General features: G+C 51.0%; 395 protein-coding genes, 2 tRNA genes and 5 pseudogenes (2 of these 402 running past the window's edge). 207 read left to right on the top strand and 195 right to left on the bottom strand.

Features of this window, described 5'->3' with window-relative positions:
• From WJU16_RS03400 to WJU16_RS03385, 4 genes are all read left to right on the top strand, one after another.
• Positions 1 to 229 carry the 3' portion of a nitroreductase gene (locus tag WJU16_RS03400; protein WP_341836920.1) on the top strand. Its footprint begins 428 nt before the window's first position, so the window shows 229 of its 657 coding nt (coding positions 429–657); its start codon lies off the left edge, out of view; it ends in the stop codon at positions 227 to 229.
• Positions 230 to 311: 82 nt separating this feature from the next.
• Positions 312 to 617 (top strand): hypothetical protein, encoded by a 306-nt coding sequence (locus WJU16_RS03395; RefSeq protein WP_341836919.1) that lies wholly within the window; start codon positions 312 to 314, stop codon positions 615 to 617.
• 260 nt (positions 618 to 877) lie between these two features.
• The gene (locus WJU16_RS03390; protein WP_341836918.1) at positions 878 to 1,279 is read left to right on the top strand and encodes a hypothetical protein; all 402 of its coding nucleotides are present in this window, start codon (positions 878 to 880) and stop codon (positions 1,277 to 1,279) included.
• A 247-nt stretch (positions 1,280 to 1,526) separates the two neighbouring features.
• The gene (locus WJU16_RS03385; RefSeq protein ID WP_341836917.1) at positions 1,527 to 1,814 is read left to right on the top strand and encodes a hypothetical protein; all 288 of its coding nucleotides are present in this window, start codon (positions 1,527 to 1,529) and stop codon (positions 1,812 to 1,814) included.
• A 98-nt stretch (positions 1,815 to 1,912) separates the two neighbouring features.
• Here WJU16_RS03385 and WJU16_RS03380 read toward each other — a convergent pair whose 3' ends face one another.
• From WJU16_RS03380 to WJU16_RS03360, 5 genes are read right to left on the bottom strand one after another with little or no spacing between them, the layout of a single operon-like run.
• Positions 1,913 to 2,362 (bottom strand): hypothetical protein, encoded by a 450-nt coding sequence (locus WJU16_RS03380; protein ID WP_341836916.1) that lies wholly within the window; start codon positions 2,360 to 2,362, stop codon positions 1,913 to 1,915.
• Positions 2,363 to 2,391: 29 nt separating this feature from the next.
• A complete protein-coding gene (locus WJU16_RS03375; RefSeq protein ID WP_341836915.1) occupies positions 2,392 to 3,471 on the bottom strand; it encodes a PDDEXK nuclease domain-containing protein in 1,080 nt (359 codons plus the stop codon).
• Positions 3,444 to 3,836 carry a helix-turn-helix transcriptional regulator gene (locus WJU16_RS03370; protein WP_341836914.1) on the bottom strand — a complete coding sequence of 131 codons (393 nt, stop codon included), beginning with the start codon at positions 3,834 to 3,836 and terminating at the stop codon, positions 3,444 to 3,446. Before WJU16_RS03370 ends, WJU16_RS03375 begins: the two co-directional genes overlap by 28 nt.
• Positions 3,837 to 3,852: 16 nt before the next feature.
• A complete protein-coding gene (locus WJU16_RS03365; protein WP_341836913.1) occupies positions 3,853 to 4,239 on the bottom strand; it encodes a helix-turn-helix transcriptional regulator in 387 nt (128 codons plus the stop codon).
• A gap of 8 nt (positions 4,240 to 4,247) precedes the next feature.
• Positions 4,248 to 4,640 carry a helix-turn-helix transcriptional regulator gene (locus tag WJU16_RS03360; RefSeq protein ID WP_341836912.1) on the bottom strand — a complete coding sequence of 131 codons (393 nt, stop codon included), beginning with the start codon at positions 4,638 to 4,640 and terminating at the stop codon, positions 4,248 to 4,250.
• A 323-nt stretch (positions 4,641 to 4,963) separates the two neighbouring features.
• Here WJU16_RS03360 and WJU16_RS03355 point away from each other — a divergent pair, with 323 nt between their 5' ends.
• Genes WJU16_RS03355 through WJU16_RS03345 form a run of 3 tightly spaced genes read left to right on the top strand, consistent with a single transcriptional unit; the run spans position 4,964 to position 10,996 of the window.
• The gene (locus WJU16_RS03355) at positions 4,964 to 6,373 is read left to right on the top strand and encodes a TlpA disulfide reductase family protein (RefSeq protein WP_341836911.1); all 1,410 of its coding nucleotides are present in this window, start codon (positions 4,964 to 4,966) and stop codon (positions 6,371 to 6,373) included.
• A 36-nt stretch (positions 6,374 to 6,409) separates the two neighbouring features.
• Complete coding sequence (locus WJU16_RS03350; RefSeq protein ID WP_341836910.1) at positions 6,410 to 9,613, top strand: SusC/RagA family TonB-linked outer membrane protein; 3,204 nt, start codon at positions 6,410 to 6,412, stop codon at positions 9,611 to 9,613.
• A 12-nt stretch (positions 9,614 to 9,625) separates the two neighbouring features.
• Entirely contained in the window at positions 9,626 to 10,996 is a 1,371-nt protein-coding gene (locus tag WJU16_RS03345; RefSeq protein WP_341836909.1) for a RagB/SusD family nutrient uptake outer membrane protein, read from the top strand.
• A 70-nt stretch (positions 10,997 to 11,066) separates the two neighbouring features.
• Here WJU16_RS03345 and WJU16_RS03340 read toward each other — a convergent pair whose 3' ends face one another.
• The 6 genes from WJU16_RS03340 to WJU16_RS03315 all read right to left on the bottom strand — a co-directional run bounded on the left by WJU16_RS03340 (position 11,067) and on the right by WJU16_RS03315 (position 20,339).
• Positions 11,067 to 11,360, bottom strand: coding sequence for a hypothetical protein (locus WJU16_RS03340; protein ID WP_341836908.1), 294 nt, complete (start codon positions 11,358 to 11,360; stop codon positions 11,067 to 11,069).
• Between the two features lie 4 nt (positions 11,361 to 11,364).
• Positions 11,365 to 11,913 carry a MauE/DoxX family redox-associated membrane protein gene (locus WJU16_RS03335; protein WP_341836907.1) on the bottom strand — a complete coding sequence of 183 codons (549 nt, stop codon included), beginning with the start codon at positions 11,911 to 11,913 and terminating at the stop codon, positions 11,365 to 11,367.
• 113 nt (positions 11,914 to 12,026) lie between these two features.
• The gene (locus WJU16_RS03330; RefSeq protein ID WP_341836906.1) at positions 12,027 to 12,971 is read right to left on the bottom strand and encodes a helix-turn-helix domain-containing protein; all 945 of its coding nucleotides are present in this window, start codon (positions 12,969 to 12,971) and stop codon (positions 12,027 to 12,029) included.
• A 211-nt stretch (positions 12,972 to 13,182) separates the two neighbouring features.
• The gene (locus WJU16_RS03325; protein ID WP_341836905.1) at positions 13,183 to 18,669 is read right to left on the bottom strand and encodes an N-6 DNA methylase; all 5,487 of its coding nucleotides are present in this window, start codon (positions 18,667 to 18,669) and stop codon (positions 13,183 to 13,185) included.
• Positions 18,656 to 19,093 carry a DUF1896 domain-containing protein gene (locus WJU16_RS03320; RefSeq protein ID WP_341836904.1) on the bottom strand — a complete coding sequence of 146 codons (438 nt, stop codon included), beginning with the start codon at positions 19,091 to 19,093 and terminating at the stop codon, positions 18,656 to 18,658. Before WJU16_RS03320 ends, WJU16_RS03325 begins: the two co-directional genes overlap by 14 nt.
• A 535-nt stretch (positions 19,094 to 19,628) precedes the next feature.
• Entirely contained in the window at positions 19,629 to 20,339 is a 711-nt protein-coding gene (locus WJU16_RS03315) for a DUF1345 domain-containing protein (RefSeq protein WP_341836903.1), read from the bottom strand.
• 90 nt (positions 20,340 to 20,429) lie between these two features.
• On the opposite strand from WJU16_RS03315, the gene WJU16_RS03310 reads away from it, so the two are divergent.
• Complete coding sequence (locus tag WJU16_RS03310; RefSeq protein ID WP_341836902.1) at positions 20,430 to 20,744, top strand: hypothetical protein; 315 nt, start codon at positions 20,430 to 20,432, stop codon at positions 20,742 to 20,744.
• 47 nt (positions 20,745 to 20,791) lie between these two features.
• Entirely contained in the window at positions 20,792 to 21,115 is a 324-nt protein-coding gene (locus WJU16_RS03305) for a hypothetical protein (RefSeq protein ID WP_341836901.1), read from the top strand.
• 11 nt (positions 21,116 to 21,126) lie between these two features.
• Here WJU16_RS03305 and topB read toward each other — a convergent pair.
• The 7 genes and pseudogenes from topB to WJU16_RS03270 all read right to left on the bottom strand — a co-directional run bounded on the left by topB (position 21,127) and on the right by WJU16_RS03270 (position 28,436).
• Positions 21,127 to 23,210, bottom strand: a pseudogene (topB, locus tag WJU16_RS03300) (DNA topoisomerase III).
• 19 nt (positions 23,211 to 23,229) lie between these two features.
• Positions 23,230 to 23,742 carry a DUF3945 domain-containing protein gene (locus WJU16_RS03295; RefSeq protein WP_341836899.1) on the bottom strand — a complete coding sequence of 171 codons (513 nt, stop codon included), beginning with the start codon at positions 23,740 to 23,742 and terminating at the stop codon, positions 23,230 to 23,232.
• A 4-nt stretch (positions 23,743 to 23,746) separates the two neighbouring features.
• On the bottom strand, positions 23,747 to 24,676 hold the full coding sequence (locus WJU16_RS03290) for a DUF3945 domain-containing protein (protein ID WP_341836898.1): 930 nt from the start codon (positions 24,674 to 24,676) through the stop codon (positions 23,747 to 23,749).
• An 87-nt stretch (positions 24,677 to 24,763) separates the two neighbouring features.
• Positions 24,764 to 25,072, bottom strand: coding sequence for a helix-turn-helix domain-containing protein (locus WJU16_RS03285; protein WP_298939047.1), 309 nt, complete (start codon positions 25,070 to 25,072; stop codon positions 24,764 to 24,766).
• A gap of 347 nt (positions 25,073 to 25,419) precedes the next feature.
• Positions 25,420 to 26,265 (bottom strand): RteC domain-containing protein, encoded by an 846-nt coding sequence (locus tag WJU16_RS03280; protein WP_341836897.1) that lies wholly within the window; start codon positions 26,263 to 26,265, stop codon positions 25,420 to 25,422.
• 969 nt (positions 26,266 to 27,234) lie between these two features.
• The gene (locus tag WJU16_RS03275) at positions 27,235 to 27,498 is read right to left on the bottom strand and encodes a hypothetical protein (protein ID WP_341836896.1); all 264 of its coding nucleotides are present in this window, start codon (positions 27,496 to 27,498) and stop codon (positions 27,235 to 27,237) included.
• Positions 27,495 to 28,436, bottom strand: coding sequence for a transposase (locus tag WJU16_RS03270; RefSeq protein WP_341838643.1), 942 nt, complete (start codon positions 28,434 to 28,436; stop codon positions 27,495 to 27,497). The genes WJU16_RS03275 and WJU16_RS03270 overlap by 4 nt, the downstream gene beginning before the upstream one ends.
• Positions 28,437 to 28,810: 374 nt before the next feature.
• On the opposite strand from WJU16_RS03270, the gene WJU16_RS03265 reads away from it, so the two are divergent.
• The 3 genes from WJU16_RS03265 (at position 28,811) to WJU16_RS03255 (ending at position 31,882) form a co-directional block, all read left to right on the top strand.
• Entirely contained in the window at positions 28,811 to 29,509 is a 699-nt protein-coding gene (locus tag WJU16_RS03265; protein WP_341836895.1) for a hypothetical protein, read from the top strand.
• Positions 29,510 to 29,780: 271 nt separating this feature from the next.
• On the top strand, positions 29,781 to 31,589 hold the full coding sequence (locus WJU16_RS03260) for a TonB-dependent receptor domain-containing protein (protein ID WP_341836894.1): 1,809 nt from the start codon (positions 29,781 to 29,783) through the stop codon (positions 31,587 to 31,589).
• A gap of 143 nt (positions 31,590 to 31,732) precedes the next feature.
• Complete coding sequence (locus tag WJU16_RS03255) at positions 31,733 to 31,882, top strand: hypothetical protein (protein ID WP_341836893.1); 150 nt, start codon at positions 31,733 to 31,735, stop codon at positions 31,880 to 31,882.
• A gap of 161 nt (positions 31,883 to 32,043) precedes the next feature.
• Here WJU16_RS03255 and WJU16_RS03250 read toward each other — a convergent pair whose 3' ends face one another.
• The 13 genes from WJU16_RS03250 to WJU16_RS26000 form a co-directional block, all read right to left on the bottom strand.
• Positions 32,044 to 32,874: an RteC domain-containing protein gene (locus tag WJU16_RS03250; RefSeq protein WP_341836892.1), complete on the bottom strand. Its 831-nt coding sequence runs from the start codon at positions 32,872 to 32,874 to the stop codon at positions 32,044 to 32,046.
• A gap of 425 nt (positions 32,875 to 33,299) precedes the next feature.
• Positions 33,300 to 33,848 carry an ATP-binding protein gene (locus WJU16_RS03245; RefSeq protein ID WP_341836891.1) on the bottom strand — a complete coding sequence of 183 codons (549 nt, stop codon included), beginning with the start codon at positions 33,846 to 33,848 and terminating at the stop codon, positions 33,300 to 33,302.
• A gap of 313 nt (positions 33,849 to 34,161) precedes the next feature.
• Positions 34,162 to 34,710 (bottom strand): restriction endonuclease, encoded by a 549-nt coding sequence (locus WJU16_RS03240; protein ID WP_341836890.1) that lies wholly within the window; start codon positions 34,708 to 34,710, stop codon positions 34,162 to 34,164.
• Between the two features lie 95 nt (positions 34,711 to 34,805).
• Complete coding sequence (locus WJU16_RS03235; protein WP_341836889.1) at positions 34,806 to 36,842, bottom strand: heavy metal translocating P-type ATPase; 2,037 nt, start codon at positions 36,840 to 36,842, stop codon at positions 34,806 to 34,808.
• Between the two features lie 5 nt (positions 36,843 to 36,847).
• The gene (locus WJU16_RS03230) at positions 36,848 to 37,825 is read right to left on the bottom strand and encodes a hypothetical protein (RefSeq protein WP_298939054.1); all 978 of its coding nucleotides are present in this window, start codon (positions 37,823 to 37,825) and stop codon (positions 36,848 to 36,850) included.
• On the bottom strand, positions 37,822 to 38,277 hold the full coding sequence (locus WJU16_RS03225) for an MgtC/SapB family protein (RefSeq protein WP_298939055.1): 456 nt from the start codon (positions 38,275 to 38,277) through the stop codon (positions 37,822 to 37,824). Before WJU16_RS03225 ends, WJU16_RS03230 begins: the two co-directional genes overlap by 4 nt.
• Before the next feature lie 33 nt (positions 38,278 to 38,310).
• On the bottom strand, positions 38,311 to 39,192 hold the full coding sequence (locus WJU16_RS03220; protein WP_298939056.1) for a bestrophin family protein: 882 nt from the start codon (positions 39,190 to 39,192) through the stop codon (positions 38,311 to 38,313).
• A 41-nt stretch (positions 39,193 to 39,233) separates the two neighbouring features.
• Positions 39,234 to 39,956, bottom strand: a complete 723-nt coding sequence (locus tag WJU16_RS03215; RefSeq protein WP_341836888.1) for an isoprenylcysteine carboxylmethyltransferase family protein — start codon at positions 39,954 to 39,956, stop codon at positions 39,234 to 39,236.
• Positions 39,953 to 41,287 (bottom strand): carboxy-S-adenosyl-L-methionine synthase CmoA, encoded by a 1,335-nt coding sequence (gene cmoA / locus WJU16_RS03210; RefSeq protein WP_341836887.1) that lies wholly within the window; start codon positions 41,285 to 41,287, stop codon positions 39,953 to 39,955. The genes WJU16_RS03215 and cmoA overlap by 4 nt, the downstream gene beginning before the upstream one ends.
• Before the next feature lie 18 nt (positions 41,288 to 41,305).
• Positions 41,306 to 42,595 carry an efflux RND transporter periplasmic adaptor subunit gene (locus WJU16_RS03205; RefSeq protein ID WP_341836886.1) on the bottom strand — a complete coding sequence of 430 codons (1,290 nt, stop codon included), beginning with the start codon at positions 42,593 to 42,595 and terminating at the stop codon, positions 41,306 to 41,308.
• A gap of 6 nt (positions 42,596 to 42,601) precedes the next feature.
• Positions 42,602 to 46,207 (bottom strand): CusA/CzcA family heavy metal efflux RND transporter, encoded by a 3,606-nt coding sequence (locus WJU16_RS03200; protein WP_341838642.1) that lies wholly within the window; start codon positions 46,205 to 46,207, stop codon positions 42,602 to 42,604.
• 2 nt (positions 46,208 to 46,209) lie between these two features.
• A complete protein-coding gene (locus tag WJU16_RS03195) occupies positions 46,210 to 46,923 on the bottom strand; it encodes an efflux RND transporter permease subunit (RefSeq protein ID WP_341836885.1) in 714 nt (237 codons plus the stop codon).
• A gap of 194 nt (positions 46,924 to 47,117) precedes the next feature.
• The gene (locus WJU16_RS26000) at positions 47,118 to 47,441 is read right to left on the bottom strand and encodes a DUF6660 family protein (RefSeq protein WP_404980276.1); all 324 of its coding nucleotides are present in this window, start codon (positions 47,439 to 47,441) and stop codon (positions 47,118 to 47,120) included.
• 690 nt (positions 47,442 to 48,131) lie between these two features.
• Between WJU16_RS26000 and WJU16_RS03190 the strand changes: the two genes are divergently transcribed.
• The gene (locus WJU16_RS03190) at positions 48,132 to 49,406 is read left to right on the top strand and encodes a tyrosine-type recombinase/integrase (protein WP_341836884.1); all 1,275 of its coding nucleotides are present in this window, start codon (positions 48,132 to 48,134) and stop codon (positions 49,404 to 49,406) included.
• A gap of 75 nt (positions 49,407 to 49,481) precedes the next feature.
• A complete protein-coding gene (locus tag WJU16_RS03185) occupies positions 49,482 to 49,814 on the top strand; it encodes a helix-turn-helix domain-containing protein (protein ID WP_341836883.1) in 333 nt (110 codons plus the stop codon).
• Positions 49,815 to 49,878: 64 nt separating this feature from the next.
• On the opposite strand, the gene WJU16_RS03180 is transcribed toward WJU16_RS03185, so the two are convergent.
• Together WJU16_RS03180 and WJU16_RS03175 are read right to left on the bottom strand one after the other, a co-directional pair.
• The gene (locus WJU16_RS03180) at positions 49,879 to 50,481 is read right to left on the bottom strand and encodes a hypothetical protein (RefSeq protein WP_341836882.1); all 603 of its coding nucleotides are present in this window, start codon (positions 50,479 to 50,481) and stop codon (positions 49,879 to 49,881) included.
• A gap of 64 nt (positions 50,482 to 50,545) precedes the next feature.
• The gene (locus WJU16_RS03175) at positions 50,546 to 50,941 is read right to left on the bottom strand and encodes a hypothetical protein (protein WP_341836881.1); all 396 of its coding nucleotides are present in this window, start codon (positions 50,939 to 50,941) and stop codon (positions 50,546 to 50,548) included.
• Between the two features lie 206 nt (positions 50,942 to 51,147).
• On the opposite strand from WJU16_RS03175, the gene WJU16_RS03170 reads away from it, so the two are divergent.
• Positions 51,148 to 51,744, top strand: a complete 597-nt coding sequence (locus tag WJU16_RS03170) for a hypothetical protein (protein ID WP_341836880.1) — start codon at positions 51,148 to 51,150, stop codon at positions 51,742 to 51,744.
• Here WJU16_RS03170 and WJU16_RS03165 read toward each other — a convergent pair.
• The 10 genes from WJU16_RS03165 to WJU16_RS03125 form a co-directional block, all read right to left on the bottom strand.
• Entirely contained in the window at positions 51,731 to 52,327 is a 597-nt protein-coding gene (locus WJU16_RS03165) for a hypothetical protein (RefSeq protein ID WP_341836879.1), read from the bottom strand. The genes WJU16_RS03170 and WJU16_RS03165 overlap by 14 nt on opposite strands.
• A 76-nt stretch (positions 52,328 to 52,403) precedes the next feature.
• Positions 52,404 to 52,625, bottom strand: a complete 222-nt coding sequence (locus WJU16_RS25995) for a helix-turn-helix domain-containing protein (protein WP_404980275.1) — start codon at positions 52,623 to 52,625, stop codon at positions 52,404 to 52,406.
• Between the two features lie 77 nt (positions 52,626 to 52,702).
• Positions 52,703 to 53,260, bottom strand: a complete 558-nt coding sequence (locus tag WJU16_RS03160) for a hypothetical protein (protein ID WP_341836878.1) — start codon at positions 53,258 to 53,260, stop codon at positions 52,703 to 52,705.
• A 48-nt stretch (positions 53,261 to 53,308) separates the two neighbouring features.
• Positions 53,309 to 53,719 carry a hypothetical protein gene (locus WJU16_RS03155; protein WP_341836877.1) on the bottom strand — a complete coding sequence of 137 codons (411 nt, stop codon included), beginning with the start codon at positions 53,717 to 53,719 and terminating at the stop codon, positions 53,309 to 53,311.
• Positions 53,720 to 53,744: 25 nt separating this feature from the next.
• Complete coding sequence (locus tag WJU16_RS03150) at positions 53,745 to 54,383, bottom strand: hypothetical protein (RefSeq protein WP_341836876.1); 639 nt, start codon at positions 54,381 to 54,383, stop codon at positions 53,745 to 53,747.
• Positions 54,384 to 55,285: 902 nt separating this feature from the next.
• Complete coding sequence (locus tag WJU16_RS03145; protein ID WP_341836875.1) at positions 55,286 to 56,314, bottom strand: DUF932 domain-containing protein; 1,029 nt, start codon at positions 56,312 to 56,314, stop codon at positions 55,286 to 55,288.
• A 303-nt stretch (positions 56,315 to 56,617) separates the two neighbouring features.
• Entirely contained in the window at positions 56,618 to 57,571 is a 954-nt protein-coding gene (locus WJU16_RS03140; protein ID WP_341836874.1) for a hypothetical protein, read from the bottom strand.
• Positions 57,561 to 58,232, bottom strand: a complete 672-nt coding sequence (locus WJU16_RS03135; protein WP_341836873.1) for a hypothetical protein — start codon at positions 58,230 to 58,232, stop codon at positions 57,561 to 57,563. Before WJU16_RS03135 ends, WJU16_RS03140 begins: the two co-directional genes overlap by 11 nt.
• Positions 58,233 to 58,359: 127 nt before the next feature.
• Entirely contained in the window at positions 58,360 to 58,899 is a 540-nt protein-coding gene (locus WJU16_RS03130; protein WP_341836872.1) for a hypothetical protein, read from the bottom strand.
• Positions 58,900 to 59,437: 538 nt separating this feature from the next.
• Positions 59,438 to 60,229 (bottom strand): hypothetical protein, encoded by a 792-nt coding sequence (locus WJU16_RS03125; RefSeq protein WP_341836871.1) that lies wholly within the window; start codon positions 60,227 to 60,229, stop codon positions 59,438 to 59,440.
• Between the two features lie 489 nt (positions 60,230 to 60,718).
• Between WJU16_RS03125 and WJU16_RS03120 the strand changes: the two genes are divergently transcribed.
• The 4 genes from WJU16_RS03120 to WJU16_RS03105 all read left to right on the top strand — a co-directional run bounded on the left by WJU16_RS03120 (position 60,719) and on the right by WJU16_RS03105 (position 68,043).
• Complete coding sequence (locus WJU16_RS03120) at positions 60,719 to 61,315, top strand: RNA polymerase sigma factor (protein ID WP_341836870.1); 597 nt, start codon at positions 60,719 to 60,721, stop codon at positions 61,313 to 61,315.
• 147 nt (positions 61,316 to 61,462) lie between these two features.
• Positions 61,463 to 62,671, top strand: a complete 1,209-nt coding sequence (locus WJU16_RS03115; RefSeq protein ID WP_341836869.1) for a FecR domain-containing protein — start codon at positions 61,463 to 61,465, stop codon at positions 62,669 to 62,671.
• Between the two features lie 666 nt (positions 62,672 to 63,337).
• Positions 63,338 to 66,604 (top strand): SusC/RagA family TonB-linked outer membrane protein, encoded by a 3,267-nt coding sequence (locus WJU16_RS03110; RefSeq protein WP_341836868.1) that lies wholly within the window; start codon positions 63,338 to 63,340, stop codon positions 66,602 to 66,604.
• 20 nt (positions 66,605 to 66,624) lie between these two features.
• Positions 66,625 to 68,043: a RagB/SusD family nutrient uptake outer membrane protein gene (locus tag WJU16_RS03105; protein WP_341836867.1), complete on the top strand. Its 1,419-nt coding sequence runs from the start codon at positions 66,625 to 66,627 to the stop codon at positions 68,041 to 68,043.
• A gap of 330 nt (positions 68,044 to 68,373) precedes the next feature.
• Here the strand turns inward: WJU16_RS03105 and WJU16_RS03100 are convergent, their stop codons facing one another.
• From WJU16_RS03100 to WJU16_RS03085, 4 genes are all read right to left on the bottom strand, one after another.
• On the bottom strand, positions 68,374 to 68,652 hold the full coding sequence (locus WJU16_RS03100) for a hypothetical protein (RefSeq protein WP_341836866.1): 279 nt from the start codon (positions 68,650 to 68,652) through the stop codon (positions 68,374 to 68,376).
• A gap of 151 nt (positions 68,653 to 68,803) precedes the next feature.
• Positions 68,804 to 69,109, bottom strand: coding sequence for a hypothetical protein (locus tag WJU16_RS03095; RefSeq protein WP_341836865.1), 306 nt, complete (start codon positions 69,107 to 69,109; stop codon positions 68,804 to 68,806).
• Positions 69,110 to 69,148: 39 nt separating this feature from the next.
• A complete protein-coding gene (locus tag WJU16_RS03090; protein WP_341836864.1) occupies positions 69,149 to 69,646 on the bottom strand; it encodes a hypothetical protein in 498 nt (165 codons plus the stop codon).
• Between the two features lie 350 nt (positions 69,647 to 69,996).
• Positions 69,997 to 70,368, bottom strand: coding sequence for an AraC family transcriptional regulator (locus WJU16_RS03085; RefSeq protein ID WP_341836863.1), 372 nt, complete (start codon positions 70,366 to 70,368; stop codon positions 69,997 to 69,999).
• A gap of 338 nt (positions 70,369 to 70,706) precedes the next feature.
• Here WJU16_RS03085 and WJU16_RS03080 point away from each other — a divergent pair, with 338 nt between their 5' ends.
• A complete protein-coding gene (locus WJU16_RS03080) occupies positions 70,707 to 71,300 on the top strand; it encodes a hypothetical protein (protein WP_341836862.1) in 594 nt (197 codons plus the stop codon).
• A 13-nt stretch (positions 71,301 to 71,313) separates the two neighbouring features.
• On the opposite strand, the gene WJU16_RS03075 is transcribed toward WJU16_RS03080, so the two are convergent.
• A complete protein-coding gene (locus WJU16_RS03075) occupies positions 71,314 to 71,886 on the bottom strand; it encodes a hypothetical protein (RefSeq protein WP_341836861.1) in 573 nt (190 codons plus the stop codon).
• Between the two features lie 247 nt (positions 71,887 to 72,133).
• Here WJU16_RS03075 and WJU16_RS03070 point away from each other — a divergent pair, with 247 nt between their 5' ends.
• The 7 genes from WJU16_RS03070 (at position 72,134) to WJU16_RS03040 (ending at position 84,368) form a co-directional block, all read left to right on the top strand.
• Positions 72,134 to 72,541 (top strand): hypothetical protein, encoded by a 408-nt coding sequence (locus WJU16_RS03070; protein ID WP_341836860.1) that lies wholly within the window; start codon positions 72,134 to 72,136, stop codon positions 72,539 to 72,541.
• Positions 72,542 to 72,708: 167 nt separating this feature from the next.
• The gene (locus tag WJU16_RS03065) at positions 72,709 to 74,100 is read left to right on the top strand and encodes a hypothetical protein (RefSeq protein ID WP_341836859.1); all 1,392 of its coding nucleotides are present in this window, start codon (positions 72,709 to 72,711) and stop codon (positions 74,098 to 74,100) included.
• Between the two features lie 18 nt (positions 74,101 to 74,118).
• Positions 74,119 to 74,730, top strand: a complete 612-nt coding sequence (locus tag WJU16_RS03060) for a hypothetical protein (RefSeq protein ID WP_341836858.1) — start codon at positions 74,119 to 74,121, stop codon at positions 74,728 to 74,730.
• Positions 74,731 to 74,932: 202 nt separating this feature from the next.
• On the top strand, positions 74,933 to 77,575 hold the full coding sequence (locus WJU16_RS03055; RefSeq protein ID WP_341836857.1) for a hypothetical protein: 2,643 nt from the start codon (positions 74,933 to 74,935) through the stop codon (positions 77,573 to 77,575).
• 32 nt (positions 77,576 to 77,607) lie between these two features.
• Positions 77,608 to 79,512, top strand: coding sequence for a hypothetical protein (locus WJU16_RS03050; protein ID WP_341836856.1), 1,905 nt, complete (start codon positions 77,608 to 77,610; stop codon positions 79,510 to 79,512).
• A gap of 188 nt (positions 79,513 to 79,700) precedes the next feature.
• Positions 79,701 to 83,876, top strand: a complete 4,176-nt coding sequence (locus tag WJU16_RS03045; RefSeq protein WP_341836855.1) for a DUF6443 domain-containing protein — start codon at positions 79,701 to 79,703, stop codon at positions 83,874 to 83,876.
• A gap of 9 nt (positions 83,877 to 83,885) precedes the next feature.
• Positions 83,886 to 84,368: a hypothetical protein gene (locus WJU16_RS03040; protein ID WP_341836854.1), complete on the top strand. Its 483-nt coding sequence runs from the start codon at positions 83,886 to 83,888 to the stop codon at positions 84,366 to 84,368.
• Between the two features lie 226 nt (positions 84,369 to 84,594).
• Here the strand turns inward: WJU16_RS03040 and WJU16_RS03035 are convergent, their stop codons facing one another.
• The gene (locus tag WJU16_RS03035) at positions 84,595 to 85,953 is read right to left on the bottom strand and encodes a hypothetical protein (RefSeq protein WP_341836853.1); all 1,359 of its coding nucleotides are present in this window, start codon (positions 85,951 to 85,953) and stop codon (positions 84,595 to 84,597) included.
• 339 nt (positions 85,954 to 86,292) lie between these two features.
• Between WJU16_RS03035 and WJU16_RS03030 the strand changes: the two genes are divergently transcribed.
• Positions 86,293 to 88,035 carry a toll/interleukin-1 receptor domain-containing protein gene (locus WJU16_RS03030; RefSeq protein ID WP_341836852.1) on the top strand — a complete coding sequence of 581 codons (1,743 nt, stop codon included), beginning with the start codon at positions 86,293 to 86,295 and terminating at the stop codon, positions 88,033 to 88,035.
• A complete protein-coding gene (locus WJU16_RS03025) occupies positions 87,969 to 88,781 on the top strand; it encodes a Shedu anti-phage system protein SduA domain-containing protein (protein WP_341836851.1) in 813 nt (270 codons plus the stop codon). The genes WJU16_RS03030 and WJU16_RS03025 overlap by 67 nt, the downstream gene beginning before the upstream one ends.
• Positions 88,782 to 88,857: 76 nt before the next feature.
• On the opposite strand, the gene WJU16_RS03020 is transcribed toward WJU16_RS03025, so the two are convergent.
• The 5 genes from WJU16_RS03020 to WJU16_RS03000 form a co-directional block, all read right to left on the bottom strand.
• Positions 88,858 to 89,949 carry a terpene synthase family protein gene (locus tag WJU16_RS03020; RefSeq protein WP_341836850.1) on the bottom strand — a complete coding sequence of 364 codons (1,092 nt, stop codon included), beginning with the start codon at positions 89,947 to 89,949 and terminating at the stop codon, positions 88,858 to 88,860.
• 23 nt (positions 89,950 to 89,972) lie between these two features.
• Entirely contained in the window at positions 89,973 to 91,733 is a 1,761-nt protein-coding gene (locus WJU16_RS03015) for a hybrid sensor histidine kinase/response regulator (RefSeq protein WP_341836849.1), read from the bottom strand.
• A gap of 623 nt (positions 91,734 to 92,356) precedes the next feature.
• Positions 92,357 to 93,901 carry a hypothetical protein gene (locus WJU16_RS03010; protein WP_341836848.1) on the bottom strand — a complete coding sequence of 515 codons (1,545 nt, stop codon included), beginning with the start codon at positions 93,899 to 93,901 and terminating at the stop codon, positions 92,357 to 92,359.
• A gap of 1 nt (position 93,902) precedes the next feature.
• Positions 93,903 to 94,946: a protein kinase domain-containing protein gene (locus tag WJU16_RS03005; RefSeq protein WP_341836847.1), complete on the bottom strand. Its 1,044-nt coding sequence runs from the start codon at positions 94,944 to 94,946 to the stop codon at positions 93,903 to 93,905.
• Between the two features lie 67 nt (positions 94,947 to 95,013).
• The gene (locus tag WJU16_RS03000; RefSeq protein ID WP_341836846.1) at positions 95,014 to 95,355 is read right to left on the bottom strand and encodes a helix-turn-helix transcriptional regulator; all 342 of its coding nucleotides are present in this window, start codon (positions 95,353 to 95,355) and stop codon (positions 95,014 to 95,016) included.
• 390 nt (positions 95,356 to 95,745) lie between these two features.
• Between WJU16_RS03000 and WJU16_RS02995 the strand changes: the two genes are divergently transcribed.
• The 8 genes from WJU16_RS02995 to WJU16_RS02960 all read left to right on the top strand — a co-directional run bounded on the left by WJU16_RS02995 (position 95,746) and on the right by WJU16_RS02960 (position 104,511).
• Positions 95,746 to 96,426, top strand: coding sequence for a multiubiquitin domain-containing protein (locus WJU16_RS02995; protein ID WP_341836845.1), 681 nt, complete (start codon positions 95,746 to 95,748; stop codon positions 96,424 to 96,426).
• Positions 96,401 to 97,576, top strand: a complete 1,176-nt coding sequence (locus WJU16_RS02990) for a ThiF family adenylyltransferase (RefSeq protein ID WP_341836844.1) — start codon at positions 96,401 to 96,403, stop codon at positions 97,574 to 97,576. The genes WJU16_RS02995 and WJU16_RS02990 overlap by 26 nt, the downstream gene beginning before the upstream one ends.
• A complete protein-coding gene (locus WJU16_RS02985; protein ID WP_341836843.1) occupies positions 97,521 to 97,907 on the top strand; it encodes a DUF6527 family protein in 387 nt (128 codons plus the stop codon). Before WJU16_RS02990 ends, WJU16_RS02985 begins: the two co-directional genes overlap by 56 nt.
• 197 nt (positions 97,908 to 98,104) lie before the next feature.
• Positions 98,105 to 99,016, top strand: coding sequence for an AraC family transcriptional regulator (locus WJU16_RS02980; protein ID WP_341836842.1), 912 nt, complete (start codon positions 98,105 to 98,107; stop codon positions 99,014 to 99,016).
• A gap of 735 nt (positions 99,017 to 99,751) precedes the next feature.
• Entirely contained in the window at positions 99,752 to 101,668 is a 1,917-nt protein-coding gene (locus tag WJU16_RS02975; protein ID WP_341836841.1) for a hypothetical protein, read from the top strand.
• Positions 101,669 to 101,703: 35 nt separating this feature from the next.
• Positions 101,704 to 102,486 carry a hypothetical protein gene (locus tag WJU16_RS02970; protein WP_341836840.1) on the top strand — a complete coding sequence of 261 codons (783 nt, stop codon included), beginning with the start codon at positions 101,704 to 101,706 and terminating at the stop codon, positions 102,484 to 102,486.
• 43 nt (positions 102,487 to 102,529) lie between these two features.
• Positions 102,530 to 103,903 carry a hypothetical protein gene (locus WJU16_RS02965; RefSeq protein WP_341836839.1) on the top strand — a complete coding sequence of 458 codons (1,374 nt, stop codon included), beginning with the start codon at positions 102,530 to 102,532 and terminating at the stop codon, positions 103,901 to 103,903.
• 146 nt (positions 103,904 to 104,049) lie between these two features.
• Entirely contained in the window at positions 104,050 to 104,511 is a 462-nt protein-coding gene (locus tag WJU16_RS02960) for a hypothetical protein (RefSeq protein ID WP_341836838.1), read from the top strand.
• A 110-nt stretch (positions 104,512 to 104,621) separates the two neighbouring features.
• On the opposite strand, the gene WJU16_RS02955 is transcribed toward WJU16_RS02960, so the two are convergent.
• From WJU16_RS02955 to WJU16_RS02905, 11 genes are all read right to left on the bottom strand, one after another.
• Entirely contained in the window at positions 104,622 to 105,032 is a 411-nt protein-coding gene (locus WJU16_RS02955) for an HNH endonuclease (RefSeq protein WP_341836837.1), read from the bottom strand.
• Between the two features lie 709 nt (positions 105,033 to 105,741).
• Positions 105,742 to 107,355 carry a hypothetical protein gene (locus tag WJU16_RS02950; RefSeq protein WP_341836836.1) on the bottom strand — a complete coding sequence of 538 codons (1,614 nt, stop codon included), beginning with the start codon at positions 107,353 to 107,355 and terminating at the stop codon, positions 105,742 to 105,744.
• Positions 107,356 to 107,466: 111 nt separating this feature from the next.
• On the bottom strand, positions 107,467 to 107,808 hold the full coding sequence (locus WJU16_RS02945; protein ID WP_341836835.1) for a hypothetical protein: 342 nt from the start codon (positions 107,806 to 107,808) through the stop codon (positions 107,467 to 107,469).
• A gap of 277 nt (positions 107,809 to 108,085) precedes the next feature.
• Positions 108,086 to 108,475, bottom strand: coding sequence for a hypothetical protein (locus WJU16_RS02940; protein ID WP_341836834.1), 390 nt, complete (start codon positions 108,473 to 108,475; stop codon positions 108,086 to 108,088).
• 38 nt (positions 108,476 to 108,513) lie between these two features.
• Complete coding sequence (locus WJU16_RS02935; protein WP_341836833.1) at positions 108,514 to 109,320, bottom strand: PRTRC system ThiF family protein; 807 nt, start codon at positions 109,318 to 109,320, stop codon at positions 108,514 to 108,516.
• The gene (locus WJU16_RS02930; protein ID WP_341836832.1) at positions 109,317 to 110,030 is read right to left on the bottom strand and encodes a hypothetical protein; all 714 of its coding nucleotides are present in this window, start codon (positions 110,028 to 110,030) and stop codon (positions 109,317 to 109,319) included. The genes WJU16_RS02935 and WJU16_RS02930 overlap by 4 nt, the downstream gene beginning before the upstream one ends.
• 3 nt (positions 110,031 to 110,033) lie before the next feature.
• Positions 110,034 to 110,333, bottom strand: a complete 300-nt coding sequence (locus tag WJU16_RS02925; protein WP_341836831.1) for a hypothetical protein — start codon at positions 110,331 to 110,333, stop codon at positions 110,034 to 110,036.
• Complete coding sequence (locus WJU16_RS02920; RefSeq protein ID WP_341836830.1) at positions 110,330 to 111,160, bottom strand: hypothetical protein; 831 nt, start codon at positions 111,158 to 111,160, stop codon at positions 110,330 to 110,332. Before WJU16_RS02920 ends, WJU16_RS02925 begins: the two co-directional genes overlap by 4 nt.
• Before the next feature lie 69 nt (positions 111,161 to 111,229).
• Positions 111,230 to 111,463, bottom strand: coding sequence for a PRTRC system protein C (locus WJU16_RS02915; RefSeq protein WP_341836829.1), 234 nt, complete (start codon positions 111,461 to 111,463; stop codon positions 111,230 to 111,232).
• 24 nt (positions 111,464 to 111,487) lie between these two features.
• Positions 111,488 to 112,252, bottom strand: coding sequence for a hypothetical protein (locus WJU16_RS02910; protein ID WP_341836828.1), 765 nt, complete (start codon positions 112,250 to 112,252; stop codon positions 111,488 to 111,490).
• Between the two features lie 63 nt (positions 112,253 to 112,315).
• On the bottom strand, positions 112,316 to 112,732 hold the full coding sequence (locus tag WJU16_RS02905) for a single-stranded DNA-binding protein (protein ID WP_341836827.1): 417 nt from the start codon (positions 112,730 to 112,732) through the stop codon (positions 112,316 to 112,318).
• A 742-nt stretch (positions 112,733 to 113,474) separates the two neighbouring features.
• On the opposite strand from WJU16_RS02905, the gene WJU16_RS02900 reads away from it, so the two are divergent.
• Genes WJU16_RS02900 through WJU16_RS02890 form a run of 3 tightly spaced genes read left to right on the top strand, consistent with a single transcriptional unit; the run spans position 113,475 to position 115,992 of the window.
• A complete protein-coding gene (locus WJU16_RS02900; RefSeq protein WP_341836826.1) occupies positions 113,475 to 114,224 on the top strand; it encodes a LytTR family DNA-binding domain-containing protein in 750 nt (249 codons plus the stop codon).
• On the top strand, positions 114,221 to 114,457 hold the full coding sequence (locus WJU16_RS02895; RefSeq protein ID WP_341836825.1) for a hypothetical protein: 237 nt from the start codon (positions 114,221 to 114,223) through the stop codon (positions 114,455 to 114,457). The genes WJU16_RS02900 and WJU16_RS02895 overlap by 4 nt, the downstream gene beginning before the upstream one ends.
• On the top strand, positions 114,457 to 115,992 hold the full coding sequence (locus tag WJU16_RS02890; protein WP_341836824.1) for a histidine kinase: 1,536 nt from the start codon (positions 114,457 to 114,459) through the stop codon (positions 115,990 to 115,992). Before WJU16_RS02895 ends, WJU16_RS02890 begins: the two co-directional genes overlap by 1 nt.
• On the opposite strand, the gene WJU16_RS02885 is transcribed toward WJU16_RS02890, so the two are convergent.
• The 34 genes from WJU16_RS02885 to WJU16_RS02720 form a co-directional block, all read right to left on the bottom strand.
• A complete protein-coding gene (locus tag WJU16_RS02885; protein WP_341836823.1) occupies positions 115,976 to 116,818 on the bottom strand; it encodes an RteC domain-containing protein in 843 nt (280 codons plus the stop codon). The two genes, WJU16_RS02890 and WJU16_RS02885, sit on opposite strands and share 17 nt — an antisense overlap.
• Before the next feature lie 383 nt (positions 116,819 to 117,201).
• Positions 117,202 to 117,792 carry a hypothetical protein gene (locus WJU16_RS02880; RefSeq protein ID WP_341836822.1) on the bottom strand — a complete coding sequence of 197 codons (591 nt, stop codon included), beginning with the start codon at positions 117,790 to 117,792 and terminating at the stop codon, positions 117,202 to 117,204.
• Positions 117,780 to 119,252, bottom strand: coding sequence for a hypothetical protein (locus WJU16_RS02875; protein ID WP_341836821.1), 1,473 nt, complete (start codon positions 119,250 to 119,252; stop codon positions 117,780 to 117,782). The genes WJU16_RS02880 and WJU16_RS02875 overlap by 13 nt, the downstream gene beginning before the upstream one ends.
• Positions 119,253 to 119,290: 38 nt before the next feature.
• Positions 119,291 to 120,034, bottom strand: a complete 744-nt coding sequence (locus WJU16_RS02870) for a hypothetical protein (protein WP_341836820.1) — start codon at positions 120,032 to 120,034, stop codon at positions 119,291 to 119,293.
• 32 nt (positions 120,035 to 120,066) lie between these two features.
• Positions 120,067 to 120,897, bottom strand: coding sequence for a conjugative transposon protein TraN (gene traN / locus WJU16_RS02865; protein ID WP_341836819.1), 831 nt, complete (start codon positions 120,895 to 120,897; stop codon positions 120,067 to 120,069).
• A 27-nt stretch (positions 120,898 to 120,924) separates the two neighbouring features.
• A complete protein-coding gene (gene traM / locus WJU16_RS02860) occupies positions 120,925 to 122,214 on the bottom strand; it encodes a conjugative transposon protein TraM (protein ID WP_341836818.1) in 1,290 nt (429 codons plus the stop codon).
• Positions 122,215 to 122,229: 15 nt separating this feature from the next.
• A complete protein-coding gene (locus tag WJU16_RS02855; protein WP_341836817.1) occupies positions 122,230 to 122,682 on the bottom strand; it encodes a hypothetical protein in 453 nt (150 codons plus the stop codon).
• Between the two features lies 1 nt (position 122,683).
• Positions 122,684 to 123,301 carry a conjugative transposon protein TraK gene (traK, locus tag WJU16_RS02850; protein ID WP_341836816.1) on the bottom strand — a complete coding sequence of 206 codons (618 nt, stop codon included), beginning with the start codon at positions 123,299 to 123,301 and terminating at the stop codon, positions 122,684 to 122,686.
• Positions 123,302 to 123,332: 31 nt separating this feature from the next.
• On the bottom strand, positions 123,333 to 124,514 hold the full coding sequence (traJ, locus tag WJU16_RS02845; protein WP_341836815.1) for a conjugative transposon protein TraJ: 1,182 nt from the start codon (positions 124,512 to 124,514) through the stop codon (positions 123,333 to 123,335).
• 27 nt (positions 124,515 to 124,541) lie between these two features.
• A complete protein-coding gene (locus WJU16_RS02840; protein WP_341836814.1) occupies positions 124,542 to 125,180 on the bottom strand; it encodes a TerB family tellurite resistance protein in 639 nt (212 codons plus the stop codon).
• Positions 125,177 to 125,422, bottom strand: coding sequence for a hypothetical protein (locus WJU16_RS02835; protein ID WP_341836813.1), 246 nt, complete (start codon positions 125,420 to 125,422; stop codon positions 125,177 to 125,179). The genes WJU16_RS02840 and WJU16_RS02835 overlap by 4 nt, the downstream gene beginning before the upstream one ends.
• Positions 125,419 to 125,847 (bottom strand): hypothetical protein, encoded by a 429-nt coding sequence (locus WJU16_RS02830; RefSeq protein ID WP_341836812.1) that lies wholly within the window; start codon positions 125,845 to 125,847, stop codon positions 125,419 to 125,421. Before WJU16_RS02830 ends, WJU16_RS02835 begins: the two co-directional genes overlap by 4 nt.
• A gap of 9 nt (positions 125,848 to 125,856) precedes the next feature.
• The gene (locus WJU16_RS02825; RefSeq protein ID WP_341836811.1) at positions 125,857 to 126,330 is read right to left on the bottom strand and encodes a hypothetical protein; all 474 of its coding nucleotides are present in this window, start codon (positions 126,328 to 126,330) and stop codon (positions 125,857 to 125,859) included.
• The gene (locus tag WJU16_RS02820; RefSeq protein WP_341836810.1) at positions 126,327 to 127,004 is read right to left on the bottom strand and encodes a conjugal transfer protein TraI; all 678 of its coding nucleotides are present in this window, start codon (positions 127,002 to 127,004) and stop codon (positions 126,327 to 126,329) included. Before WJU16_RS02820 ends, WJU16_RS02825 begins: the two co-directional genes overlap by 4 nt.
• A gap of 189 nt (positions 127,005 to 127,193) precedes the next feature.
• Entirely contained in the window at positions 127,194 to 127,583 is a 390-nt protein-coding gene (locus tag WJU16_RS02815) for a hypothetical protein (protein ID WP_341836809.1), read from the bottom strand.
• Between the two features lie 70 nt (positions 127,584 to 127,653).
• Positions 127,654 to 130,200 (bottom strand): TraG family conjugative transposon ATPase, encoded by a 2,547-nt coding sequence (locus WJU16_RS02810; RefSeq protein WP_341836808.1) that lies wholly within the window; start codon positions 130,198 to 130,200, stop codon positions 127,654 to 127,656.
• Entirely contained in the window at positions 130,197 to 130,526 is a 330-nt protein-coding gene (locus WJU16_RS02805) for a DUF4133 domain-containing protein (RefSeq protein ID WP_341836807.1), read from the bottom strand. Before WJU16_RS02805 ends, WJU16_RS02810 begins: the two co-directional genes overlap by 4 nt.
• Before the next feature lie 9 nt (positions 130,527 to 130,535).
• Complete coding sequence (locus tag WJU16_RS02800) at positions 130,536 to 136,013, bottom strand: helicase-related protein (protein ID WP_341836806.1); 5,478 nt, start codon at positions 136,011 to 136,013, stop codon at positions 130,536 to 130,538.
• A gap of 2 nt (positions 136,014 to 136,015) precedes the next feature.
• Positions 136,016 to 136,429 carry a hypothetical protein gene (locus tag WJU16_RS02795; RefSeq protein WP_341836805.1) on the bottom strand — a complete coding sequence of 138 codons (414 nt, stop codon included), beginning with the start codon at positions 136,427 to 136,429 and terminating at the stop codon, positions 136,016 to 136,018.
• 188 nt (positions 136,430 to 136,617) lie between these two features.
• On the bottom strand, positions 136,618 to 136,968 hold the full coding sequence (locus WJU16_RS02790; protein ID WP_404980273.1) for a DUF4134 domain-containing protein: 351 nt from the start codon (positions 136,966 to 136,968) through the stop codon (positions 136,618 to 136,620).
• 190 nt (positions 136,969 to 137,158) lie between these two features.
• Entirely contained in the window at positions 137,159 to 137,662 is a 504-nt protein-coding gene (locus tag WJU16_RS02785) for a hypothetical protein (protein WP_341836804.1), read from the bottom strand.
• Positions 137,663 to 137,800: 138 nt separating this feature from the next.
• Complete coding sequence (locus WJU16_RS02780; RefSeq protein WP_341836803.1) at positions 137,801 to 138,301, bottom strand: RteC domain-containing protein; 501 nt, start codon at positions 138,299 to 138,301, stop codon at positions 137,801 to 137,803.
• A 348-nt stretch (positions 138,302 to 138,649) separates the two neighbouring features.
• Positions 138,650 to 139,255 (bottom strand): hypothetical protein, encoded by a 606-nt coding sequence (locus tag WJU16_RS02775; protein ID WP_341836802.1) that lies wholly within the window; start codon positions 139,253 to 139,255, stop codon positions 138,650 to 138,652.
• A 104-nt stretch (positions 139,256 to 139,359) separates the two neighbouring features.
• The gene (locus tag WJU16_RS02770; protein WP_341836801.1) at positions 139,360 to 139,788 is read right to left on the bottom strand and encodes a hypothetical protein; all 429 of its coding nucleotides are present in this window, start codon (positions 139,786 to 139,788) and stop codon (positions 139,360 to 139,362) included.
• Between the two features lie 168 nt (positions 139,789 to 139,956).
• Positions 139,957 to 141,258, bottom strand: a complete 1,302-nt coding sequence (locus WJU16_RS02765) for a type IV secretory system conjugative DNA transfer family protein (protein ID WP_341836800.1) — start codon at positions 141,256 to 141,258, stop codon at positions 139,957 to 139,959.
• Between the two features lie 81 nt (positions 141,259 to 141,339).
• A complete protein-coding gene (locus tag WJU16_RS02760) occupies positions 141,340 to 141,975 on the bottom strand; it encodes a YWFCY domain-containing protein (RefSeq protein WP_341836799.1) in 636 nt (211 codons plus the stop codon).
• 37 nt (positions 141,976 to 142,012) lie between these two features.
• Complete coding sequence (locus tag WJU16_RS02755) at positions 142,013 to 143,512, bottom strand: relaxase/mobilization nuclease domain-containing protein (RefSeq protein ID WP_341836798.1); 1,500 nt, start codon at positions 143,510 to 143,512, stop codon at positions 142,013 to 142,015.
• A complete protein-coding gene (mobC, locus tag WJU16_RS02750; RefSeq protein WP_341836797.1) occupies positions 143,497 to 143,901 on the bottom strand; it encodes a plasmid mobilization relaxosome protein MobC in 405 nt (134 codons plus the stop codon). The genes WJU16_RS02755 and mobC overlap by 16 nt, the downstream gene beginning before the upstream one ends.
• 217 nt (positions 143,902 to 144,118) lie before the next feature.
• Positions 144,119 to 144,424, bottom strand: a complete 306-nt coding sequence (locus WJU16_RS02745) for a hypothetical protein (protein WP_341836796.1) — start codon at positions 144,422 to 144,424, stop codon at positions 144,119 to 144,121.
• 64 nt (positions 144,425 to 144,488) lie between these two features.
• Positions 144,489 to 145,007: a hypothetical protein gene (locus WJU16_RS02740; RefSeq protein WP_341836795.1), complete on the bottom strand. Its 519-nt coding sequence runs from the start codon at positions 145,005 to 145,007 to the stop codon at positions 144,489 to 144,491.
• Between the two features lie 32 nt (positions 145,008 to 145,039).
• Positions 145,040 to 145,867: a site-specific DNA-methyltransferase gene (locus WJU16_RS02735; RefSeq protein ID WP_341836794.1), complete on the bottom strand. Its 828-nt coding sequence runs from the start codon at positions 145,865 to 145,867 to the stop codon at positions 145,040 to 145,042.
• A 66-nt stretch (positions 145,868 to 145,933) separates the two neighbouring features.
• A complete protein-coding gene (locus WJU16_RS02730; protein ID WP_341836793.1) occupies positions 145,934 to 146,647 on the bottom strand; it encodes a hypothetical protein in 714 nt (237 codons plus the stop codon).
• A 24-nt stretch (positions 146,648 to 146,671) separates the two neighbouring features.
• The gene (locus WJU16_RS02725) at positions 146,672 to 147,391 is read right to left on the bottom strand and encodes a hypothetical protein (protein WP_341836792.1); all 720 of its coding nucleotides are present in this window, start codon (positions 147,389 to 147,391) and stop codon (positions 146,672 to 146,674) included.
• Positions 147,392 to 147,436: 45 nt separating this feature from the next.
• A complete protein-coding gene (locus WJU16_RS02720; RefSeq protein WP_341836791.1) occupies positions 147,437 to 147,724 on the bottom strand; it encodes a hypothetical protein in 288 nt (95 codons plus the stop codon).
• A 169-nt stretch (positions 147,725 to 147,893) separates the two neighbouring features.
• On the opposite strand from WJU16_RS02720, the gene WJU16_RS02715 reads away from it, so the two are divergent.
• Positions 147,894 to 148,160 (top strand): hypothetical protein, encoded by a 267-nt coding sequence (locus WJU16_RS02715; RefSeq protein ID WP_341836790.1) that lies wholly within the window; start codon positions 147,894 to 147,896, stop codon positions 148,158 to 148,160.
• Between the two features lie 85 nt (positions 148,161 to 148,245).
• Here the strand turns inward: WJU16_RS02715 and WJU16_RS02710 are convergent, their stop codons facing one another.
• Positions 148,246 to 148,713 (bottom strand): JAB domain-containing protein, encoded by a 468-nt coding sequence (locus WJU16_RS02710; protein WP_341836789.1) that lies wholly within the window; start codon positions 148,711 to 148,713, stop codon positions 148,246 to 148,248.
• 380 nt (positions 148,714 to 149,093) lie between these two features.
• Here WJU16_RS02710 and WJU16_RS02705 point away from each other — a divergent pair, with 380 nt between their 5' ends.
• Positions 149,094 to 150,593 carry an AAA family ATPase gene (locus tag WJU16_RS02705; RefSeq protein WP_341836788.1) on the top strand — a complete coding sequence of 500 codons (1,500 nt, stop codon included), beginning with the start codon at positions 149,094 to 149,096 and terminating at the stop codon, positions 150,591 to 150,593.
• An 11-nt stretch (positions 150,594 to 150,604) separates the two neighbouring features.
• Positions 150,605 to 151,678, top strand: a complete 1,074-nt coding sequence (locus WJU16_RS02700) for an HNH endonuclease (protein ID WP_341836787.1) — start codon at positions 150,605 to 150,607, stop codon at positions 151,676 to 151,678.
• Between the two features lie 692 nt (positions 151,679 to 152,370).
• On the opposite strand, the gene WJU16_RS02695 is transcribed toward WJU16_RS02700, so the two are convergent.
• On the bottom strand, positions 152,371 to 153,069 hold the full coding sequence (locus WJU16_RS02695; RefSeq protein ID WP_341836786.1) for a hypothetical protein: 699 nt from the start codon (positions 153,067 to 153,069) through the stop codon (positions 152,371 to 152,373).
• A gap of 153 nt (positions 153,070 to 153,222) precedes the next feature.
• Between WJU16_RS02695 and WJU16_RS02690 the strand changes: the two genes are divergently transcribed.
• Positions 153,223 to 153,717, top strand: coding sequence for an Lrp/AsnC ligand binding domain-containing protein (locus WJU16_RS02690; RefSeq protein WP_341836785.1), 495 nt, complete (start codon positions 153,223 to 153,225; stop codon positions 153,715 to 153,717).
• Between the two features lie 80 nt (positions 153,718 to 153,797).
• A complete protein-coding gene (locus WJU16_RS02685) occupies positions 153,798 to 154,334 on the top strand; it encodes a lipocalin family protein (RefSeq protein WP_341836784.1) in 537 nt (178 codons plus the stop codon).
• Between the two features lie 92 nt (positions 154,335 to 154,426).
• Here the strand turns inward: WJU16_RS02685 and WJU16_RS02680 are convergent, their stop codons facing one another.
• From WJU16_RS02680 to WJU16_RS02635, 10 genes are all read right to left on the bottom strand, one after another.
• Positions 154,427 to 155,392, bottom strand: a complete 966-nt coding sequence (locus WJU16_RS02680; protein ID WP_341836783.1) for a glycoside hydrolase family 43 protein — start codon at positions 155,390 to 155,392, stop codon at positions 154,427 to 154,429.
• Between the two features lie 103 nt (positions 155,393 to 155,495).
• Positions 155,496 to 156,755 carry a DUF819 family protein gene (locus WJU16_RS02675; RefSeq protein WP_341836782.1) on the bottom strand — a complete coding sequence of 420 codons (1,260 nt, stop codon included), beginning with the start codon at positions 156,753 to 156,755 and terminating at the stop codon, positions 155,496 to 155,498.
• Between the two features lie 14 nt (positions 156,756 to 156,769).
• Positions 156,770 to 157,789, bottom strand: coding sequence for a dipeptide epimerase (locus WJU16_RS02670; protein WP_341836781.1), 1,020 nt, complete (start codon positions 157,787 to 157,789; stop codon positions 156,770 to 156,772).
• A 36-nt stretch (positions 157,790 to 157,825) separates the two neighbouring features.
• The gene (locus WJU16_RS02665; protein ID WP_341836780.1) at positions 157,826 to 159,550 is read right to left on the bottom strand and encodes a serine hydrolase domain-containing protein; all 1,725 of its coding nucleotides are present in this window, start codon (positions 159,548 to 159,550) and stop codon (positions 157,826 to 157,828) included.
• 5 nt (positions 159,551 to 159,555) lie between these two features.
• Positions 159,556 to 161,154, bottom strand: coding sequence for a serine hydrolase (locus tag WJU16_RS02660; RefSeq protein WP_341836779.1), 1,599 nt, complete (start codon positions 161,152 to 161,154; stop codon positions 159,556 to 159,558).
• Between the two features lie 34 nt (positions 161,155 to 161,188).
• Positions 161,189 to 162,400, bottom strand: coding sequence for a serine hydrolase domain-containing protein (locus WJU16_RS02655; RefSeq protein WP_341836778.1), 1,212 nt, complete (start codon positions 162,398 to 162,400; stop codon positions 161,189 to 161,191).
• 44 nt (positions 162,401 to 162,444) lie between these two features.
• Positions 162,445 to 163,875, bottom strand: coding sequence for a RagB/SusD family nutrient uptake outer membrane protein (locus WJU16_RS02650; protein ID WP_341836777.1), 1,431 nt, complete (start codon positions 163,873 to 163,875; stop codon positions 162,445 to 162,447).
• 41 nt (positions 163,876 to 163,916) lie between these two features.
• Entirely contained in the window at positions 163,917 to 167,252 is a 3,336-nt protein-coding gene (locus WJU16_RS02645) for a SusC/RagA family TonB-linked outer membrane protein (protein ID WP_341836776.1), read from the bottom strand.
• Positions 167,253 to 167,544: 292 nt separating this feature from the next.
• Positions 167,545 to 168,714, bottom strand: a complete 1,170-nt coding sequence (locus WJU16_RS02640; RefSeq protein ID WP_341836775.1) for a FecR domain-containing protein — start codon at positions 168,712 to 168,714, stop codon at positions 167,545 to 167,547.
• 62 nt (positions 168,715 to 168,776) lie between these two features.
• On the bottom strand, positions 168,777 to 169,325 hold the full coding sequence (locus tag WJU16_RS02635) for an RNA polymerase sigma-70 factor (RefSeq protein ID WP_341836774.1): 549 nt from the start codon (positions 169,323 to 169,325) through the stop codon (positions 168,777 to 168,779).
• Between the two features lie 404 nt (positions 169,326 to 169,729).
• Between WJU16_RS02635 and WJU16_RS02630 the strand changes: the two genes are divergently transcribed.
• From WJU16_RS02630 to WJU16_RS02610, 5 genes are all read left to right on the top strand, one after another.
• Positions 169,730 to 171,931, top strand: a complete 2,202-nt coding sequence (locus WJU16_RS02630; RefSeq protein ID WP_341836773.1) for a hypothetical protein — start codon at positions 169,730 to 169,732, stop codon at positions 171,929 to 171,931.
• A gap of 18 nt (positions 171,932 to 171,949) precedes the next feature.
• The gene (locus WJU16_RS02625; RefSeq protein ID WP_341836772.1) at positions 171,950 to 172,570 is read left to right on the top strand and encodes a hypothetical protein; all 621 of its coding nucleotides are present in this window, start codon (positions 171,950 to 171,952) and stop codon (positions 172,568 to 172,570) included.
• Between the two features lie 68 nt (positions 172,571 to 172,638).
• The gene (locus WJU16_RS02620) at positions 172,639 to 175,425 is read left to right on the top strand and encodes a TonB-dependent receptor plug domain-containing protein (protein WP_341836771.1); all 2,787 of its coding nucleotides are present in this window, start codon (positions 172,639 to 172,641) and stop codon (positions 175,423 to 175,425) included.
• A gap of 10 nt (positions 175,426 to 175,435) precedes the next feature.
• A complete protein-coding gene (locus WJU16_RS02615) occupies positions 175,436 to 176,677 on the top strand; it encodes a DUF4876 domain-containing protein (RefSeq protein ID WP_341836770.1) in 1,242 nt (413 codons plus the stop codon).
• 19 nt (positions 176,678 to 176,696) lie between these two features.
• A complete protein-coding gene (locus WJU16_RS02610; RefSeq protein ID WP_341836769.1) occupies positions 176,697 to 178,247 on the top strand; it encodes a DUF6850 family outer membrane beta-barrel protein in 1,551 nt (516 codons plus the stop codon).
• 442 nt (positions 178,248 to 178,689) lie between these two features.
• On the opposite strand, the gene queG is transcribed toward WJU16_RS02610, so the two are convergent.
• A complete protein-coding gene (gene queG, locus WJU16_RS02605) occupies positions 178,690 to 179,625 on the bottom strand; it encodes a tRNA epoxyqueuosine(34) reductase QueG (RefSeq protein WP_341836768.1) in 936 nt (311 codons plus the stop codon).
• A gap of 205 nt (positions 179,626 to 179,830) precedes the next feature.
• Here queG and WJU16_RS02600 point away from each other — a divergent pair, with 205 nt between their 5' ends.
• Complete coding sequence (locus tag WJU16_RS02600) at positions 179,831 to 182,065, top strand: transglutaminase domain-containing protein (protein WP_341836767.1); 2,235 nt, start codon at positions 179,831 to 179,833, stop codon at positions 182,063 to 182,065.
• On the top strand, positions 182,037 to 183,725 hold the full coding sequence (locus WJU16_RS02595) for a transglutaminase-like domain-containing protein (protein ID WP_341838640.1): 1,689 nt from the start codon (positions 182,037 to 182,039) through the stop codon (positions 183,723 to 183,725). The genes WJU16_RS02600 and WJU16_RS02595 overlap by 29 nt, the downstream gene beginning before the upstream one ends.
• A gap of 60 nt (positions 183,726 to 183,785) precedes the next feature.
• Here the strand turns inward: WJU16_RS02595 and WJU16_RS02590 are convergent, their stop codons facing one another.
• On the bottom strand, positions 183,786 to 185,036 hold the full coding sequence (locus WJU16_RS02590) for an OmpA family protein (protein ID WP_341836766.1): 1,251 nt from the start codon (positions 185,034 to 185,036) through the stop codon (positions 183,786 to 183,788).
• A 285-nt stretch (positions 185,037 to 185,321) separates the two neighbouring features.
• Here WJU16_RS02590 and clpB point away from each other — a divergent pair, with 285 nt between their 5' ends.
• Both clpB and WJU16_RS02580 read left to right on the top strand, forming a co-directional pair.
• Complete coding sequence (gene clpB / locus WJU16_RS02585) at positions 185,322 to 187,922, top strand: ATP-dependent chaperone ClpB (protein WP_341836765.1); 2,601 nt, start codon at positions 185,322 to 185,324, stop codon at positions 187,920 to 187,922.
• 345 nt (positions 187,923 to 188,267) lie between these two features.
• Positions 188,268 to 188,753, top strand: a complete 486-nt coding sequence (locus WJU16_RS02580; protein WP_341836764.1) for a nucleoside deaminase — start codon at positions 188,268 to 188,270, stop codon at positions 188,751 to 188,753.
• Positions 188,754 to 188,758: 5 nt separating this feature from the next.
• On the opposite strand, the gene WJU16_RS02575 is transcribed toward WJU16_RS02580, so the two are convergent.
• The 4 genes from WJU16_RS02575 to WJU16_RS02560 all read right to left on the bottom strand — a co-directional run bounded on the left by WJU16_RS02575 (position 188,759) and on the right by WJU16_RS02560 (position 191,430).
• Positions 188,759 to 189,139 (bottom strand): zf-HC2 domain-containing protein, encoded by a 381-nt coding sequence (locus WJU16_RS02575; protein ID WP_341836763.1) that lies wholly within the window; start codon positions 189,137 to 189,139, stop codon positions 188,759 to 188,761.
• A gap of 1 nt (position 189,140) precedes the next feature.
• Positions 189,141 to 189,716 carry a sigma-70 family RNA polymerase sigma factor gene (locus tag WJU16_RS02570; protein WP_341836762.1) on the bottom strand — a complete coding sequence of 192 codons (576 nt, stop codon included), beginning with the start codon at positions 189,714 to 189,716 and terminating at the stop codon, positions 189,141 to 189,143.
• A 63-nt stretch (positions 189,717 to 189,779) separates the two neighbouring features.
• Positions 189,780 to 190,892, bottom strand: coding sequence for a tetratricopeptide repeat protein (locus WJU16_RS02565; RefSeq protein ID WP_341836761.1), 1,113 nt, complete (start codon positions 190,890 to 190,892; stop codon positions 189,780 to 189,782).
• Positions 190,885 to 191,430 (bottom strand): hypothetical protein, encoded by a 546-nt coding sequence (locus tag WJU16_RS02560; RefSeq protein ID WP_341836760.1) that lies wholly within the window; start codon positions 191,428 to 191,430, stop codon positions 190,885 to 190,887. The genes WJU16_RS02565 and WJU16_RS02560 overlap by 8 nt, the downstream gene beginning before the upstream one ends.
• A 74-nt stretch (positions 191,431 to 191,504) precedes the next feature.
• On the opposite strand from WJU16_RS02560, the gene WJU16_RS02555 reads away from it, so the two are divergent.
• The gene (locus WJU16_RS02555; RefSeq protein ID WP_341836759.1) at positions 191,505 to 192,266 is read left to right on the top strand and encodes a C40 family peptidase; all 762 of its coding nucleotides are present in this window, start codon (positions 191,505 to 191,507) and stop codon (positions 192,264 to 192,266) included.
• Between the two features lie 66 nt (positions 192,267 to 192,332).
• On the opposite strand, the gene WJU16_RS02550 is transcribed toward WJU16_RS02555, so the two are convergent.
• From WJU16_RS02550 to purE, 4 genes and pseudogenes are all read right to left on the bottom strand, one after another.
• Positions 192,333 to 192,875, bottom strand: a complete 543-nt coding sequence (locus tag WJU16_RS02550; RefSeq protein ID WP_341836758.1) for an inorganic diphosphatase — start codon at positions 192,873 to 192,875, stop codon at positions 192,333 to 192,335.
• 159 nt (positions 192,876 to 193,034) lie between these two features.
• Positions 193,035 to 193,499, bottom strand: coding sequence for a DUF4878 domain-containing protein (locus WJU16_RS02545; RefSeq protein ID WP_341836757.1), 465 nt, complete (start codon positions 193,497 to 193,499; stop codon positions 193,035 to 193,037).
• Between the two features lie 92 nt (positions 193,500 to 193,591).
• Positions 193,592 to 194,274: pseudogene (locus WJU16_RS02540) on the bottom strand (PhoH family protein).
• Between the two features lie 457 nt (positions 194,275 to 194,731).
• Positions 194,732 to 195,187, bottom strand: a complete 456-nt coding sequence (purE, locus tag WJU16_RS02535; RefSeq protein ID WP_341836756.1) for a 5-(carboxyamino)imidazole ribonucleotide mutase — start codon at positions 195,185 to 195,187, stop codon at positions 194,732 to 194,734.
• A 220-nt stretch (positions 195,188 to 195,407) separates the two neighbouring features.
• Here purE and WJU16_RS02530 point away from each other — a divergent pair, with 220 nt between their 5' ends.
• Both WJU16_RS02530 and WJU16_RS02525 read left to right on the top strand, forming a co-directional pair.
• Positions 195,408 to 198,017 carry a PAS domain-containing protein gene (locus WJU16_RS02530; RefSeq protein WP_341836755.1) on the top strand — a complete coding sequence of 870 codons (2,610 nt, stop codon included), beginning with the start codon at positions 195,408 to 195,410 and terminating at the stop codon, positions 198,015 to 198,017.
• Positions 198,018 to 198,024: 7 nt separating this feature from the next.
• A complete protein-coding gene (locus WJU16_RS02525; RefSeq protein WP_341836754.1) occupies positions 198,025 to 198,417 on the top strand; it encodes a response regulator in 393 nt (130 codons plus the stop codon).
• Here the strand turns inward: WJU16_RS02525 and rpe are convergent.
• From rpe to WJU16_RS02490, 7 genes are all read right to left on the bottom strand, one after another.
• On the bottom strand, positions 198,398 to 199,075 hold the full coding sequence (rpe, locus tag WJU16_RS02520) for a ribulose-phosphate 3-epimerase (RefSeq protein WP_341836753.1): 678 nt from the start codon (positions 199,073 to 199,075) through the stop codon (positions 198,398 to 198,400). The genes WJU16_RS02525 and rpe overlap by 20 nt on opposite strands.
• A 30-nt stretch (positions 199,076 to 199,105) precedes the next feature.
• The gene (locus tag WJU16_RS02515; protein WP_341836752.1) at positions 199,106 to 199,921 is read right to left on the bottom strand and encodes a tetratricopeptide repeat protein; all 816 of its coding nucleotides are present in this window, start codon (positions 199,919 to 199,921) and stop codon (positions 199,106 to 199,108) included.
• Positions 199,922 to 199,945: 24 nt separating this feature from the next.
• Complete coding sequence (thrC, locus tag WJU16_RS02510; RefSeq protein WP_341836751.1) at positions 199,946 to 201,274, bottom strand: threonine synthase; 1,329 nt, start codon at positions 201,272 to 201,274, stop codon at positions 199,946 to 199,948.
• Positions 201,261 to 202,223, bottom strand: a complete 963-nt coding sequence (locus tag WJU16_RS02505) for a homoserine kinase (protein ID WP_341836750.1) — start codon at positions 202,221 to 202,223, stop codon at positions 201,261 to 201,263. The genes thrC and WJU16_RS02505 overlap by 14 nt, the downstream gene beginning before the upstream one ends.
• Positions 202,224 to 202,232: 9 nt before the next feature.
• Positions 202,233 to 204,674, bottom strand: coding sequence for a bifunctional aspartate kinase/homoserine dehydrogenase I (gene thrA, locus WJU16_RS02500; protein ID WP_341836749.1), 2,442 nt, complete (start codon positions 204,672 to 204,674; stop codon positions 202,233 to 202,235).
• A 711-nt stretch (positions 204,675 to 205,385) separates the two neighbouring features.
• Entirely contained in the window at positions 205,386 to 205,535 is a 150-nt protein-coding gene (locus tag WJU16_RS02495) for a hypothetical protein (protein ID WP_341836748.1), read from the bottom strand.
• Between the two features lie 38 nt (positions 205,536 to 205,573).
• Positions 205,574 to 206,206: a hypothetical protein gene (locus WJU16_RS02490; protein WP_341836747.1), complete on the bottom strand. Its 633-nt coding sequence runs from the start codon at positions 206,204 to 206,206 to the stop codon at positions 205,574 to 205,576.
• Between the two features lie 274 nt (positions 206,207 to 206,480).
• On the opposite strand from WJU16_RS02490, the gene WJU16_RS02485 reads away from it, so the two are divergent.
• Genes WJU16_RS02485 through hppD form a run of 3 tightly spaced genes read left to right on the top strand, consistent with a single transcriptional unit; the run spans position 206,481 to position 209,821 of the window.
• Positions 206,481 to 207,638 carry a homogentisate 1,2-dioxygenase gene (locus WJU16_RS02485; RefSeq protein WP_341836746.1) on the top strand — a complete coding sequence of 386 codons (1,158 nt, stop codon included), beginning with the start codon at positions 206,481 to 206,483 and terminating at the stop codon, positions 207,636 to 207,638.
• A 26-nt stretch (positions 207,639 to 207,664) separates the two neighbouring features.
• Positions 207,665 to 208,657 carry an aldo/keto reductase gene (locus WJU16_RS02480; RefSeq protein ID WP_341836745.1) on the top strand — a complete coding sequence of 331 codons (993 nt, stop codon included), beginning with the start codon at positions 207,665 to 207,667 and terminating at the stop codon, positions 208,655 to 208,657.
• Positions 208,658 to 208,690: 33 nt separating this feature from the next.
• Complete coding sequence (hppD, locus tag WJU16_RS02475; protein WP_341836744.1) at positions 208,691 to 209,821, top strand: 4-hydroxyphenylpyruvate dioxygenase; 1,131 nt, start codon at positions 208,691 to 208,693, stop codon at positions 209,819 to 209,821.
• Between the two features lie 124 nt (positions 209,822 to 209,945).
• Here hppD and WJU16_RS02470 read toward each other — a convergent pair whose 3' ends face one another.
• Complete coding sequence (locus tag WJU16_RS02470; protein ID WP_341836743.1) at positions 209,946 to 211,286, bottom strand: heparin lyase I family protein; 1,341 nt, start codon at positions 211,284 to 211,286, stop codon at positions 209,946 to 209,948.
• A 33-nt stretch (positions 211,287 to 211,319) separates the two neighbouring features.
• A pseudogene (locus WJU16_RS02465) lies at positions 211,320 to 212,674 on the bottom strand (heparin lyase I family protein).
• Between the two features lie 270 nt (positions 212,675 to 212,944).
• Here WJU16_RS02465 and WJU16_RS02460 point away from each other — a divergent pair.
• The 7 genes and pseudogenes from WJU16_RS02460 to WJU16_RS02425 all read left to right on the top strand — a co-directional run bounded on the left by WJU16_RS02460 (position 212,945) and on the right by WJU16_RS02425 (position 221,473).
• Positions 212,945 to 214,044: pseudogene (locus WJU16_RS02460) on the top strand (LacI family DNA-binding transcriptional regulator).
• Positions 214,045 to 214,484: 440 nt separating this feature from the next.
• Entirely contained in the window at positions 214,485 to 217,556 is a 3,072-nt protein-coding gene (locus WJU16_RS02450; RefSeq protein ID WP_341836740.1) for a TonB-dependent receptor, read from the top strand.
• A gap of 18 nt (positions 217,557 to 217,574) precedes the next feature.
• A complete protein-coding gene (locus WJU16_RS02445; RefSeq protein ID WP_341836739.1) occupies positions 217,575 to 219,047 on the top strand; it encodes a RagB/SusD family nutrient uptake outer membrane protein in 1,473 nt (490 codons plus the stop codon).
• 25 nt (positions 219,048 to 219,072) lie between these two features.
• Entirely contained in the window at positions 219,073 to 219,876 is an 804-nt protein-coding gene (locus tag WJU16_RS02440; protein ID WP_341836738.1) for an amidohydrolase family protein, read from the top strand.
• Entirely contained in the window at positions 219,765 to 220,175 is a 411-nt protein-coding gene (locus WJU16_RS02435) for an amidohydrolase family protein (RefSeq protein ID WP_341836737.1), read from the top strand. The genes WJU16_RS02440 and WJU16_RS02435 overlap by 112 nt, the downstream gene beginning before the upstream one ends.
• 156 nt (positions 220,176 to 220,331) lie before the next feature.
• Entirely contained in the window at positions 220,332 to 221,267 is a 936-nt protein-coding gene (locus WJU16_RS02430) for a DUF5009 domain-containing protein (RefSeq protein WP_341836736.1), read from the top strand.
• A 5-nt stretch (positions 221,268 to 221,272) separates the two neighbouring features.
• On the top strand, positions 221,273 to 221,473 hold the full coding sequence (locus tag WJU16_RS02425; protein ID WP_341836735.1) for a hypothetical protein: 201 nt from the start codon (positions 221,273 to 221,275) through the stop codon (positions 221,471 to 221,473).
• Between the two features lie 72 nt (positions 221,474 to 221,545).
• Here the strand turns inward: WJU16_RS02425 and WJU16_RS02420 are convergent, their stop codons facing one another.
• From WJU16_RS02420 to WJU16_RS02395, 6 genes are all read right to left on the bottom strand, one after another.
• Positions 221,546 to 222,055: a glycoside hydrolase family 16 protein gene (locus WJU16_RS02420; RefSeq protein ID WP_341836734.1), complete on the bottom strand. Its 510-nt coding sequence runs from the start codon at positions 222,053 to 222,055 to the stop codon at positions 221,546 to 221,548.
• Positions 222,052 to 222,378, bottom strand: a complete 327-nt coding sequence (locus WJU16_RS02415; protein WP_341836733.1) for a hypothetical protein — start codon at positions 222,376 to 222,378, stop codon at positions 222,052 to 222,054. The genes WJU16_RS02420 and WJU16_RS02415 overlap by 4 nt, the downstream gene beginning before the upstream one ends.
• A 25-nt stretch (positions 222,379 to 222,403) precedes the next feature.
• On the bottom strand, positions 222,404 to 224,242 hold the full coding sequence (locus WJU16_RS02410; protein WP_341836732.1) for a RagB/SusD family nutrient uptake outer membrane protein: 1,839 nt from the start codon (positions 224,240 to 224,242) through the stop codon (positions 222,404 to 222,406).
• Between the two features lie 14 nt (positions 224,243 to 224,256).
• Positions 224,257 to 227,595 carry a TonB-dependent receptor gene (locus tag WJU16_RS02405; protein ID WP_341836731.1) on the bottom strand — a complete coding sequence of 1,113 codons (3,339 nt, stop codon included), beginning with the start codon at positions 227,593 to 227,595 and terminating at the stop codon, positions 224,257 to 224,259.
• Positions 227,596 to 227,848: 253 nt separating this feature from the next.
• Positions 227,849 to 229,054: a FecR domain-containing protein gene (locus tag WJU16_RS02400; protein WP_341836730.1), complete on the bottom strand. Its 1,206-nt coding sequence runs from the start codon at positions 229,052 to 229,054 to the stop codon at positions 227,849 to 227,851.
• Positions 229,055 to 229,148: 94 nt separating this feature from the next.
• The gene (locus WJU16_RS02395; protein WP_341836729.1) at positions 229,149 to 229,700 is read right to left on the bottom strand and encodes an RNA polymerase sigma-70 factor; all 552 of its coding nucleotides are present in this window, start codon (positions 229,698 to 229,700) and stop codon (positions 229,149 to 229,151) included.
• 327 nt (positions 229,701 to 230,027) lie between these two features.
• Here WJU16_RS02395 and WJU16_RS02390 point away from each other — a divergent pair, with 327 nt between their 5' ends.
• From WJU16_RS02390 to WJU16_RS02285, 22 genes are all read left to right on the top strand, one after another.
• Positions 230,028 to 230,846 (top strand): L,D-transpeptidase family protein, encoded by an 819-nt coding sequence (locus WJU16_RS02390; RefSeq protein WP_341836728.1) that lies wholly within the window; start codon positions 230,028 to 230,030, stop codon positions 230,844 to 230,846.
• A gap of 213 nt (positions 230,847 to 231,059) precedes the next feature.
• Positions 231,060 to 231,632, top strand: a complete 573-nt coding sequence (locus WJU16_RS02385; protein WP_341836727.1) for a gluconate 2-dehydrogenase subunit 3 family protein — start codon at positions 231,060 to 231,062, stop codon at positions 231,630 to 231,632.
• Between the two features lie 32 nt (positions 231,633 to 231,664).
• Positions 231,665 to 233,359: a GMC family oxidoreductase gene (locus tag WJU16_RS02380; RefSeq protein ID WP_341836726.1), complete on the top strand. Its 1,695-nt coding sequence runs from the start codon at positions 231,665 to 231,667 to the stop codon at positions 233,357 to 233,359.
• A gap of 73 nt (positions 233,360 to 233,432) precedes the next feature.
• Entirely contained in the window at positions 233,433 to 235,127 is a 1,695-nt protein-coding gene (locus WJU16_RS02375; RefSeq protein ID WP_341836725.1) for a GMC family oxidoreductase, read from the top strand.
• 204 nt (positions 235,128 to 235,331) lie between these two features.
• Positions 235,332 to 235,772: a CBS domain-containing protein gene (locus WJU16_RS02370; RefSeq protein ID WP_341836724.1), complete on the top strand. Its 441-nt coding sequence runs from the start codon at positions 235,332 to 235,334 to the stop codon at positions 235,770 to 235,772.
• Between the two features lie 175 nt (positions 235,773 to 235,947).
• Entirely contained in the window at positions 235,948 to 236,391 is a 444-nt protein-coding gene (locus WJU16_RS02365; RefSeq protein ID WP_341836723.1) for an NADH-quinone oxidoreductase subunit A, read from the top strand.
• Entirely contained in the window at positions 236,372 to 237,010 is a 639-nt protein-coding gene (locus tag WJU16_RS02360; protein ID WP_341836722.1) for an NADH-quinone oxidoreductase subunit B family protein, read from the top strand. The genes WJU16_RS02365 and WJU16_RS02360 overlap by 20 nt, the downstream gene beginning before the upstream one ends.
• 36 nt (positions 237,011 to 237,046) lie before the next feature.
• Entirely contained in the window at positions 237,047 to 237,832 is a 786-nt protein-coding gene (locus tag WJU16_RS02355; protein ID WP_341836721.1) for an MBL fold metallo-hydrolase, read from the top strand.
• Between the two features lie 105 nt (positions 237,833 to 237,937).
• Positions 237,938 to 239,677, top strand: coding sequence for an NADH-quinone oxidoreductase subunit C/D (gene nuoC, locus WJU16_RS02350; protein ID WP_341836720.1), 1,740 nt, complete (start codon positions 237,938 to 237,940; stop codon positions 239,675 to 239,677).
• A gap of 10 nt (positions 239,678 to 239,687) precedes the next feature.
• Positions 239,688 to 240,152, top strand: coding sequence for an NADH-quinone oxidoreductase subunit NuoE (gene nuoE / locus WJU16_RS02345; RefSeq protein WP_341836719.1), 465 nt, complete (start codon positions 239,688 to 239,690; stop codon positions 240,150 to 240,152).
• A gap of 1 nt (position 240,153) precedes the next feature.
• On the top strand, positions 240,154 to 241,470 hold the full coding sequence (gene nuoF / locus WJU16_RS02340; protein WP_341836718.1) for an NADH-quinone oxidoreductase subunit NuoF: 1,317 nt from the start codon (positions 240,154 to 240,156) through the stop codon (positions 241,468 to 241,470).
• Complete coding sequence (gene nuoG, locus WJU16_RS02335) at positions 241,467 to 244,172, top strand: NADH-quinone oxidoreductase subunit NuoG (protein WP_341836717.1); 2,706 nt, start codon at positions 241,467 to 241,469, stop codon at positions 244,170 to 244,172. The genes nuoF and nuoG overlap by 4 nt, the downstream gene beginning before the upstream one ends.
• A gap of 21 nt (positions 244,173 to 244,193) precedes the next feature.
• Entirely contained in the window at positions 244,194 to 245,147 is a 954-nt protein-coding gene (gene nuoH / locus WJU16_RS02330) for an NADH-quinone oxidoreductase subunit NuoH (RefSeq protein ID WP_341836716.1), read from the top strand.
• Between the two features lie 6 nt (positions 245,148 to 245,153).
• A complete protein-coding gene (gene nuoI, locus WJU16_RS02325; protein WP_341836715.1) occupies positions 245,154 to 245,669 on the top strand; it encodes an NADH-quinone oxidoreductase subunit NuoI in 516 nt (171 codons plus the stop codon).
• A gap of 12 nt (positions 245,670 to 245,681) precedes the next feature.
• Positions 245,682 to 246,209, top strand: a complete 528-nt coding sequence (nuoJ, locus tag WJU16_RS02320; protein WP_341836714.1) for an NADH-quinone oxidoreductase subunit J — start codon at positions 245,682 to 245,684, stop codon at positions 246,207 to 246,209.
• Positions 246,206 to 246,511, top strand: coding sequence for an NADH-quinone oxidoreductase subunit NuoK (gene nuoK, locus WJU16_RS02315; protein ID WP_298711246.1), 306 nt, complete (start codon positions 246,206 to 246,208; stop codon positions 246,509 to 246,511). Before nuoJ ends, nuoK begins: the two co-directional genes overlap by 4 nt.
• Positions 246,512 to 246,542: 31 nt before the next feature.
• Positions 246,543 to 248,402 (top strand): NADH-quinone oxidoreductase subunit L, encoded by a 1,860-nt coding sequence (nuoL, locus tag WJU16_RS02310; RefSeq protein ID WP_341836713.1) that lies wholly within the window; start codon positions 246,543 to 246,545, stop codon positions 248,400 to 248,402.
• A 19-nt stretch (positions 248,403 to 248,421) separates the two neighbouring features.
• Positions 248,422 to 249,900 (top strand): NADH-quinone oxidoreductase subunit M, encoded by a 1,479-nt coding sequence (locus WJU16_RS02305; protein ID WP_341836712.1) that lies wholly within the window; start codon positions 248,422 to 248,424, stop codon positions 249,898 to 249,900.
• Positions 249,901 to 249,908: 8 nt separating this feature from the next.
• Positions 249,909 to 251,339: an NADH-quinone oxidoreductase subunit N gene (locus tag WJU16_RS02300; RefSeq protein ID WP_341836711.1), complete on the top strand. Its 1,431-nt coding sequence runs from the start codon at positions 249,909 to 249,911 to the stop codon at positions 251,337 to 251,339.
• 188 nt (positions 251,340 to 251,527) lie between these two features.
• The gene (locus WJU16_RS02295) at positions 251,528 to 252,232 is read left to right on the top strand and encodes a ferritin-like domain-containing protein (RefSeq protein ID WP_341836710.1); all 705 of its coding nucleotides are present in this window, start codon (positions 251,528 to 251,530) and stop codon (positions 252,230 to 252,232) included.
• A 15-nt stretch (positions 252,233 to 252,247) separates the two neighbouring features.
• Positions 252,248 to 253,090: a ferritin-like domain-containing protein gene (locus WJU16_RS02290; RefSeq protein WP_341836709.1), complete on the top strand. Its 843-nt coding sequence runs from the start codon at positions 252,248 to 252,250 to the stop codon at positions 253,088 to 253,090.
• A gap of 153 nt (positions 253,091 to 253,243) precedes the next feature.
• Complete coding sequence (locus WJU16_RS02285; protein WP_341836708.1) at positions 253,244 to 256,495, top strand: PDZ domain-containing protein; 3,252 nt, start codon at positions 253,244 to 253,246, stop codon at positions 256,493 to 256,495.
• 62 nt (positions 256,496 to 256,557) lie between these two features.
• On the opposite strand, the gene WJU16_RS02280 is transcribed toward WJU16_RS02285, so the two are convergent.
• Both WJU16_RS02280 and WJU16_RS02275 read right to left on the bottom strand, forming a co-directional pair.
• Positions 256,558 to 257,292, bottom strand: coding sequence for an SDR family NAD(P)-dependent oxidoreductase (locus WJU16_RS02280; protein ID WP_341836707.1), 735 nt, complete (start codon positions 257,290 to 257,292; stop codon positions 256,558 to 256,560).
• Positions 257,293 to 257,362: 70 nt separating this feature from the next.
• Positions 257,363 to 257,944 carry a Crp/Fnr family transcriptional regulator gene (locus WJU16_RS02275; protein WP_341836706.1) on the bottom strand — a complete coding sequence of 194 codons (582 nt, stop codon included), beginning with the start codon at positions 257,942 to 257,944 and terminating at the stop codon, positions 257,363 to 257,365.
• Between the two features lie 26 nt (positions 257,945 to 257,970).
• Here WJU16_RS02275 and WJU16_RS02270 point away from each other — a divergent pair, with 26 nt between their 5' ends.
• Positions 257,971 to 258,159 carry a hypothetical protein gene (locus WJU16_RS02270; RefSeq protein ID WP_341836705.1) on the top strand — a complete coding sequence of 63 codons (189 nt, stop codon included), beginning with the start codon at positions 257,971 to 257,973 and terminating at the stop codon, positions 258,157 to 258,159.
• 69 nt (positions 258,160 to 258,228) lie between these two features.
• Here WJU16_RS02270 and WJU16_RS02265 read toward each other — a convergent pair whose 3' ends face one another.
• The 4 genes from WJU16_RS02265 to WJU16_RS02250 form a co-directional block, all read right to left on the bottom strand.
• Positions 258,229 to 260,013, bottom strand: a complete 1,785-nt coding sequence (locus WJU16_RS02265; protein ID WP_341836704.1) for a RagB/SusD family nutrient uptake outer membrane protein — start codon at positions 260,011 to 260,013, stop codon at positions 258,229 to 258,231.
• Between the two features lie 21 nt (positions 260,014 to 260,034).
• The gene (locus tag WJU16_RS02260; protein ID WP_341836703.1) at positions 260,035 to 262,896 is read right to left on the bottom strand and encodes a TonB-dependent receptor; all 2,862 of its coding nucleotides are present in this window, start codon (positions 262,894 to 262,896) and stop codon (positions 260,035 to 260,037) included.
• Positions 262,893 to 263,285 carry a carboxypeptidase regulatory-like domain-containing protein gene (locus WJU16_RS02255; RefSeq protein ID WP_341836702.1) on the bottom strand — a complete coding sequence of 131 codons (393 nt, stop codon included), beginning with the start codon at positions 263,283 to 263,285 and terminating at the stop codon, positions 262,893 to 262,895. The genes WJU16_RS02260 and WJU16_RS02255 overlap by 4 nt, the downstream gene beginning before the upstream one ends.
• A 653-nt stretch (positions 263,286 to 263,938) precedes the next feature.
• Positions 263,939 to 265,204 (bottom strand): aspartate kinase, encoded by a 1,266-nt coding sequence (locus WJU16_RS02250; protein WP_341836701.1) that lies wholly within the window; start codon positions 265,202 to 265,204, stop codon positions 263,939 to 263,941.
• A gap of 151 nt (positions 265,205 to 265,355) precedes the next feature.
• Here WJU16_RS02250 and fbp point away from each other — a divergent pair, with 151 nt between their 5' ends.
• The 5 genes from fbp to WJU16_RS02225 all read left to right on the top strand — a co-directional run bounded on the left by fbp (position 265,356) and on the right by WJU16_RS02225 (position 268,953).
• The gene (gene fbp, locus WJU16_RS02245) at positions 265,356 to 266,363 is read left to right on the top strand and encodes a class 1 fructose-bisphosphatase (RefSeq protein ID WP_341836700.1); all 1,008 of its coding nucleotides are present in this window, start codon (positions 265,356 to 265,358) and stop codon (positions 266,361 to 266,363) included.
• A gap of 54 nt (positions 266,364 to 266,417) precedes the next feature.
• Positions 266,418 to 266,945, top strand: a complete 528-nt coding sequence (locus WJU16_RS02240) for a CAP domain-containing protein (RefSeq protein WP_341836699.1) — start codon at positions 266,418 to 266,420, stop codon at positions 266,943 to 266,945.
• A gap of 95 nt (positions 266,946 to 267,040) precedes the next feature.
• Positions 267,041 to 267,805: an ABC transporter ATP-binding protein gene (locus tag WJU16_RS02235; protein ID WP_341836698.1), complete on the top strand. Its 765-nt coding sequence runs from the start codon at positions 267,041 to 267,043 to the stop codon at positions 267,803 to 267,805.
• Between the two features lie 31 nt (positions 267,806 to 267,836).
• Positions 267,837 to 268,367, top strand: a complete 531-nt coding sequence (locus WJU16_RS02230) for a YfiT family bacillithiol transferase (RefSeq protein WP_341836697.1) — start codon at positions 267,837 to 267,839, stop codon at positions 268,365 to 268,367.
• A 4-nt stretch (positions 268,368 to 268,371) separates the two neighbouring features.
• Positions 268,372 to 268,953 (top strand): NUDIX hydrolase, encoded by a 582-nt coding sequence (locus WJU16_RS02225; RefSeq protein WP_341836696.1) that lies wholly within the window; start codon positions 268,372 to 268,374, stop codon positions 268,951 to 268,953.
• Here WJU16_RS02225 and WJU16_RS02220 read toward each other — a convergent pair.
• The 4 genes from WJU16_RS02220 to WJU16_RS02205 are packed head-to-tail and all read right to left on the bottom strand — an operon-like array spanning position 268,925 to position 272,669.
• Positions 268,925 to 269,635: a glutamate ligase domain-containing protein gene (locus tag WJU16_RS02220; RefSeq protein ID WP_341836695.1), complete on the bottom strand. Its 711-nt coding sequence runs from the start codon at positions 269,633 to 269,635 to the stop codon at positions 268,925 to 268,927. The genes WJU16_RS02225 and WJU16_RS02220 overlap by 29 nt on opposite strands.
• Before the next feature lie 41 nt (positions 269,636 to 269,676).
• Positions 269,677 to 270,216 (bottom strand): hypothetical protein, encoded by a 540-nt coding sequence (locus WJU16_RS02215; RefSeq protein ID WP_341836694.1) that lies wholly within the window; start codon positions 270,214 to 270,216, stop codon positions 269,677 to 269,679.
• Between the two features lie 11 nt (positions 270,217 to 270,227).
• A complete protein-coding gene (locus WJU16_RS02210; RefSeq protein WP_341836693.1) occupies positions 270,228 to 271,715 on the bottom strand; it encodes a DUF5723 family protein in 1,488 nt (495 codons plus the stop codon).
• Between the two features lie 60 nt (positions 271,716 to 271,775).
• Positions 271,776 to 272,669 carry a hypothetical protein gene (locus WJU16_RS02205; RefSeq protein WP_341836692.1) on the bottom strand — a complete coding sequence of 298 codons (894 nt, stop codon included), beginning with the start codon at positions 272,667 to 272,669 and terminating at the stop codon, positions 271,776 to 271,778.
• A gap of 142 nt (positions 272,670 to 272,811) precedes the next feature.
• Here WJU16_RS02205 and WJU16_RS02200 point away from each other — a divergent pair, with 142 nt between their 5' ends.
• Positions 272,812 to 274,077: an MFS transporter gene (locus tag WJU16_RS02200; protein WP_341836691.1), complete on the top strand. Its 1,266-nt coding sequence runs from the start codon at positions 272,812 to 272,814 to the stop codon at positions 274,075 to 274,077.
• Between the two features lie 81 nt (positions 274,078 to 274,158).
• Here the strand turns inward: WJU16_RS02200 and WJU16_RS02195 are convergent, their stop codons facing one another.
• The 3 genes from WJU16_RS02195 to WJU16_RS02185 are packed head-to-tail and all read right to left on the bottom strand — an operon-like array spanning position 274,159 to position 277,077.
• Positions 274,159 to 275,454: a radical SAM protein gene (locus tag WJU16_RS02195; protein ID WP_341836690.1), complete on the bottom strand. Its 1,296-nt coding sequence runs from the start codon at positions 275,452 to 275,454 to the stop codon at positions 274,159 to 274,161.
• Positions 275,451 to 276,038 (bottom strand): hypothetical protein, encoded by a 588-nt coding sequence (locus WJU16_RS02190; protein WP_341836689.1) that lies wholly within the window; start codon positions 276,036 to 276,038, stop codon positions 275,451 to 275,453. The genes WJU16_RS02195 and WJU16_RS02190 overlap by 4 nt, the downstream gene beginning before the upstream one ends.
• The gene (locus WJU16_RS02185) at positions 276,031 to 277,077 is read right to left on the bottom strand and encodes an agmatinase family protein (RefSeq protein ID WP_341836688.1); all 1,047 of its coding nucleotides are present in this window, start codon (positions 277,075 to 277,077) and stop codon (positions 276,031 to 276,033) included. The genes WJU16_RS02190 and WJU16_RS02185 overlap by 8 nt, the downstream gene beginning before the upstream one ends.
• A gap of 134 nt (positions 277,078 to 277,211) precedes the next feature.
• On the opposite strand from WJU16_RS02185, the gene WJU16_RS02180 reads away from it, so the two are divergent.
• Positions 277,212 to 277,613, top strand: a complete 402-nt coding sequence (locus tag WJU16_RS02180) for a cytochrome c maturation protein CcmE (RefSeq protein WP_341836687.1) — start codon at positions 277,212 to 277,214, stop codon at positions 277,611 to 277,613.
• 85 nt (positions 277,614 to 277,698) lie between these two features.
• Entirely contained in the window at positions 277,699 to 280,188 is a 2,490-nt protein-coding gene (gene ccsA, locus WJU16_RS02175; RefSeq protein ID WP_341836686.1) for a cytochrome c biogenesis protein CcsA, read from the top strand.
• A gap of 69 nt (positions 280,189 to 280,257) precedes the next feature.
• Here the strand turns inward: ccsA and WJU16_RS02170 are convergent, their stop codons facing one another.
• The gene (locus WJU16_RS02170) at positions 280,258 to 280,962 is read right to left on the bottom strand and encodes a response regulator transcription factor (protein ID WP_341836685.1); all 705 of its coding nucleotides are present in this window, start codon (positions 280,960 to 280,962) and stop codon (positions 280,258 to 280,260) included.
• Positions 280,963 to 280,968: 6 nt separating this feature from the next.
• On the bottom strand, positions 280,969 to 282,402 hold the full coding sequence (locus WJU16_RS02165; RefSeq protein ID WP_341836684.1) for a HAMP domain-containing sensor histidine kinase: 1,434 nt from the start codon (positions 282,400 to 282,402) through the stop codon (positions 280,969 to 280,971).
• A gap of 192 nt (positions 282,403 to 282,594) precedes the next feature.
• On the opposite strand from WJU16_RS02165, the gene WJU16_RS02160 reads away from it, so the two are divergent.
• The 9 genes from WJU16_RS02160 (at position 282,595) to WJU16_RS02120 (ending at position 294,940) form a co-directional block, all read left to right on the top strand.
• A complete protein-coding gene (locus WJU16_RS02160) occupies positions 282,595 to 285,717 on the top strand; it encodes a TonB-dependent receptor (protein WP_341836683.1) in 3,123 nt (1,040 codons plus the stop codon).
• Between the two features lie 22 nt (positions 285,718 to 285,739).
• Positions 285,740 to 287,566 (top strand): RagB/SusD family nutrient uptake outer membrane protein, encoded by a 1,827-nt coding sequence (locus WJU16_RS02155; protein ID WP_341836682.1) that lies wholly within the window; start codon positions 285,740 to 285,742, stop codon positions 287,564 to 287,566.
• Between the two features lie 24 nt (positions 287,567 to 287,590).
• Positions 287,591 to 288,574, top strand: a complete 984-nt coding sequence (locus WJU16_RS02150) for a discoidin domain-containing protein (protein WP_341836681.1) — start codon at positions 287,591 to 287,593, stop codon at positions 288,572 to 288,574.
• 57 nt (positions 288,575 to 288,631) lie between these two features.
• Complete coding sequence (locus WJU16_RS02145) at positions 288,632 to 289,831, top strand: RICIN domain-containing protein (RefSeq protein WP_341836680.1); 1,200 nt, start codon at positions 288,632 to 288,634, stop codon at positions 289,829 to 289,831.
• Positions 289,832 to 289,867: 36 nt separating this feature from the next.
• Positions 289,868 to 291,826: a glycoside hydrolase family 97 protein gene (locus WJU16_RS02140; protein WP_341836679.1), complete on the top strand. Its 1,959-nt coding sequence runs from the start codon at positions 289,868 to 289,870 to the stop codon at positions 291,824 to 291,826.
• Positions 291,827 to 291,959: 133 nt separating this feature from the next.
• Positions 291,960 to 292,865: an alpha/beta fold hydrolase gene (locus WJU16_RS02135; protein WP_341836678.1), complete on the top strand. Its 906-nt coding sequence runs from the start codon at positions 291,960 to 291,962 to the stop codon at positions 292,863 to 292,865.
• Positions 292,866 to 293,020: 155 nt separating this feature from the next.
• Positions 293,021 to 293,596: a DUF4294 domain-containing protein gene (locus WJU16_RS02130; RefSeq protein WP_341836677.1), complete on the top strand. Its 576-nt coding sequence runs from the start codon at positions 293,021 to 293,023 to the stop codon at positions 293,594 to 293,596.
• 65 nt (positions 293,597 to 293,661) lie between these two features.
• Positions 293,662 to 294,393: a bacillithiol biosynthesis deacetylase BshB1 gene (gene bshB1 / locus WJU16_RS02125; RefSeq protein ID WP_341836676.1), complete on the top strand. Its 732-nt coding sequence runs from the start codon at positions 293,662 to 293,664 to the stop codon at positions 294,391 to 294,393.
• Positions 294,394 to 294,496: 103 nt separating this feature from the next.
• Positions 294,497 to 294,940, top strand: coding sequence for a hypothetical protein (locus WJU16_RS02120; RefSeq protein ID WP_341836675.1), 444 nt, complete (start codon positions 294,497 to 294,499; stop codon positions 294,938 to 294,940).
• A 32-nt stretch (positions 294,941 to 294,972) separates the two neighbouring features.
• Here the strand turns inward: WJU16_RS02120 and WJU16_RS02115 are convergent, their stop codons facing one another.
• Positions 294,973 to 295,611, bottom strand: coding sequence for a response regulator transcription factor (locus WJU16_RS02115; protein ID WP_341836674.1), 639 nt, complete (start codon positions 295,609 to 295,611; stop codon positions 294,973 to 294,975).
• A 157-nt stretch (positions 295,612 to 295,768) separates the two neighbouring features.
• On the opposite strand from WJU16_RS02115, the gene WJU16_RS02110 reads away from it, so the two are divergent.
• Complete coding sequence (locus WJU16_RS02110) at positions 295,769 to 296,494, top strand: carboxypeptidase-like regulatory domain-containing protein (RefSeq protein WP_341836673.1); 726 nt, start codon at positions 295,769 to 295,771, stop codon at positions 296,492 to 296,494.
• Positions 296,495 to 296,710: 216 nt separating this feature from the next.
• Here the strand turns inward: WJU16_RS02110 and WJU16_RS02105 are convergent, their stop codons facing one another.
• Complete coding sequence (locus WJU16_RS02105; RefSeq protein ID WP_341836672.1) at positions 296,711 to 298,573, bottom strand: ATP-binding protein; 1,863 nt, start codon at positions 298,571 to 298,573, stop codon at positions 296,711 to 296,713.
• A gap of 814 nt (positions 298,574 to 299,387) precedes the next feature.
• Here WJU16_RS02105 and WJU16_RS02100 point away from each other — a divergent pair.
• The 15 genes from WJU16_RS02100 to WJU16_RS02030 all read left to right on the top strand — a co-directional run bounded on the left by WJU16_RS02100 (position 299,388) and on the right by WJU16_RS02030 (position 318,170).
• On the top strand, positions 299,388 to 299,942 hold the full coding sequence (locus tag WJU16_RS02100) for a peroxiredoxin (protein ID WP_298717582.1): 555 nt from the start codon (positions 299,388 to 299,390) through the stop codon (positions 299,940 to 299,942).
• Positions 299,943 to 300,018: 76 nt separating this feature from the next.
• Positions 300,019 to 300,606, top strand: coding sequence for a carboxymuconolactone decarboxylase family protein (locus WJU16_RS02095; protein WP_341836671.1), 588 nt, complete (start codon positions 300,019 to 300,021; stop codon positions 300,604 to 300,606).
• Between the two features lie 115 nt (positions 300,607 to 300,721).
• Positions 300,722 to 300,961, top strand: coding sequence for a 50S ribosomal protein L28 (rpmB, locus tag WJU16_RS02090; protein WP_126249338.1), 240 nt, complete (start codon positions 300,722 to 300,724; stop codon positions 300,959 to 300,961).
• Positions 300,962 to 300,997: 36 nt separating this feature from the next.
• Positions 300,998 to 301,180, top strand: a complete 183-nt coding sequence (gene rpmG, locus WJU16_RS02085; RefSeq protein ID WP_149837928.1) for a 50S ribosomal protein L33 — start codon at positions 300,998 to 301,000, stop codon at positions 301,178 to 301,180.
• 97 nt (positions 301,181 to 301,277) lie between these two features.
• Positions 301,278 to 301,451, top strand: coding sequence for a DUF4295 family protein (locus WJU16_RS02080; protein ID WP_298717560.1), 174 nt, complete (start codon positions 301,278 to 301,280; stop codon positions 301,449 to 301,451).
• A gap of 111 nt (positions 301,452 to 301,562) precedes the next feature.
• Complete coding sequence (gene ftsY / locus WJU16_RS02075) at positions 301,563 to 302,525, top strand: signal recognition particle-docking protein FtsY (RefSeq protein WP_341836670.1); 963 nt, start codon at positions 301,563 to 301,565, stop codon at positions 302,523 to 302,525.
• Positions 302,526 to 302,911: 386 nt separating this feature from the next.
• On the top strand, positions 302,912 to 303,757 hold the full coding sequence (locus tag WJU16_RS02070) for a cupin-like domain-containing protein (protein WP_341838639.1): 846 nt from the start codon (positions 302,912 to 302,914) through the stop codon (positions 303,755 to 303,757).
• 169 nt (positions 303,758 to 303,926) lie between these two features.
• Positions 303,927 to 305,234, top strand: coding sequence for a 30S ribosomal protein S12 methylthiotransferase RimO (rimO, locus tag WJU16_RS02065; protein WP_341836669.1), 1,308 nt, complete (start codon positions 303,927 to 303,929; stop codon positions 305,232 to 305,234).
• 75 nt (positions 305,235 to 305,309) lie between these two features.
• A complete protein-coding gene (locus WJU16_RS02060; protein WP_341836668.1) occupies positions 305,310 to 307,076 on the top strand; it encodes a DEAD/DEAH box helicase in 1,767 nt (588 codons plus the stop codon).
• A gap of 87 nt (positions 307,077 to 307,163) precedes the next feature.
• Complete coding sequence (glgB, locus tag WJU16_RS02055; protein ID WP_341836667.1) at positions 307,164 to 309,152, top strand: 1,4-alpha-glucan branching protein GlgB; 1,989 nt, start codon at positions 307,164 to 307,166, stop codon at positions 309,150 to 309,152.
• A 274-nt stretch (positions 309,153 to 309,426) separates the two neighbouring features.
• On the top strand, positions 309,427 to 310,350 hold the full coding sequence (locus WJU16_RS02050; RefSeq protein ID WP_341836666.1) for a DUF4382 domain-containing protein: 924 nt from the start codon (positions 309,427 to 309,429) through the stop codon (positions 310,348 to 310,350).
• Positions 310,351 to 310,477: 127 nt separating this feature from the next.
• The gene (locus tag WJU16_RS02045) at positions 310,478 to 311,056 is read left to right on the top strand and encodes a hypothetical protein (protein WP_341836665.1); all 579 of its coding nucleotides are present in this window, start codon (positions 310,478 to 310,480) and stop codon (positions 311,054 to 311,056) included.
• Positions 311,057 to 311,284: 228 nt separating this feature from the next.
• Positions 311,285 to 313,207, top strand: a complete 1,923-nt coding sequence (locus WJU16_RS02040) for an ATP-binding protein (RefSeq protein WP_341836664.1) — start codon at positions 311,285 to 311,287, stop codon at positions 313,205 to 313,207.
• A gap of 349 nt (positions 313,208 to 313,556) precedes the next feature.
• Entirely contained in the window at positions 313,557 to 316,748 is a 3,192-nt protein-coding gene (locus WJU16_RS02035; protein WP_341836663.1) for a SusC/RagA family TonB-linked outer membrane protein, read from the top strand.
• A gap of 3 nt (positions 316,749 to 316,751) precedes the next feature.
• Entirely contained in the window at positions 316,752 to 318,170 is a 1,419-nt protein-coding gene (locus tag WJU16_RS02030; RefSeq protein WP_341836662.1) for a SusD/RagB family nutrient-binding outer membrane lipoprotein, read from the top strand.
• A gap of 77 nt (positions 318,171 to 318,247) precedes the next feature.
• On the opposite strand, the gene WJU16_RS02025 is transcribed toward WJU16_RS02030, so the two are convergent.
• Positions 318,248 to 318,907 (bottom strand): DUF6766 family protein, encoded by a 660-nt coding sequence (locus WJU16_RS02025; RefSeq protein WP_341836661.1) that lies wholly within the window; start codon positions 318,905 to 318,907, stop codon positions 318,248 to 318,250.
• A gap of 241 nt (positions 318,908 to 319,148) precedes the next feature.
• On the opposite strand from WJU16_RS02025, the gene WJU16_RS02020 reads away from it, so the two are divergent.
• Entirely contained in the window at positions 319,149 to 319,526 is a 378-nt protein-coding gene (locus tag WJU16_RS02020; protein ID WP_341836660.1) for a response regulator, read from the top strand.
• A gap of 48 nt (positions 319,527 to 319,574) precedes the next feature.
• Positions 319,575 to 320,210 carry a hypothetical protein gene (locus tag WJU16_RS02015; protein ID WP_341836659.1) on the top strand — a complete coding sequence of 212 codons (636 nt, stop codon included), beginning with the start codon at positions 319,575 to 319,577 and terminating at the stop codon, positions 320,208 to 320,210.
• A gap of 1 nt (position 320,211) precedes the next feature.
• Here WJU16_RS02015 and WJU16_RS02010 read toward each other — a convergent pair whose 3' ends face one another.
• A complete protein-coding gene (locus tag WJU16_RS02010; protein WP_341836658.1) occupies positions 320,212 to 320,697 on the bottom strand; it encodes a nicotinamide-nucleotide amidohydrolase family protein in 486 nt (161 codons plus the stop codon).
• A gap of 79 nt (positions 320,698 to 320,776) precedes the next feature.
• Here WJU16_RS02010 and WJU16_RS02005 point away from each other — a divergent pair, with 79 nt between their 5' ends.
• Positions 320,777 to 321,259 carry a MepB family protein gene (locus tag WJU16_RS02005; RefSeq protein WP_341836657.1) on the top strand — a complete coding sequence of 161 codons (483 nt, stop codon included), beginning with the start codon at positions 320,777 to 320,779 and terminating at the stop codon, positions 321,257 to 321,259.
• A 53-nt stretch (positions 321,260 to 321,312) separates the two neighbouring features.
• Positions 321,313 to 322,497 (top strand): AbiH family protein, encoded by a 1,185-nt coding sequence (locus tag WJU16_RS02000; RefSeq protein WP_341836656.1) that lies wholly within the window; start codon positions 321,313 to 321,315, stop codon positions 322,495 to 322,497.
• A 45-nt stretch (positions 322,498 to 322,542) separates the two neighbouring features.
• Here WJU16_RS02000 and WJU16_RS01995 read toward each other — a convergent pair whose 3' ends face one another.
• From WJU16_RS01995 to WJU16_RS01980, 4 genes are all read right to left on the bottom strand, one after another.
• A complete protein-coding gene (locus tag WJU16_RS01995) occupies positions 322,543 to 323,499 on the bottom strand; it encodes a sterol desaturase family protein (protein ID WP_341836655.1) in 957 nt (318 codons plus the stop codon).
• Entirely contained in the window at positions 323,496 to 323,759 is a 264-nt protein-coding gene (locus WJU16_RS01990; RefSeq protein ID WP_341836654.1) for a hypothetical protein, read from the bottom strand. The genes WJU16_RS01995 and WJU16_RS01990 overlap by 4 nt, the downstream gene beginning before the upstream one ends.
• A 91-nt stretch (positions 323,760 to 323,850) precedes the next feature.
• Complete coding sequence (locus tag WJU16_RS01985; RefSeq protein WP_341836653.1) at positions 323,851 to 326,244, bottom strand: glycoside hydrolase family 31 protein; 2,394 nt, start codon at positions 326,242 to 326,244, stop codon at positions 323,851 to 323,853.
• A 277-nt stretch (positions 326,245 to 326,521) separates the two neighbouring features.
• Entirely contained in the window at positions 326,522 to 327,562 is a 1,041-nt protein-coding gene (locus WJU16_RS01980) for a YCF48-related protein (RefSeq protein ID WP_341836652.1), read from the bottom strand.
• 107 nt (positions 327,563 to 327,669) lie between these two features.
• On the opposite strand from WJU16_RS01980, the gene WJU16_RS01975 reads away from it, so the two are divergent.
• From WJU16_RS01975 to WJU16_RS01945, 7 genes are all read left to right on the top strand, one after another.
• Positions 327,670 to 330,795: a triple tyrosine motif-containing protein gene (locus tag WJU16_RS01975; RefSeq protein WP_341836651.1), complete on the top strand. Its 3,126-nt coding sequence runs from the start codon at positions 327,670 to 327,672 to the stop codon at positions 330,793 to 330,795.
• An 84-nt stretch (positions 330,796 to 330,879) separates the two neighbouring features.
• A complete protein-coding gene (locus WJU16_RS01970; protein WP_341836650.1) occupies positions 330,880 to 331,122 on the top strand; it encodes a response regulator transcription factor in 243 nt (80 codons plus the stop codon).
• The gene (locus tag WJU16_RS01965) at positions 331,119 to 331,508 is read left to right on the top strand and encodes a response regulator transcription factor (protein WP_341836649.1); all 390 of its coding nucleotides are present in this window, start codon (positions 331,119 to 331,121) and stop codon (positions 331,506 to 331,508) included. Before WJU16_RS01970 ends, WJU16_RS01965 begins: the two co-directional genes overlap by 4 nt.
• A gap of 145 nt (positions 331,509 to 331,653) precedes the next feature.
• Positions 331,654 to 332,217, top strand: a complete 564-nt coding sequence (locus tag WJU16_RS01960; protein ID WP_341836648.1) for a sigma-70 family RNA polymerase sigma factor — start codon at positions 331,654 to 331,656, stop codon at positions 332,215 to 332,217.
• 66 nt (positions 332,218 to 332,283) lie between these two features.
• Positions 332,284 to 333,363 (top strand): FecR family protein, encoded by a 1,080-nt coding sequence (locus tag WJU16_RS01955; protein WP_341836647.1) that lies wholly within the window; start codon positions 332,284 to 332,286, stop codon positions 333,361 to 333,363.
• Between the two features lie 146 nt (positions 333,364 to 333,509).
• Positions 333,510 to 334,781: a TonB-dependent receptor plug domain-containing protein gene (locus WJU16_RS01950; RefSeq protein WP_341836646.1), complete on the top strand. Its 1,272-nt coding sequence runs from the start codon at positions 333,510 to 333,512 to the stop codon at positions 334,779 to 334,781.
• Between the two features lie 2,528 nt (positions 334,782 to 337,309).
• The gene (locus WJU16_RS01945) at positions 337,310 to 338,926 is read left to right on the top strand and encodes a SusD/RagB family nutrient-binding outer membrane lipoprotein (protein WP_341836645.1); all 1,617 of its coding nucleotides are present in this window, start codon (positions 337,310 to 337,312) and stop codon (positions 338,924 to 338,926) included.
• A 151-nt stretch (positions 338,927 to 339,077) separates the two neighbouring features.
• Here WJU16_RS01945 and WJU16_RS01940 read toward each other — a convergent pair whose 3' ends face one another.
• Together WJU16_RS01940 and WJU16_RS01935 are read right to left on the bottom strand one after the other, a co-directional pair.
• Positions 339,078 to 339,200 carry a hypothetical protein gene (locus WJU16_RS01940; protein WP_341836644.1) on the bottom strand — a complete coding sequence of 41 codons (123 nt, stop codon included), beginning with the start codon at positions 339,198 to 339,200 and terminating at the stop codon, positions 339,078 to 339,080.
• Between the two features lie 55 nt (positions 339,201 to 339,255).
• Positions 339,256 to 339,414, bottom strand: coding sequence for a hypothetical protein (locus WJU16_RS01935; protein WP_341836643.1), 159 nt, complete (start codon positions 339,412 to 339,414; stop codon positions 339,256 to 339,258).
• 636 nt (positions 339,415 to 340,050) lie between these two features.
• On the opposite strand from WJU16_RS01935, the gene WJU16_RS01930 reads away from it, so the two are divergent.
• From WJU16_RS01930 to WJU16_RS01900, 7 genes are all read left to right on the top strand, one after another.
• Complete coding sequence (locus WJU16_RS01930; RefSeq protein ID WP_341836642.1) at positions 340,051 to 341,949, top strand: DNA topoisomerase IV subunit B; 1,899 nt, start codon at positions 340,051 to 340,053, stop codon at positions 341,947 to 341,949.
• A 24-nt stretch (positions 341,950 to 341,973) separates the two neighbouring features.
• On the top strand, positions 341,974 to 342,828 hold the full coding sequence (locus WJU16_RS01925) for a DUF1835 domain-containing protein (RefSeq protein WP_341836641.1): 855 nt from the start codon (positions 341,974 to 341,976) through the stop codon (positions 342,826 to 342,828).
• A 3-nt stretch (positions 342,829 to 342,831) separates the two neighbouring features.
• Positions 342,832 to 343,233, top strand: a complete 402-nt coding sequence (locus WJU16_RS01920) for a hypothetical protein (RefSeq protein WP_341836640.1) — start codon at positions 342,832 to 342,834, stop codon at positions 343,231 to 343,233.
• 24 nt (positions 343,234 to 343,257) lie between these two features.
• On the top strand, positions 343,258 to 345,798 hold the full coding sequence (locus tag WJU16_RS01915) for a DNA gyrase/topoisomerase IV subunit A (RefSeq protein ID WP_341836639.1): 2,541 nt from the start codon (positions 343,258 to 343,260) through the stop codon (positions 345,796 to 345,798).
• A gap of 196 nt (positions 345,799 to 345,994) precedes the next feature.
• Positions 345,995 to 347,371, top strand: coding sequence for a pitrilysin family protein (locus WJU16_RS01910; RefSeq protein WP_341836638.1), 1,377 nt, complete (start codon positions 345,995 to 345,997; stop codon positions 347,369 to 347,371).
• Between the two features lie 17 nt (positions 347,372 to 347,388).
• Entirely contained in the window at positions 347,389 to 348,717 is a 1,329-nt protein-coding gene (locus tag WJU16_RS01905) for a pitrilysin family protein (RefSeq protein WP_341836637.1), read from the top strand.
• A 65-nt stretch (positions 348,718 to 348,782) separates the two neighbouring features.
• Positions 348,783 to 349,271 carry a hypothetical protein gene (locus WJU16_RS01900; protein WP_341836636.1) on the top strand — a complete coding sequence of 163 codons (489 nt, stop codon included), beginning with the start codon at positions 348,783 to 348,785 and terminating at the stop codon, positions 349,269 to 349,271.
• Between the two features lie 72 nt (positions 349,272 to 349,343).
• Here WJU16_RS01900 and WJU16_RS01895 read toward each other — a convergent pair whose 3' ends face one another.
• From WJU16_RS01895 to WJU16_RS01875, 5 genes are read right to left on the bottom strand one after another with little or no spacing between them, the layout of a single operon-like run.
• Positions 349,344 to 350,327 carry a hypothetical protein gene (locus WJU16_RS01895; protein WP_341836635.1) on the bottom strand — a complete coding sequence of 328 codons (984 nt, stop codon included), beginning with the start codon at positions 350,325 to 350,327 and terminating at the stop codon, positions 349,344 to 349,346.
• 32 nt (positions 350,328 to 350,359) lie between these two features.
• A complete protein-coding gene (locus WJU16_RS01890; protein WP_341836634.1) occupies positions 350,360 to 351,475 on the bottom strand; it encodes a glycosyltransferase in 1,116 nt (371 codons plus the stop codon).
• On the bottom strand, positions 351,475 to 352,431 hold the full coding sequence (locus WJU16_RS01885) for a glycosyltransferase family 2 protein (protein WP_341836633.1): 957 nt from the start codon (positions 352,429 to 352,431) through the stop codon (positions 351,475 to 351,477). The genes WJU16_RS01890 and WJU16_RS01885 overlap by 1 nt, the downstream gene beginning before the upstream one ends.
• Positions 352,428 to 352,907 carry a DUF4199 domain-containing protein gene (locus WJU16_RS01880; RefSeq protein WP_341836632.1) on the bottom strand — a complete coding sequence of 160 codons (480 nt, stop codon included), beginning with the start codon at positions 352,905 to 352,907 and terminating at the stop codon, positions 352,428 to 352,430. The genes WJU16_RS01885 and WJU16_RS01880 overlap by 4 nt, the downstream gene beginning before the upstream one ends.
• Positions 352,904 to 354,169: a dihydroorotase gene (locus WJU16_RS01875; RefSeq protein ID WP_341836631.1), complete on the bottom strand. Its 1,266-nt coding sequence runs from the start codon at positions 354,167 to 354,169 to the stop codon at positions 352,904 to 352,906. Before WJU16_RS01875 ends, WJU16_RS01880 begins: the two co-directional genes overlap by 4 nt.
• Before the next feature lie 163 nt (positions 354,170 to 354,332).
• Between WJU16_RS01875 and WJU16_RS01870 the strand changes: the two genes are divergently transcribed.
• Positions 354,333 to 354,406, top strand: a tRNA-Pro gene (locus WJU16_RS01870).
• Positions 354,407 to 354,899: 493 nt separating this feature from the next.
• Here the strand turns inward: WJU16_RS01870 and WJU16_RS01865 are convergent.
• Positions 354,900 to 356,036: a hypothetical protein gene (locus WJU16_RS01865; RefSeq protein WP_341836630.1), complete on the bottom strand. Its 1,137-nt coding sequence runs from the start codon at positions 356,034 to 356,036 to the stop codon at positions 354,900 to 354,902.
• A 619-nt stretch (positions 356,037 to 356,655) separates the two neighbouring features.
• Positions 356,656 to 359,082 (bottom strand): glycoside hydrolase family 95 protein, encoded by a 2,427-nt coding sequence (locus tag WJU16_RS01860; RefSeq protein ID WP_341836629.1) that lies wholly within the window; start codon positions 359,080 to 359,082, stop codon positions 356,656 to 356,658.
• A 418-nt stretch (positions 359,083 to 359,500) separates the two neighbouring features.
• Here WJU16_RS01860 and WJU16_RS01855 point away from each other — a divergent pair, with 418 nt between their 5' ends.
• From WJU16_RS01855 to WJU16_RS01790, 14 genes are all read left to right on the top strand, one after another.
• A complete protein-coding gene (locus tag WJU16_RS01855) occupies positions 359,501 to 360,499 on the top strand; it encodes an SPFH domain-containing protein (protein ID WP_341836628.1) in 999 nt (332 codons plus the stop codon).
• Between the two features lie 54 nt (positions 360,500 to 360,553).
• Positions 360,554 to 361,642: a hypothetical protein gene (locus WJU16_RS01850; protein ID WP_341836627.1), complete on the top strand. Its 1,089-nt coding sequence runs from the start codon at positions 360,554 to 360,556 to the stop codon at positions 361,640 to 361,642.
• 89 nt (positions 361,643 to 361,731) lie between these two features.
• A tRNA-Pro gene (locus tag WJU16_RS01845) sits at positions 361,732 to 361,805 on the top strand.
• Between the two features lie 99 nt (positions 361,806 to 361,904).
• Entirely contained in the window at positions 361,905 to 362,585 is a 681-nt protein-coding gene (locus tag WJU16_RS01840) for a YetF domain-containing protein (RefSeq protein ID WP_341836626.1), read from the top strand.
• 100 nt (positions 362,586 to 362,685) lie between these two features.
• A complete protein-coding gene (locus tag WJU16_RS01835; RefSeq protein ID WP_341836625.1) occupies positions 362,686 to 363,987 on the top strand; it encodes a hypothetical protein in 1,302 nt (433 codons plus the stop codon).
• Between the two features lie 362 nt (positions 363,988 to 364,349).
• Complete coding sequence (locus WJU16_RS01830) at positions 364,350 to 366,941, top strand: TonB-dependent receptor (protein ID WP_341836624.1); 2,592 nt, start codon at positions 364,350 to 364,352, stop codon at positions 366,939 to 366,941.
• Positions 366,938 to 367,474 carry a hypothetical protein gene (locus WJU16_RS01825; protein WP_341836623.1) on the top strand — a complete coding sequence of 179 codons (537 nt, stop codon included), beginning with the start codon at positions 366,938 to 366,940 and terminating at the stop codon, positions 367,472 to 367,474. The genes WJU16_RS01830 and WJU16_RS01825 overlap by 4 nt, the downstream gene beginning before the upstream one ends.
• A gap of 10 nt (positions 367,475 to 367,484) precedes the next feature.
• On the top strand, positions 367,485 to 369,398 hold the full coding sequence (locus WJU16_RS01820; RefSeq protein ID WP_341836622.1) for a RagB/SusD family nutrient uptake outer membrane protein: 1,914 nt from the start codon (positions 367,485 to 367,487) through the stop codon (positions 369,396 to 369,398).
• Positions 369,399 to 369,427: 29 nt separating this feature from the next.
• A complete protein-coding gene (locus WJU16_RS01815) occupies positions 369,428 to 370,609 on the top strand; it encodes a DUF5000 domain-containing lipoprotein (RefSeq protein WP_341836621.1) in 1,182 nt (393 codons plus the stop codon).
• 21 nt (positions 370,610 to 370,630) lie between these two features.
• The gene (locus tag WJU16_RS01810; protein WP_341836620.1) at positions 370,631 to 371,824 is read left to right on the top strand and encodes a DUF4998 domain-containing protein; all 1,194 of its coding nucleotides are present in this window, start codon (positions 370,631 to 370,633) and stop codon (positions 371,822 to 371,824) included.
• Positions 371,761 to 372,177, top strand: coding sequence for a family 43 glycosylhydrolase (locus WJU16_RS01805; protein ID WP_341836619.1), 417 nt, complete (start codon positions 371,761 to 371,763; stop codon positions 372,175 to 372,177). Before WJU16_RS01810 ends, WJU16_RS01805 begins: the two co-directional genes overlap by 64 nt.
• Positions 372,081 to 372,716: a family 43 glycosylhydrolase gene (locus WJU16_RS01800; protein WP_341838638.1), complete on the top strand. Its 636-nt coding sequence runs from the start codon at positions 372,081 to 372,083 to the stop codon at positions 372,714 to 372,716. The genes WJU16_RS01805 and WJU16_RS01800 overlap by 97 nt, the downstream gene beginning before the upstream one ends.
• A gap of 5 nt (positions 372,717 to 372,721) precedes the next feature.
• The gene (locus WJU16_RS01795; RefSeq protein ID WP_404980262.1) at positions 372,722 to 374,452 is read left to right on the top strand and encodes a family 78 glycoside hydrolase catalytic domain; all 1,731 of its coding nucleotides are present in this window, start codon (positions 372,722 to 372,724) and stop codon (positions 374,450 to 374,452) included.
• Positions 374,337 to 375,476, top strand: a complete 1,140-nt coding sequence (locus WJU16_RS01790) for an alpha-L-rhamnosidase C-terminal domain-containing protein (RefSeq protein WP_404980261.1) — start codon at positions 374,337 to 374,339, stop codon at positions 375,474 to 375,476. The genes WJU16_RS01795 and WJU16_RS01790 overlap by 116 nt, the downstream gene beginning before the upstream one ends.
• Before the next feature lie 7 nt (positions 375,477 to 375,483).
• On the opposite strand, the gene WJU16_RS01785 is transcribed toward WJU16_RS01790, so the two are convergent.
• Positions 375,484 to 376,353, bottom strand: coding sequence for an AraC family transcriptional regulator (locus tag WJU16_RS01785; protein WP_341836617.1), 870 nt, complete (start codon positions 376,351 to 376,353; stop codon positions 375,484 to 375,486).
• 130 nt (positions 376,354 to 376,483) lie between these two features.
• Between WJU16_RS01785 and WJU16_RS01780 the strand changes: the two genes are divergently transcribed.
• From WJU16_RS01780 to WJU16_RS01765, 4 genes are all read left to right on the top strand, one after another.
• Positions 376,484 to 377,584 carry a Gfo/Idh/MocA family oxidoreductase gene (locus tag WJU16_RS01780; RefSeq protein WP_341836616.1) on the top strand — a complete coding sequence of 367 codons (1,101 nt, stop codon included), beginning with the start codon at positions 376,484 to 376,486 and terminating at the stop codon, positions 377,582 to 377,584.
• 16 nt (positions 377,585 to 377,600) lie between these two features.
• A complete protein-coding gene (ilvD, locus tag WJU16_RS01775) occupies positions 377,601 to 379,202 on the top strand; it encodes a dihydroxy-acid dehydratase (protein ID WP_341836615.1) in 1,602 nt (533 codons plus the stop codon).
• A 121-nt stretch (positions 379,203 to 379,323) separates the two neighbouring features.
• Positions 379,324 to 380,154, top strand: a complete 831-nt coding sequence (locus WJU16_RS01770; RefSeq protein WP_341836614.1) for an amidohydrolase family protein — start codon at positions 379,324 to 379,326, stop codon at positions 380,152 to 380,154.
• Positions 380,155 to 380,172: 18 nt separating this feature from the next.
• Positions 380,173 to 381,093: an alpha/beta hydrolase gene (locus WJU16_RS01765; RefSeq protein ID WP_341836613.1), complete on the top strand. Its 921-nt coding sequence runs from the start codon at positions 380,173 to 380,175 to the stop codon at positions 381,091 to 381,093.
• A 98-nt stretch (positions 381,094 to 381,191) separates the two neighbouring features.
• On the opposite strand, the gene WJU16_RS01760 is transcribed toward WJU16_RS01765, so the two are convergent.
• Genes WJU16_RS01760 through WJU16_RS01745 form a run of 4 tightly spaced genes read right to left on the bottom strand, consistent with a single transcriptional unit; the run spans position 381,192 to position 384,604 of the window.
• Positions 381,192 to 382,439: a DUF6620 family protein gene (locus WJU16_RS01760; protein WP_341836612.1), complete on the bottom strand. Its 1,248-nt coding sequence runs from the start codon at positions 382,437 to 382,439 to the stop codon at positions 381,192 to 381,194.
• A 53-nt stretch (positions 382,440 to 382,492) separates the two neighbouring features.
• A complete protein-coding gene (locus WJU16_RS01755) occupies positions 382,493 to 383,506 on the bottom strand; it encodes an SPFH domain-containing protein (RefSeq protein WP_341836611.1) in 1,014 nt (337 codons plus the stop codon).
• Positions 383,507 to 383,534: 28 nt separating this feature from the next.
• Complete coding sequence (locus tag WJU16_RS01750) at positions 383,535 to 384,377, bottom strand: hypothetical protein (protein WP_341836610.1); 843 nt, start codon at positions 384,375 to 384,377, stop codon at positions 383,535 to 383,537.
• Between the two features lie 23 nt (positions 384,378 to 384,400).
• Entirely contained in the window at positions 384,401 to 384,604 is a 204-nt protein-coding gene (locus tag WJU16_RS01745; protein ID WP_341836609.1) for a hypothetical protein, read from the bottom strand.
• 232 nt (positions 384,605 to 384,836) lie between these two features.
• Here WJU16_RS01745 and WJU16_RS01740 point away from each other — a divergent pair, with 232 nt between their 5' ends.
• The 8 genes from WJU16_RS01740 to WJU16_RS01705 all read left to right on the top strand — a co-directional run bounded on the left by WJU16_RS01740 (position 384,837) and on the right by WJU16_RS01705 (position 396,724).
• The gene (locus WJU16_RS01740) at positions 384,837 to 385,439 is read left to right on the top strand and encodes a hypothetical protein (RefSeq protein WP_341836608.1); all 603 of its coding nucleotides are present in this window, start codon (positions 384,837 to 384,839) and stop codon (positions 385,437 to 385,439) included.
• A gap of 118 nt (positions 385,440 to 385,557) precedes the next feature.
• Positions 385,558 to 386,343 (top strand): SDR family oxidoreductase, encoded by a 786-nt coding sequence (locus WJU16_RS01735; protein ID WP_341836607.1) that lies wholly within the window; start codon positions 385,558 to 385,560, stop codon positions 386,341 to 386,343.
• A gap of 522 nt (positions 386,344 to 386,865) precedes the next feature.
• Positions 386,866 to 389,955, top strand: coding sequence for a TonB-dependent receptor (locus WJU16_RS01730; RefSeq protein ID WP_341836606.1), 3,090 nt, complete (start codon positions 386,866 to 386,868; stop codon positions 389,953 to 389,955).
• 20 nt (positions 389,956 to 389,975) lie between these two features.
• Positions 389,976 to 391,862, top strand: coding sequence for a RagB/SusD family nutrient uptake outer membrane protein (locus tag WJU16_RS01725; protein WP_341836605.1), 1,887 nt, complete (start codon positions 389,976 to 389,978; stop codon positions 391,860 to 391,862).
• Positions 391,863 to 391,887: 25 nt separating this feature from the next.
• Positions 391,888 to 393,075 (top strand): DUF5000 domain-containing lipoprotein, encoded by a 1,188-nt coding sequence (locus WJU16_RS01720; protein WP_341836604.1) that lies wholly within the window; start codon positions 391,888 to 391,890, stop codon positions 393,073 to 393,075.
• Between the two features lie 18 nt (positions 393,076 to 393,093).
• Positions 393,094 to 394,290: a DUF4998 domain-containing protein gene (locus tag WJU16_RS01715; RefSeq protein ID WP_341836603.1), complete on the top strand. Its 1,197-nt coding sequence runs from the start codon at positions 393,094 to 393,096 to the stop codon at positions 394,288 to 394,290.
• A 6-nt stretch (positions 394,291 to 394,296) separates the two neighbouring features.
• On the top strand, positions 394,297 to 395,751 hold the full coding sequence (locus WJU16_RS01710; RefSeq protein WP_341836602.1) for a hypothetical protein: 1,455 nt from the start codon (positions 394,297 to 394,299) through the stop codon (positions 395,749 to 395,751).
• Positions 395,752 to 395,773: 22 nt separating this feature from the next.
• Complete coding sequence (locus WJU16_RS01705) at positions 395,774 to 396,724, top strand: aldo/keto reductase (RefSeq protein ID WP_341836601.1); 951 nt, start codon at positions 395,774 to 395,776, stop codon at positions 396,722 to 396,724.
• A 37-nt stretch (positions 396,725 to 396,761) separates the two neighbouring features.
• Here the strand turns inward: WJU16_RS01705 and WJU16_RS01700 are convergent, their stop codons facing one another.
• Positions 396,762 to 398,000: an MFS transporter gene (locus WJU16_RS01700; RefSeq protein ID WP_341836600.1), complete on the bottom strand. Its 1,239-nt coding sequence runs from the start codon at positions 397,998 to 398,000 to the stop codon at positions 396,762 to 396,764.
• 221 nt (positions 398,001 to 398,221) lie between these two features.
• On the opposite strand from WJU16_RS01700, the gene WJU16_RS01695 reads away from it, so the two are divergent.
• The 4 genes and pseudogenes from WJU16_RS01695 to WJU16_RS25990 all read left to right on the top strand — a co-directional run bounded on the left by WJU16_RS01695 (position 398,222) and on the right by WJU16_RS25990 (position 401,567).
• Positions 398,222 to 399,082, top strand: coding sequence for a hypothetical protein (locus tag WJU16_RS01695; protein ID WP_341836599.1), 861 nt, complete (start codon positions 398,222 to 398,224; stop codon positions 399,080 to 399,082).
• Positions 399,083 to 399,095: 13 nt separating this feature from the next.
• On the top strand, positions 399,096 to 399,866 hold the full coding sequence (locus WJU16_RS01690; RefSeq protein WP_341836598.1) for an aldolase/citrate lyase family protein: 771 nt from the start codon (positions 399,096 to 399,098) through the stop codon (positions 399,864 to 399,866).
• Positions 399,863 to 400,783 (top strand): Gfo/Idh/MocA family oxidoreductase, encoded by a 921-nt coding sequence (locus WJU16_RS01685; RefSeq protein ID WP_341836597.1) that lies wholly within the window; start codon positions 399,863 to 399,865, stop codon positions 400,781 to 400,783. The genes WJU16_RS01690 and WJU16_RS01685 overlap by 4 nt, the downstream gene beginning before the upstream one ends.
• Positions 400,784 to 400,791: 8 nt before the next feature.
• A pseudogene (locus tag WJU16_RS25990) lies at positions 400,792 to 401,567 on the top strand (SDR family oxidoreductase).
• Here the strand turns inward: WJU16_RS25990 and WJU16_RS01670 are convergent.
• Positions 401,568 to 402,434 (bottom strand): AraC family transcriptional regulator, encoded by an 867-nt coding sequence (locus WJU16_RS01670; protein WP_341836594.1) that lies wholly within the window; start codon positions 402,432 to 402,434, stop codon positions 401,568 to 401,570.
• 172 nt (positions 402,435 to 402,606) lie between these two features.
• On the opposite strand from WJU16_RS01670, the gene WJU16_RS01665 reads away from it, so the two are divergent.
• The 7 genes from WJU16_RS01665 to WJU16_RS01635 are packed head-to-tail and all read left to right on the top strand — an operon-like array spanning position 402,607 to position 409,773.
• Complete coding sequence (locus WJU16_RS01665) at positions 402,607 to 402,996, top strand: Rid family detoxifying hydrolase (RefSeq protein WP_341836593.1); 390 nt, start codon at positions 402,607 to 402,609, stop codon at positions 402,994 to 402,996.
• Positions 402,996 to 403,976, top strand: a complete 981-nt coding sequence (locus WJU16_RS01660) for a 3-hydroxyacyl-CoA dehydrogenase family protein (protein WP_341836592.1) — start codon at positions 402,996 to 402,998, stop codon at positions 403,974 to 403,976. The genes WJU16_RS01665 and WJU16_RS01660 overlap by 1 nt, the downstream gene beginning before the upstream one ends.
• Positions 403,977 to 403,999: 23 nt before the next feature.
• Positions 404,000 to 405,316, top strand: coding sequence for an aspartate aminotransferase family protein (locus tag WJU16_RS01655; RefSeq protein ID WP_341836591.1), 1,317 nt, complete (start codon positions 404,000 to 404,002; stop codon positions 405,314 to 405,316).
• A gap of 29 nt (positions 405,317 to 405,345) precedes the next feature.
• Positions 405,346 to 406,275, top strand: coding sequence for a 3-hydroxyacyl-CoA dehydrogenase NAD-binding domain-containing protein (locus WJU16_RS01650; protein WP_341836590.1), 930 nt, complete (start codon positions 405,346 to 405,348; stop codon positions 406,273 to 406,275).
• Entirely contained in the window at positions 406,272 to 407,357 is a 1,086-nt protein-coding gene (locus tag WJU16_RS01645) for a membrane dipeptidase (RefSeq protein WP_341836589.1), read from the top strand. The genes WJU16_RS01650 and WJU16_RS01645 overlap by 4 nt, the downstream gene beginning before the upstream one ends.
• Positions 407,354 to 408,724 (top strand): hypothetical protein, encoded by a 1,371-nt coding sequence (locus tag WJU16_RS01640; RefSeq protein WP_341836588.1) that lies wholly within the window; start codon positions 407,354 to 407,356, stop codon positions 408,722 to 408,724. The genes WJU16_RS01645 and WJU16_RS01640 overlap by 4 nt, the downstream gene beginning before the upstream one ends.
• A 35-nt stretch (positions 408,725 to 408,759) precedes the next feature.
• A complete protein-coding gene (locus WJU16_RS01635; RefSeq protein WP_341836587.1) occupies positions 408,760 to 409,773 on the top strand; it encodes a hypothetical protein in 1,014 nt (337 codons plus the stop codon).
• An 82-nt stretch (positions 409,774 to 409,855) separates the two neighbouring features.
• Here WJU16_RS01635 and WJU16_RS01630 read toward each other — a convergent pair whose 3' ends face one another.
• From WJU16_RS01630 to WJU16_RS01620, 3 genes are all read right to left on the bottom strand, one after another.
• Positions 409,856 to 411,697 (bottom strand): family 20 glycosylhydrolase, encoded by a 1,842-nt coding sequence (locus tag WJU16_RS01630; RefSeq protein ID WP_341836586.1) that lies wholly within the window; start codon positions 411,695 to 411,697, stop codon positions 409,856 to 409,858.
• Between the two features lie 135 nt (positions 411,698 to 411,832).
• On the bottom strand, positions 411,833 to 415,078 hold the full coding sequence (locus tag WJU16_RS01625; RefSeq protein ID WP_341836585.1) for an AsmA-like C-terminal region-containing protein: 3,246 nt from the start codon (positions 415,076 to 415,078) through the stop codon (positions 411,833 to 411,835).
• A gap of 351 nt (positions 415,079 to 415,429) precedes the next feature.
• Positions 415,430 to 415,702: a DUF4242 domain-containing protein gene (locus WJU16_RS01620; protein ID WP_341836584.1), complete on the bottom strand. Its 273-nt coding sequence runs from the start codon at positions 415,700 to 415,702 to the stop codon at positions 415,430 to 415,432.
• Positions 415,703 to 415,930: 228 nt separating this feature from the next.
• Between WJU16_RS01620 and WJU16_RS01615 the strand changes: the two genes are divergently transcribed.
• From WJU16_RS01615 to WJU16_RS01575, 9 genes are all read left to right on the top strand, one after another.
• Complete coding sequence (locus WJU16_RS01615) at positions 415,931 to 416,551, top strand: hypothetical protein (protein WP_341836583.1); 621 nt, start codon at positions 415,931 to 415,933, stop codon at positions 416,549 to 416,551.
• Positions 416,552 to 416,563: 12 nt separating this feature from the next.
• Positions 416,564 to 417,121: a thioredoxin family protein gene (locus WJU16_RS01610; protein WP_341836582.1), complete on the top strand. Its 558-nt coding sequence runs from the start codon at positions 416,564 to 416,566 to the stop codon at positions 417,119 to 417,121.
• Complete coding sequence (locus WJU16_RS01605; RefSeq protein ID WP_341836581.1) at positions 417,114 to 417,461, top strand: hypothetical protein; 348 nt, start codon at positions 417,114 to 417,116, stop codon at positions 417,459 to 417,461. Before WJU16_RS01610 ends, WJU16_RS01605 begins: the two co-directional genes overlap by 8 nt.
• Before the next feature lie 97 nt (positions 417,462 to 417,558).
• Complete coding sequence (locus WJU16_RS01600; RefSeq protein ID WP_341836580.1) at positions 417,559 to 417,846, top strand: zf-TFIIB domain-containing protein; 288 nt, start codon at positions 417,559 to 417,561, stop codon at positions 417,844 to 417,846.
• Positions 417,847 to 417,864: 18 nt separating this feature from the next.
• Positions 417,865 to 418,638: a TerC family protein gene (locus tag WJU16_RS01595; RefSeq protein ID WP_341836579.1), complete on the top strand. Its 774-nt coding sequence runs from the start codon at positions 417,865 to 417,867 to the stop codon at positions 418,636 to 418,638.
• 128 nt (positions 418,639 to 418,766) lie between these two features.
• Complete coding sequence (locus WJU16_RS01590; RefSeq protein ID WP_341836578.1) at positions 418,767 to 419,018, top strand: hypothetical protein; 252 nt, start codon at positions 418,767 to 418,769, stop codon at positions 419,016 to 419,018.
• Between the two features lie 191 nt (positions 419,019 to 419,209).
• Complete coding sequence (locus tag WJU16_RS01585; RefSeq protein WP_341836577.1) at positions 419,210 to 420,088, top strand: alpha/beta hydrolase; 879 nt, start codon at positions 419,210 to 419,212, stop codon at positions 420,086 to 420,088.
• 39 nt (positions 420,089 to 420,127) lie between these two features.
• Positions 420,128 to 420,901, top strand: coding sequence for a hypothetical protein (locus WJU16_RS01580; protein WP_341836576.1), 774 nt, complete (start codon positions 420,128 to 420,130; stop codon positions 420,899 to 420,901).
• A 206-nt stretch (positions 420,902 to 421,107) separates the two neighbouring features.
• Positions 421,108 to 424,335: an IPT/TIG domain-containing protein gene (locus tag WJU16_RS01575; protein WP_341836575.1), complete on the top strand. Its 3,228-nt coding sequence runs from the start codon at positions 421,108 to 421,110 to the stop codon at positions 424,333 to 424,335.
• A 61-nt stretch (positions 424,336 to 424,396) separates the two neighbouring features.
• On the opposite strand, the gene WJU16_RS01570 is transcribed toward WJU16_RS01575, so the two are convergent.
• Both WJU16_RS01570 and WJU16_RS01565 read right to left on the bottom strand, forming a co-directional pair.
• Positions 424,397 to 425,287 carry a LysR family transcriptional regulator gene (locus WJU16_RS01570; RefSeq protein WP_341836574.1) on the bottom strand — a complete coding sequence of 297 codons (891 nt, stop codon included), beginning with the start codon at positions 425,285 to 425,287 and terminating at the stop codon, positions 424,397 to 424,399.
• Positions 425,288 to 425,363: 76 nt separating this feature from the next.
• Positions 425,364 to 425,540 (bottom strand): hypothetical protein, encoded by a 177-nt coding sequence (locus WJU16_RS01565; protein ID WP_341836573.1) that lies wholly within the window; start codon positions 425,538 to 425,540, stop codon positions 425,364 to 425,366.
• A gap of 267 nt (positions 425,541 to 425,807) precedes the next feature.
• Between WJU16_RS01565 and WJU16_RS01560 the strand changes: the two genes are divergently transcribed.
• On the top strand, positions 425,808 to 426,392 hold the full coding sequence (locus WJU16_RS01560; RefSeq protein ID WP_341836572.1) for a hypothetical protein: 585 nt from the start codon (positions 425,808 to 425,810) through the stop codon (positions 426,390 to 426,392).
• A gap of 70 nt (positions 426,393 to 426,462) precedes the next feature.
• Here the strand turns inward: WJU16_RS01560 and WJU16_RS01555 are convergent, their stop codons facing one another.
• Positions 426,463 to 426,870: a Dabb family protein gene (locus tag WJU16_RS01555; protein ID WP_341836571.1), complete on the bottom strand. Its 408-nt coding sequence runs from the start codon at positions 426,868 to 426,870 to the stop codon at positions 426,463 to 426,465.
• A gap of 349 nt (positions 426,871 to 427,219) precedes the next feature.
• Here WJU16_RS01555 and WJU16_RS01550 point away from each other — a divergent pair, with 349 nt between their 5' ends.
• Both WJU16_RS01550 and WJU16_RS01545 read left to right on the top strand, forming a co-directional pair.
• On the top strand, positions 427,220 to 427,639 hold the full coding sequence (locus WJU16_RS01550; RefSeq protein ID WP_341836570.1) for a hypothetical protein: 420 nt from the start codon (positions 427,220 to 427,222) through the stop codon (positions 427,637 to 427,639).
• 221 nt (positions 427,640 to 427,860) lie between these two features.
• Complete coding sequence (locus WJU16_RS01545) at positions 427,861 to 428,283, top strand: SRPBCC family protein (RefSeq protein ID WP_341836569.1); 423 nt, start codon at positions 427,861 to 427,863, stop codon at positions 428,281 to 428,283.
• 18 nt (positions 428,284 to 428,301) lie between these two features.
• Here the strand turns inward: WJU16_RS01545 and WJU16_RS01540 are convergent, their stop codons facing one another.
• Together WJU16_RS01540 and WJU16_RS01535 are read right to left on the bottom strand one after the other, a co-directional pair.
• A complete protein-coding gene (locus tag WJU16_RS01540) occupies positions 428,302 to 428,544 on the bottom strand; it encodes a hypothetical protein (RefSeq protein WP_341836568.1) in 243 nt (80 codons plus the stop codon).
• On the bottom strand, positions 428,544 to 429,338 hold the full coding sequence (locus tag WJU16_RS01535; protein ID WP_341836567.1) for a hypothetical protein: 795 nt from the start codon (positions 429,336 to 429,338) through the stop codon (positions 428,544 to 428,546). The genes WJU16_RS01540 and WJU16_RS01535 overlap by 1 nt, the downstream gene beginning before the upstream one ends.
• 125 nt (positions 429,339 to 429,463) lie before the next feature.
• Between WJU16_RS01535 and WJU16_RS01530 the strand changes: the two genes are divergently transcribed.
• On the top strand, positions 429,464 to 429,865 hold the full coding sequence (locus WJU16_RS01530) for a hypothetical protein (RefSeq protein WP_341836566.1): 402 nt from the start codon (positions 429,464 to 429,466) through the stop codon (positions 429,863 to 429,865).
• A 741-nt stretch (positions 429,866 to 430,606) separates the two neighbouring features.
• Here WJU16_RS01530 and WJU16_RS01525 read toward each other — a convergent pair.
• The 3 genes from WJU16_RS01525 to WJU16_RS01515 all read right to left on the bottom strand — a co-directional run bounded on the left by WJU16_RS01525 (position 430,607) and on the right by WJU16_RS01515 (position 432,375).
• Positions 430,607 to 431,131, bottom strand: a complete 525-nt coding sequence (locus tag WJU16_RS01525; RefSeq protein ID WP_341836565.1) for a hypothetical protein — start codon at positions 431,129 to 431,131, stop codon at positions 430,607 to 430,609.
• Positions 431,132 to 431,135: 4 nt separating this feature from the next.
• Entirely contained in the window at positions 431,136 to 431,591 is a 456-nt protein-coding gene (locus WJU16_RS01520; protein ID WP_341838637.1) for an RNA polymerase sigma factor, read from the bottom strand.
• Positions 431,592 to 431,682: 91 nt separating this feature from the next.
• The gene (locus tag WJU16_RS01515) at positions 431,683 to 432,375 is read right to left on the bottom strand and encodes a DUF1080 domain-containing protein (protein WP_341836564.1); all 693 of its coding nucleotides are present in this window, start codon (positions 432,373 to 432,375) and stop codon (positions 431,683 to 431,685) included.
• 215 nt (positions 432,376 to 432,590) lie between these two features.
• Between WJU16_RS01515 and WJU16_RS01510 the strand changes: the two genes are divergently transcribed.
• The 4 genes from WJU16_RS01510 (at position 432,591) to WJU16_RS01495 (ending at position 438,244) form a co-directional block, all read left to right on the top strand.
• Positions 432,591 to 434,426 (top strand): sugar-binding domain-containing protein, encoded by a 1,836-nt coding sequence (locus WJU16_RS01510; RefSeq protein ID WP_341836563.1) that lies wholly within the window; start codon positions 432,591 to 432,593, stop codon positions 434,424 to 434,426.
• Positions 434,427 to 434,553: 127 nt separating this feature from the next.
• Positions 434,554 to 435,765, top strand: coding sequence for a pitrilysin family protein (locus tag WJU16_RS01505; RefSeq protein WP_341836562.1), 1,212 nt, complete (start codon positions 434,554 to 434,556; stop codon positions 435,763 to 435,765).
• Complete coding sequence (locus WJU16_RS01500; protein WP_341836561.1) at positions 435,705 to 437,405, top strand: insulinase family protein; 1,701 nt, start codon at positions 435,705 to 435,707, stop codon at positions 437,403 to 437,405. Before WJU16_RS01505 ends, WJU16_RS01500 begins: the two co-directional genes overlap by 61 nt.
• A gap of 68 nt (positions 437,406 to 437,473) precedes the next feature.
• Positions 437,474 to 438,244 (top strand): sulfite exporter TauE/SafE family protein, encoded by a 771-nt coding sequence (locus WJU16_RS01495; protein ID WP_341836560.1) that lies wholly within the window; start codon positions 437,474 to 437,476, stop codon positions 438,242 to 438,244.
• Between the two features lie 56 nt (positions 438,245 to 438,300).
• Here WJU16_RS01495 and WJU16_RS01490 read toward each other — a convergent pair whose 3' ends face one another.
• The 4 genes from WJU16_RS01490 to WJU16_RS01475 all read right to left on the bottom strand — a co-directional run bounded on the left by WJU16_RS01490 (position 438,301) and on the right by WJU16_RS01475 (position 444,339).
• Complete coding sequence (locus tag WJU16_RS01490; protein ID WP_341836559.1) at positions 438,301 to 439,320, bottom strand: SO2930 family diheme c-type cytochrome; 1,020 nt, start codon at positions 439,318 to 439,320, stop codon at positions 438,301 to 438,303.
• 11 nt (positions 439,321 to 439,331) lie between these two features.
• On the bottom strand, positions 439,332 to 440,576 hold the full coding sequence (locus WJU16_RS01485) for a parallel beta-helix domain-containing protein (RefSeq protein WP_341836558.1): 1,245 nt from the start codon (positions 440,574 to 440,576) through the stop codon (positions 439,332 to 439,334).
• Positions 440,577 to 440,588: 12 nt separating this feature from the next.
• Positions 440,589 to 443,336, bottom strand: coding sequence for a carboxypeptidase-like regulatory domain-containing protein (locus WJU16_RS01480; RefSeq protein ID WP_341836557.1), 2,748 nt, complete (start codon positions 443,334 to 443,336; stop codon positions 440,589 to 440,591).
• A gap of 109 nt (positions 443,337 to 443,445) precedes the next feature.
• Positions 443,446 to 444,339 (bottom strand): LytTR family DNA-binding domain-containing protein, encoded by an 894-nt coding sequence (locus tag WJU16_RS01475; protein ID WP_341836556.1) that lies wholly within the window; start codon positions 444,337 to 444,339, stop codon positions 443,446 to 443,448.
• Positions 444,340 to 444,443: 104 nt separating this feature from the next.
• Between WJU16_RS01475 and WJU16_RS01470 the strand changes: the two genes are divergently transcribed.
• The 3 genes from WJU16_RS01470 to WJU16_RS01460 are packed head-to-tail and all read left to right on the top strand — an operon-like array spanning position 444,444 to position 446,196.
• Positions 444,444 to 445,280, top strand: coding sequence for a S1-like domain-containing RNA-binding protein (locus WJU16_RS01470; RefSeq protein ID WP_341836555.1), 837 nt, complete (start codon positions 444,444 to 444,446; stop codon positions 445,278 to 445,280).
• A 14-nt stretch (positions 445,281 to 445,294) separates the two neighbouring features.
• Positions 445,295 to 445,675, top strand: a complete 381-nt coding sequence (locus WJU16_RS01465; RefSeq protein WP_341836554.1) for an SRPBCC domain-containing protein — start codon at positions 445,295 to 445,297, stop codon at positions 445,673 to 445,675.
• A gap of 17 nt (positions 445,676 to 445,692) precedes the next feature.
• The gene (locus tag WJU16_RS01460) at positions 445,693 to 446,196 is read left to right on the top strand and encodes a hypothetical protein (RefSeq protein WP_341836553.1); all 504 of its coding nucleotides are present in this window, start codon (positions 445,693 to 445,695) and stop codon (positions 446,194 to 446,196) included.
• A gap of 20 nt (positions 446,197 to 446,216) precedes the next feature.
• Here WJU16_RS01460 and WJU16_RS01455 read toward each other — a convergent pair whose 3' ends face one another.
• Positions 446,217 to 446,552 (bottom strand): hypothetical protein, encoded by a 336-nt coding sequence (locus tag WJU16_RS01455; RefSeq protein WP_341836552.1) that lies wholly within the window; start codon positions 446,550 to 446,552, stop codon positions 446,217 to 446,219.
• A 263-nt stretch (positions 446,553 to 446,815) separates the two neighbouring features.
• Between WJU16_RS01455 and WJU16_RS01450 the strand changes: the two genes are divergently transcribed.
• The 3 genes from WJU16_RS01450 (at position 446,816) to WJU16_RS01440 (ending at position 451,478) form a co-directional block, all read left to right on the top strand.
• Complete coding sequence (locus tag WJU16_RS01450; protein ID WP_341836551.1) at positions 446,816 to 447,652, top strand: metallophosphoesterase; 837 nt, start codon at positions 446,816 to 446,818, stop codon at positions 447,650 to 447,652.
• 89 nt (positions 447,653 to 447,741) lie between these two features.
• The gene (locus WJU16_RS01445) at positions 447,742 to 449,883 is read left to right on the top strand and encodes a TIM-barrel domain-containing protein (protein WP_341836550.1); all 2,142 of its coding nucleotides are present in this window, start codon (positions 447,742 to 447,744) and stop codon (positions 449,881 to 449,883) included.
• Between the two features lie 77 nt (positions 449,884 to 449,960).
• Positions 449,961 to 451,478: a S10 family serine carboxypeptidase-like protein gene (locus tag WJU16_RS01440; protein WP_341836549.1), complete on the top strand. Its 1,518-nt coding sequence runs from the start codon at positions 449,961 to 449,963 to the stop codon at positions 451,476 to 451,478.
• A gap of 55 nt (positions 451,479 to 451,533) precedes the next feature.
• Here the strand turns inward: WJU16_RS01440 and dinB are convergent, their stop codons facing one another.
• On the bottom strand, positions 451,534 to 452,610 hold the full coding sequence (gene dinB, locus WJU16_RS01435) for a DNA polymerase IV (RefSeq protein ID WP_341836548.1): 1,077 nt from the start codon (positions 452,608 to 452,610) through the stop codon (positions 451,534 to 451,536).
• A 49-nt stretch (positions 452,611 to 452,659) separates the two neighbouring features.
• Positions 452,660 to 452,974 (bottom strand): hypothetical protein, encoded by a 315-nt coding sequence (locus tag WJU16_RS01430; protein ID WP_341836547.1) that lies wholly within the window; start codon positions 452,972 to 452,974, stop codon positions 452,660 to 452,662.
• Between the two features lie 105 nt (positions 452,975 to 453,079).
• On the opposite strand from WJU16_RS01430, the gene WJU16_RS01425 reads away from it, so the two are divergent.
• Positions 453,080 to 453,583 carry a DUF4251 domain-containing protein gene (locus tag WJU16_RS01425; RefSeq protein WP_341836546.1) on the top strand — a complete coding sequence of 168 codons (504 nt, stop codon included), beginning with the start codon at positions 453,080 to 453,082 and terminating at the stop codon, positions 453,581 to 453,583.
• Between the two features lie 3 nt (positions 453,584 to 453,586).
• On the opposite strand, the gene WJU16_RS01420 is transcribed toward WJU16_RS01425, so the two are convergent.
• Positions 453,587 to 454,744, bottom strand: coding sequence for a DUF2341 domain-containing protein (locus WJU16_RS01420; RefSeq protein WP_341836545.1), 1,158 nt, complete (start codon positions 454,742 to 454,744; stop codon positions 453,587 to 453,589).
• 211 nt (positions 454,745 to 454,955) lie between these two features.
• Here WJU16_RS01420 and WJU16_RS01415 point away from each other — a divergent pair, with 211 nt between their 5' ends.
• Positions 454,956 to 455,447 (top strand): outer membrane beta-barrel protein, encoded by a 492-nt coding sequence (locus tag WJU16_RS01415; RefSeq protein WP_341836544.1) that lies wholly within the window; start codon positions 454,956 to 454,958, stop codon positions 455,445 to 455,447.
• An 80-nt stretch (positions 455,448 to 455,527) separates the two neighbouring features.
• Here WJU16_RS01415 and WJU16_RS01410 read toward each other — a convergent pair whose 3' ends face one another.
• On the bottom strand, positions 455,528 to 456,220 hold the full coding sequence (locus tag WJU16_RS01410; protein WP_341836543.1) for a DsbA family oxidoreductase: 693 nt from the start codon (positions 456,218 to 456,220) through the stop codon (positions 455,528 to 455,530).
• A 105-nt stretch (positions 456,221 to 456,325) separates the two neighbouring features.
• Here WJU16_RS01410 and WJU16_RS01405 point away from each other — a divergent pair, with 105 nt between their 5' ends.
• The 3 genes from WJU16_RS01405 to WJU16_RS01395 all read left to right on the top strand — a co-directional run.
• Positions 456,326 to 456,910, top strand: coding sequence for a hypothetical protein (locus WJU16_RS01405; protein WP_341836542.1), 585 nt, complete (start codon positions 456,326 to 456,328; stop codon positions 456,908 to 456,910).
• A 62-nt stretch (positions 456,911 to 456,972) separates the two neighbouring features.
• Entirely contained in the window at positions 456,973 to 458,934 is a 1,962-nt protein-coding gene (locus WJU16_RS01400) for a M1 family metallopeptidase (RefSeq protein WP_341836541.1), read from the top strand.
• Positions 458,935 to 459,032: 98 nt separating this feature from the next.
• Positions 459,033 to 461,373, top strand: partial view of a two-component regulator propeller domain-containing protein gene (locus WJU16_RS01395; RefSeq protein ID WP_341836540.1) — the 5' portion only. Its footprint extends 1,718 nt past the window's final position; the window shows 2,341 of its 4,059 coding nt (coding positions 1–2,341); the start codon lies at positions 459,033 to 459,035; its stop codon lies off the right edge, out of view.

The following is a 461,373-nucleotide window of genomic DNA, read 5'->3' as shown; positions in this document are numbered from 1 at the left end:
TTGGACAACGGCAGGTATCACGTACTTTGAAGAGGCAAAATCCCATTTCGGGTTAGAAAGAACGGATAAGCTTTTGGGCTTTTTGTATATTGGTTATGTTGAAAAACCGGTGACTGCCATCTCAAAACGGAAGCCAATAGGCAGTAAGGTAAATTGGATTGATACTATAGACGGAATTAACCGCCCGACTGACTTAGGAAAATATGTAGCCCACCGATGTGCTTTTTGAAATTATGAGAACAAGCGACCTGCATCGTGCATTGAATACCTTTGACGTTGGATAGGCGGCGAACGAAAATAAAATGATACCCGTGCATTGCCGTTTTACCCAGGAATCCGGCGTACTTCCGGGCATGTATGTAAAGCATTACTTGAAACCGTACGCAGTAACAGAGTGCAGTTCCAACCGAGGCTCTCGTCCAGTTGGGGGAGTGGACTATATTATTGTTCAGACAAAACAGGAAAAAGGCAGCCATACGTTCCAATTACTCCCGGTTTCAAAAGGTGTAGAGCAGACAGGATATCCACCTTTTGAATTGCCATCAACAGTTGATGAAGGGCATCTTGTAGTTGTCAAAGACGCTTATACTATTTTATACGCAATTAAAAATGCCTAAGAAGAAGAATAAAAGGAAAAGGAAGTTTGTACCTCCGCCCCCAAAGAAGGGAGGCGCAAATCAAAGGCGTTCGTCAAAAATATTGAAGTACGTTCTGATTGCTCTTGGCATAATTCTGTTTATAGTATTGCTAATAGTATCTGTCGTTATATCAAACTTAGGGACAGGACACACTCACTAAAATCCTACAACTTGAATTATTTACAAACTTTTTTCCCGGCAATTTTTTTGGGAAGTCGTACACATCATAACAGTGGGGATTGCCAGCCTTTCTCTATTATTTGGAAATCATCCTACTTCCTGTTCCGCTTGCAGCAACGGCTTTTGGTTTATATTCATTACTGAAAACTGCTGTACTGGCACTTATCAGAGAACGGAAAATCGGAACGGAATTATTTATTTCTATTGCGGTCATTGTATTTGTCTTAGGGAAAAAATACGTTGCGTGTTCAGTGGTACTGATGATCATACTGATTGCTGAATACATTACCAGTGCAAGCGGTGAAAAGGCAAGAGCCTCCTTAAAGGCACTGATCGGTTCTATACCACAGACAGCCATTTTAAAAAATGTCGGTAAAGAGCAATCCGTGTCAATTACAACGCTTACGGCAGGCGATATCGTGGTAGTTAAGACGGAAAACCGCACGGAGCAAAGGCCATAAGAAAACATCTTAAAAAAGAATTGAAAAAGCTCAAAAGGTTGTGGGGGCTTTATTCCAACTTTACCAATTGAGGTAATGGTTTAATTTTCTACGTTTTATGAATTTAAAAAGCAGTCTCATGAATGGAAACTGCTTTTCTTTAATGGGTTACTACTAAAAGATGATCCCTAACCTTTAACCTTATCCTATGGAAAACTAAATATACGAAATAGTTGCCTTGAAAATAGCTATTTTATATTTTTATCTTATGAAAGCAGAAATACGGCTACCGGATAATTTTACCGAATACAGAAGTGATGGAATATTCTCCAACCTGACCAATGAGATTGATTACCTGGTAGTGAAAGCCATTAAATACAAACCGCTTTCAGCAGCTTTAACAGCGTGGGACTATTTTGGTGTAGTCTGGTGGGATGATGACATCGGGTATTGGTGCGTAGAAATATGGCAATTTAACAAATACAAGACCACCCATATATCCGAATCTTTCGAAGATCTTATTCAGGAAATTCAGGAAAAGTATGGGTATAAATAACAGAACTAAATAGGATTGCTGTTATGACATCCAAACTTTTAAATTTCCAATTATGGAAAATTATCCCTCACCCTGATTTACGATCCGCAATCTTTTAGCTACCGCTTTTCTTTTATCAGATCCAGTACCGAGGTAAACTTCCAAACATCACTGTCGTAAACTCTTTTCCGATCCGCTTCGTTATCCATCACATCAGAGGTAGTACCACCTGTTGAAATTTCCTCCAGGTCTTCCAACAAAGTGGCCTTGCTGGATTGTTCAAGAAAATGAATGGCATCCGCTACAATTCTATACAAGATCAACGGCCCTATTACATTCGTGCTATGGAAGAGTGCAAATGAATAAGATCTGTTTTCGGTATAAGTGATCGCAGAAACCACTGTTTCCTCTTCGTAATTTTCTTCCGTATCATCGGTAACCGCCGTGTAAAATTCGATTAGAACATTCAGGGCAAGCAGCTTATCTGTATAGGCAAAATATGTGTCCTGACCATCTTCATCTACAAAGGGCTGAAGCCCGAAGTTGTTACGTTCAAATAATTTTTCCATTTTACTACTTTATCTCCCTTGATGGTTGTTTAATTTTTATCATCTTCACTATTTTCAAACAGCTCATGTAATTTTTGCTGTAATATTTTTTTGTCCGGCAATTGTGTTTTGTATTCGGATACCATTGTTGGTGAAAGGCTGCGGCTTAGTGCATACTCCACCACTTCACTGTCTTTGTCCTTGCAAAGCAAAATACCGATACTTGGATTTTCGTTTGGTTTCTTTACATCCCGATCCAACGCCTCCAGGTAAAAATTGAGTTGTCCTAAATGTTCGGGCTTAAACTTATCTGCTTTCAGTTCAAACGCCACCAGGCATTGCAAACCTCTATGATAAAACAGGAGGTCGATATAAAAATCGCTGTTACCTACCTGCACTTTATATTCTTCTCCAATAAAAAGAAAATCTCTGCCCAGTTCGAGGATAAAGTTTTTCATTTGCTTTACCAGCCCCCTTTGTAAATCGCCCTCATTATGTGGTTCAGGCAGGTTCAAAAACTCAAAAACGTAGCTATCCTTCAATGTATTGGTTATATCTGCATGGGCTTCCTTTATCATTTGCGAGAGCTTGTTGTTTCCAAGCATGGTGCGTTCAAAAAGGCTTGCGGAAATCTGTCGGTCCAGTTCTCTTACGCTATAATTTTCTTTAACGCTTACCTGAATGTAAAACTGCCTTTCTTCATCCGTTTTGCATCGGGAAAAAATAGTGCGGTGATGTGTCCAGCTCAACTGTACCAAAACAGTATTTCTGATATCCTGCGGCTCAAATTGTGTCCCCGCTGGGGCGACAATTCTATTTTTCTCATTATCAATGCGTTGTGTTTGTCGCCGCAGTGAGGCGACAAATTGTGAAGAGACATAGGTTTCAAAGAACTGCACCATTCTGTAAAGCCCTGATCTGTTAAAGCCCTTCAGTTCCGGGTTGTTTTTTTGAATGAAAACTGCCAGTTCTTCAACAGTCTTATCACCCCATTCGGCGGCAGACAGTTTTTGTTTAATGTACGCGCCCACATTCCAGTAGAGATTAATTAATTCTATATTAACAGCCCGGATAGCATTTGCCCTTGACTGTTTGATTAGCCTTACAATATCCTCAAACCTCTTATCCATTGGTTAGTTATTCCTTGTCTTTGCCTGTAAGCGACTGGCCTCTTGCCTGTTTTTTTTATATCTTCTTCAATATTCTTGATTTGGTCAGAGCCGCATCCCTGATACATATTAATCACACCCTGATTGCCATCATAATTATTGAACACGTTTGTGTAAGTTGGTTTGTTTTGATAGGAAATTATGTACTCTGGGGTAACACCAAATATTTCGGCAAGCTCGTTCAACCTTTTTAGCGTTATATCAGCCTGATTATTCTCAATATTGCCATAAGCCTTTGTTGAAATACCAAGCGCTTTAGCCACATCTTCTTGCCGAAATTTAGTCTGCTTTTCTCTTATTTCCCTTAAATTATCACCTACTTTCATGATTAGAATATTTAGTTTAAAAATCTATGTTATTTGCCTTTAAAAGTGCTTCTAACAAATCTATACGCTTTCTTTGACTTTCAATCAATTCTCTCTGAAGTTGATATAACAAATCCCTTCCTTTTATCTGGCTTTGATCAATAGTAATTAAACCCTGATTGCCATTATTATTATGAATAGTGTTATAGAAGTCTTGTTTTAATCTGCAATACTTCAAAATATAAAGTGGACTACATCCAAAAATCTTAGCGATTTCGCTAAGTCGGCTCAATGTAATATCAGCTATATTATTTTCTATATTCGCATAAGCCCTGGTGGTTATATTCAATTGTTCGGCAACATAATCCCGTTTGAGATTTTTCTCAAATTCACGGATTTCTCTTATGTTGTCCCCGATCTTCATAGTAACTGCTAAAAATCAAATTTGATGTTATGTTGATGCAATAACGCTTCTAACTGGGGAACTCGTTTTAATTTTTCTGAATACAGGTCTTCATAGGCTTCTTTATACGCTTTTCTTATTTCCTCCTGATTCACCCCTTGAATATTGATAATCGTTCCCTGATTGCCATTATTATTGTTGAAGAAGTTTCTAACACCACCAGTAGCATCTTTCAATTCAATAATGTCCACTATGGTTGTTGATAATCTGTTTGCAATAACTTCCAAAAGATTAAGCGTTACATCGCCATCATTTTCAATGTTGATATACTCCTCTTCTGTTATGCCCACTTCTTCCGCCATAAATTTTGTGGTAAAATCACTTTTAAGCCGTAACTCTTTAATATTCTGTCCGATTTTCATTTCTTTTGACTTTTCCCAAATATACAAAATTATATCGAACTACTTATATAGTAAGTTAAACTTCTTATTTGGCACCTCTCTTCTTCCATAAGGAATGCCGATTAATAATCTTTGTAGAAGAACAGCCAAAAATGGGAAGAATGACTACCAAGTATGAACAATATTGCTGCTTTTCCATAGCCGGACAAGGCAGGGCCGTTGTTTTATTCTTCTCCAGGAAGTTCAGTTTGCGGGCTATTATCGAAAAGCCAGTTTAGCACCACGCCGCACACTCATACGGAGTAATCACAGTTTTATTTCACCCCTTTTTCTATAAACCTATCATGAGCGTATCCAAACGTAATAACAATTCTATTTTTAAAACCTTCCGCCGTTTAGCACTGGGAACGTGTGGTAGGATTGGGAGCACAGCCGGCAAGTATCTTTTGTTACTGGTTTTTCTCATGTATGCAGCCATCCAACAGCAGAGCCACGCACAAGTGGCTTCTGCTAAGGCTGCCAACGCCTTAAAACCCACCCCGCTTGCCATCGGAGACAAGATCCCCGATGAACTTTGGAACCTGCCCTTGCAGGTGGTAAACCATCCCCAGGGCAAGAAGACCATTACCCTTAGCGAGTACAAGGATAAGCTGATCATACTGGATTTTTGGGCCACCTATTGCTCACCCTGTATTAAAAACTTTCCAAAACTACATGCCTTACAAAATGAATTTGGCGACAAAATAAAAGTGCTGGCAGTAACACAAGAGGATACAGATAAAATAACCAGGTTTTTTAAAAAAGGTGCAGGTAAAGAACACACCTATGTTAATTCGGTAATTAATGATAGCGTTCTTTTACAGTATTTCCCTCATAAATCTGTACCGCATATTGTATGGATAAATTCTAATGGCAATGTACTGAATACCACACAGGCAGAAGACATAAACCAATCTAACATACAAGCCATTTTGGATAATCAAAAAACACAGATGATTGCCAAAGTGGATATTGACCGTGATAGACCTCTGTTTCTTTCCGAACATTTCAGTAACGACTTACAATTAAAATCCTATTCCATTTTTGCCAAAGGGTATTATGCAGGATTACCATCAGGAAATAAATTTAAGCAAAGCAAAGACGGTAAAATTTATGGCAGACAAATGACCAATGCCTCGATGATGAATATATATAACCCTATAATCGATGAATTGTTTCACAAAAACGGTGAACAATTCAATTCAAAGCGGATGATAATACACGTTAAAGAACCTGCTTTATTGTATGTAATAGAAAAAAAGGACGGGGAATATGAGAAGTACAATTTATACAACTACGAATTGATTGTACCCGAAGAAAAAGCAGATAGCCTGTACTATTACATGCTGGCAAACCTTACCCGCTATTCGGATTACATTGGCTCCATTGAAAAACATATAGTGGATTGTTTTGTGCTTGTACGAACCTCCACGAAAGACAAACTCAAAAGCAAAGGTGGAAAGCCTAAAACCAATTTTACACCAACACATGCTATTCTTATCAATCGCCCTTTAGGGCACATGCTAAATATGGTTAACGGCGATACGATTACAAACCTACCTATAATTGATGAAACAGGTTATACGAATAACGTGGATATGGAAATGTCGGGAATTAAAGATTTAACCAGCTTTAAAAAAGAACTCAGCAGATATGATCTTGACCTTATACCCGCAAAAAGAAGCCTCAATATGTTCGTTTTGAAAGACAAGTAGCCGCTTCTATTTTTTACAATACAACTCGATTGATGAATGAAATCTTTTATACTTCTTATCACATTGCTTATTGTTTCCTGTTGCTTGTACGCACAACAAACTATCACAGGCAGGGTTATTTCCCGTAATGATAGTTTGCCTATCGAGGGAGCCAGCGTATCCCTGCAAGGAGCCAATAGAGCGGTAATCACCAACGGTAAAGGACATTTTACCATTCAAACTGCTGCAAATACAAATACTGCTGTTTTGGTGATTAACTATGTAAGCTATGAACCAGCTACCTTAACGGTTAATCTTCCGTATAGGGACACTTTAGACATTTTTTTATCCGCTTCATCCCGCTTGTTGGACGAAGTGACAGTAGTATCAACAGGGTATCAGAAAATACCCAAAGAACGGGCAACAGGTTCATTTTCTACTGTAAGCAATGAACTGTTTAACCAGCAGGTTGGTACGGATATTCTTTCGAGGTTGCCAGCTATTGCCAATAGCATGGTAATGGATAACGGAAGACAAAGTAGACCTCAAATGATGATACGGGGATTAAGTACCATAAGCGGACTAAAAGACCCGCTTATCATTGTCGATAACTTTCCTTATGACGGCGATATAAACAATATCAATCCTAACATCGTTGAGAACATCACCATACTTAAAGATGCTTCGGCTTCCAGTATTTGGGGCGCAAGAGCAGCAAATGGTGTAATTGTTATCACCACCAAGAGTGGGCGTTTTAATCAGCCAATTACCTTATCCTTTAATTCAAACCTTACCATTGGTGCAAAGCCCGATTTGGGGTATATCCGTCAGATGACATCCGGTGATTATATTGATATGGAGCAGGAATTGTTTAACCGGAATTTTTACAACAGCCAAATCAATTCATCGAGCCGTCCGGTAATTAGCCCGGTGGTTGACCTTTTAAACAAAGTTCGTACAGGGGCTTTAACACAGGAACAGGCACAGCAACAGATTGACGCATTAAGAACGGTGGATGCAAGAGACGATTTTAATCAGTATATGTATAAACGCACGGTCAACCAACAATATTTTTTAAGTGCGCAGGGCGGGGCAGACAAATTTTCCTGGACATCATCGGTAGGCTACGACCACAATAAAAATAATTTGGTAGCTATATATGAACGCTTTAATCTTCGTTTCCAAAACACTTATCGACCCATTGAGCAACTTTCTCTTACTACCGGACTATATTACACCCAAAGTCAAAATAAATCCGGTCGTTTAGGATACAATAATGTAACTATGAAAGGCGGTTCCACCCCTTATATGCAGATGGCAGATGCTATCGGAAATGCACTCCCTGTTGTAAAATACTACAATCAAAGCTATATCAATAATCTTGGTAATGGAAAACTGCTCGACTGGAATTACTACCCCCTTACCGATTGGCAGCACCAAACATCAAACGGAAATGTATCCGATATATTAGCAACCGCTACGCTCGATTATCAAATCATAAAGGGGTTGAATGCCACAGTAAATTATCAATATGAAAGGCAATCTGCACTAAACACCAGCCTTGCTGATGAAAACAGTTATATGGCACGGGATTATATCAATCGCTTTACCCAAATCGTGAATGGGAATGTGATCTACATCGTGCCTAATGGCAGTATTTTGGATAAAGGTAATAGTGTTCTAAATGCAAATAACATACGGGGTCAATTGAACTTTGACAATACTTATGGTAAACACAATATTACAGCATTAATTGGAGGTGAAGCACGTTCCGCTCATGCGCAATCAAATCAGGCTCGTTTTTATGGCTACGACCCAAACAATTTAACTACGGGCAACGTGGACTTTACGAAAACGTATCCAAACATCGTTAATGGTGGAGCAGGCTTTATAGATAGAGGTCAATACCTCGGTGAAACAAGCACAAGGTTTATATCCTACTTCGCTAATGCAGCCTATACTTTTGATGAAAGGTATGTATTATCGGCAAGTGCCCGCAGGGATGCCAGTAACCTTTTTGGATTGAAAACTAATGACCAATGGAACCCATTTTGGTCGGCGGGATTTGCTTGGAAGTTGTCTAATGAAAAGTTTTATAAAGTTGATTTTCTCCCTTATCTTAATCTACGGGCAACTTATGGTTTTAGCGGTAATGTTGACCCCGCTATGGTTGCCGTTAACACAATTAGGTTTCTTCCATATACTTCCGTTTTTACAGGCACTCCATACGCAAGTTTTAATAATTACTACAATCCACTTTTAAGATGGGAAACAAGTAAAATGCTGAACCTTGCCGTAGACTTCCGTTTAAAGAATAATAGCTTGTCAGGGTCAGTAGAATATTATCATAAAAAGGGGGACAACCTATTTGGTATGGCTCCATTGGATTATACCACAGGAGTGCCTACCTATATATTGAGAAATGTTGCAAGCATGAAAGGCAATGGTTGGGATATTCAGTTAAAAAGCGTAAACATAGACCGTTCATTTAAGTGGAGTACAATACTCAATTTCAGCTTGTATCAGGACAAAATAATCGAATACCTCATAGACCGCACATTGGCAAGAGAATACATTTCTACCTCCACCGTACCAATATCGGGTATAGAGGGAAAACCTGTATATGCAATTTATGCTTATAAATGGGCAGGTTTAGACCCTAATACGGGTGAAGCACAGGGATACCTCGATGGTGAAATAAGTAAAAACTATAATAGTATAACCGGAACAGGAACGAGTGTTGAAGATTTACAATATTTCGGCTCTGCCATTCCAACTAAATTTGGCTCATTAATCAACGCTATATCTTACAAAAATATCAGCTTACAGGTAGGTGTTTCATTCAAATTTGGATATTGGTTTAGGCGCAGTTCGGTTAATTATACAAACCTGTTTAATAATTGGGTAGGTCATTCAGATTATGCACTTCGCTGGCAAAAACCGGGCGATGAAGTAAATACCAACGTACCTGTAAATCTATATGTCACAAATACCAATCGGGATGCCTTTTATAACGGCTCCGGTGTTTTGGTAGAAAAAGGCGACCATATCAGGCTTCAATATATCAACCTTGCTTATGACTTTAAAATGCCTACTAACGGAACAAGGGGTATCAAAGGTTTACAGGTATATTTTAATGCAACTAACCTTGGTATATTATGGAAAGCTAATAAAGCAGGTATCGACCCGGATTTTAATATAGGCAGCAACAGCCTAATAACACCTGCAAATTATTCACTTGGTTTAAGAGCAAAATTATAAAGGGATATTACAATGAAAAAGAACACGCAAATACTTACAGTTCTGTTATTACTCTTAATTCTATTTTCAGGATGCGAAAAGTTTCTTGAAGAAAAATCGAACAAAAATTTAGCTATTCCTACCACTTTGCATGACTTCCAATCTTTATTAAATAATTGGGAAATACTTAACAGTGGTTCTTCTGCTATGGGAGAAGCAAGCAGTGATGACTATTTTTTAAAAGACGAAGATTATGAGGGATTATATTATGAAAGTGATAAACGGTTATATACATGGAAACCTGATTATGTTTCAACTCCGCAGGCTTCGACAGGAGATGATTGGGAAAGATGTTATAGTAGTATTTATATTTGCAACTCTGTACTGAAAGGAATTGAAGAAAATAAACTTATCGGGCAAGAGGCAGATTATGTCAAAGGTCAGGCTTTGGTTTTCAGAGCAGCAAGTTACTTAGATGGTATTCAAATATGGGCGCCAGTCTATAATCCACAAACAGCCAATACAGACTTGGGAATGGTGTTGCGATTAAACCCTGATATGAATATTCAGTCTGTGAGGTCATCTGTACAAGTAACCTATGACCACATATTGAAAGATCTAACAGATGCCATTCCATTATTACCAACCACAAGCCTTGCCGCAACATTACCGACTAAAGCAGCAGCATACGGGTTGTTAGCAAGAACTCGTTTGATATTGGGAAACTATACCGATGCGCTGGAAAATGCTAAAAAGGCGGTCGAATTTAGTAGTCAACTAATTGACTTTAATGGATTAGACCCCAATGCAGACTATCCCATTCCAGCAATAAATCAATTGAGTTCAGAAATAGTATTTCAAACACGGATGTATCCATCTGACCTTATTAATCTTGATATAGCGAAAATAACGCCAGCACTTTATAATCTTTATGACAATGGGGATTTAAGAAAGACTATATACTTCCGTCAAGGGAATGATGGTTATTACAGATTTAAAGGCACTCACATGGGGCATTCAGGGCTTATAGCAGGTATTACAACCAGTGAGTTGCTATTGATTATTGCTGAATGCAATGCCCGTTTAAATAATCTTGCAGAAGCTGAAAATGCTTTGAATAAATTATTGATAAAACGATGGGACGTTAATCAGTTTGTTTCTTACTCATTTACTAATAAAGATGCTGCATTGAACACCATTTTAAACGAAAGAAGAAAGGAATTGGTGTTTCGAGGGCTTCGATGGTCAGACATCAAACGTTTGAACAGAGATGGATATAATATAACCCTTACAAGAACGGTTAACGGACAAACTTTTACATTACCTCCTAATGACTTACGTTACGCTATTGCTATTCCCGAAACCGTAATAGAAATTAGTGGAATACCGCAAAATCCGAGGTAAATTATAGAAAGCATAAAGGGGTAACAAACCCCTTTATGCTCTCAAATTGCTTTTGAAAAATTAATTTCACTTACTGCCGCCTGCTATCAACAATGCTCAACACTTGTGGGTTAGTTTTCCCATCCAGCTTGCTTTCCAAGTCCGCCTCATCTTCAGCAGTTATTTCACAGGGCTTGGTCGTTCCTGTTCCACAAGCAATTGATGAATTTCCTGGTTGCCAGTTGGCGGGGTCAGAAAATACGCCGGGATTTGCAGTGTCAGTGTAATGAAAGGTGCTTGCTGTACTTGCCATCTTAAACGACATGGTTACCGCCGCAATCGCTAAAGCAGCTACCATAAAAAGGTTTAATTTTAATTTTTTCATCTTCTTACAATTTAGAAGTTAAAGAATATTGTTTAATATGTCTTTTGGCCGACCCGCCCTCGGCAGCTTCGCTTCCCGCGTCACCGCTTCGTAATTTGCGCCACAGGTAAAGTCCCGATAAGCTCAGGAACAAAAAGAGAAGATTGAAAAGGAAATGCTTCGGCCAGCTCATACCGCTGATCACCGATCCGCAGCCGCAGGGTAGTTTTTCCCAGGCTCCTAAAAGCGCAATGCCCACATATCCGGTAAAGGCCGTCATCAGCATTGTGGAGAGGATCAGGCCGACTTTGCGCCAGCCTTCGTAAATCAGGAAAATAATAGTAGCACATTCCAATACAGGTAATGTATAGATCAGCACATTGCCCAAGCTGTCTGAAAAGGGTTGATTGTAAATGCCGCTTTTAAAGGTTTCAAAGTCCGTCAGCTTATCAATAGCTACGGGTATCCATAGGGCCAACAAAGCGAGCATTGTGATCTTAAATGCAATCGTTCTTCTTTTCTGATATTTGAGGGCTTTATCCATTTCCTTTGTCGTTAGCATGGTTTTCACCATCTTGTTAAGACAAAGTTCATCAATGCACTTAGCGTTGGAAAGTCAAAATCAGTAAAAATTGAGCAAACTTGTGTAAGAAATTTTCCGATTTTGACAATTTGCGGGAAATTGTGTTACCGGCGTTTGAGGTATCGTTCCAGGGCAGAGCGAAAGGTGCGTTCATCCGTATATCCCACTTCCATATAAACATCTTTTATGCCAATGCCTTTTTGCTGCATCAGAAGCAGGGCATGACCCATGCGTAGCTCGGTATAAAACTCCTGTACGCTCATGTTGTATTGACGCTTAAAAACGTTCAGGAGTGTACGCTCGGTGAGGAAGAAATAATCTGTAAGAAATTTTACGCTCAGTTCCGCATCGCAATAATGTTCTTCTATATACGCTTTGACCTTATAAGCCAGGTCGCCGTTCTGCTCCCGGATCACCTGATCGTAATGCTCCAGCAGGTAACTAATGTACTTGCGCAGGTTACCGTCTATGGCACCAATATTAGCCTGCGAGTAGCTGTAAATCTTATATAACCATCGGTGGATCTTCCGATCCATCCGGCATTGATACATGGTATCATAAGTCTTGTTTTCATTTTTAAAACGATGCAGGATGTCTTTCAGATTGTCGTATTCCTGGTACATGCCTTCGATCCATTCCGGAAGGATGCTTACTACAAATGCTATATGTATTCCTTGCTGGGCATAAGCAAAATAGTGCCCAATGTCATAATAGGACATCAAAAAAGTATTGGGCTGAGTGCGTATAATAGGCCGGTAATCACCCGTGGTGTACAGCAAGCTGCCCTTGAGCATAAAGTACAGGTACAATTGCCTGTCATTAATATCGAAAGGGATATAAGCAGGTTCTTTTGCGTTGATCTGAACCAGGTCTATAAAAAACGGTTCCTGGTTTAACTGCTGGCTCAGCAGCTCTATTTGCGGTTGTTTAAAGTAACGTCGTTCCAGGGCAAAATGCAACGGGTATTTACACCAGTCGGGAAGTTGGGAATACTGATGCAATGATATTAAGTGCTCATCTTCAAATTTTAAAAAATAAGGTATTTTCATAGGCTACCTGGTTTCTCTATGTCTTGTATAATACTCTACACCGGTCACTGCTACATTCCATTTGTTATCAACGTGTTCTCATATCGCATGGAGTGAAACAGGCATTACAAATTTTAAACATTGTTAGGAATAAAAAACCCAAGTTGGGAAAGATTGAGCACGTTTTTTTAGGATTTGAATTGGTATTCGGCAAAAAAGCCATTGGTTATCATTACAATACACTACGAGGTACATGAGCGCCTTTGACATAAGCTGTCGTTTCTGAAGTGTCTGAAACCTGTGTATGCTCTTCAACCTGTTCTGTGGTTTTACCTTCAGACTCCGGCTTTATAGATAACTGTATTTTTCTATCCACTGCGGCTAATTCTGTTTTCAATTCAGCCAGTGCATTTTCTTTTTTCCAAGCACCGTTGACTACTTCCTGAAGCACGGGCAGGTCTTTCTGCAATCCGGCAATTTTCTTTTGTTCCTGCTCTACAATGCCTGGTATTTTTTCAAGCGCATTGAGGAAGTTTAACGATGCAGTTTTTGCATCGGTCGCCATCCGGCCATTATTATAGGTGTATTTGATACCCCCTTCACCTTGAATAAAGAAACGATTATCCCTTTCGAGGGTTGTGCTGTCATTTTCTGAAACCTCTGTTTTCACCAGTAATGTAAAGCCATACAACGAGCCGATTTCCTCATACTGCCCGCCTGTACGGGCTTTTTCAGAAAGCTGGTTGAGTTTTGCACCTATCTGCTTAATATCTGCATTGGGCGGTAAACCTGTTAACTGTACCGGGTTGAGTATCTCACCATCTTTGTTTTTCTCTATCCGTTTTTGCAGGTTTTCCCAATCAAGTGTCATCCGATCCAATCGTGCTTGTGTACTTTCCAATGTGGCCGTAATATCTTCCAGCTTGTATTTGGAAGAAAACCTGGAGCGATTGAATGCTTGCCGCTCACTTTCCAGACCGGCGATCTGCTTTTCCAACTTGGCTTTTTCCAGCAGGTCTGTATTGCCTGAAAGTATAGCAACATATTCCGAGAAATTCATTCCCGTTTTTTCATCCATTGCGCCTTCGTCAATGGTACGTGTGCCCAGGCTGTTGGTTTTTAGCTGGTCGATGAATACCTGCTTATTGTACAGGGTATTGAATTTATAGCTGTCCAGCGATTTTTCTACCGCATAAATGAAGATATCTACTTTGTTGTCGGCAAAGAACTTCGCAATTTCATTACCCTTACGGATCGCCCTGCCATCCCGTTGCGCAAGATCGCTTGGCCTCCAGGGAATATCCAGGTGGTGAACAGCTACGGCACGCTTTTGCGCATTAATCCCCGTACCGAGCATTTCGGTGGAACCGAACAGTACCCTGACCTTTCCTTCATTGACGGCCTGTATAAGTTCCTTGCGCTGCTTTTCATTTTTCGCTTCCTGTATAAATCGTATTTCGTGTGCAGGGATGCCGTGGTCCTGCACCAGCTTGCGCTTAATTTCGGAATAGACATTCCACTCACCGGGCTTATAGGTGCCGAGGTCGGAGAAAACAAACTGTGTTCCTTTTTGTGCATGGAACCGGTTATAATATTTAGCAATATTAGCCGCACAATGCGATGCCTTGTTATCAGGATGGTCACCATACTTTCGGCTGATCATCCGCATATCCAGCGACATCTTTCGGGCATAGTCCGTTGCGATCAGCATTTTTGCTTTTTCCTCGCTTTCGCTTAACGGAGGTCTGCCCAACAGTTCTGCATTGCCGGTTTTGGCAAACTCCATCAGTTTTTTGATAAAGACCTCCTGATCCGGTGTTGGCGGTATATGGTATAATACCTCGTTCTTTTCGGGCCGGTCGATACCAATATCCTTTGCCGTGCGGTAGTCCGTTATTTCCGAGTAGAACTGCGCCAGCTCCGGTACTTTGATAAAAAAGCGGAAACGTTCTTTTGATACGATATTATTGGCGACCGAAAACTCGTAATCTGTCGTTTTGCGGGCGTAAATGGCTGCCCAGGCATCAAAACAGGAAATGCCCTGTTTTTCCATTGCCTGCGGGCGCAGGTATTTAAACAGCAGGTACAGCTCTGTAAGCGAATTGCTGATGGTGGTTCCCGAAAGAAAGGTAGCACCGAGATCCTTACCTGTGCGCTCTTGTATGGTACGGATGGCAAACAGCAGGTTCATCGCCTTTTGGCTGCCGGCCATATTGCCCAACCCGGCCACACGCTCATGCCTGGTATTAAACATGAGGTTTTTAAAACGGTGGCTTTCGTCCACAAATACATGGTCAATGCCCATCATTTTAAAGTCCACTACATCATCCTTGCGGTTTTCGATGTCGTGTTCCAATGTTTTGAGCTTCACCTCCAGGTTTTGTTTACGCAGCACAACACCCTTCAGCATTGCCCGCGAAACCTCCTTGCCCTGCCCCTTCAGTGAATCGAGGTTTTCCTCTACGCTATCCAGTTCCGCTTGCAGTATCTCCTTTTGCAATTCGGGTGATTGTGGTATCATGCCAAATTGATCATGGGTTAATATGATACAGTCCCAATCATTGTTTTTGATATCACCGAAGATGCGCAGGCGCTTTTGCGGTGTAAAATCTTCCTTGCCGGGATATAATATTTTGGCATGGGGGTAAGCTTTTCGGTAGGTTTCAGCGATCTCGTGCACATTGGCTTTTAAGCCGATGATCATCGGCTTATGGGTCAAGCCCAGCCGCTTCATTTCCTGTGCAGCCGTACACATGATAAGCGTTTTACCGGCACCTACTTCGTGGTCGCAGATGGCTCCGCCGTTGAGCTTGATCATCCATACAGCATCCTTCTGGCTGGGATAAAGGTCTTCGATGCCGAGCGCCCTACGATCCAGCCCCGGAAAATCCTGGTGGCTGCCGTTATATTGCGGTCGGACGAAACAGTTAAAGGTATCATTGTACCTGTCGGTAAGGCGTTGTTTGAACTCATCGTTCTGCGCATGGAGCCAATCCGTAAATGCTTTGCGCATCTCGTCGATCTTGGTATTCGCCATTTGAATGGCTTCCATGTCCCGCACCTTTACTTCCCTGTCGCCTATTGTCTCTTTTCTGGTAATATCTGGCGTGGTGTTGACCAGCGCGTGTTTAAACAAAGCAATGCCATCATAGGTGCGGCTTTCTGATTTGATAGCATATTTTTCTGTGATGTGAATATTCCTGCTATCACAATGGATAGAAAAATCATCCGTATTTTCGGTATAGTGAATGCGTACCTCAGTATCGAAAAGGTGGGATGCAAATCGGTTATAGATACCAGTAGGTATCCAGCGTTCACCGAGGTTAAAATCCAGCTCTTCAAATTCAATACGGCGGGGCCTGGCCTCTTCAAGTGCTTTAAGGCTTTCGGCAACTTCTTTATCACCCGGTTGGCTGGAAAGGTATTCCCTCACTTTTCCCGCTTTCTCAACCACATTGCCCGATACCCATTTTTCAGCGATTTCGTATTCCTTCTCCAGTGGGTTGTAAAAGATCCTACCATGCAGGGCATTCTTCAGGTCTTCTTTGGACATCCCGCTGATCCCTGCCATATAGTTGATATGAACAGCCCCGTATTTGTTAAGCGATGCAGTTAATGCTTCATCGGGATTGTCGGTAGCAAGTGTTGCGGTGGAGAAACTGACGGGCCTATGGAATATATCTGCTTTATGTACCACACCACCCACCACACGCTCCAGGTACGGCATTTCTTTTCCTGCGCTATCGGTTTTAATCACCTTGATATTATCGGCGCTGTTCAGGTTGCCATACTTTTTCACAAAAGCATCATAGAGAGTATTCAGTGTTTCCCTTTCTGCCTTATGTTCAGCCCGAAGCGTCGCTTCATTGTTATAAAGGAGCTGATAAGCATCCCTTAGCTGTATGTAGGCTTCTGTTCTTGCTTTTTGAAGCGGGGCCAATGCTAAAGGATGGAAAACTGCGGAACCTTTAGCCGCATTGATATTCCTTAGATATCCTACATAGCCATTTTCCGTTGCAAGGCAGTCATCCTTATGGAATGCCTGCACTTTGTCGTTATACGGGGCCGGATCAGGAATCACTTTTGATTCGGTAACCTGCTCAACTGGTTTTGTTTTTTCAAGCTCGCCGTCATTGTTTACATTGATAGCGGAAAAAAGATCTCCCGGTCCGGCGGGAATGCCGTTCGTCTTTGGTGAGGTTCCGACTGTATTATTGGACGGCTTTGCCGACCGCACAGGAATGTTATCAAACAGCCCCGGTTGCCTTCTTTGTGCAGTCCTTTTAACCGTGATTTTCTTTTTTGTTGTTGTTACAGGAGCAGCTACAACGCTGGCCTGCGGCGCACTGCCAAAAAGATCGAACAGGCTTAATTGTACCTGCTCCTGTGGCGCTGCATCATCGGCCTTAATTATCGTATTTTCCTGTAGCTGATCTGAAGCACGGTTGCCTGTCGGAGATGAATGAACAGGTGTATCAGGAGCTTGCGTTCTCTCCGTAACAATGCCGTTAGCTGGCGGTTGAGGTGCGGATGCCATTCCTGGCTGCACAACAGGCGTTTCGGGCAAAATTCCTTTATAGAGATTCAGGTCCAGGTGATCCCTGAAATCTTCGCTCAGAATTTCCTTTGCATCCTTTGCAATACCACTAACGCCTCCGTTATGCACGAACATGGTATAAGGTTTACCATAGAGGTCTGTTGATTCGATGATCTCATTAAAAACAACCCGGTCAGTGTACAATACCAGCGCATTGGTGTGGGTATTGTTCTTTGTTTCCAACGAACGGCAAAAATCCTTTTCCATTTCAGAAAGCACCTGTTTGTCTGTGTTTTTCTGAAGAACGATGAGATCACTGCCTACTTCAGTTCCCGCATGATCGGTAAAGAGGTTGTTGGGCAGCCTTACTACCGAAATGAGGTTATGCTCCCTCATCAGCGCTTCCCGGATAGGCTGGTTGGCAGGGCTATCCAATACACCCTGCGAGGTAATGAAAGCCAGGATGCCACCATTACGCAGCGCATCGGTTCCCTTTAGGAAAAAGTAGTTGTGAATACTGCGGGCGGCCTGAACCCTCGCCGGATCTTTTCCCCTCGAATACGAAAGGTCAAAAACCGAACTGGTGCCAAAGGGAATATTGCTGGCAACTACGTCGTAACTGTTCAGCTCGGCTTCTGGCAGCTCTTCAAACCCCTTGATTCGGATTTCCCTGTCCGGATATAGTTGCTCCAGCACCTTACCTGTAAGCAGATCTTTCTCATAAGCGGTAACATGGCCAATACCTTTGTCAGCAAAAGGATCGACAAATGCACCAGCGCCCGCAGACGGTTCGAGAAAATTGCGGATTTCTATACCGCTTTCTGTCAGTACCTCTGAAAGAGTATGGATGATTTCCGGTGGGGTATAAAAGGCGGACAATACAGAGCCTCGCATACTGTCCACATACCGCTTGTATTGTTTTTCATCACCTGCATTTTCTTTGAGCACCTGGTGCAGCTCCCGTGTCATTTCAAACAGTCCCCGGTCGTATTCCGCCCATTGCTTTATATCTGTAGGGTTTTCTATGGGATTCAACACGAATTTGAGACCGCCAAATCCGCTATATTGCTTCATTAGCAGCCGTTCCCCCTGGGTAGCGTTGCGTTTCTCCTTTTCCAGTTTAAAAGCTATTTGCAGGGCATCAATATTCCATTGGAGATGTTGACGCTTACTGAAGGCCATTTTCCTCGATCCAGATTGCTATGGTTCCGGTTATTTCAGTGTAGAGCAGGTCGTATGCTTCGCTATAAGCAAAATCATCCGTCAGTTCGTAGTTCGCGAACAGCGAACGGCATAGAGGTAACATCTTTAAGGCAAAAGAGCGGAGTTCTTCATCCGCCATAATCGTATCGAACTCATTACAAACCACCTGGAATATGGTGTCAAATGGGGAGAAGTGCAGTCCTTCAAAAAGTATATAGTCTGCAATATGGTCGCATTGCTCAATCGCATTTCCAGACCGGAAGGCACCCTCGTAGGCATTGGCCGCCCAACTGGAGCGTTGCTTAATGAATTTTTGGTCGTGTGCCTTTTCAGGAAAGCTGGTGTACAGTAACTCCTGAAGCCTAAGTGTAAAATAGGAGAGATCTTTTTGCTGTGTATTCATACAGATTTTGTTTTTAATTTTTGATGATGCACTAAAATATTAAGGAGATAAACCCGTGTAGCTAACGCTGTAGGGCTTGGCTGTTAGTGGCTGTATTTGGCCTTTCAAGTAATGTCCTCCCCGGAAATAATTTGCATTTTAACGGGACAGAGCAATTCCAATTAGTGACAATGGAGATATGAAGTGTAGATAGATCAGTGTCAAGCCAGGTTACCGTAAAAAAGCAATTCAGTTCAGGGAAAAACAGAAATGTTTTTCGCCCTGATCTTACAATCAAAGCGAATAGAAGAGGCTTTTAAATTTCCGAAACGGTACAAACAGCACATCAGTGCCTCACATATAGAGTTGCTCTTCCGGCCTTTTAGAAAGAAGGATCGTTGTTTTTGGTATGTGCGTCAACACACGCTATAGAGGTACAACGGAAAATGTGCAATATGTAGAAATACTGATTGGGTAGCTTCGCATTTAATTTATTATGTGACAGGTGAGTTTTCAATGCAGTGAGCCGAACGGTTGGCGGAGACACTGCTTCCTTTTATTTTTGGAAAAGTCCAGCGATAATATTAATCGTAAAGGCTACAATAAATGTATTGAATGCAAAAGAAAGCACGCCATGCATCCAGGCTAACCGGCGTATCCTCTTTGAAGTGATATCTACATCTGATACCTGGAAAGTCATCCCAATGACAAAAGAGAAATATGTGAAATCCAGGTAATCCGGTTCCTTATCTTCGGGAAAGTTCATTCCTTCCGGTTTAACGTGTTTACCATCATCTTTACTATGATCCACGTCACAGTAAAAAAAATGGGCATACCTTAGAGTAAATACGGTATGTAAAAGCCACCAAGATCCTGCTACACATGATAAAGGAATAATGACCGCTACATAAATTCCCTGATCTGATCTGCCCAAACTCCCTTTCAAAAGTATAACGATAGCCAATAAGCTCGCAAAAGCCGCTGCTATGACAAAGCAAAATACGAGAGTACGACTCGAATCTTGCGCATGGGCTTCGTGTTTTACATCTGAAGGATGAGAGGTTAAAATAGTAATCCAGGAGAGCGCGAGGCTTACACCTACGAATCCCAACCACGCAATCATCAAGGATAATGATGCCTCCATTTTACTGCTTAACAGTACAAGAAACACGATAATTGCAGATCCAACTGAAAAATATAATTTGTAATGCGCATCGAGGTGGTTGATGCGATCGACCAATGTTCGTAGGAGTTTTTTGGTACGCATATAATCTTTGTTATTTGTTGGTTATACTATTTATAAGTTGCTTTCTATTGCGGCAATATGCAGTAAGACGGTGATGTGAAAACATAAAGAATGGTCATATATAACAAAGTATCTGCCGGACTTACTCCAGCACAATTTGATAGTCAACCAAGAGGTACATTGGCTCGAATGTCTTCGCCCGGCTACTCAGGCGGAATCAGCGGTGCCAGTAGACTTTTAACCATTGCAGGGGTATTGTTTGCGGCATCACCCGCCATCGCTACTACATCAACAGGAAATGTGCAGGAAACAGGAAATAAGATTAACAAAGTTGTGGCGGTTGCCAAATATCAGAAGAAGCAGATACCGCTTTGCCAGGATGAAACAACGAATATTTCAATGGTGAAAGCTCAGCGATATCGGTAGGATATATTAAAGCTGCATTTTGTAGCGATGTTGGCGCACTACAACACATGCACACACAAAAAGGCGAGCAAGCGTCGCCCTTCCTATGGCTTTCACTTTGGGTTAGGGGAGCATTGAAGGAACTGCTGATTTCAGAATCCAGTATAATGCTATCTGAGCAAGGAGCAAAGCTCAAAGCAATAACGATTATACTAATAAACCAACAGCAAAATTTCACAATACCTTTTTGCCAAAAATATAAAAAAATAACTCAGATAAATTCTAAATGTTGGTGGTTTATTCCGATCATTAGCGCTCCAACCTATATTCGTCCGTCTGAGCATGGTGTTATGGGACTTTTATGTGCCGAACGCGGCTTTCGCTTAAACTGAGTTATTCCCTTTTATTTACTTTTGGGCGGTGTATTTTCAAATTCAAAAGAGGTTTCTCCATTATCCTTCATAATGATATAAGCGTTGAACTTTTTGCCCGATTTGCTTTTCATTCCTTTGATAAGAGAGGTTTTCCCTTCCTTCACCAGTTTTTCAATCTCCGCCGTCGTAAGGGTGATTCCGCAAATGGTACGAAACTGTATCCAATTACAGGTTTCATCGGGACACTTTACTACTTTATCCCTGATAAGCAGGGCATGGCTTTTACATTTCGGACAGCTCAATTCCGGATGTGTTTCTTTTGCAATGTTCATGTTCAGAAGTTCCTTTGTTATTGCCGTTGCATAGACTCCCATTTCCTTAAGGAAAGTCGCCGCATCAGCCTCATTGTTCTCAATTTTTTGCAGGGCCATTTCCCATTCTGCGGTCATGGCAACGTCGGCAATTTTTTTATCCTTTACGGTGTGGTACACCTGCAAGCCTTTGTCAGTAGGAAACAGCGACTTTTTTTCACGCCGGATGTAATCTCTTTTAAAAAGGGTTTCGATAATAGCGGCCCTTGTTGCCGGTGTGCCGATACCGATACCCTGTAAGACCTTGCGCTCGGCATCATTTTCTATTTCCCTTGCGGCGGTTTCCATAGCCGACAGTAACCCGGCTTCCGTATAGAGCACCGGCGGTTTGGTTTTCTTTTCAAGTACATGGGCCTCTTTGATCTTCAGTTCGTCACCGACCTTCATTTCCGGCAGTTCCTGTACCGGCTCACCATCCTCCTCCGTAAAATTTCCCCTGATGGCACGCCATCCCGGTTCCAGGATCTTGCATCCTTTAAGCGAAAAGTCAAAGTGCAGTGCCAGCAAACTGATGTCAGTAATTTCTTTAGAGCAGGCATGTGAAACCGACTCCAGTAAACGCAGAGCGATCATATCATAAATCGCATCTTCCTTTCCCGTCAATCCCAGCGGGATTTTCTCCGTAATCAAAAGCCCGTGATGATCGGTAACCTTCACATCGTTGACAATACGTTTGATAAATCGTCCCCATTTCACCTTTGAAACGGCTTCTTTGCAAGAAGGTTTTTCCTCAAGCGCCCTGATTAGTCCCGGAATTTCAGCCCACATATCTTCCGGTATATGCTTGCTGCCGGTACGGGGATAGGTAATGAATTTGCTTTCATACAGGCTTTGGGCAATATTTAAGGTCTGTTCAGCAGAAAGCCCCAGTTTTTTATTGGCTTCTTTCTGCAAGCCGGTAAGATCGAACAGCAAGGGGGGCTGTTCGGAAACGTTTTTCTTATCAACCTCCGTTACCGTTACCGATCCGTTTCGCTGGATGGATTTAAGCGTATCATCGGCGAGTTTGCGTTCATCCCATTTGGTTTTGGAAAGGCTTTTAAAATCCATGAACTCCTTGCGGTGCTCCAATTGGATCTGCCAGTATTTCTTAACCGTAAAGCTCTTGTTTTCCAGATAGCGTTTGCAGATAAGGGCCAGCGTGGGTGTCTGTACCCGGCCCAGCGAATACACGCCACTGCCAGCGGCAATACTCAATGCTTGCGATGCATTGATGCCCACTAACCAGTCGGCACGGCTCCGGCCTTGCCCGGCCTCGTAAAGACCATCAAAATCACTTCCGGGTTTGAGTTTGTCGAATCCCTGCCTGATGGCTTTTTCCGTAAGTGAGCTGATCCATAAACGTTCGAAAGGTTTGCTGCACTTCAGGTATTGATAAATATACCTGAAGATGAGTTCACCTTCACGGCCCGCATCAGTAGCCACGATAATGCTTTCCGAGCGGCCAATAACCTGTTCAATGACTTTTAATTGCTTTACAGCTCCGCCATCGGCGATATACAATCTGTCCTTTTTTATTTTTCGTACCGTTAATAAAAAGGGAGCCGGAATTATGGGCAAGGATTCTCTTTGAAACCCCGACAACCCATAATCTTCCGGCATCGCTAATCCCACCAGATGGCCCAACGCCCAGGTTACCAGGTAACCGTTACCTGCCAGGTATCCCTCTTTTTTTCTGTAGCGCCCAACAAGGCTGCAATCTCGCGGGCTACACTTGGTTTTTCTGCAATTACTGCTTTCATAATACAGTCGTTTTAGTGATTACCTTTTTCTACCCCTAGACTTTTCCGGAGTTTTGGTAGCATCCTGCTGTTGCTGCTGCTTTTTGTCCTTAGGCTGTTGCTGGCCGGTTTTCAAAGGTTCTTTGATATTCTTGGTAGCTTCATTGGTCTTTCCATCGGAGTTAACAGCTACCTGCGTTTTGTTTTCTTCTTTGGGTTGGATTTTCTCCTTTAGCTTATCAGGATTGTTGAAAGAAAATCCTGTTTTTCCTGTCTCTTTATCAAAAGTGATATAGCCCTGGTATTTTTGTCCCTTTTTGTCAAGCAGCCCGTCTACATAAACCGTTTGACCTTCTTTGAACTTATCGTATTGCTGGTCGGTCAGTTCTTTTCCTCTGAATGTCCGGGGTGCTTCCTGCAATTGCCCCTGCTGCTGTTCTGCTTGCTGGTTTTGCCCGCGGTTAACATTCCTGTCAAAAAGGAACTCCACAAAACGCTTGTCGGCATTGAACTGTACCGGTGCATTGAACGGTTCCCCTTTTTTTGAAATCATTCCTTCAAGGTAAAGTGGTTTGCTTCTGCTGTTCGTTCAGTTTTATGCCTTTCATCTCATCCGGTATTTTCATCCAGTCCTGGCGCAATGCGATCACTTCGTTTGTTAACCTGTCAATGCTGATTACGGATGGCATTTTTTCGCCGGTTTTAGGGTTGGTCAAATCAACCACACGACCCATGTTTCCTGTTTTTAGCAAATTCTCTTTGTCCTCTTTGCTAAATTCGTGTCCAAAGAAGGGGAAGTTTAAATTTGGTTCCCTGCGAATGCCATGAATAGCAACTACTACATCGCCGCTTTCATTGGTCTGAAGTGCGAGCCTGGCATCCATACGCGTAATGGCCGTACCGAGGTTAAGGCTTACGGGAACCAGTTCATTGGTCTTGAATCCCCGTAATAGCGGGTCGAGCAGGTTCTTCTTTTCAAGATACTCTTTGCTCAGTCCGAGGTTGTTCATTGTTTCCCAATCGATCTGTTCCGGTTTGTAGCGGTATTCGCTGGTTACCGGTGTTGCTTGTGCTGTTTCCATATCTTTTTTGTTTTCTTGTTTATTTTCTTGTTGTTGATCCTGTGGCTCCTTTACTTCATGCTTTGCCATTACTGCTTCGCCCTCTTTGGTAGGCTGGTCTACATGCTGCTGCATCTTTTGAGCCGCGTCAATGGCTTCAGCAGCGGGAATTTTAAAGAAGGAGAAACGGGTGGGGTCTTTAAGCTGCCGCCAGAAGTTGGAAAAGAAATTAGAGAATATGTCCCCGCTCTTATCTACCCGCATAAACTGGCTCTGGTTTTTCTTATCTGGGTCCACGGTCTCCAGCTCCCCGTTTTTGTTGATACCTGTAACAGCCTGGATTTTCTTTTTTTCTTTATCCAGCACCAACAGAATGTCCGATAATTGTTCGGGATATTGTGGCGTTGTCGTAGTCTGTTCACTCATGATCCTGATTATTTAAGATTGTAATAGTCCGAAAGTAGGAGAAGCATTGAAGCGTATGTTGTAATTGGCTTTCCGTGGCACTATTTGTCACTTATTGTCCTTTGTTCTTTGCAGCGGAGCATTAAAATTATCCCGGACAAACTGATGCACATCGGACAACTTATAGTACAGCTTGCCACTGATCGTGTAATAGGCTAATTTCCCCGAAGAGCGATAGCGCTGCAAGGAGCGTTGGCTTATCTTCAGCATTTGCAAAAGATCCTGGTTGTCAAGCAGCTCTTCACCGTCTATACTATTTCGGTCTTTGTGTATATTATTAATATGGTCGTTAAGAATGTCAAAACGATCCATGATGCGTTCCATCCACGCGATAAATTCCATTCTGTCAATATTCATACGGATACGTTTATTATGTTCATGATTTGTCTTGCCGCTATCATCGTTTTGCCTGGTGCCTGTATTACACGCACTCATTAGCTACGTCTATACATCATTCAAACATCACAGGACAAAATTGAACAGTTTGGCCCTCATTGTCTGCCAAGTCATGCCAATTGAAATGGCATTTTTTTTATTTTTTTTGCATTCCGGTAACCCGTTGTTGTAGAGTTATTTCCTTGCTTTGGACACACATTTAGCCTTTTATAACCCGGACTTTGCCAATTGGCATATATGGGCAAAATGATGGCATAAAAAAAGCAGCACGGATAACGTACTGCTTCTGTTTAGGGATACCTGCATTCCTATAAATCCTTATCCATGTATTCTTCCAGTGATTGTTTGAGCTGATCTAAAAACGCTGCCTTTGAGCCGGAACGGGTTTTCATCCGGTGGAAAGCATGATGCAAATCTCCGAGAGGAATACGGAACAGTATCTGGAACATGAGACTTATTTTTCGGATACCGATTTTGCCATGTGAAATGGCCCCGGAAGCATATAGGGCGTAAATCAATTCGATCAACGCATTTTTTGATTCTGTCCAGAATACATCCTTCGTTGATTCTGGCTTTTGCATGACCATATCGGGATTTTCATCGGGATTGATCTTAGTAAGCAGATAAGTATAAAGCAATTCGTTTGCAATAATTCTCGCAATTTTATAGTCGTAGAACGTTGAAAATGTTGGATCAATTTCAAAAACAATGCTATTAAGGCCGTCATGGTAATTTATATGGCCCCGCTTAAAATAAGTATCGTCCCGATCAGTACGACCCGAACGATAATACCTGTAAAAATCCGTATTACAAATGTGCTCAATATATTCCCGCTTTAAATGGGCTAACTGTGCAGAGAAATAACTGTAGTACATTTTTCCATTGCTTACCGGACAGGTAGTTTCTATGCGATATACCTTGTTATAATAAATCAGTTTTCCAAGTATCTGGGGTTTCACTGTCCGGAAGAAATGGGTTTCCTCTGCTTCGTCCTTAAACCCTTCTTTAATGACAAACTCTTTTACAGAAAAAAGTAGTTCCTGAAGATACAAGGTCATCTCATATGCCTCATCGATCAGCCTTTTATTTTGTGAGGAAACCTTGTCCTCTTTATTGTGAATTTCCAGGATAATGGTTTGTAGAGAGTGATTCATAGTTCATAATTTTTGTAGGATTAGCAAACCTGATAGTTGAAACTTTCCTAATTAAATAACAAAAATTATAATTATAAACGAAAATATTCCCCAAGTAGAACCCAACTTGGGGAATTATATACTAAGTTCTAGCTAGTACACACACGTTGCCAGCAGTGTATCCGGTTATCCTATTTTCGACAATAGAAGGTTTAATACTGAAAATCCCGGCGTTGACATGTGGCATCGAAGTGGTGCAATTTATATTATGCCAAGGTTTTAAGGATGAAATTTTTTACCTTTGCATTCGTTGCAATTTTCATACTAAATAATTGGCAAATCTCCATAAGATAGCAATCCCGTTCTTGATTTTCATAATGCTTTTTGGAATTATGAGGAACAATCTGTTGTATGTTATTTATCAGTACGATACTGCTCTTTTCATCAGCCTGTTTTGTGAAAACCAAAACCGACCTCAACTCAAGTGTAATGGGAAATGTAAGCTAGCCAAAATGCTTAAAGAACAGAAAGAAGAAGAGGCAGCAAAAGTATTGAAACAGCTGCAATCAGAGGTGCTCTACTATCCCCAACCTGTATTTACCTATCCTTCCAGACCGGAAAAGTTTGAAGAGGTAAAAAGGAAACATCCTTTGAGCAATCAAAGTTTATATTCATTCCTGTTCACTATGAGGAATGACAAACCTCCGGAATATTTTACATCCATATAATTCTATAGCACTAGGTGTGGTTGCTGTTTAGATTCCAGAACTTTCTTTGTTCTGAATGCTAATGGTATGCGGCATTACGATTAGACAGCAGTCAAACCTATCTTTTTGCGGCGTGCAGATAGCTCATAACTTTTTGCGGTTATTTGATCTGGTATGCCCGGTAAAATAAATTTCAGTTGGAATACATCCGATTCCAGCTAAACGTAGTTAACAATAAAAAATTTCAGAAAATGAATACTCTAAAAATATTAACTCTATTTTGTCACATTCGTAAATACAGAGAGTTTCTTACCAAACGCTTGTCTGGCGGTTGTTTCGATAGGATGTAATCTAATAAATCTTCGATGGTCCTTTTTACAAAATGAAGCGACGATTTGATGGTTTGTAAAACATCTTGTGTTGTCAGCCATAATTTTTCTTTTTCATAGTGAACTATTTTTTCCTGGTTTAAGAATAATTGTGCCAGCATAATCATGGCCATATGTTTTAGCCAGCTTTCTTCACTTCTTGTCTGATATTGGTTCAACCCCAGTTCTTTTTTCCTTCCCGGAAGGCCTTTTCTATAAAGTAACGTTTGCATTGCCGGTAAGCTAATTCCTGTAACGAGGATCCCGGGCAATGACAAAAACTGTATTTTATGGTTCCATCTTTGTCTTCCCTGATCAATAGCGTTACCAGTTGCTTACGATTGGTCAATGGATTTAAAATATAGATATCTCTGGAATGGAACCAGGCCTGTAATTTTTTACCACCGCTTTGATGACGCACGGTAATAAATTTCCATTGTGTTGGTAACAAACTCGCGGCATATGCCTTAATGGAGACGGAAGGTCGGTTTGGTTTTGCAAGCTTCGATTTGCGACCTCTAGCACCCGGCTGCTGAACTGGAATGCGCATTTGAAAAGCCTCGAGCCAGATTTGAAGGTTATCCTGAACATCCGCTACGAACTCAATGTCATTTTTAATCAAATCCGCCAGCAGTGCAGCATCCCGGCCATAAAAAGCGTCAAAGCTAATCCAGCGAACAGGTAGTTTCAGTTCCTTCATTACATGCCGGATGATGCTTTTAGCTTGTTCAATCTTACTACCATTGGTGGCTGTTCCAAATAAAGAGGCTTGCACCAGATTCACTAGCGAACCAGCACACAAAGCACCAAAAACACCTACCTGACAATTCTCGATTTTACCTACCTGACCACAATATTGACGTTTTACACCCGCCGAATGACGTCCTTTTTTAGGATTTCCGGCTTCATCGATAATAAGACAACTGTCTTCTGTAAGCCCCAGTGATTCGATAAGTTTCCAAAACTGCAGGGTTACTACATCCATGACCTGGCGGACGTTCCATTTAGACTGGGCGATAAAATGATGTAAGCGTTGTTGATTCGACTCCTGAAGTTCCATGGCCATCTGCTGACAATTGCGGCGACGGCAAAGGAGCAGACCCTTTAAATAAACCAGGGCATTGCCCGATACCTTACGGGTAAGTGTGAAAAAAGAAACTCAAAACGGAGAAGAAAATTCAATAACCGACTCTCTACGAGTCGGAAATTATATATTTTCGTCCCATAGTTTTTTTATTTACACCCCGTGGGTTTCTACTCGTGGGGTGTGTCTTTTTTCTGACCGCTAAATTACGTGAATTCCGTGTCCGGCGTGCGTTTCGTCCCTAAAAAATTCAAAGAACTAAATTTGACAAAGTAGAGTTAAAATACTTTCTTATTATAATTGCGGGCAGCTTCCTTACTTCCTGTTCTAAAGATGATAATCCCATTATTGAGAATGAACTTAACGGCCTGAAATTGGTAACAACGTTATCCAATACAACACATAAGGTGGAATTGTATACCCTCAATGGAAAATTACAAACAGGCTTCAATAACATCTTTTTTCAGATCAAAAATACAGATGGCACAACAATCGATAACGCCACGGCATTCTGGATTCCGGAAATGAATATGATGAGCATGAAACATTCCTGTCCATATTCGGCGATAAGCAAAGCCAAAAATTCAACATCTACCTACATGGGCTTTATTGTCTTCCAGATGGCGGGAAGTGAAAGCGAATATTGGGAACTGAACCTGAACTATTCTATAAATGGTAAGGATTATACGATTAAAGACAGAATATCGGTAGTTGAAGCAAACAGACGGGTAGTTGAATCTTTTCAGGGCAGTGACAGCAAACGGTATATATTGGCCATGGTAGAGCCAACAGCTCCTAAGGTTGCCATTAATGATATGAAAGCCGTGCTGTACCGTATGGATGGGATGATGAATTTTCCTGTAGTGGACGACTTCAAAATTGTAATAGACCCGAGAATGCCCGGTATGGCCAACCACAGTTCGCCAAACAATACAGATCTGGTACAGGGGACAGACAAAATGTATCAAGGCAAATTAAGCCTTACGATGACAGGGTACTGGAAAATCAATTTACAGTTACTTGATTCGATTGGTACTGTGATAAAGGGGGAGAAAGTAACGGAAACAAACGAAGGTAGCAGTATTTATTTTGAGTTGGAATTCTAACATTCTCTAAAAGTGCGTAACGATCCGGGCAGAGACTTCGCTTTCTGCCGGTATCGTACCTATTTTTTTTATCATGTATCGATCATTCATAATTATCATAACAATGGTGTTGTGGTCAGGGAAAGGTTTTTCCCAGACAGATACAACACGGAGACAGGATTCACTCCGATCCGAACAGTTACAGGAGGTTATCGTTATAGCCCAACGCAACCTAAAAGATAACACAACCAAGCCTCTGGCAACACTGGACCATTACCTGGGAAAGTCGAGTATGGTTAATATGATCAGACGGGGCAGCTATGCCTGGGAACCCTTTCTGAACGGCATGGCTACAGAACGCAGCGTCATCACCATTGATGGCATGAGGATCTACGCTGCCTGCACCGACAAGATGGACCCCATTACTTCGTATGTTGAGGTTACCAATCTGGCAGGAGCGACCATCCACAGCGGATCGGCCAGTTCAACGGGTGGATCAACAATCGCCGGAACCCTGGATCTTGTCAGAAAAAAAGGTTCATTTGGTCAGAGCGCATTGAACGGCATGGCTTTTACCGGATTTGAGACTAACAATAAACAAAAAATAGTAGGAGGATCTCTGAATTACTCACATCCTAAATTCTTCACAGACGTAGACTTCACCATACGGGACGCAGGTAATTATCGTGCAGGGGGCGGTCAGGAGATACAGTACTCACAGTTTACCAAATACAATATATCAGCACAGGCTGGTTATAAAATAAAAAAACACCAACAAATAGAGGCGTCATTGATCTATGACAAGGCAGTAGATGTAGGTTACCCCGCATTACCCATGGATGTTTCCCTTGCCAAAGCACTTATTGGTTCAGTCTCCTACACCCGTCATCACATATCGCCGCTGATATCTCAATGGCAAAGCAAGATTTATTACAATGATGTCACACATGTCATGGACGATACTGAACGGCCCAACGTACCCATTAGAATGGATATGCCAGGATGGAGTAAGACTGCTGGCTTTTATTCGATGTTGCAGGGAACTTCTAACCGCCATGACTGGAAGGCTAACCTCAGTGGCCATTATAATAAATCATTAGCTGAGATGACCATGTTTTCAAATACACCAAACGAAAAAGATATGTTCATGCTGACGTGGCCGGGAGTACAGACCTATTACGGAGACCTCTTCATTGAAGACAAGTATGCGCTATCTGATAAATGGAATGCAGCATTCAGCGCAGGACTGGCGGTACATCATAATAACATCGATAATCAATTTGGACTGCAAAGCTTAAGGATATTTTATCCTGAGATGCCCGGTAGCAAAACCCGGTTACTGAAAAGGCTTTCAGCTTCCGTTAGACATGATGCCGCTAATTGGATCTATACTTTTGGTGCGGCTTATGGAGAGCGTGCCCCGAGTGTATCAGAAGGTTACGGCTTCTATCTTTTCAACAGTTTTGACCGATTTGATTACATCGGCAACCCTGATATGCGTAATGAAAAATCCGCAAGTGTCAATGCAAGTCTAGCTTATCAGAAAGCAGCCTTTACGGCCAAAATTAATGGTTCGTACTTCTATATAGATGATTACATTTTAGGCAGACCAAGAAACGGCCTGAGCGTAATGACAATTGGTGCCTATGGGGTAAAAGTATACGAACAGCTAAAATACGCTACCATCCTCAATACTTCCATTGACTTAGGGTACCAAATTACAAAGGAGTTTCTATGGACCGGCCAATTGGGATATCGGAGAGGTACAGGCGAAAATGGTCTGTTATTACCCTTGATGCAGCCCTTTACCTATAATTCGGTTATAACATTTGCCAGAAAATCCTTCTCCGCTGATGCGTCAATCAACGGCTCTTCCAGCCATACACGTTACAACCCTCAGTTTGGAGAAAAAGGTTTGCCTGCCTACGCTGTCTTTAATATTTCTTTCGCCAATCGCTTTAAATTTAATGGCGCACAAGCACTTACTTTGAAAACAGGGGTGGAGAACCTATTGGATCGTAACTATACAACTTTTGCGGATTGGAACAGAATTCCTAGAATTGGTAGAAACTTTTTTATAAATCTGATATGGAGCTTCTAAAGCTATTTTCTCCGCAGGTAAAGAGCGTTAGAAACGCCTCCTAATTTTTACTATTGGAAGAGGAGTTAAGATAGAAAAAAATTAGACTGACTCTTTTTGTTCAGTCTAATTTTCATGTTGATCTACTTTTGTTTGTTTTTATCGTGATGCTCTTTCTCATCATGGTGCTCATCCTCTGGGTGGTGCTCTTTTTCTTTATGATGTTCCATCTCATTGGCATGTTCTTTACCCTCGTGATGCTCCTTGTGCGGATGGTGCTCCTGATGTTCGTGGTGTTCAGGATGTTTGTGTGATTCCTTTTTTTGTTCTTCGCTGTTCATAACATTTAAGTTTAATGTGATTACTATTTGCTTACATTCTACGATATTATAAAGGAAACAAATACAATGCCATTAAGCTCTTAAAAAGTGCAATTGCATTATGATTTTCGCATGCTCCAATTCGATCCTGATTATCAAGCCTGATCAGACATCCTTTTTAATAGTTCTTCTTTCAGTTCATCAATAAATTTAACTTTATTTATCTTTCTGTTCCTGATCTCTAAATAAGTATGATAAATGTCTCCTAATTCAACATCAAACATGGTTTCAAACAATCTTGAAATTATCTTAATGTCGCTGGTCCCGTTATTAAAAGCGCCGTAGGCAGAAAGAGCATATATGAGTTCTACCAATGCGGATTTACTCGCTGTCCACTTAACCTTTTGGGGCTTGTTTTCCTTTAGGCCGGGAAACCTTTTTATACTTAAAAGCTGATCTTCTAAATACACTTGTATCAGGTCATTGGCAATGATCTTGGAAACCTTGTAATCGTGGGAGGTTGAAAAGGTTTGATCTGACTCGAAAAAGAAAGTGTCCAGATTCAATTTAATATCAAAGTTTCCCCTGATGAAATACTTATGATCAAGATAACTACTGTTGGTTCTGTAGTATTTATAAAACTCAAGATTGTTGTAGAAGAATCTTTTTAATTTAGAAAGTTCATTGTTCAGATATTTTTTGATACTTCGTTCACCTCCATAAGGCCGCCTGGTTTCAATCTTATAGATAGCATTATAGTATATCAGCTTTGAAACGATCTTCGGCTTCAATTCTTTGAAGAAATGGATTTCATCTTCGGGCTTGTCGAATCCCTTTTCTTTCACAAATGTTCTCAACTTGGAAATTTTCAATAAGGTAACTTCGATAAGCTTCTCGGACAATAGGATTGGATCACTTATTTCCACGGAATAGTTATTATCCTCCTCATCAAGCTCTGCTACTAATTTTTGGCAATACGCAATCACTGAGTTTTCATTTTTAAATAAACAATAGGATAACAGTTGTATATCAATATTCGGGATAATAATGCGGGTTTGGTCATAGCTTATTTTTGCTGTTCAAACTTTTTTTTGTGCCCTTCACCTGAAACATGAAGGTAATAGTGTCTCACCTGTGCTATAATTGCAAGAATAAGTATTGCACTCACTATTATGATGATTATTATCCTGAGAATAGAATACCATTTTTTTTAGGTCGCCGCTTAGGTGTCAACTTCCTGTTGATGCTATAGATCGGAGCAACGGGTTTTTTACTATTCGTTTTTTTGTTCTTTCTCATTTTAGCTGAATTGTTAATCCTGCAATATTTATGTTTAAACCCCACACACCTGTGAAATCAACAAAAGAACAGCCCAATAATCTCATTTGATCCTGCAACCAATGAATATTTCTCAAAGATGCTGAAGGATAAAATCGACCCTTTGATCAGGAGGTAGTACGGGAACCTGGATGACCGGACACGGGAAACGGCTATAGACCTCAATAATCAGATGATGTATCCTAATCTGCTCTTGTTCATCCTCCATTCTTGCATAATCATTGATTAACGGAAGGCGGTCCAGAACGAATACTTTCTGATAACAAAATTTCTTGCACATCGCAATAAGCCTATCGTCATATTTCAGCCCAAGAAACTCGTAATAGGCCATAGCGTCGGGAAGTGCTCTATCCAAAAAAGTAATTTTAGCAACATCCAGTGTTGATTCCTCCCTGATCTGAAGATTCAGTATTTCCAACTGGAATTGTTCTCTGTTACTCCTTACCTCTTCAACTGTTCTACCTTCAATTTTTTGGGTATCGATATAGTGTCTTGCCTGTTCTGCAATCGTCACATATCCCCGTTTTGCCAGCAGTTCCACCACGGTAGTTTTTCCGGTGCATGGGCCTCCTGTAATTACATACCAGTTTGTTTTTATTTCTTTATGGTTGATAACATCCATTTTTTGTGCTATTTTGATGGTTCGCAGAGCATACGGCATTCATTAACGACAGACCTGATCTTCGCAGCAGATAGTCCCGGCTTATCTAATATTTCGCTATGTTGCAACAGGGACTTACAGAGAATAATATCATTTGCCAATAAGAATTTTTTGTCTCTTTCCGTTAGGGTAACCAGACAGGTAACCGGATAAAGACCCGCGCGATCTATAAGGTCTTTAAAGCCTTTGCCCCTCGGAAAATCCCACCCAAGCAATTGCATTTCCATGCAGTTGCCATATTGTATCGCATCCTCGGAAAAGCGTCCGTTTGTCACTATCCAGCTTTGATGGAACTGAGGGCCGTGACAACCACTGTCCCGCCATTTTTTTCCACGTCAAGAAATCTTGATTGAATATAGAGTGGTATTTTGACATCGCTTACAAATCCCTGTCGGTTATGGAACTTGCATTCAACCATGACATGGTGTTCCACTTTTGTAGCGATAACATCTATTTCATGCTTTACACAATGTCCCGGGACAATCACTCCTGTTTGGGTGCTGTATCCCATTGATTCCAAAATGGCTGCTGTAAGTTTTTCAAACGGAAAACCTGTAGGGCCGAGCGCCATAACCGCTTTTTTCAGGTTATAACGAGCGGAGACAGACTTGGACATTTTTTTCAGCCATTTGAAAGAAGTCCTGTAAATATCCTGCGTAGCCATTCCATCTTTGAGGATGTCCTGCACTTTTTGCATCACAACCTCAACCTGTTCGGAAGTCGCTCCCGACCTGGACAATGATTGTCTCAATTTATTACTGTCAAAAATCGCACGTTCGCCTGATGTTTTCGTAATGTATATTTCTTTGATGTCATTTTGCATAACTATTTCCATTTTTATCTAAAGAGGTGTATCCCTTCTAGGGACTTACTTAACCCGTTTTTCATTACCGAAAACCTCTTACCCATAATTGTTGGCTAAAACTTCATTCGTTGTATCCTTATGGCATTCAATATTGCAATCAGGGATACGCCCACATCGGCAAAAACAGCCTCCCACATAGTAGCCAGACCTCCAGCCCCTAAAATCAACACGATACCTTTTACCACGAAGGCAAGGGTAATATTCTGCCATACGATCTTTTTTGTTTTCTTGCCTATATTGATAGCTATTGGGATCTTGGAAGGTCTGTCATCCTGAATGACCACATCCGCTGTTTCTATGGTCGCATCGCTCCCAAGTCCGCCCATTGCGATACCGACATCACTTAATGCAACTACAGGGGCGTCGTTTACCCCGTCACCCACAAATGCTACTGTTTCATTTTTGGCTTTGATTTCTTTTACCCTGTTGACCTTATCTTCCGGTAACAGATCACCGAATGCATTGTCGATGCCCAGTTTATCGGCTACAAATTTGACAACCGATGTTTTATCTCCACTTAACATGGTCGCCTTTACATTGAGCTTGTGAAGCAGGTCAATGGTCTGCTGCGAGTCTTCTTTGATACTATCGGCAATGGTAATATAGCCTACAAATTTTCCATCACTGGCCACTGCGATAGTCGTATAGACTATGGATGACGGATCAACATCGTAACTGATGCCGAACTTATCCATCAGTTTAAAATTTCCAACCAAAAGTTCCTTGCCATTTATTGTCGCTTTCAAACCATGTCCTGCAATCTCTTCCGTATTTTCGAGCTTTATAGAGCTGTCAACATCTCCCACGTATTCGTGTATAGCGGTTGCTACAGGGTGCGTACTCAATCTCTCTATCGCATTAACAAGTTTCAATGTTTCATCCTTATTAAACTCGGGCTTGAACACTACTTCCTGTACCTTAAAAACCCCTTCAGTCATTGTGCCGGTCTTATCCATTACGACATTTTGTATCGCAGCCATTGTATCCAGGAAGTTGCTTCCTTTAAAGAGAATTCCATTGCGGCTGGCAGCGCCAATACCACCAAAATATCCCAGTGGAATGGAAATGACCAATGCACAAGGACAAGAAATTACAAGGAATATCAAAGCCCTGTACAGCCAGTCATTGAACACATAATTGTCTACAAAGAAGTAAGGAACAAGACAGATTCCTATTGCCAGAACGACCACGATAGGGGTGTACACTTTCGCAAACTTCCTGATAAAAAGCTCCGTCGGGGCTTTTTGGGAGGTGGCGTTCTGTACCAGCTCCAGTATTTTACTAAGTTTACTATCTGTATAAGCGGTAGTTACCTTAACACGGGCTACTGTATTCAGATTGATCATACCTGCAAGTACAGTTTCTCCCTTGTTCTTAGTATCCGGCTTACTTTCGCCAGTGAGCGCCGCTGTATTGAAAGATGCATTATCGGTAAGGAGTTCACCGTCAAGCCCAAGTTTTTCTCCGGGTTTAAGTTGGATAATATCCCCAATCTGGGCTTCTTCCGCTTTGATTGTCTTGGCGCGGTCATCTACAAGGATGGTTACCTCGTCGGGCCGCTGGTCGAGTAATGCCTTAATGTTTCTTTGTGCCCTGGATACGGCAAGGGTTTGGAATACCTCGCCAACTGCATAGAACAGCATCACTGCTACTCCTTCAGGATATTCCCTGATAAAAAACGCACCAATTGTTGCAATGCTCATCAGCAAGAACTCCGAAAATACCTCACCTTTTGAAATACTTTTGATGGCATCTTTGATTACAGGAAATCCCACGATTGCGTAAGCTACCAGATACCAAATAAACCTGACAGTTCCCTTAAACCATTCCTGAGGTATCCAGTTATCGAATGTTATGGCAGCGAGCAAAAGTAACAGGGAAAGGATAGAGGGAACGAACATTTTAAATGGACTTTCACTAGCATTACCGTGGTCATGCCCATCATCATCGCTATGGCCATGATCGTGTCCGTCATTTTTGTCGTGTTCCTCTTTTACCAGGTCTTTTGCGCCTGCCTTGGTATATACTTTTTCCGTTTGGGTGCAACAGATCTGCCTGCCCTGCGCGTCATATTGATGTTTGTGCTCCATGATTTCTATTTTAAAAGATTTTTTAATATTCTGTCTGTAAAAAATTGCTTTGTAATCTGATTACCTTCTTTCAACACATCATCAATTGAAGGAGCTTTGTTGCCCAAATACTTCTTCGCCTGAAGTATTGCGTCCTTTTCATTTTTGATGCCTTTGGTTTCCATGATAGCCTCTGCCAACGCCAGTAGTCCGAAGCCCCGGTCTTTGAGTAGTCCCAATTGCTCAATCATCCAGCTAAGAGCGAAAAAACTATATTGGGAAAGCAATAGCGGGTGCAGTTTTTTATCCTCCACCGGGGGTAACCTATTGTAAGGCGAGTTTAATACGGAACCTGTAAGGTAGTTCCCTAAGGCCAGTTTTTCCTGTTCAATCTCTACGAGCTTTATGCAACCCTGTAAAACTTGTGCGTATATACTCAACCAGCGCAATTTTCTGCGCAACTCGTGGATACCCGATTCTACATCGGTAAAAGCAACTTTGCCTTCTTTTGCGAAATCCACTATCTCTTCAATTTCCGACCTATAGAATTTCCGGAGACGTTTGTGCTGTTCATCTTTATTTTTCCAGCCTGTTTTTTTAAGATCATTGTTAATCCTTTCTAATTGCTTTCCGTTTAACCAGCCCTCGCTCTTGAGTATTTTGTTAAGCTTGCTTACGGTTTTTTCCTCTTTACGGGAAAAATAAGACTTAACATCCCCCGGTATTTTCTCATTGCTAAAAAACAGTTTGCCGTAAGCATCAAAGTAATCTATACTACCTAACGTATCTTCCAGTAGCTTGAATTTTTCCTGCATCTTATCAAATTTCTTCCTGTTAGGCCCGGTGGAGCTATATATCCTGGCCAGTGCCTCCAGTTGAAACAACGGTGTCCTGAAATCGTTCTCAAAGAGATACACAGCAGGGTCTTCGGTAGTTTTTGCCCTCTCCAGGAGGACGGATATCGTATTTAGATGGATATCAAATTGGATATTGTTTTGATTCATTGTTGCTTTTCTTTATCGTTAAATAATTTGTCAACAAATTTTCTATAAGGAGCAGATTTGTTGATACTAAAAATCAAGAGAATGATGAGCGTTGATGAGACAGCTATTACAAACATATTAAGGGCGATGGCTACTCCGATCGCGGAAGTCGCCCACAATCCGGCGGCTGTAGTGAGTCCTTTCGGCATATTTCTTTCATCCCGGAAAATAATACCTGCCCCAATAAATCCTAAGCCCGTGGCAACCGCTGACAAGACTCTTGAAATTGCCGATTTATCTTCAGACAAGTGCGCGGCGACAGATACGAACAGACATGAGGCAACACAAATGCAGGCGAAAGTACGGATGCCTGTGTTTTGTTGTTCTCTTTCGCGCTCCACGCCAACAATACCTCCCAGCAGAACTGCCAGTAACAATTTAGCCGAAAGTAAAAGTTCAAATTGAATATCCATTTCGCTTATGGTTAATGATTAATAATGATAACCTTACATTTCATAATAAGAGTCGTTTTGAGGCTTCACTGGAATATCTTTTTCCCCGATCATTTCTAATATGTTGATCTCTATTGTTTGTGCCAAAGAAGTCATCGGTGTATCAACAGGAGTATTCTCGAAAGGGTCCTGCATGATGATGGCCGTTTTTTCGATGGCAATAAAAAGTGTTGGGATAAGGATGGTCATTACGATTTCGACAGCAAGCTGCGAATCCTCCAACCCGAACGGTAAAATAGCTGCGAAAACATAGATTAATGTATGTACCAAAAGGCTATATGATCTTGGGAAAACGGTATTCTTAATTCGTTCACACTTACCCATACTATCGCATAACCTTGCAAGTGTTTCATTTAACTGTACCTGTTGAATATCCGTAATTGCTCCCGCGGCAGCTAACTGCTTGATAGTCTCGGAATGTTTATTGAGTAAAACGTTTGGTATGTTTGCAGCATTTATCTGGTGAATATTTAAGTACGCCTGAACAGAAGGGGAAAATTCCTGCCTGCGCAATGACTCTCCCAAAGCATAGGTCCAGACGATTTGCCTGCCAGCAAATTCTTTGATTTCGTACTTGAGGTCATCAGGAATAAACTGTATGAACTGTCTCACTAAGCTTCGTGAATCATTTACGATAGCACCCCAAACTGTTCTGGCTTCCCACCATCGTTCATAGGATTGTGCCGTTCTAAAAGCAAGCAAAAGGGAAACCGCAGTTCCTACCAGAGCAGGAACACTTAGAGGCAATGAAGTTTTTTTAAATGTCGGATGCATATCCAACAATCCGATAGATATCGCAAAAACACAGATCAAAACCATCTGTGTTTTGATTTCATTGACAAAGTACCATATTGATATTTTACGATTTAATAACATAAAAATATTGTGATTTTATATTGTCATTTTTACCGCAGGCATCATTTCCAACGCCCGGATTTTTTTATAAATCTTATCGTGAGGTAATAGGTGCCAATGACTAAAAAACATACTACAGCATACTTTATTCTGGTCGCCTGATCTCTGCCGATTAGGTCGGGATACTTATACAGTAATATAAATGCTATGCCCAAAAGCCAGACAAACTGTGTCCCATACTCTTTGATCAGCCATCTTCTCCAGTTAAATTTCATTGAGGAAAACGTATCCCCGATACCTTTAAGACTGGGAACCCATCGATTCACTTTCTTGGTGTAGTCTATAAAACCCTGACCAAACTTTTTCCTGAGATAGTCTTCTTCAGCAAGGACAATACACTGATATATACCAACAAACAACGGCATTATTACAAGTGTAAACAACAATGAATTAGCCATTATTCCGGCTCCCCATAACATGAGTATGTTTCCTATATAAAGGGGGTTTCTTACATGGCTGAAAATTCCGGTAGTGACCAATTCGTCTGCGTACACTTTTCTATTTTGCCCGCCTCTTATTATATACGCTAACCCTATGGTGCCGCCCCTAATGAGCTGGCCGGAAATGGTTATTATTAAGCCAAAAACAATGGGATAAAAATAATATTTGTCACCCCATCTTTCCGCTCCAAACAACTCCATCGATAGGGCAAATAGTAGTAAGTACAGAAATATGAAAATTACATTTCTGTACCTAAAGAAGAAATTTCCTAATTGTATTATCATTTTTTTGCTATTATTCCTGTGAAATTATACCAGCGAAAAAACACCTCGACTTGTTTAAAGCCCGCGTTTTTCAGCATATTGATATTTTCGCTTGTCTTGTAAGGTATCAACACGTTTTCAAGCGCTTCCCGCTTCTGTGAAATCTCAAGCTCACTGTATTCGTTTCTTCTTTTGAAGTCATAGTAGTAGTTGATGTACTCCCTGTTAAATGAAGCTTCTTCCGTGAGGATCTTTTCGACAATGATAAATACTCCGTTTTCGGTAAGTCCATCATATATCTTTTTGACAATTTCCAGTCTATTAATAGGTCGAACAAATTGAAGAACCAGTACCATCGTTACAACTGAAGCATCCTGTACAGGTACATCCTTTGTAATATCAACCATATTGAGTTCTATTTCTCTGTTAAGCGATAGACTATTCAATTTTTCCCTGCATTTGACAATCATCTCTTCGGAATCATCTATTCCTACAAGGTTTACATTTTCAGGAACCAGTTTAGATATTTGTATTAAGGTGGTTCCTGTGGAGCAGCCTATATCATACACTTTTGTCTTTGGCTGTACATGGTTTTTTGCCAATTCACTTACCATTCGCTGCATCTCCCCATAGAAGGGTACCGACCGACTAACCATGTCATCAAAAACCAATGCAACTTTTTTATCAAATGCGAAATCAAAGGCGGTATCAACTTTTTTCTTAAATACATCATCCGATAAGTTGTTAGTATTTTCGTCTTTCATTTTAATTTTTTTCTTGTTCACCAATTCAACATTAACGTCCTTAAATCTGCTCAGGACAGACTTTCCATACTCGGTGCAATAGTTGTGAGCCATAAGTAGCGACGTGTTTACTTTCTGCCATTCTTCTTCCGAATATATCTTGTCAAGAAACACTTCAAACTCTTTCCTGATGGCTTTTGCATAATGAGGATATGAGGTTTTAGTAAAATGGAAAAGGTCAGCGTCGCACAATACTTTTTCAACCATAGTCCTTGGACGCTGTGGAAATTTCGTTGCTTCTATACAAGCCAATACTGATAAAATAAAATCAGTATTGGCACCACATTTTTCCAGATAACTCTTTGCTATCTTTTTACTTTCTTCTTCATGACCGGTATAAGCATAAGCGTATCCGCAGTCGTGAAACCAGGCAGCAACGATAAGTATCTCCATCTCTGATTTATCCAAATCGCTGTTTTGCCCGATCTCCCAAGCTGCGTTAACTACTTCACTGGTATGAGCCAGGTTATGAAACACAAGGTCAGATGAGAGTTTTTGCTTTAGAAAAAGCAAAACGTAATTTTCTACAGACTCTATCAATTGATTCATAACCTCATCATTTTAGGATTAATGATCGTCATGCCCTCCAGCATTGCTCAGTTTGGCATTAATGAAGAAGGCTCCCTTTGTAACTATTTTTGCGTCTTTTGGAATATTAGTTACAGGAGTGATTACCGTATATCCCAATTCGGAAACGCCTTTCGCTACTTCGATCTTTTCAAAGTTCATTTTAGGTTCGCTTTGTTGGTTCTCGGCAACATGATCGTGTTTTTCGCCTTCTTTGTGTTCATCACCTCCTTCTTCATGACCGGCTTCAGGTTCTTTGTCTGTGTGAACGAAAATGTAGAATTTACCTTCCGCCTCAACAATGGCCTCATTTGGCACCGTAGGTGCCATAACATTTTCTACACTCACCATTCCTGTGATGTTCATGCCATCAATCAGTCCGGTTTTATTACCTACCACTGTACAGTGCACAGCTACCGTTTTGCTTTCGTTTTCAAATGATGAACCTATATTGAATACTTTTGCATTATATGTTACCTGGGGGTTATTGGTGATGGTGAAATTCACCGTTTGTCCCACTTTCATGTAGGGGAGATCCTTTTCAAATACCTGAAGGTCAAGATGGAGCAAACTGTTGTCTACAATTTCAACAACGGGGGATGACACATCTACATAACTACCGATCTTGGCAAACTCATTACTTATTGTACCACTGACAGGACTTGTAACTACCAATGCAGCTCTTAGATTATCCCGGTTGATACTTGTCGGATTAATACCCATTAACTGTATCTGCTTTTGCAATGAAGCCTTACGAGCCAATAATGCATTGATATCGGCTGTAGCACTTTGAAGGTTCTTCAAAGCCCCGGCGTTGCCTTGATTAAGCTCTTTCTGACGATTTAATTCCTGCTGCGCCAGGGTAATCTTGCTATCGATGGTAATATATTCTTCCTGCAACTGAACAAACTGCGGATTTTCGATGGTGGCAATAACTTGGCCCTTATGGACAAAATCACCCAACTGAACACGAAGACTTTTAACAACACCTCCATAAAGCGAAGTAGCATTTGCCTTTTTATTATTGGGAACCCTAAGCGCACCATTCGCTTTAATAGAAGCGGTGAGATTTTTATTTTCGATATTCCCAAGAGTTATTCCAACTGCCTTGATCTGTTCTTGGCTGAGTGATGCAATGGTTGTGGACTCTTCCTCTCCATGCCCTTCTTCGCCTTCCTCTACCTTTTTTGCTTCGGCAGTACTATCTTCTCCGGTCTTTGCCTTTCCACCACAGCTATATAAAGAAGATACAATTATAACTGCAACTAATATTTTTCCTATGATTTTCATTTTATCTTATTTGTTATTGAAGTAATTGAATTGGATGGCAGATTGATTGTACTGATTCATAACATCCAGATAATTCTGACGAATGCTAATGGCCTGGTTGAGAAATTGACCCAGGTCTGCAAAACTTATTTCACCGGTTCTATAACTCAGGCTTGCGGCACTGATGATTTCCTCAGCATGCTTTAATCCTGACGTTTCGTAGAAATTCAACAAAGTGTAGTTTTTTTCTATATCAGCAATTGCGGAAGCCCTTTGGGTCTGAAATAACTGACTTTGGTAAGACAGCGCTTTCTCCTGTACTTCTTTTTCAGCAACTGCAACCCTGATCTTATTGCGGTAGGCTCCGGTTCCGAACAAAGGAAAAGATGCCATTACAGAAAATCCGGTGAAAGGGTCTTTCGCACCCCACACTCGCTGGCTGAAGAACCGACCTGTAAACTCCGGTTTATTGGTGTTCTGCTGAACTTTGATATTAGAAGATGCAATATTTACATTCTGTTCCTGTAAGGCTAATACCGGGTGGCCGGTGGCATTTTCCAACAATTCAACGTCTACTTTTTTAAGCGGCTCGGCCACCGGGAGCAACCACTCATTTTGATTTAAAAGCAGCATCAATTGTTGTTGTTGTACCGTCATTGCCTTCTTGTTCTGTTCAAGGAAAGCCTGTAATTCCCGCAGCTTGGCCTCTGCCGCTACCTGGTCCAGTTTCGCAACGTCTCCCGTCCTTACCCTTACTTCTGTAGTTTTGAACAGCATTGTATATATACTGTCGAGACGCTGAAAAAGCGCCTGCTTATCTTGTAAATACCAAAGCTGATAATAGGCGGTTCGCACATCTCTTTTGACAACGGCGTTTAAGACATCGGTATTGAGTTCAGCGTACTTAAGTTGTTCCCTGAAATAGTTTTTCCGGGCAGCGTATAGACCAGGCCAGGCAATGCTTTGCGACAAACCAATTTTTAAAATACCTACGTTATCGGAAGGACGTAAGTCCTCGTTTTCAGCAAACACCCCTGTTTTGGGAATATCAGTTGCCGTCTTCACATTTAGAGATGCACTTTTGATCTGAGCAGTATTGACACCAAATTGTTGATTGCTCTTTAGCGCTGTACCTATAGCGTTATCTATTGAAATACGCTGTGGTTGTTGTGCATTGACAGATGAAAAGCCTGCCAGACACAGTAAGACAACCACTGCTGTCGTTTTCATACCGCCTTTGCCTTTGATATTTACTTTTGAATTGAAGATGATGTACAGGAGTGGCAATACAAACAGTGTCAAAAATGTCGCCGTAATCAATCCGCCTATTACCACGGTTGCCAAGGGCTTTTGTACCTCCGCACCGGCACTGGTACTGATTGCCATTGGCAAAAAGCCCAAAGAAGCCACTGTTGCCGTCATTAATACCGGTCGCAAACGGGTCATCGTACCTTCCTTGACCCTTTGGAACACATCATTCATACCTTCTTTTTTTAACTGATTGAACGTTCCTATTAGCACGATACCATTTAATACAGCAACCCCAAACAGGGCAATAAATCCGATACCAGCACTGATGCTGAAAGGCATCCCCCGAAGCATTAATGCAAAGACGCCTCCAATAGCGCTCATAGGAATTGCCGTAAATATTAATGTAGCTTGCTTAAAGGAGTGAAACGTGAAATACAATAACATAAAAATTAGCAGTAGTGAAACAGGAACTGCGATCATCAAGCGGTCACTCGCTTTTTTCAGATTCTCAAACTGTCCACCGTAGGTGAAGTAATATCCTGAAGGCAGCTTGACTTTAGCTGATAATTGTTGCTGTATATCTTCCACGACACTCTGTACATCTCTGCCCGAAACGTTGAAACCTATAACAATACGACGTTTTCCTGCTTCCCGGCTTATTTGCGCAGGCCCCAACTTGTATTCAACATTTGCAATCTGTGATAGAGGTATTTGTATGCCTGTACTTGTAGGTATCATCAGGTTATTTACATCATCTATGCTACTTCTATGTGCACTATCCAACCGGACAACCAAATCAAATCGCCTTTCGTTTTCATACACTTGGCCCGAGCTTTTGCCAGCAAAAGCAGTACTTACCACATCATTTACGTCCTGTATTGTCAATCCGTAGTTGGCAATTCGGGTGCGATCATATTCAACATTGATCTGCGGAAGCCCGCTAACCCGTTCAACTTGAGGAGAAGTTGCTCCGGGTACACTTTGAATAACCTCACTTACTTCTTGCGCATAAGATGCTAGCGTATCGATATTCTCCCCAAATATCTTGACTGCTACATCCTGTCTGATTCCAGTCATCAGCTCATTAAAACGCATCTGTATCGGCTGGTTCTTTTCAAAGAACACGCCGGGTATAACTTCCAATTTTTCCATTATAGCTTCTGCTAGCTCCGTATAACTTCGTTCAGATTTCCATTCATCCTGAGGTTTAAGGACGACCATTAAGTCTGTAGCTTCAGGAGGCATCGGATCTGTAGGCACTTCGGCTGCGCCTGTTTTACCTACAACCATCTTGACTTCATCGAATTGTTTGATAATTCGCGAAGCCTGCATGGAAGTTTCGATACTTTGATTCAAGGAACTTCCCTGTGGTAGAATACAGTGAAACGCATAGTCTCCCTCTTGTAGTTGAGGAATGAACTCTCCACCCATTCTGCTGAAGAAAAATATGGCAATAGCAAAAATGCCAACGGTGACACCCACTACAACATATTTAATCCGGATAGCTTTTTGTAACAATGGTTGATACCAACTTTGTAATCTGCCCATCATCTTGTCACTAAATGTGCGTTTGTGACTGGGTTTCTTTGATAAAAACAAAGCACACATCATAGGGATATAGGTCAGTGATAATATCAATGCTCCGAAAATGGCAAAGCCAACTGTCTGGGCCATTGGGCGGAACATTTTGCCTTCAACACCAACCAAAGTAAGAATGGGGATATATACAATGAGGATAATGATTTCTCCAAAAGCAGCACTGGTACGTATTTTGGACGCCGAGGTAAATACTTCATCATCCATTTCAGATTGAGTCAGCTTGGCCGTCGATTTTCGCAGACCAAGATGGTGCATGGTAGCTTCAACGACGATAACAGCCCCATCTACGATCAGCCCGAAGTCTATAGCTCCCAAACTCATCAGGTTGGCGCTCACTCCGAATACGTTCATCATTCCAAGTGCAAATAACATTGCAAGGGGAATGGCAGATGCTACGATCAATCCGGCCCGGAAATTCCCAAGGAACAATACCAGTACAAAAATCACTATCAGCGCTCCTTCAATCAAATTCTTTTCCACTGTACTGATAGCACGACCCACAAGATCAGTCCTGTCCAGGTATGGTTCGATCGTAATATCATCAGGTAGCGACTGCTGAATAGTAGGCAGCTTTTCTTTTATCCGCTTAACCACCTCGTTACTGTTTTCCCCTTTCAACATCATCACTACGCCGCCTACAGCGTCTACTTCTCCATTATAAGTTAAAGCGCCATACCTTACTGCGTTGCCAAATTTTACTTCAGCAACGTCATTAATATATATTGGCACGGCTCCGGAATTTTTGACCACAATCCTTCTAACGTCATCTAAAGACGTTACCAGACCTATACCTCTGATAAAATAGGCATTTGGCTTTTTGTCGATATATGCCCCCCCGTGTTCTGGTTGTTCTTTTCAAGAGCTGTAAAAATATCCGGGATACTTACTCCCATTGCTCTCAACCTATCGGGATTCACAGCAACTTCGTATTGCTTCAATTGACCTCCAAAGCTGTTCACTTCGGCAATACCCGGAGTACCATATAATTGCCTGGCAACGATCCAATCCTGCATCGTGCGAAGGTCTTTTGCGTTGTACTTCTTTTCGCTTCCCTTTTTAGGGTGAATGATATACTGGTACACTTCACCTAAACCTGTACTGACTGGTGCCATTTCCGGCGTTCCGATTCCCTGAGGTATTTTATCAACAGCCTCTTTTAGTCTTTCATTAATGAGCTGCCTGGCAAAATATATGTCTACTTCCTCTTCAAAAACAACGGTTATCACCGAAAGTCCGAAACGGGAAATGCTGCGTATTTCTTCGATCTTCGGAACATTGGCAATACTTTGCTCTATGGGAAAGGTTACCAGTTGTTCTACTTCTTGTCCTGCCAATGTTGGACAGGTAGTAAATATCTGAACCTGATTGTTGGTAATATCAGGGACGGCATCTATGGGCAATTTGGTGGCACTCCACGCTCCCCATATTATAAGTAACAAAGTCATTAAACCAATAATGATTTTGTTCTTTATACTGAATTTAATAATACGATCTAACACAGTGTATTTTGTTATTTAACGCTTAGTAAAAAGATATGTAGTCCTTTTCTCAGAATGGAAAAAGGCGGGAAAGATGCGTGCTGTGTATTGTTATACGTAAATTGTACAACACCTGATCAAAGCCGAAAAGCAATGATGTTACGGACGATATGCACAAAATGCATATCAAACGATAAGACACGATCTAAAAGAAATTAAGCGTTAAATCTCGGCGGCTGCCAAATATTTCCGGAGTAGTTGGAAACAAAAAAACAATCCCTTATTGAACCCTTTTTGGCTTTAAATTCTCGTAAAGGGATATTAAATTCTGGTAAGTTAAACTTAAAGGAGGTTACTGAAACACTGCAACAAGTGCACTGGCAAAACGGGGAACAATTATCGTCTTTGTCTTGATTATGATTATGACTAAGGTCTTTGGATGGAGATTTTAGTTCCGCACAAACATTCTTAGCATCGCTGCACGGAGCACCGAAAAGTGCCGTGAAGTAAATTACTAATATGGTTGCTATCCATTTCATGCAAGTGCAAATTTAAGAAAAAAATCCGTGCAATACTGTTGCAAAAATCACTTTTTTTCCTTATAGATACTATTTTCTCTAAAATGGGGTGGTTAATAGAATCGAGCTGATTAGTTAGTTAATAGCCGACAAAATGTTCGAGTAACCGGAGAAATGCCCTATGGATAACAGATTTGCTTCATAAAGTCGTTCTTCAGATATCCTGAACCACAAAACAAATGGTAACAAAAACGTTAACTATAATTCGCGAAAAAAATTATGTTTTTGCAACATTGTATAAAAAATACAGGGTTTTTCAACCCCCATATTTAGCTGGTATTAATAGCTTTTTTCTGAAACCAATTTCCTCAAATCCTCCAAAAAGTGGTTCGAAAATTGTCCCGACAGGACGACCTTCAGGAGCCCAGTCTCCATAGAAAGCTCGTAAAACACAATGTTTACGGGCTTTCTTGTTTTTCCCGCATATCAAATCATATCAATCCATTACAATCTATCTGTGAGTTATTCCGTGAGTTTTATTTAGGCTTATTTTTACTCACGGCATTCCGCTTATTCTACTGATAGCCATCGCTTTGCGTCATTTAATTTGATGCGTTTTGATGAGTTTTGAATTTGTTTTTTTACTCCCCCACAGTAACAGGTCTGCCTTCGGAGAAAAATCAATTCAATCACCATCAAAATTCAAAAACAATGGCAGCTCACACTCTCAGCCTGGATTTTATCACTCGGAAAGACAAAAAAGATGCTAACCGGGTTTGCATCTTCGGACGGATCACAATTGACGGTCCCCCCAAAGAATTTTCTCTAGGCGAATTTATTTCAGCAGAAAAATGGGATCCTGATTCAGAATCCGTTAGGGGTAAAAACCAAGAAGCTAAAGATATAAACAACTATATCCAAAACGTGAGAACGAAAGTTCGTAATCTATTCAGGAATCTTTCAGAAACCCAGGAGCATGTTACTGCCCTTCAGGTAAAAGATGCATATACGGGTAAAAGCAACAAGGGGCATACAATTGATAAACTTTTCGAAAGGCACGAGAAAAAGTTTATGCCGGAATTAAAGGCGGGTACCTGGAAGAATTTTATAACAACTCGGAAGTACGTGCTGAATTTTGTTCAACACCAATTCAAGCAGAAAGACGCTCATATTAAAGTATTAAATTATGAGTTTATGTTAGATTTGGAGGCATACATCATTCAAAATCCGATAGATAAATCTAAACCATGTAAAGGCAACGGATTAGCTCATCACCTTGAACGATTTAAAGGCATTATTAAGTGGGGTGAGAATTTGGGTTGGTTTAAACAGGCACCATTCAGTAAGTTCAAGGTAAGTCGTGCAAAAGTTCCAAAGGTAAAATTACGTCCCCATCAGCTCAAATTAATTGAAACAAAACGACTCAGTGATCCCCAGCTGGATTATGTCAGGGATTTGTTTATGTTTAGTTGTTTCACCGGATTTGCTTTTGCTGAAGTTTCCCGTCTTTCAATGAATGATTTCGAGATAAGTTCCAATGGAAAGTTTTGGTGTACAATGTACCGACAAAAGACAATAGAATTGGAGGCTGTCCCTTTAATTGACCAGGCTGTTGCTTTAGTTAAGAAGTATAAGGACCGGCCGGAATCAGTGGCCAATGGGACTGTGTTTCCCCCAGTAACGAATCAGCATGTTAACCGGTGTTTGAAAATTCTTACAGAGATTTTCGGGATCGGTTTCCCTTTAAGGTTTCATAGGGCGCGACACACTTTTGGCTATTATGCCATTAAAGCAGGAGTTGATATTAAAATAATCAAGGAAATAATGGGGCACACAAAACTTACAACAACCGACTTGTATACGATGGTTGATGAGGAAATGGCTGAGGAAGCAATGATTAAAGTACAAATTGCAACTGATAAGCGGAAGATGCTTCCAAGTCCTGGCGAGTTTATTAGCAACTCACGCCCGTCCAATTTGAGGTGATTTTTTATTGCCACATGGTGCGATCTGTAGAATGCGGTCTTGCGACAATACGAAATTGTTGCAAACCGCATTTTTATGAAAGGAGATATAGATACCACTCGTAACCAGCATTCAAATGTTCCTTGGATCACTTTTGAGGATCTCATTAAATTCAAAGCGGAACTACTGAAGGAAATTGAGGAACTATTGAAGGCGCAGCTGCATCCTGCTGAGAGAAAATGGTTGAAGTCCTATGAAGTGAGAAAGATGTTGAATCTCTCGGCGGGAACGCTACAGACGCTAAGGGATAATGGAACATTGCCGTATACAAAGATGGGAGGCGCCCTTTATTACGACTATAAAGACATCGAGAAATTGTTGGAGAAAAGTAAAGTTGTCAAACAATGGATGAAGGATGAGTGGAAATAGGCTTTTATGTGTCCACTAAAAGTTCGGATTATAGCTTGGGTAGCATGAGCCTTTAAGGGTAGTCTTAACGATTAGGGCCACCTTTGTTTTTCGATTTCGTTTGTACTCGTGCATGTTTGTTCTTGGAATGTTTTTCACCGGTCTGGGGCCCTGGAATCCATTTTCTGTAGTCTGGGTCATTGGGGAAATGGTTTTCCCAGCAATTTTCAAGTAGGTATCTACCATTTTCAGTCTTTAATAATTCACTCACAAGTGCATCAAAGGGATAAATCGAACGTTTATTCCAATAATCCGCGAACCCGATATTTTCATTGTTATAGTTGGATGTGAGATTTCTCGTGACATGCTGCAGCAGATTTGCCAGCCACAAGTACTCTGATACATCTGCCAGGTTGAAAACCATTTCACCAGTAGGGAATTTATGCATGAACTCTTTTTCGAGGGATTTATCTATAATCAAATTTTCTGCTGCATGGATTAAAAGGTTGATTTCATAGTTTTCCTTTTTTGCATTTTTGTTTGTATCAGTTTGATCGCCGTCATTTGTGTGAAAGCTCAATGGTGGCCGGATAATATCCGCTTGATAGCTTACGGTACGGAATCCAACGGTTCTGCTTTTTCTGAGTTCGGAAAGTACTTCCTGTAGTTGCGTGTTTTTAATAATCATGACGGAAATTTTGAATTTTTACAACACTTTTTGAGATTCAGATATTTTTGGAGAAAGAGCAGGTCTATACTTTGCGTGACCTTGAATTCCCCTTTAACTTCCGTATCATTGGCCGAATGCTGGCATTTTTTCGCTCTTCTATTTTTAATCTATATCCATAGAACCTGTGCATACTTATACCGGGCGCATTGACGGAGTATATTTCTCGTATTTGTAATTTGACCTTTCCGTCACCAATTGCTGAATAATAAGCTTTTTGGAAAGTTCCAAAGTCATCATCTTCTTCTAAATAGCCATGCCTCCTGCTAATGAAAGAACAGGGTGTAATATCATGTTCAATTCCGAGCATTAGTATGTGGCTGAGCGGTACCTTCAACCAGCCATGCCCCGGACCCTCGAAAAACGTATATACACTATTTGCTAACTCTGCTTTTTGAGATTCTGTGAGTATAATATTCATAAAATGCGAATTCGTGATATCAGGGAAGTTAACAGTTAAAATTCCGAATAAATGCTAGTTTGGTGGATGTGCAATAAATTCTTTTGAGAGAAGTATTGCATGCATTTGGTGGAAGAATAAATTTTTCACCACATGGATGTATATGGCATTTCCATTCTTGCTTAGGGAGTAATATTGACCGTTTGGATCATCTAAAATGTTATTCCATGCAAGTGAATATTCTCGATGTTCGGAAATTATGCCAACTTATTGATCAGGCCTTGAAACAGGATAGGATATATGTTGCTGTGGAAAACAGAGGCACCTACGTAGAAAGCATTCGTTTTCTGAAGGATTCGGAAATGGAGCAATGGTACGAGCATGGAGACAGAGTAGCCTACAGTTTCTATAAAACCAAAAGTTTATCGAATGCGTTTAATGAACTGAGGAGGGATCATAATAAGTTTGATCTCTGTCTAAGATTTGAATTTGACAGGTTATATTATAATATGAGGGATGTTTTATCTTTTTCAAAAAGGTGTAAAAACCTCAAAAAATTACTTGCAAAGTATTCAGCAAAACACAAAAATTTGGCCGAGGTTGGGTTTGTGAAGCGGAAGAAGATAATGGAGGAGCTATCTATTTTGTCACACTCGAAATGGGGAGAGAAGTATGCCATCGACACCTGGAAGAAGTACGCACCTGGATGGCAGATCCCGAACTTATTCCTACGCCGCGCGAAAAAGAACCAATCCAAACAAAATTTTATGGTAAGGAAAAGCGATTTCAAAAATTATTTTGATGTGAAGATCAGGCGGAAGTAGGTTGCCTTTTCCATGTGGGTAGTTTTCCAGCCCTTTTCTTGTTTAAATGATAGTCATTGAAAATACTTTGGGCTAGAAAGGTCTCCCGGTTTAGCGAGCGAATGAAGTTCGCTTTTAACAATGGGTTGTCGAAGTCAGTGCTGGAGATCGATTTATCGGCTATGGCAGCCAATGCATTGGCTACAGATTGAATCGGGAGTCGTACGATTTTACTTTTTGCCTTCAGTATTGTTTCCAGGAGTGCAGTTGCGGTTTGCATTTTATCCGATTGCTCAAATAGAAAGTGAAATGCTTCTCCATTGAAGTTATAAAAAAAGGATGCACCCAGGCTGAGGTGGGTCTCAACCCCTTCGGATACAGCATTTTTATCCCTAATATATTTATTTAAAGTATGGGCGGTTATTTCTTTGCTGAGGTCATTTTTCAAGTAGAATGATTTTTCCATGTACCATTGCAGGTATATTCTATTGCGAGAAAGATAGTCGCTGGTGGAAAAATGAATCGAGAAGTTTTCATCGGTTAAATAGTCATAGCTTGCAAGCCCCCGCGTGTATAGCTCTTTTTTAAATCTGTAGATTGTCAAAGCTTATCATTTGAATAAATATATTGAAAAATCGGCTAATGAAGGCCGTTTTACCTTGCGATAAGTTTCGGAATTATCATTCCTGGAAAAATTGTTCAATTCCGATTTCGAGGGAATCTCTCAAATGATATAGTGTAATAATCCCAAAGTTTATTTTGCCAGCTTCCATTTTGCTGAGATCTCCTTTATCAATTCCAGTCAGCTTTGATAGTTCTGTAAGAGATAGGTTTTTGCTAATTCGGGCTAGTCGAAGATTGGTGCCCACTATATGAAGCACATCCGTTCGTGATTTTTGCATCTGCAAATAAAAGGGAGGGATGCTGAATAATTGTTGGGTACAAACCCAACACCAGTTTTGTTTCTGAGGGAAATTGACTATTTTTTCCTATAATGGTTTTTGGGGTTGTCTGTTATTTTGATCCGTGGGCTTTGGGACAGATTTAATAATTGAGGCTTAGGAATATTACTGGGGTGGAATTTTTCCCATATTTTATTGGCAAGGTTGGCGCCCTGCTGAGACTTACACAGCTCTGCAATGAATTCATTTGCACTCAGGATGATAAATTCGCTTAGTTGTGGACTGTGTTCCCGTTGTTGATTTTGCCTTAACAACTGTTCGAGTATAATTGCGCATTCAACGTGGGTTTGGTACATACCGATGTTTACAATGATATCATCGATGTCTGCGGCAAAGAAGGAATAGTCATCCTTATTGTTGGTCAGATAGTCTATGGCTTCTAACAGATCCTTTATCAGGAACATGTATTCATGTTCTTTTTTTACTTTTAGCACATGCTTTGGGTTGTTCAGGAATCGGAGCTTATCAAACTCAATAATGCCGGTTTTCTGCCCCAAAAGTAATACAGCTCCATTCGCTGACTTTTCTTTCAGCAATTTCCGAAGCGAATGCATATTTTTTAACCCGATCATCATCTTTACTGAATATTTATAGAACGATTTCGGCTATTATTTTCTTTTGGATCATAAACGATGAGGCCCAGGAGTTCTTTTAAACTGTTTATATCGACGCATCCGGAACAATTTCAATTCCAGGTCCGCACATGATGGGATGTCGGTAAGGTGTACTATCTTATGTGTATCATGCTTGTTGCAACATACGAAATTGATGCTTTCTAATTTAATTTCCTTTTGAACATAATCGATATTGAACATTAACTGGATTTGTATTGCTTTTGATCGACCGGCATTATCCTTTCCGAAGCAGATGGTGCTCCAGTTGTCATCAGGGGGCATTGCGTTTGATGCACCGAGGAGCTCATCTTCGAGCTGAAGGGATTTGCAAAGAAAATCTCTATCAAAGAAGTTGGGATCAAAATATCCTTTTTCTTCCAGTATGGAAAATAGCGGATCAAAAGCACTTGGCGTCATCATGTTTCAATTATGAAAATGGGTATTGTCAACGTTTTACTTTGATTGTAGTTGAATTTGGGAGCCGTTTTCTCGCTTTATTCTCGAAATTGAGGACGCGCTCTGATACTTCAAACTTACTCCTGATAAGCCCTGTATCTTTAAATTGCATTGCTATCTTTTGAAAAATGAAGGGCTCGGGGACATAGGTAAGGAACTGTCCAGTAACGTTATCGTGTCGGGAAACATGGGTATAGCCTTTGGTGAGTATGTCGTGGTAATGACCGTACATGATGGCCCATTTATAAGGTTGCTCTTCCTTTTGGAATTTGGCGGGGTTCCTGTAATTGAGCACAAAATCTTCAATTGAAGGGCAATCAGTGACGAAATTCTGGGTTGTCGTGACTGGTGGTGGAAAATCAAGTGCGCCATCAATGTGATATAGGGAAAGGCGGATGACGTCCACTGCACTGGGCATCGCTTGGGGATCGCCACGACGCAGATCAGGATAAGCCTCCACAATATAAAAGTATTGCATACCTCCTGAGACCAACTCACAGAGGTTGAGGACTTTTTCCAAAGAATCAGCTTTGACCTGGAAAGGGATTTCATCACCGGGGACTTTTACGCCGGGTATCTCCCCATAGAATTTGGGAAGAGGGTTCGGGCCTGGGATATCATTGTACATAATTGTTCATAATTGTTCCTGTGGAATTTACCCCCACTGAAACAATGGAACTTACACTTTCTGCCATGTGGTATTTTTAGCCGGACCCCAAATTTTTACTACAATACTGCGGTAAGGCAGTAAATAGCCTGATGTACTTTCTTAGTTATTACGGATTACGGGCGATGGATGACCTCATATGTGAGGTTGTTGATTCTTTGTTAATTGGTTGGTGATCGATGGATTGCCGGCACTGCTGGCAATGGAACCATTCACTGATGACAATTTTTGCTTACTAAAAATGAAGGCTAATCGATGGGAATGTTGCCGCCGGCAGCAGGCGGCGGCCGCCGGTTTATACCAGTCATATAAAGGAAAGGGGGCTTTACCTGCCCATCCGGCTACGTGAAAGCATGTGCTCCGTCAACTGACAAGCCTCATCAAAGGTGGCTGATTTATTGACTTTATTCGTAATATCAGCCATGACGGTATAGGGGGTGGTGGCCGGGAATAGATATTCAGCTCCCTGTCCGTCCTTTCTTATAATGAATCAGTAGGGGTGGGCCATCCGTACCCGTAGGCGCTGGGCCTCTATGAGATGTCGAATATTTCCCGATACAAGGTAGTGCCGGATTAACTCCTGCATTTTGAAATAACGGCCATAACGAACCATAGGATTCTTTTTTTGCTGGATTTCTTTTTGGATGTCCGAGGGCGGAGGTCAGCTTCAAATGTCGCGTATGTATAATCTGGATAGCGTGCTTTCATCATGGAAAACGCAAAAAGGGGACATTTTTTCCAGAGATACCTTGCGGCTCTTAACCTGCGCAGGTTGTGAAGGCGCTCAGGAGACAACTTAGCCATATCGAAATTTTGATTGTCAAAAAAATGTCAGGCAGCGTTTGCCGCCTGACATGTTCGTGTTAGCTGAGGAATAAAGCATCTGCCCCTTCACTTTCAAACTGTGCACACAGATTAAAAGCTGTCTGACCAATTGTTTGCCCTTTCCCTTCCATGATCGTCGTGAATTGTTGTTCAGCGTTCTTGTACTTTTTCACGTTCTGGAAGTATCCCGTTACGGCGTTGTAGGCACCAAATAGTTTGCCCTGCGTAGTTTCCATGAGTTGAGACGGATGCGTAAAGCGGTATTCCATAGCCTGATCAACCATTGTTGTAAACTGGCTTGAAAATTCATCTTTCTTTCCTTGCGTAACCAGCTCCAACATTTTATCGGTAGGGGCCATAGCCATTTCAATGAGCCGTCTTACCTGCTTATCAGTAATGTTAATGGTCGTCCATCTTTTCAACGTATCGCCAAAGGCATTACCGAACTGGTCGCAAATTCCTAAGAACTTTTTGGCTGAGGCGAGTTTTTCCGCTGCGGAGGCAGTGTGCCTAATTTTGCGCATGTTTGAGCAATTTTTGAGAGCAGCATTCAGGGTGTTGTTGCAGACAATGCGTACCGGTGTATATGCAATAATAATAGACCCGGAGCCATCGTGTGAATTGGTTACGAAGATGTATTCTTCCAATTCATCATCTTTTCCGATCCTGATGTGTCGGGGGATCTTCGCGGTAATAAAAATTCGTTCACCTTTCCCTAATGCACCTGCGGTTTCGTAGGTGATGTTGTGAGCGCCCGCCAGATCATCCATAAATGAAAATGCCACATCGTTTTGCAGCGGTTGGTATTTGGGGCCTACGCGGCTTCCCAAAACTTCCATTGTGTCTTCCCTAAACGTAAAAAATGAAGATTCTGATTTTTCAAATTTCCTACCGGGAATAAAATGATAGTTAGGAGATTTTCCGACCTTGAAATCTAAATGTGATTGAACAATAACTTCCCGGCTGGAGCTGGCCACTCCAACTTGTCCCAATAGGTGCCACGCCTTTTCTCTTCTGGTGTAAAAACTGTACTCTCCGGCTGCTTTGTTGAAATTCAAATTGTGCATAACATAAAATTTAAATGTGAGTAATCGTTTAATCTGTTGTGCCCGGGGTGCGTTACCCCGCGCGTCACAACCGATAGCGACTAGCACTCGTTATGCAGAGGACGAAGAACGATTTGCACAAAAAAATTAACCGATCAAAATGACCGGTTAGTCCATTGAGCAATTTTTTTGGGTGAAGTGTTCGAGATGTCCGGCGCAGAACAGTATTTTTGCGATCCGGTAGTAAGCCGCGCACTCGAATGGCCGTTTATACCCCAAGGAAATGCGTCGAAGGATTACATGCTATTATATGCGGGTTGGTACTTAATCGCAGATCAAACAATGAAGGCGTCTATGAGGAAAAGCCTTCCGGTATTGTGGCATCCAAATTCTGGGATTTTTTTGCAGTCCATTGGTCTGGAAGTCAATAGCTGGCAGGGAGGTTTGCTTTTTATCAGGGCCGGTAACATATTCGACGATTCCATCATAATTTTTCACTTCGCTTCCCAGAAGCTCATATATCAATCTTAATGATTCTCGTCTGTCATTAAGTCCAGGGTCACCAGCGTTATTGATTTTCTTTATATCTCTCACAATGTGCGTAAGCAAAATAATACTATCAAATTCAAGGTTGAGCATATAGTTATTTTCCAGTTTATAATTTTCTAGTCTTTGTTCCATGATGTTACTAACTGACGATGGCTGCTGTTCTGTGACTGAGTTTGCGATAGGTTTTTCTTCCCTCACATTCCAAATTATATTCATTCGAGTTCCGTAGTTTGAGCGTAATTGGTCGAAGAAAGTGAATACGGCCAGTAAGGTCGTATTTTCAGATGGCTGAAGTTGCTTCAATAAACGTAGGCGATGTTGAGAAAACTGCAGCGGCTGATTGGCATCTTCGGTGATCCATTTTTTTGAAACTGGATAACTGATCCAAATGATAGTTGTGTCGCTATTTTCTGGTGCAGTTGAATGTGTAGATAGAAAAATACCTTCATCAACAGGGAGCATCTGCAGCGCTTCTTTTTCCAAGGTATTTCCTTTTGGTAATTCAAATACCTTATTTTGATATGAGATATGTTCTGCGAATGGTAATATGTCCACCAATGGTGCGTTGGGGTTCAAATCTAGCTTTTTCAGTGGAGCAGATGGAGTTGATATTTGTTCAGCTTGATCAGGACCTACCTCAATTTCGACACATCCTGATATCAAAAATCCAATTATAAGGGATAGTAGCGGAATGGCATGCAATTTTGAGTATTGTATTTTATTTGACATAAGTTGCGGATTGAAGTTTGAGGGAATGAGAATCATTGTAATTATAGGTAGCCGGTTTAGTCAATATTTGTCCGTTTAGAGAGAGGGCGACTTCTGATCCTATATTATTATCCTGGGATCCAATAAAGTGTGCCATGAGATAAAGGGATCTTTCTTTCTTACTGCTTCTTAAAATATCCACTTTATCGAGGTAATAGGGGATGTGAGACAAGTCGTCAATTTTTACTGCTCTTGCAGCTTGAATCGATTTGTAAATGTGCTTGAAATTTGCTACGTCATCCAAGGTGAAAGTAGGAGAAATGCGGTCTGTATCATTCATTGAAACTTTGACAGCTCGTTTTGGATTAATTACTTCAATGTAAATACTGTCACTATCTATTCTTTTAGATCCGGTAATTTGAGCAATTGAATTTTCATCATCGGATGGTCGAAGTGTAATTCGGGTGAATTGAGCATTTTTTCCAAAAGTAGTATTGAGGGAGTCCGAAATTGCTAAGAATGGGATTTTTGGTTTTTCTGTTTTTACTGTTGATGTTGAGTCAATCGCTGGTAGGATCTCTGTGGAATAGATGTTTGTTGGAGGTGTTTCTGGACTTTGACATCCAGTAAGAATAAATAGGAAAACGATGGATGCAAGGATTGACGATGGGATCATATTCATTATTGTAATTTTAGTTTAAGTTTATATGTTGAAGAAATGTGTTGGTGTGTGATGTATAGTAAGAATAATAGGGGGCTGCACATCGGTAAAACCACGTGCTAGTTTTTTAAAGAATGAAAGGATTTATTTATGGATCTTTGAATTGATCATCTTCATTATAAAGTATGCTAACATTTCCACCTTCTGATTGATTCCAATAATATCTTATTGAGACTTTGTTCAAATGAGTTTCATCATTTGATTTTATTGTCAATTTGTTAGCTTTTTGGAATTGCCAGTCTGGCCCGAATTCCAGTTGTTTTTCATTCTTCCTGACATATTCTGGCATATACTTGAGATAGTTAATTTCCGCTAGGGAGAATGTTGGAGAACGATAAGTAACAGAATATATTCCTATTGTATCCCATTTTCCGGATCTAAAAGAAAGGCCATAGAAAGTAGTATGATCGTTTATTTTGTATCCATAGACTGAATAGGTATACTGGTTCTCTTTTGATCTTTCAATTTCAATTAAGGTAAACCTGGCTTTTTCCCCAAGGACAGTATCGAGGTTTTGAATGATCTCATTTCTCACTTTATAGGAGGTAAAAGATCTATCATCATCTTTGCAAGAAAAGGTAAGAAGTACGCCGAAAGCAATCAGCGCGTATGGTGTAATTTTAGTCATTCGATATAGGTTGGGAGGTTTCTGATTCGTGGAAAATATCTTGTAACATTTCGTCATATAGACGGCACGGACATATGTAATGGATGGTAACATGAAATTGAAGGATTTCAATTAGTAATATGATTAGTAAGAGCAGATACAGTGAGAGCATAGACTCTCCATCAAAAATCTTTCTCATGCCTTGGCTTTTGAACGACTTTTAAAAAAATGGTTTCCTTTCCCACCCATGGGAACGGGCAGGGCATAGTTATGCAATAGTTATTCGCCAATTTTTGAAGAGAGGAAAGGAAGTAGGAGCCTTGGCCTTTTAGAGCTGTCGGCTCCCTTTTCCCTGTAGAACGTGTCTGTTCTGTTTGCCGCTAGAGTTGAATTTTACAAACAGGACTGTATCACGTTAACAATTGAACAATGAAAAACCCATAGGACATTGGAAAAGACCGTTTTGCTTGCCTATGAGGTGATCTACTGTTTCATGATGGTTACATTATTTTCCGGCAGTGTTACTTACACTTTAGTATCTTTTATGATGGCGAGGCAGTTATACAAGCGCCAGGCTTCTCGGGTTCTTTTTTATGATTTCATTACGGAGCCTATAGCATAACATCGCATAAGGCCAACCGTGGTTAAGCAAAGGGGCCACGAATAAAAAAATTGTTCGATGTAGTTCATAATTGCAAAAGCCTAATGAATATACTTCTGGCACTTCCTCCACAGTGATATTATTGGTGCCTTCCAACATTACATCTTTATACAAATGCTGAACTTTTGTCGGACGGGACGATAGGAACCTGTTGATTTTGATCAGCATCCTCATAATGTGGCGAGGCCTCATGTATTCCAGATTGCTGACTGCTTTTGCTGTCGCATTATTCAAATCCCTGGGATGATTTTGCGATACATGATGCAAATACTGATGCATAATCTCTTCCAGTGAGCCAAATTGACCTAGCGCTTTTTCTCGATACAAGGTTGATGTTTGGCTGTCATATAATTTTGTGTTTGTGTCAAATATTCCCATGCATTGGTTGAGTGCGAAGTCTACCGGTAATTCATAGATCTCATCGGGTACCGAGTCGATATACTTTTCTCCTGCAGCTTTCGCAGTTAGCTTTGCATGTGCGACAAGATCTTCCCAGGTCTTGAAATTTTTTGAGCGCCGGATAGTCTTGCTAAATGCATCAATTGATATGAAATGAGCCTTTATGGCGTCAATCGACATCAATTGAACGTATGCCTGTATTTGCTGGTATTCTAGTAAATACAGGGCTCCAATACTGCAATAGTCGAACTGGCTTAGACTTCTAAGCAATGGGTTTAAGTACGAACTCATGTTGTTCTTTTTAGCGCTGTATTGGATTATTAAGGGGCATGCGAGGTACGCAAAGCAACCTTGGGATTACATTGAATAGACTGGTGGTTGGGATCGCTTAAATGAAGAGAGAAAACAAATGTAAGTTTTCCATTACAATTGCAAGTAAGCGTGAGGTATACTAAATTAGCTTAATATGCTAAACGAGTTAAGGAAAATAGTCAAATAATTATTAGTATAATGAATTCATCTAATGAAATTTGGTTTCCATTGAATCTTTTCGAAAGTTCATTTTGAACCGGTAAAAATGGAATTGACCGGAAAAATCAAGAAACTGGACTTTTGTCATTGTTATTTTAATTCTACAAATTACCGATGGAAATCATTAGCTGGCATTATATATTTGTGAAACAACTTCGGTTCGAAGCGCTCTCTAAATAGAAACGCACCTTACCATTGCTTTATCCTCCGATTGGTTTGAGCAGATTCTCAAACGCAGTTAATTCACGTATGGAAGAATTAAGTCGTCATATTATTTCGAACTTTCAGCAAGGTAATGAAAGAGCCTTCTCCTCTATCATCCGGCAACTTCGGCCTCATTTCATCAGGCAAGCTTATCACTTGGTGAAGTCAGAAACGGAGGCGGATGAGGTGGTATCGGACGCATTTATGAAGTTGTGGTATAAGAAAGAAGATCTCGGTGCCGGCGGTACAATCTTTAAATTTCTACAGAAGGTTGTTCATAATAACTGCCTGACCAGGTTGGAGAAAAGAGGGCTTGAATCCAAGCGCCTGGCTAAGATATCGGGTGCTTTCTCAGAAGATACCATACGAATTGACCTGCAAACAGAGCTTGTGAACGCCGAGCTCTTTGCTGAGGTGATGCTGGCCATTGAGAAGCTTCCCAGGAGGAAGAAAGAGGTGATGAAGCTTATACTTTCCGATAAAAGTGAAGAAGAAATCGCCGAACAGCTAGGCATAACCGTAAGAACCGTTTATAATATCCACTATGAGGCTAAGGAATTGCTCCGTGGGCAATTCGGAAAAGAGCAAGCCGTTGTTGCGTTAATACTTTACTGCATATCTAAGTCGAACATTATCAGCTAAAAAAGCTATCCAGCCAAAAAAAGATAATAATTTCTTAAAAAAAGTCGCGTTACCATAGGTAAAACAACCCGTTTTTCAGGTTATATATATAAATACACATTCAATCGCAGCTTCTTTCTGGTAGAAGTGCTTTGATAAACCTGTCTTATGGAGGAAATATTCGATATTGAAAGAATCGTTTTCCTGATTCGGAAATCTAAGGCCGAGGGATCCAGTTTGTCCGAAGAGGAGCAGCGGGAGCTGGATCTTTGGGTAGCTCAGTCGCCGGAACTGAGGGCAAAGGTAGTTGCAAAGGGGAACGATGTTTCGAATTGGGTACCCGAAATCAGGAGCCAGCTGCGACTGGATACATATATTAAAGAAACGGAGCACGATGCCGTAAATCGAATTTTTTCAGAAGTCGGTCTACGGCGCCCAGTGACTTTTTACGTATGGATATCACGTAACTGGTATTTGGCTGCAGCCTGCATTATCGTTTTTGTATCGATAACTGCAATTGTCTTCAATAACATCAACAATAAAAAAACCGATAATACCATCATTTCAGCGGTCGATCCGCTAACGGATACTTTACAGAATAATGCAGTCCTTACCTTGAAAGGTGGGAGGAAAGTTTATCTGCAATCAGTTGGAGCAGATACCCTGCATGAAAGTGGGACATTGATTTCGAAGCAAGGTAACTCCGTCGTCTACAATCCAGGAGCTGAAGGGGAGAAGGTCTTCAATGAACTCCGGACCCCGCGATCCAGCCAATACACGATCCTGCTGCCCGATAGTACAAAAGTCTTTCTGAATGCGAACAGCGTGTTAAAATTTCCTACCCGATTCGAACCAAACTTGCGCAGTGTAAAATTGGAGGGTGAGGCCTTCTTCGAGGTTAAGCCCAATAGCCGTTCGCCTTTTTATGTGAACACTGGAGATACAAGAGTGCAGGTACTCGGAACAAAGTTCAACATATCTGCGTACAACATTGATGACGTCGTCGCTACATTGACAGAAGGAAGCGTTAAGGTATCGTATCGGCATGAGGAGAAAATGTTGAAACCTGGCCAACAATCTTTCCTAAACAACGGGAATTTGGACATACAGGAAGCGAATTTATCGAAAACGCTAGCCTGGATGGATGGCAGGTTCTTCTTCGATAATGAAAGTATAGGACCTATCATGGAATCGTTGTCTAGATGGTATGATGTGCGCGTCGAATACGAAGGAGATCCAGTATTGGACAAATATACAGGATCTTTTAAAAGGAGTATGTCGCTAGAAAAGGTGTTGACTTTTTTGGAGAGGAATGGAGGTGTTCAGTTTAAATTTAATACTGCTGAACGGAAAGTAACTGTAACCAGATCAAAATAAATTAGTAGAATCAATTATCAAAATGCCATTAAGCCTGTGATTGGTGCTCCGGTATTTGTTCCAATACCTGTGCACCGAATCCACCTATCCACTTCGAACACGGATATGTAACGTTCCTCATAAGTGGCGGTGGTAGTCGTGCCAGCCGCAAATACTTTTGGAACTATCAGGCGGGAAACCAAAATTAGTAGCGTCGTGAACGTAAAGATTGAACAATTGCGCATTCTTAGACATGTAAATATATTATACCTCCTTTCTCCGCCGCGGGTAAAGCGTGAATAATTACCCGGGTGTATCATTTCCAAAATCTCCAATCATCAACGTCATTATTACCCTAAAGTCTTTTAAGATACTGTGCATTGTTCATTGTTATAGCCTTTTGCCCAGCATGTTGTTCGGCTGCGTCAGAGGGATAGATTCAGAGCTTAAAGATGCCTTTTAGGCCTAATCCTACCCGACCAGGTAAAATGGTCGGTTTTGTCCAATGTTGTTGGTAACACCCAGAAAATGCCAAAAGAAACTGCCCAGGTTCGCGGCCCGGGCAGTGGATAGGCGAAACAGCAAAACTTGGTTAAAACTTAACTGATCACCAAACCGAAATTTATGCATTTTTTTCCACCTGGTCAAGGCCGAGTGCGGCATGGCTTGTCTCAAACTCTAAGGGTTATGAAGCTCACCGTGATCCTCTGTGTAGTATTTCAAATCAGCGTTTTGGCAAAGGCACAAAACGTCTCCCTGCACTTTAAGAACCGCCCGTTAAGCGAAGTGTTAAACCACCTCGCAAAGCAAGCTGATATTGGCATCTTTTATGGGGAGTCCGTTATTCGGGTAAGCAAGCCAGTTACGGTTTCGATAAAAGACCTTCCATTCTTGGAGGCTTTGAAAATTTGTTTGCATGGGCAACTACTCACTTTTAAGGAATTGGAAGATCGAGTAATAATTATTGAGCCATCATTGAGCGAAATCAATGAGTTACCCCGAATATCCATCGATACAACTGGTGAGATTGAATTTACTGGCCAAGTTATGGATGAAAAAGGTGTTGTACTTCCCGGAGCCACAGTTCGTATATTGACGCTTGCACGCGGCACACAAACTGACGCCAATGGGAAGTTTCGACTAAAAGGAAATTCGGCAAATCGGAAGTTGCTGATTACATATACAGGGTTTAAAAATGAAACAGTTGAGGGCGGTGTTCAGCCTGTCATTATTTATCTGAAGGCAGCTGCCGCGCAACTCGATAAGGTAGTGGTGCAAGGTTACGGTTTGACAACACAACGTTTGGCAACTGGTAATATATCAACAGTAACGGCCCAGGAAATTGAACGGCAGCCAGTTGCAAACGTAATGCAGGCACTTCAAGGAAGGGTTGCCGGACTCGTAATCTCACAAACGTCGGGTTTTGCTTCAGCACCTTTTAAAGCTGAAATTCGTGGCAGAACCTCTATAAGTGATGGTGTTTCTGAACCTTTAATAATTGTAGACGGAGTGCCTTTAACAGTTCTAAATACCAGTAGTGGTGGTGGCTATGCCACTGGATCTACTGGTTTCGTTCAGAATGGCTTTTTAACACCGGCAAATGGGCAGAGTCCACTATATAGTATTTCTCCCGATGATATTGAGTCTGTGTCAGTGTTGAAAGACGCGGAAGCTACAGCGATTTATGGTTCCAGGGGTGGGAAAGGTGTCATACTTATCACAACGAAGAAGGGGAGGCCTGGAAAAACAGCAATTGATGGAAGTCTAACTCATGGTGTTTCGTTTGTTAAAAACTTTTATGAGATGCTTTCTACCAGGGAATATATTGACCTTCGAAGGGAAGCCTTTATCAATAGCGGTGAAGAAGCAACGCCTACCAATGCTTATGATTATTTAGTTTGGGATACGACTAGAGAAACGAATTGGCAGAAAACTTTCTGGGGTAAGGCAGCTCAAACATCTCAGTATAAGTTAGCAGTGTCCGGAGGGGATAAATACAATAACTATCGTATTTCTGGCGGATATGACAGGTCAACACAATTGAACACATTTAGTGGATTTGACGAGCGTGTTTCTTTTTCAACGAATATGGGTCATAAAACTCTAGATAATAAATTAGGTATTGAATTGACAGCATTATATACATACTCAAAGAATGAGAATATCGCTTTGGGTGGTGGTGTTGATTTACCACCAACAGCTCCACCAATTTTTAAGGACGATGGTCAGCTTAATTTTTCAGGCTGGGAGCCTGTATCTTACTTATTCACTTTTGGGCCCGTAAGACAGCCTTATGTTGGAAGAACCCGTTTTCTGAATAGTAATTTGAGTGTCTCGTACCATATTATTAAAGGTTTGAAAGCTAGTTTATCTGTTGGCTATTCTAATCATAATCTTCAGCAGAACTTCAAATTGCCAATAGCGTCTCAAAATCCAGCCTTTACACCTATGGGCTCAAGCTATTTCGGTAATAATACAGGAAATAGAACGATCTATGAACCAATGCTAGAATACAAGAGTTCAGTTGGAAAAGGAACATTAACAACTATAGTTGGTGCTACATACCAGTATGTGAATCAGTCGGGTAATACAGTTAACGGAGACGGGTATACGAATGATAATTTACTAGGAAGTATTTCTAATGCCGCAATTGTATCCGGAAAGGATAATGTTGGAGAGTACAAATACTCTGCTGCATTTGGGCGTCTTAATTACAATTTATTGGATCGGTATCTGATAACGCTCACTGGTAGAAGAGATGGTTCGTCTCGGTTTGGTGCTGAACATCGGTATGGGAGTTTTGGAGCCGTAGGCGCAGCGTGGATTTTTAGTCAAGAACGATTCTTAGAAAAGGCAAAGAAGGCTATTAGCTTTGGTAAGATTAGAGTTAGTTATGGAGTGACGGGTTCTGATAATATTTCAGATTACTTGTATTTAACTAGATGGACTAGCAATAATGCAAATTATTTGGGTACAGGAGTTTATCAGCCTGTCGGACATGCGAATCCCGATTTGAGATGGCAATCGGACAGGAAATTGGAAGCGGCATTAAACTTGGGTTTTACTTCTGATCGGATTTTACTTGATCTTGTTTGGTACCAAAATCGAAGTGGTAATCAACTTTTGTCTTATAAGTTACCTTTTGCAACGGGTTTTCGCGATGTAATGTCGAATTTTCCGGCTGTCGTCCAGAATTCTGGATTTGAAGGAGGAGTTAATGTGGTGGTTGTAAAGCGGAGTGATTTCGAGATTACTTTCTCTGGGACAATAGGGATTAACCGCAACAAGCTAATTTCATTTCCAGGAATTGAATCAACTCCTTACGCAAATTTTCTGGTGGTCGGAAATACATTGAACCAGGTGAAGCTCTTGAAACTTTTAGGAGTTAATAAAATGAATGGTCTATATGAATATGAGGATGTAATTAAAGATGGTGAAATATCAGTATTCCCGGGCCCAACTGATGATAGGACATTTTATGATTTGAATATTAAATGTGATGGAGGGTTTGGATTTGATGTCCGCTATAGAAGTTTTCAGGCGAGTATGAGATTTAATTTCAGAAATGGGATCGGTACAAATGCATTGTATACGAGTCAATGGCTTGGAGCGCCAGTGAATTTTCCGCGTGAAACGCTAAAAAGATGGAGGCAACCTGGAGATGATGCGCCATATGCACGAGCAATAATTAGTCCAGATAAGTCAGACAACTTGTTTACCTATTCAACGGGTAAGTATACGGATGCATCCTTTATTAGACTGGCAAATTTATTTATATCCTACTCTCCAAAGACTTTGAGTAATTGGGCGAAGTTGAAGAATTTGAAATTCTACCTTCGAGGTCAGAATTTGCTCCTATTCACAAAGTATAAGGGTAGTGATCCTGAAGTTCAAGGATTCGGGTTCCTACCTCCACTAACCGGCATAGATGGAGGTCTTTCAATTTCCTTATAACCTTTTTAACCTTTTTTCTTATGACTACTTGGATGTTAAAATACTCGAACCTTTTTATTGTATTGTTGATCTCACTAATTATATCATCGTGTGATAAAATTCTGGAGATTGATCCACCCGTTCAGACAATAACTAACGAAACTGCTTTTTCTGATAGTATTACTGCAACTGCATCGGTAATGGGGGCTTATCGATTAATGAGCGGTAGAAATGGGATTTTTTCTAATGGTATTCAAACTATTGCTCTTGGTTTATATGCTGATGAGTTGATCGCAAGCAATACGCAGGATCAATTTTACGAGTTTTATACAGGAAGAATACCTCCACAGAATGGTATAATAGTTTCTTCGTTCTGGCAATATTTATATCAAATGATTTTCAGCGCAAATCTGTCTATTGAACAATTGGATGTTTCAAAAGGATTGACTTATTCAATAAGACAATCATTAACTGGCGAATCTAAATTTATCCGGGCTTTAGCATACATTTACCTGTCCTCTAATTTTGGCGAGGTTCCTTTAATCCTGAAATCTGATTTCAGAAATAATATTAATGTTGCAAAGAGTAAGAGAGAGGATGTAATAAACCAGATTCGAGCAGATTTATTGGAAGCTGTGAGATTGTTGCCAATTGATTACAGCTTTGCTCAAGGCCAAAGGGTACGAGCAAACCGTTATGCAGCAATGGCTTTACTTGCTCGGTTGGAATTGTTTGAGGGGAATTATGAGTCTGCTTTAAAGTACTGTAATGATATCATTAGCAATTCAGAGTTATACGGGTTGGCAGATCATCCCAGCCTAGTGTTTAATAAAAATAACATTGAGATAATTTTACAGTTACATGCGGATAGTAACTTGCCACCATATGGCGTTACAGGAGAGGCTGCATATTTGATTCCGGGTGTAGGTGGAGCACCTCGTTATTTAGTTAGTGTAGGATTGCTTTCGTCTTTTGAAAGCGAGGATCAAAGAAAGTCTGCATGGATTGATAGTGCAAAGTACTTAGGGAAGTACTATAAATATCCTAGAAAGTATAGGTTGGGGACTGGTATGGGTAGGCCCAATGTGGATGTGCCTCAATTTTACACATTGATACGTCTGGCTGAAATTTATTTGATAAGATCTGAATGTCTATTTAGGAAGGGTGATTTATCGGGATCAGTAGAAGATCTAAATAGAATTAGGAATCGAGCGGGTTTGCAAGATCTGCCAGAGGATATTGCTTTAGAAGGACTCTTTCTTGCGATTGTGGAGGAGAGAAGACATGAGTTGTTTTCGGAACTTGGGCACCGTTGGCAAGACTTGAGAAGATGGGGGCTAATAGATAGTGTCAATTTGGCTAACAAGACTGGGTGGGAATCGTATCGTAGGGTTTTTCCTTTGCCCTTTGAGGAGTTACTACGAAATGTTTCATTAAAGCAAAATGTTGGTTACAATTAGCAAGGTATAAATCTTATAGGAATCAAGCTGCAATATGGATCTTCCCAGAGTGTTAATATGTCTCCGGATACGGAAGTTAATGTAGCTTGTGCACCCAGAACACCTTTTTGGAAATTCGGTGAAAGTACGTTTGAAGAAAGAATTATGCGACAGCAGATACCGCTTGATGTATTGAGCGCATAAATTTCTGTGGCCTGAACAAGTTTTGTTGTTCTGATGCTTGCAGTGACAACAATACAGGGAATTATTGCAATTGTCAATTTAATAATTAATTTCATTAGATTATATTTAATGAATTTCAGGGGCTACATGCCCCTGAAATATTTTTTGTTAGAATGCCACAAGTTGAACTTGAGTTGTGTTGCAAGCTGCGTCTTCCCAGATTGTATATACGTCACCAGTAACATCAGTTAATGTGGCTTGAGCTCCTGCGATGCCTTTTTGGACTTCTGTTGCCAGTACACTGTTTGCTAAAACAATTCTTTTACAAATGCCAGTGGAAGGGCTTTTTGCATAGAATTGGTTTGCTTGTGCGAAATAGCTGTCAGCTGCGAATGCTGTTCCAACAACTGCTGCTCCAACGAGGAAGCTCATGATCATTTTTTTCATAAAACTAAAGTTTAATTGTTTTTGCCTACTATTAAAGGGTTTCGGCATATCCCTATAAAGTAATTGAAATGTTTAAGGATAATCTGAATGATATGTTTGGTTTTCTGCATTATCAATACACCTCAATCAAAATGGGCTCAATCCAATAGGTTCAGTAAGCGGCCATTTTTACTTGGGTGGTGGAGCAGGTGGCATCTTCCCATAAGGTATACGTGTTACCTGTCACATCTATAACATTGGCCTGCCCGCCCGATATTCCTTTTTGAAACTCAAGTGCCATGCAGTTCGAACAAACAATGAGTCGTTTGCAAATTCCAGTAGATGGGCTTTTTCCGTACATTTCGTTAGCCTGGGCAAATGGATGAAAATGTTTATGTCCAAAAAAGAGTTCCCTTCCGAAAATTCCACACGTAAATATTAACACTCCAGCCAGAGTAAATACTATTGATTTTCTCATAAAAAAGTAGTTTAGGTGTGAATGAAAATTTAGAGATTATTACAGTTTTAATATTTCAACAATTTCATTATGAGTAGGTGCTCTTTGAAATATCTTAGCAAGCTGTTTGTTTTTAGTATAGAGAACAGCAGAGGGTACTTCTTGAAGTTTGAATACATTGTAGAGCGAAAAGTTTTTGTCCTTTACTACTTTTATGTTTTTGTAATATTGGAGATCGTATTCGGTTACAAATTTTTTCGTGTCAGTTGTTCCGGCAATACTGAGCATTAGAATCTGTGTGTGCTTCAAATCATCTATGTATTTCGTAATCATCTTAGTTTCGTCCTGGCATGTGTGGCAGTCCGGATCGAAGTAAATTATAATGGTAGGAGAATCTATTCCTAAGTGTTCAGTAGAGTATATGGTTACACTATCAAGTTCTAGCGCTTCAAAAGTAGGAAGCTGTTTTACTTTTGGAATTGTATCCCTTTTTTCATTCTTGCATGCGCATAACACTGTTAAATACGCGAGCAAAATCAAGCAGAAGAATTGTTTCATAACAGACAAGGTTTTGAAAGTACCTGCATCCGTCCCAGACCGTTCTGGAACGGGACGCAGGAAAAAGACTAATTGGACCTCAACCATTCCTATATGATCTGTAACCAGATATGCTTTTTAGGTTGGAATTCCTCCCTGGATCTATTGCACAGGAATGCCTATGCATAATAATGCCTGTGACTAGCCTTTGAAATTTATTTTTGGGCAGTATTCTGTAATTTCTTTGTCTGCGCCGTGGGATGATGAGAGGGATATCATCCATTTTCATTTTGTCGAAGTGCGTATCTTTTTCTTAATGCAAATTACCGCGACATAGTGTGCTGATCCGGCAAATCTTTTTTTGCTACAGATTAACCCTTATTCAGTCTTCTATAATCCATTGGTTTCATGCCAATAATTGATTTAAATTTTCTGCTGAAAGCGCTTTTATTACTGTATCCAGTTTTCTTAGCAATTGTAGTAATTGGCAAATTGGTATTTGTGAGGAGTTCTGCTGCGTTTGTCATTCGCATGTAGATTAGGTATTGTTGTACTGCGAATCCGGTCACCATACGAAAGGATGCAGTGAACCGGCGAACACTCATGCCGGAATATCCTGCTAGATCTTCTAGTGGATGATCATATTGGAGATTTCGGCGCATTTTCTCAATCACGTTCAGGATTTGCATTCTGTCATGTTCATTCATCACCATAAGTGCAATAAAAGGGTGATGATCTCCCATAGTGAGGGTTTGGCAGGACGCCAGGAAGATCAGATAAGGTTTAATGTTAATAAAACTACCATTTTTCTGGCAGCAGAGTGGGAGTTATGGGGTTGTGTGATACATGGAAACCTGTATTACTATACCATGGAAAACATGTATTAGTTGAATAAAGGTGGTAAATACGCCATAGGAACTTCAACGTAATCGACCTTAATTTCTACAGGAATTCCGATATTACTGCATTATTTCTTTTCAATCCCATTCCCCAAATTAATGCTCTGGTTATTTATGGTCTCCTTTTTTGGAAGGTATGACCATGTACGGGTTTTTCCGGTAGCGATAAACCTTATCGCGTCATGAATTGGAATAATTGCATCATGTTGGCACTTACTTCATCCTATAATGCCTTTGAAGTCCAGGAGCCCCTTTGGCGAAGGACCATTGAAGGAAGGCAGTTTTACTGCAAAAGAGTTTTTATTCCCTCAGATATTTCTGAAGTAGTAAAATGGAAACGTGCGTTCTGGGGGCCAGTCGCTGATTTTTCTAGCCTCGTTAAGGCATTATCCGAACATTTGTCTTGTCTGGCTAAAGGTGAGGAGGGACAAGCCTTTATGTTGTTCTGTGATGAGCGGCCCATTATGCAGGTTGATATAGTTGAGGAGTGGTTGTCTGATATTTCGTTGCTGAGCCCGATGGTACAAAAAGGTGATTACTGCATGGTAATACACTTTGATCCGGAGGTTACGTTAGTTGCTTTGCAAAAGCAAGCAATACGTGCACTATGCGATTGGTGGAAAAAAGAAGGGGTTCCTCGTGTGTGGACGACGATACTATCTTCAAATTTACTTGGATCAGCAATATTGATGAGCTCGGGATTTGATCTTGTTGAGCAAACGCTTCCAGATGAAGAGGTCGAATTGTATGTTTTTCCGTCACTGCCCGAAAAGTAGCGGCAGTTGTATTTCATTTCCAGCGGGGGATTAGTCTAGTTGAGCTGAAGTCGAAAATCCGATGTTTGGGTGTCCAGCCCATTGTCCATGCGTTAGGTGGTACTTCAAACGACGCAACAAGAGGATCGAAATCCAGGAAAGATCGTTTGTAGATTACGGTTACTACTATGGGTTGAGATGGGTGTATATTGCCCAGTCTGATAGTTGAGGCATAGTATTCCTTGTTTTCTAATCCAGCAAATACGGTATCAACTTTGAAATAGGATAAAACTGTATTGGTTTTTGGGAAGTTTATCGCTTCCTGTTCCACCTTTATTATTTCTTCTGGTTTATAATATCCCTTTTGTGCTCCAATGAGATCCTGTATTGGTAAAGTTGGACTGAAAATATTGAACCCAGTATACAAGATGCAGAAAATATTTATCGGGGTCATAATGAATAGGAGCATCGTAAGCATTTTTCTGCGAGTGGGTTGTGGTGTGGGATTTCCGTTCATTGCTGATAAGGTTATTTTTTGATTTTCTTTGTTAAGCGTATTTGAAGGGAACGGATTAATATGTATAGTTACAATAAATGTCCAGCCCATGCAAGTTGTACCTTCGGTATTTCTCCTTGAATTTAATTTTAAGGTCAATATTGTTTTCTAATGAGGGCAATGGGAAGCGATTTCAAAATATCATGTTTTGATTTAGCTGCAATACGAAAGTTCGGTAAACTCGCTCTTTGAGAGTTGAGAACTGAAAATCCAGATAAAAGGGAATAGCCGTATATTTGGTAGCAACCTATGCTGGCCATACTTTGAATTTACAAGGCATTCCATTAAACCTATCATTATGAAGATCATCCACTTACTGGGATTATCATTGTTCCTTTCTTGCACTAAAACAGAGCCGCTTTCAGTGATATTTACACGAGAAGAGCCATTACCAACTCGCATTGTCAGTAATTTTTTAAATTTTTCAACTGGAGATTCGCTGTACCCCGCTGGTATTAATCGTCAAGTTTTCAATTTTGTTTATCTGGAAAGTGATAAAAGAATTCTGGGTGATAAATTATATGAGCAGCCTTGGTACCGGGAAAAAATAGCGCATATAGCACGAATTGCACTAAACCGAATTTCCGCTGATATCCCACTCAGCCAGGAGATGTTGTGTGAGTACTCATTTGATTTGAAACCTTATTTCAACGATAGGGCTATTCCAGCAAAGTTTGCTTGGACGCTCAAAGAGTTGAGGTATTGACCATCGGATTGATTTACCTGAAGGCCAGTTTTACCGGTTTATGCGTAATAAATATGTTTTATCCCAATTTCGGTTAGTTTAAAACCTTTACGGTTAAAGGGTGTCGAAGAACTAACGTTAATTCGCATCTCCAACCAACAGCATACATCACCTTTAACCGATTGCTTATGAAAGCACTGATATGTGTGCTTAGCCTGCTGTTATTAATTTCTAGCCCATTTGCAAATGCACAGGATCAAACTAACGGGCCTGCCATAGAACGGACGCATCTTGTAGGAGATGGCGATTTTGCAAAGTCTGTTCGCCAGATTGAGCGAGCAGTTGCACGGATCAAGCTGCGCTGTAAGAAGAGACTTGCCCAAAATGACTCCCTTCATAATTCAACCTGGACCAGGATAAATATTTCCACCACTGACAGCCTGAATAGCGTTTTGCGGAATTTGAAAGGTTTTGACGCCGCGCAGTATATTGGTAAGTTGGATTCGCTTCAAATTCTGAATAAGCTGGCCCAATCTGGATCTATTATAATATCTCCCTCACAACAGGACGCCCTTTCAGTCGTTCTGAAACATTTACAACTCAGAAATCAAGAACTTGTTCAGGCTACGATCGTTTTGAATTGGGTTAAACAGCAGAAGGACGCATATCAATCGTTTTTGCTGTCCAATGGTATGTTGAGGGAAGCAAAACAATTAAGAGATATGCTTTCAAAATGGCGAAGCCGTGCGGAATCTATACGCACGGAATTGGAGAATCCAGGGCGCTCAGCTGTCGATCTACTTCATCGTGCCAAACAGTTTCCCATATTTCAGGAATTTTTTCGAAAACACTCTCAATTAGCGAGTTTATTTCAATTACCTGGTGGTGAACAAGTGTCGTCCGTAGCAGCCGGACTGCAGACCAGATCAGATGTCTTTGAATTGCTTCAGCAGAGAACTGCTATGGCGGGGCCACGTGGGCCAGATATCCTAAGTCAAAGCATTAATTCCGGGTATACGGAACTTAAAAACATTCAGGAGAAGGTTAATAAAGTTGGCGGCTTATCTGATGAGGACATGGAAGCCGTAACATTTAAACCGAGCACCACCCGAACCAAGACATTTCTTCAGCGATTAGAATATGGAAGTGACTTTCAGAGCCTCCCATCAAAAAGCAGTCTACCGGCTACTTCAGACCTTGGAGTATCCGTCGGATATAAATTAAATGAGAAAAGCGTGGTTGGTATAGGTCTCAGCTATAAAATGGGCTGGGGGGAAAGTTGGCGTAGGATTCGTTTAAGTAGCCAGGGTATGGGATTACGTTCCTTTGTCGACGTGAAGGCATGGCGTACATTTTTCTTGACCGGTGGGTTTGAATATAATTATCAACCGATATCATCGGCGTTAATTCCTGAAATGGATATTAGCGATTGGACAAAAAGTGCACTGATGGGACTGACAAGTATTGTGCCGCTTAAAAGTAAAATTTCAAAACGGGCGAAAGTTCAATTGTTATGGGATGCGATGGCGGCCCGTCAGGGTCGGCAGGCGCTAAAATTTAGGATTGGATACAGTTTTTAAATCTCCTTTACATATTTTATGAACCGAAATCTACTGCTTATTGTAGCACTGACGCTGGTCGGGGTGCTGCCGGCGGGTGCTCAAAACTTTTCATTGCCCCAACTATCACCAAAGTCCCCAAATGTGGCCGCTTTTGATAAGTACGGCGATATTCCAGTGTCGCCAAGTACGGGGCAACCACAAATTAATATACCACTTTTTGCTACTGATATTGGTGGACTACCTTTAAAAATTGACCTTTCTTATCAATGTAATGGGTTTCAGCCTAAAGAAATTGCTTCCTGGATTGGGTATGGCTGGAGTCTAATGGTGGGAGGAAGCATCTCCTGGCAGGAAAGAGGGCTAAACGATTTTTCTGCCGGGGGCGTCATTACAAACTGGCCCCAAATCAGCAATTACCGCCGTGGATTGCTGGATGCTACCCAACAATTCTACCTGTTTGAAGAGGTGATGGACCAGACGAAGGAAATGGAGTTTGACCGGTTCAATCTGTCACTGATGGGAACACATCAGTCCTTTTACTTCGATACTTTGAAACGGGTGGTGCTCAGCCCTAAATCCGATTTAAAAATCTCAATGATCACTGGAGGATTTAAGGTGCTCGATATTGAAGGAAATCAGTTTTTTTGAAATAGCGGAAGGTGGGTCAACTTCAGATAATTCAGACATAGATATGCGGCAGTATGGTGCTGGGATAACATATATGCTCACCCGAATTATCACTAACCGAGGTAGGTTAATTCGTTACACTTATAATCTCTACTCCTACAACTATAACACCACTAATGTGGTAAAAAAGTATATGCCTTCATCACATTTGCCGTATGACTGTATGAGTAACGATTTTGCTTACGGCAGCACTCACATTGATCAATCCGTATTGTTATTGGATTCGATTGTATTCGATGAAGGATATGTAAAATTCATAAAGACAGCAGGGAATCGTGCGGATATGGGTATTTTTAATACCAGTGGTATTCCTGCATTGGCCGGATTCAAAGTCGTTAATAATAGCGGAAAAATTGTGAGCCAATTCAACTTCGTCCAAAGCTACAATGCAAAACTGAAGCTCGATGCTGTACAGGAACAGGTTGGAGCAACAGCTGGTCGCAGATGGGATTTCAAATATTTCCCTGGAGGTAATGTTGACTTTTTTACATCTTCTGTTGATCATTGGGGATATTACAATGGGGCGTCCAACGGCACAGCGCTTCCGAATGCTAATTGGGCATCATTAGAGCTTTTTCCGCAGGGCAGTGCCAACAGGACAAGTAATGCTGCTTTTAGTAAAGAGGGTGTACTTTCTGAAATCAGGTATCCAACAGGAGGCTCTACCTCATTTGAATATGAGCCTAATCAGCTGAGGGTTAAATATAAAAGTTCCATCGACAACTTATCTCCGTTTCTACTTTGGCCAACCAATACTTTTCCTGTTGTGACAGCCTCGGTTGCCAACGGAGATAGCAGGAATGCCGGAACATGGTCCGGGTCATTTACACTGGATTCAACAACCTTACTTGACTTTAATTTTTACAGACAACTGGATCCCGGTTATGTATGGGACTCCGATATCGATTTTACAGGCCCATCCGCAGGAGTAAGTGCTCTTGAATCAGCGCTTAATAGCGTAGCTTCCTTACCTCCCGTAAGCACTGCGACCCGCCCTGTAACCTTGCCTGCCGGAACGTATAACTGGAGCTGCAACACTGGAAAGGATACTTATGCTAGTCCTATGACTGATTTGTACTGCTTTTTTTCCTTGACATATACTTATATGGATACCTCCGCGTTAAAGCCACCGTTTGAGTTACCTGGCCTTCGGATCAAGAAGGTGGTAAGCCGCGATTCATCATCAGTCAATCCGCCTATTATAAAGGAATACATCTACCATGACAGCCTGCAGAATGTCAGGCTGCGCAATGTACCCTACTATATTACCTCGGTATATCGCTGGCTATATGATCAGTTTAACTGTCTTCCCTGTGGTACAGAATATACTATCGCATCTGAAAGCGTTGCGCCTTTTGTGGGTGCAACAATAGAATATGGAAAAGTAACTGAACTCTATGATTCAAGTGGAAGGGGAGGGAAAATCGATTATAGTTATATGCTAAGTAGCGACACAAAAGGCGGTGAGATGGTACAACCGCAGGTGATGCCATTCTATGCTTCCTGGGAGGCCGGGAATCTACTGAGTAAGCGGACATACAAAAAGACTGTTTCCGGATATGACCTGGTTCAGTTGGATACCAATACATATGTTACTGCTGGAGGGGAAGGCTATATGCCGGGCTTGCGCGTAGGATATTCCAATGTCTGTAATGCTACTATCTACGGGCCGAACGGCGTTACATCCTATCGCATGAATTCGGTTCCAATTGCTACTGTGCAGTTCTATCAGAATTCTAGTACGACCAGGCTCTTTACCAATGATACGATTACCAACGTGAAGAATTTGGGATATACTTCTAGCAGTCATTATCAACAAACACTTGTGGAGGAATTTGATAGCGAAGGGCAAAGTATACGGGATCAGGTGGTTTTTGCAAAAGACTATCCCAACCGTGGACTTGCGACTGCCGGCGATGCACTGGGTATCCGAAAGGTGGCCGATACAAATTTATTCGTGCCCATAGAGGTCGTCCGTATTAAAAAAGTTGGTGGGGTAGATTACGTCGTCGGCGCAACGCTTACTACCTACCGATCGGATATGCCACTGCCTGCAAAAGTATATGGGTTGCGACTGGCTGCTCCCATTACCCTGAGTTCATTTATAAGTAGCACGATCAACGGAAGTGGCGTGCTGGTAAAAGACCCCAACTATGAAGAACGGTTGAGCTATGACAAGTATGACACTTACGGTAACATCATAGAAATGCAGGAAAAGCACAATCTCAAAAAAACGGTGATATGGGGATATAAGTCGATGTATCCAATTGCGGAGATATGGGGGGCAGACAGTGGAAGTTGTGCCTATACCTCTTTTGAGGAAGACGGCAATGGCCTTTGGACGGTAGGGGCGACTGCCCGGATCACTACCGAAGGGCTGACCGGCAATGCATGTTACCAGCTTTCTTCCGGCAACCTTACCAAATCTGGCCTGAACACCGGTGCGGAATATGTACTTACTTATTGGACGAAAAACGCTTCTGCTTTTGCTGTCGCCGGCACGCAGGGGAGCGCGCAAATGACATTGCAGGCCGGTGCGTGGCGGTGTTTTACCCATCGGGTCAGTGGCGTTGCGCAGGTTGTACTGTCAGGCACAGGGCTCCTCGATGAAGTTCGGCTTTATCCGGTGGGCGGGCAAATGACCACCCGATGCATGGAGCCAATGGTGGGAATGATCTGCGAATGCTCTCCTAACAACAGAATGATGTATTTCGAGTACGACGCATTGCGCAGACTCGTGCTGGTACGGGATCAGAACCGTAACATCATTAAGAAAGCAGAATATCAGTTCGGATTCAGCGAATAAGAAAGTGCAATTTTTATCGAAAATGGTATAAAATGAACACCAACATAAAAGTCATCTTTAGTTTTATCATATCCTTGTTTTGTTCTACCATAGTGGTGGGGCAGGTCTATTCCGGTACCGTTAGTCCCGCGACACAAACTATCGCCAGCGGCGCTACCCCCACAGCCTTTACGGCAACAGCGCCCATTGGCGGCTTTGGTCCGCCACCCTACAGTTATAGCTTTCAATGGGAAAAGTCTACAAACAATGGCTCTACATGGTCGCCTGTTTCAGGAGCTACAAGCGGATCGGGTTATACTTCGGGGGCGCTGACGGTCACCACGTGGTTTCGGCTTTACGTCGAGCAGACCGCAACGCAGTTTGCCGATTGGTCAAATGTTGTGGTAGTAACTATTGCTTCGCCCCTTGTAGCCGGCTCGATTTCTCCAACCTCGGCGACCATTAATTACAATACGAGCCAAGGGCAGTTAACAGGCACCTTACCCAGCGGTGGTGTTGGAGGATACACGTATTATTGGCAGAAGTCTTCAGATAACAGTACATGGACTGGCATCAGTGGTGCTACCAATCAACATTATACGCCTGGATTACTTACACAGTCTACTTATTTCCGGCGTGCAGCGGTCAGTGGATCTGCTACTGAATTCAGCAACTCAGCGTATATCACAGTGCTGCCGCAGGTGCAGCCCGGATCGGTATCCCCAACTGCCGTTACTATCAACTACGGTACTTCGCCGGGTCAAATCACAGGCACGTCGCCTAGTGGCGGCAACGGCACTTTCAGCTATCAATGGCATCAATCGGCCAATGGCACAAGTTGGTCACCGATTTCAGGGGCGACCGCGATTCATTATACTCCGGGGAATCTGACAGCTACCACCTATTACAAGCGGGCAGTCACCAGCAACGGATCCACCGCCGTGGAGAGCAACGTGAGTACAGTAACTGTACTGCCACAGATACAGCCCGGATCGATATCCCCAGCTACCGTAACGATTAACTACGGGACTTCGCCAGGTCAGATCACCGGTACAATACCCTCCGGCGGCAACGGCACTTTCAGCTATCAATGGCATCAATCTGCCAATGGCACAAACTGGACGCTGATCTCAGGGGCAACAGCTATCAATTATACGCCTGGAAATCTGACGGCCTCGACTTACTATAAAAGAAGCGTAACCAGTAATGGAGCCACGGCAATTGAGACAAACACCTGTACAGTTACAGTTTTGCCGCAGGTTCAGCCAGGCACTATTTCACCTTCCACAATATCTGTGAGTTACAATATGTCCCCTGGCCAACTCACCGGTACTCAGCCAACAGGAGGAAATGGATCCTTTGACTATCAATGGCAGCAATCACCTAATGGCTCTTCATGGAGCGCTGTGTCCGGAGCCACGGGTAATAATTATACACCTGGCGCCTTGTCTGCAACCACACATTTTCGCAGATCGGTTTCCAGCAATGGTTCAACCGCAGTATTTAGCAATGCCAGCGTGGTGACAGTAATCCCACAATTGCATGCAGGCACTATCTCCGGAGCCACGTTCCCTGAAAATTATAATGATGCGTCTTATTTGAGCGGAACTGTTGCTTCTGGAGGAAGTGGCCCGATATCCTATCAGTGGCAACGATCATCTGATAGCTTAAATTGGACCAATATTGTCGCGGCAACAAATCAGGATTATCATGCTCCTGGTCTTACTGTAACTACTTTCTTCAGAAGGAAAGTAACTGCCGTTTCTGTCGCTTTTTCAAATGTTTGGAAAATTTCAGTATTGAACCAACTGGTTGCGGGAACTATTATTCCTGGCAACAAAGTCATTGCTACTGGCACTTCACCCGGGGTAATCGGAATAAATCCCGCCGAAGGGGGAGTGGCTCTTATCAATACCAGTGGTTGTATTCATTGGACGGTTCAGATTGGTTTACTATAAGCGGCGCCACTTCTCGCGATTTTACGCCTCCGGCGCTCACTTCTCCCACATGGTACAAAAGGTCCGTAACCTCAGATTTAGAGATAGCTGCAAGCGCGCCGATCCGTATATCCATTCAGCAGCCAATAGTGGCAGCACCTTCAGCCGTGGCAGGATCCTATAAGGTAAACTATGCGCGGACGTGGGAGATGAGCGCTCCTGAACAGAATTCCGGGAATATTAATGCCAAGCCTCTTCGGGAAGCTAAAATGACAACCACCTACGTCGATGCCCTGGGGAGACAGATGCAAAAGGTCATGCGTCAGGGATCATTAACTACCGGCGGCTCGGCGGTTGATATGGTAACCGTCAATTACTATGATGGGATGGGGCGTGAAACTTATAAGCATTTGCCTTTTGCTGCCAATAATACGGGTGGAAACACACATATTTCTGATGGTTTGCTGAAAAGAAACGCCATAGCGCAACAGGTTGTTTTTAACTCAGCCCAATACCCGGGTGAAACCCATTTCTATGGTATGAGTGGATATGAGGCATCTCCAACTGAAAAATTGGAAAAGATTGCCTCCGCAGGTACGAATTGGGTGGGAAGTGACCGGGCAGTTGTATTTCGCTCTCTTACCAATACAGCAATAGATGATGTCAAACGTTGGACAGTAACTAATGTTACCAATAGTTTTGGAACATACAGCGTTTCTGGCACTTACGCCAAAGGGACCCTTTATAAGACTATTACAATCGATGAGAATGGCGCCCAGGTTATTGAGTTTAAGAATAAATCAAACAAAGTTATTCTAAAGAAAGTGCAACTTACAGCAGATCCCGATAGCGGAGCTGGAAAAGGATATGACGGTTGGATTTGTACATATTTTATATACGACGTCATGGAAAACCTGCGGTGTATTTTGCAACCTAAAGGTGTGGATTTAATTCGTAGTAATTGGCTGCTGAACAAGTCAACTGTACTTAATGAACAGTGTTTCCGGTATGAATATGATGGCAGGAGCCGGGTGATTCGAAGAAAAAGTCCCGGAGCAGGTGAAATACTTTTTGTATATGATGCGCGTAACAGAATGGTGCTAAGCCAGGACGCCATGCAGCGCTCAGAAACTCCTGTGAAATGGGCGTATGTAAGTTATGATAATCATAATAGAGCGATTTCCTCCGGCTTGTTTACCAATAACCAGACACGGGAGTATCATGCGACACAGGCAGCTACCAGTACCGCATATCCCAATTTAAGTGGTGTCGAAGAACTCGTGCAATACCACTATGATGACTATGCCGGATTACCAGCAGGGCTCAGTTCGACTGCTAATACCTCCGATCCCACGTCATTCTTTACCGGTTCACTCAATACCAGTCCGGAGTTTGCCACTGCCTGGACGCAGAGCAAGCAGACCACAGACTTAATAACATATGTGAAGACGAAAGTTTTAGGGTCGGTTTCTGACTATTTGGTCACGGTGAATTATTATGATGATCTTTCACGATTGATTCAAACACAAACAAAGAACATTTCAGGAGCTGTAAGTATCTCATCGATTCAATACAACTTTTCTGGCGATGTGCTGAGAAAGGTTGAGCGTTCAGTCAAGGCTGCACCGAACCCGAAGAATCTGCCGGTATGTACGAAGTTCACCTATGATGATCTAAATCGAATAGTAAAGGTGGAAAAGGGATTAAGTTTTACAGGGATGAAAACCATATCTGAAATTTCCTACAATGCTCTTGGTGAAGTAGCTCAGCGTAAAATTGGAACAAATAGTGCGGGTAGTGGTCCAATGGAAGTGATGCAATATGGATACAATATTCGTGGTTGGCTCACCGGTGCCAATAAAGCATATCTGCAAGATACGGCCAGTACGACAAATTGGTTTGGATACGAGATCGGTTATGATAAAGATAATTTACAAATTAATGGAAATACGAATGTTTTCGGTGTGAAGCAGTTCAATGGAAACGTGGCTGGAATTACCTGGAAGAGTAGTGGCGACGATCAGACACGAAAGTTCGATTATCGATACGACCGGGCAAATCGATTAATCAGTGCAAGTTTCACGCAGTTGAATGGCACCGCTTATAATACATCGGCAGGTTTGGATTTTTCTATGCGTGCCGCATCTTTTGATGTGAATGGCAATATAACGGCTATGCTTCAGTCTGGATGGAAGCCTGGCGGCAGCCGAGTTATTGACTCACTTTCTTATACTTATTTTGATAGCTCAAACCGTTTGAAAAGTGTGTTGGATCAAGAAAATGATATTGATACCCGCCTCGGTGACTTCCGCAGCTCAAACCTTTATATGGCTTCGCTTGGAGGAGGTAAAACAGGGGCGGCAACAGATTATAGTTATGATGTGAATGGCAATATGACTACAGACAAGAATAAGGATCTGGGTCTTATCAGTTACAATCACCTCAATTTGCCATCGGTCATAAAAGTTCCTGGAAAAGGGACCGTGACATTTGTATATGATGCTGCTGGAAACAAACTGAGAAAAATTATTGTCGATAGTACAGTGACTCCTGTTAAAACGATCACGGAGACTTATCTTGATGGTTGTACATATGTTTCAAGTGCGCACGCTTCACCGCTTCCGGATGATTACGCGGATTCGCTCTATTCATTTGTTCATGAGGAAGGTCGCGCCCGATACAAAGGCGCGACCCTTATATGGGATTATTTCTTAAAGGACCACCTCGGTAATGTCCGATTGATATTAACGGATCAGCAGCAAACGGATGCTTATGTAAACGCCAGTATGGAAGATGCTCAGGATGATATCGAGGAGATGTATTACAATAATTTGCCGGCAACCAGATCGACAAAGCCTGCGGGGTATCCCGCCGATAACTATACGACACCCAATGATAAGGTAGCAAAGCTCAGAGGCGATGGCCAAAAGATTGGCCCTTCCATCCTCTTAAAGGTGATGGCCGGTGATAAATTCAACCTCCGCTGCAATAGCTATTATAAGCTCAATGGCACTACACCTTCTGCTCCAATTAGTCCGCTACCATCGCTTGTGGCTGCACTTGCTGCCGGTGTGCCAGGTGTTTCTGCTGGCAAAATTGTAGGAGGTCAGTTAATCAACGGCACGTTTGATCCAGGCATGCTTTCCTTCCTTGGAAATCGTGATGGTGGATATGCACCGACAAAACCGAAAGCATATGTAAATTATTTGCTTTTGGATGAGCAGTTTAAACCGGTGATTACAAACAATGGCAAGAACTCCGGATTTGAAGCCGTCGGCGATGATTTGGAACTGAAACTCCATCTCTTTACTGGACGAGAGATTACTAAAAGTGGTTATCTGTATATTTGGGTGTCTAATGAAACGCCTAATGTAGATGTCTATTTTGACAATCTGCAAGTTACCCATACCCGCGGTCCGCTTTTGCAGGAGGCTCATTATTATCCATATGGGTTGCCGATGGCAGGTATTAGTACCATGGCTGCAGCCGCGTTGGAGAACAAAGTCAAATTCAGCGGTAAAGAAGAACAGCGCAGGGAGTTTTCAGATGGTGCGGGTTTGGAGTGGCTGGACTTCGGTGCCCGGATGTATGATAATCAAATAGGCAGATTCTTTACCCAAGACCGTTTTGCGGACAAATACGAAGCATTGTCACCTTACCAGTATGCGGCCAACAATCCAATTAATATGGTCGATGTCAATGGCGACAGCATCATCATCGTCGTAACGACGGTTGTAAAAGACGAAAACGGTAATGACGTCATGGTGGATTCGCGGTATACCTACCAGGCGGATGAGAATGGCAATTATGGTTTCGTTGACGCACAAGGTAATAGATATGAAGGTGATAATGTAATGATCCAGCAGGCAACCCTAGCTTTGGAATGTATACGAACCGGAGGGCCTGTTGGCAAAAAGCTGGTAGAGGATGTGGCCAATAATCAACGCTCAGTAGAGCTATGTCAGGGCCCTGAGAATGCTGCGGAGGCCTCTGTTGGATTATATGTTCTGTGGAATCCCGAAAAGGGTCCGGGTGTGCCGAATTCGGATGGTAATGCAATTACACCAACGTTTATTTCCCTGGCGCATGAACTGGCGCATATTCGGGATTTGTGGGAGTTCACAGCAGATTTTGGTATATGGATTCCAGCACTGGGAGCTGAGCCGGCAATTAGGAATGTGGAACTATCCGCTTCCCATGTTGAAAATCAGATTCGCGCAGAGCATGGACTACCTTTACGAACCCACTATGCCAAAGACGAGTTTGATAGAGGGATCGAAAGTACCAGATTGATTAGGGCGGGCACCAGAACCAGTTTGTATTATATGATTGGTGATATGACGGATTATAAATGGGTGAAGCCAAAAATAGCTTACAAGTATTAAACGTATATCATGAAAACATTTTATTTCCTTTTTTTGATAGCAATTGCCTCCTGTAACCCATCCGGGTTTAAAGGTCTGTCGCGCGGAATAAAGAAAGATTGTTTTGACAACAAAGCGGCTGTGAAAAATCTGGATCATCACAACAGAATGAAGCTTTTTCATGATGGAAAGCTCAGTTTTCTCAATCTTCAAAGTGATACATTCTTTGTCATGGCCAAGACACGAAATCAGACTGGCCAGCGAGTATACCGTATCTGGAATGAGAGAGGAGAGAGTAACTATAGCTATACACACCCAAATTTACAAACTGACGAAAGTATTCAATTCAGTCCCAGGGTTACTGAGTTGATTGCGAACTGGGATACCCTCACCTTAAGAAAAGAAGAAGCAAACAGGCCAAGGACTTTTCACGAATTGACAGTGCAAGCGGTTCGCGTTATTGTCAATGAGGGAAAATGGCAGCTGAGCTGTCTACACTTTACTGAGTTTTGAAAATATTTTACTATTTGGAATAATCGATGTCCATAGATCAGATGTACCTGGACTTTAAAAGAACGGTACTCAATCTATCGGAAGGCCCTTTTTGGGGCCTTCCTTGTTTTGGTGTGATTGATAGTAGGCATGTGATATCAGTTCCTCAAATGGTATAACGAAAAGAAAGGCCGCATGTATTGCGGCCTTCACGCGGCAAAGGAGGGGTAAAAAGGGGGGCTGGGATTTACTGACAGAAGCCGGCATTGGCAGGCGTATTGCCTTTTTGGGTCCTGGAACCAGGTAGCTGACGGAGATCTTCTCCAAAGCTGCCCGGATTCAGTCCAGATCCCACAATCCAATTGGTTTTGTTCCGAGGCAAAGAAATTCCTCCGCCGGCGGCTACATCAATTATATAGTTGACGCAATTGTAATTGGCAAGATGGTAGGTGTGGATATAGCTTTGGGCGGACTGCAGTAGAGCGTTGAATTGTGTCGCAGGTAGGGTAGCTGACCAGCTGACGTTGAAGGCATGGCCGGCATCATTGCCAATGGCTGCTGCAGAAGATTTATTGCCAAAAGGATTGACTTTCTTCTGGGGGTAAAAGCCAAAGGATCGGCGAACTATCGCGCCACCAGGAAGCTGTTGTTCTATCATAATCCACGCATGGCCAATGCCTCCAAGAATAGAGACCGGTTCGTTTGTACCTGCTGTTGGTTGGTCCGCGTAGAAAGTAACCGTTCCGGATTGGTTACCGTTGAAGCAAGACAGGTACTTTTGAATATCGGGGACAGTTTCTTTTGGAGGGGGCATATTGGCGTTGCTATTGCCGGACGAATTAGATCCACCAGCAGGGTCTGGTTGATCTATGCCGTATCCTCCATCGCCATTAAAGTCTCCTGAAGCTGAATAATAGGGGTAATCAGCAAACCACACAAAATCACTCACGCATTGCCGGAAGTAGGTGCGAGGGCCTTCGCAATTTCCAAATCCATCTCCAATGCAAGTTGACCAGGTGTAGCAGGTTGCCATTGTCACTAAGCCATTTGTTGCAATTGATGCTGGTGATGTGGAGGCAAGTGTGCTCATCAGCCGCAGTTCAGATAGCGTTAAGCTCTTCTGGTCGTAAACCGATGATGAGAACCCATAATTATTAAGGGCATTGAGCGCGTGATTTATCTTAACGACGCCTGGGCCCTCTTTAGCTGCACGATAACGATTAAATAGATCCTTGCGAAATAGTGAAATATGGATTCCTGTGTCCAACTGAAGAGCAGAAAAGGCCTTGAACATGCTGTCTCCTGATTTTTTTAGTGGGACTAAACATAGAATTCTATTCCCCTGCTCACTTATCAACGTTTTGGACCAATAGGGTTTACCAATACGATGGCTCATTTCAGCAAATATTCTGGCAGATCTGGGATTTGCTTTCAGGGCGCCGATTACGGTTTGGAGGCGATGATCAAGCTCTTCTTTCATGTAGGGCTCAGGGAACGGAGCTTGATAACTTGTGTAGGGCTTGGAAAGTGTTGGTGTTTTTTTACAGGAGAACATGAGTAGCGTAGCAGCAAGTAGTAGCTGCATCACAATGGATGTATATTTCATATTTCTGGCGTTGGTGAATAAATAGTGGCAGTTACTTTGATTTAGTAGTATTGCCGATAAAGGACAGAACAAAGATGCTGTCGGCTACAGGCGGGAGTTGCCACTTTTCACCATGAGGCGGAAATAATCGATTTCAAAAACAAAAGCAGAATAAGTCAATTGCAGAGGTGTATTCAGAAAATACACTCCCAAGCAGTTCAGGGTTCCCATTTCTAATCAGCGGGAATCTGCCCCAAGTTGTTTCTTACCTTTTTCCGACAATGCCTATTAAAAGGGTTTAGTTCTTCGGGAAATGCCCTCTTCGGAATAATTGTTATATTCGTAGCAAGTCAACGGTTTATGCTTAAACGTAGAGAATATATAGATATTATCGAGGAAATTCGAAACACTGAACTGCTGGCACTTGACGAATTCATTGAGAAAGTTTTGGAGCCGCTTCGTGCTGAAAATAAGTATTTTGATGAAATCTTATATAAAGATATAACCTATTTGCTTGACGGATTTGGTCAACCAGGCGATAACGACCTGGTAATCGAAGACGGAGATTGGGTTATCGACCGCAATGATCTCAAATTGACAGGGTATCAAACCCGACTTCACAATATTCAAGTGTGGTTGCATACCAATATTGTAACTAAGCTGCTTGAAAATGGGGATGTTCAGGTGTTTTTAAAGGGAATGGAAAGCTTTGAAACTGACCATTTGTGCCGGTCTGAATATACACCCGAGTACAAAGCGATGCTCGATAAACTCAAAAGTAGTTTGCAAGTTGAGCGCCACCAAAACCAAACACAAAATCACATGTCATCAGACACAATACATTCAACCAATCACGACCTGACATTCTTCACCAACCCAAATAATATTCGTAATCAGAGGCTAGTGAAAGAGACAATTGAGTACTTTACCGACGGTCCAGGTACAAGGGCATTCGAGCTATTGCCATTTATGAACCTGCTGAAAGCGCAGCGTGAATTCGTTGCCAGTAACCGCATCAATACTCAGCTAGTCCTTGATCACCTTGGTGCGCTGCGTTTTAGTGATCTCCAAAAGCATGTTTTGTTAGGATTCATTTTAAAGTGGAACGGAGGCTACCCGGTCGATAATCTTGATCCTGACGCTGACAGGACATTAAAGGCCATTTGTAAAGAATTCTTGGCCTATCCTGAAGCAACACCGGAAAAGGAGTTCTGTAAGACAAACGCCGAAACACATAAGCGCTTTCGATATTTGGAGTCGCTTTTCAATACCTCTTTCAGGACCGGTATTCCAGTCGATGTACTAGCAAAGCAAACTGAATTTCAGTCAGAGGAACCATTTAAACGATTCAGTGAATTTAATGATCTCTATTTAGCAGCCGTCGAACAAGATATTGTTTCAAAGTCAAAGGACCATCAATCTCTGGCAGTACAAATGGTAAAAACCAACAATGAATTTAATAGTTGGCTTGAGGTGACTTACCAGTGGCATCCCGCCGACCGTGAGGGATATGGCGAGTTCTTGACAATCGAATATTTTCGCGAGTTTATAAATGCTACGAAAGGAAACGTCGCATCTCATTCAATAATTCAAGCTCCAACAGATATGGAGGATCAAAATGAACCTGTTTTATCGGTAAAGGAGGATAGTCCGTTACTGGTATTTGTTACCTATGCATGGGAAGATGATGAGCACAACGAACGTGTAATATCTTTCACCAACCATCTGCGTGGCCTTGGCTATAATGCAGTAGTCGACCGTCTGCTAAGCCAGCAAGAATCTGCGACACATTTCAAAGAGATGATGTACCGGACACTTACTCGGGCCGATAAGGTAATTATCGTATTAAGCAAAAAATACAAAACCCGTGCTGACAATTTCGAGGGCGGTGTTGGGACAGAGTTTCGATATATCATCTCTGATTTGCCTAAATACCCTAAAAAATATATTCTGGTTGCTTTGGAAGGATATAGTGATATTATCATACCTAATGCACTGCAGGACCGCGAGATCATAGATCTTTCAAGGGAAGGGGGATGGATCAATTACAGCGAAAGCTTGATGATGTTCCAGACTATCAGTTTCGCGAAGTGGTTTCTGTAAAAAAGAAGCTCGAACCTAAACAAATTAAACCATTTTTATCCGATGGTTCCATGACCGGCGCAGCATTACAGCAGGATAAAGATTTGGTTCCATGGGACAGCGAAAGTGTCGAAAAAGCGCTCAGACATGCAATTGTCTCCAATGACACAGTGGAGTTGAAAGCAGTTTTAAAGGATAATCCATTTCTTTTTATAGAACTGGCGTCTAGAAAGGATTTTCAGCAGCCGGTTTTCAGAGATGTTAGAATATCTCCAGACGAGACAATTGACTTTGTATGGCTTAACGATAATTCGGATGGGCCTGAGTGGGTACTTGTAAAAATCACTGAACCTTCTATGGCGGTAATGGAAGGGAAATACCCGTCGCAATCATTGTCGCGATCGATTGATATAGTACAAAGCTGGCGAACGGAGATTACCAACAATTCGGAACTTAGGAAGAAGTTATTCGGAGCAGTTACAAGATTGCGCATTATTGTGGTTGGTGGTAGCGGAGCAGCCTGGAAGGAATCGCATGCAGTCGCGTGGAGGGCAAGTCACAATACCGAATCTCATATAGAAGTCAGATCATCGAACGTGTTCGAGCGTTCTTTACAGATGCTCAAAGATTCGCCAGATCACTTCTGGGGTGTGAGAAAGAACCCCGTTACACGGCCCTCAAGCGAACTTCCGGACTACCTTCAGGCATATGGTTACCTGGAGTTCTGGATAGGGCTTACTTCCTCAAAGCAGGAACCGGGCGAATAGTTCTATCTATCCGTAAGTAATATGATATCCCGCAAAGTCAATGCGCTTTGCGTCTAACAAACTGTCAAAAGTATATTTAATATTGTACTTTTTGATCACGAATCTCATGCAAATACCGGTGCGGATAACGCGTCGTTTCCTGATCACTCCAATCAATATTTCCCCGCATGATGGATTCTAAAACCGAAATGTATGTTACAACATGCGGTTCATGTTGCGGCGGAGCTGCAGGCCGGGTATCTTTGATTGCTATAAAAGCTGCCACCTGAGCATCGTGAATGCGTATAACTTCCTCAATGGCATCTTCCCGGCTTAGATCCTGGTGATAAGAAAATAGGGATACTAAATTATGATATTCACCTGTGGAGAGCTCCTTGCTATGAGAGAATAGATCATTTGCCCAGCAGATGGTATTCCTGCACAATTCAGTCATGCCCACCATCCACCACGTATCCCAAATTTCGGTAGGAAGATCCAGGTCATAGATCATCTCAACACAGTCAGTGGCTAGGTTTGCGGCGCCGATGTACTGCCGCCGGAGCATGAATTCCTGTACAGTGGGCCAAGTCCCAGCCTCGATATTACGATGCTGCCACATGGCTGCATCGAAAATGCTGGCAATGCTCTCACGGTATTTATTCACCCAATCCGGTTTACCCATGAGGCGCATTCTTCCCCATAATTCGGCAAACGCATCTAGGACCGGTTCACTGCCTGTCACCTCTATTTCCGGATTGTATAGGATTGATTTAATACCGGCGATAAAGGTTTCGATGGCTGCAGTTGAATTACCGCCTGAAACCGTCAGTTCTTCCTGATCCAGATAGTCATCGACCAAGAACAACAAGGTATTAAGATCATTATATGCGCAAAATGTTTCGATTTCGGCATCAGGAAACATGCGCCCTACCATATATGCATATCCTTGCCGACGTGTCACTTCTATCTTTTCTTCGCCTTGAATCAAGCCGAATTTTCGCACCCAGGAGAGGGTATGTTGTTCGGCCCTCGCAACTTGTTTATTGATGCGAGGCGGGAATGGGCAATACAGCCGACGGGGTAAGGTGATAGTGTCCATGATGAGGTTATTACTGGTTAACGCGATCATTCGCATCATTGTGATATAGTAGGAAATTAACAAAAATGCCTGCAAGAATATTGCAGGCATGGATTAGGTAGGCAGTATGGCGGCTACATTGTAGATTCTAAGTAGTTTAAGACTTGATCAATTCCCGATCTACCAAATGGTTTATGAATATAACCGACCACTTTGCCACAGGAACGTACATACAACCAATCTAAATTATCCATTCGCTGCCCAGTCAAGATAAAAACGGGAATGCTTTCCAATAGGGGATGGTGCTGTAATTTATTAATCACTCCAATTCCATCCATGTCGGGGAGGGAAAAGTCCAATAGAATCAGGTGCGGCTCAAACTGAATAGCTTGTTTTATGGCATCTTCGCCAGAAAGGGCCAGCCTTGTTGTAAAACCATACTTCTCCAATAGTTCAGCTGTAATTTCTGCCAAGAAAACGGCATCTTCAACTATTAATATCCGATATCCTTGCCAATTCCTGTTTTCTGTTGAAGTAGATTTTTTTCCGAGTAGTGGTATGGAAAGCGTGAATTTTGAACCACTTCCTACAATACTTTCAACATTCAAGCTTCCTTTCATCAAATTAGCCAACATGCTGGAAACATAGAGCCCAATACCCACCCCTCTGTTATTTCCATCAGGGGTAGTGTAAAATCTATCAAAAATTCTATTCAGGGCGCTGGGCGCTATTCCCTTGCCCTGATCCTCAACCGTTATGCTGCAATTTTCTATTGTGCTAGAAACCCTCACAACAATCGTGGTATCCTTCCTTGAAAATTTTATCGCATTACTGATAAGGTTGGTTACAACTTGTTTGATGGACTGAGGGTCACCCTCAATATATGGGGGCGTGCCTTCGTCGCAATTATACACCATCGTCACGCGATGTTTCTGCGCTTCGTAGGAATAAAATGAGACCAATTCTGAAATGAGGGCGCGAATGCTGAAAGCGTCGTTAGCCAAAAGAGGTGACTCGCCGGAATTGAGCTTGGCAAGCAATTGCGCGTTATCGACTACGGCTTGCAGGTGGTTGACGCAAGCATCTGCTCGCGTCATATAATTGGACTTTTCTTCGCTGTTGACGGTGCTTTGGAAAGCAACGGCAATCGATTTCAGCGCGGATAGGGGTGTTTTTATTTCATGAGTGATCAAGGTTGCATACAACTGCATCTGTTCAGCGTAGCGTTCCACTTGTCCTTTGGCCCGCTTTTCATCCTGGATGGCTTTCGCCAATTTAGCAAAAACGACATCCATTTCTTTAAGGAGTTTCCAAAATACCATGACGTTCAAAGAATATATCGTTGCCAGCGTGGCCGGGCGGAAATACCAATAATATTCCTTTAATGGAAGTGCGGGTAAAAGATTTAACATCGCACTGATCTCCATGCCTACGTAGGTGATAACTGCCATAAGGATACAAGCTGGAAGCGTATGTGATCTATAATCGGCTTTCCATAATACAAACGCAGGCGCTGCCACCAAGAAAGGGATCATATGTGTCGCATCGATTACTTCCCTTTCAAGCAATCCGAATACAAAAGTGGAAATACAAAACGTAAACTGCCAAATCCAAACGGCGACAATAAATTTGTTTAGAAAATTGTAAATAATAACAGAGAAGAAAAGAAAGGAAACGGGTATTGCTAAAATTAGTATTGAATATTGGCCGGAAATTATGGCTAAAGGAACTCCAAAGAACAGCACGAATGAAGCGGCCACTAAGCTAGAGAGATTCATAAATCTTAATCCGCTTGTCCGGGGAGCGGTGTCAAAAGGTAGAACGCCAGCATTTCTGATTTTGGTGAACTGTTCGCGTAATGAAAATCGGTTGTGTTGAGGATTTTTTTGGGACATAAAGTGTTCTTTGGGCTAAGATGAGTTGCAACATGGGTAGGAGGAGTTGCTATTAATTCTCAAACTGTTATAAAGTTATAGGTAATACGTTCCTGAGTTTGTTAATCAATTGCTAACGATTTGCAGTAACCGAAAAATACATTCTACTAAAGCAATTAACAGTTCTCCGTTGTGGCTTAGAACCCAGGCAACGGATGAAAAATCGATTGTTAATAAACAAACAAGTAAGTGAGGTAAATTGAAGACTGTATGATGAAGTTCGCAGGCCTGTGGAAAAAAATTATAAAGAATTATGGTTAAAAACATGTGATGCGCGTAGCTGAAATTTGTCAATAAATTATCAACCAATGGTATACGAATAAATTAATTATATAAATTTATCACAACAGCTTTTGCTGCTGCCACTATTTCAACATATATAGACTGGTCAATTTGTTGAAAGACTGGCGGACCTTTCAGGACTGCTCTGGAAGGACCTTCTTAATCTGAAAATGAAGAGATAGATTGGGGCTTTTTCGGCCCCAATTCTATTTTTACCAATCAACTATGACTGGGTGCAGTGATTATTATTGGTCGGGAGAAGGGATGTGTCGGATTGAATTCAGTGTGCCCGAAATGTCGTTCTATACATTTTTTACTTCGTGTTCTTTTTTAACAGAAGTGATAATATGCTTTATTTGCTCCTCTAAATTGAGATCTTCTCCATCTTTTGAAATTTTTTCCAACGCAGCCATTACTATTACATATTGTGATTCACCGGCTAAATAGCCTTCGCGTAGTAAATTTGCTGTGGCCAATTTTTTAAGATCATCATAATTATTTTTGGCGGCTAAATCTATGGCCTTTTGATAAGATTCTCTCCCTGCGACATATTCCTTTGAACGATAGTAGTAATATCCTACAGTGGCAAGAGCAAAGCACTGTTCTCTGCTCGACATCGACATAGTTGTCATATGTTCGAGTAGTTCTTTAGCGCGGGTTAGATTCCCTGCGGAAATATGAGCGAATGTGAGATTATTAATAATGGGGAAGTAGTCCCAGTTAGTCTTTGCGCCTAATTCCCCAACTTCGATTGCTGTTTCATAGTTCTCTGTCAAACCAGTGCATAAATAAGAAACAAAATGACAGGCTCGTTTTGAGAAAGGTTGGTCCATTACCCACAATAAGGATTCGTGAAGGCACTTTGCATAGTTTCTGTTGTGCAGGAATTCTAGCGTTCTAGCTTCAAAGCCTAATTCCATTTTATTAAGCCATGGTTCAATGGAGATTTCACTGATTTCATGAGCAATCCATTCCGCCTGTGCCAAGCTATTATCATTGGGTGCAAGCAAAGATTGTTTGGTCAGTTTTCTTGCATTCTTTACACTGTCATTTTTTAGTTCCATGGTGCCTAAAACACCCGCAAGTTCAGTAATTGATTCGTTGCTGAAGTTTTTAGAATCTACGATTTCACGACCACGTTTTGCGTTTACAGCATGCCGTTCCATCTTGTTGGAATATGATATGTCTGTTGATAAAAGCCATGGATCTGATTTAAGGTGAGGGGAGCGACGGATGATGCTTTGCGCTTGCTCAAAGTTTCCTATATGATAGAAAAAACGGGAAGCGCTTCTTAGGAAATATCGATTCTGGTTATTCGAAAAGTATATGGCAATGTTAATACATTGTTTGGCTTTTTCAAGTTCACCAATGATGGAGTAGAGGCGGCTTAGTTCCAGCCATTGAAATTCATTTCTTAAATAGTAAGAAATTTTTCTTTTAGTTGACTTTATTTCTCTGCGTGTTATCTCCGTCAGTTTATTAATCGGTATAATATCGGGGGCTACCGAATTTGGTTCACTGATATCTTCTCCCAGAATTTCATTGATTACTTTACGCAGTGCGGGAGATATTTGACTTAGATTGTCTTTCAAGAAGGCGGCAGCATTCTTTGCTTTGGAGAATTCCTGATTAATGTAAGCCGAGTGCACTAATTCCCAGGCGTGGCCCACCGAACCATGAACGTGCCAATCTTTTTCTTTTTTGTTAAAAGAGAGCAATGATGCTGGTTCTGACTTTATATCAATTTCCGGGGTCAGCAGTTTGTGTTCTGCTGTAATGCATTTTGGATTGAATTTTCTCCACCGCGGGATAATCAATCTGTTAGTTTGTTCGAAATAAATAGCCATACTACAAAAGTTTACTCTCGAACCTGTTTGCGAGAACGTCAAAGCTTGTGATGAATCTTTCCATAGCGTATTGATCAATAGGAAGACTATCCGGGTGTCCTCTTTTGGATGGGTCAGGGTCGCACAGAAACTTTACCAGCTTCACAATATTTTGTATGATATCTTTTTCAGAGAAGGTTTCAGATAATTGTTCTTCTAAAAACTCCAGTATTTCCTGAAATGCATCTTTGAGCACGGGTAGGACTTGTTCGAATTTTCCTTTCCAAGCCCCTTTTTTAAATTCAGGGGCAAGATGTATTTCATAGAGTGCCGTCATAGGGAATTGCGTGTAATAGAAACAAATTAAGCTTCCCAATAGGTATAAATCTGTCGATCTTCTCCGAACATCCCATTTATCACTAATATAATTAAGCCTTTGTTCCGGTGGCGCATAGTCAGGATCTCCCGCAATCGGAAAGTGGAAATAGATAGACTCTTTAGAGATCATTTCTGCCCGGCCCAAATCAGCAACCTTGCTTTCGCCATCTGGGCTAAAAAGAAGGACATTGGAACCTTTGATATCCTGATGAACAATCCCGGCACTATGTAGTTGAGAAATGGCCACGGCTACATTATGCAAGGAACGCATTAACGTAGCATTATCCATGTTATGAGTTGTCTCCAGGACATGTTCCCGAAGCGTAGTCGATGCCAATTCAAATATGAGATACGGTACGAAAACGGGTAGATGTTTTAAAGGATAAGTACTGCCTGCTGCTAAAATGCGCACAACACGGTCCATCCTCCTGCCATCGCAAGTCGTACATAACTCCTTTTCATATTCATAGGCATTCATCAGTGTCTGGAGCCCCCTTGTTGGGTCTGGGCCTCCCATCGCTTTTGATACATCGATTGCTTTTAAAAATGCCGTATGCCCATTTTTAGTTACGCGGTAACAAATCGAGAAGTTACCTCCTGAATGATCATCACCATGTTCAATTTTTTCCGACACATACCAATCACCCTCTAAAGTCAATCCTTTGAGATGTTCTGCGGGATTCTGCATTAACTATAGGTTTTTTAAAATTCAAAAATGGTCTGGTCTTAAATTAAAATGGTGGATGGGGGACATATCAAAGGGTACTTTGATACCTTAAATATCGGAGGTACTTCATCAACTCTTCTTCTTCTTTTTCGGTAATGTTTTCAGCAGAAAGAATTTTAGATTCTGTGAAGAAGCTTACTTCGTGTGGTTTATAATCTTCAATTATTCCGGCTGCGGCCAAAAACCTTTCCAAAGGGACTTTATAAGCGCGGGAAAGCTTGTATAATACGGAGGCAGAAGGTTTCTTAATCTTATCGTTTTCTACCTGGCTGAGGTAAGCATTGGAGATTGCGGTGAGTTCCTCAACTTCTCGAAGTGTCAGTGAGGCTAGCTCCCTTGCAGCTTTAAGAGTTTTGCCTAAAGAATCCATTGTGTTGCGTTTTGTGACGCACAAAGCTAGGTATTAATTCTCAATTCACCAAACTAATCTAAATATAAAATTAAGTAAACGAAGCGAATCTAATTTATTTGCTAATTTAAATTAGATTTGCTAATTTTACACTCAGATCAACATTATAGCTGATAATTTACTACGGAGGTCGGATGTTGTAGCACCCGACCTCTGAAACAGGGATCTAAAGTTTTGCCGACTTCTACCTGCTAAAGGCTTATCACCTCAGCAGCCCCTGCTGTTTCGTTTCACAAAATTACGGACTATTCCTTTAGAATATTTCAATTGTTTAGAGACGAAGGCTACACAGGTCCGGTTTTTACCCCACCCCGTATCTGCCCAATGGGGGAATATAAACAATTGAATATTATGAATTTACAAGAAAGAAATCATGAGGCTTCCCTTAAATTTACTATAGAGGGTAAGCAATACAGCTGGAAAGAGCAGTACATTACTGGCCAGCAACTTCGCAACCTGGCCAACTTGGATCCTGACGTTGAATTGTATCTGGCGCTTCAAGAACCCTGGAAGGACGAGCAAATCTCACCATCGGACAGTGTAAACTTGGCCAGGCCTGACATTGAACACTTTTACGTACCCAAAAAGTTGGCTTACTTTATTAATGACCAGCGTTTTGAATCTTCCAGCCAGTATATCACAGGCAGACAAATTCGTAAACAAGGCATGATTCCGCCAATTCAGGACATCTTTTTATCAATTCCTGGACCATGGGAAGATGAGGCTATTGAGGATACAACAGTTATTGATCTGGCGCGTCCGGGTGCCGAGCGATTCATTTCCAGAGAAAAACAACGGGAGTGGAAGATCATCGTTAACGGCCGTGAGAAGACCTGGCAAGATCGCAAGATCAGCTACGATGAAGTGGTGCAACTGGCTTTCGGCCAATCCTGCGATACGCAAACCAGGGTTCACACGGTCACCTACAAGCGCGGACCTCATCAGAACCCGGAAGGGACGATGGTAAAAGGAGATATCGTTTTCATTAAAAACAAAATGATTTTCAATGTTACCTGTACTGATAAATCATAATGACGACCTGCGTCGCCTTCAGGAGGAAGGGTATCAGATTGAGGTGAGTGGTGGATACTTAGTTATCCACCACATTCCCTATGTTAATTCTCATCGCCATATACTGTACGGCAAACTTGTTTGTCCCTTGACAGTAAATGCGGGCAAAACGATGCGACCACAGAACCATGTCATTCAGTTTTGCGGAGAATACCCTTGCAATGCCGATGGAACGCCGATTCTTCAAATTCAGCATACCAGCGGCAACCAGCAGCTTACCCCTGAGATTGTTACCAACCACAGTTTTTCCAATAAGCCGGCTGCGGGATATGCGGATTATTATGAGAAGGTTTCAACGTATGCAACTATTATAGCCAGCCAGGCGAAGTCCATCGATCCGACCGTTACTGAAAGGACTTTTGTAAAAATGGAGGGGGCTGCGGAGGATTCTGTTTTCCAGTACCCTGATACGAATGCGATCCGGGCTAACATCGGGATAATTAACCGAAAGCTTGCCGGCCAAAAGCTTGCAATAGTGGGCTTAGGCGGTACAGGAGGCTATGTATTGGACCTGGTGGCAAAGGCACCAGCATCGGAGATCCATCTATTCGACGGGGATGTTTTTTTGCAACATAACGCATTCCGTGCTCCTGGAGCGCCCTCGATCGCGCAACTGTCCGCCGCCGTACCGAAAGTTGTCTACTTTAAACAGATGTATGAAAATATGCATAAGTACATATTCGCTCATCCACATCGTATCCTCGAAGACAATCTGGATAGTCTGGCTGCGTTCGATTTCGTTTTCCTGTGTATTGATAGTAATGCCGCACGGGCTTATATCATTAAGTATTTACTAGCTAACGGAATCCCGTTTGTTGACTGTGGGATTGGTTTGGAGGTAGTGGAAGATCAGCTGATTGGGGCGGTACGGATAACGGCTGGCACCGCTTCAAAGGCCGATCATCTTCCGCATAGGGTCCCGTTGCGGGATGCGGAGGATGATTTGTACACAACCAACATCCAGATTGCCGACCTGAACATGCTGAATGCATTCCTGGCAGTACATAAGTGGAAGAAGATGTCTGGATTTTATCAAGATTTAATACAAGAGCACAATGCAATTTTTACAATCAACACGGCTCAACTGGACGCCACGGACGCTACAGCATAGGTTCGTAAATGCCATCCCGGAGCAGATCCATGAAGATGTGCTCTATATTGCCCTTGATTACGGTACAGCTGTCCACTTGTGTGCTTGTGGATGCGGCAGTGAGGTTGTTACCCCGTTTTCACCCAAAGATTGGAAGGTGATCTTCGATGGTGAGACGGTAACCCTCTACCCATCGATTGGGAACTGGCGATTGCCGTGTACCTCTCATTATTTCATCAGGGGTAATGCTTTTGTACCTGCTTTTACAGTTGCTGGTAACCTTAAGTCTTCAGCATCTGCGGAAGGAAACAGAAGAGGCAAAAGGGGCAAAAAACGAAAGAAGAAGCGTTGATAGTTACCGGTAGAGGCGAACCTTAAACAGTTCGCCTCCTTAAAAAATCGGTGATGTTAATTTGGAGGGCGGTGGTCAACCGAAAAGGATCGCTGTTCTTTTGAAAAAAAGAATTATTTTTCTACCTCAGGGGCAGTGCCCTAAAATCTGGTTTTAACGTATATGTATAGTGGATTTTATTCATTAATACTGTTGTTATGCCAGGTTCCCAGAATGTCATTGTAAAATTAGAACATACCGCAGATCTAAAGGAAGAGTTTCCTCCGTACATTCAGCCCCATATCATTGCCGGCGCAACGGTGTCCTATCGTTTTACTGAAGATCATTTGCTGATTTCACAAAGCTTTTTTGATGAACCAATCGACTGTTGTATAGTGGAGGTCGTTACCGGGCAGCGGGCGGAGATGCAGCTCCGCGCGTTCGAAAGCACCGTCTTTCAGCTGGCAATGCTAAAGGGAAGTGTTGGTTTCAGGTCAAACGATTTCCAAAATCTTGAATTGAAAGCAGGTGAGTTTTGTTTTTTACAATATAACAGCGGGATACACCATGTAACCTTAAATGGCCAAGGTGCAGCGCTTTTGATAATGAGGGTTCATCCCTCCTTGAAAAGAACCCTGTTTTCTGCGCATTTTAACTGGCAATGCACTCCAATATGGCCCCTCGGCCCTGAGCAATATAAAAGGTGGGAAGAATTAAAATTAAATGTACTTCTTGGGGGAATTTGGGAAGTAAAAAGAAGAATGATTTTTTTGGACTTTCTACTTTGTTGCTGGACAATGTTAGGCCTTCCACAAGGGGAGAAAAATGATTTAGTAGTGGAAACGGGCTGTAAGGATATGGCCAGGGTGAAAGCGTATATAAAGGAAAATTTCGATCAGCGGCTGACCGAAATGGAGATTGCTACGCATTTTAAGCTCTCTGTTTCGCAACTCCGGCGCCGGTATATGTCCGCACATGGTTTGTCGCCATCTGCTTATTTGCGCGAAGTGAGACGCAATCATGCGGGGAATTTAATCTGCAATTCGAAGATGTCTCTGCAGGATGTGGCGTGGGCATCAGGCTACGACTCAATCATGGGATTGAGCAGGATGCTTCATAAAAGCCGGTAATGATTTTTTCGGGATAGATCTAATTGACAGGGGGGGTATTGTGATAGCCCGCATAGAAATGAAGGCCTTCCTGATTTTACGTATATATAATATTGTATATAAATATCAATTATTGCACGTTTGCGAGATCTATCTGAAATTTAGTCGTGTGACATCTTGCTCTCTCCGTCCAGTCAATATAAATATAGACGGTAGCGCAAAAAACTTTATCATTCCATGAGTATTCGTATGGTACTGCGGTCGAAACAAAGATTGAATCCCTGATCATATTGGAAAGCATAAGTCCTTCCACGTTATCTTCTGGAAATTTCAAGCATTTAAGCAATACAGTTGCTCTGCCACGGTAGTCCTTGCAATGGGAGTTTACATCCATCACCTGGAAAGTGAAATACGATGGCTCTACTGGAGTATCGGTTCGCGGTTTTACTTTCTCCGTTTTCTTGCAGGATAAAAGAGAACTGGAGAAAAAAGTAAGAAAATAAGGTAGGGGTTGCGCATGGAGAAAGGCTTCATTAACTATATGATGAAAAAATGCACCATGAAGGGTGAATTATTAAAAATATTTATTAAACGTCATCCAGGGTGCCTATGTTCGAGGGGGAGGCCTATCCTCTAAAGGCTTGGTTATAATATAGCAGCTGATTGACCCACATTATTGGGAAAGGGCCATCATGCTCCCGCATATTCGTATATTGGGTAACGATGGGTAGTGAGGTTGGCGTGTACACAACCGGCATGCAAGAATGTATCATGCATGGTTTTAAATTGGAAGAAAAATTAAATTATAAATATTTGGAAAACATACTATTGTCTGGTTGGGAATTTGCCGTAAATAACGTTTCTCCGGTCAGTTCGGCGGTCATGACGGTTCGTGACTTCATAACCAAAAGAAGCTATTCAGCGCACCAGTTTTTTCAGAATATCGGCTTAGGTGCTGAGATGAAAGATTTCACAGATATCTATTATAAAGCCTTAGCAAAGCTGTCACCAATAACGCATCCAGGTGTGGTGAAGATTTTTGAAAATAAGGCGGTAATGAGCCATTTTGAGGATTCTTTCGGGGGAGGTACTACCGTCGAAGATCTCCTGCAACATATATATGCACATATAGCTGCTCACCCCGAATTTGCTGAGCTTCAACTCACCATCCAACAGGATTTGGAAAAATTGATTCTCTACTTCCTGCAGACCGTTCTGGAAAGCATGGATCCGCAGACGCAATACTTGATAAATAAGCTCGATGCAATCAAGGGTGATACGGAGGAGTTGCGCCGATTGCGGTCTTTAGATCGGGCGCAAGACCTGGAATGGCAGAAGCGTATTGAAGAAAAATTCACTTTGCTGTTACCCCATGCGCCATTAGCGTTGTCAACCGGGATGGGCGCTGTGATGACGCAGGAGGATTTTGACGACAATGTGGGCCCTATTTTAAATCTTTTGGCAAAAAGGCATAATAACGCGGCTATAGCCATGCTTAGTGATCTTAAAGACCGGAAGTGGGAGCGTTTTTCGCCGGAGCAGCGGTATAAAGTGAATTTCACACTTGGTCAGGCTTATTTACAATTGCAACAAAATGATGAGGCTGTAGCGCTTTTTATTTCTTTGGCCGATTTATTACCGCTGGATGCAGATGCTTTAGGCGTGACTGCCATGGGTTATGCATTGCAAGGTAAGTCTGAATTATCGGAACACTACATCGACAAAGTGCTAAAAATATCACCAATTGTACCTTCGGCAGTAGTTGCTCGATTGCTGAATTTACCTGAGGATGCCACCATTGCACAATTTGATGATGTGTTGGCATCGACCGATATTTCCAACCCCATGGTTGCAGTGAATGCTGCAGAGTGGCTATCAAGGCAAGGGCCTGAACAGATCGTTCGTGCTTTGCAAATATTGGAACAAACGTCAATTCCGGAAGGTACGTTGGCCTGGGCTGAGAAAATTGAAAGAATGGCTTTGCTACATGCCAAAACAGCGTTGTTAAATAAGATAAAAGACGGGAATTACATTTCAAAAGATACTCGGGATCGGTTAAAACTTGCAGAAGGGTATCTCAGCCAGGCAAGGGATTTTTACAAGGATTCAGACATGCGCGAGGTCCGATGGGCCGTTACTGCCAACCGGGGAGTGGTTCGCTACATGCTTGGAGACAAGGAAAATGCAGAATCGGATTTTGTAGTTGCCTTGGATGATGGGAAGGATTTTATCATATACCATCATTTGTTGATGCTGGGGGTGGAAAAGGGAATGATCCATATCAAACTTATTGAAGAGGCAAGGCAACATTTGGAGTTAAATGAAGTGCAAGAGAAAGAACTTTTTTTCTTAGAAATTAATGGGTTATTGGAGAGAAAGGATTCGGAGGCTATTTTTAAATTACTTGATGAGCGCCTTCCAGGAAAGGGGGAGGATGAAGCATGCAAAATAATATTCTTCCGATCCCTGGCCATGATGGTTAACGGAGACGTAAAGGGTGCTTTTCAGTTTGTATTGGATGCCGCCAACCAGTATCCTGACATTCCACAAATGGCTCATCGTGCAGCAGAATTAGCTATACAAGTTGGCGATGAAAAAAAGCGCATGAACTTGCTACGCGGGCAGCCAAGTCATTGGGTGATAATCCTGCCAATTTTGTTCATCAATTCGTAATTGAGCTTTGTTATAAGCTAGGACATTATGGGGAAGTGGTCGCGCTGTTGGATAAACCTGGTTACAAGGAGCGATGGCATAGCCTCTTAGAATATCTGTTGCCTAGTCTGCAGCGGGTAGGACGGCATGCTGATGCCGTTGAAATTGCAGAAAAATTGTATGATCCGAACCATCCGATTTATTTCTGCACGGCGTTTCTGCTGGAAGCTATTGAAAAAGGCTGTGATTATGTAGAAGCACTTACTATGGCTAAAAATGCAATGAAGTATTTTCCGAAAGATCCATTTTTTCATGGGAAAGAGTTGGCCTACTATTTTCGCGCGAATGATCAGGATAAAATTCAGGGGAAATTGCAAGAATTTGTCGATCAGCGTTGGCCAGTGGAGGATAGAATGAATGCGTTGCTTATCGCAGTAGTGAGTGCAGGAAGGTTTCATCACATGAGGGGACTTGAACTGGCCCTGGAAATCCGAAACGAGAACCCGCAACATCCGTTGCATCGCAAAGCATATGAGCGTTTTGTTATTGGGGTAATAGAAAGTGGATTCAGAGCGGGTGATCAAGCAGTAGTGGACGACTATTGTGCAGTTGAATTGAAAGATGAAAAAGGTGCAGTCATGAATGTTGTAATTGATGATAAAGCCACCTTGCAGCATTCCATATCAAGTTCATCAGAAAGAGCTTTGTTGCTTATGGGTAAGCAAGCCGGTGCTGTCATTGAGATGGATGGAAAGCTTTTCACAATTTCGAAGATCAGTTCTCGATATGAGGCGGCCTTTCGTGAAAGCAGAAGTACGGATGTGATCAATCAGAATTAATTGATAACGCAACCCCAAAAAAGGTTGCTTTTATAATCTTATTATGAATGTGACTGAGAAAGATGGGAAAATTTACGTTGAACTAAGTGATGGCACCATCACTATGACATATGAGGAGGCTATGGAAAGGCTGAAACGTACTGAGGAAGCCATGAATTTTACAAATAAGTGGCTGGCGCTTTTCGGTGGCCAGCAAATTAGCGTGGGTGAGTATGTGGAAGGAGATACGGATGCGTATACTAAAATGGAGTTGTTTTATGATGAGGCATGCAAATGGGTTGAAAGTGAAATTAATACCTCCGATGATCCATTGAAATTCGTGACAACTTTCAATACGATAGTTACGCAGGTTATAAATGGCCTTCAGCGAAAGTTGATTATGCCTGCCGTGAAGTATACAGATCAGATCAAACATCAGATCAAAGTTTTTGAGGATTTGCGACACTTTATGTTTGAAATTCACCATATTCTACTTGGTGCGAAAAAGATGGCGGAATTCCGTACATATATTGATTTTAGGGCATTGATTGACAAGTTCGGCAACCGGGAAGAATTGATGCAACAATACCAACATCAGTCACGGTTGGCACCCAATAAACGTGTGATGATTGAAAAGCGAATATCGACATTGGTCAACGCGCATGAAAAATTTAGTTGTTCTCACCATTTTTGGATACATACAGGGCAACACCAATTGACATTGGAGTTTGGTCAATATAGCAGAATCGGGTATTCCTGGATTATAAATGGGAATAGTATAACATGGAAAGACCTTGATATAGTGACGTTAAATAATGTCACCCTCAATGCAGCCATGCCATTTGATAGGAGAACAGAAGCTTATGTCAGTATTATACATCAACTTATCAGAGGAGGGGCACTGGCCTATCATATCAGTTTCCTGGAAGAAGAATTGGATAGGCTGAAGAATGCAAGTGCTGATAATCCGAGGTCAATTAGCAGTACGGTGCATAAAATTCATTTTTACGATCTTCAAGGTAGGGGCTTCGAGCGATTAACGTTTGCTTATCTCGTAAGGACGGTTAATTATCCGAAAGTGCTAAAGTGGTATGGCGAAAGCGGGGGTGAGGGAGGCAGGGACATCTGGGCAGAAGCGGACGGGGAGAGCTGGTGTTTTCAGTGCAAAAACTACCCGAATTTACCATTTTCAAAAATTAAGAAAGATATCGACCGGCTGGTTAAGGAGGGGGAGATTCCAGATCATTATGTTGTCGTTGCAGGTGGTACGGTAAGTAAAACTGCCCAGGATAAAATAAGAGCATATTGTAAGGACAATAATATTGCGAATACTCAAATATGGACTGGCGCCGAATTCGAGGAGTCTTTACGTAGTAAGGCACCAGATCTGCTAAAACGCTTTTTCAACGGTGAAGAGTTTCCAGAGATTTCCGATTAGCACTTGATCGGATTTTTCTGGTTGGCCTGTCGGGAAAATTATTCACGCTATTAACAAACGCTTAGGAAATTGGCCATACTTTGCTATTTAATTTGACAAGTTGGTAGCCGGAGTTTCCGGAATAGAAATGCCAGCCTGTATCAAAAATGGAAGAAACGTTAGATAGTCTGCAGCTTCGTTTATATCGAATCAAAAAGGGCGCGGAAGAAATTTATTGGAAGGCATATTTTCTGGCAAATTTGATAGAAGATGATAGAAATGCTAAACATGAATATTTGTTTACCTTAATGGAGGCACTGGACGAGGCGCAAAAACTTCAATTACCGGTAGAGGATGTTGCATCCGGGCATATAATGACAAATACCTTTTTGAAGATTGCCACTGATTTTGAGCAAACAGATTCAATTGAAGTGATCAAAGAAGTAAACGATCTCAAAGCATCGGTTGGATTTTGTCTGCACTATTGGCCAGAGGTAAACAGCCAAACTTTTGATTATGGGGCCCTTCGTTCTGACATCTCCTGGCAGGACTGGAAGCATCAAACTTTTGATCTGTTATCCAAGATAAGGCATCATTTATCCGATTTTAAAAAGTCCATGGAGATTTAACGCGCAATATTGGGAGCATGAAGCCTGGTTTGGAAATGACTTGCGAACGCGATAACTAAAAATGTTTTGACGTTTCATGTGTGTTACTATAATTTATAGCTTCAATTGCGTCATTTGTGATTTACTTTTGACCGTAGTAGTTTGTCCTCTGCAGTATTGACATAATCTTGCCAATATTCCGCGTTCATTATCATTATTTCTAATTCATATTTCTCAACGGGGTTCATTGACACTGCATATAGTGTTTTCAGTATTTCAATAAATACAAGCAATGAATGATTGCCGCGCAGGGAATTGCATTTTTTACAGCAGGTTCTTTTATTATAATGGTGATTGTTGCCACCACGGCTGACGGGGATCAGATGTTCTACTGTTCGCTCTTTGGGAATGTCGATAAGTTTGCCGCAGTAGCAGCAAAAATCTTTTTGGGAGATCGGCAGTAAGTTGTAATCTGGTATGTTCATATCGTCAGATTGAATGATCAGTAGTAGACCTTTGCAAGCACCCAAAGATGCTGTCATTTTACAGCTATATTTTGTTTCTCTAAAATGGTCGTTTTGACAAAGGTAGTTTATTCACTGCTGCCGCAATTTGGTTTGGGGTGAAGCCACGTCTCTTTAAAATGTCTTGCAGTTTGAGACGTGTGATGGATGCCCCAGGTGTGGCTTTTGGGATTTGGATAAGTAATTCGCATTCTCTATCGCATATTAACTGGAGTATATGTTGCTTGGTAGATACATCCAGGACCTGCTCTTGTAGCCGCTGCATTGGGGTTTGGCATTCGGGGCGATACGATGATTCGATGCCATCTTTGCAATATTGCATATAAGGTTGGGACGGTTTCATGCGTTGGCGTTCCCAAACAGTATAACGAGTAGTTCCGCAGCCTTTTACGCAAAATTGTACGCCTTCCTCATCCGGTGAGGACGACAGGTGTCTCATGAAAAAGTATTTAGATCTTAATAATCTTTAAGCTGTGTCTTGAAGAAAACGTTGAGGAGTATGCGAAAATAATAGCTTTTTTCTTTTTTTGCACCATTTTAATTCTTTCGATAGTGCGTTCAGGATCATCTTATGAAAGTTTAATATTCGTTCTCTTGTGGCTTTGAATATACTATGGGTTTGATGTGACTATTCGCCTTCGATCTGTTATCCATACTGTAGGCATATTTCATCCGATTTTAAGCACTCCATGAAATTTTAACCTGCAACAACCCTGGGCGCATAAAGTTAGACGTGCTCTACCGCTGCGTCAAATTTGAACTTTATCGAGCGGAGCTGCCGCATTCTATCTTCGGAAAGTCTTCCCATTCGATAAGTCTTGCGTTGTAACTTAGCCCAAACGTTAATTTCACGGCTCCTTTCGCCGGATTTGTAGCGTTCTAACCTTGCCAGCCAACCACGTTCATTGACGGGCTTATTCATGATGCCTACAGCATCCAACGCCCTTTTTTCCGCATTAGAAACTTTACCTTTTCTGTATCGAGATCGCTGGTTCCGTACCCATAATCCGAGTTCCGGTGTCATGTCTGGCTCAGATAAATCAGAAAGGAAAGCTTTATATTCCTGTATCATCTGGTTAAAATCTTTATGGGCATAGGGGCTGCGATAGGCGGTCTTTGAAAAGATGATGCCAATCGCGTTGAGAAGAGAAGTTTTTTCTGGGGATAGTTCTCCTTTTCTAAAGCGCCTTGCCTGATCGGTGACCCACAATCTTAGTTTTTTTACTTTTTTCCAATCTTTATTTTCTTTTACCTCCTCGAACATTTCATTCCAGCTTGCAATCTTTGTCTGCGTGAAATCAAATCCGATGGATTTCAGCTTTATTATTTTCCATTCAGCCAATATACCTTCATCGTAGTATTTTTTCTGTTTAAGTATCCAATTCTGGAGAGATCTGTCGATACATCCGTTTGTGTACTTTTGAAAGCTGATTTCCCATTGTCTGTCATTTTCAGTGAACTGTCCAAAGCCAATTGCATCCAACTTACTTTTATGATCAGGTGTAAGCGTCTTTCTGCGGAGGGACAATTTTTGGCTTCTTATCCAACTTCTAAGATCGTCTGATAGCGGATTGTTAATCAAATCAGCCCGGTAAGCAATAAATTTCTCCAGGTTTTGATCAAATGTACAGGCAGGCTTATCGAAACGCACGCCTGCATTGGTTAATATAGCAATTTGTTCATTTGTCAATTTACCTTGGCGATACTTAATGATTTGTGAGTACACCCAACTGTTCAGTTTGGATTTGGCTATACGCCAGTCCGCTCCACTCTTTATCAGGTTCCAGTTTTGGCCATAAGGTTTCGGGGTAAAATTGATGCCTATATTCAATAGTTTTTGTACTCTTTCTGTACTGAGTAGTCCTTTCCTATAATAGTATTTATTTCTATTGACAAATTGATAAGCTGAAGGCGTATACCGGTGCGATATGGACTGCCCTTGCTGTATTAATGCTGATAAATTTTTGAATTGGATTTCCCAGTTGTCAAATTCGGATGCAAAGCTGTTGAAGAGTTCTCTAATTTCTCTGGTTTCGTCGAAGAATGATATGCCAATCAGTTCTTTATTGGAGCTTGCGCGACCAAATCTTAAATCGGTGGTAATCCAGGGGAGATCATGGCTATCGGTTTGGAATTCGGCTTCCACTTCCTTTTTAAATTTATTTCGGGAGACGGAGCTAAAATTGTTGACAAGGTCGAAGATGATAGGCTGCTGCGTCTGATTTACTGAAAAGCATCTTCCCATTTGTTGATAATATACGTTTGGGCTTGCTGTAAACCGCATAAAAATGACGCCATCAATACCTTTAATACCGTCTAGGTGAATGGCTTCGTTGAACATATCCACGGTGAAGCATAAGCAGGGTCCATTGTCGTCTGCGAATTTTTCAAGGGCGGCGTTATTTTTAAGTTCTCCGAATTTTGAAGCAACGGTGTAGCAATTAACCGATCCTTAGACCGACTTAAAGATGGGACGTAGTTTTTTCTTCGCCAGATCGATATCCGATATTTTGGAGCAAAACACGATGAACTTGTTGTGATGGGACTGCAAATGTTTGCTAAACACTTTTTGGAGGCCTGCGGCTTTCTCCCAGTTGACGATGGCGCTGTGTATTCTTTCGGTGTATATTTTCTTGCTTTGGGTGCCAATGATTTTTTTGACCAATTTTTTATATTCACGGTCTACGCTGTAGATGGCTGAAACGTATTTGGGAAGGGGGAGTATGTTAGCCTTAAAGGCTTGCATGAGGGAAATGTAGCTGGCGATGTTGCTATCGAAAAATTCCTCTGCCATGTTTCGTTGGTTGTCCAGGTACCGGACCGGAGTGGCGGAAAGACCGATGTAATTGGCGATTGGATTATAGGCTTCGATCTTCCTTATGACAAGGTTCCAAAGCTGAAATTGAGGGCGCTAAGATCAGCAATATTTTGATAGGAGAGGGAAGAAGAAACAAATATTAATTTCTGGATTGGTGAAGCATCATAATGTCGATAATACGCAGATGATCTCCTGGTATTGGGATAACGAAAACGCGCCCCAGTGGGGCGCGCGATTTTTTCTGTTCAAAAGTTCATGGGAGTACCGATTCCCACTCCAGCTGCCATCTGCCGCTTCGGGTCTGGAATAAATGGCCAGCATACACTTTTTCCTCCCTATAAATATATATCACTGTTTCAGAGAGGTATTCCACTATGCTATTTTCTTTCAGGCATTCGAGCACTTTATCCTTGTACTGATGCGGAAAACGTAGCGGGAGGGAGATGCGGGAAGGACGCAGGCCGGCCTTTACCAGTTCCAGTTTTATCCATAAGTCCATCCAATAAATGAACTGACGCTGTTTGGTTTTCTGGTATCCATCCTCTTCCATGCGGTAGCCGCTAAATTCTTTTGCCTGTGTGATGGCCTTTTCCAAATCCGCGATTTCACGGTAATCACCGTCATTGTCGATTACTTTTTTCATAATGCTAAATTTTTACTGTCCATAAAACTGTGATGTGGTTACGCCGCCATGACTACGGCGGGATCAGGCAGAGGGATAGGCACCATCCTGCCATCTTCCGCGTTATAGAATATGCCCCGGCTGTTGGATTTTCCTTTGCGCAGCATTTTCCAAAAGAAATTCGCGGCTGCCAGTGCTATTTCGCGGTTGATAAATAAGTCCTGAGAAAGCAGGGCTTCCCTCACGGAGCAGCTGGGTTGAGCGGGACTGTCCACCAGTTGGTCACCATATTCATCGGTAATAAAGGGAAGTTGACAAACGGTGATTTGCTCCATATCCTGTGGTTGACTGATGTCTCCTACTGTCGCGCACCAGACTTGACCGCTGATTCGGTTGTTGCCACAATCTATCCAGTACAGTGGGCGGTATTCTGCATTGCGGTAATATTTGGACTTTATGATGATTTCGGCTATGCATCGACGGGCTGCCACGGTGTCCACACAAGAAAATGTCACCTGCGCGTTCATGTTAGGTAAGTGTTTGGCAGTTTTGGGGCCAAAGGCTTCCGGTATGGCTTCCCAATCAAATCCGTAATACCGGTTGATCCGGGATATGATTGCGGTGGCTTTATGTAAACCGACCTCCAAAGGAGAGAAGCGTTGGCGGGCGAGATTGGCCTCACTTACGAGGTCATTGTCAAAAAGCCTCACCTGCAATCCAGGGTGATCCAGTTCCAGCAGGGCGCAATTGACGTCTGCCAGCGCCATTGCGAGGTGGGAGCCGGTGCCGCCCGCTCCGATTACGTTAACGGTAATCGGATCAGTGGGGGACAGCAGGTTGGGGGCGGTATAATGAATGGTATTCATAACAAGGATTTTAAAGTGATGTAAGATTTTTTGAGTTCTCGTACCGGGAAGGTTTTACCTGTGCCGATCAGTTCCCGCCAGAGCGCATTGAGGTCACCTTTGATCGGGCCGTTGGTGAGTTCGCCCAGATGGGTGAAAGTAGATTTGAAAAATGCTTGTTCCCATAAGCTGATAAAGTCTTCCAAGCATGGGATGTTATCGGTTCCGATCCTGACGTTGCCCATGCAGACCCGGCCTTCGGAGCTGGTATTGTAAAAGGGGGCGCGCAGCAGGGGCGTGTTCAGGTCCGGGCGGTGGTCGGAGGAAAGGGCAAATATTTCCAAGTGGGTGCGGGTGGCTTTCCAGAGTAGCGGGGGAATAGCGCTGATGCCTTCGGGTATGTAGAGGCATTCATCAAATAGCAGCTGCATTTTTTGTGCGGGCGTGTGCCAGATGGCGTACCCGGCGCGTCCTGTGACCGTCCGCAGAACATTGGCGGGGATAATGCCTTGCGGCTGAAAACATCCGAATGCGACACTGGCAGCGCCACTGAGCATTTCTGCCAGTTGTTGTCCTTCATCGAGGGAGAGGGGGTGGGCGGCTGTCATCCTCCTGTTATGAACCCGGTAGGCTTCCACATAAGGAGCTACGTGGGAGGTGTTGGGTTGCATGAGCACGTAGACTTTTACCGGGTCATAAGTAATATCGAGCATGGTAAGTAAATTATCCATAGATCAAAAATTGATGAGTTCGGAAATATCATTGAGCAGGGCAAAGAGTGTAGCGGTAAATGCCGGGTCGTGGAGGTGGCGGGGCTGTGGCTCGTCATAGCATACTATATGCGCCGGGCTGTAACGGATGAATCGATCTTCGCATATGGCTTCCATATCATTGTAAAGCGTTTCGTTCATCTCCGAATTTTCATCTACCGGAACAAAGGAGAAAATGTCTGTGATTTCAAGGTGGTCAGATTCGTAATTACGGTTCATCCCTCCGGCGAGCATCCCGGTATCGCAGATGGTGGGGTAACTCATATCCTCCAATTTGTATGTGGGAAATGCCCGGTACAGTGCCTGCATGCCGGTGCAACAGGTGTGTACTTTTTTTCCCAATCATCTGCCGGATTGAAGTGTTCCAGTGCCGCTTCCCATCTTTCAGGTTGAAAGTTGATACCCATTTGTTGTTCCAGCCAGTAACCTGCGTCTTTGGCTTCGTCATAATCTTTTTCTACTCCTTTTTTCCAACTTTCCCTTTCCGCTGATCCGCTGTCTTCATCTTCGTAATCATAGAGGTAAGTCCATATGTAACTGAGTGCTTGGGATATGATGTTGTTACCGATATAGTGACCGAATCCGAGGTGATGATAGAGATAAGCGCAAGTTTGCACGAGTGCTTCGACCGCACCGCCCCTGTTGGGGGCGCCGCGGTGCTGATAGAGTTTGAGGATATTTATATGGTAGAGGTCGTAATCTTTGGGGCAATCCTCAATCGTGGCTATGGCCCCGCTGACCCCTTCGGCACACAGGATCAAGAGTTCAGTGGGACTCTTTCTATCCCATTTCCCTTGCAGCGCATCAAAAACGCCGATGATGTTGTGCGGAAAGGGAGCGGTGCTGATCAGGGGCATTTTGATGTGATGCGTCCTGCAGATGTTGTCTAAGGAAGAAAAGAAACGGTGTTCTATTTCTTCAAATCCTGCGGCGTAGAGGTGATGGCTGCGCCGGGGCAGCTTCCGGTTTAGCATATGGGGCATTGTAGCGCCAGCGGCGCAGGTTGCCATTTTTTCTTTCTGATTTTTTCTGCCGTTTGCAGTTGGTCTGCCTTTAGTGCGTGTTGGACAAATTGTTTGTGTAGTTCGCATTGGTGGAGATTTTGAGTGAACGGAATGGGGCGAGGGTGCTTGCGTTGCTTTTTCGGTTGTGCCATATTGTTATCCCTTTGTTCCGAGGCTGTTTCGGAGGTTGTAAATGATGCGGTTATTGCCTTCCATCACAGGTGCGTCTACTGTTGCTGATACCAGCGCGGCGCATGCGGGCATGGTGGTGGCGAAGTGATAGCGCACTTCATCGGGGGAAAGTGCCGGGTTGGGGTCTTCGAGTACGAGTTCATCTTTTCCCACGCCGGGCTTGTATTTGAAGATGCGTACCATGTTTTCTATAATCATAACTTGACGTTTAAAAGTGATCGATTAATTTTCGTCCCAATCTGGCGGATAGGAAAATGATTCTTCCGCCTCTTCTTCGTCTTCGTCGGTTGTTACCGGCATTTCTTCCCCCTCTCCATCTTCTTCGCCTTCTTCTTCGTCTGTGCCTTCCTGTGGCTGTTGCTGACGAGGGATTTCAGTATCTGTATTTTCCGGTGCGGCGTTGCCGGAGAGGAGATTTGTAGGATCGGTAGCGGCAGGCGTGGTGTCTGTGACTGCGGGCTGATTGAAGAGGCAGGGTTGGGCGACTGTTGAGGCGAGGTCAGGGCGTTGCTGGCGCAGTGCGGTAAGTCGTTCGGCTATGGCTTTAGCCTGCGTGGGGAACTTGACGGGATCGGGCATGGCGGCAATGGCCTGACCGATGTTTCCTTTCTTTTCCTGTTCTTCGGATTTTCGGAGCGCTTCGGTGTATTTAGCCGGTACGGCTGTTTCCGTCTTTTTCACTGGTGTAGCTGAATTGGCCTTTGGGGTACAGGCTTTTTTGGCTGATTTTTCAAAGGCTTCCAGATTGGTGAGCAGCCCCGTGGCTGTTTGCAGCGGGCGGGTGATGGCGGCAAAGAATCCGGCGTCCAGTTCTGCTGCTGTGGCATCCCGGAGGTTCAGCGGCTGAATGGCGGGGGCGTCCGGCCCTTTCTTTTCCCCTACAGGAATAATATTAGCCCGCAATACGCCGGGCCTAACGGTAATCCTTAGCTGAAATTCACCGATTAGCCCGAGTTCTTCAAAGCGGGAGAAAAAATTTGTAGTCATATATGCGTGTTTATGTAATGAGGGTAAATAGCGGCGGGTATTGCTCCCGCCGCTGTTGATGGATTAGAATGGCAGATCGTCACCGGCATCGGCGTTTACTGTTGCCGTTTCCGGTTGCGGCACTGTGCCGCTGCCGCTGTCATTATTTCCGCTGGTTTTAAAACCTTCAAATTTGAGGTCAGCCACTACGAGGCGCAGAAATGGGATAGGGGTCTTTTTTTGACGGTCGTTCTTTTTAAAATAGTATCCCGGTTTGAGGTTGCCGTCCAGCGTAACTACCCGGCCTTTGAGCAGGTGATCTGCCAGCTTGGGGCTAGTCCAGATACCGCAGTCGATGAAATCGGTTTCCTCATATCTGCCTTTGGCTTTGGAGTAAAAACTCTCATTCAGCGCAATAGTGAAGTTGATCACATAGTTGTCATTTTTTGTCTTGGTTGCCACCGCGTCACGCACGATGTTACCGGTTACACGAACTTTCATAATTAAAATTTTGATAATGAGTAAATTGTTGTATTTCGATGTCAGCGCACTACGCGCGCCGTCATACATCGTAGCGACCAGCACTAAAACCGGCAGAGGCAGGAGAAAAAGGAGTTAGAAAAAATTTTACGTTACCGGTGCTAAAGCGCTTATCCCTACGAGTGGTAAAAATTTTTCTTTCTCCCCCGTTAGGGCCAGGCGCATCCAGATTTGCGGAGCCGCTGGTGCGCAGGCTGGATGCGCCGCAGTGTTTCGTATGCTCGGCGCCGGTTAGTAGTTTCGCGAATTGATGTTGCACAAGCGTGCAGAAGGCCAACTTACCAAGTGAAGGCAATGGTTAAGTTGAATGCATCGGGCTGAACGTTATCTCAGCCGTACAAGAGTGCGACGCAACGGATGTTAAACGTTGGTATATCGCTGATCTCCAAATTTCAAAAAATAGAAGTTCGGTTATATATATATGTTATTATATGAATATTGTGCTCACCGAGTTAGACTTAGCCTGGCAACAAACAAAAAGTGTATTCGGCGCAGTGAGATAACCGGATAAATTCCTTATATTAGGTATATCAATTCCGAAAAAATAGATTTAGCCGCGACAGACCATGAGGAACGTGTTCTAAAGTGTATCCCACCTATCATACTTACCGAAATTATTGTTGTACAGAAGTGAGCCCTGCCAGCGTAGGAGCTGACGATGCTGTTTATTGTAATTATGAGGAAACCTTGAAAAACCGTGTTTATGATCCAATTTCTGCGTACTGTTATAGTGGATGATCAGCCCCACATCAGAAAGGATGTACGGCTGATGTTGGAGAATATTGAAGGGTTAGTTGTGGTAGCCGAAGCGGGCTCGGTTAAGAGTGCCGCGGAAGTGATCCCTGCCACCACACCGGATCTTGTATTTATGGACATCGACCTCAAAGACGGTCTTTGCTTCGACTTACTGGAACAGATTCAACCCTTGTCCTTTCGCCTTATATTTCTGACAGGCTACGGGGAGTATGCTATTCGAGCGATCAAATGCGGAGCACTGGATTATCTGCTGAAGCCGGCTGATTATCAGGAGGTGCTAACAGCCGTAAGCAGGGCATGGACATCGGCGCCGGTGGTGCCGCTACAGTGGCGGTTGGCCAGGGAGCAGAGTGCGGACCGTGTAGCAGTAGAAAGGGTGGCACTGCAGTCTACTGGACATTGGCACCTGGTTCCACTGCGGGATATTGTGTACCTGGAGGGAACTGAACGCACCGTTGTGCATATGGCCAGCGGTGAGCATTACAAAACCATCAAGACTTTATCGGACTACGAGCGCATGTTACCTGGTAAGGAGTTCATCAGGATACACCAGTCTTTTCTGGTGGCGCAGCAGCATATAAAGACCTATTATAAGAATGGCCATGTACTCCTGGAAAATGGGGTCAGCCTGCCCGTTTCTGCCAGAAGGAAAGATGAAGTGGAACGCTTTCTCAGAAATGAAAGAGCAGGCATATGAAGTATGTAATCATAATTGCAGCCCTGCTGCCACTTTCAAGTTGTGATATCCTTGGTGGGGAAACCGTTATTGCGCCATCTGAATGGGATACCATAGGTATTGAAGAAAAACGATATGCTGAGATGCTGCTTTCTATACAGCAGTTCCGGATTGAAAGGGGGAATCAGACTTGCTTACTAATTACGGTAATATTGCTGCTTCTCAAACCTATAGGGATAGTGCGCGGGTTTTGATGGAAAAAGCACAGCAACTGATGAAGCGTTCCGATTCATTGGCAAAGGACTACTTGCTTTATTCGGTATATACTGGTTTTCAGAGAGCAGATGGTGATGGATGGGAGACAAATGTACGTAGGAGTAAGCGGCAATGGTCGAAGCTTTTCTTTTCTGGTGTAAATAATATTTTATTCGGCGATGTAAGCTTGCCCATCATTGAGAATGTGACAAGGCAGGCAGGAAAGGGTGACTCTATTGATCATATACTTGATAAAACATTGGGAAGCATAGATAGTGGTCTGGCGGGATATCCGGTCAAAGAACGCATTTCTGCGCTGGCGCAACTGGGTGCGCTCCGGGTAAACAAAGGGCGGATGAAAGACGCCATTGTGTTATATGAAAAGGCGCTTAAAGAAAGTAATGGAATTGGGAAGGTCAATGCGGATCTCTATTTCATGCTAGGATTACTCCATCATAAAGTGGGCGAGCGCATGCAGGCTGACAAGTTTGTGGATTCTGCTATTCTCATGGGAAGGCATACAGGTAATTGGCAGGTTACTGCGGAGGCACTTCGGTTGCAGGGTAAGATTAAAGGAGTGACCACCGAACTGATAGATTCCATCATGTATTATCACCGCAAAGCGGAGAAAGTGATGATGAACGCCCAAATTGGCAGCATTATGGCCCAGCAGGCATTAACGGATAAGAATGAAAGGATTGCAAACCTGGCGGAGCAAGATGCACTTCGTGTACAGAATCTGAAGCAGCGGCGATGGCAAATTATTTTCTTATCACTACTGGTGGTGGCTTTAATTACCATTGCATACCTGCTGTATAGAAAATCCCGGTTGAGGAAGCGGATGCTCGTCAGTCGGGAGGCGGAACTTTTGCAGCAGCTACTCCGAAGTCAGATGGAAGGCCATTTTATGTATAATTCCCTTTCCAACTTACAAGCATTAATCCGCAGCAACGAGCAAACTGTTGCGCTATCCTATCTCTCCCAGTTTTCCAGGTTACTCCAACTCAACCAGTTTAATTCTCGGGAGCCGTATGTGTCGCTATTGGACGAAGTGGTGGCGCTGGAGGCATACCTGGCTTTGCAGATGGTGCACTGGGACAACCGGTTTCAATATACTCTTAGCACATATGACAATTTCCATCACGAGCGCCTGTTGATCCCTCCAATGCTGATTCAACCATTTGTTGAAAACGCGGTTGTACATGGCGTGTCCCAGCTGGAAAGCGGCGGGATGGTACACATTTCTATTATAAAAGAGCAGCATACCATCTTGTGCCGCATAGAAGATAATGGACCTGGGTTGGGTAGGGCTCCTTCCCGGTTGAAGCCTTCGATTTCCACGGTTATCACCAATGAACGGCTGCAAGTTCTGGGAAAGCGTACCGGAGTGAAAGGAAGTCTTGAAGTGATGAGTGCTGCCACGCCTGGCAAAACAGGTACGGTTGTGATCCTAAGAATTCCTTTCCGGCCGGCGGGTGGCGTTGCTTCCCATCATTCTAAAGAGGGAAGCTACGCAGCTACCGGAGAAGCTTAGCCGAGTGCATTGAGGTCATCATAATCCGCGCGTTTGCCGAGTGCCATGATGGTTTCGTCGAAAAACGCAGTTCTGCTTTTTTCCGCAAGCGGATATGTTCCCAGTTTTTATAGATATTGCTCATGGGGAAATTGAAGACCCTTTCAAAAAATGCCTTCACTTTGGCAATTTCATGGCGTTTGCCATCGAGCACTTGCATCTCATTAAATCCATATATCACTTCCGTTAATGCCTGAGCGGATCCTGTCCAGGTGAACGTAAAGGGTAGGGCAGGATCTGATCTTCCTAATTGCCGACTGCAGTAGTCAATCAGCATGCGGGAAGCGGTGATGCAGGCAAAATTGTGGCTTTGAGGGGTCTCGAAGCCTGGGTCGGTGAGCTGGCGAAGGGAGCTGACGCCCGATATTGGCGTAGCGGTGGGTCGGGTGAAATAGTGGAGGTCGAGATGATCAGCATGTGCATTGAAATAATGCCAGATTTCGCCAAACTGGAATATGTAACGCTCTACTTCCTGGATTTTTTGCTGCCAGAATGCTTTTCCTTCATCTTCATTGTACAAGGGTAGCTGTCCTAGCAGATCGAATAGTTTGAGAAAGAATAGCAATCGGCCCTCTACAGAAGGTTTGATGTGCTTGAAAAAGAAGATTTCCAGATCAGGAGCGGGGAATGCGTGGGTGGTCAGGTAACCACGCAGGTTATCGAGTGTCATGGAGCAGGCCCGGGCGGATTGTTGCAGGGTGTCGAAAGAGTGGCTTCCGTCATCGGCAATCTCTTGGAGCTCTCCGAGCAACTTAACGAGTATTTCTTCCGGATTAATGGTCGTCATTTTCAAAGGATTTGGTGATGGAAGTATCAGTACCGTTGCGCTGGTGATACTGTTGTTTTCGGTTCGACGTTAACGTTATGTCAAAACTAGAAAGAAGTAGAAGGCCAAACGCAGTTCTTGCTTTGTGAGTGAGATGGGGGAAATGCAGTGTGTTCCTTACTGGAATGGGATTTGACGGGCTTAAAAATGCTTTTATTATTGATGAACGCAAAAGGGAACGGATAAGTAGCGCAGAAAATGGAAAATGTTAGAAAATAGGGCCGATTTGTAAAGGTCCGGGCATCTGCCCGGACCGAAATTGGGAACTTCTCCCCCGATTAGCGACGCACTTGACCGTTGCTCTCCAGCAGAGCGGTCTCCACCGCCGCTAATAAGTTATCAGGCTAAGGGCCAAAAGTCTTTTTGATGTTGGGTGCGTGGTTGCTCATCGTATGATGGACGGGCATGCGACGCAGTGTTTGCTTTGTCCCGTAGTAAACTGGCTTTACATGCGGGGCGAGCTCTTCTTTTAGTTTGGTGAAGCCTGCGGCCATAATGATTTCATAGGCATTGCCTACTTGGGCCAGCCAACCGAGCATGAAGTAACCAGGTTTGGCGGATTGAAACAGGGTGCCTGAAAAGTTGGTTTTGAGCAAATGGTCTATGGTGGTTGGTTTCGGGGTAGACAGGTAGATACCTGGCATCTTCAGTTCCCGAAACTGTGACTGGTTGGAAGCATGAATCTGGATAAGGGGATTGATATCATCTTTTCTGCGAATGGAGATACGGCTGAGTTCCAGTGAAGAATTTTGCGTTTTGCAAACCCTTTTATCTAACAAATGAATGGGCAGTGCTGTAACGGAGGCGAGGGATTCTATCAGGGAATCAAACGATGTCTCATTTAGAAACGGGCTTTTGGTTATGACATCCACATCCAGTTTGCCCCCAAAATCATAGCCCTGAATCTGGACTACGAAATCCTTTACGTTTTCCATGATACAAAATTGAAGTAATGAAAAAACCAGGTGGGGGCTGGTGTTGTGTTATCGCTTAGGACCGCCTTTCTTTTTGCCATTGGAGGGCGCTCTTTTGGTGCTTTGGCGGGTTGACTTCTTTGGCGGCGGTTCCTGGCCGCGGGAATTGCCGCGACTTTTTTGGTACTGGTGTCGGCTGCAGGTGTCAGGTCAGGTTTTTTTTCTTCAAAATGCCCACGGGGTGACTGCTCCCCATCATAGATACGCATGGGCGCCTGATTTCTGTCGCCCGATTTTTGCGATATCCTTTCCTGTGCCAAATCCGTGCGGAACTGAGAATGGTCCAAGGGTAACCCTGAGTCCGCGTCCAGAATATGGATCGTTTTGTATTCCGGGTTGGCAGATATGACAATCAATGGAGCATCCGCACTGTTGGTTTCAATGGTAATGGATTCTCCGCGCTGTAGGGCCTTGATATCATCCCAAAATTCATTTTTAGACATGTTTTCGGTCCATGTGTAATCCCGATATTTGTTGACCAGGAAGTTGTTAGGATCTTTGATACGTTTAAGGTGCATGTTATTATGCACCGTTTTTGATTCTGCGGGAAAGTCAATATAGAGCCAGACGGCGACCTTCTCCATCAGGTCAATGTTAGGTCCATCCACAGTTTCCAGCATTACGTTCATGAAGTTGCTAAAGCGCCTCATTTCTTTGGGATAGCTGAAAAACTCTTTTTCACTCAACTTGGATTGCTGGGCGAATGCTGTTTTTTCCTGGGTTTCGAAACGGGTAATGAGATCTTCTGCCGGTCCGTATCCCTTTTCCTGCCATTCGTTGATGACATCCTTAATTGGCCGGTAGTCGATCACTTCCTTTCGGACGGCAGTTGGTGTGGCAGATTTAACCAGCATGCGGGCGGCTTCATCGAGGGTGATTTTTTCTTCGGCGGGGAACCAGCGCGTATGGGTTGTTTCCATTTGGAAAGTGCTGATCACCGAATGCGTCCTGTTGTCCAGATCGAGTCCGTAGGTGCCGAATTTTGCCGCTATGGCCACAAATAGCAGTTGATTTACTTCCTTAATGGCAAGCAAATCATTGCGGATCTGGTCATTGAAGGCTTTGTCGATACCCTCGGCAGGTTGGCCGAGTGTTTCCCCCGCATCCGGTTCGGGTCTTCCGCTGGTCATACGTTCGGAAAGATCGCGAACATCTACGCCATTTACCGTCTGGTCCAGGAACAACTGTTCATACAGGGTGGCTTCAAACCCGTCTACCCATGCCCGTTTTTCACCGAAGGATATTTTAGGCCTGTATTTGGCTTCACCGGCCATCTGTGCCTGGTATACGATGGGTTGGTAGACCTCCAAACCTGACTGTGCGGCATGGTCGATACCTGCATTCAGGGCGTCGCCGAACCCCATGGCCTTTATTTGTCTTTTGACCTGGGGAATGTTTTCAATGTTTTTTTCTGTTTCCATGATATATTATTTACATAATTGAGTAATAGCGATGGATGTTAGCGGGAGGGCCCTTTCCGCTGGCCGGCGGGGGGCTGCTTGCGGCGGGTACTTTGTCGATTGTTACCGGCTTTGACCTGCTCCGCCTTTTTAGACGTTGCAGGCTTTTTTGATTTGGCGGGAGGTAGGTGTATGGCAGCAGCCGGGGTTGTCGTCACAGCTGCCGGTTGCGGTACTACCGTTTGTTGCGGAGTGGGGGCTGTCTGCAGCTGGCCGTTGGGTTGGACCACCGTCTGCGAGAGCTTACCATCTGCTGTCGTTTGCTGGGATTGAGCGGTAGGTTGTTGATTTTGATTACTCAGCGCTGCACCTTCACTTACTGTTGGCTTATTAGCGGTGGTTGCCGTGCCAAGTGGGTTTCGGAAGAATGCTAGAATATTGTGAGGTATGGAAGCAGCAATTAAATAACGGGTGCTTTGTGCCAACAGTCGGACAAGCTGGAAACCCAGTCTGAACGACGCTTGCACCAGGCCTTTGCCGCCTAATTGCACCTGCCGGGCGAAGCGTTCGCCTCTGCTGGTGTTCACTTTCTTGTTGGCGTACTCGGCACCGAATTTTAAGGCGTTATCCAGCAGCCATCCTTCCACATCCTGACCTGAATGCTTTCTCAAATACTCTAAAAAGTTCCTGTCCAGTATGTCTCTGGATTTACTTTTCAGGTAGCCAGGCTGGACTTTTTCCATCGCATTGTGGTAATGCTGCAGTCGTTCCATTGCTTCATCAAGCGAGAATGATTTTGCCATAACGTACATTTTTAAAAAATGGTAAGGATTGTTTATTCTCCACGGGCGCTGAGTAGCTGGTGGCCTCGGATCATCAGTGTAATGGGCCTATCACCGTTGTGCTCAAAAATTTCCACCACCATCAGTTTATTGTTGGCGATAGTGAATTTTGGAAATGCTACGACCAGGTTGGCTTTCCTCCCGGCATTGACCCGCTGTTGATCCGGACGCTGTTCTGCCAGCGGAGCAAGTGGTTTTTCCAGCTTGGCAGTACGTTTGGCCCTTTTTTTATCCCGGACATAATACCTGGTAAGATTCAGGTCGTAATCCATACCGGAGCTGTTGGAGATTTGAAATTTGAAGAATAGTACGTCTCCTTTCTGGTATAAATCGGCTAGGCTCATGCGCATTTTTCCAGGTGTTTTGGTAGCCGGTTTACTTTTGACGGCGGGCATAGCATCCATGATCTGAAGAAATTTGGAGATGGAGGCGTCACTGAGGCGTTCATGGGAAAACTGCGCGGCGGCGGCCAGCGGCGGCTCCACTTCCCATAGCGTTTCTGATGGTCTTGTGTTGTAGTCAACGGTAAAGGCATAAATCTTTCCGTCTTCCGTGATGACGGTAAGGTTGGAAAGGGGCAGCGATGAGGTGCGGGCTTTGACACGGAGCACGTTTTTCATCCCTGTTACCATTTCTGTGGCGATATCGGGATGACCGCGATCCACACAACCTTCACATATCGGGGTTGCAAAAACAAGCACCGTAGTCTGGTCCGTTGAGAGCGAAAGGCGGTAACGGCGGATGTTGTCGGAGTGCGAAGGTTGAGCCAGCGCGAGGCTGCCGGTTAATAGGAGCATGAGGCAGCAGGAAATAAATGTTTTCATCTGTGATAAATGTTTATGGGTGATTAATTACTGTTTATTGTAAAGCAGGATCGGATAGTCCGCACTCAAAGTGACACGGACCAGTTTGATCTTTCGGGACAGCATTTTGCGGGCGGTCTCAATGCCGGCGGAGGCAGCCTGGGCGCCGATGCTGGGGTCGAGCGTTCCAAAAGCGGCTGATTGGATAGCCTGATCAGCAGATTCTTTTGAGGCGTCCCGGTTAATGGATCCCGGTATGCGGATCCCGGCATTGCCATCCAGGTCGTATACGGTAAGCTTGACCGGGAAAAGAGCCGTACCGGTCCTGATGCTGGTCACTTCAATGCCCAGTCGCTCTCCGGTGAGCTGGCAGGATCCGAAGATGAACGTGCCTTCAGGTATCAATCGGCCATCGACATATACTGATTGGAGAAGGCGGATTTTCACGGTAGCCCCTGAAACCAGCGACTGTTGTTCATGAATGGCGGCCTGTATCGCCAGGTATTGGTTAAAGAGTGTATCGTTGCCCGCAGTATTGTCGTAGAATACACTTTTAGATGGTTGAGCCCCGACCATTTTAGGTTTGCCGGTATCGGCGGGGCTGGTGACGCCTCCGAAGTAGGCGCTGGTTGCAGACCTGGGAATGCTGGTCACCGGAAATGCGGCGCCGCTCTTCGCTGCCGATTGCTGACGAATCCTTTCTCTTACGCGCTCGGGATGCTGGATATCAAGAATGTCTTTAAGCATGCCGCCCATTTGATTAAGTTCATTATCACCTGAAATGCCCCGCTGCAGTGCATCCATTTGACTTTCTAATTGTGCCAGAGCAGGATCAGGGCTGGCTGGCATCGTATAGGATGGTGGAGGCGGCTCAGGTCCGCGGTCGATGGTTTGCTGAATGTGCTGGAGCTTGTTTTCCAGCACGGACAGCTGTTTTTCATTTCGGCCAGTGGCATAGCCCGTTCGGCTATTGACTGAACCGTAGGATGGATGGTTTGGCGAGAACGGACTTTCTACAGCGCCGGTAGGTAATTGCGTTTGGTCAGTTTCAGGTTGCTCCCGTCTCATGGAGAAATAGTCCATCATGGTAGAGCTTTCCTGGTCCCGGCGTTTGGCAGAATCAGCCGCTGCCTTCCGGTAGGTGTCGAGCTTGTCCAGTCCTTTGTCTTGTTGATTAGGTGAAGGCAGCTGAACATTGAGGCCTTTGGGGGAAGGTGGTTCTTCGGTGCCGGAAGACACATCGCCCACTACATAATAGATAAGGGCTGCAAATGGGACCAAGAGCAATGGCAATATCGCCCGTGCGACTTTCTTTCTAGTTTTGTTAGATAAAGACATAATGAAGATTTTCGGTTATGGATTTGGGTGAATTTTATTGCCCCATTGGAGTACGCTGTCGATGAAGCCTGGTCTTTTCTTTTCAAACCGGGCAAGGGAATCACGTCCTTCAGGCGATGCTTTGAGTTGATGGAGCCGTTGCAGGAAAGAGGCAAACAATGCTGAATCTGACCGGTATGCTCGCTGGTAGGGTGAGGATTTGAGCGTTGGGCCTTTACGAATGGCGGAGTCCATGGAGTTCCCAGCCGGAGGATGGAACAGCGGATAATTAAACTGCAAGACCGACAGGGTAATCATCACCGAGGTGAATATGGCCAGAAAGCAAATTTTGGCCCTGCGGTTCCATCTGCTGGTGGCCTTATTGAGCCGCATGGTGATAGCGCATTGAATGACGGCAATGGTGTGGGCTACCTTGCTTTGTACTGCGCCGGGATCAGCGGGTTTACGTTTTTTAAATAGTCTGAACATATTAGCGAGGTTTGTATTCGAGATCTTTGTTTTCCAGGGTGGACCATTTTTCGATCAGGAAGCCGTGCGGGTTGTTGTCTGACCGGCCTACGTTGCGTACCGATCCAGTGGTAATCAGGCTACGGGTTACAATCGCGCTGGACCGGATAATGCGCTGCTTGCCGAAAAACTGAAAGGGATAGGGATAGGTGGTAGTCAATAGCTGAATGCTGTCGCAGATCACTTCCTGGCTGACATTTCCCGATACCACGGCGGCATAGAAGCCCTTTTCCTGGAGGTTGTCGTAGGCTTCTTTGGCGGTGATGTCTGCCAGATAAAGTGATTTGGCGATGTTGGCATGGATGGCTTTCTCATCAGGACTCAGGGTAAAGAACTGCTGATGAAACATCAGGATATGGTGTTTGGCTTCCACTGGGATGTTCTCTGCTCGGGTGGAAGCGGTGGCGGCTAGTGCCTGGCCGTTGCTCAGCACGTAGATGCGGTTATTGGCCTCCGTTACATTAGCTATGGAATACCAGACACAATAGCCGCACAATGTGGTCAAAGAAATAATGATGACGAAAGTGAAGAGCCTGACATGCTTGAAGGCGTTGTCTATATTGTTGAGCTGCTTGAACATGGGAAACGGTTTAAGTGTGAGAGAGGGTTTACTAGCCTTTCAGCTTGTCGTTGAAGTATCCACCGCTGGAGCCACTACCGGAAGCGCCGCCCAGTATTTTACCGTAGGCATCACCAAGTGCATCTGCCGCCATGCCGGTAGCACCAGCTGCTGCGCCGATGCCCATACCAGCTACTTTGGTTGTAGTCCCTAAAATGTTACGGGCTGCCTGACCTACCTGAATGGTGAGATTGGAGGCCATACCAGGATTAACGATAGTGGAGGCAATGTTGGGAATGGAGAAGAAGGAGAAAATACCGATGATCATAAAGATCATGTACCCGATGTCGGCGGTGGTAAAGAAGGTGTCTCCGTATTTTGACATTTGCTCCAAATCCAGTAACAGCATATCTTCCTGTATCATGCCCAGCACAGCGCCGAGCAGGTTGGCGACTGGAAGCCACAGATAGAAGTTTGCATATCGAGCGAGGTAGACGGTCAGCGTGTGTGTAAACCCGTCAAAGCAGGCAATGGCAAATACAAATGGACCAATCAGCGCACAGACGATGAGGTTGAAGGTGCGAAGGGTATTGATGCAAAGCGATGCGGCTTCATAGAATAGTTCAAGGATGAAAGCAATAAATTCTTTGAACCATGTTTTCATGCTGAACTCCACTTTGCTCATGGCGAATTCAAGATCATTACCGATACTATCGAAGATGTCTTCGTTATTCCACTCATCATAGTGTGTATATCTCATCCACAGATCCCGGTCACCTGCGCCGTCATTAACGCCGTACATGAGATAGTTCCGAGTCTTCTTCATTTCTTCTTCCTTCTTGGCCAGCAGACGCTCGATGGATTTATTGGTATTGTCCACCAAGGCACGGGTGCCTACAACCGTAGGAGATAAAATTGTATTGATGGTGATGATCACCAGCTTAAAGTTGACGATACAAAATCCTAATACGAACGGGCGAAAAAGAGGGAAAAAGTCGATGGCCTCCGCATTTGCGATGTGTTTCCATACGCGGTAGCCGATGTAAAAGGTGGCCGCAAACCCGGCAATGGCGATAGCATACCCTTCCAGCGTACTTACCCGCGGGAGCATTTTATCATAGAGGGAATCCAAAATGCCGTGCATGCCACGGATGGTATCTGAGATATCGCTACAGAAAGCAGCGAGTGGGGAAAGGAGCAGGAGGGAGGCCACTGCGGCCATTTTCAATTTCATAAAATTCGGTTTGTAAGGGTTGGAGAATTAGGGTTGTATGCCATGGAGACCGCGCAGGGTCTGGAGCTCAGACTTTTCCTTTATTTTGGCGATGGTGAGCAGCTTCTGCTGATCATTGAATGTGCGCAGGAAGGTGTACTTCTTTTCGACGTCCAGGTGAATACGGTCTATTGCGGCCAGCCTATCGGCATCGGTCATGCGCAGTTTGCGAGCCGTTACGACCAGCAGTAGTTCATCAAGGCTGCGGAGGCTATCGTCAAACAGGCGGGTGTAAACAGTAGCGATATATTCTAACTGATTGGGGGAATACACACCGCTTTTCTGAAAGAGCCGGAATGCGGAACGGTAAGATTTGGCAATCGATACCTGCGTCTGGATGATGTCCGCGATTTTGTAATACTTCCGGACCTCGGGACTGACCATGTACAGACCATCCAGAAATAGGTCATGGAGCTTGAAGTTTCCGCTGGCGATATCTTTTACTTTGCCATATCCCCGTTCCAGTGTGCGGTATCCATCATACATCTTCTGGAGAATTTCACGGAGCTGGTTGAGTTTTTCCAGATTAAGCATCAGTACGGCGGCCTCATGTTCCTGGGCTTTGACAGCAGAAAAAGGTGTGAAGGCTATGATTATCCATAGCCATGCGATAAGAAGCGTTTTCATGGCTTGGGATTTTGAAGGTTATAGCGGTTGCGCAGTAATTGGATGTCAAGGCTGGCAGAATGTCGACTGATACTGATCAGGCGGCTGTCGGCAAAAAAGGTGGAGGCAAACTTCATTTGTGCAGCGCTCTTATCACATACCAGTTGGATGTCTTCCATTCGCTGCTTGTCATCCATTTGAAGGGCACCGGATAATAGGAGAGACTGAAGGTGTTGGACATTTTTGTCAACGTCAGCGATCATCTGTTGGCAGGTTTGGGAAACAAAAGCCCTTTGATCGTCGGTGAGGTGGCTGCTTTTGTGCATCTCACGTAGGAAAGTTGAAGTGTTGCGGTGTATCCAGCGACTGTTCTCCAAAGTTTTTTTGCTGCCGGCATAGACCGGACAGCCGTGCTCACCAGGTATTGACTGGTGTAAAAGAGGTCATGCACCGTAAACTCACCGTTTTTGATATTGTGAATGGTGCCCAGTCCGGACTGGACGATGGTATACCCTTTCTTTACCGCGCCGATGTAAAGCTGCAACTCGGCAATCTGCCGGGAGAGGTACTGGATTTCTGTTTTTTTCTGCTTGAAAATTTCCTTGAAAGTGAGATTGAGCTGTGCTTGCACAGGGATAGTGATGCTCATGGTCAGTATGACCACGGCAATACGTGATAGCTGTTTCATAAAAAGCGATTACTGGTGAGCGATAGGTTTCTTTTTGGGTAGCAACCTTTCCAGAAGTCGCAGCAGTGCAGAGCGGTGGGGAGTCTCCGAGATGGTGGGGAGTGATTTAAATGCTGGGATTTCTTTGGTGTTGGCGACAGCTACCGGGCTGGCGCGTTCCTGCCCCATGGTCTTAATGGTGATAGCATTTATCTGCCAACCATTATCTGAGGTGAAACAAGTGCTGAGCACGGCGTAGAACGGCGGTTTACGATCAGGGCACTGAAAGTCTGTCGTCAGCGTGATCATTACGGAGGCCGGATGGTTGGCCGAAAATTTCGCGATGAATTTTTGCAGGCATATTTCTACCGGCCCGGTGTAAAATGCTGGTGGATCGAGGCTTTGCAGGATGAAATGTCCGTCATACCCTTTTCGTAGCAAAATGGCGACGAACTCCTGCAGCAGCTTCTCATCACTGAGTTTGATGGAGGTGTTGTGCGTCATTTTTCAAGATTGTAAAGTCCTTTGAGTGTTTGGATTTCGATTTTGTTTTTCAGGCGTTGGTTGACCAGCATGATGTTCTGGTCGGTAAAAGTGCGCATGTCAGTTAGGGTACGCTGCACGTCCTGGTCGGCCTTATGGATGAGTGCAAGTCTTTCCGCATCGCTCATTTTTAAGGTAAAGCTGGTGATCACACCGGTGATCTGGTCGATATTGTGGATACTATGATCTAGTATGCCCGTATAGACATCGAGCATGTGGGCGATCTCTGCTGGCTTGAAATATTCGGTATTGGAAAACAGGTCAACAGCCTGCTTGTATTCTCTAACCAGTTGCCCCTGGGCTTCAATGATGGACCGAACCCGTTTGTAATAGGAGATGGCGGTGCGCACCTTGTTCAGTTCATCATAGTAACCGGCGAACAGCTCACGCTGCTTTTCTGTCCATTGGGAAATTTCATCGAGCTTCAATTTGCTCAACAGATTTTCCAATGCCTTTTGGGCATTTTGTAAGCGGATGGTTTGGTTTTGTATCCGTTGTACGGCCAGGTCCATGGCACGCAGGATCTTTTTAACCACGCCTTTAATGACAATGACAATGGGATTGGCCTTTGCAGGCGCGGTGGGGAGTAATGTTCCGAAGAGGAACGGGATGGCAAATAACAGTATCTTTCGCATCTTGACTGGTTTGCGGTGAACAATAAGGTTCTAATCCGCGAACGGGCACTACTTGTGCGCATTCGCCAGTCACATGCACGGAGGATAATTCAGCTCTTAATAAAAGTCGTTTCGGCTATACTTTACCGGGAGCTTCACAGAACGAAGCGGCAGTGGGATGGCCGGTAGGTAGCAAGCCTAGCAGTAACATTACTGTTTTTGGTAAATCACTTCGCCCTTTTGGCCTTTTACGACGAGGTTGCCTGATGCCGGGTCGTAATGGTACACCAGTGACCTATCAGTGGTTAGGAGTCCGGACTTCGGATCAAATGTGGCGTTGGTCGATTTTTCAGTTGTATCATTGGGTCTTTCACTGTGGAAATCCGTAATTGACAAGACTTTTACGTGGTATTTATCACGGGATGAACCGCCAACAGGGGCTATCTGTACCTGTTGGTGAAGGATGCTGAACTGGCTACTATCTACCCGGTGATAGTTACCAGTGATATCAGCCACTTTTGCATCAGAACCTATGGATTGGCAAGCAGTGAAAGCAGATGCCAGCGCGAGGGCAGTGATGGTCAGTTTAATTTTTTGCATAGTATAAGTTTGTTGATCACATTGCAAATATAGTGCAACTATTATCGGAATGCTAAAAAAATTAGCATTATCAAGTGGCGGCAGCTTTTTGTTGATCAGCGATTAATGCTTTAATACCTTTGGTATAATCTCCTCCAAACTTAGTCGCATACTGTTGTACCAGCACTTTTTCCCGTTCTTCGGTAGTGTATGCATAGTATTCTTCCGGGCTGGGCTCAAATCCATAGATACACATATGCTGACCGCCCCAATCCACGAAGAACTCCCGGTATTTGCGGCGCGGATCATTGGATTTATTTAAAGAAAGCACCATGGATTTCCCTTTTTCGTTCATGCCGAGGATGGCCTGGATTTGCTCAAACTTGTTGGCGAACTTGCGCATATCCAGCAGGATCTTGGTATCAGCATTATTGATGATGGCATCTTTTACGACCGGGCTGTTGATGACATCATCCAGTTCCTGGCTGCAGACGATGGCCTCTCCAAAGAACTTCCGAACGGTCTTGTAGAGGTACTTGATAAATTCGGCCATGCCGGCCTTGGCTATCGCCTTCCACGCTTCTTCTATAACAATGACCTTTCTAACGCCTTTGAGCTTGCGCATCTTGTTGATGAATAACTGGCAGATCGTTGCGGTGGCCACGCTAAAGAGGATGGGATTATCTTTAATATTGTCCAGTTCAAAGATTACCAGCGGCTGTTTGAGCAGGTCCAGATGTTCACTGGCGTTGAGCAGATAACTGAATTCTCCTTCTTTGTAAAAGGGTCTGAGCACATATAGAAAATTGTGGAGGTCAAACTCCTTCTCTTTCACATTTTGGGAATCCAACACAAGGGAGAACTCATCTCGGATAAAATCATAGAAGGTATTGAAGCAGGGGAAGATATCTTTGTTACTGGCCAGCTTCTCATAGTATAACTGCAGCGCGTTGGAAAGGGCTACGTATTCTGAGCGCCGGAAGTGCTCGTCATCCTTTTTCCAAATGGCGACCAGCAGGCTTTTAATACTTTCTTTGCGCTCTGTGTCCAGGTAGTCGTCATCTTCGATAAAGAAGGGGTTGAATTGGATGGGGTGGCTTTCGGTGTGGGTGAAATAATACCCGCCGAGAATATTACATAAGCCCTGATAAGAATGTCCGATATCAATGATGACAACATGGGCGTGCTGCTCGACGTAGGCGCGACATAATGCATTGGTTAGGAATGATTTACCGCTTCCGGACCCACCTATGATTATTTTATTGCGATTTTGGGTCCACTGTTGCTTAACCGGAAAATCTGATAGATCGACCCAAATGGGTGCGCCATACTGGCGGTCTACTACCCGGATACCGAATGGACTGGGCGAATCCCGGTAGGCTGTTTCCTGGGAGAAGAAACAGGAGGCCTGTTCAGCAAACGTATCAAAACACTCATTGTCGGGAATATCACAGGCATTCCCTGGCAATGCCGACCAATAAAGTTGTGCTGCACCTTTAATTTCCTCGCGCGGTACGGCATCCATTTGAGAAATTGCCGAAGATGCCATATTGCGCAGTTCTTTGAGTTGTGCGGGATCGGATGTCCAGACCATTAAATTGAAATGGGCACGAACTGGTTGGCGGCCTTGGGAGATGGCTTCGTTTAAAAATTCGTTGGTGGCGTCCCGGCTGATGGCGTTTTCACGGGAATAGGCACTAAGCGATTGGAGCCTGCGGCGCTTGGATTCCAGTTTTTTTAGTGTTGCATGCGGATCATCAATGACAACAAACTGGTTGTAGATGTGATCGCAACCGAGCAACTGACCGACCGGCGCGGCAAAGCTGATAGGAAATTTGGTCTGTTCTGTTGAATACTTATCGTAGGTGATACGTGGGCCGCATAATGCCGGCAGATCTTCCACATTGGATAGGGTATAGAGCTGGCAGAATTTCTCACCAATGCTGAACTGTGGTTTGAAGCTAATCTCTTTGAGACATGGCGCTTCATTTTCACCCAACAGGAAACAGTACCGCTCCAGTAAACCTGGTATCTCCTTGGTACCACAAATTTCTTCGGAGCTAAGCCGGCGGGGTTTAATAAATCCACCTTCAGAAAGCAGCCGCTCGAACTGAGATACTTTGGTATGAAAATCAAGGTAGAATTGGCCTTTTACCAACTCTTGCGGCACAAGTACGGGGCGAAGCAGATTGGAGAAAGCAGAATTGCTCGGTTTACGTCCGATGGCCCTGCGGGTCACCATGATATAGGAACGATGTTTCAGGATCGGCCTGTTCTGAAAGAAGCGATCAGTGGACAGGGTGAGGTAGGAGCGTTCTCCGTTGTCGTCTGTGGCCTGGTAAACATCATGGGTGAACCAATCTTGTTTGTGCAGGATGGTTCCGGCAGGAAGGATACGGATGGCTCTGGTCCAAATATGATGAAGTGCATGATAGTCTTCGGAGCTCATGGAAAAGATTTCTGGAAGCTGTAACTCAAACACAACCGTTAGGTCACCGTGCTTGCTGACGATGCAATCCCGTTCAACTTTATAAATGGGAAAGAGCTTTTCCAGTGCTTTGGCCGTAGGTTTCTCGCTTCTGAGCCGCAGCATCAGCCCTGCAATCAGGATAGTACAAATGGTAATGCCGGTAATCATGATCCCTGTTTTAAAGTGAGAGAAATGAACAGGGACCTGTCCAGGCATTGTACGGTGGCAGGGATACGGCTGAAGGCAGCTTCTTTTAGCAGGCCGTATTGACCATACTTGGCAGAATAGCGCATCACATAGTGGAAGAGGGTAAATCCCAGTATAGCAATGACGGGCATGGAAACGAATAGCGATACGCCGCAAACGTAGAATATGGCAAATACCAGCATCAATACTACCAGCCCTACAGCCAGATAGAGGATGTACTGTGCTTTGATGCCCTTAAATTCAATGGGTTTGTTGATCCCTTTATTGATCGAATAAATGATTGACATAACACTGGGTTATTTTCTTCTCGGCGTGAAGCGGTTTGATACCGGAACACGGGAGCGTGGGTGGGAAGAAGAAGAGTCAGCGACGGGTGGCAGACGAAGTGGAGTGGGGGATTCTGCAACGGCTGTAGTGGGGGTATTTTCGTTGGGAAGGATCTGCACAGGAGTTGCCTCCAACGGACCATCCCTGGCTTTAGGTTCAATAGAAGCTGCAATCTCTGCAGCAAGTTCCTGAACGATACGTCGGAGCTCTTCGATCTCCTCATCATGGTCGAATCCTCGCTCAGTTATTGCTTTTAATGCTTTGTATTTCTCTTTGCTGTTAGCAAGTGCTTTTCTTTCACGATGCAGATTTTCTTCGATGGAATCCAGCGCGAACAAAAAGTGACGTGCCTGCATGGCTAGGTTGCTGGTGTCTTCCAGTAGGCCTCGGTTATAGGTGTATGTTATATTTGATAAAGGACTTTTGGCTAAAAAGTATCGAGCGTCTTTATCCGTAATTCTTAGGTATAATTCAAAGCCACATTGCATTCCGATCTTCTGCAGGTATTCCTGCCCTTTGGGCGCTTTGGCATTTTTGATGAGGTCAGCAAGGTATACGGCCACCTTTTCAGGTTCAGAGGGGCATTCATGTAGTTGAATATTATTAACACGGGTGCGTTGATTGCTTTCTAGCTGGATGTTGCTTTTAAAAAGCTGAAGGTCTTTTTCCAGCAAGGCAATAACCGCCGTGCTATTTTCAATGGCGTCATGGTGATATTTACTGTCCCATCGCGCCTGTGCAGATTCTTTAAGAGAGGCGGCTCTAAGCGTTTCCAGTTGCGCGATACGTTTCTCTGCCTTGGCTTTCTGCAGCAGTTTATTATCCCCGGACAGGATAGCAACGTATTCTGCGAAGTTCATGCCTGAGTTTTCGTCGATGGCGCCCTCGTCAAAGGAGCGTTCCACTACCTGGCCGCTCCTGGCCTGATGTATTACGATAGCTTTGTTCTTAAGCACATTGAATTTATAGGCATCCAATGAGCGTGCAACTGCCAGGATGTAGAATTTGATTTTATTATTGAAATGTAGTTTAGCTACCCAGTTGCCGGGCCGTGAGCCGCGGGTGCGACGCTGATCCAGGTCTGGTGGCCGCCATGGAATATCCAGATTGTATATGGCAACGATGCGCTCCTGAATATTGATACCGGTTCCACCTTTGCTGGTGGATCCGAGTACCACCCGGAATTCACCATTGTTGACCCGTCGTTCATAGGTAAGCCTTTGATGCGATGGCCAGTCGTGAACAAAGGTGATTTCTGCAGCTGGAATACCGTATTGCTCAACAAGCACATTTTTCAGATCCTGATATACGTTAAAAACATCTGAAGAAGGGGTTCCGATATCACACATGATTAGCTGGACGCCTCTGTGGGCGTTGGAATCAATATATGTTTTTGAGATAAGGTCAGCAGCTGTATTGACCTTGTTGCCGGGATCTGCTTTGTACCTCGGGCCAATCAGACGCATATCCACGCTCATTTTTTGAGCGAGGTTGGTAGCCAGCAGCATTCTGGCTTTTTCCTGCTTTTCTGTTAAGTAACCGAGTCCAACAAGGCTGGGATGACCTCCTTTTGCAAAGGCGATAAGGTTGTCAATGAAGGCGGCCTGATCAGGGGTAGGTGGGATTTCAATGAGGATTTCTTCCGCAGCTGGCCTGTCCAAGCCGATCATTTCGGCAGATTTGTAATCAGTAATCTCACTGTAGATTTTACAGAGCTCCGGAAGCTTAATGAAATACCGGAAACGCTCTTTGGGCTGGATATTACCGGCCACCGAAAATTCAAAATCCACCGACTTCTTCGTGAATACCGCCGCCCATGCATCAAAGCTGGACATGCCTGTATTTTCCAGCATACGCGGCCGCAGATATTTAAAGATGAGGTACATTTCTGTCAACGAATTGGAAATGGGCGTGCCGCTCAGGAACGTGGCACAGAGGTCTTTACCATAGAGGTTTTGGAGGTATCTAACGGTAAAGAGCAGGTTCATGGCCTTTTGCGAGCCGGAGGGGTTACCTAATCCTGCTACCCCGGTATGCCGGGTGGTGAACATCAGGTTTTTGAAATGATGGGATTCATCTACGAATATGTAGTCAAGGCCCAGCTCATCAAAAGTGAAGGGATCCCGGGATTCATTAAGATCGTGTTGGACAGTTTTTAGACGGGCTGCCAGATTCATTTGTCTTTCTATCAGCCCCTTTTTCATCCGGAGCGTAATTTCTCCGCCCATCTTTTCGACTACTGCTAAATCTTGTTCAACGCTGTCGAGTTCCTCACCGATAATCTGCTCCTGAATTTTCATGGGAGGTTTTATCTTCATAAACTGATCATGGGTTAAAATGATGCAGTCCCAGTCATTATGTTTGATGGAGTTAAAAATCGCAGCCCTTTTGGCGGGTGTAAAGTCATCTTTACCAGGATAGAGTAGACGGGCATTGGGGTAAGCTCTACGGTATGTTTCAGCAATAGCCGGTACTGCATCTTTGATGCTGATGATCATAGGCTTTTTGACCAGTGCCATTCTGCGCATCTCATAGGACGCCACGATGGCAGTGAGTGTTTTGCCGGAACCCATATCATGATCCATCAGGCCGCCATGATCTTCAATGATACGCCAAACGCCGTCGCGCTGGTTAGGCCGTAATTCTTTTATTTGTAAACTTGCATAGTCGAGATCGGGAAATGTCAGATGGCTTCCGTCATATTTACGCAGTACCGAATTATTGAATTTACTATTGTAAAGGTTTTCCAATAGTTCCTTATCAGCATCAGGGACTTGTTTAATCCATTTTTCAAATGCTTTACGCATGGTACTGATCTTCTCCTCTGCCAACAGGTTTGTTTCTGTGTCCGGCAGCCTGACGTTGTTGCCATGTCGTTCGGCTTTGTAGGTGAATTGAGGCGTGGTGTTTTCCAGGGCATTCTCCATCAAGATATGCCCCTGCATATGGGTCCCGTCTTTGGAAGTGACGGAGAAAAGTTCTGTAATGTTTGCATTCTTAGCAGCGGGTTGTACTACGTAACGATCCGAACTGGCAAAATATTCAACCTTGGTCTCGGTTTGGAAATAAGAGGAAGCAAACCGGGAGAGGAATTCAGTAGGCATCCATCGTTCTCCGAGATTGAAATCTAGTAGCTCGAAGGGAATAGGCGCAGGTTGGACTTGCTCGATGGCGTGCAGGCTCTCCTGAAGGTAGGTGTTGTTGGGGTCTTTGTTTAGCGCCTCCCGGGCAGTCTGCATCTTAACAGCAACGTTACCACTGAGGTATCGAGAAGCTGTCTGCCATGCCTCAGTTGTCGGATCGAAGTAGATCTTTCCTTTAAGGGCGGCCAGGCATTCTTCTTCCGTAAGGTTACAGGTGGCAGCAATGCGATCAATATCGATCTTCCCGATTTGCTGCAGGGTGTAAGCCAAAGCAGAAACGGGATCGGTGAGCGTAAGATCCGCATGGTTAATGCCTAGTAATGGTCTATCAAAAAGGTCGCTGGTGGTGTATCCCTGATCTGTTCTGCGTTCCACCGCTGATAAGCTGACAAAACCCAAACCCTGATCATATTCCAGAATCCTTTTCCGATTGATGGCGAGGTTGAATTGACCATGACTTTGAGAAAAAGCCTGGTAGGCGGCAACAAGGGATTTGCGTAGTTCAGGCTGGGGTTGTTGCTCTGCTCTCTCAGTTTCAAACAGTAAGTGGAAAGCGTCGCGGACCTTGCAATAGCTTTGTAAAAAGATCCTGTCTTTTTCAGAAATCAGCAGGGGATTGAAATACCCTGTGTGCTTATCGTCGTTGATGTCACTGATGGTGCCAGCCTTACCATCTTGCACAATGAAAGTTCCTGCTTTATAAAACGGGGGCAGATCTTTGAGTGATTGGCGATGTTCGTATTGAAAAATATCTTTAAATGTCTGGTCGCCGATAAATCGGTATTGGTGGTCAAATTCCGCCAATTGGTTTTTTATGGCTTGTAAGGCAGATAGTAGTGCACTTCCGGTGATCCAGCTGTTGGATGTTTTAATGCCTTCAGCATTTGCGGCGATTTTATAAATGAAAAGTTTGGATGTGGCGGTGCGCCCTTTCAGTACAACGATTGTATCATGATCTGGGTCGTCTGTGGTTTGGATGGTGCCAATAATGGATACGGTTTCCCTGGCCACTTTGTCCAGGTCTTTGTCCTTTATATAAGAAAGTGCTTTTGAATTATGCTCTTCCGGAGCGTTATCGAAAAGTCCGAGCTGCACGGTGTTCTTTAATTCAGAAACTGGCGGCATCGGCAGTTTTACCAGCGAAGGCCGAATCTGATTTGGCTTTTGCGTGATATTCGGGGGAAACGTTCGCTGCAAGCGCTGCTGATAGTTTTCTGCAATTTGGATGGAGAGCACTTCCGTGAGCGGACCCGTTATCGTTTCCAGGCGTCCGTTATATTTTAAAATTTCAGATGGTTTTCCATAAAGATTCAGGCCAACTCCTCTTTCGTGTGCAATACAAAGTTCCGGATGCTGGTGTAGATACTTATTCTTATGAAAGTCACCTGCCGGATTTTGGATCAGGATAGTTTGTACCAGGTCTTCCTCCATTTCAGAGAGTAGCTTTTTCCCATCTCTTTTCTGCAAAACAAGCAGATGTGTCCCTACCGCTGTACCGCTATAGTCTTCCATCAGGTTGTGCGGAAGTGCAGCCAGCGCGATAAAATCAGAGGATAGCAGCACCTGCTTACGGGCGTCGGCATTGCCAGGGGAGTTGAGGAAATTTTCCGTAACGACAAAGGCAATTAGGCCGCCCTCATTGACGAGCTGGAGTGTTTTGCCGAAAAAGTAGAGATGGATGCGGGATTTATAGACGGTATCCACTTCTGGATCAAATATCTGAAGTGGGCCAAATGGAATATTGGTGGCGGCCAGATCGTATTTCTCAAAATCCTGAGAAGATACCTGCTCCAGTCCTGAGACCAGTACGGTGCCATTCGCTGGCCAGGTGGTAGCGTATGCTTTTAGAATATTGCCAGTAAGAATGTCTTTTTCAATCGCGGTATAGGATTCAAGAGAAGGATATTCCTTGAATGCTTCGGTCAGGAAGATGCCATTACCTGCGGCAGGATCGAGTATACTTTTAGGAAAGATGCCACAGTCGGATAAGGACTTATATAAGGCCTTTGGAATATAGGGTGGGGTGTAAAAGGCGGTTAGCAGGCTGGCTTCGAGGCTTTCTTGAACCTGCTCAATGTCGTTGGGGAACTGCTCACCGATTAGCTCTCGCAATTGGCGCAGGGCGGCCTCTATCTTGCTGTTGGGCGGCGCATCCTTTAATAAATAGTTGATGCCGCCGAATCCGTGATATTCAGAAAGTGAAGTGATCATGTCTTTATCGGCTTCCTTTCCAGAAAGAATTTCTCCGGCAGCTTTGAGTGCCTCGATGTTATCTTTGATTCTATGTAATTGAATGAAAGACATAGCTATTTAATCGTAAGTTGATAGGAGGGGATGCGAATAGCTCGGATGATATCGAGCAGGCCGGTGGTAAGCATAGGGTTAGGTTCTTCATCAAAATGGAGGGGGAACTGTTGCCAGAGCACTGAAGAGAGTTGCAGAATGTTGATGATTTCATAGCGGAGAATTCCTCCTTCGGCAAGCGCCTGGTGCCATTGAGAGAAATGAGTGCACAGTAGCGTTTCTACATAATCAAAAGCACTGGCTCCATACAAGCGTAGTAATGTTTCGCGGACCAATTCCAATCCGACGGAGATGTCTTCTCCCTGGGTAGCCAGGTACCAGTTGGACCAGATGAGTTCACTCATATGTTGCAGGAAGCCGCTATATTCTCCGCCTTGCTGCATTTCCAGCAGTTTTTCCGGATAGTGGTCGGTCATGCGCCGGTGTATGATTTGATTCAGTGTAGCTTTCATATTGTCATATTGGTAAATGAATTGGTTAAGGCTGGCGGTGCAGGGCGGTTGCACCGGCCAGCGCGTTAACCTTGGCTGAATTAAAGGCTGCTGATGTAGAAACATCTGCAGGTTGCATGTGACTGTCCGATTGTGCGTATGGAGGAAGAACCTTAACCGATAAAGAAACCACGGAGGATCGCTGAAACTACGATCAGGAAGATGCAGCTTCCCAGCCACGCACTGGCTACTTTGCCAGTGTCGTTATCCCCCGAATTAAATTTGTTAAAAACCTTGATCGCGCCTACAATTCCCACGATTGCCCCGATGGCATACATGAGTTTGGTGCCATGGTCGAAATACTTAGTGACTTCATTAGTGGCATTTTGTAGTCCTGTAATGCCACTCTGTGCGAACACGTCTACGGAGGTCGTCATAACCAGGAACCCGTACAGTAAGAAGAAGGCGTAGTAGAAGGTTTCGGGTCTTTTGGGTGCCTTAAAATGCTTGAATATTCTTTTCATCGGTAAATTGCTTGAGGTAGTGGCATGAGTTGGTTGCCTGCCGCATACCCCACGTAGCGGCGCTGACAAAAGCGAGATGCTTTCACCATGGGCAACCAAAGCTCATGCACTTATGTTAGAAAAGAGGCTGTTGGCCTGTGGTTGGTCGTTGGTAGGGCTGAGGTACCCTATTAATATGGTTGGTGTGTGATTAAGCTATCCAGAGCTGATTCATTTCCTGGTCTGTAAACGCAATGCCCAGTTCTTTAAGGGAGATCTTCGATAGATAATTATGGATAGCAAGTCGAAACGGATTTACTTTCAATGATTCGTTACTGAGGAACAGCGGTTGTAGTGCTGCGATGAGTAATTCTTTCTCCGGTGTTGCCTTATGATCTGATACTAAATTCTCGATTGCAATAATCATTTTTTCCATTCTAAGGAATTCGTCATCTTCATCGGTCATGTCCTCATCTCCCTCATCCAGATTGTTTTCTAAATTGTCATCAGCAGTGGCGATGGCAGGTATTTGATTGGATGTCTGGGGCTTTTTCTCTTCAACCGTCCAGATGCGTTTGGCTCCGGATGTGGATGGCGGAGGCCCTTTGCCAAGAATTTCATCTTTGAAGGTCCATGCGATCCAGCCAAAGCAGGCCAGACTTGAAATGAGCGCGAAGTGGCTCCAGGAGAAGGTGAGAAGAATAAATGATGTCATAAAGAAGATTTAGTGTCATTGTTATAATGCAAATATGCATTTGCAGAAAAGCGATTTTTACCACTTCTCTCCATGTGGCAAAAAGAATTTACAATGCGTTTTCATCATCTTCCTCCATCCTGCGTGTCAGCGCGGCTTTCATGGCATCAAGAAATGGCGTTCGGCTTTTTTTCTGATCCTATTGTGCTCATAGCTTTTGTAAATATTTCCGATAGATGTGTTGAAGAACTTTTCGAAGGCGACTTTTACCTTATTTATTTCCTGCCTGCCTGACCCTAAAACACCCATTTCGTTTAGTGCATAGATCATTTCGGTTAATGCAGCCAGAGTTCCTGTCCATTTGAGCGGTGCGTGGCGTTGTTGGAGTGAAGGTGGGTGCGTAAAGTATTGTTCAATCCAGTCAGTAAGCCATTTGCCAGCCAGAAAGTTGGCAAAGTGAAATGTATAGGGCGTAAACGGCAGGTGAGGAACCATCCAGTCATATAAGAACATCGGTGCTCCATTGGTAGGTGGAATAAACAATTGTTCATCCTGTGTAGTGCTGGAGAGGGTGAAGTAGCGATACGCCTCTGGATGCTGTCGACGGTATGCAGTGATTTCATGGAGGGTATCGGCAATATATTGTCTTTGCTGGTCCACGGGGGAAGAAATACAATGAAGTCGATTGCTTTTCGACCGGCAAGCATTGCTGCGAAAGCGGTAGGGTATATCTTTTTGAATAGTGATAGCTGTTGCTCGACGCCTCTAACTTGCGATCGTTGATTGAGCAGGTTGTTCAAGGTGAGGGAGGCCTTGTCGGTATATGCCTGCAGGGAAAGTACGTCTGCATTCGGCATATCATTTTCTGGTAGACTAGGAAATTGGATGTCGTTTTCTACTGTCATAACGCTTCATTTGATGCAAGAAGCATCAAACGTCGGCGCCTTCCGAGAGTAACGGGTACCGGTACCCTTCGTCCTGTTGAAAAGCAATGTGTTAGTGAAGGAGTTACTTACTGCGTAACCAGGTTATGACGGCTAAAAGTTTATTGATGAGGGATACTACCGTCTGGGGTTTGTGGCGGAAACCATTCGATCTAACACTTTCGGGTGATATGTGTTCTGCGCCCACTGTAGAAAAGAATCGGGATATTTTATGAGCAAATCGTAACCAGTTCGGTTCATCGACCACGGCATTTTCAGAAAGACCTAATAAAAGTAGACTGGCTTCACTTACGCCCAGGTTCAGGCGTATCTTATCGGTGTTGGATGAAGTTGGGATGGCAGTAAGTAACTTTAGGTAAGTTATTTCCTCTGTAACATATATCTGCAAGGACTGTTGGGCAGCAGGGAGGTGGGTGAAAAATGCCTTGTTAGGTACGGGTATAATTCTTCTGAGTTCCTTTTCATACCAGCTATATTTCACTATTTTTTCTGATTCCGGTAGATCATTGAATTTTTCTTCAAGCATGCCATTGCAGTAAGCGATGTATTTGGGATGGTTGAAATTGTAAGCGATGAGCTTAATGTGAAGGCGGTAGTTGATGTCAGTTCCTGGCGAATTTTCTTCCGCTCCAAAAATGGTGTCCAGAAGTTCATCTATATAATTAAGCATTCGGTAGCTTACAGCATTGCCCGGCCTGAGCTGATGGTAAACAGCTGATTGTACAATTTCGATAATGGGTTTTGCATGGGCATCCAGATGCGGTAGTAGCTTTTTTAAGCTACGGTTTTTTTCCGGAGTTGTGATCTTTGTGGCAGGTAGATTGATAGGGGAACGATGTTATCCTCACTAAGGTTTGCTGGTGATAAGACGCTAATAAGCCAGATGAGTTCTTCCATTTGGCTGGATAAATTCCTATAAAAATGAAGTTGATCTTTTTTGGACGTCCGATCTTTACTTTGAACCGCTGAAAGATATAAGCTATACAGTTCTGTACATATTTTATTGACAGATCCCGATAAAGCATCGCAAAATGCCTGTAAGTTGCCAGTGAATTCTCCGGAAAGTATTTTTGTGATTTTTTCCTTTAGGCTTTGATAGTCAGAAATACCATCAGTGGAGGTGTTGTGAGAGGAAGTATCAGATTGAGTGTATTGGAGCTGAGCCCGTAGCATCTCATTCATGTTTACCATGTGTTCTATCATAAGTAAGGTTTTTTCGATAGGTAACGTACTGTTAGGGCATGAATCAGCAGAGGGTACTATTAAATTACGAAAAAATATAACGCACCGTTGAATTTTTCCCCTCTGCTGATTACCGTTAGTGTTATTGTAATGAAATCTATTAATAATCAATGTACTATGCAGTTCTAATCATTTGTTATCTTCTTCGTCGACAATAAGCAGGTGCGCAAGGTTGGGGTCACCTTTTATGCGATCGATAGTAGAAGTAACAATATCGACGATGTCGTTCTTAATTCTGATGTAGTTATTATGTACTTCTAAGGGGCTTACATCGCGGATTTTCGGCAAAGGTTTATAATTATCTGTTTCCAGTTTTATGGCAGCATGGTCGTTCTGAATGCTGCAGTGGAAAGCTTTATGTTCAATGACTTCGTCCGGATTATCTGCCACCAATCCGGCTACCTCTCCGCTTGTGAGCATCGATATCCTCGATGAGGGTACTGCAAAATCAAGTTGAGTGTTACGCGAGAAGGAAGTGTCCGTTCTGTTAATCGAAACGCTTTCCCGTTCCTGAACGATCTTGCCAATTCTTTCCGAAACGAGCTTCGCAGTATCGCCGGTGCTTTGCCCGGAGATAATATTGCCGCAAATGGATGTGATTACTTCCGCCTGCTCTTTGCCATAATCCTTTCGAAGTTGTTCGACCGATTGAACTGCTATCGTAACCGATACGAGATTGCTCCTCGCAGTTGCCACGCAGGTATCAAGGGGTAGATAGACAGTAGGGTATTCGTCGAAGATAAGGGATGACTTCAGTTGTCCCTTTCGGTTTACTAGCTTCAACATCCTGTTGGCATAAAGGGAAAGTACAGCCCCATATGTCTGAATCTTCAGCGGATTATTTCCGCAGCAGATAATTTTCGGGTCATCTGGATTGTTGAGATCAAGGGTGAAGTCGTCACCACTGAGCACATAATAAAGCTGAGGAGAAGATAACCGGGCAAGGCCAATCTTAGCAGAAGCAATCTGTCCCTCTAACTGTTCCATAGCTCGGTTAAGGTATGCCGTTAGGAACGGTGAGAGATAGGTCGAGAGGGTTTCTACCGTGCCTAAAATCGGGAACAAATCCCGGTAATCAACCGATAAAAGTTCTATTACATGTGGGAGGGTGCAATACTTTCCGCCTTCATATTCACGAAGAAACCAGATAACAGCTGTTAGGAAGTTTATTGGAGACTCCACAAAAAAATCCCCAACCTTACTGGCCCACTGCTTATTGAGACCTATCAGGATACTTCGGCTGGATTCAGCGGCATCGGTAATGTCGGACATCATCCGAGGATCTAGCGGGTTGCAGCGATGGCTGTGTGAGAGATCATCAAAATTTATGACATAGAAGGAAGGCTCCTTTGCATATTTGTGTTTGTTTTTAAGTAATGCATTATATACGATGATAGATAGGTCCGGTAACTTAAAATCGTAACAGAACATCGTATACCCCTTTTCAATACTCTGCGTGATGATATGCCGGACGACGAAGTAACTTTTTCCTTATTTCTTTCTTTTTTTCTATCATCGGGATCCGGGCACACCCGTAATGAGGCATGCCCGGAAAGGATTGATGATATTAATAAATGATGAACGCATCTTACCTTTCCAACGGTAGACGGCAGGTATGTTTATTGAATATTCATTGAATCGTAATACTTCATCTTGTGGAAATGATTCGTTTTCCAGATTGAATATATCTTTTCTGAGTTTGATCTTAACCAGCCGGCTAAGACGGGCTCCGCCGCTAAGACACAGGAAAAATCCAGTTGTAGTGAAAATCATGTACCAAACCGCGGTAACCTTGGAGGGCATCGATAAATAGATGAAAATTGTCGATCCGAAAAACAATACGCATCCACAAATGAGCAAAGAGATGACAGCTCCTTTATTAATTTTTTCATCCTTTTTTCCTTTGCTGCCGAGCGCTGAAAGGAATAGTAATATCAGCACAAATAGTTTGGATAAATGGATATTATTGAATACCTGGTAAGGGGAAAAACCATCCAGTACTTTATCCGAAATCTTTGCGGTAAGTCCCCATTCAAAGAAGGCCTGATAACAAAAAAAATAGCAATGAATAGCCAACATAATGATGCTGCCCTTACGGATCAGGTCAGTAACCGTCCGAAGTCCTTGTTCGTTTTCTCCTGTGTTCATACATAGTGGGTTTAGGTGGTGATGAGTGACAGATGCGTTATCTGCGTTTCTTTTTCTTCTTTTTTCTAGCTTCCTGTAAGAGTTCCCTTGGCATGGAAGAATGAGCATATACTGGATCCAGTAGGAATCCATAGCTGGCTGTATGTTGTTCCAAAAGGGAGAGGAAGGAGGCGGGGACTTCCAGCATGAAATCGGCATTGTTAAATACTGATTTCGTCTTTCCTGATGTAGAATTATCAATCATGTTGGGCTCGTGGGAGCGCAACCATTTTTGAACAGTTTCCGGTAGAGCGGTGAAACTTTCCGGTGGGAGGCTGTAATAACCTGCCAGATATTTGGTAGAACTTTTTTGCTGAATCTTCACCAGCTTAAGTCCCTGGCGGCGCCAGGACCGAAGTATGGTTTCAGGTTTATTGGCAAAGTCTGTACTGCCCAGAACTTTTTGCAGTAAAAGGAAATTATACTGCTGTTGCTCATTAACGGTGGAGGTGATCTTTTCGAGAATTTTCTTTGCGCTGTACCCTTTTTTTAAATCACTTCCTTTGAATACACACCTAGTAAGATTATCAATAAAGGTGATGCCGAATGGATCTCCTTTTTCAGTTAAGTGGAACTTGACTTGCACTTTTGCTGTAGCAAGCAATTCGGCAAACTGTTCCTGGTTTCGGGCGGCAGCTATAGCATCATCGACCACCCTGACGAGACGAGCTTTGAACTTTGATCTTCTGGATTTTTTTATCTCATAGAGTTCCGTGAGTTTTTCCTTTGTAGGCTTGCCGTATATTATACTGGCTTTAATGCCCTTCCCAAGTTTTTCACGGAACCGGTTCATTTCCCAGAAAACCAAGCCTTCCGTAAGATCGAGTTTTGAATTGGGCGCGCCGCCGTCTGCATACACATTATATTGTTCCAGGATCGCATTGAACTCCTGCAGGCTGGTAAACTGATAAGTATTGACGACGTCTCTTACGATATTGCTGATTTTGGCCTTTAGCTCTGATTCACCATACTCCATTGCAGGATCTTCAAGCGCCTGAAAAGGTAGCAAAGTGTCAACTACTCTGCCAGATGCCGGAATAAGGCCGTATTCTTTTTCCAGGAACATCCGGGTGGGTTCAGACTTCCTCTGCCGTATCCACTGTGTATTGATCTGGGTGCCATCATATCTGATATTGGTAGTGACTATATGCACATGTGGATGATGGGTATCGGTGTGGCGATACACAAGAAATGGTTGATCGCCAAATCCTATTCCCTCCATGTACCTGGCGACGATTTCCTGAAGTAAATTATCAGTCAGGCGGTCCTTTTCTGAAGGATGGAAGTTCAGGCTGATGTGAAGTGCATTGGTGTTGGCTCCCTGGTTCCTGCTGGTTAAATCCTGAAAGAAACGTTCTTTCGCCTGGGCGCTGAGGGTAGTATCATTCCATCCGATACCGTTTGCTTGGAGGCAGGTGGCAATTTTTTCCTGCACTTTATTTTCATTGTACCTGATGGCTTTCCCCACCTGCTTGCCAAAAATTATTCTTGCAACCATATCCGGGTAAGTACCTGGATGTGGGGCTCCATTTGTTTAAGGGTGATGTTTATTTCGTCTTGTAGACCAGCAAGTTCCTGCGCAAGGGTAAACTTGATGGTTGCAGACGTGGAAGCGTGAAAATCGCGCACGACCTGATTAATGTTTACGCCGATTTTATCAATCTGTTTGCGGACACGTGATAGCTCCTCGATAGCTGCTCCTGCTGAGTGGTCAACAGTGTAGATCGCGATAGGTTTCTCCATCAGGATTTGACGCAGCAGCTCCGAGACATTGCGATGCCGGCTACAGGCGAGCAGTGATTGCAATTTTTTCATAGTGGCGTCATCAACGCGGGTTTTTACCCCGTGTTTAAGCGCTTTCTCATCTGGCGTCTTCTGCCTACCCATGAATAAGTATTAATAATTGCCAATATGACAGGCATGTCTGACCGAAAACAAAAGCCGACTACGGAGGCTTTTTAACCGTTGTTGGGCACAACAACACATCTTGCTGGACACCGCGAAGCAGGTGTGCCTATCCTGAAATTCATAGAAGGCCGGCCGAACCGGCACCGAACATTCCAGGGAGCAGTGGTTATCACGTCTTGTTGGCAGGAGCCAGAATTCATTCTTTTTTCCGGAAAATGGAGGCGTCTTTTGTGCCTGATTCGCTGACGGCTTCAATCAAATCCAGCCAGTATCGGATATGAAGATGGGCGATCTCGTGAATGTCAGCGGGCGAAAGCTGGTAGGGGTTGGAGAGTTGTGAGGTGGCTTTATTGTTTTCCGTCACCATTTCATTGAGACCAAAAATGCTATTGGTAAAGCCTTCCCCGATTTCCAAACTGGGAAGAATGCACAGCGCAGCTCCGGTCATTTTGATTTGTTTTCCGGAAGAAAGTACGAGGCATTTACGTTTAAAATGAGCCATAACTATTAATTTAGTTGTGCGTTTAAATTTAATTTTTACATTGATGCTTGCAAAGCAATGATGCCTATCTATGACGATATTTTCGGGATTGCTGGACCATTTGTTTCAGAGAAGTCCGACGCTGAATTGACCGGATTTCCGTATCCACTTCATGTCGATCATTATAATGTCTATTCTGGTCCCGAAGAATTTCTCGGAGGTCTTTCGTAAAATCATGATTCAATCCTATGAGCCGCATTTCCTGGATAAGGTAGCTGTCTGCGTCTATTAGGAACAGGGCCATAGCATTATCGCTACTGTCAAGCCACTTCTGTATTTCGTTTGGGTCTGTACAATTCTTTATATTGAAAGAAGCGTCAAATTCCAAGTGGGGAAGCTCCAATGTAATGAAAGGAACATGCTTTTCCTGGTAAATACCATAGGATAGTTTTCCGTTATTAAAGCCTTCGCGTTCTGATCTGGTGGGCTTATCAATAAAGAACAATACATTAAATGTTGTGTCCAAAACTTCGATAACACTGCCATCTTTCACGCCCATATAGCGATTGTCCGGATACGGCTGGCCTTTTTCATATTGGAGCATATGTTGGAGATTTTACTTATTGACAATGCGTTTTAATGGAAGGGTGTCCATAGGAATTCAGAATAGGAACGTTGCTTGAATATTTTTAGACGTTGTCGGCAGACTTCAATGAGGTCTACCGGCAGTCCATTTTTTGTAATGTTCTTGTTCAGTTCAATGCCGATGAACTGGCGGTTTTCTATCGCTGCGGCAACAAGAAAGGAGCCGCTGCCGCACGCAAAATCCAGAATTGTATCTCCAGGGTTACTATACGTTCTCACCAAACTGCTTCCAAGTTCTACAGGTTTTTGCGTGGGATGATAGAATCCATCGTTTGTGTGTTCACAGGTCCGACTATAGATAAAGTCGTAACTTTCGTAGAGGATCACATCCGTTGGATATCTTTGGCCATCACTGGAAGAGGTGTGGCTGTTGAAGTCACCATATGTTTCTTTTTTGAACCCTTTGCGGTGAACCTGGTATGATTTTCCGCGGCCCATTTGTGGGTTGAACGTAGCCTGCTCCTTATAAAAGACACATATATCTTCATGTTTTCTTAATGGCTGTTTGAGTCTGTTTAAAAAATTGGTGGCTTTTGATTTAATCCAAACTATTTTATATCTGAACTGCTCCCGGTTACTTAGAATTAATTCAGCTGTAAAACTACCTTGACCAAAAAGAAGGATGGCACCGGATGGTTTGACGATCCTTGCCAGAATCTGCCAGAGATAGGTTAAATCGATGCATTGGTCCCATGTATTTTGAGTAAATCCAAAAGGTGGATCACAAAGCACCATGTCAATGCAGTTAGGTGGCCAACCGTGCATGATCTGCAAGCAGTCACCTTCAATCACCTGATTGAGGAAGGGTAGTGGTATCATGAAATGGATATTTAAAAGATGGATAACTCTTTTTGGATGAGTTTTGGAGTGAACACGGGAAAGATGTTATTGCTTTTTTGTGCGCTTGTTGGTTGCAGTTGGTGCGCGTCTGGCTACTGGCTTAGGGTACAATTTATGGCTATAATAGGGTCCGTAACGCGCTTCAATATTATAGCGGATGGGATGTTGGTCAATATATTTTAGGTCGGGCTCATTGTTAAGGCGCGCCCATCCAACTGGATCCATTGCTGCAGCGATCGGTATTTCAACAAGGATGGCGTGTTTTTTATCCATAATTTCCCAATCGTCCAACAGCATTCCGTTGCGGGCATCAATGTAAAATTTGAAACCATAATCATATTGGCTTACGTCATCAAGTGAAATAGGTTCCCAGTCATAGCCTGTCTTCGGGTTCATTTGAAGTTCAAGCTGCCAAATCCTGATGTTGGCATAGTATATCCATTCACCTACAGTAATAGTTGGGTGCTTGCCGAATTTAATCCGTTCTAGGATGAGGTCGGGGTTGCATCGTAATTCCTGGTCGGTTTTGGGCAGTTTCTCGTCTATAGCAAGTGAGAAACGCTTTCTCATGCCGTTCGGGTCAAGTTCCACAAAGAATGGGAAAGTTTTGCCCCTGAATTCTTGAGTGGCCTCATAACCATTCGGTGTTATGTTCATGTGATCCGCCCTTAAGCATTTCTTGAACTGTTTGCCGTATCGGAAAACCATGGAGTCTGAATCGACCATGAAAGTCGTATTGTGAAGTTGGTGTATTTCCATATTTGATAGGATTGAATTCCGGATTTATTTTATACCGCGACGCCTGGCCGTAATTGGTATTTGATGTCTGGTTCTCAGCTTTTTTGGCATAGCCACAAATTTGAATGATCCGGTTTTGGTGATCGTGATCTGCTCCCTAACAGGAAAGCGCTGCGTAAAAAAACTGTGATCTTCGCCAGAGTTTTGACAGGTTCCAATTGGATCCAATACATAGAGGTCCGGTAAGTCTGCATAGATGAAGTTTCCTTTTTCACCAATACTTTTTCGTGGTATGATAAATCCGTTCGATTGGTCGATGTAGATACGGAATCCGGTATCGGTGGTTTCGAAATCATTAATCAGAAAGGCTGGATGTTGCCCAGTTGTAAAGCACGGCCTGATTGTGCCAGAAAAACCGTCGGCTTTATATTTCCACTTGTCAATCTGAAGAATCGTTCGCATGTGGTTGTTTAGCCTGTTTTCTAGTAAGTCCTGCCGGCATCTGAAATCAGCGTCGCATGATGGTAGTGGATCGTTTTGTGCCAGCCCATATTTTGATCTCATACCTTCAGGGTCAGCTTGAACGAACTGGGGGACTTTAACGGCGGTTGATATACCATTTTCGATGTATAACATCTCATAATGACTGCTTTTATCAAGAAGAACATCGACCCGAATAATGTCGCTTGGGTTTACGCAATTTTGAAACAGCATACCGTCTATGTCGGCGTAGTATTCAATGCCATTAATCGCTATTTTTTCCATCAGCAAAGTTTTAAACTGAGTATTTGGGGTTGGCAAGTTGGAAAGCTATAGCTTGTTGCCCCTTTTGTTTGGTGGTGTGATCCTGCGTTGTGGGGTTTTTAGTTTCTTTTGAGCGACAACTTTATATTCTTTTACGATTTGTTTTCTATCGAGATCAAGTAGTTTGAAATTTGCATAAACCATATTTCCTTCGTTGGCACTCAGTATCTCAAAAAGTTTATCTGCATGTGCCAATGAGTAAATAGTTGTTTCTGCAGCAAGCGATATCTTACTGTCTTTCGGCCTCATATCATATGTCAAGTAGCCAATTGGATTGAATAAGTTATTTGCCATCGATCAATTTCATTACGATACAAATATGGGCACAACAATAGGCGGGATTTGACAGGTCTTGCCATGTGGAGAAAATATATGCATGAAAAGTGAATGACTTAACGGGTGGTTAACGATTTAGATTGGAGAAAATTTTGAATATGCGACCTTGGACATCAATATGTTTACTATGGATAAGCTGGAATTTAATGCTATACAAGAGTTAATTCAGAAACACTATGCTCGGCTTATTACGAATAAAATAATGAGCCTAATGTGGGGGATGCTCGCCATTCTAGTTGCAGTGATTTTTCTGTGGTTAACTCAAGACCACGTTATTGCTATTGGAATTACAATTATGATTGTCGGATGCTCCCTGTTGGTTGCAAAACGTATTCTTCAGATTATTATAATATGGCGTCGCTGTAAAGTTCGACTGTTTGAAGAAATGCTTTAGTATTTAATGGCAACCATTGAAGATTGTGAAAGTCATATATGAGTGACTTGTAATTCAATTCCTGTAGCTGAGTGTTGGTAAAGGACTACAGGAGTAGCCCTTCATCAGCCATTGAGAGATAGCCATCGTCTCCCAAAATCTGATGATCCAATAACTGCAGATCAAGAAGTCGGCATCCCTCAGTCACCTTTTTTGTAAGGTTAATATCAGCAGTGCTTGCCTTCATGCAGCCAGAAGGGTGATTGTGTGCAAGTATGAACTTTGTGCAAGATGCTTTCAGAGCTGCACCGAATAGTTTAGGTAAGTCACAGTTACAGGTGGTTTTGCTGCCAGTGCAGATTGTCATAATGCCCATGACATGCAGCGAATGATCAAGGAACATGACTTTCAATTCTTCCTGAAGGTAGAAGGTGTCCATATTCCAATTGGATCTGAAAAGATCATGCGCTTCCTTCGGTGATGATATTTTTGGGCACTGAGAAGGAGGGAGAGAAGGAGTGAAAGTCACTGAGATTTCTGATACGATGTTTATTACATTAGATTGTTCCTGCATATAATTAAATTTCTGCAGGAGTAACTATCTGCCGATACCGGCAAGGGTTCGTGGAAGTTAGCGGACCAAAGGGAGCATAAGCCGCGAAAGCCCTTGCTGGTATCCTATTTTGGCAGGTAGTATCTTGTGGTAATTTAATTATATGCAGGTGCAAGATAGTCGTATAAAAAGAGCCTGTGCTCATGATCTAATAGACATTCATTTCGATCACATACAGAAAATCTCTGGCAGCCGCAATTACTTATCCACATTAGAATAATTGATTATCAATATTATATCAGGAGAATGCGCATTTTCCACATGTGCCAATTTCTATAAATAATTGAAATTGCGGAAATTGTAGGTGTTATCTTAATTAACGGTAAACATTATATGACTGCATGCCAATACATAGTCAGGTATTAAAAAAAATAAATATAGATCAACTGAAAGGACTACGGAATGTTGAGATTGGATTTGACGGAAACAATCTTACAGCTATAATGGGGTTAAATGGGGTCGGCAAATCCACTGTATTACATGCATTGGCATGTGTTTATAGACCACCTATGAATATCCCCGGATTGATAAATTACCAATTTCAGATATTCTTTACTCCAACTTCTCACTCTATTTGGGCGGGTAGTAATTTTTCAATCACCCATAGTTATTCTGACGGACCCACAGCCCACCCAAATGTTCAAACACATTTTAGAAAAGCTGTTGACCGCTGGGTGCCAAAAAAGGAACGGCGGCCAGAAAGGGCGGTAACTTTCATAGGTATGCGTTCGGCAGTACCTGAGATTGAAAAGGAGACTAAAAAAACGCGGATAGCGTTCAATGCGGCCCGTGTGCCAATTGCTCATGAGGTTGAAATACGAAGATACGCAGGAGTGATAATGAACAGGCAATACCAGGCACTTCACACCAGTAATGCCTATGGGAAGAATTATATTACTCTTCAACATAATAATGTGGAGTATTCTTCCTTGTTTATGGGTGCTGGCGAACAACGTATAATATATATTCTTTCGGAAATACTTAAAGCCCCCAATAGCTCTTTAGTATTAATTGAAGAGATTGATGTGTTAATGCACCAGGATGCATTAGTCAAATTGCTTGAAATTATTGATAGGATTGCGCGGAGGAAGAATCTTCAGGTAGTATTTACAACACATGCACATTCTATTTTGGATCTTCCATTCATTAACTACAGGCACTTACTTCAAACAAATACTAATACACTTTGCTTTAACGAAACCAAGCCGGATGCATTGCATCGTTTAACTGGACGGCATCTTAGACCACTTGAAATATTCATTGAAGATGATTTGGCGGAGGCAATTGCAAATAAGGTGGCCGCTGGATTGAAAATGAGCCGTTTCATCGAAACAACAAAGTTTGGGGCTGCTACTAACTGTTTCACAGCCGTTGCTGCAACATATTTAAGAAGGACGGATAATAAGGATAAAATGCTTTTTGTATTGGATGGCGATGAGTACAGAACAGATGAGGAGAAGATTACACGGATTGGAAAAGCTCTTACAGGGACTACAGATGAAAATGACCAGCAAAGAGCTGAAGCGTTAGTTAAAATTACTCAGTTTGACATTCCACCGAATCGTAAGCCAGAACATTACTATCATGGTTTGATCTGTGCGCTTGATGATAGGAATTTGAGTGATGAAGAGCTTGAATGGGTAAGTGCGGCAAGAGAAATTGAGCACGTAGAGGATGGGCATTTGTATTTTAATGAAATTATCGAGAGGATGGGTGTTTCCAGAGAAAATGGCCTTACCAGGTTGGTGGACATTTTAAGAAAATGTCCGGAATGGGCACAAATTGTTCAACCGGTTCATGATTGGTTAGATGGAAAAAGACCTGAGTTAGAAGAACATTAGAAGGAAAGTATATGTTTCAAATTTTTGTTGATAGAGATGCTGACAATAACCCGATTGCGAGGATTAGATACTCAGCCTGTGACAGATATGCGGAATGTACGAAGGCTTTCCATGAACAGTATGAGAGTATTGTTTTATTGCCTTCCCGGAAGGAATTTCGTAGGAAATTGCGTCCTGTAAAAGATAGGATGTGTAGATTTTGTGGTAAGAAAAGTCCGGAGGTTACATTTAAAACTGCAGCTCATCTGATTCCATCTTTTTTGGGTAATGGTTTTTTGTTTTCCGATTTCGAGTGTGACGATTGCAATAATTTCCACTCGCTTTTTGAGAGTAATCTGACATATTATATGGGGATGTCTGTTCCTTTTCATCCAAATTTAAGTCGGGCTCGACAAAGGAAAGTAAAGAATTTTGAGAACGATTTGGAAGTAGGAACAGGGATATTTGAGAAGATTGGGCCGGAAGTTGCAATTCAAATTGTTTCTGATGGTAGTGGAAAGAATCATTTTACAATAGATGAATCGGGAAAGAAATTGACCGTAAATTTCGCTAGGAAAACATATGTTCCTCTCTTGGTTTATAAGGCTATCTTAAAGATGGCTTTATCTGCTATGCCAGTAGATTATGTGTATAAATATAGGAGGGCATTCGCGTTTCTAATGGGGAGTTACGAACCACCAACAGAAGGAAATATGATCTTTCAAGTATATGCATTTGTTCATCCTGGTCCGCAATATAACTACCCAATTGGTATAATTTGGGAGAAGAAGAATAAAGATTCCAGGATGAATACCCATCATTTTCAGCTGCTTTTCAAAAATTATAGCTTCCAATTAGCCCTTCCATATTTTGACGATGATTTATGGATGTATGATGGTCAGGAGAATCTACTTATGGTAGCGCCACCTTGTATTGATAAGGCGTTTGCGGAAAAGTTTGGGGTACCGATATTCCAAACTTTGAACTTCTCAAATAAGGATCCAGTGAAGGGTGATCCTCAAGAAGTAACTTTTACATTTAACGAAGTTTTATTCAAAGAGGGCTCAATTGATCATAATGACAAAGGGGAAGGACTGAGTGTTTAAGTTTGTTTTTATTGAAAACTAATAGAATAGTTAAAGATTGTAGGTTTTGAAATTGTAGCCGGATATTATCAAACTTTCGTCAGAAGCGCGAAGAACTATCGGGGCAATGAAAAATTAAATATATTTGTAATAGTTCTTTGAGGTGACTGTAACTGTTGCGGAGTAATGTATTGCGAGTAATGAAGGTAGATTTGGTTTAATTTATATGATCATGTAGGAAATAGGTTCAAATGACCTCGGTGCGCATGGTGTGTCTATATAAATGAATTCAAAGCAATTTAAAAAGACTGATGCGATTTTGCCGTGAGTTATTACGTGAGTTTTTGAGAGTGGATTTTCTAAAACCCAATGTTTAAGCGTGTTTTGGTAGTTTGGGTGCCTAAATATCTACAAATTAGATGATTGTAAATACGAATAAAACCCGCTGCTAGAGCGGGTTTTAAGTTTGTCGGGTGGACTGCCCGATGAATTCGAGAAAATAGTATTACAAATTGAAAGAATTCCATTTTTAGCTCCTCTCTGAGTTTTTCCATGAGTTTTTTCTGGGTAAATGCTCAAAGCTGCTACAGCATTGAGTTTTGTGACTGCTTTGTCGGGCAGTCATCCCGACACAAAATAGAAAGCTCGTAAACGTTGCGTTTGCGAGCTTTTTTGTTATTGATAGTATGTGCTGATTATTTTCTGCCTTTCCTTCAACAAATCAACAACAACCGGTACAACCCCGATTTTTCTTTCGGTGCGCGGTGAATGCATGGCGGAACTTTACTTCCGGGATGATCAACCGCCAGCCGCCACAGATGACTGTTGCCTAATGTAACAGGTTGGGCGTCCGGTACTGCCTGGTAGTGCAGGTCAAAGAAGTTTTCTGCCAGGAATGCTTCAAAACCGGCGTCGCTTCCATCAAACAATTTGCGAAGCTCAGCCCGGATTTCGGGGATGTGTATTTTCTGTTTGGCTTGCGCATTCGGCAGTATTTCGCTCGAATCGCCATAGTAAGTGCATAAAAAAGTATCGGTTGGTACCGGCGAACGATCTACATGGTAGGAGTACACATCCGTGGGGAAGAAGGGGTAGTCGTCGTCCTCGTCGTAGTTTTTGATCACATTCAGGACGGGCGCTGCGCCGCAATCCCTCAAATCCTTCATGTCCTGTAAAAGAATTTCGCGCGCCATTTGTCCTGGTTCGGTTAATGGCAGCGCGCCAAGTTCCGCTTCTTCAATCACCGTGATATTTCCGGTAAGCGCTATCTTTTCAACGATCTCTGCGAAATCCCCCCGTAGTTCGCGCTTCCAGCAAACGGCGTTTTTGTCGCCGTAATAGGACGTTCCTACAAGTTCCTGGAAATTCGAAACGTAGATAATTTGGTTGGATATGTTGATTGTGTCTGGCATGATAGCGGTGTAAAGATAATATCATTGGGGAATAAAGCAGCGGCGCCCTCCGGAAACGGCTCTCCGCGCGGCATAGGGTATATTTTACACTAACTGAATCTTTTGGTTATATCCGCTAAATTATCTTATTTGCCTCCATTAGCTCCATTTCCAATGCCAACCAAATCATCACCGCAGCCAGAGCTTGACGAGCTCGATCTCAACATCATCTACGCGTTGTCATCCGACGCGGACACTTCCCACAAGGAACTGGCGAAGCGATACAATGTGTCGCCTGGAACGATCCATTTCCGCGTATTGCGGATGAAGGACAACGGCATCCTGGGAGAGTCGAAGATGAAAGTAAACCTGCACAGCATTGGGCTGAAGGTTACCGCATTCGTGGGGATTTACCTCCAGAACGCAACGAAGCACGATTTCGTGGTCGCGAAGCTGCACCGTATCCGGGAAGTGGTGCGGGTGCATACGCTCACGGGGCAGTTCAGCCTGCTGGCGGAAGTAGTCTGTTCCGACCGGGAGCACCTGCGCGCGGTGTTGTACGAGCAGATCCATCATATCACCGGCGTCGACCGGACGGAATCCATGATCTCCCTGCAGGAAGAATTCTCCAAAGACGTACACGTTCCCTGCTTCGGGGATTTGAGTTAAAACATTCCATATCATATCCATACAACCGGAATATGCCGCCAAGGCATAGTATTTGTCTTTCTTTCACAAATACCCATTGTATGAAAAAAAGTACGCTATACTGGACATTGGCCCTGGCCGGCGGCGCACTGCTGTTACGCAACGCTACGCGGGTCAGCATCCCGAAAGGGGCCAAAGCCGTCCGCCCGTTCAACCTCCGCAAATACCTCGGCCAGTGGTACGAAATCGCAAGGCTGGATTACCGCTGGGAAAGGTCCCTCAACAACGTTTCCGCTTTTTACTCGCAGAATGCCGATGGCTCTGTGAAAGTCGAGAACCGGGGCTATGATTATAAACGCGGCAAATGGCGGGAAAGCACCGGCAAAGCGAAACCCGTTTTCCTGGAAGACGAAGCCCGCCTGAAAGTCTCCTTTTTCGGCCCCTTTTACGCGGGGTACAATGTGGTAGCCATCGACCGCGAATATCGCCACGCACTCGTTTTCGGTAACGATCTCCGCTATATGTGGATTTTATCCCGCGATCCTGAAATCCCCGACGAGATAAGAGACCAATATCTCGCGTACGCCCGGGAAATCGGGTATGACACCGAAAAACTCGTCTGGGTCGAACACGACTGATACCCATATCCAATCATATATGTAGAAGGCAATCCGGCTCCCGGGTTGCCTTTTTTATGGATTTTCCAAGCACTGTAACCGAAACTAAAGAATTAATCTTTGGATTCCAGCCAGCGGAACGATTGGGCATCCGCCTCCAATACATCAACGCCGTCGGTGCCCGGACGGAAACGGATGTCGATGATGGCCGTGGCACGGGGCGAAACGCGGTCGGCCGTCCGGTGGGTATGCAGCACGTAGCGCATCTTCCCGGATTTGTCGTACAGCACATCGCCGTGGCCGGAGCCGTTATGGCCGACCAATTGCCGGTTGATGACCGGGTTGCCTGGATATTTTTTCCAGGGGCCGGTGGGGGAGGAGGAAGTAGCATATCCCACCGCGTAATCCTTATTGCGGAAATCGTTCGAGGAGTAAATGAGGTAGTATGTTTTTTTATGCAGGAGTACGGTAGGCCCCTCCGCCACGGGCCACTCCGCATTCACGGTGTTTTCCCAGCCTTCGGTGCTTGCGATGCATTCCTTTTCGGTGCCGGGGATCACATCGGATAAATCCGGCCGCATTTCTGAAACGAAGATCCGGTTGCCTTGCTGCAATTTGACGTGGTAGAGATAGACTTTTCCGTTGGGGTCAAAGAAAACGAATGGATCGATTTGCTTGCCGGAGCCGCTCAGTGCAAAGGGTTTGTCCTGTTTGAAAGGGCCCGCGGGATGGGAGGCCTTGGCGATCGCAATTTGCTCGTCAGCCGTATACGCCATGTAGTAAGCGCCTTTATGTTTAAAGATCTGCGGCGCCCAGAAGCCCCCGTTACCGAATGCCTCACCACGCTGCAACGCCAGCCTGCGCGAAGTATCCGCCGGCGCCTGCCATGTTTTCAGATCTTTGGAAGTATATACGAGGAAGCCCCTGCTGCTGCTGGTGCCGTAGAGATAGTATTGCCCCTTGTCGGTGAAAATGGTAGGGTCGGCCAGGAAGATGGACGGCTGCTGCGCCGCGCAGGGCAGCGCCATCGCCATCGCCATCAAGGCTGCCGCTACCGCGCATTTGAGAATGTGTACCATGACGCCTAAAATAGAAAAAATCGCCCGCTTTCTATTAGCGGATCGAAAAACCCCCGAAGCAGCATGCTCCGGGGGGCTTTTACTTACCAATGTATAGCTATGCTCAACCGGATGCCCACTGCATGAGCAACCCGCACAGATAGCCGCCGTAATTGCCGAATACATAACCCAACACGGCCAGTAATACGCCAACGGGCGCCAGCGCCGGGTGAAAGGCCGACGCGATCAGCGATGCCTGCACCGCGCCGCCGAGGTTTGCTTCGCCCGCTACCGCGAAAAAGAAGTAAGGCGCTTTGATCAGCCGTCCCACGATCAGCATGGCCAGGATATGGAACAACAGCCAGATAAACCCGACCAACAACAAGCCGTAGTTCTCCGCCACGCTGGCAATATCCATCTGCATACCCACCGCGGTGATGAACAGGTACAGAAACACGTTCCCCGTCCGCGAAGCGCCGGAACCCTCCAGCCTGCGCAACGGCGTGAACGACAACGCCACCCCGATCGTGGTGCATAAAATCACCACCCAAAAGAACCCCGACGTAAGACTGAAACGCTCCAGCACAGGGTATTGCATCTGGATGTACGCTACCGTAGGCTCCGCGATGAAGTACGCCAGCCCGCATCCTCCGAAGGCTACCGCCAGAATCGACAATACATTGCCCAGGCTCGGAATCTTCGACGTCGCCAGCTGATATGCTGCTATCTTCTCCCGCACCTCGTCCACATCATTGTCATTGGCGCGGAAAAAACGGTTTATTTGCTTGTTCCTCCCTACGCCGAACAACAGGATCGCCAGCCACAGGTTGGCGATGATCGTGTCAAGGATCACCATGCTGGAGAAAAGCTTCGGACTGGGTTTGAATACCTCGCTCAACGCCGCCAGGTTCGCGCTTCCGCCAATCCAGCTGCCCGAAACGCAGGCCAGTCCCCGCCAAACGGCGTCCGGCCCTTCGCCGCCGACCAGGCCGGGTGCGAATTGTTTCACAATGAGGATCGTCAGCGGCCCGCCGATGATCACACCTACAGCGCCCGCCAAAAACATGGCGCCCGCTTTTTTGCGGAGCTTCCACAATTCCCGGATATCCACGCTCAGCGTAAACAACACCAGGCCCGCCGGCAGCAAAAACTTCGAAATTAGCTCGTATACCCGCGAGTTTTCCCCGTTGATGACGTTGGCGGTGTTCAATATGCCGGGCACGAAATACATGACCAGCAAAGGCGGACAAAAGAAATAAAACTTCTTCAGCACACGGTTCTGCGAATTCGACGTGAGGTGCACGGCCGTCGTAATCAGCACCAGGATGGCGAAAACGACGATATCCTGCTGGATGAGCGGCTGGCGGACTGTTACTTCATTCATGATGTCTGGATCGCTTATTTTTTGCGCAGGCCCAGGCCCGGCGCATCTGATAAAATGATTTTCCCTTCTCTCAATTCAGGATCGTGATACGGATTGTTGGCGATCAGCCAGCTGCTGTCCAGATCCACCCAGTCGCACAATGGCGCGATGGCGGCGGCGCCGAGTATACCAACAGAAGATTCGCTCATGCAGCCGATCATCAGTTTCAATCCCAGCGAACGCGCCTTTTGCACCATTTTGTATCCTTCCAGCATTCCCGTGCATTTCGACATTTTGATGTTGATGCCATGATACACGCCCTTGGCGCTTTCCACGTCCACAAGCCGCTGCACGGCTTCGTCGGCGACCACGGGGAGCGGACTGTGCTCGGTGACCCAGGCGTTATCGTCGCGCTGCGCAACGGGCATGGGCTGCTCGATGAATGTGGTGCCCTGTTCCTTCAGCCAATGGATCATGTCGATGGCTTCCTGGCGGTCGGTCCAGCCCTGGTTGGCGTCTACACACAACGGCTGGTCCGATACGGAGCGGATCGCTTCGATGATACCGCGGTCGTTTTCGCCGCCGAGCTTAATTTTCAGCAGTTTGAATTCCGTGGCCTCGCTTACTTTCTTGCGGATAACCTCCGGCGTATCCATCCCGATGGTGAATGAAGTCACCGGCATTTTATCGGGATCGGCGCCGAAGAGTTGATAACAGGGCTTCCCGAGGATTTTACCGTAGAGGTCATTCAGCGCTACATCGATCCCTGCTTTCGCTGCTGTAAGGCCGGGGCGCTTCTTTTCCACGAAATCCATGATGGACTGCCGGTCGCTGATATCGGAGAACTTCGCGAAATCGGGCACGAGCGAGGCGTAAAAAGCGAGGACGTCGTCGATGGTTTCGTTGAAGTAATAACCCGGACTGGCTTCCCCGACGCCGGTATAGCCTTCATGTTCTATCGTGAGGTAAATCACGGATTGCGTGAGCATGGTGTATCCGGAAATGGTGAACGGATATTTCTTCCTGAGCTCGAATGTTTCAAAACTGATTTTCATGTTATATCTGATTTTCGAATGATTGTTTTGGTTGGCTTACCGCTGCCGGAATCCGGCGAGTTGACGCGGCGATTGATTTTTCGAAACGGTTTTGCTGAAATAAATGCGGTTGGCCCGCGGCAGATGAACAGACAGGCGCGCTACCTGCTGGTTGTCCATATGGAAATCGTAAATCACCCGCAGCCCGTGGTCAAATCCTTTGTAACCGATCTGCTTCCCGGAATTGAAAACCGGTTCCAGGATCACGGAATCGGAGGGGGCACGGTGCATGATTAATCCCCTGGGATGCTGTTCCAGGGAAATCGTCACATTGCAATCTTCGCTGTGGTAGGCGCCGGCAATAACTTTCAGCAATTCCGGTGATACGGTATAGATGGGGATTTTCCGGTAGGTGACAGGTTCCCCGCCGCGCGTAAGCGTCACGGATTCGCCGGTTCCAGAGAACTGGTACAGCGTTTTTTCGAGCAGGAATTTATTGCCCGGGAGCGCTTTCAGCGGCGCGCGGTATTGCAGCAGGCCGGTTTGGCCGGTGAAAAACTGGAGGACGTCGGAACTGTCGGTCTCGTTCATGTAACTCCCCGTTTTCCCTGCCAGCGTGGCCGGCTGCAGGCGGATGGTGTCTTTGTCGGAGTAAGGCAAAGGTTTAACCACCTTACGGTCGAAAAGAATCTCGAAGATGTTATTGTTGAGCTCCACGGTGGAAATTTCCTGGTTATTGCTTGTGTAAGCGACCGCGAAATCACCGGCGGGGTAGTAGGTGGTGAGCGCACGAAACGCGCCCAGGAAGCCGGAATGGCTGATTTGCCGGATGCCTGCTATCGTTTTGACGTACACGCCGCCATTGGCATAATCGCAGGTGTCGCCGTTGTTCAGCACGTATCTTTCCAGCCGCATTTTTGTAAATGCATCTTCCGGTTTGAAGTGATGATGGATGTAGCGCAGCCATTTGTGCAGGTCTTCCGCCGTGGTGATAAGCCCCGCCGCGCCGTAATTTTCATCGAGCACAGTGCCGGCTTTCCAGGTTTTGCCGTCGCGGAAGTAGCCGGTGGCTTTACCGGGCGCTACATACCGGAAGTGCTTCCGGAAGTAAGAACGGTGCATACCGGCAGGCGTAAGCAGGCTGTCCTGCACAAATTTCGCAAACGGAATACCCGTCAGTTTTTCCACGAGCGTAGCCGCAAGATCGTACCCTGCATTGGTATACGAAAGCCTTTCGCCGGGCGCATAATTGAGGTTGGCCTGCCGGAAGATCATGTCCAGTGCAAAAGCCTGGTCCATGAGGCGATACCCGGTAGGCCAGGGCGTGAGATACGTCACGTTCCGCCAGTCTTTCAGCCCGCTCGTATGCGTGAGCAGCTGCCGGATCGTGATGGTGGCGCCGTAATCCGGCAGCTCCGGGAAATATTTGCGCGCGTCATCATCCAGCGACAACTTCCCCTGCCGCACGAGCAGCAGTAAAGCCGTGGCGGTGAATTGCTTCGAGACAGACGCGGCTTCAAACAGCGTAGTGTCCGTTACGGGCATGGGCTGCTCCAGGTTGGCGACCCCGAACGATTTCCGGAAAATCTCCTTTCCTTCCCGGCTCACGATCAACGTGCCCCCGGGCTCCTGTGCGCCGAAATCCGCCGTGAGCCGCGTGAGCCGGGCCACGATGCTGTCGGTCTGCTGGGCTTGCACTGCCGTGCCGGCAAAGAGGCCGGCCAGCAGACATCCGGTCCGGAAGATCGGCATCCTCCGGCGTTTGTGTGTATGTGCATTCATATCGGTTAATTAACAGGTTTCAGATCCAGGTCATGAAAGTCGAGACTGACGTCAGTGAGCGGCGATACGGCTTTCATCTTCGCCGACACAATCTTTCCGCCGGCGTCGGGTGTAAATGTGATAAAGGCGTCGCCACGCACTTCGCGATGGTCCCACCGCACGATGAAAGTTTCATACTGCCAGTGCTCCATTTTGCCGTAGAACACGGGCGTATGCTGTGCCTTCATGTACAGCGCGCCATCCTTCAGCGTCACCGTTATATCCCCGTACCAGGGATCGCGGTAGGTGCCGGCGTATTTTCCAAGCGGCAACGCCGGGCGCGAGGTGCTATCCCGCTTCGCCAGCGATTGTCCTTCCAGCGCCGCGAACCGCGCGAACTTCGCGTCTTCCTGTATCCGGTAACCGCGTATCCAGTCGGTCGCCGGTTTTTTCAGGTAATAATCCGCCAGGTGCTGGATGATGGCGTTATAGGCGTTGCCGGATTCCTGGTTGGTGAGTACCGTTATGCCCAGTCTATGTTCCGGGAAGAGCATCACGCAGGACACGAAGCCGTCCAGCTTGCCGCCGTGCGTCACTACTTTGGTGCCGCGGTTGAGGTACACCCTGAACCCCAGCGCGTAGCTGTTCATGTCCGTGCGCGATGGCCCGATCCATGCAGGTACGGATACTTCCGGCATGGGATTCACGCCCTGCCACAACAGCGCAGTGGTTTTGGGGTGGAACAACGTTTTCCCCGAATCCAGTTGTACCAGCATCCATTTCGCCATATCCGCCGCATTCGACACGATGCCGCCCGCCGGGTTGGATTTATCGCTCATGCCTTCTTCGAAAAATGTTTCCAGCACGCTGATGCGGCCTTTGCTGTCGGGGATGTGCGGCATCGCGCCGTTGATCTGCCCCTGGAACCGGGAAAACCGCTCCAGGGTACCCTGCATCCCCGCGGGATCGAGGATCTCGCGGCGGATGAAATCTTCCCACGACAACCCGCTTGCCGCTTCGATCACTTCGCCCGCCGCGAGGTACAGCACGTTGTCGTACGCATACGCGGAGCGGAAACTGGTGGCCAGCGGCAGGAATCGGATCTTCTCCACGATCTCGCGCCGTGTGAAGTCGGTCACGGGGAATTGCATGAGGTCCCCGGCATAGGGCGCCAGGCCGCTGTTGTGCACCAGCAAATCCCGGATGGTGATCTCCCGCGTTACATATGGGTCCGACATCCGAAACCACGGCAAATGGTCGATCACGCGGTCTTTCCATTGCAGTTTGCCCCGCTCCGCGAGCATCCCCAGCGCCGTAGCAGTGAATGCCTTCGTATTGGAAGCGATCGGGAAGAGGGTTTGTGCGTCCACCTTCCCGGTTTCGCCCATTTTCCGGACGCCGTATCCCTTCGAAAGCAATACCTGCCCGTCTTTCACCACCGCGATGCCAAGACCGGGCACGTGAAAGGAATCGAGGACTTTCCCGATGTAGGCGTCCAGCCCCGGCGGCAGCGGCGTTGGCTTCCGCTGGCCGAACCCGGTGGCATAGACGGCTATGAGGAGGGACAAAAGGAGGGCTTTCCGGCTGCTTCTGCAACCGGCGATGTCAATCATTTTGTGCATCATTCCGTTACTTTTTTATCGTTGGATAAACAGGGGATCAAAACAGGTCGATCGCCGGCCAGGCGGTGGCGCTGCTGTTCACCGCGGGCCATATCAGGCGGTCGAGCGCGGTGTTAAAGGCCGTGGTGTTGTTGCGCGTGTTCAGGAAAATCGCCCAGCTGTAACCATGATAGGTGCGCACCATCCAGGTTCGCGTGCCCGACAGCGAACCACCGTGATACCAGTTCCCGTTGGTGCTGATGCGGATGCCGAAAGCGTAATTGGAAATAGTGGATTTGGTGCTGAGCGCCGTGGTGGTAGCCGCGGCCAGGAGGTCGGGCACCGTCGTGAACCCGTCGTTGTGCACCATCACGCGCATGTAGTCGATCGGACTGCCGATCCAGGCGCCCGCTGCGCCCAGCCGCGTGAACGCGTTGCTGTTGTAGCCGTAGGGATTGTTGCCGTTCTGGCCGTAATAGCGGACTTCATTCGGTTTTCTGAGCGCATACGTAGACGCGCCGATCTGCATGTTGGCGACGCCCGAAGGGCCCAATACGTTTTGCTGGATGAAGGTCACATAGTTCTGTCCCGTTATCTTCTCGATAATCCGGCCCATGATCATGAAGCCGAGGTTGGAATAATCTGTTACGGTGCCGGGAGCGTTCGTCAACGGCCTGTTATTGATGGCCCAGCCGATAAGTTGGTCGATGTTATAGGTGGATTGCGCGAACGCGGGATCGTTGGAGGAATTGCCCCATCCGCCGCCTTCGTGGCGCAGCAGTTGCTCCACGGTCATGTCCTGGATATAGGCGGGATAAGGTTTGGTGCCCAGCGTGGTATCGAGGAGCGCGCCCACGCCGAAAATCTTATCGGTCAGCTCCAGCGAATCGTCTTCCACCAGCTTCATCACCCCGAGCGTGGTCACGAACTTGCTGAGACTGGCGATGCGGAACAGGCTGGACGTGTCTACCATATCCATCGTGGTGGAGTCGGCGATGCCGTAGCCTTTCGCGTACACGAGCTTGCCGTCTTTCACCACGGCGATGGAGGCGCCGGGCACCTGGTACAGCGCCATGAAACTGGCGATCTGGGTGTCGATCACCGGCATGTCGGGCATGATGGTGGTGATGGAGGATTGTGTGTCGGGCTTGTGTTCCGGCGCGGGCGGTGCAACGAGATCCTTTTTGGAACAGGCCGCCAGGAACAACATGGCGGTGATCAGGCCGAGGGTGGAGTATTGTATAAAGCGAGAGGAATTGTTGAATTGCATAACATTGATTTTAGAGGAATGAATGTTTGACTTTTGCCGGCGGTTCAGCGCCAGCCAGGATTCTGTTCCATGTTGGGATTGGCGTTCATTTCATCATAAGGAATGGGCATGATGAAACGGTTGTTGGGATATTTGTAGGTGGTCTGCGCATCCGACTGGATGTTGATCACGTCTTTTCCTTTCCGGTTGAGGTCGAACAGCCGGTTTCCTTCGAAGGCAAGCTCTTTGCGGCGTTCGAGGATAATCCGGTCGATGAGCGCTTCGCCGCTCAGATCTACATCCGTAGCGGACGGGTCTGCACGTTTGACGATCACGTTCAGGTCCGCCAGTGCTCCGGCGCGTTTGGAAGCATCGGTGAGCGACAACTCGGCGCGTGCTTCGGCGCGGATGAGCCACATTTCCGCTTTGCGCAACACTTTCGGGTTGTCATCTTTCGTCCCCACCCCATTCGGATACTTCCCGATGAAATACGCCTGCGGCTCCGCGTTGACGCGCGCGCCCGGCGTAATAAGCCCACGGCGGACGTCGGTGGCGGTATAAGTGTCGTACAAATCTTTGGATGCGAGCAGGTCGCCGTACCCGGCTTGTTCGGTCATGTACCCGATGCCGTCGGAACCGGAATTGCTATTGGGCGTATTGCCGATCTCCAGCAACGATTCCGCGGAAAATTTGGCGCTCCAGCTGGCCACGTATCCCGAAGCGGGGAGGAGCGTGTACAGCGTGTTATCGATCACTTTAGTGGCGTAGGTTTCGGCGTTGGCCCAGTCTTCCTGGTAGAGGTACACTTTAGCCAAAAGCCCCTGCACCGCGGCCAGCGTAAACCGGCCGTTGCTTTTCGCGTTGGCCATCAGCGATTCCGCCTGCTTCAGGTCGGCAACGATCTGCGCGTAGCTCTTCGCCACATTCTCCCGGTTGGGATAAATGATCTGATTAGAGGGTTGCGTATATACCGGGATGCCCAAATGGGCTGCGCCCGCCGAAAAGTTATACGGCTGTGCAAACAGGCGTACCATGTCGAACATGGCCAGCGCCCGGCAGGCATACAACTCGCCGGTTACCTGGCTGGCCTTCGCCTGTTCGGCAGCCGGGAAGGTGATTTTCTGCGCAGAAGACAGCGCCAGGTTGGCATTTACGATCACCTGGTTCATCAGCTGCCACGCGCCGGTCAGATAGGAATCGCCGTTGCCCACGGCAAAGCGGTCCTGGTTGAGGTAGCGCCCGAAATTGCGGATGCTGATGAAACAGTTGTCGCTCATCAGCTCGGGCACCAGTATAAACGTGCGGTTATAATAATTCGCCTGCTTAAACCGGCTGTACACACCTGTCGAAGCGGTCGTGAGCGATTCGAGATCTTTGATCTGGTCGAAATCGATGGCCTGCGGGTTCTTCAGCTCCAGGAACGATTTCCCGCAGCCCGCCGTCATAAAGGCAGCGCACGCGGCAAGAATGATGGTGTAGGATGCAAGACTTCGCATGATCCTGGCTTTTATCGTTTGCATACACATGCATTGAAGGATTAAAGGGAAAGATTTACGCCAATGGCGAATTGCCGCGAAATCGGCAGGTTCTGGTCCAGCACGCCGCTGATATCCGTTTCGGGATCATACGGCAAATACGGGTCGCGGACATATGTGTAGAGGTTGTTGCCCCGCACATATACCGACGCGCCCCGCACCACCTGCTTTAGCTGGCCCCGCACCGGGATCTGGTACGAAAGCGTGACCTCGCGCAGACGGATGTAACTGCCGTCGTACAGGAAACGGGTCGACGATTGATTCGAAAGCCCCGATTGGCTCCCGCGGTACGCCATCTTCGGATATTTGGCATTGTCGCCAGGCTTTTTCCAATGGTGGTCGTAAGTCATCCGGCTGATCTGGCCGGTTTCGGTCAGCCCCGCCGAACCATCCGATTGCGTGTAGGCGCCCCAGCTGTCGTAAATGTGATTGCCCCAATTGAAGTAAATGAGGGTGGACAGCGATACGCCTTTGAAAGAGAACGTATTGGTCAGCCCGCCGAAAACCGATGCCAGCGCGCTTTTGCCGGTTTGCTTGTAAGGCGCGGCCTGGTTGTAGACGTTGGTGGTTTTGGATTCGGTTTTGTCGGTATACCAAAGGGCGTCCCCGGTTTGGGGATCTACGCCGGCATAGCCGCGGAGGTAGAACTGGTAGAAGTCGCCGCCGATTTCCCGGAGAAAAACCCCTGTTACCACGCTCGAATCCTGGTAAGCGAGGATTTTGTTTTTCTGCGTGGAGATGTTGAAGTTGATGTTCCAGTCAAATCCGCCAGCTGATTTTGCCTTGATGGCCTGGCCGTTGATGGCCAGTTCCCATCCTTCGTTCTTCATCCCGCCCACGTTGTAATTCAGTTTGCTTACACCGTTTTCCATGGGAACGGGCATGTCCTGGAAGAGGTTGCTGGTGCGGCGGGTGTACCAGTCGATGCTGCCGGATAACCTGCCTTTCAGGAATTCGAATTCTAGCCCGATGTCGAGCGGACGGTTCTCTTCCCAGGTCAGCGTGCCGCTTTCGATTTGCCCGACGATGAATCCCGGCAGGTTCATATAGTTGTTGCCGCCGGAAAGGAAGCCCTGCGCGCCGTAGTAATCGCCCAGCTGACTGCCGCTCAAACCATAGCTGGCCCTGAGTTTCAGCCGGTCGATCCAGGAAGCGTTCATCATGAAGTTTTCTTTGTCGATGTTCCAGGCCGCGCCGGCCGACCAGAAGTTGGCCCAGCGGCGGAGGCTGCCGAAGCGCGACGAACCGTCGCGGCGGCCGGTGAGGTTGATGTAATATTTCTGGTCGTAGTTAAAGCTGGTATTCACGAAATAGGAAGCGATGGAAGCCGCCGCGCGGTAGCTCCAGGCCACGAATGGCTCCGATGCGTTCTGCAGCGTGTAGAGATCCTGCGCCGCGAAATTGTTCGCCTGCGTGCTCACGCGTTTCAGGTTGCGGCGGGCGCCTTCCTGGCCAACGGTGGCGTTCACGCCGAGACTGCCGAATTGCCGGTTGAACTTCAGGAGGTTCGAAGCCGTCCAGTTGGCCCACAAAGTTGAGTATTCCGCACCCCGGCCGTTGGAACCGCGGCCGTCGCTCCAGAGCGGGCTCCAGTAGCGGTAATCGTCGGAGTAATGAATATCGATGCCCAGTTTGGATTCGGCGGATAGGTAATCCGTTATCTGCAATTGCGCGCCCACGTTGCCGATGGCCTGGTAAATGTTCGTTTCGTATTTGTTTTCGTTCCGTACGATTTCAGGATTGTAAACGAGATTGGGATTGTAGGCCCCGGTTTCGGTATACGGCGCCAGCCAGGGCACGAGGCGGTAGAGGCTGCGGATGGGGTTTTGCCCCGTTCCCGCCGCCGGTACGGTGCTCAGCCGCTGCCCGGTGAAGTTCATGGTGCTGTTGAAGCTGAGCCGTTTGCTGGCTTTGTGGTTGAGGTTGATGCGCGCGGTCTTGCGGTCGAACCACTGCCCGCGGGTTACGGCGTCTTGTTTATAGTAACCGCCGGAAAGGAAGAATTTCGTTTTATCGTTCCCGCCGGAGGCCGACAGGTTATATTGCTGGTATTGTCCGGTTTGGGTGATGACATCCATCCAGTCGGTATTCACATCCGGGTTCAGGCCCTGGGTAACAAGGAATGCTTTCGCGGCGTCGGGTGTGGTGATGCCGTTGGTCTGCCGGTTCAGGACGCCTTCGATCATCAGTTCCGTCATCTCGGCCGTGCTCAGCGGTTTATTGCGCTTGGAGGTGGCCATCTGGTTGATGCCGTAATTGGCGGAAGCGGAAATGTTCGTGCGGCCAGCAGCGCCTTTTTTCGTGGTAATGAGGATCACGCCATTCGCGCCCTGCGAACCGTAGATCGAAGCGGCGGAAGCGTCTTTCAACACCGTAATGGATTCGATATCGTTCGGGTTGATGCCGGCGCCGGAGTTGGAGGAGGTGGCCAGCGTGGTGATTTCCTGCGTGAGCATGGGCACGCCGTCTACCACATACAAAGGCGTGTTGATGCCGCTGAAGGAACTGATGCCCCGGAGCCTCACGGTGGGCGCGGCGCCCGGCTGGCCGGTGGATTCCATCACCTGCATCCCCGCTACGTTCCCCTGCAGCGATTGCTGGAAAGAAGGGCGGGACCGGTCTTCCAGCTGCTCGCTCTTCACCGTAACGGCGGAACCTGTGTAGGAAGCGCGGCTCTGCGTGCCGTAGGGCACCACCAGCACTTCGTCCATTTGCCGGGCGGATGGCTTCATGATAATGGCGAGGTAACCTTCGTTGGTCCGGGAAACGGAAACACCGGTGCCGCTCAGCTGCACGGAACCGTCAGCGCTGAAATGCGCTTTCATTTCCTGCGTGGCAAATCCCACGAAGGTAATCACCAGCACCGAGCCCTGGCGGACGTCGGACAGCTGGAAACGGCCCTGCTCGTTGGATTGCGTGCCCCTGGGCGTTCCTTTCACGAAAATACTCGCGCCCCACACCGGTTCCCCGGCCTGGGTGAGCAATCTTCCCGAAATATCCCCTTTCACGGAATCGGCAGCCGCACCCTGGCGGAAGGAGGCGTTGGCTTTGCGTGACAAAATGATCGTGCGGTTGACGATTTTGTACGTGACGGGCTGGTTGTTCAGGCAGATCTGCAATACGTCTTCCAGCGGCCGGTCGTGCACCTGCACGGTCACGCGCTGCGCCGCCTGGATGTCGCTGTCGAAATACACGAAATTGTATCCCGTTTGCTTTTTAATCGCCCGGAAAACCCGGGAAATCGGAGCGTCTTTCTCGTTAATGGTGAGCTTCTGTGTGTAACCCTTGGCACTAGCGGCAAGACACCCGATCAGCATGAAGATCGAGGAAAGTTTCATGGCTCGGATCACCTTGGTTTTTAAAGTCTCATGAAAAATGATGACGCGCGGATGCGTACTGCGCGGTTTCCTGGCTGGCAAGTCTTTGGTTAAAGTCATATCTTTGCCGGGTCCCGGTTTCCCCGGGACAGGTTTGGGTGAATAAATAAAACAGTCAAGCGAGATTGTAATTTCAGGCGCCCGAATTCCGGCCGTCGCGTCTGACCACGCGACGGCTTTCTTTTGGAAAGCCCTTTTACTTGTGTTTTGCTGGCAGGTACACCAGATTTTGGTTGCGTTGCATATTCATATGTTATTTAGGTATGACGATGACTTTGCGGCCTTCGATTTCGAAAGACACGCGCCCGGTGAGTTCCAGCATCTGGAACAGTTCGGAGGCATTGACGCTCCGCGATACGTCGCCCGACAGGGTGCCGGTCACCTTGCCGCGGTATTCCACTTCCAGGTCGTACCACCGCGCGGCTTGCCGCATAACAGTTTCGATATCGGTTCCCGTGAAATAGAAATCCCCTTTCTTCCAGGCCATTACCTGGTCCAGGTCGGGCCGGGTAGTGGTAATGTTCCCTGCCGGTGTTACCGACGCCTGTTCGCCAGGCCGCAGGGGATGGGTGTTGCCGGAAAGATGGAGCTGTACCGCCCCTTCGAGTAAAGTGATAGTTGTAGCAGATTCTTCGGTATATGCGTTGATGTTGAAATGCGTGCCCAATACTTCTGTCTGCGTACCGCGGGCGGTTACCACGAACCGTTGCCCATTCTTCTTCGCCACTTCAAAATACCCTTCGCCTTTCAGTTCCACGTTACGTTGCCTGCCGTGAAAAACAACGGGGTAGGTGAGGGAGGAGCCGGCGTTGAGCCAAACGCGGGTACCGTCGGACAGGGTGATGCTGACTACCTGGCTGCCCCTGGGATTGTTAAGCGTGTTGAATACGGGAGCGCTGTTTTCGCTGGCGCTGCCGTTATAGGCGATCTCGCCGCCGTCGAGCTTAATAATCTGCGTGTTCGATTGCGTGGTGGTGGCGCCGTTGGCAAGGCTGTCGAGCACCAGCTGGGAGCCGTCGCCGAGGGTGATGGTGGCGCGGGAGGAGCGGGGGGCTTTTACGTCCTGCGCCATGGTGGCGGGTTGCGCTGCCGGTTTGGCCGGGTTTCGTTGGTTGAGGATGAAGAACGTGGCGGCGCCCCCGATGAGGAAGATGACCGCGGCGGCGCGCCAGGTGTGGCGGCGCCAGGGAACCACGCGCGTACCGGTGCTGATGCCCGCTTTGTCGCGGATGCGCGCCAGCAGGCGGGCTTCATGCTCTGCTTCGCCGGGAACGAAGCTGGCCGGGATTTGCACGGGATCCTCCATGCCGGTGTTGTACCAGTCTTCCAGTTGTTCCCGCTCCGCTTCTGTGATGGTACCTTCCATCAGTTTGCGGATCAGTTGCTGGTAATAAGCGAGTTCTTCCCTTTGTTGGCCGGGCATAAAGCGTTCGTTTTCCTATAAGTAGGACAAAGGAAGGGTTCCCCCTACGCGGGAAGAAAAAATCAGATGATCCCGCCGAGGGTGAAAAGGGAGCGGAGGGCGGAATGGAGATGTTTGAGCGCCTTGGTAATCTGGTTTTCCACTGTTTTTTCGGAAATGCCGAGGGTTTGGGCGATCTCTTTGTGGGAGAGGCCTTCGTTACGGCTCAATTCATAAACGAGGCGGCAGCGCTCGGGTAATTGGGCCGTCGCCTGGAGGATCTGGGCTTTGAGGGCATTGTAATCGCATTCGGGCTCCTGCCATCCGCCGGTTGCAGCCTGCTGCCGGAAGTCGCGCTGGCGCTGTTGCTTGTCGTAATATGCAAATACCTGGAACTTGACGGCGCCGGCAAGATATTGTCTGAGCGTGCTGCGGATGCTGATATCGGCCCGCCGCTTCCAGAGATCGGCGAAAATGTCCTGCACGATCTCCTCCGCGTCCGCCAGGATGCCTGTTTTATTGGCCGCCACCGAAAAAAGCAGCTTCCAGTAACGCTTGTACACCTCCGTAAACGCGGCTTCGTCCCCTTCCTGCAGGAGGGAAAACAACTGCTCGTCTGTATATGCATGCAAAAGCGTCAAAGCGAAATATAGTTGGTAAGCGTAACGATCTGGTTGATGGAATAGCCTGATGTAGCGAAAAGATACTTAATTATCCATGGTTTTGAAAGTAAAAAGATTTTCCGTCTCCCGGAAACCCTCAAAGTTTACCGGGTTTTAAAAATGATACAATGTTGCAAATAAATTGTACCTTCACATCTCCGGATATGGTCAAACCTATATCCGTACTGGATTTAGAGGCGTTTTTAAAAAATGTTAAAATTTTCCCGATTTCGTAAACGCAACGGATGTATGTTGACTAAATTTGCATTTGAAATTTGTTACGGGAGCTATCAAGAGCGAGTAAACGTTATTTATATCCCTTTCATCCACCAGCGCTCCGCCCAACGACATGAGAAAATAAACAGCGAAAATATATGATCAGGGGAACCATCAGCCGGATTTGCTTACTGGCAGTTGCGCTCGCCGCAACCCAGGCCGCCGCAGCGCAGCACATCCAGGAACCAGGCGTAAAATCAAAAACCAGCTTTGCCATCGTGGTCGACGAGCCCACGTTCAAAAAAGCCCAAAAGGAAATCGAAGCATACCGTACCGCGGTCGAACAATCCGGTCTCGGCACCTATATTATTTACGAAAACTGGAGAAATCCGGAACAGATCCGGAAAGTACTCAAAGACCTCCACGCCCGGCCGCAAAAACTGGAAGGCGCCGTGCTCGTGGGAGATATTCCCATCCCCATGGTCCGCGATGCCCAGTACCTGACTTCCACTTTCAAAATGAACCAGAAAATCAACTGGCAGCGCTCCTCCGTTCCGTCGGACCGCTTCTACGACGATTTCCACATGGGGTTCGATTTCATCAAACAGGACAGCGCGCAGCAAAACTACTTCTACTACAGCATCAACCCCGACGCCGCGCAGCAGATCAATATGAGTATCTACACCGCCCGGATCAAGCCGCCGGTGATCAAAGGCCGCGAATCCGCCGATCTCATTAAGGAATATCTCGTGAAAGTGGTGGAAGAGAAGAAGAAGAACAATCCCGTCAACGATATTTTCATCTCCACCGCCCACGGCTATAACTCGGAATCCATGAATGCTTACGCCGGCGAGCAGATGCAGATCAGGAACCAGTTCCCCGCGGTATTCCGTCCCGGCGGTGCGGTGAAATTCTTTTCCTTCACCAACGATCCCTTCCTGAAATTCACGCTCCTTTCCGCCCTGAAGCATCCGGAAACCGATATCGCCATCATGCACGGGCACGGCGATACCGACATCCAGCTGATCAACGGCGTGGCGCCGCAATCCAATCCCTCCGGCGCGAAAGATAACATCCTCCGCTATCTCCGCTCCAAAGTGCAGGCCGCCAAAGAAGACGGGCGCGACGTGGAAGCGGTGAAAGCCGGTTTCGTGAAATCCCTCGGGGTGCCTATGAACTGGATGGATAACGCGCTCGAACCGGAAATCATGAAGCAGGACTCCATCTTCAACCGCAACCTCGACATCCATACCGATGACCTCCTGTCCGCCAAGCCCAACGCCCGCTTCGTGATGCTGGATAACTGCCTCACCGGCTCCTTCCATCTCGATGAATACATTGCCGGCTATTATCCCTTCGGCGGCGGTAAAAATATTGTAGCCGTAGCCAACAGTATAGGCGTATTGCAGGACCTCTGGGCCACAGAGCTGCTCGGCCTGCTCCAGCATGGCGTGCGTGTGGGCAACTGGTTTAAGCACACCGCTTACCTCGAAACCCACATCATGGGCGACCCCACCTTCGCCTTCACCGGCATAGGCCCCAAAGACCTGAACGACGCCATCACTGGCAATTACAACGCCGCTTACTGGAAATCCCTCCTGCAAACGCCCGACGCCGATATCCAGGCGCTGGCGCTCGTACACCTCGACGGCAAGCTGGACAAAGCGGCTTATTCCAACCTGCTGAAAGAAACGTACTTCAAGTCGGGTTATGAATCCACCCGCATGCAGGCATTCCAGCAATTGAAGAAGCTCAATAACGCGGATTTCGTAACCGTCCTGAAAGCCGCCACCGGCGATTCATTCGAGTTCATCCGCCGCCGTTCCCTTTACGAAATGGGCGAAAGCGGCAGCGACGAGTTCGTACCGTATATCGTGAACATGATCCTCAACGATTACCATTCCGAGCGGATCAATTTCAAGATCAAATCCACCCTCGCGCTGATGAATTCCCAGCCCATCGTGAACGAGATCAATAAACAGATCTCGCCGGAAACCATGGTGCACTTCGAATCCAGCAAGGAAGAACTGCTGAAAGCCGCGGCTTATAACGAGAAGAAACTGAAGCAGCTGAACGATACGATCCTGGCTAAATCCAAAACAGACAAAAGCCGGATCTCGGAGATCACCATGATGCGCGCTTACCGTTATCACCAGACAGTGCCAGCGATGGTAGCCATTGTGCGCGACGCGGACAACAGCGAAGCCGTTAAAATGGCCGCCCTGGAAGCGCTCAGCTGGTTCCCCCGCTCCTGGAAACGTGATGAAATCGTAGCGCTTTGTAAGGAAGTCGCGGGGTCCGATAAATATCCTGCCGCGCTGAGAACGCAAGCCCGCAAGAACCTGAATATTTTTCGCTGATAACGCTATATACCAAACATGAAAAAAGTATTGAACGTAATCGTCTGCACGCTCCTGGCCGTTTCGGCCTCGGCGCAGGCGAAGAAACCCAAGCCCATCCTGCCAGCGGATGTACAGATCCGCGTGGCGGTGATGGCTGCCCCGAAGGAGTTCCGCGACAGCGCTACTGTGCTGGGCTACACGCCCGACGGCAAGCTGACCGTGCTGCGCCAGGGGACCAACGATATGATCTGCCTGGCCCCGAACCCCAAACAGTTCGGCGTGTACGTGTATGCTTACCCGAAAAGCCTTGAGCCGTTCATGGCCCGTGGCCGCGAGCTGACCGCACAGGGCAAGCTGCGCCAGAAAGATTCCACCCGCGAAGCGGAGATCAAATCCGGTAAACTCTTCATGCCGAAAGAAGCGACCATCATGTATGGTTATTGGGGGAAAGATGAAGCGCTGGTGCCGGAAACGGGGGAGATTAAAGACGGTCAGCGCCGGTATGTGGTATATATGCCATATGCCACCGGGGCCAGCACCGGCCTGCCGACCGAACCCGCCGAACCGGGCATGCCCTGGCTGATGGGAGCCGGCACTTATAAAGCACATATCATGATCAATCCGCCGGATATGGGCGGGCATAGTCATAGTCACTAAAGACGAATCAACAACTTATGGCATTAAAATTTTCTTTTACACGATGTGTAAATGCGGGGAGCCTATGGATGTTACTTATCCCGGTAACTGCCCTCGCGCAGCAAGATAAAAAGGCATACAGGATAGGAGGGACCGTCTACGAAACGCGCGCCAATAAAAGCAGGCCGCTGCATTACGCTTCGGTTTCCATCCCCGCATACGGCATCATCGCGCAGACCGACGGGAACGGGCGCTTCGAGCTGCCCAACGTGCCCGCAGGCGCTACCAGCCTGCAGGTAAGGTTCCTCGGCAAAGTGACCATCGATACCGTGCTGCAGATCCAGGGGGATAAAGACCTGCAGTTTACCATGCTACAGTCCGACTTCCGCCTGGTGGAAGTGAACGTGACCGCTAAAACCACTACCGGCGGCAACGGCACTACCTCGCGCATTTCCCGCGCGGCCATCGACCACCTCCAGGCCAACAGCCTGGCGGATGTAATGGCGCTCATTCCCGGCGGAGTGACCGTTAACCCCGACCTCACCAACGCCAAGCAGCTGAATATCCGCAACGCGGGGGCCAATACGGAAAACATGAACGCTTTCGGTACCACGGTCATGATGAACGGCGCGCCGATGTCGAACAACGCCAACCTCCAGTCGCTGGCCCCCGGTATTACCGGCGGTTCTGCCTCCATCGGCGGCGGCGCTTCGCCCAACGCAGGCTTCGACGTGCGCAACATCTCCATGAACAACGTGGAGTCTGTTGAAGTGATCCGCGGCGTTCCCGGGGTGGAGTATGGCGACGTAACGGCCGGCGTAGTGATCGTGAACACCAAGGCCGGCGCGCAACCGCTCACTATCCAGGGCCGTACGAATCCGAATGTTTACCAGTTGTCGGCCGACAAGGGCTTCAACCTCGGCAAACGCAGCGGTGCGCTGAACCTCGGGTTGGACTACGCCTACAACACCAACGATCCCGTGCAGCAATACCTGAAGTACCGCCGCTTTACCGGCAGGGCCATGTATTCCAATACCTTCTTCAGGCAGCTGTCCACCACCACCTCGCTCGACCTGTTATATGGTAAAGACTCGCGCAACGCCAACCCAGACGATCAGGTGACCAAAACCGCCTCCAGCGGTGAAGATCTCGGTTTCATCTTCAACACCCGCGGTACATATCGCATCAATAAAAAATTGTGGCTGCGTAACATCAATTATGTGGCAAGGGTAGGATATACGGTGAAAAATAGTTTCTACGAAACGCAGAATACCGCCGCGAACGCGCCGTATTCCATGACTACGAACAACGGCAGCATGCTTACCAATAAACCCGGCACCGATATTTTCGATGTGGACGGCAACAAGCTGAATACGGACAATCCCCTCGATCAGGGCTACTTTGCCACTTATCTGCCCAGCACATACATGGGCCGGTATGATATCAACGGTAAAGAGTTGAATACGTTCTTCAAGGCGTCGGCCACGTTCTTCAACAAAATCGGGGCTACCAACCACCGCTGGATCCTCGGGGCGGATTTCAAATCGGACAAAAACTTCGGTGATGGTAAAACATTCTCCGACACCATGCCCCCGATGCGCAGCTTCTCTTCCGTCAATTCTACTTTCCGGAAACGCGCTTTCAAAGATATTCCGGCATTGACGCAGGTTGGGCTGTATGCGGAGGAAAACTTCAATACCCGGGTGGCGGGCCGCAGGTTTGAACTGTCCGCCGGTTTGCGCTTCGATCATTTCTCCGGCGGTGAACACGCGCTATCGCCCCGGCTGAACGCCAGCCTGGAAATCGTTCCGCAGATTTTCAGCATCAACGGCGCCTACGGTAAACTGGCCAAAGCGCCTTCGGTAATGTACCTCCATCCCGAACAAGCCTATTTCGAATATGTGAACATCAACGAGATCGGGGTGAGCAATATCCCGGCAGACCAGCAGGTGCTTATGACCACCACACGCGTATTCAACACCGAAAATCCCCAACTGGAAATCGCCAGGAATGAAAAGGCCGAGATCGGCTTCCGCCTGAATGTAAACCAGGCCACCCTGCGCGTAACGGGTTACAAGGAGAACATGGATAACGGGTATTCCATGAACCGCTCCATCTATGGCTATAAACCCGTTGTGTTCAACGAATACCGTCGTACTGGTGATGGGTCGCAACCCATCTACGAACTGGCGGCCAGCAACAACGTGCTCGCGGGCTTCTACATGCCTACCAACAACCTTGTTTCGCGCACCAAAGGCATCGAGATGGACCTCGACCTGGGGCGCTTCAAAGCCATCCGCACCGCCTTCTCCCTGAACGGCGCGCTGCTCACCACCGAAAGCTATAACAAGGATTATACGTACTTCGACGAGTTCAGCGGCAACGCGGGCTCCGACAGAACGCACATCGGGTTGTACGAAGCTGGAATGGTGAAAAGATATGACCAGTCGGCCGTAACGATGTTGCGCGCCACCCATAACATTCCCCGCCTCGGTTTCGTGGTAACGTTTACCACGCAGGTAATCTGGAATGAAAGCAATTACCAGCGTTTCGGCAACGACAGCATCCCGGTGAAATATATCTCGAAAGAAGATGGACAGGTGTATGATTACGATGTGAAACGCAAAGATGAGCCCGAGTTCAAGGACCTCCTCCGCAACGTCAACCGCATCACGGAGGTGAAAGAATCCTGGCCGCCGCTCGTGACCTTCAATATCAACGTTTCCAAGGAAATCGCTGATTACATGCGGGTGTCGTTCTTCGCCAACAATATGTTCAGGACTTACCAGCGCGCGGAATCCAAACGCGTACCGGGCACTTACGAGAAACGGGGCAACCGCTTCTTCTACGGGCTGGAATTATCGTTAAAACTTTAACAGCAAGCACATGAAAAATGCAACATGGCTCATGGCGGCCGCGGTACTGGTAACAGTGTTGACGGGCAGCTGCAGGAAAATAAATGAAGGGCTGGATACGGAAAAGGTAGGCAACTACACCATCCGGGTGAAAGCCAAATCCACCATGTCCAACATCACCAACACCGAAGGACTGAAAGTGGTGTTCGAAAACTTCACAGAAGGCTTCCGGAAGGAGGATGCCCTGGGATCGGATGTGACGGCGGTAGACGGCCTCATTCCCGGCTTGTACAGCATCAATGTGAGCGGCAGGGTGGAAGACGCCAATGGCGACGTGTTTTACCTCAACGGTGCGAAGATCAATTTCCCGGTAACCAAAAACGATATCCTCGTCGAAATCGACGTAGCCGGGCTGAAAGTTAGTCCGCTCGTGTTCTCGGAGATCTTCTTCGCGGGAACCACGCCGTTTTATTTCCGTAACCAGTTTTACGAAGTATACAACAACTCCACCGATACGATCTATCTCGATGGCCTTTACTTCGCCAACCTGACGCCGACCACGGCCACCACCACGCTGCCGCGCTGGCCGGAGGAGGACGGCAATAATTTCGCTTACGCGGAACGCATCTGGAAAGTGCCCGGCAACGGCACGGAACACCCGCTGGCGCCCGGAGAATCCTTCTCCATGGCTCAGTTCGCGGCCAACCACCAGCTGCCGCAGTACAGTCCCACTTCACCGATCGACTGTTCTTCCTCCGAGTTCGAGTTCAATATGAACAATCCCAATTTCCCGGATCAGCCGGCGCCGGATATGGAGCACGTTTTCTACAATGGCAACGCCGGCAAGGGAACGCTGCCGCAATACCTGGTGTCTGTATTCGGCGGGGCTTACGTCATCTTCCGCGTGCCGGAAGGCGAGGTGTACGACCCGGTGAATAACCCGGCGCTCAAAACACGCAACCTGGCTTCCACCTCCACTTCCGTATTCGCCAAGGTGCCTATCCGCTACGTGCTGGACGCCGTGGAAGCGGGGCATAACGAAAACATGATCGCCGCCAAGCGCGTACCCTCGGTGCTGGACGCCGGCATGACCTACGTGGGCGCCACTTATAATTCGCTCGGCGTGGCCCGCAAAGTGTCCGACCAAAAGAACGACGACGGCACCCCGATCTACCTGGATACCAACAACAGTACCGAAGACTTCGAGCGCGGTGTGAAACCGCAGTTCCGCCGTCACGGCGCCAGAATGCCCGCCTGGAATCATACGAAGTAAGCACCCGTAACAGCTAATAATGATGAAGAAACTATATATCACCATATTGCTCGCCGCTACCGGATCGGTGGCCCTGGCGCAGCAAAAATCCAATTCCAACGCGCCCGCAGCCCTGGAGCTGCGGCAACAGCGCAGTTTGTGGGAGCAGTCGGGCAACCCCGCCGGTCTTAAGCTGGACGGCCCATACCGCTATTCGCAGATCAAAGCGGGATATGAAGCCTACGACGGCGATTTCCGCCGCCCGCAGGAAGGCGCTTCCGGCAACCGGCAGATCGCGGAAACCGAAGGTCGCATCCTGCTCGACAGCTTTTACGTAACCGGTAAATTCAGCTATCGCCGCGAGTCCATCCAGGACGCGAATTTCAACGCCTCCATCATCGATCCCTTCCGCGGCATGCCCTACATCATCGCCGACGCCAATCCCAGCGACTGGGTGCAGCAGCACTACAACCTCCAGTTCCGTGTATCCACGCCGTTTTACGGCCGGTGGTCGTGGGGCCTGGCAGGCAGCTACAGCGCCAGCAGCGGCGCCAAACAACGCGATGTACGCTCGGAAGACAACTTCTACTCGCTTTCGGTAACACCGGGCGTGGTATATTCCATTTCCCCCAATCAGCACGTCGGCCTCAACCTCCGGTATGCCAACACCAAAGAGGAAGCCAGTATGAAAAACGTAAATACTTATGTTGACCAGACCTACTACGAATTGCTGGGCCTCGGCACCGCCGTGAGCAACCTCGGCAGCGGCCGCACGAACAACTACGAAGGCGATAGCTGGGGCGGCGGTATCCAGTACCAGTATAAAGGCCCTCTGAACTTCCTCGCCAATGTCAACTACCTCGTGGAGGGCGAAGGCCTCACGGTTTCCTACACCCTCCCGCGCGATGGGGGCTCCGTGATCCGCAAATCCTGGCAGGCCGGCGCGGCGGTGCAAAAGGAGTCCGGTAAACTGCTGCATTCACTGGGCGCGCAATATTACAACCGCCATATCGACGGTATCCAGTACGTGACGCAGCGCGACAACTCGCAGGCGCAACAAGGCTGGCTGAGCCTCGCCAAATACATCCGTTCCACCTTCAAGACGCAGGAACTGGGGCTGAAATACAGCCTTACCGGCAAACGCGGCCCGGAAGATTATTCCTGGATGGCGGACGTTTCGGCGCTGTACGCTAAACTGAACGACGAATACATCCTGCCGTATTCCTATAAACAGGCGGAGAACCTGCTGGTAACGATAGGCGGGAAGAAGAATTTCCTGCTGTCCGCCGCCCGCGAAAGTCGTTTACAGCTGGGCGTGCGCGCCGGCCTGAACCGCAACCTCAGCGGCGGGTACCAATACAACGGCCAGCATGCCGATTACCCCACGGTAACAGACCTGGAAACGAACGATTGGCGCTACCTCGCTTCCGATTTCGTGCGGGTGGAGCTGCCGGTTACGTATTCTCTACGTATCGGGGAAGACCGCCAGCGGGTGCTTTTCGTGAACGCATTCGGACGTTACACCAAAGCCAGCAGCTTCGGGTTCGATAACCGGTACACATTCGGCGGATCGGTGGGCTTGAATTTTTAGGCCATCCTCTTTGTCGCTTTCACTCCTTCCAGGGTGAATAGCGACAGCTATACAAATGAAAAAGCGGGGCATCTGTTCCGCTTTTTCTTTGCCATCCTTCGTTCATCCTTCGTTCATCCTTCGTTCAACCTTCGTTCAAACACCCTCAAACCCGTACCACGAGCGAACACGTTCGAAGGATGAACGAAGGATGGCAGTAGGATGTCAGCAGCGTTTGAGCTCCTACTTTCAGCAATCCTCCAATGATCCTTCAGTCATCCTTTAAGCAAACACCCTCAAACCTAAGCTAGCATTGGACACCCTTGGAGGATCATTGAAGGATGTCAGTAGGATGTCAGCATCATGGCTGATGCCTGCAGTTGGCCATATTTTGGAGATAATACGTTCATTTTGAATGAAATACGATAAGCGAATGCAGCTGGGACTTTAAGACTGGAGCTCCTTATGTTGTGGGAGGTTGGAGGAATTGAAGGTTCCTGCGGATGCCGGCGAATTTGCTTCTTTTGAGGGGGCTTTTGCGGAAAATGCGCCTGAACTCTTCCTCGGTCAGTTCTTCCCACTGCGAATTGGAGAAATTGAGGATTTCGGGGATGGGGGTGAAGGCGGTTTCGGTATTGGCTTTGGAGAAGCGGTTCCAGGGGCATACGTCCTGGCAAATGTCGCAGCCGAACATCCAGTCGTTGAACTGGCCCTGGAGCTTATCGGGGATGAGGGCGTCCTTCAATTCAATCGTGTAATAGGAAATGCAACGGCTGCCGTCGACCACGGTGGGGGAAACAAGGGCGCCGGTAGGGCAGGCGTCGAGGCAGCGGGTACAGCTGCCGCAGTAATCACCGGCGGCGCTGTCGTACACCAGCGGGATGTCAACGATGAGGGTGGCGATAAAGAAGAAAGAACCGGCTTGCTTATGGATGAGGTTCCCGTTTTTGCCGATCCATCCCAGCCCGCTCCGCTGCGCCCAGGCGCGTTCGAGGACGGGCGCGGAATCCACGAACCCCCGGCCCTGCACATCTCCCCATTCCTCCCGCATCCTTGCCAGCATGCTGTTGAGCTTCTCCCGGATCACGTCGTGGTAATCGTTCCCGTAGGCGTATTTGGCCACCTGCGGCGCATCCGGGCGCTGGCGCTCCTGCGGAAAGTAATTCAGCAACAGGGTAATCACCGACTGCGCTCCGTCGACCAGCAGCCGCGGGTCGATGCGCTTGTCGAAATAATTCTCCATGTACTGCATCCCCCCGTGCATGCCGCGGTTGAGCCACTGCTCCAAACGGAAAGCGTCGTCGCTCAGCTGTTCCGCCTTCGCGATCCCGCAATGGTCGAACCCCAGCTCCCGCGCCAACTGCTTGACGAACACCGTATTATTATCCAATTGCTGCATCTCTGCCCGCAAAATTACAATTTTCCGGGCCGTATCTTATGGAAACCATGGTTTCCCGCCATCTGGCATGGGCGGAACAAGATTATTTTAGCCGGAATAAACTTCCGGTGAAGAAAATGTATAATTTTATTCTGTTTCATTAATAACCCGTATACCTAAGTTCATTGTAATGCAACTAAAATCTGTTGTCTTATTTCCCTTCCTGATGACCTGGGCCCTCATGCTGGCCGCACAGGACAAAACACCCGTCAAATATGGGAAAGTCAGCCCCGAAGACTTCAAAACCCGGTACGACATTGATACCGGCGCCGCTGCCGTGGTGCTGGCGGATGTGGGGGCTTCCGAGTTCGAGTCCGGCCGCGACCAGTTTATCCAGGTGTTCAAAATTCACCGCCGCATCCACATCCTCCGCAAAAGCGCCTACGACAAAGCGAATGTATCCATCGACCTGCACTTCCAGGGGAGCAATGAGGAAGCCATGGCCAACCTCAAAGCCTGTTCCTATAACCTGGAAGATGGCAAAGTGGTGGAAACCAGGCTGGAAAGCAAGGCCGTATTCACCGAAAAGGTCGACCGCAACACCATCCGCAAAAAATTCACCCTGCCGGCGGTAAAGGAAGGCACCATTATCGAGTATTCGTATTCGATCAATTCCGAATTCCCCATGTACCTGCGGCCCTGGGCCTTCCAGAGCGTGGATATGCCCGTGCTGTGGAGCGAATATGAAGTTTCGCTGCCGGAATACTACGAATACCTGTTCCTCAGCCAGGGATACCATCCTTTCCATATCAAGAATTCAAAAGATTCCCGGAGAACCTTCAGCTTCAACATCCAGGGCGCTACTCCCTCCGCGCCCTCGAGGCACGTTTCCGTAACGCCGGGGATCACCACGCATCGTTGGGTGATGAAAGACGTGCCGCCGCTGAAGGAGGAAAGTTACATCACCACGCTCCGCAATTACGTCAGCTATATCGAATTCCAGCTGTCTTCCATCCGGTTCCCCGAATCGCCGGTGCGCAACATTATGAGCACCTGGCCGAAGATGATGGAAGAACTGGGGAAAGACGACGATTATTCCGGTGAACTGGCCCGCGCGAATAATTATCTATCGGATGAAGTGAAGCGTCTCGCCGCAGGGGCCGCTTCCCCGAAAGAAAAAGCCGAACAGGTTTTCGCGTTTGTCCGCGATAACTATACCTGCACCGATTATTCGTCGCTGTGGAAGAGCCAGTCGCTCAAAACCACTTTCAATAAAAAGAACGGCAACGTTGTCGACATCAACATGCTGCTCACCGCGATGCTCCGCGAAGCCGGGCTGGAAGCCTATCCCGTGCTCCTCAGTACCCGCGATTACGGGAAGATGTACGCCATGTATCCCATCCGCAGCAAGCTTAACTACACCATCGTTAGCGTGAATGTGGACGATACGGAATATTTCCTCGACGCCACGCGGCCTTTCCTGGGCTTCGGGAACCTGCACGCGTCCTGTTATAACGGGCCCGCGCGGAAAGTGAACGTCTCGGCCGACCTGTTGATGTTCGAAGCGGATTCGCTGTTTGAAAAGTCGGTGACCGGCATCTTTATTTCGCCGGATGACAAAGGCCGGTTGAAAGGGCACTTCCAAAAGCAATACACTTTGTTTGAATCCTACGATGCCCGCGCCCGCATCCGGGAAAAAGGGAAAGATGCGTTCTTCAAGGACCTGGCCAAGGGATTTGTGACGGAAATCGAAATGTCGAACGCGGAGTTGAGGGAGCTGGAAAATTACAGCAACCAGCTGGTGGTGGATTATGATTTCAAGCTCGGTGAGCAAGACGAATCGGGGATGATCTACCTGCAACCGATGTTTTCCGAATCCTTGCGCAACAACCCCTTCAAATCGCAGGAACGCAGGTATCCCATAGAGATGCCGGCGGTGACGGATTATAATTATACCATGACGCTCCAGCTGCCCGAAGACTGCGTGGTGGAGGAAACGCCGAAATCCACCATCGTCAAATTCAACGACGGAGAAGGGGTTTTCCAGTATCTCGTACAGGTGCAGGGAAATTCCATCATGATGCGCTCCCGCCTGAAGTTCAACCGCGCCTTATATGAAGCTGAAGACTATCAGCCGCTGCGCGAATTTTTCGACGTTGTTGTGAAAAAGCACGCCGAGCAAATTGTCATCAAGAAGAAAAAGCATGATCCGGATATTCAATCTTATCACATTACTATTGGCGGTGATGACCGCCAGCGCCGCGGGGCCCCAGTACCCGGTGAGCGCCATCCCGGCAGCGCTGATGGAAAACGCCGTGGCCGTGCAGCGGTACGAACTGCTGTCGGTAAAGATCAGCGGCACGCGGGATGTCAGGTATGTACATCACATCGCCATCACCATCCTGAACGAAAACGGCGACAAGTTTTCGGGGTTGCAGGAGTATTACGACAAATTCCGTGAGATCAAAGACATCTCCGGCGCGCTCTACGACGCGCAGGGCAACCAGCTGCGCAAATTGAAGCAAAGCGAAGTGCGCGACCAGAGTGCAGTGAGCGATAACAACCTCATGGACGACGGCCGCATGAAAACCCATAATTTCTACCACAAAGTATATCCTTACACGGTCACTTACGAAATTGAATACCGCAACCGCTTCACGGCCAGCATGCCGCGCTGGGTGCCGCAGGGTAGTTACCAGTACGCCGTGGAACATAGCCGGATGGAAGTGAGCGTGCCCGAGGGCTTCGATCTGCGTTTCCGGCAATATCAATACGTTGGCAATCCTGAACAGAAGGCGGAGAAAGGAGGGAAGCAGCTGGTATGGGAGGTGAAGAATATCGCCGCCATGCAGGAAGAGCCCTATACCGGCCCCCTGCGCGACCGCAGCACCGTCGTATACCTCGCGCCCGGCAAATTCTCGTTCGCGGAATACGATGGCGATATGAGCACCTGGGAAAACTTCGGCCGCTTCCAGGCTACGCTCAACCAGGGGCGCGACGTGCTGCCGGCCAACATCAAAGCCACCGTGGCGCAGCTTACCGCCAACGCGAAAACCGACGGGGAGAAGATCCGCATCCTCTACGAATACATGCAAAAAAACACCCGCTACATCAGCATCCAGCTGGGTATCGGCGGCTGGCAGCCCTTCGATGCCACTTACGTGGCCACCAAAGGCTATGGCGATTGCAAAGCGCTGGCGAATTATATGAAATCACTGCTGGCGGAAGCGGGCATCCGCTCGCATTACACGCTCGTGCATGCGGGCGACGGTGAAACGGATTTTATGGAAGACTTCACGGTAGACCAGTTCAACCACATCATCCTGTGCGTACCCGGCGCGAAAGATACCACCTGGCTGGAATGCACCAGCCAAACCGCGCCCGCGGGATACCTGGGGAGCTTCACCAACGACCGGCCCGTACTGCTCATCACCGAACAGGGCGGCAAACTCGTGCGCACGCCGGCATACCCCGCCGCCCAGAACCTTCAGCACCGGATGATCACCGCGGAAGCGGATGAAGCGGGGAACCTGAAAGTACACTGCCATACGCGGTACACCGGGCTGCAGCAGGACGATTACCACGGACTCGTGAATTACCTCAATAAGGAAAAGCAACTGGAAGTGCTGAAAAAAAGGCTCAACCTGCCCAGCTTCGATATCAGCCGGCTGGAGTATACAGCAACGGCCGGCGCCTTGCCCGTTCCGGAAATGAAGGAATCCCTGGAGCTGACGGTTCCCAATTACGCCTCCATAACCGGCAAGCGTTTGTTCATCACGCCGAATATCCTCAACCGGAGAAACAACAAGCTGTCCGGTGAATCGGGCCGCACCACCGATATTTATCTCCGCATGCCTTACCAGGACGCCGATACCGTCCAGATCATCCTGCCGGCGGGGTACACGCCGGAGTCGGTGTTCGCACCGGTGGAACTGGCTTCGCCGTTCGGCAGTTATTCCGCGAAAGTAACGGTGGAAGGTAACCGCCTGTTATATGTGCGCCGCCTGGAGATGAAGGCGGGGCGCTTCCCCGCGAAGGATTACGGGGAGCTGGAGGCGTTTTTCAATCAAATCTACAAGTCTGACCGAAACAGGGTCGTGCTCGTCAAAAAGGAAGCATAATAGCGAAGGGCGCCCCATAAAAGGGCGCCCTTCTGTTTGTATGTACTTTTTGCATTACGGCTATTTCTCTCTCACACTCACGGATATCCGGCGGTCGAGTTTCCTTTCTTCGTCCGGCGCATCGGCCGCGGCTTTGGCGAACTGACTGCCGTAGCCTTCCGCGCCCTGCAATTGCACGGGCTTCACATTGGCGGCAGCAAGGGCGGTTACCACGGCGGTGGCCCGTTCCTGCGACAGCTGCTGGTTCTTCTTCGCATCCCCGGTAGCGTCGGTATACCCGCCGATCTTGATTTTCGCTTTCGGGAAAGCGTTGAGGATGGCGGCGAGGTTATTGATCTGCACCTGGCTTTCGGGCGTGATTTCCGCGGAGCCGGTGTGGAAGTTCAGGTTATCGAAATCGAACCATACGTCTTTCCCTGCAGCCGCATTGGGATCTTGCAGGAATTGCACGAGCTGGTCTTCGATGCCACCTTTGTAGGCGTCGAGCACTTTGCCGTCGGGCAGCGTTACTTTGATGGATTCGCGGGCAACGGGCGCGGTGGCGTGGGTGTCTTCGATCATGGTGATGCTGTCGGATTCCACGACGGTCATCGTTTCTCTGGCGCCGCATCCGCGCAGCAGCCACCACAACAAGAGTATGGCGGCGATGGCGATGATGAGCCATGTTATCCACTGGTTGCCGCCGGAAGTGGTGGATTCGTGGACGGTGTGTCCCGGGGTGCGGGCAGCGCTTTTGAACGCGCCGGTGAACGACGATAGGCGGGCGCCGATATCGCTCAGGCTGCCGACGCCGAGGATGCCGGCGAGGCCGAGGCCGGAAGGCACGGAGGCCAGTATTTTATCTTTTTGGCTGTTGAGTAGTTCCAGTACCCCGGAGGCACCCAGGCCGGCAGTGTCTGCGTGCTTGCCCACAACGCCCAGCGCCGCGGGCGCCGCCGCCTGCAGCAAGGTGTCTGCCGATTGCGGGCGGATACCCGCATATTGGGCCACCGCCCCTGCAATCTCGCCGGAACGGCCGCCGAACAGTGTTTGCAGGAACGCTGAGCCTTTTGCCAGCAATCCGGAGGGGATGCCGGCGCCACCGTTGGTCAACTGGGAAATATCCGTGCCGGAGGCCTGGTGCAGCAGATGCATTAATCCACCCGATTCGCCGGACCCCGCTTTGGCCAGCAAGCCCGTTAAAACCGTGGGAATAATGCCGCCCAGTGCTTTTTGTATGCCGGATTCGCTTTCCCCCAGCTGCGCCGCCGCCTTACCGCAAAATTCGTTGTTGAACAGTTGCTTCAGGGTTTCGATGAGGTCAATCGCCATAAATGCATGTTTTGGTGGTGAGACGATATGGAAGTAACTGAAGTATAACAGCTTTCGCAGGGTACGGTTCATTATAAAGCCTGATTTTGCACAAGTGCCCTTATAAGATGTTCAGGGTGAAGGTAATAGACAAAATAGCAGGTTTTTTACATATGAACTGAAAATAATGCAGTTGCCACGTGGAGATGCTGTCAACCTGGCTGATTTTTCCAACTGGTGCAGGATTTGATTCATCTGAACAAATCAAAAATCCAATCGTTAACCTAAAGGAGAACAAAGCAAGTTATGAATCTAAACAACTTCACCATCAAGTCCCAGGAAACGCTGCAGGAAGCGCAGCAGCTGGCGTTCAATCACCGGAATTCGGCAATTGAAACCGGCCACATTCTCAAAGCGTTGCTGCAGGACGAGGATAACAGCATAGAATACCTGCTGAAGAAGAACGACGTGAACACGGGGTTCCTCGACGGCAAGCTCAACGAGCAAATACAGGCTTATCCCACCATCAGCAGCGGGGAAGGCGGGCAAATGCTCAGCCGCGAGGCGAATAACGCCATCCTGCGGGCAGGCGCCAGCATCAAGGAATTCAAAGACGAATTCGTGAGCGTGGAGCACCTCCTGCTGGGGCTCCTCGGTGGCAGCGATGATACCGCCAAACTGCTGAAGAATGCGGGGCTGACGGAAAAAGGCCTCAAAACCGCCCTTACGGAACTGCGGAAAGGCGGGACGGTTAACAGTCAAACGGCCGACGCCACATACAATTCGCTGGAGAAATACGCGAAGAACCTCAACGAATCGGCCCGCGCCGGCAAGCTTGATCCCGTGATCGGGCGCGATGAGGAAATCCGCCGTACGCTCCACATCCTCAGCCGCCGTTCCAAAAACAACCCCATCCTCGTCGGGGAACCGGGTGTTGGTAAAACAGCCATCGCGGAAGGGCTCGCGCACCGTATCATCAACGGCGACGTGCCCGATAACCTGCACAACAAAATCATTTACGCCCTCGACATGGGCGCGCTCATGGCAGGCGCCAAATACCGCGGCGAGTTCGAAGAAAGACTCAAAGCCGTAGTGAAAGAAGTAGCCGATTCCAATGGCGACATCATCCTCTTCATCGACGAAATCCACACCCTCATCGGTGCGGGCGCGATGGAAGGCGCGATGGACGCGGCCAATATCCTGAAGCCCGCCCTGGCGAGAGGAGAGCTCCGGGCCATCGGCGCCACCACGCTGAACGAATACCAGAAATATTTTGAAAAAGATAAAGCCCTCGAGCGGAGGTTCCAGAAAGTGTTCATCGACGAACCCTCGGTAGACGACGCCATCTCCATCCTCCGCGGCCTGAAGGAACGCTACGAAAACCACCACCACGTACTGATCCGCGACGAAGCGATCATCGCCGCAGTGGAACTTTCGCACCGGTATATCACCGACCGCTTCCTGCCCGACAAAGCCATCGACCTGATCGACGAATCCGCCGCCAAGCTCCGCCTGGAGATGAACTCCATGCCCGAAGAGCTCGACGAACTGGAACGCCGCATCCGCCAGCTGGAAATCGAACGGGAAGCCATCAAACGGGAAAACGACGAAGACAAGCTGCGCGAGCTCGCCGCCGAAATCGCACGGCTCAGTGAGGAACGCAATACTTTCAAATCGAAATGGCAGCAGGAAAAAGAAGTAGTAGACCAGGTGCAGGACGCCAAAGCCACTATCGAAAACCTGAAGCTGGAAGCTGAACAGGCAGAGCGCAACGGCGATTTCGGGAAAGTAGCGGAGATCCGTTATGGTAAAATCAAAGAACAGGAGAAGCTGGTGGCTGACCTTACGGCCGAGCTGGCGGAAATCTCCTCCAACAATAAACGCCTGCTGAAAGAGGAAGTGGACGCGGAAGACATCGCCGAAAACGTGGCCAAAGCCACCGGCATCCCCGTCGCTAAAATGATGCAGAGCGAAAAAGACAAACTGCTGCAGCTGGAAGACGAGCTGCACAAGCGCGTGGTGGGGCAGAATGAAGCCATCGTGGCCGTAGCCGACGCCATCCGCAGAAGCCGCGCCGGACTAAACGATCCGCGCCGGCCCATCGGTTCCTTCATCTTCCTCGGTACTACCGGTGTCGGTAAAACGGAACTGGCGAAAGCGCTCGCCGATTACCTGTTCGACGACGAAGGCATGATGACCCGCATCGACATGTCGGAATACCAGGAAAAACATTCCGTAAGCCGCCTGGTAGGCGCGCCTCCGGGATATGTGGGTTACGACGAAGGCGGCCAGCTCACCGAAGCCGTACGCCGCAAGCCTTACAGCGTGGTGCTCCTCGATGAGATCGAGAAAGCGCACCCCGATACTTTCAATATCCTGCTCCAGGTGCTCGACGACGGGCGGCTGACCGATAACAAAGGCCGCGTGGTGAACTTCAAAAACACCATCATCATCATGACGAGCAATATGGGCAGCCATATCATACAGGAAAATTTCGAAAAAATCACGGATGAGAATAAAGACGAAGTGGTAGACAGGACGAAGGATGAAGTGATGAACCTGCTGAAGCAAACCATCCGTCCGGAATTCTTAAACCGTGTGGATGAAGTGATTATGTTCCAGCCGCTCATGCGCTCCGAAGTGCGTGGAATTATTAACATACAATTACAACAATTGAAGGAGCTGGTAGCGAAGAATGGCATGATATTGGAATTCTCTGAGTATGCACTGGACTACCTGGCAGAACAAGGTTACGATCCGCAATTCGGTGCAAGGCCGCTGAAGCGCTTGATTCAGAAAGAGATCGTGAACCTGCTCAGCAAGAAGATCCTCGGCGGAGAAATCGACAAGGCAAAACCGGTACTGGTGGATGTTTTTGATAATGTGGTCGTGATCCGCAACACTTAACAAGTCATTTCTAATACGACGATATACAGTTACAGGTAAATGCCCGGATGAATCCTCATCCGGGATTTTTTTGTCCCTGTAAACACATTATTAATTTATACAAATTAAAATTGGATATAATCTAAATAAGCGGTTATCTTGTGGGCATGAAACGTACTACCCGCTGACCCTGCGGCAAGAAGTGGTCCCGCTTCACCGGGACGGAAATTTGTGTTGTCAGGATTATGGGGGTTAAAAGGCCTACAGGAAGGGCGTAGGGCATGCCTCTGCGCCTTCCCCTGTACGGTTCACGGTTGCAGTTCGTAACGGCCTGAAATCCGTACATTTGGGGTTAAAACCAGGCATATGTACCCGATTGGAGAAAGAGAGAAAAAGTTCATGGCGATGGCGGTGGAATTATCCGCCCGTGGCATGCGGAATGGCGAGGGCGGGCCTTTTGGCTCAATCGTGGTGAGGGGAGAAGAAGTGGTGGGGGAAGGATGGAACCAGGTGCTCACCCACAACGATCCCACGGCGCACGCCGAAGTAGTAGCCATCCGCGACGCCTGCCAGCGCCTGGGAACTTTCCAGTTAACCGATTGTGAGATTTATACTTCCTGCGAGCCCTGCCCCATGTGCTTCGGTGCGATCTACTGGGCGCGCCCGCAAAGGGTCTTTTTCGCCAATACCAAAGAAGAAGCGGCCGCCATTGCATTCGACGATTCTTTTATTTACCACGAGCTGGAATTGCCTTACGGCGACAAGAAGATTCCCTTTATCCCCATGCCGGAGGAATCAGCGCGGGAAGTATTCCGGGAATGGGCCCGGAAATCAGACAAGAAAGTATACTAGGGGTACTACCGGCGCGAGAAATAGTAAATCCAAAACAGCGCGATGGCCATAAACAGGACGATCAGCACCACGATCGCGTAATAGAGGTAGTAGTTGGCTTTCTTCTTCCGGCGGGTTTTCCGGCGGAGGGTATGCAATACATTCCACTTCGCCTGCCTGAGCCATCCCGGTATCTGATCTTTGCGGGAAATGGCGGACAAACCCTCCACGGCTTCGCTGCACAGCTCACAGTCCTGCAGGTGCTTCTCCACTTCGTGCCTCTCCGAAGCACTCAGTTCACCCTTGACGTAAGCCAGCAGCTGGTCCTGCGAAGGACAGGCGGTTTCGGTGAATATGTCAGCAAATTCGTTGTTCATATCTGTTTGGGCGTTTGCCTGCTGTTGCAAGTTAACGCATATTTTTACTGTACTTTTCCAATAATATTTTGAGGTTGCGCTTGCCGTTCTGGATGTAGCTTTTAACCTGCCCGGCATTGAAACCGGTGATATCGGATATTTCCTGGTAGCTTTTTTTATCGAGATAAAAGAGCCGCACGGTGATGGCCTGGTCGGGATTCAGTTCCCCCAGCGCGCGTTCCATGTGGTCGAGCATCAAATCTTTCTGCACATGGGCGGTTTGCCGGATGTCGTCCTGCTCCGCGGCGCCAGGCACCAGTTCTTCTTTCAGTTCCACGTCCTTTTTATGGCGGAGCTGCATGAGGCTGTGGTTCTTCGCCACCTGGTAGATCCAGGCTTTGAAATAGATCACTTCGTGCCGGTGGACCTCCGACAATACTTTCAGGAAAATCTGTTGCACGCTGTCGCGCGCGTCTTCCTCGTTCTTGAGATACTTCATGCAAAGGCCCAGCAACAGGATGGCGTAACGGTCGAAGAGGACGCCGATCCACTCGGTGTTGCCATCGGCTTTATACCGTTGAAGCAGGTCCTGGTCGCTCAGGTTTTGATATTGGTCGGATAGATGCACGATGTTACAATAGCGTTCTCAACTGAGATGCATAAGTAAATAAATTCCACAAAAGTTTCAAGTTTAATTCATCGTGCTCAGCTCCGCCTGCGCGAGGGATTTCATGGAGCCATCCGAATTGGCGATGTCTTTCAGGATGCGGCGGGCTTTTCCTTTCTGGCCTTTGGCGCGGTAACAGATGGCCATTTGGTAACGGGCGCGTTCGGCATAACGGCCACGGTCCGACAGTTTGCGGAATTGGTTGATGGCTTCGTTGTAATCGCCCTGCTGCTGGTATTGCATGGCGGAGCGGTACACATAGTCGTCGCCGTTAGCGGGTTTTGCCGTTTCTTTTTTCTCCGTTGCCGGTTCTTCTTCTTTTTCAACTGTGGCGCGTGCAGGCTCGGGGGCTTTTTCTTTCGGGGCTTCTTTCTGCGGTTCTTTAGGCGGCTCTTTCGGAGTTTCCTTTTGCACCCGGGGAGTGGGCGTCGCATTTGCGATGAGGGCGCGGGTGTTGCTGTCGGTAACAGGCGGTTTAGGCAGCGCGCCGTCTTTCACGGGTTTTTTCTGCTGCGCCGTATCTTTCGCGGCTACGGGAAGCGCGGCGGCCGACATATGGGAAGTATCGCGGGTGCTGTATTTGGTCTGGATGACGAGGGGTTTCTCCTCTTGCTGCGTATCGGAGACAACGGGCTGGTAATCGCCCAGCGCGGCGCCCCGGGGCGCAGGCAGCACGATGGCATCGGTGGCGCGCAACGGGAGCGAAGTTAACGGTGGACGGTTCTTCAGGTGCTGTTGTAACAGGAAAATGCTACCGCCGCCAAAAGCGAGAAAAACGACGGTCCAGAAGTAAGATTGCGCGCTTTCCGTGAAGCTCTTCCGGGCATGCGGCTGTGGTTTAAGCAACGGCTGCTTGTGCGCGCGGGCAACAGGCTGCACGCCGGCCGCATATTCGCGATGGATGTACTGGCTGAGTTGTGTGCTCAGTTGCTGGTAGGATTCGATGTTGGCCGGGTTTTCCACCGTGGCCAGCGCATCATGGCAAAGATCGCACTCCACCAGGTGCTGTTCCACGAGATGATGTTCCACACCGGTCATCTGTCCGAGATGATAACGCCGCAACTGATCCCTGTTCAGGCATCGAACGGGCGTGAAAATCCGGAGGACCCTTTCTTGTCTGGGAGAATGACTATTCATATGCCGCCTCTTTCATATACGTGGCAACCGTTTGCCGGATGCCCTTCAGCTGGTCCCTGACCTGGCTGGTATGTATGTTCCGCGATTGCGCAAGCTCCCGGAAGGGCTTGTGATCGAGGTAAAATGCCTGGAGTAATTCCAAATCTTCGGGGATCAGCCTGCCGAGGGCTTTTTCCAGCTGAACGGCCAATGCCATCTTCTCGATGGGATTGTTGCCCGCTACGTCCACCCGGTTTTCAAGTTCGCGGATGGCGGGCTGGCTGTCGCTTTTGCCGGATTTGCCGAAGTACTGCTGCACCAATCCATACAGGATTTCATTAATTCTTCCCGTAGCACCCGACAATTGGTTGTAAAGCTTTTCCGTAAGTCCGGGGAATACCGTTTCTGCGGGATGCTGGGCGTCGAGCCCGGGTAAACAAACCGCCACCATCAGGTGGCTGTAGCGGTCCAATAATGCCCCTGCGGCTTCTCTCTCCCGGAATTTCCTGAACCGGAGAAGCAGTTCCCTGTCGCTAAGGTTATTTAACTGGAGATGCATATATTTCTATACTATATTTACGTAAATCCGATACAAAAGTTCATCGGGTTCGACATATTATTTAAACAATTAACATGCCATTAGCCATCACGATTGTGCCTATTATGCCACTCCGGTCGGAGCCGTCGCACCGCAGTGAGATGATTTCCCAGGCGGTTTTTGGGGAATGCCTTGAAACAGAAACGGTTACGCCCGACGGGTGGGTGAAAGTCCGGATGCAGTACGATGGGTATGAAGGTTGGGTAACGCTGTCGCACCTGGAAACTATTCCACAGTCGTTGTACGATGCGCTCCCCACGCACCGGGTGGCGCGCTGGCAGGCGGTGGTTACGCTGAACGGAAGGCCCGTTCACCTGCCTTTCGGCACTTTGCTGAAGCTGGGCGCCGGTGATTGGGGCCGCGCCACGGTGGTAGCGGGCGAGGGGATCACCCCATTTGCGGCGACGTCTTCGCCGGGGGAGGCCTGGGAGGCCGTCGCCCTGGAATTCCTGAATACCGGGTATTTATGGGGCGGGAAAACGGTGTTCGGAACAGACTGTTCCGGCTTTACACAAACCGTGTATAAAATCCTCGGCATACCGCTGTTGCGCGACGCGTACCAGCAAGCCGCGCAGGGCGAAACGGTGTCCTTCCTCCAGGAAGTGCGCCCCGGCGACCTCGCCTTTTTCGACAATCCGGAAGGCCGCATCACCCACGTAGGTATCCTGCTCAACGACCAGCAGATCATTCATGCTTCCGGCAAAGTCCGGATTGATCCGATTGACAACCAGGGAATTGTAAGTGCTGATACCGGCGAGCGCACGCACCAGCTGCGGCTCATCAAACGGTTGTTTTAATTCCGGAAAGACATAAAAAAGCCCGGCGGGAAGTTTTCCTGCCGGGCTTGCTATTTTCAGTTGTAATTATTGCTGCGCGAAGGTTTTGTTATACAGTTCGAAAGCTTCACGGATGATTTCTTCCGCTTTGGCTTTGTTGCCGAACTCTTCTACCTTAACCGTTTTCTTTTCCAGCGTTTTGTATTCTTCGAAGAAGTGGCGGATCTCGCTGAGGAGGTGCGGGGGCAGCTCGGAGATGTCGTTGATGTGGGCTACGCTCATGTCGTGGGCCGCCACGGCGATGATCTTGTCGTCTGCCTCGCCGCCGTCGATCATCTGCATTACACCGATCACTTTGGCGTCCATGATGCACATGGGCACTACTTCGATCTGGGAAAGGATGAGGATATCGAGCGGGTCGTTATCGTCGCAGTATGATTTCGGTATGAAACCGTAGTTGGCAGGATAGTATACAGAGGAATACAGCACACGGTCGAGTTTGAGCAGGCCGCTGTCTTTGTCGAGTTCATACTTGGCGCGGGAGCCCTTGGGGATTTCGATGATGCCGGTAACCACGTGGGGGGCATTATCGCCGGGACTTACACTGTGCCATGGATTCGTTGTCGTCATTCAATCTTGCTTTAAAAATATAATATCAATCACGTTTACTGACGGGTAAAAACACGGAACGGGTTGAAGGTTCAACCCGGCCGGATAAGAAATTCCCGGTTTGTTCAGTGCGCAAAATTAATGAACAAACCGGGAAAAGCTATAAAAAATTGGGACAGATCATTTTATGTTGGCGGTATCCAGGATTTCGGGGGGCATGCTGTTCATGTCCATCGTTCCGGGGGGAACGGAGGTGGGCAGGATGCTTTCGAGCGTCAGGGATATTTTCCACTGGCCGTCTTCCTTCACGAGCAGGAGTGTTTCCTGGGAGCTAACGGAGGAATTCAGGATGGTAACGGTGGCTTTGTCGCCGTCTTCATTCTGATTTACCACCTTCAGCTTGGCGTTTTTGATCTTTTCCCGCTCATTTTCATTGCGTTTGCCGTCGAAAATGGAATAGAGGAGGATCACCGACTGGGACTCTTTCGTGGCGTATTCTTTGGCACGTTCGAAATTCGATTCCTGGATAGCGTGCATAAACTCCAAGGCAACCTCCTGCGGCTCGGGTTTTTTCTTGCAGCTGCTGATACTGAGTGCCAGACCCGAAACGCACATAAGGTATAAAAATCGCCTGTAATAGCTCATGTGGTTGATAGGTTAATGTTATAATGTCTTACCGCAAAAGTAGATGGAATCTTCCAATTGCACAACTTACAACAATGGCTGTTAAGGCCGTGTTAATTGTGGTCCTTCTGTTTGTGGTCCTTATGGTCTTTGTGATGATGATCCCTGTGGTGTTCCCTTTCCTTTTCGCGTTCTTCCTCTGCTGCTGCGGAAGCGTCGTAAGCCTTGATGATGGCTTTTACGAGGCGGTGGCGTACCACATCTTCCTCATCGAGTTCCAGGTAACCGATGCCGTCGATATTCCGGAGGATGCGGGCCGCTTTGCCGAGGCCGCTCTTCTGGTTTTTCGGAAGGTCCACCTGCGTGAGGTCGCCCGTGATAATCGCCTTGGCGGACGAACCGATACGGGTGAGGAACATTTTCATCTGCAGGTCCGTGGAGTTCTGGGCCTCGTCGAGCAGGATGAAGGCGTTGTCAAGCGTACGGCCACGCATATAGGCGAGGGGCGCAATTTCGATGATCCGGTTGGTCATGAAATAATTCAGCTTGTCGGGGGGATCATGTCGTCCAGCGCGTCGTACAGTGGGCGCAGGTACGGGTCGATCTTTTCCTTCAGGTCGCCGGGCAGGAATCCGAGGCTTTCGCCGGCTTCCACCGCGGGGCGGGTGAGGATGATCTTGCGCACGGCCTTGTTTTTAAGGGCGCGTACGGCCAGGGCAACGGCGGTATAGGTTTTACCCGTACCGGCGGGGCCGATGGCGAAAACGATGTCGTTCTTGTCGGCCAGTGTCACCATCTTTTTCTGATTGGCGGTTTTGGCGCGCACGGTACGGCCGTTAGGGCCGAAAACCAGCACATCGTTGGGGTTACGGTCCTTGAAATGGTCGATGCCGGAGCCTTCTTCCTCTCCAAGGATCTGTTCAAAATAGTTTTCGCTGAGGTGGCCGTTCCTTTCCAGGTAACTGACGATCTGACCGATCTTTTCGCGGGCGGTGGCCACTTCTTCAGGGGCGCCCGACAGTTTCAATTGCGTTCCGCGGCTGAGGATTTTCAGTAAAGGGAACTTTTTCTTTAATAAGTCCAGTTTTCCGTTGTTGACGCCGAAAAACTCGATCGGATTTACGCTGTCCAGGTTAATGATGGATTCTGTCAAGTGCGGTTCGATTTAAGCTTGTCCATAGTTTCGGAGTCTGAACAGTGCGTCGGAATAAACGGCGGGCGGTTGCGCCCGCCGTTTGGTATCAGAGACTGGATCAGATCCGGTATCCGTTCTGTTTGAACGCTTCTACGCGTTCTGCAATTTTCTTGTCGCTCAGGGCGATGATGCGTGCCGCCAATACCGCTGCGTTGCGCGCGCCTGCCTTGCCTACCGCTAGTGTACCCACGGGCAAACCTGCGGGCATCTGTACGATGGAATACAATGCGTCTACGCCGCCGGGCAAACCGCCGTCCAGGGGAACACCCAGCACGGGGAGGGAAGTGTAGGCCGATACAACGCCGGGCAATGCAGCCGCCATACCAGCAGCAGCAATAATCACGCCGTAGCCCTGGGGCTGCGCGTTGATAACAATTTCGCGAACCTTGTCAGGATTGCGGTGCGCCGAAGCCACCATCATTTCGCTTTCAATGCCAAAGAACTGTAAATAGCTCTGTGATTCCTGCATTACGGGCTTATCGCTTTCCGAGCCCATGATAATTAAAACTTTCATCTCGATGTTTGAGTATTAATCTGCTATAAATTAACGTAAAAAAATGACTATTTGTTTCCTGCGTCAAAGATATTATAAACGGGTCAATACAAATCATTTCTACCCCTGTGAAATTTTTAAATAACCTTCATACCCCCTTTTTACACAGCCGATAGCGGGAAATTGTCTGATATATTGCCTACATTTGGCGGATCACTAGCCTATCCCTAAGACCAGCTGCATGAACCATCCCTTGCTGACACAGGTGATTGAAGCCCTTCCCGATCCCGTTGCCGTGTTCGACACACAGCTGCGCCTCGTGACGGTCAACAATGCTTTCTCCGAAGAAAGCTCCCGCCATCTCGGCTTCGCCCTCCGGGCGGGGGATAGCCTGCGCCAGCTGATGGACCTCCATCCCAACCTGGCCTCCCAGTCCATGCACGTCTGGCAGGCCGCCCTCAGCGGCGAGCGCGTAGACTTCGAACTGGCCTACGGCCACCCGCCCCTCCGTTACAAAATCTCGTGCAGCCCGCTGTACAACGATCAACAGGAAGTATTCCAGGTCATGATGGTCATCCGGAACGTTCAAGCCGAAACCGAAGTCCGCGAGAACGAGCGCTTCTATCGCTCCGTCCTCGAAAACCTCCCCGTTGGCCTCCAGGAATTCACGCCCGACGGATGGCACCGCAACATGAACGGCGCGCAGCGCGCCATCCTAGGCCCCGAACATGCCGCCAATAACCGGCCCTACAACGTCTTCGAAGATCCCATCAACCGCCGCAGCGGCCTCACCGCCCTGCTCGATGAAGTCAAACAGCAAAAAGCGCCCGTCAAACGGGAAGTCCTTTTCCGCTATACCGAGATCCACGACGAGAACGTGACCCGCATCCAGCCGATGTACTACGAAATCACCGGCTTCCCCGTGCTCGACCTCCAGGGCGATGTTACCTGCCTGTTCATCATCCTCAGCGAAATCACCGAAAAGAAACTGGCCGTTCTCAGCCTCGAAAAAAGCGAACGCCTCCTCCATACCATCGTCGAAAACCTGCCTGTCGGCTACATTCAGTTCGATAACTTCGGGTTCATCCGCCGCGTTAACCAGACGCAGCGCCGGTTTTTCGCCTCCACCGGGCTGGAAGAACAGCCGGACAGCAACCTGGTGCAGGATCCCTTCGCCAGGCTCTTCGAGCTCGACCAGCTGTTTCTCCAGGTCCTGCAAAGGGGTAAAATGGTCAGGCTGGAAAAGAAACTCGCGTTCCAGGTACACAACGGCGCGGGGAAAATCGACCGCGAAATCTTCCTCGACCTCACCATGTTCCCCGTCGAAGATCCCGTGGATAAAGACCAGATCGTGGTGGCCCTCGTGAAAGATATCACCGAAAAGAAGCGGCAGGAGCTGGAAAGCACCAAAATCCAGGAGTCACTGATCCAAACCGGCGAAATCGGCAAAATAGGCGGCTGGGAACTGGATATGGCAACCAGGGCCCTCCGTTGGAGCGGCCAAACCTACAAGATCCACGAACTGCCGCCCTACGCCACGATGACGCTGGAGAAAGCCCTTTCGTTCTACGAGCCCGAATCCCGCGAGCGCGTGGAACAGGCCGTGGCCGCCTGCATGAGCCGGGGAAAGGCCTACGACCTGCAGGTTACGATACAAACGGCGCGCAACAATACCCTCCAGGCCCGCGTCATCGGCAAACCCGAATACCGCAACGGCCGCATCGTACGCATATACGGTGTGATCCAGGACGTAACCGAGCAATTCCGCATCCGCAACCAGCTCACCCGCAACGCGGAACTGATGCGCCTCTTCTTCGATACGATCGACATGGGGTACGCTGTGATGGACAAAGACGGGAAGGTGAACTTCATTAACCGCAAAGCCCAGGAAATCGTGGACCACGGCAAGGTGATCGGGCGTAATATCTTCGAGGTTTTCCCATCGCTGGTGGGGTCCACGTTCCACGCGCGCGTGCAACAGTGCATCGAAGCGCAGGCGCCCGTGTCGTTCTCCAATTACCTGCCGCAACCCGACAAATGGTATGAATTCCTCCTGGCGCCCATGCAGGACGGGAGCATCTCCATCTTCACCCGCAATATCACCGACAGCAAAAAGATGCAGCGCGAGCTGCGTAAAGCCAACGAGCAGCTGTCGTCCCTCAATAAATTCCTCGTCAACCAGAACAAGCAGCTGGAAGACTTCGCGCATATCACCTCCCACAACCTTCGCGCGCCCATCGCCAACCTGAAAGCGCTCATGCAGATCATGAACGAAACGGCGGACGAGCAGGAGCGGGAGATGTACCGGGGCATGTTCCAGGAGGTGATCCGCAATATCGACGAAACGCTGAACGACCTGATCGAGATCGTGCAGATCCGTAAAGACCTGAACGTGGAGCGGGAAACACTGGCGTTCTCCGACCGGCTGCAGAAGGTAAAGGATATTTTACTGGTAGACATGGAAACCAGCGCCATCCGGCTCACGGCGGATTTCACGGAGGCGCCGCACATCGAATACCCGCGCATTTACCTCGACAGCATTTTACAGAACCTGCTCACCAATGCCATCAAGTACCGGTCGCACGAGCGCCCGCCTAGCCTGCATCTGAAGAGCAAGGTAGTGGAAGGGGGGATCATGCTAACGGCGGAGGATAATGGTTTGGGGATTGATATGGAGCGCTACGGCGCGAAATTGTTCGGATTCCGTAAGACCTTTCATAAAAACAAGGACGCCAAGGGTATAGGGCTTTTCATCACCAAAACCCAGATAGAAGCGATGGGGGGAAGCATACATGCCGAGAGCCAACTGGGTGCAGGAACGAAATTTATCATTACCTTCAGGCCCGAATAGCTAATCTATGAAGCCGCTACATTCGATCTTTATAGTAGACGATGACCCCATTCACCAGCAGATAACCGAGATCATGCTGGAAAGACTGAGGATCGCTGATGCAGTCTCAAAGTTCTCCGACGCCCAGGATGTGCTGGATCACATCCGCCTCAATGCCGCAGACCCTTCCGGCCTGCCGGATCTTATACTGCTGGATCTCAATATGCCTGTTATGGACGGGTGGGAATTTCTCGAAATGTTCGCGGATCTCCGGCCCCAGCTTTCCAAACCGGTACGGATCTACGTACTGACTTCCTCCATTGACGAAAGGGACCGCGAACGGGTGGATCGTTTCGATTTTGTGTCAGGATACCTGACCAAGCCTTTGACCAACGATATTATCATGGCATTGTTACCGTAACCGGCTGCCGCAGTTCGCGGATGGTGGCCAGGGGATCGTGGGAGGCGAATACGGAGCTTCCCGCGACGAGTACGTCTGCACCCGCTTCCACCACCAGTGCCGCGTTCTGCGTGGTAATACCGCCATCGACTTCGATGAGGGCGTTGGAGCCCGTTCTGCGGATCAGGTCGCGCACCTGGCGGAGTTTGATGTAGGTTTGATCGATGAAATGCTGCCCGCCGAAACCGGGGTTCACGCTCATGATGAGCACGAGGTCGAGGTCGGCGATGATATTTTCCAGCTGGCTGACGGAGGTGTGCGGGTTGAGGGCGACGCCGGCTTTCATACCAAGGCTTTTGATCTGTTGGATATTGCGGTGGAGGTGGCGGCAGGCTTCGATGTGGACGGTCAGGTAGTCGGCCCCCGCTTTCGCGAAAGCTTCCGCGTATTTTTCCGGCTCCTCGATCATGAGGTGCATGTCATTCACCTTTTTAGATACTTTCGTAACGGCGGAAATCACCGGCAGCCCGAAGCTGATGTTGGGCACGAAGCGGCCGTCCATAACGTCGAGATGCAGCCAGTCGGCCACGCTGTTATTGATCATGTCCACGTCTTTTCCGATTTCGAGGAAATTGGCGGCGAGCAGGCTGGGGGCGATGAGTGGTGTTTTCTTTTCCAATGCGTTACGAGTTTTCAATAGTTCACAATACTACAGATTTTTCGCCGAATCGAGCAGGTGTTGCGCTTCGGGGAAATTTTTCCGGAACGAAAGGGCTTTGCTGAGATCGTCGAGCCCCGCCGCTTTGTTCCCCAGTATCAGTAACGCTTTCCCGCGATGGTAAAAGGCATCGGCGCTCGTGGGGTCGGCCTTGGCGGCCATGTTGAAAGATGCGACTGCTTCTTTCCAGTTCCCTTTTTCCGCTAATTGCTGGCCAATGCCGATGTAAGCCGGGGCATAAGCCGGATCGCGGCGGATGGCTTCCTGGAAAAGTTGGAGTCCGGCGGCGGGTTGCATGCTGCGTACGAGGCATTCCCCCGCCAGGAATGGCGCTTCCGCCGAAGTGGAGTCTATCCTGGCGGCCAGGCGGTAGTAATCTACCGCGTCCCTATAGCTGCCGCGCGCCGCGATCATGTCGGCCGTGAGCATTACGGCTTCGTATTCGCTGGAATCCTGCTGAATATGGATGGCGGAACGCAGGAGGTCTATCGATTTGACGGAATCCCGCTGCCGCAGCGCTATCAGCCCCCGGATATACAGGGCCTGCGGCAGTTTGCCGGGTACGCCGGCCAGCACGTTCGCCTGGCTGTCGGCCCCGGCGAATTCGTTGTGCTCGATCAGGGCGTTGGCGAGCCAGGTGCGCAGTTCGGTATTCTCCGGCTGGATGGCCAGGTCGGTCCGCATATTGTGAATGGCGACGGCAAGGGAATCGGCAGGGGGCGCGTCCTGCTGCTGTCCGGGACCGGCCTGTTGGCCGCAGGCGTACAGCAACACGGGCAGCGCCCAATATACATGGCGAAATTTCATCACCCAAACATACAGAAATCCCCGTTATTTCGCATCCGCCGTTGCGGCCGCTTTGCTGGTTTGCAGGAGCCACTCGCGCATTTTTGCATAATCGGCATCCATCAGCACCGCTTCTTTTTCCATGCCGTCCAGTATCATCACGCGCTCCGGCGCCTGTATGGCTTCCCGCAGGCTGTCGGGCATCGTATTGGCGAATTTTACCGGGTGAGCTGTTTCGAGGAAAATACCGCAATAGCCGGGATGGCTGTCCATGTATTTTTTCAGTCCGAGGTACCCCACGGCGCCGTGAGGGTCCATGAGATAGCGGCGGCGTGCGTACACATCTTCCATAGCGGCCACGGTTTGCGCATCGGTAAAACGGTAGGCGGTGAGGCTGGCTTTCAGCGCACGGTCATTCTGCGCGAAGAGCTGCAGGATGCGCACGAAATTGCTGGGGTCTGCCACATCCATCGCGTTAGAAAGCGTTGCCACGGCGGGGTTGGGTGCGTACTTCCCGTTTTCCAGGAAGCGGGGCACGGTATCGTTGACGTTGGTGGAGGCGATGAAGTGGGCGACGGGCAATCCCATCGCGGCGGCCATCATGCCGGCGCAGATGTTTCCGAAGTTGCCGCTGGGCACGGAGATCACGGCTTCTTTCTTCATCTGTTTCACCTTGCGGTACGCCATGAAATAATAAAACATCTGCGGCAGCCAGCGGGCTACGTTGATGGAATTGGCGGAAGTAAGGGGCCTCCGCGCCTGCAGTTCCTCATCCAGGAAAGCCATTTTCACCAGCCGCTGGCAGTCGTCGAACGTGCCTTTGATCTCCAGCGCGCGGATGTTGCGGCCGAGGGTGGTGAGCTGTTTTTCCTGCAGGTCGCTCACTTTGCCGGATGGGTAGAGGATCACCACTTCCACGCCGGGCACGTCATAGAACCCGCTGGCCACCGCACCGCCGGTATCGCCGGAAGTAGCCACCAATACGGTTACCGGTTTCTCTTCTTCTTTCCGGAAATACCCCAGGCAACCGGCCATGAAGCGCGCGCCCACGTCCTTAAACGCGAGGGTGGGGCCATGGAACAACTCCAGCGCGTACACGTTGTCTTCCACCTCCCGCAACGGGAAGGGAAAGGTGAGCGTTTCGCGGATGATCTGCGTCAGCGCCTGCACGGGAATATCCGCACCGATAAACGGCTGGATCACTTTGCGCGCGATGTACTGCGGATCGTATTCGTCGATGCGCTCGATGAAATCCTTTTCCAGGCGGGGTATTTCCACGGGGAAGTACAGTCCTTTATCGGGCGCGAGCCCACGGATAACGGCTTCGCGGAAGGAAACGCGGTGCTGGTGGTTCTGAAGGCTATAATACTGCATGTTGATGGGCTTTGATGGCTTTTACGCCGGTGGAACTGATGCGGGAAACGTGAATGTGGTAGTCGACGCCGAGCGGTGCGTAGATGGATTCCATCATGGCCGCTACGGAACGTGCGTTGGCTTCGCCTTTGCTGAGCATGAAAACCGACGGGCCGCTGCCCGAGATCCCTCCGCCCAGGGCCCCCGCCTCGCGGCAGCGGAGCTTGAGGTCGTGGAACGCGGGGATGAGAATGGAGCGGATCGGCTCCACGATCACGTCTTCCAGCGAACGGGCGATCAGGTCGTAATCTTCGCGGTAAAGGCCGGCCACGAGCGCGCCTACGTTGCCCCACTGGCGGATGGCGTCTTTCAGCATCACCTGCTGCTTGAGGATCTCCCGGGCGTCTGCCGTGCGTACTTCGATCTGGGGATGGATAACCGTCACCCAGAGATCGGCGGGCGTGTGCAGGGCGATCACATCCAGCGGCTGGTAGCTGCGCACGAGCGTGAAACCGCCCAGGATGGCCGGCGCCACGTTGTCGGCATGCGGCGTGCCGCAGGCCAGGCGCTCACCTTCCATCGCGAAACGGATCAGCGCTTCCGGGGAGAAGTGGTTGTTGAGCAGCATATTGCCCCCCGCCACGGCGCCGGCCGCGCTGGCCGCGCTGGACCCGATACCGCTGCCGGGATGGATGTTTTTGCGGATGGCGATCTCCATCCCGGTTTCCGGCTTGCCGTATTCGTGCAGCAATGCCTGCAGCGCCACGCCGGCCACGTTCTGCGACGCTTCCAGCGGCAGCTTCGCGCCTTCGATGGAAGTGATCCGCACGCCGGGGGTATCCGACAGGCGGATGTCCATCTCGTCGCCGGTGCTCTCCAGCGCCAGCCCGATCACGTCGAACCCGCAGGCGACGTTGGCTACGGTGGCCGGGGCGAATACCGTAACGGAAGGTTTATTGTCCTGGTTCATATCTTTCATTTAACGAACGGTTCTGATAATGTCTGCGAATATGCCCGAAGCGGTAACATCGGCCCCCGCGCCCGCGCCCTTCACGATCAGCGGCTGCGCTGCGTAGCGGTGGGTGGTAAACAGCACGATGTTGTCCTTTCCTTCCAGCTGGTAAAACGGATGCTGCGGGCCTACCGACTGCAATCCCACGGAAGCCTTGCCCATATGGTAACGGGCTACGAACTTCAGCCGCTCGCCCTTGTCTGCCGCGTTTTTCAGCAACTGGCCGAAATGGGCGGCGCATACATCGAGTTGCTCGAAGAAGGCGGGCACGTCGGGTGCGTTGAGGCAGGCGTCGGGGAGGAAGGAATGGTTTTCGATATCGTCCATCTCCAGCACAGCGCCGCTTTCGCGGGCGAGGATGAGGATTTTTCGCATCACGTCTTTCCCGCTGAGGTCGATGCGGGGATCTGGCTCGGTGTAACCTTCGTCCTGCGCGGCTTTCACCACCTGCCGGAAGCTGGATCCGTTTACGAAATTGTTGAACACGAAGTTCAGGCTGCCGCTTAACACGGCTTCGATGGTCTGCACTTTGTCGCCGCTGCGCACGAGGTCGTTGAGGGTATTGATGACCGGGAGCCCCGCGCCTACATTGGTTTCGAACAGGAACGACGCATTGTATTTGCGGGCCAGGTCTTTTAATTTCTTATATGCTGCATACTCCGACGAGCAGGCGATCTTGTTGCAGGTCACCACTGAAATCCCATGTTGCAGGAAGTTAGGGTACAGGGCTGCAACGGCGTCGCTGGCGGTGTTGTCGACGAACACGCTGTTGCGGAGGTTCATTTGCGGGATGCGGGCGGCGAATGCTGCGAGGTCCATGGCTTCGCCCTGTTCCAGCGCGTCTTTCCATCCTGCCAGCGGGATGCCGCTTTCCGAGAAATGCATTTTGCGGCTGTTAGCCAGCGCGATAATGCGCACCTGCAATCCCAGCTCGCTGCGGAGGTAGGCTTCCTGCTGCTGCAATTGCTCCAGCAGCTTCCCGCCCACGTTGCCTGTGCCGGCAACGAAGATGTTCAGCTGGCGGGTATCCGATTCGAAGAAAACTTCATGGATAACGTTCAGGGCCTTGCGCAGGTCGTTCTTCCCGATCACGGCGGAGATGTTTTTCTCCGTAGATCCCTGCGCGATGGCCCGCACGTTGATGGCGTTGCGCCCCAGCGCGCCGAAGAGCCGTCCGCTCATGCCGTGGTGGTTTTTCATATTGTCGCCCACAACGGCCACGATGCAGAGGTCCTTCTCGACAGTGAGCGGCTCGATGCGCTTGTCGTAAATTTCCTGGGAGAACTCGCTGTCGACCGCAGCCTTGGCTTTGAGCATGTCGCTTTCGTTGATGCCCACGGTGATGGAATGCTCGCTGGAGCTTTGGGTGATGAGGATGACGTTCACTTTTTCCTGCAGGAGCGCGTCGAACAGTCGGCGCGAGAACCCCGGGATGCCCACCATGCCGCTGCCTTCGAGCGTGAGCAATGCGATGCCCCTGATGCCGGAGATGCCGGTAACGGGGTAGGGCTTTTCGCCGTTGTCCTGTATGAGGGTGCCGCTGGCTTCGGGGTCGAAAGTATTTTTAATGAGGATGGGGATACGGCGGTTCATCACCGGCTGGATGGTGGGCGGGTAGATGACTTTGGCGCCGAAGTGCGACAGCTCCATCGCTTCTTCGTAGGAAATGCGCGGGATGGCGATGGCCTGCGGCACGATGCGCGGGTCGGCGGTCATCATACCGCTGACGTCGGTCCAGATCTCCAGTACGCTGGCGTCCGTTGCGGCGGCGATGATGGCTGCGGTATAATCGGAGCCGCCGCGGCCGAGCGTGGTGGTGTCGCGGTCGGCGTTGGATGCGATGAAGCCGGGCAGCACAACGATCTCGGCCTGTTGCTGGTGGAAAAAGCCGGTGATGTTATGGTCGGTAGCTTCGAAGTTGACGAGGGCGCTGCCGAACTGGTTGTCGGTCAGGATGAGGTCGCGGCTGTCTTTCCAGGCGGCGTTCTGTCCGTTAAGGCGTAATTTTTCCGCCAGCATCCAGGAGGAGAGGAGCTCGCCGTAGCTCATTACTTTATCGCGGCAGCGGTTAGACATTTCGCCGACCTGGAAGATGCCGTCGCAAAGGGCTTCGAGCTGGTTGAGTTGTTTTTTAACCTGGCTGAGCAGGCTGCTTTGCGCGGTGATGGGGAAGAGTTGGCGAACGGTGTCGAGGTGGAGTTGTTCGATGTCGCGGAGGATGTCGCGGTAATGTTCGTTTCCTTCCGCGGCGATTTGTCCGCAACGGATGAGTTTGTCGGTGGTGCCGCTCATGGCGGAAGCTACGACGGCCAAAACGCCTTTACGTTTATAACTGGCAAGGATATCGCATACCTGGCTGATGGCTTTGGCGCTGCCTACGGAGGTGCCGCCGAATTTTAGGACCTGCATGTTGAAATAAAATGTATGAGGAAAACGGAAGGGGAAGAACCCCGCTTGCTGGGAACCGGAGAAGCCCGGTCGGTGGACGATATGTGAAAATTAACCCCGGGATGGGGTTGTAATGGTTGTGGTGGTAATAATAGTGCCCGCAGCTCCAGAGGAGAAAGAAGCAATACGGATAATATGTGAGTTGAGTAAATGCACTATTGTTTTATGACGTTGATAAGACAAAGGTTATTAAATCTGGCGAGAAATGCAAGGGGAATCGCCATTTTTCGAAAATATTTAATGGCATATGACCCTGTTAAGGGCATATGTATGGCTTATAATGCTTATGGAGTAAGGGTTTTGCTGATAGTGACATATATATGACATAAGTTGTTTTTGACGATGTGTGCAAGTAAAGCAGGGAGGGAGGGGTTTATGCCGGATCATGTATATCAAAGCAGGGAAAACTAGGGTTACTGCATATATATAGTGTAGTTAAGGCGTTGTAAATGAAAGGGTAAGGTGTAGGTGATGTAAGGGTAATAACCTTGCTGATATACATTAGATATACAGTAAGTACATTGTAATCCCTAAGTAACCCCTGGGTATCACTACAGTATCCCCTTGGATGGCGGGGATGGCATAGGCGTCTGGATCCTGCAACCGCGAATCAATGCAATGTTCGCTGAAGGTGAATCCCAGGGCGATATTTTATAAGCACAAATTATCTGCTCATTTCTCCGTTTCTGCATCGAATGCGATCTTGGAAACCGGGGGCTGTATGCTGGCGGCGATTGCTGCCGCAGGTATCATGGCGAACAGGTAAACAATCGCCATTACGCCGGCGGAAAGCAATTCGTTTGCGCCCTGAAAAGGAAACATCCCGGCTATCGGGGCCGTAACTACAGCGTTGATTATAATTACCAGGGACTGGATGGCTTTAATCCAGAAAAAAGCAAAATTGTCGCCGCGAAAATGGCTGACCGCGTTTCGTCATGCATTAACTGGCCGGTTCCTTTGAAGACTACCAGCACTGACAGGAAAGCCGTTGCTATGGAAAGCGACGTCAGGAATACCGTCTGGAACCATGGCGCCAGGGTAAATAATATCATATTCCCGGGAACGAATTCGGACTTGAAGAGACTTAAAAGTTGCATCAGTTCGTATATACCAAACAATATGTACAAAATCAGCAGTCCAAGGAGAAACATGCGCTTCGCGGCGGCGGGCAACTTGTTGGAATAGGCAGTGCCCACGGCCGGTACAATGCCTTTGTACATGTGCATGGCCAGCAAGCTGGATGAATATAACATCACATATCCCCCCAACGTTAACCCTTCGGAAAAACCGATCGTGGACAACTCGCCAATAGCATCCAGCTGGTCCATCCGTTCTGTTGCATAAGCCATGGCCAGGAAGATCAGTAATCCGGCGGCGGTTCCCAGTATGATGAATACAATCCCCGTTCTGCGAACGGCGGCGGTGTATGTTTCATAATAAGCCTGGATGTATTCCACGGTATTGAGCAGCGACTGGCGGACGAATGGCCACATAAGTAAAGGGGTATTAGGTATAGCGATTTTTCCAAGGTAAAAATTTTCTCCTGCATTTGCGGGGTGTATCGGAATTTCCCTTAATTTTATCGCAGTTACGTATGCATTCTTCGCTTACATACAAGTATCAGAGCAATTATTGCTTCCTCATGGCAACCCTTGCCATGGATTCGGCGTTATAATGCCGGGGCCTCCTTGCGGCCGCTTCCTCTCTATTACAGTACTATGACCTGCTTGCCGGCTTACCCGCCGGGAAAGTTCAATTACACCCATTATGCCACATTATCATACGCTCGGGCAGATTCCGCATAAGCGGCATACCCAGTTTCGTAAACCGGACGGCTCCCTGTATTCCGAACAACTGTTCTCCACGGAAGGGTTTTCCTCCCATTATTCGCTGCTCTACCACTGCCATCCGCCTACCGAGATCGTGAAAGTAGACGAGCCCTACGCCGCCGCGCCCCGCGTAGCCGAGGAGAAAATGCTCAAACACCGCAGTTTCCAGGGTTTCAACATCCAGCCCGAAAACGACTACCTGGCTTCCCGCAAACCCGTGTTGGTCAACAGCGACTGCCATCTTTCCCTCGCCGCCCCACGCAGCAGCATGAAAGATTACTTCTATAAAAACGCGGACGCCGACGAGCTGATCTTCGTCCACGAAGGCTCCGGCACCCTCCGCACCCAATATGGCCGCATCGATTTCGGGTACGGCGATTACCTGTCCATCCCCCGCGGCACCATTTACCAGCTGGAATTCTCGCATACGGATAACCGCCTCTTCATCGTGGAGTCTTTCAGCCCGATCCGGTTCCCGAAACGCTACCTCAGTCCATACGGCCAGCTCCTGGAGCACGCCCCCTTCTGCGAACGCGATATCCGCCAGCCCAAAGACCTCGAAACTATCGACCAGGCCGGCGATTTCATCATCAATATCAAAAAGAAAGGCGTGATGTACCCCATTCACTACGGGCATCATCCTTTCGACGTGATCGGCTGGGATGGCTGCGAATATCCCTTCGCGCTGTCCATCCACGACTTCGAGCCCATCACCGGCCGCGTCCACCAGCCGCCGCCGGTGCACCAGACTTTCGAAGGCCACAACTTCGTAGTGTGCTCCTTCGTTCCCCGCCTGTACGACTACCATCCGCAGGCCGTTCCCGCGCCTTACAACCACAGCAATATCGACAGCGATGAAGTGCTGTATTACGTAGACGGTGATTTCATGAGCCGCAAGCACGTCACCCGCGGCATGATCACCCTGCACCCCGGCGGCATCCCGCACGGGCCGCACCCGGGGGCGGTGGAGAAAAGCCTCGGCGCCAAAGAAACCAAAGAACTGGCCGTGATGGTCGATACCTTCCACCCCCTGCAGGTAACGCAGGAGGCCCTCGGTATCGAAGACGAGCGTTACGTGATGAGCTGGGCCGAATAAGTTACTTTTGGGAAAATTTTAAAAGCATGGAATACAGACAATTAGGAGACAGCAATTTGAAAGTATCCGCCATCACCTTCGGCGCATGGGCCATCGGCGGGTGGATGTGGGGCGGCGCGGAGCGTAAGGACGCTACCGAAGCCATCCGCGCATCGATCGACCGCGGCGTTACCTCCATCGATACCGCACCCATTTACGGACAGGGCACCAGCGAAGAAATCGTAGGCGAAGCTCTCGTGGGCATCCCGCGCGATAAAGTGCAGCTGCTCACCAAATTCGGCATGACCTGGGAAGGCACCAACGGCACCTTCGCTTTCAGCAGCCAGGACAATGCCGGCAAAGCCATTGAAATCTACAAATACGCCGGCCGCGACAGCATCATCCGTGAGTGCGAAGCCAGCCTCCGCCGCATGCGTACCGATTACATCGACCTATACCAGATCCACTGGCCCGACGCTGCCACGCCCATCGAAGAAACCTTCGAAGCCGTGCTGCGCCTGAAAGAACAGGGCAAAATCCGCGAAGCGGGTGTCTGCAACTACAACGTTGATCAAATGAAGCAAGCCGACGCCGTGGTGAAACTCGCCTCCAACCAGGTGCCCTTCAGCATGGTGGAACGCAATATCGAAAAGGAACTGGTGCCGTATTGCATCGAAAACAATAAAGCCATCCTGGCTTACAGCCCGCTTCAGCGCGGCATCCTTACCGGTAAAATCAAACCTGATCACCAGTTCGAAGCCGGCGACCACCGTCCGAAAACGCCTTTCTATCAGCCGGACAATATCGCCCGCATCAACGCATTCCTGTCGCTGATCAAGCCGCTGGCGGAAAGTAAAAACGCCACCCTGGCACAACTCGTGATCCGCTGGACCATCGAGCGCCCGGGTATCACGGTAGCGCTCGTAGGTGCGCGTAACGCCGGCCAGGCGGAACAAAACGCCGCTGCGATCAACGTGAAGCTTGCTCCCGAAGAGATCGATTTCATCAACAAGCATTTGTACGCGTTACAGCTTGTTTAATCCATAAACAACAAAATCAAAAACCATTAAGTTATGAACACTGCCACCGTAAAGCCATCAACCGCGCAGGGAACGCAAGACTTCCTGCCACTCAACGGAACCGACTACGTGGAGTTTTACGTGGGAAACGCCAAGCAGGCCGCGCATTTCTATAAAACGGCCTTCGGTTTCCAGTCGCTGGCATATGCCGGTCCCGAAACCGGTGTGAAAGACCGCGTTTCGTATGTACTGGTGCAGAATAAACTGCGCTTCGTACTGACCACGCCGCTCAAGCCAGGCGGCCCTATCGCCGAACACATCGCCGAGCATGGCGACGGGGTGAAGGTACTGGCCATCTGGGTGGATGACGCGCGCCAGGCGTTTGCCGAAACCGTGAAACGCGGCGCAAAACCTTACATGGAGCCCACCGTCGAGAAAGATGAGTTCGGTGAAGTGGTGCGCAGCGGTATTCATACTTATGGGGATACGGTTCACATTTTCGTGGAACGTAAAAATTACCAGGGCCCCTTCCTGCCGGGTTACCGCACCTGGCAAAGCCGCTACCAGCCCACCAGCACCGGCTTGCAATATGTAGACCACTGCGTAGGTAATGTAGGCTGGAATGAAATGAATACCTGGGTAGATTTTTATAGCGAAACCATGGGCTTCCACAACCTCGTTTCGTTCGACGACAAGGATATTTCCACCGAATATTCCGCGCTCATGTCTAAAGTGATGAGCAATGGCAACGGCAGGATCAAATTCCCCATCAACGAACCTGCCGAAGGCAAAAAGAAATCCCAGATCGAGGAATACCTCGATTTTTATGGCGGCCCCGGTGTTCAGCACATCGCCATCGCCACCAATGACATCGTGCATACTGTGGGCGAACTGCAGGCGCGTGGCGTGGAATTCCTCACCGTGCCTTCGTCCTATTACGCCGACCTGCTGGAAAGGGTAGGCGAAATCGATGAAGACCTTCGTCCGCTGGAAGAACTGGGCATCCTGGTAGACCGCGATGAGGAAGGCTACCTGCTGCAGATTTTCACCAAACCGCTGCAAGACAGGCCCACCGTATTTTTCGAGATCATCCAGCGCAAAGGCGCCAAATCCTTCGGGAAAGGCAACTTCAAGGCGCTGTTCGAAAGTATCGAGCGCGAACAGGCGCTGCGCGGCAACTTATAAACCAACCTGCTATGTGAGAAAATAAAAGGGTGGCCGGAAGCGACAATTCGCTTTCCCGGTCACCCTTTATGTTTGCCGGATATGCCGGCCCAAAATTGAGCCGGCATTTTCATGTTCCGGCTGCCTATTGGGAGAATGTATTCCTTACCGCGTTGTAAGAGCGCCCACGGCTCCAGTTGTCGTGGTACAACACGTTGGTATTGGTGCCGCCGTCACCACGATATAGGCCATGCTGTACATATAGCCCCGACGTCCATCCGTTTACGCCGTTACGGGTGTAAGGGATAGCGTATTCCAGCTCCACGCGCCGGATGTTCGACGTCCATTGCAGGGTTGCCATATTGGGCCGCGAATAAATCTTATTGAAGGCGGCATGCCCTTCCACGCGATGCCACACTTCCACGATACCCGTATTATCCGGCTTGAACTTCACGTGTACGATGAAATCGTTCCATTTGCCTTTGTTCAGGTTGTGAAGGATCGTATCGAAGTCCTCGTGCTCCGGCGGCCAGTAATTCGTGCAGTCGCCGGTGTTGTAGTTGACACGCAGGATGTTGGCGCGCGCATCAAAAGCCAAAGGCGGCGGTACATCGAAGTGCGAGTGCCATTGCATGATGATGCCATACCGTTGCGGTTCGGTCCAGTCTGTCGGGAAGAGTGTTGACCATCCGTAGTAGTAATCGTCGTTTTCCGTTTCGCGGGCGTAGTTCCATAAAGTGGCTTCCACACGCTCGCCGCTGGTAAGCGTGCTGTCCCTTTTGCGGAACTTGTCGCCGGGCCTTACCATGAAACGCCCTGCGTACCGGCCTTCGCGGACAGTGTCCGTTACAGCGACGAACTGGGTGTCAACGCTGCGGCATATCAGACCGTTGGTCCATTGCGTCCAGTCGCCGGTTTCATAATTGCAATGCAACTCAACGATATCCGGGACGCATCCCCAGACTTCCAGTTCCGTGTAGCTGTTCCAATCGCTCACGCTGTTGCCGTGGCCGGTGATGCGGATGTACCTGGCGCAGGTGCGGTCGAAAGGGAAAGACTGGAAAACCGTTACCCCGGGTTCCGAATTGCGGACGGGGACAACGGTCGCCCAATGCGCGCTGTCGCGGGAAACGGCCACCTCGAAGCTGGAGGTGCGGGCATCGTGCCCGCTGGTATGGAAGGCGATTTTCACTTCGCCGATTTCCGTCACGGAATCGAGCCGGATAACGATGGATTGCGGGTCTCCAAGGCCCGACCAGCGGGTGGAGAATTGTCCGTCGATCAGATGGGCAAGTACATTGCCGGGGTCTTCGGCTGCGGTGGTGCTGAGTTGCTTCGCTTTCAGGGGGATTTTGGTGAATGGCGAACTGCAGGGCTGGCAACGGAGGCTGTCGGGCAGATGACGGCCGGGCTTCCTGCAGGAGGAGCCCGGGGTGGCCATCATTAAGGTCATCGCCGCGAAAAGTATAAAAGAGATGGATTTCATGGGGAAGGTTAAAATCGATTGGGGGGATTCAGATTAATTATTGAAAGTGGCGCGGATCGCTTTGAACGAGGTGCCGCGATGCCAGTTGTCCTGGTACAGCGTGCTGGTTTTCAGGGAGTCGATACCCCTGTACAGCCCGTGCTTTACGTATAATCCCGACGTGTAACCGGCGCCGAGATCGCTGCGGGTGTAAGGTATGCGGTAATTCTCCGATACGTCGTCTGCCTCGTTGGACCACTGCAGCGTGGGCACTTTGGGGAGGGAGAGCACCTGCGAAAACTCGGCCTGCCCTTCCAGCCGGTGCCAGACTTCGAGCAGCCCTGTGCTGTCGGGTTTAAAGCGCACCCGAACAATGAAATCGTGCCATTTGCCCTTGTTCAGCTGTGCAATGTTGTGGTTTTGCTGGTATTCGGCGGGCCACCATTCACCGATGTCTCCGCTGCTGAATTCCACCCGTACGTTATTGTCTTTCACGCCGAATGCGATCGGGGGGAGATAGGCGTATGGGCGTGCCATTGCATGAAAATAGCCCAGCCTTCCGGCTGCTGCCAGTCTTCGGGGAACATTGTGGACCATCCGTAGAAGTATTCGTCTCCCACGGTTTCGCGGACGTAATTCCAGCGGTTCATTTCCATGCGTTCGCCGCTGGTGCAGTTGCCGTTTTTGCAGACGCGGTCGCCGGGGCGGACGGTGAACCTGGCGGCGTAATTGCCCTGCCTTTTAGGGTTGGTGACGATCTGGAATTGCGCGGCGGAGTCTTTGCCGGACCATCCGTCGTCCCATTGCGATCCATCGCCGGTTTCCCAGTCGCCGGTGAGATCGATTTTCCCTTCCGCTTCGGCGCTGGTTCCGCAGCCCCACACTTCCACTTCCGTGTAGCTGTTCCAGTTACTTTGACTGTTGCCGTGGCCGGTGATGCGGACGTAGCGGGTGCAGGTAGCGGGGAATCCAAATGTCTGGAGCGTGGTGATGTTGGGCGTGGAATTTTGCACGGGCACCACGGTCGTCCAGTTGGAACTGTCGGGGGAGATGGCGATTTCAAAGCTGGAGGTGCGGGTGGCGTTGCCGCCGGTGTGGAATGCGATGCGGACGGAGCCCACAGCGCGAATGGAGTCCAGTTTGATGGTAACTGATTGCGGGTCGCCCTGGCCGGACCAGCGGGTGCCGGTGGAGCCGTCGACCAGGTTGGCGAGTACATTTTCGCCGTCGGGCGCCGCGGCGGTGGATAGTTGGGAGGGGGTGAGTGCGAACCTGACGAGTTCGTTGGAGCATGGCTTGCATGCGGTGGAGTCGCCGGGGGCGGGGTGTTCGTTTTTAATGCACGAAGCGCCTCCGTAGAGGAAAGGCGCCAGTGCCAGTAATGCATGCCAGGGCTGAAAAAGTCTCATTTGCTGATATTTGATGGTGAAGGTTGACGAGTGACGTGGATGTGGAAATTGTTGTTTTCTGCCGGGGAAGAATGGAGCCGTTGTGTTTTTTACCTATCTTGTGTGTGCGGACACAAACTAAGTAAAAATTTAGTGTGTGCGCACACACTAATGAAAAATTAAGTCAGCAGGTGAAAGAAACCTGTGTATAGCAGCATAATATTACCGGATTGGGTATGTTTTCGTGATAAGCATCATCACATCCCTTTTTATACCAATAAGTGAAAATTCATGAGCGGCAAATCAGTCAGGATTAAAGACATCGCCTTGAAGGCGGGAGTGTCTACCGGGACCGTGGACAGGGTGATCCATAACCGGGGGAAAGTCGCGGAAGACGTACGCGAGAAGGTGTTGAAGATCATTGAAGAGATGCAATACGAACCGAACCTGATCGCGCGGGCGCTGGGGGCGAACAAGCAGTACAGCCTGGGCGCGCTGATGCCGGACCCGTCGGCGGACAGCTATTGGCTGGAGCCGCGCGCAGGGGTGGAGCAGGCGGAAAAGGCCCTGCGGCATTACGGCGTGTCGGTAACCCGGTATATGTTCGATCCTTATAGCATCGCTTCGTTCCAGGAATGTGCGGACGCCATGCTGGCCGGGGGGCATGAGGGGGTGGTGATATCTCCGGTGTTTTATAAGGAAAGCCTGCCGTATTTCGAGGCATTGCAGCGGGCCGGGATTCCATTTGTTATATTTAATAGCCAGATATCGGAATATACGCCGTTGAGTTATATCGGCTCGGATCTGTACACGAGCGGCCTGCTGGCCGGGAAGCTGTTCCATTACGGTGTTCCGGGGCCCTGCACTTTGCTGGTGGCGCATATCGACGAGCAGGCGGCCAACGCGTCGCACCTGGGGAAGAAGGAGAAGGGGTTTCGGAATTACTTTGCGCAGCACCACCTGGAGGAGCAATATACCGTGGTGGCCGCGGAGCTGGACAGGTCCAACAAATCGGCGTTTGTAGCCCAGCTGGACGCCCTGATCGAGGACCATCCCAGGCTGGGGGGATTTTCGTGACCACGTCAAAGGCTTACTCTATTGCCAGTTACCTAGAGCAGCGGAGGATTTCCCATATCAAGGTGGTGGGCTACGACCTGTTGCCGCAGAACCTGCAATACCTGCAGAAGGAGCAGATTCATTTCCTCATCAACCAGGGGCCGTTCGGGCAGGGGTACTGGTCGGTATATTACCTGGCGGAGCATGTGATCCTTGGCCGGGAGATTCCTTTGATGAAATACATGCCATTGGATATCGTTACCCGGGAGAACGTTAATTATTATCTCGCGGATCATGATGAGGCGCCTTTGCTGGAGCGCAAAATGAACCTGTAGCCATCCCTGCCCTAACTTTTTGGCCGGTGCGCGTTGTGTACCGGCTTTTTTAATTCCACACTTTGATAGATTATTGATTAAAAAATAGCGTGTACGTACCCATTTTAGATAATTTCTAGGTGTGTGCGCAAACAATTAGTTAAAATTGTTTTTTCTTCAAAAAAACGCATTATGTTTGTGTTGTTCCGAACGGAACCCGCGCCACGTTACAGACAGCTCACTTAGAAGAACGACAGGCATACAGGAAAGACGCAACGTGCATGTGAATATCAGACTACAGGAATTCGGAGAATAAGAAGGTAAACGCCCAGAAAGGGCCCGGGCATGCTGTGCGATCCCCATTCGTGCAAGGGATCGGGCATGGCATTTCGCGCCCCTGCATGGCCGCCGCATGCTCCGGTTCCGGACAATAATGCTGTTTTCAATCAAAATCCATACATATGAAACGAACATCGCATCGTCGAATCATCATCGCATGCCTGTACCTGTGGGTTTGCACCCTGCTGATACCACAGGCGGCAGCGGCACTGCAAGGCGGAGAATGGCGCCTGTCGGGAATTGTTAAGGGGGAAGACGGCACGCCGTTGCCAGGCGTGTCCGTAGCGCTGAAAGGTACGCCGCGCGGAACCGCTACAGACGAATCCGGCCGCTACACTTTATCCGTAACACCACAGGCCGGGGTGCTCGTTTTCAAATTCATCGGCATGCTGCCCCAGGAAATTCCTTTCTCCGGCGCGGGAACCCAAAACGTTACCCTCCGCAGCAGCGAAAAATCGTTGAACGAAGTAGTGGTAGTCGGTTACGGCACCATGAAAAAAAGCTCCCTCACCGCTTCTGTTTCCAAACTGGAAAACGTGAAGCTGGACCAGGTGCCTGTTGGCCGCGTGGAATCCGCCCTCACCGGCCGTATCGCCGGCGTGAACGTGGTGCAGACAAGTTCAGCGCCGGGTGCACCACCCGTTATCCGTATCCGCGGCGCAGGTTCCATTGACGCGAGCAATGACCCCCTCGTGGTGATCGACGGCTTTCCGGGCGCGGGTCTGGGCAGCGTCAGCATGAACGATATCGCATCCATCGAAGTTTTGAAAGACGCTTCTTCCGCCGCTATCTATGGTTCGCGCGCGGCAGGGGGTGTTATCATCGTGACCACCAAAAAAGGCCGTACCGGGAAACCCGTGCTGTCGGTCAATTCCTTCGCCGGCGTTTCGTCGCCGATGTTGCATAAAGACTGGATCACCGGGCAGGAATTCTACGACTACGCCGTTCGCTACCAGAACCGCGAACTGGCCTGGGCGGGAGGCGACGTCACCATTCCCGTTTGGGGTGATGACCGAAGGCTCGCGCAATACCAGGTTAACCCTGTTTTGATGAATGGCGTGAATAATATCTGGCAGGATGCGGTGACGCAGAACGCGCCGTTTCAGAATTATAATATGTCTGTCAGCGGCGGCACGGAGAACGTGAGATATTATGTGTCCGGCACGGTGAAAAGTGAAAAAGGGACGATCAAAACCACCGGTTTCAACCAGTATGGCATTCGCGCCAACCTGGATGTGAAAGTCAATAAGGTAGTAAGCGCGGGGCTGATGGTGAACCCCATTTATTCCACCCGCCGCCTGGCGCCCACCAGCACGGTGAGCCTCGCGAAGTATCCTTCATTCGTTCCTACGAAAAACGATGACGGCACGTATCCCCGTGCGCGGGATCTGTGGGGTGCAGTGGTAACGAGCCAGGCCAACCCGATGGCCATCCTCGACGGCACGCAAATCACGCAGCAGGCTTTTTCCAATATCGGAGAACTGTTCATTGCGCTGCAATTCACGCCGGACCTGAGTTTCAGAAGCTCTTTCGCCGGAAACGTATCCTACGGCACCAACGAGCGCTTCCAGGCGCGCTTCGCCACCAATAACGGTATCAGCAACGGCACCGCCAGCGACAACCGCAATATCAACCTGCTCAACGAAAATGTGCTGAGCTACAATAAGACCTTCGGAAAACACCACGACCTCAACGCTATTGCAGGCGCCTCCTTCCAGCGTAATACTTACCGCAACGCTTACATGGGCGTGCTGCCGGGGTCATTTGAAAACGATATCATCAAAACGCTCAACAACGGTATCATCGATCCCAGTTCCACCGGTTCCACCAAGTCGGCCTGGGGGCTGATGTCTTACTTCGCGCGCGTTAACTATGCCTATAAATCCAAATACCTGATCGCCGCTTCGGTGCGGGCGGATGGCTCATCGCGCTTCGGGCCCGACAACCAATGGGGTTACTTCCCGTCCGCTTCCGCCGCCTGGCGCGTATCGGAAGAAGATTTTCTCAAAGGCAACGCCCTGCTGAGCAACCTGAAACTCCGCGCCAGTTACGGCGTAACGGGCAACTTCAATATCGGGGACTTTTCCTGGCAGGGAGGTATTGGCAGCACCGTATATTCTCCCAACAATCAGCTTGGGAAGGGCAAAGCCCAGACATCGCTCGAGAACCGCGCACTCAGCTGGGAGAAAACCCGTAGCTATGATTTCGGCATCGATATCGGCCTGTTCCGTAACCGCATCAACATCACGGCCGATTATTATGACAAGCGCACCAATGATCTCCTTTACAGTGTAGCCGTTCCCGCGATCAGCGGCTTTACAGGTTCCATTTCCAACATCGGGGACATCGGCAACAAGGGCTTCGAAATCGAGATCAATTCCCAAAACCTGACCGGTAAGTTCACCTGGCAAACGGCCTTCAACTTCTCCATGAACCGCAACAAAGTGCTGAATATGGGCGTGGACAAGGAAAAGTTGTTTGAAGACCAGTACGGCATGTCGTGGCTCCTGCGCGTGGGCGAGCCGATGTTCTCTTACTACGGTTACAAAGCGATCGGCGTGATTACCAGCAATGAAGTGCTGAACAGCGGCATCCCGTTGTATCCCGGCAGCAGGTTGGGAAATCCCATTTATGAAGACGTGAATAAAGATGGCAACATCGACGCACGCGACCGCGTTATCCTCGGCAATTACCAGCCGAAAGCGATCATCGGTATGGTGAACGATTTCTCTTACAAAAACTTTGACCTCAGCATCGCCGTGCAGGCCAACCTGGGCGCTAAAGTCTACAACTACGAAAATCAATACTACCAGGGCGCGCTCGTGGGCGCCATGCGCCGCGACCTGGTGAAGAACCAATGGTGGTCTGAACAGGAGCCGGGCGACGGCCGCACGCCCGCCGCGGCACTCAGTACGCTGAACTTCCAGGGCCGCTCGGACCTTTACCTGGAGAATGGTTCTTACTTCGCGGTGCGCAACGTCAACCTGGGATATAATTTCCCGGAAAGCATCTCCCGCCGCCTCCGTATGAGCCAGCTGCGGATGTATTGCTCCGTGGCAAACCTCCTCATGGTAACGGATAAAGGTTATCACGGATACAATCCGGAAGGGTACAACGGGCCTTACCCCGGGTACAACGATGGTACGGAACCCATTAACCGCGTAGTGACGTTCGGTCTCAACGTTCAATTCTAAACGAAAAACGATTCAGCAATGAAACCTATCAGAATTTATATAGCCGCATGCATGATGGCCGCCGTTTTCGGGCAGGGGTGCAAAAGTGACCTGCTCGACCTTTCGCCGGAATCCTTTCTCACCAACTCCAACTTCCCGCAAACGGCCGCCGATATCGACCAGATGACCATCGGCATTTACAGCAGGTTGCAAAGCCGCAAGCCGGGTGATTACCTCGTGATGGAAGTGCCTTCGGATAACCTCTTCATGTCTGCCAACCAGTCGATTGCCGGCTCTTTCGAGCTCGACGGGCTAACACCTGAACCGGGGAACCCGCTGCTCAATAATTTCTGGATCAGTACGTACAACGGCATCTTTCGCGCCAATTCCGTGCTGGGGGAAATTGACCGGCCAACCGACTATCGCGCCGGGCAGAAGGATCAGTTTGCCGGTGAAGCGAAGTTTCTCCGCGCGCTGTTTTACTTTGACCTCGTGCGTGTCTTCGGTGATGTGCCGAAGGTGACGAGCGTGCTCGGCATCGAAGCGTCGCGTAATACGCGGAAGTCGCCCGCGGCGGAGATCTACCAGCTTATTGTGGATGACCTTACCGACGCAGCCGCCAAATTACCGTTGCAGTCGGGCATAGCGCGTGGCAGGGCCAGTAAGGCCGCAGCCATCGCGTTGCTGGCGAAGGTGCAGGTGTACCGGAAAGACTGGGCCGCCGCACAAGCCGCGCTGGACCAGTTCGCGACTTTGCAGGGGTATGATCTTGCTGATAACTTCGCTGACTTGTGGAAGCTGACCGGGGAGGATAATCCCGAAGCGATCTTCTCACTGAAATATATCGACGGATCCAACGGGCATGGTCTTTCTACCGCCTTCATCCCCAATGCCGGTGCGGCTGGCATCGTGAACCGGGGTAATGAAGTGGCTTTACCGTCCTGGAGCCTGATCAAATTGTACGACGATGCGGACACGCGCAAGGCGGCGACAGTTACGTTGAATTACACTGCTGCATCTGCGGGTGCGCCTACCATTTTTTATCCCTATGTCTCCAAATACGCCATTCCCCATACGTTCGACGCTTCCGGCCTGGATCTGCCCGTAATCCGGTATGCCGATGTGGTGTTGCTGAGAGCGGAGGTGGCTTTCCACCGCAATCAGCCCGCGGTGGCGGTTGCTGCGCTTAATGAGATCCGGGAACGCGCGTTCGGGGATGCTACTCACAATTATACAGCGGCGGACATCGCCTCGGAGATCACTTTTTATGACAAGCTGCTGCTGGAAAGGCAGCTGGAATTCGCCTACGAAAACGAGCGCTGGTTCGATCTTACACGTACCGGCCGTTTTACGCAGCTGATCCGCGAGGAGCGGAATTACAACAATGTAACGCAAACGGCGGTGACGGCAACGCTCCGCCCGCAGGCGTTCATGAAAGTATTCCCCATCCCGCAGGTGCAGATCGGCCAGGCGGCTCCCGGCGTGCTGGAACAAACGCAGGGATACTATTGATGTTCACCCCAAAAAATGAAAGGAGATGTTAAAACAACTAACCTTCCTTGCCGGCGCCATTGCTTTTTTCCTGTGCCTGCCCTCGCGGGCGCAGGAAAAGGCGGCGCTGAAGCTGGTGGACTGGAAGCCGGTGAGCCAGCTGGTGGTGCCGCAGACGGAGGTCATACGGCCTAAATTTCCCGTGATCGATATCCATAATCACCTCGGCAACCTGGATAAGGCGGGCCAATATCTCGCTGAAATGGACAAGACGGGCGTAGTGATGGCGGTGAGCCTGGACGGGCATTCCAAAGATCATTTTTACAAAAGACACATACAGCGTTCCAAAGATTCAACCGGCGAAAGGTTCCTGGTGTTCTTCGCGCCGGAATGGAGCCGGATCGACGAGCCGGATTTTGGCAGGAACGAAGCGAAGCGGCTGGAAGAAGCTGTGGCGATGGGTGCGGGCGGCGTGAAAGTATACAAGAGCCTGGGGTTGTCGGTAAAAGATAAAACCGGGCGGTTTGTAGCGGTTGACGATCCGCGACTGGATCCAATTTGGGGTAAATGCGGTGAGCTGGGGATTCCGGTGTTAATGCACGTATCCGACCCCAAAGCTTTTTTACGCCGCTGGATGAACATAACGAGCGGTACGACGAGCTGGGGCAGCATCCCGACTGGTCGTTCCATGGCAATGGTTTTCCTACAAAAGAAGCGCTGCTGGAGCAACGCAACCGGGTGCTGGAGAAGCATCCCAACACGATCTTCATCGGTGCGCATATGGCCAACCTGCCGGAAGACCTCGGGCAGGTGTCCATATGGCTCGACAAATATCCCAATCTCTATGTAGAGTTCAGCGCGCGCATCAGCGAACTGGGCCGCCAGCCGGTTACCTGCCGCAAATTCATGATCCGGTACCAGGACCGGGTGCTGTTTGGTACGGATACCGCTCCCGACGCCAGGGCTTACCGGATTTACTTCCGTTTCCTGGAAACGACGGATGAGTACTTCGACCCGGCGCAGGGGCACCATTTACAGGGCCGCTGGATGATTTATGGCCTTGGGCTGCCGGATGCCGTGCTGGAGAAGATCTACAACAAGAATGCCCTCCGCATATTGGGGATGAAAAAAGGCGCGGCGGCGCGGTAAATAGACTTTTTATGAACTATCCTGTATATTTAGCTGGCCTACGACCTTGTCTACCATCAATAATTACCTCGCATGAATGCTATCCCTCCGGCGGCAGCAACCGCACCGCCTCCCGTTAAACCCGCTGTACTACCGGTTTCTGGCAGAATCGCCTCTGTGGATATCTATCGCGGTTTCGTCATGTTGCTGATGATGGCGGAAGTGCTGAATCTTCAGAAAGTATCCGCCGCGCTGCCCGAAAGCGGTTTTTGGAGTTTCCTGGCTTTCAACCAGAGCCATGTGCCCTGGGCGGGTTGTTCCCTGCATGATATGATCCAGCCTTCGTTTTCGTTTCTCGTGGGCGTAGCGCTGCCGTTTTCCATGGCGGCGCGCATGGCGAAAGGGGAGAACATCGCCGCCATGTGGCGACATACCCTGGTGCGTTCGCTGATACTGATTTTCTTGGGCATCTTCCTGCGTTCCATGCACTCGGAGCAGACCAATTTTACTTTTGAAGATACGCTGACGATGATCGGCCTGGGATATCCGTTCCTGTTTGCGCTAGGTTTTTGTAACACGAAAACGCGGATCGTAGCCTGTGCGGCCATTCTCTTCGGATATTGGCTGGCTTTCGCGCTGTATCCTGTGCAGGATGCCGGCCAGGCTTTGACGGGCGTGCCCCCCGGATGGGAATACAATTTCGACGGCTTTGCCGCGCATTGGAACAAAAACACAAATCTCGCCTGGGCATTCGACACCTGGTTCCTGAACCTGTTCCCGCGGGAAGCGCCATTTCTATACAACGGCGGTGGTTACGCCACACTGAGCTTTATCCCTACGCTGGGTACCATGATCCTCGGCACTTTCGCCGGGCAGGCGCTGCGATCAGATGATACGCCGCAGCGCAGGATCCGGTTGTTCGTGTATTGCGGCATCGGGCTGCTGGCGGCGGGGTTGCTATTGCATGTTACGGGAATTTGCCCTATCGTGAAAAGGATCTGGACGCCTTCCTGGACATTGGCTAGCGGAGGGGGCTGTTTCCTGTTCATGGCGCTGTTTTACTGGCTGGCGGATGTTGCCGGATACAAAAAAGCTTTTTCCTCCTCACCGTGATCGGCGTGAATTCCATCGCCGCGTACGTGCTGGCCGACGGGTTTGGCGGCTTCCTGAAAGAATCGTTGTATATCCATCTCGGCCGCACATACGACCAGGTATTTGGCGCGCCTTATGCCACATTGCTGCAGGGCTTCCTGGCGCTGGGGCTCATGTGGTTCATTCTCTACCGCATGTACCGGAAAAAAATATTCATTAAAATCTGATGACTGTCGCACGTAAATAAAAGGGGATGACCGGCCTGGTCATCCCCTTACTTCTTGTAGTCAAATATATCACTATTGGCGTTGGTAAACACGCACATAGTCTACGACCATGCGCATGGGCATGTGGGCGTCGGGAACTTCTTCGCCGCCTTGTCCCAATGCCACGTTGAGCAGCAGGAAAAAGTCTTCCCGGAAGGGGAGATTTCCCCGGCGTTCGTTTTTAGCAGCGGCTACATCAATGGTGTTGAGGACTTTGCCATCAACAGAGATGACCATACTGTTTTCATCCCACACCAACTCCCATTCGTGGAACTGTTCCGCCCATTTTTCACCGCCCCAGGCTGCTACGGGCCATTTGGCTTCGTCCCAAACGGTTTTGTCCGTGCCTTGCCAGCAGGCATTTGCCAGGAGGTTGCCGCGGTAGAATTCCATGATGTCCACTTCTCCGCAAGCGGGCCATCCTCCGTTTGCGCGATTGGCGCCGAGCATCCAGAATGCGGGCCAGCTGCCTTTGCGGACGTCGATTTTCGCCCGGAGGGTGACCCTTCCGTATTTAAACTGGAATTTGCCACGGGTGATCATGGAGGTAGAAGTGTATTCCGCGAACTGGCGGTTTTTTTCCAGTCGCTGCTGGCGGGATCGAAATTCGGATTGGCGACGCGTTCCTTGCGGGCCTCAATGGTCAGGAAGCCGTTTTTGCAGGTGGCGTTGCCGGGTTGGTACCATTGCGGTTCCCGGTTGCGCTCGAAGCCGCGCTCATAATCCCATTTGGCGGGATCGGGGCGGCCATCGGTATCAAATTCGTCGTTCCAGACGAGGGTATACCCGCTGCTGTCTTGCTGCGAAACGGGGGCGGTGAGGCCGCCGCAGTGAAGTGCGGCAGCCAGGAGGAGCGTGAGTTGCATGTTTGAAGATAATTAAACGTTTTGATCAATACCCGGGATTCTGGACGAGCAGCCGGCTGTTCTGGATGTCGTTCAGCGGGATGGGATAAAGGTACATGGCGCGCGTCCATCCCCGGTTTTCGATCACGGTGCGTTTGTAGAAGCCTTCCAGCGTGGGGGCGTTCATATCCATGCCGTAATAAGGTCCGCCCTGCGCGCCTTTGCCGGAGGGGTTTTCGGCAATCATCCAGCGGCGCACGTCAAAGTAACGTTGCCCTTCGCCGGCCAGTTCCACACGCATTTCGGCGCGCACAGCCTCGCGCTGCGCGACCTGGTTGCCCCGGATCTGCGGTTTGATATCCGCCAACAGGGGAATGCCCGCGCGCTCGCGTACCTTGTCGATGTAAGTGATGATGTTGGGATCGGAAGGCCTTACTTCGTTCAGCACTTCGGCATATAACAGGTAAAATTCCGCGAGGCGGTGGATGATGCCCGGACGGTACTCGCTTTTCGGGTGGGATCCCTGGTTATAGACGCGCTTGCTGAGTTTTTTGTAAAAGATATAACCCGTGCGGGCGTGGTCCTGGACCCTGTTGTCGCTGTTGCCGTCTTTGTTGAACCAGATCTCTTCGTTCCCAACATGCCAGCGCCGGCCGTTGTAGAAGATAGCCTGGTAAAACCTGGGCTCACGGTTGACGTACATCCGGAAAGTGCCGGGCGTGGTGCGCCCCGTCACATCGTCCCCTGCTTCCGACATGCCGGTTTCGCTGTATTTGGGGGATTCATCGATGGGAAGGCCGTCGTTCATGAAGAATGCATCCACCAGCTCCTGCGTGGCGGCGATGTAACCGGTGGCGTTGCTGCCGCCGCGGGCGCCGCGGGGCACCGACCATCCGTCGACACCAACAGTCGGCACCGATCCCCAGTTCACATCCGAACGGGCGAAGATGATCTCCTTGTTGTATTTCATGTGCAGTTCATACAGGCTCTTGTCGGGATCGTAAGCGGTGCCTGTCATTTCGCGGTGTAGGGCATAGTGGCCGGATTCCGCATAGTCGATGACGGCTTTCACGGCTTCGAGGGCTTTGTCCCATTTGGCGGGATCGGCATCGGGGAAGAGCCTTTTGCCGTCTTTGTTCGTGACGGCCAGCGCTTCGGAATAGCCGCCGTTGAACAGGGGGCTGGCGGCATACATCATCAACCGCGCGCGTATGGCCAGGGCGGTGCCTTTGGTAGGCAGGGCCAGCAGTTCCTGTTTGGTCAGGTCCGGATCTTTCAACTCCGCGATGCAGGCGGTCAGTTCGTCATACACGAAATTTACTACCTCATCCACGGAGTTGCGCGCGTAATCGAGGTTCTTGCTATTGGGATCGGCGACGTCCGTCATGATCGTGACAGGGCCGTATAACTCGAACAGCAGGTAATGGTAGTAAGCGCGCAGGAAGCGGGCCTGCACTTTCAGCTCGGCGAGCTCTGCGGCGTCCACGAAATCGGCCAGGCCGGATGCGGGAATCTCTACGGCGTTGGCAAGGAAGATATTGGCCTGGCGGATGTATTGGTACAAAGCCCAGCGCGACCAGGTGGAATGGCTGAGCGTATAGGGCGCCAGGTTGTATTCCGTCACCTGGCGGAGCTTCACCTCGTCGGTCATGCGGAGCCAGGGATTGTCGAGCCCGGTAATATCGTTGCGGCTGTAGTTGGCTAAATTAGGGATGCCTGCATAGATATTACGGTGCCACTTGCGCACATCTGCCGGGGTGGAAAAGATTTTCTGCATATCGCGGTCTTCGGCCAGTTCTTTGGACACGTCGAGATAACTTTTATTGCACGAAACAGTGCCGAATGCGGTAGCTGCGATAATCAGTGAGTGGAAAATATATTTCATGTCGGTCGATTCGTTTAAAGTGTGATTTCAAGTCCTGCCGTCCAGGTACTGGGAAGCGGGTAGCGGGTGCCGCCGGCGCTGTTGCCCAGTTCAGGATCGTAGATGCCGAGGTGGTCCCACAGCGCAACGTTGTTGCCCATAATATAAATGCGGGCGTTTCTCATTTTCGCGCGCTGGATGAGTTTGCTGTTGAAATTGTAACCGGCTTCAACGTTTTTCAGACGGATGAACGAGCCGTCTTTCACCCACCAGGTGCTGGCGGTGTTGGTATTCGCCATTTCGGAGACGCGCAGGCGTGGGAAGAATACGTCCTGGCGCGGGTTTTCCTGTGTCCAGCGGCTGTCCACGATTTCCTGGCGAACATTGCTTTCGTCGATCCCCCAATGGAAAGGCATGAAGGCGTTTGATTGGTCGTTGATATTGACGGAAACGCGGCCTGCGCCCTGGAAGAATACGCTGGCGTAGAATCCTTTCCATTCGGCATTGAGGCCAAAGCCGTAGATGAGTTCGGGAACGGTGGGATTGGCGACGTCTTTTACCCGGTCAAGATCATCCACGATCCCGTCGCCATTGAGGTCTTTGTACTTGATGTCGCCGGGCATCACCTGGCCAATAAAACGGGTAGGAGCAATGCCGTCTTTCAATACATAGGTTTTACTGCCGTCCGGCGCGGTGGTGATATTGAAATCTTCGTCGGAGAACAGGCGCTCGGCTATGAGGAAGTTTTCCAGCGCATTCAGGCGCGTTCCGGTCTTATTCATCCAGGGATAGAGCTGTGGCACTTCGTCGTATTCGATGATTTTGTTGCGGGCGAGCGTCAGGTTGCCACGGGCGGACAACATCACTTCACCGACTTTGTGGCGCAGGTTCATCGAGCCGTCGATGCCTTTGTTCTCCACGATGCCGAAGTTCTGCCAGGGCGCTACGCGGAAACCGGCGATACCTGGGATGGTGCGGCGACGGAGGAGAATGTCCGTCCGGCGGTTGTCGAAATAATCCACCTGGAAGTCGATGGCGCCGTTGAGCAGCGTAACGTCGATCCCGTAATTCTTTTTCACCTCCACTTCCCACGCCAGGGTCGGGGATGAGAATTTGTCTTCAACAAGACCGTTGCCTATGCCGTTGCTCGCGCCGGAGGTGCCGATACCCCAGTTGTAACCGGTGCCATTACCGAAAGTGGCCCTGTATCCGAAACGGTCATTGAGGAGGTTGTCGTTCCCGGTGCGGCCAACGGAGGCGCGCAGTTTCAGGTTGCTCACCGTTCTGGACAGGGATTCGGGGAAGAAAGGCTCGTTGGTGACGTTCCAGGCCACGCCCACCGCCGGAAAGAAGCCGTAACGGTGCCCTTCCGCGAAGTTTTCGCTGCCTGTGATACCGAAGTTGGCTTCGATCGTATAGCGGCTGTCGAAAGTATAAACCGTGCGGCCGATATAGGCCTGTTTGCGGAAGGCGAGTGCGTCGGACTGCAATTGTTTTTCTTTCTGGTAAGTCAATGCCATGGCGCTTACCACGTGTTTGCCGAAAGTGCGGTCGTAATTCAGCGCGGCTTCCATGTAGATGTTCTTGTCGCCGGAACTGCCTTCTATCGGCTCACCAAAGGGCGTGCTGTTGCTGATTTGTTTATAGATCAGTTTTCCATCGGCGTCGCGGCCGGTGGCAAAGAACGTGGAAGGCGTTTTGATGCGCGTCATCCGGTAGAGGGTGTTAGCGTCATAACTGATGGCGGCACGGATTTTCAGGCCCTGCGTGAGGATGTCGAGTTTCTGCTCGAGGTCCACCCGCGACTGGATGCCCGTTCTCCATTCCTTCTGATAACCTGATTCCACGAGCTGGTTGTATGGATTGAGCTTGTTGTTATTCTGCGTGGGGTGCCCGGCGAGCGTTCCGTCGGAATACACGGCGGGGAACAGGTGCGGCGGGATGCGGGAGAAGCGCTCGAACAGGTTGGTGGCGCCAAAGCCGGGGTAATTCGTTTGTAGGTATTGACCGCTCAGGTCCACGCGCAGCAGGGTCGTTTTGGTAACGTCCAGGTCGATGTTGCTACGGAGGTTGTAACGTTTAACGCCGGCGTTGTTGTTGTAATCGGGGTTCACTTTATAGAGCCCGCTTTCGGAGAAATAGGCGCCGGAAACGAAGAACCGCATGCGGTCGCCGCCGCCCCTGAAGTTGAGCGTATGACGGGTGTTGTTGGTGTGGTCGCGCATGAGGAGGTTCCACCAGTTGCTGCTGGGATACAGGTCCGGATCTTCGCCGGATTTGTATTTCGCCAGCAATTCGTCGCTGAACTGGGGATCTCTGCCTTCGTTGCGGAGGGCTTCGTTGTATAGGGATAAATAGTCGTATGAGTTGGCGAAACGCGGGCGGCGCGTAGGTTTCAGCTGACTGTATTCGCCGCGGTAAGTGATGCGCGTTTTCTGCGCCATGCCGCGTTTGGAAGTGATGAGGATGACGCCGTTGGCGCCTTCGGCCCCGTACACCGCGGTGGCCGCGGCGTCTTTGAGCAGCGTGAAGGTTTCAATTTCATCGGGCTCGATGTCGTTCATGTTACGGGGGATACCATCGACCAATACGAGCGGGCTGGTGCCGCCCGCAAACGAGCTCACGCCCCTGATCCAGAACTCTGCGTTGTCATAACCCGGTTCGCCGGAACGCTGCACGGCGATGAGGCCGGGAATCTGCCCGGCGAGGTTGTTGGACAGGCTGCGGGTAGGCATGCGGAGCTGCTCGCCTTTGATGGTGCTGATGGAGCTGACGAGGCTGCTCTTCTTTTGTTGCCCGAATCCCACAACCACCACTTCACCCAATCCTTTTGTATCAGGCAGCAGCAGGACATCGATGACGCTCCTGCCGGAAATGGGTATCTGTTGGGGGATGTAGCCAATGAAGTTGAATTCCAGCACGGCATTGTCAGGAACGTCGAGGATGAACCGGCCGTTGGCGTCGGTGGCGGTGCCGATGATGGGGCGGCTGTCTTTTACGATGACGGTCACGCCCTGTAAAACGGTGCTGGAATCACGCACGGTGCCGCGCACTTCGATATTCTTGCGGACGGGTGCGCCGGCGGATTTCAGTACGGTGATATTACGGCCGTTGACACGGAAATCCAGCGCCCGCGCAGGCAGGAGGGCGTGGAGGACGCTGAGGACCGGCGTTTCTTTTATGCTGATCGTTACGGGATCGGCATGGGTGAGCACATCTTCCTGGTAGAGGAAATGATAGCCCGTTTGTTGTTTCATCCGGGAAAAGACTTCCCGCAGGGGCATGTTTTTAACGGAAAGCGTAACGTGTTGCGCTTTTCCGGAAGCGAATACCCCGAGGGAGAAAGTAAAGAGCAGCGCTAGCGTGATCTTCATGGTTCTAAGGATTAGCGGCCCGGCAAAACATGGGCGTGCGGCTCCTGGCCGGCATGTTTTGCCCGCAATTTGGAAATGCATAGATTTACATTGTTAGGATTGAATAATCATTGTGTCATTCTAACGTGGCTTCATGCCCGGGCCGGGAGCGGTGGTGCGCTGCCGGCCTTTTTATGCATGATCATTTCAATAAAGAGTCGTATACCTGTTTTTTCATGGCTATTTAGATTTGGTGATTGCGTAATTGTTCCTGTTACTTCTTCTTTGCGGCGGCTACTTTCAATTCGCTGCCGCTGATATTGAACTGCAGCCCGCTCAGGAGCCGCAACTGTTCCAGTACTTCTCCCAGGCTCGCTTCCCTACTGATACTGCCGCCGATGCGCATGCGGCTGTCTATCGCACTTTCGTATACCACGGTGATGCCGTACCAGCGCGTCAGTTGTTGCATGACTTCGGCAATGGATTCGTTGCTGAAATAGAAATACCCGTTCTTCCACGCGGTGGCTTTTTCCATGTCTGCCGGCGAAACCTGCAGCGCGGTGGTGGTGGAAACGGCCTGCTGGCCGGGCGTTAAAGCTTTCCGCCCTTTCCTGGCAGCGATGGCCACTTTTCCGGAAACGAGCGTGGTGGCCGTGCGCCCGGATTGATAGGCGGAGATGTTGAAAGCCGTGCCGAGCACGTTGATGGTGTCTCCTTCTACCTGCACGCTGAATGGCTTTTGTGCGTCGGCGGCTACTTCGAAATACCCTTCGCCCCGGAGGGAAACGATACGCTGGCTACCGGTGAAACGTACCGGGAAGCGGAGCTCCGACGCCGCGTTGAGCCACACCGCAGTGCCGTCGGGCAATACGATGCGGTAAGTGCCGGCGAGGGGCACGCGTAGCGTGTTGTACAGCGTTTCGCTGCCGGAAGCGGCGAGGGTGTTGTATTGCAGCGCGCCGCTGTCGCTCCGCAGGCGCGTACCGTCTTTTTCTTCGAGGAGGAAATCTTCTCCCCGGAGCTGGACGGTTTGCCCGTTGGACAAGGTGAGCGTTGCGCGGGACGTGCCTGGGAGCACGTCGTTCTGATGGCCGAAGCGGTCGTCGGGCACGAGGCGTGCATGGTTGTTCTCTATCTGGCGGGAGGAGAGGAACCAGGCTATGGCGGCAATCCCGGTAAGCATGGCTGCTGCAGCCCAATAGAAGCGTTGGCGGGGGGAGCGTTTATGATGGGCATGGATGCGTTTATCATTGACCTGTTGCCATGCGGCGGCGCTATTGAAACGGGCGAGTCGTTGGAGACGGGCTTCCAGCGCGGGGAAGTCGTTAAGTTCCGCCAGGAGGCGCTGGCGCGCGGGGGCGTCCACCAGGGTATTCAGTTCCTGCAGTTCGGCGGTGGTAATGGCGCCCTGGTGCTGTTTCAGCAGTAAAGTGGCGGTTCGGTAAGGTAAATCTCCCCAGTCGGTTGTTGGCTCGGTCATGTCTATACTACACGCAGGAAGTGAAAAAGAATGGAATACAATGGCGGAAATTTTAAAGATTTTTTAAAACTTCCTACTGTTCAACCGATTGCATTCAACGAATAAAGAATAGCAGGAAAACAAACCCTGGTCCAAGGCGCTCCCGGAGCAGGGATAAAGCCCTTTGTTTCTGGCTTTTGACGGTATGGATGGATATTTTCAGTGATTCGGCGATTTCAGTGTTGGACAGGCCTTCCACGTAACTTTTGCGCAGTACGGCGGCGCAGCCCTCTGGCAGGGAGGCTACAGCGGCGTGCATGGCGGACAGCATTTCGGTGCTGATAATGGTTTCGAGGACTTCGGCGGGGGAGAAGGGCTGTTCGCGCAGCTGTTCGTCCTGGTGCCGGTGCACGACTTTCAGGTGGCGGAGGCGGTTGAAGCAGGCGTTGCGGACCACTGCATAGAGGTAGTTTTTCCGGGCGGTATCGGATTCGGGGAGCAGGCCGGAGCGCTCGCAAAGGAGCACGAATACGTCCTGCACCACATCTTCGGCCAGCGCCTCGTCGTTCAGATATCGGAACGCGAACTCGCACAGCCGCGGATAATACTGATGGAACAGCGGCTCGATCGCTGCGGAAAGCTCATCATGTCTCGGAAATTTCACCATTCCTCTGCAGGTTTATCTGGAAATCGCTGATTGGTAACGTGTATTGGCTAAAAATAGCAATTTTCGCAAAACAGGTAGACATTTACCCACTAAATCGTTAAATTTGGCGTTAATATTTATGGAATTAAGAGATTTATTCGGCTATCTTTTTATTCTGGCAGGCGTTATGCAGTTACTTACCGCCTACCTGATTTTCGCCGGCAACCGGCATTACGTATTAAGATTTGCCAACAGGAAGGTAGGTTCAATAATATATGTTATTTTTGCATTTATATTATTCTACCTGGCATATTATTTTCTGGCATGAATTGGTAAGACAGACTAGATATGAAGCGGTTATTTATTGGTATTTTATCCCTCCTCGGCGCCTATAGTGCGCAAGCACAGCAATCCTTCCTCGAGAATCAGAAATTGTTCCCGAGAGTAGGGGAGGCGTTCCGTGAGAAGGAAGAGAACATAAAAAAGGAATTCGCCAAAAAAGGCATCGCCTGGCCGGCCAAACAGCTCTACATCCGCAGCTTTAAGCTGGACAGCGAGCTGGAGATCTGGGCACGGAACAATGTCGCCGACACTTTCACCCTCGTTAAAACCTACCGCGTCTGCTCCCTTTCCGGGAAGATGGGCCCTAAGCGCAAGGAAGGCGACCGCCAGGTGCCGGAAGGGTTTTACTACATCAACGATTTCAATCCCAACAGCAGTTTCCACCTGAGTCTCGGCATCAACTACCCGAACTATTCCGACCGCGTGCTCAGCGATCAGAAGAAACCGGGCGGGGATATCTATATCCACGGTTCCTGCCTGACCATCGGGTGCATCCCGCTGACGGATGAATACATTTCCGAAGTGTACGTGATGGCGGTGCACGCCAAAAACCTGGGACAGGATTTCATACCCGTACACGTGTTCCCTGTGCGTTTCGGCAACGCCCGGAGCATGGATTATCTCGGTAGCGTATCGCTCACCGATAACGACGCACAGAAATTCTGGCTGAATCTGAAGAATGCTTACGATTACTTCGAGAAAACGCGCAAAATGCCCGTGGTGATGGTCAATAGCCAGGGGAAATACGTATACACCGCTCCGATGCGGGAACCGGCCGTGGCGCACATTCCCACCACCCGCACGCAGACAACGACAACGAACTGATTTTATCGCATAAAAAGCCATGCAGCCCCGGCCACCGCGCCGGGGCTGTTTCGTTAGATTAACCGATTAAAACCGGCTGAAAGTACCCGCCTGCCAGCAAATATTACCCCCAATGCGTCATTTTTACACATTATTTTACCGCCGGCGCTCAAATAATTTTGCTTTCTCGCATTTTTTTGGATTTTTCCACAAAGGTCAAATCAATTTACCATTATGAACAGAAGAGATGCCATCAGGAATGTGGCGATACTCATGGGTACCGCGCTTTCCGCTTCCACGTTAGCGGCACTGGAGGGTTGCAAGTCCAGGCCTGCCACATATACATTGCAAACGCCTGAAACAAAAGAGCTACTCGCAGAAATCGCCGAAACCATTATTCCCGCCACAACTACGCCCGGAGCGAAGGCCGCCGGAGTTGGGGATTTCATCGTTACCATGATCAACGACTGCTACGACGAAAAAGCGCAGAAAGTGTTTGAAGCAGGCCTGAACACGGTAAATGAGGAAAGCAAGAAGAAATTCTCCGGTAAAACGTTCATCGAGCTCACGCCCGAACAACGTACGGAGTTGCTGACCGCCATCGACCAGGAGCGCGTGGATTACAACAAACGTGAAAACAAGAAGAAGGAAGATCCCGTGCACTACTTCCAGTACATGAAGGAACTGACCCTCCTTGGCTATTTCACGTCGGAGCCCGGCGCCACCCAAGCCCTGCGCTACATCGCAGTGCCCGGCCGCTACGAAGGCTGCGTTCCCTACAAAAAAGGCGACCGCGCCTGGGCTTAATCCGTATTCCACATCTCAAAAACTGAAACAACATGAACCTGAACATAAAAGCGCAGGACCAGCATACGTTTGACGCCATTGTGATCGGATCCGGCGTTAGCGGCGGATGGGCTGCCAAAGAGCTGACCGAAAAAGGCCTCAAAGTACTCATGCTCGAACGCGGCCACAATCTCGAACACGGCAAGTACGAAACCGCAACCAAAAATCCCTGGGAATTCGAACACCGCGGACGCATCACGCAAGACCAGCGCCAGTCGCACGAGAAACTCTCCCGCGATTACCCTTACTCCGAACACAACGAAAAATACTGGATCAACGATAGCAAATCGCCCTACCAGGAAGATAAACGCTTCGACTGGTACCGCCCCGATATCGTTGGCGGCAAATCCATCATGTGGGGCCGCCAGAGCTACCGCTGGAGCGACCTCGATTTCGAGGCCAACGCAAAAGACGGGCACGGCATCGACTGGCCCATCCGATATAAAGACATTCAGCCCTGGTACGAATACGTGGAGAAGTTCGTAGGGATCTCCGGTTCCGTCGAGAATCTTCCCCAGCTTCCCGACTCTATCTTCATGCCCGCCATGGAAATGAACTGCGTGGAGAAAGATGTGAAAGCGAAAGTGGAAGCATCTTTCGCAGGCCGTAAGATGATCATGGGCCGCGTAGCCAACATCACCAAGCCGCTGCCCGGCCGTACCAACTGCCAGTTCCGCAACCTGTGCAGCCGCGGCTGCCCCTTCGGCGGATACTTTTCCACCCAATCTTCCACGCTTCCCGCCGCAGTTGCCACCGGCAACCTCACACTGCGTCCCGATTCTATCGTGAACAGCTTGATCTATGACGACAAAGCAGGCAAAGCCACCGGCGTGCGCGTAATCGACAAGAACTCCAAGGAAATGATCGAGTTCTACGCCAAGATCATTTTCGTAAACGGTTCCACCCTCGGTTCCACTTTCGTACTGATGAACTCCATCAGCAGCCGCTTCCCCAACGGTTTCGGCAACGACAGCGGCGTACTGGGCAAATACCTGATGGATCACCACTTCCGCACCGGCGCATCCGGCACCGTGGAAGGGTACGACGATAAATATTTCTACGGCCGCCGTCCCAACGGGCTGTACATCCCCCGCTACCGCAACATCGGCAACGACAAGCGCGATTACGTGCGTGGCTTCGGCTATCAAGGTGGCGCTTCCCGCAGCGGATGGAGCCGCGGTATCGCGGAAATGGGTGTAGGTAAAGACTTCAAGGAGATGCTCACCGAACCTGGAAAATGGAGCATGGGCATCGGCGGCTTCGGCGAGTGCCTGCCTTACGAAGACAACTACGTAACGCTCGACCAGTCGGTGAAAGACGCATGGGGCCAGCCCACGCTGCGCTTCAACGCAGAATTCAAGGAGAACGAGGCAAAGATGCGCAAAGACATGGCGAATGACGCGGCAGAAATGCTGGAAGCAGCCGGCGTGAAGAACGTGAAAACGTACGACAACGGCTCCTGGCCCGGTATGGCGATCCACGAAATGGGCACCGCCCGCATGGGCCGCGATCCGAAGACGTCAATCCTCAACGAATTCAACCAGGTGCATGGCGCCAAAAACGTATTCGTAACGGATGGCGCGGCGATGACTTCCGCTTCCTGCGTGAATCCTTCGCTCACTTACATGGCGCTCACGGCCCGTGCAGCCGATCACGCCGTGAAAGAACTGAAGAAAGGAAACATCTGATAAGAACAAAGGCATAACTACCAGGAAAAGCCGCGTTCTGTGCGGCTTTTCCTGTTTTAAACCTACGCTGAAAATGAATTTGAACACCAAGGCCGCTGCCGCAAATACCTACGATGCCATCGTGGTAGGTTCAGGCATCAGCGGCGGCTGGGCAGCCAAGGAGCTGTGCGAAAAAGGGTTGAAAACCCTCGTGCTGGAAAGAGGCCGGAACGTAGAACACATCAAGGATTACACCACCGCCAACTGGGCGCCCTGGGAATTCCCGCATCCCGGTATGATGACGACCGAGATGCAGGAAAATTATCCCATCCAGAGCCGGTGCTACAACTTCGATGAAGCCACCAAACACTTCTGGGTAAACGATAAGGAGAATCCCTATAACGAGATCAAACCCTTCAACTGGCTGCGCGGCAACCACGTGGGAGGACGTTCCCTCACCTGGGGCCGTCAGGTATACCGCTGGAGCGACATCGATTTCGAAGCAAACGCGAAAGACGGCCACGGAGTGGATTGGCCGGTCCGTTACAAAGACATCGCGCCGTGGTACAGCTATGTCGAAAAATATATCGGCATCAGCGGTCAGGCCGAGAACCTTCCCCAGTTACCGGATGGCGAGTTCCTGAAAGCCATGGAGATGAACTGCCTGGAAAAGCATGTGGCGGCGCGAATTAAGGAAAAATACACTGACCGCATCATGACCATTGGCCGTTGCGCACACGTGACGGAAGCGCACAACGGGAGAGGGCCCTGCCAGTACCGGGACCAGTGCGGAAGGGGATGCCCGTTCACCGGATATTTCAGCAGCAATGGCGTAACGCTCCCTGCCGCCGCGAAAACCGGCAACCTCACGCTGCGGCCGTTTTCCATCGTGCTGGAGATCCTGTACGACGAAGGAACGCAAAAGGCCACTGGCGTGCGGATTATGGACGCGGAAACGAAAGAGGTGATGGAATACCACGCGAAGATCGTGTTCATCAACGCTTCCACGCTCGGTACCACAGCGATCCTGCTCAATTCCGTCAGCAACCGTTTCCCGAACGGGTTCGGCAACGACAGCGACCAGGTGGGGCGCAACCTGATGGATCACCACTTTGGCGTGAGCGCGTACGGAAATTTCGACGGCTTTGAAGACCAGTATGTGTACGGCCGCAGGGCAAATGGCATTTATATTCCCCGTTTCCGCAATATCGGCGGTAAAACAAACCGCACCGATTATGTCCGCGGATATGGTTACCAGGGCGGCGCTTCGCGCGGAAGAGGTTCCTCGTTCGAGGGCATCGGCGTGCAGTTGAAGGAAGCCAACCTGGAGCCAGGTAAATGGAGCATGTGGATCGGCGCCTGGGGCGAACATCTGCCGTATGCAGATAACACTGTGCGGTTAAATAAAACGAAAACCGACAAATGGGGGCTTCCCACACTAGATATCGATTGCTCGTTCCGCGACAATGAAATGGCGATGCGCAAAGACATGCTGGAAAGCGCGAAGGAAATGCTGGAAGCGGCCGGTTTGTCGGACGTTGGCGGCGGCGACAGCATGCCGCCTCCGGGGCACTGCATCCACGAGATGGGCACGGCGCGTATGGGGCGTGATCCGAAAACCTCCGTACTCAATGGTTTCAACCAGGTGCATGCGGCGAAGAACGTGTTTATTACCGATGGCGCTTGCATGTCTTCTTCGGCCTGCCAGAACCCTTCGATCACGTACATGGCGCTGACGGCGCGGGCGGTGGATCACGGGGTGAGTGAGCTGAAGAAGGGGAATCTTTGATTTTACCGGAAGGGCCGGTGCAGTGGGGATTAACATCCTAATAAAAAATTGCACGTATAAACGATTATTTGGTAGCGGGAAAATAGCTGTACGCAAAATTGTTGGCGGCTTTTTTCCCGCTTCTTTTTGATTTTACGGATTAATTAGGTTAACTTAAAGTAGGTTTTTCGCACACGTTATTGTTAAACTTAAATTCAGCTTACCATGGGGAGAGTCAGAGACATCTTGGTGGGCAAAGGTCACGCAGTTTACTCCGTACATCCGGACAGCACCGTTTATGAAGCCCTTAAAGTATTGGTGGACCGGAATGTTGGCGCCCTCACCGTAGTCGACAATGAACATTTTATGGGCATTTTTTCCGAGCGCGATTATGCGCGCCGGGTGATTTTGAAGGGCCGCGCCTCCAAGGAGACGACGATCCGCGAGATCATGACCGAGCATCCGATCACCGTCAACGAAGACGAAACGATCGAGAACTGCATGTGCAAGATGACCGATAAAAGAATCCGGCATTTGCCGGTGGTGGATGCCGGCGGAAGGCTGATCGGCATTGTCTCCATCGGGGATGTAGTGAAATATATCATGGACGAACAGAAACACATCATTGAAAACCTGGAGTGCTATATTACCGGCACGCATCATTAAGGACTAGTTACGACATTTATCAGGCTGCCACATCCCCGGCGTTGTTTATTGTTTTATGGCCTGCATCTGACGGATGCGAGGAGATGGATTTCAATTGGCGACAATAAAACAACAACAGGATTCCCTCCATCGACCCATCCGGATAACCCGCAGATGAACCCGTAAAACAACTGTTATGCAACCGACCTGGCCGTTCCTTGTATTTGGCGCCATTGTACTCGTGTTGGTACTGGCGATCCTGGGTCTGTCCTACCTGCTGGGCCAGCGCCATAAAGACCGCTCTACGGGCGAAGCTTATGAGGCCGGTATTCTTTCCACCGGCTCCGCGCGCCTGCGCTTCCCGTCCCAATTTTACCTTGTAGCCATGTTGTTTGTGATCTTCGACATCGAGACCGTTTTCGTGATCTCCTGGGCCATTGCGTTCGGAGAACTCGGTTGGGCGGGGTTCATCGGCGTGTCGGTATTTATCGCCATTCTACTGGCCGTATTGGTCTATGAATGGCGCAATGGCGCGCTGGACTTCGGGCCCGACGGCAAGAAGATCCTGAAGGCGTTCCGGAAGATGAAACAATCTTCTCTTCAACCCAAAAGCGAAACGCATGAAGTGGTGGTTAACTGAACCGAAAGAAGCTGCCCCGGGCAGCAACGGGAATTACTCCATGGAAGCGTCCGTCGGGCAAAGCGTGATGCTCACTTCCGTTGAGCGCCTCGTTGCATGGGGCCGCAAAAACAGCATGTGGCCATTCCATTTCGGGTTGTCGTGCTGCTTCGTGGAAATGGCCACGGGCATGACGCCCAAGTACGACCTGGCGCGCTTCGGCGCCGAAGTGATCCGCGGCACTCCCCGTGAAGCGGATGTCATGATCATCGCCGGGACGGTGTTCATCAAGATGGCGCCCATCATCCAACGGCTGTACGAACAAATGATGGAGCCGCGCTGGGTAATTTCCATGGGCAGCTGCGCAAATTCCGGCGGGATGTATGATATTTACAGCGTCGTGCAGGGCGTGGATAAATTCCTGCCGGTAGATGTTTACGTTCCCGGATGCCCGCCGCGCCCCGATGCCTTCATGCACGGCCTGTTGCTGCTGCAGGAATCAGTCGGGAAAGAGCTGCGGCCCCTCAGCTGGACCATCGGGGACCAGGGCGTGATCAGGCCCGAGAAAGAATCGATGAAAGACCGCTTCCGCGGGAAGCGACAAAATATGACCGAATTCAAGACGCCGGACGAGATCTGAAAGGGATGATCGCCGCAACTGTTAAATCAATCATGCATGAGTATCCGAAGGATCACCGAGAATGTCTATGAACTCAATCTGGGTAAGTCGAACGCTTTTCTGATCGACGATGAAAAGTTGACGCTCATAGACACGGGAGAGCCCGACCGCAGCGGCCAGATTCTGGAGCTGCTCGCATCCATTGGCCGGGAGCCGGATGACTTGAAACACATCCTGCTCACCCATAGCCACCCGGACCATTCCGGCAGCGCCGCCGACCTGAAAGCGATCACCGGGGCCAAAGTGTACATGCATGCGGCCGAGAAGAAGTGGGTGGAAGCCGGATTCGTGCCCAAGCCCGACCATCCGTATTTCACCGGGGTGGTTAACCGGCTCATCTACCAGATGTTCATCGCCAAAGCGCCGGGATCGATCACGCCCTGCGCGGTTGACCAGCTGGTGAGCGACGGCGACTGGCTCCCCATCGCGGGAGGCATCCAGGCGGTGCACGTACCGGGCCATAGCGAAGGGCAACTCGCCTTTTTCTTCCCGGGCGCCAAGAACGTCCTCTTCGCGGCCGACGCCTGCGATAATCTCTTCGGACTGGGTTATTCGACCTTTTACGAAGATTATGAAACCGGCAGGCATAGCCTGGAGAAGCTCGCCACTTTCGACTTCGACGTGGCCTGTTTCGGGCACGGCAGGAGCATCTTGAGAGGGGCGGGCGCGAAGTTCTGCAGGAAGTTCATCGGCCATCACCACCACCATCACCCGGTTCGCGCGCAAAAAGCGCAGGGAACCGGAGAAGCGGTGCGGATGCGGGAGCGGGAAGAGAAAATCTGAACTGATACAAAACCCGATATAGCGACAAACAGCTCATTCTAAGCAAGGGTAAAACAGACTGGAAAAGTCTAGCAGCCAGGCGCATCGATACACAAAACTGTCATCATGCCTGAAAGCATCTTTTCTGCCCTCTGCTCCCGGTTCGGAGAGCAGATGTTCCACGAGCAGCTCACCCGGGATGAGACGCCCACCATCTGGACGCCACAAGGGAAGATCGTTCCTGTACTGGAGTATCTCCGCAGTGAAGCGGAACAACCTTACCGCATGCTTTATGACCTTACGGCCATCGATGAGCGTGCGGGTAAAGTCAAGTACAACGGCACCAGCGAGTTTACCCTTGTCTATCATCTCTTTTCCTTCGAACGCAATGCATTTATCCGGCTGAAAGTAGCCCTCCGTGGCGAATTTCCCGTCACACCCAGCGTTACGCACATCTGGCCTTCCGCCAACTGGTATGAAAGGGAAGTGTACGACATGTTCGGCATTCGTTTCGAAGGGCATCCCCTGCTTCGCCGCATCTTAATGCCAACCACCTGGGAGGGGCACCCGCTCCGTAAGGAGCATCCGGCCAGGGCCACCGAAATGGGGCCGTTCCGATTGTTTCCGGAAAAAGAAGACAGGGAGCAGGAGGCCCTGCGGTTCAATCCGGAAGAATGGGGCCTGCCGCGGCAAAGCGACGACTCCGACTATATGTTCCTCAACATCGGCCCCCAGCACCCCGGCACCCACGGCGTGCTCCGCATCATCCTCCAGCTCGACGGCGAAGATATCGTTGACGCCGTGCCCGACATCGGCTTCCACCACCGCGGCGCCGAGAAAATGGGCGAACGCCAGAGCTGGCACACATACATCCCGTATACCGACCGCATCGATTATCTCGGCGGCGTCAACAACAATCTCGCCTATCTTCTTTCCGTGGAGAAACTTGCCGGCATCCACATCCCACAGCGGGCGGAGGTGATTCGCGTTATGCTCTGTGAATTGTTCCGCATCGCCAGTCACCTCGTTTGGTACGGCACCTTCGCGCAGGACGTGGGGCAGCTGTCGCCCGTGTTTTACATGTTCACCGACCGCGAAAAGATATTCAACATCATAGAAGCCGTTTGCGGCGGCCGCATGCACCCCAACTGGTTCCGCATCGGCGGCGTGGCGCAGGACCTGCCGCAGGGCTGGGACAAGCTCGTGCGTGAATTCGTGGACTATTTCCCGAAGAAGCTGAAGGAATACGACAAGATGGTAATGCGCAACGCGATCTTCAAAGCGCGCACCGTAGGCATCGGCGTGTTCTCGCTCGAAGAAGCCATCGACTGGGGCGCCACCGGGCCCAACCTCCGCGCCTGCGGACTGGAATGGGATATGCGCAAGAAGCGCCCCTACAGCGGCTATGAGAACTATGAGTTCGATATCCCAACGGCGCAGAACGGCGACTGCTACGACCGGGCGGTGGTGCGGGTTCAGGAGATGTGGGAGAGCCTCCGCATCATCGAGCAATGTCTGCACAACATGCCCGAAGGCCCGTACAAATCCGATCATCCGCTGGCGACCCCGCCGGTGAAGCAATACACGATGCAGGACATCGAAACCCTCATCCATCACTTCCTTCACGTGTCCTGGGGCCCTGTGATCCCGAACGGCGAAGCCATGATCGTCACCGAAGCCACCAAAGGATGGAACAGCTACTATCTCACCAGCGACGGTAACACCGCGCCCTACCGGGTGCGGGTGCGCACACCCTCGTTCGCGCATATGCAAATGATCCCGTACATCAGCCGCGGGTATACGGTGGCCGACCTTTTATCCATCCTCGGCGCCATGGATTACGTGCTGGCGGACATTGACCGGTAAAACCTTCGTTATGCTATCGATGACCGAAAAAGAAAAAATCGAAGAAGAGATCAGGCTGGTGCCGATCAAAAAAGCTGCCTGCATAGAGGCGCTAAAGATCGTCCAGGCGCACCGCAGATGGGTGTCCGACGAAAGTATCCGCGATGTCGCCGATATCCTGGATATGAGTCCCGAGGAGGTCGACAGTGTGGCCACGTTCTACAATCTCATCTTCCGCCAGCCCGTGGGCCGGCACATCATCCTGCTTTGCGACAGCATCAGTTGCTACGTGATGGGGCTGAAAGGGATTCATGAAGAACTGACGGGGCTGCTGGGTATTCAATACGGGCAAACTACGGCCGACGGGCGTTTCACGCTGTTGCCGAATCCCTGCCTGGGCACCTGCGACCATGCGCCGGCGCTGATGGTCGACAACGATCTGTACCGCGATCTGCATCCCGCCGCATTGGCGGACATACTCGATAAATATACCTGATATGGAACGTCCGCTCACACAACACATCACCTTTCCGCCACTGGAGCTTCGCCAGTACGAAGCCATCGGCGGCTACCAGGCCGTGCGCAAGGCGGTTCGCCATATGCAGCCCAAAGACGTGACGGCCCTCGTGAAGGAATCTAACATGAAAGGCCGCGGCGGCGCGGGATTCAGTACGGGCATGAAATGGAGTTTCGTGCCGATGGATGTTCCCGGGCCCAAATACCTCGTGGCCAACGCCGACGAAATGGAACCTGGCACTTTCAAAGACCGCTGGCTCCTGGAAGGCAATCCCCACCAGCTGCTGGAAGGTATGATCGTGGCGGCGTACGCCATCCAGGCCACCGAGGCGTTTGTGTTCCTGCGATGGGCGTATAAAGACGCGGCCATCGCGATCCGTAAGGCGATCGCGGAGGCATATGACGCGGGGTACCTGGGAAAAGATATCCTCGGCACCGGTTATTCGCTCGAAATGCATCTGCATACCGGTGTGGGAAGATATATGTGTGGAGAAGAAACGGCGCTGCTAAACTCGCTCGAAGGCAAACGCGCCACGCCGCGTGCCAAGCCCCCGTTCCCGCAGGTATCAGGATTGTTCGGCAAGCCCACCATCGTCAATAATGTGGAGACGCTTTCCTTCATCCCGCATATCATCAACAAAGGGGCCGACTGGTTCAAATCCCTCAGCCGCACGGCCGACGGCGGCACCAAGATCTACGGCGTTTCCGGCAGGGTGCGCAAACCCGGCGCCTGGGAACTTCCGATGGGTATTACGATGCGCGAACTGATAGAAGAATATGCCGGAGGGATGAAGGAAGGTTATGGTTTCAGGGGCGTATTGCCAGGTGGCGCATCCACCGATTTCCTCATCGACAAACACATGGATATTACGCTCGATTTCGCGGGTGTGGCCGCGGCGGGAAGCCGCCTGGGAACGGGCACTATGGTGGTGCTCGACGACCAGACCTGTCCCGTCGGGTTTGTGCATAACCTCGAACATTTCTTCGCGCAGGAGTCCTGCGGTTTCTGTACGCCCTGCCGCGAAGGCCTTCCCTGGACCGAGAAGCTGCTCTGGGCCATTGAGCAGGGCAGGGGACAGGAGGAAGACCTGGAGCTGCTGCTGCGCCATACAGAATGGCTCGGGCCGGGTAATACGTTCTGCGCGCTGGCGCCCGGAGCCATGGAACCACTGCAAAGCGCGCTCAAATATTTCCGCGATGATTTTGAAAGACACATCCGGGAGCACCGTTGCCCTTACCACGATCCGGTACCGGCCGTTCCCGCATCCGCTCACCTCCATCATACCCATCACTTATGACCATCTACATCGATAACAAACCATACGAGGTGAAGCCGGGCAGCAACCTGCTGGAAGCCGTGCTGCAGCTGGGCATGAACCTGCCTTATTTTTGCTGGCACCCGGCGCTGGGTTCCGTGGGCGCCTGCCGCCAGTGCGCCGTGAAAGTGTTTAAAGACGAAGACGATAAAACGGGAAGGATCGTGATGGGATGCATGGAACCCGTGAAAGACAACCTCCGTCTGTCTGTTGAAGACCCTGGCGCTAAAGCTTTCCGTGAACAGGTTATAGGCTGGCTGATGACGAACCACCCGCACGATTGCGCGGTGTGCGACGAAGGCGGCTCCTGCCATCTGCAGGATATGACCGTGATGACCGGCCACACTTACCGCCATTACCGTTTTTCCAAACGCACGTACGAAAACCAGGACCTGGGGCCTTTCCTCAATCACGAAATGAACCGCTGCATCCAATGTTACCGCTGCGTACGTTTCTATAAAGATTATGCCGGGGGGAAAGACCTGAACGTTTTCGCCGCGCATAACCACGTCTACTTCGGGCGTTGCGAAAACGGCACGCTGGAAAGCGAATTCAGCGGCAATCTCGCGGAAGTTTGCCCTACGGGCGTGTTTACCGACAAGACCCTCAAATCGCACTATACCCGCAAATGGGATATGACCTGGGCGCCGTCGGTGTGCCAGGGATGTTCGCTGGGCTGCAATATCAGCGCCGGCGAGCGTTATGGTTCGCTTCGCCAGATCGCCAATCGCTACAACGGCGAAGTGAACGGATATTTCCTCTGCGACCGCGGGCGTTATGGATATGAATTTGTCAACAGCGACCAGCGTATCCTTCAACCCGCCATCCGTCCGCATTCCAACGGCACGATCAACAAAGCGCACATCCTGGATCAGGTGGCGCAACGTTTGAAAAACGGGCGTACCATTGGTATCGGCTCGCCGCGGGCCAGTCTCGAATCCAATTTCGCGCTGAAGTTGTTGGTAGGGGAAGATAATTTCTTCCTCGGCGTGTCGGATTCGGATCATGACCATGCATCGCTGGCGTTGAAGATCCTTCGTGAAGGGCCCGTACGCACACCATCGCTGCAGGAAGCCGGGCAAGCGGATGCGGTTTTGATATTAGGAGAAGATCTCACCAATACCGCGCCTATGCTGGCGCTGGCGGTACGGCAGGCATTACGGCGGAAGCCGGAAGCCGATGCCATGGGGCAAATCCATCTTAGCGACTGGCAGGACGCCGCCGTGCGGGAAGCCGTACAGGACAAACACGGGCCGCTTTTTATTTTCCATACCGTGCCCACGAAACTCGATGAGCTGGCGGAAGACGTTCGCCGCGGCGCTCCCGAGCAGCTGGCGCGCCTGGGATTCGCGGTGGCCAAAGCGTTAGGAGCCGATATCGATCCCATTACCGGGTTGAGCGCCGAGGAAAATACATTGGCGGACAAGATTGCGGCAACGCTCATGGCAGCGGAGCGCCCGCTCATCGTCAGCGGTTACGGCAGCGGCTGCGATCATATGATGAAAGCGGCGGCCAATGTGGCCTGGGCGCTTCAGCAGAAAGGGCGTCAACCCAAGCTGAGCCTCACCCTGCCTGAAGTTAACAGCCTCGGCCTCGAAATGCTCGGCGGCCACCGGCTCGATACCGCCATCGACGTGCTGCGGCAAGGGGAGGCCGATACTGTGATCGTACTGGAAAACGACCTGTACCGCCGGGCCGACGCGCACCTGATCGACGAAATCTTCCTGCACGCGCAGGATGTCATCCTGATCGACCATTTATACAACCGCACCGCCGAGAAAGCCACGGTGCTGCTGCCCGCGGGTACCTTCGCCGAAGCCGACGGCACCGTCGTCAACAACGAAGGCCGCGCGCAGCGTTTCTACCAGGTGTTTGTTCCCAAAGGCGAAGTGCAGGAAAGCTGGCGATGGTGTCTGCAGATCGCGGAAGGCTCGGAAGTACGCGCGCTCCACGGCCTGCATAACCTAGACGATATCGACTGGGCTATCACCACCGGCATGCCCGCGCTGGCGCAGCTGCAGCACCTGGCGCCCCATGCGGATTTCCGGATCAACGGGCAGCGCATCCCCCGTGAACCGCACCGTTACAGCGGGAGGACGGCCATGCTGGCCAACGAAAACGTGAGCGAACCGAAGCCCGCGGAAGATTTGGATACGCCGCTTTCCTTTACCATGGAGGGCTACAGGGGAGAACCGCCTTCGCCGCTCATTCCGTTCTTCTGGTCGCCGGGCTGGAATTCCGTGCAATCCGTGAACAAATACCAGCAGGAAATAGGCGGGCACCTGCACGGCGGGGACCCCGGCATCCGCCTGCTGGAGCCGCACCTGAACGGCGGCCCGAAGTATTTCCACGAAGTGCCAGATACGTTCGTGCCGGTGCCGGGGCATGTGCATATCATGCCGTTGTACCACATTTTCGGGTCGGAAGAACTGAGTATGTACACACACGGCATCGCAAAGAACGCGGCGGATTATTGTTGCCTCTATCTCAACCCGGATGATCTCGCGCGCTGGAACATCGCACCCGGCAACTGGGTAACAGTGGAGATGGATCATCATACCTGCCGTCTGGTGGCAACGCCCAATCACTGGATGCCGCACGGCCTGGCGGGCGTTACCGCCGGGATGCCGCATTCGCCGGTAGTGGATTTGCCGGTGCTGGCGAAGATGCGGGTAAACGATTAAAGGAAAATTAAAGACATCGATATGGAAGCTCATTACTGGTGGATCGTCGGTGGCGTACTGTTTGTACTGCTCAATACGGCCGCCGGCCTGATCTGGCTCGAAAGGCGGATGCTCGCCCTCTGGCAGGACAGGTACGGCCCCAACCGCGCAGGGCCTTTCGGCATCCTGATTGTGCTGGCCGATACGCTGAAGCTGTTCTTTAAAGAGGACTGGATACCGCCGTTTGCGGACAAAGTGGTATTCGTGTTCGCGCCGGCGGTGGTGGTGGCGAGTGTGCTCATGGCATTTGCCGTGGTGCCGTTTGGGCCGGGGATCGTGGTGGCGGATATGAACATCGGCATCCTCTTTTTCCTCGCCATGACTTCGCTGGGTGTGTACAGCATTGTGCTGGGGGGATGGGCGTCCAACAACAAATACGCCTTGCTGGGCGCCATGCGCGGGGCTTCGCAGATGATCAGCTATGAAGTGTTTATGGGCCTGACGCTGATGGGTACGGTGATCCTCAGCGGCACATTCAACCTCGGCGAGATCGTGGAGGCGCAAAAGGGAATGTGGTACATCTTCCCGCAGCTGCTGGGGTTCGTCATCTTTTTCATTGCCGGTATCGCCGAAACGCACCGCCTGCCATTCGATATCCCGGAAGCGGAAAGCGAACTGGTAGCGGGATTTCACTCGGAATATTCGGGGATGAAATTCGGGATGTTCTTCATCGGGGAATATCTCGGCATCACCCTCATTTCGTCCATGATCGTGACGCTGTATTTCGGGGGATGGCTGGGACCGGCCTTTCTGCCCGGCGTTATCTGGTTTGTCATCAAAACGTTCGTGTTCATCATGGTTTTTATCCTGTTGCGTGCTTCCATGCCGCGACCGCGGTACGACCAGCTGATGGAATACGGATGGAAGGTATTGTTCCCGCTGTCGTTGCTCAATCTGCTGGGCACTGCGGCCATCAAATTAATCATCGATAAATGATCGGTTATGTTCAGTTTACTCCGCAGCATGTGGCTGGTGTTCCTGCACATGTTCCACAAACGCGAAACTTACCAGTACCCTGAAGAAAAGGCGCCTCTTCCCGCCCGCTGGCGCGGTCGCATCGCGCTCACCCGCGACCCCGACGGCGGTGAGCGCTGCGTGGGATGCTATCTCTGCGCTGCAGCCTGCCCGGTCGATTGCATCGCGCTGCAGGCGGCCGAAGCGCCCGACGGAAGGCGGTATCCCGGATTCTTCCGCATCAATTTTTCCCGCTGCATCTTCTGCGGGTTCTGCGAAGAGGCTTGTCCTACCTACGCCATCCAGCTGTTGCCCGATTTCGAAATGGCGGAGTACGACCGGCAGAACCTGGTGTATGAGAAAGAGGACCTGCTGATCAACAGCCAGGGAAAATATCCCGGTTACAATTATTACCGCGTGGCGGGCATGGCCATTTCCGGGAAGGAGAAAGGCGAAGCGCAACGCGAAGAGCCACCGGTGGATGTGCGCAGTCTTTTACCATAAAAACTACCCGTTATGGGCATCGCTTTCTATATCGCGGCCGCTGTGGCCGTATTGTCAACCATCATGGTGATCACCCGGTTCAACATCATGCATGCGCTGTTGTATTTCATCGTGTCGCTGCTGAGTGTGGCGGTGGTGTTTTACCTGTATGGCGCGCCGTTTATGGCGGCGCTGGAGCTGATTATTTACGCGGGCGCCATCATGGTGCTGATTATTTTCTTCGTGATGATGCTCAACCTCGGCAGTCAGACCGCGGGGGATGAGCGCTGCTGGATGACGCCAGGCGTGTGGATCGGGCCTTCGGTGCTGTGCCTCGTTTTGCTGGGCGAACTGGTGTACCTCATGTTGCAACCGGGGGATCTGAGTGGTGAGGTGCGAGTGGTGGATCCGAAGGAAGTCGGCAAAAGCCTGTTCGGTCCTTACATCCTGGCTGTTGAACTGGCAGGAATGCTGCTGATGGCGGGGATCGTGGGAGCTTATCATCTTGGCCGCCAGAAGAAGAAAATCGTTCACCGTTTTTTACAAAATGACGCATCATGATATCCGCAACAACGGCAGGGCTGGTCCTTGCAGGGGTTTTATTCACGCTGGGCCTCATCAGCATGCTGATCCGCCGCAACATCATCTTCATGCTGGTGTCGGTCGAGATCATGCTCAATGCGGCGGGGCTCGCTTTCATCGTGGCGGCGAGCAAATGGGGGCAGCCGGAAGGGCAGGTGATGTTCATGTTCATCCTGGCCATGGCCGCAGCGGAAGTTTCGGTAGGCCTGGCGCTTATCCTGCAATTGTACCACCAGCTCAAAACGCTCGACAGCGACGAAGCCAGCCGGATGCGGGGCTGAGATCCGCAACAGAACCGTAAAACATTGTATTATGGAATGGATGTATCTCGTTCCAGCGCTCCCTTTCCTGGGCGCCCTCATCCTGATCCTTTTCTCCGCAAAAATCGGGAGGGCGGGCGTGATCGCCGTGGGGTGCGGCAGCATGGGCCTGGCGGCGCTGATCACGCTTGTGGCGGGCTGGCAGTTCCTGCAGTCGGGCTTCCCTGCCTATGACCAGCACTTATGGGAATGGGTGCGCGTAGGGGATTTCAGCATCGGCATGAACCTCCGGCTCGATGCGCTTTCACTGGCATTCACGTTCGTCATCACTTTCGTGGGATGGCTCATTCATATTTATTCCACCGGCTATATGGCGGAGGACCCCGATTTCGCAAGATTCTTCGCGTGCATGAACCTCTTCGTGGGCGCTATGCTCATGCTGGTATTGGCCGATAATCTGCTCCTGATGTACCTGGGATGGGAGGGGGTAGGGCTTTGCAGTTACCTGCTCATCGGCTTCTGGTATAAAGACCCGGCCAACGGTGCCGCGGCGCGCAAGGCCTTCATCGTGACCCGCGTGGGTGATACGGCGATGGCCATTGCGCTTTTCCTGCTGGTGCAGCATACGGGCAGCCTGCAATTGTCGGTGGTGCTGGAGCGCGCGCAAACGCTCTGGGCCATGGGCGATCCCACGGTGGTGTGGATCGCGTTTCTCCTGTTGGGCGGCGCGGTCGGCAAATCGGCCCAGCTGCCCCTACAGACCTGGCTCCCCGATGCCATGGCGGGCCCCACGCCGGTGAGCGCCCTCATCCACGCGGCCACGATGGTCACCGCCGGTGTTTATCTCATCGCGAGAACGAACATCATTTTCTCCCTGGCACCCGCTGCACAATCCGCAGTGGCCATCGTGGGCGCGGTTACCTTGCTGCTGGCGGGCTTCAGCGCCTGGGTGCAAACGGATATCAAACGCGTACTTGCCTATTCGACCATCAGCCAGATCGGGTATATGTTCCTCGCGCTGGGCGTGGGCGCATGGTCCGCCGGGATCTTCCACTTCATCACCCACGCATTTTTCAAAGCTTTATTATTCCTGTGCGCCGGGGCGGTAATCCATGCGCTGCACCACGAGCAGGACATGTACAAAATGGGTGGCCTCCGCAAATCCCTGCCGGGCGTGTTCCTCGTGTTCCTCATCGGTTCACTGTCGCTGGCGGCCATTCCTTTCATCTCATCCGGCTGGTACAGCAAAGACCAGATCATCTGGCTGGCGGGCACCACCGCGCAAGGCAGCACCTGGTACGCCTGGGCTGCCGTGCTGGGGGCGTTCGTTACCGCCGCTTATACGGTGCGCATGATGCTGCTGGTGTTTTTCGGGCAGGAGAAGACGCACGTCCACCACAAACCCGGTCCTGAAATGATGATACCCCTGTACGTGCTGGCAATTTGCAGCACGCTCGCCGGTTTCCTGGAGCTGCCGCACACCCTGGGGCACTTCACCTGGCTGAGCGATTTCCTGTCGCCCGTATTGCCCGCGGCGGAAGTGCCGCATGCCAGCATCGCGGCGGAATGGGGATTGCAGGGCATCACGGCGGGGCTCGCGGCGCTGGCGATATATCTTACCTGGCGGTTGCTGAATGCGCCCTTCCCGAGAGAAGCGCGCGAATTCCTGAAAAGCGGGTGGGGATTCGACGCGGCGTACGACTTGCTGTTGGTGCAACCCTTCGTGCGCATCGCCCGGCTCAACCGTAAGGATTTTATCGATAATGTATACACGGGACTTGCCGTCATGACGCGCGGCTTCCACCGGATGATGTCCGCCACGCAAAGCGGCATCCTCAGATGGTATGTGCTGGGCGTGGTGATGGGCGCCGTTTTGATATTGTCCGTCATCATCTGGCGGCATTCCATGTAACCTAAAAAAACGATTCGGCATGATACTGCTGACATTCATTCTTTTGCCGCTGATAGGAGCCTTCCTGGCCTGGGCTTCCGCCGCCGTGCATTCCACGCTTCCGCGATGGATCGCGCTCGGCGTAATGCTGGCCGGACTGATACTCGCCGCCGGCGTCTGGATACAGCCGGAGCCGGCCTCGGTGGTAGGAGCAGACTGGCGGTACGTCTACCATCAACCCTGGATGCCGCGGTTCGGCGTGAGCCTTTCCCTGGCGATGGATGGCCTCGGACTGCTCATGATCGTGCTTACTTTCTTCCTCGGGTCGCTGGCGGTGCTGGTGTCGTGGGAGGAAATCCGCGACCGGACGGGCTTCTACTATTTCAACCTGCTCTTTGTCCTCGGTGGTATCGCGGGAGTATTCCTGGTGATGGACCTGTTTCTTTTTTACTTCTTCTGGGAAGTAATGCTCATTCCCATGTATTTCCTCATCGGCATCTGGGGCCATGGCCGCAGGTTGTACGCTTCGCTGAAGTTTTTCCTCTTCACCCAGGCCGGCGGTTTGCTGATGCTGCTTTCCATTTTGGGATTGTATTTCGTGCATGGCGCTTCCACTGGCGTATATACCTTTTCATACGCCGAACTGTTGCAAACACCGATGGAACAAGGACTTGGCCGTTGGCTGATGCTGGGTTTCATGGCGGCGTTCCTCGTCAAGCTGCCCGCGTTTCCCTTCCACACTTGGTTACCTGACGCGCACACCGAAGCACCCACCGCGGGATCGGTGATACTGGCGGGATTGCTCCTGAAGACGGGCGCATACGGGATCCTGCGTTTCGTATTGCCCCTGTTCCCGGAAGCATGCCATTATTTTGCGGATGTGTTCATGCTAATGGGGGCGATCGGCATCCTGTATGGCGGACAGCTCGCATACGCGCAAACGGATTTCAAGCGGCTGGTGGCCTACACGAGCGTGAGCCACATGGGATTTGTGCTGGTGGGGGCTTTTGCGTTTAATGAACTGGCGTACCAGGGCGTAGTGATGCAGATGATCACGCATGGCATCAGCACGGGCGCGCTGTTCATGATCGCGGGCGTGCTGTATGAAAGGCTCCACACGCGGGAGCTGGAGAAGATGGGCGGGCTATGGGCGGCGTTGCCCGGATTAGGCACCATCACCATGGTATTCGTCATGGCATCTCTGGGTTTGCCCGGACTGGGGAACTTTATTGCCGAGTTCCTCATCCTGGCCGGCAGTTGGCAGGCCAATTCCTGGATTACGGTATTGGCGGCCATCGGACTGGTGGTGGCAACCGTGTATAGCCTGCGCATCATGCAGAAAGTATTTTTCGGGATATCGCTGCGCGAATTCAGGTTGAAGGATATGACCTTCCGCGAAGCCGCGATGCTGCTGCCGCTGGTGATCGCCATCATCTGGCTGGGACTGTTTCCCCAGCGCGTGATCGATACGGCCGCGAAAGCCGCGCCGGTGGTCGCATTTCAATACAAAGACAAATAATTGACTGTATGACCACGAATGATCTGATGGCCCTGCTGCCCGTCCTCATACTCGGAGGCGCCTCCGTGATCGCCATGCTGCTGGTGGCGGTGCGCCGCAATCACCGGGTGATGCATGCTTTCACGGTGACCGTTTTCATCGTGGCGTTGCTGGCGCTTTTTCGTGAACCTGGAACGATGCCGTATGTGATTGCGCCACTTTTTGTGGTGGACAAATTTGCGGATTTCAATACGGGGTTGATACTCGCGGCAGGATTGAGCGTGTTGCTGCTGTCGTTCAATTATTTTGAGCAACGGGAAGAGCGGAAGGAAGAATACTACATCTTGTTGCTGCTCGCCACGGTGGGAGGGTTGGTGTTGCTGATGAGCCGGCATTTCGTTTCGCTGTTTCTCGGGCTGGAAACGATGAGCATCAGCCTGTACGGGCTGATCGCGTATTTGCGCGCCCGCGAGCGGTCAGACGAAGCAGGGGTCAAATATCTCTTGCTCGCGGCGTTATCTTCCGCCTTCCTTTTATTCGGGATGGCATTGGTATATGCCGAAGCCGGCACGATGGATTTCGTGGGGATAGGGCAATACCTGGCGGGGATCTCCCAGGCGCCGATGACGGTGGTGGCGGGTTTCGGGTTGATGCTGATAGGCGTAGGTTTCAAATTGGGGATCGTGCCTTTTCATATGTGGGCGCCGGATATCTACGAGGGCGCCCCGCTGCCTGTGGCCGCCTATATCGCCACGGTTTCGAAAGGCAGCATGTTGGTATTGCTCATGCGGTTTTACCGGGATGTAAATGGATATGAATACACGATACTATGGTGGGTGCTCGCCATTATCGCCATGGCGAGCATGTTTGCCGGTAACTGGTTGGCGCTGATGCAGCGTAATGTGAAGCGCCTGCTCGCATATTCCTCCATTTCGCACATGGGATACATCCTCATCGCTTTTTTGGCGGGCATGGAAGCGGGGCAGGAGGCGGTGATGTTTTACCTGGTGGCTTACGTAATCACCAGCATTGGGGCTTTCGGCGTGCTGGCCATGCTCAGTGATGAAAAAGATGACGCGGAAATGCTGGAAGACTTCAGCGGCTTGTTCTGGCGGCAACCTTGGCTGGCGGCCATTTTCACCGCGATGTTATTGTCGCTCGCGGGGATTCCGCTGACCGCGGGTTTCATCGGCAAGTTTTACGTAGTGGCCGCCGGCGTGAATGCGGGGCTTTGGCTGCTGTTGGCTTTGCTGGTGGTGAATAGTGTGATCGGTTTGTTTTATTATATACGCCTGGTGGCGGTGATGTTCCAGCCGCAGGAGGGCGCGGTGGTGCGCAGGCGGCTCCCGTTTTTCGGTATGTTTGCGCTGTCGGCGTTGATGGCCCTTTTGTTATGGCTCGGCATCTACCCGTCTGCTCTCATCGCTGTGATTCGCGATATGATGCTGACGATGGGATGAGGTAACTGTTACATGTGATGCAAGCCCGCTTTTTGAGAAGCGGGCTTGTCTTTTTTAGCAACTGTTGTAAAAAAAACTTTTGTGTTATAAAAACCAATTGTAATTACGCCGCGTATATCTCCATGTACAACATCCAAATCCATTTACTGAGCAGTAACCTTTCTTAATTACCCATAAACAAAGATTCTATGGTTGAAAAACTAAATGTTCCAGAGGAACAGAAGGGCCATGCCATGTTATCAACGAAAGGCCAGCAGCGCCGGCGGTTTCTCTCGCTTTTCGCGGGAACCGCTGCTGCGGCCACGCTGATGCATGCCTGTTCCAACGACGATAACCCGATGCCCGACAACGGTATTAACCTCGGCAGCGGAGACATTGGCATCCTGAACTATGCTTATGCGCTCGAACAACTCGAGGCCGCATTCTACACCCGGGTTACGCAAACCTTCTTCAGTGGTGCCACTGCCATCGAGCAACAATTCCTCAACGACATCCGCGACCATGAAATCGCCCACCGCGAATTCTTCCGCAACGCCCTCGGGAACAAAGCCATTCCCTCACTGGAAGTGGATTTCAGCAAGATCGATTTCAACAGCAGGGCTAGTGTCCTTGGCACCGCTAAAGCCTTCGAGGATCTTGGTGTATCCGCTTACAACGGCGCGGGAAAACTCATCACCGAAGGCGCGTATTTACTACTCGCAGGCAAGATCGTGTCGGTGGAAGCGCGCCATGCCGCTATGATCCGCGATCTCATCAGCAACGGTTCCTTCGCCGACAACACAGCCGTGGACGCCAACGGGCTCGACCTCTCCCTCGATCCGCCCGAAGTGCTCAAAGTAGCCGCTGGCTTCCTCAAATCGAAGATCAACGCATCCAATCTTCCTACTTCCTGATCTAAAACCGGAAACATGAACATCGAACATATCATTACGAACCTCGAGCAGCAGGATCCCGAACTCCACGAACGCCTCAGCAACCGACGCTCCGCCATCAAAGGGCTGGCTGGCATTGGAGGAAAGCTGGCGCTCGCGGCTATCCCCTTCGCCCTGGGAAGCCTGTTCAAAAAAGCATACGGGCAATCCACCGGCGCCATCGTGGAAGTGCTGCAATTCGCACTCACGCTCGAATACCTCGAAGCCGAGTTCTACACCCTCGGCGCCGCCGCACCCGGCCTGGTGCCCGCCGGCCCGCCCACTGGCGCCATCGCCACCATCCGCGATCATGAAAACGCACACGTAACGCTGCTGAAAAATACCATCACCACCCTCGGCGCCACGCCCGTCGCCAAGCCGGTATTCGATTTTACGGCGGGTAACGGCAGCGGGAACGGCCCGTTCAAAGGCGTATTTTCCAATTACCCGCTCTTCCTCGCCGTGGCCCAAACGTTTGAAGACACGGGCGTTCGCGCCTATAAAGGACAGGCCGGCGCGCTCATTTCCAGCAACGAAGTGCTGACGGCCGCGCTGAAAATCCACAGCGCCGAGGCGCGCCACGCCGCCCACATCCGATACATGCGCAGGAACCTCCTGTCCAACACCGCCATCAAACCCTGGATCACCGGGAAAGATACCGCCGGCATCGGCGACGCCGTGCAGGCCAGTTACAACGGTGAAGACCTCACCACACAGGCCGAAATCAACATCATCGGCATCAACGGCACCGGCGTAAGCGCCGCGGCCGCCTCCGAAGCGTTCGACGAGCCACTGGATAAAGCGGCCGTCCTCGCCATCGTGGATCCCTTCATCGTGTAACCATTTGTGTTTTCCATATTGCCGTACCCCGCCCAGCCGGTGGTGCGGCAACTTTTTTGTTTTTGTACAGACGGTCTGCCGGACTTGGGATTTTTCCTTTATTTTGCGCTATTGCCGTTCTATACGCGGCATTTTCTAAACCCAAGTCTGCTTATGATACAGAAAAGCATTTTCCTCGCCGCCGGCGCCTTCCTGCTGGCCGGCGCTTCCGTCACCATGGCGCAAAGCCCTACCAGGCTGCTCCGCAACCCGTCTGTCAGTGCCCGGCACGTGGCATTCATGTATGGCGGTGATATCTGGGCCGCCAACCGCGACGGTTCCGCACCGCAGCGGCTTACCGTTAACCCGGCATTCGAACAGGATCCGCACATTTCGCCCGACGGCAAATGGGTGGCGTTCACCGGCAACTACGATGGTAATACCGACGTATACATCGTTCCCATAGAAGGCGGCGAGCCCCGCCGCATTACCTGGCATCCGTCCTCGGAAATCGTGCGGGGATGGATCGATAACGAACACATCCTTTACGCATCCGGCATGGAATCGCCCACGGCCAGGACCATGCGCCTTTACTCCGTGAGCGTGAACGGCGGGCTGCAACAACCGCATCATCGGATTCCGGAAGCCACCCAGGGCGCCGTATCGCCCGATGGTAAGTTTACCGCTTATATCAAGAACCCGGACCCCACCGAAGGCGGTTCCGTCTTTCGTCCTTTCAAACGCTACCGCGGCGGTTACGCACCCCGCATCTGGATCTTCAATCATACCAGTAACCAGATCGAGGAAATTCCCGGCGGCAATGCCAACAACATCCGCCCCACATGGATCGGCAAAAGCGTCTACTTCCTCAGCGACCGCAATCATACCATGAACGTTTTCCGGTACGATACCGATTCGAAGCAGGTGACGCAGGTTACGCAATACAAAACCGACGACGTGAAGTCGCTCACCGGCGACGGCAAAACCCTCGCCTTCGAACAGGCAGGCACCCTTCACCTCCTGGAGCCCGCCAGCGGCAAGGTGACCGATCTTTCCGTGACCATCCGGACAGACATTCCATCCAAACGCCCCCGCTACGAACAACTGAACCAGTTTGGCGGCGCTTTCCTGTCGCCCACCGGCGCGAGGCTTCTTGTGCAAGGGCGCGGCGAAATCCTTTCTGTTCCTAAGGAAAAAGGGGATGTGCGCAACATCTCCAATTCTCCCGGCACCCACGAGCGCCTTCCCGCCTGGTCGCCCGACGGGAAGTATATTTCCTATATCTCGGATAAAGACGGCAATTACAAACTCATCCTGCGCGATCAGAAGGCGATGGACAAACCCGTCGAGATCGAACTGGGTAAAACCGTGTACTACTTTGGTTTGACCTGGTCGCCCGACAGCAAGAAGATCGTTTTCAGCGACGCGCACTTCCATCTCTTTGTGCTCGATGTGGCTAGCCGCAAAGTGACGAAAGTGGCGACCTATGCCAATGGTTCCATCCCTTCGGGCAGCTCCAACGTATTCCAGCCGGCGTGGTCAACGGATTCCAAATGGATCGCTTTCCTGAACGCGGAAGAAAACGGGTTTGATGCCGTGTTTATGTACGAAGTGGCGTCCGGTAAAACGCACCGGGTAAGCGACGGTATGAGCGATGCGGGTTCGCCCTCGTTCAGCGCCGACGGGAAATATCTCTTCTTCCCCGCCAGCACCAACAGCGGCGCGGGCCTCAGCGGGCTGCACATGCAGACCTACGACCGCAATGCGCAATCCAGCCTGTATGCGGCTATCCTGTCGAAAGACACGCCCACGCCCTTTGCACCCGAGAGCGACGAAGAAACGGTGAAATCCGAACAGAAAGATGCGGACAAAGACAAAAAGAAAGACTCCACCAAACCCGCCGTAGCCGTGGCTGTAGATCCGGAAGGCATCCAGGCGCGGACAGTTGCGTTGCCGGTAACGGCTGGGCGTATCTTCGGCGTGAATGGTGCGGTGAAAGATAAAGTATTCTTTACCGACGGATCAGAAATCAAATACTTCGATCTGAAAGAAAGGAAAACTGAAACCTTTACCAAAGGTGCGGGATATATGATCAGCGCCGACGGTAAGAAGATGCTGATCGCCGGTGGCGGCAACAATTTCCAGATTGTGGATGCGGGGCGCAAACCGGGTCCGGGAGAAGGGAAAGTGGACATGTCCAATGTGTCCGTTTACATCGATCCCGCAGCGGAATGGAAACAGATTTTCGACGAAGTGTATAAGATCGAGAAGGATTTCTTCTACGTGAAAAACATGCACGGCGTGGATTGGGATGCCAACAAGAAGAAATACGAAGCGCTGTTGCCCCATGTGAGCAGCCGTGCGGACCTCACTTATCTTCTCAACGAAATGATGAGCGAAATGGTGGTTGGGCACAATTACGTGGGCCTGGGCGACATGCCTTCCGGTCCCAGCGTGAACGTGGGGCTGCTGGGTGCGGATTACGAGATCGTAGACGGCCGTTACCGTATTGCCAAAATTTACACCGGCGAAAGCTGGAACCCCGAGGCAAAGGCGCCCTTGTCCGTACCCGGCCTGAACGTGAAGGAAGGTGATTATATCCTGGCGGTGAACGGGGTGCCGCTGACCGCAAGCACCAGCATTCACGAACTGCTGCAGAACAAATCCGGCAAACAGGTGACACTGAAGGTAAACAGCGCCGCTTCTGAATCGGGCGCGCGCGATATCGTGGTAGTGCCGGTGAGCGCAGGCGCGGAAAACGGGTTGCGGTATGTGGATTGGGTAGAAGGCAACCGCCGGAAAGTGGATCAGCTCAGCGGCGGCAAAATCGCTTACCTGCACATGATCAATACCGGCCGCGACGGTTACGAATCCTTCAACCGCTACTACTACGCGCAGGCCGACAAGAAAGCGCTCCTGCTCGACGAACGATTTAACGGCGGAGGTTCCGTTGCTGATTATATCATCGACGTCCTGAACCGCGATGTGATGAGCTATTGGGGTGTACGCGACGGCCGCAGCTTCACCACGCCGGGTAACGGCATCTATGGCCCGAAGGCAATGCTGATCAACGAATACGCAGGCTCCGGCGGGGATATGATGCCCTGGATGTTCAACTACAGGAAACTCGGCAAGCTGGTCGGCAAGCGCACGATGGGCATCCTCGTGGGTATCAGCGGTTATCCTTCGCTGATCGATGGCGGTTACGTAACTTCACCCAGCTTCGGGATTTACGATACCAAAGGCAACTGGATCATCGAAAACGTGGGAACGCCTCCTGATGTTGACGTAGAGCAAACGCCGGCGGATGTGATCGCAGGCCGCGATCCGCAACTGGAGAAAGGGGTGCAGATCCTGCTCGATGAACTGAAAACAAATACCTGGAAGCCGGTGCCCAAACCGGCCGACCCGGTTCGCGTGAAGTAATCATCTTCGCATAAAATTTTGGCAACGGCCGCCGGGAGTAATACCTGGCGGCCGTTGCTTTTTTATCCGTTCCGCAGCATCCTGCCGGCCAGTGCCGGCGAAAGGCGCGCCAGTAGTTGGAGCAGCCGGGCTTTACCGATGTGTTGTTCATAAACATCACTTTCGAACAGGCGGAGGAAAGTGGCGGCGAGATGATCGGGGCTTATTTTACCGGAAGCGCGGCTGGCCGTCATCGCGGTGTCCACCAGGGGCGGGATAATGTCAAACACCTTGACCGGTGAACCTTCCAGCTGGTAGCGGAGCGCCCGCGCGAAGGTGTGGATGGCCGATTTGGTGGCGCAGTACACAGGCGCGGAGCGTTTGGGTGCGATGTATAGCGCGCTGCTGACGAAAACGACGGCTGCCGCCGTTTGCCGGGAAAGGCAGGGGAGCAGGCGGGCGGTGAGCTGCAGGGGTGCAAGGAAGTTGACGGCAGTTTCCGATAGTATGTTTTGCGGAATGTTTTGCCCCGTCCGGAAGTCGTAGGCGTATTGAACGCCGGCGTTGTTCACGAGGATGTTTAATCCGGGGTGATCGGAGGCCAGGTAGTCACATAGGGTTTTGATGGAAGCGGGGTCGGAAAGATCGGCGGGGAAGGTGGAGACGCCGGGAAGGGAAGCCGCTGCGCGGGCGAGTTTACCGGGATCGCGGCCGGTCAGGATGATGCGGTTCTGGCGCGCATGGAACTGACGGGCGATGGCGAGCCCTATGCCGGAGGCGCCGCCGGTGATGAGGATGGTATTGCCGTATGATTGCATATGTCTGGAAATGATGTTTCCGCAAATCTCCGGTACGTCGCGAAAGCTTTCGTATACATAGGTAAAGAAATCAGCGCCCGGCCGATTTCCTGCGGATGCGGCTCAGCTGCGTGGGCGTAATGCCAAGGTACGATGCAATGTGGTATTGCGGGATGGAAGCCTCCAGTGCCGGGAACCGCTCGCGGAACAAACGGTAACGTTCTTCCGCGGCTAGTTGCACGATCTCTATTTCACGCTGCTCCTTGGCCACGAAGAACCGTTCCGCCAGGATGCGGGCCATCCGCTCCAGGTCGCCGCAGGTATACAACAGCTGCTGGAAATCATCCGCCGGTGCCACGAGCAGCCTGCAATCCGTCAGCGCTTCCTGCTGGATGAGATTCGGCTGGCCGGTGATGATAGATGCATAACCGCCGATAAAACAGGGCGGCGTGAAGAAGTGCTTGTTATATTCCTGGCCCTGCACATTGCGGTAAAACGCCCGGATCACCCCCTCCACCAGGAACCCGATCTCCCGCGCATGCTGCCCCTCCCAGATGAAGTAATCCCCCTTTTCCAGGGTGCGTGCCCGGAAAAGCGGGCGTACATTGTCCCAGGTGGCCGGGGAAAGGGGAGTCAAATTATCGAGAAAATGCCGGAGCAACTGAAAATCCATACAGTCATGACGATTAACGTGGATAAATGTACGCCATTGCGCCGGATTCATTATCTTGGAATGCCGGTGAATGTACCGGAACCTATCCCGATCTCCGCGTCACCCAGGGCGTGGGCCTGGCGCCGGATATCGAAGTGCCCAACAGCCGGCGGGAAATACTGGGTGAAGACGTCATCCTGCAACGGGCGCTGCAATATCTATCCACGCAACCCTAAAAGATACTGTCTAAAATACGAATGGCGCCCCGTAACAGGGCGCCATTCTTTATTCGAATACGGTTTCAGTTATTTGATGCCGTCGTCCCATTTGGGATTCTGTGTCAGTTTCGGATTCAGCTGCCGCTCCTGGATAGGAATTGGCTGCAGGTAATCTTTCTCTTCGTCAAAATTCTTCACCGTGCTGCGGTTGATCACCACGTTGCCGCCGGCGGCATTGTTTTCCAGTACGATCTCGCTGCCCAGCTTGTAATAAGCAACGCCGGGAACGGGATTGGTGGGTTTGGTGCCTTCGTAGATCGCGATGTCGAACGAACCGTTCTGATCCAGATCGAACATACCCGGACCGGTGAAATACATGCCTTTAAAGGGGCGCTTCATGGCGGCGCCTTCCATCCAGCGGAGCAGGTCATTCCACCGGAACGATTCCATTACCAGTTCAATTCTCCGCTCACGGCGGATTTCCAGAACAACGCCGCGGTTCTTATGGCCGGCCGTCACTTTAGGATATTGTTGGATCATGTAAGGGTCCGGCGTGGTATTGGCGGCGGAAAGGCTCAGGCCTGGCATGCCCACACGATCGCGCAGCAGCTTAACGGACCTGTCGAGATCTGCCTGCGTGAGGTTGTCTTGCGAGCCCGCAATATCGCCCAGCTCAGCTTTGGCTTCGGCGAAGTTGAGCAATACTTCCGCGTAACGGAAAATCGGCATCGCGTTGGTGGAGCGATTGTAAGAGTCGGAGGTCTGGTCCGTCACATACTTGATCAACTGGTAGCCGGTAACCGTGGCACCGAAATCGGGCGGCAGGATATTGGTGCTGCCGATGCGGGTGTACCCGGGCGTGCGCACCGTTTGCGACAAACGGGGATCGCGGTTGCGCGTTTCGTTGTAGAAGGTGATGGTGTCGTAGCCGGGAATGTCAGTGAAAGGCGTTCCGTCGTTCATCAGGTAGGAATTCACCAGCTGTTTATCGAGACCGGGCTTTCCGTAGGAGGACGTGATCGTGTAGTAGTTCAGGTTATGCCAGATTTGCAAATCGTTACTGAAGCTCCGCGCCAGGATAATCTCCTGCGGTATAGGCGTCTGCGAAGCGAACAATTCGAGGTACGACTTCTCTGGCGTAGTCCGGTAAATGCTGTAAGGGCCCGCCATCAGCGCTTCGCTCGCAGATACGCATTCTTTCAGGAAACGCGCCGCCCCGGCGGAATCGATCTGCGTGTGGTGATACTTCCGGTAAGTGCCTTCGAACAGGCAAAGCCGGCTTTTCAAGGCCAGCGCAGTCCATTTGGTAACTTTGGAAGGATCCACGTTGGCGGGCAGGTTGGCGATGGCATAGTCGATGTCTTTTAATACGGAATCCATCACGAGCTTGCGGGGATCACGCGGCCGCTTCAGGCCGGTGGTGTCCAGCTGCTCGATCACTTCGTTGACCCAGGGAACATCGCCGAAGCGCACCACTTTGTCGAAATAAAAGTAAGCACGGAAGAATTTGGCTACCGCGGCGTGTTTGGCGCCATCTTTCTCGGGTACGTTTTTATTGTAGTTGGCAAGGAAGTAATTGATCTTCCGCAATTCCGTCCACGTCCAGTTGCCACCGGTAACCGGCACCGTGCGGCGGCCGATGATCAGATCCGACAAACTGTTCTTCACGACGTTGTCGATGTCTTCGTTATACACGCCTTCCGCATTGGGAAATGCGCTGTAAAAAGAATTGGTGTAGATCTCCAGTTCTTTTTCGCTGTTGAAGTATTGGTCCGGCGGAATGTCGGCCAGGGGCTGGCGGTCGAGGAAGCCGCTGCAGGAGGCGAACAGTCCCGCGCCGGCGATCATCAAAGCTGCAATATGTTTTTTCATGTTCAGTTCGTTTTTGTTAGGTTAGAAACTCAGGTCCAGGCCGAAAGAGAAGGTTTTGGAGAAGGGATATACGCGGCCGTTGGTTTCGGCGGCGGCCATCTCCGGATCGATGTATTTCGTTTCAAGCTTGGTCCAGGTCACGAGGTTGTCGCCGCTGATGTAGAACCGGCAGCGGGTCAGCTTCGCGCGTTTCAGGATATGGTCGGGCAGCGAATAACCAATGGTGAGGTTCTTCAGGCGGAGATACGCCAGGTCCTGGATGTATTTATCGTTCGTGTTGGTCAGCGGGTTGTTCCCATTCAGGGCGATGTAACCGCGAAGGCGGGGGAAGTAGGCGTTGGGGTTTTCCGGCGTCCACACCTTTTCCTCGAAATCAGCCGGGATGAAGGAGTAATATGGCCGGGAATACGGTCCCCAGAACTTGTCGGCGTTGGCGCCGGGATACCAGTCTTTTTTGCCGATGCCCTGGAAGAAGAATGACAGGTCGAAGCCGTTCCAGCTCGCGCCGCCATTAAACCCATAGGGATAGCGGATCTGGTTGTTACCTACTTTCACGAGGTCGCCCGGGTTGTCGAGGGTGTTTAATCCGTTGTTGATTTTTCCGTCGCCGTTCAGGTCTTTGAACCGGAGGTCGCCTGCGCGTAGCTGGCCCCATTCGCCCGGTGCGCTCGCGATGTTGGAGCCCACCTGCCGCTGGTCCACTTTCCAGGCTTTCGCCTCATCGTCGCTGGCAAAATATCCATCCGTCACATATCCCCACATATCACCGTAACGCTGGCCTACAATGTAATCAGACAGGAGTTTCTTCGGGTTGTCGAATTTCGTCACCACGGAATAGAAATCGCTGAGGTTGGCGCCTACGTTAAACAGGAAGGGCTTCCCGGCGAGGTCGAACTGGTTGTTGTAGGAAATGTTCAGCTCGAAGCCTTTCGTCCGCAGGTCCGCCGCATTTTCCCGCGGCTCCGCCGTACCAAACACCGCCGGCAAGGTCATCCCTTTGGTCAGCATGTCGCGCGTGTCGCGGATGTAGTAGTCGAAGTTTACGTTCAACCGGTTCTGGAACAATCCCGCATCCATGCCCACGTTCCAGGAAGTCGTTTTCTCCCAGGTCAGGTTCGGGGAAATGGCGCCCGGCGCCGTGAGGTATTCCACGCGTTTGTTGTTGGCGATCCAGTCGAGCGTACCACGCGACAGCACCGGGATGTACCCATATGTAGCCACCTGCTGGTTGCCCAGCGTACCATAAGACGCACGGAATTTAAGGTCGCTCAGGGCGTTTTTCACCGGCTCGAAGAACATCTCCTCGCTCACGCGCCAGCCTGCTGAGACGGAGGGAAAGAAACCGAAACGGTCATTCTTTGGGAAACGGCTGGTACCGTCATACCGGCCATTGAATTCTACAAGGTACTTGCCTTTGTAGTCGTAGTTGGCGCGCGCGAAGAAGCCCAGCAGCGCCCATTCGCTTTGGTAACCACCCACGATGGCGTCAGAGGAACCGAGGCTGATGTCGTTCAGGCTTTCCGACAGCAGGTCGCCGCGGCGTGCGTTCACGCGCTTGAACTGCTTCAGTTCCTGGTTGTAACCCGCCATGAACTTCACATTATGGCGGCCGAAACCACGGCTGTATTCGCCGTAAGCGTTCACTACGTGATATTGGTCGTTATTGGTTTCTTCGGTCAGGTAATCGCTGCCCACTTTATCGATCACCCCGGGGAAGATCGACCAGGGCGCCACTGCTCTGCGATACGTGGTAGACGTCGGCAGATCGTTATCGCGCGCGGGGTTCAGCGTAAACGTATAGTTGCCGATCAGGTTGATGTGATCGCTCAGTTTGATGGTGGTGCCGAAGGTCGTCATCAGCTCATTGAACCGCTCGATCCCTTTCGATTTACCATGCAGCAGGTCGGCGTAAATACCGTCGCCGATGGTGTAGTTGTTCAGTTCCGTGCGGTAGGTTGCCGTACCGTCGGGGTTCTGGGGAAGGTAGGAGGGCAGCGCGTGCACGGTCACCGACACGAAGTTGCTGTTCACGCCCCAACCCGGATAGGTGTAGTTGGCGATGTTGAACTGCGTGTTGTTGGTGAACGTCAGCCAGTCGTTGGCGCGCACGGTAATTTTCGTGCGCATGTTGTACGCTTCGTATTTGTCCTGGTTGATGCGCATCATCCCTTTCTTCTGGTAGTAACGGCCGGAGAGGAGGAAGTCCACCTTCTCGGTACCGCCGGACAGGCTGAGGTTATGCTCCATGCCGGGCTGGTTATCGCGGAACATGACGCGCCACCAGTCGGTGTTGCCATAATACACGTATTGATCTTTACCGTTGCGGTTGTCGATCACCACATCGGGCAGGGATTTATCGGTCTGGCGTTTTTTCAGTTCTTCATAATCTTCGTCGGTGTACCGGGTGTAGGTGTTGCCGGTAGCGCGGAGGAAGGCCTCGTCGTTCAGCATCGCGGAGGTGTATCCGTCGGTGATGAAGTTGGTGGATACGGTGGACCGGGAATTGGAGAAGTTGTTGCCGTAGTTGACGGTGAGCTTCCCTTTCTTCGCGGCCTTGGTGGTCACCAGTATCACGCCGAAAGCGGCCCTGGCGCCGTAGATGGCGGCGGAGGAAGCGTCTTTCAGGACGGTGATGGTTTCTACGTCGCGCGGGTTGATGTTGTTCATGGATCCGGGCACCCCGTCGATCAGTACCAGCGGCGCGCCGGTGCTGAGGGGGTTGTTGCCGCGGACATTGAACTTACCCGTGCTGCCGGGGCGGCCATCTCCGAACGATACGTTCAGGTTGGGGATGGCGCCCTGGATGGCCTGGGTGATATTCGCGACTGGTCGGCTTTCCAGTACTTTTGCGTCCACCTGGCTCACCGCGCCGGTGAGGTTCACTTTTTCTGGGTGCCGTAGCCCACTACCACGAGCTCATTGAGTTTTTTGTCGTTCTCGGAGAGGATGACGTTGGGAAGGGTGTTGTCGCCTGCTTTGAGGGTTTTACCGGTAATCGATTGCGGTTCGAAACCGATAAAGCTGAAGGTGATGGTGACGGGCGCGCCTGCGGGGAGGCCTGAGAGGCGGAACCTGCCGGAGGCGTCGGTGGCGGTTCCTTTGCGCTGGCCGTCGGCGGTTTTTACTTCAACGGAGACGCCTGGTAGCGGTTCGTTTTTCGAACTCGATACGGCCCCCGTGATCGAGGCTCCGCCTTGCTGCGCCGTTACGGCCGCAGGCAGGAGGCAGGACAGCAGCAACGCTGTCCCTAGTGTTCTGAGCTTGCTAAGCATGTTACAGTGGGTTTTATAGATTTGACTTGTATAAAGAGCATAGAAAGGCCTGCAGGCGCGGTAAGCCGCCCTGCGGGTTGTGTTCCGACAGTCATATGTCATGTATGAGGGCGCAAGATTGCGATTAAGCAGGCGAGCGCCAAACTTATCAGGTTAAGGAACCATTAAAGAAATGTTAACCAACTGAAATGGCGGGTGCATAAACGTGGATTTTAGTTTTAAATTTTGGTTATTAAATACTTATACGTGTATTATTTTCTTTCACTTTCGATATGGCTGCTACTGTCACGCAAATTACATCAATAATTTACAATTTATTAATCAAAGATAAGTGTGTTTGAAAGGAACAGTAATAAAATGCAAGCGAAGGGTTGCGTTTGGGTTGATGTTAAAAGAATACCGGTTTCATCCTTGCCAATGTCGGGGAAAATGCAGGGAAAGCCGGGCTGGCATAGGGATCTAGTACTGACTTAGTACCGCCGCAGTAGGGATACCGTACTGTAACAGTACTAAAGCTGTAAGAATGGGGTCAGATAGAGGGAGAATACTGATATTATTTTGATAAGGTAGGATGTGTCCGGGTAAAGCAATAAAAACGCCCGCCGGATATCTCTTAATCTGGCGGGCGGTATTAAAGTTCGTTATTATTTCGCTTATTTCAGCACCATCTGGATCGTGCTGGCGGAGCGTTGTTCCAGGAGCACTTTGCGGTTTTTGGTCAGTTCGTCGATCAGGCCGTTTTGGTAGTGCCTAACGGTCAGCAGCTCCAACCCTTCATCGTAATTGATCCGGTAGCCGGTGTGGAGCGCCTTGATGAGGAGCTCGATTTTCTCCGGGTTGTGGTCGATGGAGCAGGAGAAGGTAATGGCCGCGTTCTGGGTCAGGTTGATCTTGATCTTCTTATCATGGAAGATTTCATAGATCTCGCTGATTTTATCTTCGGTGATGAAGGAGAAGTCGCGGGAAGTGATGGAAATGAGCACCTGGTTCTTTTTCAGCACGATGATCGGTGGCAGCTTGCGGCCGTCCACATCCTGGCGGATCACGGTGCCGGGCAGGTGCATGTCCAGGAAACATTTCACGTATAAAGGGATCTGCTTGTTCTGCAGCGGCTTGATGGTTTTGGGGTGAATCACCTGCGCGCCGTAATACGCCATTTCGATCACCTCGCTGTAGGCGATCTCGGGGATGTCGACAGTATTCGGGAAAAGTTTGGGATCGGCGTTTTTGAGGCCGGTCACGTCTTTCCAGATCGTCTGGCTTTCGGCGTTGAGGAGGTTGGCGAACACGGCGGCGGAAAAGTCGCTCCCTTCGCGGCCGAGCGTCACGCTTTCGTTTTGGTCCGTACTGCCGATAAAGCCTTGCGCAATCACGATGTTGGCGGTATTGAACAGCGGCAGCACCTTCTGGTTCACCTGCAGTTCGGTGATTTCCCAGTTGATGTTGGCGTCGCGGAAGTTATCGTCGGTCCGGAATACGTCGCGCACATCCACCCAGGTATTTTGAATGCCAACCTGGTTGAAGTAAGCGCTCACGATGGCGGTGCTGAGCAATTCGCCGAGGCCTACCAGCTGGTCGTAGTAGTAATCATAATTGCGGTGGGGCTTTTCGCCGAGTGTCCATTCGGCTTCGGTGAAGAACTGCTGGAGTTGCGTGAAGAGCGGGTGCTCCTTCGTGCCGAGGAGCGCCGCGGCGATATCTTTGTGCTGCTGCTCCACGTTGAAAAGCAACTGCGCGGCGATCTCCCGCTTGCGCATGAAGTAATTCTGGGCCACCTTCTCCAGTTCGTTGGTCGTTTTGCCCATCGCCGATATCACCACCAGTAACTTACCGGAAGCATTGGCTTCGATGATTTTTCCTACCTGCTGGATGCGCTCAATAGTTTCTAAACTTGCGCCGCCAAATTTGAAAACCTTCATACTTTGTTCCCTCTTCTTTATGAAAATGCTGCCGCAAAGTACGGCAACTTTAGAATTGATTAAAAATCCAAAGGGTAAAAAATGACGGATTTCTTAAAAGACCTGATTTCCCGTACCTTAGCCCCGCCAAAACCAACAATTCTGCACGTTTATGAAATTCAACCGCCAAGTGATGAACCTGGATGAGTTCACGATCCAGGACCTGAAAAACTATCCCGGCGCTACCGGCCAGCTGTCTGGCCTCCTGCGCGACATTGGCCTGGCCGCTAAACGCGTTAACGTCGAGGTCAACAAAGCCGGTATCGCCGATATCCTCGGGGAAGCTGGCAAAACCAACGTCCAGGGCGAAGCCGTCAAAAAACTCGACGAATTCGCCAACGACCAGATCATCAATTCCCTGGCCAGCTCCATTTACTGCGCCGGCGTAGCTTCTGAAGAAAACGACACCTTTATCAGCTTCAACGACGAGTATTCCATGAACTCGAAATACGTGGTGCTCATGGACCCGCTCGACGGCTCCGGCAACATCGACGTGAACGTGTCCATCGGCACCATCTTTTCCGTATACCGCCGCCTGTCGCCCAACGGTACGCCCTGTACCCTGGAAGACTTCCTGCAACCGGGCTCCCAGCAGATCGCGGCCGGTTACATCATCTACGGCTCGTCCACCATGCTGGTATACGCCACGCGCCGTACCCTCCAGGGCTTCACGCTGGACCCCTCCATCGGGGAATTCTGCCTGTCGCACCCCGACCTGAAAGTGCCGGAGGACAGCGATATCTTCTCCGTCAACATGGGATATTACCACCTGTACGACGAAAAAGTGCGCAACGCCGTCGATCTTTTCATGGCCACCGACGCCAAACAGAAGATTTATCGCCACCGTTTCGTGGGCTGCATGGTCGCGGAAATCCACCGTACCCTCATCCAGGGCGGCATTTTCATGTACCCCGCTTTCGGCAAATACACCAACGGGCGGTTGCGCCTCTGTTACGAATGCAATCCCATGTCGTTTATCATGGAAAAGGCGGGCGGCAGGTCTATTTCCGCCGGTAACCAGCGGCTGCTGGACGTTAAGCCTACCGAGCTGCACGAAAGGATACCCATTTTCATCGGGTCTGCCGGTATGGTAACGAAAGTGGAGGAAGCCTTACGGTAGTTTGGCGCGAAATTGGATAAGGCAATACAACAGCTTAAAATCCGTTTTAAAAACATGTTTAACCAACGTTATTGCAAGATCCTTTTTATCGCCGCCGCCGTTATGACCGCTTCGCAGGCTTCGGCCTGCAGCAAATCCGTGTCAGGCAACACTTCGGCTACGGAGCGCCCCGCCCGCAACGAGGCCAGCATGGAGGAGGATATCCTCTTCTTTGTGAACAAGTTCCGCCGCACCAAAGGGCTGAAGCCCCTGGAACTCAATAGCGTCCTGAGCAAGGAGGCGCGCGGGCACAGCAAGGCCATGGCCAGCGGGAAAACCGGCTTCGGGCATGATGGCTTTGAATCGCGGATCGATGATATTTCCAAATCCATCGGTACGGTCCGCGCCGCCGCGGAGAACGTAGCTTACGGGAACCTCAGCGCGGAAGCCGTGGTAGACGGGTGGATTAAAAGCCCCGGCCACCGGAAGAACATGCTCGGCGATTTCAACCTGATCGGCATCGGCACCGCCAAAGGCAAAGGGAACATCGTTTTCTTCACCCAGATATTCGTCAACAAACCCGCCGCGCAGGCGAAAAAATAAAACTTACTAACACTAATTCGGCAGCGGTTTCCCAGGGCAGGGGGCCGCTGTACTTTTTACCCCTGCCGGACGAATTTTTGCCGTAATTTGCCGCCATGGAAAAACGCAGGATTATCGAAGTGAGGGACCTGGTGAAGACGTACGGGGATTTTACCGCCGTGAAAGGGATCAGCTTCGATGTGTATGAGAACGAAGTCTTCGGGCTGTTGGGCCCCAACGGCGCGGGCAAGTCCACCACGCTGGAGATCATCGAAACCCTCCGCCAGAAAACGGCCGGCAGCGTGATGGTAGCCGGCATCGACCTGGATAAGGACCCGGAAGCTATCAAGCAGATCATCGGCGTGCAGCTGCAAACCTCGGGCTACTACCCGAACCTCAACCTGGTAGAGCTGATCGAACTGTTTGGCGGCCTGTACAACCAGCCGGTAGACCCCATGGCCCTGCTGCGGGAGTTCAACCTGGAAGACAAAGCCAAAGCCAAATTCAAAGCGCTTTCAGGCGGCCAGAAGCAGCGTTTTTCCATCGCCACCACCCTTATCAACCGCCCCCGCATCATTTTCCTGGACGAGCCCACCACCGGCCTCGACCCGCAGGCGCGGCGCAACCTCTGGACGCTCATCCAGCAGGTAAGGGCCAATGGCACCACCGTGGTGATCACCACGCATTACATGGATGAGGCGGAATTCCTCTGCGACCGCTGCGCCATCGTAGACAGCGGCCGCATCATCGCCATCGATTCGCCCGACGCGCTGATCGACCAGCTCGTGGCAGGCGGTTTCGAAAGAAAGAAAGAAGTGAAGAAGGCCAGCCTGGAAGACGTGTTCATCCACCTGACCGGGAAGGATTTGCGGGAAGACTGATTATTCGTCAACATGCATATCACGCGCAACTATGGAAGATTTACGCTATCCCATCGGCCATTTCCAACCGCCGGCCATTATCACGGCGGATCACCGCAAACGCTACATCAACGACATCCGGCACCTGCCTTCGCTGATTGAGCTGGCGGTTCAGGGGCTCGACGAGCACCAGCTCCAGACGCCTTACCGCCCGGGAGGATGGACCGTGGTGCAGGTTGTCCACCACCTGGCGGATTCGCACATGAACGGCTTCACCCGGCTGAAACTGGCCCTCACGGAGGATAATCCCACCATTAAACCCTACGACGAAGCGGCCTGGGCCGAATTGCCCGACGTTCAGTACACACCCATCAACATATCCATCACCCTTCTCCACGCCTTGCATGCCCGCTGGGCAGCCGTACTGGAGCATATGGAAGCGCGCCATTGGGACCGGACCTTTTTCCATCCCGGCAACAACGCTTCCAATACGCTGGCAAAACACCTGGCTAATTACAGCTGGCATGGATTGCATCACCTGGCGCATATCGAAAAGCTAAAGGAAAGGGAAGGGTGGAAATAAAACCATGAAGATTTTGAACTGGAAACTATTGCAATCCGAGTACCTGTTCCGCGAACCCTGGCTCACGGTACGGAAAGACACATGTGAAACGCCGTCGGGCGTATTGGTACCATCGTATTATGTGCTGGAATACCCCGACTGGGTAAACGCCATGGCCATGACGGACGATGGGAAAGTACTGCTGGTGCGGCAATACCGCCACGCCATCGGCAAAGTGCTGCTGGAAATTCCCGGCGGTGTGATCGATGCGGAAGACGCTTCTCCCGAAGTTGCCATGCGGCGCGAGCTGCTGGAGGAAACAGGATATGCTTTTAATGAAATGCATTTTCTCGGGGTGATTTCTCCCAACCCTTCCACCAATACCAACCTCACGCATATGTACCTGGCCACCGGCGGGAAAAAAGTGCAGGAGCAACAACTCGATTTTAATGAAGAGATCGAGGTGGAAGCAGTAACGGTGGCGGAACTGGAAACGCGTTTGAAGAACAACGAATTCCTGCAGGCGCTGCATGCCAGCTGTCTTTTCTACGGATTGATGAAGTGGAAAGAACTGCAGGCTACCCCTGTGGTACATCTCCCACGATAAAACAGCTGCCGCAAACGAGGATCATGTCATCCTTCCCCGCAACGGCCTGCGCGGCTTCGAAAGCAGCGGGCACGTTGGGATAAGCATTCCCGCGCAATCCTTCTTTATTGGCCATTTCGAGCAGTTCGGTTTCGTCCAGCGCGCGGGGGATCTGGGCGCGGGTAAAGTAATACGTGGCGTTGGACGGCAGGAGCCGCAGCGCGGTGGGCACATCTTTATCCTTCACGAAACCCGTCACAATATGGAGTTTGTCGTACGTCACCAGCGCGAGCTGTTCGAGGATCGCGCGGATGCCGGCCTCGTTATGGCCTACGTCCAGCACGGTGTACGGATGGCGGCCCACTACTTCCCATCTGCCGCCGAGGCCAGTCAGTCTTTTTACGTTCGCCAGCCCATTTTCTACTGCTTCGTGCGTTAGTTTATAGCCTTCCTGCCGGAGGATGTTCACCCCGGCCAGTACACCCAATAAATTCTTTTCCTGGTAGTGCCCCGGCAAATCGAGGCGGTAGGTGGTTTCCGGCTCTCCGGTGTTGGATGCGACGGTGACGGTGAGCGTTTCCGGGTCGGCATTGCTGCGGAGGATTTTGTATTGCTGGTCGGCAAATAAAATCGGTGCGTTATGCAGATCCGCTACTTCGCGGAAAACGCCTTCAGGCCCCGCCTGCGTTTCACTGATCACCACGGGGGTGTCGGGCTTGATGATGCCGGCTTTTTCCCGCGCGATCAGCGCTGGTGTGTTGCCCAGTAAATGCGTATGGTCGAGGCTGATATTGGTAATGATGGAAAGGAGGGGGAGATGATATTGGTACTGTCGAGCCGCCCGCCCAGGCCGGTTTCGATAATAGCGATGTCGATCCCTTCTTCCGCGAACCATTGAAACGCCATGGCCACCGTCAGTTCGAAAAACGAGGGCTCAATGGTTTCCATGTGCTGTTTCATTTCGGCCGTGAAAGATACCACCCTTGCTTCGGGGATCATTTCGCCATTGATACGGATGCGTTCGCGGAAATCATGGAGGTGCGGGGAAGTGTAAAGGCCCGTTTTGTAACCGGCCGACTGGAAGATGGCGCTGAGCATGTGGCTGGTGGAGCCTTTGCCGTTAGTGCCTGCTATATGGACAGACGGAAACCGGTCTTCCGGATGGCCGAGTATGCCGCACAGCAGGCGGATGTTAAGCAGGTCGTTTTTCAGCGCGGAGTCGCCCACTTTGCTGAACATGGGGAGACGGCTGAATAAGTATTCGATCGTTTGCTGATAGTTCATTGGTTACCTCGCTATATGGTCGGGCAGCCGATGTTGTGCCGGCGTTTGCGGTACGTTCCGTCGCTGCCCTTGTCCCACGACCATTTGCCTAAACGGATGGGAACTATGCGCAAAGCTACGAATACATCCGCATGATTGATCATCTGGCGGGAGAGGTTGGAAAAGAGGGAGGCGGACCCGATCACGAGGGGGCCCGCGCGCAGCGCGAAACCGGCGTCGGCCTGCCCGAAACGGTTCACCGATACAGGTAGGTACAGGCCCAGGTTTTTAAGCTCGAAGCGGGGTGTAACCAGGAACTGGGTGAGGGCGTTGGTCTTGTTGTCGTCTTTTTCCCCACCGTTCAGGGCCACGGTGGCGCTGACGCTCAGGAAAAAGCGGCCGTTCAGGTTGATGTCGCCGAACATATTGAGCGATGTCGGTAGATTCATAAAATAGGTGTCCTCGTTTTCCAGCGGCGTAAACATCGTCGCGATCCGGGTGGCGTAGCTGCGCATGCTTTCGTTGCGCTGTTTGTTCAGGGACCGGACGAGCACATTGTCTGCAGTAACATCGAGGTTGGCGGATGGAACTGATTTCCGGTACGACATCCCGCCGATATCCACGATCGACACGCCGAAGCGCGCTTTCCAGGTATCCGCGTCGGGGTTCCAGTCGGGCCCGCCTTCGTGCATGCTGCCAAAACCGTCGTTATCCGGCCGCCATTCGTACACCACTCCCAGGTCTACCCCGATGCCGGGGTTTTGGAAAGGGCTGTACACCGTTGACCAGTTGTCTTTGCTGGTGTATTGGTCCAGTTCTTCGTTATAACCGTAATGCACGCGCCCGCTGTTGATATCGGCGAGCTCGGTGGTGTTGAAGGTGAAGGACGCATCGCGGACCACAGTGTAAACGGAGGCTTGTCCGCCGAGGTATTTCAGCGAGATGCCGGCTTTCCAGCGGTGGTCGCCTTCGTCTTTGATGACGCGGGCGTAACTGAGCGCGAATTCGTTCCAGGCGTTGCCGTTGGCCGCGGCGAATTTGGAAGCGAAGTTGCGGTTGGTGAAGCGGGGATTGGGATAGTTGAGGGCGAAGAAGTTGACGATCTGCGTTTCCATCCCGCCGGCATTAGCAGATCCGCGAACGCGCCAGGTGAAGGCAATTGATTGCTTTTCGTCGATGGAATACAGGACGGAAGGCAGCATCACATCCGCGCTGCCCCAGCCATATTGCTTGCGGGTGGCGTTGGTGTCGGGGATATAGTCCACGTTCCTGACCATTTTTTCCTGGCCGGAAAGTAAAGATGATTTAACAAAGGAATAATACGTATTACCTGCTTTTACATCCGCGCCGATGATGTTCACATCCCATTTGTACCGCGATCCTGCGGCGAGGGCGGGATTGAAGGGTACGGCATGTACGCCTGCGAACTGACTGGTATGATAGCCCGGGAAGACCTGCGCCTGCGCCGGGATAGCGGCAATCAGGCACACGATGAGATATCTGAGGCGTTTTTTTCGCATAGAATAGTCGTAAGGTATAGGTAATAACGTGAAAAGCCGGGAGATATTTCCGGGCTGTCGTTATTGCGGCTTGAAATAGAAGCGGATGGTGCCGAATTGCTCTTCCGGCGCTTCCTGGCTGGCATTGTACTTTATCCGCATGGCTGCATCCCGTGCGATACGGATAGCGGCGGCGTTGGAAATATTGGAACCTTTGAGGCTGTGCGTGGCGCTTACCACATTGCCGTTACGGTCTACTTTTATGTTGATGGCTACATACCCCGTTTCGTTACCATCCCATTCCACGGACGGGCGGCCAACGAGGTTACGGCCGTTCAGCCGGAAATCGGAAGCGCCGCGGCCTGCTCCGGGCGTGCCGGTATAGGCGCCGCCATTGGGGCTTCCGCCGATAACGCCACGGTCGCCGGGGCGGCCGGTATTGCCTTCGCCCTGCGAATTGTTGGAGCCGTCCGCACCATTGCCGCTGTTGGCCGCGTTGCCGGTGCCGCCGGTGAATACGGCTTTAGGCTTGGGCTGCGGAGCTGGAGGCGCGGGATTGGGAGGCGCCACGGCTTTAGGCTTGGGAGCCTTCTCAGGCTTGGGCTCAAGCGTTTTGGCTATTTCTTTCGGTTTAACGTTTTTCGGTTTTACCGGCTGTTTCACCACCTCGGGGGCGTCTGCCTCGTCGGAAGTGGCCAGCTCCTGGGAATTGCCGTTGTCGGCCGGAGCGGCGGGCGCGGGTTGCGGGGTGGAAGGGACAGGCTGCGCGGCCGCGGGCGGGTTGGGATTGAGCGGCTGCTCGTCGCCCATACCGTCGTCAGACGTGCCGAGGTTCACTTCGATGCCCATGTCCTGGTCGGGCAGGGGCGGCGGTACGTTGAGGCTCACCATCAGCAGCGCCACTAACAGCAAGGCATGAACGCCGATTGTGATACCGGCGGCTTTTATATTTTTGGATTTGTTCTGCTCTGTCATCTTGATTCAAAGTTAAACTTTTTTTCAGAGGGGGAAACCCGCTTTCCGGCTGCAAATACCCTGCCGCGCCTGTCATTTATCAATGCTGTTTGTCATTTCCCGGCTGGTAAATGTAGGGAAGGGGTGTAATTTGCGGTTCATTATGTTCGACAAGACAATTTCCCTATATAAAAGCGCTTACGGTGGAATTCCCCGGAAAGTGTGGCTGCTGGCGACTGTGCTGCTGATCAACCGCGCCGGGGCCATGGTGATCCCTTTCCTTACATTGTATCTCACCACGCAGCTCCATTTTTCACTGGAACAGGCGGGGATCGTGATGACGGTGTACGGAGTAGGATCTATCCTGGGCGCGCTGCTGGGCGGGAAATTGTCGGATACCATCGGTTTCCACCCGGTGCAGTTCTGGAGCCTGGTGTTGCATGGGGGGATGTTCGTGGTACTGGGGCAGATGCATACTTTCGTTCAGTTCGCGGGAGCGGTTTTTGTGCTGGGGCTTGTGGGCGACGCGTTCCGGCCCGCCAACTTCGCGGCCGTGGCGCATTACAGCGACGCGGGATCGCGCCTGCGCTCGTATTCGCTGCTCCGCCTGGCGTCGAACCTGGGTTGGGCGGTGGGGCCTGCGGTGGGAGGGATGATCGCTTATCTGAGCTACGACCTGCTTTTCTATTTCGACGCCACATCCTGCTTGCTGGCGGCGCTGTTGCTGAAGTTGTTCCTGCGTCCGGGCAAAACGGCGGACAGTATCGTTCATAAAGCCCCCGGGACCGGGAGCGTCACTTCCGCTTACCGCGACAAACTATATTTATTCTTCATCCTGCTCGTCGCTTTCAACGCCGTCTGCCTTTTCCAGATGTTCAATATCGTGCCGGTGTACCTGAAAACGGTGGTGCGTATGCCGGAGAACCTCATCGGCCTGGCGATTTCTTTCAACGGGGTAATTATCGCGCTGGTGGAGATGATCCTGGTTTTTAAGCTGGAGAACCGCCGCGCCAACGAGTACTATATCTGCATCGGCGCCCTTTTCATGGGGCTGGCTTATATCGTTTTCAACTTCTTTCCGCCGGTGGCCGCCGTGGCGTTCATCCATATCGTCCTGTTTTCCATTGCGGAAATGCTGACGCTGCCATTCATGAACAACATCTGGATCCACCGGGCGCAGGCCCACAACCGCGGCCAGTACGCAGCATTGTACACGGTCGCCTTCTCCGCAGCGACCATCCTGGCGCCCACGCTGGGCGCATTCGGGGTGGAGAACTTCGGGTATGGCAAATGGTGGTACGCCGTGGGCGGTATCAGCATGCTGACGTTCATCGGTTTCTACTGGCTGCTGGTGCGCAAATCTTTCTCCAGGACCGCCGAAACGCCCGCGCAGCCTGCGCCTGGGGCCATACTGGCGCAGGAAGCGTAAGTTTTTCAGCCGCATATTAGGACCAAAAAAGCCTTCGCTCCAAACGGTGCGAAGGCTTTTTTATATGCGTTATAAAAAGGATTATACGTGTGCGAAATCCGCTTCGTAATTGCCTTTGATGCGTTCCATAGGCGGGTTGTAGTAGCCGAATTTCACTTCGGGGAACTCCTCGCGGATAAGCTCCATGAGCTGCTTAATGCCCAGCACATCGCCCGTTTCGGTAACACCGATTTTGCCGAGGTACCAGTCCGGATCGATGTTGAAATTCCGCCACTGGATCATATTCAGCCCGGTTTCCCGGATCACGGTGCGGAGGGCTTCATATTCCTCTACGGTATCGGTCATACCCGGAAACACGAAGTAGTTGATGGAAGCCCAGCCGCCATGTTCCCGCACCACCTTGATGCTTTCCAGGATATCGGAAAACTGGTAGTTGTTGGGGCGGTAATACGGTGTGTAGATATGTTCGCGAACGGAGTTGAGGCTCACGCGGATGCTGTTGAGGCCTGCCTTGCAGAGCTCGCGCACCGCATTGGGCTTGCTGCCGTTGGTGTTGATGTTGATGCTGCCTTTATCTGTATGCTTGCGGATTTCGAGGATCGATTCGCGGATGGTTTCCCACATGAGCAGCGGCTCGCCTTCGCAACCCTGCCCGAAGCTCACGATGGGATAGGGCGCCGACTCCAGGTGCGGAACGGTGAACTCCACGATCTCTTCTGCCGTAGGCTTGAAGGTGAGGCGGTCCTGCGTGGATACGATGGTCTCGTCTTCCGGCTGGAACGAAATACAGCCGATGCAGTTGGCGTTGCAGGCGGGGGAAGAGGGGATGGGGCATTCCCAGCGGCCCATGAAATAGTTCCGGGCGGCAGGACAGTGATACGTCAGCGCGCAGTTGTTCGCCAGGTGTTGCACGAGGCGGTTGTGCGGGTAGGCGGTGATCATGTCTTCCACGCCGGATTTCACTTTGTTATCGCTGAAACCGCCGCATTCCTGCCGGATATCCTGCTCGATGCGCACGGCGGGCACATAGAACTTTTCGTTGTGCCAGCCGGCTGCCGTATAACAGAAAAGCGGGAGGGTGGGCGCGTCTGGCAGCGTTTCATAGGCGGCCAGGTAGAAGCCGGTATGCGCGGGCGGGATGAATGCCGCCACGGCCCATCCTTTTTCGCAGAGGCGCATTTCGCCGGTCTTCACGTCGATCCCGATGCCGCGGCGGCCGGGTAGTTCATACAGGTTGCCTCCCTCGGGCAGCTCGATCCATTCGTCTTCGGGGATGGGAAACGCGTCCCAACCGCTGCGGCCCACAACATATAGCGAGGTGTCCTCGAAAATGTTGCCCTTGCCGTCTGAATACATTATATAAGGAGAAACGTTCATGTCAGCCTTGATTGAAAAAATGCATTGATCTCCGCCGTTTGCGCCGGGGAGTATTCGTCGAGTACGTCCAGCTGGAGCACTTTGTTATTTCTGAAATCCAGTGTCAGCAGATCGTTCCGCAAAACTACGTTATTCATTTCGTTCCATCTGAATGCTTTGGTGCCGAATACGGTGGGGAGCGTAATGCCCGCTTCCCCGATTTCCGCATACGCCGGTTGCATGATGCGGTATTCCGCGTAGGCCGTATAACCCACGCCGAGCCCCGCCAGCAGGAGGGTGCCGCCGATAATGGGCTGCATATGCGAAAGGAAGAAAAGGCTGCCGCTGAAGAGGGTAAACACCTGCAGGAGGCGCAATACCGAATTGGTTTCCGACATCTTGCGCATTTTGCGCATCATGAAGGGGAAAGCCAGACTGGCCGTGCCCAGCGCGATAAACAGCAGTGCCATGAGCCAGTTGGGATCTTCCATTTTATAGACGCCGATGACGTTGAACAGGAACAGGATGCCGATCATGCCGTGCATGACGGGCTGCATGCGTAATTTGGTAATGGCGTTTGGATGGAGGATGCGGAATTTATACATTGGATTTAACCATCAGGTTACACAATTTGAAAAGGATGCGCGCGCCCACGTTGGCGTCCCACTCATCGAGCCCGGCGCTTACCTCCACCAGGTCGAAGCTGATAATGGTGCGCCCGCTTTCGATCACGCGGCGGAAGAGGTAATATACCTGCTGCGCTTCGAGGCCCCCGGGCACCGGGGTGCCGGTATGCGGACAAAGCTTCGGGTCCAGTCCGTCGATATCGAAAGAAATATGTACCTGCTGCGGCAGCTGCTGGATGATATCGTCGCAAATGCTCTTCCAGGCCTCGCCTTCGTACATGCGCTCTTTCATGTCGTGGTCGAAATACGCCGTAATGCGCCCGCCGCTGTTGCGGATCAGCTCCAGTTCCCCTTCGCAGTAGTCGCGGAGGCCTACCTGCACCAGCTTTTTGAGCTGCGGCACTTCCTGCAGGGCGTTGTACATGATGGACGCGTGGGAGTATTTAAAACCTTCGTAGCTGTCGCGGAGATCGGCGTGCGCGTCGATCTGGAGGATGCCGAAATCGCCCTTATGCTCGCCGATGGCGCGGAAGAAGCCCAGCGGTGTGGAGTGGTCGCCGCCTACGAGGCCTACCAGTTTCCCTTTGGCGAGAAGGCCTTTCGTCTGTTCGTAGACCCAGGCATTCATTTTCTCGGTCCCTTTGTTCACATCGTCAACCGAACGGCGCATGAAGTCGTTGTCGTTCACGTCTCCGCCTTCAGCGAGGAATTTCAGGTAAAGCTCGGCTTCCTTGCGGAGGTAATCGCTCCGGAGCAGCAGCTGCCGGTCGCATTCGCGCATGAAGAAGCCCTGTTTCCAGCCGTCGGTGCCGGTGTCCGTGTCGTAGAGGTCCACCTGCAGGGAGGCTTTGAAAATGTGTTCCGGCCCGCGGGCAGTACCGTTGTTGTAGGACACCGTCACTTCCCAGGGCACCGGGAGGAGCACCAGCCGGGCATCGTCTTCCCCGAAAGGCAGTCCGAATATGTTATTGGACAGCAGGCCGGGGGAGTTGGGATCAAATTTCGAGAGATCAGCCATGATAAATCAGTACTTAGCGTATTTCCGCGCAAAGGTACAGGTAAAAATTGGTTCCGGGAGGGGGAAACCTGACGAATATCAGGCCCCCTGAACGGGTTTTTTGGCTACCTTTGTCCACGATTAATCTGGTAAGGATGAAGAAGACAAGTATTATTCTGCTCGTAGTTATTGCGGTATGCGTGGCTGGTATGGTTATGATGGTAGGTGATTTCAGCACTTACGAAACATTCGCCACCGCCCGTAAAAAGGAAGGAAAGGAAATTCACGTGATCGGCGCGCTCGACAGCACCAAATCCGTTATTTACGATCCCGCCAAAGACGCCAACTATTTCAGCTTTCACATGAAAGACAAAAGCGGCGAAATCAGCCGTGTCGTGTTCTACGGCACCCGGCCTACCGACTTCGAGAAATCCACCGAGCTGGTGCTCACCGGCCGGATGGTGGGTACTGAGTTCCAGTGCACCAAAATCCTTATGAAATGCCCGTCCAAATATAAAGACGAGCAAACCGCCTACAGCGCACAGAAAGACATTTAAGGAAAATATTATATAACTGTATATCGTCGCCTTTTGTGCTATGCCTGAACCGGCGGCGGGATTCATCACAACTTACGGACAACCTTTGGAATCGATCAAATACAATGGGGAGCACCTGCTTCCCGGTCAACTGGGCCATTTATTCAGCATCCTGGCGTTCGTCGCCTCCCTGGTGTCTGTAGTGGCTTACTTCATCAGCGTCAGGCAGACGGATGAGCTTAAGAAGGCTTCCTGGGCCAAAATAGGCCGCTGGGCGTTCTATACCCAGGCATTTTCCGTATTCGCCGTATTCGCCACACTTTACTACATCATTTCCAATCACTTATTCGAATATAAGTATGCCTGGCAGCACTCCGACCGCGACCTGGAAGTGAAATACCTCCTCAGCTGTTTCTGGGAAGGGCAGGAGGGCAGCTTCCTGCTCTGGAGCGTATGGCACAGCGTGCTGGGGATTATTCTCGTGAACACCTCGAAATCCTGGGAAGCTCCCGTGATGGCGGTCCTCGCATTTTCGCAGGTTTGCCTGGGCAGCATGCTCATCGGGATTTACGTTTTCGATTATAAAGTGGGCAGCAACCCCTTCCTCCTCATCCGGCAGGAAGACCCTTCGTTGCCTATCTTCAATAACCCGGATTACATGCAGTTCAAGCAGTTCATGGACGGAAACGGTCTGAACGCGCTGCTGAAGAACTACTGGATGGTGATCCACCCGCCGGTGCTCTTCCTCGGTTTCGCCGCCACTATCGTGCCATTCGCCTATGGCGTTGCCGGCCTCTGGACGCGCCGCTATACCGAATGGGTGAAACCCGCGCTCCCCTGGGCCCTCTTCGCCGGCATGGTGCTCGGCGTGGGCATCATGATGGGTGCGGCCTGGGCCTACGAATCGCTGACCTTCGGCGGTTACTGGGCATGGGACCCCGTAGAGAACGCCTCCATGGTTCCCTGGCTGACCCTCGTAGCCGGTATCCATACCATGCTGGCCTTCCGCCACTCCGGCCACGCCCTTAAATCGTCTTTCTTCTTCGTCATTATATCCTTCGTTTTCATCCTGTATTCCACTTTCCTGACCCGCAGCGGTATCCTCGGCCAAACCTCGGTGCACTCGTTTACCGACCTCGGCATGAGCGGCCAGCTCCTGGTGTTCATGGGCATATTCACCATCCCGGCCTTATGGATGCTGGTCGCCCGCGGAAAGCAGATCCCGCAGATGAAAAAGGAAGAAAGCACTTACTCCCGCGAGTTTTGGATGTTCGTTGGCGCCCTCGTGCTGCTGGTTTCCGCCCTGCACGTGACCTTCTTCACCTCCATCCCCGTTTGGAACAAACTGCTCGACCTCTCCGGCCTGCGCAAACTTTTCAATCTCGAAGAATTCGCGCCCCCGACCGATGTGATGCTGCATTACAACAAAGTGCAGATCTGGCTGGCGATCATCATCGCCCTGCTCACAGCTATCACCCAGTTCATGAAGTACAAGGATACCCCCAAAGGCGTGCTGGCGAAAAAACTGGCATGGCCTACGCTGATCTCCATCGCCATCGCGGTGCTGATCGGGTGGACGGGCCGCATCTTCTTCACCGACTACGGCGCGGGCTTCCTGCTGGGCGTTTACCTCATGCTCTTCGCCTGCGTGTATTCCGTAGTGGCCAACATCACTTATATTATTACCGTCCTGAAAGGCAAGACTAAAGCCGCCGGCGCCTCCGTGGCCCACGTGGGCTTCGGGCTCATGCTGCTGGGGATTCTCATCTCTTCCAGCAAGAAGGAGGTTTTGTCTGTCGATAAGATGAACGTGCTGAGTGGCTATTTCACGAAAGAAAGCGGCCAGAACTCCCGTGAAAACCTCATGCTCCCTAAAGGGCTGCCGGTGCAAATGGGACCGTATTTCGTAACCTATCGCGGTGATTCCATCTCCACGGTGGATAAGGATAAGACGCTCTATATCGTTGAATACGAACGCAAAGCGACGCTTGACGCCGAGCCCACCGAGCGCTTTACCCTCTATCCCGACGCGTATCTCAACGTGAAAGGGCAGGAAGGCATCACGCCGAATCCGGATTCCAAGCACTACCTGACGCGCGATATCTTCACCTACATCACCGCTGTGCCCCGGAAAGATATCCCGGCCGACACGCTGCCTTACACCCCGCACGTCATCACCCAGGGCGATACCGTGTACTTCTCGAAGGGCTTTATGGTGCTGGAGAGCCTCAATACCAAGCCGAAACAAAAGAATTATCATCCCGAAACGGGCGACATCGCCGTGGGAGCCGATATTTACGTACATACCCGCGACAACGGTGATTTCCGGATCAACCCGGTATATTTCATCCGCGACAGCAGCTTCCAGGCGAATGTGCCCGATACCGTGGCGCCCCTGAGCTTGGCGGTGAAGTTCACCAAGATCCTGCCGAACGAGAATAAGGTGCAGATCGAACTGAAAGAAACCCGCGAGCCGATGGATTACATCGTGCTGAAGGCGCTCATCTTCCCGCATATCAACGTGCTTTGGATCGGCATCATCGTGATGGCGGTAGGCTTCGGCATGGCGATGCGCCAGCGCATGAAGAGCAAATAAGACTTACGGAATTACATAGAAAAGGCCGTCTCATTGCAAAATGCGACGGCCTTTTCCGTTGGAGCAGGTTTATCCCGCGTCCCGGGACTGGTCTTTCAATATGTAGCCCAGCCCATAAACGTTTTCGATCGTTACCTTTTGCGAATGTTGCAGCAGTTTGCGGAGCCGGGAAATGAAAACATCGAGGCTGCGTCCGAGGAAATAGTCATTGTCGCCCCATAATTGTACCAGTATTTCTTCCCGTTTCACCACCCTGTTGGAATGTTTGAAAAGGAATTCGAAAAGCTCGGCTTCGCGCGGGGTAAGGGTAACGTCTTTCCTGTCGGGAATGCGGAGCTTCAGGCTGTCTTTGTAATATTGGACGTCCCCGATATGCATGCAGTTGACAACAGGGCCGCCGCCGGTGCGCCGCCGCACGATATTGCGGATGCGCAAAACCAGTTCGTCGATATCGAAGGGTTTGGTAATGTAGTCGTCGGCCCCGATATGCAGCCCCTGCATGCGGTCTTGTTTTTCCTTCCGGGCGGTCAGGAAAAGAAAAGAAGTGTCGGGCGCGGTTTTCAGGACTTCGCGCGCGAGCTGGAATCCGTCCATCTGCGGCAGGCTTACGTCGAGCAGGAGGATATCGAATGCGGCGGGGTTGGCCTGGAAGGTGCGGAGCGCGTCCGGGCCATTGGTACACCAGGTTACGGAGGCATCCATCACTTCCAGGTATTGGCTTACCACATTACCGAGGTCGGTTTCATCTTCCACAAAAAGGATGTTTATTTTCATCTGACGTTATTGTAACAGCGGGATAGAGATCAGGAAAAGGGTGCCTTTGCCGGGCGGGCTCACGGTCTGCAGGTCCCAGCCATGCGCTTCCACGCATTGTTTTACATAATACAGCCCAAGGCCCAGCCCTTTAATCTGCGTTACCTCCTGGCGGGTATGGCGGTAAAATTTATCGAATACATAGCGCTGCACCGCTGCGGGGATGCCGATGCCATTGTCTTCTATCCTTAATTCCAATTGCTTTTTATTGTTGCGGGTGCTGACGGTAATCCTTTTATCCTTACTGGTATTGTATTTTACAGCATTGTCCAGCAGGTTGAATACCATTGTAGCAAACCAGAAAGGGTCTATTTCCGCCTCCGCTTGCCGCGCATCCTTATGCAGTTCCAGGAGGATGTTTTCCTCAGTGTATTTCAGCCGGAAGTCCAACAGGATTTCTTCCAGATGCTGGTGAACGGATTGCGGCGACTTGTTCAGTGCGATCTTGCCGGAAGCGGTAATGTCCAGCACCTGGGTGATGAGCTGCCGCAAACGGCAGCTCTGGCGTTCGATCACATCCGTGAGCGCCAGGATATTCTCCTTTCTTTCGTTTATCCGGTCGTTTCGCAGGCTCTTCCCGGCCACGGCAATGGCAGCCAGTGGCGTATGCAGCTCGTGGGTGATGTTGTTGATGAAATCGCTTTTCATGTCCGACAATTTCCGCTGCCGCAGCCAGTTCATATAAGTAGCGAAGAAAATGGTCACGACGCCGAGTACGGACAATACCGACAGCAGCAACAGCGGCCACATGAGTTTGAGGATGGTCAGGGTACGATCGTCGGTATCCATGAAAAGGGAGAAGCTGATTCGGTAACTGTATGGCCGTGTGCTGCTGAGTGTGAGGGAAGACACGAGGTTGTGGCGGCCTGGTTTTTTGAGGTTGCCGCCGATCAGCAGGCCCATTGGTTTTTGGGCGGCTACGTTGAGCAGCGGATAAAAACGGCCAGCCTCATACAGCGGGATGTACCGGTTGCTTTCGAAAGCCACATCTATGGCATTCAGCACCAGGGCGTAGCGGAACGTTTCATGGATATCGTTGTTCTGCAGGATGTCGGTCAGCAGGCTGTCCATATTATTACGGGCGGTCAGCGCCTGCCAGGTGCTGTCGAGCATGCGCTGCTTCAGCAGCTCAAACTGCGCGGAGTCTTTCTTGTAATAGTTTTCGAGCAGATAGATGTTGTCGTTCTCGATATAACGGTCCACAATCTTCCCCGCGCCGGGGAACAGGTTTTCGTTGGTCATTTCCCGCTCGTAGCGCTCCCGCACGATCTTTTTTTCCGGTATTTTATACTGGTCATTGCGGAGTTTGAAAGTATTGTAAATCAGATATGCCTGCACGGAAGTGAGCGCAAGGAAGCTCACGACAGCGATGACGATATAGGTGAATTTTGATTTTTTCATCCGGCGCAGGTTGAATACCATTTGCGGAAGGTAGGAAAGGTTTTCAAGAAAGCGGAAGGAAGGCGGCCTATTTAGAATGTGTTAACTATTTGTTTGACTTCCGTTAACAGCAATGCCATGGCATGTTTGGTAATTTTAACCCCGATCGCTTCAACCAATTCAACATTCTTATCAATCAAATCTACTTATGCCATGATCATGAAAAAATGGTGCCATGGTATGAAAGGGCGGCTCCCTGCCGGCCTGTTCATATCCCTATGTCTATTACTGATGCCGCTTTGGCCGCTGATGGCGCAATCAAGCGGTGAAATTACGATTTCGGGTATTGTGCGCGACCGGTTGGACAAGCCGGTGGAAGCTGTTACCGTGCGGGTTTCCAACAATCCTTCCGCCCTGGCCATTACGGATGGTAGCGGCCGGTATACCGTAAAAGCCAACAAGCAAAGTGCGCTTGAGTTTTCGCATGTAAGTTTTAAAACGCAGGTGCTGCAGGTGGGCAGTTCCCTGGAGATCAACGTAACGCTGGAAGCCGCCGAGGGGAATGTCAATGAAGTGGTGGTAGTCGGTTTCGGGCGGCAGAAAAAGATCAGCCTGGTTGGTGCGCAGTCTTCCGTCAACGTGGAAGAGCTGAAACAGCCCGTTGCCAGTATCACCAACGTGCTGGCCGGCAGGATCGCCGGTGTGGTAGGGGTCCAGCGATCCGGTGAACCGGGCCGGGATTTCTCGGAAATCTGGATCCGCGGCATTTCCACATTTACCGGAACCAACAGTGCCGCACCGCTGATTTTGGTGGATGGGGTGGAAAGAAGCCTCAATAGCATCGACCCTGAAGACATCGCCTCCTTCTCCATTCTGAAAGATGCAGCCGCCACCGCCGTTTACGGCGTGCGCGGCGCAAACGGCGTAGTATTGGTGAAAACCAAAGGCGGCAAGGCCGGTAAAACGGCCTTCGTGGTGAATTACAACCAGGGCCTCACCACTTTCACGCAGATCCCGGAAATGGCCAACGGCCTTATCTATATGAAACTGGCCAACGAAGCGCTCGCCAACAGCGGCCAGGCGCCCCGTTTCTCCCAGGCTTATATAGACAATACGGCCAAAGGAGATGATCCCATCGTATACCCCAATGTAGACTGGATACGCGCCCTGTTCAACGACCGGGGCAACAACCGCCGCGTGAACGTTAGCGCTACAGGTGGTACTGATAAAGCGAATTACTACGTGTCCCTGGCATATTATGATGAAAATGGGCTCCTCAAAACGGACGGACTCGAGAAATATAATGCCGATACCCGCTTCAAGAAATTCAATTTCACGAGCAATACAAACCTGACGCTGACGAAGACTACAAAATTCGAACTGGGTATCCAGGGGTATATCACCAATGCCAATTACCCGGCCGTGAGCTCATCCACGGCTTTCCAGTCGGCCATGGCGCTGTCTCCCGTGATATTTCCGATCATGTACCCCGGCAATAAAGTTCCGGGAATCAATGCCAGCGGTCCTGACGGGGCAGACCGTAACCCCTATGCAGACATTACCCGCCGCGGGTTCCAGACGGTTTTCGGCAACCAGGTGTATACCAATGCCCGGGTGAACCAGGACCTGGGATTCTGGGTGCCCGGCCTCACTTTCACCACCATGTTCTCCTTTGATACTTACAACAGCCAGACCATTACCCGCGGCAAGCGCGAAGATACCTGGTTCGTTAACCAGAACCAGCCCTACAACCCGGACGGATCGCTGAACCTGTTCAAAACCTGGACGGGTGAAAACACCTTGGGTTATAGCCGTTCCAATGGAGGCGACCGCCGGTTTTATACCGAAACGGCGCTTAACTATGCGAAGGACTTCGGCCAGCATTCCGTAAGCGGCATGTTATTGTACAACCAGAGCGATTTCCTGAATGCTTTCGCCGGGGATTTGATCGCATCGATCCCTTACCGTTTCCGTGGTATCGCGGGGAGGGGTACATATTCCTACAAAGGCCGCTACTTCGGAGAATTGAATTTCGGGTATAATGGATCGGAGAACTTCGCTCCCAGTGAACGTTACGGCTTTTTTCCCTCTTACGGCATCGGTTGGGTAGTATCGGAAGAGCCCTTTTTCGAAGGCGCCAGCAAATACATCCAGTTCCTCAAGCTCCGGTTCTCCGATGGTACCGTGGGCTCGGGCAGCGGCGGCCGGCGCTTCGGTTACCAGACTTTCGTAAACGGATCAGCCGCGGGGTATACTTTCGGCGGGCCTACTGCCCGCGTAGGGTATAACGGCGTTGCGATTTCCGAATACGGCGTGGATGTAACCTGGTCCACCGCCCGCAAATCCGACCTGGGAGTGGAATTTAAAACGCTCAACAATAACCTGTCGGTAGTTGTGGACCTTTTCAAGGAGCGCAGGACCGGGGTATTCCTACAGCGCGGCACCCTCAGCGATATGGTGGGTGTGATCAGCAATCCTTTCGCCAACCTCGGGGTGATCGAAAACAAAGGGATTGATATGACGGTGGAAAGCCTGCCGCTGAAGATCGGCGCCACTACCTGGAACCTCCGCGGCAACCTGACGTTTAACCGTGATAAAGTTATCGAAAACGACCAGCCGGACGCAGTCCATCCCTGGATGAATCGTCGTGGCACGAACCTCAACGCCACCTACGGGCTCATCGCCCTCGGCCTGTTCACCAACGAACATGAGATCGAAACCAGTGCCGACCAGAGCGCGTTGGGAGGGAGGCCGAGACCTGGTGATATCCGGTACAAAGACCTCAACGGCGACGGCGTCATCAACAGCTACGACGAGGCGCAAATCGGCCGGGGGACGATTCCTGCAGTTACGTACGGCTTCGGGCTCAACGTGAACTGGAAAGGGTTTTCCATCGGCGCATTTTTCCAGGGCGCGGGACAGGTTGACCGTTACATTTCCGGTGATGGGATCATTCCCTTCGCCAACGGTGCCGCTGCGGACAGGAGCAATCTTTACGCCATCGCGGAAGATCGCTGGAGCGTGGATAATCCCAATCCGGACGCATTTTATCCGCGGCTGGGCTGGGGCGCGGCGAACAATAACAACAACCGGGCAAGCAGCTGGTGGGTGAAGGATGTTTCCTACCTCCGCCTGAAAACCGCCGAGTTGACATACACGCTTCCCGCATCGCTGCTCGAACGGTTTTCGGTGAAGAACACACGCATTTACCTGCAAGGCTACAATTTGCTCACTTTCAGCAAATTCAAGCTTTGGGACCCGGAGCTGGGCACGTCCAACGGCGCCATGTACCCGAACGTCACAACGGTTTCGGCCGGTATTCAAATGAACCTGTAGCATTCACATCCAAACAAGCATCATGAAACGATATATATTGATATTTGCCACCGCATTCAGTTGCAGCGCGATGTTAGGCGGTTGTCAGAAAGGCTTCCTGGACCAGGTGCCCGACGACCGGCTTACGGTGGAAGACATCTTCAAGTTCCGGAATACTACGGAAAATTTCCTGAACAACGTTTACAGCGCCATACCCGACGAAGCGGCGCAGCGCTTCGTGACTACGCGGAACTCCGGTCCCTGGACCGGCGCGTCTGACGAGGCCGATTACAATTACTCCTTCGTTACCAGCAACAATCTCAACCTGGGGGCCTGGGGCGCAACGGACGGGTTCGTGCGCACATATTGGCGAAACTATTACCAGGCCATCCGCAATGCCAGCTTCTTTATGGCCAACGTGGAGAAGTGCCAGGAGCTGGGCCCGCAGCTGATTGCGCAATACCGTGCCGAAGCAAGGGCGCTCCGGGCGATGTATTACTTCTACCTGATCCGTACCTACGGGCCGGTGGTACTGCTCGGCGATTCGCCCATTCCGCTGGACGCGCCTAACGACCAGCTCCAGCTGCCGCGTAATACGATGGATGAATGCGTGAAATATATTTCCGATGAACTGGATGCGGCGGCCAACGACCTGCCGTCGAAACCCTCTACCGAAGGCAATTACGGACGTATTACCCGCGGCATTGCATTGGCATTTAAAATTGAAGCGCTGATGCTCAACGCCAGCCCGCTTTTTAATGGCAATGCAGACTACGCGGCGCTGAAAAGCAAAAACGGCGTGAATCTGATCAGCCAAACCTACGATCCCGCCAAGTGGGCCCTCGCAGCAACGGCCGCCAGGAATTTCATCAATGAATTCGTTCCCGCAACTTATAACCTCTACCGCGAAACCACCAACGGTTTGCCTGATCCTTACCTGTCGTGCCGCAATGTGGTGCTAACGGAATGGGGCGCCAGTTCCAACGCCAACCAGGAATGGATTTTCGCGCGGCCAGCGGCGGATATCAGTATGATGCAATTTGAGCGCACGCCGTTGCACATCGGCAATATTAACGAATCCACCGGCGGTGGTGCTTTAGGCGCCACCCAGCAAATGGTAGATGCATTTTTCATGAACAATGGCCTTCCGATTGCTGACCCCGCCAGCGGGTACCAGTTGTCCGGTTACTCGAACTTCACCGCGCCGGGAGATGTAGCCGCAAGAAGCACTTATAACCAATGGGTGAACCGTGAGCCCCGCTTCTACGTGAATATTACTTATGACGGAAGCCGCTGGCTCAATACCAACGGCGGCCAGATTATCACTGGCACTCAGGCTTCTGGCAACTCCGGGCGCAACGCCTCCGCTTCCGACTTTAGCCCCACCGGTTATATCGTCCGTAAGAACATGATCACCGGCCCCTGGCAAACCAGCAACCGATCCTGCGTACTGCTGCGCCTGGCACAGGTGTACCTCAACTACGCCGAAGCACTGCAGGAGTCTGAGCCCGGGCATGCGGATGTCATCAAATACCTCAACCTGATCCGCGAAAGGGCTGGTATCCCGCAGTACGGCGCAAATCCGGGCCAGATACCGGTGCCTGCCGACCTGAAAGCCGCCATCAGGCAGGAGCGCAGGGTGGAGCTGGCATTCGAAAACGTGCGCTATTTCGATACGCGCCGCTGGAAAATCGCAGAGACGACCGATAACGGAGAATTCAAGGGGCTTAATATCGTCGGAAATGGTGCAGACTTCCTGAAAGTCGTAACCTTCGAGACACGCACTTTCGCCAAAAGGCACTATCTCTTCCCCATCCCGCAAAACGAAATCAATATCAACAAAGCGCTGGTGCAAAACACCGGGTGGTAATCCCTTCATGTTAAAAGAAGCAAAATGAAAAGACTGATCTATATATGCCTGCTTTCGTCGCTCCTGCCCGCCGTGGGGTGTAAAAAGGAATGGGATATCCCTGGCATGGGAGACCCGGAATACACCAACGTTTACCTGGTGCAGGCTTCCAAAATTCAATCGTACCAGCTGGAAGTCACCGAAGCACCGGATACGATCCTGCTCAGTGCCGGCTTCGGTGGGGTAGGTACGCCCGATGGCAACCTGGAAATCACCCTGTCGGCGGCCCTTCACCTGGTCGATAGCTTCAACAACGCCCGCAAAACCCAATACCTCCCGCTGCCTGAATCCGCATACACGCTGGAAGGTAAAGACAACAAACTGGTAATCCACACCGGGAAAACCACTTCGGCGGGTAGCCCGCTGGTGATCCGCGCATTCGGGAAACTGCGGATGGATAAGGAATACCTGCTGCCAGTAAGCATCGCAGCCGTAAACGGCGGCGTGAAGGTGAACGAACCGCTGCGGACCGCCTACCTGATCATTAAACCTAAACCGGTCCTTTTCAATCCCACCGGTTGGCAAATGCTGAGCTTAACTTCGGAAGAGCCGGCCGAAGGCAATTCTTCCGAGCCCGACAACGGTAAAGCCATCGCGATGTTCGACGGTAAGAACCAAACTTTCTGGCATAGCCAGTGGAATGGCGGCTACGCCGTGCCGCCGCACATCCTGGCGGTTGACATGAAAACATCGAGAACATTGAGCGGCATATCCCTGGTGCCCCGCCAGGGCAGGGTAGGAGCCGGTGGAAATTTCAAAGGAGTGAAGGTGGAAGTAAGCGCCGACGGCACCACCTGGACAGCCGTTAACAACGGAGCGCCTTTTGAACTGCCCAATACCGACGACCGGAAATTCCTGTTTTTCCCTGAGCCTGTATCCTGCCGGTATTTCAGGATAGTTATTGCCGAAACCCAGCATATCTGGGGCGGGGTGATATTTACTCATTGCGCGGAAATGACCGGTTTCTAACCGAAACACACCCGGGGTTGACCAAAAAACGGTCAGCCCCATTTTAAAACTATTACCATGATAAGAACCTATTGCCTGCTGGTTATCTTCGGGTTGATGGCGGCTACGGGCGCCTGTTCCAAAAGTGGCGCCGCGGCGCAACCTGGTGAACGGACGGAAACGCCCGGTCCGGCCAAGCCCTGGGAGCCGTCCACGGAAATCTTCACCCGCCAGGGATCGCCCTTCAGCTTCAAACTCATCAATAAAAGCCTGCACCTCACGGACGCGCGCAAAACGGCGATGGTCGATCATTTCTTCAAAGTGTATCCCATCATGGTCGAATTCCTGAACCCCAACGCACAGAAGCAGCTGGTAGTAACGCTGGATCCGGAGATGGACGGCATTGCGCATGCTATCAACGGAGAAATCTTCATCAACGCCGCCTGGTTCATGGAAAAACCGGAACATATCGACGTGATCACGCACGAAGGCACCCATATCGTGCAGGATTACAAGAAAAGCGCGCTATTCCTCCAGGAAGGCATTCCCGATTTTTTACGGCACAAAACAGGGCTGCCGAATGTAGAGACGACCTGGAACATCGGCCCGTATAGCCAAAGCCATAGCCTTGCCAGCGGCTACACCCCAGCATCGCGCTTCCTGGTGTGGCTCGACGACAGGGTTGAAAAAGGTATCGTGCTGGATGCGGATAAAGCCTGCCGCGCAGGAACTTACACACCCAAATTCTGGTGGACGCGTACCGGCAGGAGCGTTGATGAACTGTGGGATCTGTACGCCGCCAATCCCGCGCTGGACGGCCCCGCCATCACTTTGCCCCCATACACGCCGGTTCCGGGCGGGCCCATTGCCGACGGCGTGTACAGCATCATCAGCGCGTTCAGCCAGCTGGCGGTGGATGTTCCCAGCGCGAAGGTGGACGACGATGTAAAGCTCATCCAATGGAATTTCGAGCGTAACGCCAACCAGTTCTGGCAATTTATCCATGTCGGGGAGGGCTGGTACCGCATCCACACGGGGCACAGCGGCAAAGTGGCGGAAGCCCCGGCACATGCAGGTGGCGGCATCACGCAGTTTTCCCGCAAAAACCTCGACATCCAGTTGTGGAAACCGGTAAAGAACGCAGATAATACCTGGCAGCTCGTCAACAAGCAAACCGGCCTCTGCTGGGAGATCAGCGGCAGCCAAGGCGGGGCAGCCCTGGTGCAGCAGGCCTGGGCAGGCAAACAAAACCAGAAATGGCAGCTGGTTGCGGAATAGTGTTTGAGCAGGAAGAAAGAAAAAATTATGAAGTATATGAACGATAAAAGAGGCTGGCTGACCGGCCTGTTGATGTTGGCCGCCTTCACGGCGGGCGCGCAGGATTACCAACTGTTTTCTCCCGACCGTAAAACGGTGGTGCATGTTTCGGTGAAAGACAGTATACGATATTCCGTAAAGCATAACGGTCATACAATATTGCATCCTGCCGCCATCGGTCTGAAGACGTCCGTTTCAGGCGGCACCTTGAAGGTCGCCGGCACGCGTGAATCGTCCGCTAACGTGTTGTTGTACCCGGTTGTGCGGCAGAAGAATGCCATGATCCGCGACCACTACGCGCAGTTGGAGATCCGCTTCCGGAATAAGCTCGCTTTGCAATGGCGCGCCTATGATAACGGTGTGGCCTGGCGCTGGGTCAGCGAAGGAAAAGGGGCGTATGATGTGCTGGAAGAAATGGCGGATTTCGCTTTCGGGCCGGAAGACCGGGCCTGGTACCCTCGGGAAGACGATTTCTTTTCCCACAACGAAAGGCTGTACTTGAAAATGAAAGTTGACAGCATTGCCCGGCAAAATTCCCTGGCCAGCCTGCCCGCACTGTTTACCGTCAGCGGCATGCATGTGTTGGTCACCGAATCCGGGTTGCAGGATTATGCCGGCATGTGGTTGAAAGGCGACAGTGCAACGGGTAGGATCAGGGGCGTCTTTCCCCGTTATCCCGTTAAAACCGAATTGCTTGGCGACAGGTTTGAGGTGGTAAGGGAAAGAGCCGGGTATATTGCCAGGAAGAACGGCCCGGCGAATTTGCCCTGGCGCATCCTCATGATCGCGGAAGATGAAAAATCGTTGCTGGTCAATGAACTTGTATACCAGCTGGCGGCCCCGTCTGCCGGGGATTTCAGCTGGGTAAAGCCCGGAAAGGCGATTTGGGACTGGTGGAATGATAACAATATTTCGGGCGTGGATTTCCGCGCCGGCATTAACACCGCGACGTACAAATACTATATCGATTTTGCCGCGAAATACGGGCTGGAATATGCCGTCCTGGATGAAGGCTGGAGCAATACACGTCAGCTGGAACGCATTAATCCGGAGGTGGATATGGACGAACTGGCGCGTTATGCGGCGGAGAAAAATGTGGGGCTTGTGCTTTGGGTAAACTGGGAAGCGATTGCCCGGCCGGAACAGTTGCAGGCCGCCATGGCGCAATTTTCGAAATGGGGCGTAAAGGCCATCAAGGTAGATTTCATGCAGCGCGACGACCAGGTGATGGTGAATTATTATGAAGAGGTAGCCAAAGCGGCGGCGGCGCACCGGATGCTGGTGGATTTCCACGGCGCGCACAAGCCTGCCGGCCTGCAGCGCACTTATCCCAACGTGATTACCTTCGAAGGGGTTTACGGCCTGGAGCAAAGCAAAGGAGACAGAAGTAAATCCATCGATCCGGACCACAACGTTACCTTCCCTTTTATTCGCATGGCGGCAGGCCCTGCGGATTACACGCCAGGCGCCATGCGCAATGCGCAAAAGGAGCATTGGGCCCCGCATTGGAACAAACCAATGAGCATCGGTACGCGCTGCCACCAACTTGCCATGTATGTTATTTATGAAAGCCCCCTGCAAATGCTCGCCGATAACCCAACGCACTATTACCGCGAGCCCGCCTGCATGGAATTCCTCGCAGCGGTACCGGCAGTTTGGGATACAACGATCGTGCAGCAGGCAGCCATCGGCAGTCATATCCTCATGGTCCGGAAAGCGTCGGACGGCAGCTGGTACGCCGGCGCCATGACCAATTCGAAAGGCCGGGAGCTGACGCTGGATGCATCCTTCCTGCCGGCGGGGAAATATAAAATGCAGGTCTGGCAGGATGGGATAAACGCTGACAGAAATGCAGAGGATTTCAGGACATCCGTGCTGGAGATCGACAGCAGCAGCCAGGTGCCCGTAATATTGCAACCGGGCGGTGGCTGGGTGGCGAGGATTGTCAAAATATAAATTAATCAGCCATTCTTAAAGGATGAGGAACCGTTCCGGGGTGATCCGGGCGGTTTCTCTGTATCAGGAAGTTCCTGTGGTTGTTTCCGAACCGGGCAATTTTTTATCTTAGCACCATAAACCCTTACCGCCTATGCGCAGGATATTCCGCATGCTCCTCATTGTCACGGCTTTGCTGGCCGTGATTTATCTCCTTGGCCCGAAGCCCGCTCCGCCCGACCTGCATGCTCCACTGCCGGCAGTGCCACAGGGGTTGGCGCAGGTGGAAGCTTTCGTGGACGCTAAGGAAGCGGGTTTCCCGACGCGCCCCGGCAACAGGGCGCGGATCCTTTGGGCGGGGGATTCCATGCGCAAGACGCCTTTCAGTGTGGTGTACCTGCATGGATTTTCGGCCAGTGAGCGGGAGGGGTTCCCCGTCCATACGGATTTTGCGCAAAAACACGGGTTCAACCTGTTCCTCGCGCGGCTAGACGGCCACGGCCTAAATACCCCTGAGCCGCTGCTGGATATGACGGCGCAAGGGTTATGGAAAGACGCCCGGGAGGCACTCGCCATCGGCAGGCAGCTAGGGGAGAAGGTGATCGTAATGGGAACGAGCACCGGCGGCACGCTGGCGCTGATGCTCGCGGCAGAATACCCCGCGGAAGTGGAAGCGGTCATCAATTTATCGCCCAATATCGCCATCAACGCGCCCGGGGTTAAAATGCTGGATGAGCCCTGGGGCCTGATGGTAGCCCGGGCGGTGAGGGGCGGCAAATACAACGAATCCAAACCGCAAAACCCGGAAAAGGCGAAGTACTGGTATACAAAATACCGCCTGGAGGCGGTGGTGGAGCTGGAAAACCTGGTGGATTACGCCATGCGGCCCGAATTGTTCGAAAAGATACATCAGCCCGTCCTCAACCTGTATTACTACAAAGACCCCGTGCACCAGGATTCCACGGTTAAGGTGTCCGCCATCCTCGAAATGCATGAAAAACTGGCTACGCCCCCGGGAAGAAGCGCGCTGTGCCCATTCCGGAAGCCGGCAGCCATGTGATTGGCTCCAGTATTACCTCCCGCGACGTCCCCGCCGTGGAGTCCGCCATCAACCGCTGGTGGAACGATGTATACGGAAATTGAAAAAATGCGTAATTTGGGAAGAAGATATCTATAAAATAATACGTTCCAGTGCTTCGTTCAGCGGTAATCTGCATGCTTTTCATCCTGTGCCTTACAGGCCGGTCCCTTTCCCAGCAACGGACCGCGGGAGATTCCATCGCTGTTCGCGCCATTGTTGTTGGAACGGATACCGTCCCCTCGATTACCCTTTCCATTTTTGATGTATATGACAAGTTGCCGAAGCGCCTCCGCAAGGAGCGCGAACGGTGGACCCGGTTGCGCAACGCCGTATATGTGACCTATCCCTACGCCGTTTCCGCCAGCAGGGTGCTGAAAGACGTGAGCCGCGACCTGGCGCTGTGCAAGTCTAAAAAGCAACGCAAAGAGTACCTGGCCAGCAAGGAAAAGGAGCTGAAAGCCCAGTTCGGGGATAAGCTCGAAAACCTGTCGGTGTACCAGGGCAAAGTGCTCATGAAACTCATCCACCGCGAAACGGGTGAAAACTGTTACGAGATCATCCGGGAGCTGAAAGGGGGATTCAATGCCCGCATGTACCAGACCGTGGCATTCTTCTTTGGGGGCAACCTCAAAAGTGAGTTCAATACGCAGGACGACCGCGATATCGAGCTGATCGTGCAGGAGATTCAGTTGTACAGCCGCTTCAACTGATCCCGCCTGGGATTTGGTACATCCCTTCTTATACCCGAACTTTGCCGGGCAAAAATCTGAGAATCATGAAACTGGATATATTGGCAATCGCCGCGCACCCCGATGATGTGGAACTTTCCTGCGCTGGTACCCTGATGGTGCATGCCCGTCAGGGCCTGAAGACCGGCATCGTAGACCTTACCCGCGGCGAGCTGGGCACACGGGGCACGCCCGAAGGGCGCATTATCGAAGCACAGAACGCCTGTAAGGTCATGGGCCTCGACGTGCGGGAAAACCTCTCCCTGGCCGACGGTTTTTTCCAAAACACGAAAGACGACCAGCTGGCCGTGATCCGCGCCATCCGCAAATTCCGCCCTACCATCGTACTGGCCAACGCGATCGACGACCGCCATCCCGACCACGGCCGCGCCGCGCAGCTGATCAAAGACGCCGCCTGGATGTCCGGCCTCCGCAAGATCGAAACCTTCGGCGACGACGGCCAACCGCAACACGCCTGGCGTCCCGCGCAGGTGTATCACTTCCTCCAGGACCGTTTCATCCAGCCCGATTTCGTAGTGGATGTCACGGATGTGATCGAACAGAAGATCGAAGCTATCAAATGCTTCAAAACCCAGTTTCTGGCCGAAAAGGACAACGAGCCGCAGACCTACATCTCTTCCCCTGAATTCTTCGACAGCGTGATGTATCGCGCGAAAATGCTCGGTAAGATGATCGGCGTGCCTTACGCGGAAGGGTATACCAGCGCGAAAATGGTTGGCGTGAAGAGTTTGATGGATTTGATTAATATTCCTACCTGACGGCCAGTTTCCCGCCATTCTAATCTTACCTCGGCCAGCAATGGTTATGTCATTGCTGGTATTATATTGACGTTATCACTATACCAGAAAATGAGCAGGAGCAATGCAAGTAAAACTGAAGCTTGTCCTAATGGAAAGTCAATCCTGGGCCATTTTGCTGCCGGGATTTCTCATCACGGTCTTTCTCCCTTTTCTACGCCCCCTACCTTATGGCTTAGACAACCTAATTGGTCCGGTTGTTTTACGTGGCGGGTTAATCTGGATGTTCAAAAGGAATTATTATGAATTGTTGAAGTTGGAGATGGTTAAGGAAACAATCCTTTTCACTTTCGTCAACAGGAACTCATTTATCGCAAAAAAACCGGATGTCCGTGTGGCGATAAGAGACATTATCGTGAAACGGGAAGACTGTCTACTCCGGCTAAACGATCATAAAGAGCTATTAATTGCTGTCATCCGGAGGAATTCAGTTAGCGATACCATATGGAATGGGGTGGTAAAACAGTTAACCGGCACTATTTGTCCTGTCCACCAGGGGCCTAAATAATTCTGCCTGCTATATCAAAGCGATATCGCCGCCTACTTCACCAACCCCCTCAAATAAGCTTCCTTTACCAACCCCGCCGTGTGCTTGACATTTAGCTTCTGTGTAATATTCAGCCGGTGACATTCCACCGTTCGCAGGCTGATGAATAATTTATCCGCGATCTGCTGGTTGGTATGTTCCGATGCGATCAGGGTGAGGATCTCAATTTCCCTTTTGGTGAGCTGCACTTCCCGGCTCGATTGCCGTTTGCCCATGATCATTTCGGAGAGCATCGCTTTTTCCAGGCGCTTGTCGAGGTATTCTTCGCCTTCGTAGGCTTTGGTGATGGCTTCCAGGAGGCTTTCGGGATCGGTGCTTTTGAGGAGATAGCCCAGCGCACCGTTGCGCATCATCTTGCGGACGTACATCGTTTCCTCATGATTCGTCAATGCGATCACGCGAACGTCGGGGAACTGTTCGGAGATCTGCTTGCAGAGGTCCACCCCGTTGGCGTCGGGTAACTGGATATCCAGCAGCAGGACGTCGGGCTCCTCCTGCTCCAGCGCTTCCAGCAAAGCGGTGCCGGTCAGGGCTTTGAAAATTAAATGATGGCCCGGAGCCGATTGCAGCATCGTTTCCAGCCCGTTGATAATTAACAAATGGTCATCCGCGATGCCGATCCTGATATCCATGCGTGCTCAGTTGAAAAGTGTGACAGTAAATTTATGCAAAAAAACAGCTTCCCGCCGAAACAACACCCAGTACTACTACGTAGTCACCGAAATCACGTACTACACCCGTTTTTCGGCATCATCAGGCGATATACTTTTGTGCCGTTAATCGGAACATATGCAACACATCATCGCTTCTCTTCTCTTCATTAGCCTCGCCGCCGCCTCCTGTAAAAAGGACGACGGAGAAAACAGTAACGGCGACCCCAAAAAAGGATACGTCACCGGAAAAGTCCGCAACTCCGCCGGCGCGCCGTTAAAAGGTGTGAAAATTCTCATCGACCACAGCATCTTCTACAACTCCAATATGAGCACCAGCACGGGCGACGACGGCTCCTACAGCATCAAAATCCGCACAGGATCCTGGTACGCCTTCGCCGAGCATTATCCCGTCTACAACGGCAAAAAATACCACATCTACCTCGAACCCGACAACTCCGACGGCTTCGGCGGCGAAGGTGCCGTGCGCAACTTCACCTGGAAACTGAAAGGAGTGAAGGAAGCCCCGCTATCCGGGTACTTCGGAGGGCTCGTGACGTTCGACAACTACATCGGAGAAAGCGTCCCCAACGAAGCGGACATCACCTGGACCTTCACGCCCGTTGGTCCGCTGATCGACGGCTCCGCCGGGCAAACGCTCACCCTCAAGGCGGAAGACGGCTGGCAGATCAAAGACGTACCCATGGGCCGCTATAAAGTGAAAGCCACCTATGGCGGCAATATCCTCCAGCTCCGGAAATGGCGGACCGAAGACGTGTTCGTTCCCGAGCTGACCATCGACTTCGAACCCGAAATCGCCGCGCAGTGCAACAATTGCGCGATGCTCGAATACAGAAAGACATGAGAAACCGGTAGTCCGGCCTCATCCGGTGCGTTCCCCAAAAACTATCGCCATCCATAACCCCAGATCCATATAGCCGAAAACGGCGTCCATTGCCCCCAAAACAGCCAAGGTTCCTGAAGATCGTGACCACGCAAGGATACATTTATCCCTGTAACAACAGGTCCCTTTGATGATGAGCCCGTTCTTCCCGCTTCGTGCGGTGGAGAGCGGGTTTTTTTATGCGGTAAGGCCGGCGAATTCGGCGTAGATGCTCGTGCCTTCGCCCGGACGGCTGCTGATCTCGTAATGGCCCTTCAGGAGGTTGATGCGGGTGACCATATTGCCCAGTCCAATGCCTTTGGCGGGCACGGTGGCGGGATCGAAACCCTTGCCGTTGTCTTCTACCGTCAGCGTCAGGATGCCGGCATCGTACCCGAGTTGTACGATGGCTTCGGTGGCGGCAGCGTGGCGGATGACGTTGTTCATCGCTTCCTGGATGATGCGGTAAATCAGCAGTTCCTGGTCGGAGGTTAGGCGGGGCAGGTCGCCCACGGTGTAGAGGTTGATGGAGAGGCCGGGGTGGGAGATTTTGGCGAGGAAGGCGCGGAGGGCGTACTCCAGTCCTTCTTCCAGGAGGATTTCGGGATCGAGGCTGTGGGAGATGTTGCGCACTTCGCGGGCGGCGTCTTCGATGAGGGAAACCACGCGGGCGGAGGCTTCCGGGTCGCTGCCTTTCACGGAATGCATGTGGATTTTGGCGGCGGAAAGGATGCTGCCCACGCCGTCGTGGAGGTCTTGCGCGGTTCGGGCGCGCTCTTTTTCTTCGCCTGATAGCTGCGCGAGCAGCAGCTGGGTGCGTTTGCGGTCGATGGCGGCTTTCTGGCGCTGGCGGAAGAGCGCCCAGGCCACGGCGCCGGCGCCTACGAGGAGCACCACTATACCCCAGGAAAGCCAGATCCAGAAGTCTTTCTGCTGGAGCTTAAGGCGTTGTTCGGTGAGCGCCTGTTCTTTGCGCGCAGTGGCGTATTGGATCTCCAGCTCGTTGATGGAAGCCTGGGTGGCGAGGTTCACCATGGAATCGTTCAGGCGGGTATATTTTTTCCAGTATGCAATGGCTTCGGCGTGGCGGCCCTGCATTTCTCTCAGTTCAGTGCCGAGTTTGTAGAGGTCGCGCAGTTCGCTGCGGGGGAAGATGTTTTCGGCGTCCTGGATGCTGCGCTGGAAATACGGATCCGCCAGCGCTGGTTTTTTCAGTGCTACATAGGTTTCCGCGAAAACATGGTCCACATACATGCGGTAATCCGGCGGCAGGCTGGGGTTGAGGTGGCGGAGGGCAAGCTGGTTCCAGGCCATGGCGGAATCGGGGTGGCCGATGCGGTTGTAAATGCTGCCCAGGTTGATGTAGGCGCACAGCAGCAGGGTGGTGTCGTTCAGCGCCAGGCCGTAATCGCGGGTGAGGCGGGCGTGCCGGATGGCCTCCGGGTACATTTTGCTGATGGTTTCGGCGGCCAGGAGGTTCACGAGGCTGCGGCCTATGGCCAGGGAATCCTTCAGCAGCAGGGCGGTTTCGTGGCCTTTGCGGGTATACTGGTAGCTTTTGGTATAGTTGCCGAGGTCGATCATGATAGACCCCAGGTTGGTATAATATTTCTGAAGATTGACGCTGTCGCCCATCTGTTCGGCGATGCCGAGGGCTTTGATGAGGTGGTCGGCGGCCTGGCGCAGGCGGCCGGTGGCCTGGTATTGGAGCGCCATGTTGTTGTGGGCGGCGGAGGCTTTGGCGAAGTTTTTAATTTCCAGGGATTTTTCGAGCTGGAGGGCGGAAACGGCCAGGGCTTCCTCGAAGCGGAGATTGTTATAAAGGAAGAGGGTGTAGCGGCGGGTGTAATCTAGCAGTCCGTCGGTAAACCCGATCCTTTGGGCCATGGCGCCGGCTTTGCGGAAGTACGCATCGGCGGAATCGGGCTGGCTGGCTGAAAGGGAACTGGCCCTGGCGATGTACTGCCGGACGGTGGCGGTATCCTGCGCGGCGGCGTTACCGGCGGCGAGCAGCAGGAGGTGGAAGAGAACGGGGAGGAGGTATTGGCGGATATCTGGCATGGTTCGGGGGAAAGCGGGGCAAATATAATCAAAATGCAGGCGGAAGGGAGGGTGCAATGTATATGCGGCGGATGGTGGGGCCGGGGAGGTGCGCGGCGTGATTGGTGGTAAGGCGGAGGAAATGAGGGAAGGAAATGGTCAAAGGAAATAGTAGAAGGAAAGGATGGATGGATACGGGCAAATCGATTTCTTCCGCTTCTTCCGAATAATTTACGGCTGAGCGTTGGGGTATGGCGCTAAAAAGTGGGTAGGGAGCGTGGCCTGGGAGGGGCAAAACGGTCCCTTTGGCCCTGAGGGTTGTTCAGGGCGGGAGTTGATCACGGTACAATGGAGCCCGCTGCAGTCATGTAGGTGCCTGGGGATGGGGGCATCGGTCCAAGGGGTGTCATGACTTGCCGAAACTAGATGAATAAATCCTGTGTAGCATCAAATTCATCCTGTTTGTTGATGGCGTTTTTGATAAACGGAATCAAAGCAAGGCCAATCGTTACAATCGCGAGTAAAATGTTTCTGAGTTTCATATCCAATCAATTTTTACCTGTCTACTTATAACTAAAATACGTGCCAAAAGGTTAAATGGTTCCGCAGTGGAAAAATCCGTTTCGCGTAGGTAAAATGCGCCATTTCCGGGGAGTCCTTACTGGGCGCGGATTTAACCTTATGTTCATCTATTGGAAAACAAAACGATATAGATACAAACAATATCTAAGTACGATAAATCTATTTGATTTATCCCTTTTTGCATAGGAACTTTGCGGCGGCAATCACCCGATAGCTCAGCTTGAAAATCAATAAACAGAATATAGTACTTATTATGAAAAATGCAGTTTTATCAGTAGGGGCCCAATTCCCTGAGTTCGCAAAGAAGGCAGTAGTTTCCATCGAGAAAGGCAAGGAGTTCTATGACATCTCTTCCGAAGAGATCAAAGCTTCCGGAAAATGGATGGTGATGTTTTGGTGGCCGAAAGATTTCACTTTCGTATGCCCCACCGAAATCGCCGAGTTCAACAGCCACTACCAGGATTTCGCCGACCGCGACGCCATCCTGATCGGCGCTTCCACCGACTCTGAATTCGTTCACCTCGCCTGGAGAAACAACCACGACGACCTCCGTGGCCTGAAATTCCCCATGCTGGCCGATACTTCCAAATCCCTGGCCGACGAGCTGGGCATTCTGGAAGCCAACGAGAAGATCGCTTACCGCGCCACTTTCGTGGTAGACCCCCAGGGTATCGTACGCTGGACTTCCGTGTACGACCTCTCCGTAGGCCGCAATGTGAAGGAAGTGCTCCGCGTACTGGACGCACTGCAGACCGACGAGCTGTGCCCCTGCAACTGGCAGAAAGGCGAGGCTACCCTCACCGCGTAATGTCGTGACTTTATTTCGTGGCCGGGCGGCAGGCGCTTGCCCGGCCATTTTTCTACCATTTCAAAGCATACAATCGATGTTTGGAACCAATACAAGCGATACCGCACAGCAGATTATGCAAACGGTAGGCCTGGGCGCCGCCGAAATGCCCGCCAAGCTGGCCGCCCTCTCCGCCGTGGACGCGCGCTACCTGAAAGACCTGAAAATCAACGTGACCAACGCCCTGGAAGCTTCCACCCTCGAAAAGAAGGAAGCGTACCTGATTGGCCTGAGCGTGGCCGTGAACGAAAAATTGACCGCATTGCAGGGCGGGTTCGAGCAACTGGCGCTGGCGGCCGGGGCTACGGATAAGGAAGTGGCCGACGTGATCAGCTGCACTTCCCTCATGAACGCCAATAATGTGTATTACCGTTTCCGCCACTTCGTGGAGAAGGAATTTTATACGACCGCTCCCGCCGGTATCCGCATGAGCATTATGGCCAATCCGGTGATCGGGAAGGAGTTTTTCGAGCTGTTGAGCCTGGTGGTGAGTGCGCTGAACGGCTGCCAGATGTGCGTGACGAGTCACGAGGAGGCCCTGCTGAAGCACGGCACTTCCCAACAGCGGATCCTGGATTCCGTGAGGCTGGGCGCGGTTATCAAGAGCCTGGGCGTCCTGATCTGATGCTGCTATTGTCCACTTTTTTAGACAGTTAATTTCGGGTGTGAATAAAATCGCCACCTTTAATTTGATATTTACATAAATAAATGCGACTTTTGCAGTCCAAAATTTTTAGAACATGGCTAGAGTATGTCAGGTGACTGGGAAAAAACCTATTACAGGTCATCACGTATCTTTCTCGAACATTAAGACAAAGAGAAGGTTTCTGCCCAATCTGCAAACCAAGCGTTTCTTTTTGGCGGAAGAAGACCGTTGGATTACACTGAAGGTGTCTGCAGACGGTCTGAGAACCATTAACAAGCGTGGTCTCTACACTGTAGTGAAAGAAATGCGCGCTGCAGGTAGAAAAGACGTTTAGTTTTAATTCATTCGGTATCAACTTAACCAGCATAAAATGGCAAAGAAAGGTAACAGGGTGCAGGTAATCCTCGAGTGCACGGAGCATAAGACCTCCGGTCAGCCCGGGACTTCCCGCTACATCACCAACAAGAACAAGAAAAACACTCCGGAGCGCCTGGAGCTGAAGAAGTACAATCCCATCCTCCGGAAGGTGACTGTGCACAAAGAAATCAAATAAGGTCAACTTAATTGCCTGGCTGTTAATCGTATACGTCTATTCGATTAGCGCTTGACGATTGACAACCTTTACAATTAACGTTTAACATTTATACAAGATGGCAAAACAAGCTTCTAAGAACTCGAAAGTAAAAGACGCTAAAGCTGCAGCAGAATCGAAAGTGTGGACCAAAGTGATCAAAGCTGAACGCTCTCCGAAATCCGGTGCGTACACCTTTAAGGAGCAGATCATCCACAAGGATACTGTGCAGGAGTACTTCAACAAAAAGTAATCCGGCTTTACACATCATACTACACGGGAGCTGTTCGTACTTGACGGACGGCTTTTTGTGTTTATAATACTTATCTTCGCTCCAGTTTTTTAACCACTAGCCATCACCATTATGGGATTTTTCAATAAGCTCTTTTCCCGCGAAAAGAAGGAAAGCCTCGACCAGGGCTTGCAGAAGACGAAAGAGAGCTTCTTTTCCAAAATAGGCCGCGCCATCGCCGGCAAATCCACCGTAGACGCAGAAGTACTCGACAATCTCGAAGAAGCCCTCGTTTCCGCTGACGTCGGGGTTGATACCACCGTCCGCATCATTGAGAGGATTGAAGCGCGTGTGTCGAAGGACAAATACATGGGAACCAGTGAGTTGAACAAGATGCTGCAAGAGGAAATTGCAGCCATTCTCGTGGACGCGCCCGATAGCGGTTTCCGGGATTTCTCCACCCCAGAAAACAAAAAGCCCTATGTAATCATGGTGGTAGGCGTGAACGGCGTGGGTAAAACCACCACTATCGGTAAACTCGCCTATAATTATAATAAAGCCGGCAAATCGGTCCTCCTGGGCGCCGCAGATACCTTCCGCGCCGCCGCGGTTGACCAGCTTACCATCTGGAGCGAACGCGTTGGCGTGCCAATCGTAAAGCAGCAAATGGGTTCCGACCCCGCCGCTGTGGCATTTGATACTGTCCAAAGCGGCGTTTCCCGCGGGTCCGACGTGATCATCATCGATACCGCCGGCCGTCTCCATAACAAGCTCCACCTCATGGACGAGCTCTCCAAAATCAAACGCGTGATGAACAAGGTGATCCCCGACGCCCCGCATGAAGTGCTGCTCGTCCTCGACGGCTCCACCGGTCAGAACGCGCTGGAACAGGCGAAACAGTTCACCGCCGCTACGGAAGTCACTTCCCTAGCTATCACCAAGCTCGACGGTACCGCCAAGGGCGGTGTGGTGCTCGCCATCGCCAACCAGTTCAAAATCCCCGTGAAATACATCGGCATCGGTGAAAAAATGGAGGATCTGCAGGTATTTGATAAAGAAGAATTCGTGGATTCGCTGTTTAGTTTAAATAGCTGATTATCGTTTAGTTATTATGAATGCCGGAAGTTTTACTTCCGGCATTTTTGTATCTGTGCCGGCCATATGTCGAATACTTATACATTTTAGCGCAGGCCAGTAATTATCCGTAAAAGAATCTCTTATTCGCCAGAGCCATGGTAACGGTAACTTTTCCAGTCATTCCCCAAACCACAGCCCTTCAAGTCTATTCAGGGAGCCAGTTTTAACCCGCCTCGTCCGGCACTTGGCCGGCGCTTTCATTGCCGTTTCGTCCAATTTTCCGCCAAACCCTCCGCCGTGCGCTCCGAACGCAGCAATTCCTTAAATTTGGGAGAGTCATTTGTTTTCACCCATAAAAACAATTCGCGTTTATGATAGTACAATCCATAGATTGAGTTGACCATATCACACCGGAAGCATTCAGGAAAGATTATTACGAGCCCCGCATACCCTTGATCATCACTGGATTGTCCAAACAGTGGCCGGCTTATGAAAAATGGACCTGGGATTATTTCAAATCCATCGTCGGCGACAGGACGGTAGGCGTCTACAACAACGAAAGGGCAGGGGCCAAAACCCTTGTTAATGGTGCCGACGAATATATCACATTCGGCGAATACCTGGATATGGTGGCCAGCGGGCCCGTGCAGCTCCGCATCTTCCTGTTCAATATTTTCCAGCATGCCCCGCAGCTCACGGGCGATTTCAACTGGCCTGATTTCCTGGCAAAGGGTTTTCTGAAGAAATACCCCATGCTCTTCGTCGGCGGCGGCGGATCAGTGGCGCACATGCACTATGACATCGATCTCAGCCATATCTTCCATACCCAGTTTGTGGGCCGCAAACGCGTGCTGCTCCTGGAGAACAGCCAATCGGAGCTCATCTATCGCATGCCCATGACAGTGGAAAGCGCGGCGAATTTCGTGGGCTGGGCCGACCGGCTGGACGAAAACCGTTTTCCCGCCCTGAAATTTGCCAAAGCCTATACTACGGTGCTGGAGCACGGTGATACGATGTTTATGCCCGGCGGCTACTGGCACCACATGGAATACCTGGAAGGTGGTTTCGCCATGAGCCTGCGCGCCCTCGACCAGTCGATCTCCGGCAAGCTCAACGGGCTTTACCATATCGCAGGTTTGCGCAGTATGAACAATCTGCTCATCAAGATGGCGCCGGAGTGGTGGTACCATTACAAACGCAAGGTGGCCAACCAAAGAGCCGAGAAAGCCATGCGCCGTTTACATGCCTGAGCGGAAAATGCAGTAATTCAAATAATTTGTTTACCTTTGCGTCTTCTCAATAGCTCCACTTAGGCTCATAGTCACTTCAAACAGCTTGCCTGCTGTAACATTAGAGCGTGTCTGCGTGTCTTCGTGGCAATTCCGGTAACGAAACCGGGAGAAATTAAAAAATTGCTTTTTGAAGACGAGAACTTTAAAGAAAGACAAGGTTAATATTATTACGCTGGGTTGCTCCAAAAACATGGTGGATTCGGAGGTATTAAGCGGTCAGCTGAAAGCCAACGACATCGACGTGGTGCACGAAAATGCCAAACGCGATCATAACATCGTGATTGTCAACACCTGCGGATTTATTGACAAAGCAAAAGAAGAATCCATCAACACCATCCTCGACCAGGTTGACCTGAAGGAAAACGGAAAGCTGGACAAGGTCTATGTGACCGGATGCCTCAGCGAGCGTTACCGCGGCGACCTGGAGAAGGAGATTCCGGGCGTGGATGCCTGGTTTGGAACGATGGAGCTCACTTCCATCCTGAAGAAATTCGATGCCGATTACAAGGCCGAGCTGATCGGGGAGCGTTTGTTAAGCACGCCTTCTCATTATGCTTACCTGAAGATTTCGGAAGGATGCAACCGCACCTGTTCCTTTTGCGCCATCCCGCTTATGCGCGGCCAGCACGTTTCCAAGCCCATCGAACAGGTGGTGGCGGAAGCGGAGCGCCTCGTGAAGATCGGCGTGAAAGAAATCATGCTCATCGCACAGGAGCTGACTTATTACGGCCTGGATCTGTACAAACAGCGCCGCCTGGCCGATCTGCTGCATGCCCTCGCAGACGTAAAAGGGCTGGAGTGGATCCGCCTGCACTATGCGTACCCCACCAAGTTCCCCATGGAAATCCTGGATGTGATGCGCGAACGCGATAACATCTGCAACTACCTCGACATCCCGCTGCAGCATATCGCCGACCCGATGCTCAAAGCCATGAAGCGCCAGATCACCCGCAAGGAGATCGTGGACCTCATCGCCGGCATCCGTGAAAAAGTGCCCGGCATCGCCCTGCGTACCACGCTCATCACCGGCTTCCCCGGCGAAACCCTGGAAGACGTGGAAGACGTGAAACGGTTCCTCGAAGAAGTCCGCTTCGACCGCGTAGGCGTATTCACCTACAGCCACGAGGAAAATACTTCCGCTTACGAGCTGGAAGACAATATCCCGGCTGAAGAAAAAGAACGCCGCGCGCAGGACATCATGGAAACGCAGCAGGAAATCTCCCTGGAGAAAAACCAGGAGATGGTTGGCAAAGTCTTTAAAGTAATAGTAGATAAAAAAGAATCCGGCCGTTACCTGGGCCGGACGGAGTTCGATTCGGTAGAGGTGGATAATGAGGTGATCATTAACACGGACAGGAAGTTGAAACCCGGAGAATTCGTACAGGTTAAAATTACCAGGGCGTTCGACTACGACCTGGAAGGAGAGCTGGTTTAAAACTTTTTGCGCCGGCATCATTGATCACCCGGTCCGGTTTTTAAAACAACCCCGGGCCACACCGAAAAAAATTACATGACTACATTCGAATCATTAGGCTTACAGGAAAATCTGCTGAAAGCCGTTACCGACCTTGGCTTCGTTTCCCCGACCCCCATCCAGGAGAAAGCCATCCCGGTACTGCTTGGCGGCGACCGCGACTTCGTGGGCCTCGCGCAGACCGGTACCGGCAAGACCGCCGCTTTCGGCCTGCCCCTGCTGCACCAGCTGGATACCAAAGTGCGTAACGTGCAGGGCCTGATCCTCTGCCCCACGCGCGAACTGTGCCTGCAGATCACCAACGACCTCAAGAACTTTTCCAAATACCTCGGCGACGTGAACATCGTTGCCGTTTATGGTGGCACCTCGATCGGCATGCAGCTCCGCGATCTTAAACGCGGCGCCCATATCGTGGTTGCCACCCCGGGCCGCCTCCTCGATATTATCGAGCGCGGCGCCATCAACTTCGACAACGTACGCTACGCCGTACTCGACGAAGCGGACGAAATGCTGAACATGGGCTTCCAGGAAGATATCAACAGCATTCTCTCCAACACGCCCGAAGAAAAAACCACCTGGCTGTTCTCCGCTACCATGCCCACCGAAGTGCGCCGTATCGCGCAGAAGTACATGGAGGATCCGTTTGAACTGACCGTAGGCGGAAAGAACACCGGCAATGCCAACATCGAGCACGAATACTACGTGGTGCGCCCCCGCGACAAATACGCCGCGCTGAAACGCATCGTGGATTACAACCCCGATATCTTTGGCATCATCTTCACCCGTACCAAGATCGAATCGCAGGAAATCGCGGAATCACTCATCAAGGACGGCTACAACGCCGACGCGCTGCATGGTGACCTCACCCAGCAGCAACGCGATAAGGTGATGAAACGCTTCCGTGAGAAGAACCTCCAGGTACTGGTAGCTACCGACGTAGCCGCGCGCGGCATCGATGTGGATAACGTTACGCACGTTATCAACTACGAACTGCCCGACGACGTGGAGAACTACACCCACCGCTCCGGCCGTACCGCCCGCGCAGGCCGTTCCGGTGTATCCATTGCCATCGTCAGCGGCCGTGACATCGGAAAAATCCGCCAGATCGAGCGCGTAATCGGCAAGAAGTTCGAAAAGGCTGAAGTGCCCGACGGATTCGCCGTTTGCGAGAAACAACTCTTCGCCCTCGTTCACCGCGTGCATAACGTAACCGTGAACGAAGAACAGATCGATCCCTATCTGACCCGCATCTATGAAGAATTTGCGGACCTCAGCAAGGAAGATATCATCCGCCGTTTCGCTTCCCTCGAATTCAATGAATTCCTCGAATATTACCAGGACGCGCCGGATCTGAACGTGAAGGAAGGCCCCCGTGGCAGCGACGAGCACTCCATGACCCGCCGCAATTCCGGCAAGTTTACCCGCCTGTTCATCAACCTCGGTTCGGTAGACAACTTCACCCGCGGTGATATGCTCCGCTTTATTTGTGACAACGCTGGCATCCGCGGCAACAAAATTGGCCGTATCGACCTTAAAGGCGTGTATTCCTTCTTCGAAGTGGAGAACGATGCGGCGCCCCAGGTACAGTCCGGTTTCAAGCAGGTGGAACACAACGGCCGTTCCGTTAGGATCGAAACTTCACAGGATGGCGACAAGCGCAAGCCCGGTGGTGGCGGTGGTTACCGCAGCTATGGCGATCGTCCGAAGAAAACCTGGAGCGGTAGTGAAGACGGTGGTTTCCGTCCGCGCCGCGAGTATTCCAAAAGCGGTTCCGGCGGCGGTTTCCGCCCCAAACGTGGATAATCCTTTTTCTTATCAAGAAATATTATACCCGCAAGCGTCAGTTTGCGGGTATTTTTTACCTTGTACGAAAGCACCCAACGCCCAGTTATGACGACCCAACACCCGAGCAAACAGCTCCCCGCAGACGAGGAACCCTTCAGGAAACTGCAGCCCGTAGAGCCTTTCTCCCTGTTTTCGGCCAGGGATATTGAGCTGTTCCAGGCCGGGCAGCACGACCGGCTGTACGAAAAGTTCGGCTCCCATGGACTGACTTACGAGGGGAAACACGGCACTTATTTCGCCGTGTGGGCGCCCAATGCAGCTTTCGTATCGGTGATCGGGGACTTCAACGGGTGGAATATTTACAGTCATACCCTATTCCCGCGGTGGGACAAATCAGGCATCTGGGAAGGGTTTATACCCGGGGTGAAGGAGCAGCAGCTGTACAAATACTTCATCCGGTCCAATTCCGGGGAGGAGCTGCGCAAAGGCGACCCTTTCGCCAACAGTTGGGAGCTGCGGCCCCAAACGGCATCCATCACCTCGAAACTGGAATATAAATGGAAAGACGCGGCATGGATGAAGAAAAGAGGAGAGAAGAACAGCCTGAAAAGCCCGATTTCCGTGTACGAAGTACATCTCGGCTCCTGGCGCCGGCCCGATCCGGACGACCATGAGCGTTTTTATACGTATCGCGACATGGCCGCCATGCTGGTGCCGTACGTGAAGGAAATGGGCTTTACGCATGTTGAGTTTATGCCGGTGGCCGAGCATCCGTTCGACGGGTCGTGGGGGTACCAGCTGACGGGCTTCTTCGCGCCTACGAGCCGCTATGGCACGCCGCAGGAGTTTGCCGCGCTGGTGGACGCTTTCCATCATGCCGGCATCGCGGTAATCCTCGATTGGGTGCCTTCGCATTTTCCATATGATGATCATGGGCTATACCGCTTCGACGGGAGCCATTGCTATGAGTATGCGGATATGCGGAAAGGGTTTCATCCCGACTGGAACAGTTATGTTTTCAATTATGGACGGAACGAAGTGCGCTCGTTTTTGTTGAGCAACGCCCTGTTCTGGCTCGACCGGTTTCATATCGACGGGCTCCGCGTGGATGCGGTTGCATCGATGATCCACCTGGATTATTCGCGGAAGCCGGGGTCCTGGGAGCCCAACGTCCATGGCGGCGCCGAGAACCTGGAAGCAATCTCTTTCCTGAAGGAAATGAACGCCCGCATTTATGAACGTTTTCCGGATGTGCAGACCATCGCGGAGGAATCAACCAGCTTTTACGGCGTGAGCCGGCCGGTGTTCCTCGGCGGGCTGGGATTTGGGATGAAGTGGATGATGGGATGGATGAACGACACGCTCGATTATTTCAAAAAAGACCCGTTGTACCGCAAGTGGTATCATAACCAGATCACTTTCAGCATGATGTACGCTTTCAGCGAGAATTTCATGCTGCCCCTGAGCCACGACGAAGTAGTGCACGGGAAGAGCCCCATGATCTATAAAATGCCAGGCGACGACTGGCAGAAATTCGCCAACCTGCGGCTGTTGTACAGTTACATGTTCACGCACCCAGGAACGAAGCTCCTTTTCATGGGAGATGAATTCGGGGATACGAAGGAATGGAATTTCAAGTCGGAACTGGGATGGCAGCTGTTGCAGCATCCCACGCATAGCCGGCTGCGCGATTTCGTCAAAGCCCTCAACCAATTATATACTTCCGAAAAGGCGCTCTTCAGCCAGCAGTTCGACCCCGCGGGGTTTGAATGGATTCACCTGGCAGACCAGGAAAACAGCATCCTCGTGTACGCCCGTAAAGGCGCGGAAGGGGAGGTGATCCTGGTGGCGCTGAATATGACGCCGATCCCCCGGGAAGAATATCCCATCGGCATTCCATGGGGCGAACCGTTCCGGGAAATCCTCAACAGCGACGCCCCCGAATGGCATGGCAGCGGCGTGGTAAACATGGGGCTTCTCCACCCGGTACCCGGCCGGTTCGGCAGGCCGTTCGACATTATCCTGCGGCTGCCGCCCCTCGGAGCCGTGGTGCTCAGGATGGAACCCGCCAAACCGAAAAAAGGGCGCAAATAATTCCCACGAAATTGTGATGATCCCCGGCGGTTCCAGCATGGAATCTGGCCGGAGTTTTGCTGTTGATATCCCGGCAGGGGCCAGCCGGAAATACCGCGTTGCGCCATACAATAAGCCCCGCAGTCCTTACGTTTTAAATAGCGCCATTATCCGTAGTAAACGGAAGAACCATCATCTGGATTGTAAAGACGAACATACCATTATCTGTTATTGAAAATGCTTTAACCGGGTACAACATATAAAACCACATCACCTTTAAAACCAAATCTTTAGTATGAAAAACTTCCTCCGAAAAGCAGGTTGGCCCGTACTTCTCATGGGCATTCTGTCCGTCGTTATCTACGCCTGTAGCAAAAACGAATCCGCCGCGCCGGAAAAAGTGCCGGAAGGTAAGCAGAAAGTAAGCCTCATGCTCACCGATGATCCCGGGCTGTTTGATAAAGTAAACATCGATATCCGCAAAGTGGAAGTGCTGGTAGACACCTGCGCCACTACCGGCCGGGGCGGCGATGATGACGATGACGATGATGATGACTGGGACGACCGCGACCGTTGCGGCTGGTGGGAAGACTGGCGCGACCGCTGGCACGACAAGGAATGTTATACCTGGGACTCGCTGGGTATCCGTCCGGGCGTGTACGACATGCTGCAATTGCGCAACGGCGTAGATACAAGCCTGGCCAATGGTTATGTGCCCAAGGGCCGCATCCTGAGCATCCGCATTACGCTGGGGCCGGATAATTCGCTGGTGAAAGACGGCGTAACCTATCCGCTGCGTTCCGTGAATGGTCAGGTAAAGATCGTTGTGCGCGTAAGGCATAACGAGTGGGACGAAATTTCTCCCGACAACCTGCAATTGTATCTTGATTTCGATGTACAACGCTCCATCATCAAGGTAAGAGACGGCAAATTTATCCTCAAACCCTTTATCCACGTGTGGACGGTGAAGCAAACCGGTTCCGTATCCGGTAAATTGCTGCCGACAGACGCGCAATCCATCATTACCGTACACAACGACCTCGATTCGCTGTATGCCCTTCCGGGCCGTGGCGGCGAATGGAAAGTGAGAGGGCTGAAGCCCGGCACTTACGACATCTTCGTGAACGCGGGCAACGGGTATAAAGACACGACATTGACAGGCATAAAAGTCGAGCGGGCGAAGGATACGCGCGTGCCAACGATTACGCTGACCAAATAATTCCGATCAACGCGCAACCTGCGTTTCCTGTAAAGGCCGTTCCGGATCACGGGGCGGCCTTTTTACTGGGAAGGGTCTATATAATTGATAAAAAATGCTAATTTGTGGTGTTGTTAAAACATGCAGTATGAAACGTACGGGAATGATGATCCTGTTGGGCTGCGGCCTATATTTTACGGCCGGTGCGCAGAGCGCGGAAAACCAGGTGGACGCGAAGCAGCGTAAGCAGGGGGTATGGCAGGAAAGGTTGCCTGCAAAGCGGGAGGATCCGGCATACATACTGGAAGGCAAATATTTGAACGGCCGGAAGGAAGGGGTTTGGAAGAAGATGACCGAAGACGGGGACCTGGTGGCAGAAGAAACGTATAAGAACGGCGCGCTGGACGGGCTGTGCAAATATTATTATCTCAATGGAAAGGTGAGCGCAGCGGGGCGGATGCTGGCCATCGACCTGGAGGGGCAGAAAGATACCGTGGTCACAATCGACGTGACGACAGGTGAGGAGAAGCTGGTGGAGGTGACGCGGAAAGGCCATAGTGTGCGCCACGGTGAGTGGCGGCTCTATGATGAAGAGGGGAATATGCTGCGGGAAACGTATGATAAGGGAGAAGTAAGCGAGTCGGTGATGCAGGAAAAACGGCGCCCTTCACAGACTCCTTTGCCTCATGAAGTGCAACCCGGGAAGAAAGGGACCCGGAAAGAATAAAAACATACCAAAATCAATCCGAAACGCCCGTTACAACGTATATTTTTATACGGAAAGGATTCCTTATATTTATTCGTCGCTTCGGCGATGAGTGCCCCGTGATAAAGATCCATTATTTCTGAATTGAACGACTGTTACAAGACTGACCGGCGACTATGAAAAACCAGGGCCGGCAGGCATGTTCCTTATTTTTGTTTGTCTCTTTGTTTGTTTCAAAAATTGTTCGTGATGATGCAAGTTTTATACCGCCTCCGATATGGGATACAGGGTATTTATCGGAAAGGTGTGGTGCAGTCGTCAGGTAAAGAAGAAGGCCGCAGGATAAAAGTGGTGAATATCGTCAGTGCGATTACCGGGATGCTGGTGATTGTATATGGCATCGCATTTTACCTGTTATTACATTCGCTGCTCATTCTTTTGCCGGCTTTGCTGGTGTTTGCCCCAGCATTTTTCGGGGTGGTGTGGCTGAACGGGAAGCGCCGGCACATGGAGGCCAGGGTGGCCATTCATGCCATTTACATCGCACTGATCCTTTATTACGGCAGTATATTGGGGAGGGTAACGGAAGTCCAGCTGCTGGCGGTGTTTCTCATGAGCGTGGCGCTCCTGATCTGGAAGCCCCAGGAAAAAGCACCCCGGATCATTTGCGCGGCCATGCCCATCCTTTGTTTGGTTATTCTCGAGTTTATTTACTATTTTCATCTTGTAACTCCGCTTCCATTAAGCGAAACGACACAGAATATCTACCGTTGGATGGTGATGCCGGTTGTGCTATACCTGAATTACCTGGCCATCCATCTTTATCAGGACAATATTATGGACCTGTTGCGGATATTGCGGAACAGGAATATGTCGCTCGCCAAAAGCCGCCGGGAAGTGGAGCGGCAACGCAAAGAACTGGAAAAATACAGCAAGGAACTGGAACAGCTCGTGTATGAGCGGACCTTAGCCCTCGTGAAAGCCAATACGGCCAAAACACAATTTATCAGCGAGCTGAGCCACGAAATCAGAACGCCGCTGAACCTGATTGTAGGCATGACGGAACTCCTCTGCGATACCCTTTCTTCCGGCGAGCCGGATGCTCCGCAACAAGCCAGGCAAATGGCGCGGAATATGCAGGCAGCAGGCCATAATATCCTGGAACTTGTAAACCACGTGTTGGAATTGTCAAAAATAGAAGCCGGAAAAACCGATGAAGTAAGACCGGAGCCCTTTTCACTCAGAGATTGGCTCAGGCACACCGTCAGCATCTACCAAAGTGTTGCCAGCAAACAATCCGTGACCCTCCATCTCGAAGTGGACAACCGGTTCCCGGAGCAGATCCTTTGCGATAAGGTCATGCTTGGCCAGATCATCAACAACATACTTTCCAACTCCATCAAATTCACGCCTTCGGGCAAGAATATACGCGTGCGCTGCTTCCATCAGCAGAAACGCCTCTTCCTCCAGATCTGTGACGAAGGCAAAGGCATCACCGCCGGCCAGCTCAACGCGATCTTCGAACCGTTTGAGCAGGGCGACAGTGAACTCTACCGCGAATTCGGCGGTAGCGGCCTGGGCCTCGCCATCGCCAAGCGCAAAGCTGAAAACATGGGCGGCTCCATCCAGGTGAGCAGCGTTCCCGGTGAAGGGACCAACTTCGTCATCACCCTGCCGCTGCTCGTCAGCGATGCCGTGAACGACCTGCCCAAGCCCGCCACGCCCCTCGCGCTGCTCCCCGCCGATACTTCGGTAGTGGTGATGGACGATAACGAGTTCGACCACCTCATCATGAAACACTTCCTCGCCCGCATCGGTATTACACGCGTTGCCTTTGCCGGCGATGGCGCCGACGGGATCGAGCTGGCCCGCAAGACCATGCCCGATGTGATCCTTATGGATCTTCACATGCCCGTGCTCAGCGGAAAGGAAACCTTCCTCGCCCTGCGGGCCGACGAGCAGCTGCGCCACATACCAGTGATCGCCGTTTCCTCCGACGCATTCAAAGAGCAGGAGGCAGCGTATATCCAGCTGGGTATGGACGGCTATCTCCGCAAACCAGTAGACGGCAAGGTGTTGCATGCCGTTTTGGAGAAGCTGCTCCGTTTCGCGCAGCAGCCTATGCCCGCCAAACTATGCGGCATCCCGCTGGATGCTCCGCGTTCCGCCTGAACAATATTGTAAACTCCCCTCAAAGTTCCGCCGAAATTGTACGACGGCTACGTAGTACTACTGATGTGACCTGTGGCCGGAATTCCTATGCAATCAGCCATGGAGGCGCTTGAACATGATAAGCGCGTGCCTGTGTAAATCTGCTAAAAGCCTTTGCTGGCTTATGTTTTGAGTTGCCGGAGCTCAGCGTTCCAAATTGACATGTTGGAATCAAAAAACTCCGTCTCAACACCCCGCCTGTTCCCGGATCGGAAGGGCAATCGTTTCTTGCTGTGTCTAAACCTTCATTTTATCAACCTAAAAGACGCTTATGAAACGATTGCTATTCATGTTAATCCTCACTGGTATCATGCCAGCCCTATTCGGGCAGGATGCCGTGCGGAAAGGCGTGGTGCTTGATGAAACGGGAATGCCGCTCGAGCGGGTTTCCGTTCAGATCAAGGGTACCACCTCCGGTACCTTCACCGATGCCAAAGGAGAATTCACCCTCAAAGCGCAGGAAAGCGCAACCCTCGTTTTTACCATGGTAGGTTTCCTCCGCGCGGAAGCAGCCGCTTCGGCTGTGGGAGAAGGCTATACCATCCGCCTGCTGAAAGGCGAAGCGCAGCTTACCGAAGTGGTGGTAACGGCGCTCGGGGTAAACAGGACCCGCAACCAGATGCCCTATGCGGTGCAATCCATTAAAGGCGACGAGATCGCCAAAATCAGGACACCCAACTTCGTACAGGGCCTTTCCGGAAAGATCGCCGGGCTGAACGTGCAACAAGGCAACGCCATGGGCGGTTCCACCAACATCACGCTGCGCGGCATCCGTTCCATTACGGGCGATAACCAGGCGCTGTTTGTCGTAGACGGCGTGCCCTACGCCAACGCTTCCGGCACCCGGAACCTCGTTAACACCGCCAACTCCGCCCAGCGCCTGGGTGGCGGCGGGTACGACTACGGCAGCACCGCGGCCGACTTCAATGCCGACGACATCGAGACCGTTACTGTACTGAAAGGCGCCGCCGCCAGTGCGCTATACGGATCGCAGGGCGCCAACGGCGTGATCCTCATCACCACGAAAAAAGCTTCCCGCGGCATCGGCGTTACTGTCAACGCCGGCGGTTCGCTCGGGTATCTCGACAAAAGCACCTTCCCGAAATACCAACGGCTCTATGGCGCAGGTTATGATACATCCAAAACAGACGCTACCGGCTATTTCTACAGTGAAGACCTCGATGGTGACGGTACCCCCGATCTCATCGCGCCCATTCGGGACGACGCCTCCTACGGCCACCGCTTTGATCCCAATCTGATGGTGTACCAATGGGACGCCCTCGTGCCCGGAACCCCTAATTACCTGAAAAAAAGACCTTGGGTAGCGCCCACCAATTCGCCGGATAAATTCTTCCGCACCGGCTCAGCCACCAACTTCAGCGTATTCGCGGACGGAGCCAATGATAAAGGCACCTTCAAAGTCGGCATCACGCGCAACGACGAACAGGGCATCGTTGAAAACAGCCGGATTATCAAGAACCTGCTCAACTTCAACGCGACCCTGAACCTCACTTCCAAACTGTCTGTCACCGCCGCTGCCAACTATACCAATATCAAAGGCAAAGGCAGATGGGGGACGGGATACGATGGCGGAGAGGGTAAGAATATCATGACCAGTCTTCGCCAATGGTGGCAAACCAGCACCGACATCCTCGAACAGCGCGACGCTTATTTCCGCGACCGCCAGAACCGCACCTGGAACATGCGCGGCATCACCAACCCGCGGCCGCTTTATTGGGACAACCCGTACTGGACCATCTACGAAAATTACCAGGACGATTCCCGCAACCGCTTCTTCGGCAACATGGCCGTCAACTACAAACTCACGCCCTGGCTGAACGTGATGGGGCGTATCGCTCAGGACTACTACGATGAGCTGCAGGAAGAGCGCATCGCCACCGGAAGCCAGGGTATCGCCAAATACCTTCGGAGCAACCGCTGGTTCAAGGAAACGAACCTGGACCTGTTATTCAACGCCGATAAAGACATCGCCAATAAACTGAACCTGAAAGCGCTGCTCGGTACGAACGTCCGGAAGCAACGCATCGAGAATATTTCCGCGCAAACCAACGGCGGACTTGTTATCCCGAAACTCTATTCGCTCGCCAACTCCGCCAGCGCCCCCGCTTCTCCGCTGGAGTACCTGGGCAGAAGGGAAGTGCAGGGCGTGTTCGGTGGGGCAACCTTGTCGTACAACGATATGTTGTCGCTGGACATGACCCTTCGCCGCGACGTGTCTTCGACTTTGCCCAAAGGGAACAATTCCTATTTCTATCCCTCCGTTTCCGGCGGATTTACATTCAGCAAACTGTTGCCGGGAGCCACCTGGCTGAGCATCGGCAAGATAAAGGCAAACTACGCGCAGGTAGGCGCCGACGCCCCGATCTCGGCTATTCGCGATACCTATGTTCAGGAAGATATCTGGGGTAGTGTTGTGCAATTCGGCAGCCGCTCCACCAAAAACAACCAGAATCTGAAACCCGAGCGTACGGAAAGCCTGGAAGGCGGGATCGAGCTGGGTTTCCTGGACAACCGCATTGGGCTGGACCTGACGGCCTATTCTACCAAAACGATCGATCAGATCATTCCTATAGCTACTTCCGCTTCCACTGGTTACCTGACAAGATATATGAACGCCGGTGTTGTAGAAAACAAAGGGCTGGAAATCTCGCTGACGGGCAACCCTGTCCGCACCAGCAACTTCTCCTGGAATGTGACGGCGAACTGGTCGACCAACAAGAACCGCGTGGTGTCCCTGCCCGATGGCACGGATAACATCCAGTTGGGCAGCTTCCAGGGTGGTGTGACGATCAACGCGGCCGTGGGTCATCCTTTTGGCGTAGTGCGTGGTACCGATTACGTATATACGAACGGGCGGAGAACGGTGGATGAAGACGGATATTATCTGATCAGTCCTACCACCAACAACATCATCGCCGATCCCAACCCGGATTGGATTGCAGGTTTGAACAACCAGTTCCGCTACAAGAATGTTTCGCTGAGCTTTTTGCTGGATGTGAAACAAGGCGGCGAATTATTCAGCCTGGATATGTACTATGGTTTGTCGCAGGGGATGTATGAAGAAACTGCGCTGGTAAACGACCGTGGCGTGAACAGCCGCGAGCGCGTGGAGAACGGGGGCGGCACCATCGTGGAAGGCGTAACGGAAGACGGGAAGGAAAACACGAAGTATGTTTGGAACTATTACGGCCTGTACGGCGATTACAGCAATCCCAACAAAGGTTTTGTATACGATGCTTCTTATGTGAAGCTGCGCGAAGTGGTATTGGCTTATTCCCTGCCGAAGCCATTCATCGCGAAGATGGGCTTCATCAAGGGGATAGATCTTTCCTTCATCGGTCGTAACCTGTGGATCATCCACAAGAACATGCCGCACGCCGATCCGGAAGATACCCTCGGCTCCGGGAACCTCCAGGGCTACCAGAGCGGTTCGTATCCTACCACCCGCACTTTTACTTTTAACCTGAAAGCCAAATTCTAGTTCATGAAAAAGAAATTCCTCATCATATTGCTGGCTGGCGGCATCGCCTCCTGTACCAGTGACCTTTCCGGGTTGAACAACGACCTGAAAAGCCCGGAAGAAGTACCGCCAGGCACCCTGTTCGCCAACGCCACGCGCGAGCTTATGGATGTGAACGCCGGCGCCAACCAGTTCATCAACGTTTTCCGTGTAATTACGCAATACTGGCAGCAAACCACCTACAACGAAGAAAGCCAGTATAAGTTCGAGACCCGTTCCATTTCCGGGGCGTGGTGGCGTGACCATTACTATTACACCCTGCAGAACCTGAAAGCCTGCCGGGCCATGGTAGGGCTGGCTACTACCGATGAAACAGCAAAGAAAAACCAGCTGGCTATCATCGATATCCTTGAAGTGGTAACCTTCTATTACCTGGTGACCACTTTCGGTAACGTGCCTTACAGCGAATCGCTCAATGACGAAATCGCCTATCCGAAATACGATGACGCCAACACGATCTATACCGACCTGTTGCGCCGGATTACTGCGGATATCGCTGCGCTGGACGCTACCGGCGCCGGTTTTGGGGCTTCCGACCTGCTCTATGGCGGCAATGTGGCCGCCTGGAAGAAGTTCGCGGCATCCTTCAAACTGAAAATGGCAATGCTCATCGCCGACAGCGACGCCAACGCCGCCCGCACGGCCGCGCAGGACGCCATTGCCAGCGGCGTGTTTGCTTCGGCGGCGGATGAATGCCGGCTGGTGTTCCTTTCTTCTTCGCCTTATATGAATCCGGTGTATGAAGAACTTGTGGAAACAGGCCGGGCGGATTATGTTCCTAACCGCACGATCGTCGATAGTCTGAAAGCATTCAACGATCCCCGTATTTCACGGTATTTCCAGCCGATGGCGGATGGTAGTTATGCCGGCGCGCCTCCGGGCCCGCAGGCGGACTTCGACAGCTACTCCGGCATGGGCGAAATGCTGCAGGAACCCACGTTGCCGGGCTATCTCCTCGAGTATGGGGAAGTACGCCTGCTGATGGCCGAGGCCGCCCAGCGCGGATGGGCTACCGGCGGAACGGCGGCGGAACACTACAGGGCAGGCATCACCGCTTCCATGAAAACCTGGGGAGTGACCGATGCGGAAATCACCGATTATCTCGCGCAAGCGAAAGTGGCATACGATGCAGCCAACTGGAAAAAGTCGATCGGCATCCAGAAATGGTTCGCCTATTTCAACCGTGGGCACGACGGATGGACGGACGTCCGCCGCCTCGATTTCCCGTTGCTGCCTTTGCCGCAGGGTGCAGTGAGTGGATTTCCGAACCGGTATAAATTTCCCATCTCAGAACATAACGTTAACCGTAAAAACTACGAAAGCGCCGCGCAGGCGGTGGGCGGAGATCGTGTGGAAACGAAGCTCTGGTGGGATAAGAACTGATTTAATGATTTCTTTTCATCATAAGCATTATTTAGATTTTGGATGACAGCGACCGGAGATTTTTATCTCCGGTTTTTTTATTTCCCTGTTTCGGCATGCGGCGCGTCTACCGGCTTGGATTCCGGGGAACCGAACTGCCGCAGCCAGATGGAAAGAATAACGATAGCGGCTACCGACAGGAATTCGCTCTGCCAGTTCTGGAACGATTCGAACCAGAACTTGGGATTGGCAAGATAAGCGGCGGCGGATTCGGTGGGCAGGCCTTTGGCGGATTGTTCCAGGTTGAAGTGTCCACGGCTGCCCATGAAATGCAACCAGAAAGAGATGATAAACAGCCCGAAAAATGCGATTGACAATGAATGCCTGTACAACGCCAGCCAAATGCCTCCTTTCCTGACGGGCCAGGGCGCACCCGGAGACGGTTTCGGTTCGCGGTCCACTTCTTCCTTACCTTCCAGCTTTTTGGATTCCGCGGAACCCCATTGCCGGAGCTTCACCGTGAGCACGACGTACATGCCCATCTGGAGGAATTCGCTTTCCCAGTTCTCGAAAGTGGCCTCGAAAAAATGCGGGCTACCCAGGTAGGCGAACAATCCAACAGTGGGAAGTTGCAGGTCGTCCAGCTCACTGTTGAATTCCTGCCAGCCGGTGAGCGTTTGCGCGGCGAGGCAAATGAACAGCAGTAAAAGAAAGGTAATGCTTAGCCCGTTGCGGTAGAAGAAATGTTGTTTTTTCATATGATGGTTCCTCCGCGGGACTAGCGGCAAAAGCATGCCATGGCCTGTAGCGGCCCATATATAAGGATATCGTGCATAATTCGCCGCAAATTGTGGCGGGCTTCCACGGCAGTTTTCGATTTATCTGATGGCTGTTCGCGTAAATTTTACTATCTTCCGTATCCATCTGTTTTGAGCCGTTTAAATCAATAGAACCATATTGCCCACTAAATGATCCTGCATGAAGCCGAATTGTATTTGTATGCTTGTTGATGATGATGCGGATGACCAGGAAATTTTCGGCTACGCGCTGAAAGAATTGCAAACGCCGGTTACGTGCCTGTTTGCGAGGGACGGAAGGGAAGCGCTGGAGAAGCTGGCGGTCGCGGAGCCCAAACCCGATTACATTTTTCTTGACCTGAACATGGCGCCGATGGATGGGCGCGCCTGCCTGGAAGCGCTGAAAAGCGATGCAGGATTGCGCGATATCCCGGTTATCATCTACTCCACTTCTTCGGACCCGCGCACCCGCGAGGAAATGATGCGCCTGGGCGCCAGTGGTTACTGGGTGAAAGATGTGAGTGTCGCAAAGCTCTGCGGATGGCTTAAAAACCTGCTGGAAACGCCACAGGCTGTGTAATACTGAAAATTCCGGCATCATTTTTTCGCGAGAACCTAAAACAATGTTATGCTATTGGAAGACCCGGCGATAGAGGGGAATGAAGCCGTGCCCGACCAGGTGGCCGGCAATAAGACCAACGATTGCCAAATCGTTACACTGCCGACGAAAGAAGATGCAGAACAGCTCTTCCGCGAGTCGCTGGACAGGTTACTGGAAGTCAATAAATGGAAAGAAACGAGCGAAAAGCCATTAGCTGCGTTCCAGTTGTCGGATGCCGCTGGGCGGCCTGTGCAACGGAAAGCCGCTCCCGGTGATTATATCCGGATACGCCTGCCGGGCCCTGGAAACCCCTCGGGCGAAGGATTCGACTGGGTGGTAATTGAAGCCATCACAGAGCAGATGCATATCCGCAGCGATGCATTGACGGTTACGATGCGGGTGCGCCCTGCCCCGCAGCCGGAGAAACCCCGGCGCCAGGTGTCACATTTCTTTCGCCGTTACGCCACGAGCTCGTTTATGGTAAAATTGCAGGGGCGGACGGTAAGCGCCTGCGTGTTCGGCCGCAATGAAGTGCCGAACACGGAAGCGAAAGGAATACTGACGAAGTTGCGGAACCTGTTGGTTGCGGTAACCGCCATGCTGGGGTTTTCGCATTTTCAGTGGAAGAGCCTGGTGAAAGGGATTGTCGGAATCCGGAAGTAGTTTAGCGGGCGCGGGAGAGCGCCTGCACGAAGGTTTCCATGGTTTTTTGCACATACCACAGGCGAACGAGTTCCGGATCTTCGCCAGGAAGCTCCAGCATGAGGGTTTCTATAATCTTTTCTCCCCGCGCGATCGCGAACCAGGCAAATGTTTTCTGTTCCGACTCAGGAACGGGAGAGGCGTAGCCGGTGATGCCGATACCCCAGTCGGACCGGAACATCCAACAGGCGCCAACCGCCATTTGCTGCGCTACTTTAGCACTCACACAATTCACTTCCTGCGCGTGAACCGGCTCGATGAGCAGGTGCCGGCATTTCTGCCCGATGTTATACGCGGTGATCCCGCCCTGGAAGAAGCGCATGGCATTGGTGGCGCTGGCGAAGGCGGATTGCAGCATACCTGCCGTCACGCTTTCCGCGACGGCTACGGTGTGCCTGAGCTGGAGGAGTTTTTCGGCGGTGGCGTCGATGAGAAAAGTTGTATCCATATCGTGATCGCAGAAAATAGCATGCCAGTCATTCCCGGGGTTTCCGTAGTTTGTGTTGTTTTCAAAAGTAAATAGCCCCATGCCATCTTATTTTTACCGCTTAAACGATGCATTTTTAGCCCCTGCCGGTCTTCCGGTAACGCGTATCTCGCCCGATCCGGAAAGTACGGATTATGAGGGCCACATACTCGAATGCGGTGCCGTCCGTATCCAGTTCCGGAAAGCAAAGGTGACACCGAAGAAGGCGGGGCATTTTGTGGCGTTATGGAAACGCGGCGCGTCAGGTGAAACGCTCCCTTTCGATATTACGGATCCGTTTGATTATTATTTGATCGCGGTGGAGGAGGGGAGTTTCTTCTTCCCTAAATCCGCGCTTGGGAACAATGGCGTGTTGTCGGGAGCGGGGCACGAGGGGAAGAGGGGCTTCCGGTTGTATGCGCCTTCGGTGGCTCCGCCGAACCCGACGGCCAGGTGGGCGCAGGTGTGGCAGGCGGGGTACTTCTTACATTGGGATGTGACTGCTAATCAAATAAGTTTGCGTGAGTTGTTGAATCAGCGGTGATCTTCATTTAACTTCTGCCTTTTTTTTTATTTTCAACTATAGTTGTTTACGTTATGAATAGACTTGTACTTGTTGGAAATGGGTTCGATCTCGCGCATGGTATGCCGACGCGGTATAATGATTTTTTGTTGGGGTATTTAAAACGCGCTTTTAATAGTTCAGGACAAGGGAGTTTGTATCAAGATAGGCTCATGATGGTAACATCTCATGATTTTCAAAGCCAAGTTAGTGGTTTATTCGAGGGATTAAATACCACCGATGATCTAATCGAACATTGCTATAAAAATGGATTTCTGAACGCGTTAATGAATAATAAGGGTATACAAATTGGGTCAATTACAATTAAACCACTTATTCAAGTTTATATTCGATCAGACTTCTTTAGAATCTTGCTATCAAAGTGCAACGTTAATAATTGGGTTGAAATTGAAAATGAATACTACTTGCAACTTAAGAGAATTCTAAAGCTAGGAAATAAAGGTAATGTTCCAAAAGAATTGGAAGAGTTAAATACTTCGATGCATGGGATTATTGAAGCATTGAAAGTTTACTTGAGTGAATTGGACTGTGTCGGGAAAAATATGGATTTCACGAAAATTTTTGAAGGTGATATTGTTCTCGATGAGATGCCCTTGCTAAAGCAGGAATTTTCAATTTTGCCGAAGGAAACATTAATACTAAATTTTAACTATACATCCACGGTAGAAAGATATATTAGCGACCTGAAGAACGTGGAACTTGTCAAGGTTAAAATCAATAATATACATGGGACATTGAACGATATTGGAAATCCCATGATATTCGGATTTGGTGATGAAATCGATGAAGATTATCAATTATTGGAGAAAGCAAAAACTAAGGGTTTTTTTAAATACATCAAATCATTTTGGTACTTCAGAACAGAGAACTATCATAATTTAATTCGGTTTATAGAATCTGAGGAATTTCAAGTTGTTGTGTTAGGCCATTCATGTGGATTATCAGATAGAACAATGCTAAATTTAATTTTTGAGCATAAGAATTGTAAAGGAATTAAAATATACTATTACGCAAATGAACAAGGTGATAACTTCAATGAACTAACAGAGGAAATATCACGTCATTTCTCAAATAAAGCTGCATTAAGAGCAAAAGTATTGCCAAAACCGCTATGTGTTCCAATGCCCCAAATCAATGTGAAACAGTTGGAGGGAGCTAACATTGAATTAGAAGCCGCGGATGAAATCGAACCATCGTAGAAGGCGGGAAGCCTCTGCCTGTCCTCTCGGCCACGCGGCAAATAGTTATGGCTGGAGGAGCCAGCGCTGTACGGATTTTCTGATCCGGGTAAAGTAAAAAGTAAGCAGCGTTGCCGCTGATAAAATGCTCACATACACATACAAGTGCCGGAAATAGAACATGCACGCGAAGGCCAAGAGCATCACGCGGGCGTATTCGAGGTAGAAGAACCATTTCTTCTGTTCCAGTATGGCGCCTGTGTTCACGAGGCTCAGCAGCACGAAGAACACGGCGAAAACCCCCAGTCCCGCGGGCACCCAGGCCTCCAGCAGCGTCACCATGAACAGGATCGCAATACTGGTAAACGTCTGGATGACAATGTACACCCGCTGCCCCCGCGTTTGCTCCCGCGCATGCGCTTTTCGCAGCCAGCGTGCTTCCAGCTCACCGCGGATGCCGGGGTCGATGTCATCGGGCTTTCCGAAGATAACCTTCCACCTGGCTTTGAAGCCCCGCGCCCGCGCGAAGGCCGTGGCCAGTTCCAGTATGAAATGGAATTGCTGCCACAGGAAACTGTAACTCCCCAGCGGTTGGGTGAGGCCGTAGACCGGAGGCACTTCCTTCTTCTCTTCCACAAACGTTCCGAACATTTTGTCCCAGATGATGAGCACGTCGCCATAATTTTTATCGAGGTAGGCTTCGTTGGAAGAGTGGTGTACGCGATGGTGGCTCGGCGTCACCAGGAAATACTCCAGCCAGCCCAGCTTGCCGATCGTGCGGGTATGAATGAAAAAGGGGTACAGTCCATGCACGAGCAGGAGCGAAGTGATCATCGCCGGCGGAAACCCCGCCAGCGGCAACACCGCCCAGAACAGCGAGCGCGCCGCCGACTGGAAAACCGTAATCCGCGCCGATACCGTATAATTGAAATCCTCGCTCTGGTGATGGACCACATGCGCCGCCCATAGGATATTCACCTCGTGCGCCAACCGGTGATACCAGTACCACATGAAATCCGTCACAAAAAACAACAAAACCCAGGTGTACCACGCCGGCCGGATCTCCCAAATGGCGAAATTCCGGCAAATCCAATCCAAAAGAAGTAAAACAACCCCGTCACAAACACATCCAGCAACCGCTCCGCAATGCCGGTATTCAGGTTGGCGACGGATTCCGCAAAATGGAAATAATTGCGCCCGGTACGGCGGCTTACCAGGTACTCCAGGCCGATAAACAGCAGGAAACCGGCAATGGACAGGGCGATCCAATTGAGATGTTGCATAAGATTTGCCAATTAGTATGGTTGGTCTATATAAACAGTAGATAAATAAACACGAAAAAAGCGAAACGGCAAAATCCGTTTCGCTTCCTCGTTATCTGAGAATGATTTCTTCGAAATTACGGGGCAATTGTATTTCTACGATCGCCGCCTGCAGGGCTTCCGCCGGCAGCTCATGCGCCACACCGTCTACCATGCAGCTCGTAGGGCGGAAAGGCAGCCCGTGGATCTTCAGGCGATGGTGCCGGTAATCGGCTTCAAAACGGCCTACAAACTTCTTCTTCAGCCGGAAAAGCCCTGGTTCCGACGCCTGCTTGAACCGCACCAGGTTATATTGCCCGGTTTTGTACGCGTAATGATCGCCCGCGTCTTCGTACAGAATGCTATGGGTAATCCCCTCGCCAAAATACACCTGCAATATCATTTCCTCCACCTTGCGCTGGCCCACCCATTCCATATCGGGGTATTGGGGCACCACGGCGCCGGCTTTCACGAAAATGGGCATTTCTGAAAGCGGGGTAGGGATCGTTACGGCCTGTTTTCCGGCGTAACGCGCATCGTTGAAATAGTAATACCAATTCCCTTCGGGCAGGTACACCGATTTTTCCAGCATGCCCGCTTCGCTGACATGGCTGATCAAAATGCTGTCGCCCAGCAGGAACTCGTGGTTCAGGTCGTGCGTTTCGGGATCATCCTGCGCTACGAACGCGAGGGGCCGCAGCATAGGCGTGCCGTACGCCGCATATTGCCAGAAAGTAGTGTAGATGTAGGGGAGGAGGCGGTAACGAAGCTGGATGAACGATTTGACCACCGCTTCGTATTCCGGCCCGAAGCTCCAGGGCTCCTGGTCGAAGCCGGTATCGTTACTGGCCGAGTGGGTCCGCATCAGCGGGTGGAACGCTCCCAGCTGGATCCAGCGGGTATACAACTCGCCGGAAGGCTCGCCGATAAAGCCGCCGATGTCACTGCCGGCAAAAGATAGCCCGGATACGCTCAGCCGTTGGCATTGCACAGAAGCCAGCCACAAATGCTCCCAGGTGCTCATGTTATCGCCGGTCCAGACGCTGCTCCAGCGCTGCGTTCCCGAATAGGCGGAGCGCGTGATCACGAACGGTCGCCTCGGCATCAGGTGCTTCTTCAGCCCGGCCGCGGTAGCCTTGCTCATAAGGTGACCGTATACGTTATGCGCTTTTCGGTGGCTTACGTTCTCGCCGTCGTAATCGTGCCGCACGTCTTCCGGGAAGGTCCCCAGTTCAAACACGGCCGGTTCGTTCATATCATTCCACACACCCCGTACGCCATAGGCCGTCAGGTCCTGGAATAGCCCTGCCCACCAATCGCGCACTTTGGGATCGGTGAAATCCGGGAATGCGCACTTGCCGGGCCATACGTCGCCTTCCATGAGGGCGCCGTCCGCCCGCTTGCAGGCGTAGCCTTTCTGCACCAGCTCCTGGTAAATGGGATAATCCGGATCCACTTTGATGCCCGGGTCGATGATCACGACGGTTTTAAAGCCGTCGTCGGACAGGTCTTTCAGTAGCTTTTTCGGATCAGGGAATCCGTCGGGGCTCCAGGTGAAGCAGCGGAAGCCGTCCATATAGTCGATGTCGAGGTAGAGCGCGTCGCATGGGATGCCGCGCTGGCGGAATTCCTTGCCGATCTCGCGGACGCGGGAATCGGGGAAATAGCTCCACCGGCATTGATGATAGCCCAGGGCCCAGAGGGGCGGCAATTCCGCCGTGCCGGTGATGCGGGCGTAGGATTCGGCGACTTTGAGCAGTTCAGGCCCGTAAATGAAGTAATAGTTCATTTCGCCGCCGCGCGCCCAGAAACTGGATGCGTCTTCACGCTCGCTGCCGAAGTCGAACAGCGTGCGGAAGGTATTGTCGAAGAAAATGCCGTATCCGATGCCATTGTGCAATCCGTAATAGAACGGGATATTCCGGTAGAGGGGGTCGGTATCCTTAGCGTAACCGTAGGCGTCCGTCCCGAAGTTTTCCACGCGTTTGCCGCGGAGATTCAGGTCGGTGGGCTTGTCGCCCAGCCCGTAAAACGCTTCCCCTTCCTGGATAAGCTTTGTGCAATACACGATTTTCCCGCCTTTCTGGAGGTAATACTGCCAGTGGAAGCCCGTTTCATCCTGGTTGATGATCCGGCCTTCGGTGTCGGTGATTGTGATCCGGAGGTTTTCCCGGGCCACAAACACCCTGATGGCGGTGGTGTAGATTTCGAAGGACTCCTGCCATTCGCGGATATCGAAGTTTTCGGGGGATTCTTCCAGCTTTTCGCTGAGCGCGTAGGAGAAATCCCGCTGAAACTGACCGTCGGCCGCATACCGGAACCGGACGATCTTATCGGATATCACCCTGATTTCCAGGATCGTGGCGGAGGTATAAAAGTAGAAATAGTTGCCTTCCTTTTTCCAGGACTGAATTGTGTCTGGGTAATGTTTGACCGAGTATTTACCCGAAGATGTTGCCACTTGCATCGTGCCGATCTGTTTCTTTTACTGATAAATGCCGCGGCCGCTCAGGCGGGCCGCATTCCATCTAAATTAATTAAAAATTGCTTTTTCCCTGCATTAAACAGGGCATTTCCCGCTTTTACAAAAAAATCCCTGTATTGGCGAGATTGTCCGGTGATATTGCAGTGGGATAGTTTAACTTGTAGTAAATGTACTTTTTGCTTTAACCTATTGTTCCGGTTGTGATACAATAAGCGTATTGTAACAGGGCGTCCTTTCCAGGGCGCCCTTTGCATACCGGCTACATCCCCCTTAATACGGCGATCCTGCCGTTGGCTCCTGCCAGGTATACCGCTTTACCGTGTTTCGCCTTCCGCACTGCGTGATATCCCTCGCCCGGGAGCGCCTGCCACGTCTGGCCGCCGTCGGCCGACCAGTCGGTGCCTGCCGGGCCGGTGCAAATCAGCGTTTTTTTATCGATATATTCGACTGCGGACCGGTACCCCCTGGGTGGCGCCTGCACGGGTTGCCAGCTGAGCCCGCCGTCGGCCGTGATGAGGCAGTTGCCTTTGACCACTTCGGGCTTGAGGTAATCGCCGCCTACGGCAATGCCTTGTTTATCAGTGATAAATGCGAAGGAGAAGATGCCGGTGGACGATTGCCCCTGCGTGGCCGGCCACTCCGTTGCGCGCCATTTGCGCCCTTGCAAGCGGTAGAACCGGCTATGGGTACCCCCGGTCGCGAAAGCCGGCTGGCCGCCCGGGAGCGCGCGCAAAGTGGTGCCGCTCGCCGCGAAAATGGCTTCCGCCGAATCGGCGGCGGGCATGGGCAGGTTGTACCAGGTTTTGCCGCCGTCGGGTGTTACCAGCCCTTTGAAGCTGCCGCCCAGCGGGTCGCCGGCGATATATCCCTTGCGGTCGCCGAAAAAGTCCATCGCGTCAAGGAATATAGCGGAATCGGCGTTGAAATAGACCTGTTCCCAGTTTTTGCCGCCGTCTTCCGTCAACATCACCTTCGCCGGGGAAGCGATCCCCATGAGGATGGCCCTGTTGCCGGAGAACCCCTCCACATCCCGGAAATCCACGGAATCGCAACCGGGGATGGTGAACCAGGTCCAGGTTTTACCCCCGTCAGCCGTGCGCCCCGCCTTGCCCTGGGTGCCTGAAACCCACGCCACGCTGTCGTTCACCACGCTCAAACCGCGGATGCTCCCGATTGGCGCGGTCACCAGCACTTCGATCTTCGGATCCCGGGGCGCTTCCGCCAAAGCCGGAACCTGGGCGGAAAGGGAGCGGCTAAACGTCATCATGATGGCTAAGGCGGCCAACGTTCGGAATTTCATACAATCTGCTTTTCCGGCAATAATAATGAAGAAAAATGCAAATTCGTTACAAAGTGCAAGCGAGAATTATATATTTGCAAACCTCCTAAGACATATTCAATAACCCGATGCGATTAATTTATCAGACCGGCATCCTTATATTCTGCACTATCCTGGCAAACCTGACTTCTGCTTCCGCCCAGGAGCGCAGCTATAATTTCGATGCCTATAGCGTCGATAATGGTCTTTCCCAGAACAGCATCGGCAGCATCATCCAGGGGCCGGAAGGCTTTCTCTGGATCTCCACATTCGACGGCGTCAACCGGTTCGACGGCTATGTGTTCAACGAATTCCGTACCAATCCCGCGCAGGAACGCCCCGAAAAGCTCACCGAGCGCGTCGTATACCCTTCGTCCGCTTTCCTCGGCAGGGCCGTGGTGAAAAGTTTCGGGCTCCACGGCACCAGGAACCACCTTTTCTACCTCGACCAGCACGACCGGCTGTTGATCGCTCACAACGCCGGTATCAGCCTTTACAATAGCTATAAGGGGAATTTCACGCTCGTATTCGCCGATAGCATGTACGTCAACGAAGCGGAGCGCGACTTCCTGCACAAGTTCAAAATCCTCGGCGAAGACCCCGCCACGCAAACGCTCTGGGTATGGCGCCCCGCCAAAGGACTATACCAGCTGAACAGCAATACCTTCGAACTGAAGAAAATCATCCATTATCCCCCGGCATACGCCAAAGCCAATAAAATCCCCCAGGCGGTGGTCATGCAGGATAATTACATCTGGCTCTGTTTCGACGACGAACAGCTCTACAGGATGGACGTCCATACCGCCCGCCTCACCACTTACTGCCTGCCCACCCTGAGTGGCAAGCCCGCCATCCGTCCCCTGAACAACGATTCCCTGCTGGTAGTCAGCAATGGCCACATCACGATATTCGACACCAAGCGCAACCGATACTCCGATACGAAGTTTTCCATCCTTAACGAACTGCAGGAGCCATTCCTGCCCTCGGCCATCGAGCTTGACGAACGCGGCAACGCCTGGATCGGCGGGAACAACGGCGTGCTCGTGTATAGTATCGACAACCACGAGATTGTCAATCATATTACTAGTTTCAACGCGTTCGAAACCAATTCTTTCAACAAAATCGTGGCGCTTTACCGCGACCGCGGCAATAACATGTGGATCGGGACCGACGGCGACGGGCTCAAGAAATTCGCGCCCAACAAAAAGGTGTTCAGCCTCTACCGATCGCCGCGTATTTCCCATAACATCGTCAAATCCGTATACAAGCACGACGACGGCCGCCTTTATGTAGGGTTGCTGCAAGACGGGCTGGATATCTACGAAAAAGGAGGGAAGTACCTCAAACGCATTTCCAACGAAGACGCGCCCGGCCGTTTTCCTGCCAACAACCTCCACGCCATCTGCCGCGAAGATTACGAGAGCCTGTGGTTCCACTTCGTTAAAGGGGCCATCGGGCTGTTCGACGTCAAAACCGAGCGCTTCCAGGACCTGACGCCGAAAGTGCGCGCCCTCGGCCTGCCGGATCAGCGCGTGATCTATCCTTTTGTGAACAAGCGGCCGAACGGCGAAACGTATTTCAATTACGGTGAGTATCTCCTGAAATTCAGCAGCGCCGACAAGGGCATGACCGCCGCGATCGTTCACCGGTTCGATAGCGAGCAGCTGACCTGTTTCTTCGAAGATTTCTGGGGGAATCAATACGTGGGTACCAAATCCTCCGTCTACTGCCGGAAATCGGATGGGGTGAAGTGGGAAAAGATCAACCTGTGGATTAAGGACGTGGAGATCAAATCCATCAACAAAAACGCGCACAAACAGCTGCTGCTGGCCACTAACAAAGGATTGCTCGTGCTGGACGAAGCCAACCGCAAACTGAAGCATTATAATAGTTACGACTACCCCGGCATGGTGAGCGATTACGTTTACGCCGTTTTGCTCGACGATAAAGACAATATGTGGATCAGCCACAACCGCGGGCTGACGCACATCCGGCAGAACGGTGACAACCTCGTGACCTACAATTTCGAAGACGGGTTGCAGAGCAATGAATTCAATACGGGTGCTTATTTCAAATCGATGGACGGCGAGCTGTTTTTCGGCGGCATCCGCGGGGTGACGGGCTTCTATCCCCGCAACTTCCGCAACAATCCCTGGGTGCCCAAAACCATCATCAAGCGTTTGGAGGTACTGGATAAGCCGTACCTGTCCGACACGGTGATTTCCCTGATGAAGCAGGTAGAGCTGCCGTACAACCAGAATACGATCGCCATCGAATATGTGCCGCTGGAATTCACCAACCCGTTGAAAAACAAGGTGCAGTACATGCTGGAAGGGGCGGATGAAGACTGGCTGATGGCGGGCAATCAGAGCATGGCGCGGTATACCAACCTCGCGCCGGGCACGTACTTGTTTAAGGTAAAAGCCTGCAATAACGATGAAGTGTGGAATACGGAGCCGACGACTTTGCAGATCGTGATTAAAATTCCATTCTGGCAGTCGCTGTGGTTCCGGTTTTTGCTTTTACTACTCGTTTTAGGAATAGCATATTATTTCTCCGCGCTGTATCTTGATTACAAGATCCGGAATGAGAAGCTGAAGCTGGAGAAGGAACAGGCGGTGGACCAGGAGCGGGCGCGCATTTCAAGCGATATGCACGACGATCTGGGGTCGGGGCTGTCGACCATCCGGTTGCTCAGCGAGATCGCGAAGCGAAAAATTAAGGATTCGGGGCAAACGAAGGAGATTGAAAGGATTTCCGAAGCGGCGGGGGAGCTGGTGGACAAGATGAGCGAGATCATCTGGGCCATGAACTCTTCCAACGATTCGCTGGCTAACCTCATCGCGTATATGCGGAGTTTTGCGGCTGATTTCCTGGAGCATGCGCACATCCAGCACCATTTTATCATCCCGGAAAGCATTCCCAATGTGAAGCTGAGCGGCGGCACCCGGCGGCACATTTACCTGGCCGTGAAGGAATCGCTGCACAACGTCGTGAAACATTCGCAGGCCACGGAAGTGATCATTGAAGTGAAAGTGTTTAAAAATATGACGATCATGATCAAGGACAACGGGAAGGGTTTTGACCCCGAGAAGGTGCGCCTGTTCGGCAACGGACTGAAGAATATCGAGAAGCGCATGCAGCAGGTGGGCGGGCAGGCCGACATCATTTCCCAAAACGGAACGACAGTTTTCTTAGATATACCATTAAATTAATCTACATTTACTTTTTATAACATTTTGGTGTTATGACTTTAAAACGAAATGATGGTATATTCGAAAAAAAAGCTACAAAATAGCATGGATATCATCTCTGTGGCTATTGTTGAAGACAATCACGATATCAGGTCGGCCATGGAGTTATTGATCAATGGTTCTGAAGGATATGCGTGCATTGGCGCTTTTAACAATGCGGAAAATGCGCTTGAAAAGATTCCTCAGTTGTTACCCAATGTGGTGTTGATGGATTTTAATTTGCCGGGCATGAACGGCATCGAATGCATCACCCGGCTGAAGGGGAGTACCCCGATATGCAATTCATGATGCTGACTGTATATGAAGACGACGATAAGATCTTCATGGCCCTGGAAGCGGGCGCCAGTGGTTACATCCTGAAGAAGACATCGCCCGGAGAATTGCTTGATGCCATCCGGGACCTCCACGAGGGAGGATCTCCCATGAGCTCGCAGATCGCCAGGAGGGTGGTGGCTTACTTCCAGAAGCAAGCCAAGCCGAATCCCGCCCTGGAAGCGCTGACTTCCCGCGAGAAGGAAATCCTCGACCAGCTTTCCAAAGGCTTCCTGTACAAGGAAATAGCCGGAAACCTCTTTATCAGTATCGAAACCGTACGCCGCCACGTCCATAATATTTATGAAAAGCTGCATGTTCGCAGCAGGACGGACGCGGTCAACAAATATTTTAACCGTTAAAGGTTGACTATTGCCATTTTTGAAGGGCCCCCTGCACCAGGGGGCCCTTTTTCTTATCCAGCACAAAAAGCATTACGGAATGACACGATAGTATTAGGAAAAAATCCACTATTGTCTTACATTCATATCCTATTTCCCCCTCTGTTTGAGCGCATTAGACCACGATATGGATTGGATCCGGATGAAAAGCGGCGACCTCTCCGCGTTTGAACGCATCTATCGTGCGCATGTCAGGCCCATGATGCGCTATGGCCTCAAAATCACCGACGATCCCGCCCTGGTTCAGGATTGTATTCAGGATTTATTCGAGGAAATATGGAACACCCGCCAGCACCTTTCCGACACGCCTTACCCGAAATTTTACCTCCTCCGCGCCCTGCGCAATAAACTATCGCGCCAGTTATCGAAACAATCTTTCATCCGCAACGGGGAACTGAACCTCGCATCGGGCGAGCTCCTGTCTGGCTACGTGGAACTGGATATCGTGGCCCGCGAAACAGAAACCCACAACCGCCAAACCCTCCGCGAACTGCTCGACGGACTTCCCCGCCGCCAGCAGGAAGCCATACATCTCCGTTTTTACCATAATATCCCCTACGAGAACATCGCCGAGATGATGGATATGAATTACCAGTCGGTCCTCAATCTCGTTCAGCGCGCCCTCAAATCCCTCCGCAAGGGGTTTTCCCTGAAATCTCCCCGCACGTAAAAAATATTTTACCGAAAGTGAGTATCCCGCGCCGGAAATCGCCATTACTGGATATACACGCTCCGCATGGAATCACAAGAAGATAAACTGGAAGCGCTTTTGCTCGACAACCGCTTTGTGGACTGGGTGTTTGACCCTGGAAGCAGGTATGCGTCGTATTGGGAAGCCTGGGCTGCGGAAAGTGCCGAAAACGCCGCCGCCGTGGCCAGTGCCCGTGCGATGGTAATGGAGATCGGGGTGGAAGAGGAGTTTGATGGCGAGGAAATGTCGGAAGATAATGTAGATGCACTCTTTGGAAGGATACGCGAAGGTATCGGCGCGGAAGAGAAGATAGCCCGCATATGGCCCCTGCGCTGGATCGCCGTCGCCGCGTCCATCGCTTTGCTGCTCGCCGCCGGCGGATGGATGCTTTTCCGGAACAGCGAATCGCCTTCGAAGCAGATGGCCGCACATTCTGCGGAACGCCATTCCCCGGAAGTGGTCCGTTTTAACGGCAACTCCGGCAGCCAGGCGCTGTTTTTACCCGACGGGTCGAAGGTGGTGCTGGGCAAAGGTGCGCGCATTGCATACAGTTTATTGATGGATGGTGGCAAAAGGGAAGTGAAATTGAGCGGTGAAGCGTTTTTTGATGTGGTCCCCAACCCGCAGCAGCCCTTTTATATATATACCGAAAAAATGGTGGTGAAGGTGCTGGGCACCAGCTTCATGGTGAAGGCTTCCGGCAAAGAGGAATCCGTAGCCGTGAACACCGGGAAGGTTTCGGTGTACCTGAAAGGGCAGGACCTCGAGCAATCCGCCGCCAGCATCGTGATGCCCCGGCAGGTCTGCCGCTACGAAGCCAGCCTGCAGGAACTGGTGACGGAAAATTACCTGGGCGCCTTCGAACATGCGACCGAACTGGAAAAACTGAAACTCCTCACATTCGAGGAAGCGCCCGTGGCCGACGTGCTCCGCGCACTCGAAACACATTACGCCATCCCCATCAAATTCGATCCCGCAACATTTAAAGATTGCTATATAACGCTGACGCTTGGAAATGAAAGCCTTGAAGAGATATTGAAAGTTATCACCAGGACTATTGACGCTTCGTATACCTTGAGCACTTACGGCATATTCGTCGAAGGAGGCGGATGCCACGAACAATGAAATAGATTATAAACCACAAATTAACAAAGACAACCAAAACGAACGCATGCGGCTGACCGGAGCAGTCCTGCCCGTCTGTGCCCTGCAGCTGAATCCCCTGCGGGCCCGTCATGCACCTTTAATTACTCGCTAAATCGTTTAATGTTATGAAAGAGAGCTATTCCACATCGAGGATGCGCGCATGCCTGTTGGGCTTGCTTGCCATCGCCACCGCCTTGCCGGAAACGGCGGCAGGGTCGGGCAGGGAACAGGGCGTGCTGGACAGGAAGCTGACCCTGTCTGTAGAGCACGAAGCCTTCCGCGGCGTACTGGAGAAAATCAGCCGCAAGGCCGATGTCAAATTCTCCTATACCCGCAATACACTTCCAGAAAAAGAAAAAGTAACCTTCAAGGCGAAAGACGAGGCGCTGTCGAAAGTATTCGACGAGCTGTTTCAGCCTTACAATATCAACTACGAAGCCATCGGCAGCCAGATCGTGCTGAAACGGCAACGTATCGGCGCCATGGCTGGCGGTATGGATGAAATGGATGAAACCATCGCGTCCATGGCGTTCAAGCAGGTGACCGGCGTTATCCGCGACGCGGCTACCAACGCTTCCATCCCCGGGGTGACAGTAATGGTGAGGGGAACAGCGAAAGGCACAACTTCCAACGCGGAAGGTCGTTTTTCGCTGGAAGCCAACGAAGGCGATGTGCTCGTGTTTTCGGCCATCGGCTTCAAGGCGAAAGATATCACCGTGGGCGCGGAGAATGCGTACACTATTTTGCTGGAAACCGATGAACAAGGGCTCGGCGAAGTAGTGGTAACGGCCCTCGGCGTGAAGCGTTCGCCGCGTTCGCTCGGTTATGCCGTGCAGAATGTGAAAGGCAACGAGATCACCATCGCCCAGGCGCCCAATATCGCGCAAGGCCTGCAAGGTAAGGTGGCCGGCCTCCAGATCAGCTCCGCCTCCGGAGGCGTGGAAGGCGGCTCCTCCCGCGTGGTGGTGCGCGGCAACACCACGCTCACTGGCGACAACCGCGCCATGATCGTGGTCGACGGCGTGCCCATTAACAACGATCCCATCAACTCCAATGGCAACAACAGCGGCGGCGGCGGCCTGGGCCTGAAACCCGGGTCAGACATTTCCAGTTATAACGACTGGGGCACAGGCCTCAACTTCATTAACCCCGAAGATATCGAAAGCGTTACCGTGCTGAAAGGCCCCGCTGCAGCGGCGCTCTACGGCGCACGCGGCGGCAACGGCGTGATCATGGTTACCCGAAAAAAGGCACCCAGCGCAAGGGGCTTGGCGTGGATTATTCCTTCTCCCACCGCAAAACGCAGGTGTACGAATTCCTGGATTTCCAAAACGACTTCGGCTCGGGGCTCGTTGGTTCATTATGGACCGCCGACCAGCAAAAGCAATTTCCCGTAACCGGCGCCGGCAAACGCTACCAGATCGGTACCTATTCCGGAACATATGCCGCGGGCGACTATAAAACCGGCGCGTATGGCATGCTGCCTTACGACAACAGCACCCAGGCCTGGGACCTTTTTTCGTTCCCCAGCGGCCTTTCCTGGGGGCCTAAATTCGATAACCAGCCGATTCTGTGGTACGACGGCGTAGAGCGCCCATACTCGGCACAACCCAACAACTGGAAGGATTTTCTGCCCGACGGATATGTGAACCAGCATAACGTATCGCTTTCCGGCGGCGGGGATTATGGTACCGTCCGCCTGTCGTACACCCGCGACGACAGCAAGGCCAATATTCCCAATTCCAAATACAACACCAACACCTTCAACCTCGGTTCCAGCATCAAGGTGAGCAAGATGCTGACGGCGGATGTGACGGCCAGCTACATCAGCTATTACCGCCTGAATACGCCTCCTGTAGGCTCCGGCAGCTACCTGGCGGGGATGAGCTATGCGGCCACCCGCGATTACCGTTCCGACGTGGAGAAGATGAACAACTTCACGCCCCAGGGCGCACGCCGCGACGTGACCAACTCCAGTAACTTCCCTGCGCTGGGGACCCGCGGTTATCCTTACTATTCCTATATGGCAAATGCCTGGTGGAATATCGAGAAGAACAACACCGAACTGCGCCGCAACCAATTGCTCGGCGGTATCAAACTGACGGCGGAGCTGACCGACTGGCTGACGTTAACCGGCCAGGGCAGCGTCGACAACTCCAGCGATGGCATCGAGGTCCGCGAGTATCCGAAAAATATCCAGGGTACGGACGGTGCGTATAAAGAAGCCAATTCCCGCAACCTCAGCCGCAACCTCACCGCCATGCTGCGCTTGCATAAACAAGGGTTATGGCACCCTGATTTCAATGCCAGCCTGACGGGCGGCGTGGAGCAATACTACCGGAACGACTACACGGTGAGCGCGGCTACCAAAGGCCAGTTCCTGTCGCCATTCGTATTCGCGCTGAAGAACGGTTCCGAACAGCCGGACCCTTCGCAGGAGGTGCGTTTTACAAGGAAGCTGAATTCCGGCTTCGGGTTCCTGGATCTTTCTTACCGCAATTACCTCTACCTGCAGGTGACGGCGCGTAACGACTGGTCGTCGACACTCGACAGGGAGCATAACTCCTATTTCTATCCTTCCGTAAACCTCAGTTATGTATTCTCCGACGGCATCAGCGCCATCCGGGAATCCATGCCCTGGCTGAGTTTTGGCAAACTGAGCCTGTCGTACGCGGAAACCGGCAGCGACACGGATCCGGCTTCTATTTTCAATCTTTTGGCGGTTAACAATATAAACGGACAGGCTTCGCAGACTTACCGTCCGGAGCTGAAGCTGCCCGACGTTAGGCCGCAACGGAGCCGCCAGTACGAAGCGGGATTGCAGCTGGGTTTCCTGGAAAACAGGCTGAACGTGGAATTGACAGCATACACGATGAAGACGTATGACCAGATTCTGACGGGCACCATTCCGCAGTCGTCCGGCTTTACATCCGTGGTGCTGAACCGTGGGTCGATGGGCAACAAGGGGCTCGAATTCGTGATCAACGCAACGCCGGTGAGTACGAAGGACTTCAGCTGGACTGTCGGCATTAACGGCGCGCATAATTCGAATAGGATCCTCGACCTCGATGAAGGCGTGGACAATCTGCCGATTGGTAATTTCTTCGGTGGGAGCGGCGTTTCCACCCGATTGAAGGTGGGAGAGAAGTATGGCACGATATACGGGAAGGATTTCACGTACCTGAATGGACAGAAAGTAGTAAAGGGAGCAGTGAATCCCCAATCGCAGCTGCCCCTTACCTACACGGTAAACGGCACCACCTACAACGCCGGTACGCAATGGGTGCTCACACCTTCGGAAGTGCCCATCGGCAACGCTACGCCGTGGATGACGGGAGGTATTTCCAACACGTTCCGGTATAAGAATTTCTCGTTGTATGTACTGGCCGATGCGAAACTCGGCGGCGATACCTACTTCGGCACTTACGCGGCGGCGATGGGTAACGGCCTGTTGCAGGAAACCGTAAAAGAGCGCAACGGCGGCGGTAAACCGCTGGTATATCCTGACGGAACGCAATCCAACACCGGTATCGTTTTCGATGGGGTGTTCGCAGACGGGAAAGTGAATACCGACGTGGTGGCGGCTCCCTGGTATTACCTGATGACGTATACATCCTGGAACCACCTGGGCGTTCCGCGTTCCGCTTCCGTATTCGAGAATTCGTGGATGAAGCTGCGTGAAACGGCGCTGACTTACCAACTGCCACAGAGCGTGGTCCGCAAAACGAGGGTGTTCCAGAACCTGAGCCTGTCTTTGATCGGCCGCGATCTGTTCTACATTTTTACCACCATTCCCAAAGGGCTTAACCCTGAAGGCGTAAACGGTATTGGCAATCAGCAGGGTATCGAATACTCTTCCATGCCGCGGATCCGTTCCTTCGGTTTCACCGTTAAAGCTTCTCTCTAATCTCAAAACGAACCGAACATGAAAAGAATCATATATAGTTTGCTTTGCTGCGGCGTCCTGATCGGGAGCGCTTCCTGCAGGAAAGGTTTCGAAGAAATGAACAAGCCTTTCAGCGACGCGGACGAAAGCCGGGCCAGCATTCCGGGGATGTACAACGGTATCGTGGAATCCTTTACCAAATACGGCGACGACGCATTGAACGTGAGCCTGCTGTATCCCATCACCAACCAGCAGGCCTATCAGAATACCCTCGCGCCTTATGTCAACTATGCGGGTGGATACTGGGGCCAATATTACCCGGCGCTGCAAAATTACCGGAAGCTCATCAGCCTGATCGACCAGCAACCCGACGCGGCATCGTTCACCAATGTCCGCCACATGGCTACCATCCTGCTCGCGTCGCGCACGCTGCGGATGCTGGATTATTATGGCGACATTCCTTACAGCCAGGCGGTGAAAGCCCAGGAGGGCGCGATCAACTTCCGGCCCGGGTACGATAAACAGGCAGATGTGTACAAAAGCGTACTGGCCGATCTGAAAACCGCGACAGACGGGCTTACCACTGCTGCAGGGCAAACCAGCATCGGGGCATCGGAAAGTTTTTTGAAAGGGGATGTGGACGCCTGGCGCAAGTTTGGCAACGCCTTACGCCTGCGTTACGCGGTGCGGTTGTTCAATAAGGAAACGGCGCTGAGCACGGCTATCATCACCGAGATCGTAGGTGGCAACGAACAGCTGCCGGATAACCAGAGTGTGGCGGTGGATGATATTTGGAAAAATAACTTCGGGCTTTGGCCATCCAACTTCTCGAATACGAACATCTTCGGCGCGCTCGATGCCAAGTGGAACTCCTACGCGGAATTGTCCATTTCCAACATGCGGATGAGCAGCAACGTATGGCAGCAGCTTTCGTCCACCAACGCCACCGATGGCAGCGGGATTTTTGATCCGCGTACCTACGTATGGTTTATGACCAACAACGCGGACGAATGGGCGCCCCAGCCGCAAGACGGCTCGAAACCAGAAGGCGGACGGCCTTACGAAGGGGGAATGACGGCGCGGAGAGCCATCGGGGCGGACGCAGCCAACAAATTCTCCGGCGTGAACTTCAACCTCGCGGCAGACCGTGTATACTACCCGATCCTCATTATCACCGAGGCGGACGTGCATTTCCTGAAAGCCGAAATCTACCAGCGCGGTATGGGCGTGGCCAAAGACATCGCCAAGGCGAAGCTGGAGTATGAAGACGGCCTGCGCTCTTCTACTGATTTCTGGTATGGCTACGCGAATAATTCCAATTTCTGGGCAACGAAACCCACACCGCCCACGGCTTTGCAAATGACCGCCTTCCTCACCCATCCCAAAGTGCTGTACAATGGCGCTAATGATGCCGACGCGCTCCGCAAGATCGCCACGCAGGCCTGGCTCGCCACGTTGTTCCAGCCCTGGGAAGCCTGGGCGATTGTAAGAAGGACCGGTCTCACGCCGAAAGATCCCAACTATTCGCCGAGTGTGGTGAACAAACTGCCTTACCCCGACGACGAGAATATCAATAACCACGAAAACTGGCAGGCGGCCACCAATGGTGCCAGTCCTGGCCAGCAGGTATTACAAAAAGTCTACTGGATGCCTTAGTGCAATTCGGTCGAGATGGAGCACGATCGGGCTGCCTGCGTTTTGCGGGCAGCCTTTTTCTTGTGGGAAGGACGGGGGAGTGGAAAATAAAAGATCCGCCTGTTTACGGGCGGATCAATTTTTTGTGCGTTTGTTGCGGGTTGTGCAGTGATCAGCGTGCAACGGGCACTTTCTGGGTGCGGACGCGCTGCATGTACTTACGGGCAAAATGCGCCAGTAATACCACGGAAGCAATACATAGACATGCGAGTTTGAATAGTAAACCGGTTTTCATAGGTATAGGGATTATAAGTTTACAAAATCTGGAAAATAAATTGTGCGGGTGGTGCTCAGGAAATGATCCGCCAGGATTCGAAGTGGCGGGAAAACCCGATGCAGGTGTCTCTCAAACGGCGCATATCGCGCTGCTCACGTCTAACCATTAAGACTACTACCAATGCGATCAGCAAAACAGATACGACGATACCAATAAATACGATAGTTTTCATCAGGATATCTATTTAATAATAACAAGAGGACAGATCAGCCGTATTCCGGGTGTAAATATAGATATTAAAATCATATAAAATATTATTCGCATAGAAATTTTATTGATTGAGAAGCAGGGCGGAAAACGGTTCAAAAAATATGTATTTTTTTATACAGTGTTATGCTACGAATGGGGGATTTTGGGGCCGGTCCCGGTCCCATCCTAAAACAGGTTTACACCACAAAACGGTCCAGGTCCCATCCTAAAATAGGTTTACAGCATGGTTACTGTATAGTTACTATATAGTTACTGCATAGTTACTGTATAGTAATTGTATAGTAATTGTATAGTTACCGTACAGATACCGTATAGTTACCTTACAGTTAACTTACAGTTACCGTACAGTTACCGTACAGATACAGCACAGATATGGTACCATAACCGTACTACGGACCTAAAGGCAGGTATAATGTGGTGGATAAAACTATTTTGTATTGAAAATCAATGCTGAAGGTATAGTGCATAAAATCTACTTGGCATTTTCCGCGAATCCGTTATTTTTGCCAACGACCGGGTTTTGCTAAAAGATTTAGTAAGGGGCCGGGGTCAATCCCACCCCAACGGTTTAATCATCAACAGGTTAACAGTCAGACTTATGGCAGAAAACAAAGAGTTGTTCAACACCTATACCGAGGATTCCATCCGCTCGCTCGACTGGCGGGAGCACATCCGCCTTCGTCCGGGTATGTATATCGGCAAACTGGGAGACGGGAGCAGCCAGGACGATGGGATTTACATTCTCATCAAAGAGGTTGTGGATAACAGTATCGACGAGCATATGATGGGCTTCGGCAAGCAGATCGATATTAAGGTGACCGAACACAGCGTAACGGTGCGCGACTATGGCCGGGGCGTTCCCCTGGGCAAGGTGGTGGATGTAGTGAGCAAGATCAACACCGGCGCCAAATACGACAGCAAGGCATTCCAGAAATCAGTGGGCCTCAACGGCGTGGGTACCAAAGCGGTAAACGCGTTGTCGAGTTATTTCAAAATCACTTCCGTCCGGGAAGGAAGAATGAAAGTAGCGGAATTCGAACGCGGCGTATTGACGAAAGAACATAAAGAAGCGGATACGAAAGATAACAACGGTACCATCGTGACCTTCACGCCGGACGATACCGTTTTTAAAAACTATCACTTCATCCCCGATTACCTGGAAAACCAGATATGGAACTATTGTTTCCTGAACGCGGGGCTGACAATCCACTTCAACGGACAAAAATACCTGTCCAAAAACGGCCTGCTCGACCTGTTGCAGCGCCGTACCAACCCGGACGACCTCCGTTACCCGATCATTCATCTGAAAGGAGAAGACATTGAAGTCGCCATCACGCACGAAAACCAATACGGCGAAGAATATTATTCTTTCGTGAACGGCCAGCATACCACGCAGGGCGGTACCCACCTCGCGGCGTTCCGCGAGGCGTTCGTCAAAACCGTGCGCGACTTCTATAAAAAAGACTACGACGCTACCGATATCCGCGCTTCTATTTGCGCGGCCATCGCCGTGCGCGTACAGGAACCCGTATTCGAAAGCCAGACCAAAACCAAGCTGGGGTCGCTGACGGTCTCGGAAGGTGGGCAGTCTATGAAAGCCTTCGTGCTCGAGTTCCTCAGCAAGCAGCTCGACGATTACCTGCACCGCAACCCTGCCGTAGCCGAATCCATGAAGAAAAGGATCGAGCAGAGCGAGCGCGAGCGCAAGGAGCTGGCGGGTATCAAGAAGCTCGCCAACGAGCGCGCCAAGAAAGCGAACCTCCATAACCGCAAGCTGCGCGACTGCCGCTTCCACCTGAACGAGGAAGCAACCGGCAAACAGAAGGAAGAACAGGAAGCCAAACAAAAGGAAACCACCATCTTCATCACGGAGGGCGATTCTGCGAGCGGGTCCATCACCAAATCCCGGAACGTGGAAACGCAGGCGGTTTTCAGCCTCCGCGGCAAGCCGCTGAACTGCTACGGCCTGTCCAAAAAGATCGTATACGAGAACGAAGAATTCAACCTGTTGCAGCATGCCCTTAATATCGAGGAAGGGCTGGAAGGGTTGCGTTACAACAATATCGTGATCGCTACCGATGCAGACGTAGACGGTATGCACATCCGCCTGCTCATGCTCACCTTCTTCCTCCAGTTCTTCCCCGACCTGGTGAAGAACGGGCATATCTATATCCTGGAAACACCCCTGTTCCGCGTCCGCAACAAGCAGCAGACGATCTACTGCTACAGCGAGGAGGAAAAACAGAAAGCGGTGAAAAAACTGGGCGGGAAGCCGGAGATCACGCGATTTAAAGGGTTGGGCGAGATCAGTCCGGATGAATTCGGGCAGTTTATCGGCGACGATATGCGGAAATCGCCCATCATTCCCTCACAGGAGATGCCGGTGGCCAAGATGCTGGAATATTACATGGGTAAAAACACCCAGCACCGCCAGGATTTCATCATCAGCAACCTCCGTTACGAGAAGGACCTGGTGGAAGAAACCGCGGAAGCATAGTATTAAAGAAGACGATTACCGACAATGATATTGCATATTGTATTCGGGCAGTCGAGCATCGCCAATCTGAAGGCGGCTTTTGAACTGGACCCGCAACTGGAAGGGGAGATATTGTGTTACGAAGATGATCTGGCCGTGGGCCCGCTCTTCATCCTCGATACGCCGGATGGCCGCGCGGCGCGCCGCGACTGGTGGAATGCCGTGCAGGAAATTACCGTGCCGCAGCCCGCGGAAGGCGAAACGATCCCGCCGCCGGAAGATCCCATCCGCAGCCTGAAAGCGCGCCTGCGCGAGGAAGAGGAACTGGTGATCTGGATCTGGGCGGGGCAGAACCCCACAGACGTTTGCGGGTATTTCTGGCTGGTGAGCCAGCTCGACCGGTTCTCGGGCCGCATCCACCTCATCTATCTCAACAACCTGCCTTTCCTCAACGAAAAGAACGGCGTTTTCTATCCCACGCACCTCAGCCAGATCCTGCCGAAGGAATACCTGAAGGCAAAGAAACTGGCGCGGGAAGTATCACTGGCGGAATTCGAGCTCGACGGCGACGAATGGCGCCGGCTGATGAACGAGAACGCGGGCGTCCGTTTGCTGGAAGGCGGCAAGAAAATCCGCGGCGAAGCTGCGACGTATTACGACAAAGACCTGCTGGCCGCCACCGGGAAGGAATTCGCGAAAGCGAGCAAATCTTCTGCCGCGGTGATCGGCAAGATGAAATATCCCGTGATGGACCATTTCCTCAACTGGCGGCTGAAAGAGCTCGTCAAGGAAGGAAAGCTGGAAGCGCGCGGGGAACTGAAATCATTGAAAGATTACGAAATCAGGCAGCCAGGCGGCCCGGCGGAAGCTGAAGCACCTGCCGCCGCAGAAAATGCATAACCGATGGCACAGCCAGATATCCGTCCGTTGCAGCTGATAGGGGAAGACGACCGCGGCCGCAATTTCGAGTGGGAATGCTTCCGCACAGGAACATTCATCCTTTGCTACCGCAACGCCGGCAGCAGCAGCGGGCAGCATTACCACCAGGGCAATTCCGATTACAAAAACCCCGAGATCATGTATCTCCTCAGCGGCACGGCGGAGCTCCACTGGTGCCCGCTCAGCGAGTCGGAGATAAGGGTGGAAACGGTGACGGCCCCCGCCCGGGTGGAAATCCCCGTCAATATCTGGCACCAGCTGATCGCCGTAACGGATTGCTCATTTATGGAACTGAACACGCTTGACGACGTGCACATTGATTCCATCCGCATCTGGCGCGAAGATTTCGAAGCAGGAAAACGATAGTTTTTACTTTTCTGAACTAAGTATATGAGTAACACAAAAGAAACACCGGACGAATCACTGCATGGCGCAGCGCACGTAGATGAGAAATATAAGGACTGGTTCCTGGACTACGCCTCCTACGTTATCCTGGAGCGCGCGGTGCCCGGCGTGGAAGACGGCCTCAAACCCGTTCAGCGCCGCATCATGCACGCCATGAAGGAAATGGACGACGGGCGTTTCAATAAAGTGGCCAACGTGATCGGTCAAACCATGCAGTACCACCCGCATGGCGACGCCTCCATCTCCGATGCCATCGTCAACCTCGGCCAGAAAGAACTGCTGATCGATATGCAGGGTAACTGGGGCGATGTGCGCACCGGCGACGATGCGGCGGCGGCCAGGTACATCGAGGCGCGCCTGTCGAAGTTCGCGCTGGATGTGGCTTTCAATAATAAAACCACCGAATGGCAGCTGAGCTACGACGGCCGTAAAAACGAACCGCTCGCGCTGCCCATGAAATTCCCCCTGCTGCTGGCTCAAGGCGCGGAGGGCATCGCCGTGGGCCTCAGCACGAAAATCCTTCCCCATAACTTTAACGAACTCATCGACGCGTCCATCAAATACCTCCGCGGCAAGAAATTCGAACTTTATCCCGACTTCCTGACCGGCGGCATGATCGACGTGAATAACTATAACGACGGCAAACGCGGCGGGAAAGTGCGCGTTCGCGCCCACATCGAGGAGAAAGATAAAAAGACACTACTGGTGAGGGACGTGCCCTATGGCGTTACCACCACCAGTCTCATGGACTCCATCGTGAAGGCTAACGACAACGGTAAAATCAAGATCAAAAAGGTAATTGACAATACCGCCGCCGACGTGGAAATCGAAGTGCAGCTCGCTCCCGGCATATCGCCGGATATCACCATCGACGCGCTGTACGCCTTTACGGACTGCGAAGTATCCATCTCCCCGAACGCCTGCGTAATCGTGGACGACAAACCCCTCTTCCTCGGCGCCACCGACCTGCTGAAGCGCTCCACTGATTTCACCCGGGAGCTGCTGCGCATGGAACTGGAGATCCGCCTCGCCGAACTGGAGGAAAAATGGCACTACACTTCGCTCGAAAAAATCTTCTTCGAGAAAGGGATCTATAAAGAACTGGAAGAGAAGCATAAGGACTGGGAAGCCGTGCTGGTGGCCATCGACAAAGGTTTTGGACCTTACAAGAAGCAACTCAAGCGCGAAATCACCCGCGACGATATCGTGAAGCTTACCGAGAAACCGGTACGTCGCATCTATCGCCTCGATATCAACGAACTGAACGAACAGATCAAAGCCATCGATGCGGATATCAAACAGGTGAAACACGACCTGGCAAACCTCACGGATTTTGCCGTGGCCTATTTCGAGAACCTGCTGAAGAAATACGGCAAAGGCCGCGAGCGGAAAACTGAAATCAAAACTTTCGACACCATCCAGCAGCAGTCGGTGGCTATCGCCAACACCAAGCTGTATGTGAACCGGGCGGATGGATTCATCGGTACTTCTCTCAAGAAAGATGAATTCGTAGCCGATTGCTCCGATATCGACAACATCATCGTATTCCGCCGCGACGGGGTGATGCTGGTGACCAAGGTCGCCGACAAAACATTCGTAGGCAAGGATATCATTCATGTCGATGTATTCCGCAAGGGCGACGAGCGCATGACATACAACATGATTTACGTAGACGGGAAAACCGGCTACAGCCTGGCCAAGCGCTTCAACGTAACCGGCATTACCCGCGACAAGGAATATCACCTGGCCAAGGAAGATAAATCCTCCAAAGTGCATTACTTCACCGCCAACCCCAACGGCGAAGCGGAAGTGGTGACCGTGAAACTCAGTTCCAACTGCGCCGCCAAGAAGAAGGAATTTGACTTCTACTTCGAAACTATTCCCATCAAGGGCCGCGGCTCTATGGGGAACGTGGTCACCAAATGGCCTATCCGTTCAGTGAAGTTCAAGGAGAAAGGCGTTTCCACCCTCAGCGGGCTGAAAATCTGGTACGACGACGCCGTTGGCCGCCTCAATACCGACCAGCGCGGCGTGTTTGTAGGTTCGTTTGAAGGGGAAGACAAGATCGTGGTATTCTATAAAAACGGTACCTACGAATTAACCAATTTCGAGCTGACCAACCGCTACGATGCTGACGACGCGATGTACATCGAGAAGTTCAACCCGGAGCGGATCGTTTCTACCGTGTACTTCGATGCGGATAAGAAGCAGTACAACGTGAAGCGCTTCAAGATCGAAACGCAGACCCTCAACAACAAGTTTTCCTTCATCAAGGAAGGCGCGAAAAACCATGTGGAACTGGTAACCACCCAGGCCGAACCCGTCGTGATCCTGCGTACGGGCAAGAAACGCGATCCGGAGGAAGAGGAAATCTCCCTGCACGAAGCTTACGAAGTGACCGGATGGCGCACCGTAGGCCATAAGATTGCCGGAGACGATTTCGTGAACGTCGAGCTTATCACCGAAGACGAAGAAGCCGAGACGGAAGACGACGAAACTGGGAATGTTCAGGGTGAATTATTCTGATAATCAATGATTTAATAGAAAGGCGCCAAAGGGATTTCACTCCCTGGCGCCTTTTTTCTTTTTATCCAGTCCGCTGAAAGGGGGCGCCTTTGCACGCGAATTGGCAATTATCCGGTATATTTAGTAAGGACCTCCAGGCCCGCCGACGTCAATTATCCAAACCTGTTTTCATTTCCTGACCCTAGAACCTTCGCACATGAAGCACTCGCCCCTTTTACTTTTGCTGCTGCTGGCAGTGGCGGCATCCGCCCAACAATCGAAAAACCGGCCCGCCAACATCTTCCTGTCCCGGCTCCCGAACGGGCTGGAACTGCTGGTGCTGGAAGACCATTCCGTGCCGCTGGTGACCATCGAAATGGCCGTCCGCAACGGATCTTATACGGAAGACAACGAATTCAACGGTCTTTCCCACTTGTACGAGCACATGTTTTTCAAAGCCAACAAGGACATTCCCTCGCAGGAAAAGTACCTGGAGCGCATCCAGGAGCTGGGGATTTCGTTTAACGGCACCACGAGCCAGGAGCGCGTGAATTACTTTTTCACCCTCGGCAGTAAAGATCTCGACCACGGGCTGCGTTTTATGAACAGCGCGATCCGTTACCCGTTATTTTTACAGGAAGAAATGAAGAAGGAGAACCCGGTGGTGGATGGCGAATTCCAGCGGGCGGAGTCTAATCCGGCCTGGGCGTTGTTCGATAAAGTGAACCGCAAAACCTGGGGCGCGCACTACTCCCGCAAAAATCCCATCGGCGACCACGATATCATCCTGACGGCCACGCCGGAGAAGATGCGGGTCATCAAAGACAAGTATTATTTTCCGGACAACTCGATCCTGCTGGTGGCGGGCGATGTGAAGCATGAAGAGGTGTTCCGCAAGGCGCAAGAAGTGTACGGCGACTGGAAGCCCGCCGGCTTTGATCCCTTCAAGCGCTGGCCCATACCGGAGTTTGAGCCGCTGAAAGGGAAAGATAGCCTGCGCTTCGTGGTGGAAAGCCCCAACGCCCGCGTGCCCATGCTCCTGCAGGTGTGGCACGGGCCGGACACGCGGAAGGATATTAAAGCCACGCTGGTGGCCGATGTGTTTTCCTACATTTTGTCGCAGAAGAATTCAAAATTCCAGAAGAACCTCGTGGATTCCGGCTACGCCCTGAACGTGGGGATAGGGTACCAGACGGCGAAGTATGTGGGGCCGATCCAGGTCTTTTTTGTACCGAATCCAGGCAAGTTTAAGGAGTCGTTCCAGGCCCTGGCGCGGCAGATCGACCAGTTCGACAGTGACGATTACTTTACCGACGAGCAGCTGGAAACTTCGAAGATCAAGCTGGCCAACGGGGAGAAATTTGGGATGGAAGCCACCACCGACTACATTCATACACTGAGTTTCTGGTGGGCCTCCGCGTCGCTGGATTATTACTTCGATTACATCTCGGAGCTGAATAAAGTGACGCGGCAGGATGTGCAGGATTATGTCCGCAAGTACATCAAAAACCAGCCTTCCGTGGCCGGGTTGCTGTTGAATGCAGACATGCAGAAAGAATGGAACGTTACCAGCCTGGAGGCGCTTTATCGTTAACCGCTTAAACATCGATCATGAAAAGGATTATCTATATCATCATATTCGTTTGCGCCAGCGCGCCGTTGTTTGCGCAGGCCACGAAAGAATTGCAGGTGGAAGGGATAAAAGTGATTTTCAAGAGGACAGATAAAGCAGTGGCTACCGTGAACCTTTGTATCCGCGGAGGCGTCACTAATATCACGGAGGCGCAACAGGGTTTGGAGCCATTGGCGCTGACTATCGCTCTGAACGGGGGAACGGCGACGATCAATAAAGACGCGCTGGCGGCGGAACTGGAGAAGCTGGGGACAGAATTCGGGGCGGATGCGCGAAACGATTTTTCGTACATGACGATGACCTGCCTGCGTGAGAACTGGGACCGCAGCTGGGCGCTGTTTGCCGATGCTGTGCTGCATCCTGCGATGGATGAGAATGAATTTAAGCTGGAGCGTGAGCGGATGGTGTCCAACGCCAAACAGCTGGAAGCGGATCCGGACCAATATCTCCGCATTCTTGCCACGCAGCAGCTGTTCGAAGGAACAGATTATGCGAAGCGCCCGGGAGGGACGCCCGCCACGATCGAAAAACTGACCTTGCAGGAAGCGAAGGATTTTTATAAATATTTGCTGGGCAAGCAACGGATTTATCTTGTGATCGTCGGCAACCTCGACGAAAAGGATATCACCGGGAAGGTGAAAAGTACGCTGGCGGCGCTCCCGGCCGGACAAGCCCCGCGCGCGCCGCAAACCGCGGCCATCAAACAGGGGGTAAAGATCAGCAATCGCGACCTGGCGACCAATTACATCGTGGGCCTGGGCAACGCACCGAAGTATTACTCGCCCGACGGGCCGTTGTTCCAGTTTGCGATGAGCATGTTGTACGACCGGTATTTCGTAGAGTTACGGACGAAACGCAGCCTTTCCTATGCGCCGTCCGCGGGATACAACAATTCCTATATCGAAACGCCGGCCGCGCAGCTGTACATCACCACTATTGATCCGAAGCAGTCGCTCGAAGTGATGACGGCTATTATCAACGATGTGAAGGAAAACGGCTTTAAGCCGAAGGAGGTGGAGAACAAGAAGAAATCCTATCTCACACGTTATTACATGACGAACCAAAGCAGCGGAGCGCAAGCGAATGTGATGTCGACCTGCGAGGCTTCAGGCAACTGGCGCATCTTCGACGAGATCAATTCCCGGATCGGGCAGGTGAAAACGGAAGATGTGAACCGCGTGTTCAACAATTACCTCACCGATGTGCAGTGGACGTATCTCGGCAAAGAAGATAAAGTGACGGCGGAGGACTTCAAACAGCCGGTGGCAAAACTGCCGGCTTCGAACGTGAAGCAGCCGAAGGACTGACCAAATTGAATGTCTTTTGTATCGGATCCGCCCGCCGTGGCGGATTCTTTTTTTATTATCTTGTGATGATGAAGCAATACACATGCATGTTTGCGGCTATGATGATCGCGGCCTGCGGTTCGCCGGAATCGCAGCAGGCGGCGGTTAAAAACGAGATCCTGGAAACGAGTAACGCTGTGCTGGCCACGATTGAGCAGGAGGATTACGAAAGTTTCCGGGCGCTGGTGGGGGTACCGCTGGAGGAGATCGACATGTCGGAGGCTTCGCTGAATCGGAAATTCCGGCGAATTTGTGAAGTGTATAATGAATATGTGAAGGAGCAACCGCCGGTGTACATCACGGATTCGGTGTCGACATACAACAAGCGCGTGGTGTTTGTGCCGGTTTATAGCGGGAGGGGATTGAAGGGATCGGTAGGGCAGGTACGGCTAATGCTGCTTTTTGGCCCGGAATCGCATTACAAATACGATAAAATTTCAGGCATAGCGCTCCACGTCTTCAACCACGAAATGAACGATCTTCCCTTGCCGGATGGTGAGATCCCCGCGCCTTGATGCAATGCTGACCTGCTTACTGCCGCCGCCGTGTGCGACGCAACGGCGGCTGAATACGGGACGGTTGCCGGGCTACTGTTTCTTCTTCTTTTTCTTCGCGTCTTTCTCCGCTTGTTTGGCGGCTTCTTCGGCTTCTATTTCATCGTAGGTTTTGGGCTCTCTCAAATTGGAGCGGCTTTTGTCGAGCGGTACGCCAACGGGTACTTTGCCTTTTTCCAGCGCGTCGTGGAAGATCTTTTCCACGTGTACCCATTTGCCGGCCTGCCATTTGAAACCTTCGTAATCCATGTCGGACACGAGGGTGTGTTTCTTGGCTTCTTCACCGGTTTCAGAAATGAGGTGATCGTAGATGATCATATTGGCTTCGGGGTTGAAATTGAGCCCCGCGGCCGCGTCGCGTTTGTATTCGAGGATGAACCGGTTGCGCGTGGGCTTCTTCACCGTGTCTTCCACGAAACTGAAAAAAGGACCGCCGAATACGGGCTCGCCTTCCTTGAACGTGAGCACTTCCGCGATCTTTTTCTGGCTCCGCAAATTGTTGGCGTCCCATCCAAACAGCGTATAATATTCCGCATTGAAATACCGGCGCTGGATGATACCGTAGTACAGGCACCCGTACCAGCCGTGGTGGTTGGTAATGGTGTCGGGGTTTGCGGTGTAATCTGAATTGTCGAACAGGGGGAAAAGCTTCAGGGCGCCGTCTTTCGTATTCATCTGGATCACGCCGAAATGCCGGAAGGTGCTGTTATCGTATTCCAGCGGCCAGGTGAAGATGCGGAAGGAGCTGTCGGCCGGGTAGACCTTCGCCATGGTGGTAAGTGAATCGAATGGGAAGTAGAAAGAGTACGGCGTTTTAAGGGCTTTGACGAGCGCGGGGATGAAGGCGTCGTTGCGCGTGCTGCGAACGTCCTGTGTTTTGCCGTTGATGATCTCGTAGCTCATGGCGCGCAGGGAATCCTGCCGTTTTTCGAGCTCGGCGAAACTGGATGCCGGGAGCTTCTGGCCCAGGGCGGCATGTACGGAGAATAAGGCGATAATGAATGTAATAGCTTTCATGATGCTAGTCTTATAACCCCAAAAGCGGCGATTTATTGCAGGGTTTCGAGCGTTTTTACGAAATGGCCCCAGGAGTACAGCTGCTGTTGCGCTTTGATAAACGCGGCGAATTGCCCGGCAGGCTGTTCGAGGAAGCGGAGGATGCCTTCCGCGATGGCATTGGGTTCTGGCGGCACCACATATCCGGCTTTCCCGTCAGGCACGATTTCCGGCAGGCCGCCCACGTTGGTAACCAGCATAGGCACGCCGAAATGATAGGCCATCTGCGAAATCCCGCTCTGGGTGGCGCTCCGGTAGGGCTGTACCACGAGGTCGGCGGCGGAGAAATAGAATTTCACGTCGCTGTCGGGAATGAAATCGCTGACCAGGATCACATTGGGACCGAGGAGCGGTTCGTACTTCCTGCGGTCTTCGTAGAATTCCCCGGCCACTACGAGCTTCAGGTTGGCGATGGCGCGGATGCGCGGGTCGGCCATAGCCTGCAGCAGCAGGTCGAGCCCTTTGTAGTGGCGGATGAACCCGAAGAAGAGGAGGTACCGGCTGTTTTCGTCCCATCCGAGGTGCTGGCGCGCCGCAGCCGTGGGGAGCGTGTCGCCGAAATGGTCGTAGACGGGATGGGGCGCGTATGCGGCGGGTTTATCGGTCAGCCGGCGGATATCGCGCAGCACTTCGCGGCTGAGAGTGATGAACGCATGGCAGCTGTTGACGAAGAATTGAGTCAGGGCGGCATCTCCCGGTCTTTTTTCGTGGGGGATGAGGTTGTGGACGAGGCCTACGATGCGGGAGTGACCGTTTTTGCGGATGATGCGCGCCAGGCTCCCTAGGCTCATGGCCATTAGCGGGATCCAGAACGCCACGATCACCAGATCGGGCCTTTGCCGGCGGATCTCCAGCCCGGTTTTGCGCCAGTTCAGGGGATTGAGGGAATGTACGCTCCGTTGGATCCGCAGCCCTTCGGGCGCGGGGGCGGAAGTGTATTGTTCTTTCCCGGGGAACATGAACGCGGGGTACTGGAAAGAGAAAGTATGGATCTGCACATCGTGGCCCTTCGCGATCAATTCGCGCGCCAGACGTTCGTTGAACGCCGCGAGGCCACCCCGGATGGGGTGGGCGGGACCGATGATGACGATCTTCTTTGCCTGGACCATCAGCCTTCGTTTTCAAGGATTTCTTCCACCAGGTAGGAGTTGCGTTCCGGCGCGTTGCGCGCTACCAGTTCCGCGATAAACCCGGTAAGGAATAACTGGGAACCGATGATAAGCAGCAGCATGGCGAGGAAGAACAACGGGCGTTCCGTCATCTTGTACTGCATCCAGAATATCTTGGCCACGGCCAGGTACCCCGCGATGATGAAACCGATGATAAAGAACAACGTGCCCAGCGCCCCGAAGAAGTGCATCGGCCGCTTGCCGAAACGCCCTACGAAGGTGATGGATGCGAGATCGAGGAAACCGTTGATGAAGCGCTCCAGCCCGAACTTGGTGGTGCCGTATTTGCGTTTGCGGTGTTCCACCACTTTCTCACCGATGTTGCGGAACCCGCTCCACTTGGCGATAACAGGAATATAGCGGTGCATCTCTCCATATACCTCGATGGTTTTCACCACCTTTTTGCGGTATGATTTCAGGCCGCAGTTGAAGTCGTGCAGCTTGATGCCGCTCATCTTTACCGTGGCCCAGTTGAAGAGCTTGGAAGGGAGGTTTTTGGTAAGGGTATTGTCGTAGCGCTTCTTTTTCCAGCCGCTGACGAGGTCGTACCCGTCTTCCACGATCATTTTGTACAGACCGGGGATTTCGTCGGGGGAGTCTTGCAGATCGGCGTCCATGGTGATGACCACGCGGCCCTGGGCTTTGCGGAAGCCTTCGTTGAGCGCGGCGGACTTGCCGTAGTTGCGTTGGAATTTAATGCCTTTGACGTTAGGGTTGGAAGCGGAGATTTCGCGGATCACTTCCCAGGATTGGTCGGTGCTGCCGTCGTCTACCATCCAGACTTCATAGGAAAAACCGTTGTCCTGCATGACACGGTCGATCCAAGCCGCCAGTTCGGGCAGGGATTCTTCTTCGTTTTTTAAGGGAACGATAACGGATATATCCAGGTGTTTCATTTCTTTTTGGCTAAGGCGGCTCCCAGAACAGAGGCTACGATGCCGGGGAGCACATATAACATGAGGATGCCGGACAGCACGGTTACGGGAAATGCCTGTTTGAGGCGTTCAAATTCCGCGGCATGGGTTTCGGGCATATCGGCCTGCGGGCCCATGGCGATCATGTCGTGGATGAACGCGTCTTTGTAACCGGGCATTACTTGCGCGAAAAGCATGAACAGCGCGGCGAAGATCACGGTAGCGGCCGCCGTTGTGCGGAACCCCGTGCCAAAAACTTCGCCGAAGCTGGCTTTGTGCTCCATCTCGCGGGAAAAGCGCAGGCAGGAAGCGACTACTGCTACCACCAGCACCGCCAGCGAAAGGATGCGGAAAAAGATATTGGCCGAGCTGGTATGCGTGAAATATTGCGTCAGCAGCAGGGCGAAATTGATCGCGGCGGCCATGAAGCCGAAGCGTAAGTGTGTTTTGTTTTTCATGACCGGAACCAGGATTTGTTTTGACGGATGATGCCGGTTACGCTGCCTTTCGCGGGCTTGCCGAGGAAGGGCGTGTTGCGGCTTTTGGACTGGAAGCGGTCGTCGCTCAGTGTATATGTGGCGTTGGGTTCGAAAACGGTTAGGTTGGCCGGGGCGCCTTCTTTGATGGTGATGGCGGGCTGGCCGAAGATGCTGCGCGGATTGTCGGACAGCAGTCTGGCCAGTTTGGCGGGTTCCAGTTCGGGAAGTGCGGCGCGGAGGGCGGCGAAGGCTGTTTCCAGGCCGATCATGCCGTATTTGGCGTATTCGAATTCCACCTGCTTGGCGTCCCAGTCCTGCGGCTGGTGATGCGAGGCGATGCAATCCACCGTACCGTCGGTTACCGCGGCGCGGAGGGCGTCTACATCGTCTTGTGTGCGCAGGGGCGGGTTCACTTTGAGGAAGCTGTCGTACGAAGCCAGGTCGGCGTCGGTGAATAGCAGGTGGTAGGGCGTAACCGAGCAGGTGACCTGCAGGCCGCGGGCTTTGGCATCAGCGATGAGCTGGATGGAGCCGCGGGTGGATACGCCGGTAACGTGCAGGCGGGAGTTGGTGTATTCGAGGAGGTCGAGGTCGCGTTTGAGCATGATTTCTTCGGCGATGGCGGGTTTGCCGGGCATGCCGAGGCGGGTGGAGTGGATGCCTTCGTGCATGAGGCCGTGGGCGGAGATGCTGGCATCGTCCGGTATCTGGATCACGGCGCCGTTGAAGGCTTTCACGTACTGGAGGGCTTTGAGGAGCAGGCCGGAAGACTGCACGGGTTTGAGCCCGTCAGAAAAAGCCACGGCGCCCGCGGCTTTCATCTCATACATTTCGGCAAGTGAAGCGCCTTCCAGGTTTTTGGTGATGGCGCCGATGGGCAGGATTTCGGCCACGTTGTGAGGGGCCTGGCTCTGCACATAAGCGATCTGTGTTTTAGTGTGAAGGGCGGGTTGTGTATTTGGGACGATCATAACGGCTGTAAATCCGCCCGCCGCTGCGGCGAGGGCGCCGGATTGAAGATCTTCCTTGTATTCCTGCCCGGGATCGCAAAAATGGGCGAACACATCCATCCATCCGCCGGAAACATGCAGGCCGTCTCCGCTGATTAATTGTGCGTTGCCGGGTGCGATGTTGTCGGATATGGAAGCGATCACGCCATTGTCGATCAGTACATCTTTTTGCTGCCCGTTAAAAGGCGAATGTTCAGAAACGATGGTCGCGCTTTTCAGTAAAATTTGCATCTTTTGATTTTATCCCGTGCAAATGTACGCATAAATGTGGTCGGATGTATAGCAAGCGGGAAGCGGTTGTCAACAGTTTTTTGACAATTTCCCGGAGAAAAATTTGCGGAAATCAAAACATTCGTTACTTTTGCATCCCGTCTTAAACAAACGGACCGGAGTTCGGGACGTAGCGCAGCCCGGTAGCGCACTTGCATGGGGTGCAAGGGGTCGCTAGTTCGAATCTAGTCGTCCCGACACTACAGAGAGGTTATCAGAAATGGTAACCTTTTTTTGTTTTATCTGCTTCGATTATTCTTCCTTTTCTTTACACAATTCAATGCAAGACCGGTACTCCAAACGCATCCGCGTTTCCGCGAAAGTTTCTGGGGAAAGTATTCCGGTGTGAAACGGCGCCCCAGGCTTTCGTACATCAATATCTGCCAGGAGGCTTCAATATTGTTCCGCTCCCGCACAATGTAATTTTTCTTGTCCGCAAGCGGCCGCAACATGTCGATGGAAAGTAACGGAAAATCCATCGTTGGCTGCGGGCGGCTGAAGCATGCCCCTCATTAGGTTTGTTGTTGTGCGTAACCGGGATTTACTTGTTCCAGGAAACTTTTGCCGATAAAGGGAAGCCGGTAATACAGGAAGCGATGGGGATTTGCCGCATTTCCTACATTCCCTGGCGTCACAAAGCCCGCAAGTACTGCGGGCTTTGTGACGGGAAAAATGAAACGTGGCTGAGGCTTTACAGCGCGCCAATGTACGTGGCGGTGGCGCCATCGAGGTAGAAGATGTGCTTGTTGTCGAGGTCGGCGAAGTCGCCCTGATTGAGGATGAACTCGACGTTGTCAGCATTCCAGGATTTTACAGGCTGCACCACGGATTTGGTTTTTGTGGACCAGTCGTTGCTGTCGGCCAGTTCGATGCGCTTGGGGCTATGGTCAACATAAGGCAGCGCCCATCCAAGGTGGTGGCCTTCTTCCAGGCGCGCGTCCACCGTGTTGCCGAGCAGTGCGTATCTGAGCGTGCTGTTGAGGCCCAGCGCACCTGAAATCGGTCCGTACGCGCCGCGGGTAGAATCAGTTACGATTTTGCCGTTCACGTAAATCCGGTATTGGTCGTTGTCGAAATCGAACAGGAATTCCATGCGGTTCCATACGCCAACGACTGACGGCATTGGATGGAAATAGTGTTTGGTGCCGGGTACGGATGATTCCGTGCTCCAGGTGAAGCTGCCGTTCTTTTCCTTGGATGTCCAGAAATTGCTGTTATACTGCGGGTCCGTGGAAGGCAGGTCGCGTCTCCACCACATCCGGAACCATTTTCCGGGATCGTCGTCGTGGAAAGATTGCAGGTAGAACGACACATACACGTATGATTTGTAACCGGAGTTGTCGAACAGGTTCCAGTTGCGCAAACGGGAATTGAGCGGGAACGCCGCTTTAATGGAATCGGTGAGCTGGCGTTTTAACCATTTCCCTGAATGAGTTGGGCCGCCCGACAGCTGAAGGGTGGCGCCGGAGGCGGTGGCCTGATTATTGAAGTCGCTGGACCCAAGGATCGGATAAATGCCGCCGAGATGTACCTGCCATCCTGCTTTGGTGTTGGATGCCGGCACAGCAGTGGTGGCAGTATCGAAATCAGTGGAGCGGAGGTGCATGTGTCTTTGGCCGGCAAACGTGTAGTTGCCGGTATTGTAGTCGGTCTTGCTGCCCGAGCCGGCTACTGTGACGGCAATTACATCGCCGTGTTGCGGTAGGGTAACGGAACTGAAGGAAACAGCATCCTTGCCCGAGCTAGGCGTTTTAATAATATCCGTTTTGTCGCAACCGGCGAATGAAAGCGAAACGGCGAGAACGATAAGGTTAATCCTGGTTGTCATTTTTGTAGAATAGTTTAATCGATTGAAGTTGATGATGCAGTCCGATGACTGGTGGATCTATTGTTTGCGGCCGGGATGCGGACTGCCCCGGCAGAGCGCGACCTGCGTAATAAGCTGTTTTAGCATAGCCTGTATTGATGATGATGTTTGGTGTACGGGCATGATCCGGCGGAACCGGATGGACGGTTCTTTGGGAAAGGACATGTCGCACCATGCCGGAACGAAGCGCTTTGTTCCGGAGCATAGCTTTGCGCCACCTGTTTTCAGGCGCGCAAGCGGGCGTTATGAAATGAAAAGTGAATCCATCCGTCAGCGGCTTTCATAGCTGAATGCACGGGTTCATTTTCGGCTGACGTTAAGTGTGCCCGCCTCCGCACCTGGCGGATTCGGGGCACCGGTTGGGTTTTGTCGGTAAGGAAAACAGACAGTCTAATGTTTATTCAAATCTTTCGTATACTTATTTTAATATTCCTTTCAACAAGGATATAAAAATAGCAAATAATCAAATAAAAAGAAATAAAGTTTCAAAACCTTTTCTGCTAATTATTTCTATATTTTAGCACCGGGTACAAAAAAGCCTCTTTTGCAAGAGGCCCTCTCAGTAAAATCAATTTCCTGATCATTGGAAGTAAGGTATGACGGATATCTTTCGCCCGCGTTGGATCGGTACTTTTACCGTTTTGCCGTTATACCGCAATTGGCAGGGAGCACCCGACCGCGACAGCACGCTTGCTTTCTTCAGTTTTCCATCCTTCCATTCCATATCCACCACAAAATTCCCTCGTGCCACGAGCCCTTTGATGCTGCCATTTTTCCAGGCTCCGGGGAGCGCGGGCAGCAGCTCGATGAAATCCTCATGGCTCTGCAACAGCATCTCCGCCATCCCGGCGATCACGCCGAAATTACCATCGATCTGGAACGGCGGGCAGGCGTCGAATAAATTGTAATAAGTGCCACCGCCGTTATCGTATTTAGTGTCTGTAGCGTCCGTTGGGCGCAGTTGATTGTTCAGGATGGAAAGCGCCCTGTCGCCATCATGCAGCCGCGCCCATAACGCGATCTTCCAGGCGTAGGTCCAGCCCACACCCGCATCGCCCCTGGCTTCCAGGGATTTCTTCACCGCCGCGGCCAGTTCCGGCGTTTTGTTCATCGTTATCTCATTGGCGGGATAAAACGCGAACAGGTGCGAGAGATGGCGATGCAAGGGCTCCACTTCTTCATATGGTTCCGCCCATTCCATCAACCGGCCGTCGGGTCCAATCGCCGGGCGCGCCAGGTTTGCCTTTGCGGCCGCAACTTTCGTAAGAAATCCATCGTCTTTCAGCTGCAATATTTTCGCGCTAGCCAGGGTGTTTTCAAAGAGATTGAAAATTACCTGCTGGTCGTGCGAAGGCCCCATGCTGATCTGCGCCTGGGAGCCGTCCGGCGCTTTAAAAGTATTCTCGGGGGAAGGAGAGGGGCCGGATACGAGTTTACCCGTTTGCGGATCGGGAACCAGCCAGTCGAGGTAGAAAAGCGACGCTTCTTTCAGCATGGGATAGGCCTTGCGGAGGAACGCCTCATCCCGCGTGAAGTTATAATGCTCCCAAACGTGCTGCATGATCCAGGCGCCGCCGCCGATGTGCATGCCCCAGCTGGCCGCTTCGCCGGGTGAGGTATATCCCCATATATTGGTGATGGGGTGCAGTACCCAGCCATTCATGCCGTATTGGATGCGCCCCGTTTTCTTGCCCGGCTCCTGCAGGGAAGCGATGAGGTCCATGAGGGGAATGTGGCTTTCCGTCAAATTCGTGACTTCTGCCGGCCAATAGTTCATCTGCACGTTGATATCGGTATGGTAATCCCCGTTCCAGGGCGTTTGGATCTTATTGGCCCAGATGCCCTGCAGGTTCGCCGGTAGGCCACCCTCGCGGGAAGAGGACAGCAGCAGGTAACGGCCAAACTGGAAGTACAGCGGGTAGAGGATCTGCTCGTTTTTTGTCCGGAAGTTGTTATGCAGCAATTCGTTAGTGGGAATATCGTTGGTGGTGGCGCCCAGTGAAAATTGCACGCGCTTCATAAAACCGCTGAAATCGGCGGTGTGCGCCTGTTTTAGCGCTGCATAGGATTGCGCGGCGGCTTTGCGTGTAATGGATGCCAGTTCATTTTCATAATCCGGGTTGATAAAATCCGGGTATTGTTGCCGGTAATTGGTTTTGGCCGTGACGATGAGCGTTACCGCATCCGCGTTTTTGATCTGCAGGCTGTTGCCCGTTGCGCGGACGGTCCCGCCGGTCAGGATAGGCGATACGTTCGTTTTATACCGCATCCCTTCGCCTTCCCGGCCGTCGTTCATCACGCCTTCCATCACCAGGGCGTTACCCTGCGTGGAAACGGAGAATCTTTCCGGCCGGTCGAGCGTGACGTGAAAAGAGACAGCGCCGGGCTTGCTGGCCGTTAGCCGGATCACGAGCGCCTTTGCGGGATGACTGGCAAAAACTTCCCGGGTGTAGGTGACGCCGCCCTGCGTGAACCTGCTCATGGCAATGCCGTTGATCAGATCCAGTTCGCGGTGGTATCCGGTATAGGGTTGCGTGGAATGGAAATCCAGCCAGAGGTCACCCAGCGTCTGGAAGCATCCGAAAGGAACATTGGCGCCGTTTCCATGACCGGAGCCTTTGCCTTTCGTAATCTGGGTTTTGTTCGTCAGCGCCGTGGCTTCTTTGTAGTTACCCTGGAACAACAGCTCCCGGATCTTTGCGAGGTGCTTTGGCGCTTCGGGGTTATCACCTTCGTCCATGCTGCCGCTCCACAACGTCATTTCGTTGAGCTGGATGCGCTCTTTGCTGACATCCCCGAATACCATCGCGCCGATATGGCCGTTGCCTACGGGCAGGGCTTTCAGCCAGGCGGTGTCGCTCACCCAGCCATCGGGGTTGTCTTTTGCGGAGGCATCGGCGGGGCTGGTGTACCAGATCCTGTTGGCCATGTTTTGCTGTGAAAATGCCTGGGCGGGGATTAACAGGCAGATCATCAGTGTGTAATAATATCCGTGCTTTATCATCATTCAATAAACGGTTTTTAATATTTACGCCGGATTTGAATTCCGGTTCGCCTGGCGGGAAGGCAGTACAGGATGCTATTCGCCGTCGGCGTATAAAAGTAAGGTAGTTTAACCGGTTAAAAGTAGGGGTAAAACGGGCGGACGGCTACCCCTGCATTGACCAGTTGTTGGCGGATATTAGCAGCCAGTATTTAAATATGGAAGTATTGATGCTAATTGATGGTAATCAGGCTTTGCGGAAGGCCGCAGGCCGGGAAAGTGCGAATCCTGGAACGTGCCGCCGATGATGTGGATTGTGTTGCGCCAGTCCGCGGCTGCATGATTATAGAGCCTGTCACGGAATTCTGCCTTATCCGGAAGGGTGAAGTCTGATTTTTATGTAACTTCCCATGGTTGTTCAATCTAAACTAAAACCGCTACCATGGGATTTTTCGATTTTATCAAGAATGAATTTATCGAGGTCATCGACTGGGTGGATGACACTACGGATACGGTAATCTACAAATTTCCCGACAAAGGCAATAAAATCATGAACGGTGCGCAGCTGACCGTGCGGGAATCGCAGGTGGCGGTGCTCATGAACGAAGGCGAGTTTGGCGATGCCTATCCGCCCGGCCGGCATGAACTATCTACGCAGAACATGCCGGTGACCACGACCCTTAAATCCTGGAAATACCTGTTCGACTCTCCTTTTAAGGTGGATGTATTTTTCGTGAGTACCCGGCAGTTCACGAATCTGAAATGGGGAACCTCCAATCCGGTGATCGTCCGCGACCCGCAATTCCAGCAGGTAAGGCTGCGTTCGTTCGGGACGTATACGATGCGGGTAACCGATCCGCGGAAATTCATCCGGGAATTCGCCGGCACCCATCCCTGGGTGCGGATCGAGACGGTGAGCGAACAATTGCGCAATGTGATCGTCAGCAAGCTGTCTGAAGGCCTGGCCGAAGCGGGCATTTCCATCCTCGACCTGGCGGCAAATTTTACAGAGCTGGGCGAGAAGCTCAAGCCCGTGTTCCAGCAGGAATTCGACGCCTGGGGCATCGAGCTGGGGCAGTTCTATATCGAAAACGTGACGCTGCCGGAAGAGGTGGAGAAAATCCTAGATAAAACCACCCAGCTGAACATGCTGGCCGACAAGCTGAACCAGTTCAACCAGATGCAGGGCGGCATCGCGCTGGAGAACCTTTCCGACAATCCCGGCGCTGCCGGAGCGGCGGGTATGGGCGCAGGCGTGATCCTCACCAATATGCTGCAGCAGCAACAACAGCCCGTACCGCAACAACCCGCGGCCGGCGATGCCAGCAATAAGCAGCAGCTGCTAGATTTGCTGAAGCAATTGGGGGAACTGAAAGCACAAGGCATTCTCACGGAAGAAGAATTCAACCAGAAAAAGGCCGAAATCCTCGCCAGGTTATAAAACTCTTCAATTCTGAAACACCGGTGGATAATGCCGCCGGATTGATAACAATACATGGAAACCAGTACCGCCAACGCTCCCTTACTTTTATTTCCCTGTCCGGGATGCAATTCGCAATTGTATTTCAGTCCGAAGGACCAGATGCTCGTTTGCGGGCATTGCGGTACGCAGGTGGAGATCGGTAAATCGAAAGACCTGATCCGGGAGCATAATCTGCGGCAGCAATTGGAGGCCGGTAGTGATCCTTCGGTTACCGTGGAGCAGAAAGTGTATAAATGCAACCGCTGCGGTTCCCAATCGGTTTTCCTGTCGGAAGTGCCCACGTTCACCTGCAGCTTCTGCAATTATGAAGCCGTGAATCCGGAAGCTTACAAAACGCGGGTGATACAGCCTTCGGGCATCGTTCCTTTTAAAGTGGACCGGCAGCATTCGCTCGATATTTTCAAAAACTGGATCGGCAAAGGCTGGTGGGCGCCAGGGGACCTCCGTGAAGTGGCCCGGCACGATGCCCTGCACGGCATCTACCTGCCGTTCTGGACCTACGACGCCCAAACCCACAGCAACTGGCGCGGTTACGGCGGACGTTATTATTATGTGACGGAATATTATACAGACGGTAATGGCAGGCGCCAGAGCCGCCAGGTGCAACACACGGAATGGATCCACAGAAGCGGCACCTTCGACCATTTTTTCGACGATATCCTCATCGGCGGCGCCAATGAATTGTCGCAAAAGGAATATGAAAGCGTGTTTCCTTACCAGCTTGATGAACTTGTGAACTTCGACGCGCAGTATCTTTCCGGCTGGCAGGCCGATGTATATGATATTGCCGTTCACGAGGGTTATAACAAGGCAGAAGGGATCATGAAGGATTTTATCGAGGAAGCCTGCGCCGGTTTATGCCGGATTGAGACGTACAAGGACCTGGAAGTGAGCACCACCTATTCCGGCCAGACTTATAAGCACGTCCTCCTCCCGATCTGGCTATGTACCTACGTGTATAAAAAGAAAACCTATCATTTCCTGATCAACGGGCAAACCGGAAAGGTGCATGGGAAGAAGCCCGTGTCAGCGGGGAAAGTAACGTTGGTGGTGTTGTTGGTGGTGGTGATCATCGTTATGTTCATCCTGATGAATCAGTAACATTGCGGAACAAATTGAAATTCTTCTGTTTGAAAATAAAAATATTTTATTAGCTTCGCGTCCCGTTCCCTGAGAACGTACCGGAAGTTCGGGACGTAGCGCAGCCCGGTAGCGCACTTGCATGGGGTGCAAGGGGTCGCTAGTTCGAATCTAGTCGTCCCGACGAAGCAAAAGGCCATCAGTTTAATCTGATGGCCTTTCTATTTCCCCAAATTGTGCAGGCATTCTTTTTGCCGCGGTTGTTGCAGTAAAACTGCTGTTTATGGATTGGAAGGAAGTATTTCTCAGTGATACCACCTGGTCCCTGGTGCTCCAGGTGGCCGTGCGGACTATCGTCATGTTCGTGGCGGTACTGTTGTTGTTGCGGGCTTCCGGGAAGAAGGGAGTACGGCAATTATCTATTTTCGAGGTGGCGATCATCATCGCTTTGGGCTCTGCGGCCGGGGATCCCATGTTTTACGATGACGTGGCGATCGTGCCTTGCCTGGTGGTTTTTACCGTCATCCTCATCGTTTACCGGCTGATCATCTGGCTGGCGGCTAAATCGGAACGGTTTGAAAGCATCGTGGAAGGAAAACCCGTTACCATCATCCGGGATGGTATGATAGAACTGGGCAATAAAGGTAATTCCCCTTTCGCGCATGATGAGTTTTTCGCGGAAATGAGAGGGGTGAACGTGGAACATATGGGACAGGTGCGCATGGCCATCCTGGAAACGAACGGCAGCGTGAGTTTTTACTATTTCACAGATGAGGAGGTGAAGCCCGGCCTGCCGGTGATCCCGGAATTATATGATGATCATTGCGAAACGATTACCGAAGCAGGCGATTATTCCTGTTGTTATTGCGGGCATACGCAGTCGTTGGCGCAGGGGCGCCATCAGTGCAAAAGGTGCGATAAAAAGGATTGGGTTAAATCTATCTCCACGAAGCGTATTACCTGACATGCTTATTCCGGGTATATCCAAACCTTCGGTCCGCTAAAACGACATTCCAGCGGGCGGATACTGTTCACTTAGGGCGAATAAGCTACCTTGGGGCGCCATGAAAATCGTCCTTATTTCGTTCCTGCTCATTTTTATCATCCTTTGCACGCTCAGCGCCTGTAGTCAAACGCTGCACTTCAATCGCAACGAGAGCCAGCGGAAACTACCCGTTAAAAAAGGCATCGCCGGCGTGAGGCAGGTCCTGCAATTGCGTCGGGATGTGTTGATGACTGTTGGTATGCATGAAATCCGCTTGCCGAAGGAAACGATCGTGGACGATGAATACCAGCCGGGTAAAGTTATTTTCCCCCGGAATTATGCCTGCACGGTAACGCTCGGCGGCCGGACGCTCACCACGCCTAAAGGCGGTGTGATCCGGCTATCAGATACGACTGTGACGTCGGTGCAGGTGTCGGCGGAAAGTGCGCGCTTCCAAATCGGCGGCGACACTTTCGTTTTCGCCAACGTCATGGGTGGGGAAGGCGTCACTTTTTTCGAAGATGGAAACGTCCGTTGCGGGTACCTGGCGGAAGACGCGGAGTCTGAAGTCGCAGGGTGTAGCATCAGTTTGAAGCGAAAGGCCGGCATTGGCAGCACGGTTTGGGATCAGGATGGGTTCGAGTTCGGCAACATCGTATTTTATCGTTCCGGCGCCCTCCACAAAGGCGTGCTCGGTGATACGGCAGCTTTGCGGACAGGGGAAGCGATCCGGAATTTTCTGCCGGGAAAAACCGAATGGTACGAGAACGGAAGCGTGCAAACCGGCGTCACCGCACAACAAATATCCGGTGCCACTGCAGGCGCTGTTTTTACCATCCACGCCGGACAGGAAGCCACGTTCTCCGCTACCGGTGAACCCATAATCCCCGAAAACATCGTCACCACATCCGCCATTTCTATCCCCGCTTTCCCGGGCATACAATTCCACCGGGCGAAAGTCCGGCTGAAAAATAATACCGTCCTCATCCAGGAAGCCAACCTCGACCGCATGGCGCTAATTCCCGTACCCGATAGCACGGGAACGATCAAGATCCCTTTCGGCCCCGGCCCCGAAAATCATCCATCGATTAGTTTCTACTACGAAACCTTCCAGCCCGTATTCGGTTATGCAGGCCGCAGCTTCACTACCCGGGAAGGTGATCAGGAATTCTCCATACAGGACGGAACACTGATGCGATGGCATGACAACGGCCGGCTGGAGGAAGCCGTGCTGGCGGCTCCCGCCAGGGTGCGCATCGCCGGGAAACAATACCTGCTGGAAAAAGGCGCCATGATAAAATGGCACAAGAACGGCGAAGTCAGCGATGTTGTCATACAATACACGAACAAAAGCCGAAACCTCGTCCGCCTCGTGGACTAACCTCGCCATTAACACTACCATAAACAAAGGCCGCCATAAGTGCGGCCTTTTCAGTTTTCTATACTCCTCGCGCCCGTATGGAAACTATTTTTATCAAATCAGGTCAAAAATGTACAGGTAAAATCGCAGGAAGTATTGGCAATCCCGGTGAAAACGGAATAGTTTTGAGGAATATTAAAGATCGTACTCGTCTATCATCATTTACCAAAATCTTGCGCGGATTCGCGTTGAACGGCAGAAGCTGAGGGATATATAAAATACAGACAAGAGATCGGATTGAATCTGAAAGAACTGACTGCAGGCATCGCCTGCGGAATGGGGACAATTCATACCATATATGCATGCAGTTTTAAACTAACGTTATGAAGAAACATTTACTGTACAGCACAGTCTGGCTGCTGCTGAGCTTCCTCCTCTATGCCGTGCAGGCCGCCAAAGCCGCACCATGGCAGGAGCGCCCCGGGGTGGAAGTCAAAGGCACCGTAACGGATTCCTCCGGTGCCTTTATGCCGGGCGCCACCATTACCGTTAAAGGTCAGCCAAAGATCGGTACAGCCACCGACCCCAACGGGCGCTTCATCCTCAACGTACCCGACGCCAATGTTACACTCGTTTTCCAGATGATGGGGTACGTTTCCCAGGAAGTGCCGCTGGCAGGAAGGAAAGACCTCCAGGTTACGCTCGGCGTAAACCCTTCCGAACTGGGTGAAGTGGTGGTAGTCGCCTTCGGAAAACAAAAGAAACAAGACATGATCGGGGCCGTTACCTCGGTGAACGTGGAAGACCTGAAAATCCCTTCCAGCAACCTTACCACCGCCCTGGCCGGACAAATCGCCGGTGTGATCGCCTACCAGCGCAGCGGTGAACCGGGCGCCGATAATGCGGACTTCTTCATCCGCGGCGTCACCACCTTCGGATACAAGAAAGACCCGCTGATCCTGATCGACGGGGTAGAGGTAACGAGTACCGACCTTGCACGGCTGCAGCCGGACGATATCGCCAGTTTTTCCATCCTTAAAGACGCCACGGCGACATCGCTTTACGGCGCCCGTGGCGCTAATGGCGTGGTGCTCATCACCACCAAGGAAGGGAAGGAAGGGAAGATCAACGTGACCATCCGACTGGAGAATTCCATTTCTTCCCCCACGCGCAACGTGGAGCTGGCCGATCCCATTACCTACATGAAGCTCGGCAACGAGGCGGTACTTACCCGCAACCCGCTGGGGACGTTGCCTTACGCCCAGAGCAAAATCGATAACACCATCGCCGGCGGGAACCCCGCCGTGTACCCGGCTACCGACTGGCAAGGCATCATGTTCAAGAAATACGCGGTGAACCAGCGCGCCAACCTCAACGCCAGCGGCGGCGGAAAGGTAGCGCGGTATTACCTGGCCGGCACCTTTAACCAGGATAACGGTGTGTTGAATGTAGACGGAAGGAATAACTTCAATTCAAACGTTAACCTGAAAACTTACTCCCTTCGTTCGAACATCAACATCAACATGACCAAAACCACCGAAGTGGTGGTGCGCCTCGCGGGTACATTTGATGATTACAACGGTCCGATCGACGGCGGTACAGACGTTTACAACCAGGTGATGCACACCAATCCCGTGCTCTTCCCGGCATATTTCGAGCCTGATTCCGCCAATGCGCACGTGAAGCATATCCTGTTCGGCAACTATGGCAACGGGCAATACCTGAATCCATACGCCAACCTGATGCGGGGGTACCGGGAATCGTCGAGGTCCAAGATCGATGCGCAGTTTGAACTGAACCAGGACTTTAATTTCATCACGGAAGGGCTTTCGGGCCGCATCGTGTTCAATACATCGCGCTTATCCAGTTTCAACGTCTCGCGGTTCTATTCGCCATTTTACTACATGGTGGGCGCATATGACCGGAAGTCGGATGTGTATCAGTTAATGCCGTTGAATGAAAGCACCGGCACCGAGTACCTCGATTACCGCGAGGGCGGCAAGGAAGTGCGCGCCACTACTTACCTGGAAAGCAGTATCAGTTACCAGCGCCTTTTCGCGAAGAAACATAACCTCAGCGGCACGCTCGTTTCCATCATACGGAACAGCCTCGTCGGCAATGCTGGCGACCTGCAAAGCTCCCTGCCTTTCCGTAACGCCGGGATATCGGGGCGTACCACATATTCTTACGATCAGCGTTATTACGCCGAGTTCAACTTCGGTTACAACGGATCGGAACGTTTTTATAAAACGCAGCGCTTCGGGTTCTTCCCATCGGCGGGCCTGGCCTGGAACGTCTCGAACGAAGCCTTCTGGGAGCCGCTTAAAAACACGATAACACTGCTGAAATTCCGGGGCACATATGGCCTGGTGGGCAATGATGCGATCGGGGATGAGCGCGACCGTTTTTTCTACCTGTCCAACGTCAACATGAACGACGGCGGCCGCGGTGCGGTTTTCGGGACTAACAATGGGTATTCCCGGACCGGGGTTTCGGTTTCGCGGTATGCGAATACGGACATTACCTGGGAGCGCGCGCGGAAAACCAATGTCGGTTTTGAAATGGGATTGTTTGGGAAATTGACGGTGGAGGCAGACTTCTTCCATGAATACCGCTCCAACATCCTGATGAGCCGCAGCTCCGTACCGCCGACCATGGGCCTGTCTGCCGTGGTGCGCGCCAACGTAGGCGAAGCAGCCGCTCGGGGGATCGACGGATCGATGGTGTACGCCGGTCATTTCGGGAACCGCGGCTGGATAAAGGCCCGCGCCAATTTCACGTACGCGACCAGCGAGTTCAAAGTGTATGAGGAACCGCTGTATAACGAAAAGTATCTTTCACGGGTAGGGTATTCGCTTTCCCAGCAATGGGGCTACGTGGCGGAGCGTTTGTTTATCGATGACAAAGAAGTGGCCAATTCCCCCGGCAAAACTTCGGCATCTACCAGGGTGGCGACCTCAAGTACCGCGATATGAACGGCGACGGGCAGATCACTACGCTGGACCGTGTGCCGATGGGCTATCCCACCGATCCGGAGATCATCTACGGCTTCGGGTTTTCCGCGGGTTACGGGAATGTGGACCTTTCCCTTTTCTTCCAGGGATCGGCGCGCTCGTCATTCTGGATCGATCCCGTGGCAACGGCGCCTTTCAATAACGAAACGCAACTGCTGAAAGCATATGCCGACAGTTACTGGTCGGAAGATAACCGCAACAGCTACGCCCTCTGGCCCCGCCTCAGTTCCAACATCATCGGCAATAATACCCAGCGCAGCAACTGGTTCATGCGCGACGGATCGTTCCTCCGCCTGAAATCGCTGGAAGTGGGGTACACGCTGCCCCGTAACGTGATGAAGCGGATGCACCTCTCCAATGCCCGCTTTTACCTGAACAGCCTCAATCTTTTCGCGATCAGCAGCTTCAAGCTGTGGGACGTGGAGATGGGCGCAAACGGCCTCGGTTATCCGGTGCAGCGCACCGTGAATGCAGGCATCCTTTTATCACTTTAATGCAGCAATTATGAAACGCGTCAATTTATACATATGGCTTTACCTTACCTGCATGTGGGCAGGTTGCGGCAAGTACCTGGATGTGGTGCCCGATAACGTGGCCACCATCGAAAACGCTTTTACGAGCAGGACTACCGCCGAAAAATTCCTGTTTACCTGTTATTCCTACCTCCCGGCACATGGTCATGCGGGCGCGGTGCCTTTTCTGGCCGGGGATGAGTTCTGGCTGCCGTATCCGCAGGTGCCGCAGTTTTATGTCAATTATATTTTTGAAGGCGTGGCCATGGGCAACCAGAGCGTCATTTCGCCGCAAATGAATTACTGGGACGGCACCAATGGCGGCAAACCGCTTTTCCGCGCGCTGCGCGACTGCAACATCTTCCTGGAGAATATGCCCGGCGTTCCCGGCATGCAGGAACGGGAGCGCAGGAAGTGGATCGCGGAAGTCAAGTTTCTCAAAGCTTACTATCACTACTGGTTGCTACGCATTTACGGACCCATTCCCATCATCCGTGATAACATCGACATCTCCGCCGGTACAGAGGGCGTGCTGGTGAAGCGCGCGCCGGTCGACAGCTGCTTCAACTACATTGTGCAGCTGCTGGATGAGGCAACGCCGGACCTTCCGCTGCGGCTGGAAAATGAAAACAGTGAAGCCGGGCGCATTACCCGCCCGGGCTTGCTGGCGATCAGGGCGAACGTGCTGGTAGAGGCCGCCAGCCCACTTTTCAATGGGAACACCGATTTCGCCAACCTGAAGAACAAGGACGGGCAGCAACTCTTCAATACCACGCCCGATCAAAGCAAATGGGTGAAAGCGGCGGAGGCCTGCAAGGATGCGGTGGATGCCTGTCACGAAGCGGGGCTGAAGTTATATGAATACAATCCCGCCGTGGTGTCCACGCAATTGTCGGACACCACCATCACGCAGATGAGCATCCGCAATGCCATTGCGGAGAAATGGAACAGCGAAATCGTGTGGGGGAATACCAACAGCATGGCCTGGGAAATCCAGCGGCTGGCGCAGGCAAAAATTGATCCTTCGCGACTGAACAACCTCGGCCTTCGTTCGATGCTGGCGCCTACGCTGAAAATGGCGGAATTGTTTTATTCGAAGAACGGTGTTCCCATCAACGAGGATATTACCTGGGATTATGCCAATCGTTACGAATTGAGAGTCGCGGAAAACGCGCATCGCTACAACCTCATTCCCGGTTATGAAACCGTGGCGCTGCACTTCGACCGGGAGGACCGTTTCTACGCGGATCTCGCCTTCGATGGCGGAGTTTGGTACGGGCAGGGGAAATTTGACGATAAAGATCCCTGGACCGTTCGCGCCAAGTTCAAGCAGCATGCAGGCAAATCGGGGATGTTCCAGTATTCCATCACAGGGTACTGGCCTAAGAAGCTCGTGCATTTCCAGAATGTAATTGAAGCTGGTGATGGCGGCGCGTACACCGTTGTGGAATATCCCTGGCCCGTAATGCGCCTGGCCAACCTGTATCTGTTGTATGCCGAAGCATTGAACGAATCGCAGGGGCCCGTGCCGGAAGCCCTGCATTGGGCTAACCTCGTGCGGGAACGCGCCGGCCTGCCGGGCATCGCCGAGGCATGGGGCACGTACTCCCGCATTCCCGCGAAATATACCACCAAAGAAGGCCTGCGGAGCATCCTGCAACAGGAGCGCCTCATCGAACTGGCTTTCGAAGGCCAGCGTTTCTGGGACGCCCGCCGCTGGAAAAGAGCCACGGAAATGTTCAACACCAGCGTGCAGGGATGGGATATCGGACAGGAGGAAACGCGCCTGTATTACCGCGCCAAAACACTGTATGTGCGCCAGTTCGGCACTCGTGATTACCTCTGGCCCATCAGCGAAAACAATCTCATCCTTAACCGGAACATCGTGCAAAACCCGGGTTGGTAATCGGTATCGCTTACTTTAAAATTTACAACATGAAAATATTCCAATATACAAGATACTTACTGTTCGCCGGCGTTTTGCTGGGTGGATGCAAGGATACGCCCATTGGCCCGCAGGACGATGGCTCCGGCGCCCCCGGGCCGGTGTCGCAGGTGCGGGTGGAGAGGCTCCCCGGCGCGGTGCGGCTGCAATACAATCTACCGGGAGATAAAAATCTCCAGCACGTTAAAGCCGTTGTAGCAATCAACGGCCAGCAGCGCGAGGTGAAAGCGTCGGCCTACCAGCGGGTGCTGGAAATAGCCGGTTTCGGCGATACCGCAGAACATGAAATCAAAATCTATGCGGTCAGCCGTTCAGAAAAACTTTCACAGCCGGTATCGGTGCGTGTACGCCCGCTGGAGCCCCCTGTTATGTCGGTATTTGCTTCACTGGATATGAAGGAAGATTTCGGCGGCGCCACCGTGCAGTTCGCCAACGATGCGGAAGCGGATATCAGCATCGTTATGTTGACGAAAAATGATGCCGGTGAATGGGTGGACGAAGATGTGCTGTATACCAAAAAGAAAAACGGCTATTACGCGGTGCGCGGTTTCGATACCATTCCCCGAATGTTTGGCGCGTACGTCCGCGATCGGTGGAACAACCGATCGGACACGCTCGTGAAGGAACTCAAACCGGTTTTTGAAAAGCAGCTCGACCGGAGGAATTTCTTCGAATATTATTTGCCGACCGATGAAAAAGCGGCCTGGAGCTGGTGGATGCCGAATATCTGGGATGGCGTCATCGTCAACAATTCGAACGTAGATAAACCCGGTTTCCATACCGCGCCCGGCAGGTGGCCGCAATGGTTCACCTTCAGCCTGGGCGTAAAAGCCAAACTCAGCCGCTTCCGTTTCTGGCAGCGCGGAGCGTGGATTTCGTTCACCGACCGGAACATCAGAAAATTCGAGCTGTATGGCAGCAACGACCCCGCGAAAGATGGCAGCTGGGACGGCTGGGAGCTCCTGCTGCAGGGGGAATCGGTGAAGCCTTCCGGCCTGCCCATGGGTACGAATACGGCGGAAGACCTGGCGCTGATTGGCGCGGGTGAAGAGTTCGTATTCCCGCCGGGAACGCCGGAAGTAAAATACATCCGAATGAAAGTGCTGGAAACCTGGGGTAACAACGACAGCTTTTACATCATGCAGGTAGCATTCTGGGGTACCGATCTTTAAACAGTCAAATTGTAGATTAACATGAAACATCCATATAAATGGTTCATCGCGGCAGCCGCAATCCTGGCCGGTTGCAGCAAGCCGGGCATGCTGGACGAAGTGCTGGGAAGGGGAGAGATCGTTTATCCCGGTAAGGCGGATACCGTGATCGTGAACGGCGGTAAAGAGCGCCTGGAACTGATCTGGACAACCACCGACAGCCGCATCACCCACTACCGCGTATTCTGGAACAACGGTTCGGATTCGGCGGAAGTGAATGCCGCGCATGGCCACGATCAATTGTCGGACACCACGCGCTTCCTCCTGGAACGACTGCCCGAGGCCCGGTATGTTTTTAACGTCGTGAGCTTCGACGCTTCCGGTAACCGGTCCATCAAAGCCGAAGCCGAGGGCGCTACTTACGGAAATATGTTCCGCAACGCCCTTCTCAACAGGGGCCTCAGAAGAGCCGTGGTAGCGCCCGGCGGCGACGCGGAGCTGGACTGGATGCCGGCCGACAGCCTGGAAAACATTACCACGCTGCGCTATACGGACAATGCCGGCGCTACGCAAACCGTGCAGGTTTCGCCCGCAGACTTGCAGACAACCCTCGCCAACTATAAATCCGGTACGCCTTTCAGCTATAGCACGGCTTACCGCCCGGAGAAAAGCGCGCTCGATACTTTTTACGCTAAAACGGAAACGGCCGTCAGCCTGGTGCCGGTAGACAAATCGACGTTCAGCCCGCTCATGCTGCCCGGCGACGCGGGAACGGCCTGGGGTTGGATCCTGCCTTATCTCTGGGACGACAACATCGCGGAAGGACGGGGGTATCACACGCCAGATCTCAACCTGCCGCAGCATTTCAACTTCGACCTGGGCGTAACCGTGGAGCTGCGGGAAATGAAATGGTGGCAACGGCAAGGCGCCACTAATATCTTCAACGGCGGCAATCCCAAACGGCTCGAAGTCTGGGGCAGCAACAACCCCTCGCCCGACGGCAGCTACACGGGCTGGACGCTCATCCAGGACTGCCGCAGCGTAAAGCCTTCAGGCGCGGCAGTAGGCACCATTACCCAACAGGATGCAGATTATGCCGCTGCCGGTGAATTGTTTAAATTTCCTGAAGGCACACCGCCTTATCGTTACATCAGGATTAAAATTTTGGAAAGATGGTCAACCACGTCGAGAAACATACACATGATGGAAGTATCGTTTTGGGCAAAGCCCTTCTGATCGCGCTGCTGCTTTGCTGCGGCGGCCTCAGGGCCCAGCAGAAAACCACGGACCTCGCGATCCGCGATCCTTTTGTCATTGCACACGCGCCTGACAGCTGCTATTACATGTACGCGAATGCCAATCCGCATATCGCGGTCTATAAAAGCCGCGACCTGCAAACCTGGGAGAAAGCCGGGAACGCCTTCTCCGCCTCGGAAAGCTTCTGGGGCAGGCAGGACTTCTGGGCACCGGACGTGTATGCCTGGCGCAATAAATTTTACATGTTCACCACTTTCAGCGCTCCGGGCGTAAAAGAGGCACTTCCATCCTGGAAGCCAGCCATCCCGCTGGTCCTTTTACGCCGCTGGTGAACCGCGCGGCCACACCGGCAAACATGATGGCCCTCGACGGGATTTTATACATAGACGAAAAAGGCGCACCCTGGTTGGTATATTGCCACGAGTGGCTGGAGGTGACGGACGGGCGCATCTTGGCCCAGCGCCTGGCGCCCGACTTGAAGGCCGTAAAAGGCAAGCCCGTGGAGCTGCTTCGGGCCGGCACGGCACCCTGGGCAGGTCCGATCAAAAGCCAGGGAATCGAAGGATACGTGACCGATGCGCCGTTTTTTCATCGCACGAAGAACGGGGAATTGCTGATGTTATGGAGCAGTTTCACGAAGAACGGGAAGTATGCGATCGGGGTGGCGCGGTCCGCCAGCGGTCAATTGCATGGCCCCTGGCGACATGATCCCGAGCCACTGAACACCGACGATGGCGGCCATTCCATGCTGTTCCGGGATTTCAACGGGCAATTACGCATTTCCTACCACGCTCCGAATACGGCGCCTGATACACGGGTACGTATTTACAGCGTGGAAGAACACAACGGAAAATTGAACATCATTCAATAAGAACCATGCAGATAAGAAATATTATGTTGGCGCTGGCGGTCGTATTGTGGCCATTGGGCAACGCATCGGCTCAACAGGGAGGAATAAGGCCCGCGCAGCTGACTTGCGAGTACCAGGCGCAGCCGCTGGGGATTGATATCCAAAAGCCCCGGCTCAGCTGGACGCTCACGGGCACGGGCCGCAACCTCCGGCAAACGGCATACGAAATCATCGTCAGCAGCTCCGCCGGAAATGCGCGCGCATTAAAAGGAGATGTCTGGCAAAGCGGGAAAATTACATCTTCAGAAAATATTCATATCACCTTCAACGGCGCAGCCCTTCAGTCTTTCACGCGATACTGGTGGCGGGTGAAAGTATACGATGCCAACGATAAAGCCTCGGCATGGAGCGCCCCGCAGTGGTTTGAAACGGCTATGCTCCAATCCGGGGAATGGGTGGGCGAATGGATTGGCGACGGCAGCCCGCAATTCGAAAAGCCGGAAGATTTTTACAAAGACGATCCGATGCCGCTGTTCCGCAAAACCTTCCTTCCGGCTAAAAAAGTAACCGCCGCACGGTTGTACATCAGCGGGGTGGGATATTACGAAGCTTATCTCAATGGTAAGAAAATAAGCGACCACGTGCTGGATCCGGGCTGGACTTCTTACGACAAGCGCGTCTTGTATGCCGTGCACGACATTGCCGCGCTGATGCAACCCGGTCAGAATACCGCCGGCATCATGGTTGGAAATGGTTGGTACAATCCGTTGCCGCTGCAGCTTTGGGGCGCCCGCAACTGGCGCGATTTCCTCCCGACCGGCAGACCCTGCGTAAAGGCGATGATCCGCCTCACTTATGCCGACGGCACCACGGAAGCTATCACAACCGATAATTCCTGGCAAACCGCACCAGGACCGGTAATTCGCAACAACGTATATCTCGGTGAGCATTACGATGCGCGCAAAGAAGTAAAGAACTGGGCTGCGGCAAATCCCACCGGCAGCTGGAAGGATGCTGTTCCCGTAACAGGCCCCAACGGAATATTGCAAGCGCAACAGCAACCACCCATCCGGGTAACGAAAGTACTGCAGCCGCGCAGCATCCGGGAAGTAAAACCCGGTGTGTATCTGCTCGATATGGGGCAGAATTTCGCGGGAGTCGTGCGCATCCATGTACAAGGCCCCGCCGGACGGCAAGTGGTGCTCCGCTTCGGGGAAGACACGCTGAAGAACGGGGAAATAAACGTCATGACTTCAGTTGCCGGGCAAATTAAAAACAATAACGGAGGCCCCGGCGCACCGCCTGTTGCGTGGCAGGAAGACCGGTATACGCTGAAGGGCGCAGGCCGGGAAACCTGGTCGCCGCGCTTCACCTACCACGGCTTCCGGTATGTGGAAGTGACCGGCTGGCCGGGAAAACCCGCCATTGGCGATATAGTAGGCCTGCGGATGAATGCGGACCTCCAGCCTGGTGGCCACTTCACCAGCTCCAACGCGATGTTCAACCGGCTGGATGAAAATATCCAATGGACGTTCCTTAGCAATGTTTTCAGCGTTCAATCTGATTGCCCCGCGCGCGAAAAAACTGGCCTACCCGGGCGATATTTTCTGCAGCGCGGGCGCGTTCATACATCATTATCAAATGCCGCTGTTCTACACAAAAACCGTCCGCGACATCGCCGATGCGCAACGCGCGCAGGGCGGCATCACCGAAACCGCGCCTTACGTCGGGATCAAAGACGCCAGTCCCGGGGATGATTCCGGTCCGCTGGGCTTCCAGGCTGGTTTCCCTTACCTGGTGAAGAAAATGTACGCGCATTACGGCGACCGGCGCATCGTGGAAGAAAACTATCCGGCCTTGCAAAAACAATTGAAATTCCTGTCGTCCCGCGCACGGAATCACCTATTCGAAACTGAGGACCTGGGCGATCACGAGTCGCTGGATGAAAGGGCCATCCCGCTTACCGCTTCGGTATTCTACGCGCTGCATGCGTCCATGCTGGCGGAATTCGCGGCTATCCTCGGAAAAGAAGCGGAAGCAGCGGAGTATGCGGCCTTGTTTGAAAACATCCGCCGGGCGATTGTAGATAGGTTTTATCAATCTGCTACCGGCACATTTGAAAAAGGGACACAAACCGCGCAGATCATCGCGTTATGGGCGGGGATACCAGAAAAAGCGGAAGAGGAGAAATCGGTAACGGCGCTCGTGAAAGCGTTTGAAAGGAAGGATTGGCACCTGTCCACAGGTATTTTCGGCACCAAAATGATGTTTGATGTGCTGCGGGAAAGGGATTTGAACGACATGGCCTACCGCATCGCCGACCAGCGGACCTTCCCGGGCTGGGGACATATGATTGAAAACGGCGCCACCACCTTGTGGGAGACCTGGCGATATTCCGACAACACTTACTCGCAAAACCATCCCATGTTCGGATCGGTGGGCGACTGGTTTTACCTTTCCCTGCTTGGCATCAACCCCGCCGCGCCTGGGTACCGAAAAATCACGCTGAAGCCGCAACCCGCAGGGGATCTGAATTTCGCGAAAGGCGATGTGCTGAGCCCATACGGTAAAATCGGCAGCCACTGGACGATCAGCAATGGCGTGTTTACCCTACGGGCGGAGATCCCCGTCAACACGACCGCGGAAATCCACATCCCCACACGTTTTGGTACGGTGGTGAAGGAAAGCGGGAAGCCCGTGCAGCCGCAACGTACGGAGCAGGGGAGCGCGGTGTTTGCTGTGGGATCGGGGAGTTATGTGTTTGAAACGGCTGGAAGATAGATGCGAGTTACCGGTTATTGTACGCCTGCTTGAAGGCTTTGGGCGTCATCTGTTTCATGGCTTTGAATTGACGGTTGAAGTACGCAATGTTGTTGTACCCGCTCATGAAACAGATTTCGGTTATGCTCACATCGCCCTCGATGAGCATTTTGCAGGCATGCCCGATGCGGATTTCATTGAGGAAATGCGTGAAATTTTTGCGGGTGTGCTTCCGGAAGTAGCGGCAGAAAGTCGAAGGGCACATGTTCAGGATACCGGAGATGTCGTCAAGCGAAATAGGTTGGGTAAAGTGTTGCATGACATATTCGTAGATCTTGTTGATGCGTTCCGAATCCCGCATATGCGTTCCGGTGGCGCCCTGGTTGCTGAGTGTGTGCAGATCGCCGGCGCCGATGCTGATCTGGTGCAATAACTGCAGAAGATGCAACAGCTTTTCCATACCGCTTATCTGCCGGATGCGCAGCATCATCTCCGCCACCCGGTCGCGCGTGGCCCCGGTTATGGCGATGCCGAGCACGGATTTGTCCAGGAGTTTGCGCACCTGCAATGCCTCCGGAACGCCGAAGAAACGCTCGCCCAGGAACTCCGCGGTAAATTGAACCACCACGGATTCCGCTACCAGCCCGGCATCGCGTTCGTAATGCGCCGCGTCGCAACGGTACCAGTGCGGGATGTTGGGGCCCAGCAGCACGAGATCGCCTTGTGAGAAATCGCAGATATGGTCGCCCACAAACCGCTTCCCGGTGCCCCGCATCACCAGCACCAGCTCAAATTCTGGGTGGAAGTGCCAGGGAGCCGTAAAATGGGCGGACCGGAATTCCTGCACAGCGAAAGAGGAATCCGTGAATACAGGAACTTTTTGAAGGATTGCTTTCATATGTTGGTGTCTGTACCACAAGATAGTTATTTGTGGAATTTGCCAAAATATTGGTCAAAATAGTATAGGTAATAACGCCCAAAGGATGGGTGGACCGCTTGTTTTTTAGATAGTTTTGAAACCAGTTTAAATGAAGAATATCATGGTACCCGAAGAGATGGATTATGCTCCGCAGATGCCTCTAAAAGCCACTCCCATCGCCGTTATTGGCGCCGGGGGCATCGTGCGCGACGCGCATTTGCCCGCCTACCGGAAAGCGGGCTGGGTTATTGCCGGTATCTGCGATCCTTTGCCGGAAAAGGCGGAAGCGCTGGCCCTGGAATTCAATATCCCCCGCGTGTTTACCGATATCGACGCTATGGTACAGGCGATGCCGGCCGGAACGGTGTACGATATCGCGGTACCCGCTGCCGCGCTGCCGGGTGTGCTGAGCCGCCTGCCGCAGAAATCGGTGGTCATGATGCAAAAACCTATGGGTGAAAACATCGCGGAGGCGGAAGAAATCGTGCGCATCTGCCGGGAGAAGGGTTTTACCGCCGCCGTCAATTTCCAGATGCGTTTCATCCCCGCGGTGCAACTCGCCAAAAAAGTCGTGGAAAACGGCCTGATCGGGGAGCTGCACGACATGGAGATCCGAATGAACATCTACCATCCCTGGCACCTATGGGAATTCCTGTTTGGCATTCCGCGGATGGAAATGCTTTATCATAGCATCCATTACATGGACATGATCCGGTACTTCTTCGGCGACCCCGCCAAAGTATACGCCAAAACGCTGAAACACCCGAAAATGATGCAGCTGGCTTCCACGCGATCGGTTATCCTGATGGAATACGACGATATCATCCGCGCTTTCGTCAATACCAACCACGGGCACGAATTCGGGTTGAAATACCAGGATTCTTTTATCAAGCTCGAAGGCACCAAAGGCGCCATCCGAACAACCCTTGGCATGAACCTCGATTACCCCAGCGGCGTCCCGGATACATTCGAGTATGCTGTGCTGGAACCCGGGAAATCGCCGGAATGGAAGACAGTCGCGTTGAACGGCACCTGGTTCCCCGATGCATTCACCGGCTCCATGGCCAACCTGCTGTGCTACGCAGAAGGTTCCGCCCCAGTGCTTGTCAACAGCATCGACAGCGCCTGGCGCACTATGCAGCTGGTGGAAGCCGCATACCTGTCCAGCGACCAGGGCGGTACCACCATTCCCTATTCACCCATGCGCTGAAAAATATTAGAACGTTATGAACAACAAGATGAACAAATACAGCAGGGTGCTGACGGAAGATGTCAGCCAGCCCTCTTCCCGCGCCATGCTCCATGCGACCGGACTTACCAAAGCTGATTTCAGCAAAGCGCAGGTCGGGATCGTGAGTTCCTGGTTCGAGGGGAATCCCTGCAACATGCACCTGAACGACCTGTCGAAACTGGTGAAGCAGGGGATGGAAGATGTGGGGCTGGTGGGGATGATGTTCAATACCATCGGCGTGAGCGACGCCATGTCGATGGGTACCACCGGCATGCGCTATTCCCTTCCTTCCCGCGATATCATTGCCGATTCGATAGAAACCGTAGTGAGCGCGCAATGGTACGACGGCGTAGTGTCCGTCATGGGCTGCGACAAAAATATGCCCGGCGCCGTGATGGCCATGTGCCGGCTCAACCGCCCGTCGATCCTCGTCTATGGCGGTACGATCCATTCCGGTAATTACAAGGGGAAAAAGATCAATGTGCTTTCCACACTGGAAGCATACGGACAGCGGATTGCGGGGGAATTATCGGTGGAGGATTTTGAGGGGATCATTGCAAATGCCTGTCCGGGCGCGGGCGCCTGCGGCGGGATGTACACGGCCAACACGATGTCGGCCGCTATTGAAGCCCTGGGCCTGAGCCTGCCGTACAGTGCCTCCAATCCCGCGGTCAGCGAGGAAAAGAAGGAGGAATGCCTGCGGGTGGGCAAGGCTTTGCACCACCTGTTACAGGAAGATATAAAACCCAGTGACATTCTTTCCAAAAAATCCTTCGAAAACGCCATTACGATCACCATGGCGCTGGGCGGATCCACCAACGCTGTGCTGCACTTGATCGCCATCGCCCGCTGCATCGGGCTGGACCTTCAACTGGCCGACTTCCAGCGCATCAGCAACAGCACCCCGCTGCTGGCGGACCTGAAGCCCAGCGGAAAATACCTCATGGAAGACGTTCACGCCGCAGGCGGCATACCCGCCGTGATCAAAACCCTGCTCAACGCGGGCTACCTCCACGGCGACTGCATGACGGTAACGGGGCGTACACTGGCGGAGAACCATGAAAACATTGCGCCATTGCCGTTGGAGTCCGGTATCCTCATGCCTTTTGACAAACCCCTCAAGAAAAGCGGCCATTTGCAGATATTGTTCGGGAACCTGGCGCCGGAGGGGGCTGTTGCCAAGATCACCGGCAAGGAAGGCGAAACTTTCGAAGGCCCCGCCCGCGTCTACAACGACGAATTCAGCGCCATCCGTTCGCTGGAGCAAGGTGAAGTGAAAAGAGGCGATGTGATCGTGATCCGCTACGAAGGCCCGAAAGGCGGCCCGGGCATGCCGGAAATGCTGAAAGTGACGGCAGCCGTGATGGGCGCGGGTTTGGGCAATACCGTTGCAGTGATCACCGACGGCCGCTTTTCCGGCGGCACCCACGGTTTCGTGATCGGCCACATCACCCCCGAAGCTTTCGACGGCGGCACAATCGCCCTGCTGAAGGACGGCGACATTATTTCCATCGATGCCACAAACAATAGCATCAGCGTACAATTGAGTGAAGCGGAAATCGACGGTCGCCGCGCGGCGTGGACGGCCCCCCGTTAAAATATGACACCGGTATTTTGTATAAATATTGTCTTACCGTATCTTCTGCCTCGGAAGGCTGCGTTACCGACGGTGGCGGGATATTGAAAAAGAAAAACCCTTCCGTTAAAAAGACGGCTTCATGAAGATGATCGATACGCACCTGCATCTCTGGGATACGGCAAGGTTGCATTATCTCTGGCTGCAGGAACTGCCGCAGCTGCAGGGCGCTTTTCTTACGGAACAGTACCGGCAGGCGACGGCAGGGCTTGAAGTGGATAGGATGATATTCGTCCAATGCGAGTGTCTGCCGGATGAAAACCTGGCGGAAATGGACCTGGTGCTGGAACAAGCCGCGCTGGACCCGCGCATCGCCGGGATGGTGGCATACGCGGCACTTGAACAGGGAGCGGCTTCCCTGCAAGCGTTTACCGGCAAGCCCTTCGTCAAGGGTATCCGCAGGATGTACGACGATTCCCCCGGCATCTGTTGCAGCCCGCTTTTCCTGGAATCGGCGCGGGCGATGCCGTTGCACGGCCTTAGTATGGACATCAGCGCCCAGCCGCATGCGCTTGCAGATACAGCCCGTATGATCACGCAATGTCCGGATACGCAATTCATCCTCGATCATCTCGGAAAACCCGCCATCAGAGGCAAACAGCTGGAAGTTTTTAAGCGGGACATGGATATGCTGGCGAAGTTTCCAAACCTGGCAGCCAAACTTTCCGGCCTTATCACGGAAGCCGCATGGCATCAGTGGCAAGTGGAGGAAATCGCGCCTTATATTCATCATGCCATCAGCTGCTTTGGCGAAGATCGGCTCATGTTCGGCGGGGATTGGCCGGTGGTGCTGCTTGCGGGCAATTGGGCAAAGTGGGTCGAAGCACTGCGGGAAATCCTCGCGGATTATCCCGTTGCCGTGCAGGAGAAAATCTGGTACGGTAATGCCACCCGTTTTTATCGCCTGGATTAATTTTTAACTTTCCTCGATATGCTTCACTTCCGGAACATCTGCCTGCTCATTTTACTCGCTACATCGCCTTTTTCAGTAACAGCGCAACAGGTAGTGCCGCTCTACGACGGCAAGGCGCCCGGCTGGCTGCCCGCGGCTGCAACGGTGAAAGAGAACATCCGGACGGACAAAACAGTAGGCCTGCTCGTGTCTTCCATTACCGAACCCACGCTGGAAGTGTTTTTGCCGGAAGAAGGGAAGAAGAACGGCACTGCTGTCATCATTTGCCCCGGTGGCGGATATGGTGTTTTGTTGCTCAACCGCGAAGGCCGTGATGTGGCGAAAGCATTTAACGGTTCCGGAGTCGCCGCTTTTGTATTGAAATACCGGCTTCCTTCCACCGCGCTTTTCTCTGATCCGGTTAATGTTCCATTACAGGATGCGCAGCGCGCCATTCAGATCGTAAGGGAGCGCGCGGAAGAATGGAAGATTGATCCGCGAAAAGTAGGCATCATGGGCTTTTCCGCCGGCGGGCACCTCGCCGCTACGGCAGGTACGCACTTCGACAGGCCGGTTATCGGCGCCAAACCCGGAGTTAGCCTCCGTCCCGATTTTATGCTCCTCATTAACCCCGTCATCAGTTTCACCGACAGCATTGGCCACGCCGGTTCGCGGCGCAATCTGCTGGGGCCTTCACCCGCACCTTCGCAAGTGCGCTGGTTTTCCAACGAATTGCAAGTGACTGCCCAAACGCCGCCTGCATTTCTCGTGCATGCCGGCGATGATACTGTGGTAGGGGAGAAAAACAGCCTGCTGTTTTACCAGGCGCTCAGGGCGCATAACATCCCGGGTTCGCTGCACATTTACCAGAAAGGAGAGCACGGATTCCTCAAAGATCTCGGGTTCGGTGAATGGTTCGGTCGCTGCCTGTTCTGGATGCAACAAGCCGGCTGGATGTAGTCTTATCTAAATTGATTTTGCATTGACTATTGATTGGAATACAATAACGGCCGCCTCCGAGGGGAGGCGGCCGTTGACCTGTAATTTCAATGCAATGCTTAGAAGCTGATGTCGCTTCCGGTGCCTGCGGAGGCAAATTCCGCGTTGTATTTTTCCATCAGGGGCGACATCTTCATTGCCAGGGTAAGATCACTGCCCATCTTCGGCGCCCAGTGCGCTCCCACCATGCTCCAATCCGTCACCGACAATCCGTACTGCTTCAGCACCGACGCGGCGTCGATCCCTTGCGTGCTGGCCATATTCTGATGGCACATGATCTTGATGTAAAGCTCAAAATCGTTCTTCACTTTATCCGCTTCGCCCGAACCCTGCGCCGCACCGCCGCCTGCCTGTGCAAACCGGCCCATATTGGGATTGGTGAACGCGTCGCCGTAAACTTTGGAAATCGCGAACGTAGTGTCTTGCGACATCCGCGCCATCCATTCCGCCGATACTTCATCCCAAACAGGTTTTTCCGTTTCCAGGACTTTCAACACTTCAGCGAGCGGTCGGCCATTTGAAATCTGGACGTTCGCGGCGGCCCAATCCTCCAGGCTGATGCCTTTGATGGGGTCGAGCAGTCCGCCGGATTGGGCGGCGGCGATGTTTTCGCTCATCGCTGCCTCCATTTTTTTGGATTGCTCATCCAGTAGTGACTGCGCTTCGGCGATGCCTACGGTCACACTGCGCCGCGCCCGTTCGATGGCGTAGTTGACATGCGCGAGGCTTTCGAAACCGGCGGCTTTGATGCTGGCGTCGTTATTCTCCTGCGCGAGGGCTTCCAATTCCGATGCCACTTCGAATGCATCCCGGTTGAGGTATTGCTCCGGAAGTGTAAAGGGTATGATGGCGCAATTGCGCAGGGAGCTGCCGTAGTAGTGGCCTACCCAGGTATTGCTGCTGTCTTCGCCGTAAGATCGCACCCAGGGAGAGGGTGTGTCGAGCGTTTCGGCGAGATAGAGATATTCTTTCCCGTCGTCGGTCAGGCGATAACCGAAAGGCAGGTATTCGTTCGTGAACGGGGATTGCAGGAATCTTTTGAAGATATCTTCTTTCCTGTTTTTGGCTTCGTTCCAGTCGATCACTTCGATGGTGGAGCGATTGAAGTCGCCCTTTTTATCGGCCACTGTAAGGAATTCTACTTTCTTGCCTTTGTACTTCGAAACAATCTGTTGCACCACAGCAGCCTCCGGTGCATCCCGGCTGATCGACTGGTCGATGAGCGGCAATACGGAATCGGCGAACTGGCCGAGGCCCCTGGATTTGAAACTGGCAGGGTGGTCTACTAATGAATACCTTTCTTCCATGGTTTGTTAGCTTTTGTATGATTTGCGAATGATGAATTGTGGGTAAGAAGGATTTATAACTGCGAGAGTATTTCCTGTTTTTTGGCGGTGTATTCCTGCTCATTGATAAGCCCTGCTTCGAACATCTTTTTCAGGCGCGACAGTTTTTCCATGGGATCGTCTGCCGGAGGGGGCGCGGGGGTGGGCGTTTGCGGCGTTGTCTGTTGTTGCATCATCTGGCCGAAGATCTTACCCATTTCCATACCCATGCCCATTTGCATGCCGGGGTTCCCTTGTCCTTCGTTCCGCGCCATGTCGCGCATGGCCTGCAGTTGCTGGTGCTGCGCATAGTCGATCCCCAGCGCCTTGAGTGCCTGGGCTTCTGCGGTCATATCCGAAATACGGCCGATGCGCTCCTGTGTGGCGGGATCGAACCGGGTGCCTTCGATGTTGAAATCGAGCAGCTGAAATCCCAGTGTCCCGAAAATCGGCGCTACGGCGGATGAACAGAACGCTGCAATGGCATTGCGGTGTTTGTCGATCTCCGTATATCCGAAGGATGCATTGGCGAGGTAATCGCTCATGGGTTGGGTGATACGCGATAAAAGCACTTTCTGGATATCGCGCACCGGGTATACTGCCGCGCCTGCCACCACCTGCCGGAAGAATGCCGCGGGTTCCGCGATGCGGAACGAGAAATTGCCGAAAGCTCCCACGCCAACGGGGAATTTGTAATGCGGGTCTACATAGGTAATGGGTGCCGGCGTGCCCCATCGCTGGTTGAGCAGGTCGGCTTTCCGGAAAAAGTACAGCCCCGCTTTATGGAACGATTCGAACTTGTATAAAGCGTTTTTTATATTGGTCCAAAAGGGGACGTTGGCGGTTTCCAGGTTGTACAAACCTTCTTCCGTGAAAACGCCTTCCACCTTTCCTTCATACACAAAAATGCAACCCTGGCCGGGGCCCACAATCAATTTGGAGGCATTTTTTATTTCGTCACCCGCTTCCGTCCAGCGTTCGAATAAAAGGTCCGGTGCCGGATCGGACCATTCAATGACGGAGCGTAACTGACCAGATAATATTGACATGGTTTATGATTGTTGGATGATGTGAAAATCAGTTGGCGTCCAGCGTGTATTTGCGGAGCCAGGTTATTTTAGCGTTTTTGTCGGCTTCGTACCGTTCCTGGTACACCGGGATCATTTGGATGCGGGCTTTGAGAAATACTTCGATGTAAGTGGTATAAGCTTGCAATACAGCGTCTTTCGTCACAACGGCCGGACTGTCGTCCCCCTGGTCCTTCCACTGTTGCAGCAATTCCCAGTAAGGCCAGTACGCTTCCAGCGCCTGTTCTTCCGACATGGGGTCCACGGCGAAGTGTTCCACCATCCTCGCCACGGATCCCGGTTCGAATGTGTTGGTGCATTGGCAGTAATGGCATGCCTGGTAATAGGAACGGTAGAAGTGCTCCTGAACCGGCAGCGGCGCCTGGCACTGGGTGCAGCGGAAATCGGCGGAAAGGTTTTCACGGGCTTTGGCGGCGAGTTTCTTCCCGGCTTCCGCAAACGTCCTGACTTCATACATCCGCAAATCTTTTTCCAGTTGGCGCATGACCCGGCGTCCTTTTTCCTGCTCTGCGTAGTAAGTTTGGTAGAACCTTTCCTGGAAGGGCTCCAGCGCTTCGCCGGCGTCGGCCAGCCGGGTTTCTTCGTCGTCCCGGAAAGTCTCCCAGCTGGTGGAAACGCTCTGTTGCCAGGTGTCTTCAATTTTCGCAATCAGCGCTTTCGCCTGCGATTCGATGCCGCTCCAGGCATTGGCGAACGGAACGGTATCGAATTGCTGGTAGTCGAGCAATTGCGGCAGGATCGTAGCGGCTTGTGAAAGCGTTTCCTGGAATCTTTCATCGATTTTCGAAAGAAAACCGGCCCATCTTGCGGTGAGGTCGGTGGGGTCTTGCATAAATATGATGTTGTGGGGAGGATTTACGGTTTCGCGAAAAATTCGGCGCCGCAGAAGTTGCAGGTGCTCAAGTCGGTGCCTTCCGGCCGGGCGGCTCCGCAAGCCGTACAGGTGCGGGTTTCGGTCCCGGATGGCGTTTGTCCGTGCTTTTCCGTGGTTTTGATGGAATTTGCGAGGATTTCCGCCAGGAGATTAGGCGGTGTGGTTTTCTTTTCCTGATTCATCATAATTTTATTTGTAACAATGGAAATAGCTTCCGTTTTTCATGGAACAGGCATGGGCCATTGGCATAGTTTGATTTGCCGGTTAAAGGTGCCCCGTTTTTAGATGATCAGGTTGGAGAAAGCTGCTGGAATGCCTGACTGGCTGTCCGGATTGAAATATACCAGGGTTCAAGGGGAGGAGGGGCAGCGAAGGAAACGCCCGGTTTTTCGTATTATTGGTATCAAATCCGACCTTATGCCTATTAAAAACTGGCTGGCGGCCTGTCTGCTCATCCTGCTTCCTGCCGTTCTTTCCGCCCAAAACAGACCTGTTCCGATGGATCCTGTGTATGATAATGAATCCGTGCAGCCGGGGCATACTGTTATTTACGGCAATTTTATCCAGCGCCTGGGATTCAGCAGCGGTGGGTTTTCCCAGGATATCTATCTGCGTAACCGGGCCACCGGGAAAATTTACGCCATGCGCGTAAAAGCAACCTACAAATCCAAAAAGGAAAATACCTTCTGCTTCCACCTGCCCGCCGGGGAATACGAGCTGAGTTCCTATCAATGGACGCAAAGCAAATGGTACGGCGGAACAGTGCACCTGGAGCCCATCTCCAAAAATATCAACTTCGATGAAGCCCAAAAATTGTTGAAAGAAGGGAAGCTGACGGAGGACCGGCTGCAACGCTATACATTTACCGCGGAACCTGGTAAAATACAGTACCTCGGCACCTGGCACTTCGATACGCCTATCGTTTCCTTTTCCGATGACAAACAAGCGCTGGACGCAAAAAACGTGAAGTATTACAAGAAACTGGATTTTAACTCCGCCCTTACTACACTGCCGCAATAACCGGCGCCCGCCGGAAAATGTTCTGAAAGATCGTATCATGATTGCAAATAATAGTTGTAATCAGATTACCAGTTGTAACTACATTTGACGAAGTCAGCCAATTATTGTAAATCTGATCATGATGAAAGATAATTTTCTTCAACTGGAAGGACAGTGGATCTGGGTATTCGGTGGTGCGGGATACCTGGGACAGGCCGTGGTAGCGCAACTCACGCGGGCCGGCGCGAAAATATTATGCGTTGATCTAGACAATCGCGCCGCGTCGGTTCAACTGCCGGACCAACCGCAGGCGGTTGTAATTGCCGCTTCGCTGGATGTGGCAAATGTGGATGAAATTCCCGCGTTCGTGAAGGACCATGTTGCGCGTTACGGCGTCCCCGCGGGTATGGTGAACCTGACTTACGCCTCCACCGCCAAAGCGATGGAAGATCTTTCCGCGGAAGATTTTGACAAAGTGAATCATGGCGGGCTCACGGCAGGTTTCATCCTGGCGCGGGAGGTGGGCAACCTGATGCGGGAGAAGGGGAAAGGCAGCATCGTATTGTTTTCCAGCATTTACGGGATGATGTCTCCCAAAGCCGAGGTGTACCACGCGCCGATGAACAAGAACCCGATCGAATACGGCGTCGGCAAAGCCGGCATCATCCATATGACAAAATACCTGGCCGTACATTGGGCAGGCAGCAACGTGCGGTGCAACTGCATTTCTCCCGGGCCTTTCCCGAATCCAACGGTGCAGGCGCAGCATCCGGAATTTATAGCGCGTTTGGCGGGGCAGTCGCCGATGAACCGCATTGGCATGGCGGCGGAAATCGCCGGTCCTGTTGCTTTCCTGCTGTCAGACGCCGCGTCTTACATCACCGGTCATAACCTGGTGGTGGATGGGGCATGGGGTTGCTGGTAAGCACCCCGTTTATGATAAAATTCTCTGGAAATAGAGCAATTTCAATATAGGAGTACAGCGTGATTTATCCCCGCGCTTTACCGGAATTCTATTTATAAGTATTTGATTTAGAATATTTCTATACCTTGTCAGGACGTTATAGCCGTAAGGGACAGTTGCCGGGGCGTTCTGAAAAATAATACTACAATTGTAATTGATAGTACAAAAAAGATTAAGCGGGTTGGAATAGATTTGACTGCATCGATTTCCGCGCCGCTTCCAGAAATATCCGTTATGAACTTTGCGCTAACGCGGGCGGAAATCAACTGAAATATCGACAGGAATCGAACATTAGGCATGACCATGGGGTAACCAATCCACTATTGCAATCATTTCACTTTACAGTAGCAGGAGCGCTTCGCTGTTCCTGGATGGGATATGCATGCCTGAACGCGATTTTCAATGGAATTATTCACGACATTATTTGAATATATGTATATGAAAAATGCTAGATTATTTTGGCGCCTGCTGTCTTGCTGTTGCTTGATACTGGCAATCCTGCTGCCGGGGCTGCCCGGCAGGGCGCAGGCTCCCGGTGCGCAGGTCACCGTTAAGGGCGTTATTACCGACGAAGACGGCGGGCCGTTGCCAGGGGTGACCGTTACTATCGCGGGCAGCACCAAAGGCGTGATCGCCGACGAAAACGGAAGATATACCATCGATGCACCGCCTGCCGGCACGTTGGTTTTTACGTTCATCGGGATGGAGATTCTGCAGGTACCGGTGAACGCCCGCGCCCAGATCAACGTTACCCTGAAACGGAAGAAAGACACCTTCGATGAAGTACAGGTGGTAGCCTTCGCCACGCAGAAAAAGGAAAGCGTGGTGGGCGCCATCACCACCATCAAGCCTTCCGAGCTAAAAGTGCCTTCCAGTAACCTCACCACCGCGCTGGCCGGGCGTATCGCGGGGATGGTTGCATACCAGCGAAGCGGTGAACCGGGGCAGGATAACGCGGATTTCTTCATCCGCGGCGTCACCAGCTTCGGGTACTCCAACCGCCCGCTGATATTGGTCGACGGTGTGGAAGTGCCCGCCTCGGAACTGGCGCGCATGCAGGTGGATGACATCGCCAGCTTTTCGATTATGAAAGATGCCTCCGCCACCTCGCTCTACGGCGCCCGAGGTGCCAACGGGGTGATCCTCATCACCACCAAAGAAGGTAAGGAGGGGAAAGCCCTTATCACCGCGCGCATCGAAAATTCCATATCCAGCCCAACAAAAGAAGTGGAACTGGCGGACCCGGTTACTTACATGGAATTCGCCAACGAAGCCGTTACCACCCGCAATCCCAACGCGCTCAAACCCTACTCACAGGAAAAAATCGCCAACACCAGGGCCGGGCTGCACCCCGTGCTCTACCCGGCTACAGACTGGAAGCAGATGCTGCTGAAAGACCGTGTCGTGAATCACCGCGCCAACCTCAACGTTTCCGGCGGCGGCAAGGTAGCGCGGTATTACGTGGCGGCCACTTTCAATAAAGATAACGGCCTGCTTAAAGTGGACAACCGCAATAACTTCAATAACAATATCAACCTCAAAACCTACGGCCTCCGGTCCAACGTCAACATCAACCTGACCAAAACCACCGAAGCCCTGGTGCGCCTGAATACCACCTGGTCCGATTACACGGGGCCCATCAAAGGCGGCGCCGACGTATACCGGCAGATCATGCGGACCAATCCCGTGTTGTATCCCGCCTTTTACCAGCCGGACGCGCAACATATGACCACGGAGCATATCCTGTTCGGCAACTATGACGCGGGGCAGTTCAGCAATCCTTACGCGGATATGATGAAAGGGTACCGCGACTATACCAACGCCATGACCCTGGCGCAGTTCGAGATCAAACAAGATCTGAGTTTTATCGCAAAAGGCCTGAAGCTGAGCGGTATGTACAATACCACGCGGTACAATTACTACACCGTTTCCCGCAATTACAATCCTTTCTTCTATGCTGTTTCCAGCTACGACAAGCAATCCGGCGATTATACGCTGGCGGCGCTCAATCCCGAAGCCGGGACGGAATACCTGGGTTATTCGGAAGGGGATAAGGATGTTTCTTCCGAAAACTATTTCCAGGGAATCCTTAGCTACGAGCATCATTTCAATTCCCGCAACACGTTGAACGGGATGCTGGTGTATACGATGCTGAATAAGCTGCAGGCCAACGCCGGCACGCTCCAGAATTCGCTGCCGCACCGCAACATGGGGCTGGCAGGGCGTTTTACGTATGCCCTGGCGGAGAAGTACTTTGTGGAAGCCAACTTTGGTTATAACGGATCGGAGCGGTTTTACAAAAGCCACCGTTTCGGGTTCTTCCCGAGCATCGGCGGCGCCTGGTACGTATCACGTGAGCCTTTCTGGGAGCGCTTCTCCAAAACGATCTCAAACCTCAAGCTGCGCGGTACGTACGGCCTGGTAGGTAATGATGCGATCGGTAGTTCCGCCGAGCGTTTCTTCTTCCTGTCGGAAGTGAATATGAACAGCGCGCCGCATAGTTATCTTTTCGGTTCTGAATTCACCAATACGATCACCGGTATCGCAGAAACGCGCTATGAGAACCGCAACATCAGCTGGGAAACGGCGAAGAAACTCAACCTCAGCGCGGAAATCGGGCTGTTCGGTTTTATTAATATCATTGCGGACGTCTACCGCGAAAGCCGCTCCGGCATACTCATGACCCGTTCGCATATCCCGAATACGATGGGCCTGCTCACCTTGCCGAAAGCCAACGTAGGCGCGGCTACCAGCAGAGGTTTTGATTTATCACTGGAAATGAATAAACAGTTCTCCAAGCAATTCTATCTCTCCGGACGGGCCAATTTCACGTACGCAACGAGCGAATTCACCACCTATGAGGAACCGGATTACCGGCATGCACCCTGGAAATCCCGTATCGGGCATTCCCTGGGGCAGTCGTGGGGGTATGTGGCGGAGCGGTTGTTTGTAGACGACAAGGAAGTACTTAACTCGCCTTTCCAGGCGGGCCAGGTGATGGGCGGCGATATCAAATACAAGGATATCAACGGTGACGGCAAGATCGACGCCCTCGACCAGGTGCCTATCGGTTTCCCTACCACGCCTGAAGTCGTGTACGGGTTCGGGATGTCGGCCGGTTACCGCAACTTCGACTTGTCGTGCTTCATCCAGGGTCTTGCGCGGGAATCGTTCTGGATAGACGCGAACGCCACGGCGCCATTCATCGGTGCGGAAGGCAGTTCCAACCAGTTATTGAAAGTATATGCCGATGATCACTGGTCGGAGGAAAACCGCAACATCCGCGCGCTCTGGCCGCGCCTGTCGAACACCGCCAATACGAACAACAGCGCGCGAAGCACCTGGTTCATGCGCGACGGTTCCTTCCTTCGCCTGAAGCAACTGGAGCTGGGATATAGCGTCCCCGCGGCCTTGATGAAACGCGCCGGCATCGAAAAACTACGTGTTTACGCCAATGGCGCCAATCTTTTCAGCTTTAGCAAATTCAAGCTCTGGGATCCGGAAATGGCCGGCGAAGGTCTGGGCTATCCCCTGCAACGCATCATTAACTTCGGAATTCAATGTTCTTTATGATCCAGCAATACACGCAACTGATGAAAAAGACGCTCCTGGCCACCGTTTCGGCCTTGCTGCTATGCACCTCCTGCAATAAATACCTGGATGTGATACCCGACAACGTGGCCACGCTCGATCATGCTTTCCGCGACCGCGTAGGCACCCAGAGGTTCCTGGCCACCTGCTATTCCAAAATCCCCCGCGTGGGAACCCTCAACGAAATCGGGTTCATGGGCGGCGACGACCTGTGGTTCCATCCAGACATCGATAACAAGATCCAGTACGCCTATTCCCTGGCCCTGGAAGGCAATAACAACCAACGCCCGTACTTCAGCAACTGGCACGGTATCGAAGCCGGACTGGCGCTCTGGCAGGCCATCCGCGATTGCAATACCTTCCTCGCCAATGCGCATAAAGCCCGCGATCTCGACGGGTTCGAGCTGAAGCAATGGTTGGCGGAAGTGAAAACGCTAAAGGCTTTTTACCACTTCTACCTGATGAAACAATACGGGCCTATCCCCGTCATGCGCGACAATCTCCCCATTTCCGCCGCGCCGGAAGAAGTACTGGTATACCGCCAGCCGGTAGACGATGTGGTAAACTACATTGTGCAACTGTTGGACGAAGCCGCGCCCGATCTGCCCCTGGAAGTCGCCAACGAAGTAACGGAAGAAGGACGGATCACGCGACCCGCCGCACTGGCGATTAAAGCCCAGGTACTGGTTACCGCCGCCAGTCCGCTTTTTAATGGTAATCCGGATTATACGGGGATGACTGACGATCGCGGGGTGAAGCTTTTCAGCGCCACGTTCGACCCCGCCAAATGGTTGCGGGCGGCGGAAGCCTGCAAAAACGCGATTGATACCTGCCATGAAGCCGGCATCCAGCTGTATGAATTCAACAATCCTTCCCTGCAGATCAGCGATTCCACTAAACTCGTATTGCTGCCGGGGCAGATCGTGACGGATAAATACAACCGCGAGCGCATTTGGTCGCTGTCGTCGTTCGTTAGTTCCCAGCTGGAATTGGCCACCATTCCGCGGCTCCACGGCGATCATGAGAACGTGGTGTTCCAGCGGCTGGTACCAACGCTGAAGATCGCGGAAATGTTCTACTCCAGCAATGGCGTTCCCATCAATGAAGATCCCCATTACAAATACAATGAAAGGTATGAACTGGCCGTCACGCCGCAGGATCACCAATATTACATGCAGCCCGGATTCGTGACCGCCAATCTCCATCTGAACCGCGAGCCCCGCTTCTACGGCAGCATCGCCGTAGACGGCGGGTGGTGGTTCGGGTTGGGACGGCTCGACGACAAGCAGCAATGGCCGCTGAATTTCCGCCTCGGTTCCATGACCGGCGGCCGCATCGGAACGGCGCGCTACTCTGTCACCACTTTCTACATCAAGAAACTTTGCAACTATTATTCCACCTATAACGGGAAAACCTTCGTTGGTAAGCGCTTCGACTTTCCGCTGATCCGCCTGGCCGACCTGTACCTCATGTACGCCGAGGCGCTAAATGAAACGCTGGCGGCTCCCAGCCAGGATGTATTCTATTACATCGACCTGGTGCGCCGCCGTGCCGGTCTTCAGGGCGTCGCCGAATCCTGGACGCAGCATTCCATCTTCCCCGGAAAATTCCAGAACAAGGACGGCATGCGGGAGATCATCCACCAGGAACGGAACATCGAACTGGCGTTTGAAGGGCACCGCTTCTGGGACCTCCGCCGATGGAAAAAAGCCATCTCCAGCTACAATCAGCCGATCATGGGATGGAACACGGAAGGCGTAACGGCCCAGGACTTCTATCAACCCGTTACCTGGAACCGCAAACCCTACGGGCTCAGGGATATCCTCTGGCCCATCATGCAGGACGAAATCCTCCGAAACAACAAGCTCATTCAAAACCCGGGTTGGTAAGCCCGGCCATAAAAAACATTCCAATATGAAGAAAATATGGCTATTTCCGTTTCTACTGCTCCTCCTGCAGGCCTGCAAGGAAGACGAACTGGTGGGGCAATATCCCGTCGACGACGTTCCGCCGGGCCCGGTCACGGGCATGACAGTGGAAAATGTGCCCGGAGGGTCCATCATCCGGTATAAAATCCCGGCGGACAATGATCTCCTGTATATCAAAGCCACTTACCAACGCAATGGCAAAACCGTGGAGCAGAAAGCCTCCGTGTATGATACACGGCTGGTGCTGGAAGGCCTCGGGAAGTCGCAGACGCAGTCCGTGACGCTCGTCGCTTACGACCGCAGCGAGAACGCTTCTTCGCCGGCTTCGGTAGACGTTACGCCGCTGAACGCACCGATCTACGGTATACTCGAATCCCTGGTGATGCAGGCTGATTTCGGTGGGGTGCGGCTCGATTGGGTGAACGGCAACGCGGCGGATATCGTGGTGACGGTGATTACGAAGGAAGCCCGGTACGGGGTAGAGGAATATGTGGAAGCCGCGAATTTTTATTCCAAAACAAAAGCCGGCGTGGGTACGGTGCGTGGTTATGCAGATGTGGACCGGGAATTCGGGGTGTACATCCACGACCGCTGGGGCAATGTAACCGACACGGTGTTTGGGGTGTATAAACCGTTTTATGAAGAAGCGCTGGACAAGGGGCTCTTCCGGCGCTGGAACCCGCCCGGCATCCCTTACTCCGCCTATACGACACCGAACTGGTACATCGAAAACCTCTGGAACAACCGGATCGATGCGCAACCGAGCGGCGGAACGGGCTTTGCCAACTTCGGCCTGCAGTTTACGTTCGATATGGGGCAGATGGCCAAGATCAGCCGCTTTAAAATTAACCAGCGGCCGGAAACCAATCTCCTGTACAACTATGCCCATCCGAAGAAATTCGAACTCTGGGGCTCGCCACATCCCAACGTGAACGCCGATTTTGCGGGATGGATCTATCTGGGGACCTTCGAATCCATCAAACCCTCCAATCTGCCGCTCGGCCAACTCAACGACGAAGACATTCAGTACGCCCACATCAACGGCGAAGAATGGAACATGCCGCTGGATTCCAAACCCGTGCGCTACATCCGTTTCGTTTGCCAGGAAACCTGGGCGCAGGCCAACGATGTGCAGATGATGGAACTGTCGATGTGGGGCGATACCAACTATTAACGGCTAAAAGAGAATTACATGAAACTGACATATCAATTGTTGACGGTTCCGCTGCTGGCGGCCGGCATGGCGGGATGTTCCAAAATGAACGACCTGCACGACAAATACCTCCGTGAAGGCGAAACCATATACGTAAGCAGGCTCGATACCGTAAACCTGCGGGCGGGCAATGGCCGCGTGGTGCTGCGTTATGTAAACAACGATCCCAAAGTGGCGAAAATGGTCGTCTATTGGCGAACAAGGCAGGACTCCGCCGTGCTCGACGTTCCGCCCGCCGCGGGAGACACGCTGGAAGCCGTGGTTCCGGACCTGGCGGAAGACGGTTATAATTTTGAGCTCATCACCATGAACAAAGAATCGAAATTCAGGTCGGTTCCTTATGAAGTCAACGGAAATGTTTATGGTAGCAGGTTCCAGGCTTCGCTGTATAACCGCGGCGTCTCCAGCAGGGAACTGATCGATGCCGAAAATACGCTGACGGTAAGATGGCTGCGCGCGCCGCAATATGCCGTGCAAACTGAAATTCAGTACCGCGATGTAGATGGAATAGACAGATTGCACAAAGTGCTGCCGTCCGAAGTGGAAACGGTGCTGACCGATGTATCGGGCGATGTGCAGTACCGGACCCGTTTCCTGCCTGAGCCAACGGCGGCGGACACGTTCTCTACCGCCTACGAACCGCTGGAACCGGTGGTGGTGGAAGGCGTGCAGCTCAATAAATCCCTGTTCAAACGCTGGAACCCGCCCGGGTTGCCCTATACCGGCAACACGACTGCCACGTGGCGGATCGAAAATGCCTGGGATGGCGGTATTACGTTGGGCTTCGCGAACACTAACAATCAGTTCACCGTGGATCTGGGTCAAACTTCCCGCCTGAGCCGCTTACTGATCAATAACCGTCCGGAGTCGAACCTGCTGTACAATCATTCGCACATGCGCCGTTTCGAAATCTGGGGCAGCGCCACGCCGGATGTAACTGCCGATTTTTCGGGATGGGTGAAACTCGGCACCTACGAATCCTTCAAGCCCTCTGGTGCTTCGGTAGGAACGCTAACCGAAGAAGATATCCGGTACGGGCATACAGTTGGGGAGAAATTCTACTTCCCCGCTACCTCGCCGGACGTGCGTTACCTCCGTATCGTATGCCAGGAAACCTGGGGGAAGCAAGCCGGCATTCAATTCATGGAAATGACGCTGACAGGCGTGGTCAAGTAATGTAAAATGACGAGAAAATATCTTTTTTCCCTGATTGCAGCCTTCGGTGCGGCCCTGACTTACAGTCACGGGCAGGCCCCTGGAGCCCTGCAAATCGCCGACAGGCGGGAGATCTTCGTGGACCGCTACCTAATCGATAAGCTGGAAGGCGTGGCGCTGCGCATGCACGCCCCGCGCGAATCCGGCGCAGTGCTGTATTTCGACAAACCCTGGGAAGGGCGCTTCAGCGGGTATGTAACGATCCTGCACGATGGTGATAGAATCCGCGCGTATTACCGCGGCGTACCCATTTCCGGCAAAGACGGCAATGAACACGAGGTAACCTGCCTGGCCGAATCCCAGGACGGGATTACGTGGTCGAAGCCCGTGCTGAAACAGCATCGTGTTGGCGGAAGCCTCCGCAACAATGTGGTCGTCGCGCACGAAACGCCCGCCAGCCACAACTTCAGTACTTTCATTGACGCCAACCCCGCCACTCCGGCGCATCTCCGTTACAAAGCCATCTGCGGCACACGCGAAACAGGCCTTCTGGCCTACGCCTCGCCCGATGGCCTGCGCTGGCACAAAATGCAGGGCGCGCCAGTGATCACCAAAGGCGCTTTCGATTCGCAAAACGTAGCGTTCTGGTCTGAAAGCGAGCAGCTGTATGTCTGCTACTTCCGGACCATGCGCAAAGTGGGCAAAACGGCGTACCGGTCGGTGAGCCGTGCCGTTTCAAAGGATTTCCTGCATTGGTCGGAACCGGAAGAAATGACTTTCGGCGATACACCGCACGAACAACTGTATACGCAGCAAACGAGCCCTTACGCCCGCGCGCCGCACATTGCGCTGGCTATCGGAGCCCGGTTTATGCCCGGGCGGCAGGTGGTGACTGACGAAGAGGCGAAACGGCTGAACGTGGACCCGCAATATTACCGCGATTGCTCGGATGTGGTATTGCTGTCGACGCGCGGCGGTAAGGCCTACGAACGGACGTTCCTGGAATCGTTTATCCGGCCTGGAATAGGACTGGGCAACTGGGTTTCTCGGTCGAATTACCCGGCGCTAAACGTGGTGCAGACCGGTGCGGATGAGCTGTCGTTGTATGTAAACGAAGCATACGCGCAGGAGGGGGCGCACCTGAAACGATATACGCTCCGCCTCGACGGGTTTGCCTCCCTGCATGCGCCTTTTGGCGGCGGGAGGATGACGACGAAAGTTTTTACATTTGAAGGAAAGGAGCTGGAAATTAATTTTTCTACTTCCGCGGCCGGTGAAATCAGGATAGAAATGCTCGATGCGGAAGGAAATCCCATAGCCGGTTTTGCGAAGAATGATGCGGAAATCGTCATTGGTAACGAAACGCGGAGGATCGTGCGATGGAAGGGGAACGCGGATGTAAGCGCCCTGTCGGGTAGGCCGGTGCGGATGAGGGTCTATATGAAAGATGCGGACCTGTATGCTTTCAAATTCAATCAGTAATTCAATTGTATTCAATTCGATAATGGAAAAAAGAGCATTGGGAAAAACCGGCATACGCGTGTCGGAAGTGGCGTTCGGCGGAGTGGAGATCGGGATGCCTTACGGTATTGGTGTCCACGGCCGTGAAGATATGTTGCCGGAACAGGATGCTATCCGGCTGTTGCATGCCGCGGTGGACGGAGGGATTAACTTTTTCGATACGGCGCGTTTATATGGCAATAGCGAAGAGATTATGGGACGTGCATTTCATGACCGCAGGAAAGATGTGGTGCTGGCCACAAAATGCCGGCACCTGCATGCGCCAGGCCAGCCGCTGCCCCCGTCAGAAACCCTCCGGGAAATCATTTGGGGATCGCTGCAGGAAAGCCTGCGTGCTTTGCAAACGGATTATGTGGATGTTTTCATGCTCCACCAGGCCAGCGCCGCCATTCTCGACAGCCAAGAAGTAGCGGCGGTTTTCAGGGATATTAAACGGCAGGGGATTTGCCGCGCAACGGGAATTTCTACTTATCATACCACCGAAACGGAGCAGGCGGTTGCGAGCGGCGACTGGGATGTGATCCAGCTGCCTTACAACCTGATGGACCAGCGGCAGGCGCTATGTTTCGACGCTGCCGAAGCGGCGGGTGTGGGATTGGTGGTAAGATCCGTTTTGCTGAAGGGGATCCTCGGCGATAGGGGCCGCCGGTTACACCCGGCGTTGAAAGACGTGGAAGTTCATGTTGGCAAGTACGCGGCTTTGCAAGATGAATTGCCGTTGGCGGAATTCGCCGTGAAATTCGCGTTGTCGTCGCGCCAGGTGGCTGCCGTGCTGATCGGGATCGATAAACCCGAATACCTGGAAGCTACGCTCCGCACGGCCGATGGGCGTTACCTCGATGCAGCTGCCTTCGCGGCAGCAAAGCGCCTGTCATATCCCAATCCCGCGTTCCTGGACCTCCCGGCCTGGGACCGCAACGGATGGTTGAAGTAATTTAGTATGGAAAGAAAACGCACGCGGACAGGGATCATCAACCCTTGTCCGCGTTTTTCGTTTTGATGGAAAGGAGAATGACGGCGCTGATAAGCGCTGCGCCCGCGGCCAGTTGAAACACGCTGCGCAGATTCACATCCGCATCGCGCAGGGCGCCGCCGGCGTAGATACCGAGGCCGCCGATCAGGCAGCTCACAAGATTGAGGATGCCATAACCAGTAGCGCGATACCGCTCGTCGGCGATCATGCAGAGGATGGGCATCATGTTGGCATCGGTGAAAGTCCGCGTGAAGGCAAACATCACGAACCCGCCGATCGCCAGTACCAGCGCGTCGGTGCTGGCGCCCAGCAGGATGCAGGGCGCGGCGATGCAGAGCCCGATGGCGGGTACCAGCACCCGCGCGCGCTGATTGCGGCGGCTCCAGCGGTCGGCCCAGGCGCCTCCGGCTAAAACACCCAGCAGGCTGGCGGTGTGGAAGTACCCGGTGGCGTACACGCCGGCCATGCTTTGGGTAAGGTTGAACTGTTCTTTGTAATACGTCGGCAACCACGAAACGATCATCCAGTTTACCACCCCGATCATCCCCCAGAAAGCCAATGCCAGCCAGTAAGCGCGCTTGCTGAACAGGTTACGCACGGCATCGCCGAACCTGATAGTTGTAACGGCTGGCGCGGTGATTTGCCGGGAGGGCGCATCCCGCAGAAAGAAAAACAACACGAAAGCATACACGACGCCGATGATGCCAAAGGTGCTGAATGCGTTGGTCCACGAGGATTCTTCGGCAATCCATCCACCCAGAAATCCCAGGCTTTGCCCGAACATGATACCCGCCATGTGAATACCGGTAGCCAGCGACCGGGTGGGCCCACGGTGGTAATCCGTGATCAACGCCAGCGCGGCGGGGATGTAACAGGCTTCGCTAATGCCCATCAAAGCCCGTGTGGCCAGCAATTCACCATAGGTAGTGGCGTGCGCCGTCATCCAGGTTACGATCGACCAAACGAACAGGCTGATAATAATCACCCGGCTGCGCTTGAAACGGTCGGCCAGGAAACCCGCGAATGGGCTCAGCAATCCATATACCCAAAGGAATACAGAGGTCAGCATGCCGAACTGCGTGTCGGTAATGTGAATGTCCGACACAATGGATTCCCGCATGGTGGTGATCATGATCCGGTCGAGATAATTCAGGCAGCCTACCACGCAAAGTAATGCAACCGTTATCCATGCGCGGAGCGCGGGCTGGCGAATGGAAAAAGCGTCGGTATTCATCATATCGTAGTTTTGGATATCAAATGTTTCAAAAGTAGGTTCCCGGCGGCAGCGCTGTTGTTACGATCCTGCTGATATGTGGTATTATTTTTCATTATATTGGTTGGCGGTTGTTTCCTGTCGTCAATATACAAAATGCAGGTTTTTTCATTTGTGTAAGAAAGTATTATGAATGTAAAGAATAGTAACAACGGTATCCTGACCGGACGATTACTTTTGAAGATATGCTGATGCGATTATTTGCCTTGTTCGTCACCTTTTTCGCTTTGGGAAACCTCCACGGCCAGAACCGTACGCAGGCATGCCTGGATGTGTTGCGGCAGGCGATGGAGCGCAGCCCGCAATTCCTGGTGCGCATGCATGCAGCGGAAGCGCTCATCGCAAACGGTTATAGGAACGGGATCGCCGCGCATTTTCCTTTGCATAAAAAACTGGGTTCCATCGAAAGGACTGGCTCAGCCCGGGTGAGGGCGCGGCTGGGGCGGCGGAGGAAAATGGCGCGGGTAATTTTGCACGAATTCCGCCATGCCGACAGTGCTCGCAGCCGCCTTACGGCACTCGAAAGCCTCGCGAAGATCGGCTACCGTAAAACGCCGGCATCCATCCGTTCGCTGGCAGACAGGGGCAGCGGCGGTTTCCGTGCCATGGCCGCATGGGTAGTCGCCAACCAGGGAACAGCGGAAGGTAAGGCGCGGCTCGAAATGATGCTGTCGTCTCCGGATGCGGCGGAAAGTTATTACGCCGCATATGCCCTGCGCTTCAGTCCGTCGGTATCTGCTGTCGCCCGCGGTTTGCTGGATTCCTGCGCCACGCATGTGCAGCCGGGAAATCCCGGCTGGTCGCTGGTGCTAAGTGCCTATTACGCTCACGCTTCTCCGCAGGACCTTCAACGAGCCCGCCAAATGATGGTGCAGTGCCTACACGGTAGTGCAGGTGAACGTTACCAAGTGGGCGAGGGGCTGGCAATACGGGGAAAAGTAGATGACCTTCCCTTCCTCGACAAACTGCTGGCGGATGGCAATGAAGATGTACGCGTGTCTGCCGCCAATGCGGTTCTACAGATTTTGAAAAGAAACAAACTTTAAACTTACCGGATATATGAAAATGAGAGAAAGCAGGGTACTGAGGAAATTAAGGGCTGGCGAAACGGCCAGCTGCCTGAAGATCAATTTCGGAGACGGACAGGTGTCCGAACTGGCGGCTATGATGGGTTTCGATTGCCTGTGGGTAGACCGGGAGCACCTGGCGCAGGACTGGTCAGTTGTATCCACGCATATCCGATCCGCCAAAGCGCACGACGTGGATGTGATGGTGCGGGTGCCCAGAGGCAGTTACAGCGACTATATCAAACCGCTGGAGCTGGATGCCGCGGGGATTCTCGTGCCGCATGTCATGAGCCTGGAAGATGCAAAGTCGATCGTCAAAATGACCCGCTTCCACCCGCTGGGCAAACGCGCCATCGACGGCGGCAGTGCGGACGCAGGGTACACCGGCATCCCGCTGACCGAATACATGCAACAGGCCAACAGCCAGCGTTTCGTGATTCTGCAGATCGAGGACTACGAGCCGCTGAAGGAAATCGAAGCCATCGCCGCGCTGGAAGGGTACGACATGCTGTTCTTCGGTCCGGGAGATTTCAGCCAGAGCATCGGCGCCCCCGGCCAGTGGGATCATCCCGAGCTCCTCAACGCCCGCCGACTCGTTGCGGAAGCAGCGCGGAAGCATGGTAAATTCGCCGCGACTTCCGGAAGTATCGACAGCCTCAAGGATTTCCTCAGCATGGGCTACCAGTTTGTCAACGTTGGCGCCGATGTAGTAGGCATGAAAAACTACTGTCAATCCATCCAGCAAAAAATACACGAAGCATGATCCGGATCGGCATAATCGGCATGAGCGAAGGCAATGCGCATCCTTATTCCTGGTCTGCCATAATCAATGGCATGGCTGATGGCGCAGAGATTGCCCGCGTGGGGTATCCCGCCGTGGCGGATTACCTCGCCGCGAACCGCGCTACAACCGGAATCCCCGGCGCGAAGGTCACCCAGGTTTGGGCGCAGGATACCGCCATCGCTGAAAGTATCGCGCGCGCCACGGGCATTGATCACGTTGCGGGATCACTGGAAGAAATGGCCACAAACATCGATGCCGTGATCCTCGCGCGCGACGACCCCGAGCACCACCGCGCCATGGCCGCGCCTTTCATCGAAGCCGGCATTCCCTTGTTCATCGACAAGCCCCTTGCCATCAGCCGCGAAGACCTGGCATGGTTCGCAGGGCATGCGGCGGAAGGGAAATTTGTCATGAGCTGCTCTTCCATGCGGTATGCGTCTGAAGTCATGTCGGCCAAGGCCCAGCTGGCCGCGCTTGGCCCCATTCAACTGGTGACGGCGACGGGAAAGAAAGACTGGATAAAATACGGCGTTCACATGCTGGAAGCCGTTTTCTCGCTTCTGGACGATCCTCAACCGCTATCGGTCAGGCATTCCGGCCAGCAAGGGAAGGATGTAGTGACGATCGAATTCGCCAACGGTATCATCGCCGTCGTTCATCTTTTCATGCACATCTCCCCGACTTTCCAGCTGTCTGTTTATGGAGAAAAAAACTGGCGGCTGGTGGATATCACCAATTCCTACGCCATGTTTCGCGACAATATCATTGAGTTTGTGCGGTCCGTGCAGGAAGGCAGGCCCCGCCTGCGGTTCGAAACCACCTCTGCCGTCATCGGTACACTCATCGCTGCTAAAGAAAGCAGGGAGCAAGGCGGCATCACTATTCACATTCATTGACATTACACATGCATATTCATAAATTATTCAACCTGGAAGGAAGGGTGGCGCTCGTAACGGGCGGCGCCGGCCAATATGGCCAATGTATGGTGGAAGCGCTCGGCGAAGCCGGTGCCCGCGTCATCACTGCTTCGCGCAATCTGGAAGAAGGGCGCCGCGTGGCGGAGGCTTTCCGCCAGCAGGGCCTGCAGGTGGATGCGCTGGCATTGGACCAGGGAGATCATACTTCGATAAGAGAATTAACCACATCGATAAAAAGAATTACGGCCGCCTCGATATTTTCGTGAACAACGCCGTGAGCCGTCCCATGAAAGGATACGACGCGCCCATTGCCCAATTCGCCGAATCCATGCTGGTGAACGCCACCGGCATGATGGACCTGCTCCGGGAAATGGCGGCGCTCATCGAAGAAAGCGGCGGCGGCAGTATCATCAATATTGCTTCCATGATGGGCATGCGCGGCCCCGACCTGTCTAACTATGACGGAACGGACATGGGCCATCCGCCGCCTGATTATTTTTTCCACAATGCGGGCCTCATCAACCTAACCCGCTACCTCGCCAAAGTGCTGGCCGGCAAGCAGGTGCGCGTAAATTGTATTAGTCCGGGCGGATTGTTCAATCATCAACCCGAACAATTTCTGAAAAACTACTGCAAGAAAGTACCGTTGGGAAGAATGGCAAACCGGGACGATATCAAAGGTCTGGTCGTGCTCCTCGCTTCGGATGCGGGAGCGTATATCAACGGAGAAAATATCCTGATGGATGGTGGTTTGAACGCATAATTACAGGACAAGCGTCCGCTTATATTCGCTGGGCGTCATGCCTTTGAGTTTCTTGAACTGTCGATTGAAGTTGGCGAGATTGTTGAACCCGCATTCATAGGCGATTTCAGCGATGTTGTGGTCTTTTTCCGATAATAGTTTGCAGGCGTGGCCGACACGAACGGAATTCAGGTATTCGATGAACGTCACGCGCTGGTGTTCCTTGAAGTAATTACAGAAAGTAGTAACGGCCATATTGGCCACGCCGGCGATTTCGGTCAGCGGGATATCGCGGTCGAAATTACGCATGATGTAATCGGTAATGATGCCGAAACGGTTGGAGGTGGTCAGTTGTACATTCTCCACAAACGCCGGGCTGGCCAGCAGTTCGTATTCCGTGGTGGCGGCTAGCAGATCGAAGATGCTGAACAGGGCCGAGAGTCGTTGCATGCCGTTCATGTCCGGCATTTTCTTCATGATCGCATTGATACGGCTTCGCGTATTCCCTTTGATTTCCATGCCATGCTTCGCCAGCTGGAACGCCGTTTTCATCATTTCCATCTCCGGAACGGCATTAAAGGCTTCCCCCAGGAAATCCTCCATGAAATGAATGACGATGGCATCCGCCTGGTGGCCGGTTTCGCCGTTGAGATAAGGAGCGTCGTTCACCCACACATGCGGCAATCGCGGCGCCATAAATACCAGGTCTTCTTCCCCGAAATACCCGATATGGTCACCCACCATGCGGCGGCCCGTACTGCGCGTAACTAATACTAATTCATATTCCGGATGATAATGCCAGGGACAGGGAAAATAGGCGCCTACTTCACGGAAAACGGTGAATGATTTGTCGAAATCCTTTGGTATGCGGTGTTCTGTAGCTTTCATGAATGGAGGGTGATAGACAGTACAATATAAGGAATAAACGTTGTAGTGATGATATGCAGGTGGCGGTTTTGAAAGATTGTATTACAAATGTAAACGATAGTAACAGGAAAAAGGGGAGGTGCAGGGTACTTTTGAACCGATATAACAATTACTTCATGTACGCTTCCAACAGATGAAAAAAGTAAAAATAATCCACCCGCACCGTGATCCCTCTTTTGTTACCGGCGCATATTCCGACGCGCTGATCGTGGACGGACTGCTCTTCGTGAGCGGACAGGCTTCCGTCGATTTCAGGGCGTCCCGGTTCGTGCTGGGCAGTATTGAAGAAGAAACGACCCGCTCGCTCGATAATATCAAGGCGATTGTGGAGGCGGCGGGCGCGGGGATGGAAGATGTGGTGAAATGTACGGTACATCTCGCCGATATAGCGGATTTCGACCGTTACAACGCGGTTTATGAAAAATATTTCCCGGGGATCAAACCTGTGCGCACAACCGTGCAATCTGTGCTGGCCGAAAGCCTGAAGGTAGAGATCGATTGTATTGTGAAAATTCCCGGCTGATGGAGATGCAACTGAACCCGGCAGCCATTCCGGTGGGAGTGGTGGGCCTGGGATTGATGGGAAGCAGCATTGTGGCTTCGCTGCTGATGTCGGGGCATTACGTTGTCGGCATCGCACCTTTGCCGGAAGATATGGAGGCCGGTCCGCGCCGCATCCGTGAGCAATTGGTGCAATGCGCGGCCGCCGGTCTTCTCGTGGAACCGGTGGACGCCTGCCTTTCCCGGCTGACGGTCACCGACCGCTACAGCGCTTTGCGCGATTGCCGGTTGTTACAGGAATGCGTGGTCGAGAAAGTCGATATCAAAAAACAGGTATACCGGAAGATAGCCGCCGTAGCGGCTCTTGACGCCGTGATCACCAGCAATACTTCCGCCATTCCGATCAGTACGCTGCAACAGCTCGTTCCGGCACCCGAACGGTTCCTGGGATTGCATTGGGCCGAGCCGGCGTATGCAACCCGGTTCCTGGAGATCACCTGCGGCGACCAAACGGCGCCGGAGCACGCTGACTGGTTGTTTCGTCTGGCGCATGGCTGGGGCAAAGAACCCACGCTGCTCCGGAAAGATATCCGCGGCTTCATCACCAACCGCCTCATGTACGCCGTGTACAGGGAAATGCTGCACCTGGTGGAAAAAGGGCTGGTTACTGCCGAAGACGCCGACAAAGCTTTCCGGTACGACGCGGGATCGTGGATGACGCTCATGGGGATTTTCAGGCGGATGGATTACACCGGCCTGGAGGACGCCGCGGCTATTTTCAAATCCTGGTTCCCCCGGTTAAGCAACCACACCGGCGTTCCCCTGATCATGCGCCGGATGGTGCGGGAACAGGCGCGTGGCATTCATGATGGCAATGGCTTCTATGCCTACACGCCGCAGGACGCCCGCCGCTGGGAAGCTGCATTTGCCGGCTTCAACCACGACATCCACCGGCTCGCGCGATTATATCCATACAACCCCGTTGCTCCGGTCAACGTGTAAACCCACCGGAAAATAAGCATCGCATGAAAAAATTTCAATACATGCAATCTGCCGCTTTGCTGGAAAGAGCGAAGAAAGTGCTGGCAGGCGGCGTTTCCTCTGAATTCAGAAAATACAACCACCCGCATGCCTTGTTCTATACACACGGATCGGGCAGCAGGATTTACGACGCAGACGGCAACGAGTACCTCGACTTCACGCTCAGCCAGGGCCCCCTCATCCTGGGACACTCGCATCCGAGGGTGTTGTCGGCCGTACAGGAATATTCCGCCGGCGGACAACTGTTTGCCGGCCAGCATATCCGCGAGTTAGAACTGGCGGAGCAATTGCAGCGGCTGATCCCGTCAGCGGAGATCATGCGCTTCTGCCTCGACGGATCAGAAGCGGTGCAAACCGCCTTCCGCGTGGCAAGGGCGAAAACCGGGCGGCCGAAGTTCCTTCGGTTCGAAGGGCACTATCATGGCTGGCTGGATAACGTGAGTTGGGGGATTTCCGCCCCGGACGCAACGGCCGCGGGCAGCAGGAATGCGCCCGCAGCACATGCATGGTCAGCCGGGTTGCCCGCCGGGGCGAGGGATGAATTCATCATCCTGCCCTGGAACGACCTTCCGTTACTGCAATCCACGCTGGCGGAGCGCCACGGCGAGATTGCCGCCGTTATCACGGAACCGGTAATGTGCAATAACGGTTGCATTCTTCCGCAGCCGGGCTTCCTGGAAGGGATGCGCGCGCTTTGCGACACTTACGGCATCGCGTTGATTTTCGATGAAGTGATTACCGGCTTCCGGCTGTCGTTAGGCGGGGCCCAGCAATATTTCAACATTACACCCGACCTGTCCGTTTTCGCCAAGGCCATGGCAAGCGGTTACCCCATCAGCGCTATTGTAGGCAAGCGCGCGTGGATGGACCAGATCACGGAGGGGAGGGTGGTGCATGCCGGCACGATGAATGCCGGCAATCCCACCATCGCTGCGGCGCAGGCCACGCTGCAGGTGCTGGAAGAAACGCAGCCGTACGAGCGGATCTTCCGGTATGGCCAAATGTTGATGAGCGGGCTGCGCCGCGCAGCCGGGCGCACCGGGCATCAAATGACGGTATCCGGACCAGGGCCCATGTTCCACACGGGCTTCTCCGGGCAGCCAGCTATCCGCGAATACCGCGACACACTGGACTTCGACCGGGGGCTGCTCGCGCTATTCATTTCCGGCATGCACGACCGCGGCATTAGGATCATCGGCCGCGGGCTCTGGTACATCAGCGCCGCGCATACGGAAGCGGATATACACCTGGCGGTGGACACGGCGGAGGAAGTCCTTGGAAACATGCAGCATAACCAGTAATTATGAACAAAGACGCAACAGCCCAATCAATGAAACCGCTGCTTGTATCCGGGACTGGCCCGCTGGCAGCCGGCATCACCGTTTGCCTGTTGCAGGCGGGCCATCCGGTCACGCACTGCACCGCAAATCCCGAATCTGATGGCAACCTCATCGACCGGTTGCGGAAAGCGGAAGCGAAACACGGAAGACCGGATCTCGAGGCGCAAAGTCCCATTCTCGGCGGTTTGCCGGAAAACCCTGACGGATTCGCCGCCGCCATCATCGCGGCGCCGGAATGTGCGGACACCAAGAAAAACAGGATCGCCGAACTGGAAGCTTTCCTTCCTCCGGACGCCATTATTGCCGTCAATACCGAGAGCATCGCGCTCAGCCGGTTGCAGGAAGGCGCGCGCCATCCCGGCCGGATCATCGGCGCCAACTGGGCGGATCCCGCCCATACCACCCTTTTCCTGGAAATGATCGTGAATACCGCCTGCAAGGAGGCGAGTGCGCATGCTTTCCGGGATATGGCCATCGGATGGGGGAAGGATCCTTACGTGGTGCCCGGCGACGAAGGGATCCGTTCGCGGATGATGAGCGCAATGGCGCGTGAGGCGTTTTTTCTGGTGAGCAACGGGTACGCGTCTGTAGAAGACATCGACCGCGCATGCCGGAACGACGCCGGTTATTATCTGCCCTTCGCCGGTAATTTCAGGTACATGGATCTCATGGGCCCCTACGCATACGGTCTCGTGATGGAAGATCTGAATCCCGGCCTCGATCGCAGCGAAGGGCCGCCGGCCTGGATGGAGCAACTGCTGCATCAGGGTAACACCGGGATGGATGCGGGAAAAGGATTTTATGAGTACGGAGAAGGCGAGGCGGAAAAATGGGCTTCCGTTTTCAGCCGTTTCAGCTACCGCATACGGCAACTCATGCACCGGTATCCTTTCGGCGATAATGAAAAAACTGAACCATGAAAGCTGCGTTTATCATCGATGCCCATCTCGACCTGGCCATGAATGCCATCGAATGGAACCGCGATCTCGCCCTGCCACTGGATCAAATCCGCCAGCGCGAAATGCATATGAAAGACAAGCCCGACCGTGGCCGCGGTACCGTTTGCCTTCCTGAACTGCGGAAAGGTAGGATCGGATTGGTGGTAGCCACGCAGCTGGCGCGTTACACACCGCCGGGGAGCGCCCTTCCGGGCTGGCATTCCCCGCAACAAGCCTGGGCAATGACCCAGGCGCAACTGTCGTGGTACCGCGAAATGGAAGCGCTCGGTGAGATGGTGCAAATCCGCGATCTCACAGGACTCGACGCACACCTGCAACTGTGGGACAACGACGCCGTCCCCGACGAGCAGAAGCCCGTCGGCTACATCCTGAGCCTCGAAGGCGCCGATTCGCTGGTGGATATTTCCTATCTTCACCGGGCACACGCTTACGGATTGCGGGCCATCGGCCTGTCGCATTTCGGACCAGGGAGATACGCTCCAGGCACCAAAATGACCGGGTCGCTTACACCGCAAGGCGTTGAACTGCTACAGGAAATGGATAAACTCCGCCTGATCCTCGATGTCACGCATCTTACCGACGAAGGCTTCTTCCAGGCGATGGACCTTTACCAGGGCCCCGTCTGGGCCAGTCATCATAACGTCCGCAAGATCGTGCCGAACCAACGGCAACTGAACGACGATCAAATCCGGCTGCTCATTGAAAGGGATGCCGTTATCGGCGGGATGCTTGATTGCTGGGCGATGGATATCCGTTTTATCGACACCGTTTCCGATCCCTGGCAGCTCGATATCCGGCTCGAGCACCTGGTGGACCACTGGGATCATATCTGCCAGTTGGCCGGAAACAGTCGGCATGTGGCGATCGGTAGCGATCTCGACGGGATTTTCGGAACGGAGCAATCGCCCTGGGACCTTCATTCTATCGCCAGCCTGCAAAATTTCACCGGAATTCTTTCCCGCAGGGGCTATGCGCAAGCGGATATCGATAATATCCTTCACGGCAACTGGCTGCGGTTCCTGCGCAAAGCCTGGGCAACATGACCACGATTATGAATGAAACGATTTTTCGGGCCGGAGCTGCGGCCGCGGATATTACACCCACTTTAGGCACGCTTATCAATGGCGACTTCTTCCCGCACCGCGCCAACCATGTTCACGACAGGCTTTTTGTTCGCGCACTGGTACTGGAAAACGGGTCAGCACGCCTGGTGATCGCCGTCGCGGACACCTGCGTGATGCCGCGTGCGCTGATGGATCGCATGAAAGTTCACATCCATGCGCAAACGGGCATCGATCCCGGCAGTATCCTCATCTCCTGTACCCATACGCATGCCGGAGGTTCCGCCGGTGATATCTTTCTGACCCCGCCGGATACCGCTTATTGCACGTTGCTGGAGGAAAAGACGGTGGAAGCGGTTACGGAAGCCTGCGTTCAATTGCAGCCCGCCATCATCGCATATGGATCGGCCAATGTACCGCAACATGTTGTTTGCAGACGCTACTTCATGAAAGACGGCTATGTGCCCGAAAATCCCGTTGACGGCGGAACCGATGCCGTGAAAACAAATCCCATCGGTGCAGCCGGGCAAATACTGCAACCAGCTGCGCAAACGGATCCCGGATTGGGTTTTATCGCCGTGAAAAGTGTGAAAGGCAACTGGATTTCCGTGCTGGCCAATTATTCGCTGCACTACGCCGGCGATTGGGAAAACGGAACCGTGACAGCCGACTATTTCGGGGCCTTCACCCGTCATCTCGGCGATATGTTGCAAGCTGACGGCGGTTTCCAGGCGATCATGAGCAACGGAACCAGCGGAGATGTCAATATCTGGGATTTTTTACATCCGGACCGATACCCCACCGCACATTTCGCCAAAAGCGACATCATCGGCCGCGATCTCGCCGAAGCCGTATTTCACGCCATCCCCGCGTTGCAATGGGAAACCGCGCCGGCCCTCGCTGCGGAATACAGCGACGTAAGGCTGAAGGTTCGCAAACCGGATCCGGATTCCATTGCCGCGGCGCGCCGTTTAATGGCGGAGACCGATTACGGAACGCTTTCCTACGACATGCATTCAATGCGCCGCATATTTGCGCGGGAACAAGTGCTGCTGGCTGGTTTTCCGGATGAAATGGATTGTCCCGTACAGGTGATGCGCATCGGCCATTGCAGGATTGGTGCATTGCCGGGAGAATTCTTCGCGCAAACAGGCCTGTACCTCAAACAACTTTCCGGGCGGTATTTCAGCATCGGCCTCGCCAACGCGAATGTTGGTTATGTACCGCCCGCGCTTGAAATGGACCGCGGCGGATACGAAACCTGGCGCTGCCGGAACAGCCTGCTGGAAAGGAATGCGGAAAATAGGATCGTGGACCGCATGCTGCAGCTCTTACAAAAGTTATCCTGACCGAATTACAATTTCTCACTCCAAACAATCAGCCAATGAAACTCACGTCGCTATTATTCGCGGCCGCCATCGCTTTGCAGGCTTGCTCCGTCAGCCAGAAGTCCGCAACGGAAAATGCAGCCCCAGTGGTGAACAAAATCTGGGACCAGGCGCCCCACAACGCTTTCACAGATCTCATCCGGTTTAAAGGAGCCTTCTATTGCTCGTTCCGTGAAGGCGCGGGGCACGTATCCGGCGCAGGCGGAAAGGCGCGCATATTGCGCTCCAAAGACGGCAAAACCTGGGAAAGCGTGGCCCTGCTCGAAGTGAAAGACAGGGATGTGCGCGACCCTAAACTGTCTATCACCCCGCAAAACCGCATTCTGGTACTGATGGATGTGGAAGCGCATGAAGGTAAGAAAGTCATCAGCCGCAAACCGCTTATTTCCATCTCGGATGCATCCGGCACTACATTCAGCACGCCGGAAGAGGGCACCGTGGACCCTGCCATCGCTTCCTGGTCCGACTGGGTATGGCGGCTGACCTGGCATAAAGGGACTGGTTATGGCATCCTCTATCAATTAGACAAAATATACCTCGTTAGCACCACTGATGGCCGCTATTTCAAGCATGTTTCCAGGCTGGACCTGGATGGAGAGCCTAATGAGTGCACCATTCGTTTCGACGAAAATGGGAAGATGTATGTCGTGATCCGGCGCGAAGCCGGTGATCAGTTGGGTGTAATTGCTACGGCGGATGCGCCTTACACAGCATGGGATTTCTCGAAAATGGACCACCGCCTGGGCGGCCCGGATTTGCTGCTGCTGGATAATAAAACCCTCGTCATCGGTACCCGCCAATACAAGCCGAAAGCAAGCATGGTAGTGCATGTGGCCGGCCCCGACGGTAAAGTAAAGAAGACGATTCCTTTGCCCAGCGGCGGTGACTGCAGTTATCCGGGCATGCTGGTATGGAAGAACAAATTGTGGGCGTCATATTACTCATCCCATGAAGGGAAATCCTCCATTTACATCGCTCAAATTCCTATACCACTGCTAGCATACAAGTAATCCATATTGTTCTCCCGAGTTCTCATAGACGTAAAAAAAGCTGCCCTCTTCCGGGGGCAGCTTTCTTTTTTTGATGCGGATATTATTTGGAATTGCGCAATATGGCGGTGGCGCTCACTTTGCTATGAAGTTTCCCGTTCCGGAAAACCGCTGCCCGGATGTTGACGGGCATCTCCACTTCGAAAGGCTGGTTGTAGGGAAGAGATGCGGCCGTGGGTTCGTCTCCGTTGAGCGTATAACGGATTTCCGGCAGGTAGCTGTCTGTCTGTAAGGTTACGACGGCTTTGTTCCTGGCGGAATCCTTTTGCACGCTGAACGCCACGTTGTAGGCGCTGGCGGCGTACCCGATTCCAGCCTGTTCGTACCGCAAGTATTGGGTTTCCATCCTGCGGGTGAAATCGTCCCATTGCTTACGGTTTTTGCTGCTCCAGCCGGTTTCTGCGAGGGCGGCTGCGCGCGGGAAGGTCATGTACGTGGCTCTTTCCGGGCTGTGGATGTACTCGCACCAAATGTTGGCCTGAACGCCGAGGATGAACCTGGATTCTTCGGGCGTCAGTTCGGCAGGCACCGGTTCGTAGTCATATACTTTGCGGAGCGGAACAAAGCCGCTGATGCAGTAGGGCTCCAGGTAATGTTCGCCCTGGTAGTAATCGAAGTACATGAAATGGTTGGGCGTCATCACCACCGGATGCAACAGCTTCGCCGCCTGGATTCCGCCCTGGGTGCCCCGCCACGACATCACGGCTGCATTTGGCGCCAGCCCGCCTTCCAGGATTTCGTCCCAACCGATGATGCGCTTGCCTTTCGACTGGAGGAATTTTTCGATGCGGGTGATGAAATAGCTTTGCAGCTCATGTTCATCTTTCAACTTGTTGCTTTTGATCCTTTCCTGGCAGCGGGCGCAAGCCTTCCACCGGTCTTTCGGGCACTCGTCGCCGCCGATATGGATGGTTTGCCCTGGAAATAGCTCCGCCACTTCGCTTAAAACATCCTCCAGGAAAGCAAACGTTTTCTCATTGCCGGCGCAGAATACTTCTTTCCGGATTCCCCAGTTCACAGGCATCTCGAACGGCCCCCCGGTGCAGGAAAGTTCCGGGTATGCCGCCAGCGCCGCCATGCTGTGGCCCGGCATTTCAATCTCCGGCACTACGGTAATAAATTTAGATTGTGCGTAGGCAACCACTTCCTTCACTTCTTCCTGCGTGTAAAACCCGCCATGCGGCTGGTGGTTGATGCGGTTGTTGGTAATCTGGGTGCCGTTCCGCCAGGCGCCGACAGCTGTCAGCCGCGGGTATTTTTTGATCTCGATGCGCCAGCCGTGGTCTTCCGTGAGGTGCCAGTGGAATGTGTTGAGCTTGTGCATGGCCATGTAATCGAGATACTGCTTGATGTAGGAAACGGGGTAGTAGTACCTGCCCACGTCCAGCATCAGCCCGCGCCAGCCGAAACGCGGACTGTCTATGATTTCGAGCACGGGTAAAACTGGTTTCGCACGAGCCTGAACTGGCAACAATTGCAATAAAGTCTGCATTGCATAAAACGCGCCGGCCGGCCTGGACGCCGTAATGGAAGCGAGCCCTGGTTGCACCCGGAGCCGGTAGCCTTCGTCGCCAAGCGTATCCGGCCGCAGCCGTAATATAATGACGTTTGATGCCGCACTTTTTCCGGCGGTTACTTTCAGGCGCAGCCCGCTTTGCCGCAGGATGGCGTCCGCCAGGTCACGGGCAACCTGCTGCAACGCTTCATCGCCTGGTTCGGCAACGATCCGCGTTTGCGCGTTCAGCGTAAACTGGCCGTTGCTATGCCTGACGTGCTGGGGCGCGGGAATAACGGAAATAGAAGTGTCTGCCGCAGGTACGGCGTAAACCGTAGCGGCTGTCAGGACGGCCATCAGCCACATCCCGATGAATGCTTTCATCTTCATAATCTGAAATAGGTAAAATGCCGTGCGCATTTGCAAGGGAATGCACGGCGTTGTTAAGGTAGGCACGTGCAAAATAGGCATTTATTCACCAAAAAAGAAACCGGTGGTCCATGAATAGACGGAATTATTATCGCGTCAGGATTTACTTTTCGCCTTTCCCAATCCTACTTTGAAATCGTCCGGCGTACCGGTTACTTTAATACTCATGAAGCGCACTTTTTTGTCCTTGTCGCGGTACTCAATTTCATCCACCTGGTCCATGTCCACTTCATGCTGCTTCTTTCCGCCGAACAACGCCTGGAAACCGACCTGCGTCACCATTTTCATGGGAACGCGCATGTAATATTCCATTTTCAGGTCCAGTGATTGTTTTCCCGAAATTTCCATGAAACCCAGCGAGGAGTTTATGTTCATGGCCGGGATGTTGAGCACGCCGTTGGTGAAAGTGAGCTTGTTGCGGAGCGTATCGAAACGGACGTTGCGCAGGTTTTTATCTTTGAAATAGCCTGCCATGGCCTCCATGGGTGTAAAGTCGACCAGGCTGCCATCGTGGATTTCTACGTCCAGTTCAGCTTTGGTGTCGTGCAGGATGGGCACGAAATCGGGGTGAATCTGCACATGGCTGCGGATATTGCCGGAAAGGCGCCCCTTGATGTTTTTGTTAATCACCAGGTCTTGCCCGAAATGGTCCAGTTTGATGAGCATTTTCTCCATGTCCACATTATTCACCTTAATACGGCTGCGGAAGTAGATTTTCTCCGGATCGCTGCCGTTGAGGTAACCCCGCATGCCCACAATGCCTCCCGCCACTTTCATCCCCAGCGTGTCGAGATGGATGTAATGGTCTTCTTGCACCCGAAGCTGCGCCTTTACCCCTTGCAACCACAAACGGTTATACCTGAACCGCCCGATATCTGCTTTCACTTCAAATACCGGGAAAGGCAACTTGAATATGTTGAAAGCCTTCGCATGAGCTGAAGAATCCGGGGGAGCTTTTGTTTTGGCGGCGGTGTTGGGATGGGATGATGCGGCCGTAGCAGGCTGCGCGGTGAAGTCATAGCCCGCGAGCTGGTCGGCGTCGATGAATTTACTGCGGAAGTATAAATAATTTGTGCGGTTTTTGATGAGCGAATCTTTCCCATTGAACAAACGGAAGCTGATATCGAAATCACTGCGGCCGATGGCGCCTTTGAGCGAATCCACCCTCAGTATCTTGTTGGCGCCGTAGAGGATATTGCCGCTGATCTTATCCAATTGAAGGGCGTGTTGCTTCAGCGTCCCGGAAATATTGGCCAGCTTGATCTTCGCGAAGCGGAACGTGGTGTCGAACCGCAGATCCGCTTTGGCCCGCAACCAGATGTTAGCGCCTTCTTCCTTTTGATAACCGGGCGGGATCAGCTGGCGGCTCCTTGGGCCCAGGATGTCGTCCATCGCCAACCGTGCCGATTTGAAATCGAACGCCACCATCGTTTTCCCTTTCTTTACCGGCTTAAACCACATGGCGTAATTGTTCACCCTGGCGGACATGCGGAAGTCGCTGCCGTCGATATTTCCTTTAAATTCCCGCAATGTCAGCGAAGTATCTTCGATGTTCAGCGTAGCGCCGATATCCTTGAATGCATGCGGATATACTTTGAAGGCCGCGCCGAGCTGGTGCAGCGTGAGCGTCCCCTTCGGCAGGGGAGCCGGGTTGCGCAGCTGGCGCACGGAGGTTGACAGCGAAACATCCAGCCGGAAGCCCCGGATTTCCTCCGTGGCCTTGCGTGCCAGGGCAGTGTCTGCCGCGAAAATATCCGTCATCCGGATGGCGTTGCTGCCGGCTCTCAGGCGCATGGTAACTGGTTTGTCCGGCGTATGGATCAGGGCAAGGATGTCGCTGATGCTGCCGCTGGCGCGGAAGTCGGATCCGCCCACGCGCAATCCCAACGTATCGAGCACAACCCGGCCGTTGCGCATCTCCGCATGGAGGTGCATATCGCGCACGGGATGCGGGTAGCCCGGGATGCGGAAGGAAAGCCCTTTCACCGAAAGCTCGCTCTGCACGCCGTCTTTCAACTGGCCGAGGTATTGTTCCGGAAGGTCGAGGTCCGTCAGTTCCTTGATGTCCATATCGAGTTTAACCGTGCCAGTGATATGCTGCAGGTCCGGGATGCCGAGGAATTCCCCTACGAAACCCAGTTCCAGTTCGGATTTGAGTTGCAATACCACTTTGGGGTCGGTAAAATCCCTGATCACGAAGTTGCCCGCGAAAATCCCTTTGCCCGGGCGCGCCGCTACATTCGACAACCGTATCTCCGACGTACGCAACGAATGGCCCTCGCCGTTAGTGTAAGTGCCCCGGAAACCAAGACTGTCGACTTTCTTGCCGGCTTTCTGGTTGAGGAACCACGCGTCTTCGCAACCGAAGGCTACATCGATGAGCGGCAGGGTGTCTTTGGCGAGGATGCCCTTTATCCGGCCGTCGAAATAAATGCGCCCGTCGTAACGGAAAGGCTCCAGCATGGCCGCGGCGTCTCCGGGGATGAAAGCCGCCAGCAGGTTCATGTCGGGCTTGTCGCCTTTGACGGTGAAATCTACCTGCGCGGGCGTGCCCAGCGTGGCCGTGCCTTCCAGACGGAAGGCGGCGTCCTGCAGGCGGATGCTACCGGTGGGGATGCGCAGGGCGCGGGTGGTTTTATTGTAATTGGCGTGGATGTCGAGCACGAGGTGCTTGTGGCGGAAGAAAGTGGTGTCTGCCGGACTGGTGGCATCCGCTTCCAGGTCTGCATCCAGCCCCACGGAAAGTTCGGTTACGTTGTTTTTGAAGGAGGCCGTTAGCTTGTCGATCTGCGATGCGATGCGCTGGCCGCTGGCTTTATCGAGATAGGCGATGCGCAGATCGCGGATGACCATTTTCCGCAAGTCGATATCCAGCGCGGCGGAGTCGGAGGTAGGAGTAGAGGGGCTGGAAGGCTGTACCGTCTTAGCTTCCACGATATTGAAATTGCCATTCCTTTCCCGGACCAGTTCTACATACCCGCCTTTGAGGAACAGGCGGCGCACATGGTATTTGCCGCTGAGGAGCCCCGGTAGACTGAAACCCACATACAGGTGCTCCACTTCGTACAGGGGCTGCCCGCGCCGCGATTTGTCAGGGAAAAAACGCACGTCATGCAGCGCGATGGAAATATTCGGAAAATTTTTGAACAGGGTGATATTACTGCTGCCTACCGACAACTCGCCTTTAAACTGTTTGTTCAGCTCGGCGACGGCCATGGCGGTGATCCTTTGCTGCTGCGTAAATAGCACAATCGCGGCCGCGGCGATCAGTAGCAGGAAGACAGCTACTGTGATAATCAACACTCTAAATACCCGTTTCTTCGGCAGTCTAAACTTTGGCATGGTCCGGTTTCTCTTTTTATACGCGATGCACAGGCGCGCAGTTATGCATTTTGCCGCCTAAATTAAAACATCGGCGTACAACTACATGTTAATAATAAGTCAAATATGAGACAGGAGGGAAACGCTGTAAAAGTAAGCAGGATCAGGCAGAATGCCAAGCATGCGTAGCACTTATGCCGCATCGGATGTGCCCGCGCGGAGTATCGGGAAAAGTGTAAGCGGGCAGTGGTGCCAGGACTTTTATCCCAGGCGCCTCCATACCGGGCTGTCTCCAAGACGAAGAAGCACTACCGGATTGCGGAGCGGCAGGGCGGCACCCTGCGCCGCTTTGGGGAATGGGACTTATGCTGGTTATCCCGCCGTGGCGGGATTGATCACCGATTTGATCTCGTGGATCGCGGTGACGGGGAACCCGCCCTGGCGTGCATGCTCGCGGATCAGCGCCTCGTCAGTCGACTGGTAAATACAGCAAATCTTGTCGCCGGTGACGTAACTGTGTACCCATTGGATGTCCGGACCGAGTTTGTCCAGCACATCGCCTGATGTCCGGGAAACGGCTTTCAGTTGGTCGGGAGTCAGTTGGCCCGCTCCCGGCAGATCGCGTTCGATGACATATTGTGGCATAACGATCGTGGGGTTTGTTCCGCAGGCGCTGATAATGAATGTCCATGCCTGATGGTGCCGCTCTGCCTGCGAAGGTTGGTAGTGGGAGACAACATAAATGTACGTAAAAAGGGCGCGTGGCGATACGGCCCGGTTTCCTGTTAGTGAAACGTTAAAGAACAACCATTTGGGGTAAAAATCGTAAATTTGATATCGATTTTTGGGGATTACATTATTTGAAGTAGTTATATGATTAACGGAAACAAAGGATTGGACCATATTTCAGCGCTCCTGCAGCAGGAACCACTTCTGGTTTTTGCACTTCAGTCGGAAGCGGCGGGTGAATTCGACGCCTGCAACCCGCTCATCGTAGGGATCGGCAAAGTCAACGCCGCCTATCATCTCGCTAAACACCTCCAGCAACACCGCCCGTCGCTCATCGTGAACCTCGGTTCCGCCGGCAGTCATACTTTCTCCCGGGGCGAGGTGGTGTGTTGTACGCAGTTCATCCAGCGTGATATGGACGTCCGGGGGCTCGGTTTCCGGCTTTACGAAACGCCGCTGTCGGGTGAGGAGCCCGTGCTGCAATACGGTCTTTCCCTGCCTGGCCTGCCGCAGGGCATCTGCGGAACGGGCGACAGCTTCGAGATGGACCACAAAACCGACGACTATAACGTGATCGACATGGAGGCTTACCCGCTGGCGCTCATTGCGCGGAAAGAGGGTATCCCGTTCCTTTGCCTCAAGTATATTTCCGACGGGGCCGACGGCAATGCCGCGGAAGACTGGCAGGTGCAGGTGCACCATGCCGCCGTCGCATTTAAAAAAATCATCGGGGGATGGCTGGAGAAATCCGGTATTCCTGCTTAAACGAATTGTGAAATGGACTTTGCGAATTACCTGCTGATTTTCGAACACATCATCAATAACCCGGAACCGCCCGCGCCTTACAATAACCCGGATTATCTCAACTATGCCCGGCTGAACTGGTCGCGGCAGCAACGTTGGTTCAAAACGGGCGTCATTACACCTGAAATGCGCGATGCGATGGCCCGCATCACCCAGCCACAGCGTTGGATCATTATCACCGAGCCCTGGTGCGGCGACGCTGCCCACAACATCCCGTTCTTCGAGAAGCTGGCGGCCCTTAACCCACTCGTTACCACGGAGTACCAGCTCCGGGATGCAGAACCGTTCCTCATTCAGCAATATCTTACCAACGGCGGCAAATCCATTCCCAAGCTCATCGCAAGGGACGCGGAAGGGAACGATCTCTTCACCTGGGGCCCCCGGCCGGAAGCTTGCCAGGCAGTTTACGACCGCCTGAAAGCGGAAAACGCCGATTTCGAAACCATCAAGACCGACATCCAGAAATGGTATAACGAAGACAAAGGACAATCCCTCCAGCGCGAAATACTGGCCGTGCTCGCCTATGCGTAATCCCGCCGCACATATGACCCCCGGCGCCCGCTTCCGCATCATCGCGCTGTTGTTGCTGAGCCTGGTCTCCGCCATGCCCGACGTATTCCCCGACGGCCGAGGCCACCGGACGGTCAGGGTGCCCGAATCCATACACCACGAAAACGAAATCCCCGAAGCCTGTAAAGTCAGCCTCCGGCTGGAAGCATTTACACGCCAGCAGCGGCTACACAAGAAACAACAATCGTTCAGGAAATCGGCCGCCGTACAGCTGTATGCGGCCGGCGAAACCCGGCATGCCGGCGGTTCCTGGGCGCGGCCTGCATATTATAACTTCCTCCACAGGTTCAGCCTGTTTTGATCCTTCCACACTTTTCCCCGGTTCAGGGGGCGGCCCGATTTTTTCTGTAAAGAAAAGAACGGGATCATTTATTTACGTAATTTAAAAATCTTATTACATGAAATGCCCGAATTGCAATGAAACATTGCTAATGACGCAGCGCAATAACGTGGAGATAGACTATTGCCCCAATTGCCGGGGCATCTGGCTGGATAAAGGGGAGCTTGACAAACTGCTGGAGTACGACGAACGCCGCAGCAGCCCGGATCCGCGCAGTCACGACGACCGCTCCCGTGAAGAGCACCGCCGGTACGACGACCGCCGCGACAAGGATTATTACGACGACCGCCATAAATATCCCAAAAAGAAAAAAGGATTCCTGGGCGATTTTTTTGATTTCGACTGAACCTGTAAACACCGATAAATGGAATTCATCTTACCCGACTTCGCCGACCTGGGCGTCTGGATCAGCCTGCTGACGCTGTGCTTCCTGGAGATCGTGCTTGGCATCGACAACATCATTTTTATTTCCATCGTGGCGGGGAAACTACCCGAACACCAGCAACGGAAAGCCCGCAACGTGGGCCTGAGCCTCGCCATGGTGTTCAGGGTGGCGCTGCTGCTTTGCATCAACTGGATCATCGGACTGAAAGACCCGGTGGTAGATTTCAAATGGATCAACGGAACCGTCATACCATTAAGTTGGAAAGACATCATTCTATTGGCCGGCGGCCTGTTCCTCATCGTGAAAAGCACGCTGGAAATCCACCACAAACTGCAATCCACCGAACATGAAGACAATAAGGCCAAAAAGGTGTATCAAAGCCTTGGCGCCGTACTATTTCAGATCGTGCTGGTGGATGCTGTCTTCTCGTTCGACTCCATCCTCACCGCCGTGGGCCTGGTGGAAAACGTGATCATTATGATCATCGCGGTGGTCGTTTCGATCATCATCATGATGTTGTTCGCCGGTCCGGTGACGCGCATCATCAACAAACAACCTACGCTGCAGATGCTGGCGCTGACCTTCCTCGTCGTGATCGGCGTGGTACTGATCGCCAGCGGCTTCCACCAGGAAGTCAGCAAGAGCATTATTTACTCCTGCCTCGGCTTCTCGCTGATCGTGGAGCTGCTCAATATCAGGTTGAGAGGCCGGAAAGCGAAGTATGTGGAACTGAACACGAAAGACGTGGAATAATCATGTACGCAAATCGTACGAAGAGCCGCCCGAACAGGCGGCTCTTTTTTATGCGATCAACCACGATTGGGAAAACGACGCCCATGGTCTGGGCGACGCCGTTCGACTCAAATTCGTACCTTCGCTATATGAGCGACACCCGAAAAACACTCCCCGTAAAAAGCTCTTTCTACGAGCTGATCGTGGCGCTGTACGAACAGCAGCAAACCGCTTCGGTTTTGTATGAAGATAATGGCGTTACCCGCGCGAACGGACTGATAAAAGATCTGTTCGATAAGGAAGGTGAAAAATGGTTCAGGCTGGCAGATGATACCGAAATCCGCATCGATTCACTGTACGCCGTGAACGGCACATTCTCCTCGGATTATTCCGAGTGCTGATGCAGTTTCATGTATACAGAATTTACCCCGGATGATTTCCGGAGATGTGATACCGCGCTTGCCGCGGTATTTTTAATTGCCGGAAACGCCGTCTGGCAGCGGGTTGTAATTGTACATCAGTTGTAAGCCTATCACCATTGCCGTTGTTTGGTTGAAGGCGGATTTTTGCAGGGTAACAAAATATATTGGTCATGCAATCATCCGTTTTTACTTTAACGCCGGGGCAGGAGGCGGCTGTTCGGGCGCCCACCCAGTTTGCTGATGTGGGAGGGCGGCAACTCGCTTACCGATCAATCGGAGCCGGCGATCCCATCCTGCTTTGCCAGCGCTTCCGCGGCAACCTCGACGACTGGGACCCGGCTTTCCTCGCCGCACTCGCGGAATATTACCAGGTTATTTATTTCGATTACGGCGGGATGGCTTCCTCTACAGGCGAGCCCCACGAGCACATCACCGCATTCGCGTCCGACGTCATGGGGCTGGCGGACGCCTTGTCCATCAACCGGTTTCTTTTGCTGGGGTGGTCGTTCGGCGGATGGGTGGTGCAGGCCGTGACCGCGCTTTTCCCCGAAAGGGTGCGCCAGGCTATCCTCATCGGTACCCGTCCCCCGGGGCCTCCCGCGTTCGACCTCGATCCGCTGTTCCTGGAGGTGGCTTTCCGGCCGGTAAATACTTTCGAAGACGAAGTCATCCTCTTCTTCGAACCGGACGACGCCAACAGCGTAGCCGCCGCACGCAAGAGCCACGACCGGATCCGCGCACGCACGGAAAACCAGGACACGCCGGTGAAACCTGAACATTGGGGGAATTACCGCAAAGGAGGGGAATACTTTTCCGGGGAAAACCAGGAATATCTCCAGCGCCTCCGGGAAACCGATATCCCTATCCTCGTCATCTCCGGCGACCACGAAATCTGTTTCCCGCCCGAAAACTGGTTCACCCTCAACCGGCAGCTTCCCACCACGCAGGTGATTGTAATTCCGCGCGCCGGCCACGGCCCGCAGCACCAGTATCCTGCATTAACGGCGGCCTACATCCATGCTTTTGTATCCCATCATCCCGAACATTAACCAGCTGGTTTGCTTTTCCTTCAAAACAATTCTAACACTATGAAACTTATATACATGTTGTCAGCGCTGGCCATGATGGCCGTTTCCTCCGCGAAGGCGGATATACGGTGCGATTCCTGCAAGAAATTCCAGTCCACACCGCCCGGTATCAACGAAGCGGATTACGCCATTACTTCGGCCAGTGTAAAACATAACAGGAAATGGGGGCAACTGGAATTTGAAATTAACGTAAAAGGCTCCGCTGGGAAAAGCGTTTCGCCCGCCGCCGGGAAGGTGAACGGCGCGCCGGTCGACGGTTACGTGTTTCCCACCACGTTATCGCCCGAGGACGTGGGTTTTAGCAGAACAGACGGCATCCTCGCCCTGGCGCTCACCGCACATCCCGACTTCGACGATACGCCGCTGTGGGACGAAGACGGCGACGGCAATTACGCCAACGACAAAATCATCTGGCATCCGCATTGGGTGGTGCTGGTAGAAGATAAGCGGGTGCCCGGCGGGTTGTCGGTAAAGGAATTCGACCCGGTAGACAAAACCGTAAAACTGCCGCCCACCAATCCCGGGATGCCCATGTACATGGATTCGCCCGGCTTCCAGGTGGTAACGGAAGGCAAGGCCATCCGTGTGGTAGTGCCTGATTATCGTGTCCGATTTAAAACGGATTTTAAGTACGACGCGGTGGGCGCTTACATGCAGCTCTATAGCGGCGAAGGCGGCCAGCACTCCGGCGACGGCAAGATGCCAATGCTGGGCGTTTACAAGGTATACAGCGTATTATCCGGAAAACTAACATTACCATACGCGGTCAAATAGTGAAACCATGCAGACAGGAGAGCCCCCGGGACCGGGGGCTTTTTTCATTTCCGCAAACATCCCCGCTATCCTGTTTCCGGTTGCCGTTAACCCGAACAGGCCATTGATTAATTCCACCAGCCATTTCTTTTCACGGATTTCCATCTTTGCTCCCGTTGGTTAACCGCAACATTTTTTAACTCATCAACCCCCAAAAATAGATCCACATGAAAACGATCCAAAAGGAGCAAACCATTTCCCGGCGTAAGCGGACTGCCATTCCCGCGCCTGTTGAAAACCACATCGTACCCGGCGAAGCCGAAGATAATGCGCGGCTGATCATGCTGCGCCCGGCGCCCCGGCTGCTGGCGGGCCGCGTGGAAAATGCGCGGAAGCTGGAAGAGAAATTCAATAAGAAATTCGGTGGCAAAGTAGCGGTGAAAGTTGAGTCTGACCCCGCTCAAACCAGCGCCATGCTCGAACAGATCCGCCAGATCCGGCAACAATTCGGCGTGAAGCTGCTGACGGACCTCAGCCCCCTCGTGTTGAAGAAGCCGCTGTACAAGGTAACGGCCGGCTGGCACCTGATTGCATCCCCGAAAGCCGGCGTTAAACTGCAGGCGCCCGCCAAAGGAAAGATCAAGGCGGACACGGCCGTGATCATGGCCGGAACGCTCGATCTCTCCAACACCACCCTCGAAATCGCCCCGGAAATCCACACGCTGATGATCATCGCGGAAAAACTGATCTGCGGCAAAAATGCGCGCATCACCTGGAAGTACCCGCAAGGTAAACCGGCGCATATGCCCGACGATGCATCGCTCGACGGGCAAGGTTTCCCCGGAGTGGTGCTGATCCCCGGCACCGACCATGGCCGCGACGGCATGCCCGGCAAGCGCGGAGACGCCGGCGTTAACGGCACCAATGGCCGCCCTGCGCCCAATGTGCAGTTGTGGGTCAAGGAACTGGTGAATGTTCCCGATTTTGACCTCCGTGGCGAAGACGGCGGCACGGGTGGCAAAGGCCAGCGTGGCGGACATGGCGGGAGAGGAGCCGACGGCAAAAGAGGCCGCGAATCCGTCGCCAAAACACGCTGCTGGATCAATCATGAAGCCGGAAACGGCGGGCATGGCGGTGATGGCGGACCCGGCGGCAATGGCGGCCAGGGCGGCAATGGCGGCGACGGCGGCTATGTGCTCATCGGCGTGCCAGACGGGATGCTGGAAAAATCTATCTCCGATAGCCCGTTTACCCCGCGTATCGATGGCGGAGACGCCGGCGACGGCGGTGCAGGCGGCGACGGCGGTACCGGCGGGCGTGGCGGCAAATCCGGCAACATCGGTGCATGCCGCACGGGGCGCGACGGTCAGGCCGGCGCGCTGGGGCAACCCGGCAAAACGGGGCCAAAAGGCAAATCCGCAGGCAGGAACGGAACGCTGGAGTTTTTCACTTTCACGGAAGACGAGTGGGAAGAACTGCTCAGCCGTCCTTTTATCACGGAAGTGGAACCGGCGTACACTTTCCCTGGTAATAAGATTACCATCAGCGGCACGGCTTTCGTGAAGGGCGATAAGGTCTTGATGGAAAATGCGGGCGCGCTGAAAACTACTCTCAATCCCGACCAGAGCCTCACCGCTACCGTTCCCGCGACTGCGAAGGGCGGCCGGCAGGTGGTGCGGGTACTGCGGAAGTCCGACAATATTTACAGCAATCCCTATGCGGTATGGGTAAAGCCGCAGATAGATAAAGTACCCGACGTATTGATTCCCGGCGAAGTGATGGCCATTACCGGCCAGGGCTTCCTGCCCGGCGCGTATGTGCTCATCAACGGGAAGTCGGCCGTAACGCCCACCGTTACGGAAAAAGCAATTGCGTTCCTCGTCCCGAAAGACGCGGCGCATATGCAGGCGGTGGAATACATCCTCCAGGTCCACAATCCGGACGGGATGGTAAGTAACAAGGTTTCGACGAAGAAAGTGCTGGAACTGGGCATTCCTTTCGAGTACGGCAAGCACAATTTTGCATTTGGCAACTTCAAAGACGGCGCGCCTTCCTGGAAAGGTTTTAAAGAAACATTCGGCACCGCGGAAGTGGTTTTTGAAATGTTCAAGAATGCGCCGCTGACAGGAGCGTTCTACGGGCTGTATTACAAATACCTGCTCGGAGAAGCGAAGGGCGGATATGCAACAGGTTTTTGCACGGCGCTGTCGAGCATCGTGGCGGATAAATTCTGGAAAGGCGACAACGATACCTTCAAAACGCCGCGGAGCAAGCTGCATGCGAAGCTTACCTGGGTGCATGGCCGCCTCCTGAGCCGGGAGAGCCTCATCCATTTCCATGACCAGAGCCGCAAAGGCATTGCGATGGTGGAGCAAACGGCCCGCACTATTGAAACGGTGTTTAAGAAAGGCTGCGACGCGAACCAGGCGCCGCTGCTGTTTTTCATCCCTTCCGGCGCGATATGGGATAAAGGATATGCCAAAAAGCTGGGCTCAACGCATTGCATCATGCCCTATAAATTCCGCTATCCGAAAGGGCACAAAGGCGCGAAATTGAATGCGCAGCAAACAACTACTGTCAACGATCTGCACGACGTGCGACTGTATTGCTGGGATTGCAACCACCCGGAAAATCCGGACTGCTATATCCGGTTCCGCAATGAAAACGGCGTCCTGCATTTCGATTATCATGTGGAAGACGGGAAGAAAAACCTGATCAAGGTATCGAGCGCGGATAAAATCACGCTGGGGAATATCAGCAACGGCAAGTATCTCTACAGCGATCATGACTTGCCGTATTCCGGCGTGTTCGGACTGAAAGAGTTTGTGGTGGACTTCCTGTTGAGCCCGGCAGACCTGGAGATTACCGACGCGGAGGGCCGTAAAACCGGCAACTTCAATGGAAAGCTGTACAGCAATATCCCTGATTCCATGCCCTGCTACCTGGTAGACGGCGCGTATATGCTGCCGAAAGGCGCAGCCTTGTCGCGCCGGATTGTCGGCAATGGGAAAGGCACGTATACCTATAATTCCATCCTGCCCGACGGCACTACCGTGAAGCTGGAAGGGGTGGAAACGAAACCTGGACAGGTGGATATAGTTCGGATGAATGCAGATGCCTCGCAGGTGAAGATCGCCATGCAGGAGGAGAAGCCTTTCTCCTTCACGTTTTCAAGATTGGTAGGCGACCAGGTGCGCGCGCTGACGATCAGTGGCATCGCTTCCGGTGCGGGGAAGGAATGTGAGGTGAACGTGGCGCCGGAGTTGGGAGAATTGCGCCTGGGCAACCGCAGCGGCATTCGGAATGTGAAAGTGTATGCGGCGTCGGCCCTGCTGACGGCGGAAAAGCCGGTGGAGAGGGAAGTACAGGTAAGCATTCCCGGGAACCATACCCTGAAAATCAACGTCAAAGACTGGAATAAACTGGATTTGCAGACGGCGACGGAGGCTTTGTAAGCAAATAACGGTGAGAAAGCGAAATCCCCGCGGCGCAACGCCCGGGGATTTTTTGTGCCTGTCAGTCAGATTGCTTCCGGGCGAATTTCATGAACAGCTGGGCAAGTTTGTGTTGCTGGCCTTGCGGGTGGATGAAATGATATTTGCGGATGAGTTTGAATTGTTTGACGGGCAAAACTTTCAGGGTGCCGCTATCCAGTTCGGCCTGTACGGCGCGGAGGGAGAGGAACGCGGCGCAGGGAGCTTCGCGGAGGTAAGATTTGATGCCTTCGGAGCTGCCCATGTGCATGAGTACGTTGAGATCGGTGAGTTTGAGGTCGAGTTTTTTGACCTCGTTGACGATGACTTCGAGCGTCCCGGAGCCGTGCTCGCGCACGAGGAGCGGAATTTTGCGGAGGTCATCGGTGGTGAGAGGGCCTTTGCCCGGCGGTTTAAAACGGGCGTTGCAGATGAGGGCGATCTCGTCTTTGGCCAGTTCGGTGTATTTGAGTTGCGGATTGCGGGAATAGCCTTCGATGATGCCCACTTCGATGTCTTTATCCAGCAGCGCCTGCTCGATCTGTTCGGTGTTGCCGTTGATGAGGGAAGTGCGGATGGCGGGATGCTCCTGGTTGAAGCGGGCCAAAACGCCCGGCAGGTAATACTGCGCGATGGTGGAGCTGGCGCCGATGTTCAGCAGGCCGCCTGAATCCTGTTTCAGCTGGTGAAGATCATATTCCATGTTGCCGTAGAGCAGGAATATCTGGCTGGCGTATTGCTGCAGTAGTTTGCCTCCCTGGGTGAGGCGGATGCGGTTGCCGATGCGCTCGAATAAGGCGAGCCCCAGCTGTTCCTCCAGCCCGTGTATGTGCTTGGTAACGGCCGGCTGCGAAATAAACAGTTCTTCGGCCGCTTTGGTGAAGCTCAGCCGTTTGGCCACCGTATGGAAAACTTTTAACCTGAAATCGAACATGCGGTAAAAATACGATTTGCGGGGCAGGAAATGGAGGGCCGGGGAAAGGAGACGTAAAGATCCCTCCGTAATGGGCTCAGCGGGTTGCGGATGAAAGGACAGCTGCGGTGGTATCGGTAGGGGAAACACGGGAAGCGTCGCCGATGGTGCCGGTTTTCAGTAAAAACACTACCACCAGCAGGAAGGTGCCGGCCAGCACGAGGTAGCTGGTGTACTTGTAACGGATAAACGCGGGATCGGTTAGCGTGTTCATGTGTTGCTGTTTACATCCCAAAAGTACCGCTCCGCCCGATGGAAGACAAATCAATAAACTTGATGAATCATAACTAAAAGTTATGAGAAACAATAACCTATAGGAATGGTGGACTGTTTAACCGCCAGTTCAGGTGCCGAAAAATACGGTTCAGGCGCCGGAATGGCCGTTTTGTTAACGCGGCAGGCGGGTTGAAGGGGGAAATGTCTTTCTTTGTATCTTCGTTACAATTAGTTTGTAATCATTTAACTCCAAAATTCACCACCAATGAAATCATTACGCTTCGTAATGTGCATGGCGGGCGCACTTATGCTGGCGGCCCAAGCCAATGCCCAAAAGATCCGTGTTACAGAAGGCAGCCTGGATGTCCTCAAGAACGAAAAAGACATCAACATCGAATTTACCTACAACAACATGAAAGTCGGCAAGTTCGACAAGGAAGCCGATTATGTCAGCAGCCGGGTCAAAGACCTGAACAAGAAGGAAGCCGGCCGCGGCGATACCTGGGCCAAAGCCTGGGTCGACGACCGCAAGGAGCGTTTCGAGCCTAAGTTCGAGGAGTTGTTCACCCAGGTGACCGATCTCAAGTTCGCCAACAAGGCCAAATACACGCTTATTTTCAATACCTCATTCACTGAGCCCGGGTTCAACGTAGGGGTTATGCGCAAGAATGCATACATCAGCGGCGAATTCCTGCTGGTGGAATCGGCGGACCACAGCAAGGTGGCTGCCAAAGGCACCCTGGAGAAATCGCCCGGGAGAACCTTCTGGGACAACGATTTCGATACCGGCGAACGTATTTCCGAAGCTTATGAGATGGCCGGCAAAGCCCTCGGGCGCTATATCCGCTAGGTCTTCCATCCAACGAAAAATCCCCCGCAACCCATGCTGCAGGGGATTTTTTCATTTTACGCGGGAAGCATTATACTTCCATCGCATCATACACGATTACCTTTTCCCAGAGGTGGCTGCATTTTTTAATGAATTCCTCGTGGATAGGGTGTACCTGGTAGGCCGCTTCGCCAGCCAGATCGTCGAAAAAGATCAGCTCGGACACGCCCCAGGTGCTATCTACCACGCCGCGGGCTTCCGTATTGGCAACCACACCTACGCGCAGGTCACGCACAGTGGGGATTTTGGAGAGCGATTTGACTCCGGCGATCAGCGCGTCGCGGTCTTCCTTCGAACCAGGGTTCTTCAGCCAGAAGAACACATGGTGGCACATGGGAGGCTTCTTGGCAGCGGCTTGTCCAGGCATGGCGGCTGCCGCGGTGCCGGCGCAAAGTGCCGCCGCGGTGCCCAGGAACTTGCGTCTGTTGGATTTGTTCATGGGTTTTCTCTTTGGTTTGAGTTGATAATGTGTTGAAAATACACAACAATCCGCATTTTTCGCAGTGTCTTCCCGCAAATAGGTAATGGTACCCACGAAATTGAGCACTGTACGCTATCCGAGGCGCTCCTGGCCGGGGTATTTTTGTGTTGTTAACGGTAACCATGAACACAATGCACACCCCAAATCCGCGCTCCTTCCTCAAAAGGACCGCTTTTCCCGTCTTGCTGGCCCTGGCAGTGGCCTGCGGAAGCAAAAAAATGATGCGCCCGGCGTCCGCGCCGATCTTCCCCAATCCAGCGTTCCGGCCGAAATGGTAGGGAAATACTGGCACGCGGGGTCTTTTTCCATGACCCAATTCTCGAACTACGACGGCTCCTACGCCGGCCAGGCTTTCGAAATCGCCACAGGATACAAGTTCTCGGCCGACGGTACCGCGGAACAATATTTCTACTGGACCAAAACCACGACCTATTGCCGCGAGCAGGTCCTTGGTTACCGCAAAGGCACCGCAGTATTCGACACGGAGAAGAAAACCTTCCGGTTCTACGCCGGTTCGGGGTACTATCGCCGCTTCAATTCCTGCGGTGGCAGCCAGTCGCCCGGCTACGGCCAGCGCGTGGAATACGGGGCAGACGACCTCCATCCCATATATGTGGATGAAATGAAGAACTGGTCCCTGGTGACGGAACAGAACAGGCTCATCTGGCGGATTCCTTATACCGATGGCTCTTTCAACGACTTTACGAGGGCGGAAGACCCGAAATAAGGGGTTATGTTTAATGGCGCCCGCGCTTCACCGGAAGTTTTCGGGGGCGCGGGTTTTTACTTTTTGCAGATGGTCGTGGTTCAGGAGAAAGCGGTTTGTCGGTATTTACCCTTCTTTTTGTCGTTTTCGCACATGCCGGGTGAATAAATCGCGGTGTATGTTTGTATCGTCAATCACACACAAACAAAAACTGAAAACATTCACCATTTAACGACTATTGTATGGAAACGACAAATCAAGCGATCACGATCAGCAGCACCATCCAGCAACCCGCAGCCAAAGTTTGGGAAATATGGAACGCTCCGGAGCATATCACGCAATGGTGCGCGGCCTCCGACGACTGGCACGCGCCCAAAGCCAGCAACGATCTCCGCAAAGGCGGCGCATTCAGTACTACCATGGCTGCGAAAGACGGCTCCTTCAGCTTCGACTTCGGCGGGATTTACGATGTGGTTGTGCCGCACCAGCAGATTGCCTATACGATGAGCGACGGGCGGAAGGTACAGATCACTTTTACGGAAGCCAATGGCCAGACGGAAGTGGTGGAAACCTTTGATCCCGAAGGCACCAACCCGATCGAGATGCAGCGGGCCGGATGGCAGGCGATCCTGGATAACTTCAAACGTTACGCCGAATCCAAATAGCGACGGAAATGGCCTTTCTTACGCCAGCCGCAACGGTTTGAGCGCGAGAAGGGCCATTTCTTTTTCCTTCCCCCGCAGTTTGATGGAGCCCAGGGTTTGGGCCATGAAATCTTCTCCCAGCCGCAATTCCGATACTAAATCGGCCGATGCGATCACTTCTTCGTTGAACAGTTTGCACATCCCCTGGATGCGGGATGTGGTATTGAGGACGTCGCCGGAATAGGTGATGTCACGTTTGATAATCCCCACTTCTCCCGCCACTACCGGCCCGCAATGTATGCCCGCTTTGAATTCCGGGAAGACACCGTAGCGCTCCAGGTATTTTTCCCGCAGGGCGCGGATGCGGTATTTGATGTCGAAGAAACACTGCACACAATTGCTTTCCGCGAAGCCGTCGCGGTACCGCCAGGCGATGATAACTTCATCACCCACGTATTGGTAAATTTCCCCCGGTTTTCGAGAATGGGGTTCGTAATGTCGGTAAAGAAATCTTTCAGGAAAGCGTGATACCGTTTGTCGCCCAGCATTTCGGCGATGGTGGTGGAGGCGTTGATGTCGAGGAACATGAAGATGCGCTGCTCTTCGCGGGGCGTGTTGTATTTTCCGCGAAGGATATCACGGAAAACGCCCGGTCCAAATTTACTGTTGATCTGCAGGAATAATTGCGTGATGCCCACCACGAGCGCCCAGATGAGCCCGTTTTTCATCATGCGCGCCATGTCGGGCGGCTCAATGAGGGTAAGGATTTGTCCCACGATGAAGATGACCGCCACAAAGGAAATGGTGACCGTGAGGATCGTGTAGGCATAAGATTTATCGCGGAACCGCTCGTTGACGAAAAAGACGAGGAAACTGCCCCCGAGCAAGGCGCCCATGAGCCCGGCCGCGGCATTCACGAGCAGGGACCGGGATAGCGAGTAATCCGCTGCGGGCCCCGCGGAGCCGGAGGTCTGCAAAACGAGATGGTCGTACAGGGCGATCAGCATTCCGATCACCGACCAGATAACGATGATTTGGAACAATTGCCGCCACTGCACCCGTGTCCTGGGATTCATACAGAATGGTTTTACCGTAATTTATTGCATTTCAGGATTCCGGACAACGGCGGATGCCTGGGAATCGGGGCGGAGCAATGGCGCCGGAGTTTGGGAAAAAAGGAAAAATACCTTAATCTTGAAGGATGCAACTGGATTACCTGACAGGCATCCGTGGAAACGGTGCGTTAACATATGCCGGTCCTGAGCGGCTGGTGCGGATCAGCCGGTTTGATCCTTCCGAGGCGGATCTGCTGTGCAAGGCGGTGCAGGAACTGGCGGACGGCGTGCGGACGGTGCTCCGGCTGGATGAACTGCCGTTTGTACAAGGGAACGGGTACACGCTGGAAATGCGGAAGGGTAATGAAGATGAAGGACTGTCGACCACCGACGAGAAAGCGTTTCACCTGGTGCTCACGGGCGGGGCGTATGCCAGGATGCTTCGTGCCATGGCGCTTTATGGGGAAGATGGCGTACATGGCGGTACCTGGCTGACGGGGGCTTCCGGCGACATTGCGTTGTTGTTTTCGACCGGAGGGTCTTTTTAGCGGCCGCGTCCGAATAATTATTCCCGTTTGTTGACTTCCTGTTTGTTCGCCCGGAAATCCCTGCCACACTGGCTTCACTTAACAAGTTTTTAACGGCTGTTATCCCCGCTTTCTCCGACATTCGGGCAGTTGAAAATTTTCCGTCGTTTTTTTATACGATTTCGCACCGGATCATTTTAGTTTTCACAAACATACGCTCCGGAAATATGCATACAGTGACATGTAAACTAGATTAGATCTGGAGCATTTGCCTGCCTGTGTCTACAGGAGGCTAAGTCAGTAAGGGCATTGAGCGAAGTAAGGCTACCATTCGCAAGTGCCATGTAGTATTTTCAGGTGCATTTTCTGGCAATTACTTCATTTCATATGGCAGGCTATTCATTTTTCATCTCATTGGAAAATGTTTCAGACGTTGATTGTAAGTCCGTTTTTCTTTTACTCCCCGTTGTACCGGTATTCCTGACGGCGGGGAGTTTTTTTTATCTTTTTAATTGCATATTCCGGAAGAAGAAAACTTACAACTATGTACCCGGAACATCCGGAAGTACATGCAGTCCTCAACTTCCTGGCTGCACCGAAATCAGCTGAAACCGCTAGACAAAACTAGTTTTCACTTGTAAGAACAAGCTGTCTTCAACTTCCGGACTGCCCGGAAACCAGCTGGAACGGTTAGGCAAACTGTGATTTTTCCCCGGATGTACACGCTGTCAACATCCTCAGGGTTGCCAGCATACCTGCCGACTATTCATCCAACGAGGAACCAATATCCCGTATGCGATTGCGCCAGATGATACCCAGCCAAACCATCTGCGCGGCAGCTATCACGCCGATTATCATCAACATTGCCATCTTCCAGTCCGTCATCGCCAGGCCGGAACAGAAAAACAATAACATGCACACCACCATCCCCACGCGTGCCGCCACGGATACCACTGCAAACCGCCGCATGCCCGATAAATATCCCTTTACCATCTCCTGCAGATGATTACCTGCCAACACCCTCCGGCTGAAGAAGTAGCCTGTCACATTGTGTAAGATCACCAACGCCACAGCCGCCACCAGCCATGCATTGGCGCTTGCCGGGCGCCGCGCCCCGTCGAAAAAGTCATAATACACCAGCAGAAATACCGTCAGGGAAAGGATTTCAAATATCATCTGTCTGCGCATCCCCCGGCGCGCAGGATGCCGCTGGATCATCTCGCGCAGCCCGGCAGGGGAGGTGCGCGCGGCTGGCATTTTCTGCCAGGCTTCTTGTAGTGGGTCCATATGTTTATGTTTTAAAACGTTGCCTGATTTTTTGACGCGCCCTTGACAGGCGCGCGCCCGCACTGCTTTCCGAAATCCCCATCACCCCAGCTATCTCCGCATAGCTCAACCCTTCCAGCCACAACACCATAATGGCCTTTTCCGCGGGAGACAATACCGCCAGCATCTCCGGTAAACGGTCGTCGTTTCCAGGAGCCGCTACTTCCGGCAATTCCTGCCGGTATTCGACCTTCGGCCTCCGCTTGCGGAATTGTACCAGCGCCGTGCTCAATGCAACCCGGTATATCCAGGTGCCAGGTGCGCTCCGCCCTTCGAACTTCGGCCATCCCCGCCAAAGCTGGTAAACCATCTCCTGGAACAAATCCTCCCGGTCTTCCGCCGTATCGCGGTACAACCGGCAGATCTTGTGCAGGGTAGCCTCATGGGCGGAAAGTGCTTCAAGGAATCGTGCCTCATCCATTCGTTGCAATGCTTTGAGATATTAGTTGCGCCGCGATGGCGAAACCTTACGGGAAAGCAAAAAAAACCGCGGTGTCCCGCGGTCCCTTTCGTTATTTTTTTATCGCCGTCAGCTTTTTTATCGGCGTCACCGCCACTTTCCGGAACTCCACTTCCGCCCCTTCGGCCTGCAACGCGATGCTGCCTTCCTTTACCGTACAGCCGTAGCCGTCGTTCACCAGGTCGCCGTTCACCCACACCCGTACCTTGTCGCCCAGGCATTCCACCACCATCCGGTTCCACTCACCCAGGGGCTTCTCCGATCCGTCTGTCCGGTTCCGCACGCGCCTTTCCTTTCCATCCACCACTCCCCAGTTCGCCTCCGGCCCGCGATACACCTCCATGCTGTCTACCCGGATATCTTCCCCGATACACCAGAAATCCCCGGCATTTTTATGCATCAGCTGTACCTCCATAGATTTCGGGAACATTCCATACAATACGCGCGGTGCCGACGCATGTACCAGCACGCCGCAGTTCCCGGGCTTCCCGGCGAAGCGGTATTCCACTTCCAGCCTGTAGTTCCGGTGCTTTGCATCCGTGATCAGGTGCCCGCCCGGCGATCCCAGGCTTACCAGCATCCCGTTGCGTACGATGAAGGGTATGCGTAACGAGGAATCCTTCTCCAGGTCCGGAACATCCATGTGCCAGCCGGTGAGGTCTTTGCCGTTGAAAAGACTGCGGGATTGTGCGTCGCAAAACGTGGAAGCGCCCAGGAGCAGGGCGGAAAAAACAAAATGTTTCATAATCGAAAGATATAAAAATTAATGACTATTTTGGTCCATCAAGCCATCGCTTCCACGTCAGAAACAGCGTCACCACGTCTGCCTCACCACGATCCCCTTGCCCGTATCAGCTATCGCTGCATGCAGTTGAGGATATTGGTCCCGGAAAACGGCATGGCCGGCATGGCTCAACGGATTCTCCCGGAAAACAGATTTTGAGATTTAATTGAATTTTTATGAAGAAGCAACTGCTCGCATGGTTACTGGCCGCCTCCATGGCCAATGCCCAGGAATGGAAACCCGTACAGGGAAAGATTATGTCGCCCTGGGCCGAAGAACTGAAGCCCGACAACGTTCTACAGGAATATCCCCGCCCGCAATTCGAACGCGGCACCCAGTGGAAAAACCTTAACGGATTATGGAATTACGCCATTACCCCGCGCAACGGCGGGCGCCCGGCAGGGTGGGACGGCAAGATCCTCGTGCCTTTCTGCATCGAATCGGCACTGAGCGGCGTGGGTAAAACCGTGGGGAAAGATAAGCTCCTCTGGTACCAGCAACAAATCACCCTCCCGGCAGATGCCAAAGGCAAAAAAGTTCTCCTGCACTTCGGCGCCGTGGACTGGCAAACGGAAGTATACGTGAATGGCCAGCTGGCCATCAAACACGAAGGCGGCTTTGATCCCTTCTCCGCGGATATCACCCCCTTCCTCAAAAAAACCAAACAACAGGAAATTGTTGTGAAAGTATGGGACCCCACCGACGAAGGCCCGCAACCCCGCGGCAAGCAGGTCCGCAAGCCGGAAGGCATCTGGTATACGCCTGTAACGGGCATCTGGCAAACCGTTTGGCTCGAAACCGTGCCGGGAACCTATCTTTCTTCCGTTAAACAAACACCGGACATCGACGCGCAGACCCTTACCGTGCAAACTACCGTGGTAAACCCCCTCGCCGGCGACCAGGTGAAAATCACCGCGCTGAAAGACGGCGCCGTGGTGGCTGAAACGGAAGTAGAGCCCGGCGCCACCGGCGTGCTGAAGATCGCTTCGCCCGAGATGTGGTCGCCCGACAAGCCCTTCCTGTACGATCTGCAATTGAGCATTGTCCGCAAGGGCAAAGCAGTGGATGAAGTGAAAAGCTACTTCGCGATGCGCAAGATCAGCGTGGCGAAAGACCAGGCTGGCATTCAGCGTATGATGCTGAACAATAAATTCCTGTTCCATTACGGCCCGCTCGACCAGGGCTGGTGGCCCGACGGTTTATATACCGCACCTTCCGACGCCGCGCTCAAATTCGACGTGGAAAAGACGAAGGAAATGGGCTTCAACATGATCCGCAAACATATCAAGGTAGAGCCCGCGCGTTGGTATTATCATTGCGACAAGCTCGGAATCTTGGTTTGGCAGGACATGCCCAGCGGCGACCTCGGCAACCGTTGGGAAATGCGCCCCGGCATCTGGGGAAAGCAGACGGACAAAGACCGCACGCCCGAATCCGAAGGCTACTATCGCAAGGAATGGAACGTGATCATGGACGTGTTGCATAATGTGCCTTCCATCGTTGTATGGGTTCCTTTTAATGAAGCCTGGGGCCAGTTCAAAACGAAGGAAATTACCGAGTGGACGATGGCCAAAGACCCTTCGCGGCTGGTAAACAGCGCCAGCGGCGGCAACTTTGAGCAAACCGGCCACATGATCGACCTGCATAATTATCCTGAGCCGCTGATGCCCGATCCCGTTTATTTCGGAGAGAAGCAGATTCTCGTACTCGGTGAGTTCGGCGGGCTCGGTTTGCCGGTAGACGGTCACGTTTGGCAGCAGAAAGACAACTGGGGTTACCAGACTTTCAAGACCGCAGGGGAGCTTTTCGCCCGTTACGACAGCTATATGGCGAAGATGGAAAGCCTTATCCAGCATGGATTATCTGCCGCGGTGTATACCCAGACCACCGACGTGGAGATTGAAACCAACGGTTTGATGACTTACGACCGGAAGGTGTTCAAGAACCCAGTGGAGGCATTTTATAAGGCGCATCAGCGGCTTTATAAGGCCGGGCTTGTCAAATTTCCTTGAGTAGCAGCCCGACCTGCGATTTTTGCCGGTTACCCGGATTCCGTGTTCCGGAATCACGGAATGTCAGTAAATTGCCTGACTTATAGGAAAACCGAGTAATCGCATAAATCTAAACCAATCACTGTTTATGAAACGAAAGTTTTTGTTGATGACGCTTGCAGCTGCAAGCGTCATTTCTCTGACCGAGAGCCCTGTTTACGCTCAGAAGTCGGTATCCGGCGGCAGCACTTCGGCCGTAGCAGCAGGCCAGAAGATTCCGGCAGATCCCGAAGTGAAAATCGGGAAGCTGAGCAACGGTCTAACCTATTACATCCGTAAAAACGCAGAACCCCGCAACCGCGCCGTGCTGTACATGGCGCTGAAAGCGGGATCGCTTATGGAAACCGACGCCCAGCAAGGCCTTGCGCACTTCACCGAGCACATGGCGTTTAACGGTACGAAGGATTTCCCCAAGAATGAACTTATCAACTACCTGCAGAAAGCCGGTGTGAAGTTCGGAGCGGACCTCAACGCTTATACGTCTTTCGACCAAACGGTGTACCAGCTGCCTATCCCTACCGACAGTGCGGAACTGTTTAAAAACGGTTTCAAGATCCTGGCGAACTGGGCGGGGCACATCAGCATGCTGGGGCCCGATATCGACGGCGAGCGCGGGGTGATCATCGAAGAAGACCGCCAGCGCGGCATGAATGCGCAAAGCCGTATCCAGAAGGAGCTGCTGCCCGTGTTGCTGCATGGTTCCCGTTACGCCGAGCGTATCCCCATCGGGAAGCTCGATATCCTGCGGAATTTCAAACATGAAGAAATCCGCAATTTCTACCGCGACTGGTACCGCCCGAACCTCCAGGCGGTGATCGCCGTGGGCGATTTCGACGTGGCGGCCGTGGAAAGCCTGATCAAAGACAACTTCGGTAAGCTGACCAATCCCGCTAAACCCAAGCCTCACAATACTTACGACCTGCCCGATCATAAGGAGCCGCTCGTGAAGATCGTGACCGACAAGGAATTTCCCTACAACGTGGCCATGGCCTTCATCCGCCAGCGCCACAAAGGCAGCCAGACCACGGAAGACCTTCGCCGCAACATGGTGATCAGCATGGCCAACGCGATGTTGGGCGCGCGTATCAGCGAGCTGAAGCAGAAAGGCACCGCGCCTTTCGTGGACGGACAGGCTGCCTACGGTCAATACCAGGACGGCCTGGTACCCGGCATCGAAGCAGCGACCGTTTTGGCCGTTACGAAGAACGGGGAGAACTGGCCGCTGGCCTGGCTGGCGTTATGGCTGAGTTTGAGCGGGCGGCGCAATTCGGGTTTACCGCTTCGGAACTGGAGGTGGTGAAAAAGCAATCCGAAGCCGCTAACGAAAAAGCCAACCGCGAAAAGGACAAGATCGCTTCCAATATTTTCGTACAAGCTTACCTGAAGAACTTCATGTACGGCGCGCCGATCGTAAGCCCGGATTTCCGCTACGATATCACGAAGAAATTCCTGAACGAAATCACGGTGGAAGAAGTAAACGCCACGGTAAAGAAGATGCTCGGCAAAGAAAACCTGAGCATCGTTGTTCAGGCGCCTGAGAAGGAGAAAGCCTCCCTGCCCACGACCGACCAGCTACTGGCGGCTATCCGCGATGCGGGCAAAGGCCTTAAACCTTACGAAGACAATAAAGTGAACAAGCCGCTGCTGGACAAAAAGCCCCTGGCCGGTAAAGTTACCAACACGGAAAAGATCGAAAGCATTGGCGTTACCAAACTTACGCTCTCCAATGGCGTGGTGATCTACCTGAAGCCTACCGATTTCAAGAACGACCAGATCCTGTTCACTTCCTACGCGCAGGGCGGCGTTTCACTGGCGGAGGATAAAGATTTCATGGCCGTAAACTACGCCGGCAACATCCCCGGCGATGGCATCGGTGACTTCGATAATCCTTCCCTGCGCAGGCTCCTGGCAGGTACTACCGCCAGCGCGTCTTCCTATTTGAACGAACTGTACCAGGGCTTCGGCGGCAGCGCTTCCCCGAAAGACCTGGAAACCGCGCTGCAACTGGTGTACGCATATGCCACCAATCCCCGGAAAGATCCGGTGGTGTTCAAAAAGAACATCGAGGAATATGGCATCTACCTGCAAAATGCGGACGACAGCCCGGAAAACGTATTCAATGATACGGTGACCGCAGTGCTGACTTCCAATCACCTGCGCGAGAAGAAGCCCACCATGGCCGAACTGAACAACATCAGCCTCGACCGTTCTTTCGAATTCTATAAAAACCGTTTCGCTGACGCCAGCGGGCAGACTTTCGTTTTCGTGGGCAACTTCGACGTGGCTGCCATCACACCGTTGCTGGAAACCTACCTCGGCGGCCTTCCGGCCAACAACAAAGCGGAGAAGTTTGTAGACCGCGGCGTTCGCCCGCGTAGCGGCAAGAACGAGCGGATCGTGAAGAAAGGGATTGAAGACAAGGCTTCCGTGAAAATGTTCTTCTACAACAGCTATAACTACGCCCCTGAGAACAATATCCAGCTGAGCGCCCTGAGCGATATCCTGGAGTTCAAGGTGCTGGAGCGCCTCCGCGAAAAGGAAGGCGGCGTATACAGCCCGAACGTTGGGGTCGGCTTCGAGAAATATCCTTACGGCAATTACAGCCTGTCGGTTTCTTTCAGCTGCGCTCCCGCGAATGTAGACAAACTGGTGAACGCCGTGCTCGACGAGATCGAAAAGATCAAGAAGACCGGTGCTACGGCAGACGATATCACCAAGTTCAAGGCGGAATACCGCCGTTCGCTGGAACTGAATATGCGCGAAAACAACTTCTGGCTGAGCTACCTCTCCGGCAAGTTCAAGAATGGCGAAGATCCTACTTCCGTCCTGAACACCGAAGAGCGCCTCAAACAGGTAACGGAAGCGAGCGTGAAAGCCGCTGCTGATACGTACCTTTCTAACGCCAACTACTTTAAGGCGGCGCTGGTTCCCGAGAAATAGGCTTCTGTTTTACATAAAAAAGCGCCTGCAGCACATGCCGCAGGCGCTTTTTTTATAATTTCGCAGCCATGTTGGTGGAAACGGTTTTATTATGCCTGGTGTCGTTTTTCGCGGGATTTATTGATGCGATCGTTGGGGGAGGGGGATTGCTCCAGACCCCGGCCATCATGATCATCCTGCCGCAATACCCGGTGGCCACGCTGCTAGGCACCACCAAGATTCCCTCCATCTCCGGCACCGCCTTTGCCGCATGGCGCTATTCCCGGCAGGTACGGCTCGACTGGCGACTGCTTTCCCTGGTGGCCCTGCTAGCCTTCGGGGGCGCTTTCCTGGGTGCGTTTTGCGTTTCCCTGATCGACAACCGCGTTATCAAGCCCATCATATTCTTCGTGCTGCTCATCGTAGCGGGTTATACCTACGTCAACAAGAACTTCGGCCAACCCCGCGATACTGACCATAGCCGGGGTATGCAGCTTTTCCTTGGCTTGTTATGCGGTTTTATCATCGGCTTTTACGACGGGCTGATCGGACCTGGAACAGGTACTTTCCTCATCCTCATTTTTATCGCTTTTTTAGGTTACGATTTCATTCATGCATCGGCCAGCGCAAAACTCATCAACCTGGCCACCAACCTCGCCGCGATCGTCTATTTTGGCAGTACGGGGCATATCCTCTACCAATTCGCTTTGCCCATGGCCGCCTGCAATATGGCTGGCGCCTTTTTCGGCACCCGGCTGGCCCTCCTGAAAGGGAATGCCTTCGTCAGGGTGTTCTTCCTTTTTGTGGTTTTTGTCACACTCCTGCGCTTTGCCTGGGACATTTGGATGGCCAATCATTGAAAAATCAAAGGCGCCCGCAAGCGGACGCCCCCGAGTTGGCTAGGGATGTAAGTTGATTAAGGTGTTTTCGGGAGTTGACGAATCCATGCCGCGATCAGGTCCACGCCTTCGCGATGGGTGATGGTCCGCGCGAGTTCCGGCATTGCTGTGCCGGGTTCGGAGCTGTTCATCCGGAAATGCAGGATGGAAGCCGCCGGATCTCCAGGAACCACGTCGTAATCCATGCCGCCGGCCCCGTTTCCTGCAGAAACCGGTCCTTTCAGGATGCCCAGCCGCGATGGTGCTTCCTGGCCATATTCGAGGAACAGGCCGGTATTATCGGCGTCGCCGCCTTTGGTATGGCAGTGGGCGCAGTTCACGTCGAGGTAGGCGCGGGCGCGTTCGTTGATGGTATAGTGCGCACTGTCGTTCCACACAGGGAATTTCGCCACCTTCCCGATTTCCGGCATCCCTTGCAGGATACCTGCTGTGGCCCATTTTTCCAGCTGGCCGTGGTAATTGAGGTTCCGGGCCTTCGGGCCGATAGGAATCAGCGTGCCGGCAGAGGCGTGGCAGCGCTTGCAGTCGTTAGTGTTGGGAATCTGGTAATGGGTGGAGATGCGCTGGCCGGCGTCGTCGGTGAGGGTGATGGGCACCTGCGCGCCGGTGATCCACTTCTCCGCTTCTGTTTGCTCCGCATTCCATTTGTAATTCATCACTTTCCACTTTCCGTCGGCCACATCCTTATGCAGCAGCCGTGTTTCGAGCAGTATTTCCCTCCCGGTGCTGTCGCGGTACGCGAAATTCTTGATCAGGTAAGTGCCGTCGGGGAAATCGAGGGCGCTGCTGTCGGTATACCGCATCGTGCTGCCTTCCGGGAGCGCGATGAAGCGTTTTTTTACGGTATAATCACTGAAGAGCGGCGTCGCCAGTTCATACAGGTGCACCCGCGCGGCGGGCGACAAATCCTTCAGGGCCCCGGTAAAGAAGCCGTAATCCGAAAGCTTGTCATGAAATCCCGCCGCCGGGCGCTTTGCGGGCTGGGAACAGCCCATCGCGAACATTCCGATCCATGCCAGTGCAATCACAATTCTCATGAGCGTCAATATCATTTACAGATGAAAGGTTGTATATCGGTACCCGGTTTCCACTTCGCGGTGCCGATGTTGAGCCCGTCGGCATTCACGAACAGGTTATCGCCGGTTTGCCGGATGCAGATGGAATCCGGGTTGATTTTTTGCTCCTGCGTGATGACGTTGGTGGAGATTCCGTCGTACACGATGGGAGGGATCCGTTTCCCAAGGGCTTTTTCAATCGCTACCAGCACTTGTCCGGTATGATGGTGGTAAACGGGTTCAGGGAAGGCGTCCGCCATCTCGATAGTGTTGTCGTGGATAAAGATATTCTGCGATACAGGGAAGTAACTCGCGTTGACTTTCTCACCCGCTTTCGCATCCACGAAAAATCCGGATACCATCGCGATAGCCGCGGAATTATTGTTGATGATCCGGTTGTTATAAATCTCCACGTCTGACGTGGCCTGGATGATCACACCGCATCCCGGCGCCGCGTTCCCTACACCCCAGGTGGTGCCGAAACTGCCCGACTTGGCGAAATTGCGTTCGTTGTTGTCGTGGATGTAGTTGTTGTACGCTTTTATCTGTCCGCCGCGCTGCGACAGGTCGGGCAGGTCGAATACAAGGAAGCCGGCCGTATTGCCGTAGAATTCGTTGTCATAGACTTCCGCGTTGGTAGTGTTCTCGATCTCGCAACCGGCTACATTTTTAAAAGCCTTGCTCTTCCTGACGATCGCCTTGTTGGATTGGCCTACGTAGATGCCTGCATCAGATGCGCCCTGCGCGTAACAGTTTTCGACCAGCACGTTGCTGCACAATACGGGATAAATGCCGTACCCGCCGCTGGTGGAGTCCGCCACCTGCCAGATGGCGTGAACGTCGCGGATCACGACGTCTTCGCTTTTATTCACTTTCAACAGGTCGCCTTTGGATTCGCGGATGGTCATGCCGTTGATGGTAAACCCTTTCACTTCCGCCACCCGGATGCCTTCGCCACCCTGCGTCTGGGTGGAGAAGTCGAGGATCGTTTTGTCGGGCCCGGCGCCACTGATGCGGATGTGCTTAAGCTGCACCAGGCTAAGGTTGTTGAATTTGTACGTACCGGCTTTCAGCTCGATCGCGCTGCTGTCGGTCAGCGTGAGGAAGGCTTCCGTGATTTTCGTTTCTTCGCCGGGGCCGAACACGAGCGTTTGCTTGTAGCCGTCGGCCGGTTGCTTTTCCGGGGCGCTGCATCCGGCTGCCAAAGCCAGTGCGAGCAGGGGAATGGAATATTTCATGTCGATGGTTTTTTAGAATACGTTATAAGCGTATGTGATATAATACACCCCGCCAATGCCGGGGCTTCCGAAGCCGGTGTAGTAGTATTTGTTCGTGAGGTTCGTGCCGCCCAGTTTGATCCTGCTTTTCACTTTCGGCAATTTATAACTTACCTGCGCATCCAGCACTACATTGGCATCGATCGTTCCGCTCGCAAACCCGATGGAATAGAAATACGAAGGCCGGTAACGGAGGCTGGTGTTGAAGGAAAACAGCTGTTTCTTCCCCAGGCCGGTATTGCCGAATTCCATGTTCACTTTCCAGTTGGGTGTGTTGAAGTTGTTAATTTGGCTGTTGTTCCTGTTTTTCAGGAAATCAGACGAAAAATTAACTTTTGCCAGGAAATTCCGGGAAAGATCCACGCTCACACTGGCGGCGTAACCGTAGGTGTTCACCTTTTGCGCGCCGTTAAAAGCGATGTTGTAAGCGATGTATTTGCTCCGGTCCTTGAAATCTTCCACATCCGTGGAGCCCGGCGTATGCGCCACATTCACATAGCCGATGAAATTCTTCCAGGTGGAATAATACCCGAGCACGTCGATCAACACGCATTTGGCCACCAGGGCGGAATACCCCAGTTCAAACGCATCCACTGACTGCGGCTTGATGTCTTTGGGCTCAAACTTCTCCAGCACCGAAGCGTCTTCCGTTTGCCGGTATTTATTCACGCTTTCGAGTGTGTATGGCTGGTATTTATCGAATTGATATTCTCCGTACAGCAAGCGCGCCGAGCCCCCGGACGCATACGAGTTGTAATCCACCAGCGTGCTCTGCAGCGACTGGATATTCGACGGGAAACTGTAGGCGTTCTGATAAGAGAACCGCAGGAAATGCTCTTTCATGGTTTCCAATACGGCCGACAAACGGGAAGTGGTCCTGGGCTTTTCGAACAACGTGTTTTTGTCGAGCCGGAAGGCCGCCCCCAGTTTCAGTTTGTTGTGGATCAATTTCTTCGAAAAATGCGCGAAGGCGCTGTATTCCGCCACATGGATGGCGCCGTCATGGTCGGGGAACAACGTTCCTTTGGAATCGAGGTTGTACATCCGGTAATTCAACCCGGCGATCACTTCCGCGAATTGCACGAACCGGGTGAAATTATACTGGAATTCGGCGTTGTAGAGCTTGCTGCGGTCGAGGAAAAGTGTGCCCCCTTTGGAGGTCGGGATGCCGGAAATACTGTCGCGCAGCCGGTTGAAGTGATCGCTGCCAGCCAATGGGCGTCCCTGGTCGGCCACGGCCCGGGCGGATAAATGGGCGTCGGTGAGCGACTGTCCGCCTGCGAGCGCCGTAATCAGCCCAACGGTGTATTGTGGGTACCAGCCGTCGCCCGTATTGCCGTCGTAGCTGGGTTTCCAGGCTTCGTTGAGGAGCTGGGCGGTGGGGCTGGCGATGATCGTATTGCCGGAGTTCTCGCGGGTGGTGTAGGCTCTTACGAACCAGTGCTCCGCCCGCAGTTCCGCACGGTATTGCGCCAGCTTGAACCCATCGAGCGCATAACGCGTGTCGTTGCTGTACACCGCCGTTCCGCCGCCGTAGGTGCCGGAAACGATGGCCTGAAGGCCGGGTTTGATATTGTATCGTACTTCCGCGTTGAATTTGAGCATCTTGGCGTCGTTGCTGAGATAGCCGTATTCCGGGTAACCGGTGCGGGAAACGTAATTGGCAGGATTGGCGAGCAGCGGGTCCACGATGGGCGCGGTGGAAGGGTCCATCGCTTTAATGGCTTCGAGGAAAGGGTTGATGTCAACCGAAGTTTTGCTGCCGTAAGAGTTGACGCCGTTGTAATTGGGGTCCGTGTATTTGGATCCGGGCCCGTTTGTGTTGCTGGTATCCGCCGCCAGCCAGTCTTTGGCGCGAGTATATTGCGCATTGATTTTAAACGCCAGCCGGTCGTTCACTTTCTGTCCCCAGCGAAGGGTCCAGTCGTAATAAGGCGACGCGCCCATGGGGTCGTTGCCTCTGCCTTTACGGACGTGGTTCACGCCCTGCGTGATCTGGAAGCTGACGCCCTGGTACTTGAACGGGTCTTTCCCGGTCATAACCAGCGTGCCGTTCAGACCCCTGGAGCCATATAGCGCCGATGACGCGCCGGAGAGCAGTTCCAGGTTGTCGACATCCAGTTCGGTGAGGCCGATGGCGGCGCCTAGCGGGAAGTTGAGCCCGGGAGCCTGGTTGTCCATCCCGTCGACCACCTGGGTGAAATTGGTGTTGCCGCTGGTGTTGAAGCCGCGGGTGGTGATGGTGGTGAAGGTGAGGGAAGATGTGGTGATGTCTACCCCTTTGAGGCCCTGGAGCATGGAATAATAGCTCGGCTGGGGGGAATTGATGACATCTTTGTTGTCGATCCGCTCGATGGTGACAGGTGATTCGATTTTCCGCTGGATGTTGCGGCTGGCGGAAACGACGACTTCGGTGCCGAGGATCGAGGAGGGATCGAGGGAAACGGTTATGGCGCCCGCACTACTGACGGTCACCTCTTTGGTGGCGTAACCCACGGAGGAGAAAACGAGGGTTACGGGTAGGGGAGCGCGGAGTGTGAACCGGAAATTCCCCTGGTCATTGGTATAGTCGCCATAAGGCGTGTTGCGGGCTTTTACGGATACCGCTGGCACCGTTTCCCCCGTCTGGCTGTTCCGCACCTTGCCCGACAGCACGTGTTGGGCATGGAGCGACCATGCGGACAGCATGGCTATCGTGAACAGTAGCATCAGTTTGTACATGGGCGAGTAATTTTGGTTGGGATGGTAAAGGCGATATTATGCATTTACCATGCACCGCTTGCCTGTACAAGGCTGTTTCGGGGTGAAGGGTGTGTTTGCGGGGTGAAAATCAGGGGTCCGGGGTGAATTTCTGCTGGAACTGGGGCAGATAACTCGCCGAAACCGGGACCGGGTGATCATCCATCCCTTCAATTAAAAGGTAGTGGCCTTTCGCGTTTTTCTTGAATAACAATACGTTGGATACATTAACCATATACGAGCGGTGCGACCTCGCCACACCGTGCCCGGCGAGCTGGGGTTCCAGTTTTTTGAGGGAAGAGCGTACCAGTTCTTTCTTCACCCCGGTGCCGTTCCGGTAAAAAACCTGCACGTAATTGTCTTCCGCCTTCACCATCAGCAGGCTCGAAGGCGGGAGGCTCAGGGCTAATTTGTCGTATTCATCCCGGATGATGAGGTGCTCTTTTACCGTATCGCCGGCCACAGCCGGCTGGTGTCCGATGGTTTTGAGCTGGTTGGCGGAAACGCGGCTCTGGAACCAGAGAAGGGCGATGGAATAGGGGAGCGCCAGCACGCCGAAGCCATATTTATAAGTTTCCCAGTATTCGTACCAGGTGAATGAGAGGTAATCGTGGAGGGATACATTAACGATATTGACAATGCCGGCTACCAATACCGTTTCGCCAAAGAACCAGGCCAGAAATTGCCAGTGCCGGAGGGGCTTTTTGATCATCCACTTCCGCAACAGGAATTGGGAGATTCCCAGGGCGGCGATGCCGCTGCCGGAAAAGGCGGCGAATACGCCTGTTACGCCTATGGGGCCGCCGTTGTACCATTGGTTCATGTTAAAGGGCGTGAACAGGCACATGAACAGAAAACTGAAGCATCCGCAGAAAACAATGAGCAGCAGCCTGTTACGTGCCGGTTCCAGCATGCGGAAAGGGGCGGCGAGCCAGGCAGGGATGGCGGGCAGGCCCTTGACGGGAAGGGTGAGCGTGTCTTTCATACTCCGTGGATTGTTACGGTAATTTATCGATCTTTTTTGAAATTCCGCATCCGGCGGGTCCCCGTTATTTTTATCGTACCTTTACCGCCGAATTTCAATATAATATGTACAAAGTCGGCGAATATAATCAGCTGAAAGTCAAAAAAGAAACAGATTTCGGGGTGTACCTCGACGGTGGCGGGGATACGGAAATCCTCCTGCCCAAACGCTATGTTCCCGACGGCACCCGCCCGGGCGACGAGCTTACCGTGTTTCTCTACCATGATTCCGAAAACAGGCTCATCGCTACCACCGACAAGCCGAAAGGCGTGGTGGGCGATATTGTTTCCCTAAAAGTGGTGGACACCACCCACCAGGGCGCATTCCTCGACTGGGGACTGGCCAAAGACCTCTTCGTGCCGCTGTCGCGCCAGGTATCCAAAATGGTGAAAGGGCAGGATTATCTTGTCATGATCTACCTCGACGAACTCACCAACCGCGTGGCCGCCACCGAAAAAATCGATGCTTACCTCAGTAATGACCCGCTTACCGTGCAGGAAAAAGACCCGGTAGAACTGGTGATTTATCGCCGGTCAGACATCGGGTTCATTACCATCATCAATAACCGCCATACCGGCGTGTTGCATTACTCCGACGTGTTTCGCCCACTCGACATCGGCGACCGCCTCCAAGGGTTTGTAAAAGCCGTGAAGGAAGACGGAAAGGTGGATGTGGCGCCCGGACAGTCGGGGTACAACCGGGTGGAAGACGAGGCCTCCCGCATGTTGCGCCTGCTCCGGGAGAACGACGGTTATCTGCCATACCACGATAAATCCGATCCGGATGAGATCCGTGATTTCTTCGGGATGAGCAAGAAGACGTTTAAAATGACGGTAGGCGCGCTGTACAAGCAACAGAAAATCGAGTTGACCAAAACCGGCATCAAGCTGATAGAAGACTAAATAATCTCCGCAACATGAAAGATTTCAAGCAACATTTCGTGATTCCCGCGCCGCCGGAAGAAGTGTACCAGGCGCTGACCCGTGAGGCCACCATCCGGTTGTGGACGGGCGATAAGGCGGAGATGAGCACGGAGCCCGGCTCTGAGTTTTCGTTGTGGGATGGCAGTATCGCCGGCCGCAATATCGAATTCGAGGAGGGCAGGAAGCTGGTGCAGGAATGGTACTTCGGCGAACAAGAGCCCGCCTCCATCGTAACGATCATCCTGCATCCGCATAAAAAAGGCACATCGGCGGAGCTTCGCCATTCCAATATTCCCGACGAAGCGTACGACGATATCGTGGAAGGCTGGCGGGATGCTTATTTTGGTTCCCTGATCGACTTTTATACCGAATAGCCGCCGCTTCCCACCTTATGAAGAAGAAGAATACCGCGGAAATAAAACCGGTGACGGTCAATGAGCTGAAGAAAGAAATGCTGTCGTTGCCGCATGCCGAGCTGGTGGAGATTTGCCTCCGGCTGGCTAAATTCAGGAAGGAGAACAAGGAGCTGCTCAGCTACCTGTTGTTCGACGCTTCTTACCCCGAAACGTACCTCGACCAGGTGAAAGCTTATATCGACGCGGAGTTCGACGGGATGGGCACCACGCAGGCGTACCTGGCGAAAAAGACGGTCCGCAAGATTCTCCGGGTCACGAACAAGCACATCCGGTTTACACAATCCAAGACGGTGGAGGTGGAATTGCTGCTTTATTTCTGCAAGCGACTCCGCCGGGCAGGGGACTTGCTGCGGCAAAGCGTGCAGCTCGGCAATCTTTACGCCCAGCAGTTGCGCAAGATCGACAAGCTCATCGATGCGCAACATGAAGATCTCCAATACGATTACCGCCGCCAGCTGGAGCAGTTGGTAAAAGTGTAACCTGAACCCTGTCGATCCCGCTAGGTTTCCAACTGGTATAATATAAAATTGCTGATTAGCCTATAATGGTGCGTAGCAGCAGTTGCGCTAGGTAAATCGGGCGCAGGGTTTTGGTTACATCCATGGTTCAGGCAAAGCAGCGCATACAGCAATATGACACCGGCAATTATCCAAAGTAACGATTTGGTTAACTGCATGCCTGCTTTGGGGGTTGGGGACAGATCGCCTGTCAGCACAATTACATTTTTCGGCTGATGCGAGCTTATTTTGTTCTTCTCCATTGTTGAAAGTTGCGTTTCCGCGTTCAATGTTTTTAAATGTTTTAGCAACGAAATTGATCCTTTCGTTTTCAGCATACAGTTTGCCACCCGGACATGTCCCGTTCATGCGCCATTTGTAATAGTGACCAATTCTGAACTTAATTCCGACCGATTATAAATGCACAACTGGAAGTGCATTTTATTCATCGGCTCGTCAGCGATCGTGAAAGCAGAATTCATAACTAAACAGTTTTAGCTTCCAATTATATAAGAATTTTTTGCGCGAAAATTTTCTGCGATCCAATTATTTTTTTCGTTCTATTTTTCTATTATCTTGGTTGTGTTAAATACGCACGTTTATGATCAACCGCAGAGAATTTATCGGGCTTTCGCTGAAAAGCATCGTCCTGATCGGCGCCGGTTCCGCCCTGCAATCCTTCGCGCCCGGGAGCTTCGTTCTGCCGCCGCGTAAAAAGGTAAAACTCCGCTTCGCCCTCGCGTCCGACGGGCACTATGGCCAGCCGGACACCACTTTCGCTGAACACCATAGCAACATGGTGGCCCTGCTCAATAAGGAAGCATCCGGCAGGGGGCTCGATTTTACCGTCATCAACGGCGATGTATTTCACAACGATCCCAAATTTATCCATCCCGCTAAAGCCGCGTGGGACCAACTCTCCATGAAATACCATGTCTCCCACGGTAACCACGATATGATCGACGAATCCGAATGGGAGAAAGTTTTCGGCACCCGCTGGCATTACGATTTTCAACAGGGAGACAACGCTTTCCTCATACTCAATACCGCGGATATCAAAGGCAAATATGTTTGTCCGGACCTCGGCTGGACCCGCGAGCATCTCGCCAAACACCGCAACGCCAAAAACCTTTTCGTGATCCAGCACATCACACCCGTGAAATGGACCGAACACGGCATCGACTGCCCCGAACTGGTGGAGATGTTCTCCGCGCAAACCAACCTGCGGGCGGTTTTTCACGGGCATGACCATGCGGAAGACGGCATGAAAGAGAAAAACGGCAAGCACTACTTCTTCGATGGTCACCTCGGCGGGAGTTGGGGCAAGCCTTATTACGGTTACCGCATCGTGGAAGTGCTCCGGAACGGCGAAGTGCTCTGTTACCAGGTGAACCCCAAAGAAACGGCGCCCGTCAACTCCACTACAGTAAAACGATAACTGTTATTTTCACCGTCTCTGGCTGAATCTTCACCGCAGCGTGGCAAACCCGGATTATCTGGCTATCTTCTCGTCCAATTACCACGATTATGAACATCAGATTTACATTGCCGCTGCTGTGTGCTTTGTTATGCCAGTACACTTCGCTCAGCGCCCAACTGCAATGGCGCGAAGTCATGCCCGGCGTCTGGAAAGGCACCGCGGGCACCCCGGAGAAAGTTACCTTACTGAACATTGCCGCCGCAAAGCCCGACAGCGCCGCGCTCGGAAAACTCCCTTCCGCCCGGTTCCCCCTCGATCGCAACGACATATCGGTGAAACTGGCCGACGGCAAAGTATACCTGCGCTTCCCCCTGGAAAAAAATGAACAGCTCTTCGGGCTGGGCCTAAACTTCAAAACCGTAAACCAACGCGGCCGCGTGAGCCAGCTGCATGTAGACCACTACGGCGGAAAAGACGACGGCCGCACCCACGCACCGGTTCCCTTGTACATCTCTTCCCGCGGATATGGCGTGCTGGTAGACGCTGCGCGGTATATCACCGTGTATGCCGGCACCGCTGTGCGGACCGACACGAAGAACCCACCCGTTCTCCACGACCGCAACGGCAACAAGCAGTGGGAATCGCAACCCTATTCAGATGCCGTGGAAATGCTGGTACCCGCGGCAGGCGCAGAAGTTTATATCTTCGCCGGCCCCACGGCCATGAACGCCGTGCAACGGTATAACCTTTTCAACGGCGGCGGTTACCTCCCGCCCAAATGGGGGCTCGGGTTTACGCAGCGCGTTCCCACCTTATACAGCCAGCAGGATATCGTGCGGGAAGCGAAAGAATTTGAAGGGCACAATTTCCCCCTTGATTTCATCGGCGTCGAACCAGGCTGGCATTCCATGGCCTACCCCTGCACTTTTGAATGGGATCCCAACCGCTTCCCCGACCCGAAAGGCTTCATCATCAACCTGGCAAACATGGGCGTGAAGGCCAACCTCTGGCTGAATCCCTACGTATCGCCCAAAAGCAGCCTGTATGCACCGCTTAAATCGCTTTCAGGCAGTCATACCGTATGGAACGGGCTCGTGGCGGATTTCACGCTGCCGGAAGCCAAAGCCCTCTTCCGCGAACACTTCCTGAAAAACCACATCGCACTGGGCGTGAGCGGTTATAAAATGGATGAAAACGACGGCTACGACAAATGGCTCTGGCCCGACGTGGCCACCTTCCCCTCCGGCACCTCGGCAGAACAAATGCGCCAGATCTATGGCATCGCCATGCAACAGATGACCGACGAATGGTTCCGGGAGCAAAACAGGCGGACGTACGGACTGGTGCGCGCTTCCAACGCCGGCGCCAGCCGCTTCCCATATGTCATCTACAACGATTATTATTCTCACCCGGATTTTATCACGGCGCTGGTCAACAGCAGCTTCATCGGCGTGCTCTGGACACCGGAAGTGCGCGCTTCCAAATCCGCGGAAGAGTGGGTGAGAAGGATGCAGTCCGTTTGCTTTTCGCCCATGGCCATGCTCAACGCCTGGGCCGACGGCACCAAGCCCTGGTCGTTCCCGGAAGTGGAAACCGCCGTGCAGGAGGTAGCGATGCTCCGCATGCAGCTGCTGCCTTATCTCTATTCCACTTTCGCGCAATACCGGTTTGAAGGAAAACCGCCTTTCCGCTCTATGAACCTGATCGACGGCTTTGCGTTCACTCCGCAGGTGAATGGCGGCAAACTCGACGCCACATTGAATCCCTACGAAGCTAAAACCCGTTCTGAATTGAAGGATCAGTACATGATGGGCGACAATATGATCGTGGCGCCTTTCTTCGCGGGCGACTCCAGCCGTAAAGTGTATCTCCCGAAAGGTAAATGGTATGATTTCTATACCGGTGAACTGGCTGGGGAAGATGGTGTGATCACTGTAAAAGCGCGTCTTGACCGCATTCCGCTATTCATCCGCGACGGCGGCCTTATCCCCATGATCCCCCCGCGCAGGCAAGCCCCGAAACCAGGGGAAGTGCTGCCGCTCGAAGTGCGCGTATACGGCAGCGCTCCAGGCGATTTCCTCCTGTACGACGACGACGGCAATACATTCGATTTCGAGCGGGGGCAATTTACCAGGGTGCTCCTTAAAGCCGCCAACGGCAAAGGCAGCATGGAGAAACCGGCCGCCGGGAAGCCCTTCGGCTACGGCCCCAAAGTAAAATGGACGTTCATGACCGCACAGGCGAAATAATGCGCCTTTTATCCCTTTGATGCGGCAAAGAGCGATTTATTTCCCATATTGAGGAATAAATCGCTCTTTGTTAACATATGAAATCAACCTTTGCCGCAGCCTGCCTGCTTTGCTGCTCTACCGCCTTCGCACAAAAAACAACCTCCGAACCCGATCTGACTACCGGCCCCGGCGCTACAGAGCGCACGCTCAAGATCGACGCCTCGGTGACAACGAACCATGAAGTCACCATCAAAGGCCAGCGCGTGCCTTACAAGGTGACGGCCGGAACGTTGCCCGTTTGGGACGACGAAGGCAAAACCATCGCCGGCGTGTTTTATACGTATTTCGAACGGACGGGCGTGGCCGACCAGGGCCCCCGGCCGCTGGTATTTTCCTTCAACGGCGGGCCCGGAACTGCTTCCGTATGGATGCAGATCGGGTATACCGGCCCGCGCGTGCTGAAGATCGACGACGAAGGATATCCCGTGCAGCCATACGGATTGAAAGATAACCCCCATTCCATCCTCGATGTGGCCGATATCGTGTATGTGGATCCCGTGAACACGGGATTTTCGCGGATGGCCAACAAAGATGTGCAGGGATCGAAGTTTTTCGGGGTGAACCAGGACGTGAAATACCTGGCTGAATGGATCAGTACTTTCATTACACGGTACAAACGCTGGGCGAGCCCCAAGTATCTCGTCGGTGAAAGCTACGGCACCACCCGCGTTTCAGGGCTGGCGCTGGAACTGCAGAATGCACAATGGATCTACGTGAACGGCGTGGTGCTCGTTTCGCCTACGGAGTTGGGGATCGAGCGCGACGGGCCGGCGGATGCCGCGCTGCGCCTGCCCTATTTCGCCGCTACCGCCTGGTATCATAAAGCCCTCACACCGGAACTGCAACAAAAAGACCTGACGGCCGTACTGCCGGAAGTGGAAGAATTCACCATCCGGGAATACCTGCCGGCGCTCGCGCAGGGCGGTAATCTGCCGGAAACGAAGCGGAAGGAGATCACCGCGAAAGTTGCCCGCTACTCCGGACTTTCCGAAAAAGTAGTCCTGCAAAATAACCTCGACATATCCACGAATTTCTTCTGGAAAGAATTGCTGCGCGACCGTGGCTACACCGTGGGCCGCCTCGATTCCCGCTACCTGGGGATCGATAAGAAGGACGCCGGGCAGAGCGTGGATTATAACGCGGAACTCACTTCCTGGCTGCATTCTTTCACCCCGGCGATCAACATTTATGTCCGCGAGGAATTGAAATACAAAACCGATCTGAAATACAATATGTTCGGCCCCGTTTGGCCATGGGATAACAACAACAACCGCACCGGCGATAATCTCCGCCAGGCCATGGCGCAAAATCCTTACCTGCATGTTTTCGTGCAGAGCGGTTACTACGACGGCGCCTGCGATTATTTCAACGCCAAATACAATCTCTGGCAGATGGACCCCGGCGGAAAACTGAAAGACCGCATGTCGTTCGAAGGCTACCGCAGCGGGCACATGATGTACCTGCGGAAAGACGATCTGGCCACCAGTAACGAACACCTGCGCCAGTTCATCCTCAAATCCGTTCCCAAAGAAGGTCAGGCCGCGAAGTACTGATTTTACCGATAGCATTGTATAGCCGCCGTTCCTTACCGGACGGCGGTTTCTTTTTTCAGAACAACGAGAGCTGGCCGGTTTCGGATCGTTCTTCCCCGAAGTTGGAGACGGTAATGCCCAGCAGCCGGACTTTCGCGCCTTCCGTTTCGGGATCGGTTTTGGCGAGAAGCTGTTTGGCGGCAGTGGAAATGCTGTCGGCGTCGGAGATGGGTAGTTGGGAGGAATGATTACGGGTGATTTGCCGGAAATCGTTGTATTTGACTTTAAGGGTCACAGTCCGGCCTTTGAGTTGGTGTTTATCGAGACGGGTGGCTACTTTAACCGCGAGTTTTTCCAGTTCAGGATCCATTTCGGCGAGGGTGGTGAGGTCGTGGGGAAAGGTGTCTTCCGCGCCTACTGACTTCGTTTCGCGGTGGGGCTGCACGGGGCGGTCGTCTTGCCCGCGGACAATGCGGTAATAGAACCGTCCTGCTTTACCGAAATGCTGTACAAGATCGTTTTCGGAGAGTTTTTTCAGATCGGCGCCGTTGAATAATCCCATGCGCTGCATCTTTTCGGCGGTTACTTTGCCGACGCCGTGGAATTTCTCTACCGGCAGGTTTTCCATGAAGGATTCGATCTGGGAAGGGCCGATGAAGGTGAGACCGTCGGGCTTATGCATATCGGACGCGATCTTGGCGACGAATTTATTGACGGAAACGCCGGCGGAGGCTGTCAGGTTGAGCTCGTCGCGGATGGCTTGTTTGATTTGCTGCGCGATGGCGATGGCAGAGCCGATATTTTGTTTGTCGATGGTGACATCGAGATAGGCTTCGTCAAGGGAGAGGGGTTCGATGAGATCGGTGTAGCGCTGGAAGATGGAACGGACATGGCGGGACACGTCGCGGTATACGTCGAATCGGGGATAAACGAAAAGAATGTGCGGGCACAATTGCTGGGCTCTTTTGGAAGGCATGGCGGAGCGGACTCCGAATTTTCTGGCTTCGTAGCTGGCTGTTGCCACCACTCCGCCACGCCCTTCCGGGGACCCGCCTACGGCGATAGGTTTACCGCGATAGTCGGGATGGTCGCGCTGCTCCACCGATGCGTAGAAGGCATCCATGTCGATATGAATGATTTTGCGGAGCGTCATGTCCGCAAGTTACGCAAGAAACGGTAACGGGCCGCGCGACTGGACCGGTTTAGCGAGCCTGATACTTCGGCATCACCAGGAGCTTCACAACCGTGTGCGCGATGGCGGAGAGGCCAAGGGCCACTACCAGGATGAGCCAGCGCTTAACAGGCGTGTCGAACACGTCCATCACTTCGGAACTGCCTTTGCCGGCGAATAACGTGGTCATGGCAAAGAGGATAGCGCCGCAGATCCATAAGGTCAAATGTGACCAGAGATACTTTTTGCGGTTGTACTGATCTTTTCCGAAGGAAGTGAAAAGCAGGAAGACGTGTGCTACAAAAAACAGGGCCGCTGCTACGGCGAGCAAAACGAATGGAGTCATAACATCAGGTGTTTAAGGATATAGTGCCGCCAATATAAGGAATCCCGACAACATTTATGGCCCGCCTTTTGTTCTTTCCTTAAATGTATTTCTAAATCATTCGCTATGCGTATTTTGAACACGATCCCGGTTTGGATCATTGCTTTCTTTGCGCTGTCCTGCTCCTCGACCCAACAAGTACCCACAGGCGCTACGGCCGATATCAAAACGATCGTTCCATCCCGCAGTTTTGTTTTCCGGATGCAGACGGTTCTGCCGATGAGCGGCCGCACCCGGCAGATGGCAGGGGATGGATATGAAGTGAAGATTTCCAAAGACACCGTTGATTCCTGGCTGCCTTACTTCGGCAGGGCATATTCCGCCCCGATAGACCCTGCGAACAGCGGTGTCACGTTCGTTTCCACGGATTTCGAATATATAGAAGCGCCACGGAAAGACGGTGGATGGGAAATCACCATCAAGCCCCGCGATAACCGCGATATCCAGCAAATGTTCTTCTCTATTTCTGAGGGTGGTTATGCGTCGTTGCAAGTGACCAGCAATAATCGCCAGCCGATATCCTATAACGGTGTGGTAACGGCGGAAAGCAGCCGTAAACGGAGGAAATAAGTCTTACTTTTCAGAAACGCTCCCAAACTCGAGCAAGCGGCTGCCAGGGCGCTGGCTTTCATAATCCAGCCGGATCCATTCGGCGCTTTTCGCTTTCCCTATCACGCGGGCTTCGTCGAGGATCCCGTCCCAGTAGCGGCCACCTTTGTCCGGAAACTGGCTCTGGTTGCCGATCCCGACCGGGTGATCATCCGATTTCCAGGGGGTGTCGAATTTCTCTGTTCTTTCCAGCCGGCCATTGACGTACAGGTGTACATAAGGGAAATCGTGCACGCCGGTGATGTGGTACCATTGCTTCACTTTCATGTCGGTTTTACCGATCACGCAGAGGTCGCCGCGGGGCGAGGCGCGCTCCACGCAGATCTCGATCAGATCGGCTTCGGGCTGGTGCCAGCTACGGATACCGAGCTTTTGCAGCCGCCACGAATTATCGCCTTTTGCAAACAGGGTCTCGTAGCCCGGGAGTACTCTTTTCGCTTCGTCTCCACGATTGGAATATGTTTCCGCATATGCCCAGATGGAGAAGGTGAGCCGCTCCGTCAGATCGAACAGCTTACGTTTTTCACTGTCTACCCTGATCCATTGCCTTTCGGCACAACGGAACCGCTGCGCTTTGCCCAGTACGCCTTTCACCGTGTTGTACGGCATCATGTTCACGCCGGTGGCGTTGGCTTCGTTGGCCGTGGCATCCGCATATCCACCGGGAAGGGTATTGCCCGGCTCCTGGAGGTGCCAGACGCCTGTAAAACCTTCGGCCGTGGGGAATACTTCAGTGGAGCGGTCTGCGGGTGCGGCCGATTTGTTTCCCCAATGCATATATACCTGTTGGCTCCGGCTGTTGCCTTTAACAAGCGGGATGCGGACCCAAACGAGGGCTTCCCTGGCCGCGGGGTCCCACCACTCAATGCTATGCGGCAGGAAAGGGCCGTCGGACGTTTCGGAAAAACGGATATCGGCGCCGTTGGCAATGGCGGCGGAAAAATTGAATCGTGAAGCGTCCAGGAAGACCGCCAAAGGATAGCCGGCCACATCTTTTGCCACACCGGCGCCGGTAGCGGTTGTATTGAGGCGGATCGCCATGCTGTGGCTCCATCCGCCACGCTGCGCAAAGGCGGAACCGCATAGCAGCAGCAATAGTAAAGGGTAAACAAGTCGTTTCATAAAATGGAAGCCGGAAGATACTAATTTATTGCTTTGTCTGCCCGCCGGGAAATTTCCTTCCCCTTACCGAACCCTCCGGCCCCTGCGCGCGTTATAGCGTAAGCGGTTAAACGCGGAAGTACCGGCTTTCCCGGCCCAGGCTTCGGTTTGGGCTGTATTGGAAAGAAATGATAATTTCGTGTTACATATCACCACCAAATATCCTATCTGCATGAAAAACAAGATTACCCTAGTGCTGGTACTCCTGCTGACTGGCAGTGTCGCGGCAAGTGCACAGTTAAAGCGATTCAGCATCGGCCCCTATGTGGAAGGCGGTTTCCCCGTGGGCGATTTCAGTAATACCAATAACACCGGCTTTGGCGTGGGCCTGAATGCCGACATCAAACTGGTAGCCGGTTTTGGCGTAACGGGCTCCGTCGGTTACATGCGTTTCGGCGGCAAAACCGAAAACAATATCGACTATCCCAATGTTGCGGCTGTACCCGTACGCGTCGGTATCAAATATAAACTGATATCCATCCTGTACGTGAAAGCGGAAGCCGGCGCCGCTAATTATACCGGCGATCTCGACGGTTCCGCGTTCCTGTTCGCGCCCGGCGTAGGTATCCGCGTGCTCGGCCTCGATGTGCAGGCCAAATGGGAAGGCTGGTTTAAAGACGGCACCCGCAGCTTCTTCGGCCTGAAGGCCGGTTACAATTTTTGATCCATTGCCCCCGCATAAAAAAGCCTTCCTGCCCAGGTCTCACACATGTGCCGGAAGGCCATTTTGGGAAATCCATCGTCTTATACGTTACAAACCCCGTCTGCGCACGTGTTATCATCGCTGCCCGTGGGGTTCACGATCTGCGGATGCGTTTCGCTCCAAACTTTTTCCAGCGTCTGGTCAAACACTTCAACAGGCTGCGCCCCGCTAATAGCGTATTTCATGTCGAACACGAAAAACGGCACCCCACGGATGCCCAGCTGCTGCGCCTGCGCTTCGTCCTGCCGCACTTCGCCCGTGAATTCGGTCCCTTGCAGCATGGCGTCTGCGTCGAGCCCCGCAGCTTTCGCTATGGCTTCGAGCGTGGCGGTTTCTCCAATGTGTTTGCCTTCGGTGAAGTAAGCCTTGAAGAGCAGTTCTTCCACTTCGTCCTGCTTTCCGTGCTGCGCCGCCAGCTGAATGAGGCGGTGCGCGTTGAAGGTATTGGTATTGATCATGTCATCGAACTTGAAATCGATGCCCACGGCTTTGCCCGCGTCGGCTACGCGCGCAGAATTGGCCATGGCCTGTTCGCGCGTCATCCCGTATTTGGAGGCAAGCAAGGTATAGTGATCTTCCTGGTAATCCTTTTGTGCGTCGGGGTTAAGTTCGAAGCTGTGCCACGTCACTTCCACGTCTTTTGCATGCGGAAATTTCGCCAGCGCCGCTTCCAGGTGGCGTTTGCCCACATAACAGAAAGGGCAGGCCACGTCCGACCAGATGTCTATTTTCATACACTCAAAATTTAAGCTACAAATGTACGAAATTTCCACCTCCAGGGGGCATTTGCGACAAGCTACAGCCCATTCATATGCGTTAAAAAAACGTTATATTCGGGTATGCTTTTCAGGGACAACATCATGGAGGCGATCCGCCAGGGGCGGGTGAAGCTGGCTTACCGCCGCTGGAAGCGGCCTTCCGTAAAAACAGGGGGCACCCTCCTCACGGCGATCGGTCTGCTGCATATCGACGAAGTGACGGTGGTGCCGGAATCGGATATCACAGAGGCCACAGCGAAAGAGTCCGGTTTCCCGTCGAAACGGGCGCTGTTTACCGAGCTGGACAAACGGCCGGGCACGCTCTACCGCATCCGGTTCCATTACGGGGGCGACGATCCGCGCATCGCCCTGCGGGAAAACGAGAAGGTGAGCAAGGCAGAGATGGAAAAGATACTGAAAAAGCTCCAGGGGTTGGATGAGCGCAGTCCCTATGGCGCCTGGACCAAACGTACCCTCGGCATCATCGCGAAGCGGCCGGCGGAGCGGGCGGGGGATCTGGCGGAGGCATTGCGGATCGATAAAGACTGGCTGAAAGTCAGCATCCGGAAGTTGAAGAACATGGGGCTGACGGAAAGCCTCGAAATCGGTTACCAGCTAAGCCCGCGTGGCGAAACGGTACTCGGTGCCTGGAAACGCCGCTCATAACAGTACACTTTGTTTAACAAATAAATATCCCTAGATTTCCCGTTTTATAACCAACAGAATTTATGCCTGCATTCCAGCAAACCAAGAAATGGCTCGCCGCTATGGCAGGGTGCGTCTGCATCTTTACCTCGGCCGCCGCGCAACAAGCGGAATCCCGATACAGTGCCTACGAGGCTTTTAACCCGGTATTCTACCCCTCGGACGGCGACGACGTGCGCACCGCCAGCGGCCGCCCCGGCCACCGCTACTGGCAAAACGCCGCCGATTACAAAATCGACGTCACTTTCGATGATGTGAAGGAAACCGTGTCGGGGACCGTCATCATCACCTATAAAAACAACAGCCCGGAAAACCTTCCTTTCCTGTGGATGCAACTGGACCAGAACATTTACCGTCTTTCCTCCAGGAGCGTGGCGGCCACCGCACCCGCCGGCGGCCGTTGGGCGAACCGCAATTTCGATGGCGGCTATACTATCAGCAACGTTGCCCTGCTGGCGGCAGGCAAATCACAAAAAGCGAAATTCGACGTGAACGATACCCGTATGCGTGTGGAGTTGCCGCAACCGCTGAAAGCCAATGGCGGCGTCATCCAGGTGCAGGTGGATTTCTCTTTCCCCATCCCTGAATACGGAACCGACCGCATGGGCATCCTCAATTCCAAAAACGGCCGTATTTACGAGATCGCGCAGTGGTACCCCCGGATGTGCGTGTTCGACAATGTACTGGGGTGGAACACCCTCCCGTATATGGGCCAGGGTGAATTCTACCTTGAATACGGCAATTTCGATTATACCGTGAACGCGCCCGCAGGCCACATCGTGGTAGGTTCCGGCGAACTGCTCAATCCCGCGGAAGTACTCACGCCTACGCAACTGGCCCGCTGGAAACAGGCGTCCGCCAGCGACAAAACCGTGATGCTCCGCGATATTTCCGAAGTGAAGGATCCGGCTTCCCGCCCGGCGAAAGACCGCCTCACCTGGAAGTTCCGCTGCGCAAACACGCGCGACGTAGCCTGGGCAGCCAGCAAATCGTTCATCTGGGACGCGGCGCGCATCAATCTCCCCGAAGGCAAAAAAGCCCTCGCCATGAGCGTGTATCCTGAAGAAAGCGCGGGCGACTCCGCCTGGCGCCGTTCCACTGAATTCGTGAAAGGCTGTATCGAACACTATTCTGAAAAATGGTATCCTTATACCTATCCCGCCGCCGTTAACGTAGCGGGGATCGTGGGAGGGATGGAATATCCCGGTATCGTGTTCTGCTCCGCCCGCGCCCAGAAAGCCGGCCTGTGGGGCGTAACCAACCACGAATTCGGGCATAACTGGTTCCCCATGATCGTGGGTAGCAACGAAAGAAGGTTCGGATGGATGGACGAAGGTTTTAATACCTTCATCAACGGGCTGGCAGACAAAGTTTTCAATAACGGGGAGTTCGACCATGGTCCCCGCGACCGCCATGCCCTGTCGCGCTCTATGTTCTTCGATTCCGCCAGCGCGATCCTGCATCGCCCCGATGTGATCCGCACGGCGAGCTACGGCATCCTGGGTTACTACAAACCCGCCGTGGGCCTCGATATCCTGCGCGAAGTAGTGCTGGGCGAAGAGCGGTTCGACAAGGCCTTCAAATATTACATCGACAACTGGGCGTTCAAACATCCCACGCAATGGGATTTCTTCCGCGCGATGGAAAACAGTGCAGGCGAAAGCCTCGACTGGTTCTGGCGTTCCTGGATCATCAATAACTGGAAGCTCGACATGGCGGCAGGCAACGTTTCGCAGCGCAACGATTCCACCACGGCCATCCAGGTACTGTGCCTGGAGAAAGCGCCCATGCCGGTTGTAGTGGAAATTAAGGAAGCCGACGGGAATACTTCCCGCGTGAACCTGCCGGTGGAAGTATGGCAGTCCGGCGGCGCGTGGACGTTCCATCATCATTCTAAAAGCAAAGTGGTGGCCGTTACCGTGGACCCCGACAAGGTGCTCCCGGACGTCAATTCCGCCAATAATACCTGGAAAGCAGCGCCCTGATCATAGGATTCCGGAATATTTCCGTAGCGCCCCCGGCCGGGGGCGCTTTTTTTCGCCCGTATTTTCCTAAATTACAGTAGTTCCACGATGATCCATCCATGTTGAAAAAACTACTGATTCCGCTATGTCTGATCGCGCTCTCCCAGGTCAGGGCGCAGCAGCCTGCGTATCCCTTTACCAGCCTCAATATCCACCACGGTTTGAGCAACAACCAGGTTAACTGCATCTACAAGGACGACCGCGGTTTCCTCTGGTTCGGTACGCTGGGCGGCCTTAACCGTTACGACGGTTCCAACTTCCGTGTATTCCGCCATATCCTTTCCGATTCCCTTTCCCTCAACGATGACTATATCGTAGCTCTTTTTCCAGCTCCCGGTGGCCAAATGTACGTCCGGACGCGCAACGGCGACAACCTCTATGATCCGCGGCGCGAGCAATTCTCCCCGGCCGCCGCCTGGCTCGGGGCGCGGGGATTGCCTGCATCGGGGCTTACGTCGATGCTCATGACGGGTGACACCTGCTGGGCGGCCTATGCAGACTCAGGTCTGTACCGCCTCGGCGCCAGGGGGCATGCCACGAGGATCGCATTGCCCATGCGGACCGGCGGGCGGATCGCGGATATCAAAAGAGAAGATGACCGGCATTTGTTGCTGCTCTGGTTCGACGGCGCGCTGACCCGTATTGACATCCGTTCCGGCCAAACCGTCTGGCATTCGGAAGCGCTCATCACCGACGTATCCCGCCCTCCGATGAGCCTCGCGCTGTTCGTAGACAACCAGAAAGATTGCTGGGTATATATGCCGGGAAGCGATTTCGGGGTGATTCATTACCGGCCGTCGACCGGCGAGAAGCGCAGCGTGTCGCGCAAAACAGGGATTCTTAACAACGATATCGTCAACAGCGTCATCCAGGACGACCGCGGCATGATATGGATCGGTACGGACCATGGCGGTGTAAACGTGCTGGACAAACAAACGTTCCAGGCAAAGTTTTTCGTGAACCGTCCGGAAGATTCGAAAAGCATCGCGGAGAATGCGATTTATGCACTGTACAAGGATAGCCAGGGCATCGTGTGGTGCGGGACGTATAAAAGAGGCGTGAGTTATTTCGCGGAGAACAAGATGAAATTCGCGCTGCACGAGTTTAAACACGGCGATCCGCTTTCGCTGCCTTACAACGACGTCAATTGCTTCGCGGAAGACAAAAAAGGGAATGTCTGGATCGGGACGAACGGGGGAGGATTGATTTATTATGACCGTAAAGCGCAAACTTACCGCCAGTACCGTCATCGCGCAGGCGACGAAAACAGCCTCAGCAATGATGTGATCGTGAGCCTCCACGTCGATAAGTGGGACCAGCTCTGGATCGGTTATTATTTCGGGGGGATGGGGTATTTCCGGGACGGGAAGTTTACGCATTACAGTCATTCCCCGCAGGATGCGAACAGCCTGGCGAATAAAACCGTCTGGAAGCTATACGAAGACAAGCGCAACAACTTCTGGGTGGGCACGCTCGGCGGGGGGCTCGACCGGTTCGACCGCGGCAATGGAATTTTCTACCATAACAATGCGGACATGGCCAATTCGGTCCATTCCAACTATATCACCGCTTTCGCCGAAACGCCGGAAGGTGATCTCTGGATCGGTACGGCATATGGCATTGATGTGCTCGACAAATCAAAAGGGATTTTCGTTCACCTGTTGCGCAGTTCGCATCAGTTAAGCAACGACAACGTGACTTCGCTGCACTGCGACCGTCAGGGCCGGATGTGGGCCGGTACGCGGGAGGGGCTCAGTTATTACGATCCCGTGGCGCTTACTTTCCGTACGTTCCGGATGGAGGACGGGTTGCCGGATAATACCATCGTCAGTATCCTTGAAAGTGACGACGGCTACCTGTGGATCAGCACATCGCGGGGGCTTTCGCGGGTGCGGGCAACCGGGGTGGGGAGCAAGCTGGTGATTTCGTGCAGGAATTACGACGAGCAGGATGGTTTGCAGGGGAAAGTGTTCAATGTGAACGCCGCTTTACGGCTGCGGAGCGGGGAGTTGATTTTTGGCGGGGCGGATGGGTTCAATCTTTTCAACCCGGCGGAAATCCGGGAGAACAGGACCCCTCCCGTGTTGGTGTTCACCGGTTTGCAGTTGTTCAACAAAACAATCGCGCCGGGTGAAAGTTTCCGTGGGCATACAGTGCTGGAGGCTTCGTTGCCCGAAACGCGGCGCATCGAACTGCGGTATAATGAGAATGATTTTTCGGTGATTTTCGCTTCGCTGAATTTCAGGAACGCAGATAAGAACCGGTACGAATACATGCTGGAGGGATTCAATAAAGAGTGGATGCTGACCGACGGCAAAACACGCAGGATATCCTACACCAACATCAACCCCGGCGAATACACGCTGCATGTGCGGTCTTCTCCGGAAGACGGCAACCCCA

Origin of the sequence: Chitinophaga pollutisoli (genome assembly GCF_038396755.1) — a bacterium.
GTDB lineage: Bacteria > Bacteroidota > Bacteroidia > Chitinophagales > Chitinophagaceae > Chitinophaga > Chitinophaga pollutisoli.
Note: the sequence above shows the minus strand (reverse complement) of the source record. Positions and strands in the feature narration are given on the sequence as shown.

Coding starts and splice junctions, on each gene's coding strand:
- WJU16_RS03015 (WP_341836849.1), bottom strand. CDS start 91,733: ATGTCCCAAAAAAATCCTCAACACAACCGATTTTCATTACGCGAACAG.
- WJU16_RS01410 (WP_341836543.1), bottom strand. CDS start 456,220: ATGAAAATAGACATCTGGTCGGACGTGGCCTGCCCTTTCTGTTATGTG.
- WJU16_RS01790 (WP_404980261.1), top strand. CDS start 374,337: ATGCCGCTGTTCTACACAAAAACCGTCCGCGACATCGCCGATGCGCAA.
- WJU16_RS02640 (WP_341836775.1), bottom strand. CDS start 168,714: ATGCCCGGCCAACAAAGGGAAGAACTCGCTTATTACCAGCAACTGATC.
- WJU16_RS01530 (WP_341836566.1), top strand. CDS start 429,464: ATGCAACTGGATTACCTGACAGGCATCCGTGGAAACGGTGCGTTAACA.
- WJU16_RS01690 (WP_341836598.1), top strand. CDS start 399,096: ATGAAAATGAGAGAAAGCAGGGTACTGAGGAAATTAAGGGCTGGCGAA.
- WJU16_RS01815 (WP_341836621.1), top strand. CDS start 369,428: ATGAAAATATTCCAATATACAAGATACTTACTGTTCGCCGGCGTTTTG.
- nuoL (WP_341836713.1), top strand. CDS start 246,543: ATGGAATGGATGTATCTCGTTCCAGCGCTCCCTTTCCTGGGCGCCCTC.
- WJU16_RS02410 (WP_341836732.1), bottom strand. CDS start 224,242: ATGAAATATATTTTCCACTCACTGATTATCGCAGCTACCGCATTCGGC.
- WJU16_RS02495 (WP_341836748.1), bottom strand. CDS start 205,535: ATGTTTCCTTTTCAGGGCGCAAACGAATTGCTTTCCGCCGGCGTAATG.
- WJU16_RS02650 (WP_341836777.1), bottom strand. CDS start 163,875: ATGCGAAGTCTTGCATCCTACACCATCATTCTTGCCGCGTGCGCTGCC.
- nuoI (WP_341836715.1), top strand. CDS start 245,154: ATGTTCAGTTTACTCCGCAGCATGTGGCTGGTGTTCCTGCACATGTTC.
- WJU16_RS01500 (WP_341836561.1), top strand. CDS start 435,705: ATGGCTGAGTTTGAGCGGGCGGCGCAATTCGGGTTTACCGCTTCGGAA.
- WJU16_RS02445 (WP_341836739.1), top strand. CDS start 217,575: ATGAAACCTATCAGAATTTATATAGCCGCATGCATGATGGCCGCCGTT.
- WJU16_RS02470 (WP_341836743.1), bottom strand. CDS start 211,286: ATGAAATCCATCTCTTTTATACTTTTCGCGGCGATGACCTTAATGATG.
- WJU16_RS01620 (WP_341836584.1), bottom strand. CDS start 415,702: ATGCCACAATATGTCATCGAACGCGATCTGCCGGGAGCGGGCCAACTG.
- WJU16_RS01430 (WP_341836547.1), bottom strand. CDS start 452,974: ATGACTCCATTCGTTTTGCTCGCCGTAGCAGCGGCCCTGTTTTTTGTA.
- WJU16_RS01425 (WP_341836546.1), top strand. CDS start 453,080: ATGCGTATTTTGAACACGATCCCGGTTTGGATCATTGCTTTCTTTGCG.
- WJU16_RS02365 (WP_341836723.1), top strand. CDS start 235,948: ATGCAACCGACCTGGCCGTTCCTTGTATTTGGCGCCATTGTACTCGTG.
- nuoC (WP_341836720.1), top strand. CDS start 237,938: ATGCCTGAAAGCATCTTTTCTGCCCTCTGCTCCCGGTTCGGAGAGCAG.
- WJU16_RS03100 (WP_341836866.1), bottom strand. CDS start 68,652: ATGAAAAAAATGATCATGAGCTTCCTCGTTGGAGCAGCAGTTGTTGGA.
- WJU16_RS02545 (WP_341836757.1), bottom strand. CDS start 193,499: ATGAGCTATTACAGGCGATTTTTATACCTTATGTGCGTTTCGGGTCTG.
- WJU16_RS01750 (WP_341836610.1), bottom strand. CDS start 384,377: ATGCAAGACCCCACCGACCTCACCGCAAGATGGGCCGGTTTTCTTTCG.
- WJU16_RS02010 (WP_341836658.1), bottom strand. CDS start 320,697: ATGGATACAACTTTTCTCATCGACGCCACCGCCGAAAAACTCCTCCAG.
- WJU16_RS03330 (WP_341836906.1), bottom strand. CDS start 12,971: ATGAAAATACCTTATTTTTTAAAATTTGAAGATGAGCACTTAATATCA.
- WJU16_RS03310 (WP_341836902.1), top strand. CDS start 20,430: ATGGTCATATATAACAAAGTATCTGCCGGACTTACTCCAGCACAATTT.
- WJU16_RS02135 (WP_341836678.1), top strand. CDS start 291,960: ATGCGCAGGATATTCCGCATGCTCCTCATTGTCACGGCTTTGCTGGCC.
- WJU16_RS01980 (WP_341836652.1), bottom strand. CDS start 327,562: ATGAAATTCCGAACGTTGGCCGCCTTAGCCATCATGATGACGTTTAGC.
- WJU16_RS03080 (WP_341836862.1), top strand. CDS start 70,707: ATGAATTGGAATAATTGCATCATGTTGGCACTTACTTCATCCTATAAT.
- WJU16_RS02155 (WP_341836682.1), top strand. CDS start 285,740: ATGAAACGATATATATTGATATTTGCCACCGCATTCAGTTGCAGCGCG.
- WJU16_RS03295 (WP_341836899.1), bottom strand. CDS start 23,742: ATGATTTCAAAAAAAGGGGAACCGTTCAATGCACCGGTACAGTTCAAT.
- WJU16_RS01695 (WP_341836599.1), top strand. CDS start 398,222: ATGCTGATGCGATTATTTGCCTTGTTCGTCACCTTTTTCGCTTTGGGA.
- WJU16_RS02695 (WP_341836786.1), bottom strand. CDS start 153,069: ATGCCAGACACAATCAACATATCCAACCAAATTATCTACGTTTCGAAT.
- WJU16_RS03130 (WP_341836872.1), bottom strand. CDS start 58,899: ATGACTAAAATTACACCATACGCGCTGATTGCTTTCGGCGTACTTCTT.
- WJU16_RS01905 (WP_341836637.1), top strand. CDS start 347,389: ATGAAAAGGATTATCTATATCATCATATTCGTTTGCGCCAGCGCGCCG.
- WJU16_RS02380 (WP_341836726.1), top strand. CDS start 231,665: ATGAACCTGAACATAAAAGCGCAGGACCAGCATACGTTTGACGCCATT.
- nuoF (WP_341836718.1), top strand. CDS start 240,154: ATGGAACGTCCGCTCACACAACACATCACCTTTCCGCCACTGGAGCTT.
- WJU16_RS02040 (WP_341836664.1), top strand. CDS start 311,285: ATGATGCAAGTTTTATACCGCCTCCGATATGGGATACAGGGTATTTAT.
- WJU16_RS01795 (WP_404980262.1), top strand. CDS start 372,722: ATGCAGATAAGAAATATTATGTTGGCGCTGGCGGTCGTATTGTGGCCA.
- rpmB (WP_126249338.1), top strand. CDS start 300,722: ATGGCTAGAGTATGTCAGGTGACTGGGAAAAAACCTATTACAGGTCAT.
- WJU16_RS03120 (WP_341836870.1), top strand. CDS start 60,719: ATGGAAGAATTAAGTCGTCATATTATTTCGAACTTTCAGCAAGGTAAT.
- WJU16_RS01415 (WP_341836544.1), top strand. CDS start 454,956: ATGAAAAACAAGATTACCCTAGTGCTGGTACTCCTGCTGACTGGCAGT.
- WJU16_RS01565 (WP_341836573.1), bottom strand. CDS start 425,540: ATGAACACGCTAACCGATCCCGCGTTTATCCGTTACAAGTACACCAGC.
- WJU16_RS01525 (WP_341836565.1), bottom strand. CDS start 431,131: ATGGACCCACTACAAGAAGCCTGGCAGAAAATGCCAGCCGCGCGCACC.
- WJU16_RS03150 (WP_341836876.1), bottom strand. CDS start 54,383: ATGTACAATGATATCCCAGGCCCGAACCCTCTTCCCAAATTCTATGGG.
- WJU16_RS01670 (WP_341836594.1), bottom strand. CDS start 402,434: ATGAAAGCTACAGAACACCGCATACCAAAGGATTTCGACAAATCATTC.
- WJU16_RS03245 (WP_341836891.1), bottom strand. CDS start 33,848: ATGGATGTTATCAACCATAAAGAAATAAAAACAAACTGGTATGTAATT.
- WJU16_RS02375 (WP_341836725.1), top strand. CDS start 233,433: ATGAATTTGAACACCAAGGCCGCTGCCGCAAATACCTACGATGCCATC.
- WJU16_RS02200 (WP_341836691.1), top strand. CDS start 272,812: ATGTTCGACAAGACAATTTCCCTATATAAAAGCGCTTACGGTGGAATT.
- WJU16_RS01455 (WP_341836552.1), bottom strand. CDS start 446,552: ATGCTGAAAACGAAAGGATCAATTTCGTTGCTAAAACATTTAAAAACA.
- WJU16_RS02705 (WP_341836788.1), top strand. CDS start 149,094: ATGCCAATACATAGTCAGGTATTAAAAAAAATAAATATAGATCAACTG.
- nuoG (WP_341836717.1), top strand. CDS start 241,467: ATGACCATCTACATCGATAACAAACCATACGAGGTGAAGCCGGGCAGC.
- WJU16_RS01450 (WP_341836551.1), top strand. CDS start 446,816: ATGATCAACCGCAGAGAATTTATCGGGCTTTCGCTGAAAAGCATCGTC.
- WJU16_RS02930 (WP_341836832.1), bottom strand. CDS start 110,030: ATGGATAATTTACTTACCATGCTCGATATTACTTATGACCCGGTAAAA.
- WJU16_RS01400 (WP_341836541.1), top strand. CDS start 456,973: ATGCCTGCATTCCAGCAAACCAAGAAATGGCTCGCCGCTATGGCAGGG.
- WJU16_RS02555 (WP_341836759.1), top strand. CDS start 191,505: ATGCCATTAGCCATCACGATTGTGCCTATTATGCCACTCCGGTCGGAG.
- WJU16_RS01890 (WP_341836634.1), bottom strand. CDS start 351,475: ATGGTCCAGGCAAAGAAGATCGTCATCATCGGTCCCGCCCACCCCATC.
- WJU16_RS02230 (WP_341836697.1), top strand. CDS start 267,837: ATGGAAGATTTACGCTATCCCATCGGCCATTTCCAACCGCCGGCCATT.
- WJU16_RS03220 (WP_298939056.1), bottom strand. CDS start 39,192: ATGTTATTAAATCGTAAAATATCAATATGGTACTTTGTCAATGAAATC.
- WJU16_RS01555 (WP_341836571.1), bottom strand. CDS start 426,870: ATGAACAAATCCAACAGACGCAAGTTCCTGGGCACCGCGGCGGCACTT.
- WJU16_RS03185 (WP_341836883.1), top strand. CDS start 49,482: ATGAAAGGAGATATAGATACCACTCGTAACCAGCATTCAAATGTTCCT.
- WJU16_RS02905 (WP_341836827.1), bottom strand. CDS start 112,732: ATGAAAGTTCGTGTAACCGGTAACATCGTGCGTGACGCGGTGGCAACC.
- WJU16_RS01595 (WP_341836579.1), top strand. CDS start 417,865: ATGGAATTCATCTTACCCGACTTCGCCGACCTGGGCGTCTGGATCAGC.
- WJU16_RS02030 (WP_341836662.1), top strand. CDS start 316,752: ATGAAAAAGAAATTCCTCATCATATTGCTGGCTGGCGGCATCGCCTCC.
- WJU16_RS02000 (WP_341836656.1), top strand. CDS start 321,313: ATGAATAGACTTGTACTTGTTGGAAATGGGTTCGATCTCGCGCATGGT.
- WJU16_RS01585 (WP_341836577.1), top strand. CDS start 419,210: ATGCAATCATCCGTTTTTACTTTAACGCCGGGGCAGGAGGCGGCTGTT.
- WJU16_RS03135 (WP_341836873.1), bottom strand. CDS start 58,232: ATGAATATGATCCCATCGTCAATCCTTGCATCCATCGTTTTCCTATTT.
- WJU16_RS03095 (WP_341836865.1), bottom strand. CDS start 69,109: ATGAGAAAATCAATAGTATTTACTCTGGCTGGAGTGTTAATATTTACG.
- WJU16_RS02205 (WP_341836692.1), bottom strand. CDS start 272,669: ATGACAGAGCAGAACAAATCCAAAAATATAAAAGCCGCCGGTATCACA.
- WJU16_RS02790 (WP_404980273.1), bottom strand. CDS start 136,968: ATGAAAAGAATATTCAAGCATTTTAAGGCACCCAAAAGACCCGAAACC.
- WJU16_RS01745 (WP_341836609.1), bottom strand. CDS start 384,604: ATGATGAATCAGGAAAAGAAAACCACACCGCCTAATCTCCTGGCGGAA.
- WJU16_RS02755 (WP_341836798.1), bottom strand. CDS start 143,512: ATGGTTGCAAGAATAATTTTTGGCAAGCAGGTGGGGAAAGCCATCAGG.
- WJU16_RS02400 (WP_341836730.1), bottom strand. CDS start 229,054: ATGACCGAGCCAACAACCGACTGGGGAGATTTACCTTACCGAACCGCC.
- WJU16_RS02560 (WP_341836760.1), bottom strand. CDS start 191,430: ATGCATCTCCAGTTAAATAACCTTAGCGACAGGGAACTGCTTCTCCGG.
- WJU16_RS02680 (WP_341836783.1), bottom strand. CDS start 155,392: ATGGTACACATTCTCAAATGCGCGGTAGCGGCAGCCTTGATGGCGATG.
- WJU16_RS03320 (WP_341836904.1), bottom strand. CDS start 19,093: ATGAATACACAGCAAAAAGATCTCTCCTATTTTACACTTAGGCTTCAG.
- WJU16_RS01485 (WP_341836558.1), bottom strand. CDS start 440,576: ATGAAATATTCCATTCCCCTGCTCGCACTGGCTTTGGCAGCCGGATGC.
- WJU16_RS01590 (WP_341836578.1), top strand. CDS start 418,767: ATGAGCGACACCCGAAAAACACTCCCCGTAAAAAGCTCTTTCTACGAG.
- WJU16_RS03140 (WP_341836874.1), bottom strand. CDS start 57,571: ATGTCAAATAAAATACAATACTCAAAATTGCATGCCATTCCGCTACTA.
- WJU16_RS02835 (WP_341836813.1), bottom strand. CDS start 125,422: ATGATCGCTGACGTTGACAAAAATGTCCAACACCTTCAGTCTCTCCTA.
- WJU16_RS02295 (WP_341836710.1), top strand. CDS start 251,528: ATGGTTGAAAAACTAAATGTTCCAGAGGAACAGAAGGGCCATGCCATG.
- WJU16_RS03170 (WP_341836880.1), top strand. CDS start 51,148: ATGCAAGTGAATATTCTCGATGTTCGGAAATTATGCCAACTTATTGAT.
- WJU16_RS02940 (WP_341836834.1), bottom strand. CDS start 108,475: ATGAAAAAAGTAATCGACAATGACGGTGATTACCGTGAAATCGCGGAT.
- WJU16_RS02875 (WP_341836821.1), bottom strand. CDS start 119,252: ATGGAAACAGAAAAAAACATTGAAAACATTCCCCAGGTCAAAAGACAA.
- WJU16_RS01405 (WP_341836542.1), top strand. CDS start 456,326: ATGCTTTTCAGGGACAACATCATGGAGGCGATCCGCCAGGGGCGGGTG.
- WJU16_RS01685 (WP_341836597.1), top strand. CDS start 399,863: ATGATCCGGATCGGCATAATCGGCATGAGCGAAGGCAATGCGCATCCT.
- WJU16_RS02895 (WP_341836825.1), top strand. CDS start 114,221: ATGAAGTATGTAATCATAATTGCAGCCCTGCTGCCACTTTCAAGTTGT.
- WJU16_RS02885 (WP_341836823.1), bottom strand. CDS start 116,818: ATGACGACCATTAATCCGGAAGAAATACTCGTTAAGTTGCTCGGAGAG.
- WJU16_RS02120 (WP_341836675.1), top strand. CDS start 294,497: ATGCAAGTAAAACTGAAGCTTGTCCTAATGGAAAGTCAATCCTGGGCC.
- WJU16_RS02515 (WP_341836752.1), bottom strand. CDS start 199,921: ATGAAATTTCGCCATGTATATTGGGCGCTGCCCGTGTTGCTGTACGCC.
- WJU16_RS02300 (WP_341836711.1), top strand. CDS start 249,909: ATGACCACGAATGATCTGATGGCCCTGCTGCCCGTCCTCATACTCGGA.
- dinB (WP_341836548.1), bottom strand. CDS start 452,610: ATGACGCTCCGCAAAATCATTCATATCGACATGGATGCCTTCTACGCA.
- WJU16_RS03125 (WP_341836871.1), bottom strand. CDS start 60,229: ATGAGTTCGTACTTAAACCCATTGCTTAGAAGTCTAAGCCAGTTCGAC.
- WJU16_RS01810 (WP_341836620.1), top strand. CDS start 370,631: ATGAAACATCCATATAAATGGTTCATCGCGGCAGCCGCAATCCTGGCC.
- WJU16_RS03105 (WP_341836867.1), top strand. CDS start 66,625: ATGACTACTTGGATGTTAAAATACTCGAACCTTTTTATTGTATTGTTG.
- WJU16_RS01420 (WP_341836545.1), bottom strand. CDS start 454,744: ATGAAACGACTTGTTTACCCTTTACTATTGCTGCTGCTATGCGGTTCC.
- WJU16_RS01715 (WP_341836603.1), top strand. CDS start 393,094: ATGAAACTGACATATCAATTGTTGACGGTTCCGCTGCTGGCGGCCGGC.
- WJU16_RS02950 (WP_341836836.1), bottom strand. CDS start 107,355: ATGTTCAACGAAGCCATTCACCTAGACGGTATTAAAGGTATTGATGGC.
- WJU16_RS01510 (WP_341836563.1), top strand. CDS start 432,591: ATGAAGAAGCAACTGCTCGCATGGTTACTGGCCGCCTCCATGGCCAAT.
- WJU16_RS03090 (WP_341836864.1), bottom strand. CDS start 69,646: ATGAAACAATTCTTCTGCTTGATTTTGCTCGCGTATTTAACAGTGTTA.
- WJU16_RS01985 (WP_341836653.1), bottom strand. CDS start 326,244: ATGCAAGTGGCAACATCTTCGGGTAAATACTCGGTCAAACATTACCCA.
- WJU16_RS02290 (WP_341836709.1), top strand. CDS start 252,248: ATGAACATCGAACATATCATTACGAACCTCGAGCAGCAGGATCCCGAA.
- WJU16_RS02775 (WP_341836802.1), bottom strand. CDS start 139,255: ATGCTTAATTATATAGATGAACTTCTGGACACCATTTTTGGAGCGGAA.
- WJU16_RS03175 (WP_341836881.1), bottom strand. CDS start 50,941: ATGAATATTATACTCACAGAATCTCAAAAAGCAGAGTTAGCAAATAGT.
- WJU16_RS02370 (WP_341836724.1), top strand. CDS start 235,332: ATGGGGAGAGTCAGAGACATCTTGGTGGGCAAAGGTCACGCAGTTTAC.
- purE (WP_341836756.1), bottom strand. CDS start 195,187: ATGAAAGTTTTAATTATCATGGGCTCGGAAAGCGATAAGCCCGTAATG.
- WJU16_RS01535 (WP_341836567.1), bottom strand. CDS start 429,338: ATGAATCCCAGGACACGGGTGCAGTGGCGGCAATTGTTCCAAATCATC.
- WJU16_RS01785 (WP_341836617.1), bottom strand. CDS start 376,353: ATGAAAGCAATCCTTCAAAAAGTTCCTGTATTCACGGATTCCTCTTTC.
- nuoJ (WP_341836714.1), top strand. CDS start 245,682: ATGGGCATCGCTTTCTATATCGCGGCCGCTGTGGCCGTATTGTCAACC.
- traK (WP_341836816.1), bottom strand. CDS start 123,301: ATGTTCAAGCAGCTCAACAATATAGACAACGCCTTCAAGCATGTCAGG.
- WJU16_RS02385 (WP_341836727.1), top strand. CDS start 231,060: ATGAACAGAAGAGATGCCATCAGGAATGTGGCGATACTCATGGGTACC.
- WJU16_RS01560 (WP_341836572.1), top strand. CDS start 425,808: ATGAAATCATTACGCTTCGTAATGTGCATGGCGGGCGCACTTATGCTG.
- WJU16_RS26000 (WP_404980276.1), bottom strand. CDS start 47,441: ATGAAATGGATAGCAACCATATTAGTAATTTACTTCACGGCACTTTTC.
- WJU16_RS02240 (WP_341836699.1), top strand. CDS start 266,418: ATGTTTAACCAACGTTATTGCAAGATCCTTTTTATCGCCGCCGCCGTT.
- WJU16_RS02690 (WP_341836785.1), top strand. CDS start 153,223: ATGCCAACCAAATCATCACCGCAGCCAGAGCTTGACGAGCTCGATCTC.
- WJU16_RS02685 (WP_341836784.1), top strand. CDS start 153,798: ATGAAAAAAAGTACGCTATACTGGACATTGGCCCTGGCCGGCGGCGCA.
- WJU16_RS03365 (WP_341836913.1), bottom strand. CDS start 4,239: ATGAAGATCGGGGACAACATAAGAGAAATCCGTGAATTTGAGAAAAAT.
- WJU16_RS03155 (WP_341836877.1), bottom strand. CDS start 53,719: ATGATGACGCCAAGTGCTTTTGATCCGCTATTTTCCATACTGGAAGAA.
- WJU16_RS02710 (WP_341836789.1), bottom strand. CDS start 148,713: ATGCAGGAACAATCTAATGTAATAAACATCGTATCAGAAATCTCAGTG.
- WJU16_RS03355 (WP_341836911.1), top strand. CDS start 4,964: ATGAGCGTATCCAAACGTAATAACAATTCTATTTTTAAAACCTTCCGC.
- glgB (WP_341836667.1), top strand. CDS start 307,164: ATGACGACCCAACACCCGAGCAAACAGCTCCCCGCAGACGAGGAACCC.
- WJU16_RS02870 (WP_341836820.1), bottom strand. CDS start 120,034: ATGGCAAAATCATTCTCGCTTGATGAAGCAATGGAACGACTGCAGCAT.
- WJU16_RS02450 (WP_341836740.1), top strand. CDS start 214,485: ATGAAACGAACATCGCATCGTCGAATCATCATCGCATGCCTGTACCTG.
- thrC (WP_341836751.1), bottom strand. CDS start 201,274: ATGCAGTATTATAGCCTTCAGAACCACCAGCACCGCGTTTCCTTCCGC.
- WJU16_RS03340 (WP_341836908.1), bottom strand. CDS start 11,360: ATGAAAAAATTAAAATTAAACCTTTTTATGGTAGCTGCTTTAGCGATT.
- WJU16_RS02060 (WP_341836668.1), top strand. CDS start 305,310: ATGACTACATTCGAATCATTAGGCTTACAGGAAAATCTGCTGAAAGCC.
- WJU16_RS02490 (WP_341836747.1), bottom strand. CDS start 206,206: ATGTGGCCATTCGTCCGCCAGTCGCTGCTCAATACCGTGGAATACATC.
- WJU16_RS01635 (WP_341836587.1), top strand. CDS start 408,760: ATGAAACTCACGTCGCTATTATTCGCGGCCGCCATCGCTTTGCAGGCT.
- WJU16_RS03085 (WP_341836863.1), bottom strand. CDS start 70,368: ATGGGAGATCATCACCCTTTTATTGCACTTATGGTGATGAATGAACAT.
- WJU16_RS02700 (WP_341836787.1), top strand. CDS start 150,605: ATGTTTCAAATTTTTGTTGATAGAGATGCTGACAATAACCCGATTGCG.
- WJU16_RS01930 (WP_341836642.1), top strand. CDS start 340,051: ATGGCAGAAAACAAAGAGTTGTTCAACACCTATACCGAGGATTCCATC.
- WJU16_RS01850 (WP_341836627.1), top strand. CDS start 360,554: ATGGAAACCAGTACCGCCAACGCTCCCTTACTTTTATTTCCCTGTCCG.
- WJU16_RS02900 (WP_341836826.1), top strand. CDS start 113,475: ATGATCCAATTTCTGCGTACTGTTATAGTGGATGATCAGCCCCACATC.
- WJU16_RS02665 (WP_341836780.1), bottom strand. CDS start 159,550: ATGAATGCACATACACACAAACGCCGGAGGATGCCGATCTTCCGGACC.
- WJU16_RS03060 (WP_341836858.1), top strand. CDS start 74,119: ATGAACCGAAATCTACTGCTTATTGTAGCACTGACGCTGGTCGGGGTG.
- WJU16_RS01970 (WP_341836650.1), top strand. CDS start 330,880: ATGGATATCATCTCTGTGGCTATTGTTGAAGACAATCACGATATCAGG.
- WJU16_RS02745 (WP_341836796.1), bottom strand. CDS start 144,424: ATGGCTCATTTTAAACGTAAATGCCTCGTACTTTCTTCCGGAAAACAA.
- WJU16_RS01760 (WP_341836612.1), bottom strand. CDS start 382,439: ATGGAAGAAAGGTATTCATTAGTAGACCACCCTGCCAGTTTCAAATCC.
- WJU16_RS01605 (WP_341836581.1), top strand. CDS start 417,114: ATGCGTAATCCCGCCGCACATATGACCCCCGGCGCCCGCTTCCGCATC.
- WJU16_RS02485 (WP_341836746.1), top strand. CDS start 206,481: ATGCCACATTATCATACGCTCGGGCAGATTCCGCATAAGCGGCATACC.
- WJU16_RS03260 (WP_341836894.1), top strand. CDS start 29,781: ATGGTTAATATGATCAGACGGGGCAGCTATGCCTGGGAACCCTTTCTG.
- WJU16_RS03280 (WP_341836897.1), bottom strand. CDS start 26,265: ATGAATCACTCTCTACAAACCATTATCCTGGAAATTCACAATAAAGAG.
- WJU16_RS01830 (WP_341836624.1), top strand. CDS start 364,350: ATGAAGAAACATTTACTGTACAGCACAGTCTGGCTGCTGCTGAGCTTC.
- WJU16_RS01770 (WP_341836614.1), top strand. CDS start 379,324: ATGAAGATGATCGATACGCACCTGCATCTCTGGGATACGGCAAGGTTG.
- WJU16_RS01835 (WP_341836625.1), top strand. CDS start 362,686: ATGAAAATCGTCCTTATTTCGTTCCTGCTCATTTTTATCATCCTTTGC.
- WJU16_RS03190 (WP_341836884.1), top strand. CDS start 48,132: ATGGCAGCTCACACTCTCAGCCTGGATTTTATCACTCGGAAAGACAAA.
- WJU16_RS01950 (WP_341836646.1), top strand. CDS start 333,510: ATGAAAGAGAGCTATTCCACATCGAGGATGCGCGCATGCCTGTTGGGC.
- WJU16_RS02675 (WP_341836782.1), bottom strand. CDS start 156,755: ATGAATGAAGTAACAGTCCGCCAGCCGCTCATCCAGCAGGATATCGTC.
- WJU16_RS02715 (WP_341836790.1), top strand. CDS start 147,894: ATGGATAAGCTGGAATTTAATGCTATACAAGAGTTAATTCAGAAACAC.
- WJU16_RS02530 (WP_341836755.1), top strand. CDS start 195,408: ATGAACCATCCCTTGCTGACACAGGTGATTGAAGCCCTTCCCGATCCC.
- WJU16_RS01580 (WP_341836576.1), top strand. CDS start 420,128: ATGAAACTTATATACATGTTGTCAGCGCTGGCCATGATGGCCGTTTCC.
- WJU16_RS01550 (WP_341836570.1), top strand. CDS start 427,220: ATGACCCAATTCTCGAACTACGACGGCTCCTACGCCGGCCAGGCTTTC.
- WJU16_RS01735 (WP_341836607.1), top strand. CDS start 385,558: ATGATGAAAGATAATTTTCTTCAACTGGAAGGACAGTGGATCTGGGTA.
- WJU16_RS02565 (WP_341836761.1), bottom strand. CDS start 190,892: ATGAATAGTCATTCTCCCAGACAAGAAAGGGTCCTCCGGATTTTCACG.
- WJU16_RS03180 (WP_341836882.1), bottom strand. CDS start 50,481: ATGATTATTAAAAACACGCAACTACAGGAAGTACTTTCCGAACTCAGA.
- WJU16_RS02735 (WP_341836794.1), bottom strand. CDS start 145,867: ATGATACCACTACCCTTCCTCAATCAGGTGATTGAAGGTGACTGCTTG.
- WJU16_RS01495 (WP_341836560.1), top strand. CDS start 437,474: ATGTTGGTGGAAACGGTTTTATTATGCCTGGTGTCGTTTTTCGCGGGA.
- WJU16_RS02815 (WP_341836809.1), bottom strand. CDS start 127,583: ATGCAAAAAATTAAACTGACCATCACTGCCCTCGCGCTGGCATCTGCT.
- WJU16_RS02360 (WP_341836722.1), top strand. CDS start 236,372: ATGAAGTGGTGGTTAACTGAACCGAAAGAAGCTGCCCCGGGCAGCAAC.
- WJU16_RS02150 (WP_341836681.1), top strand. CDS start 287,591: ATGAAAAGACTGATCTATATATGCCTGCTTTCGTCGCTCCTGCCCGCC.
- WJU16_RS01840 (WP_341836626.1), top strand. CDS start 361,905: ATGGATTGGAAGGAAGTATTTCTCAGTGATACCACCTGGTCCCTGGTG.
- WJU16_RS02620 (WP_341836771.1), top strand. CDS start 172,639: ATGTTACTTATCCCGGTAACTGCCCTCGCGCAGCAAGATAAAAAGGCA.
- WJU16_RS01645 (WP_341836589.1), top strand. CDS start 406,272: ATGAAAGCTGCGTTTATCATCGATGCCCATCTCGACCTGGCCATGAAT.
- WJU16_RS02995 (WP_341836845.1), top strand. CDS start 95,746: ATGAATTTACAAGAAAGAAATCATGAGGCTTCCCTTAAATTTACTATA.
- WJU16_RS02820 (WP_341836810.1), bottom strand. CDS start 127,004: ATGCGAAAGATACTGTTATTTGCCATCCCGTTCCTCTTCGGAACATTA.
- WJU16_RS01630 (WP_341836586.1), bottom strand. CDS start 411,697: ATGAAGATGAAAGCATTCATCGGGATGTGGCTGATGGCCGTCCTGACA.
- WJU16_RS02880 (WP_341836822.1), bottom strand. CDS start 117,792: ATGGAAAACGTAAAGGATTTCGTAGTCCAGATTCAGGGCTATGATTTT.
- WJU16_RS02080 (WP_298717560.1), top strand. CDS start 301,278: ATGGCAAAACAAGCTTCTAAGAACTCGAAAGTAAAAGACGCTAAAGCT.
- WJU16_RS25995 (WP_404980275.1), bottom strand. CDS start 52,625: ATGCAAAAATCACGAACGGATGTGCTTCATATAGTGGGCACCAATCTT.
- WJU16_RS02440 (WP_341836738.1), top strand. CDS start 219,073: ATGTTAAAACAACTAACCTTCCTTGCCGGCGCCATTGCTTTTTTCCTG.
- WJU16_RS02765 (WP_341836800.1), bottom strand. CDS start 141,258: ATGTTCTGTTACGATTTTAAGTTACCGGACCTATCTATCATCGTATAT.
- WJU16_RS01575 (WP_341836575.1), top strand. CDS start 421,108: ATGAAAACGATCCAAAAGGAGCAAACCATTTCCCGGCGTAAGCGGACT.
- fbp (WP_341836700.1), top strand. CDS start 265,356: ATGAAATTCAACCGCCAAGTGATGAACCTGGATGAGTTCACGATCCAG.
- WJU16_RS02020 (WP_341836660.1), top strand. CDS start 319,149: ATGCTTGTTGATGATGATGCGGATGACCAGGAAATTTTCGGCTACGCG.
- WJU16_RS02285 (WP_341836708.1), top strand. CDS start 253,244: ATGATACAGAAAAGCATTTTCCTCGCCGCCGGCGCCTTCCTGCTGGCC.
- WJU16_RS02925 (WP_341836831.1), bottom strand. CDS start 110,333: ATGAGTTACCCCACCATCTGCGATACCGGGATGCTCGCCGGAGGGATG.
- WJU16_RS02920 (WP_341836830.1), bottom strand. CDS start 111,160: ATGCGAACTACACAAACAATTTGTCCAACACGCACTAAAGGCAGACCA.
- WJU16_RS02005 (WP_341836657.1), top strand. CDS start 320,777: ATGCCATCTTATTTTTACCGCTTAAACGATGCATTTTTAGCCCCTGCC.
- rpmG (WP_149837928.1), top strand. CDS start 300,998: ATGGCAAAGAAAGGTAACAGGGTGCAGGTAATCCTCGAGTGCACGGAG.
- WJU16_RS03000 (WP_341836846.1), bottom strand. CDS start 95,355: ATGGATTCTTTAGGCAAAACTCTTAAAGCTGCAAGGGAGCTAGCCTCA.
- WJU16_RS01615 (WP_341836583.1), top strand. CDS start 415,931: ATGATTAACGGAAACAAAGGATTGGACCATATTTCAGCGCTCCTGCAG.
- WJU16_RS03050 (WP_341836856.1), top strand. CDS start 77,608: ATGAACACCAACATAAAAGTCATCTTTAGTTTTATCATATCCTTGTTT.
- WJU16_RS02990 (WP_341836844.1), top strand. CDS start 96,401: ATGTTACCTGTACTGATAAATCATAATGACGACCTGCGTCGCCTTCAG.
- WJU16_RS01965 (WP_341836649.1), top strand. CDS start 331,119: ATGATGCTGACTGTATATGAAGACGACGATAAGATCTTCATGGCCCTG.
- ftsY (WP_341836670.1), top strand. CDS start 301,563: ATGGGATTTTTCAATAAGCTCTTTTCCCGCGAAAAGAAGGAAAGCCTC.
- WJU16_RS02910 (WP_341836828.1), bottom strand. CDS start 112,252: ATGACTACAAATTTTTTCTCCCGCTTTGAAGAACTCGGGCTAATCGGT.
- WJU16_RS03360 (WP_341836912.1), bottom strand. CDS start 4,640: ATGAAAATCGGACAGAATATTAAAGAGTTACGGCTTAAAAGTGATTTT.
- WJU16_RS02015 (WP_341836659.1), top strand. CDS start 319,575: ATGCTATTGGAAGACCCGGCGATAGAGGGGAATGAAGCCGTGCCCGAC.
- WJU16_RS02915 (WP_341836829.1), bottom strand. CDS start 111,463: ATGATTATAGAAAACATGGTACGCATCTTCAAATACAAGCCCGGCGTG.
- WJU16_RS01780 (WP_341836616.1), top strand. CDS start 376,484: ATGAAGAATATCATGGTACCCGAAGAGATGGATTATGCTCCGCAGATG.
- WJU16_RS02145 (WP_341836680.1), top strand. CDS start 288,632: ATGATAAGAACCTATTGCCTGCTGGTTATCTTCGGGTTGATGGCGGCT.
- WJU16_RS03035 (WP_341836853.1), bottom strand. CDS start 85,953: ATGAAATATACATCCATTGTGATGCAGCTACTACTTGCTGCTACGCTA.
- WJU16_RS01740 (WP_341836608.1), top strand. CDS start 384,837: ATGCCTATTAAAAACTGGCTGGCGGCCTGTCTGCTCATCCTGCTTCCT.
- WJU16_RS02630 (WP_341836773.1), top strand. CDS start 169,730: ATGATCAGGGGAACCATCAGCCGGATTTGCTTACTGGCAGTTGCGCTC.
- WJU16_RS02960 (WP_341836838.1), top strand. CDS start 104,050: ATGGAAGAAACGTTAGATAGTCTGCAGCTTCGTTTATATCGAATCAAA.
- WJU16_RS02890 (WP_341836824.1), top strand. CDS start 114,457: ATGGAAAAAGCACAGCAACTGATGAAGCGTTCCGATTCATTGGCAAAG.
- WJU16_RS03065 (WP_341836859.1), top strand. CDS start 72,709: ATGAAAGCACTGATATGTGTGCTTAGCCTGCTGTTATTAATTTCTAGC.
- WJU16_RS02770 (WP_341836801.1), bottom strand. CDS start 139,788: ATGATAGAACACATGGTAAACATGAATGAGATGCTACGGGCTCAGCTC.
- WJU16_RS02225 (WP_341836696.1), top strand. CDS start 268,372: ATGAAGATTTTGAACTGGAAACTATTGCAATCCGAGTACCTGTTCCGC.
- WJU16_RS03375 (WP_341836915.1), bottom strand. CDS start 3,471: ATGGATAAGAGGTTTGAGGATATTGTAAGGCTAATCAAACAGTCAAGG.
- WJU16_RS01545 (WP_341836569.1), top strand. CDS start 427,861: ATGGAAACGACAAATCAAGCGATCACGATCAGCAGCACCATCCAGCAA.
- WJU16_RS02965 (WP_341836839.1), top strand. CDS start 102,530: ATGAATGTGACTGAGAAAGATGGGAAAATTTACGTTGAACTAAGTGAT.
- WJU16_RS02185 (WP_341836688.1), bottom strand. CDS start 277,077: ATGGCTGATCTCTCGAAATTTGATCCCAACTCCCCCGGCCTGCTGTCC.
- hppD (WP_341836744.1), top strand. CDS start 208,691: ATGAACACTGCCACCGTAAAGCCATCAACCGCGCAGGGAACGCAAGAC.
- WJU16_RS02610 (WP_341836769.1), top strand. CDS start 176,697: ATGATGAAGAAACTATATATCACCATATTGCTCGCCGCTACCGGATCG.
- WJU16_RS02660 (WP_341836779.1), bottom strand. CDS start 161,154: ATGATGCACAAAATGATTGACATCGCCGGTTGCAGAAGCAGCCGGAAA.
- WJU16_RS03325 (WP_341836905.1), bottom strand. CDS start 18,669: ATGGCCTTCAGTAAGCGTCAACATCTCCAATGGAATATTGATGCCCTG.
- WJU16_RS03115 (WP_341836869.1), top strand. CDS start 61,463: ATGGAGGAAATATTCGATATTGAAAGAATCGTTTTCCTGATTCGGAAA.
- WJU16_RS02035 (WP_341836663.1), top strand. CDS start 313,557: ATGCCAGCCCTATTCGGGCAGGATGCCGTGCGGAAAGGCGTGGTGCTT.
- WJU16_RS02985 (WP_341836843.1), top strand. CDS start 97,521: ATGCAATTTTTACAATCAACACGGCTCAACTGGACGCCACGGACGCTA.
- WJU16_RS01440 (WP_341836549.1), top strand. CDS start 449,961: ATGAAATCAACCTTTGCCGCAGCCTGCCTGCTTTGCTGCTCTACCGCC.
- WJU16_RS02760 (WP_341836799.1), bottom strand. CDS start 141,975: ATGAACACAGGAGAAAACGAACAAGGACTTCGGACGGTTACTGACCTG.
- WJU16_RS02280 (WP_341836707.1), bottom strand. CDS start 257,292: ATGCAATCATACGGCAATACCATCCTCATCACCGGCGGCGCCTCCGGC.
- WJU16_RS02785 (WP_341836804.1), bottom strand. CDS start 137,662: ATGACATCATTTATTCTTCTCACCTTCTCCTGGAGCCACTTCGCGCTC.
- WJU16_RS02795 (WP_341836805.1), bottom strand. CDS start 136,429: ATGACCGACCACTATCCGGAAAAACTGCTGGAAATGCAGCAAGGCGGA.
- WJU16_RS01925 (WP_341836641.1), top strand. CDS start 341,974: ATGATATTGCATATTGTATTCGGGCAGTCGAGCATCGCCAATCTGAAG.
- WJU16_RS02275 (WP_341836706.1), bottom strand. CDS start 257,944: ATGGATTTTCAGTTGCTCCGGCATTTTCTCGATAATTTGACTCCCCTT.
- WJU16_RS03350 (WP_341836910.1), top strand. CDS start 6,410: ATGAAATCTTTTATACTTCTTATCACATTGCTTATTGTTTCCTGTTGC.
- mobC (WP_341836797.1), bottom strand. CDS start 143,901: ATGGGTAGGCAGAAGACGCCAGATGAGAAAGCGCTTAAACACGGGGTA.
- WJU16_RS03075 (WP_341836861.1), bottom strand. CDS start 71,886: ATGGGCTGGACATTTATTGTAACTATACATATTAATCCGTTCCCTTCA.
- WJU16_RS02655 (WP_341836778.1), bottom strand. CDS start 162,400: ATGCAATTCAACAATTCCTCTCGCTTTATACAATACTCCACCCTCGGC.
- WJU16_RS02390 (WP_341836728.1), top strand. CDS start 230,028: ATGAAGCGGTTATTTATTGGTATTTTATCCCTCCTCGGCGCCTATAGT.
- WJU16_RS02810 (WP_341836808.1), bottom strand. CDS start 130,200: ATGATTACCGGCATTACCATTTGTACTATCCTGATTGCAGGGCTGATG.
- WJU16_RS01990 (WP_341836654.1), bottom strand. CDS start 323,759: ATGCAACATCTCAATTGGATCGCCCTGTCCATTGCCGGTTTCCTGCTG.
- WJU16_RS02045 (WP_341836665.1), top strand. CDS start 310,478: ATGAAACGTACGGGAATGATGATCCTGTTGGGCTGCGGCCTATATTTT.
- WJU16_RS02130 (WP_341836677.1), top strand. CDS start 293,021: ATGCTTTTCATCCTGTGCCTTACAGGCCGGTCCCTTTCCCAGCAACGG.
- WJU16_RS02050 (WP_341836666.1), top strand. CDS start 309,427: ATGAAAAACTTCCTCCGAAAAGCAGGTTGGCCCGTACTTCTCATGGGC.
- WJU16_RS03335 (WP_341836907.1), bottom strand. CDS start 11,913: ATGGTGAAAACCATGCTAACGACAAAGGAAATGGATAAAGCCCTCAAA.
- WJU16_RS02945 (WP_341836835.1), bottom strand. CDS start 107,808: ATGGCAGAGGAATTTTTCGATAGCAACATCGCCAGCTACATTTCCCTC.
- WJU16_RS02980 (WP_341836842.1), top strand. CDS start 98,105: ATGCCAGGTTCCCAGAATGTCATTGTAAAATTAGAACATACCGCAGAT.
- WJU16_RS03385 (WP_341836917.1), top strand. CDS start 1,527: ATGAAAGCAGAAATACGGCTACCGGATAATTTTACCGAATACAGAAGT.
- WJU16_RS02235 (WP_341836698.1), top strand. CDS start 267,041: ATGGAAAAACGCAGGATTATCGAAGTGAGGGACCTGGTGAAGACGTAC.
- WJU16_RS01725 (WP_341836605.1), top strand. CDS start 389,976: ATGAAAAAGACGCTCCTGGCCACCGTTTCGGCCTTGCTGCTATGCACC.
- WJU16_RS02170 (WP_341836685.1), bottom strand. CDS start 280,962: ATGAAAATAAACATCCTTTTTGTGGAAGATGAAACCGACCTCGGTAAT.
- WJU16_RS01940 (WP_341836644.1), bottom strand. CDS start 339,200: ATGAAAACCGGTTTACTATTCAAACTCGCATGTCTATGTATTGCTTCC.
- WJU16_RS03380 (WP_341836916.1), bottom strand. CDS start 2,362: ATGGAAAAATTATTTGAACGTAACAACTTCGGGCTTCAGCCCTTTGTA.
- WJU16_RS03235 (WP_341836889.1), bottom strand. CDS start 36,842: ATGGAGCACAAACATCAATATGACGCGCAGGGCAGGCAGATCTGTTGC.
- WJU16_RS01900 (WP_341836636.1), top strand. CDS start 348,783: ATGATGAAGCAATACACATGCATGTTTGCGGCTATGATGATCGCGGCC.
- WJU16_RS01765 (WP_341836613.1), top strand. CDS start 380,173: ATGCTTCACTTCCGGAACATCTGCCTGCTCATTTTACTCGCTACATCG.
- WJU16_RS02415 (WP_341836733.1), bottom strand. CDS start 222,378: ATGCAACTCACGCTCCTCCTGGCTGCCGCACTTCACTGCGGCGGCCTC.
- WJU16_RS01895 (WP_341836635.1), bottom strand. CDS start 350,327: ATGAAAGCTATTACATTCATTATCGCCTTATTCTCCGTACATGCCGCC.
- WJU16_RS02160 (WP_341836683.1), top strand. CDS start 282,595: ATGATCATGAAAAAATGGTGCCATGGTATGAAAGGGCGGCTCCCTGCC.
- WJU16_RS01880 (WP_341836632.1), bottom strand. CDS start 352,907: ATGAAAAACAAAACACACTTACGCTTCGGCTTCATGGCCGCCGCGATC.
- traJ (WP_341836815.1), bottom strand. CDS start 124,514: ATGAAATTGAAAATGGCCGCAGTGGCCTCCCTCCTGCTCCTTTCCCCA.
- WJU16_RS01480 (WP_341836557.1), bottom strand. CDS start 443,336: ATGTACAAACTGATGCTACTGTTCACGATAGCCATGCTGTCCGCATGG.
- WJU16_RS01975 (WP_341836651.1), top strand. CDS start 327,670: ATGCGATTAATTTATCAGACCGGCATCCTTATATTCTGCACTATCCTG.
- WJU16_RS02215 (WP_341836694.1), bottom strand. CDS start 270,216: ATGAACTATCAGCAAACGATCGAATACTTATTCAGCCGTCTCCCCATG.
- WJU16_RS01920 (WP_341836640.1), top strand. CDS start 342,832: ATGGCACAGCCAGATATCCGTCCGTTGCAGCTGATAGGGGAAGACGAC.
- queG (WP_341836768.1), bottom strand. CDS start 179,625: ATGCAGCAATTGGATAATAATACGGTGTTCGTCAAGCAGTTGGCGCGG.
- WJU16_RS01515 (WP_341836564.1), bottom strand. CDS start 432,375: ATGAAACATTTTGTTTTTTCCGCCCTGCTCCTGGGCGCTTCCACGTTT.
- nuoK (WP_298711246.1), top strand. CDS start 246,206: ATGATATCCGCAACAACGGCAGGGCTGGTCCTTGCAGGGGTTTTATTC.
- WJU16_RS02250 (WP_341836701.1), bottom strand. CDS start 265,204: ATGAAGGTTTTCAAATTTGGCGGCGCAAGTTTAGAAACTATTGAGCGC.
- WJU16_RS02955 (WP_341836837.1), bottom strand. CDS start 105,032: ATGACAGCATCTTTGGGTGCTTGCAAAGGTCTACTACTGATCATTCAA.
- WJU16_RS02210 (WP_341836693.1), bottom strand. CDS start 271,715: ATGCGAAAAAAACGCCTCAGATATCTCATCGTGTGCCTGATTGCCGCT.
- WJU16_RS02095 (WP_341836671.1), top strand. CDS start 300,019: ATGTTTGGAACCAATACAAGCGATACCGCACAGCAGATTATGCAAACG.
- WJU16_RS02615 (WP_341836770.1), top strand. CDS start 175,436: ATGAAAAATGCAACATGGCTCATGGCGGCCGCGGTACTGGTAACAGTG.
- WJU16_RS02480 (WP_341836745.1), top strand. CDS start 207,665: ATGGAATACAGACAATTAGGAGACAGCAATTTGAAAGTATCCGCCATC.
- WJU16_RS01665 (WP_341836593.1), top strand. CDS start 402,607: ATGAAAAAAGTAAAAATAATCCACCCGCACCGTGATCCCTCTTTTGTT.
- WJU16_RS02830 (WP_341836812.1), bottom strand. CDS start 125,847: ATGAAACAGCTATCACGTATTGCCGTGGTCATACTGACCATGAGCATC.
- WJU16_RS01720 (WP_341836604.1), top strand. CDS start 391,888: ATGAAGAAAATATGGCTATTTCCGTTTCTACTGCTCCTCCTGCAGGCC.
- WJU16_RS02670 (WP_341836781.1), bottom strand. CDS start 157,789: ATGAAAATCAGTTTTGAAACATTCGAGCTCAGGAAGAAATATCCGTTC.
- WJU16_RS02190 (WP_341836689.1), bottom strand. CDS start 276,038: ATGTATAAATTCCGCATCCTCCATCCAAACGCCATTACCAAATTACGC.
- WJU16_RS03205 (WP_341836886.1), bottom strand. CDS start 42,595: ATGAAAATCATAGGAAAAATATTAGTTGCAGTTATAATTGTATCTTCT.
- WJU16_RS03305 (WP_341836901.1), top strand. CDS start 20,792: ATGCACACACAAAAAGGCGAGCAAGCGTCGCCCTTCCTATGGCTTTCA.
- WJU16_RS01710 (WP_341836602.1), top strand. CDS start 394,297: ATGACGAGAAAATATCTTTTTTCCCTGATTGCAGCCTTCGGTGCGGCC.
- WJU16_RS01825 (WP_341836623.1), top strand. CDS start 366,938: ATGAACGGCGACGGGCAGATCACTACGCTGGACCGTGTGCCGATGGGC.
- WJU16_RS03010 (WP_341836848.1), bottom strand. CDS start 93,901: ATGGCTATTTATTTCGAACAAACTAACAGATTGATTATCCCGCGGTGG.
- WJU16_RS02590 (WP_341836766.1), bottom strand. CDS start 185,036: ATGGCGATTGACCTCATCGAAACCCTGAAGCAACTGTTCAACAACGAA.
- WJU16_RS02195 (WP_341836690.1), bottom strand. CDS start 275,454: ATGAACGTTTCTCCTTATATAATGTATTCAGACGGCAAGGGCAACATT.
- WJU16_RS03345 (WP_341836909.1), top strand. CDS start 9,626: ATGAAAAAGAACACGCAAATACTTACAGTTCTGTTATTACTCTTAATT.
- WJU16_RS01910 (WP_341836638.1), top strand. CDS start 345,995: ATGAAGCACTCGCCCCTTTTACTTTTGCTGCTGCTGGCAGTGGCGGCA.
- WJU16_RS03290 (WP_341836898.1), bottom strand. CDS start 24,676: ATGAGTGAACAGACTACGACAACGCCACAATATCCCGAACAATTATCG.
- WJU16_RS01755 (WP_341836611.1), bottom strand. CDS start 383,506: ATGTCAATATTATCTGGTCAGTTACGCTCCGTCATTGAATGGTCCGAT.
- WJU16_RS02740 (WP_341836795.1), bottom strand. CDS start 145,007: ATGCTCCAATATGAAAAAGGCCAGCCGTATCCGGACAATCGCTATATG.
- WJU16_RS02100 (WP_298717582.1), top strand. CDS start 299,388: ATGAAAAATGCAGTTTTATCAGTAGGGGCCCAATTCCCTGAGTTCGCA.
- ilvD (WP_341836615.1), top strand. CDS start 377,601: ATGAACAACAAGATGAACAAATACAGCAGGGTGCTGACGGAAGATGTC.
- WJU16_RS02600 (WP_341836767.1), top strand. CDS start 179,831: ATGACCTGGGCCCTCATGCTGGCCGCACAGGACAAAACACCCGTCAAA.
- WJU16_RS03110 (WP_341836868.1), top strand. CDS start 63,338: ATGAAGCTCACCGTGATCCTCTGTGTAGTATTTCAAATCAGCGTTTTG.
- WJU16_RS03285 (WP_298939047.1), bottom strand. CDS start 25,072: ATGAATATTGACAGAATGGAATTTATCGCGTGGATGGAACGCATCATG.
- WJU16_RS01610 (WP_341836582.1), top strand. CDS start 416,564: ATGGACTTTGCGAATTACCTGCTGATTTTCGAACACATCATCAATAAC.
- WJU16_RS01470 (WP_341836555.1), top strand. CDS start 444,444: ATGTACAAAGTCGGCGAATATAATCAGCTGAAAGTCAAAAAAGAAACA.
- traN (WP_341836819.1), bottom strand. CDS start 120,897: ATGAAAACATTTATTTCCTGCTGCCTCATGCTCCTATTAACCGGCAGC.
- WJU16_RS02140 (WP_341836679.1), top strand. CDS start 289,868: ATGAACGATAAAAGAGGCTGGCTGACCGGCCTGTTGATGTTGGCCGCC.
- WJU16_RS03040 (WP_341836854.1), top strand. CDS start 83,886: ATGAAAACATTTTATTTCCTTTTTTTGATAGCAATTGCCTCCTGTAAC.
- WJU16_RS01955 (WP_341836647.1), top strand. CDS start 332,284: ATGGAATCACAAGAAGATAAACTGGAAGCGCTTTTGCTCGACAACCGC.
- WJU16_RS03005 (WP_341836847.1), bottom strand. CDS start 94,946: ATGCAGAATCCCGCAGAACATCTCAAAGGATTGACTTTAGAGGGTGAT.
- WJU16_RS01860 (WP_341836629.1), bottom strand. CDS start 359,082: ATGATGATAAAGCACGGATATTATTACACACTGATGATCTGCCTGTTA.
- WJU16_RS02405 (WP_341836731.1), bottom strand. CDS start 227,595: ATGAAGATCACGCTAGCGCTGCTCTTTACTTTCTCCCTCGGGGTATTC.
- WJU16_RS02645 (WP_341836776.1), bottom strand. CDS start 167,252: ATGAAACTTTCCTCGATCTTCATGCTGATCGGGTGTCTTGCCGCTAGT.
- WJU16_RS02025 (WP_341836661.1), bottom strand. CDS start 318,907: ATGAAAAAACAACATTTCTTCTACCGCAACGGGCTAAGCATTACCTTT.
- WJU16_RS01865 (WP_341836630.1), bottom strand. CDS start 356,036: ATGACAACCAGGATTAACCTTATCGTTCTCGCCGTTTCGCTTTCATTC.
- WJU16_RS02505 (WP_341836750.1), bottom strand. CDS start 202,223: ATGAACCAGGACAATAAACCTTCCGTTACGGTATTCGCCCCGGCCACC.
- WJU16_RS02975 (WP_341836841.1), top strand. CDS start 99,752: ATGCAAGAATGTATCATGCATGGTTTTAAATTGGAAGAAAAATTAAAT.
- WJU16_RS02420 (WP_341836734.1), bottom strand. CDS start 222,055: ATGATCACCCGTGGCAAATTCCAGTTTAAATACGGAAGGGTCACCCTC.
- WJU16_RS02800 (WP_341836806.1), bottom strand. CDS start 136,013: ATGTCTTTCATTCAATTACATAGAATCAAAGATAACATCGAGGCACTC.
- WJU16_RS03225 (WP_298939055.1), bottom strand. CDS start 38,277: ATGGATATTCAATTTGAACTTTTACTTTCGGCTAAATTGTTACTGGCA.
- WJU16_RS02255 (WP_341836702.1), bottom strand. CDS start 263,285: ATGCTTAGCAAGCTCAGAACACTAGGGACAGCGTTGCTGCTGTCCTGC.
- WJU16_RS02550 (WP_341836758.1), bottom strand. CDS start 192,875: ATGACGACAACGAATCCATGGCACAGTGTAAGTCCCGGCGATAATGCC.
- WJU16_RS01490 (WP_341836559.1), bottom strand. CDS start 439,320: ATGAGAATTGTGATTGCACTGGCATGGATCGGAATGTTCGCGATGGGC.
- WJU16_RS03145 (WP_341836875.1), bottom strand. CDS start 56,314: ATGCACAATTTGAATTTCAACAAAGCAGCCGGAGAGTACAGTTTTTAC.
- WJU16_RS03045 (WP_341836855.1), top strand. CDS start 79,701: ATGAGCGCTCCTGAACAGAATTCCGGGAATATTAATGCCAAGCCTCTT.
- WJU16_RS03020 (WP_341836850.1), bottom strand. CDS start 89,949: ATGCCTGCAATATTCTTGCAGGCATTTTTGTTAATTTCCTACTATATC.
- WJU16_RS01570 (WP_341836574.1), bottom strand. CDS start 425,287: ATGTTCGATTTCAGGTTAAAAGTTTTCCATACGGTGGCCAAACGGCTG.
- WJU16_RS02725 (WP_341836792.1), bottom strand. CDS start 147,391: ATGGAAAAAATAGCGATTAATGGCATTGAATACTACGCCGACATAGAC.
- cmoA (WP_341836887.1), bottom strand. CDS start 41,287: ATGAATCAATTGATAGAGTCTGTAGAAAATTACGTTTTGCTTTTTCTA.
- WJU16_RS02730 (WP_341836793.1), bottom strand. CDS start 146,647: ATGGAAATACACCAACTTCACAATACGACTTTCATGGTCGATTCAGAC.
- nuoH (WP_341836716.1), top strand. CDS start 244,194: ATGGAAGCTCATTACTGGTGGATCGTCGGTGGCGTACTGTTTGTACTG.
- WJU16_RS02525 (WP_341836754.1), top strand. CDS start 198,025: ATGAAGCCGCTACATTCGATCTTTATAGTAGACGATGACCCCATTCAC.
- WJU16_RS01805 (WP_341836619.1), top strand. CDS start 371,761: ATGGTCAACCACGTCGAGAAACATACACATGATGGAAGTATCGTTTTG.
- WJU16_RS03315 (WP_341836903.1), bottom strand. CDS start 20,339: ATGCGTACCAAAAAACTCCTACGAACATTGGTCGATCGCATCAACCAC.
- WJU16_RS02180 (WP_341836687.1), top strand. CDS start 277,212: ATGAAGAAGACAAGTATTATTCTGCTCGTAGTTATTGCGGTATGCGTG.
- WJU16_RS01935 (WP_341836643.1), bottom strand. CDS start 339,414: ATGAAAACTATCGTATTTATTGGTATCGTCGTATCTGTTTTGCTGATC.
- WJU16_RS03230 (WP_298939054.1), bottom strand. CDS start 37,825: ATGAATCAAAACAATATCCAATTTGATATCCATCTAAATACGATATCC.
- clpB (WP_341836765.1), top strand. CDS start 185,322: ATGAATCTAAACAACTTCACCATCAAGTCCCAGGAAACGCTGCAGGAA.
- nuoE (WP_341836719.1), top strand. CDS start 239,688: ATGCTATCGATGACCGAAAAAGAAAAAATCGAAGAAGAGATCAGGCTG.
- WJU16_RS01520 (WP_341838637.1), bottom strand. CDS start 431,591: ATGGATGAGGCACGATTCCTTGAAGCACTTTCCGCCCATGAGGCTACC.
- WJU16_RS03055 (WP_341836857.1), top strand. CDS start 74,933: ATGAGTAACGATTTTGCTTACGGCAGCACTCACATTGATCAATCCGTA.
- WJU16_RS03025 (WP_341836851.1), top strand. CDS start 87,969: ATGGATCAATTACAGCGAAAGCTTGATGATGTTCCAGACTATCAGTTT.
- WJU16_RS01475 (WP_341836556.1), bottom strand. CDS start 444,339: ATGAAAGACACGCTCACCCTTCCCGTCAAGGGCCTGCCCGCCATCCCT.
- WJU16_RS03160 (WP_341836878.1), bottom strand. CDS start 53,260: ATGATGATCGGGTTAAAAAATATGCATTCGCTTCGGAAATTGCTGAAA.
- WJU16_RS01655 (WP_341836591.1), top strand. CDS start 404,000: ATGAAAAAATTTCAATACATGCAATCTGCCGCTTTGCTGGAAAGAGCG.
- WJU16_RS02855 (WP_341836817.1), bottom strand. CDS start 122,682: ATGTTCAGACTATTTAAAAAACGTAAACCCGCTGATCCCGGCGCAGTA.
- WJU16_RS01705 (WP_341836601.1), top strand. CDS start 395,774: ATGGAAAAAAGAGCATTGGGAAAAACCGGCATACGCGTGTCGGAAGTG.
- WJU16_RS02355 (WP_341836721.1), top strand. CDS start 237,047: ATGAGTATCCGAAGGATCACCGAGAATGTCTATGAACTCAATCTGGGT.
- WJU16_RS02110 (WP_341836673.1), top strand. CDS start 295,769: ATGCAACACATCATCGCTTCTCTTCTCTTCATTAGCCTCGCCGCCGCC.
- bshB1 (WP_341836676.1), top strand. CDS start 293,662: ATGAAACTGGATATATTGGCAATCGCCGCGCACCCCGATGATGTGGAA.
- WJU16_RS01460 (WP_341836553.1), top strand. CDS start 445,693: ATGAAGAAGAAGAATACCGCGGAAATAAAACCGGTGACGGTCAATGAG.
- WJU16_RS02625 (WP_341836772.1), top strand. CDS start 171,950: ATGAAAAAAGTATTGAACGTAATCGTCTGCACGCTCCTGGCCGTTTCG.
- WJU16_RS03070 (WP_341836860.1), top strand. CDS start 72,134: ATGAAGATCATCCACTTACTGGGATTATCATTGTTCCTTTCTTGCACT.
- WJU16_RS01600 (WP_341836580.1), top strand. CDS start 417,559: ATGAAATGCCCGAATTGCAATGAAACATTGCTAATGACGCAGCGCAAT.
- WJU16_RS02840 (WP_341836814.1), bottom strand. CDS start 125,180: ATGAAAACGCTTCTTATCGCATGGCTATGGATAATCATAGCCTTCACA.
- WJU16_RS02265 (WP_341836704.1), bottom strand. CDS start 260,013: ATGAAAAAACATATTGCAGCTTTGATGATCGCCGGCGCGGGACTGTTC.
- WJU16_RS03240 (WP_341836890.1), bottom strand. CDS start 34,710: ATGCAAAATGACATCAAAGAAATATACATTACGAAAACATCAGGCGAA.
- WJU16_RS02935 (WP_341836833.1), bottom strand. CDS start 109,320: ATGAATACCATTCATTATACCGCCCCCAACCTGCTGTCCCCCACTGAT.
- WJU16_RS02825 (WP_341836811.1), bottom strand. CDS start 126,330: ATGACGCACAACACCTCCATCAAACTCAGTGATGAGAAGCTGCTGCAG.
- WJU16_RS01505 (WP_341836562.1), top strand. CDS start 434,554: ATGAAACGAAAGTTTTTGTTGATGACGCTTGCAGCTGCAAGCGTCATT.
- WJU16_RS01915 (WP_341836639.1), top strand. CDS start 343,258: ATGAGTAACACAAAAGAAACACCGGACGAATCACTGCATGGCGCAGCG.
- thrA (WP_341836749.1), bottom strand. CDS start 204,674: ATGCAGGTCCTAAAATTCGGCGGCACCTCCGTAGGCAGCGCCAAAGCC.
- WJU16_RS02165 (WP_341836684.1), bottom strand. CDS start 282,402: ATGAAAAAATCAAAATTCACCTATATCGTCATCGCTGTCGTGAGCTTC.
- WJU16_RS02305 (WP_341836712.1), top strand. CDS start 248,422: ATGATACTGCTGACATTCATTCTTTTGCCGCTGATAGGAGCCTTCCTG.
- traM (WP_341836818.1), bottom strand. CDS start 122,214: ATGTCTTTATCTAACAAAACTAGAAAGAAAGTCGCACGGGCGATATTG.
- WJU16_RS01650 (WP_341836590.1), top strand. CDS start 405,346: ATGAAACCGCTGCTTGTATCCGGGACTGGCCCGCTGGCAGCCGGCATC.
- WJU16_RS01640 (WP_341836588.1), top strand. CDS start 407,354: ATGACCACGATTATGAATGAAACGATTTTTCGGGCCGGAGCTGCGGCC.
- WJU16_RS01700 (WP_341836600.1), bottom strand. CDS start 398,000: ATGATGAATACCGACGCTTTTTCCATTCGCCAGCCCGCGCTCCGCGCA.
- WJU16_RS03370 (WP_341836914.1), bottom strand. CDS start 3,836: ATGAAAGTAGGTGATAATTTAAGGGAAATAAGAGAAAAGCAGACTAAA.
- WJU16_RS01465 (WP_341836554.1), top strand. CDS start 445,295: ATGAAAGATTTCAAGCAACATTTCGTGATTCCCGCGCCGCCGGAAGAA.
- WJU16_RS01875 (WP_341836631.1), bottom strand. CDS start 354,169: ATGCAAATTTTACTGAAAAGCGCGACCATCGTTTCTGAACATTCGCCT.
- WJU16_RS03030 (WP_341836852.1), top strand. CDS start 86,293: ATGCTTAAACGTAGAGAATATATAGATATTATCGAGGAAATTCGAAAC.
- WJU16_RS01660 (WP_341836592.1), top strand. CDS start 402,996: ATGGAGATGCAACTGAACCCGGCAGCCATTCCGGTGGGAGTGGTGGGC.
- WJU16_RS01855 (WP_341836628.1), top strand. CDS start 359,501: ATGGGATTTTTCGATTTTATCAAGAATGAATTTATCGAGGTCATCGAC.
- WJU16_RS02580 (WP_341836764.1), top strand. CDS start 188,268: ATGTACCCGATTGGAGAAAGAGAGAAAAAGTTCATGGCGATGGCGGTG.
- WJU16_RS02105 (WP_341836672.1), bottom strand. CDS start 298,573: ATGCCAGATATCCGCCAATACCTCCTCCCCGTTCTCTTCCACCTCCTG.
- WJU16_RS02805 (WP_341836807.1), bottom strand. CDS start 130,526: ATGTCAATCATTTATTCGATCAATAAAGGGATCAACAAACCCATTGAA.
- WJU16_RS01945 (WP_341836645.1), top strand. CDS start 337,310: ATGAAAAGAATCATATATAGTTTGCTTTGCTGCGGCGTCCTGATCGGG.
- WJU16_RS01885 (WP_341836633.1), bottom strand. CDS start 352,431: ATGAAACACCTGGATATATCCGTTATCGTTCCCTTAAAAAACGAAGAA.
- WJU16_RS03215 (WP_341836888.1), bottom strand. CDS start 39,956: ATGATAATACAATTAGGAAATTTCTTCTTTAGGTACAGAAATGTAATT.
- WJU16_RS02395 (WP_341836729.1), bottom strand. CDS start 229,700: ATGGTGAAATTTCCGAGACATGATGAGCTTTCCGCAGCGATCGAGCCG.
- WJU16_RS01445 (WP_341836550.1), top strand. CDS start 447,742: ATGAACATCAGATTTACATTGCCGCTGCTGTGTGCTTTGTTATGCCAG.
- WJU16_RS01625 (WP_341836585.1), bottom strand. CDS start 415,078: ATGCCAAAGTTTAGACTGCCGAAGAAACGGGTATTTAGAGTGTTGATT.
- WJU16_RS02115 (WP_341836674.1), bottom strand. CDS start 295,611: ATGGATATCAGGATCGGCATCGCGGATGACCATTTGTTAATTATCAAC.
- WJU16_RS02720 (WP_341836791.1), bottom strand. CDS start 147,724: ATGGCAAATAACTTATTCAATCCAATTGGCTACTTGACATATGATATG.
- WJU16_RS02270 (WP_341836705.1), top strand. CDS start 257,971: ATGTACGCCATTGCGCCGGATTCATTATCTTGGAATGCCGGTGAATGT.
- WJU16_RS01820 (WP_341836622.1), top strand. CDS start 367,485: ATGAAACGCGTCAATTTATACATATGGCTTTACCTTACCTGCATGTGG.